The following is a 432,635-nucleotide window of genomic DNA, read 5'->3' as shown; positions in this document are numbered from 1 at the left end:
TTTCTTAATTTGACTTTGTTAAAATTTTCATCATATCTGTAAAAAGACACCGGTGTTTTACGTCCAGTGCCCTTAAATAAGTTCCGAAAAACGTTACCGCTATTAATAATTTAATTATAACAGCTTTCACTATTTTTTCAACTAGAACAACAATATTGTAAATAATTTTCTTCCTTACAAAAAATCAATATATTTCCTAATAGAAATAAGTCAATAAACGATAACTTACACGTACATGGAGTCACTTTTATGTTAATTTCCTCATAAGCATCTCATTAGACTTATTAAAGTAATTATTGAAATAACCATAAAATACGTTTAAAAAATTATTCAATGGCCTGCCATAATAATTTTTTTTCATAAGCAATGAGGTTATCATTAAAATCTTTAAAATTATTCTTTAAATACTGTATTATTTGTAAGTCTTCCTCAAGATTTTTAGGTAATTTTTTTACTTTCTTTACTGCTGAACTCGGCACACCATAATCAATTAGAAATTGTAGCCTTTCGTCAACTTGTTCGTTTTCTAAAAGAGAGGCAAATGTTGTGTAATCTCCAGCCTTCATATATGCTTTATTGAACACATACCTTTGAATAGAATCCACAACAGCTAAAATCTTTGGAATCTCAAAACTTGCTTCATTCCTTTGAAATTTTAGTACATGATCGATTGCTTTATTTAAGGAATCTCTCTTGCCTTCGCTTTCAAAATATTCGCATTGTTCGTTAATAGTTTTTTTCAGCGGTTGATTTACAAATTTTAACGCTGTGACTGCTTTATTCTTAACGAAACCTTCATTTTCGTTTTCTTTCAAAAATTTATAACCTAAATATAATGTTTGCCAAAGTTCATCATAAGCGGGTACCCCATCCCACTTTAAGAAGGTGAGTTTTTCTTTTTCTTCTTCGATATATTTATATAACGACTTTTGCCCTTTAATGGAAATAAGATTATTTCTGATAATATCTTGAATTTCTGCATCCAAATCTTTTTCCAGCTCATGCTTTCTTTCAATTTCTTTCGCTTCATCATCTGGAATATTAACTAAAATCTCATCTGACACTGGAGACTGGTCAATACTTGGAACATCAATAACAAATTCTTCACCTTCTATTTTGTCTATAAATAGATATACATTGCCAGTAAAATGCTGGTTCATTCGGCCTGCACGTCCTCTTATATTCGCAAAATCAAAGAAATCTATTTTATTAGTTCCTTTATTTTGACTAAAAATAAACATATTCTTAGCAACAGTATTTACCCCTTCAATTAGGGAAACAGTAGCAAAAAGGACTTGTAACTTTCTTTCATTGAAAAGATCGATTTCCGTAGTAACAACATGTCGTGGCAATGCTCCATTATGAGCACCAATGCCATATTTTAATAAATTTTTTAACTGCCAATCTGGTGATATATTTTCATCAATCCAATCAAATATTTCTAAGTCATTATTTCTAATTTCATAATCTGACTGTTTTAAATATTCTATATATTCTCCAGCCAACTTGTAAGCTTCTTTAGGTGATTTGACATACACAATACTAGAATTGTCTTGTTCGGACAACATCTTAAATAATTTATTCTTTTTAGAATTTCCTGTTAAAGTATTATTATTTTTGTTTCTTACTTCAATAACATTTGTATTTACCAATGCATAATCCGTCTTAAAAAAGTTAATTTGATATTTTTCTCTAAAAGTTTCAGACAATGAGTCAACTGTTGGTGTTAAAAACATAGCTTGAGGTTTATAATTCATAATTTTAAGCAACGCAACATTCAAAGCATCAATTCTACTGTCATTCAAACGGTTACTAATCTTATAAAATTCATCAATAACAAAAAAATCAATGTGGGGTAAATCGGGAAATTCCAATACACGTTCAGCAGTTAATATAAAAATATTTCTCTCTTTTACTTTTTGGCGTGTATTAATTATCAAATTATAAAAATCTTTATAGTGAGATAGCTTTTTCCTTGTTTCATCAATTAGAGCTAAAGTGGGTTGGATAATTAAAATATTATTGAATTTTCGTCTAGCAACAATTTCTTCAATCAATAAACTTTTTCCAAAACTCGTTGGTGCACTAACAGCAACATTCTCACCGTTTGATAGAGCCTGTTCTATTTCCTTTTGCTGCTCATGAAAATAAACATTTGGAAGATAATCAGATTTAAAAAATTCTGTTTTTATTTGGGTTTGAACAGATAAATGAACCCTTTCTTGTGATTTTACTTTATCCATAAAATAAGGATAAAAACCAGCTCGACCAATTAAATCAATCCATATTTTTTTTGCCTCTTTGTTTACATTATCCCAAATATCTAAGATGTGAATAATGATTTTTCGAGCTTCTGACTCATCAATTTTACTGGAAACATACTTAATTAAAGAAAAATTATCATCAAAATCTCTTAACTCAGAACATTTAAAAAAATCATCCATATCTATCATCCTTGCTGAGCTCCTTTCAGTTTCAAGTGTAAATCTTTAACAAATTCACGTTTATTATCAATGGGAAATAAGAATAAGAAAAGATTTAAATGTTCGTTCCATGGATGGTTCACAATTTTTTTATTTGCTCTTTCTCTTAATAAGTTAATTTCACTCTCTAAATTTTCTTTGAAGGTTTGGTCGTCACTATAATCTTGAAGTGACTTGCTATCAAAACCTGCGAAAAGAGCAATATTAATATTAGCTAACCTGTTCAATACTTTCGTTTGTGGATCTATCAGAGTTTTCATGAAATCATCAAGTTCAATACCACTATCATGAACTCGGTTATCAATAATAGCAAACTCAGAATCAAAAAAATTCGTATTAAAATGCTCCTCCAAATCTCTCATCAAAGCATCAATCGCAGAATTAGCTGCTGAATATAATTTCGATTCCCCTAGCCATAGTATATGATTTTTTGAATCAACATGAACAGCATCAAATCCGTGAGCAGGTAAACCCATACTATCTTTGAAATATATTTTTGAAATTAGAGCATCAGCATTAAAATATTCATGCAACAGATGGTATAAGAGTAATTCTCCAAATTCTCCACGTTTCAAATATTTATCTTCCACATTATTAGACTCGAGATAATACTTACTCGCTTCTTGTAACTCTGGAATATTATACATTTTTCTAAACGCTTCTCTTTGTACAACAGAAATATCTTGTGGTGTTTTTATTCTTTCCATCACATTCTTTGTGCCAAACGCAAAGGCAGTAATATCATCAAATAACTCATCATAGAATCTTGATTTTACTTGTGATATCTTCCCAAAATTATCCAAATCAAATCCTATATAAAACGTATGAACATTCTCTTTAATTTCTAAATGTTCTGAATGATTATGACTCATAATTCAAATCTCCAACTTAAATTCGCCTAAATAACGTTAAATAAATATTATTTTACTCCCTCACCCCTTGTAACACTAGTTAATTTTATCACAAAATAACTCAGCACTGATACGTACAAAAATATCCATAATAGGAGCCGCAGAAGGTAAGCTACAATCTTAGCTCTATCACTACGTTTATTTCGATTATTTGTCAATCTCATCTCTCTGTCAAATCATCTGCCAGCTGGTAAATGGCTTGACGCAGGCTATTCCGATATTTGATTTTTGAGAGAGTTTGAACAGCGTCATCACTAGCCATGACTTTATAATTGCTGCTGGCTTGGGTCACAATATCTTGTATCTGCCCTGTATCATCCAGATCTTGCTGCCCCAAGCGGTGACGGCTAAACAACTGACGCATTTGACTACTGGTGATAACGTCCGTAATTCCCCACTTCAAACGAAAATCAAGCAGCGTCCGGTCGAGACTAATAGTACTCGCCTCCTGAATAATACTCTTGCTATCATCTTCATTCAATTTAGCGGGATAGTGGAACTCACTGCCAGCCGGAGGGAAGTGCCCTTTGATAATCATATCTGCTGCATCCACAATCTGTTGAGCATAGCTTCGATCGTCCAAACCATTGGCAAACTGATTGATTTTTTCCTGTGTTACTTCTGCCTCTTCTATCCGACCTTCGTGTACCTGATTCAAGAGGGCTTCTACCAATTCTGTCAGATAGTCGTAGTCAACCTTCACATCCTTGATATGCGTCATCCTCAGCTCAATCTGATAGAAAGGAATTTTCTTTGCTTTAGAAAGGTGCGTCTTGAGCTCATTTGTCAAAACAGTTGTCAGCATTACTTCCTGCGTGCTTGTCATGCCCAGAGCTTCAATGAGAGCATCCGGGTTATCATAGTCGAAACCTTCTACTACATCACTATCTGGATTATAATCATATTGCTTCAATTTAGCAATGCCAGCATTATAATTCTGAAGCAACTCCAACATTTTTTCCTTTTTCTTTTCAGAAGGTGGAAGCTGGGTGAAAGAATCCGTCATCTCTGACAGAGTTTGAACGATTTGCTTCACTTTGTTAAACAGTTCTCTAAACTCTGGCGCAGTAATGCCATCTTCCTTATTTTGCTCGTGGAGTTCTTTGTCTGAAAGTTTGGCAGAATCCTTGTTGGCGTAGATGGCCAATGCCTTATTCATCAGCTTTTCATTCTGAGCAGGCCAGCGATAATTCACCACGCGCCCCCATGGTTTTTCCTGCATGTCTGAGACACGATTCGTTCGTGAATATGCCTGTATTAGCCCAGCGCCTTTCAATGTGCGATCGACATATAGTGTATTGAGCTCTGGAGCATCAAATCCCGTCAGAAGCTGATCAATCACGATAACAAGATCTAGAAACTGTCCATCTGCGGCCGTTTTATTCAATCGTGAAGTGACATCTTCTGTGTAGCCTGAGACGTTGTCTAAACCAAATTTAGTGCCAAAAGTATCATTATAAACCTGCATAGCTTCATGTAGCCCTTTATTGGTAGCTACCATGCTATCATTGTTAGAAGCATTAAGGCTAAATGTAACTGCCACTTTCAAAGTTTGACTCTCTTTTTCAGCTTCGAGCAACTCTTGATTAACCCGCTGAAACTCTCTGAAATACATCATCGCCATTGGCGTGCTGGCCTTGTTGCCACCGACATGAGTAGTCAAGAGAGCATTGTATTTACCGTCACTGGAACGATTACGCCAGTTAGCAAAAATATCCTTTACAACTTCTTTCACATGGGCTTCATTTTCATCATAAAAGCTGGGTTCCACGGCATCATCCATATCTTCTTGCGAAAGATTGGCGATTTTTTCCTGAATCTGCTCCTCGGACCACTTTGGATAGCGTTCCCGATAGAAAGCTGGTAGGTAATTTTCCTTCATTTCTTCTTCGCTAATGGTGGTCTCAAAGTCGACTTTAAATCCTAATACATTGCGATCCGCAATCGCTTCACGGATGGTGTAGGCATGCAGCAGTCTGCCAAAAACGTCCTCTGTCCGCACTTCTTTTCCCATATCGTCAAACATCGGTGTCCCCGTGTAGCCAACCCAGGCTGCTCGCTTAAAGGCTTTTTGAATATCTGAGAAAGAGCTGCCGCCGGTTGACCGGTGTGCTTCATCTACTACAAAAACTATATTTTTCTCAGGTGATTTAAAGGACTTACGATTGATGAGTGTGTTCAGTTTTTGAATCGATGTGATAACGATACCATTCTCTTTTGATTTTAACTTTCGGCTTAAATCAGTTGTATTTTTTGTATCAAAGATTTTACCATCGTCTTTTTCACCCGCTCCATCTGGATCATAGGCTTGATAATTTTCGGTTGTCTGATTGGTAAGAGCAATCCGGTCTACGACAAAGACAACCTTATCAATCTTAGGCATACGGCTAGCTAGCCATGCTGTTTTAAAGCTGGTAATGGTCTTCCCAGACCCCGTCGTATGCCAGATATAGCCCACTTTATTGGTACCCATTTCAAAATCAACTTTTTTTAGTCCTTCGATGACTTCCTGAGTGGCATAGACCTGATAGGGGCGCATGACTTTTAGCATCTGTTTGTTTTTGGTTCCATCCAAAATCATATAATTGGTCGCCATCTGGTGCGCCATCGGGATAGAGAGCATGGAGTCTGCAAACTCTTTCCAATTTCGGACAATGCTATTGTCACTTTTACGCTGCCAGTTAAAAGCAAAATCCTTGTTAAACTTATCTGCAGTTGTGTTTGCCATGTACTTGACGTTATTTGGTGTAATAGCAACTAAAATTTGTACGGTTGAAAAAATATCGCGATATTGATTTTCTTCAATATACTGGTGCATTTGGTTGAGTGCTTCATTGACATCATGAGTATCCTTTTTTTCTTCGATCTGGATAATTGGCAAGCCGTTAATCAGAAGCGTTGTATCAAAACGACGATCTTGCTTTCCAGCGATGACTGCAGGCCGCTCAATCTGACTGACTATCTGATAAATGGTGTCACCTGCCCCAATCTGTCTTTGGTCAAAGACAGTCAAAAATATATGCTGTCCGTCATCTGAGTCAATTCCAATCTCTGAAATGCCATTCAGCCCATACAAAAACTGACCTGCCATATATGGCGTGTGGAGATCTGAGATAATCGCTTTTACTTGAGCAAACTCAGTCGGGCTAAGTGGACGTTGCAATCTTTGATAATTGTGCTGCTCCAGTATCTTCTTGAAATTCTCCCAGAGCGCTTCCGTCGTTTTAATGGACGGTTCATAAGTCCATAATTTGGTTTTCGTCACATAATCTGCTAGACGATCATGAACTGTCGAATCACTTGTATCTTGAACGATCGTACCTGTCGACAAATATTCAATAAGTTCTTTCTCAAATTGCGCTTCTTTCATGGCTGCTTGCCTCCTTCAGTTGAAATAGCAATCGTTTCGTTTTGAGTTCTATTAGGTGTTTTTGAAGTGCTTCTAAATGAAGTTGTTTTAGATAGAGTTTTCCTATTAAAGATTGACGCTCAATAGTCGGTAATGCTGGCAATCGTAACTCTTTTACTTGTTTTACTGTGTATTTTAATGTTGAAGAACCTTGTAAACTCAACTGAAATTGATGTTTAATGCTCAAATCTTCATTTAAAAGATAGACGATATAACTTGGTATGACAGGAGTATCTACAACTAATCTAAGATAGTTCTGAGTGATTAAGAAGCCTGCGTGATTCTTCCCGACAATTGCCGCTTTCCCGGATATTAAACTAAACACAATATCTCCTTCTGCAACTGTCAAAACAGGATCAAAAGTCCGAATGCTCTTTGTTTCACTCTGATTCATTTCTATTTGGGATAAATCATTTTCCAGCTCATTTTGTCCGTAAAAAAAATAGAGGGGAGCAGCCTTATCTACAGTTTCTTTAATTCTAAATTGAGGAGATCCACTTTCAAATGTGATGAATTCTGTCACTTTCACTATAAAACCGTGCCTTTCTGAAATTACTATATCTATCGTTACAAAATTATTCTACCACTAATCAAAAATTTGTCAAGTGTTTTTTGTAATTTTCAAAAACTACAAAATAAATTGAAATAGGCATATCTACTCCGAGATTAGACATTAGCGATATAAGGATTTGAGAAATTAAAAAGCCCAACTCAATCAAAATAAAAAGTTAGGCTTTTTCTTAGTACTATTGTATTGTAAGATAAGGCTATCAGTTAAAATACTTGCCCTTTATATACAGACCTATCACCAAAATATTTTCTAATAGAAATATCACAAATACGATTAATTTAACATATTTGTTTGGAAATAACAATGCAATAATTGGTAAGATAAAATAGCTAGCAAGAACAAATAGACTAAATTTTGGAGTTAACATTAGATAACCTTTCAAAAATTATAATAAAGCATTCTTTACATCAGATTACTTACATGTATAATAATCCTTTTCAAGCGAAAATCAAGTAATTATACCCAATTGTTATTAAAATGTTATCTGAATGAAAACTAACATAGTTATTTTCTGAAATCAAACTCAAATCTTGTTCTCATTTTCTCCCCAGAAATCCTAAAAAGAGATCTACTGTGCTGACTTCTTGATGATTAAAGAAAAGGCTGGTTTGGGTGTCCATACTTGCAATCTTTGCCATATCTTCTGCACTGAGTTCAAAGTCAAAAACATCAATATTTTCCTTCATTCGCTCAAAACGTGAAGACTTAGTCAAGCAAACGATTCTCCGTTGAACTTGCCAGCGAACCATGACTTGTGCAGTGGATTTACCATGTTTATCAGCAATACTTTTGAGAATTGGATTATTGAAAATGTCACCACGACCTTCTGCAAAAGTAGCCCAAGATTCAATTTGCACCTTATTTTTTATCATATTTTCTTGTGCGAATATCTGTTGATTCAGTGGGTGAGTTTCCACTTGATCGACTTGTGGTGTAATCTCATTGAAAGCTACAATGTCGCTGAGACGATCTGGATAGAAATTAGACACACCAATCGCTCGAAGTTTTCCTTCTTTGTAAAGTTTTTCCAAAGCATGATAGGCACCGTAATAGTCACCAAAAGGTTGGTGGAGCAACATAAGATCCAGATAATCTAACTCCATTCTGTCAAGAGATTCTAAAACCGAGGCATAAGCCCATAATTGGATAGCCAAACTTTACTAGTGATGAAAAAACCTTTGCGGTCAATCCGAGACTCTCGAATCGTCTCGCCTACTTCCTTTTCATTGGCATATGCTTGAGCAGTATCAAAATGACGATAACCTGCCTTGATAGCATTTAGCACAGCACTTTTGGTATCTTTGGGAGCGATTTGGTACACTCCAAAACCTAAAATTGGAATTTCGACACCGTTGTTTAAGGTTATATTTTGCATGTGATTTCCTTTTTTCGTAATTTTTGTCATAAGTATAACGCTCTTTTCAGAAAAAGTACAATAGTAAAATTGCAGAGTAGTATGCAAAAAATGAATAGCAATTATCATCCGATTCATAATTTATAACAACAAAAAAAGAAGATACTAGGATAGATGACCAAGATTGTGTCAGCAACCCTAGTCATCTGTCCTACTCCTTCTCAATTTCTTTGATTTCGCTGGTTTTGTCTATCTACAAGGCGTTCTTGGATTAACGACACAACTTCATCATTGGTTGGCAAGTCAGAGTGTTGTGCATCTTCTCCTGTGACAGTAGTTTCTGTATAGTGAGCTGCTTGTCCTTGATAGATATACTTACCGGCACTTACACTTGTATCAGGAACCAATTCATCCGAATCATAAGTAATAGTCCCTGCTACGGAGTACATCGCTAAGGTCCTAGGAATATTTTTACGATTCTTAATAAAGTCAGCTAACATTTCTGTTTTGTTATTAATATTTGTTTCAGTAAAATTATAAGGCGTTCCGATTGTCATTAACTTTTTTAGATTCACATCATAATCTCCAAGATAATTCTCGATAAATGCTGTATAAATCAAACCGCCATTAGAATGCCCCAATCCTTTAAAATTATTGAAATTATATTTTCCTTGCAAGTCCTCAAACGCAGCGTTAACCATTTTAGCTTGCTTTTTGATATTACTATAACCATCTTTATTGTTTTCAAATCCAATAACAATAATCGGTTCATTGTCATTAGCAGCAATCGAACCACTATAAGTAATCCGTCCATCGTTCCATACTTTCACTTTAAGTAAACTATGCTTAACCCCACGACGTCTTTGATTTAGTTTCTGAACCAAACCATCGAATCGATTTTCTGTAGCAGAACTTCCCGGTATCATAATGATTGGCGACAAACGAGCATTATAAAATTTAGCAATTTCATCGATATTTTTTCTTGTCCAACTATAAGAAGGGACTGCTAAAACAATGAGGAATATTAAAACTGTTAGCAAAACAAGTTTTACTTGTTTAGTCATGCTTACCTCCTTTCGGATCTATTCGACGAAGTTCATCATGAATCTGATCATTAAATGTAACGAACGGAAGATATATCATGACATCAATGATAAAAATGAAAATCCCAACTGCTAGAGATCGCAAACTTCCTCCTGTCCCAATGAAAGCATATAGTACACTCGGTGCTCCGCTAGGAACTGGATACACAGCTGGTGGCATTAATCTGAAATAAAGAAAAATACTGGCTATAAAGACATTTATCATGGGTACAAGAATAAAAGGAATCAAAAAAAGAAAGTTGAAAAATATAGGAATGCCGACCATGAAGGCAGCGCCATGATTAAAAAGAGAAGGGAAAATACTTTTCAAACTAACATCACGATCTTTGTCGCTACGGGATTTCCATAAAATAGCAACCAAGAGTGCCAATCCTCCACCAAGTCCTGCAAAGGCACCATAGGCATCATAAAGGTTTGTTGAGGAAAAGAGATAAGGAACTCCTCTCGTCGTATGGTGTTTTAAAGCATAATTAAGATTATCTAATGCAAACGAATCATTGATAAAAGGAATATTGTTGAAGAGATTGCTATTTCCAATCCAAGCACTAAAAGTCCGTAAGGCAGTGTTCATTTCAATTACGAAGATATTATTTCGATTAACAATTAAGTTTGAAAAAAAATTAGAAATGGTCGAAAATACATTATAACGATTACCTAGGAACAGAAAGAAACTGCAAACAAGTGCTAGAGACAAAGAAGAAAGAATGGGGCGAACTGTTTTTGGACGATAAACAAAATATTTATCCACGATTTGATCATCACTTGGACTTGAAAAGCGAAAGATTTGCCCTACTATATAACCCATCAATATGGCAATTACTAAATTGATATTGACAGGAAGGCTGATTCTCGTCAAGGCGCCATCTTTTAAAAGTACGGAGAATAACTTTCGCGAATGAATTAACAAGCTAAAAATAAAAGCAGTAATTCCTGCCGTTCCTGTACTACGTCCATAGTGACCAGCCGTATATTTCGCACTAAAATAAGTCGCTAAAGGGCCCGCCATCCCACCTATCAAAGCAGTACAGTTTGTCAAAACCAATCCAATTGTCGAAAAATACGGAAACCAAGAGCGAACACTGAATAGGTTGTTAATATAACCATTTACTGAAAAAACCGACTCTGACAAAACCATTGTTGTCGTTGTTAGCAAGAAAAAAGGAAATAGTGATACCAAGGTTTTTTGCGTAATTTTAATAAAACTATTCCGTCGAAAAGCAATCATCTTTTTCAGTAAATATTGATTTACAAATTTTTTTCTACCTAATTTATCAAAGATCATAGCTTGATTGTATCATAGTTAAAATAACAATTCAATCAACTTTGGCAAAAATCAAACCCTAACTATTCTGTTAAACAAATATAAGCCATCTTCAAGACTTTTTATACAAATCAAAAAGGCTCAGATAAAATCTAAGCCAGTTAACTCGTCTTATCCTACTTTTCTTGTAAGATATTTTTGTGACTGTGCAGAAAGAACACTAACAATCGTCCCTACAGCACCGGCACCTGTGAACAATAATAGTAAGCCAAGATTTGTCCAATAAGAGATATGTACTTCATTTCCTTTCAAAATATAATTTGTCAAATAAGTAAAGGCAGTAAACACATCCAAACTTTCTGTTTTTGCAAGCTGAATCGCATAGTCAAATTGATGTGCAACCAACATCATCACAAACATAAACACGACACTGATTGCAATCCCAACTTTGGATAACTTTTTACCTAACAATTCATATCCTTTGATTGTACAAACACCCATGATAATACCTGAAACAACAGCTACATAACCAAGTTGTGCAATCACTAAGGTAACAATTCCTCCTATCAAGCTCCCTAGAAAAGCTCCGACAGTTCCTGTTAAGATGCTCCCCTTTTGATGATTATAAGATTGATTTTCAATAGACAGATTTGAGCTTATTTCTTGAAACGCTTCTGGTGAAAGTAGCAAAAGATTTCCTCCAACTTGATAAAGATCTACTTGCCCTACTTTTCCAGTTTGTTCACACACATTTGTAAAATTTCTTTCCTTCAAGAAAGAAAGAATATCTTGTAATCCCTGCTGAATATGTGCACGAGTTTTTCCTTTAGTCATACCTGCTTTAGTGTAAAAAGTTGCTTTATATAAATTAACCTGATAGGTTTTCAAGTCCTTAGAAGCTTTTATTAACTCTTTACATTCTTCCAAAGACGGTAAAGCTTCGCCATTTTTTACCGAACAACAAATACGATATTGATTTTTTTGGTCAGTTTGTTCAATATACAAAGTATACCCCTCTTTTTGCCCCCAAATAACAGATGCTACTTCATCAAACTGCAATCCCAACTCATCCGCAAATGCCTGCAAATCAAGTTTATTCATAATTACACCCCTTTATATATTCTTCATATATTATAGCATGTTTTGGAATAGATATACAAGGGGAATTTATTATAGAAACATAAAAAGAGTTGCAAGAATATCAACTCTTTAGTCTATCTTATTTTTCTACTCGAACCCCTTGGCAATCAATTTGAAGTTCAAAAACTTGTCCTTTAAATTGTCGCTCTTCTATCTTCTCTTTTAGTGTATTCGAACGCTCTTTTGGTACTAGAATCATCACAGTAGGTCCTGCTCCTGATAGATAAGTCGCATACGCACCATTTTCTTTTGCCATCATCTTGATTTTGGGAAATTCCTTAATCAAGCCTTGGCGAAAATGTTCGTGGAAACGATCAGACTCAATAGCTTGTCCCGCTGCGACCATGTCTCCCTTCATTAAAGCAGCAATTGCTACATTTGCTATCGAGCTTGCAGCAACAGCTTCTTGATAAGATAACTCTTTTGGAAGAACGCCACGGCTATCTTTTGTGCGCAATTCATAATTTGGGATGTAGGCAATAAGGCTTACTTCTGGAAATTTCGTCACAACTGTTGAAACTTCTCCGTTTACATAACTAGAAATCGTCAAATTACCATAAATAGCAGGTGCCACATTATCTGGATGACCTTCAATTTTCGTCGCAAGATTTAACTTTTCAGTATTTGATAACTGCAAGTTTGCTAATTGATTAGCAAGTTCAATCCCTGCAACAATAACAGAACTAGAAGATCCCAAACCACGCGCCAAAGGAATATCGGTCGTCATTTTTAAATGATGAGGTTGGATGGCTGGAGCAATTCGACGCGCTACTTTAATCAACAAATTCCGTTCATTTGAAGGAATGCGCCGCCCTAAATCATGCTCAATAATCCACTGATCACTTTTTCCCAAAACTTCAATAATCAGATATTTACTGACAGCTACACCAACCGAATCAAATCCCGGTCCAATATTAGCACTCGTTGCAGGTACAATAATTTTCATTCTACTCTCCTAGTACTTTGAACGTATTCAATAATTTAAAACCAGAAGTTGCCTGCAACTTTCGAATGACATTTTCTAGTTGTGTTTTGTTGACAGCATGGGTGATAATCACAACGCGTGCAGTATTTCCGTCTGTTCCTTGCTGTAAGATTTGCTGCAAGGAAACATCCTCAGTATTAAAAATTTCTGCCAAACGTAAAACTTGACTTTTCGAATCCGGTGTCAATATTGAAAAGCAGTAAGGACTCTTAATATCTTCTCGTTTAGCAAGAACCAGTTCACGTTGAAATTCATTAAAGGCTTTTCCAACAGTACCTTCATTGATGCGCCGAACAATCCGAATGATATCTGCTACGACACTTGTTGCAGTAGGTTTCTGACCAGCTCCTGGCCCATAATACATCGATTCGCCAACTCCAATAGATTCCACATAAACTGCATTCATCACACCATTTACACTAGCAAGAGGGTGAGATTTTGGTAAAAAAGTCGGTGTGACTTCTGCAGCAAGACCTGATTTTGTTTCTTCAATAGAACCAACTAATTTGACAACATAGCCTAATTGCTGCGCAACTGTTACATCCTCTGGTGTAATCTTGCGAATGCCTTGATGAGCAACATCTTCAAATTTAACTGTCATTCCAAAGGCGAATTGACTCAAAATAACCATTTTATAAGCAGCATCAATGCCATCGACATCATTAGTTGGATCACTTTCTGCAAATCCAAGTTGTTGCGCTTCAGATAACGCTGCTTCATAAGACCAACCTTCTTCTACCATTTTAGTCAGCATGAAGTTAGACGTCCCATTGACCACACCGAGAAGACGCGTAATTTTATCAGATGCTAAAGAATTAACAAGTGTGCGTAAAATCGGAATTCCTCCTGCTACTGCTGCTTCATAGTAAAGAGCTACCTTATTTTTATTAGCAATTTCAAGCAACTCCGCACCATGAACTGCTAACAAATCTTTATTTGCAGTAACAACATGCTTACCTACTTCTAATGCACGTATAATAAAGTTTTTTGCTGGTTCGATACGCCCCATCAACTCAACAACAATGCTTATTTCCTTATCATTTAAAATTTCGTCAATTGTCGTAACAAAATTAAAATGATTCCCACCAGCTGCTAACAAGCGCTCTTTTTCAGCAATATCTTTCACCAATACTTTCGTAATTTCAATTTTTGAGTGAGCTGCTTGCACAAGCTTATCACTATTTTCCTTCAATAAAAACGGAATGCCACTAGCAACTGTCCCAAAACCAAGTAAAGCAATTTTTATAGACATGACCACTCCTTGAGATTTATATGCTCTTTATTATAGCAAAGAAACTAATTTATTTCTAGTAAGCAGACGTTACCATTTCTATAACAATCAATAGACATCTATTTTTTAAAAAATTTATAAGCGGATAGTCAGAAATATGATAAAATAAATATAGTGATTTAAAAGTTAAAAAGGAGTTCAATATAATGGGCAAACATTCTGGTAATCGTTCTGTACGAAATCGTATTCGTAAGAGGAGACAACGACACGCTATTATTAGTCTCCTCTTATTAGCCATTCTAGTAATTGTAGGGACATTCATGTGGAAACACTCTGGAGTAAATCTCGCTAATAACCAAACAAAACCTGCTGTTTCAACAGTAAATAAATCTTCTTCCTCACAATCAACAGCTAAAAAGACAATGGACTCTAGTCACAAAAAGACTAAAATCAAATGGGCGAAACAGGATCAACCGGTTAAATTTCCTATTTTGATGTATCATGCGATTCATAATATGGATCCTTCTGAAGCAGCAAATGCAGGTTTGATTGTCTCACCAGAAACATTTGAAAGTCATTTAAAAGCCTTAAAAGATGCTGGTTATTATACTCTTACTCCAGAAGAAGCATATAAAGTTTTGACTGAAAATGTCCTTCCGGAAAATAAAAAAGTCGTTTGGTTGACTTTCGATGATAGTCTGAGGGATTTCTATACAAACGCCTTTCCATTGCTTCAAAAATATCAAATGAAAGCAACAAACAATGTCATTACTGGCTTTGTCGAAAATGGGCGCGAAGATATGCTAACTCTGCAGCAAATCAAAGAAATGAAAAAAAAGGGAATGTCTTTTGAAGATCATACGGTTAACCATCCGGATTTATCCCTTGCAAATGCAGAGACACAAACGACAGAATTACAAGCTTCCAAACAATACCTAGACAATAACCTTTCACAAAATACGACAACAGTTGCATATCCTTCAGGGCGTTATACTCAAACAACGACACAGATTGCTGAAAGCCTTGGTTATAAAATGGGATTGACAACCAACAACGGACTGGCTTCTCTTAATGATGGACTTTTGACCCTCAACCGTGTTCGCGTCAATCCGACAACAACTGCACAAGATTTATTGAATGAAATTGCTACAAACTGAAAAATAGGACTTAGCTCAAAAATGAGCAAGTCCTATTCTTTTTTCTTTTGTGCTAATTTCTCACGCTCCAAACGAAACTTTCGGTTCGGATTGAGTTTGTTAAAAAGTTTTTCGAGCTTTTCTTCATTCCAGACATCTGCTGCAGAAACAAAATTACCATTTTCATCACGAAAGGATATCGGTTTATCACCCACAGTATCACTCCTTTCTAATCCACAAATTCAAATTCAAAGTTGCCGATACGAACCAGGTCTCCATCTTTTGCACCACGAGCTCGCAAGGCTTCATCTACACCCATACCACGCAATTGACGGGCAAATTTCATGACTGCTTCCTCACGGTCAAAGTTCGTCATAACAAAAAGTTTTTCTAATTTATCACCTGAAAGTACCCAAGCTGCATCGTCATCACGTGAGATGTCAAAGGCAGGAGCATTCTCATCAAAGCCATAATAAGCTTCCTCTTCCATTTCAGACTCATCATAAAGTAAAAATTCAGGAGTTTTATCTAGTAATTCTGCAGTCGCATCTAACAGCATTGATAATCCTTGTTTGGTCAAACTTGAAATTGGAAAAATCTGTGGCAATTCATCAAATTCATCATAATTTTCTGCTAATTTTTTCTTAAATGTCTTCAAATTTTCTGCACTATCAGGCATGTCCATTTTATTAGCGACAATAATCTGCGGACGCTCCATCAAACGAAGATTGTATGATTCCAATTCCTTATTGATTGCAAGATAATCTTCGTAAGGATTACGCTCTTCACTAGCTGACATATCAATGACGTGCAAGATGACACGCGTTCGTTCAATATGACGAAGAAACTGTGTCCCCAATCCCACTCCTTGACTTGCACCTTCAATCAATCCAGGCAAATCTGCCACAGCAAATGATTCACCAGACTGCGTTCGAACCATTCCAAGATTAGGTACAATTGTCGTGAAATGATACGCTCCAATTTTCGGTTTAGCGGATGTGATAACACTTAGCAGAGTTGATTTCCCAACAGACGGGAAGCCAACTAAACCAACATCTGCTAGAATTTTTAACTCCAACTGTAGCTCACGTTCTTGACCTGGTTCACCATTTTCAGAAATTTCTGGTGCTGGGTTTTTAGGGGTTGCAAAGCGGATATTGCCGCGACCGCCGCGACCGCCGTGCGCCACGATAAATTTTTGACCATTTTCAATCAAATCTGTTAGGATTTTTCCTGTTTCGGCGTCACGAACCGTAGTCCCTTGCGGCACATGAACAATCAAATCTTCCGCACCACGACCGTGCATTCCTTTGGTCATTCCTTTCTCACCAGACTGAGCTTTAAAATGACGATTATAACGAAAATCCATCAGGGTACGAAGCCCTTCATCTACGACAAAAATGACGTTGCCGCCACGACCGCCATCGCCACCCCAAGGACCGCCATTGGGGACATACTTTTCACGGCGAAATGCTACCATACCATCACCGCCATTTCCAGCTTTGACTTTAATCTTAGCTGTATCTAAAAACATACTCATATTTTTCTCTTTTCTCGATTTTCACTTTAAAAAAACGCTCTTTCAAGCGTTCGAGGACTAGAAATTACTCAGAGCACCAAGCGCACTTGCAAAGATCGCTCCAACAGTTACCAACAACATGATAACAACGACAATCAAAGTCAATTTTTCGAATCCTGTTTTTTTCCGTTGTCCATTATCACCAAAAGCCACAATATTACCTCTATGTATTTAATTTGTTCTCTTAATTGTAACATGAAGGTGAGAGTTTTTCAAATACTAGCTGAAAAGAATGTATTTCAATTGCAAATTTCCGCAAAGAAAAATCCAGCAAACTTCCTACTGGATTTTGGTATCAAACATTCTAACTATCAGGATTGTCAAAGACTGTTTTCAAGTTGCTTCTATCATCATCTTAACATAAGGCAACTCACTCTAAATTTTTATATTTTATCATAAAATGAGCATTATGAGCATTATTTCACAAGACCTATAGACTCAATGAAGCGCATAAAAGCTGCTTGACCTTCTTTTGTTCGCTTGTAAACACCCGCATCTTCCAAGACGCGTTTAAAAATCCGACCGACTGAAGCACGCACGATTGTTTGCGCTGATTCTAGTGTTACATCTGGATGATGAGCTTTTAACTGGTCAGCCCATGCTTGATGATAAGGAGCCACTTCTTCTCTTTGTCCCAAAAGAAATTCTTCAACTTCTTTTAATTCATTTTTCAAACGAGGTGGAAGAATCGCTAAGCCCATGACCTCAATCAAACCAATGTTTTCTTTCTTGATATGCTGAACATCTTTATGAGGATGATAAATACCGTCCGGATGCTCTTTGGATGTTTGATTATCTCGAAGAACCAAATCTAATTCAAACTTGCCCTTTTTTCGCCGAGCAATAGGAGTAATAGTGTGATGTTGTTCACCATTTGACTCAGCTAAAATCTGAACAGTCGGATCAGAGTATGCACGCCATTTCTGTAAAATCGTATCCGACAACTTTATTAATGCAGCTTTATCAGTTGATTTCAACCGCAAAACCGACATAGGCCAGTTGACAATACCAGCTTCTACAGTTTCAAATCCTACAAAGGTGAAAACTTTGTCCAGATTTGCTTTTTCCATAGGAAAAGTATGCCTTCCCCCTTGATAATGATCATGTGTGAGAATAGATCCTCCCACGATAGGAAGGTCAGCATTAGAACCTGCAAAATAGCTCGGAAAAATTTCTACAATGTCCAAAAGGCGCTCAAAAGTAGCACGACTGATAGTCATAGGAGTATGCTTGCTATCTAAAAAAATGCAATGCTCATTAAAATAAGCATAGGGCGAATACTGAAAGCCCCATTCTTGTCCGACTAAGTCAAAACGGATAATTCTATGATTAGATCGTGCTGGATGATCTAGTCGACCTTGATACCCTTCATTTTCAAAACAAAGCTGACAGGTTGGATAATGGCTTGTTTTGGCCTTCTTAGCTGCTGCAATCTCTTTGGGATCTTTTTCTGGTTTAGAAAGATTGATGGTGATTTCCAAATCTCCATAGGCGGTCGGTGCTTTGAAAGCAATGTTTTTAGCAATAGCCTTGATCTTGATGTAATCATTTTTTTGACTAAGATGGTAAAAATCAGCTACAGCTTGCTCGGGATTGGAGGCATAAGTCGTCCAGAAGTCCCGATTGAGCTGGCTAGGGGCAGGGGTAATCAAGTCCATAAGTTCAGCACCAAGGATTTCACGCGCAGTCTGACTATCCTCAATCGTCTCTAATCTAACTGCCTCCTCAACCAGCTGGTCCTTGATGTCAATCAAGTCATCCAACTCAGTCTCAACTTCTAAAACACCATCCCCCACTCGTGCCAAAACACGATTGGTCAGGTAGATTCGATCCATTTCCTCAAATGAACTTTCAGAAATGACTTCTGTGATAAATGCATCTAGAACTCCCTGACTCATTGATTCTCCTTCTTACATTCTAAATAGTCTCTGACAGCATCTAAATCCTGAAAAACTTGTTCTGTTTTATTTAAGAAAGACTGCGCTGGTATTTTTAAGTCTGGAATACAAATGACTGGTATCCCAGCTCTATACGCTGCCTCAATCCCTGCTTCACTATCCTCTAGTACTAAGCAATTCTCTGGTAAAACATTCAAATCACTACAGGCCTTTAAAAATATATCAGGGTAAGGTTTGCTTCGCTTTACATCTTTTGCAAAAACTAGATGGTCAAATAGGGACAGTATACCATTACTATCCAAGATCATTCTAGCTCTAGATTCAACACTTGAAGTTGCTAAGGCGATTGGGATACCTTCTCTTTGCAAAAAAGCAAGCAAATTTTTAGCACCTTTTTTTAAATTTACACCTTTGGCTAATATTCGAGCTTCTAGTTCATAAACTTTATCCAAGGTTTGGTCAAAGTTCCAAGGTAAATCATAGGTATCCAAAAATCGTTGAACATTCTCCTCTTCCCTATGTCCACTGTATTCTCTAGAATATGTTTCTTCTGTGAAAGGAATTCCAAAATCTTCAAGCAATTCTTGATAAACTTTTAGAGAAATGATCTCAGTATCAGCTAATAAGCCATCCAAATCAAATAATACAGCTTCCATTTACTTCTCTCCTAGTCTAAAACTCGTGTCCCCGATGCAACTTCAGCGATATAGAAGCTTGGAGCGTATCCAACTACTTCCTCATAGCGTTTGCCAACTGCTTCTTTAAAAGCTGCGACCGCATCCTTACGAACTAAAGCAATGGCACAACCACCGAAGCCAGCTCCAGTCATTCGAGCCCCCAGAACACCTTCTTGCTCCCAGGCCGTGTGAACCAAAGTATCCAACTCCAAACCAGTCACCTCATAGTCATGCTCTAACGAAACATGAGAAGCATTCATCAGACGACCAAACTTGTCAAGATCGCCTGCTTGCAAAGCTGCCCGCGCTTGCAAAGTACGTTGATTTTCCAAGACGGCATGACGAGCCCGTTTGAGACGATTTTCGTCCTCTATCAGATAGCTATACTCGTCAAAGGACCACTCATCCAACTCGCCTAAGGTTGCGATAGACAGCTTACGGTTAAGTTCTTCAACAGCTTTTTCACACTCAGCACGGCGTTCATTGTATTTAGAGTCCGCAAGTTCACGGCGCTTATTTGTATTCATGATAACAACCACATTATCCTTAAGTTCAAGCGGTACTAAATCATATTCAAGTGTATTGGTATCCAGATAAATCGCTCGTTGATCTGCTCCCATTCCAATAGCAAACTGATCCATGATTCCTGAATTCACACCAATAAATTCATTTTCCGTTTGTTTACCGATTTTTACTAAATCTAAGCGTTCCAATTTTAAATCAAACAGTTTCTCTACAATAATTCCTGTCAATAGTTCCAATGAAGCTGACGAAGAGAGGCCTGAACCATTTGGAATATTCCCAGAGACATAGATATCCATTCCTTTTTCAATGATATGTCCTGCTTTCTGTAAGAAATAAATAACCCCTTTTGGATAATTCGTCCAATTGTGCTTCTTGTTGAAACAAAGATTTTCTAAAGGAACCTCAATGATTCCTTGTTCTTCAAAGTTCGCAGAATAAAAACGGAGTTTCTTGTCTTCACGCTTACGCGCTGCTCCATAAGTTCCTAATGAAATAGCTGCAGGAAAGACATGCCCGCCGTTGTAATCGGTATGCTCACCAATCAGGTTAATGCGACCTGGTGAGAAGAATGTATGATCTGCTTCTGTTCCAAAAACTTTTTCAAATTTTGAACGCAATTGTTGAATAGACATAGTAGTTGACATAAGAGGTCTCCTTTTTATATGGTTTTGTAACCGTTTTAGTATCTTTATTATAAAATATCATCAGTAAAAGTTCAAGTATTTTAGTAAATTTTTACTATGTGTAGTTATCAACTAAAGCTATAATCAAAGATAAAATCTATTCCCAAAAGGTCTTTATCTTTTACTAAATATTTTTTGTATTTTACTAATTTTTAAGGTATAATATACTTATTCGTTAGAGAGAATAGGAAAAATAATGGCAACCATTAAAGATATAGCAAACATAGCTGGTGTCTCTCCAGCAACTGTGTCACGCGTTTTAAATCATGACAAATCCATGTCTGTCAGCGATGAGACGCGCCAAAAAATATTTGACATTGCAGAAGAACTACAGTATAAAAAAATAAAACGAGGAAGCAATCGCAATTCCCGCAGTCGTAGAATTGCGATTGTAGAATGGTACACCGAAGAGGAAGAACTAGATGACCTCTACTACTACGCTATTCGACTTGGAGTAGAAAAAAAATCTCAAGAACTAGGCTATAATGTTATACGTTTTTTCAATAATGAAGAATTAAATCATCTCGATCAAGTTGACGGTATCATTGCGATTGGAAAATTCAGCCCTCAAAAGATAAGGGAACTAGAACTCTATACAAAACACCTTGTTTTTATTGATAGTAATACACTTGCCTATGGACATAGCTGTGTGATGGCTGACTTTGAAAATTCTGTTATAGCTGTTCTTAATCACTTCTTAGAAAAGGAACACCAACAAATTGGACTGCTGATTGGTCAAGAACAAACTTCTGACAAAACCACTACTCTATCCGATCCACGCTTGCTAGCATTTAAAAATTACCTAACTAAAAAACAACTCTATCAAGAAAAATATGTAAAAATAGGAAACTTTTCATCTGAATCAGGTTATTCTATGATGAAAGAATTGATTGAAAATTTAGGCAAGCAACTTCCGACTGCATTTTTCATAGCAAGTGATGCTTTAGCTGTGGGTGCACTTCGAGCACTACAAGAAGCAGATATTCCTGTGCCAGATCGTGTTAATGTAATTGCTTTTAATGATACGTCTATTGCCAAGTACGTCTATCCACCACTCAGCACGGTTACTGTCTTTACAGAGGAAATGGGCAGACAAGGACTACAACTGCTGCATGAGAACTTTCAACATAGTAAACCATCTATTCCACGCATGATTACTCTCGCTACCAAACTAACCCTAAGAAAGAGCAGCTTATAGACATGAAAACATATGAAATTTTATTTGACATTCTTAGCCAAGAGTCTGACTATGTCAGTGGTGAAAAATTAGCACAAAAGTTAGGTATTTCACGTACTTCTATCTGGAAAGCTATTCAGCGCTTGGAAAAAGAAGGGATTCACATTGAATCCATAAAAAATAAAGGTTATAAACTCATCTCTGGTGACTTGCTGATTACTAAAAAAATAGAAGAAGCTGCTCCCATCCAAGTTTCCTTCAATCCAAACTGCAAATCCACTCAGTTGGATGCCAAAGCTGGTATTGAGGCTGGTAAGCCTGCCAATACGCTCTATCTTGCTTCTTCTCAGACAGCTGGTCGTGGACGCTTTGGTAGAAGTTATTTTGCTCCAGAACAAGGAGGAATTTATATGACGCTTCACTTGAAGCCCAATCTGCCTTTTCCACAAATTCCCGCCTACACTGTCTTGACTGCTGGAGCCATTTACAAGGCCATCAAAGAGCTCACTTTAATGGAGATGGAAATTAAATGGGTGAATGACATTTATTACAAAGGTAAAAAAATAGCTGGTATTTTAACTGAAGCTATTACTTCTATTGAGACAGGGCTGGTAACGGATGTAATTATTGGAGTAGGCATTAACTTTGCCATTGCTGATTTTCCAAAAGAATTACAGCATAAGGCTGCCTCTCTCTTCCATAAAAAACATCCTATCACGCGAAATGAACTTATTAGTGAGATTTGGAAAAATTTTTATGAATGTGACCCAGATGAGCTGATTTATCTTTACAAACAGCATTCCCTTGTCTTGGGTCGGACAATCACTTTTTACCAGAACGATCAAGACTATAAAGGAATTGCCAAAGAAATATCAGATAATGGCCAACTATTAGTTCAATTAGATACAGGCCAAGAAATGTGGCTAAATAGTGGTGAAATTTCTTTAACAAGTTGGTAAAGAAAAGAAGGGAATAAGTTGAGTAAAAATCAACTTATTCCCTTCTTTTTTTCAGCACAAAATCAATTCCTTTTATTTAACCATGTGCATATTTTTTTGAATCAAACAAAAGAAAAAAGGTTGAGGATTTTTGTCACAACCTTTCTGCTTATTTTTTACGTTTGATATGTTTATCAATTTCATCCACTATTTTTCCCATGACGTAGCTCACTTGTAAATTGCGAATGACTAGAAATGCCCAAAAAACAGCAAATAAATAGTGTCCTGACATTATTGCTTCGTTAAAAAAATAGGTTTCAATTGCCGTAAAAAAAGCTGTTGTAAGAAATTGTTGTCTTGTCATAATTCTATTATAGCACGAAAAAATAGAAAAATCTAAATTCAGTCTTCATTCAGTTCAATATCTCTTCTATAGACTTTGAGCGAAGTGATTTTTAAGGTCTGGCAATCCCGGCCTTATTCTTATTTATGTAACTTATCCATATTTGGTAAAGCCAAACAATGCTTAATAATATATAGCCTAAGAAAAAGTCCTATAACAAATACAGCTATAAACGATGGAATTCTGGGAAGGTGAAGAATGGTTATCAACAAATAATAAGTCACGCCAACACCGAAAGAAAACACGGCATAAATATCCTTTTTCAAAACACTAGGCACTTCATTACTTAGCAAATCACGGATAATTCCACCACCAACTCCTGTTAAAGTTGCTAACATTCCAACTGCCATCATATTTTGTTGACTACTATCTAAAACTGTTGCCCCAATCAGCGAAAAAATAACTAAACCAACAGCATCAAATACTAAATTTGCCCATCGTAAAAATAAGTAAAAACTCTTAGTTTGTATATTATTTAAACGCCTATTGATAACGAAAACATACATAACAAGTGCAACTACAATTGACAGATAAATAGAACTTGGATCAGATAAAGCAAATGGAAAATGACTAATAATGCTATCTCTCAACATACCTCCGCCTACTGCGGTTACAATGGCTAAAAGTGTGATTCCAAAAATATCCAATTTTTTATCAAAGCCCTTAATCGCGCCTGAAGCTGCAAAGGCTATTGTTCCAATATAATTGCAAATCAGGATAAAGGTATCAAATTCCATACATTATGATTCTTTCTTTTTAATATCTTGAATATATTTATAAATACTAACTTCTGACATTCCAAATGCTTCTGCCATTTTTGAAACAGATTCTTTCAAATCAAAAAATCCTTTTGTATACAAAGATTGAACAATCGCTACTTTTTCTACCTTCGTAAGTTTTGTTTTTGACAAATCTTTTCCTTGTGTTTCTCTAAAAATAACATCGTCAATCAAAGATTCTGCTGTTGCGTAAAAATTCTCAACAATATTTTCCTCCTCATGTATTTTCTCTTTTGAAGGAGTTAAGCTATTATTCAGAATCTCCAAAGTAGATTCTAACATATATTTTAGGTTCATTTCTTTTGATTTGTCTGCATTTATACAAATCATCCCCAGCAGTCCATCTCGTTTGTCTTTTATAAAAAAACTGGATGAATATAGCTGTCTTCCCGATTCTGTTTTTGTTCGATAATTGACTAGAAAATTTGTCTGTTTATACAATTTTGACTGTACAATATCTAATACAAAATCCGTTGCTGGAGCGCCAACTTCTCTATTTGAGAGATTATTACGGATGTAGACCAAAGAGTGGTCGAATCCTTTTGTAAGATCTTGTAATACTACTTCAGTATCTTCTCCAAGAATTGCTGATAGAAAATCTAGTAAAGGAACATAGATTTGCAAACGTTTATCCATAATCGTCATCCTATTCATTGCTTTATCTTTGTTCAGTCTATCACATTCATCTTCAAATCACAAATGTTTAAGATACTTTAGTGGAATATCTATCTCATTTAGTTAGTAAGATTCTATTGCTACATACATGCTAACTCTGCTATCGCTTGCGCATAAATGGCAGTTGCTTTTAATAAATCTGCTACAGGGATATGTTCATCAGCTTGGTGCATGGTGTCCTGCGTAGTTGGAAAAAGCGCTCCAAATGCTACACCTTCCTTCAGCAATCTTGCATAAGTTGCACCTCCAATAACCCGTTCACTCCCTTTTTGACCAGTTTGCTCTTCATATATATCAAGTAGTTTTTTCACCAATGGAGAACTTCCAGACACATAGTGAGGAGGTTTTTGCTCTATGACTTCAAACTGTTGTGATTCCGCTCCAACTTGAAGAATCGCTTTAGTCATCTCATTTGGAGTTATACTTTTTGGATAACGAATATCAATCACTAATTTACCGCCATGTTGCAAATTGAAGTTGGCTAAGCCAAGATTTATAGTTAAATCTCCCATTTGCTCATCATGATTAGCAATTCCTAATTTCATTCCATTATGAGAGAGATGCAACAAATCACCTGCTGTATATAAAAATGAACTTACTTGTCTTGAACCAAAGTCATAATGTTTTAGGAATGCTGCTAAATAGGTTGCAGCATTGATCCCATTTTGCGGAGATGACCCATGGGTAGACTTACCATGTAAAGTTAGATAAAGTTGATTGCCTTCAATAGAACATTCTCCTAATAACCCTTGCTGATCTAGATAAATTTCATAATCTATAGCTAATTTTGTAATTTTATCTCCGACAAGTATTGCTTGGGCTAATGCTGGTACCATGTTTTCCTTTAAGCCTGCTGTAAATTGTAAAAGTTGATATTTAGCAAGAACTTGTTCCGCTTCATAATGGAAAATCAGATGCGCTACACCTTTCTCACCATTAACAATTGGAAAATACGCATCCGGTACAAATCCTTGTTCTGGTAATGTAGCTTGTTTTTGGTAAGATGTCAAGCACTTCCAGTCCGATTCTTCATCCGTTCCAATGATCATTTGTACTTGTTTTTTCGGAGTAAAACCTAATTCTTTGAGTAATTTCATCGCAAAGAAAGAGCAAACCAGTGGACCTTTATCGTCCAAACTTCCTCTCGCATAGAGTTTGCCGTCTTTATAAGTCGGAACAAAAGGATCAGTCTTCCAATCATCACCTACGGGTACTACATCAACATGCCCAAGAATTGCAAAAGGCTCTAAATCATCTGCTCCCCAATCAAGTCGTCCTACCAGAGGACCAAAATCACGAGGAGTAAAACCAGCTTCTTGTCCAATTTTCATCATCTCTACCAAAGCACGTCTGGGTTCAATCCCGACTGGATAATTCGAATTTGCATTCATTTCATTTCTTACTGAGGGAATACGCAATAATTTCTCTAATATCTCCAATAGCTCTGTTTTGCGCACCAATACTTCATCAAGCCAATCTATTTTTGTTTTTTCCATATTTATCTTTCTTTCTATACAAAAGGCACAAAACATCTAAAATATTTTATGCCTCATTCTGCATTTTTTAATCTGCTAATGCCTGTTCAAAATCTGCTATCAAATCGTCAATATTTTCAATGCCACAAGACAAACGCAGGAGTCCATCAACTACACCTTGTTCTTCGCGTTCTTCTGGGCTTAGACAGGCATGTGACATTGTTGCCGGATGAGAGAGAATGGACTCCACACCACCTAAACTTACAGCAAGAATGGGAATCGTCACTTTATTTGTAAATGTCATTAAATCCTCACAACTTTCCAATTCAAAAGATAAAACCGCTCCACCATCTTTTGCTTGATTCATGTGAATATCATGATTTGGATGTGTCTTTAATCCCGGATAATGAACTGTTTTAATCTTGGGATGCTGTTTCAAAAATTCTGCCATTTTCTGAGCGTTACTGACTGCGCGATCCATACGAATCCCCATTGTTTTCATACCACGAAGAATCAACCAAGCATCTTCGACTCCTAAGATTGCACCAAAATTCTTCTGAAATAGTTTCAAAGTTTCATAGTGTTCTTTTGAATTCGTCGCAACTAGACCTGCAACTACATCACTGTGACCATTGATAAACTTAGTAATGCTTTCTACCACAATATCCACACCAAGTGCCAACGGCTCTTGAGACAAAGTCGTCATAAATGTATTATCCGCCACAGTAATCAAATGATATTTTTTCGCTAAATCAACTAAAGCACGAATATCACATATTTTTAACAAAGGATTTGATGGTGTTTCTAGATAAAGCATACGTGTATTCTCTTGTAATGCTCTCTCTACTTGAGCTAAATCCGCCATATCCACAAAGGTATAGTCTATCTGATACTTTGACAAAATCTTGGTTACAAACTGGCAAGTACCACCATAAACTTCCTTTGGAAAAATAACATGGTCTCCTGCGTTGAGTAACATGAGCACATTTGAAATTGCCGCCATGCCAGATGAAAAACTGACAGCATAATTTGCATTTTCAAGAGATTTCAAACCATCTTCTAACGCTTCAACTGTCGGATTTGAAAAACGAGTATAGAGATACTGTTGACAGTCATCGTACAAACACTGATTATGAAACGTTGATGTTTGGTAAATTGGAATAGACGCAGCCCCTGTATAAGGATCAATCACTTTGTAACCATGCAATAATTTTGTGTTCTGTTTCATTCTGCTACCTCTGCAATAGCTTCAATTTCTACTAAGGCACCCATTGGAAGAGCACCAACTTGAAAGGCTGTACGTGCTGGATAACTCCCTTCAAAGAATGATTGGTATACTTGATTAAAGGTAGCAAAATCTTCAATATTTGCTAAAAAAACCGTGGTTTTAATAATATGTTCCATAGATGAATGATTATCTTCGAGAATTGAACGGATATTCTTGAGAGATTGCTCTACTTGCCATTCAACTGAATTTGGCTGATCAATTTTCCCAGTTTCACAGTTAATCGGAAGTTGACCCGATGTGAAAATGAGATGACCTACTTGACTGGCTGGAGAATAACTTCCCACAGCTGCTGGAATGCTTGTACTTGTTAAACGTTTCATATTTATAACCTACTTTCTATTTTTTCTTTCTCCAAATCATGAGCACAATAGGGAGCACAACATAACCAATAACCATCGCACTAATCGCAAAGATATTTAGAGAAGTCGCACCTGTCTTACTAACAACAGTGAATTGTCCACTCCAATTAAATTTATAGAGAAGTACGGCAGTCAAAATTGCACCAAGGAAAGGAATGATAACATCAGTTGTAAAACTCTTTTTAGCCGTTTCAACAATACTTTCCTTTTGCTTACCGAAATAAAAGATAATGACAGCCACTGGCACAACTAAAAATTGAATAAAGCGAGAAATCGAGCTAAGTACAATGATACTAGTCATATTATAACGGAATGCCATAGGAAGTAAAATTGCAATCCCAATTGTTACAAAGAAAGCACGAGTTGGGAAACCATTTTCTGTCCGTTTTTTGAACCACTCTGGCACTTGTCCTTGTAAAGCCATCGCCTCCAAGATTCGTGGCGTATGGAAAGATGCTGCTACATTAATTCCAAACATAGATATTAACGCTCCAACTAGAATAATAGTGCGAATAATTGGATTTGTGAAGACTGCAGCGAGTGCTACAACTTCCTTCGTTGCCACAATGGCCGCAGGGTTAATCATCATAGCTATCCCGACAATACCAATATAGATAACTGCAATAATCCCAATTGCTAATGGAATAGCTTTTGGTAAGTTTTTCTCTGGTGCTTCCATGTCCTGTGCACCACTTGCCACGCTCTCAAATCCTGTAAAAGCATAGAAAGCTGCTATAACAGCTGTAACATAGCCTGATAAATCCAAGTTAGCTCCCAATTTTGTACCTGTAGCATCTGTTAAGTTTTTAATCGTGTTAAATTCATTGACACCTGTAAGGAGGATAATGCCTACCCCAACCAAAATCGTAGTCAAAAGAGCCCCCACTTTTCCAATCGTCGAAAGGTTATTTATCAATTCAAAAATCTGAGTTCCTAAAAGGTTAATTCCCATTAGGATCCCCATTAAAAATACAAAACCAATCGTAATTAGAACAAGGTTTGAGCTATCTAGGCGGAAGATATTCAGCACTGTTTTCACAACAGCCGTTCCAAGAACACCCCAAGCGATACTAGCTGCAATAAAACGAGTAATACCCACATAAAATCCAATATTTTCTCCAAAAGCTGCCTTAGCATAAGCATAAGAAGCTCCCCCTTGTGCCACATACTTGGCTGCCGAAGCAAACGTTACTGCTAGAACAGAAGCGAAAACAGCTGCCATCAAATAAATTGACAGTGCTTTATCTCCAGCTGTAGCAACAACGCTCCCTGGCGAGAGGAAAATTCCTGTTCCAATAATGGAGTTGATAGTCAATAATACAATGGAATAAAATCCGAGTTTCTTCTTCATTTTCATTCACTTTCTAGCCGGCTTGGCACACATTTACAACAGATTGCTTTAATTTTTTCTGTTGAGCATGGTCAATTAGAGCAGCAAATATACGATTCATCTCTTCTGATACTCTATGAAGCATTTCTGGATGCCATTGGACACCTATCATAAACGGATAATCAGTATGTTCAATGGCTTCAATAACCCCATCAGGAGCTCTACCGACAACATTAAATTCTTTAGCAACATCTTTCATAATTTGATGGTGAAAAGAATTGACCGTAATCTTATTAACTCGTAGAATTTGATGCAACAAAGAATCGGCTTCTACATCCACTGAATGAGTGACCATATCAGGACAGCTGCCCTGCCAGTGTTTTATCTTAGCTGTATCGCAATAGGATAAATCTTGATACAAGGCTCCTCCATGATATACATTGATAATTTGTGCACCACGGCAGATTCCTAAAATAGGAATACCCTTTTTAGTTGCACGTTCCAAGAGTGCAAAATCGAACTTATCACGAGCTGGAAAAATATCTCCCATTTTAGGACTCGGCTCTTCATTATAATTGAAAGAACAAATATCATGTCCTCCTGATAAAATTAAACCATCGATGATTTCCAAATAGCTATCTAGCACTTCCTCATTGTCAGAAATCGGAAGGATACAAGCTACTCCCCCATTGCGAATAACCGAATTGACATAATCTTCATTCACATAGCTTCTGTGGTAGCCAGGAAACATCCCTGATTGGTCAACAATGATACTTGCTGAAATTCCTATGATTGGCATCGCATTCTCCTTTATGAATATTATTTTTATTATAAAATTTTATAATTTAATTACACTGTTATTATATAATAAATTGAATGCGTTTTCAACACAAAATTATAATTTTATTAAAAAAAATTATAATTCAATCTATCAAAGGAATCAATAAAGCTGATAACAAAAAATTGATAATGGTATAAACACCATTATCAATTTTTTTATCTTAAAGAATTATAAAAGATCTTCAATCTTCCTGAATCGAAATTTTTTCCGATAAGAAATCAAAACCTTCTGGAATGACAGTTTCCTTTTCCTCTTCTGTTGAATTGGTACTTTCTCCGCGTGCCTTAGCAGAAAACTCAGCGCGAATTTCTGTCCAATCAGTCATCGAAACTGCTAAAATATCCGGAGAAAATCCAGCCACAGTACTTAATAAATTCCCAAACATCGTATTGAGATTTTCCCGCTTCATTGTTTGCTCTGCATTAAAGCTCGACTCAAAGGCGAGAATTGCGTGATTCTCATTAGCTGCTACAGGTTGCGAACCAACTAAAAGTGCCTTATCTGCACCAGCTAAACTTTCGATAATTTCTCCCCAAGCATTCTGTAATTTAGTCAAATTGCTACGGGCTAAGTTAGGATTTTCAACTGCTTCTTGCAAAATGGCATTTACTTTCTGTCGATCCACGCGATAACCCTTGCTTGATTTGACTGAACGGGTTGTTTGTCTTGACTGACTAAAAGTAGAACTTGGCTGTAAATTTGCCAATTGACCCTTAAGCTGGCTAATTTCATCTTTTAGTGTTTCTATCTCGCTTACTAGATTGGATGGTAATTCTACTTTTTCTTGCTCTTCTGCTAGTCGAATGGTCATCATTTCTGTATAAATCTTAGGCTGCAGACTATTTTTAATTTCCGAAAGGCTTTTCGTTGCAATCTCAATCAGCTCAAACAATCTTTCTTGTGGTGTATTGAGATTAGCTAAAAAGATTTCACTTATATGGGTATTTTCACCACCTGTTTTAACAATGAGCAAATCTCTAAGATATTGTAACAGGTCAGTGACAAAACGAGCCATATTTTTACCGCTATCAAAAATCACATCAAGATTTTCTAATGCTGCTGATGTATCATGCGTCAACACAGCTGTCACATAAGCATCCAGTACACCTAGACTAATAGAGCCAGTAATTTCTTCTGAAATAGCTGTTGTCAGCTGATTGTCTTGAGTGAGACTGAGAGCTTGATCCAAGATAGATAAGGCATCCCGCATCCCACCTTCTGCCCGCCTGGCGATAATCTGCACCGCATCATTTTCAAATCCAATATTTTCCTGCTGCAAAATCCATTCAACATGAGCAACAATATCCTTGGTCTTAATTGACTTGAACTCAAAGCGTTGCACCCGTGACAGAATAGTAGCTGGTATCTTGTGCAATTCTGTCGTTGCTAAGATAAAGACCACATTTTCTGTCGGTTCTTCCAAAGTCTTGAGAAGAGCGTTAAAAGCTCCAGTTGAGAGCATATGAACCTCGTCAATGATATAAACTTTATGTTTTGCTAGACTAGGAGCATAAGTAGATTTGTCGCGAATATCTCGGATTTCATCCACACCATTATTGGAAGCTGCATCAATCTCAATAACATCTTCTAGGCTTCCTTCTGTTATAGCTTGACAAATATAGCACTCATTACAAGGTTCACCATTCTTTTGATGAGGGCAATTCATGGCTTTGGCAAAAATCTTGGCTACGCTAGTCTTTCCTGTTCCTCTAGGACCTGAAAAGAGGTAAGCATGGCTGATTTTATCCTGTTCAACTGCCTGCCGTAAAGTTGTTGCTACAACTTTCTGCCCAACTAACTGACCGAAAGTTTGACTTCTGTATTTCCGATATAAAGCTTGATACATTAGGATTTATCTCCAAACATTTCAAAATTCCAATTTGTTTTCTCTAGCAAGATAGCTACAAAATTTTCTAAATATTCCCGATCAATCTCATCATAGTCCCCCAGCAAATGAGAATCCAAATCTAAAACTCCTACTAAGCGACCATCCTTTACCATAGGCACCACAATCTCACTACGTGCCCTGCTATCACAGGAAATGTAGTTATCATACTGAGTAACATCTTCCACGATTACTGTCTGCCGACTAGCAGCAGCCTCTCCGCAAACGCCTTGCCCAAAACCAATATGTACACAGGAAACACCACCTTGAAAAGGCCCTAAAACCAACTCATTTCCGTTAGAAAGATAAAAACCTGTAAAAACGGAATGCGGCAAGGCTTGGTTTAGCAAAGCAGAGCTGTTCGACAAATTAGCCAAAGCATTTCTTTCACCCTCTAGTAGTGCTTCAAGCTGGTCTAAAAGTAATTGATAATTTGAAATTTTTTCTGATTGATTCATACTTTCTATTATATCAAAAAAGACAGCAGACTGTGCTAAAAACTTTATATTTTTGCTTCTATCCAGTTTTGTAATGGGAAGCAAATTAAAGAATCTATAAACCACACATAGCATCTCCAACTATTGTTATAAATAACACACTTTATTTTATATAACACCTTCTGGCTTTTTAACAATTTTATACAAAATCCATTGATTTTTTCTCTGACTGCTAACCAGCTTAAGACCCTTGTTATTTAAAAAAGCTGCAAATTCTTCCTCTTTCTTAAGCTCTGGCTGGAAGTAGGTTAACTTGCTCCATTCACAGGCCAGCAAGATAAGCCCGTCTCGCCTTAGAATTCGCCTCAACTCAAAAAAAGCTCTGGATAAATCTGGCCAATGAAAATGTGTCTGAAAAGCAGTTATCAAGTCAAATGACTCTGCTGAATAAGTTGTTTGACCCACATCTTTGAGTTCAAAATTCAAATCTGCAATGTTCCATTTTTTAGCTTGGGTAATAGCTGTTTTCGAAATATCAATTCCGATAACCTTGCTATTTGGAAAATACTGTTTGAGATAGAGAGTGGATTGACCATTTCCTATTCCAACATCTAAAATATTTTTGATATTTTGCTGCTCTAGTTGGCTAATCGCCCACTCAACCATAGGGAAATAAACCTGATTCCAGATTTTCATCATCCAAATGCCCACTAGACCTGTCGGTTGCTTGGATTGTTTGAGTAAATATAAAAAAAGCAAGAAGAACAAAATAGCAACGCCAATGATAACAGCATTCATACTTTCTCCCTTCGATAATCACTAATTTCCGACTCATATCGCTTAACCAATTGCGATGAATACACTTTTGGCTCCTTGCTTTCTTTTACTTTCTTCCAAAGAATAGCGGCAACTTTTAGTTTAGGCTGAAAAGAAGCATTGCTTGTGTCAGCGCAGAAATCTTTGACAAATTGATTCCACTGACAGCTAGAAGTATCATATTGAGCATAGCTTGATTGTCCTTGATAAATCGCTAACATATCTCGCAGTGTGAATTCGACATCTTTTTCTGCTTTTACCTTTCGCCAAGCTGCCGCCATGTCCGCTGTAAATTTAAAAGGTTGAATGCCTGTTTGCTGAGCAAAAAACTTCCGAAAGTGCGCATTAAAGGCAAAGCCGCAGAACAACAAAGGGGTATCTAAAGTCAACTCTGCACCTTTCTTTTTCTTGATCTTTTTATAGACTCTCTGTTGGCTGACATTCCCTGCAAAATACTTTTTGATTTCCTCTTCTAGCTCTTTTTTGATACCTGAATACTCCAATCCCAACTGTTTACAAATCTCTGCTAATTCTGCACGATACCAATAGTATTGTGAAAACTCTTGATAGGTCTTTATCATTGTAAAATCTGGTCTATCCTGCATTGCCTATTTTCCTTTTCTCTTTTGCTATAGCCTATTATACCACTAGCAAAGTAATCCCTCAAAAATGATAGAGTTTCCCCATTTGTAAAAAACGCCTATCATTCTAGCGAAGTAAATCAGTTTCAGTTGAGACTGTCGACCCATTCGAACGCTTCAACCTACTTTGCCTTTAAGTCCATCACCCGAGCTGAAATTTCACCTGATTTCTGATTTACTCCAATCTGGGCTGGCGAATTGAATTACTTTTACTTTGCCTTGTCCGTCCAAAAATATAAAAGAGCTGGAAATAGTTTCCAACTCTTGAGGGGTGCATTATTAAGATACCAGTTTTCCTGTGAGAACATTGACAACTTTGGTCGTACCAGAGGCATCTGTAAAGCTAACTGTTTTATTTTCTGGTTGATAGCTGAAATTTTCTAAACTCACATTGTATTTAAGAGCAATATTAATCAGCTTTTTATTAAACTCTTGCAAGGATAAGCCATATTTATTAGCTAGTGCTTTTTCAGCTTCCTCTTTTGGATCAACAGTTGGCTTTTCTTCAGTTGCTTTCGAATTTTCATTAGCATTTTCTTTGCTTGAAGCGTTGTTGTCCTTCTCTTTTGGCTCTTCATTTGGTGCATAGTTCTTGTCACTATCGGATGATTGTTTCTTCTTACCATGCTGGCTGGCATTTCCAAAACCGTTGTTAGAATGCGGACGATCATCTGGATGAGTGACGTAATATTTCACTGTAGCAAGAAAATCTTCCATACTGTAGCCGTCAGGTGCTTTGTAAAGTCCTTCATCAAACCAAGAAAGAGAGATATTATGATAATGGTCATAATGCGGAATAATTAATTGACCATTTTTATAATCAACGACATAAGCTGTATTATATGGCATTGCCTCAACAGGTACCTTTTTAGCCGGTGTCACACGCTCATAGATTGCTTGTGCAGTCTCTTTTTGAGGTTGTTTTGGATCCGTACTTGGCTTCTCCTCTTTCTTCTTCGGAGTTTTCGTTTTCAGATACTCTTCCGTTGCCTTACGCTCAGACTCTGACAAATCATTCTTAGGAATATAGTGGCTGTGTGTCATGTGTGGAGCAGTATAGCCATCTCCTTCATCTTTAATCACATCATGTGGATCAAAGATATAACCGTCCGATGTTGCATAACGACCTGCAGCTTTAGCTAATGCTACTTCATCAGCCGTATAAGCAATTTGCGAATTTGCTTTACCTGCGCGGTCAGGGTGTAGTACTTCTGTTGACAGTTTTAAGATTTTATCTAACAAAGCCAATTTATCTGCATTCTTATCTGCAACTTTTTGGAGCAAGTCATCTACTTGATCCAACTTATCCTTTGAAGCTCCTTTTGAAATCAGTGTCTTACGAATAGAATTCAATACGACTCTCGCTTTATCCGCAAATGCTGTGCTTTGAGAAGCAGAATTATCAGCTGAACCAGTTGCCTTCACCATTTCGGCTAACAAGGATTTCGCTTGTTCAAGAAGGGATGATTTTTCTGTTAAACCTAATAAAAGATTAGATTTCAAACTAGCAATTTGTTCTTCAAAACTTGCCTTTTGACGTTTATCTGGCACTTTATCTAGCAAAGCTTCTGCCTTATCGATAAAGGCTTTAATTTGCTCATCACTAACTTCTGTTTCAGTAGACCCTTCTTTTTTCCCATTTTTATCAGAAGTTTTGCCAGCATTTTGCTCGTTCTTACCAGGCGCAGTTTGATGCCCTTGTTGAGCTTGATCCGATTGTTTAGCTTCCGAATAGTCCTCACCTGGTGTAATCATTTGAGAAATCTTTCGTTCCAAGTCAGACATATCACGATAATAGATAAAATGATAATGATTGCCATGCGGAACAGCCACACCACTGGAAGTTCGACTTGTAATTTGCGCAGGATCAAACACTAAACCGTCTGATTCCACATGCCGTTGATTCAAAGGAGTTGCATACAATTGTCGTAGCAATCGTATGATTTCAGCTTTATTCCCTCGTTTTTGCTCAGCTTGTTTGGGTGCTTGTTGAGAAGGACGACTTGCGTGATGATTTTCTGGACGAGGTGAGACCCCTGGATTTGACGGACGATAGTTCAATGCCGGATTATGAATAGTTCCGTTTAGATGAGGAGTATGACCTGGATTTGCTGAATAAGACGGACGATTTTTCCCAATTTTATTATCCCAATAATTTTGAGCCGCTGCTAACTCACTAGGAGACAAATCTTTCTTTGGAATATAATGGAAATGATTGCCATGCGGTACAATGAAGCCATCTCCAGTATCTTCTATCACATCTGTCGGATTGAAAACATAGCCATCATCCGTCGTATAACGACCTTGTGCACGAGCTTCTTTGACAGCTGTTGTTACAGCACCACCTTTCGCTCCCTTATGGCCTTTGCCACTATATTCTGCCCGTTGGCGAGCAATTTCTTCTTTTGTACGAACATTACTGGTATGATTTGGATCTTTCAAGTAAAGGTAATATTTCCCATTTACCTTGATAATGTAGCCATCTTTCACTTCGTTGATAATATCAGACTGCTGCAAGGTATAGTTTGGATCCCGCATAATCAGCTCTTCACTGATAATCGCATCATAAGGGACTTTCCCATTATAATAATGATAATGATCACCGTGAGAAGTTACGTAACCTTGGTCTGTAATTTTGACAACAATCTGTTCCGCATTGATTCCTTCTTTTGCGCTCACTTCATCAGGCGACAAGTTCTCTGCTTGCTTGCCCTTGTTTGCTTTAGATTTTCCATTTACATAAGCAACACGGTTATTTTCCTTGCTAGATACAAACTGATGACGCCCCAGCTCATAGCTACACAAACTTAGGACAACAACTGCAACAGAACCGATAAGATATTTTTTCTTCATGATTCTCCTCTCATTTTTTCAATTCTTTTGCCAATGTCGCTAGATTGGCTTCTAGATTTTCAAGATAAGTATTATTATTTTGCGGATCAGCTTCCAAAGGATTTAATTGTTTTAGTTTAACACCTGTAGATTTGACCAAGGTTTTAGCAACTTTTGATGAAGCATTGCTTTCCACAAAAATGGTTTTAACTTTATAAGTTTTGACAAATTCTTCAATTTCTGTCAATTGACGTGGACTTGGTTCTTGTTCTGGTGAAATGCCTGCGATGCCTAATTGCCTCAATCCAAATCGCTTCGCCAAATAAGAAAAGGCAGTATGCTGAGTCACAAATGTTTTTTGCCTTGCAGCTTTGAAAATCGGTTGATATTTTTTAGTCAATTCTTTTGCCTTACCTGCCAGCTCTTTCGCGTTTTTTTGATAGGTTTCTTTATTTTTACTATCAATCTTCGAAAGTTTATCAGCGATAATCTGTGCTTCTTCTGCCACTTTTTCTGGGTCTAACCACGTATGTGGATCGTAAAGAGTCTTTTCATCCACTCCCTCACCAGCAGCTACATCTTCTAATCCCGGCACACGCTCCAGCTTCATCCCTTCTGAAGCTTCAAGTACCTTCACTTTAGATTTTTTCAAACTCGGATCTAAACTTCCAGCCCAAGATTCTAACGTATGAGAATGATAAACAAAGACATCTGCATCATAGATAGCTGCTACATCGTTGGCTGATGGTTCAAAGGAATGAATACCGCTACTTGATTGAATCATCCGAACATCATTTAAATCGCCTGATACTTCTTTGACCATAGCATAAATCGGATAAAAACTTGTTACAATTTTCAGACCTTTACTCTGTTTTTTTGTACTTGTTCCACACGCTGTCAACAACAAAGTCAACCCTACCACAAAAATAGAAAATAGATATTTCTTTAATTTCATAAACCACTCCTTAACCAGTTTATTAACCGGTTAATATGATACCACGATAGAAATTAACTGTCAAGAATTTTTTATCTATTTTTTTTTACAATAAGAAAAAGCCCTCTAAATTAGAAAACTTTTAATCTTTTATATCATTGCTCTTTTCTCTATGAATCTCTTCTAGCATTCCTGCTTCTTCGGCTGTTAATTCATATTTTTCTAATAAATCTGGACGACGTTCATAAGTCTTTTTCAGACTCTCATACAGACGCCATTTTCGAATATTTTCATGATGACCGCTCATCAAAATATCTGGCACAACCATTCCACGAAAATCATAAGGGCGCGTATATTGAGGATATTCTAAAAGACCTGATGAAAAACTGTCATCAGTATGACTAACTTCCTTACCAAGAACTTCAGGAATCAGTCGTACCGTCGCATCAATCATTGTCATAGCAGCCAACTCTCCACCGGTCAAAACATAATCTCCAAGAGAGACCTCGTCTGTCACCAAACTCTTAATCCGCTCATCATAACCTTCATAATGCCCGCAGATAAAGATTAATTCTTCTTCTTGAGAAAGTTCTTCCGCATAGGCTTGATTAAATGTTCGACCAGCAGGATCCAACAAAACGACTCGTGGCTGATTTTTTTCAATCGCATCATAAGCATCAAAAATTGGTTGCGCTCTGAGCAGCATTCCCTGACCGCCCCCATAAGGCTCGTCATCAACGTGTCTCGATTTCTCTGCATTTTCTCGAAAATTATGATAGTGAATCTCTAGTAATCCTTTTTCGCGCGCCTTGCCAACTATTGAATGCTCTAAAGGGGCAAACATCTCCGGAAATAGGGTCAAAATATCAATTTTCATCGTCCAGTCCTTCCGGAATTTCCACGTCTACTCGACTATTTTCAAGATCAATATTCAATACAACAGGTGGAATATAAGGCAACAGTAAATCACGCTTGCTTTTGCGCTTTACCACCCAGACATCATTGGCACCGGGCTGCAAAATTTCTTTAATTGTTCCAATCAGGATACCCCGTTCATAAACATTCAAGCCGATGATTTCATGATAGTAAAATTCGCCCTCATCCAAATCCGATAAGTCTTGCTCAGCCACTTTCAAGGTAAAATCACGATATTTTTCAATGTCATTGATATGGTACATTCCTTTGAACTTGACAATATCAAAATTTTTCATCTTACGATGACTGGCAATTTCCACATTCATGACAAAATTATCTTTCTTATCAAAAAGAGCCAACATACTTCCCTTTTTAAAACGTTCCTCTGCAAAATCCGTCACCGATAGTACACGCATTTCCCCTTGCAAACCTTGCGTATTTACAATTTTTCCAACATTATAATAGTTCATTTTCTCTCCAAATACTAGCATTATCCTATTTATTTTATCATGAATAAAGGGAATTCTCAAGAAAACAAATAACCCCACCCACGCCGTGATGTGATATACTCCCCTTATAGTGGACAATGAAAAAACAAAAATTCACTAAAACTATAAGGGGAGTTTTCCTATACTTTCTATAAATTAGCTCAAGCGTATTATATATAGCTTGGAGCTTCTATCACAAAAAAAGAGCTATCAAAAATAGCTCAATATTTTCCTAAGTCTAAAATTTGATTATATCTACTTTCATCCTCAATATGGTGAGCAATTTCTAGCATCATAACAGGTAGAGAAAACAGTAGCTCACGCACCATCTGGCTGTTTTCCTCGTCCAAAGCAGCGGTTACCTCATCTACTAGTAAAACATCCTTTTTACGCAGGAGAAATCTTGCCAGTTCTATCCGAACCCTCTGACCACCCGAAATATTGTCACCATTGTTACTGACAATAAAGTCCAACCCTTCTGTTAATTCATTGTCGAGCTTGACTTGTTTTAAAACAAACCACAAATCTTCATCAGAAAAGACTTGTCCCAAAGTCAAATTATATCGAACTGTGTCATTAAAAAGGAATGGATGCTGGCTAATAATACCAACACTAGATACAAAATGAGATGTATATTTATTAGTTGTTGTCACACCAGTAATCTGACCTTCATCAGCTTGCTCCTCACCAATAATTATCCGAAACAAGGTCGATTTCCCACAGCCACTCGGTCCCTTGATTAAAACTTTCTGACCAGTTTGGATGTCCAAATTCAGATGGGTAAAAAGCTGTCTGCTACCATAAGATTTACTTAAATTTTGGATGTGCAGGGCACGAAGTTCTTGCATATCATCTTTCGCCAGTTGTTTATCATCTTTACTGTCTAATACTCCATAAATCTTGTCCGCAGTCGTTTTTGCCCCTTGGATATCTACTGTATCATACATGATTGTCTGGATAGGACTCACCAACTGACCAGCTGCGATATACATGGCGACAAGACTAGCGACAGATACCCTATGACCATTCATGGCAAAGAAGAAACCTAACACAAGCGGTAAAACCTGACTCAGAAATACCATAAAGCCATTACAAAAGAAAACGATATTATGGGTGAAGCAAAAGTTTTGGATAGCTCGTTGATATTTCCAATTTACATTCCATAATTTTTGTCTATTTTCCAGAATCGCTTGATTCATGAGCAGAGTCTGCGCCCCTCGGATGCTGTCAGATACCTGATTATGAACCTCCACTCTGCCTTGAGCCATATCGTCACCAGTATGTTTGAGCCTTTTGTTCATTAAATATTGAGGAATAGGGCGTAAGATAGTAAAGAAGACAAAAATACTCCCCAGTAACAGATTTTGCGTAATAATATAAATTGCTGTTAGTAAAGCAACAAATCCCCAGCAAATTATGTTAATGTACTTTTCTAAATAATTATCCCCCAAATACTCCATATCCTGTGTGAGCATGGTGATTTTTTCATCTTCACTATAATCCTTATTTGTCATTAACTTACCAAATAAATCTGCTCTCATATTCATCTGAATCTCACGTCGAAATACGTTATGCGTGTGATTGCAAAAGAGCATCAAGCTATACAAGACAAAATAGACTGTAAAACCAAAAAGAGCAAATTGCACTATCTTAAAATAGGTTAGTTCTCCTTGGTTTAAGGACAAAGCTCGAGATACTACTAAAGGTTGAGCAAGAGCCAATCCTCCATTTGCCAGTGCCCCAATGACAGTATAAAATTTCGTTTTCTTATCCAGATAGTGAAAAATTTTATTCATAATGTCCTCCTAGAAAAATAGAGAGGCTAGCACTCCTCTCCATATTACCATTTCTAATCTATTAACTGCAAATATTACAAGTATTGGTTACAGTTTCTGGTCTCTTAGGAAGGTTTTTATTTTTCTTAACAACCATCTTTTGTAATATCCTTTCTAGTCCACATCTAAAATATCTTCATACGAACCGGATAAAACATATAGTGCTAGATTTTTACGAATTTTCTCTTGCATATTTTTACAAATAACTGTAGAGCTCAATTTCGTAATATGCTTGGCCATTGGACAAAAGCCTGATTTACAAACCAACACAAAAGGACATGGTTTACAATCTTCTCTAACAGAGAGTAACCATCCTCTCATTTTGTCTTTGTTAATCAATCCAGTATTAATATTTCCAAAAATATTTTGATTATTATACAAAGCAACCGTACAGGCTTGCACAATACCTCTAACGTTAAACATATAGTGATTTAATCGATTCGCATAACAACCAAAAGAATTATGGACCACAATATTAGGTAAAGATAAATGATACCCCAAGTCAATTGCCTTCTTCGAAAGACCAAAACTCATATCATTTTTAAATATTGTTACACAATCCTCTTTAGAGCGGTCTCCTTGTCCCCAATTACCAATATTATGATATAGCAAACAAAATCGATTATCTCCTCTAAAATATCGACCATCGTTTAACAAAAATGATTCCATATGATTATAATTTTCTTTAGATATATTGAATCTTAATGTACATAGAAAAGATAAATTACTATCTTTCATGTAATGGAGATTTTTTAAAATCCGAGTATAAGAGCCTTTATGATTTTTTAGAACACGTTGCGAATCGTGACTCTCACAATCTCCATCTAACGTAATTTGAAAATTTGTAACTTGATATTCCTTTACCAATTTTTCAAATTTTTTAGCTCCTAAAAGAAATCCGTTGGTAGTGATACTAGAAGAGTAAATTATTTTAAATCGCTTACAGAGTTCTAAAAACTCTAACGATAAACGTTGAATCGTTTTATAACCTAGCAAAGGTTCACCACCAAACCAAGCTATACGGAAAAAACGATAATTTCCACTACTTAACTTTTCTTCGGCAAATTTTAAAATAGCATTTTCTGTTTCATGAGACATTCCAATATTTTTAAAGTGTTCATAACAATATTTACATCGAAAATTACAATCTCCGTGTGTTAGAATCGTAAATTCTAATACCTCATTATTACTATCTTCTATCTGTTTTAAATAGTTGTTTACCTCGTTTTCTTCAGGAAAATATTTGTTCTCCTCCAAATAAGCAATATATTCACTTTCCGTTGTTTTATTTTCTTGTATAGCTTGTTTTAATTCATTCGTAATCAAAAATGAATGATTATTTTTGGTATTGAAATACACACTGCTATCTTCAGTGTCATATCTTAATACATATCGTGATAACTTCATATTATCACCTCTTTAACTTTCTTTAAATATATTATACATCTATTAAAATAATGATTCAAGTACAAATCAGAAAATTAGAAAAGTTCCAATTTTTAATAATTTCCTAAGCAAGTTGATATAAATTAAACTCCTCATAAATATCCCCCACTCTTTCATTTGTCTCCTTGTCAATCTACTAAAAGCTGTATAAAGCTCGGGTTCTTTAAAGAGAAGATAGAATCCGTAGACCTCTGTAAAAGGATAGCACAGGCTAGTCCATCAAGAATAGCCCACTTGCTAGGATTAGGGGTCACCAAAGAATCAAGGCAATCACTCTCACAGCCATGGGAATGAGAGGAAGAATCAGATAATCTTTCTCTTTCATGGTCTTCAAAGTCTACTTCACGGTGCTCTTGGAGGACAATCTCTAGTTGACTAGTAATTTCTCTCTTAGAGAAGGTGTAGTCTCCTGTCGCTTCCTCGTAATTTTCTTTGAGTTCCTTATAGGCTTGGTAACCCCATTTGTCGGATTAGATAAGAAATCACGATGTGATGTGACGATTGCATTTCTTTCCGCATAGTTCCTCCTTAAACGCAAAAAAGCGAGAACTATTTTTATGGTTCTCGCTTGAGATAAATCATTCTTCAAAAAACAAAAATCCTGCCAAAGATTTTTTGGGCAGGATTTTTGGCAGGAAACCGAATCAATTTATCAGTTTCTTCAAATCGCTATGAGCTCTAAAAGACTGGTAAATCGGGATTCCGCTCTCAAATTGCTATGTGCTTCTTATTTAAGAGTAACAATTTGCTAATCTTATTTTCTCCCAGTATTAGTGGGTTAATTCCTCCATTTTCAACTTTGGCAGGAATTTGGTAGGTAAATTGATATTCCAAGATTATCTAAACTGTTTGTAATCTCTTCTGAAATTGTTGAGTCACCTGAATAATACCAGTGACTATATGTATTCAACGTGGTTGACTTATCAGCATGTCCTAATCGATATGAAACATATAAGGTATCCTTATGTAATACATTTATAAGGTAGGAAGCATGACTATGTCTTAAACCTTTCCCCGTAATTTCTGGTACACCAGTAACCCTAGCATGCCTTTTTATTATCCTAGAAATTGTAGACTTACACAAGGGGGCACCAAAACGTGATATTACATAATCTTTATCATCATTCTTGATTTGAACTTCTCGCCATTTTTTAAGTATTGTAATCGTAAAATCATCTAAATCAATTTTACGATTCCCTGCTACTGTCTTTGTTTGTTGTTTGGCATACCATACACCGTTTTTGTCTTTCTCAATTGTCGAATGAACATGAATCCATTTACGTTCAAAATCAATATCTTTCCATTTAAGAGCAATACCCTCACTAACTCTTAAGCCAGTCATAAAATATAACCAGATCGTCATGTAATTATGGAGTCCCTCATACTCACTAATATCAAAAGAGTTTATTACCTTCTTAAATTCATCAAATGTCCAAAATTTTGTATCAGGGTGCTTTCCTCTAGGATTATCTAATCCTTTAAAAGGAACTCTATCAATATAACCCAATCTTTCTGCATAGCCCAGACACGCTTTAAATCTAGACCACATATTTTTAGCATAGTTACTAGAATACTTGTCTATAATAGCTAAGCGAAATCTTTCACAGTCAATAGTACTAATATCTGATAATTTTTTACTACCAAATTGCTTAATAAATAACTGATGATGTGGTAAAGCGGTCTGATAAGTTACAAATTGAACTTTTTGTTGATAATATTTTAAATAAATCTCTTCCATAAACTCTCTAAAAGTTAGAAAACTATTATTAATAGTAGAGTTCACAAATTCATGTTTTAAACGAAGTATCTCTTCATAAGCTTCCTTAAAAGAATTAAACGGTAGTCCCTGTTGATTTTTCCTTCCTTTCTTTTGAATTCTTTTCCCAGTTATTGGATCAACTCCTAATTCAATTTGAAAGTAAATTTTTCCTTTTGAATCTTTGTATACACCTTTATATTTCTTTGTCTTTGATATAACCATTTTTCTCACCTTCTATATCTGAAAAAGAAATACCAATTAAATTTTCTACAATATTTTTAGGAGCAATGCCTAACCTTTTATTATCGAAAGGTGAACATCCTAATTGTACCGCATTCTTATCATTTTTTCTAGCTTCTTCAAACTTTTTTACAGCAATCTTTTTTGCTTGTCTAATAATATTTCTCGATGTGTGCTCTGGAAAACCAATCGCAACTAAATCTTTATAGTTTACTGTTTCCATGATTTTACTACTTCCTTTCTTAGATTTTTTCACCTCCATGGCATGACTGATGAAGTCATCATAAGAATTTCACTTGCTGCTCTTTTACGGTGGCAGCCTGAACGGTCAGAAGTATCATTGTATATCATTTGTATCATGGCATATAAAGTATCGCTCTATTTTATTGATGGTTTTAAAATCGCTCTTATCATGGCGAGCCATTCAAATCTGCTCCACAAATGAGGAAAGTACCATTTTGGACTATTCAATTGTCAATGTGCTTTCTTAACCTACTACTTTTTGGAGTAATGGTCTTCTTTATTATCCACTCGACCTACAAGGTAATCTAAACTTACATTATAAAAATCTGCAAGTTTGATAAGGTCATCTATAGAGATTAACCTGGTACCTGATTCCATTTTAGAATACGCTGATCTTGTACAATTTAAGATTGTTTTTGCAACATATTCTTGTGTTAAATCATCATCCTCGCGTAAATCTCTAATCCTTTTCAACATCCAATGTCTCCTAAAACAAGTATAATATAGTTATTTTCTTATTTTTAAATATGTGACAAATTGGAACATGAAACTATTCTATATATACTTTTTAAGAAACTGTTTACTCTAAATGTATCTCATTTTCCTTAATAGATTTCATATTTTGTTTTTCCTTATATTTCTTTATTGTTTTATTAAACATTTCAAATAAATTTATTGCTTCTCTATGTTGTTCCTTCAGTGTTTCAATCTTTCCTTTATATATGTATAAATCCTTCTCTATTGTATCTACTGAACTTTTACCTTGAATACTATTTTCTAAATTGCTAGAACTATTTGCCGTATTATTCAACAATACTTCCTCTAAATTAGTTAAATCATCAATTTTATTTTGGACTTGTTCAATCATATTCTCTAGATATGATATTTGGGCAATGAAATCATTTGTTATATCTTCAAAATCATTCGGACTATTTTCCGCAGATATAAGAAAATCTAATTGTTCTATTTTTTCTTTAATTTTGCTAAGAGGAATTCTTCTATACATATACTGCGGTTCATACTGAAGATTAAATTGCCTAATCAAAGTTTTACCTTTCATAAAGCGATTTTTTTCTGCTGAATCTTTATGATATACATAGTAAGAACTAGTTTCTCTGAGAAATACTTTAACTTTTTCTTCTTCCATATTGATTTGAATATTTGGTACAAAAATAAGTCCTTCTTGTCGGATACCAAACTGTACCTTAATGTAAATTCCATCGTCTACTACTTCTTCTATTTGATTAAGATTCAACTCTACTTTAAACTCATGAACTGCATCCCTATTTCTCTTGAAATCTTGATAGGATTTCCATACCACCTCTTCTGTCGGCAACTCTTTTTCTTTAATTAGCTTTTCTTCATTGTAAAGTTCAACTAAATTTTTATTATCTAAGACAACAGTTTCATTTTTGTTATTAAAATAGTCTTGAAAATAGCTAACACTATACCGATTCATTTTTCCCAATTCCTGTTCTGAAAGCTTTATCTCATCAAATTCAAATTGAACATGTTTTTCTTTCGGAATTATTTTTAATCCAAAAAATTGTGCTTGTTGAATCAATTCATTCATATTCTTCATTTTCGGAAGTAAAAATTCTAAGATGTTTATGATTTCCCTTTGTACAAACTTTTTCTTAAAATAAGTTTCATTATACGGTTGTTTTCTACTCAATTTACTATCACGTACGACTTGTTTCATATTTGAATCAGTCATAAAAAAAGTAACATGCTTGTGTCTAAAATCAATTTTTAAATGTAAAGCTTTTGCTTTTTTCTTGAAATCTTCAAAATTTTTCGAGTTCTCGATTAGAAAATATACTCGTTGTTTTATTTCATATTTGTAATTTGATTTGCGATAAACTTCATACTGACGATGGGAATAACGATTTTCTATAATTTTTGCCCCTGCAATTTTTGAAAGACGATCAGAAACCATTCGTAGATTATGTTCTGCCTTATAATCCCATAGAAACTTTTTATCAGAATTCTGATCAATTGAATTTAGGATGATGTGATTGTGGATATGATCTTTATCGACATGAGTTGCTACAATGAAACGAAATCTACCTCCTGTCAACTCTTTAACTGTCTCATAACCAATCCGATTGATTTGTTCGGGAGTTAGATGATCATCTGGAGAAAAGGACTGAATGAAGTGATGAGAATGAATTTTTCGTTGATTTACTTCTCGCCTATCATGACGAAATTCATAAAGAGTATCATTACTTAAAAAATTATCATTGTACATCTTCACTAGTTCTTTATAACTTGGAAAATCTAAATAATTTCTCATACCAAAATCTGAAACTAGTGTTAGGTTTTTTGTTTTACTTGGATTCAAAATATATTTAATTAATTTACAACGATAATTTTTTCCATGTATCGCAAAGTGTTTAGTGATGACCATAAAATTTCCTCAATTTTTCAGATTGGATAAGAAAATCTTTCTCCACTTCTACTATTAACTCTTCTATACCTTTTCTCAATTCATCTAATTCAACTTCCGTTATTAAGTTCGAATAATTTATGCTTCTGGCTATTTGATTAATATTATTTCCGATTCGTTTTAATTCAAAAATCAAATCTTGATAACTATTTGTATCAATGGTGATAAAATTCATACCAGGATCTAGTAGAGTTCGTCTAGCATATTCTGAGAATGATAAGCAGTTACTTTTTGAGATATTTTCATTCAATTTGACTAATTCTAAATCAGATAGAAAAACTTTTTTTAAATTTGTTCTATATCGGTGCTCCACTCTACTACCTCATGTATTTGTTACGAAAATCTTCACTAAGAGGACCTGTTTTTTCTACCTCTTTAATTAATTCCTGAATACAAGTTAACAAAATAGAAACATGTTCTTGAGTAACCTGATGATTTATTTTTGCAATTATGAATACTTCATGAACATCACGGCTAATTTGTTCCAACTTTTGTTTTTTCCAAAGGTTGAACCATTTTTCCATTTGTTTTTGTCCATCAGATAATAGCAAGCTTTTACGGAGAAAATCAGAAAAATTATCCTCTCTCTTTTCTCTCATTAAATCTAGTATTTGTTTTTCTTCCGTTTCTGTTAAGCGAAATTGTTTCCGAATACTACGTATATCTCTTTTCATATAATTTATCCTCTCTCATAGATACCTGTACTGACAATGTAAGCTTACAGACACTGTCAGTACGTTTTACAAAATAGATTCATTATTTTTGTTAGGCTTTGCGAGCTCAGATATTGTGTCCACAATATCCCAAAAATCATATCGCCTGCCATTTCAAACCATACGGTTCAAAAAACAAACGATATGAAAATGTGGTGGCACGCCCCCAAACCCCCAAGATAAATCTAAATTAAAAAAAGTATAACAAATACTTTTTGATAAAATTATCACAGAAAAAAGAGCCCTGTCGGACTCTTACAAACTAAAACAATGTCTCTGATATTCATACTGTCTAATGCCACTACTGTCTTTGTTCATCTTGATAGAAAAAACAAAATAATGGTCACGACCGTCTAAAGATTTGCTTTTGTTAAGTTTAAAATAATGTTTTTGAGACATAGCCATTGTGCGTAAAATGTCATCAGTGATAAATGTTAATGGTATATCTAAAGCAGAATACTTGTAAAAATCTGACTCAAATCGTAAATAAGAATCAGAAAAATAATCCAGCTGCAATTTATCATCATATAATTCTTTACGATTCATATAAATCCACCCCTTCTATTTGGATATCGAGTATATCTTCCCATCTTAATCGAAGAAAACCAGTATCTGATTTAATAGATATAAACTCTTTTCCAATCTCTTTAACAATACCCGATACTACTTTTCTTCTATTGGATAACTTAAAAACAAAAGTTGCTGGGAAGACATTTGTATACAGTTGCCGAACAAATAGAACTTTCTCTTCCATTGATAGGGAAATGGAGATATCTTCTTTATTTTTTTCTTCCCAAAGAGAACTTGAATGTTCTGACAAAAAGAAGCCCATCCACTTAGCCATCCCACGATCTTGATACTCTCTTGCAGACAAAAAAGGCAAATAAGAACGATTCATCATTTTAGTCCATCTAATCCTCCAGCTGAATGACCACCAATAAGTTTACTTCTTGCAATTGTTCTAGAAGCTTGATCTAGGACATTTCCTTTCAATAGTGAAGTAAAACCAAATTCTGTTCGAATAGCATCGATTGCGGACTGGAGCCTTTCTTCTTTTTCTATTTTTTCAATATCATCAAATAATGAAATCAATCCAAAGGATTCATCCACTAAACCAGAATAATTCACTGCCACATTCCTGATAGCTCCTGAAGTATATTTAGTGTGAAATAACTTTAAAACGTAGTTTGTCAGTAGTGCTGTTTGATTGGTTGGTTCAATCTTGATTTGAGTATGAATAGATCGTTTCTGTTCCGCCTTAGAATAACCCAAGTGTATAGAAACTACTGTTGCTTTTTTACCAGCTCTTCTCAATCTAACTGCAACTTGTTCTGCCATCTCACGAAGGATAATTTCAATATCTCTTGGTTTAATATAATCTCTTGGTAAAACTTGAGAGTTCCCTATCCCTTTTGACTTTAGCTTATAAGGTTTATGAACATTACTTTCATCAATCCCATTGGCGTGGAACCATAACTCTAGACCCATAATGCCAAGCTCTTTTTTTATCAAGTCAGGATTAGCCTGTGCCAATTCTTTAATCGAAAAGATACCTAAACCATGTAATCTCTTCTCCATCCGATTTCCAATTCCCCAGAAATCTGTCATTTTAGGAATAGCCCATACTTTCTTTTCGACATCCTCATAGGACCAATTGGCTCTCATTGTCGGAGTCTTTTTCGCTTCATTATCTAGTGCTAACTTAGCTAATAAGGGATTGGAATTAGACATGCCTACAGTTGAATAGATTCCAGTTTTTCTCCAAATCTTTTTTTGAATAGCAGCCGAAATAATATCTAATTTATCTTTCCTACTAATACTTTTATCTGGTACAAAATAATTTAATGAACTTGTTAAATCAATAAATCCTTCATCAATTGAGTAGGGATAAATATCATCTGGTGCCGCAAAATCATGAAAGATTTTTTGAATCTCCATATTGACTGCTATATAAGTATCCATTCTCGGAGGGACAATCACGGTTGATTTTGCCCATTCCTCTATATAGCGGACATAGTCTATCGTTGTCGGTAAACCTTGCTTCTTAGCATTATAATAAGAGAATTTGCGAGTCTTTACATCAAATGGTAAATCATAGGAACGTCCAACGTTCGACTTTCCAAAGACCTTTTTAAACATAGGAGAGGAAGCAAGAATTAAACCAGCAGAATTATCTGCACGACTCATAACACAAAGCGAAGTCTTAAGTGGGTGTAATCCTCTATCTACACATTCTACACTTGCGTAAAAAGATTTCATATCAATAAAGGCAATGTCACTTTGAGGTTCTAGACTATAATCAAACCAACTCATGCTTAGTCCTCTAAAGGCATAAAGTTCCCAACTATTTTCCCTATAATGCGAGGATTCTCATCATAAGGCGCAAACTTATCTGAATAGTTCCGATTGAGTGAAACTAAACGAAGCCCATTTTCTTCACGATACACTTTCTTAATATAGGTTTGACCATCCCAATCTATGGCATAGATAGCCCCGTCATAATCAAATCCCGTTTGCTTAATAAGGGCTACAGAACCATTTTCATATGTCGGTTCCATTGAATTTCCAAACACCCATGATGCAAAGTCATAATCAAATTGATGATTAAAATAAACTGTATCGTAATTACCATCATCAAAATAAGCTGTTCCTGTACCAGCTGATAATTTTTCGTAAACTTTATAAGCAAAACGCTCAGGAATTTCTACAACCTTCGCATTCTGTTTGTTCAACAATTCTGTAGCATAATGAAGTGTTGCTTTTTGATTCTTTTTAGTTAGCTTGAGATAGGTTTCTACTATTTCATACTCTGATTCAAAATATCGAGGGTCTACATTAAAAATCTCACTCAATTTGCTTAGATTATTTTGATTCGGTTTTGTTTTACCTGATTCCCAATTAAAGTACGAAGCTCTACTAATTCCCAAACTGGATGCAAGTTGAGATTGAGATAAGCCCTGACTCTCTCTTTTTTCTTTTAATTTAGTAGGTGAAAACATCTTTTCTCCTTTGTAAGTTTATTAACTAACAAAAGAATACCATAGCTTCTTGAAAAAATCAAGAGTTTAATAAACCCCAAAGATTTAAAATAATCATAAACTGTGCTAAATTTGTACTTATAGTGTTAGGAAATCATGACTGAAGAATGCTAAAACTTTTGAAAAAATATGAAGAAGAAGAAAATAGAGAGTATAAAAAAGGATCGTTATTTTTTAATTGACGATCCAATAGACTATATTTTAAAACTCATGATCTAACAACCATTTCGATTAGTTAAATCTTTCAATCTTTCTTCTCCAGATTTAAGCATCTCTTTCTCGACCTGACTCCACTCCCCAAACAGTAAATCCTGAAGAACTGTTGCTGCTGAAGTTGTATTTTCTCTCGAATCATATACACAACTTCTATCTCGTTGGTAAATTTGAATTCTTTCAAAGATAGCTAGTTCTTCCAATTGTCGTGTATTATTAACTAGATGATTTACAATGAAATCATGATGTTCTTTTGGAGTTGCGCGTGCTTGATTTGGATTGATAGCGTATAGTTCTTCGTATCGGATAAGGGTGCTCAGATAGGACAGCTTAGGCTTTGTTGCAATTAAGGCTAATTGTACCTCATACCCCTTATTTTTCAAGAGTTTTGCTGTTTTATTTGGAACATCAACTGTTCGTAAAGTTCCTTCTATCAAAAGATTGTATCCCAAACTACTCAATTTTGTTACTAAAGACTCTACCATTTTCCCTGCGAAATCTTTGGTGTATTCAACGCTATCTTTGCCATATTCTTGCTGCAGTTCTAAATAGTGTGGATGCTGAGAACGAAAACTATCACCATCTATGATAACAATATTTCCTTGAAATTCTTTCTGTTTAATACGATGAATTGTAGTCTTACCGGCACCACTTTGCCCTCCAAGCAAAATCGCTATAGGTTGCTTACTGGACTTTTTTCCTCTTGTCAGTGAGCGAATGTTCCGCTCTAAAGCATGTTTGAATTCACTATCGGTATAATCTTGGATTTCCATTAGGCTACCATCCGTTTTTCAGATATCTCTAACATACGTTCAATTCCATCCAAATAACCGCTATATCTCTCTATTTCATCAAAAGTTTCTACTAAATAGATACTCGTATGAATCAAGTCAGATAGATCATCACTCATTAAAATCCAAGGATTAGATTCATCATCAATGCTAATTCCCTGACTATCTTGATAGCGATAGAGTCGAGATAATAGATTAGCACCTCTTTCTTTCACAATTTCAATTTTTAAAGTCAATTCATAATCTTCAACAGGATTGAGCATTTTATCTTCTCCTACAATATCGACATAAGATACATTAAACTTCTGACAAATGATGTCAATTAATTCCGTAGAGACTGAACTCGTTCCATTTTCATACCGGCTCAAGCTATTTCGAGAAATTCCTACAATTCGGGCAAAGTCGTCTTGTGTTAAGTCATGTGTTTTACGTAAGGATTTTATGTTCTTTCCAATCATGGCAAACTCCTTTTATTTTTATACCACCATTATAACATTTAGAAAAAGCAAATGCACCATTTTTGGTGCATTATTGGCTGTTTTTCCTAAATCTCTCTAAATTCTTCTCCAATTGTTCCTTATGAAGTTGATTTTTAGCTTCCTTTAATGTGTCGTCCAAAGTTTCTTCCCTATAAATTGATTCTGTTTTTACTTGTTCTGATTCTTGATCTGGAGTGAAAATGATATCTAACAGTCGGTCTATTTTTTCAAGATCTTGGACAGACATATCAGATAGTCTATGAATCAGCTTTTTAAATACATCACTATTGTCGTGATTTTTCTTAAAAAATGTTGTAAACATCTATAACCTCTCAAAAAAAGCAGCCTATCAGGACTGCTTAGTGTAATTCCGAAATCGCATCATAAATGGACTGTAATTTCTTATTGTCTTTATTCTTTGTGTCAATAAATGTATGTAGCTCTTCAATTTTCTTTTGACTGCTTTGAATATCGCTATTGTTATCCGCAATAAGTCTTTTAAGATGTTGCTGATAACTTGTAGTGATATCTGTCTCTTTTCCTGTTCTAACCTCTGTAACTTTGGGTTTAGAACTAGAATTTGAATCCGTCACAGGTGCTTGTTTTCGCTTTTGAAAAGCTGCTTCATAATTTACATCATTACCTCCTTGATGATTTCTAAATAAGGCCGCAATTTTATCTGGATCTTCTTGATTTTCTGATTTACTTTCTAATGGTTGATTAAAATTCCAATCTTTTGTCATTCACTCATTTCATCCTTTCTAAATTCAGAATCATCGAATTGTCTTTCTTTACCAAAGGCATGGTCAAGAGCTTCTTCAAAACTCATGTGACTAATGCTTTGACGCCTTTTGAACGTCGCAAACATCGCTGTCTCCAGTTGTTCTTTGTAAGCAGCGAGTTTTTCTGTCTCTCTTGCTACCTTACTTTCTTGCCTAGTGACCTTTTCTTCTAAGCGTTCAATAATGGTCATATACGATCCTCCTTCATTCTAATATTAGCTAAAACATCTTGATTTTGTTATCACAATTCTAAACATTGAGAGGTTTTTCTTACTGGTTGATTCCTCAATGTCTCTTTTGCATTCTCTATCATCAATTGTAAATCTGATTTCTTTTCTCTAAGGACATCATTCCAGTCTACTTTTTCTTTCCCAGATTTATTATCAGGGAAATCCAGAAAAACAGGAAATCCTGATTGAGATAACTTATCAGAAAAATCTTTTCCTGCATCATCACAATCTACCGCAAGTGTCAATAAATCAGGATGATTATCAAAATAGCTGGTGGTATCACGAATTGTATTGATTAAAGGCAATAACTTTGAAGGTATTACTGTATCCAAAAATTCCAACCTCTGATTTTCTTCAGCTATCAGTCGTAAAGTTTGATAAGCAACAACAGACCTTTTTAATCCTTCCATAGATACCAAACGAACATCAGTTAGACTTTGTTGATGAAGTTCGTAATAGCTCATTAAGTCGATGAACGATTCACAAAAGACCAGTCTATTAGGTTTACCAATATCAAAGGATATTCCAACATGTCCATGGCTTCCTTTTAGAATCGTTTTTAACCTCTCTCTAGGAAGAGAGTGATTCTTATAAATCCCTTGGAGACTTGCTGCCTGCAGCTTGTGACGATGATTAAAGCTTTTAAAAACAATAACAGGTTCAACTGTTTCATTTGTTTTCCAACTAGCTTGTACTATCAAACCTTGTTGAATCATCTTTTGTACGATTTCTTCTGAAATTCCTCTACATTCTGTTAAGTAATATCTGGCCAGACTACAGTGAGAATCTTCTATTCTCTTTAAAGGATAATAAAATGGTCTCTCTCTTTTTTCTTGAACAGTTTCTTTTTGAAAAGGTTCTTCAGAAAGAAAGGCTAGAGCTTCTTTAAAGGAAATTCCCTTAACAAGTCGAACAAAATCAATGACATCACCTTGAATATCTCTTGAAAACCATTTAAAAGTATTGGTAGTTGAAAAAATCCGAAATGAATCGTGTTCAGGATGTTCATAGACACTGCTCGAAACTTGTTTAAAGGAGATACCTAAACGACTTGCTACATCAAGAATTGAAATTTTCTTACATTCTTCTATTTCCATGCAATATCATCATTTTGTCGTAGTATTTGGCAGTGATGGAACAGATGAGGATTCTTCTAAAGTTTTAGGAGTTGCCTTATCTAAATCATCTAACCCAGATTTCCAAACCTGTACTTGGTTGACCAATAACTTACCAGGTAGTTTAGAATAGGATAACTTAACTGTTCTTGTTTCTGTCTGATTCGTCTTTGATTGGTTGGCATTCTTTAAATCAGATACATAGGTTACATTATAAGAGACCATGGCAATAGCTTGATTCGTAGTCTGATTGACAAAGATATCAGCTTTTTCGAAATGATAATCTAAAATATAATCCTTATACACTTGGTTCATGGCATCATTTTGACTTGACAATTCTTGGGAATAAGCCGATTCAGTCATATAAGGTTGAATACGTGTATTATTTTCTCCGAGCTTTTCTTTCGTATAGTACTGTGTCAAAAATTCTTTTACAGTATCTGATGACAAAATACTTGCTTTATCTTCTGCTTGTTTGTCCTCTACAAGTTTAGCTGCAGCCAATTCGATTTCTTTGCGACTTTTTTTAGCAGTAGAATGTTGACCAACAGTATATCCCATCATGAGAATAAAGCTAGTTGCGGCTACTGCTCCAACACTAATTAACGCTTTAGTTTTGACTTTATTTAACATCTTAGACCTTCTTTCTATAAAAACTAGGTCAAGAATAACAAAAAGAACTTGTAAGTTTTATCACATCACAACGAAAGGTAATTCCTACATTTCAGGCGAAAAATCGTACAGTTCAGAGAAAAATATCAAAATTAGCTGTCTTCAGTTTATAATATAAATATGAACAAATTAAAAGAAGAAAATTTGAGAAGAGCTCTTTCTCATATTGAACGCCATAAACAAGCCATAAATACAAGTAATAATAGTGAGGATAATGATTTTCATAAATTATTACTCCAATTTAGCTATGATGTATATGAAAGAATCAAGGCAAATAAAAAACCCTATCCGAATTTAGATTCAGATAAAGTTTTTTAACCATCTAACAAGTTTACATACTTTCCTTAGTTTTGGAGTTTATGAAACGCCAACTGAATCCTAGAACCAACATCAGATTGATGAAAAGGTACACAGCCGTAAAACTAGTTAAACCATGTTGCCTGATATCATCAAAGTATAAAGTCGGTTCAGTAAAGAACAAATAAATTCCATAGACCTCCACGAAAATAAGAAAACTGATAAAACCAATAAGGAAAAGTCCACTGGCAATAAGAAAGAGTCTCCATAAAAGAATGAGAATTCCTCCTACTGCTAAAAAAATTACTGGGATAAGGAGTAAATCATTCATGACTTTCTCCTTCCTAATCAATCAATTGACGATAATGGGTGGCAAGAGAGGAATCAAACTCTTCTAATTTTTGAACTAAGTCCAAATACTCCTCTTTTTCATGTTCTTCAAAGTCCACACCTCGATGATTTTGAAGAGTGATTTCCAATTGGCTAGTGAGTTCTCGTTTGGAAAAGCTGTAATCGCCTGTCACTTCCTCATAATGTTCCTTTAACTCCTTGTAGGCTTGGTATTCTTCAGGTGTTTGAAATCCCTGTACCAAAGCCTCTTCTAATTGATAATAGGTATCTTCCATCATAATTGTTACCTCGTTTCTTTCTATCTTTATTCTACCGCGCTTTTCATTTCTTGTCCGCTATTTGTATCTATTTTTTAATCCAATTCAAAAGAAAGTTGTTCCTGCTTTTCGTTTCCTTTTTCATGGAATTGTCTTAAGGCTTGATCTATAATATCTAAATCCGTTTCTGTTTCAATCAATGGCGCGAGTACATCGTATTCGGCCTTTTTTGTTTGATAATCCTCTTCCTTTGGAAAATTTTTCTCAATTTCTACCTTAGCAGTAGTCCATTTATCCTTTAATTCATCCAATAAGTTCTGAGTTTTCACTTGGTCCTCTTTAATGTGTTCAATCGTATGCTGAAGCCTTTGAATGGTCCCTAAAGGAGAATACAAATCTAAACTGACAGAATATTGATTTTCTCCTACAATCTTAACAGAGAAGGTTTCAGGAAGAGGTTGATTTGTTGGAAGACTAAGCATTTTAATGTCAAATCCTCTATAGCTTGCTAGGGTACGGAATTCTTTGCTGTCAGCTTGATTATGACGGATAAAACGGTGTAGGGATTCCCCTGCTTCAGATCGTTGATCAAAAGCTTGCTTACCTACCGTCATAGAAAATGCCTGGTCTTTCGACATTTCTGACTGTTGAATGTCGCCTTCATACTTGCTTAATCGTTTCTCAAGAATGGGCATATTTTCTTCACAGTAGGAGATTGTATGACGATAGTGATCCTTGCTGCGTTGAAAGGCGCGTCTTTGATTTTCTAATAGAGTTAGATCATTCTCTAGTTCCATCTTATATTTGAGATAAGGATTACCTGTTGCTAGTGCCTTAAAATCAGAAGCTGTCATAGTCTGTTCATCAATGTCTTCTGCAGCACGAATCGGCTCCTTAGAAGTCATAATCTGCTTAATATAACGGAGTTTGTTCTCCTGAGTTGCCCATAGATAATTATCAAACGAACCTTTGGTAATATAGTGGTAAATATCCACTTCCTTGTTTTCATTTCCTTGTCGGATAATCCGTCCATTGCGTTGCTGAATGTCACTTGGTCTCCACGGTACATCCAGGTGATGAACTGCTTTCATCTTGCTCTGAACATTTAAACCTGTTCCCCCTTTTTCAGTTGAGGCAAGGAGAATCCGCACCTCTCCTGCATTGACTTTTCGAGACAAACTATTCTTCTTTTCATCACTATTGGCATCATGTACAAAGGCAATTTCCTTACTAGGGATTCCTCTATCAACTAATAAAGCCTTAATCTCAGAATAGACATCAAAACCATTATCCTTTTTCTTAGGTGTGCCAATATCTGAAAAAATCATCTGAGTAGCCTTATTTCCCATTCCCTCACGATAAATTCTTTCAACATTATCCACTACCTGAAGCAGTTTGTGATTGTCTGCTAGACTATAACTAGAGTCCAATAAACGCATATCAATTGCTAGTTTCCGTGCCTCACCTGTTATCTTTAACATGTTATCCTGACTCGGATCAACTGTTCCACATTTGACCATATCTGACCTCATAACTAATTCTTCTAGATAGAGTTTCTGGTTTTCAGTTAACTCACTCTCAATAGGGATAATATGAGCTTCTGGAACAGGTAAATCCAACATATCTTGTGTTTGAATGTCGGCTGTTTCTTTATAGATTTTCATCAACTCAGGTAGATTGACAAACTTTTTAAATCGTTTCTTAGGTTGGTACTTATCCCCTGTAGGAGCTAATTCCATAGAGTTTTGAATTTCTCCAAAAGCACCTACCCAAGAGTCAAAATAATCAACTTGATAGCGTTTTAAGATATCGGGTTGAATGTAGTTCATCATAGTGTATAACTCACTAATAGAATTGGAAACAGGTGTTCCTGTCGCAAAGACAATATTTTTAAAATCATGTTCTTCCTGAATCTGTCGAACCTTCATTTCCATATCCACATTTTTCTTAGACGTTGTATTAGTAATCCCTGCTACATTTCCAAGTCCAGTAATGGGACGAATATTTTTAAAGTGATGTGCTTCATCCACAAAGAGAAAATCAATTCCTAAGTTCTCAAAATCAATAAAACTATCACGATTAAAGCGTTGGAGTTCTTCCAATTGTTTCTCTAGACCACTTATTGATTGCTCTGCTTCTTTAACGGTATACTTATTTTCAGAATGTGTTTTAATCTCTCGTAGTTCATTGAGTTTATCCTCAATATAGTTCATCTGTCTTTCTTTACTGACAGGGATTTTTTCAAATTGAGAATCCCCAATGACAATGGCATCGTAATCTCCTGTAATAATACGTGACACAAATTGTTTTCTTCTCGCCTTCACAAAATCTTTCTTAGTAGTCACAAAGACTTTTTTAGTAGGGAAAAATTTCATGATCTCTTGGCCAAATTGAGCAGACAAACTAGAAGGCACTAAATACAAGGGCTTATGAACCATCCCCAACTCCTTTAATTTAAACCCAGCACCAAGCATGGTCAAGGTCTTTCCTGAACCTACCTCATGAGCTAATAAAGCTCTTTTTTCTTCTACGATTCTTTGAATGGCATTCTCTTGATGAGGGCGAAGGCTGATGTTTTGTGCCAAGCCATCAATGACTAGATGGCTACCGTCATATTCTCGACTAACTGTTCGATTATAAAGACGATTATAGCTTTCCTCAATGACTTGTTGGACTTCTGGATACCGTGAGACAAATTCTTGAAAGAGCTCTTGTAAATGCTGCTCTTTTGCTCTTAGAACAGAGGTTTTTTCCAAATCTGTGATGGTCTTTTTCTTTTCTCCTTCCGTAATAGTCATAGTAATCGTCGGTTGGTTCGAATTAAGTAAATTCTCAAAAATCTTTCTTCCTGTATCATAACGTGACCCACTAACTCCAAGACTACTATCTTTGGCACTTGGATAGCGATAAGCAAATGATGTCCTTAAATGAACCTGCCCATCAACAGGATTCACTTCAATGACTTGTTCAACATCTGGCGAAGACAATTCAAATTCACGATTGGTAAAACATTCAAAGGCAAATTTACCATAAACGGATTGAGGAATCCAACGTGACCCTATTTTAAACTCAATATCTGCCAGATGAATCCTTGGAGGGCGAACAGATTCTAATAAATCTAAAGCATGGCTCCAATCATATTCTTGGTTGTTTTCCTCCACTAATAGTTGAACTACTTCTATCTTATTGAGAATGTCTCCTGATAAAAACTGGTTCTTAGAAAGATATTTTCTTTCCCCTCTTAAATAGCTTTCTGGATCTATTAAAATCTGGTCACCCAACTCATCTAAAATAGCAGCTTGGCTATGTTCAGGATAAATTGATACCATATAGTCTAAATCAACCCCTCTACCATCCGATAAACTAGAGTTTAAGGCATCTAGAGCCGTTGAAACTCTTGCAATCACTCTCTCTGGCCTAACCAATGCTTTCTCAAAGGCTAAAGATTTTTTATATTTTACTTTCTGACTTTTAGAATCAATGTATTCATCTTCTAAACTTGCTAGTAAAGAATACTTATCGTCACTATCAAATAAGTTCCGATTGACTGAGGCATTCAAGTATCCAAATTGACTTACAAAGCGATCATAGTCATGATTGAGTTTACTAAGTAACACCTGAAAATCAGCCCGACTATAATCTGGATGACGTTGAATTTCAATTAAGGATTGATAGGTCTCTCTCAAATCAACCATGCCCTTAATACGACTAATGTCCTTATCCGATAAGGGACTTTCATAAAAGACAGTTTTTTTGAACAGTCCCTTATATTTCCCTCTTTTACTCGCTTCTTCTGACTTGTAAACATCTAGTGCTTCCTCATCTGTCAAATGAAGTTGCACGAATCGGTCTATTTTATGTTCAGACAAAGAACTGTCCCAGGCTTTAAAATCTCCCTTCTCGTCTACATAATAACTAATTTCGTCTACTTTTGAACTTTTCCGAATACCATGCGTATCTCGGTAATAAATTTGATTTCCCTCATATCCAAAAGAATAGAGCGCTAAGTCCTCCCGTATACGACTTGGGATAGAATTATCCACTTCTTCTTGGATAAAAACAGGTGCTTTCAAAGAATTGTCAATTTGTTTAGGTGCTTCCACATTCTCTAAAGCTTCCATTATGTCAGTAGCTAATGTTTCTGATACCCCCTTAACATTGAGAGTTCCTCCATTAAAATTACGTACCTCATATTGACCCAAAACTTGTGTATTGTATTTCCCATCAAAATATGGATTAATCCAGACACGCTTATCCTCTTCAAAGGGAATAGAGCCACTAAAGACAAGCTCATCTTCATTAAGATTCTTTGCTTGATCCTTTTGAAAGAAGAGGAGGTCTGTGGTCACTCGAGTACCTGCAATCTTTTTAAAAGCCGTATCTGGCAACCGAACTCCCCCTAAAAAATGAGTGTTGGATTTAATTTCTTGTAAGACATTATCTGTCCGCTTATCCATTGTCCCGATAGATGAGATAATCGACACTTGTCCTCCATCTCTTACTAAATCAAGTGAGTGTTTGACAAAGTAATCATGAATCATATAAGGTTTATCATAGTTTTTATCTGCAATCCGAAAATTTCCAAACGGAACATTCGTTAAGACTAAATCAAAACTATTATTTTGATAGGGAACTTCTTCAAATCCTCTCACTTCAATATGGGTATTGGGGTGGAGTTGTTTTGCGATTGCGCCTGTCACGCTGTCTAATTCAACTCCATAGAGTTCTGATTTCTCTCGTATACTTCTAGGCATAGCCGCAAAGAAGTTCCCAGTCCCCATAGAAGGATCTAATATCCTTCCTCCCTCAAAACCATCATCCAGTAACTTTTGCCAAATCTGGCGAATAATCATTGGGTCTGTATAATAGGCTGTGAGAGAACTTTGTTTCATAGTGGAGTATTCTGATTTACCTACTAAGCTCTTAAGAGTTAAACGTTCTGTTTCATACTTTGGGTTGAGTTCATCGAAAAATTCATTGGCAAGACCACCCCAGCCGACATACTTGGCTAGTAGTTCTTGTTCTTCTGGATTCGCTTGTCGTCCCTCTTTTTCTAATCTTTTAACAAGTTCAATTGCGGCGATATTCGTTTCAATCTTTTCTCGATTTGTCTTAGGATAAAAGTCCTCTAAATCATCTGGAAAAACAAAATCTAGAACAGGGACATCCGTCTCTTCTATACCTGAAATTAAAGATTTTGTTTCCTTATCCTTTTCATTTACATTTTCTTCTTCCAGGTAGGAAAACAAATCTATTTCCTGACTTTCACTTGATGAATCAATCTCAATCTCTGAATCTTCTTTTTCAAGTTCTAAATGAGACAATACTTGTTCAATCTCTTCCAAACTGTTCAAGTATAAGATAGGATTCTCTTCAAATAACTGGTTGGAATCATTGAATAGCTCTAGGCGAACTAAGTCATTTAACTGCGCATTTTCAATCGAAACCAACTGAAATACTTGTCCTTTATAACTTACTTGTGAACCGATTGGATATTCCCTCAAAGCTTCTTCTACAATTTTATCTACTTTAGATAGGGAATGAACTTCCACATTTTCTTCTACCTGGTCAATATTATCTAAAGGTAAGACTGCTTCCTCTACTTGCTTAGACTTTTCTCTTATAGCCTTTACTTCATCAAAATAAGTAATAATTTTCAGCTTTTGTGTCAGTGGGAGTTGTGTGTAGTTTTCTTCATGATGGACAAGATCCGTAACGATATCTAAAGTAGCCATCAATTCTGAACCCAAATAGGCTAGAACATCTCCTTCTTTTTCTTCAAAATGAATCTCAAGAACTTCTTTTTTTAGTTCTTTGGAATCAACCATTAGAAGAAACTCCTCTATATCTCTACTAATGCGGTCAGATAGATTATTCGCAACCCGATAGACATTGACTAAATTGACATCCTGATTCTGATGAAATACAAGCTCACTTAATGGTGTTAGCTTCTCTTTCTCAGATTGGATGTAAAATCGAGTGAAAAGATTATAGGTTGCGACTTCTAGCACCAAGTTTTTCTCAAAATTACTTAATTGAGATAATTTACTTAGACCTGCTTGTCCAAAATTTCTTGTGTAACTTTCTAAATCTTGGTCATTATTTTCAGAACTGGCCTCTAGGAAAGAGATAATATCTTGATGAAACGAATAGACATGAGGTATCTCCTCTATCTTGCCCTCTTCAGTCAAAAAACTCTCTACCAAATTCTGCCATTTCTCATCAAAATGTTGCGCTTGATAACGAAGAAATAAGTCCATTTTCTCTCTATCTTTTGGAATTGTTCCACGAAACATAGCCAATAATTGTATTACTTCCATACTCGCTCCTTTCATCTATACGAAAATAGGAGAATCACATGATTCCCCTACAACTCTATCTCCATTTCAACCTCTTGAGGACTGATTTCTAAATCACTAGATAAAAGAGAAACGGCATCCGTTCTCATGTAGTAAGTATATAAGTCTTCTAGGTCTTGTTGGTTTTCAATCCCTGTTTCAATACTAATCAGAGCCTGTATAAATTCCTTGTAGTGACTCTCCATCATATCTGAAATCTTTTGTTTCATTTCCATAAATACTGAGGACGGTTCAGTGATACTTGTTTGGTCTATGTCTTGTAAATCCTTTTCTAAGGGATTGGTTCCTTCTTCTATTTCCACTAAATCTGAACGACCATCACCATCAGAATCTGCGCTAAGAGGATTGGTTCCTAGCGCAAATTCTTGAGCGTCAGTCAGTCCATCTTGATCCGAATCACGTTGATAAATGGCTTCCATATACTTCCTTCTTTCTTAGTTAATCTTTTTTCACTCCAATCCTACCAAATATTCCTTGAAAGAAGTATCACAACAAAAAAGAGAACGAGCCAAAACTGCGTTCTCCTGAAAATGATAAAACATTACTATTAAAATAGATTACATGTAAAACTCTAATCAGGCAGAGCCTGCTAACTCATGACAGAAAAAGATGTTTAGCCTATAGTGCTGGCATTAAAAAATCCTCACACATCACGCAAGGAAATCGCTAAATAAAACAGGCTTTGACCATGTCGGGATTAATTGCAGCACATTCCAAGGATCCAGCTTTTTCTTTTTTTTATAATCGAATTTCCCAAAGAGTAAGCAAGATGAAGGCCGTCATTGCTTATGCTCATAAGATTCTCAGAATCATTTACAAACTACTTTCTGCCAAGCATACTTATCAAAAAGAGAAGGGGCTAGGACTGAGGAAACAGTTCTAACGCCAAAACTAAAAAATTTCAATTACACGCTAGTACAGGAATTGATTTTTTACGCTTTCTTACTGTTTTTTATATTAAACAAAGTATAAATTTCTAATTATCTTTTTATATTTTCTTAAATGCTCGTAAAGCCTTATTCTATGTGCTTTCGAGTATTTTTACTGTAGGAAGATACTTCACGTTTCTTTGCATATTTCCTCATGTCTTAGCTGTCAGAAGTGGTAAATAAGTAGTAAATTCATTTGTACTACTAAGCAACAAGACGCTCCTGTTGCTTCTCTTTATTCAAGCGTTTCATTTCTGCCATTGCAGAATCGAATGTTGCATGTGCGTAATAGTTCAGCGTCATGGCTATATTAGCATGTCCCATAATGTACTGTAATGCCTTTGGATTCATTCCTGCATTTGCATAGTTGGTACAGAATGTATGTCGCAAACTATGTGGAGTGATGTGTGGCAATTTATCCTCGTTATACTTATTGTATTTCTTAACAAGACCTTTCATCATGCCGTTGTAATCACTTGCCACTTTTGGATAGTTCTTTCTATTAAGAAAGAGGAAATCACTATATCCATCAATCTCAACACGCTTATCATTCTTTCGATTCGCTAACACTCGCTTAAATGCTTGATAGGCTTCTTCAACCATAGGAACTTGACGTTCGCCACTTTTGGTCTTTGGTGTTTCAATGTAGTACCCAATTTCAGTATCTCTCAATAGCTGATGGTCTATATTGACAAGACGATTCTCAAAATCTAAATCTGGAAGTGTCAAACCACCAAACTCTGAAATACGAAGACCTGTTTTTAAGAGTATCAGAATTTCATCATAATTTTTGCTGTAGGTTTTATCAGCTTTTGCAAAGGCTAACAGTTTTTCTTCCTGTTCTTCTGTTAGTACGGTCTTAGGGACAGTATCATCATCAAGAACTGCTTTCAGTTGAAAGTCAAATGGATTCTTCCGAACACAATCATCTTGTATAGCAATATAGAATGAAGCCTTTAAAGAACGTTTGTAGTTATTGATGGTTTGATAAGCATAACCATTTTCACTCATTCTAATAGCCCATTCTTTAGCGTCTGATGGCTTAATACTGTCAATACTTCTTACACCTAACTTGTCTTTCTTCAAAATATCCATAAGATATTTGCGTCCAGTTTCAGTGTTTTTTCTAACCTTTGGTCTTTGAGCGTTCTGTTTTGCGTAAAGCTGGCAGAGTGTCATTTTCTTTCCTACAACATCAATACCATCATGAATGTCTTTCTGTAACTCTGCGATTTTCTCTCTAAGTGAGATACAATCACGCTTTCCTGCTGGTACTCGGTCTGTAGCCACAAGTTTCCACGAGTAAACAAATTGCGGTTCTCCAAATGAATCTATATATTTGTATAAGTATCTTCCGTCTTTTCGTTGGCTCTCTCCAGTCTTTAAGATTCGACCTTTATTGTCACGTCTTTTTTCTGACATGGCATTTGCTCCTTTCCTTTATGGAAAGAGCCTTGATACGACTTAATACTATTTTATCATATACAAGACCCTTTGGCGACGCTAGATTGCGTCCAATGTATCTATAATTTTTTCAAATTGTTTTCGTTTAATCTGAATACGATTGCCATTCATAATCAGCCAATTTGCATTTTTATTTTCCTCTGCCAAGCGTCGTAGCTTGTTTTCGCCAATACGAAAATATTTTGACGCTTCTTCAATGGTTAGGGTATAACGTTCCCAAATAGGAATGTCAGTCTGCTTCATAAAATCCTCCTTTCCAAATCACTTATTTGGATTTCATAAAAGTTGTTTTACCAGCAATCGAACAGCTTTAGCAAAGCTCACGGGAGTTCCACCCCTGCATGGTTCTCATGTAGCCATACTCATTGCCTGCGACGGTTTTATCACGCTCGGACTATTGACTGTATGGGAGTATCATTATCACGATAAGAATGTCGTTGCAGGCAATCCTGCTAAAGATTGCTTCTCGGATCACTAACATGAATCGCTCGCTATCTTTATAAGATAGGTCATGGCGGTTAGTTCCGTTGGCTCTTTTCTTATCGAAACGTATTCGATTACTTTTATTCAGTTTTCAAAGAACAATGGCTCGTTAGCCTATCAAAACACATTGAAAGCTCAATATGCTTTGGTGGAATAACAAACCTCCCTGTTCGGGAAGCGTGGAATGGTTTAGCACGCTTCCACGAAAGGAGAGAGGATATTACTTAATTTCAAATGACAAAATCTTTGTAATCAGTCTGGTTTCCATTCTTCCACGTAAGACTTCATCAACGACCATACTTTGATTGCCATATTCATCTTTCATAAGTCGTAGGGAACGCTTCGTTATGTACCCTCTGTAATGATGTAGAATCTGGTTAATCGCTTCGGTATCGCCATCTGTTGCCTTTACAATGAGAGGAAAGGGAATCATAGGATATTGTGTTTTCATTCTTCAAATTCCTCCATAAACTTTTTAATTAAGGCTAGTCCACTGGTTCTATGCCGATAGACAGTAGAACGGTTCAATTTCAACAGGTCTGCAATTTCTGAATCGCTCATGTCCATAAAGTAAAACAGCAGTAGAATTTCACGTTTCTTGTCTGGCAACTCACGTAATGCTTCACTCAACAAATCATTTTCAACGCCTACTGATAACCCATTGAGTGTAAAAATCTGAAAGTCAGTTGAATAGTTATCTGTTGTCGCAAACTGGCTAACAAGATAATCGCCAACATCCGAAAAGGACACCTCACGCTTTGCAATCCTTGAAAGATAAAGCATATAATTCTTTCGCTCGTCTTCCATAGCACGTTTACAGATATAGTCAAACTGATTTTCTATTGTGGTCTGAAAAGAAGATGGTTTCATGTTTCTCACCCCCTTTCTGTCTAGGAAAGGAAGTGAGCCTTGCTCGTTTATCTCCTTTCACTCTTAGTCCCAATGTGAAAGGGGGATTTGTTGCATTACTGATAAATAAACTTTGTAAAAAAGTTCTGAATAGCCAAAAAAGCATATAAACAGATTTATTTCTCTGTTTACATGCTTCTGTTATTCTATCTATATGATTTATAAAACCACATTGGTGGACGTACTTATCTATTGCAGATAGACGACTTTTTTTGACAAGAACCCAATGTAAGGAAATTTATTGTATATGATGTACTTCATGGCGACGTTGACCTCCAACAAACCGCCATTTGGAAGTAATATACAATATTTTAACAGCGTAAATAGCACTACCATATAACGGTTTTTTTTATTGGCGTTTAGTAGTGCTTTTTATTAAATATAAACCTATAAACCATATAACACGTTTTTCTATACCTGTTTTTAATTCAGTAGGGACAATAAAATGTATAGAGGTGGTCTACTATGCGTAAAAAAGAAGATAAATATGATTTTAGAGCCTTTGGTTTAGCCATTAAAGAAGCTCGATTGAAACGAGGTTTAACTCGTGAACAAGTGGGAGCATTGATTGAAATTGACCCACGGTACTTAACTAATATTGAAAATAAAGGGCAACACCCCAGCATACAAGTTCTTTATGACCTTGTATCGTTACTTCATGTTTCCGTTGATGAATTTTTCTTACCTGCTAATAACTTGGTAAAAAGCACCCGACGATTACAGATAGAGAAATACATGGATAGCTTTACAGACAAAGAACTATCCTTAATGGAATCTTTAGCCAGCGGTATCAACGAAGCAAGAAACATCGAAGACTAATTAAAAGAATCCATACATAACGGAAAGAGCCGATAAAATGAGATTGTATTAATCTCATTTTATCGGCTCTGCGTCTTTGCGTCTGGCTCTGTAATCACAGTTACTTTGAACTGCTTTATTTCAATTAAATTTTCTTGTCTGCATTTCGGACAATAGAGGGGGAATTTTTTTAATTCAGTATCTTCCCTTATCTTTAATCGTGTTTTATTTCCACATACAGGACACAATATCCACTTGTAGTTTATAATAACTATCTCCTCCTTTACACTTTAATTCAAATCTTTATTAAAAAATATTTCATCTTATTTAACAAGAAACCATATTTATATAACAACATAAAATACACTAAGTTATTTTATTGAACATATATCGTACTTTATCTATCCGACTATTTGGACGACGGGGCTGGCAAACAGGTTCACCGGTAGTAACATGGTACCCTTTTAACTCTGTTAAACAAACACTACGTCCATTTGTAAAGAAAGTTAAATCACTACGATATTCTTGAATACACCGAGCAGGGATTTCTCCACTAAGAATGACCTCATTATTTTTCAATTGAGTGTCTACGATGTTCGCACAATATTTAGGAGCATCGTTGTATGCTCGTGAAAGATATTCCTGTGGCGCATAAATTTTAAAACTAAGATATGGCTCTAACAATTCTGTTCCAGCTTTTTTTAAGACTTGTTCCAATACAATAGGAGCAAGCATCCGAAAATCTGCTGGGGTACTAACAGGGCTATAGTATAAGCCATACTTAAAACAGATTTTACAGTCCGTCACATTCCAACCATACAATCCTTGTTCACAGCCATAGCGTATCCCCTCCATAACTGCATTTTGAAACGATTGATTTAAGTATCCAAGAGAAACCGAGCTCTCATACTGTACTCCGCTCCCTAATGGAAGCTGTGCTACAGATAGACCAATGGAAGCCCAGAAAGGATTCGGTGGAACTTCGATGTGAATGGTATACTCTGCTTTTTTTAACGGTCTTTCCATATAAATGACTGTAGGCTCTTTTATTTCTATCTCCACATGATACTTTTCTTGCAGCAGAGCACAAGTCACTTCCATTTGTACTTTCCCTAAGAAAGAAAGTATGATTTCATGTGTCGCAGAATCCACATAATATCGCAGAAGCGGGTCACTGTCGGAGATTTCTAAAAGTGCATCAAGTAACATTTCCCTTTGTTGAGGTTTGCTCGGTTCAACAGTCGTTTGCAGCAGAGGGAGGGGATTTTCAATTCTCTCTCTCTGTGGCAATAGCTTTGTATCTCCAAGAACACTATTTAACTTCAAAAACTCATTCTGCAAAATAACAATTTCCCCGGAATAAGCCTTATCGATTTTACATAATTCACCATTTATTGAAGTATACATTTCTGTAATTTTTATTTTTTCCTTTTCCGATATTCTAACCGAATCTCGCAAATGCAGTACGCCACTATAAAGACGTATATATGCAAGACGCTGTCTTTTTTCCGAATACTCAATTTTGAAAACTTTTCCGCAAAGTTCAGACTGACCTCGATGTGTTGATGAATAAAATTTATTCGTAATCACTTCTATAAGGTTATCAATCCCTATATTGTTTTTTGCACTTCCATGATAAAGAGGGAACAGAGAACAATTCTGAAATCTTATGCTTTCCTCTTGTTCGAGTTCCAATGCTTCTAATGATTTACCGGACATATATTTCTCTAAAAGGTCATCGTTTCCCTCTATTACCGTATCCCATTGTTCAGATTCGGTAAAGTTCGTCACACACATATTAGGATACAGTTCTACCTTCTGTTTGATTACAATTTCGGCAGAAAGTTTCTCTTTAATATCCTGATAAACCGTTGATAAATCAATTCCATTTTGGTCAATCTTATTGATAAAAAAGATTGTGGGAATCCCCATTTTCCTAAGTGCATGAAATAATATACGAGTTTGTGCTTGTACGCCATCTTTTGCAGAAATCAGTAGAATTGCCCCATCTAAAACTGATAATGAACGATATACTTCTGCTAAGAAATCCATATGTCCTGGCGTGTCTATGATGTTCACCTTCGTATTTTCCCACTGAAAAGAGGTTATTCCTGTCTGAATTGTAATTCCTCTCTGACGTTCTAAAAGCGTATTATCCGTCCTCGTTGTACCTTTGTCCACGCTTCCTAATTCTGTAATCGCTCCACTGTTATATAATAAGCTTTCTGTTAAGGTAGTTTTTCCTGCATCAACATGAGCTAAAACTCCAATATTAATAATTTTCATGTGATTTTCCTCCATTCAAAAACCCAAAAGGGCATAAAAATCCCAGTGATAAATACTTTTATCACTGGGATTTTTATGCATAACCATAGGCATACAAAGCATACAGATATTCTCCGGATACTTTAGAATCACATGATAAAGGTATTCTTAAACTGGGTACAAAAAACTAAGCCCTCCTAAAAAAGGACATCCAATTATTTGTTCCCACTATCAAATTGACAGTTTATTTAAGAATACCTTGCCGCATATTTATTAACTCCTTTTAAATAGATACTTAAATAATAGCACATAAGAGCATATTTGTAAAGGAATCTCCAATTTTTTATCAAAGAGAGTACGTGATTACAAAATAGCTGTAATAATGTACCAATATTTGTTATTCTATAATCTTCCAATTACTCCCGTTCTTTTCAAGTACCAAATCAAATTGAGATACCTGCGTTGCTTTGGTCTGCTGGTCGATATACTCCACTGTCAGCGATACCGTGACTTGATTATCCTTACGATTGTGAATAGGATTTACCAGTTCTTGAAAGATGTACTCTTTTCCGATTGGTTTTAATATCCCGTCATTCACATAGTAGGAAAGTTCACTGGCTGTCGCTGTAGGATAGAGCTTGAAGAACGTCGTTAAAAACTCATTGATTTCATTGGTTGTAATGGAATCAACCGTCCCCTCACTTTCAATGGCTTTTGGTTTATAACTTGATTTCTTAGGTATGTTGGTAATGGTCGGATTCTTAACCAGTACCATATTTCCAGAACCATCTACATAGACACTCACTATATAAGCAGAGTGGACGGTCTTTGTATTTTCTCCCTCTGTAATGAGCTGGTCTACACTGTAGGTTACATTAAACTCATTGTCGCCAGTTGGCTCTACCGTCCATATCTGAAATCCTCTTACAGAAGACGATACAGGAATATCTTTGCGTACTGTATCAACATTGAGAGCTTGAAGTTCATCTGTCAGATAGCCTTTTAGACTTTCCATTCGATTATCAATGGACTTATCGGATTGCTCCCATGAATAGTAGACTTTCGCAAAGTTCTCTACAAAATTTTCTACATGATGAGTATCAACGTATTCCTTTTCTATGATAGTTGTTTCGTGAATAGTATGAGTATCTATAGCTGTAAAGTGCTTGAATATCGCAAAGCTGAAACTAAGCCCTAAAAGTACCCACAAGGCAATCACAACCTTTTTATGAGGATTGACCTTATAGTAGACACGAGGTTTCTTTTCCTTTGGTATCTGTTTTTCTTTATTCTGATTTTTTCTAAATTTCATCATTAAATCTTCCTTTCTCATTGTTTGATTCGTCCTGCTCCCACTAAATGCTGTTGCCAGTAGGGGCTTGTTAAGTCGGCATAACCGATTGGGTCGCCTGCATGAAACATACGGTTATTGCCAAGGTATATCCCAACATGAGTAATATAAGAGCCAGCGTTATAGGTAGAATGAAAGAAAACCAAATCGCCAGCTTGTGCTTCCGATAGTGGGATATGCTGGGTCACATCATATTGCTGTTGTGCGGTTCGTGGTAAGTTAATTCCAGCTTTTCCATACGTCCATTGTGTCAGTCCGCTACAATCAAAAGAAGTAGTCGGGGAAGCTCCACCGTAAACGTATCGCCAGCCCTCATATTTCAGTGCTTCGTCCATGATGGCTTGTACCGTATCATCATCAAACTCTGTTGTGACAAGATACTGCGTTACCAGTTGCACATAAAACATATTGCCATAGTTGTATCGCCAGCCCCCATTGATAGGTATGGCTATGGGATTGGGGTAAGACACTTTTTCGCCACCTGAATACTCTTTTGAGAAACTTTGAGCCAGTTCAAAGGTATATTTATTTCCACGATTAGCCACATACCCTAAGAAACCACCACCATAATTGTAGGACTGGATAACCGATTCTAAATCTACACTGAGCCTTTCGCTACTGGCTAATAATTCACTGAAATACTTCACACCTTGCTTAATGGATTCTTCTGTACTCAATGAATTAGGTGGAAGACCGAGGGATTCCGAGGACTGCATAACATCTTCCGCAGTACCGCCCGATTCCACCTGTATAATCGCAAGAAGTATGTTGACATATTCTTCAACGCCATATTCTTTGGCATATTTTTCTACCATAGGCTTATGAGCCAGCACTTCTGCGGAAACATTCACACCTCCATAATGAATATTGGAAATTCCGCTGTCCTGTTCATCTGAAAATAAAATGGCAACAAACAGAAGCAGTGAGAAGACCATCAAGAATAATCCAGAACCACCAATCACTAAAGTTTTCAACTTCATGGTTTCTTACCGACTTTCTTAATGGTGGCGGTTTTGATTGGTGGTCTACTTCTTGTATTTTGTAGTGGTACTCTTTGAACAGTAGACGGACGTTCTTTTGTGATTGGACGTTGTGAAGTTCTATCTGCTGTAGTGGTTGAAGTTGCTGGCTTTTGAACGGTTTTTTCTTGAACGGTATTGCCTTGGCGTTCCACTTTTGGACTTGAAAAATCGGACTTAACTGCTGGACGCTCTTGTTTGGCTTGTTGAGATTCCTTATATGAAGTCTGAATATTAGACTGTTTTGAGGTCTGTTCATCATGATATTGTTCTTGTCTTGTAGTCGGTCTTTCATGAACAGAAGAAGCAGGCTGTTTTTTCTGTTTGACCTGTTCCATTTCAGAGCGACGCTTCGCAATGGTTTTTCGCCTTTGTTCCTGCTGTTCCTTGCGTCCACTGGCTCTGTCCGCTTTGGTTTGAGAAATACTACTGGTTAAATCACGGACATTCTCTTTTACTTTGGATTTTCCTTGATATACTGCATATCTTGCATTGGTCGGCAAATCTTTAACCTGTTCTTTCAAACCACTAGCAGTGTCTACCATTCTGTCTTTGGTATCAGCTACTGTACCGATGGTTTGACCGATACGTTTTCCAAGTGTTGATTTTTCCTTTCCGTCTGGTCGGGAGTGATCTGCTTGTGTCCTTGCAGAACTCCCCGAACCCGACTGTCCTTTTTTACCTGTAACAATGGCAGACCCAGCCCCTAGAGTAGTCATGGAACGTCCAAGTTTCCGCTGTAGACGGTGCATGTGAGCGTGCATAAGCATACGAGGTTTTCTCATCACACGACTTCCCACACTTTGAGAATCGTTACTCTGTAGAGAAAACATACTCATTAAATCGCCCAGCTTGAAGTAGATTCCTGCAAAGGTCACAATCTGTAGAAAAGCAATCAAAAAGAACGGATAACCAGCCGATAAGGTATAGAGCATGGTTGAAATACTAAATGCTGTCGTAATAATCAATGTGATTCCAGCTCGTGTCAAAATGGTATTAAAGAGCTTTGTTATGGCTCGTTTTGACATACCATCAAATGATGGAATCATGCTTAAAATAAAGCTCACAGGCAGAAACATAGCATAGATGATAAAAAGTACCTGCGAGAAAATCATGATTCCTGTTAATAGGAATACAAATATGGAAATCCCAATATTGAAGACAAATAGGAAGAAGACTGTACCTAAACGGTTAATGGTCTTTGTAATGGTTAGATTGGTATTGCTTCTGTCTTCAATTTCTTCCGCAACAATTTTTTCTCTGTCTTCGCCATTGTTGGAATCTGGGCTGGTGGAGAGCAGGCTTTCCACACGGTCAATACCGATACTTTCAATGTCTGAACTGTTGTATTGAAGCAGTAGCCACGGTTGCTGAACCTGTATGGAAAACAGGCTATCTCTGATTAAGTCCACGCTGTCCTTGCCTTGACTATCGGAATGGGGCATGACAATCTTCGTGCCAAGTGATAAACTGGCATTACTGATGTCTGATGAAAAGTCATTGATTTTTTTAATGTAGTCGGGAGCGTAGGCAATAAAGGAAGCCGATAGGATAAACACCAGCACAAAATTCATAATGGCATGAATTGCCTTTGTGGTTTCTCTCTTTATCAGTCCCGTATAGGCAACATAAACCCCAAGAACCAAAATCAAGAGTAAGAGGAATCCAACATAGAAACCCTCTGTTGAAAATCCGTTTGCACTCACACCAGCTAAGGTCTGCATATTCTTACCAATGGAATCTGCTGTAGCGGAAATGAAGTCTAAGGAATAGGCTTCCTGTACTAAGTAACCTGTCGCATTGGAAACATACAAACTGATTGTCCAAATAAAATTGGTAATGGCATATAGTCCATACATGACCTGTTTTCCAATCCCGTCCGACCAGTTCCACGGAAGCCAGCCCCAGCTATTATCCACATAAAAATCCAGTTGATAGTTTTCAAGTGGGTATCGGCTGTATTCATTTGCCACATTGACCGTATCATCTACCAAGCCCGCAGCTTGAACCACCGTTCCCAGCATGGCTAAAAGAAAAATGGCAATCACAAGTGTGAAAGCCACTGTCATTGCCACTTTACCTAGACGTTTCAGCGTCCAGTTTGATTTTATTCTGTTTACTATTGATGGTTTCACATTTACACCTCTTTTCGCACAGGTGGTCTGGTATCAAAGGCATGGAGCAGTTCTTCAAATACAGGGTGGAACTGTATCACACCGACACGACCATATAAATCACTGATAAGGCATTGCCCGTTTTCCAAATCACGCAATCGCTTCTGATTGTTTTCGTCCTCTGGGTCTACACCAAAAAAGGCTAAGGTCTTTTTAATCTCGTTAAGGTCAGTGGAACGAAATGCAAATTTTAAGCCGAGGTTATTTTTCAGTTTTTCATCTAAGAGGTCGTCTGTATTTTGGGTCACGAAATATACCCCAGCGTTCATAGCACGACCAGCCCGAACCAGCTTCATAGATAGTGTTTTTCCTTGTGCTACCTGTAAAAAGCTCCATGCTTCGTCTAAATCTACAATCTTGAAAATGCTTCGGTCTGTATGGATAAAGTCTAAAGCAAAGGTACTAATGACAATCAGCATAGCAACGGATAAAAGCTCCATAGTGGTATATTCCTCAAAGGAAGTTTCCTTGTCGGGAAGTACCAAGTCCGCAACCTGTATAATGTTCAGTTGTTTTTCTAAGCTGATAGACTGCTCCACATAACCATTACTGAATAATAAATGTGCAAAGTCATAGTCTGTAAAACTTTCGATATGGTCGGCTATACTGGTACTTAGTGGCGTATTCTCAACCCGTAATTCCTCAATCACTTTCATCAACCCTCGTACTTCACTATTGGTTACTGCACGAATGGCTTTTCTAAGGATTGGGAAGCGTTCCCCATCACGAGAGGAAATCCCCGTAAGGAATGTCAGAATATCAATAGCCAGTGATTCAGAATCTTTGGGATTTTTCATAATCACATAAGGGTCAAGTAAGCCTTTGTTTTTCTCATCAGAAGTCAGAGTGACGATATTGATTTCATGGGAAATCTCTGGCAAGGTTTCTTTCCATCTGCCACGTTCTGCTTTTGGGTCTACAATCACTGCTTGTGCCCCATAAAGCACCGCATAATAGACGATAAGGTTATTCGCAAAGGATTTACCACCACCCAGCGAACCAACAAAAGCCGACGCTAACGCATTGGTTACTGAACCCTTAACCCCTTGACTGGCAAGAGCAGGTTTCAGATAGACATTGCGTCCAGTATCTAAGCTGTAGCCAACATAAATCCCCTCATTTTCCCCCAGCATTTGAGTAGCACCAAAACCTAAACCAGCGAGGAAATCAGAGGTCACGTATTGAATATAATCATTCATATAACGCTTGCTGGCAGGTAAAAATTCTTCATGTAAGCCGAGCATATCCCCAAATGGTCGTACCAGTTTTACGCTTAAATCGTCATAAAAATCTTTCACTTCATTACAACGACGTTTGAGTTCGTCAAGATCATTTGCTGATACCCTTACCACATAAGACAGCTTGTACATAGATTCCTTGCTTTGGTCTAAATTGGTTTCCAGCTCATTCACACTTTCCAGAGCTTCCGCCACATTGGAGCTGGTTTCATTATCACTTTGCCAAGCGTGGTTATCCAAGTCTTTCAGTTCTTTCTTTTTATTGCGGACAGTAGATAGGGCTTTACGATTCGCTACAATTTCCACATTCATTGACGTATCAATCGGGAATGTAAATTGCTGTTGCTGGTAGTAGAAGATTTCAGAGGACGGGAAGTCCAGTTCTCCGACAATGCTGTTAATGGTAAAGTAAGCTACATAGACGGTTTCATCTTCCTGCTGGATTTTCAAATATCGCTGTTTTTCTTCCACCAAACAGCGAGTAGGCTTAATCAAGTCATAGTATTTAATCAGCGTTTCATTATCCAGCTTTTTCTTTGATAGATGGTACTCATACTCTTCATAGGCAGTGCCTGTCTGTCCGTAAAGGTGTTCAATCAGATAGCCGAAGTCGTCCTTATCTAACCTGCGGATTTTGAAACGACGAGAGATTTTATTTTCTAAGAGCTTTTCCATCTTCTGAAAACGCAGGATTTCATCATTACTCATACTAACAAAATCGCCCATCAGCTTATGGTTCACATCATAGACAAAATCAGACAAAGCATTTTTTGCTTCAACGGTAAGACTTTTCATAGAAAACTCCTGATCGTTGAGAAGCAACTTAAAGCCGATAAAGAAACGGTAGTTCACTTGATTTTCGCCAATCATGGATATTAAAGCGTCTGTCTGTTGGTCGATTTTGTCATAGGCAACCGCTTTGAGCTTGCCAGTGACTTCATTTTTGGAACGCTCTTGTGCAGAACGTATGCTGGATTCTGTACTGATTTGTAAAGCATGAATTTTGCCATCACGATTTTGTGCGATAAGCTGTCTGAAAGAATCATGCACTTGTATTTTCTGTTCTGGACTTAGAAATGAGTAATTGTAAGGAACAAGCTCATAGTAAGCATAACATTCCCCGTCTTTATTCCAGACGAGATTGTTTTCAATGTATTTAATTGGATATGCCATAAAATTCACTCCTAACTGCTGTAATGGCTTCTTGTGGCTGGTTTCTGCCAAGCGTTACTTTTTTTCCTGCATAGGTCAGCTTTGGTCGCAGTGCATAAGCAATGACAGACTTCAAAAATCCATAAGGCTTTTTACCATCAAAAGTTTTTGTAGACATAAACCATGTGAAAGCCACAGGAATCCCAAAGTATTTGAGAAATGCTCCCTCTATCATGGAAAGAGGGGGCAAGTTGCCAAGTATCATCACTGCAAAGAGTGACACGACAAACCATGTCATTTGCGTAAAGGTTATGGGAAACGGAAGTCTAAAATCATTGATAGAATACAGTACCTTTTCCACAGACCAGATACTGGTATAGCTTCGTATTTTCTTCATGTAATCAATCCTTTCATAAAAAATAGGGGTAGCTGATTGAGCCACCCCGTAAAATAGAAAATCTGCCAGTAGTAATGTACCGACAGATTTAATAGACGATTTCAAAAATCCCATGATTGGTTGAGATAAACGTTCCTGAAAGGTCTAAATCCCGACCATAGGCTTGATAATCAATATAGTTTTGAAGACTAGCTGGTACTTCGCCTAAAGCACCCGTTTCTTCAATGTAGTAGCGTGCCACGTCATACATATCATCACAATCGGAATGAATGATAATATCCTCTTGATGTTCGCTTAGTTCTTCAATGCTTGAAAAATGAGTGAGCAGAGCAGATAGCTCCGATTGTAATTCTTCGGGTAATTCCGATACCATTTCCCATAGTCGATTGAGTTCGCCAATGGAAGTGTATTCGTCAACCGTAAAGGGTAACTCGTAGTCATGAATGGCGTATTCCTCATATTCATCATTCAAGCCGATTTTCTCTTTGACTTCCTCAAAGTCAATGGGAAAGGTAAACCACGCACCGACCAATTCGCCCTCATTGTATTTGCCTAAATTCGCAATATAGACTTGCATATCGTCCATATATTCACGTCCTTTCTTTGTAGAGATTCAAAAATCCCTACCGCACTTCGTTTGGTGTACCATTCCTTTGCGGAACATAAGAAAACCACTTATATTCCACAAAAGAACGGTTTTATTTAAGCACCAATAATGCGATTGAATAGCTCTAGTAAAATGTCTTTTACTCCAGCAGCGTTGAAGACTAAGCCAACCGCAATAATCGCAATAATTAAAAAGCCAATCAGTTTGCTAAACTCACGCTTGAAGCCAAGATACAAGCCAATCACAACGATTGCTAAAAGCACCAGTGATTGAGCGTTTGATAGAAACCAGTTATAAAGGTTTTGTCCAAAATTCATAAAAATGTTCTCCTCTCTATATTCAATGAATTTGTATTTGAGTTATTTTTTTGGGGTATACACTTTCTGGTATGGATAGAGATTCCATGCCAGATTTTTTTATACAAAAAAGAGGACATTTGCTGTCCCCTCGTTATACAATCAATTCACCACAAAAATCATGAAAGAAGGTTAAACAAATGTCCCATAATGATTCTATCCTAAATATTCTTGGAATTAAAGATAAAAATATTAAAATTATTTCTGTTGAAGAAGCTGAACACAACAACGATTCTGTTAAAGAGTATATAACGCTAATAACAGCTACTCTTTCTTATCCGATTAATCGTTGTCGTAACTGTGGCTTTCCCACAGTTAATAAGGATGGCTTTCGCAAAACTCATGTACGACTGGCAAGTTTAAATGGGAGAAGATATGAACTAGAGCTTCGTAAACAACGCTATAAATGTAAATCATGCCATACTACTTTTGGTGCTATTACTAATTTAACCAAAGAAAATCAAACCTTATCCAGTGATCTCAAAAATCAAATCATGCTTTTAGCTCGTAAAGGCTTATCTGGTCAGCTTATTGCTGAAATGTGTCACTGCTCTCCTAGCAGTGTTCGTCGAACAATCTTAGAGCGCATGGAACCACACTATCGTGTGGCTAAGTTGCCTAAGCATCTATGTTTTGACGAGTTTCGTTCAATTAAGTCTGTGATGTCCTTTATCTGTTGTGACGCTGAAACCCACCAAATTGTCACAAAGTTACAGGATCGTCTATCACCTACCATTGTTGATTATTTTGAAAGTCGTTATTCAAAAGCCGAACGCGAATGCGTTCAATCAGTTGTAATTGATTTAAATGCTCAATATCAAAGTTTTATCTATCGCCTTTTCCCTAATGCCAATATCATTATTGATCGCTTCCACCTTGTACAATTAGCTGGTCGCGCTTTGGACAATTGTCGTATCTCTATCCTAAAGCAACTTGATAAACAGAGCCAAGAATATAAAATTATGAAGTCACATTGGAAGCTATTCCATAAAAAAGCTGAAGATCTTCACCCTGAAGAAGTAGTTTTTCTTCGCGGCGTTAAACAATATATGACTCGCCAAAATGCTGTTGATCTCATTACTAGTAAATTTTCCAAGTTCGCTGAAGTATACCAAACTTACCAAGATATCACGAAAGCCCTAAACGAGCGCAATAGTGAATTACTAGAGTCAACCATCTTAGACTACCAAAAAACCAATACAGAAATGGATACTGCTATTCAAACCCTTCGTCAAAACAGAAAATATGTCTTAAATAGCGCTAAATTTGAATACTCTAATGGTCCTTTAGAAGGCATCAATCGCAAAATCAAAACCCTAAAACGAACTTGTTATGGTTTTGCCAATCAAAAATTTTTCTTTTTAAGAATCGATTGTATTTTTTCGTAAAAAAATACCCCCTACATTTTCGTAGGAAGTATTTTTAGTCAACCATACCAGTTGACAGATATCCCACTTAGGACATTTTCCTACAAGGGGTCCCGAGCGCTTAGTGGGAATTTGTACCCCTTATCGATACAAATTCCCCGTAGGCGCTAGGGACCTCTTTAGCTTCTTGGAAGCTGTCAGTAGTATATCTAATAATTTATCTCCATTCCCTTTAGTAACGTGTAACTTTCCAAATTTAAAAAAGCGACTCATAGAATTATTTCCTCCCGTTAAATAATAGATAACTATTAAAAATAGACAATACTTGCTCATAAGTAATGGTACTTAAATTGTTTACTTTGGCGTGTTTCATTGCTTGATGAAACTGATTTTTAGTAAACAGTTGACGATATTCTCGATTGACCCATTTTGAAACAAAGTACGTATATAGCTTCCAATATTTATCTGGAACATCTGTGGTATGGCGGGTAAGTTTTATTAAGACACTGTTTACTTTTGGTTTAGGATGAAAGCATTCCGCTGGCAGCTTAAGCAATTGCTGAATCGAGACTTGAGTGTGCAAGAGCAACCCTAGTGTTCGGTGAATATCCAAGGTACGCTTGTAGAATCCTTCTTCAACAATCAGATAGATGTCAGACGCACGGCTTTCAAAAACCACTTTTTTAATAATTTGTGTGCTTAAATGGTAAGGAATATTCCCAACAATTTTATACCTCTGTTTGTTAGGGAATTGAAACTGTAGAATATCTTGGTGAATTAAAGTGACACGAGTATTCAGTTTTAATTTTTCTGACGATAAGTTGAATAGATGACTGTCTAATTCAATAGACGTTACCTGTTTACTTATTTTAGCCAGTTTCGTCGTTAAATGCCCTTTACCTGTTCCAATTTCGTAAACGGTATCGGTTTCTTTTAAATTCAATTGTTTTATTATTTGGTTGAGTACTTTTTCACTCGTTAAAAAGTTTTGAGAATATTTTATATTTTTGTTCATGTAATCTCTCCTGAAGTGATTACATCTATAAACAAATACAGAAGTTAAACGATTTGTTTGTAATTTTAGTTATCTGTTTAAAAAGTCATAAGATTAGTCACTGGTAGGAATTAATCTAACGTATTTATTTATCTGCGTAATCACTGTTTTTAGTCTGTTTCAAAACAGTAGATGTTTTATCTACATTACGCATTTGGAATACCAACATGACGAATCCCTCCTTCTTAATTACAAATTTTTAGCATCTAATTTAACTTCAATTCCTATTATACAAAATTTTAAGATAATGCACTATCAACACACTCTTAAGTTTGCTTCTAAGTCTTATTTCCATAACTTCTTTTACGTTTCCGCCATTCTTTGCTGTTTCGATTTTTATGATATGGTGCAAGTCAGCACGAACACGAACCGTCTTATCTCCCATTATATCCTTTTTTTGTTGTTATCACGTCCTGTTCTTTTACTGACTGTTGCTTCAAAATCTGCTTGTGTCGGTCTGTCAGTTTCGCATGGTCGAGAATGTCTTTTACAACCTGCGTCTGGTTGATTTCATCAAGTTTAATCGCAACCTTTAAGGTCGGGGCAACTTGATGAGATAGCCAGTTCAGCGTCCTTTGGAAGGAGTAAGGCTCTGGTTTTGTGGTTAGTTTTAATCGTTCACGATTGTTCCCAATAAACCAAGCCCATTCTTCATTCAGTTTCCAATCAGAACGAGGTTTGGAATCGTCTTTATCTACAAAACGGATATACCGATTGATAATTTTAAAGGCGGTATGCTCTGGATTGTCATAGACGAGTAAATCACGGACTGCATAATAGGCACGCTCATTTTTCAATCGAATCTCAAAACGGTTTTTTACTTCTGCGTCTTCAATGGGAATATCATTTTTCTTGTACTGCTCGTAGTCCTTTTCATAGATACAGAAATAAACTTCACTTTGTAATGAACCGATATAGAGGGTGTTTCCCATACATTCCTTTTCCTCTTTGCGTACCAGTTCGCCACTGCGATAGCTTTTAAAACTGCGGAAGACGGAGATACATTCTTCCTGTTGGCACTTTTCAGTGAGTACAGGGATATTTAAAATCCCTGTCTTATCGTTAATGGCAAGGTCAAGGCGTTTCATCACACCGCCAGCCACCAAAACGTCCATAAAGAACTCATACCAGCTTCTTTGTTGTGCCAGAAGATAGCTTTCAAATTGTCTGCACCCACGACCTTTCAATTCCACCAGAACTCCTTTGTCCAGTTCATGGGAGCAAAGGACGAATATGTCGCCTAAAGCATAATGCTCTGAATAAGAATAGAAACCATAGTCCTCATGAAGAAAATAGGACAGTTTCAGTTGTAAGATGTTTTCGACCACCTGCTGTACGTCTGTTGTCGGAAAGCGAATTCTTACATAATCAAACAGCATTTCAAGGGGAGCGTCGGGATTGAAGCGTTCCAGAGCTTCCCAAAGGGACTGCTGTAAATCCTCTGATGGCTTGACTTTTCCTGTTTCAATATCGCTTAGATACTGCCTTGTAATACCAGTCGCAACAGCTAAACGGTTTTGAGATAGTCCATAAGCCAAGCGTTTTTCTTTTAAATGCTGTAACCAAGTTTGTTCATTCAGTAAAAATCCCTCCAATCAAAAAGGCGTATGTCAACTTTTAAAGCCCATTTGACATACGCTGAAATTTTGTAAATCCCTTGTAACCAAAGGATTTTCTAATGTTTTTTTGACTGTTTCCTGTCGATTTGTACCCCCCTGTTAGATACGGGGGGTTAAGTGCTGGCGTGGCTATTGCCACACCAGCCAGCAAGATCAGTCCACACCTGCGACTTCCGCTTCGCACGTCGCCTGCGTGGACTGTCTGCTGTTGGATAACTTTTTAATTTCCTCCAAGAAATCATATCCTTTTGGTACAAGGGGAGTATAAAACTCTGATATGACACTTGTTCCTACATCAACATAGCCACGACCTTTGATTCGCTTTAAGAAGAAATCCTTTTGTACGTCACTGCCAAACATCATGCCATAGCCCATTTCAGACATACGACCTAAAGCCACTCTGAAATTAAACTGATCACGGATTCCGTCGCCTAAATATTTTGCGTCTGGACGTTGACAAGCCAGTATTAGAAAGAAGCCAGCTTGACGACCTAACATGACAATCTGTTTCAGCTTATTCATAACTGCGGTGTTTTCTTTTGTTCCCAGCATTTCCATGAAAGCGACGTATTCATCAAAGATTAAGAAGTGTGCCGGGAGACCTAAGTAAGCATAATTTTTGCCAGTCTTATAGTTCTTCATCTGCTTCATTTCCTCACTACGTTTCATCATTTCTTCATAGAATGTTTCAATGCAAGAAAGCAAGTCTTCTTTTCTATAGTAGACATTTGCCATCACAGAACCTAAGTCCGCAAGGTCAGCATTTTTCGGGTCAAGAATATACAGTTTTGAATCTGTATGAAGCAAGGCTTCAATCAGTGTCAGTATAAAGTAAGTTTTACCGCCACCTGTACCACCAGCAATCAACATATGAGGGAGCTTATCATATTCCCACCATACGTTTTTCATTAAGCGAAGTTTACCATCTTTAGCTTCTACTTCATCAATAGAAATACGACTGGCTATGGTGTCATAGAGCAAAGTATATTCCACATAGGAATCCTTTAACTCTTTATCCGTCAGCTCACAGTACAAGCCACTCTCTAATTTCTTTTCCAAGTGTAAGAGTTGGTCTTGATATTTTCCCAGCGTGATTTCCACCCGTATCTGTATCAAGCCATTTTTAAGTCGATAATACATTTTAGGGAAGTAGGTTATCTTTTCCTTTGTACGACCAGCACTATCTTTAAAGAAACCCTCTGTTTTGACCTGTTCAGATTCATACCACTTGTTTTCAAGTATCATCTTTGCCAGTTTTTGACGGTGGTAAAGTTGTTTAACCGTATCATAGCGAACCCGTTTGAATACAAACGCTACCAGCAAGCAGATAAGAATTGCGACACTGAAACTGATAATTAAATAGGGAATGTCAATCTTATCTGCTTGTGATAGGTTAAAATCCTGCCAGTTGATCTGCTGGATTGTCTTCACATGAAACAGTCCGACAACCAGCAGGAAAACAGGCAGGAGTGACGCTATCGTAAAATGAAAGACTAAATCTTTACCAGATGGGCGAATCCTTTTACCACGCTGTTTCATGCGAAAAAGTCTCCTTTCTACCTAGCGACTATTTGTCTTGTGTCGGTTCTTTCTTTGCTTGTGGTTGAGCTTTGAATGAACTAGAATCCTTTGTCAGCACAATATCGTCTGCCTTGATATACCAGTCAACATCTGCTCCTTGATAGGTGGCAGTAGCAACGGTGTCCGCAATGGGATTGATAAGTTCCACCCGTGCGTTATAATCAAACTCTTTCAAAGGCACGCTGGCAGGAATACTTACTTGAATCATGCGTCCTTGTCCTTTGGATTTTAAGTCATAGGTACGTTCCTTGATTTCATCTGAAACCGACCCGTCTTCATTTTGGATTCTCACTTCACGACGTAGAGCAGAGAATTTCAATTCTCCAAAAGTCGTGTCTTTATCTAATACAATGCCATTTGCTAATCTCATCATTTTTCCTCTCTTTCTTTATTCTTTTATCATGTCGTCAGCATGTAAAAGGTAATTTGTAAAACCACGAGTGCCGATTTTGTAGCCCTCTGCGGTAATACGTGGATTGACTAACTTCACACGTTCCTCAAAGCCGAAATGTTTTTCGCCAGCTTCAGCAGGAAGCACCACCACAATATCATCTGCTCTTTGAACATCAGAATAGAGATTATAGCTTCTTGATAAGACAGTTAGCCGTCCGTTGATTCTTCGCTGAACGACTTTATCCTCGCCAGCAAATTCTAAATTGCCGAATGTTTTTTCCATGTTGGGAATCACAAATTTAAGTTCCATATTTTTACCTATCCTTTCTTTTTTATTGGCTGAATGAATGTTTGATGGTCTTAAAGAGTGGGGAACGACCTTTTGATTCTTGATTTTTTGTTTTCATAAGTTCACTTCCTTTCAAAATCGGGTAAAAAAATAGACACCTCATTTTTTGAAGTGTCTACCTATTAAGTATTCAAATTTTATTGGAAGTATCTTTATATCTTCACTTTTCAAGGATAAATCGTCGTATCAAAGCTCATTCATAAGTAGTAAATTAGTAGTAAATTGAGTGGTTTTGACCTTGATAAAGTGTGATAAGTCCAGTTTTTATGCGGATAACTAGATTTTTATGCTATTTTTCAAATAAAAAAGATGACTTACTGAACCTGTAAGCCACCTAATCAGTCGGTTTATTCTGGTGTCTGCCACCGCTTGGCCCGTACGTCCAAGATTGCTATCGGATTTTGTTCTGGTGTCCGCCACCGCTTGGCCCTTATGTCCAAGATTACTATCAGATTGACCATGAGCCGACCACTCATTTATAGACATATTGTATCTTTAAATAGCTACAATTTCAAGTGTAAACTCTTCTATTTGGTCGTATAAGCAAAACTGATGGCACTATCTGCTTGAGAGATTTTTCTAAAGGTATAGTTAGGGTTGCCCCCATAGTTGGTTTCAGACACAAGGAAAGAACCATCATCATAGACCTTCTCTACAAAAGCCACATGACCATAGCTGGCTGGTGTACCATGTGTACCTCCTACAAAAGAAACAATAGCACCTGCTCTTGGTGTAGAGCCCGTTTCCCCACCAAGACTTGAAGCTGTCGCAACCCAGTCCTGACCATTTCCCATGGTATTAATGATTGAAATCTTCTCTCCGTTTCTACCTTTTAGCTTTAATCCTAACTGGTTCATACGAGCTGCAACACCCCATGTACATTGTCCATAGGCATAGGCCATACCATCTCCACCACCAGGAACAGAATGATCATACAAGTCCCCACGAACCCCTTCAAGGGATTGCGGGTCACTTTTTGCCTGTCCTCCATTTGTTTGGCTGAAGCCTTTTTCAATTTGGTAATACCATTCCGTTGCTCTGGTTTGTCTTTCCAGTAGTTTGTCACCAGAATTTCCTTCCCAATAGGTCAGAAAGAGTTGGGCGAGATTGGCTGCACTGCCCGTATTTCCAAAGAAATCCTTTAACCAACTTTGATAGTAAAGACTATCCCCATGAAGCATAAAATCAAGTTGGAGGTCTAAATCATACCACTTCTTATTTTTGATATGTGCATAATTCAATAAAGCTGTATGCCGTGTTGACCCATCTGCGGTATCTGTCCATTGCCCTAAACCTAGACCTCTATGAAGAATATTAGGATAAGCACCACTATAAATGGCTGGTCCTCCTATCGCTAACCAGCTTTCATCATCCCATGAGGAATCGGTAGCGCCAACTGGAGGAGATAAATAATCTCCCTCAGCTCGTTTAGGATTGATAGAAGACTCTACCGACCAATTTCCTAAAATAGCCGCAATGGCTTGGGGACTTGCCCCTTGAGATTTCAAAAACTCATAAATATGTTTTGCTCGTTCAAACTCATCCCCACCAAACTGACCAATTGCTGGTAAAATAGTAGTCTGAAGTTGAATGACTTTTGGAAAATAAAATTGCGGATTGACATACACCAATTTTTCTTTCTTGTTCTTATACTTTTGATAGGAAACTTTCAAACCTGTATCATCTGGTGTTTCACCTATAACATCACCCGTTAGAACTCTTGTTCCCTCAATCGCACGGCCATTATGAATGGAATATAAGGTTAAGCGACTCTCATTCTCTCCTTTTCCGTTAGTGAGAATAACATTATCTCCGTCTAGAGATACAACACCATCCATTGGTGCGACAATCCTTTGGTGAGCCTTCGCTTCTAGTAGAATGTACTCCTGAAGGGTAGGTTTGCCGTCTAAATCATAGTAGCCATAACGATAAGTCATGGTTAGACTATCCTCGTTGCTTTTCCCCTCAAATGGATTGTCCAATTCCTGCATGGAAGCATACACACCTTCTTCTTTTAGTTCCTTCATTTCCTCTTGATCGTCTTTTGATAGTTTATACTTAGGAGTTTCATAAAGGTCTTGCATGGATTTTAAATCTTCTCCATCGTTTAAATCATGCCACAAAGTAGACAGATAATCCTTGTAAGTTTCTGAACTAAATAAGTGAACTGGTTTGTTTAACTCGTAATCATGGAATTTAAAGTTCATATAGCCCATCACATCATCAATTTTTGTGTAATAGGTAATGCCTTTGTCATTTGTACGAGTATGTTCTGCGTCTTCCCAAGTTAGGTGGGTATAAGCTTTTGTTAATTCAAATTCATCTTGTTGAATCAAACTAGCAGATGAAAATCCTAAAAAGAAGCTCATCATAAGTAAGAGAAGAAAAACTAATCCTCCTACTATCCATGTTATAGGATTTCCAGCCGCAAATGTAAAGAAGGAAAAGGCTGCTTTTAGTTTTTGATAGATATTTCGGACACTTGTAAGACCTTGTTTCTTTAATTTTCGAAACCGATTTTTAAAGGAGCTTGGATTATCTTTCGCTAGTTTCCATCCTTTTCCATCCTTAAAATGATGGTATCGCTCTTTTGTGTTGGTCAGTCTTTTCTTGGTAAAACGACCTGTTGCTTGTCCTGTTTTGACACTAGCTTTCCCAATGTTATAAGAAAGCCGACTGTAGCGTTTCCCTTTTCTAATGGTCTCTTGTAGAGTGCGATAAGCTTCTAAATCTTCATTTTCTGAAGCTAACTCTCCACCTTCACGTCCAAGGACATAAAGAAAAGTTTTGGCTTTCCTACTGACTTTTTTGGACTTATAGGCTTGTTTAGTAGATTTTAGATTCTCTTTTGCGGCCTTGACTTCTTTCTTAGCTTTTAATTCTTCTAAACTCTTCCCTTTAAAGAAAAAATTAGATTTATGTTTCGATTCCTGACCGTATAGAAATTTTTGATTGGTTTTTCTTTCTTTACGACTCTCTTTTCTTTCTTCTTTTGCTTCTACCTTGGCTTCTCTAAATTGCTTCTTGGCTATTTTCAATCGTTTCCTAGCATGAGGCAACCGTCTGTCTCTTAATTCTTTGCGATTCAATAGAGATGGAGGACTATTTTGAAGAATATGATTGTAGTCTTCATTTGCTTGTTTTACTCTAGCCTTTGAAGCTTCTCTCATCTCCTCTAGCTTTTCTTTTATCTCTTTTTTCCATGCTTTATCATCCAGTACAGCGGAATCTTTTTTCTGTTTCTTCACCTCCTTCTTTCCTTGTTTCAAGAATTTTTTCTCATCTTTTAGACTTCTTCTAAATGCCTTTCGGGCACGTATGATTTCTCTTTTATCCTTCATTTACCTTCCCCTTAATTAGAAGCCATTTTATCAGGATCTGTACTCATGATATCAAACAATTGTGTACCTTGAGGAATCTTATTTTTAAAGGGAACGACAACTGAACCAGCTTTTATTAGTCCTGCCCCTTTTTCTGGATTGACTAGGTATTTTTCGAGTTCTTTTGACAAGCCTAAGAGTTGAACCAGTTCTTCTCGGTCATTTTTTGCTTGCTTGAGGAGAATCATAAATTCACTATTTGCAATAATCCGTCTACCATTTGGATCTAACAATAAGGTTTCGACGTTTTGAGTTATTCCAGTCGGACTAGCTCCATATTTTCTGACACGACTCCACAATTTAAAGAAGAAATCACTGGCATATTTATCTAGTAAGAGAAGCTGCATTTCATCAAAATAAATCCAGGTCTTCTTCCCTAATTTTTGGTTCCGAACAACACGATTCCATATCTGATCAAAAACAACCATAAGAGCGATTTGTTTCAGCTCATCTCCTAACTTTTTAACATTATAGATTAAGAAATTAGATCCTGTCTGAATATTGGTCTTATGAGAAAAAATATCAAGAGAACCTTCGACATACAGTTCCATATCAAGTGCCAAATTCTGCGCTTCTTCTTCTGGTTGTTGACTCAAGACAAAGACCCATTCTTCCAAAGAAGGCTCTTTAAATGACTGATAGGTGAGTCTCGTAACTCGGTCGATAATCGATTTTTCTCTTCCATCCATTTTCCTATCCAATAACTTGCCGATAAAGGATAAAAGAAATTCTGATTTTACCTTAACAGGGTCCTCATCCATATTTTCATCAGACAAGTCAAGTACATTGAGATAGGTTTGGGAATCGGGCGCAATATCAATCATTTCCCCACCAAAAGCCCGTCCAATAACACTGTACTCTGCTTCTGGATCCACGATGATAATTTCAGTATTTTCACCAGATTCCTTGATTTTGGTCGTGATAATCTCATGCTTGGTTGCCATCCCTTTCCCAGCTCCAGATGTCCCTAAAATCAGACCAGACGGTGTATTTAATAGGCTGCGATCAATGGTAATAATATTGCTTGAGATTTGATTGATACCGTAATATTTCCCACTGCGGTCTTGTAAGTCTACTGAAGTCCAAGGTGAGTTCACTGCTACATTAGATGTTAATAAACTCCGTGATACTCCCTCTAAAAAATCACAACCAAATGGCAGCAAACTATTAAAGGCTGCTTCTTGCATATATGGAAGTTTATCAATCATTAGGTCATTTGAGCCGGCCACTTGTTGAATAGTGTCTAGGGCTTGTTTGAGTTCTTCTTCATCCTGACCAAAGACACCAATCAAGAAGACTGTTTGAAATAGTTTATCTCCTGTCTCGGTCATGGTTTTTAAGAGTTCCTCAGCTTCATCGATATTGCTTTCTAATACATGACCTACTTTTTCCAAATAGATACCTGTTCGAGCAAGTTTTTGTTGTTCCCCAATCTTTTGGGATTCCATTAAGGTCTTCTTTGTTCGTAGCTTCTTCATGGCATCCGCCTTGGTCGAACTTTGGGCATGGAGGCTCACAATCAATTCCAAATCTCCTTGCATGAGGTCTCGAATAAACTGATCACCTAATTCCATGCCGTAGTCTCTCACATAGACAATCTGCAATAATCGGTCATTGATTTGTAGGTAATTCTTGTTTTTGAAATCTAAGAGATTAGGAGCTATAAAGTGACGAGTTGTCTGACCCGATCTCGTTAAATCACGGTAAGAAAAAGGAAGATGGTGTTCTCCTCTAAGCATATCTGCCAACAAGTTCACACGGTTTTCTCCAGCCAAGGATTCAAAGCGAGCATCAATTTCTGAGAAACCACTCTTGAAATATTCTCCAATTTGAGACAAGGAACGATAGGCTTGTTTGGGATTAGAATCCTTTCTACCAAAGGTAATCAATTTCACAGCTGAGAAATTATTTTCACCACTGTCTAAATTCTGATTCATCATCCGATTCAGTTCTTTACGATAGGTATCATACCCATCTTCTTTTTCCTCATACAGAACACTCTGTCTAAACTTTTCTAAATTCAATCTTTTATTAAAGATAGTCAATTGGAAGTTGGTTTGGTCATCTAGTGAGTTAATCAAATCAGAATACTTCTCAATGATTGCGCCCTTATCTTCTAAACCAACGGTCTGGTAATTGACATCACCAAGTAAATAGCTTTGTGAGAAATAATCTTCTTTTACCTGCATCAGACCATTTTGATACAGGGCTTGATAGGAAAGAGTATTAGCCGTTGAGGGTAACACTTCCTCTTTTTTCCCTTTAACTTCTTCCTTTTTATTAGTCATTGAAGTTTTTTGTTTCTTTAATGTATTTGATTTTCTTTTCATGTTCAGGTCCTTTCTTTCCTGTAATTGTGCGTAGGGGAACCGTTAATTCAAAATGAAGACGGTATTTCAAATAATGTTCAAAATATAAATCATTGGGTTTATAGACTCCAAAAAGCATTAGGGGGATGGTAAAAGCAAACACAAAACCGTAAACAAACCAATCTCCAAATTGCCAGAAAAAGAGATTCAAGCCCAAAACAATAATTGTGACAATAAAGGCTGGTAAAACAAAGATGATTTGTCTTGTGGTGAAACCTAACCAAGCCCTGTGTTGGTATTTTGAGATGTCTTTAAAGACACGTGTATTCATTACTTTCCTTTCTAAAAAGGCTAAGAAGCAATCACTTCCTAGCCTTTATCTAATTACATACCTAAGATTGAGCGAGCCGTACGTTGAGAACCAACGAGGGCAATAATCAGTAAGATAGCTTGTACCAAACTACCAAACATAATCGCAAGTGATTGCAAGACTCCTGCACCATTTGAAACAGCTATTTTTCCAGCAGATTCAAACAAAGGAACAAGAGAAACAATCAGAAAAATGAGAACCCCTTGTACCGCATAGACCATAATATTTTTTAAATAGCCAATACCAATAGACTTCCACTCATCACTTAAAAATGTTGGAATCGTAAGAGGGGCAAATGGAATCATAAGGTAAAGTTGAATAAATCGAATGGATACCAAAAGATTGACCATGGCTGCACTTACTATCCGAACAAGCCAAATGAGGAGGGCGAAAAAGCCCACGATCATCCGGCCAATAAAGCCTGAACCTTTTAATCCAGAGATGGTATCATACTTTGCCCCACCGTGAGCCACAATCGAGGCCACTTGTTCAATGGCGTGACTCGCAATCCCGATGATGGCTTCTACAATCACGGTAGTGTTAGTAATTACAACTGCGACCATGATATAACTAATCAACATCGGCGCCAATGCTTCAAAGGTCATCGCTCCACCAGAGTTAGCAATTTTCTTTGCCATCTTCGAAAATTCTAGGATGAGAACAACTGATAAAATCGCAACTCCAAGAGGTTGCATGACACTTTTAGTAATACTTGACATATAAGTCCAAACAGTTGGATTATAGCTAGATAGAGATTTAATCAGATCTACCGTAGATTGTAAATCCACATTAAATCCTTCAAATAAATTTTCAGCTGATATTTTTTCAGATGCAAGGTAAACAAAGGGTGAGACTAAACTAAGATTCATGTCATTGTTTATCCTCCTAAATTGAAATTTGAGTTACAAAGGCTCCAGCAGCCCCGACCATAACTCCACCGACAATTTCCAGAATGGCATTCCGAACACCTGGTCCACCATCTTTAATGTTGGTTGCAAGGTTGACAATCCCCACAACAACGAGAAAGGCACCAACTGCAATCAATCCCTTCTGTAACAAAGACATAGCTTGTGCAAACATAGCACTTGCGTCTACTCCATAAACAAAACCTTTAAAATGCGTAATCATCTATTTCCTCTTTTCTATTTTTATTTTAAACTAGATTCAAAAGTTAGATCACGAATTCTAAGGCCTTCAAGATGATTTTCTTGTCTTTGATTCAAAGGATTGATTTGATAGTTCCACCACCGTTCATCGCTTTCTTGATTGGCTAGGTACTTCCAGTTTGGATGCTTGGTTGAATTGTATTTTTTGCTTTTAAAGACAGGCATATTGGCAATTCGAACCAAGCATTCATGCCGTTTCATATTTCCGACTTCATCAGGTGTCATTAAATCACGAGCAATCTTTTGATGAGAAAGGGATCCTGAACCTGTCTGGCCAAAAGAACGACTCGTATTTCGAACATCAATGGTTTGTTTACCGAGTAAGCCACTCATAAATTTAAAGGTATCTTCATCATTACCACCTAAGTAGACTAAGCTATCACAGTTCCCCAAAATGGTTTTCCAAGCTTCTTTTTCTTTATAGAGCCCTTGAAGTTGGGCAATATTTTGAAGAATAGGAACGAGACTCATATTTCGAGAACGGACTGTTGAGGTTTGTTCAGCAAAATCTGGAATTTCTCCGATGTTTGCGAACTCATCTAAATAGACTCTCACATGAAGAGGCAATTGACCCTTAAAATCAATATCTGCTTGTCTTGTTAGGGTTTGGAATACGGTTGAAAAAAAGAGGGCTGAAAGAAAGCGAAAGGTACTATCGTTATCTGGGATAACTAAGTAAACCATTGATTTTTCCTGGCCCCATGTCTTCATATCAAGGGTATCTCTTTTGGTCAAATCCATGACACTTTGAATATTGAAGAGGGCAAATTTAGCAGTGGTTACAGCTATAACAGAATCCAGAGTCTTATCCTTATAATTTTGAAAATCTGCCCAATTTCGCATGGTAAAATTTTCAGTCCCATACTTTTTAGCATAATTTTCAAATAGAATTTCTAAGACACTTTTTTCTTGGTTTTCACCCTTGGATAAGTGTTTAATGAGTTTTGAGATTTCAGCAAAACTTGGATAACGCCCTCGTTTTTTTCGCTCTTCCACTTCTTTTTTTTGACGTTTCAACAAGTTTTGATATTCTGTTTGACTTAAACGACTCTCTTCAATGAGCTGTTCTCTTGTTTTAGGTGGATTATAGAAATCAACCAAGTAGGAGGCTAAAGCTCGTACCAAAGTCATAGAAGCTTCATCCCAAAATGGATCACTACGAGATCCAGAGCCTTTGGTGTTATTAAAATAAACCGTCAGCATGCGATTCAAATCATTTTCTGTCTCTATATAGCGAAAAGGATTGAAACCATCTGAGTTCTTCATATTGACTAAATCTAACACCTTTACTTGATAGCCATGATCTAAAAAGAGTTTACCTGTTTTCTCGGCCAAGTGATCTTTTGGATCCACTACAATATTAGAACTATTCATCTGAATCAGATTGGGTTTCACAAAGCGAAATGTTTTCCCACTTCCTGAACCTCCGATCACCGCAATATTCTTATTTCTATCATATTGGGGTGGTTTTTTATCTAACAATGTCAAACGAACATCTTGTGCTAAGATCGTATCATGAGAAAATTCCTTACCGTAAAAGTGCTTCTTTTCCTTTAGAGTTCCAAAACGGGCGCTCCCGTATTCTACCCCTTCTCGGTATTGTTTTTTACCAGTCTCTAGATAGAGATAAACCAGCAACATCATCACAAAGCCTAGTAGAAAAAAAGCACTTGATTTTCCAGTAAAAGAAACATTCCATGGCGACTGAAGAACTTGATCTTGACCTTCCATCAGAAGATGAGTCCATTTATCTAAAGTATTTCCAGTATAGGAATCATACAAAAGCGTCAAACGATGAAAAAGATAGCCTAGTAAGATACCTAACAGTGAGAATAGTAGGAATTTCTTTCCACTGTACATCATCTCACCATCTCTTTCTGTTTGACGGCTCCTTCTTGTCTAAAGGTAATTTGGGATTTAGCTTCATCAATAGCATCATCTAATGACTTATCCATGGTAAAATCAGCTAATTTCTCCGGATCATTAACCATTTTTTCTAAAAGATGGTCTAAATGATTGTCCAGAATCGAACGGTCTTTCGTGTAGAAATGTAGAGAATCCCCTTGCCAAGCGATGGCTAAAGGAATCTCTTCTTTTTCTAAAAAAGCTTTAAATTTCTCTATATCAATTGGTTTGTCTAAAAAATCTTTTTTCAGATTAATCGTATCAATCGAATAAGGAGATTGTAGCAATTCTTCTAATTTCTGCACCCCTATCTTATAGGCGGAATCCTGTGCTAAAGCCTGACGCCTAGACCATTCTAGAATCTTTAAGAGACTTCTTACAGTAAATAAAAGACTACGCTCTGCATATTGAACTGCCATTCGTTCCTGTTGTTCAGAGGACATCTGATGCCTCCTTCTTCACAAATAGCAGCTTTCCTTCTTTATAACGATAAGCTATCAATTTCTGACGTTGCTTAATCGACTTAACAACCTGCAGTAGATCTCTCGAATAAGGTTCTCGAAGAGTAACTTCTACTGCTTTCCCATCAACGATACCAACACGTTTAAATTCAATGTAGTCTTTTTTGAGATGTCCTAAGCCCATACCAAAAGGAAAGTGATGAATCAATTGGATGGTACAACCACCTTTATTTCCCATTTGTTTCAAATCATACAAGTTTACTACCTTCATGATTAACTCCTTTATCTAGTTTGTCGCATCGTTTAAGTCTGGTAACGATAAACTCCGTGTCTGTTAGAAAATTCTCACACACGTCTTGTGCCAGTTGCCCTTCACAGGGAAATACTCTCAGTCCCTACTTACACAGGCACGCTAATCAAGACGGAGTGGATTCAATTTTCAAAGAACAGGTAGCTTTATTATAGATAAGAGTAGTTGAAATTTTTATCACATTTTTTATTTTTCTGTAGAGCTAAATTCATACTAAACAAAGATTTTGAAATAAAAGACTAACATTGTTACATAACGTTAGCATTTCATTTCCCTAAAACAAGCTAATTTGGTCTAAAAAAGCAGCAAACTATAAACTAGTAGGTTCCACACCAAATGTAGCCCCATACTACCCCATAAATCCGATTTATAGCGCACCATCCCTAAAAACATTCCCAATGAAACATATAAACACCAAGCTAGAATGGTTCCTGGATGATGAGCCAAAGCGAACAAAACACTTGTCAAAGCAACTCGAATATCTAATTTTCTGACCAAGTTCCATAAAATTTCTCGATACAGAAATTCTTCAATCATACTCGCATTGATTAAAAACAATAAAAATGAAAACCAAGGAACCTGATGTTGTAGGCCAATTAAGTTTGCTTGATTCGTGCTTCCTTGAGCATGAATCAGACTAAAACATAGACTTATAATCAGTAAGCTAACGAATCCAATACCAAGCCATTTTATCCTAGATTTCATATTGACCTTATGAGCTTGTTTACGTTGACCATACATCCATAAAAAAGAAATGAGTGACGCACTATAGAGAATCTGTAGTATAGTTAACTCACCGATACAAAGCAATTTCAGTAAGTATAGAGATACCAATAGGACATTAACTTGTTGGAATATATAAACTGGAATTATTCTTTTCATAGTTACCTCCGAAATAAATCTTCATAATCTAAATCTAATACCTGCACAATCCTTTCTACCCATGGACTTTGAGGCATTCGTTGTTCCATCTTATAGTGGCGAATCTTTTGATACAAACGATTCAATTCACTTGGATAGTGAAACTCTCCCGCAAACATTTTTCTGGTTAACTCAATCCAGCTGATATTTCTTTCAGCCAAAATAATGGACAAGTTCTCCCAAAATCGTTCAGCCATATTGCTTCTCCTTTAGTTAGATAAATAATGTGTTTGTACCATATAAATCAATTGTTTCGTATCTCTTGGCAATAAAGCTCTAGCCTCTTCCAAATTCAGATTCGGATAAACCCGCTTATTTGAAACCGCAAGAGGAAGTCTGATGGTTAGTTCAGGATTTTTTAAAATCATCTCAACGAAATCCGTTAATCTTAGATTGTCACGGTTCTTAAATCGTAATAAATTAGGAGATAAAAACTCAAAACAATCTGAAGAATAGCTCATCATTTCAATTAATTTGTCCTTTGTCATTTCAGAAATAGAATGAGGAGTGACCTCTATGCCATAGTTTTGAAAGAAGTCTAAAAGAAGTTGATTTCTATGGTTATTTTTACTTAGATAGAGATCAATCATGGGAGACCTCCCAAAGATTCGGTTCCATTTGATATTCTGAGACGATTAAGGAATCTAATAAATTGGAGAAGTTAATTGATTTCTTGTCTTCATCATAAGCTTTTACAGTTACTTGGGTTGTAAGTATTCCCTCTTTTCCCTCGGCTCGATAGCCTTGCCCATATAAAACAAAAACAAGATTATGATTATCATCTACAAAGGCGTCAGCTCCGTTCTTTATATCCTGACTTTCAAGGAATTCCATAATGTTTTGAAGATAGGATTCATAAAATAGTGGGTAATTGTGTTTTTTATGGTAAAAATCTAAAAATGTCACTTCAAGCTCACATGGATAATTGGGCATCAAAAATATTTGTTCATCCAACTGCATCATTTCTGCATCATGTAATTCTGTTTCTAATTCATCACAATATAGTATTGACTCTTTATTTAACGCTTTCATCTTTTTCCTCTATTTCTTTTAATTTCTTTGCGATTGCAGCAATCACAGGAACGGTTACACTATTACCAGCTTGTTTATAAAGCTGACTATTACTAGAGACTTTTCTAGCAGCTTCAAAAGCCCAATCAGGAAAACCCTGCAAGCGAAAACACTCTTTAGGAGTGATTCGTCGTATCCTCAGACGGTAAAATTGTCCATCTATTAAGATACCGGCTACATGATAAACTTGTTTATCTTCTCCTTCATAGCTAGCCACTACTACTCCCATTTGTCCACTAGTTGTTAACGTATTAGCTATACCTTTGCCAACTCTACCACGACGATACTGAGAACTTGGTCTTTCCAAATTGATTGAATCTCCTATTTCTGCTTGAGCATATCCTTTTTTCGTTGCCTCTCGGACTTTTAGAAATTGGATTGGTTCTGGAATCAGTATTTTGGGGATTTTATCTCCTCCTTGCATCGTAGTCAGTGTTGGAGATAAGCCCTCACTTCCATAGACACGACCTGTCTCCTTAAAGCTAGTTGGTAAATCTCCAACAACGACAATACCATGGCGATCCCGAGTATTTAAAGTAAACATTGGCTCTTGATTATCCTTGAAACGTCTACCATTTTGTCTCTTGTCTAATCTATCTGGTGTCATACAGGGAATAGCAACCTTGAATCCTTCTCCTTTTCCACGAACTAAGGTTGGTGCAAGACCTTCTGAATAATAGACTTTACCGCTCATTCCACTTTTTGATGGATTCAAATTCCCTAGTTCTTTCAAAGTCTCAGAGTTAGTTGTTTGACCTTCTCGTCTGAAAGGAAATAAGAGTCTGGTACCTTTCTTTCTAGAATGTCCGATAATAAACACCCTCTCTCTGTTTTGGGGAACGCCAAAATCCTTACTGTTAAGCACCTGCCACTCAACATCAAACCCCAACTCATCAAGTGTGGTAAGGATTGTAGTGAACGTCCGTCCCTTATCGTGATTGAGTAGGCCTTTAACATTTTCAAGAAAAAGAAAACGTGGTTGGATTTGTTTGGCCGCCCGAGCAATTTCAAAGAACAAAGTTCCTCTAGTATCTTCAAATCCCAATCGTCTTCCTGCGATTGAAAATGCTTGACAAGGGAATCCCCCACAGATAATATCGACTTTCCCTCTAAGTTTTTTAAATTCGTCATCTGAAACATCTCGTATGTCATGAAATTCTATTTCTCCTTCTGTTTGAAAAATGGACTTATAAGATTTCCTAGCAAATTTATCAATCTCACAAAATCCAATACACTCGTGTCCGACACTTTCCATTCCAAGTCGAAAACCACCGATACCTGAAAATAAATCAATAAATCTCATTTCTTGATTACCCCTTTCTGATCGACTATCAATGTCCAAAGTGTCACACCACTTGAAATTAAAATGAGCATAACTAATATCCACTTGATTGGCGACATTTTAACCACCTCCTTTTCTAACACGGTTATTCCAAACAGAATACAAGCCGTTAAACACAAATTCAGCAAGTACTTCCGCACGTCTAACAAAGCGAACATTGTCAAGAGCATACTGATAGATTCTCTCAAAATCAGTCATAGCAATTTCACTGGCTGTTTCAGAAAAACCTTCTCGTCTAAATTGATCTTGTACCAATCCCCAAATATAATCTCGATCATATTTTGTGACCTTTTCTACTTTTCTTCTCAAGATAGGTTGAGTATTCCTTTCTTCCTCATCCTCAATAAATAAAGAATCAGTCTCACTATATTTAGTCTCACTAACTTCAGTCTCACTAGGGGCTGAATGTGAGACGGGGGTCGTTTCATTTTCAACCTGCCCTAGTCTTTTTTTAACACTAGGCCTGTTTGAATTACCTACTGGGGTAGAAGACAACTCCCCTAAATAAATCTTATTAGCTAGTCTTCCTTTCTCACTTGAAGACTGTTGAACTTCATCAATTAAGTCATATTCTTTAAGAATTTTTTTGATTGATAGTAATTTTGACTTCGAACAACCTAATAGCTTCATCAGTTTAGAATTAGAAAATACTAAATAAACTGCTCCTTCTTCATCTATCCAACCACGACTAAGAGATAATTCTAAACGATCTTTTAAAATAGAATAAGCCACCTTTACTTCTAATTTCATATCCATATATTTCTCATCCTCAAAAAGAATTTTAGGTAATTTATAATACCGTTCTGAAGTTTGGTATTGATTTGCGGTAATTCGTTTCATAGCTCTCCTCCAAGTTCTTTGAGTATTAAATCTCCACTCGATTCCAATCGAACCAAGCCACTTTTTTCCAATTCAGCCATAAGAGAGATGGCTTCAACAATATCAATTCCCATTTCACGTACTAAAAATGAAATGACAATATAGCGTGATGATTGTAATTCTTTTGTCATTTTCCCTCCTGAAAATAAAAAAAGGAGAACAATATTCAATTGTTCTCCACGATAAATTTGTTAAAAAGAAAAACCCTGCCAAATTAATTTTTGGTAGGGTTTTTGGTAGGAAACTAAATTAATTTATCAGTTTCTAAAATGTGTTCACGATTCTAAAAGGCTGATACTATAGTATTCCGATTTCTAATTGGTATATGCCTCTTATTTAAGAGTAACTGAAGCTCCAGCTTCTTCCAATTTCGTTTTGATTTCTTCAGCTTCTGCCGCTGCAACACCTTCTTTAAGAACAGTTGGTGCTCCATCAACAAGTTCTTTAGCTTCTTTAAGTCCAAGACCTGTGATTTCACGAACAGCTTTGATAACGCCAACTTTCTTGTCACCGGCTGCAGTCAATTCAATATCAAATGAATCTTTCGCAGCTGCGGCTTCACCAGCACCAGCAGCAGCTACAGCTACAGGAGCAGCTGCAGTTACACCAAATTCTTCTTCGATAGCTTTTACAAGGTCGTTCAATTCAAGGATTGAAGCTTCTTTAATTTCAGCAATAATATTTTCAATGTTCAATGCCATTGTTATTTCCTCCAAATATATTTTCGTTATTTTATTATTAGTTTGTAGCATAGGCTACGCGCAACTTAACATTAAGCCGCTTCTTCTTTGTTGTCTGCAACAGCTTTGACTGCGAGAGCAACGTTGCGAACTGGCGCTTGAAGTACAGATAGTAGCATAGATAGAAGTCCTTCGCGGTTTGGAAGAGTTGCAAGAGCAACAATTTCTTCTTTAGATGCAACAGCACCTTCAATAGCCCCACCTTTAATTTCAAGTGCATCAGCTTCTTTAGTAAAATCATTGATGATTTTTGCTGGTGCTACAACATCTTCATTTGAAAATGCAACAGCAGATGGTCCAACAAAAGCATCAGCAAGGCCTTCAAGTCCAGCTTTTTCAGCTGCACGACGTAAGATTGAGTTTTTGATAACTTTATACTCAACTTCGCTTCCACGAAGATTACGACGAAGAACTGTGTCTTGTTCAACTGTAAGACCACGAGCATCAACAACAACGATACTTGCAGCTGCTTTCATTTTTTCAGCAACTACATCAACTAGTTCCGCTTTTTTTGCAATACTTGCTTCACTCATTTAGTGTTTCACCTCCGTAATTATTTTGCTTGGGGATTTTCCAAAAGAAAAACGCGCCCAAACCTAGACACGAAAGTACAATACGTTTCTTTTACATGATCCGTTTTGTCCTCGGTAGGATTTTTATGAGTCGAGCTCCCCTACTGTCTTAGGCAGTTTTTTCAAACCATTAATGATTGTAACATAAGAAAAAAAAGATTGCAAGAGTTTTTAATAATTTTTATAATTAGAACGAAAATCTATTCTTTTTAGTTAGCAGATTTATTAAATTATTGGAAAAATAAAAAAGCAGACCATAAAGATCTGCTCTAACTATCTTATGTTTATTATGCTTTTACAATTGGAATCCAAAGTTCCATTTTGTAGTCTTTACTATCCATATCCCCTTCATAATAATATTCAAAGTCAGGTTTTCCTGAATGGACATAACCATGTTCTGGGAAAAATACTTCCATTGCATATTTCCAACCATTATGAATACATTCCGGAACACTTCCTGTTAATTCTACAATGGCATATTCCGCTTCTTCAACTTTCAAAACATCTAAATCCATACTTTTTGCTTTATCTACATCTGTAACGATATACCCTGCTATGTAATTAATAGTACTTGGTTGTTCTACATTGTAACAAACACCGACACTTTGACCTTCTCCCAATCTTGCTAATTCATCATGACGATATTCTCCATGTAGTTTATTCCAAACACTCGGACATAATGATGAATTGATATTTTGTTCATTCCTACCTGCAACTGTAAATGAATTTTTCTTTTGAATTGTGATGTTCATACTTCTTCCTCCTCTTACACTTAGTGCTAGCTGCACTCGTGAAACTATTTTGAATGGTTTTCCATTTCTTACCTCTGAAGGTGTAAATCCATGAAATTTTTTGAATGCAGTCCCAAATGAATCAGATGATTCATATCCATACTTCATCGCTATATCAATAACTTTAATATTGGTATCTCTCAGTAAAACAGCCGCTTCTGTCAACCTTCTACTTCTAATATACTCTGACAATGGTGTATCTGTTAATATAGAAAAGAGTCTGCTAAACATAGGATAAGAATAAGTGGATAAATGGGTAATTTTATCTTCATCTATTTCGCTATCCAGCACACTTTCAATGTAGTTAATTGTTTCATTAAAAAATTGAATTATCTGCATATTTTACCTCTATTCATTTTTCTATCCTATGTAAAGATACCAAAATCTCTAACTTCTTTACCTTTAGTACAATAATCTTTCAGAGTTTTATCCCTTGATACATTGAAGGCACAAATCCCTAAACTGTCCATCCAATTGGGCAATCTCCATCAGAGTATCTGCTAAAGAATTATAGGCTTCCTGCCTGCTGTCCAGATAGGCTTGGCTAAAAAGCATAGCAATTTTTTCTTTCAAGTCTGCTCTGACAGGATCATAATCTTTCAAAAATTGACTCAAGTAAAGACTTCTAACTGCTGCCAAACGAAATGAAAAAAATTGATGAAGTTGTTTTTGTTCCGCATTTAAGCCGTTTGCTCGAATAGTTTTAGCATAGTCCTCAATTATACCAACCTCACCATTTTCATATCGTTGTTTCATGATAACAGAGACACTGTGATAAATCTCCTGACTTGTTGGAAGCTTATTTCTTTGCAAATTTCCCCACATGGAATAAGCTCCTCTTTTATAGTCAATCGCTTCTGCTTTCCACGCTTTACAAAAATCACGAAAATCCATTTTCACACAAGGATAGCCTGCCGGATCATGGAAATAAATCCAATGCTCATCCATGTCATAAACTGAAACAAAATGATCCACACCTCGTAGATGGCTATGATTGAGATTATAAGTCAGATATCCCATATCCAAAGGACCTACAATAACAGAGCCATGGTCTAGATATGTCTTGAGTTTTTCTTTTAGTTCTATCACATTGACTGGCTCTGAAGAATCATAGAAAAACTCCTCATAGTCAAATCCAAGAATTTGTAAACAATGACTAATGGACTCATCTGGCATGCCATTATCAAAGAAAACCAAAGGATGGCTGTCATCTTTTTTAACAAGGGTAGATCCATTACCCATGACCATGATCGCCTCTAGGTAGTCCGAGCGAAAATCATAGCCCGCAGCCTGTAAGGCCATAGCCGTCGAATGAGAATAACAAATCGGAATATCACCAAAGTATAAATTCATCTTCCTACCTCCTTGCCTATAGTATAAACGATAGGAAAATTTATCCCCCCATCAAATTTGTACGGAATTTATAGGTTTGCATAGAAAAAAGAAATTTCACATGTTTTATTGTAAATCAAAAAAGCTATTAAAAAATGAAACTATTGTCTAAAAACATCAAAGGCTAAGCTTTTACTGCACTAATTTTACAATTTTTTCTAACTATTAACAATGGTAACATAAGAAAAAAATTACAAGACTTTTTGATCGTTTTTTATAATTGGAGTGAAAAGCTATCCCTTTTGATTCGTAGAGTTATTAATTGTCGGAAAAAGAGAAAATGGTAAGAACTAATACGAAAAGACGATAGAATGTTTCATTTCTACCGTCTGTCTGATGTGTTTTTATTCCTTGTTCAGTTCGACACTGGTTTTTTAATCTTCCCAAAATCAACGGTAATCTATTAAAGTCTTTTCTTTTAGAATGACAGGTATACTAAAAGCTATGATTTCCGCTAGTACAGTAGCAAGCACATCGTATACGTCAAATAACTACACTAGTATTACCCAATGGTAATAACTCATGAATAAAAGACATCAGTACAACCACTATACATATATACATAAATGTCTTTTTAGAAAATTCAATAGTTGAGACTTTATTTGCACTGAATGTTGGACTAAAAGGTTGTTTTAGCATAGCTGTTGCAATCCATGCTCCTCCAAAACTAGGGTGTGACATAAAATATAGGAACAACTGAATTAATTGAATAATATTTTCTTAAAAATTCAGCCTAGTTTTGTCTTTTCAAACATTTCTTCTTGCAGATTTAAATGCTAAAGTCCTCCGTAATAAAAAATTCACTAGTTCATCGTAAATGTTCCCAACATTTTACAAACCTAAAACGCTTCCTTCAATCTTCAAAAACTGAAAGAATAACGGCTTTTTCTTGCTCTGTACAAGCAACCAATGGGAGGCGGAGTGATCCGACTTCAAAACCTTGATTATTTAGCACAGTTTTAAGTGGAGCTGGGTTTGTTACGGAAAAGAGAGCTTCTATTTTGGGTAATAACTGACGTTGAATCTGAGCAGCTTTTTCTAGGTTCCCCTTATCTAAAGCTGCAAACATTTCATAAAAATCATCTCCATTGGTATGAGCTGCCACAGATACAACTCCCTGAGCTCCAATAGCCTTTGCATGAAAAGCTTGTCCATCTTCTCCAGTATAAATTAGAAAGTCTTTTGGAGCATTTTCAACCAAATGAGTCAGGGACTCTATACCTGTACAGTCTTTGATACCAATAATATTTTGCAATTGTGCCAAGCGCAAGGTAGTTTCTACTGTCAAACCAGAAACAGTTCGGCTTGGAACATTATAAACAATAATTGGCAGATTTGAAGCCTCCGCAATCGCTTTATAATGCTGATATAAGCCTTCTTGAGTCGGTTTATTGTAATAAGGAGTCACAGCAAGACCAGCAACAAAACCACCAAATTTATCAACTTCACGCGCAAATTCAACGGAGTCTCGAGTATCATTTGTACCAATTCCAGCTATCAACGGAACGCGTCCTTTTACAATCTTTTGAACTGCTGCAAATAATTCCAACTCTTCTTCATGCGTCAGAGTTGGGCTTTCGCCAGTCGTTCCTGCGATAATCAATCCTTCTGTATGATGCGCTAAAAGATGTTCAATTAATTTAGGAAGAGCTTCAAAGTTAATACTACCATCCTCTTTAAAAGGTGTGACAAGTGCTGTAATTATTCTTGCTTTTTTTAAATCTTCTATAGACATAACTATCGTCCTCCTAGTTTACAAGATCCCACTCTATCTCATGTTTTACATCAATTTAAAAACAAAATCCGCTGTTGGATGGACCAATCCACGCTCATGTAGAGTTTCAGCAATTTGTACAGAGTTCCAAGCTGCCCCTTTTAAAAGATTATCTGACACTACCCACATGTGAATTCCTTTTTCGGCATCCAGATCCTTACGAATTCGTCCAACGAATGTCTCTCGTTTCCCAACAGCATTGACAGCTTGGGGATAAATTTGATGAGCAACATCATCTTCCAATACTGCTCCTGGAAAGTTTGCAATCGCTGTTTTCACTTCCTCAATAGAAGCTTTCTCTTTTGTTTCGATATAAATAGATTCTGAATGAGCTGATAGAACCGGAATACGAACACAGGTTGCAGAAACTGCAATGGTATCATCTTCCATGATTTTCTTGGTCTCATTCGTCATCTTCATCTCTTCATAGGTATAGTCATTGTCCGTAAAGACATCGATTTGCGCCAGAGCATTGAAAGCAATTGGATAGTGTTTTTTGTCGCTGCCAGAAGGTAGGATTTCAGCTTTAAGATCACGCGGAGCCACCTCCTCATTTAAAACCTCACGCAGTTCACGTTTGGTCTCAAGAATAGCACCCATACCAGCTCCAGATACAGCTTGATAGGTCGATACAATAATACGCTCCAAGCCCCATTTCCGACGAACTGGCTCAAGAGCTACCATCATCTGAATGGTTGAACAGTTTGGACAAGCAATAATCCCTTTATGGTTGGCAAGTGCATGCGCATTGACCTCCGGAACCACTAATGGAACATCCGGATTTTGTCGAAAATAAGAGGTGTTATCCACTACAACTGCACCTGCTTTTACAGCATAAGGTGCATATTTGGCAGACGTTGATCCACCTGCTGAAAAAAGGGCAATATCCACACCAGCAAAAGCTTCCTCAGTTGTTTCCTCAATGATCACTTCTTGGTCTCTAAAACGCAGTTTCTTCCCTGCCGAACGGACTGAAGCCAAATAGCGTACTTTTTCAATTGGAAGGCATGACTCCTCTAACATTTTGATCATTTGAGCCCCAACGGCACCTGTAGCCCCCACCACAGCAACTGTGTATCCCATAACATACCTCTCTGAATTTTCAAAAAATTTGTGTATTGCTGGTATTATACTACTTTTCTAATAAATTGAAAAGACTTATAAGAAAAAAGAAAGAACCGATTTGATTCTTTCTCATACTGATGCTAAGTCATTCACTACAGTTGACAAACAGCCTTAAAGATGTTCACTGCGTAAACTTCATATTTCAGACAATTGAGGTTAGATTGACAAATTCACTTTCATCATCTGTCACCTCTCACAAACTCTCGGACTATTAATACTAACGAAATTTGAAGAAATTCTCACTGTTTTTTATTTCCGATACATCTTCATTTGAAGATACAAATCGTTATAAATCCCCAACCATTTTGCGCCGAGTTGTTGATAGACTTCTAAATGCTTCAAAGTTTCCTCATCTGGATAAAAAGCTTTATCTTCCTGTACTTCTTTAGGGAGCATTGCCTTAGCTGGTACATTTGGTGTTGAATAGCCAACATACAAAGCATTTTTATAGGCATTTTCAGGTTTTAACATAAAGTTGATAAATTGATAGGCAGCTTTTTTATTTTTAACCGTCTTAGGAATGACGATATTGTCAAACCAAAGATTGCTGGCTTCTGTGGGGACAATGTAACGAAGTTTATCGTTTTTTGCTAACATTTGCCGTGCCTCTCCAGAGAAACTAACACCAATGGCCGCATTATTTTGAATCATATACCCCTTCATCTCATCTGCTACAATTGCTTTGATATTTGGTGTCAATCTATAGAGTTTGTTAACTGCCTCTTGTAATTGCTTGGGATTTTTAGAATTTAAACTATAGCCTAGGGCATTTAAGCCGATACCCATCACTTCGCGTGCTCCATCAATCATCATGATAGAGTTTTTATATTCAGGTCGCCACAAGTCACTCCAATGCTTAGGAACTGTTTTCACCAATTCAGTATTGTAAACAATACCTAGCGTTCCCCAAAAGTAAGGAATAGAATATTGATTTTTAGGATCGAACGATTGATTTAAGAACCGTTTGCCGATATTTTCTAGTCCTTTAATCTGCGAATGGTCCAGCTTTTCTAATAATCGTTCCGACATCATCTTAGAAATCATGTATTCACTGGGAATAGCAATATCGTAGGTTGTCCCACCTTGTTTAATCTTCGTGTACATGGATTCATTGGAATCAAAGGTTTCATATTGAACCTGAATACCAGTTTCTTTAGTAAATTTTGTTAATAGTTCTGGGTCAATATAATCTCCCCAATTATAGATGACTAATTTGTCACCAAATCCTCTTTTTGTACGACTTTCAATGTGGCGACTCCATCCCCAGAGAACAAGGATAATGGCAATAATACCTATTAAAAACGAATAAAGTTTTTTCATGCCACATCCTCCTTCTCACGAGAAATAAAGTAATAGCCAATTACTAAAAGAATACTAAAAAGAAATACTAAAGCAGAGAGAGCATTGATTTCCAGTGAGATTCCTTGGCGAGCTCGCGAATAAATCTCAACAGACAAAGTTGAAAAACCATTCCCAGTTACAAAGAATGTCACGGCAAAATCATCCAAAGAATAGGTAAATGCCATAAAATATCCTGCAATAATCGCTGGTGTCAAATAAGGCAACATGATTTCCTTTAACATCTGAACTTGATTTGCGCCTAAATCATAGGCTGCTTTAATCATATCATCATTCATCTCTTTTAGTCGTGGCAAAATCATCAAGACTACGATCGGGATTGAAAAAGCTATATGACTGGTCAGAACAGATAGAAAACCTAATTGAAATTTGATCGTCGTGAAAAGAATCAAAAAACTTGCCCCAATCATGACATCTGGTGCTACCATAAGGATATTATTAATCGATAAAAAAGTGTCTTGGTATTTCTTTTTTACTTGATAAATATAAATAGCACCAAACGTTCCGATAGCTGTTGCAATCAAAGAAGACAAAAAAGCCAGAAAAAAAGTTTGTGCCAAGATTAACATCAGACGACTGTCACTGAACATCTTTTGAAAATGTATTAGACTAAACCCTATGAACTTGTTCATATCCTCACCAGCATTAAAGGCATAGCCAATCAAATAGAAAATCGGTAAATAAAGAATTAAGAAGACGACTGTTAAGTAAATACTAGCTGTTTTTTTCATCGTTCCCCCCTTTCTTTTGTTGCCCACATGATAACGAGCATAGCTACAATCAAGACAACACCAATCGTTGAGCCCATGCCCCAATTTTGCGTAGTTAGGAAATGTTGCTCAATCGCTGTACCAAGTGTAATAACTCGATTACCACCAATTAAACGCGTCAGCATAAAGAGACTGAGGCTAGGAATGAAGACAGACTGAACACCACTTCTCACTCCATTCATAGAAAGCGGAAAAATCACATGACGAAACGTTTGCCAGCGATTGGCGCCCAGATCATAGCTAGCATGAACCAGATTCTCATCCATGTCCTCTAAGACATTAAAAATCGGCAATATCATAAAGGGTAGCTCAATATAACTAGCAACAAAAATAAAAGAAAAGTCTGTAAACAAAATTTGCTGAGAACCAATCCCGATAAAACTTAAAAACTGATTGACTGAACCATTTTGTCCAAAAATCCCGATAAAAGCGTAAGCTTTGAGCAACAAATTCACCCAGGTCGGTAAAATAATGAGCATCAACCAAAGCTGTCTATGCTTTAATTGCGTCAACAAAAACGCAGTAGGGTAACTAATTACCAAGGTAACAATTGTGATAATCCCTGCATACAAGACTGAATTCAAACTCATTTTAAGATAGGTTAGATTTTGCGAAGCGAAGTAGGTCTTATAATTTTCAAGAGTAAAGTGACCTTCAATATTGAAAAACGACTGCCAAACAATCATGGCAACAGGCGCTAATACAAACAATAGAATCCAAAGAATATAAGGAGCAACAAAAAGATCAGAGGTTGTTTTCTTCATCGCGCTCCTCCTCAATAGCATTGATTAAGCCTGCTTCCTGCTCTTCCATCTCGACATATTCTTCAATCCGAGCATCAAACTCTTCTTCTGTTTCATTGAGACGCATAATATGAATATCTTCCGGTTCAAAATCTAGCCCGATTTCCTCTCCGACAATGGCCTTGCGAGTCGAATGAATCATCCACTCATTACCCAAGTCATCATAAGCGATAATCTCATAATGCACTCCGCGGAAAAGCTGCGTATCAACCTTAACTTGTAGTTTCCCTTCTTCTGGAAGCGTAATTTGTAAATCTTCTGGACGAATGACCACTTCCACCTGCTCATTAGGACGCATCCCTCCATCCACTGCTTCAAATTGCTTGCCATTGAACTCAACCAGATAGTCTTCAATCATCTTTCCTGGAAGAATATTAGATTCGCCGATAAAGGTCGCTACAAAGTGATTGATAGGCTCGTCATATATATCAACAGGTGTTCCTGACTGAACAATCTCTCCCTCATTCATAACAAAAATCCAGTCACTCATAGCCAGCGCCTCTTCTTGGTCATGAGTAACAAAGACAAAGGTTATTCCCAGACGCTGTTGCAATTCCCGTAATTCATACTGCATATCTGTCCGTAACTTTAAATCCAATGCAGATAAAGGTTCATCCAACAAAACAACACGTGGTTCATTGACAATAGCACGTGCTATTGCGACACGTTGCCGCTGTCCACCGGACAATTTACGAATAGATCGTTTCCCAAAACCATCTAAACGCACCATTTTCAAAACTTCCGTAACACGACGCTCTATTTCTTTTTTTTCAACCTTACGCAAACGCAACGGAAATGCTATATTTTCAAAAACGGTCATATGAGGAAAAAGGGCATAAGACTGAAACACTGTGTGCACATCACGTTCATTGGTCGGAATATCATTGATTCGGACGCCGTCAAGAAAAACATCACCGCTTGATGCTTCCAATAAGCCAGCGATGATATTTAGAATGGTTGATTTTCCCGATCCTGATGCACCTAGAAGTGTGTAAAATTTTCCTTCTTCTAGCTCAAAGTTGATATCCTTTAAAACGACTGTATTATTATCTTCAAAAATCTTTGAGACGTTTCTAAATTCAATGATTGGTTTATTCAATTGCCATAAATTCCTTCTTTTTCATAGATTGACAGTTTAAAGTCTTGTCCTGACTCATTTTCTTGGAGATGTTATCAAAAAGTTCAACATTATTATCACTTCTCACCAATAATTCGAACTTCTCTTTCCAAGGCAACACCTGACTGAACTTTGACAGCCTCAATCACATGTGCAATCAAATTTTCATAATCAGCAGCTGTTCCGTTATCAACATTGACCATAAAACCTGCATGCTTTGTAGAAACTTCTACCCCGCCAATACGGTATCCTTTTAAATTTGCTTCACTAATCAATTGCCCTGCAAAATGTCCCGTCGGACGCTTAAAAACAGACCCACAAGAAGGATACTCCAAAGGCTGCTTCAATTGACGAAGATGTGTCAATCGTTCCATTTCCTGACGAATCACACGATGCATACCTGGCGCTAGGGCAAACTTGGCAGAAATTACCACATCTCCTGTCTGTTGAACATATGAACGGCGATAACCAAATTTCATATCTTGAGCACTGAGAGTCTTGATTTCTCCATCGCGCGTCAGCACCTTACAAGAAAGTAAAATATGTGCAATTTCGCCCCCATAAGCACCAGCATTCATAAAAACAGCACCGCCAACGCTGCCTGGAATACCACAAGCAAACTCAAAACCTGTCAGACTGTGATGAAGTGCAACATGAGTCGTCTCAATCAGATTGGCACCTGCTTCTGCTTCAATCGTATAACCATCTACTGCCACATTATTTAACTTATCAAACATAATCACAAATCCACGAATACCACCATCACGAACGATGATATTGCTTGCATTCCCTAGTACCATCCAAGGGATCTGTTCCCGATTAGCAAATTTCACCACTCGTGCCAATTCATAACGATTTCGTGGAAAAACCAAATAATCAGCAGCCCCACCTACTTTTGTATATGTATATTGTTTTAAAGGTTCATTGAAGCGAACATCAATTCCATTCAATTCCGATTTTAACATTTCTAAAGTTGACATATTTTCTCTCTCTTAAACAAAATTCACTTTATTATACCAAATTTAAGAAATATTTACGATAAATTAAAGAAAAATATTCTCTTAATCCCGCCTAAAAATAATTTTAAAATTCTTTCCTTGTAGATGCCATCGGCTATTTAAAAGAGAGCGGGAGACAATCCATGATTTCATAGAAATCAACTTCTTCCCGCTCTCTCAATGTTTAGGTTTGACTACCAAGTTGAAATTTTTTCTTTAAATCTTTGAGTTTTCTTTACTCAAACTCTGTGTCATTTCAATATAAGGGATGAACGTTACGAGTGTCTTTCGATCACTTTCAAACGCAATAAGAGAATCTTTCTCGTCTCTTTTGAAAATTCAGTTAATCAGGTACCGCCTTGATTTCATTACGAGATTCACTTGATAGGCTTCGTTATCATCAGCACAACTGTTCCTTTCAAACTACAGTCCACAAGGGAAACGCTAACTAACAGTGTTAAACATATCATGAAGTATTACTTTCTTTTATTTATCATAACCTCCTGTCCTCTTATTATATTTATGTTAAAAAAACACTTTCTGAATAATTAAAAATAGAGTAGAACAGAACCAAAGATTGTCAAATTTTGATTCTGTCCCACTCTTCAAAGACTAAAATAGACACTGTATTGTTCATTATTAATTACAACAGACTTGAGATTTTGAGATGTATTATTAGCTTCTTTCGTATTTATAAAAAATTATTCATCATCCATACTGAGAACACTGAGGAAGGCTTCCTGTGGTACTTCAACAGAGCCAATCGCTTTCATCCGTTTCTTACCAGCTTTTTGTTTTTCTAGAAGTTTACGCTTCCGGGATACGTCACCACCATAACACTTAGCCAAGACATTTTTACGCAGGGCTTTAATGTCTGTCCGAGCCACAATTTTCTGACCAATAGCGGCTTGAATTGGCACTTCAAATTGCTGACGTGGGATAATCTTCTTTAATTTTTCGACAATCAATTTTCCACGTTCATAAGCAAATTCCTTGTGAACAATAAAGCTAAGAGCATCAACCTTGTCACCATTGAGGAGAATATCCATCTTGACAAGATTAGACTTACGATATTCTGAAATTTCATAGTCAAAACTAGCATAACCACGAGTAGAAGACTTGAGCTTGTCAAAGAAGTCAAAGACGATTTCCGCCAGTGGGATTTGATAGATGACATTGACCCGATTTTCATCAATATAGTCCATGGTCACAAAATCACCGCGCTTGCGCTGAGCCAACTCCATCACTGCTCCGACAAATTCCTGGGGCACCATAATCTGCGCCTTGACATAAGGCTCCTCAATGGAATCAATCTTGGTCGGATCCGGAAACTCGCTCGGATTGGACACATCAAGGGAGGCACCATCCGTCATATTGACCTTATAGATAACAGAAGGTGCTGTCATAATCAGATCAATATTAAACTCGCGCTCCAAGCGCTCCTGAATGACATCCATGTGTAGCAAGCCTAAGAATCCACAACGAAAACCAAAACCTAGTGCCTGAGATGTCTCTGGTTCAAATTGTAGACTAGCATCATTCAGCTGGAGTTTTTCCAAAGCCTCACGCAAGTCATTGTACTTATTGGACTCAATAGGATAGAGGCCAGCAAAAACCATAGGATTCATTTGCTTGTAGCCATGAAGCGGTTCATCTGCTGGATCATCTGCCAAAGTCACTGTGTCACCAACCCGAGTATCTTGAACAGTCTTAATCGAAGCTGCAATATAACCAACATCCCCAGTAGCCAAGAAATCACGACCAATGGCTTTCGGAGTGAAGATGCCGACTTCAGTCACGTCAAAGGTCTTACCATTGCTCATGAGCTGAATGGTATCTCCTGGCTTGACCACACCGTCCATAACCCTCACTTGCAGGATTACTCCACGATAGGCATCGTAAACCGAATCAAAAATGAGAGCCTTGAGCGGCGCTGCCACATTGCCTGTTGGTGCAGGAACTTTCTCCACGATTTGCTCCAAGATTTCTTCAATCCCGATACCAGCTTTAGCCGAAGCCAACACAGCTTCGCTTGCATCCAAACCAATGACATCTTCAATCTCTGTTCGAACTCGCTCTGGATCAGCAGCTGGAAGGTCAATTTTATTGATAACTGGTAAGATTTCCAAATCATTATCTAAGGCAAGATAAACATTGGCTAAAGTTTGTGCTTCAATACCTTGTGCTGCATCGACCACCAGAATAGCCCCTTCACAGGCTGCCAACGATCGCGATACTTCATAAGTAAAGTCCACATGCCCTGGTGTATCAATCAAATGAAAAATATAAGTTTCACCGTTCTTAGCTCTATAATTAAGTTCAATCGCATTGAGCTTAATAGTAATGCCCCGCTCCCTTTCCAAATCCATACTATCTAAAAGTTGAGCTTGCATTTCCCGGCTGGATACAGTATCCGTCGCTTCCAAAATTCGATCTGCCAAGGTTGACTTACCGTGGTCAATGTGAGCAATGATGGAGAAATTCCGAATCCGCTCCTGCCGCTTTTTTAATTCATCTACATTCATTTTTCTCTTCCTTTTCGGGTATTCTATTTATTATAACATAAGAAAGGTGACTTTTACCAGTCTTGAAAAGGCATGCCATATTCCGTTTCATTTGTGCTATAATAAAAATAAATACATTTACAGAAACGAGAATGCTATGATTAAACTAATCGCATTAGACATGGACGGTACGCTTTTAAATAGTCAAAAAGAAATTCCCCAAGCACATATTCAAGCGATTCATCAAGCTGTCGAACATGGAGTAAAGCTGGTTCTTTGTACAGGTCGCCCTCTAGTCGGAGTGAAACCTTATTATGAACAATTAGGACTGAGTGGAGATAATGAATATGTCATTATCAATAACGGCTGCTCCACTCATCAAACAAAGGATTGGAAGCTTGTTGATTGGAAAGAGCTAAGTGCAGAGGATATGCTTTATCTGGATAGAATCGCCAAGCAAACTCCTGCCCAACTGACTCTTTTTGACGAAGAACGCTATTTAGTAGTTGACGAAAAACCAAGCGACCTAGTCACCTATGACGCTAGCCTTGTCTTCACAACCCCAACAGAAATCAGTCTCGAAGAAGCTATCAGCAGTAAAAATATTATATTTCAAGCTATGTTTTTAGCCCAGCCTAATGAGTTAGATACCTTTGAAAAACAATTTGGTTCGCAGATTTCTCAACGTTTCAGCGGTGTTCGCTCACAACCGGTCATTTACGAAGCCATGCCAAAGGGTACTACTAAAGCAACAGCTCTTAAGCAATTAGCTCAACACTTAGAGATTGAACCTCAAGAAATTATGGCACTTGGTGATGCCAACAACGACATTGAAATGATCCAATTTGCAGGTCTTGGCGTGGCTATGGGCAATTCTAGCGATCATGTTAAAAAACTAGCCAATTATGTGACAGATACCAATGATGCGAACGGTGTCGCCACAGCTATTGAAAAGTTTATTTTGAATCAATGAGATATAAAAGATGGTGGGACAGAAGTAATTTTTTAAAATTTTACTTCATCCTCTTGCCTCTAGACTGAGATTAAAAGGATCTTTCACATTATTTTGTTATTACTTAGTTTATCTTTTATTACCTTGTTAGATTAAACAATCTGGGAAACTGTTGATCAGAACAAAGCGAGGCTGAAACAAAAGTGTCTCAGCCTTTTTTGTTGCAATCTAAAAAGTATCGAGATTAGAAAATCTCTATCCCTTCTTTTTTCACATTTTCCAGTATACTTGCAGGTAGTTGGTAAGATGGGAATGCCTAGCTTCTGTCAGAAAGCTGCTGATACGGTGCAGTAAACAGATCTTAACACAATGATCCTTATCCAGCCAGAGTGCTCCGCTACATCTCCTCCATAATTAGAAAATGATAAGCATAAAACCGATAAGGATTATGTCCAAAAACATAATTGGCCATCGTAACGGCTTTTCTCCATGTAAAGTTGCATATTCTTAGTGCTGGCACAAAGACTACTGGCAAACCAGTTCTCTGATTAAATCTTGGTGCCAAAGTATCGCGAATTTCCCTTCTGAAATCATGTTATAAAGTCAGCAACGAAAATGCATAATCAGCTTCTAGGCAGTTTTCCTGCTTTCTCCAGCATTTTCTTGACAAAGTATGGCATTTTAACATTTTCGCGTCCTTTTTTCTCAATCAATTTCTTGACAAAATCTGGCATTTTCAGCTCTGCACCTTCTGCCAGAATCTGACTGCTCTCCTCCGACGGCTGCAATTCATCAAAGGTTTCTTCTTCTGGAAAACATTCTTTGAAGGGTTCATGCTCATGGCGGCGGATACTTTGAATCAGGGCCTCAATTAGACGGTCATCTGCATTGGGCATAGGCGGTCTATGATAGGCAACACCCAGATCTTCGCAAAGTTCCTTGCACTCCACGTCATTGTCAAAAAGGACCTCTATATGCTCACTGATAAAGCTAATCGGCACAAAAATATAATGCTGAGGATGTGTTTCTTGCTGGCGCATGTAGTCCAGCACGTCAGGTTTGATCCAAGGGAGTCCAATGTCACTCTCACTCTGCCAAACATTGAGATAATCCTCCTCTGTCAAACCCAACCTGTCAGCAATCAAGCGGGCATTGTCATAGATCTGATCAATGTAAGGATCTCCAAAATCTAAAGCCAGAATAGGCACACTGTGGGCTGAAAAGAAAATCTTGAAGGTCTCCTCTCCAACCTCTTCTGTAAGAATCTTTCTCAGTTCCTCTGCCCAATAATCAAGAATAGCTTCTTCTTGATACCATTCCTTAATGATATTAAAGTGGATGCGATCACTCTGGATGAACTTCTCATAACCCATAACAGAATAGTAAGAAAAATGCGGCTCTAGGATCAAACAGATACAATCCTCAATACCATCCTCTTCCATCCGCTCAATCACATCTGGGATAAAAGGACGTGAGAATTTATTGGCAAAATAAACCGCATACTCACCAGATAAACGCTGACGGACCTTTTCCACCTCTTCTAGACTGATACGCTGCAGAGGCGTTCCACCAATGAGGACATAGTTATCATAGAGGGTCTGAATCTCATGGTCTTGCGGCCTGACACCGCGGCGAATATTGGTAAAAAATTCAGCCACTCCCTCAAAGCTAATCTCCTCTGGCGAGCCAAAAGTCATCATTAGAACTGCTTTCTTCATCATCTTTCCTCTTCAATCCCCTTGTGAAAACCAAACTAGCCTTTCAATGGTTTACTTGTAATTTCTTTCATTTTAACATCTTAAAAAAGACTTGAATAGCCTAAAATCCCATTCTCTACGAAGAAAATACAAATTTAATAATTCAGACATTTTAACAATTGAAAAACAAAAATAAAACAGAACGGATTGCTGCTCTCCAGAACTGAAAAATAGTTTGCGACTTCATCTTTTAAAGCCTTCCCTGTGAAATTCATATTTTTTAACGCTTATATAAAATGGTTTTTAAGACGTTAGTTAGAAGCGACAGCAGTAAAAAATATTTCTCACCTTTCCCCAATTATGCTAAAATAGATTTGAATAAATGAAAGAGGAGTTTTTATGAAATACCCTAATCTTTTAAACCGTTTTCTGACTTATGTTAAAGTCAATACACGCTCAGACGAGACTTCCACTACTACTCCCAGCACCCAGAGTCAAGTGGACTTTGCGACTAATATCCTCATCCCTGAGATGAAGCGGGTCGGCTTGGAAAATGTCTACTACTTACCTAACGGCTACGCCATCGGTACTCTTCCTGCAAATGACCCAAGTTTCACGCGCAAAATCGGTCTTATTTCTCACATGGACACCGCAGATTTCAACGCAGAAGGTGTCAATCCACAAATTATTGAAAATTATGATGGCGAAGTGATTCCGCTTGGGCAGTCTGGTTTTAATCTTGACCCTGCTGATTTTGCTAGTTTGAAAAAATACAAAGGACAAACCTTAATTACAACCAATGGAACGACTCTTCTTGGATCTGATGATAAATCAGGTATCGCTGAAATTATGACAGCAATTGAGTATCTATCAAGTCACCCGGAAATCAAACACGGCGAAATTCGAGTTGGTTTTGGTCCAGATGAAGAAATTGGTGTTGGAGCTGACAAGTTTGATGCGATAGATTTCGATGTAGATTTCGCTTATACGGTTGACGGTGGCCCGCTTGGAGAACTTCAATTTGAAACTTTCTCTGCAGCTAGTGCAGAAATCACTTTCCAAGGACGCAATGTCCATCCAGGGACAGCCAAAGGACAAATGATTAATGCTCTGCAATTAGCTATTGACTTTCATAATCAATTGCCAAATGGTGACCGCCCTGAGTTAACAGATGGCTACGAAGGCTTCTATCATCTTATGAATGTAGAAGGAACTGTTGAGGAAGCAAAAGCAAGTTATATCATTCGTGACTTTGATACAGTAACCTTTGAAAAACGCAAAGAATTCATGCGCTCCATTACCAATAAAATGAACGAAAAACATGGTGAACGGGTTCATTTAAAACTGAAAGATCAATACTACAATATGCGCCAAGTCATTGAAAAAGACATGACACCAATCAATATCGCAAAAGCAGTCATGAACAAATTGGACATCAAACCGATTATTGAACCTATTCGTGGCGGGACGGATGGCTCTAAAATTTCCTTTATGGGGATTCCAACACCAAATATCTTTGCCGGTGGTGAAAACATGCATGGACGCTTCGAATACGTCAGTCTGCAAACAATGGAACGTGCCGTTGATACTATTATTGGTATTGTTTCCTACAAAGATGAGTAGCTCCCAATCAAATAGAAAAACCTTTAGCTCCTATTATGGTAGAACTAAAGGTTTTTTCTCTTCGTCCACTCCCATTTTAATTTACTAAAAGGCCTTACCATTAGACCCATAAAAAATCAATCAGTAAGACAATAAAAAGATTGAATGCTGACCAGATAGAAATCCTGTACGACTGCAAAGCAAAAGCAATGAAAGAATCCTTAAAAATGTTTCAAAGTCCATTTTGCTCCCTTAGCACAAAACTCCCCAACTAAAAGCCAATATCGTTGTCTACCTTACTTTTTCTTCTTTCTCAAAGCAACTCAACTTAGCTAGCTACTAAGCAAACAAGTTTTTTGCTTTAGCTCACCACCATTATTTTGGAGCTCCTCCAATACAAAAGTCAGCAAACATACAAAAGATGTCAAATATGCACGAAACTTCCTTTTCCTTTTGCCAACATTCATTCTCATAACTTAAAAAGTCTAGCAATTTCTCACTAGGCTTCCTTTTTATTGTTCCCTTGCTTCTTGCAAGATTTTTTCAATTTTTGTTGTAATCAAATCAATCGCTACCGTATTAGATGCTCCCTCTGGAATAATCACATCTGCATAGCGCTTAGTGGGCTCGATAAACTGATGATACATGGGTTTTACCACACCTAGATATTGCTCAATCACACTATCTAAACTGCGACCGCGTTCATCCATATCTCGTTTAATCCTGCGAATAATCCGAACATCATCATCTGTATCCACAAAAATCTTAATATCCATTAAATCACGCAAACGTTTATCTTCTAAAACAAGAATCCCCTCTACAATAAAGACATCTTGCGGAACTTGACGATAGGTCTTATCGCTACGTGTATGAGCTGTATAATCATAAGTCGGAATGTCTACTGGACGTCCGGCTAACAATTCCTTGATTTGTGCAATCATCAAGTCTGTATCAAAGGCGAAAGGGTGATCATAGTTGGTCTTGATTCGCTCTTCAAATGTCAAATGAGATTGGTCCTTATAATAGGAATCATGCTCAATCATAGAAATTTTTTCATTTGGAAAGTTTGAAAGAATGGCTCTTGAAACACTCGTCTTACCACCGCCAGACCCACCAGTCACACCAATAATAATCGGTCTATTTTGCATTATTCACTCCATTTCTTATCATCCTATCTATTTTACACCAAATCATGATATAATGAAAGAGGTAACACAAAAGAAATAACAAGATTAAACACAAGGAGATCATGATGTTAAAACTCGGAACAATTGGAACAGGCGATATTGCTCACCAATTTGTCAAGGCTGCTCATTCGACAAAACAGTATCAACTGACTACGGTCTATTCACGTACAATACAAACCGCTCAAACATTTGCCAGTCATTATACAGATGTCCAGTGTAGTACAGACATGGCTGATTTTTTAGCAAGCTCTATTGATATTGTCTATATTGCAAGCCCAAATTCTCTACATTTTCCTCAAGCAAAAGCTGCGATTTTAGCGAATAAGCATGTGATTGTGGAAAAACCTGCTGTTTCATGCCCAGAAGAATGGGCTGAATTGGTAACATTAGCTCAAGAACAACATGTATACATTTTTGAAGCAGCTCGAAACTATCATGAACAAGCATTTGACATCATCTCAGACTTTCTCAAAAATAAAACGATTCTTGGGGCACATTTCACCTATGCGAAGTATTCTTCCAAAATGCCAGCTCTGTTAGCTGGACAAGAGCCAAACGTCTTTTCTGCTAAGTTTTCAGGCGGTGCTCTAATGGATTTAGGTATTTATCCTATCTATGCTGCTGTACGGCTGTTTGGAGCGCCAGCAAGTACTTATTACACCGCTCAACAGTTGCTAAATACTGTCGATTTAAATGGGATAGGAAGCTTGATCTATCCAGAATTTCAAGTGACTATCCAAACTGGAAAAAATATCAATAGCTTTTTCCCTGCCGAGATTTACACAACAGACGGTACATTGACCTTAAATTCGATTGAATTTATCACATCGGCTGTTTTTCAAGATTTAAATAAAGAGAAAAAGACTCTTAAAATTACGCGCTCTTCTCACACCATGGCAGAAGAAGCCAAACGATTCGCTCAAGTGTTGAGCGGTGATATAAAACAAGAAATTTACCAAAACTGGCTAGATGCTGCTGCCGCCGTGCATAACATTCTATTTAGCATGCGACAAGATGCTGGTATTAGATTTGAGGCTGATCATGATAACAACTAATTTTCCGAAAATTTGGCAAAATCAACTCACCAAACTTGGCTTTGAGCATTTAACTCCTATTCAAGAGCAACTCTTTTCGCCTATTACGGAAGGTGAAAATGTCCTTGGGATAAGCCCTACCGGAACTGGAAAAACACTTGCCTATCTTTTCCCCAACCTTCTAAAGCTAAAGCCCAAGAAATCCCAGCAATTACTAATCTTAGCTCCTAATACAGAACTTGCTGGACAAATTTTCGACGTCACCAAAATGTGGGCTGAACCACTTGGCTTAACAACTCAATTATTTCTATCCGGTTCCAGTCAAAAGCGACAAATTGAACGTTTAAAAAAAGGACCAGAAATTCTCATTGGAACACCTGGACGCGTCTTTGAACTTATCAAACTTCGAAAAATAAAAATGATGAATGTTGATACAATCGTTCTGGATGAATTTGATCAGTTACTTAGTGATTCGCAATATCATTTTATTCAACATATTCTACATCATGTACCTCGTGAACATCAATTGATTTATATGAGTGCGACTGCTAAATTTGATCAAAAGAAACTTGCTGAAAATGCACTTCAAATCAAATTAGACAATCAACAACTTGATAATATTCAGCATTTTTATATGCAGGTCAAACAACGCGACAAAGTTGAATACTTGCGAAAGCTCGCTCATGTATCAGAATTTCGTGCTCTTGTCTTTTTCAACATCCTTTCAGACTTAGGAAGTGCAGAGGAAAAATTACAATATCGTCACATTCAGGCTGTATCCTTAGCTAGTGATGTCAACATAAAATTCCGCAAGGTTATCTTAGATCAGTTTAAAAATGACGAACTTACGCTGTTACTAGCTACTGACTTAGTAGCTAGAGGAATTGATATTGATTCTCTCGAATGCGTCATCAACTATGACCTACCTCGCGACCTTGAAACCTATACACACCGTGCTGGGCGAACTGGACGAATGGGCAAAAAAGGATCTGTCATTACATTCATCAGCCACCCAGAAGAATTAAAAACACTTCAAAAATATAGCCAAGTCCAAGAAATTATCTTAAAAAACCGTGAACTTTATCTGAAATAAAAATGTTATAGAAAAAGAGATAGGAAGTAATCATCCTATCCCTTTTTCTATTTAATATCCTCCATAATATAACCGATGTCCCTCTAGTCGATGTTGCAAGAGCTCACTTACAGTAACCAAGGTATAACCATTCTTTTGTAAATACTCAATCACACTCGGTAAAGCATTAATAGTCGTTTGATGAATGTCATGCATTAAAATGATAGAGCCCGAAGTTGTCTGTTTTTTTACTTGCTCCATAATAGATGGAGTGTTGCGATTTTTCCAATCCAAACTATCCACATTCCACATAACAAAAGACATATCAACCGCATTTCGGATCGTGTCATTGATTGCTCCATAAGGTGGACGCATCAATTTTGGACTTTCCCCAATAACAGATTGAAGAGCTACTTGTGTTTCCTCAATCTGTTTTTTCGCTTGGTCAAGGGAAAGAGTTGTCAACAGCGGATGACTCCAACTATGATTGCCGATTTCGTGTCCCTCATTATGGACGCGTTTGATCAGTTGTTCATTTCCAGCTACATTTTTTCCCAACATGAAGAAAGTTCCTTTGACATGGTACCTAGCTAAAATATCCAAAGCATGTGGTGTTGTTTCTGCATTGGGGCCATCGTCAAACGTCAAAGCTACTAATTTTTGCTGTTTTTTAGCTAGGTAAGACTGATAAGCCACCAATTCCTCTCCTTTTAAATAATGCTCATCAATCACTTCATATAAGGTTGATAAGGGAACTTCTATCTTTGAAACTCGCTCATTGTTTTTATAAAATAGCTTAAGTTTTCCCCTTTCATAACTAAATACCCATTGAGAGATATCTTTCGCTTGAAATTCCTGTAAAATTTTCTGTCCCTCAACTTTATTGAGCGCAGCAATCTTCTGGTGAATATCTTTTAATAAGATTTTTTTACCTTGCTCAACATTTTTGAGCAAACGATTTAAGCTAAACACTTTATTATCAGATGATACATAAACAAAATCAAGGAAATCCGCTTCAACTTCTCCAACTTTTGTAGTCAATATCGGATAAGAAATTCTCTTAACATTAACCTTCCTAACTCCTGAAAAATCTGTTGCAGTTAGTTGGCTAATATAAAAAACTAATCTATCAATCTCCAAATTCCGATTTTTTTTATTGGAAAGCCTTCGAATATCTTCATTGATTTTCTCCTTAACAATGCCAATATCTTGCTTACCACTATCTGTTAGTGGATAATAAGATGTAATATAACAACTTCCTATGCGTCTTGTCTGCTTTCGTACTGAATCTTGATTATATTTGGTATCTGCCGTTTTTAAAATCTGGACAATTTGATGATCTAATTTTCTCTTTTGCAATAATTTTTTAACCTGAAAACTTCCAAAAATAACAATACTTAAAAGAAAGACATTCAGCACAATGAGAATTATTTTTTTCACTCCACGACCTTTCTTAGATATCTCTTCATGACTTTGCTTCAAAATTATAGAACTTTATAGCTATGTACACCAACTGCAAGACGTAGCATTTTACCACAAAACTATTGTAAATTCGGTAACTATACCTTCAACTTGCGCAACAAAGGATATCATTTCCAAAACTATTATCTAACAAAAAAGGCTAAAAACGTAATTATTTTTCAAGCCTTTCATTTTTTAGTGCGAAAACTTAAAGGGTCTTTTCCTGTATAACTTCAACTTTATAGCCATCTGGATCTTTAATAAAATAATAATTCGGTTTCGTCCCAGGAAGACCATTTGGTTGGGTAACTTCATAACCCTTAGCAGTATGTTCAGCGTGAAGCTTCAGCAAATCAGGCGTACTCAAAGCCACATGAGCAAAACCATCTCCAATAATATAAGGTCCATGATCATAGTTATAAGTCAACTCTAATTCATACTCATCACCTTCAAGTCCCAAATAAGCAATTGTAAACTGATGTTCTGGGAAATCTTTACGCCGTAATTCTTTAAATCCAAATGCATCTGCATAAAATGCAATAGATTGTTCTAAACTCTCCACTCGCAAACAAGTATGTAACATTTTAGAAGTCATCATTATCCTCCTTTACTTTTTATTATATCGTAAATTATAACTTTTCTCTAGCTTCGGCCATAAAAAATAGATAGCAGTAAATAGGACTAACCAAAAAGTTATTTCTATCCCATTCTTCTAAAGTTTCTAAGCTCAAAAAGCAACTCATCTTGAGACTTGTTGCGCAAATTTTCTCTTGCAACCTCAAAGCAAACCTTTGAACTAGCAAGCACTGCATCATTGACTTGTACCATAGTATGCTTTGAGGCTGGGAACAATTCGTCCCAGCCTCTTTTTCTTTATTTACCTAATTTTGCTTTAGCCGCATCTGCAAGAGCTGTGAAAGCTGCTGTATCATTGACAGCTAAGTCAGCAAGCATTTTACGGTTTACTTCAATTTCAGCCAATTTCAGACCATGCATCAATTGTGAATATGAAAGGCCATTCATACGAGCTGCTGCATTGATACGCGTAATCCACAATTTACGGAAATCACGTTTCTTTTGACGACGGTCACGATATGCATAGTAGTATGAGTTCATTACTTGTTCTTTTGCTGTGCGGAACAAGATATGTTTTGCACCATAGTAACCTTTAGCTAATTTTAAAATACGTTTACGACGTTTGCGCGATACAACGCCACCTTTAACACGTGCCATTTATATTTCCTCCAATATTTCCTAGAATAATCTACTGCAAAATCTCTTATTTAAGACCTGTCAGCATTGCTTTGATACGTTTGAAATCTCCTGAATGCACCATTGCTGCTTTACGAAGATGACGACGTTGTTTTTTAGTTTTTCCGTGGAAACGGTGAGAAGTGTAAGCACGGAAACGTTTCAAGCCACCAGAACCTGTACGTTTGAAACGTTTAGCTGATGCGCGGTGTGTTTTTTGTTTTGGCATGATATTTTTCTCCTTTTTCTAACTTCTAACAGATTACTTTTTGTCAGGGATTGGCGCTAACTGCATGAACATTTGACGTCCATCCATCTTAGCTCTTTGTTCAATAATCGCAATATCCTGCGTTGCTTGAGCAAAGTCAGCTAATACTTTCGCCCCGATTTCTTTGTGAGTAATCATCCGCCCTTTAAAGCGAATAGAAACCTTCACTTTATTTCCTTTTTCAAGGAACTTGCGTGCATTACGAAGTTTTGTATCAAAGTCACCTTTGTCAATAGTTGGACTAAGACGAACTTCTTTCACAGTAACAACACTTTGTTTTTTGCGTTGCTCTTTTTGTTTTTTCTGATACTCAAACTTGAACTTTCCATAGTCCATAATTTTTGCAACAGGCGGTTTAGCTTGTGGTTGAATCAGAACAAGATCCACATTTGCATCATCAGCAATCGCTTGCGCTTCGCTAAGTGGTTTAATGCCCAATTGCTCACCATCAAGACCGATCAAACGAACTTCACGTACACGAATTTCATCATTGATGAATAAGTCTTGTTTTGCTATGGTTTTCACCTCTTTTTTATTTTTAGAGAAAAACAAGAGCGGACTTGCTAACGCAAGTCCGCACTACATGATAGTATTTCATTCCTGAAACTTAATCCGTAGAGCCAGACAACGTTAGTCGCAAGGCGAGAAGTTCTCACTTCTGCTTTTCTCAACTTTTATATGATAACAAGTTTCGGATTATTTGTCAAGGATTTTTTTAGCTTTTTCTTCGATAAAATTCACAACTTCCACAATTCCGACACCAGTCGTATCAAAATGAATAGCATCATCTGCTGGTTTTAAAGGAGAAACTGAACGGTGACTGTCCTTATAATCACGATCTGAAATTTCTTTTTTGAGGGTTTCCAAATCAGTTGGAATACCTTTTTCAAGATTTTCTTTATAGCGGCGTTGAGCTCTTTCCTCAACTGAGGCTACAAGAAAAATTTTTAACTCTGCATGAGGCAAAACAACTGTTCCAATGTCACGCCCATCCATAACAATACCGCCTTGAGTAGCAATTTCTTGTTGTAAATCAACTAACTTTTCTCGTACTTCTGGAATTGCAGACACCCAAGAAACATTGTTAGTGACTTCATTTTCTCGAATCGGATGCGTCACATCTACATCTCCAACAAAAACGAGTTGCTCTCCATTTTTACCACGTCCAAAACTAACAGGATAAGTATCTAATAGCGCAACAATTTCAGACCATTTTTCCGCTGATAAATCATTTTTTAAAGCTAAGTAAGTCGCTGCACGATACATCGCACCTGTATCCAAGTAAGTGTAATCAAAATCTTTTGCAATAATTTTTGCAACTGTTGACTTTCCACTTGAAGCTGGGCCATCAATAGCAATTTGAATCTGTTTCATTCGGCACTCCTATCGAATTTTTACTACATCACCTGGATTAGCGTACCACGCACCTGTTGTCATGTGAGACGGATTTAAACGCTCTAATTCCGCAATTGAAATCCCCGCACGCGCAGCAATGGCAGCTTCTCCTTCTCCAGCCTGAACGGTAATCGTTCCTTCAGATGATTGCGGCTGACTGCTATCACTTGCTGCTTTAGAAGAAGTGGGAGTACTAGAACTTTCACTTGATTTACTAGTAGTTTTTGCAGCATTATAAAAGCCCTCCGTTGCTGCTTTCTTACTACTTCCACCAGTAGATAAATAAATCATCATTCCTACCATTACAATCACTATAACGAAAAAAATAACAGCTAAAATCGTCAACACACGATTAGCTACTACACCGTTCGTTTTTTTGCTTCTCGCCAATTCATTTTCTCCCTTGTCGTAAATATCTTCTTCCCATGGTTCCTTTGCCATGACTTCCTCCTTGTATTTTTTCCAAATTCCGATTACAATATGAGTATGAAAGTTACACTCATTCCTGAACGATGCATTGCTTGTGGTCTTTGTCAAACCTATTCTGACCTATTTGATTACCATGATAATGGTATTGTCAAATTTTATAAAGATAATAAGCTTCTGGAAAAGGAAGTTCCCGAAACACCTGATATTATTGAAGCGATCAAAAACTGTCCTACAAAAGCTCTTATGAAAGAGTAGTTTTTTTAGGATGGGCATAATATAGTTCAAAATAGTCTACATGGGTTAAATTATCCACTAATTCAACTTCCCCTTTAAAATGGTCATTCAAAGCCAAAGCATTTACAAAATACTTCTTAGGCCACTTGCGCATACAAAACGTACGGCCTTTTTCTTTGCCATCAAAGAAGAGAGTAATAGAGGTCTTTGTTACCTCTACCTTACGAATCGTTGAAATTTCAATCTTTGAAGGTGTAAATGGGTTTGCCGTTATGATTCTTAAAATCCCATCGTCATATATCGTAAAATATCTATGCACGCCAATTCCCAATAATACCATGAATAAAAAGAAAGAGAACAGGACTAAAAACGGAACTTCTGAACTTTCAAACAAAAATGCAAAACCTATAAAAATCGGAATAACCGATAAAGACCAATAAATAATTAGAAGAGAAAGATCTGGCTGCCAATGGTAACGCAATTGCCCAAAAATCTTTATCATATCTACACCTCCTCTTATATAGTTTATCATAAAAAAAAGAAAAATGGGAGTGAGATTAAACAACAAAGAAAAAAATTAAGGAGGCAAGATACTATCTCTCTCATCCCTTATCACAGTAGTAGAAAATGATGGCGATGTTAGAGAAGAATACCTCAACTGACTCACAAGTAACTTGACATTTTATTTTCCTAATATTCAACCGACAGAATGGATGGTCATATTTTCATTCTCAATAAATTTCCGATATTTTGTGCTGTTCGGACGAGGTTTTCTTCTGCCCTATCTAAAGTAATAATTAAAGGTTCGACTTGAGAAATGATTGGAAAAGCAGCCTGAATGTTCTCTACTGGAAAATCCGGTAAATCATTCCTTAGACTACCACAAATAGCAATTACAGGAATATTGATTGGCGTTCTCCTTGCTACTCCAATAGGGGCTTTACCTGACAGACTTTGCTGATCCATTCGACCTTCACCCACAATCACTAAATCAGCCTTTTTGACACGATTATCAAAATCGAGCAAGTTGAGACAAGTATCAATCCCTGATACAATTTTTCCATGCGCAAATGTCACCAGCCCTGCTGCCATACCTCCTCCAGCACCGGCAGCAGCCAGTGAAAAGATTGTTGGATTCGCCTGTTTATAAAACGTTGCCATGGCATGATCTACTTGAGAAAATAGCAAATCAGGCAAGCCTTTTTGACCCCCAAAAACGTATGTAGCTCCGTTTTCACCACAGAGAGGATTCATAACATCTGTCAGAATCTGAATATCCAAATTTTCTAAAATTGCAGGAACTTTATCTGCTGAAATGCGAGCCACACGGTCTAAAGACGAACCCTTTGCTTGGAGCAAGTGATTATCCTTATCAAAAAATTCATAACCCAATCCAGCTGCCATTCCGATTCCACCATCATTGGTAGCCGAACCACCTACACCAATATAAATTTGCCTCACATCTTCTTTGGCGAGATACAAAATTAACTCTCCTAATCCTCTGGTATCAAGAGTCAAAGGGTTTCTTTTTTCTGATGAGATACTCGCCAACCCAACCAAGTCAGCCATTTCAAAGAGAGCCACATCGCCTTTACGAGCATATTTCATCGTAACTGCCTCGCCGAATGGTCCGGTTACTGTCCTTTCATATTCGGATAATTTCATTGAGGCGACTAAAGCAGCAACTGTTCCTTCGCCACCATCTCCAATAGGTAGTAAATCAAATGTTGCTTCCGGGATTGCCTTAGAAAAACCTTCTTTTATGGCCTCTGCAACACTTTTAGCCGATAAACTTTCTTTAAAAGAGTCAGGTACAATTAAAATATGCATACTCTAATCCTCGCTTTCTATCTCTTCCAAAAGTTTTACGACCTGATACAAGTCATTCTGATGAATTTGATAAGGTGCTTGCGCTCTCACAATAGGCTTGGCATTAAAAGCAATCCCAATTCCTGCTGTTAATATCATTGGAAGGTCATTAGCACCGTCTCCTACAGCAATGGTTTGAGCAAGAGTCAAATTGTTTTCCTCTGCCCATTGCTTTAGCATTGCTTTTTTGACTTCTTTTGTGACAACTGTCCCTAAAACCCTACCTGTCAGCTGGCCATCTTTTACTTCCAAGTGATTAGCTTTTACATAATCTATGTCCAACTTCACTGCTAATTCATCTACTATTTCATGAAATCCACCTGATACAATACCAACCTTATAACCGCGCTGATGCATTTCTTCTATCAACTGTCGAGCCCCTTTGGTAAAATGAATTTTCTTAGAAACTTGTTTAAAAATGGCCTCAGGGAGTCCTTTAAGCAGGGTCACACGCTCTAGCAGAGCCGCTTCGAAATCATATTTTCCTTGCATGGCACATTTTGTAATAGCTGCAACCTGCTCACCAACTCCTACTTCAGCCCCTAGTAAATCAATTACTTCTTCTTTCACCAAAGTACTATCCACATCCATTACCAATAATCCTATGGCTCTCATATTATTACCTCATACATTTTTGAATATATAAAAATTTGCTTGACAAAAGAAACTACAATATAAAGTAAAAAATCTCTGCCTATATAACAAACAGAGATTTTTTACTTTATTCAATACCAATTTCAGCGCGTACAATATCTGCAATTGTATTAACGTAATAATCGACTTCCTCATGACTTGGTGCTTCCGCCATGACTCGTAAAAGAGGCTCCGTTCCACTTGGACGAACAAGAATGCGACCATTTCCAGCCATTTCTTCTTCCATTTTTTCAATCACAGCTTTAATAGCAGGAACTTCCATGGCCTTATCCTTCATAGTATTTTCAACACGGATATTAACCAATTTTTGCGGATAAATTGTTACTTCTGAAGCTAATTCAGATAAAGTTTTACCTGTTTCTCTCATTACTTTTGTCAATTGAACGGCTGTCAGCTGACCGTCACCCGTCGTATTATAATCCATGATAATAACATGCCCTGATTGCTCACCACCAAGATTGTAACCCGATTTGCGCATTTCTTCTACGACATAACGGTCACCAACAGCTGTAATCACTTTATTAATACCTTCACGATCCAAAGCTTTATGGAAACCTAGGTTTGACATAACAGTTGTTACGATTGTATTTTGGGCTAGTAACCCTTTCCCAGAGAGATATTTCCCAATGATGTACATGATTTTATCACCATCAACAATCTCACCATTTTCATCTACCGCAATCAAGCGATCACTATCTCCATCAAATGCCAAACCAAGTGCTGAGCCTGATTCACGAACTGTTTCTTGCAATTTTTCAGGATGTGTAGAACCTACATTTAAATTGATATTCAACCCATCTGGATTTTCTCCAATAACTGTCAATCTAGCTCCCAAATCTACAAATACCTGACGAGCACTCGTTGAAGCAGCACCATTCGCTGTATCCAAAGCCACTTTCATTCCGTCTAAATCAAGACCAGTCGATACGAGATACTGCTGATATTTGCGCAGCCCTTCTGGATAATCCATTAGCGTCCCTAAGCCTTCCGCACTTGGACGTGGTAAATTGTCTTCTTTAGCATCAAGAAGTGCTTCAATTTCTAACTCGCGATCATCATCTAGCTTATAACCATCTCCGCCGAAAAATTTAATACCGTTGTCAAGTGCAGGATTATGGCTAGCTGAAATCATAACCCCAGCACTTGCTTTTTCAGATTTCACCAGATAAGCTACACCTGGTGTTGCAATTACCCCGAGTTTATAAACACGAATCCCAACAGAAAGAAGTCCAGCTACTAGAGCGCTTTCCAGCAATTCTCCTGAGATGCGTGTGTCACGTCCTACAAAAACACGAGGCACTTCTTTTTCATGTTGGCTCAATACATAGCCACCAAATCGACCTAATTTAAACGCTAATTCTGGCGTTAATTCCACATTTGCTTCTCCACGAACTCCGTCCGTTCCGAAATATTTTCCCATTTTTTTAAAATCCTTTCAATACTTTTATTTGGATGAGCTCGTCGAACTTGAAGACGAACTTGATGATTTAACAGTAATTTTTATGGTTGTCTCATAAGGAGTAATCACACTTGGCAGAACTGTACCATTCGCATCAACTGCCTGTAGTGGGGCATTACCTGAATAGTTAGCAGATATTTTTTCACTAGTTGGCACTACTGCTTCTACATGATCGACCTTGGCTAGCGTGTCCTCATCACTTGTAACGGTTACTTTATGGTCACCAACAGTCACTCGATCAATTGTTAACCCCTCTGCCAACTGAGCAGAACTAATAGTTGTTTTAACTTCAAATGTTTTACTTGCCTTCTTACCAATCTTCACCGTAATCTTAGCCGGTGTAACAGTAGCAGTCAACCCACTTGGTAAATTTTTAATAGCTAAAGGTACCTCTCTTGTTCCTTCCGTAGCTTTTGTTAAATCCGCTACAACTTTAAACTTTCGAGTACTTTCTTGCATCTCACTAGCAAGTGTTACACGATTGGAACCCGTTAACACTACTGATACTTCAGATGCAAAACCACTAATAAAATACTTTTCGCTATTGTATTTGATATCAATTGGGACACTAGGCAAGGTATTGGTATATGTTTCAGACTTGGTTTGTCTGGCACTTGAGTTATTTTGGTAATTTGTCGTTGTTGCATAAATAAATAAAACAACAGCAAAAAAGATAGAAGAAATAATATACCAAATCTGCTTATGATTTCTCATGTCTCCGACCTCCTAGCACACGAACTCTAAATGATGATTTTGGCTGCTCATCAGAAACTAACACCTTCCGCAACTCTGCTTCAAATTCTTTTAAGGTCAAATCATGTTTGAAAACCCCGTTATGTGTGATGGAAATACCTCCCGTTTCCTCTGACACTACAAAAGTAAGAGCATCTGACACTTCTGAAAGACCGATTGCGGCACGGTGGCGCGTCCCAAATTCTTTCGAAATTCCTGTGTTTTCCGTAAGCGGAAGATAAGCGCAAGAAACGGCTATTTTATTATCTCTTACAATAACAGCTCCATCGTGTAATGGCGTATTCGGAATAAAAATATTGATTAACAACTCACCTGAAACATCAGCATCTAAAGGAATTCCTGTGGTAATGTATTCTTGTAAAGTTCTACTTCCTTGGATAGCAACAAGAGCTCCAATTTTCCGAGGGCTCATATAATCTACTGCCTTGACAAATGCCTGTACCATTCTTTCCTCAGAGCTGATGGGTGCTGTCGAAAACAAATCCGTTGCGCGTCCCAATCTTTCCAGACCTGTACGAATCTCAGGTGTAAAAATTACAACTGCCGCAATTACTCCATAGGTAATGACTTGGTTGATTAACCAAGAAACTGTGGTTAAACCAATAGCATTGGCAATAATTTGAGCAAGCACAAAAATTAAAACCCCTCGAACAAGAATCATAATTTTGGTACCAGCGATTGCTTTTGTAAAATAAAATAAAATCCAAGCAATTAGCGCAATATCGATAATATTGATGACAATACTCCAAGGGCTAGAAAATAAACTAGCCCAATATTGGAGATTGGACAATTGCTGAAAATTCATTTTCAGTGTCCTCACTTTCTCAACCTAAAAAACGTTCTTGACTATTATATCACTTTTCAAGATATTTTTCTGTAACCTTCTTTACTTTTTTATGATAAAATATTTCTTATGAAGATAAATACAGCATTGGGCCTCTTGGCAGGCAAGTCCTCCCACTTTGTTCTCAGCAAAATGGGGCGTGGTTCGACCCTGCCAGGGAAAGTTGCCCTAACATTTGACAAAAACATTTTACAAAACCTAGCGAAGAACTATGAGGTCGTGGTTATTACCGGAACTAATGGTAAAACTCTGACTACAGCTCTGACGGTAGGCATCCTCAAAGAGGCTTTTGGTGAGGTTGTGACTAATCCCAGTGGTGCCAATATGATTAGCGGGATTACGACAACCTTTCTAACTGCTAAGAAAGGAAAATCTACTAAGAATATCGCTGTACTAGAAATTGATGAAGCGAGTCTTTCTCGTATTTGCGACTATATCAAGCCAAGCCTTTTTGTCTTTACCAATATTTTCCGTGACCAAATGGATCGTTACGGAGAGATTTACACGACCTACCAAATGATTCTCGATGCTGCAGCGAAAGTACCTGAAGCGACTGTACTGATGAACGGTGACAGCCCGCTCTTTAACTCGGTCAGACTGAAGAATCCCGTCCGCTACTATGGATTTGACACCAAAAAAGGGCAAGCTGAGTTAGCGCATTATAATACCGAGGGCATCCTCTGTCCCAAGTGTCAGCATATTCTAAAATACAAGCTCAATACTTATGCTAATTTAGGTGATTATATTTGTGAATATTGTCATTTTAAACGCCCTGAATTAAACTACAAACTGACCCAATTAACTAGCCTTCACCACAATAGTTCAGAATTCGTCATTGATGATCAAGACTATCACATCAATATTGGAGGCCTTTATAACATCTACAACGCCTTAGCAGCCGTTTCTGTTGCTCAGTTCTTTGAAGTCGACTCGGCTACCATCAAGGCTGGTTTTGACAAAAGTAGAGCCGTTTTCGGACGTCAGGAAACGTTCAAGATTGGTAACAAAGAATGCACGCTAGTTCTGATTAAAAATCCAGTTGGAGCTACACAAGCTCTAGAAATGATCAAGCTTGCTCCTTATTCATTCAGTTTGTCAGTTCTCCTCAACGCCAACTACGCAGACGGTATTGATACCAGCTGGATTTGGGACGCTGATTTTGAGAAAATTTTAGACATGGATATCTCACATATCATTGCTGGTGGTGTTCGTCATTCTGAAATTGCTCGTCGCTTGCGAGTCACTGGTTATGATGCTAAGCAAATCAATGAAGTAGCTGATCTGAGTCAAGTCTTTGAAGAAATTAAACATCAGAAAACCAGACATGCCTATATCTTAGCAACATATACTGCTATGCTGGAATTCCGCGAGCTACTGGCAGAACGACAAGTGGTCAGAAAGGAGATGAACTAATGGTTTATACATCCCTAATTTCTCCTGATAACCAGGATTTCAGTTACGATATTAAAATTGCCCACCTCTATGGAGATCTCATGAATACTTATGGAGATAATGGCAATGTGCTCATGCTTAAATATGTGGCAGAAAAGCTAGGTGCTAGAGTTCAAGTGGATATTGTCTCTCTGGAAGATGGTTTTGACAAGGACAGCTACGACATCGTCTTCTTTGGTGGTGGCCAAGACTATGAACAAACAATTGTAGCTCGTGACTTACCAGCTAAAAAAGAAGCTTTAGAAAACTTTATCAATGAAAACGGCGTAGTGTTAGCTATCTGCGGCGGTTTCCAACTCTTAGGCCAATACTATATCGAAGCTTCTGGCCGTCGAATCGAAGGCCTAGGTATTATGGGACATTACACCCTTAATCAAACCAATAATCGCTATATCGGTGACATCAAGATTCATAATGAAGAATTTAATGAAACTTACTATGGTTTTGAAAATCATCAAGGACGGACGTTTCTGTCTGATGATGAAAAACCACTGGGTAAAGTCGTCTATGGTAATGGTAACAACCAAGAAGATGGCTGCGAAGGTGTTCATTATAAAAATGTCTTTGGTTCTTACTTCCATGGTCCCATCTTGTCCCGCAATGCGAATCTGGCCTACCGTCTGGTGACCACCGCTCTGAAAAACAAGTATGGCTCAGATATTGAACTAGCTGCTTATGAAGATATCCTAGCTCAAGAAATCCCAGAAGAATACGGAGATATCAAGAGCAAGGCTGAATTTGAATAAAGAATAATATAAATATATTGGAGAATCATTATGAAAGAAAAACTACACTACATCCTGCTTTTAATTACCATTCTATTGGTTGCCAGTATTTCCTTGGCTAATATGCAGAGTGTCAATGTTAGCTTTATCCTATTTAGCTTCAAACTTCCCTTAATCATCTTGATTTTGGTCTCAGTGCTCCTAGGCTCTGTCACGACCTTTCTCATCAGCATGCTGAAAAACTTCTCGCTAAAAAAAGAGCTTAAGAAAACCAAAGAAGCTCTTGAAAACTCACATACAAAAAACTAGGTTGGAAATTATTCCAGCCTAGTTTTTTGTATTCTCTTTTGGTAAGGGTAGGGAAAACATTGTAATCTCTAAGAAGCTCATTTTACACAGAAACTGCACACTCCTACACCTTATCCGCCAGTTCTTCCCATTCTAGCAGGACTTCTTCTTGGGCGGCTGTCAGCTGGTCGATTTGCTGCTGGCTCTCCATGAGTTCGCCGGCGTCATTAGTGGCCTGCATGGCTTCCTGAAGCTGACTGATCTGGCTGTCCAAGTCTTCGATTTGCGCTTCCAATTGCTCTAAGCGGCGGGCCAGCCGGCGCTGTTCTTTCTGGTTTTCCTTTTGAAGCTGATAGTCATTGGCAGGGGCAGTTTTGTCAGGACTAGCCTGCTCTGTCTCCTCCTGCAAGGCTTCCTGCTCTGCCTTTTTCTCCAGATAGTAGTCATAAGCACCCAGATAAAGGGTGGAGCCTGTCTCAGAGAGCTCAATGATCTGGGTGGCCACACGGTTGATAAAGTAACGATCATGGCTGACAAAGAGCAGGGTTCCATCAAAGTCAATCAGGGCATTTTCCAGCACTTCCTTGCTGTCAATGTCCAGGTGATTGGTCGGCTCGTCTAGGATGAGGAAGTTGTTATTTTCCATAGATAGCTTGGCTAGAAGCAGCCGCGCCCGCTCTCCACCTGATAGCATGCCGACAGACTTCTTGACATCGTCTCCCGAGAAAAGGAAAGCGCCTAAGCGATTGCGAATCTCGACCTCTGGCGTCAGCTTGAAGTCATTCCATAGCTCATCGAGAACCGTATTGCTGGGAGTCAGTTTGCTCTGGGTCTGGTCATAGTAGCCCACTTCCACATTAGCCCCCAACTGCTCCTTACCTCTGATGAAGGGCACTTGACCGATTAGTGATTTAATCAAGGTCGTCTTTCCAATTCCATTTGGCCCAACAATAGCTACCGCATTGAACTTGCGAATGTCGAGGTTAATCGGCTCCGACAGGACTTCCTCCCCATAGCCAATAGCCGCATCTTCCAAGGTTAGAACAACATTACCCGAAACTTTATCGGATTTGAAGGTCATATTGGCCGAGCGACTACCTGTCTCCGGCCTGTCCAAACGCTCCATCTTTTCCAGTTGCTTGCGGCGGGACTGAGCCCGCTTGGTTGTGGAAGCCCGAACTAGATTGCGATTGACAAAGTCCTCCAGCGCAGCGATTTCTTTCTGCTGCTTTTCATAGTTCTTAGCCTCGGTGGCTAGCTTTTGCTCCTTTTGGACCACAAAGCTAGAATAATTGCCCACATAACGATCCAGGGAATGTTTGGTCAAATCCAGCGTGATAGTTGCAACTTTGTCTAGAAAATAGCGGTCGTGACTGACAATGATCAAGGCACCGCTGTAGTTAATCAAGTAAGTTTCCAGCCAGGCAATGGTCTCGATATCCAAGTGGTTGGTCGGCTCGTCCAAGACCAGCAGTTCTGGCTTTTCCAAAAGCATCTTAGCCAGAGCCAGACGGGTATTCTGCCCGCCCGAAAGCTCAGAAATCTTCATCTGCCACATGGGCTGGTCAAACTTGAAGCCATTCAAAATAGCTCGAATATCGGCCTCGTAGGTAAAACCACCCTTCTGTCGAAAGTCCTCTGACAGCTGGTCATACTGGGTCATGAGAGCAGTCAGCTCTTCCCCTGACAATTCTCCCATTTGCAGCTCCATCTGCCGCAACCGCTTCTCTTGCTGACGCAGACTATCAAAGACCAGCAGCATCTCGTCGTAGATAGTATTCTCCGACTCAAAGCGGCTGTCCTGAGCCAAATAAGACAGAGATAGGTCTCGTTTTTTATTGATCTGACCAGAAGTAGGCTCTTCCTCGCCTACCAAAATCTTGAGCAGGGTTGACTTTCCAGCTCCATTTTTACCAACTAGGGCAATCCGGTCCCCCTCATCCACCTGCAGGTTAATATTGTCAAAAAGAAGCTCCCCTGCAAAAGAGCGTTCAATCTTGCTTGCTTGTAAAATAATCATAACCCCATTATAGCAAATTCATAGCCCAACTACCATTCTAGAAAATAAAAATACGGTCAAGATAAACCGCATTTCATCTAAAAGTATGTAAAATTTCTTGATTTTGCATCACGAGGTAAATACCTAATAAAACAATCAAAATGAAAAGAACGAATTTGATGATTCCTTTTACAAAACGGATTACCCAAAGGATCATCATAGAACCAATCAACCACATAACAGCTGAATGATTGAAAAAGCCTTGAACTGCCTGACTGTTTTCGCCAAAAAAACTTTGGATAGGAGCTGGAATATGTTCTCGCCATGCAGCTGTCACTCCAATACGATTTGCGATATCAGAGCCACTTTTCCATAACCATGCAAAAATACTAGAATTAAAGAGAAACAAAAAAACTTGCTCTGGGAAATATCTAATGACTTTAAATATATTTTTTAACATTTTATGATTGATACAACTCCTTTACTGTTTGAACGTCCACTGCTTGAATACTATAAAATGAACCAGAGGACTGCATGACAGATTTTTCTTCATTGTGTTCTAATCCAATCGCATGTTCCAATTCATGTTCTGCTGTGTTTACGATTCGTTCATAAGAGTAGCCGTATTGACTGTTTAATAGATAATAACGATTTAAACGAACAATTACAGTTGTGAAACGTTTAGTCAACAAATTTGTTTGTGATTCTGCTTCACCAGCTGCATTCACAGTAGCATTATTCATCTCCGTAGCCACAATATTCGCCTGCTTTTTATCATCTACTATCTGAAAAGTGAATGCACCTGTTTTATTCCAAGCATGAATGGCTTCCTGATAAGCCAAGCGAAGCGTTGAATTTTTTGTATCTATATACACCGTAGCACTTGCTTTATCCCACCGAACACCAGATTGGTGAACATGATTGTCTGATAATTGCTTGGTAATATCTTTCACATGTTGCCCAACGCTTCGTTGACGATCTTGCCCATTTATATAACGATAAAGTTGTCGCACATCTTGCTGAAGAATTGTAACAAAATTCGTTTTAGAAGGACTCATGATATACAAACTTCCTACAAAAAGAAGTGCTACCAAGGCAATAGTATAAACCAAACGCCACATCAAGCGCAAGAACGCCGAAAACATTCCAAATACAAACCTCATTCTCGCCCTCCTAATTTAAAATATAAAGAGTAAGTATAATGAGATTCACTTAAAAAATTCTTAAAATAGATAGAGCATAATAGAAATAACAAATCTCTAAAAATCATTCCCTGTCAAATATAAGACCCAAAGATACCACACACTTAGGATAGGCGTTCCTCTACTTCAAAACCAATTGGCAACCATTTAAGAAATTTTTCTAATTGTTTTTCCCAATAATACCACTCGTGCTTCCCTGGAGCATGTTCATACGTAATATCTAACTCGCACTCGCGTAATTTTTTAACGGCTATTTCATTTGCTTGATAGAGAAAATCTTGCTCTCCACACCAAGCATAGAATTTAGTTCTTTTATCTGACTTCTTTGCCATCGTTGTTAGAAAATGTTGCTCAACACCAGCTGCTTTCAAATCACCAAACACACCTTGCCAATAGTTGAGTGTTCCTCCAGGAAGGTCCTCTATATTCACATCATCCAAACCGATTCCAATGGCACCTGAGAAGGACCCCGCATAAGAGAATTGATTTGTTGTCAATGCTATTTTATAAGCCCCATAACCTCCCATAGATAAACCAGCGATAAATGTTTTTTCACGTTTTCGACTCATATTTGGAAAGAAACGTTGCATGACTTCAGGCAGTTCTTTGGCTATAGCATCATAGTATTTTAATCCATAAGTAGTATTCGTGTACCAAGCAAGATCTGTTGATGGCATAATTACAATTAAATTTGTATGGCGTAATAGACGCTCAATATTCGTCCGCTTCCGCCAAGAATTTTCATTTCCACCCATACCATGCAAAAGATAAAGAACGGGAATATCGGTGTCTGTCATCCGACTTGGCTCTACCGCGTCTACATCAGGATAGATGACATTGACACGACGCTCCATTTCTAATACTGTAGAATGATATTCAATTTCAAAAAATGCCATGTTGTCTCCTTTTTATATCTACATATGAATGTAAGAAAGGGGTTGGAACAAGTGTCCTGACCCCATTATTTTTGTTACTATCTTGACAAATGCCTCCAGCGATCTTAACGCACTTCCATTACAACTGGTAAAATAGCTGGCCGACGTTTCGTTTGCTCAAAGAGGTATTTCGCAAGATTGTCACGTACAGCCCCCTTCAATTCGCCCCAATCAAAATTATCCTTTGCGAGGTAATCTTCAACTGTCTTATTGATTAAATCAGCACTTTCACGTAAAATATCGCGACTTTTCTTAACATAAACAAAACCACGTGTATGAATCTTCGCTCTGGAAATAATCTTCTTATCACGTCGGTTCACTGTAATCGCTACGATAAAGATACCGTCCTCGGATAAAACTTTACGGTCACGCAGAACAATATTTCCCACATCACCAATCGCATTTCCGTCAATCATGACATCACCAGCCGGTACTGCTCCAGCAGGTAAAAAATCGCCTTTTTCATATTCCATAATGCTACCACGTTTTGGAATAAAAATGTTCTCTGGCAACATTCCAACAGCCATCGCAGCTTTAGCATGCGCTGCTAATTCACGGTATTCTCCTTGAATTGGGAACAAGAATTTTGGCTGCAAGAGATTTAACATCAGTTGCAAATCGCGTTCATTTCCATGACCGGACACTCGTAAATCTTGCGTAATCAATTTAACAACACCACCTGCTTGGTAAATCATATTTTCTACACGTGCCACCAAGGCTTCTTTTGCGATAGACGGTGTGGTAACAATATAAATCAAATCGCCTTCCTTAATTTCTACATAACGGTGACGACCAATAGACATCTTACGCAAGCCATTGATGGGCTCACCCATTCGACCAGTTTCCAAAATGATCAATTCATGATCTTCAAACTTAGACATTTCTTTAGGTTTAATCAGCAAGCGTTCATCTACAAGGGATAATTTCTTCAAGCGAATAGCTGTACGAACGATATTTTCAACATCAAATCCAGTTAATACAACACGACGTCCCGTTCTAGCAGCTGCTTCAAAAACTTGCTGAATACGAGAAAGATTGCTCGCAACTGCCGCAACAATCACGCGCCCATCCCAATCCCCAATCGTATCGCTAATTTCCTTTGCAACTTCACTCTCACTTGCCACTTGAATACTACTATCCGCATTGGCAGAATCACTAAGAAGAGCTAGGACACCTTCGCGACCAATCTCTGCCAAACGAGCAAAATCTGTCGCATAAGACTGGCTAGCTGTTTGATCAAACTTGAAATCACCTGTGTAAACAATATTGCCTTCAGGCGTTTTCAAAATAATTCCTAAACTCTCTGGAATTGAGTGTGTTGTTTTAAAGAAAGACACAACCGTATCTCCAAAGTCAATCTCTGTATCTTCATCAATCACATGAAAATTATTGAATTTTTTGACTGTATCATTTCCTTTGACAAATAACTTGGCCAGCTCAATCGTCAGTTCCGAACCAAATACAGGTACCTTTATTTCCGCCAACAAATAAGGCAGAGCACCAATCGCGTCTGCATGACCGTGTGTCAAAAAGACTCCTGCAATGCGGTCCTTATTTTCAAATAAATAGTCCATATTTGGAATGACAAAGTCCACACCAAGCTGTTCATTTTCCGGATACTTTAGTCCGACATCAAGGATAAAAATAGATTCATCCACTTCAGCGATGTAAAGATTTTTTCCATTTTCACGTACACCGCCCAAAGCAATCAATTTAATATTGCTCATTGATTCTCCTTTTCATATTTTTCTTACTAACGGCCCTTGGCTTCCCAAGTCGAATTACAGTTTTGCAAGTATTTTGCATATCCTATTTATTATACTACTTTTCATGATTTTTTTCAAAGAGGAGAGCATATAAAAAACTCCTAGTTACTGTATTTCTACAGAAAGCTAGGAGCCGTCTCTATTTGCTAATAAGTGATAGATAGACTTTCAGAAAAGAACTTTCTGAAAAGAGATTCTTATGATGATTCCATCGTTATTTTATTAAAGAATGATTTTCTTGTCCACAATATATCAAAAACAAGTTTATTCATCTAAAACAATAGTGGTTTTTTACCAAAGCGTGAAAATCATTAAAAAGCTTTTATCGACTACATCAAATAATATTCTTATTTATTCTTTCACTGCGTTCTCGATACGCGATGCAGTTCTACAAACCACTACATGCCATCTTCAGAAATATTATCAAATACCTCCAATTAAGAAAAACAATTAGCAAATAGAAACTAATACATCATAAACGATTTAAAACATGAATATTCCAATCCCCATTGGAATCATCCCTTTCTTATCTTTCTTCAACTATATTATACACTTTCTTTTCCGGAAAAGCAAGCGTTTACATTTGAATTTTTAAAATATTTTTTTACAAATAAAAAGAGGCAAAATTAATAATCCCCCCTTTTCAATGTAGATTTTATGCTCTTACTGTGACGCTTGTTCCATCTTCTTTGTAAAGATTTATCAGTCCTTCTTTACGACTACGTACCATATCACCTGGATAAACCGGGTGCGGCAAGGAAATGGTCAACAATTCCATCGGATTTGGAGCACGGTCAATTTTATTCCCATCTGAATCATGTAAATCTGTAATTACCCCATCAAAATGCCGGAAACCAGGACCATAAAATTCGACTAGATCACCTTCATTGATGACATTTCGTTGTCGAATAGTCGCTGTTTGTGTGGCAGAGTCATAAGCCACCACTTCTGCTACAAATTTATATTGTGGAATTTTTCGTCGTGCTCCAAAAAGTTGCTCATTTTCAGTCGGTGTGTGATAATAAAATCCTGTCGCCAACTCACGCTGCGCTACTTTCCACATTTCATCTACTAAATCTTGCTTGATCGCTTCAAACTTTTCTGGACTTTCAAGATAAGCATCAACTGCAGCTTTATAACAATTTGAAACAGTGGATACATAGTGAATAGACTTCATACGCCCTTCAATTTTCAAGCTATCCACTCCATTTTCGATCATATCTGGAATGTGATCAATCATGGACATATCAACAGCTGACATGGAGAATTCTTCTGGAATTTCCCCTTTTAAGCTTTTGCGCTCTTGCCCAAATGGCATATCGTACAAATCATATTTCCAACGACAAGATTGTGAGCAGCCTCCACGGTTGGCATCGCGCATACTCATGTGGTTGGATAAGGTACAGCGTCCTGAGTAAGAAATGCACATAGCTCCATGAACAAAAGCTTCAATCTCAACATCAGTATGCTTGCGGATTTCTGCTAATTCTTCCATGGAAACTTCACGTGCCAAAACCACACGCGTTAAACCTAAATCTTTCCAAAATTCTAGCGTTTCATAGTTTGTTGCACTAGCTTGTGTTGATAAGTGTACTTCCAAACCTGGTGCTTCTGTGCAAGCGATGGCAATCAAGGCTGGATCTGACACGATAACAGCTGAAATCCCAATATTACGTAGAGTACGGAACCATTCCCCAGCCCCCTCTTCATTGCCTTCGTGGGTCACCATATTTGCAGCAACATAGACTTTAGCACCATGTTTGCGAGCAAATTGGACGCCTTCTTCCATTTCTTCAAACGTAAAATTCCCAGCACGACTACGCAAGCCATAGGCTTGTCCACCAATATACACAGCATCCGCTCCATAGCGAATGGCCACTTTTAATTTTTCCAACGTTCCAGCAGGTGCCAAAACTTCTGGTCTTTTTAAAGTTTTTGTCATATCTCGCTCTTTCTAAATTCTATTGCTTAGCCTTTTTATTTTATAGCAAAAAAGACTTGAAAGCAAGCTAAAGGAATCAGATTTAAAAAATAAATAAGCAGTCACAATTGTGGCCACCTATATTCTTTATTTTACCTGATCCGGATCATAGTCATAAAAACCAGTATCTAAGAAACGATTCTTTGGATGTAACTGATGAACCTGTTCATCCAAAAGGAACGCTTGGTCTGATGTGAATTGATTGAGCTCAATCAATTCACGCGCTTGCACAAAAAGTTTGGCAATTTCAACAAAATTATGTCCTGGCGTATAAATTCCTTCTAGTTTCCAATGTGTGAAACCATGTTCTACCAATTCACTCAACTTGGTCATCATATCCAAATCATTATTTGCAAAAATATGGGTGCCATGATTATCCTCAAAAATAGAATAATGACTTTCTGGATCGCTTGGCTCTGCAAGGAATAAATCACGCTCACGGTTCTTTTCATCATTAATATGAGTGAAATTATAATAATTCTGCAACAGTGGTCGTTTAGAATGATGAATGACGCTCGCACCATAGACTAAAATTTCAACAGGGATTTCTAAAATCTCTTGCATTTTAAATAATTCTGCCGATGGAATTTCGCGTGCTAAAACTGCTTCTGAAGCACCTGCCTTTTGCCCCCAAAAATTCACTTGACGACTGCTAGCAACCATGGTCGAGGCATCATAAATCGTCTTAAATGGATAGCCATCACGTTTTAATATATAAAAAACACCAGCATCTCCCACCGTTATATAATCTGCTTGAATCTCCACTAAAAACTCAAGAAAAGGCTTGATTTGATTCATCATTTCCTGATGCATCAAGGAGTTGACAGCAACTGTCAACTCCTTGCCTGCTTCATGCACAATAGTTGCAATCTGGCGCAATTCATCATAAGAAAAAGTATGGGGTAGACGAAGACCATACTCTTTTTCTCCAACATATATGCGATCTACACCTGCTTTTAAAAGCTCTTTTACTTGCTCCACACTCTCAGCGGTTGCTGTAATGATAATTTTTTCCATAGTGAAATTATATCATATTTTCTATTTTACTTCTATTTTTTAATTTGAAAAGCATTTTTATTCTTTTTGTAACCTTTATGTAATATTTATCTAATTAAAATCATGGTAAAATAAGAGAGTACTGTAAGGAGAGAGAACATGACCGCAAGAAAATATCAGTCTTATCAAGAAGACTACACTTATTTAGAATTAGAAGAAGAACGCTATCCTCTTTATCAAGATTATATCCCTGAAGCAAAAACAAATCCAAATCTGAAAGAATTGCTATTTTTTGTCAATATTGCTACATTTTGTATCTTGACAGTTTTGTTTAGTTTTTTATTCTTATCCGTTAAATTAAATACATTCTTTGCTTTTACATTAGCAATTTCTCTTAGCTTGATTTGCGTCAAAGGGCAACAAGCGTTTATTCGTCGCAAAATAAATAAATAAATAGTTTTGATATAAAGCACCCACTTTCTCAGAGGTGCTATTTTTGTTGTGATGCAATTGGATCAGTTAAACAAATAAAAAATTGAGGTGTTAATCCTCAATTTTTTTATCTTCATTTTCTGATTCTTGTTTTTTTGTCAAATCAATAACAATGTCCTCAGAAGTCGTCTCTTTTTCTGTTGATTCTGGAGCAGACTTTTTTAAATCTTCTGGGGAAATCTCCTCCGTCTGCATTTTTTCTTTCCATTCCTTAAATTTTTCCTGTGAAAAATCAACTACTTGTTTCGTTGCTTCTTTAACAGAGTCAAGAACTGTTTCACCTGTAATTTCTCCACTCTCGACCTTTTCTTTAGCTTGATTGACTGCTTCTACAGCCTGATTAGAGAAATGATTTGCTTTTTGCACTACCTGATCTTTAAAATCGTCTGGATTTTCTTTAACTTCATTCATGAAATCTGAAACCTTAGCCGTCACTTCTTTTCCTTTTTTACTGGTGAGAAATACTGCTGCAGCCGCACCAGAGATTGTTCCTAAAAGGATAGATGAAAATTTACCCATAATAATCCTTCTTTCTTATTTTTTAAATAATTTAGTAATCATACGCAAAGCCGATAAAGTTGCACCAGCTTTCACTCCATTTTTACCTGCTGTAGCGGCTTTTTTACTCAAATGCCGAGCAGAATCATTTAAATCTGAAACTGACTCTGACAAATCTGCAACTGCAGTGAAAAGTGGATCAATTGTTGTCATTTTCCCGTTAATATCATCTGCTAAAACATTCACTTTGGTTAACAATTCATTTGTCTGATAGAGTGTCACATTCACATCCGTTGTCAATACCTGAATTGTTTTTTCTGTTTCATCAACGACAGTTGAGATTTTCCTGACTAAGAAAATCGTGTAAACAATCAAAGTAATCAAAGCAAGGGCCACTAAACTATAAGCAATTTCAAGCATTTTTTTCTCCTAACTTTTTAATAATAAGGGGTATCTACTTTTTTTCTTTGGTAAATGATAAGAATAATTCCTGCGACCACTAGAACAGCTGACAACCATTGTGACACACGCAAGCCCACAAACATGAGACTATCTGTTCGCATGCCTTCAATCACCATGCGACCTATTCCATACCAAATAAGATAAAATCCAGTCATTTCTCCACGTTTGAGGAAGTTTTTCTTTCTTCTCGCAACCATCACTAAAGCAAATCCTAACAAATTCCAAACCGACTCATAAAGGAAAGTTGGTTGCCGATAATGTCCATCAATATACATTTGGTTGCGAATAAAACTTGGCAAGTAATCCAAACGTTTAACAATCGCTCCGTAAGCCTCTTGGTTGAAGAAATTGCCCCAACGCCCTAGACTTTGAGCAATCATTACACCTGGAACAGCAATATCTAAAAAGTCTAGTGTGTTAATGAATTTTCGTTGGGAGAAGAAATATAAGACAATCGCTCCAGTAATTAAACCACCATAAATAGCAATTCCCCCGTGCCAAATAGCAAAAATCTCAGCAGGATTTTTAGCATAATAGTTCCAGTCAAAAATGACATAGTAAATGCGAGCCCCAACAATCGACAGAGGAAATGCAACAAGAATAAAATCAAGAATGTCATCTGGAATAATCTTTTTCCTTGGTGCTTCTTTCATAGCTAGATAGACAGCTAAAATCAAGCCTGTCACAATACAAATCGCATACCAACGAATACTAAAAGGCCCTATCTTAAATGCAATTGGATTAATCATGAGCCACCTCATTTTTACTAATAAGATTGGTTAAGCGTTCCTCAAAAGTCTTCGTTGCATCAAAGCCCATTTCTTTTGCGCGGTAATTCATAGCTGCCGCTTCAATTACTACTGAAATATTTCGACCGGTTTTCACAGGAATCCGGATTCTTGGAATCACTACACCTGATACTTCAAACTCCTCACCATTGTTCCCCAAACGATCAAATGTTTTATTGACATCATAATTTTCCAGATAAACAGCCAACTGAACCTGGGATGAATCTTTTACAGCACTTGCCCCGTAAAGGCTCATAACATCAATAATCCCAACGCCACGAATCTCAAGTAAATGGCGCAAAATTTCAGCTGGCTCACCCCAGAGAGTCATTTCATCTTTGGCATAGATGTCTACTCGATCATCAGCCACCAGACGATGACCGCGTTTGACCAATTCCAAGCCAGTTTCACTTTTCCCGATTCCACTATCTCCTTGAATCAAAACACCCATTCCATAAATATCCATTAGAACGCCATGAATACTGGTTCGTTCAGCCAAACGTGAATCTAGATAGCTAGAAATTTCACCTGACAAACGACTTGTCGGTGTATGACTGCTGAGAACAACAATTTTGTTTTCCTTCGCAGCCTTCAACATCTCATCAGGTACTTTCAGATCACGCGCCACAATCATAACAGTGTCTCGTTCAAACATTTTCCGTAAAACCTGATAGCGATTGTGAGAGGTCATCTTCATCAAGTAAGACCATTCCTTCATTCCCATTAGCTGGATACGTTCTGGTGTGTAATAGTCAAAATAGCCTGTCATTTCAAGTCCAGGACGAGAAATATCAGATGTTGTAATCTCTTTTTCCAACATTTTCTCATCACCATAAACCACATTTAATCTGACTTTATTTAATAGATCTTTGATCCTTACAGCCATATTTTTCCCCTTTGATAATTTCTTTATCTATTATAGCAAATTTTCAGACTAAAAGAGAGTTTCATCTTTGATTTTGCAAAGAAAATGGATTCAAACATCTGTAGTACCCATCAGTCCTCTGACTGAATCATTTGTTCTACAATTTGTTTTTGATTTTGAAATACAGGATATCGCTCCATAAAATATCGAAGCTCACTAGACTTCAACCAGATGTGACCATCCGTTTCACTCTCTTGATACCTCACCGTTTTCTCTGCCACGATGGCCTCATAAAAATCAAAATGACAGCGATCGTTAGATGACGTCACTTGGTCAATCAGTTGTAGTTCTATAGGAATTAGACCAGTTTCTTCCCGCAATTCACGATAGGCTGCGGTCATGCTATCTTCACCAGCCAGCACACTTCCTCCTGCACCAAACTCATAATAGTTAGGATGAATCTCTTTTTTAGGACTGCGGTGCATCAGGAGAAATTCCCCATCTATATGACGAACAAAGACATTGACACAAAGATGGTACTTCCCTTCTGGAATCTCTTCTCCTCTGAGCAATTTATATCCAACTTTTTCCCGATACTCATCGTAAGCATCCCAATACTCCATCTCTTCTCCTTCAAAAATAAGAGAGTCCATTGCATGAACTCCTTTTTGCATCTATAAACAAACTCTTATTCTATTATAATCACCAAAACCAACCATCTTCTTCTTTGATAGCTTCTGCTTCTTTGCGCTTACGAGGTCCTGTTCCATACATTTCTTCTTCCACATCTTCCTTGTAAGGCATCACAGCTGCTAAGATGATATAGATGATAATCCCTAAGCCAAAGTTAAAGATAGTAAATAAAACGAATAAAAAGCGAACGAGACCAACATCCAAACCAAATTTGTCAGACAAACCAGCTAAGACTCCTGATATAGCGCTATTTCGGCGTAATTTATAGAATTGTGTTTTCATAATCATTCAGCCTCTTTCATTGATACTAGAATTAGTGTAGCATATTTTAACCATCATGCCATCCGTCCTTAGGCGGATTTCTTATTATCAATGTTTACAACTACTGCTTTCTGATAAATTTCAGCTTGCCTTAACACTTTCCACAGCAATACCGTTTTGGATTGATTTGTTTTTTTCTGAAATAGAACATATGACATTGTTGACATTGATAAATCAAGACCGTAGAACGATAATCAAAACCCGGTGCATAACGAAGCCCATCAACCTTTTTCAACAAGTTTTTAAAATCCTGATCCCTATGGCGATAGCCCTTCTTTTCAAAGTAAAGATGATAATGACACAGCTCATGTCGAACAATTTTTCGGAAAGTCTCTAAACCAAACCGTTCATAGATTTTGAAGTTAAAATCAAGATGACCATCTTTTGGAAAAAAGCGTCCGCCCGTTGAGAGGAGACGCTTGTTCCAAACAGCCTCATGACGAAATTCCTTGCCAAAATCTTCTGAAGAAACTTGTCTAACATAGTTAGTTAGATTCATGTGGCGACACCAAGGAAAGATTGACCTTTTCTCTTTCTATATCCAATTTATCTACCCAGACTGTCACCAAGTCACCGACAGAGACAACTTGACTCGGATGTTTGACATAGTTGTTGCTGAGCTTAGAAATATGAATCAAGCCATCTTCATGAATACCAATATCCACAAAAGCTCCAAAATCAACAACATTGCGAACAACACCTTCTAATTTTTGCCCAATTTGTAAGTCCTTTATATCTAGAACATCTTGACGAAGAACTGGTGCATCAAACGAATCACGTAAATCTCGACCTGGCTTGAGTAAGTCTGCAATGATGTCTTTAAGTGTTGCTTCCCCTATTCCCAAGTCGTTAACTACCTTGGCTACATCCAATGACTGTAATTTTTCCTGACCATCTTGATTCAAGTCTTTAATTGCTAGCATTTGGAATAATTTCTCAACAGCTGGATAACTCTCTGGGTGAACACCTGTATTGTCTAAAATATTGTCACTTTCGGGAATCCGTAAGAAACCTGCTGCCTGTTCAAATGCTTTAGCACCCAAGCGAGGCACTTTTTTAATATCTTCACGCGAATGAATCATACCTTCTTCTTCACGATATTTGACAATATTTTCAGAAATCGTTTTATTCAATCCTGCTACATGAGAGAGAAGAGAGGGACTTGCAGTATTGATATTAACGCCAACCTGATTGACAACGGTATCTACAACAAAGTCCAAGCTTTCAGATAATTTCTTCTGACTAACATCATGCTGGTATTGCCCAACACCGATTGATTTCGGATCAATTTTAACCAACTCTGCAAGCGGATCCTGCAAACGCCGAGCAATCGAGATAGCCGAACGTTTTTCAACGGTCAAATCTGGGAACTCGTGCCGCGCCAATTCGCTAGCTGAATAAACAGATGCACCGCTTTCATTTACAATGACATAGCTGACATTGGGATGAGTTTTCAGCACTTCAGCAACAAACGCTTCACTTTCTCGACTAGCTGTTCCATTTCCAATAGCGATAATTTCAACGCCAAATTGTTCAATCAAGTCTGACAGTTCTTGCTTAGAAGCTTCAATTTGTGCTGCTTTTGCTGGCGGAACAGGATAGATAACCTGAGTTGTCAGCATTTTTCCAGTTGCATCTACGACTGCTAGCTTAGCTCCTGTCCGGAAAGCTGGGTCAAAACCGAGTACTACGCGCCCTTTGAGTGGCGCAATCAAGAGCAGATGACGAAGATTGTCTGAAAATAGCTGAATAGCACCATCTTCCGCTGTTTCAGTTAATTCTGTTCGAATTCGACGTTCCATAGCTGGAATGATTTTCTTTTTCACTGCTTGTTGGATTGCTTCATGAATGTAGTTATTTTTAATCTTAAACCGCAATTCAAAAAAGCGGATGATTTTTTCTACATTATGTTCAAAACCAACTTTAAGTACACCTAGCTTTTCACCCCGATTTAAAGCTAAAGTCCGATAACCTTGCATATCCGCAATTTTTTCAGAAAAATCATAATAAATTTGAAATACTTGCTTTTCGTCCAAATTTGCATCTTTCAAAGTTGAAACAATGCTTGAATTTTTCAGTATTTCATGATAGGTCCATGCACGCAGTTGGACATCTTCTGAAATGGCTTCCACCAAAATATCTACAGCCCCAGATAGAGCCGCCTCTGCCGTTGGAAATGCTTCACTAGTTAAATCAATGGCTTCTTCTTGTAGATTGCTAACATTTTGCAATATAAGCCGTGCCAAGGGAAAAAGTCCTGCTGCACGCGCAATCGTAGCCTTTGTCCGACGTTTTTCTTTGTAAGGAAGATAAAGTTCTTCCACATCAGTCAACTTTTCAGCTGCTTCAATAGCTGCACGTAATTTATCCGTCAGCTTTCCTTGCTCCTCGATCTTAGCTAACACTGTTTCTTTACGTTCTTTGAGATTTGTCAGGCTTTTATCCAAATCAAGAATTGCCTTGATCTCTACCTCATCCAAATTCCCCGTCATTTCTTTCCGATAACGAGCGATAAAGGGAATTGTGTTGCCTTCAGCTGTCAATTCAAGAACTTTTTCAACTTGTTTTTGACTAACATTTAAACTTTGTGCGATTTCAATAATATTTGTTTCCATAAAGAATATTATACCATATTCCAAACTTTATTACATAGGGGAAAATAATTCACACAACTTTATTTCACCATAATCTTCAAAATGATAGTATAATAGTAAAAAAGAAAAAGGAGGCTGCTATGGCTATTAAATTTACGCGTTCAGATGATTTAGATAAAATGTTTGAAGAATTTGCAACGTTACCTAAAATCGAAAAAATAGAATTTCCTGATGAAAAAGAAAAAAAGATTAAAAAAGAACAAAAGGCTAAAAAATCATGAATTTTTTTCATCAACTGCCGCCTAGTGTACTGCAAGCTGGTGCGATTTTCCTCTCCATTATTATTGAAGCACTGCCTTTTGTGCTGATTGGGAGCATTATTTCAGGTTTTATAGAGGTTTATATCACACCAGACAAAGTTTATCGCTATCTACCTAAAAATAAATGGGGGCGGATTTTCTTTGGTACTTTTATAGGATTTATTTTCCCTTCCTGCGAATGTGGAATTGTCCCCATTATCAATCGCTTTTTGGAAAAGAAAGTGCCAAGTTATACAGCCGTACCTTTTATGGTGACGGCGCCAGTTATCAATCCTATCGTTCTCTTTGCAACTTACTCTGCTTTTGGAAATTCCTTTAAAATGGCGTTACTCAGAGCTTTTGGATCTGTTGTTGTAGCAATTGTTCTAGGAATCTTCTTTGGCTTTCTCAATACTGCAAATATTCAAAAAGAAAATCGAATCATTCCGCATGAACATGATTTTTCTCATTTAAGTCAAAGCCAGAAAGTATTCCAAGTATTTGTGCAATCTATTGACGAATTTTTCGATACTGGTCGCTATTTAGTTTTTGGCTGTCTCTTTGCCAGCATCGTTCAAGTCTATGTTCCTACACGCATTCTGACTTCCATTAGTGCAACACCACTTATGGCTATTCTATTATTGATGGTGCTTGCATTTCTTCTCTCACTTTGTAGCGAAGCTGATGCCTTTATCGGAAGCTCACTCATTTCTAGTTTTGGGTTAGCACCAGTTTTAGCTTTCCTCGTCATTGGACCAATGTTAGATGTAAAAAATATTCTCATGATGAAAAATTATCTCAAAGGACGATTCATCTGGCAATTTATTGGAATTGTTAGTTTAGTCGTTGTTCTTTATTCTTGGCTTGTGGGGGTAGCGCTATGATTCGTTTTTTAATTTTAGCTGGTTATTTTGAAATTACCATGTATTTGCAACTTTCTGGCAAACTCAACCAATACATCAATATGCATTTCTCTTATTTGGCATATATTTCAATGGTGCTTTCTTTTATGTTAGCCATTGTTCAGCTCATTGTTTGGATGAAAAAAATGAAAGTACACAGCCATCTGACGAGTCGTTCGGCAAAATTTGCTAGTATTGCTTTTCTCATCGTACCGTTGCTGGTTGCTCTCTTCTTTCCAACAGTCAGTTTAGACTCTACGACCGTTTCTGCTAAAGGTTACCATTTCCCATTAGCTGACGGCAGTTCAAAAAACATTCAAGCTGATGAAGGCACTACCAATCAGTACCTAAAACCTGATACCAGCACTTATTTCACTAAAAGTGCTTATGAGAAAGAAATGCGAGCAGCCGCCAAAAAATATCTGAAAAAAGATACCATCTCTGTTACGAATGAAAATTACATGGAGGTCATGGAAGTTCTTTATGATTATCCAGATGAATTTGCTGGAAAACGACTAGAATTTACCGGTTTTGTTTATAATGATCCAAGTGATGCTAAAAGTCAATTTTTGTTCCGCTTTGGTATTATTCACTGTATCGCCGATTCGGGGGTTTATGGACTTCTTACAACTGGAAATACTGAACATTTTGAAAACAATACCTGGATAAGAGCAAGTGGGAAAATTACGATTCGTTACCATAAACAACTAGGACAAAGCTTGCCAATACTTGAAGTAGATAGTTTCAAAAAAGTTGAGAAACCTAGCAATCCTTATGTCTATCGTGTCTTTTAATCCATATTGAATAAACAAAAGAAGACCTGAGAACTATTTCTCTAGGTCTCCTATTATGCTCTTTTCTGAGCAATTATGATAAAGTAAGAAAGATTTTTATTTTTAGGAGTTATTATGTCACATCACAACCAAGTCATCTCAAGAAAAACGTTGCTATCGATTTTTGCCACTGCTCTAATTACTTTTGCTGGAATTCTTTCGGAAACTAGTATGAATGTCACTTTCCCGCATCTTATGAAAGTGTTTCATACAGATCTTGGAACATTGCAGTGGATTACGACAGGTTACCTGCTCGCTGTCTCCATTACAATTACACTAGGAGCCACACTAGCGCACAACTGGTCTGAACGTAGAATTCTCTTTACCAGCCTAGCTATTTTTACAGTAGGAAACGGTGTAGCGATGCTTGCGCCAAATTTCGCCCTACTCATGCTAGGCCGCATTTTGCAAGGTTCAGCAACTGGAATTGCCACGCCACTTATGTTTAATCTTATCGTAGAACGTATTCCGCGCAATCAAATCGGGTTTTACATGGGACTGTCTGGACTCGTTATAAGCCTAGCTCCTGCGATTGGTCCCACTTATGGCGGCTTTATGATTAGTTTGTTTGATTGGCATATGATTTACACATTCATCATGCCGATTCCGATCATCTCCTTCATTTTAGGATTTTTCTTTTTAGAAAATACTCCCAATAGAAAGAAACGCCCTTTTGAATGGATTTCTTTCTTACTCCTTGCCCTCTCGCTTACTTTTTCTATTATGGCCATTTCTAGCTTAGAAGAAGGTAGTTTTAATTGGAGCTTCGTCATCATCTTTTTATTATCACTTCTACTTTTCATTTGGAGAAGTTTAACAGTGGAACATCCTTTTTTAGATCTTCGTATTTTAAAAAATCCAGCTATTTTACTCGGACTCATCCCGTTTTTCCTCTATCAATTTTCCAATTTATCAGCAAATTTTCTAATTCCTAATTTCTTGGTTTTAGTAAAACACCAGGCAACTTCTGCATCTGGTTTTGCGTTACTTCCTGGAACAATGTTAGGAGCTTTCTCAGCACCTTTCTTAGGCAAATTATATGATAACAAAGGACCCAAACTTTCCTTATACGGTGGCAATATTCTCTTTTTCTTAGCTATCTTCGTTTTTGCATCCTTTACAAAAGCCCTAACATTGCCATTCATCATTCTACTCTATATTTTCTTCACGATCGGGCGCAATATGGCGTTCAACAACACAATGGCATTATCTGTTTCACAAATTAGTCGCGAAAAATCACCTGATGCTACAGCACTTTTTCAAATGGCGCAAACATTTGCTGGTGCTTTAGGAACAGCTACCGCTGCTGTCATCATCAATCAGGCTCCTGATACCACAACAGGTGTGCACCTTGTTTTTCTTCTTCTATCTGTCCTTGTTATCCTTATTTTTTATCTTTTTTACTCTTTATTTCGAGCTATCAAAAATCAGAAATTTTAATCAATTTGTGGTAAAATAAATAAAATATTAGAAAATGGGTATTCAAAATGTCTTCAAAATTGATTATTACAATTTTTGGTGCTAGTGGAGATTTAGCAAAAAGAAAACTCTATCCTTCTCTTTTTAGATTGTATAAATCTGGCAATCTGTCTAAGCATTTTGCTGTTATCGGTACGGCTCGCAGACCTTGGAGTAAGGAATATTTTGAATCTGTTGTAGTAGAGTCGATAACAGACCTAGCAGATAGCCCTGAGCAAGCGCAAGAATTTGCTAGCCATTTCTACTACCAAAGTCACGATGTGCAAGATACCGAGCATTATATTGAATTAAGAAAACTACAAAATCGTCTCAATGACCACTATCACGCAGAACACAATAAATTGTTCTTTTTATCTATGGCGCCTCAGTTTTTTGGAACGATTGCCAAGCACCTCAAATCTGAACAAATTGTTGATGGAAAAGGATTTGAACGCTTAATTGTAGAAAAACCCTTCGGTACAGATCTTGCCTCTGCTAGCAGGTTGAATGATGATTTGCTGGCAACATTTGACGAAGACCAGATTTTCCGTATTGACCATTACCTCGGAAAAGAAATGATTCAAAGTATTTTTGCCATTCGCTTTGCCAACCTTCTTTTCGAAAATATCTGGAATCGCGATTATATTGACAATATCCAGATTACCTTTGCAGAAAAGTTAGGCGTGGAGGAGCGCGGTGGCTATTACGATCATTCAGGCGCTCTACGTGATATGGTACAAAATCACACACTCCAGCTCCTGTCCTTACTTGCTATGGACAAACCAAAAGCATTCACCAAAGATGACATTCGAGCTGAGAAGATTAAGGTTTTCAAGAACTTACATAAGCCTACTGATAATGATCTGAAAAAGCTCTTTATTCGCGGTCAATATACTTCTGGCAAAGTTGATGGAAAAAAATATATTTCCTATCGCAGCGAACCAAATGTTAATCCAGAATCTACTACAGAAACTTTTGCTTCTGGTGCATTTTTTGTAGATAGTGAGCGTTTCCGTGGTGTTCCATTTTTCTTTCGTACTGGAAAGCGTCTTACTGCTAAAGGAACTCATGTCAACATTGTTTTTAAGCAAGTGGAATCCATTTTTGACTCCTCGCTCCAACCAAATGTGTTGACCATCTACATTCAGCCAACTGAAGGTTTTTCTCTTAGCATGAACGGCAAAGAAGTAGGTGAACAGTTTAGCTTAGCTCCGCTAACACTTGATTATCGTACAGATGCGACCGCCTCTGGTGCATCACCAGAGCCTTACGAGAAGCTCATATACGATGTGTTAAACAATGACTCAACGAACTTCAGCCATTGGGATGAAGTGCGTTCTAGCTGGGAATTGATTGATCGCATTGAAGCCTTGTGGGCAAACAATGAAGTTCCTCTTCATCATTACAAATCAGGTACTATGGGGCCTGCAGCTAGCTTTGAACTTCTGCACCACTTCGAATCCAATTGGAATTGGCGACCAGACGAAGTCTATCGCAAAGAAGGGCGACTGGAATAAAGTAAATATATATAATCGATTTGCAACTCATTCATTTGCCAGTCTTTTCCTAGCTCTATAATTTCTGTAGTGGGTAGATCCCATACAAAAGTTATAGAGCTTTTTGGCCTACAAAAGTTACATCACTAACGTCCTTGAATCTATTCAAATGTCAAGTTGACGATTATCAATAAACTCATCAAGGATATTAAACGACAAGCTCTTAATTTCCGAATTTTCCAGAATCGCAAAATGAGAATTATCATTGCGTTACCATATCAAAAGAGAGTACTGGCCTCATTCTCTTTGTGCCTCAATAGAAGTCATCTACTACAAACAAAAATCCCCACCAAAAGTGGGGACTAAAGGCACTTTCGTGTGATGAGCAGGTTCACACAACTCATCAAGGTCCGCTCCTGCGTATATGACCTCCCATGCTCAATATGTGACTTACGTCACCTATCGACTCATCGCATGAACCAATCTTACTATACTTATCAAATTATGTCAAGAAAAACTATTACATTCTCAACTCCTTCCACGTTTGAAATTAACATTTTAAAAGAGTAAAATAATTTTAGGAGGATAAAAAATTATGGATACAACAAAACAGCCTGTCCTTATGCCTCAGGATACGAGAATAATGGCTCTCTTACTTGGTGCTGTAGGTGGCTGCCTTGATGTTTTCTCGCATATGCAATTTAGTACGCTAATCGCAACTCAAACAGGGAATATTCTTTTAATTGTAGCCGACTGGGATGGTCCAACCGTAAAGACGGCTTATCGCATTCTTTCACTTGTCTTCTTTACTTTTGGTTTTATCCTTGGTATTCTACTTAAAGAACAGGCTCAAAGTTCACATTGGCGTACTTGGGGAATCTTACCGTTAACTCTCATCACTTTCCTCTTTCCGTTCTTTCACTCTCATTATTTTATCTGGGTGATATTATTTGCAACCTCTACAGGAATGGTCATGTTAACTTATACAGGCTCAAAAGTCGAGTCTCACCCCTACATGATTATGATGACCTCAGGAAATTATCGGAAAATGGTCACTGCTTGGTATGAATATATTCGTTTTAAAGATCGTAGACATATTATTAGAAGGCAAGCGGCTAATTACTCTATGATTGTCGCTAGTTTCATCGGCGGTGCTGTTTTTACTGGATTTCTCACACGCTTTATTCACCAATACGCTATCTGGACAGTCACTACTATTTTGACGATTATTATCATTCATTATACCAGATACAATCATATACATCACTTAGAGCAAAAAAATATCTAGCATCATAACAATAGGAATGACGATAAAAAAGATATTTTTCAATCATTTGAAATCACAAATATTTACTACCTTCTTGAATACTGAAAGATGCTAGGTTCTCTTGCGCTTAGTTATAATTCATCTGCTATAATTGATCAGAAATCAAAAGTTAGATTTCCTATCCAACTTTTGGAGTGCAAATCACATCATAGAATTTTACCAGATTTCAATTCAATTTTAACATCTTATTATTTTCATTAATTACATTTTATAACATCAATGTAGCAAGTGCATTATTAAGAATATGTGTTAACATAGAATATTCGATTTTTTTTTCTCTATAATAAGGTAAACTCATCCCAAGTCCCATTGCACTATAAAATAATAATGCTTTGATAAATGAGTCTGGATTGCTTTCACTAGTTGCATGTGCAGCACCAAAAAGTAAACACGTAATTATCAGTCCCTTTCGACTCATTGAATAACAGTAATTCATAATTATTCCTCTAAAACATAACTCCTCAAGTATTGGCATAAAGATTATAAAAAATAATAGAAGAAGAGGCTCTCCCAATTTAGCATAAAGTAAATCAACTAAATCATCATTTGCAAAAGGACCAAGTATTGGAACAAACACTCTTACGAAACATCGTAAAACAACTGCTATGGCAATAGAATAAAGAGCGCTCTTGAACTCTAGTTGCTTCCTGCAAATAGGATTTACAACTTTGTGCCTGATTGAAATTTTGTAGCATAACAAAATCAATATCAATGTAAATATTAAGATTAATATTCTCTCATAAGCTTTTGGAAGAATCTCTAATTTCAATACTATAATCCAAAGACTAGATAGAATACCTAGTGAAAAAATTACTATCAGTTTCTCATAATTTTTCTTCATTTTTGATTACCTCTATACTTCCATCTTTTGAAAATTTTAAATAATAATCTATATATTTCTTAAACAATTCAGTATTATGAAGTATAATAATATTTATAGTATCTGGAATTCTATTTCTCAAAGAATCAAGCATTCTCTCATTTGACAACGCATCAAGATTAGAATTAGGCTCATCCAAAATTCTAAATGTAGCATCTCTATAAAAAACTCTTGCTAATGCAACACGTTGCCATTCTCCAGCAGAAAGTTGCTGACCGCTATCAAACCAATACCCTAATTGAAATTGTTCATTACCATAAGAAAATTCATTCAAATTAAATTCTGATAAGTACGTATTTAGTGAAGTCTCATTTTGACTGTTTAATTTTATATTTTCTTCTAAAGTTCCCTCTACTTTAAGAAAATCTTGAAACAGTACAGAACTACATTCTAAAAAACTTGACTTATCTACTTTCAATAAATCACTTCCATTAATAATAATCTTCCCTTCGTAGTCCTTATATAAACCTAGTAAAAGTTTTATAAATGTTGTTTTTCCGCTACCATTAGGACCAACTAATGCATATAGATTTCCACTTTTTAATTTTAAACTTACATTCTTTATGATATTTCTTTCAGTTTTAGGATATTTAAATGATAAGTTTTTAACCTCTATCTCTTCTATACTTGAGATATGCTCATTAAACTCAGATTGCCAACTGAAGACTTCAATTTTAAAAAATTCTAAAAACTGTTCAAAATATAATCTCTTCTTCAATATCTCAGTTCCCGTACTAAGAATAGTTGTAATTTGTAGTTGCAAAGAATTCACGGATCTAATAAAAATGATAACATCTCCTAATAAAACATCTCCTTCAAAACCTTTAAGTATTGTAAAAACAAAAACAGCTCCTAAAATAATTGAATTTAAAATTGATAATAAGCCATTTTTCGTAGCGCTTTCTTTGGCAATCTTTAAATCTTGCCTTTTAAAATAATGTTCCAAATTAATGTGTTTTTCCTTTAATTTTTTATAATAATTAAATAACTTTATCTCTTTAAAATATGTACCAGATAGTAATAAAAATTTATAATACCAAGATTCTCTAGTCTTGTCTGTCCGTTTTCTAAGGATTGAATACTGTTTCTCATTGATTATATTATTTACCACAAATTGAATAATAGGTATTATAAGAACAAGAGGGAGCAACCCATAAGATACTCGTATAATTACATAAAGATAAGAAACAATATTAATAATTGTTGAAATCATTTTGATATGTTCTTGACAAAAATCCAAAATATCATCAGAATTTAGATTTTGTGTTCTTTGAATTATATCAAAAGTCTCACTCTTTTCAAAACTGCTTAAAGAGAGAGTCTCTCCGTGATTAAGAATCAATTTGTCAACATATACTTTAAAATTCAGGCGTATTTTTGTCCCATAATATGCAAACCAAGCATCACATATTTTCTCAATAACTTCAGATAATACATATACGGAAATCAGTACCAAGTACTCTGTTACCACTCCTGCTTTCATTTGGATTCTATTGAATAAGAATTGTAAAATAAATAGTCTAGAAAGAGAAAGTAGATTGATTGTAACTGTTAATATTACAAATGTCCAAAGATATTTTTTTTCAAAGCCATTTATTAAATTAAATGAACTTTGCACAACTGAAAAATAACTTCTCATACAGTCTCTCCATATATCTACCTCAAAAATAATAGTTCTTCAATTTCAGAGTTGCTATACAAAAGTTTAGAAAAAAGTAAAAAAATCCCCCCCGTTCCTTCCAAAATATTTAAATTTTCTGGATGTCCTTTAAAAACTGAAAAATCTTCTGAATTGGATATTAAACTATACTTTTTTCTATAATAAAATTTCTCATTTGAATTATTTCTAATAATCCTTAACATTAATTCAATCTTAGTATCTATAATCTCATTATCACCTACTAAAGACAAAAATAATATTTCACCAGCAATTCCATGACATAAAGATATATCTTTTTCCTCTATAATTTGTCTTAATTCATTCATTTGCTTATTCATATCAATAGTTAAATGGCCATTAAATTCAACATGAGTAGTGTTACAAATTCTGTTGATTGAATTTGAAATGCTTACATATCCGTAACACCAACTTGGATAATTATAAACATCCTTTTCTCTTATAGTAATTCCTTTGGAAAATTTCCGATAATCTAGCTGAGAAGGCCATTTTATAACCTCATTTTTTATATAGGAGTATTTTTCATAAATTGCTAAACCAAACTTTATTATTTTTATAATACTACATCTCAAGTTTATTTCGTCAATATTTTTATAAATCTGGCTTAATGCCAAAAGTGGTCCCAAAATACCATGAGATAGACCAAAATTCATATGCCCCTCAGGAAAATCGATTTTTTCTTTCTCTAAAAATTGTTGTTCACACAAAACTCTTATATTTATATCGCCATCCTTATCAACTTCAAATAAAGAACATAGATATTTAACTGTATTTGGAAATTGTTTATCATAGTATTTAGATAAGTATAAAGCAATCCCTGATATACCTCCTATGATATCGTACTCCGACATACTCACTATGGAGTTATTGAATAGAAATTCAGAATGTTTTTCTAGCTTAATATACAATAACTCGTCAACTTGATTTGAGAAAGTAACTAATTTACCAGTATAATTTGAATAACATTTAATTCCAAAAGCAATCTCTCCTAAACCTGAAAATGCCGAAATATCACTTATCCTATTATTTTCAATTTCGTGTTTGAAATATAAACATATCTCATATACAAATTCTTCCCACTCCATACCAACATTAAAATATTCATGGATGATTGGATATAACATTAAAACAACTGAAAAATCTCTAGGAGATACTGTTTTGTTTAAAATTTTAACATTTAATTTTGAGACAACCTCTTTCATATATTCATACATTTCTTCTCTAATTTTCTTTTCTAAATTCATTTTTCAGACTCCTTGAATTATTATATACAGCATACTCTTGGAATGAATTGAATTTCTCTATTTCGTTGTTAATGTAAAATTCTTTTTCATAGTTTCTGAAACGAGAGGTGTCTTTACTCAGCCAAATGTTTTGTAAATTTGAAAAATATCTCTCTAATTCTCCATTGGTTAAAAAAAATCCCTCTTTAATACCTTTATTAATCTTATCTAATTGCACCTGTATTTCATCCTGTGAAATATCACCTGTAGTTAAACCTATAGAAAAAATTGTTTTAATCCCCATACTGATTTGAATTTCTTGTAAATATTGTTCAATGGACAATGTTTCACTACCAGCAGATAAAACTAAAATCCCTCCTAATTTTCCTGCTAATTCCATTGTATGTGAGTATACAGCAATTCTATCTAAAAAGACCTTAAATACACCTGATACATTTTTCATATATACGGGTGTTATCCAGATTATTATGTCAGCTTCTTTTAAAAAAAAGGCAATTTTTGCAACAGATTTATCTTTAGATTTTAATGGGTCAACATCAAAGATTTTCTCTCCGTTTGTTACAATTGAAATATTCGCTTCATTCAAATTTATCCACTTTACTATCCAATCATCAAAATAATTTACAATCTTCCTAGCTATATTAATAGAATTCGATTGATATTCTTTTCCACCGCTAATAACACAAGTTTTTTTCATCGCACTCTCCCTCTGTTATTTCAAAGAAGAAATTATACATATACCTTATAAATATCCAAATACGTACTAAGCCACTACCTAAATCACTTCATATTAAAACCCACTTTTTATATATTTTAGCTACCTTTTACATCTAGGATGCGTAACTGTACAGCCTGTATTTTTTGTAACATTATCGGCACAGTGCCTTGTTAAACAATCTCCTGTGCAGCCTGTAACTATTGAAGTTAATACTGTTCCGCCTAGCCAAGAAAGCGGACCTCTTACTTCTTGATCATTATCAAAATTAACTTTGTTTGTATCTAATTGAAAATCATCATGATTTGACATTTTATTATCCTCCTAATATTCTATTAGATAGTGACCTAATACGCATATAAACTAATTTATTTCTCTTTTATCTTCAACTTTAATTTATTACGATTCATTATCTCCCATAATGCAAACTTTAAGTAATGATGCAATTTCTTTTCTGTATTTAAATTATTAAGAGCTCTATTACAGTGCATGTGCATAATAGAAAATACTATGGATTCTCTATATTCTCTTGAAATGGCCTCAGTTTGTAGTTTTACCCGTAATTCTTCTAGGGAACAAACAAAATCACTTTTAATAATTCTAGATTTTCCAATTGCCTCTTCAAGTAAAGACATATATTTTTTTGATTCTTTTCTATAATGCTTTCTATAATTATAATCATCCTTAAAGAAATTATCTAATGCTGCTGAAAAATCTTCTAACGTGTTAAATAAATGAACTCCGTATTGAGCAAGTTTTGAAAAAGTTGCCATCTCAGTTAAATAATATTTATCGTGGAAAACCGTTTCTGTACTATCAAAATAAAAAATATTTTCACATATTTCAAGCAATGCTGCTCCACCGTATCTTGAGAATTCACGATTATACGGAACTAAGTGCCAATTTGAAATTGTTTTTTTCTTACAACATCTATTTAAGAAAGTGAAAAAACTATTATAAATTTCGTAATCATATAATTTACTAAATTGAATTCTCAATCGCAAGTGTTGTCCAATATGGTCATAATAGTTCACATAGAACCACTTAATTACCTTTGACTCTCCAAGCGAACATAGCACTTTTTTAAACTCTTTAAAAAACTCACACACTCTTTTTCCTAAGCCATATATGTTGATAGATACCCATCCCTCTTCACCAAAATGAACTATAGATCCTTCATCATATTGATAAAACATTTCAAAATGATTTTTTTCTAGATTAATTGACTTATTTGATTTCTGTCGTAACGAAACAATGTATTCAGTCAAATACTTAAAATCTTCGTTCTCTAATAAGACAGCATCTTCAGGAGTCTGAAGGATAAGTTTACCCTCTTTTTTATATTCTTTAAATAAAATTTCTCTGAAAATTAACTTGTCTAAGTTTATTAACAATCTGTTATCATTATTAGATAGATACACAATATTTTTAGCAATATATTTATCTCTAAATTTTAACAAATCTGACTGAAATTCTTCAAATGTTGTCTCTGAAATACAAGAAGAATCTAAACGCCAAGTCTCTAGAGCTACCGTTACATTCTCAAATATGATTCTTGGAGTATATAAAAAATCAAGATTGTTAAAAATATTTAATCTTTCTACAACTTTTTTTCTATCATACTCATATGTAATCTCTTTTAACAGTTGTACAACTTTACTATTGGAAAGTGAAGTAAGCATATTATCATTGACTATTCGTACTCGCTTCAATGTTTTTCTTTCAACAATTGATAAATTTCTATGCTTATCAAGCGTTAAATATAAATCATTTATTGTCAATTCTTTTACTTTTTCACTTTCTAATGTTGTACCAAACGAAATACAATGATTGTAATTACATTTTTTATTTAAAATATTATTAGCTTTACCATATTTTTGAAGTTCAAAACAGTCTACAAGAATATCTTCTGTATAATTCAACGATTCCTGATTATAAAAAGCTTTAACTTCATTTTTTAATGTATTTGGCCATAACCTATAAAATCGTTGAAATGAATTTCCTTGTTTTAATGCTCCATAATTAGGTCCGATATAAATATGACCAGAACTATCAGAAACTATAAAATTCAAATCAAATGAACTTAAAAAATCATTAGATGTCTCTGGAAAGACTATATCCTTAGAAAAATCATTCAAACTTAATTCCAGAAAATCCCTTCCTTCTTTTAGAGTCATGATAACTTGTTGATTAATAACACTTTGTATGTGTTTTTCTCTAATAGACAGCTTCTCAATTGTATCCTCTAAAAATCTCAAACCGTTAAATATATGCTCATTTATAACACTGTCTAAAGGAACCAAGGTATTTGCCTCAAAATAATCATAAAATTGTTCTTTAAACTTTTCTAATCTACAAAAATCCATCTTATCTACATAAATTACTGATAATGCAGAGGCGAATTTTTCTAGTTTGTCTTTGACCTCACTAGTCAATGATTTAATAGGATAAACTAGCCCTGATGTAACAACAATATAATCATCAGACTCATGAATATCAGACATAAAGTTCAGCATGTATTCTAGTTTCTCAATACTAGGATTATCAGAAAAATCAGACATAATCCCTTGAAGTACTTCTAAGCTCTTAGATAACTTAATCATATTATTTTCACTAGTAGCTTGAACTAAGTAATCAAGAGCATCAATCTGATATGCTGGAACTCTCAAATTCGAATATAAGAATTCACCTTCCAATAATGATATTAGAAATTGGTCAAAAGAATCCTTACTCAAATTAGGATAAACACTTACGAAACTATTATACAATTCTGAGAATGATACAAAAGTTTCTGTTAATTCTATCATCAGTAATACCGCAGACGTGTTTCGTATATCTATTGTCATAAATGGGGTATCATTTTTAGATAGATTAGCCCGATTTGTATAAGACGTATTGTAATATCTATCTCCTGAAACATAGCAATTATTATTGCGAACATATTTAATTCTTCGTAAGTTAGTTTTTTCCGTTTGATTTATCAATTGGTTCAACCATAAATTACTACATTCAACACAAAGCTTTACATTAAAGGTATTTGTATTTTCCTCCAAATTTGTCGAAACATCACAAAATTCTGAAAAGGCTACTTGTGCAAAAAGTCCGAAAGGAGTTGGTCTAGCGGACATTCTCAATAAGTACTTCAACAGACTTTCCCTTGATTTATGAGATTTACTGTTAAAAATACTCCCATTTCCTGTTGCTATTCTAACAGCTAAACAAAACAGTTCTCTAGATTTTGGTTTCAAAGAGTCTATAAGTATATCTACATCATCAATACTTTCAGCATTATTCAAGGCATGCCATGCATAGTAAAGAGGCAATCCTGGGACTCTCTGCATATAGTACGGACTACAAACGAACTCCATAAACAAATTCATTCCTTTCATATAATTAAAAATCATACCAAATTAGTACAAATTTCATTCCTTAAGATAAGTCAGTATAATTAGAAAGCGCTTTCTTTTTTGCTGAAACTTTTCACTTCTCCTACCTATCCTCTACAAATTATACTTTTTATCTAATTAAAAGCCTTAATTAGATTTGGCGATTGCACAAATTAGATTTCTTATAACAATTCTAATATCTTGAAAAAATGCTATGAACCTTTGTCTACTTTGACAAACACAATTTCTAATTGTGGGTATTGTTGAGTGTCCTTTTTACAAACTCTTTTTTCAGTTAAATCTCTACCATTATGTCCTTGAATTAAATACAATTCTTTTCTATCAGGAATATAGATACCAATTATTTAATCTTGCAACTATTCAAAGCCTTATAATATCCACCAATAAACTTTGCCAAGGCAGCTTTTGAAAATATAGTAATATTTTTTAAAACTTATATAGACATTGTCTATATTTGATAACATCCTCATAAAAGGAAGAATCTTTGTGTTAAGTTTTGTCACCTTAATCTATAATTTCGCAATAGTAATCCACTTAGTACCTAACCCTCCTCTGAATCCAATTTTCAAAGGGAAATTACATGTTAAATGCAAACAAAACGTTGAAAATATATTATTAATTACTTTGTGCCATAATGTTTTTTATTCGTCACCCTAATTCCAAGGGATATATTATATTTAAAATTCGTAAAATGAAAAGTATATAATCTTTGGAATTTTTGTATAGATTTTTTCTACATTGTAACAAGTAGAAATTTTTTTGAGAATTCATCAAATCTACCACAGCCTCATTCTATCATAAAATAATCTATTCATCAATTAAATGCATAACAGAATCATGATACTTCTTCCCACTAGTTATACAGGACTAAAAAACTAATTTCATATCGAACAAAAGAAGAGTTTCATTAAGTTCATATTTAATTGTAAAATGTATAGTAACTTTTTAACAATATCAGGACTACTATTATTACCAGTATATTATCCGAAAAGTCACCACTATTTTGACGATTATTAGCATCCGTTATACTAGATACCCGTTGTGCTAGTTAATTTCAACATACAATAAAAAGCCCAAAAGGACTATACTGTAAGTGACGAAACATACAGGAGGTTAGTCCAAATGAGCTACTTACAGTATACTGCTAAATCTCATCATTTACAATGAATGAAATTTACGCCAATTATCACAAATTTGTCATTACTTTTATAAAACCTATTGCCCAGATTCCTTTAAACATCGGCGTAATGTTGGCTTAGGCAAAGTTTCAGATGAAGCGCTTCTTGTCTTGCTTTTGTTACAAGCTGAACTAGGCATAACGTCACAACGCCATTTCTACAACATCTGACACCTCTTTCCTTGTGGTCAGTTACTAGAGAGAAGTCGTTTCAATCGTCGGTCTAGACAAATGATTTGGCTAGTCCAATTAATCCGAAAAACTATGAGTGAAACGCTTCCATATGATAGACTAGCCATTATAGATAGTTTTCCTTTGCCACTTTGCCAACCTGTTCGCAATCACAGAGTTGCCATTTTTAAAGGATTAGCCGATATTGACTACAACGCCTCTAAACACTTATGGTTTCAAGGTTCATATGCTGGTGACCTTATCTGGTTATATTCTGAACTATATTGTCACACCAGCCTCTGTCCATGATATCAAGGTGGTTTATGAACTATTAGATGGGTGTAGGCAATCGGTTATCCTAGGTGATTTAGGCTACCTAAGCAGTGAGTGAACTCAAAAAGGACTTAAAACAGGAAGGTTATCATCTATGGACGCCATTTCGACAAAACATGACAGGAGCCGAAGAACATAACAATTGGAAAGTGATGACCATGAGACGAACTATTGAAACACGTTTTTCTGAACTGTGTCGTTTCTTTGACATCGAACATACATTGGCTAGAGGGCTAGCTGGACTATAGTTACGAATTGAACAAATTATTCTTGCTCATAATTTACGCTATTTTGAAATTAATTATTACCATGGGTACTAGATACAACCATATGCACCATCTAGAACAAAAGAATATCTAACATCAATAAACGCCTCGATTGTTTCTATCAGGGCGTTTTGCTATTGCGTTTAAGACTTGGTTTATCCAAGCAATGTCACAACAATTGGAACAACGACTACAAATAAGACCGTGCTTAGTGTCACAACATTTGTGGTAAATTCCACATCGCCGTCTCCTTGACTTGCAAGGATTGGAAGAACTGCAAGGGCTGGTGCAGCGGATTGAACGACGAAGGTTTTGTATTCCATTGTAGGCAATCCGCTTGCTACTAAATTCAAAAGAACAACCATTGTTACTGGTGCTAAAATAAATTTACCGACCAAGGTCACAACAGAATCCTTATCGAAGCGAATTGTGCTCAGACCTGCTTTAGCTAAAATGATTCCAATATAAATAAGAGACAGAGGAGTTACCAAGTTCCCGATATAGGTAAGAGTGCTGCTGGCAAAGTTAGGCACTTCCCAACCTAAAATAAGAAAGGCTAAGGCAACGAGAAAACCAATCAAAGGAGCTGGCAAGAGTTTCTTCCAGTCAAATTTTCCTGCTTTTTTCTCGCCAGACTTGCTGTCGGTTGTCATGAAATAGACCCCGATTGTCCATGTCGAGATGGTGTTCGCAATATAGTAAACCAAGAAATATGGAAGCGCTTCGTCTCCAAAGAGAGCAACATTCAAAGGAAGCCCTATAAAGATTGTATTGGCATTGACAAAGGTATTAATCATCGTTGCCCGACGACCTGGCTGTACTTTAAAGAGCTTAACGGCAACAAAAGCAAAAATGTATCCAATGGCAAAAGCTACCAAAACCCAAACAAGAGAACTTGATAATGAAATCAACTTACTCAAAGTCAGGTACTTCAAGACAGAGACAAAGATTGAAACCGGCAACGCTACATTCATAATGAGGCGGGACAGATTGGGACCGAAATCTTCTCCGAACCAGCCCCTTACTTGTAAGATATAGCCCAGTACAATGATTGTAATAATCGGGATGATACTTTGAATAGAGGTTAAAAAGATATTCATAAAAACCTCCTATCTAGTATTTTGGATACCATTTCAAATCACGTACTGCTTTAGCCATGTCTTTTTCGTCTGCTTGAGCAAGGCCTTGCTCTTGGGCTTTTTTAGCAACTGCTTCTGCTACCTTGATAGACACTTCTGTCACATATTTGAAAGGCGGAAGAACGGGAGCTCCGGGCTGGGTAATGTCCACAATACCGCTCAAAGAGTGAGCCGCAGCGCCAATCATTTCATCTGTCAATAGTTTAGCTTCAGCTCCCATGACCCCAAGTCCCAAGCCAGGATAAATAAGGGCATTGTTTGCTTGACCGATTTGATAAGTAACACCTTTATACTCTACATCATCTGCCGGGATTCCTGTTGCAACAAATGCTTTCCCATCTGACCATTTAATCAAATCTTCCGCAGTTGCTTCTGCTAATTTTGTAGGATTGCTGAGTGGGAAAATAATCGGACGGGCCGTGTTTTCACACATCGCTTCTACGATTTCCTTTGTGAACGTATTTGGCTGTGTAGAAGTTCCAACTAAAATCGTCGGTTTGACGGTTTTCACAACTTCAAACAAATCTGTCAGCTGATCCGCATTTGGATAATCAGAGCGCTTCTTCGCAAACTGTTTTTGCTCAGGAGTTAAGTCATCCATATCATCAAAGAGGAGACCTTGCTTATCGACCATGAAAAATCGTTTATAGGCTTCCTCTTCAGATAAACCATCCACAACCATTTCTCTATGGACACGTGCTGCTATTCCTGCACCTGCCGTACCCCCGCCATAGCAGAGATAGACTTGATCTGTCAGTTTTTCTCCGGTGATGTCAAGTGAAGCAAAAATTCCGCCTAAGGTCACAATCCCTGTTCCCTGAATATCATCATTAAACGTTGGGATTTTATCCTTGTATTTATTTAAAATCGTTGCAGCATTTAAGCGACCAAAATCCTCCCAGTGCAGATAGAGCTTAGGGAAAAGACGCTCAGCTGTTTGGACGAATTGATCAACAAAATCATAGTAACGCTCTCCGCGAACTCTTTCATGCCGATTTCCAAGATAATTTGGATTGTCTAATAATTCCTTGCGATTGGTTCCTGCGTCAATAACCAGAGGTAAAACAGATTTTGGATCAATTCCTGCTGCTGCAGTATAGACCATAAGCTTGCCGACTGAGATATCTACTCCGTTGGTTCCCCAGTCACCAATTCCTAGGATTCCTTCTGCATCCGTCACCACAATCAAGCGAATCTCACGGTCTCCTGCTGCATTTTTCAAAGTTGCTTCAATATTTTCAGGGTGGTTAATATCAAGATAACCAGCATATTGAGGGTCTACAAAAAGATCGCTGTATCCTTCGATAGTATCTGCAATCGTCGGATCATACACAATAGGATTGAATTCTTTAATATGTTGGCTGAACAGATAGTAGAATAAAGTCCGATTGGTGTTGAAAATTTCCATTAAAAACAAACGCTTTTCGAGGTTGCTTTGCTTTCGCTGATAGTGATGATAGGTTTGAGCCGCCTGCTCTTCCAAAGTTTGGACATACGGAGGCAAAAGTCCTACCAATCCCAATTCTTGACGTTCTTCATTTGTAAAGGCCGTTCCTTTATTCAAAAAAGGATTATTTAAAATGTCATGTGCTTTCATCTAGCTTTCTCCTTGCATTTTAAGAATAATGACAATTGATTTTTAAAATCAACATACCAACTATAAAAAATTCGCCTCCTTTTATATTTATTATAGCACAAATTGCGCCATAAATCATACAAAGTTTTATATATAGGGTTAAAAAGATGATGTGAAACTTGTATGATAGGTATATGAACAAAACAACTTTTTTACAGCGCTTTATCGCTAATAAGGTCCGCTTTCATAGAAAAGCAAAGGATTTAAGTCAAGAAGAATTATCTGAAAAAGCTGGTTTAGGCTTGAAATATATCAATCAACTAGAAAACCTAAGCAGCAATCTCAGCATTCAAACTCTGGAAAAAGTCATCTTAGCTTTAGATATGACACCGGAAGAATTTTTTGACTTTAGAAGTCTGGAAGGAAAGAGAGATTCAAACCATGCTTTCTCCCTTAAACGCTTAAATATGAAAATAAAACAACTACCAAAGGAAAAACAAGAAGTATTCGTTGGCATTTTTGAAGACATTCTTGATAACCTTGATCGGTAGTCGCTTCAGTATTTCATTCTAATCTTTTGCTGTGCGTATAGTCAAAAGCGACAGTACGGATAAAATTTACTTATATCAATTTTCTTTTGCCCTTATTTCACCTCTTTGTGTTACACTTGAAGCATGAACATAAAAGATTTTGAGTATTTTTATTCTCTCACGCAGCTCCAGTCTTATACTGCTGTTGCAAATAAATTTGCTATTAGTCAGCCGTCTGTTTCTTACGCTGTCAAACGCTTAGAGGAGGAATTTAATTGTAAGCTCATTGCAGCAGATCCTTCTCATCGTACATTTTCTTTGACAGAGCAAGGAGAGATTCTCCTCAGTCATCTCAAGCGTATATTGCCAGAACTTTCTTCTGCCCATAAAGAAATCAATCGCTCCTTAGCGCATTATTCGACTGTTGGCTTTCCGCCGATGATTATGAATTATTTACTGTCATTTATTCCTGAAAATGATGACAAGGCTGTCCTTTTCCAAAAAATTCGTCCTATTCGCAGAGGCTCTGTCGAACTGCTTCGCCTTTTGGAAAATGGAGATTTAGATGCCAGCTTTGTTGCAACGCTTGGTTCCTTCTCGTATAATAGCTTAAACTTGCGGAGGTTGTTTTCAAGCGAAGTATTTGTCGTCATGTCTAAATCCCATCCGTTAGCTGATAAAGAAGTCCTCTCTTTTTCAGAATTGATTGATGAATCCTTTATCGTCTTGGACCAGCATTTCATTCACCTGAAAGCTTTTTGTGAGTTAAACCAAAAGCATCATAATAAAGCTGAAATCTTTTTTCAGACGGACGATGTCAATCTGCTGAAGCAAATGTTGAGAAAAAATATCGGCATCAGTCTCTTGGCTGATTTTGCTTTTCCAAATGATGAGGAAAAATTGGTTAAAATTCCTCTGTCTAAGGAGGATAATATCATATTTTACGTCTATCTTGCCAGCCTAAAATCAACGATTTTAAATGAGGACGTTCTCAGCTTCTTTGACTATACCATCAATTTTCTTGAAGAAAAATAAAAAAACTGAATCAATTCCTCTTAGGAGGCTTATCCTAGAGGATTGGTTCAGCTTTTTTGTTTATTGATTGATATTTGTCTGATATGTTTTATCTTTTGACTCAAAAATGATTTCAATTGTTAATGGATGCGGAGGGAAAAGATAAACGAGAAAACCCTATCGTCTATTGATCTAACAAGTACTTGCTTCCTTCTTTAATACTGAGTTTGCTCAGTTTATCCTTGTGTTTTCCGATAAAGGCCCGCACCCAGTCGGGATTAGTCTTAGAGTAGTCCCGAAGTGCCCAACCAATGGCCTTATTGATGAAAAACTCGGTCTGATTAAGATTATTAACTAAGATTTGTTCCAGCAGCTGGACATCCGTTTCTTCTTTTTGAAGCAATTGGTGTTCAAGGGCAAGGCGCCGCAGCCAAAAATCTTCATCCCTGCTCCACTCCAACACAAATTTCTTTGTCTCAGGATAGTGCAAGCAAATAAAGCCTACTGAGCGGCACAAAAAGTCAATCGTGTCCCACCATGGCTTTGTTTGTGCTAATTTCTTTATCTTTGGCAAATCGCTTGGTTTCAAAGCTTTTTGTTTCAATTGCAAATAATCCAGCACCGCATATTGCATCTCACGATAAGGATTTTCCCAAGCCTGATTGACAAATTCCCAATCTATCGTAGACTTGTGATTTTTCTTAAAAAATACCTTGGAAAGCTTTCGTCTAATAGGTGTTTTGACTCCTAAAAACTCGAACTGGTCTTTCATATATGCTTTCATGTGAACAGCATCTTCAGGGTTTGCTACTTCTTTTAATCCTTGGAAAATATCTTCTACTTTCATATTACCATTCACTTTCAACATTCATATCTTTGAATAATTTAATTGGTCTTGTTGGTTTATCTAAACTCTTCTGCAACCAAACTATGTCATGCCAGCACTCAAATTTATAGCCGATTTTTGGGAAATGCGCTACTTGCTGATAACCACAGTTTTTATGGAAAGAAATACTAGCATCATTTGGCAGGGAAATGCAAGCCAGAAAATGAACAAAACCTTGCTGTTCAAGAATTTCTTCCAACTTGTCATAAAGCTGCTTCCCAATCCCTCTGCCGCGATTCTCATCAGCTACATAGACCGACAGCTCAACAGCCCAGTTGTATGCCTCTCGATCATCATAAGTCGAAACATATGCATAGCCTACTATAATCCTTCCTCTTCTACTACTAGATCAAAATAGTTTCCCAATGTCTTTTCAATGCGATTGGCAAATTCTTCGGTGCTGGAAAGCTGGCATTCAAATGTCATAGCAGTATTTTCTACATAAGGAGCGTCGAGCGCTACAAGGGCTGCAACATCAGATTTATGAGCTAATCTGATGTTCATCCGAATGTTCCTTTCTTCTTATTACTTTCATAAAAATGAAGTATATCACCATGTATATTTTACCAAATTCAAAAAGAAAAGGCTCTCTCGAACCTTTTTCGTTTTAAAATAGTCCAATAGCAGTTCCGTCTGTTGCTACGTCCATATTGAGCGCTGCCGGGCGTTTTGGCAGTCCGGGCATGGTCATAACATCACCGGTCAAGGCGACGATGAAGCCTGCACCCAATTTTGGAACGACTTCACGGATAGTGATTTCAAAATCTTCTGGCGCTCCCAGTAGGGCTGGATTGTCTGAAAAACTGTATTGGGTCTTAGCCATACAGATTGGCAGCTTATCCCAACCGTTCTTGACAATTTGAGAAATTTGAGTTTTTGCTTTCTTTTCAAAATTAACTTTTGTTCCGCGATAAATTTCTTTAACAATTGTTTCGATTTTTTCTTCAACTGTCAGATTATTATCATAGAGTCGAGTATACTTGGCAGGTCTCCTTTCAATCGTTTCGACCACAACTTCTGCAAGAGCCAATCCACCGTCAGCACCATCTGCCCAGACACTAGCCAATTCCACAGGTACATCAATTTGAGCACAAAGTGCTTTCAGCTCAGCAATTTCAGCTTCTGTATCGGAAACAAACTCATTGATTGCTACGACAGCTGGAATGCCAAATTTACGGATATTTTCCACATGACGTTTAAGATTGGCAAATCCAGCCCGCACTGCCTCCACATTTTCTTCGGTCAAGGCATCCTTGGCTACACCTCCGTTCATCTTAAGAGCACGGAGTGTTGCTACGATAACGACAGCATCCGGTGAAGTTGGTAAGTTTGGTGTCTTGATATCTAGGAATTTCTCAGCCCCTAGATCCGCGCCAAAACCAGCTTCAGTCACTGTGTAGTCCGCCAGATGCAGGGCTGTTGTCGTCGCCAGAACAGAATTACAGCCATGTGCAATATTAGCAAATGGTCCTCCATGAACAAAAGCAGGCGTTCCATAGATAGTCTGAACCAAATTCGGCTTAATAGCATCTTTCAAAATAAGAGCAAGAGCTCCTTCTACTTCTAAATCTCGGACATAAACAGGCATTCGATCATAACGGTATCCAATAACGATATTAGCTAAACGTTCTTTCAAATCCTCAATGCTTGTCGCTAAGCAGAGAATAGCCATGATTTCAGATGCAACAGTAATATCAAAACCGTCTTCCCGTGGAATTCCATTAACTGGGCTACCCAAGCCAACTGTCACATGCCGCAAAGCACGGTCATTCAGATCTACCACGCGCTTCCAGATAATGCGACGTTGGTCAATTCCTAGAGCATTTCCTTGATGCAGATGATTGTCAATCAGAGCAGAAAGAGCATTGTTGGCAGTGGTAATGGCATGCATGTCCCCTGTAAAGTGCAGGTTGATGTCCTCCATTGGCAAAACCTGTGCATAACCACCTCCAGCGGCTCCACCTTTGATTCCCATGACAGGACCTAGAGACGGTTCACGAATCGCAATCATGGTTTTCTTGCCAATTTTGCTAAGAGCATCTGCTAAACCAATGGTAATAGTTGATTTCCCTTCTCCAGCAGGTGTCGGATTAATCGCTGTTACCAAAATCAACTTACCAACTGGACTCTTTTGCAATTTCTGAATTTTATCAAACGATAATTTAGCCTTATACTTGCCGTAGAGTTCCAAATCGTCATAATCAATTCCAACTTTATCTACCACACTAGCAATTGACTGTAAGTCAACACTTTGAGCAATTTCTATATCCGTTTTCATTTGGAATCCTCCAGTTTTTATAGTATTATTATATCAAAAATAAAGAAAACAAACATTTTCAACGGTTAAATTTTTAAAAACGTTCGGAAAACATTTTTTTATTTACGAATTAACTTTTTTTGTGTAAAATTTAGTCATGAAACTATTGATTACTTCTGGCGGAACGAGCGAAAAAATCGATCAAGTTCGCTCTATTACGAATCATTCCACAGGAAAACTCGGTGCACTGATTGCGGACAGTTTTTTAGCACAAGGTGATCATGTTACTTTAATCACTACACGGAACGCTATCAAACCTGCTGCTCATCCGAATTTAACAATTCAAATTATTGAGAATGTGCAAAAACTATTTGAAATGATGAAACCTCTAGTCAAAACTCACGACGTTTTGATTCACTCAATGGCCGTTTCTGACTACACGCCGATTTATATGACAGGTTTTGAGCAAATCACTACATCTCAAGATTTAACAGAATTTTTAAATAAGACCAATAAACAAAGCAAGATTTCATCAAAGGATAATTACCAAGTGCTCTTTCTTAAACAAACGCCGAAAATTATCAGTCAAGTAAAAAAATGGAATCCCAATATCCGCCTGATTGGTTTTAAACTCTTAGTTGATGTTTCTAAGGAAGAATTACTGACTGTTGCTCGTGCCAGTCTTACTAAAAATCAAGCTGAAATCATTGTGGCAAATGACTTGTCTGATATTTCCGATAATCAACATCATGCTTACCTAGTCAAAATAAATTCTGTTATAAAAGCCGATACTAAAGAAGAAATTGCTCAACAACTCGTAACACACATTCACACAAAGGACAATCTATGAAACATATTACATTAGCTGTCACAGGAAGTATTGCTGCACATAAAGCTGCCGATTTGACCAGCCAATTCACAAAAAACAATCTAGATGTAACTGTTCTGATGTCTTCAGCGGCTACAAATTTCATTACCCCATTGACATTGCAGGTATTGTCGAAACATATCGTGCATACGGATGTCATGGACGAACCTGCTCCAAACAAAGTCAATCATATTGAAATTGCTAAGCAAACAGATCTTTTCTTAGTTGCACCTGCAACAGCCAATACAATCGCAAAATTAGCAAATGGTTTTGCAGATAACATGATAACAAGCACTGCTCTTGCTTTGCCTACAACAGTCAAAAAAGTACTGGCCCCTGCTATGAATACAAAAATGTATGAAAATCCAATCACTCAAGACAATCTATCTAAATTAGAGAAATATGGCTGGCACATCATTCGCCCTAGAGAAACTATATTAGCTTGCGGCGATAAAGGAATTGGTGCTCTCGCTTCTGTAGAAACAATTATGGAAAAAGTAAAGGAAATCATTTATGAAGAAACAATCTAATATTGCTCAAATTGCTATCTTTTTTGCTATTATGTTAGTCATTCATCTATTGAGTTCAGTGATTTTTAACTTATTTCCTGTCCCGATTAAACCAACGATTGTTCATATTCCAGTTATTATTGCCAGTATCCTTTATGGACCAAAAGTTGGGGCACTTTTAGGGGCTTTAATGGGAGTCATTAGTCTAATCACTAATACAATTGTACTCTTGCCAACAAGCTATCTATTTAGCCCATTTGTCCCTAATGGAAATATCTATTCTCTTATCATTGCTCTCATACCGAGAATTTTAATTGGGATCACACCCTATTTTGTTTATAGATATCTAAAAAATAAGACTGGGCTTATTTTAGCTGGAGCAATTGGTTCGTTGACAAATACTATTTTTGTTTTAGGAGGTATCTTCCTACTATTCTCAAATGTTTATAACGGAAATATTCAATTGCTACTTGCTTCTGTCATCTCTACCAATTCCATTGCTGAAATGATTATTTCTGCTATTCTGACAGTTGCCATTATTCCAGCTCTTGAAAAAGTTAGAAAATAATCACGTGAAAACGTGATTTTTTTATGAAAAAATGCTATAATGAAAACGGTTAATCAATGCAGAAAGCTGAAAATAAAGAGAAAAAGAATTTATCTATGACTTCACTAAACAAACAATGGTATTTTCTATTTTCGCTAATTTTTCATAAGCTTCCATACTTTTAAAAGGAGATTTCACAATGACCTACCAAGAGAATTTCAAAAAATGGTTTGATTTTGCAGAACTTCCAGACTACCTTCGTAAAGAATTGGATTCGATGGACGAAAAGACAAAAGAAGATGCTTTTTATACAAATCTTGAATTTGGTACCGCTGGTATGCGTGGCTTGATTGGTGCAGGTACAAATCGTATCAATATTTATGTCGTTCGTCAGGCAACTGAAGGTTTAGCACGTTTGATTGATGAAAAAGGTGAGGATTTCAAAAAACGCGGTGTCGCTATTGCTTATGACTCTCGCCATTTCTCACCAGAGTTCGCCTTTGAATCCGCTGCGGTTTTAGCAAAACATGGCATTAAATCTTATGTATTTGAAAGTCTCCGTCCGACACCAGAATTATCATTTGCAGTTCGTCACTTAAAAGCTTTTGCTGGTATCATGATTACTGCAAGCCACAATCCTGCGCCATTTAATGGTTATAAAGTTTATGGCGAAGATGGTGGTCAAATGCCACCTCATGACGCTGATGCTCTAACAGCTTATATTCGTGCCATTGAAAATCCATTTACTATTGAAGTAGCTGATGTTAAAGCCGAAAAAGCTTCCGGTTTGATCGAAGTTATTGGTGAAACTATTGATGCTGAATATCTCAAGGAAGTTAAAGACGTCAACATCAACCAACAATTGATTAAAGAATACGGTAAAGACATGAAAATCGTCTATACTCCGCTTCACGGTACAGGCGAAATGTTAGCACGTCGAGCATTTGCCCAAGCTGGTTTTGATTCTGTTCAGGTTGTTGAAGCTCAATGTGTGCCAGATCCAGACTTTTCTACTGTCAAATCACCAAACCCAGAAAACCAAGCTGCTTTCTCTCTCGCTGAAGAATTAGGTCGTAAAGTTGGTGCAGACGTCCTTGTTGCAACTGACCCAGACGCTGACCGTGTTGGTGTTGAAGTTCTTCAGAAAGATGGTAGCTATCGCAATCTTTCAGGAAACCAAATTGGTGCAATTATGGCTAAGTACATCTTGGAAGCTCACAAGACAGCTGGAACACTCCCTGCAAATGCAGCACTTTGCAAATCTATCGTGTCTACCGATCTTGTAGCCAAAATTGCTGAAAGCTACGGCGCAACCATGTTCAATGTCTTAACTGGTTTCAAATTTATTGCTGAAAAGATCCAAGAATTTGAAGAAAAACACAATCACACTTATATGATGGGCTTTGAAGAAAGCTTTGGTTACTTGATTAAGCCTTTTGTACGTGACAAAGATGCTATTCAAGCCGTATTAGTTGTTGCCGAATTAGCAGCCTACTACCGTTCACGCGGCTTGACCCTTGCAGATGGAATCGAAGAAATCTACCAAGAATATGGTTATTATGCTGAAAAGACGATTTCAGTTACTTTGTCTGGTATTGATGGCGCTGAACAAATCAAAACGATCATGAACAAGTTCCGTGCCAATGCACCAAAAGAATTCAACGCTACTGCTATTGCAGTTACAGAGAATTTCAAAGCTCAGACTGCCACTACTACTGATGGAGCAGTCACTGCCCTTACAACACCCCCTAGCGATGTATTAAAATACACGCTTACTGATGGTTCATGGATTGCAGTCCGTCCTTCAGGAACTGAGCCAAAAATCAAATTCTATATTGCCGTTGTTGGGAAGTCCAGCCAAGACGCTCAAGCAAAAATTGATGCAATTGAAGCAGAGATCACTGACTTTGTAAAATAAGTAGAAAAGCGGAATCGTTTTGCTTCGAAATTTCATTTCTACAAACTTCAAAGTCGGAGTCTGAAACATAATGTCTCAGACTCCGACTTTTTTTATCACAAAAAATAATATACTAAAACAGTGTTTTTAGCGTGGGGATAGAACTTGGTAATAAAGCTTAAATATCATCCGCATAGAAGTAAGACGAGGAACTTAATATTTTTAATTTTAGGCTCTTAACCTCACGCCTTCTCAATAGTCTAGTTTCCGTTTTCATTTCAAATCTCTGCATTATTTTCATATTTATGGCATACTAGAATGAACAAATGAAATGAGGAAACTTTATGGAACAATTTACACAAGACATTAAAAACTTAGAAGTTACAACTGTTAGTCGTGCTCGAAAAGCTATTGCAAACAAGGAAACAGCTACATTTTTCATTGGCCGAAAAACATGTCCTTACTGTCGGAAATTCGCAACTACACTGGCTAAGGTCGTTACTGAAACTCAGGCACATATTTTCTTTATTAATAGTGAAGAACTTAATAATCTAGAAGAACTCCTAGCTTTCCGTTCCGAATATAAAATCCCAACTGTACCAGGATTTTTACATACAGAAAATGGTCATGTGATTGTTCGATGTGACTCTTCTATGACGGCTGATGAAATCAAGAAATTTGCTAACTTATAAAAAAGCGGAGACACTCAAGTGTACTGACGTCTAAAAGTTAGACTCTTATTTAAACCAAGGATTTAGTTCTGTATTGCACAGAGCTAAGTCCTTTTAATTTAATGCGTTTGTTGTAATAATATCGTTTTCAATAGCTTTTCTAGCTCATCCAGTGAACGAATACATATTCTAAAATTATTTTTTATTTCCTTTGTTTGTTGCTTTTTGGAAAGTTTGCCACATCTTTTGCTGAGGTTTAGCAAACGGATAATCGGAAAAGTTATCCGAATGTAGCCATAACATTTGCCCTTTTTGGGGGTCTTTTGCTACATTGACTACCCGACCATAGAATAAACGAATCTGCCATTTACGATGGCTGAAAACATGCTGAATTTGTGGGAAGTGTACTGACTGCCAATCCACTACTACATCATAATCCTGTTCAAAGCTTTCTTTGGGAGATAAGTCAAATGAAACTCGATTTTCAGCTATTTCAAAAAGCGATAACTGTTCATCATCAGGAAATTCACCTACTTCAATTAAAGGAAAATGCCAAAATCCGGCCAAAAGGCCGCTAGTCTCATTTTTTTCCAAAAGAAACCGTCCTTGAGTATCTTGGATAATCAAACCATATAAATAAACTGGAACTGGTTTTTTCTTAGGAGCTTTGATAGGGTACTTCGCCATGGTTCCATGTAAGAAAGCAGCACTAAATTCCTTTACAGGGCTATCTTCTGGTCGGGGATTCACCGGAGCTTCAATATCTGAACCTAAATCCATCAGGGCTTGGTTAAAATCTCCTGGCCTTTCGGGATCAATCAACATTTCCATCATAGTTTGGAAAACTTTCCGATTGGCTGGAATACCGATGTCTAAATTCACCTCAAACAAACGACTCAAAACTCTCATCACATTCCCATCAACAGCTGGCTCTGGCAAGCCAAAAGCAATACTAGCGATAGCGCCCGCTGTATAAGGACCAATCCCTTTAAGACTGAAAATTCCTTCGTAAGTGTGAGGAAACTCACCCTCAAACTCTGCCACAATCTGCTGAGCCGCCTCTTGCATATTGCGCACTCGTGAATAATACCCTAGTCCCTCCCATGCTTTTAGTAAGCGTTCTTCTGGTGCGATTGCCAAATCTTTGACTGTCGGAAACCAATCCAAAAAGCGCTCATAGTAAGGAATGACCGTGTCTACCCGTGTTTGCTGAAGCATAATTTCTGAAATCCAGATATGATAAGGATTATTACTTCTCCGCCAAGGCAAATCACGTTTATTTTCATCATACCACGTTAGTAACTTTTGGCGAAAGGATATAATTTTTTCATCCTCCCACATTTCAATTCCGTATTTCTTTAAATCTAACATGAATTTAGTATATCATAAAATAAAACAAGAACCCAGAAAGTGAACTCTGGATTCTTTGTCATTTTCTAATAATGAGCAACGGCTTGACTGGCAGTAATCAATGTCAATTTATAAACGTCATCAGCATTGCATCCACGTGAAAGATCATTTACTGGGTGATTCAATCCTTGCAAAATAGGACCGACTGCAGAGAATCCACCTAGGCGCTCTGCCATTTTATAACTGATATTTCCAGCTTCGATACCAGGAAATATAAAAACAGTCGCTTGGCCAGCTACATTACTGCCAGGAGCTTTTAACTCTGCGGTTTTAGGTACAAAGGCTGCATCAAATTGTAATTCTCCGTCAATAGCCAAATCTGGTCGCATTTCCTGCGCAAGTTTTGTTGCCTCAACAACTTTATCAACTTTTTCACCAAATCCAGATCCTTTACTTGAATAACTAAGCATGGCCACCTTTGGGTCAATATCAAAGATTTGTGCAGTTAATGCTGAATTAATAGCAATTTCTGCTAATGTCTTAGCATCTGGATCAATATTGATTGCACAATCACTGAAAACATATCGTTCATCACCACGAACCATTAGAAAAGCACCTGATGTACGAGAAACCCAAGGAAGGGTTTTGATAATTTGAAGAGCAGGTCGAACTGTGCTTGCAGTAGAGTGAATTGCACCAGAAACCATCCCTTGCACTTTTCCAAGATAAACGAGCATGACACCAAAATAATTAACATCCTCTTTCAATAGCTTACGAGCTTCTTCCTCCGTAATTTTTCCTTTACGGCGTTCAACAAAAGCCGAAACCATTTCTTCAAAGCAAGAACAATTTTGAGGGTCAATAATTTCATAACCTTCTGTCACACCTTCGATTTCAAGATAAATTCGAATTTTTTCAGGATTTCCCAATAAAACAGGGATAATACTTGTTTCCTTTACCAACCGTTTTGTTGCTTGAAGAATACGTGGTTCTTCGCCTTCTGGTAAGACAATTTTTACTTCTTTATCTTGAAGTGTTTCACGAATTGTTTCAAAAATTTTCATGTTTTACTCCTTTTTATTGCTTAATTTTTGAATCACTGATTGGAAATCTTCCGGAATAGGACTCGATTTATTCACCACTTCCTTATGAAAGGGATTGTAAAAACGCAGCGAATGACAATGAAGAGCTTGTCGCGTTATACCATCTGTCAGGCTACCGCCATACAAATCATCTCCTAAAAGTGGAAAACCAATGTAAGAAAAATGAACCCTAATCTGGTGTGTTCGTCCTGTGTGAAGATGGATATCTACGAGATAAATGTCACCATAGTGCGCAAGAACTTTATAACTTGTATGAGCATATTTCCCATTTTTTGCTACACAGCGTGTAATAATGCTCCTATCTTCTCGTGCGATAGGAGCGATAATATCTCCTTCAGACTTTAATGGTGTAGAACCTTTAACCAAAGCATAATAACGTTTTTCGATTACTTTCTTTTGCAATTGCTTATCCAATCTTGCATGAGCATAACCATGCTTTGCAAACAACATCAGACCACTCGTATCACGATCTAAACGTGTCACAATATGAATTTGCTGATTTTCATAATGCTTAGAAATGTAATAAGCTTTCACGAAATTAGCCATTGTATTAGAATGATTCACACTAGGAATGCTAGCCACACCGGCGGGCTTATTTAAAATCAAAAAATGTTCATCTTCGTATACAATATCCAATTCTTTTTCTACTGCACATAGACTGCTAAATCCTTCTTCTGCCGGAATATCAATCACAACTTTGTCGCCAACGTCTAACAAGTAAATTGCATTTTGTTTCTTGCCATTTACTTGAATACTTCCACCAGAAAACTTAACTTTTGCAAGTAAACTTTTGGAAATTTCGTGCTTTTTTAAAAAGGTCTTAACTTTAACATGTTCATCTGCAGTAAATTCAAACCTCATTCCTCCACCTCGCCAATAAAAGCATCTTTTACACGATTCCAGAAACTCGTATGACTCGGTGTAGCAAGAAAGTTAATCTTATGTTGATCAATTTGAAATTCAATTTTAGAAATATTGTTTATCATAAAATTCTGATTGTCAATCGAAATCGCATGTCGGTCATTCCAAGTCGGCACGATTTCAATTTTATCTTTCTTAGGAACGATAATTGAGGAGCCTAAGGTTCGAAATACACGATTGTTTAAACTTGCAACTTCTGCAATCTGAAGAGCTTCAATCGTTGGATGCAGAACAGCTCCGCCTAACGATTTATTGTAAGCTGTACTTCCTGTCGGAGTTGATACGGAAATACCATCACCACGAAAGCGCTCAAAATGGACTTGATTGATAATAACATCGGCGACCATTGTTCGTCCAGAACGCTTGATTGTCGCTTCGTTTAATGCACGCTTTATACAAATTTCATTATTTCCATGGAAAATTTTAACATTTAAAATCGGATAGGACACTTTAGCACCAGTATCTAATTTTAAGTTATTAATTAATTTGTCCAATTCAAAATCTCGATAATCCGTATAAAATCCTAAATGTCCTGTGTGAACACCAACAAAACGAACTTTATCCAACTGATCTTCATACTTATGAAAAGCTGATAAAAGCATCCCATCTCCACCGATGGAAATGACAATATCCGGATTATTATCATTCAAAATAAAGTGATTTTGTTTTAGTTTCTGTTTCAATTGGCGACAAATTTCTTGACTTTGCCGTCTGCGATTACTGATAATCCCTATTCTTTTACCTGTATTCTTCATCTGTATCGTCACTATTTCCTACGCCATCATTCAATTTGCGACTGATTGGGTCAAATAAAGCTTGTGCTTCTTGAATATCATCACGAATCTTCCCCATTTCTTCGTCCAATTGATAGGCAATTTTTGCTGTAATCTCCAAACGTTTCTTAATTTCATCTGGAAACTCACCTTTGTATTTATAATTCAGCGAATGTTCAATTGTTGCCCAAAAATTCATGGACAGAGTACGAATTTGAATTTCTGCTAAAATCGTTTTGCTCCCATTGATGGTATCAACGGGGTATTCAATAATAACATGGTAACTGCGATAACCACTAGCTTTACGATTTTTAATATAGTCTCTCTCTTGGATAATCCGCATATCATGACGTTTTCGCAAAACATCCAAAACTTCTTCTACATCATCCACAAATTGGACCATCACGCGCAAACCTGCTATATCCTGCATATCTTGCGCTAGATTTTCCTCTCTGATTCCACGCAAAACCATTTTTTCTTTAATGCTTTCTATTGGTTTCACGCGCCCCGTTACAAACTCAATCGGAGAATGCTGTTTTTGTTTTCTATACTGTTTACGAATCCCACGCAGCTTAATTTTCAATTCGCCCACCGCTTGAATATAAGGATCCAGAAACTCTTCCCACTCTAATTGCATACACTCACCTTGTCATTTTACTCTTTTTTTTATAAAATAAACACAATACTTATTATAACATAAATCGCTTTCAAACAAAAGAAAAGGATTGGAAAATGAATCATTTGGAAATTGAATACAAAACACTTTTGACAAAAAATGAGTACCAACAACTATTGCCACTATTTGCTGATGTAAAACCTATTAAGCAGACAAACTACTATATTGATACACCTGACTTTTCAATTCGAGATGCAAAAATGGCACTTCGGATTCGTACTTTTGAAAATCGTGCTGAGTTAACATTGAAAATTCCTCAGCAGATCGGTAATATGGAATACAATCAATCACTTACTTTAGCAGAAAGTCATCTCTTCATCAATGAATGTGTGCTACCAAAAGGAGAAATACACACCCTACTAATCCACACTCCTATCAAACTCAATGAATTACAACTTCTAGGGAGTTTGACAACCACTCGTTATGAAAAAGAAAGCAGCATCGGCTTAATGGCACTTGACGAAAACCATTTCTTTAATACAATAGATTATGAATTAGAACTCGAAGTAACAGATGCTAAAATTGGAAAAAAACAATTCGACCACTTTTTACAAGCTCATCATATCCATTATAAATATGCAAAACCTAAAGTTGCAAGATTTGCTCAAAACTTATGAATAAAAAGCTGAAATTTTACTTATTTTTTGATAAAATGGAGTGTAGAAATCAAAAGGAGACTTAATAAGTTATGATGGATATACTGACGGATAAAACACAGATGAAGTTATTTGCACTAAATTCCAATCACGATATAGCCGAAAAAATTGCTAAAGCTGCTGGTGTTCCCCTTGGAAAATTATCCTCACGTCAATTCTCAGATGGAGAAATTCAAGTTAACATTGAGGAAAGTGTACGTGGTTTTGATGTATTTATCATTCAGTCAACGAGTTTCCCTGTCAATAATCATTTAATGGAACTTCTCATCATGGTGGATGCATGCAATCGTGCCAGCGCTAATTCTGTTAATGTCGTTATGCCATATTTTGGCTATGCTCGTCAAGACCGTACAGCTGCTCCTCGTGAACCAATTACGGCAAAACTGGTAGCAAATATGTTGGTAAAGGCAGGAGTTGATCGTGTTCTGACCCTTGATTTGCATGCCGTTCAAGTTCAAGGTTTCTTTGATATTCCTGTTGATAACCTTTACACTGTCCCTCTCTTCGCCAAACATTACTGTGAAAAGGGCTTGTCTGGTGAAGATGTTGTTGTGGTTAGTCCCAAAAATTCTGGTGTTAAACGTGCTAGAAGTTTAGCAGAGCATTTAGATGCTCCGATTGCGATTATCGACTACGCTCAAGACGATACCCACCGTAACGAAGGCTATATTATCGGAGATGTAGCTGGAAAAAAAGCTATCCTTATTGATGATATTTTAAATACTGGTCGTACATTTGCTGAAGCTTCCAAAATTGTTGAACGCGAAGGTGCAACAGAGATTTATGCAGTTTCTAGTCATGGTTTATTTGTTGAGGGAGCCGCTGAAAAGTTAGACAACTCTCCCATCAAAGAAATCCTGGTTACTGACTCAGTTGCAACGAAAGAAAAAACTCCGAAAAATGTTCAATACATTACTGCAAGCGAGCTAATTGGAGACGCAATCGTTCGTATCCATAAAAGAAAACCCGTTAGTCCTCTATTTGCCTATAATAAAAAGAAATAAGGAGAAATCTTGATTTATTTCGATAATGCAGCAACAACACCCATGTCAAAGGCTGCTATGACTGCTATGACACAGGTTATGGAAAATACCTTTGGTAATCCATCTAGTATCCATAACCACGGCAGAGCTGCTAACAAAATTCTTCGCAAAGAACGACAAGAACTTGCTGATCTACTTCATACTAAAAGTCAACATATCATCTTTACATCAGGTGGGACAGAAAGTAACAATACAGCCATAAAGGGGTATGCCTTAGCCCATCAAGATCAAGGAAAGCACATTATCACCACTGCTATCGAACATCATTCTGTGCTTGCAACTATTGAATATCTGGTAGATAAGTTTGGCTTTGAAGCGACTTATATCCAACCCCAAAATGGAGAAATCACAGCTCAGCAGATAAAAGAAGCTCTTAGAGAGGATACTATACTTGTCTCCACTATGTATGCCAACAATGAAACTGGCTACCTGCTTCCAATCAAAGAAATTGCTGAAGTTTTGAAACATCATCCTACCGCTTATCATGTGGATGCAGTACAAATTATGGGCAAATTACCTGTGTATCCTGAAAAACTAGGAATTGATTTTATGAGTGCATCAGCTCATAAATTTCATGGTCCTAAAGGCATTGGTTTCTTATATGCCAATCAGATGAAATTTGATAAATTTTTACATGGTGGAGATCAAGAAGATAAAAGACGTGCAGGCACTGAAAATTTAGCAGCTATCGCTGGAATGATTGCAGCTTTAAAAGAAAATCTCAGTTCTTATCAAGCAAATATTCACCATGTTGACAGTTTAAAAACACAACTGCTCACGGAGTTGGATGAGACAGACTATTATATCAACAATATTTCTCATACATTTCCCTATGTTGTAAATCTTGGCTTTCCTACACAGGCTAATGACTTATTACTAATGCGTTTAGACTTGGCAGGAATTTCTATTTCAACCGGATCTGCTTGTACAGCAGGTACAGTTGAACCAAGTCACGTTCTTGAAGCTTTTTATGGTAGTGATTCAAATCGTTTAAAGGAATCTATCCGCATTAGCTTTTCAGAACAAAATACTTCAGAAGAAGTTCACCAATTTACCACAATATTAAAAGAAATTTTAGGAGGATAAATAGATGGCTTTTGAGACCACTATTCACTTAAAAGATTGCCCATACAGCTACTCTCTTGGAGAAAACGTAAAAAAATTTACTTTGCGTGATAACACTTTCGCTGAAACAAAAGTTGGAAATTATGAATTGTCACGCTTATTAGAAAATGTTCCCAATAGTGGTGATGGTTTCCTATTAAAAATCATTATCAATAAAGAGCTTTCGGGTGTAAAAATCAATATTACAGACAAATCAGGACTTCGTTTGGTCAATATTTTTAAATCAGAGGCTAATCATATTATTCAGGAAAAATTTTATTTCCTAATGAATAGTTTGGTAGAACGTGGCATTTTCATCAAGAAAGATCAATAGGAAAATGACCTAGTTTAAAATCTTATTTTTAAACTAGCAGCGAAGTAATAAAGTAAGAGTAGGATAAAATGCAGAATCAAAAATTTTCTGCATTTTATCCTACTATTTTTCTATTTTTATCAAATAAGTTGATTTTTTCACAAACTTTCTATAAAATAGTCATTGAAAGGATGTGGTTTTGTGAAATCTGAAAAAAGTACAGTTATTCCACGTGCAACTGCTAAAAGACTCTCTCTTTATTATCGGATTTTTAAACGATTTAATTCTGAAAAAATCGAAAAGGCAAATTCAAAGCAAATCGCAGATGCTATCGGAATTGATTCAGCAACTGTCCGTCGAGATTTTTCTTACTTCGGGGAATTGGGGCGTCGTGGATATGGTTATGATGTAAAAAAGCTCATGAATTTTTTTGCTGATTTACTTCATGATCATTCGATTACCAATGTGATGTTGGTTGGTATCGGTAATATGGGACATGCCTTACTCCACTACCGCTTCCATGAACGTAATAAAATGAAGATTGTCATGGCATTTGACATTGACGAGCATCCTGAAGTTGGAACCACTACAAATGACGGGATTCCTATTTATGGTATTTCACAAATCAACAATAAACTAAGAAACGTAAATGTACAAACAGCTATTTTAACAGTTCCAAGCACAAAAGCTCAAGAAGTTGCAACTACTCTTGTGGAAGCTGGTATAAAAGGTATTCTCAGTTTTTCACCTGTCCACTTAACTGTTCCAAAAGATGTTGTCGTTCAATATGTTGATTTGACCAGTGAGCTACAGACATTACTCTACTTTATGAAAAAAGAACATTAAAAAAGCGTACCACTACTCATGAAGAAACCCATTATCGGAGCTACAGAAAATGAAAGACCAAATCCTTTTGCAATGATGAGTTATACTGCAAAAGGATTTGTAGAGGATATTAAATAAATTGGTGGAAGCCTTGTTATTTTACCAATTTGGGATGCAGATATGGCACACCCACTACATCCAGATGATTGATAAACTTATTCTAACGGATGGGCAAAATGTAGCTCCGCAATTTTATGGCGAAGAAAAACGATTGATAGGGATGATAGCACTTAGAACATGATGTATTTGAATTAACCCTAATTCATGAAGCTATCCAGCAGGATAAACCAATTTTTACTGTTTGTCGTGATGCACAATTATTTCAAGTCACAATGGGAGAACTCTTTATCAAGATATTGAACATTACTAGCAAGACACTTCTGCTGAGTATACTATCCAAAATTGGTCACTAAATCCGGCTCTATTTTAGAAAAGTATCAAAGATTCAGCAAAGAAGATTGAAGTCATAACACGGGATTCAAAAGACAACGCTATTGAAGCTATTGCAACAACTGATAAAATCGCTTATCTAGGAGTTCAGTGGTATCTCGAATATTTATTTGAAACACGTCTTAAAGATCGGCTTCTTTTTGACTATGTTGGTAATAAACTTTAAATCAATTCTGTTTCTTCTCGATAACTATAATAATCTTTCTCAGCGACGATGAGATGATCCAGTAAGATGAAGCCCATTAGCTCACATGCTTCTCTTACATGTTTGGTGACTTCATCGTCGTTTTTGCTAGGTAGTACCGCTCCTGAGGGATGATTATGTACTAATATAATAGATGTCGCCATATGTTTCACAGCATAGTGCAAAATTTCACGTGGTTCTGCTATACTGCGTGACACACTGCCGATAAAAATAGTCTGTTGATGAATTATTTTATTTTGAGTGTCTAGATATAAAGCAACAAGATGTTCCTGTTTTTTATGTCCTAATTCCTGTTGCATTTTTTTCGCTAATTTTTGGCTACTTAAAATCTGCTCTTGCATAATCAATTTTGCCTTGCTGATTCGTTGCCCTAATTCAACCATAGCTTGCAACTCAATAGCTTTGATACGACCAATTCCAGAGATTGATTGTAGTTCTTGTAGCGTCATATTACGTAACTCATTTAAACTAGAAATAGTTGATAAAATTCGTTGGGAAACTTGAAAAACAGTTTCTTTTTTATTACCTGTTCGGAGAAGAATAGATAATAATTCTTGATTACTCAATTGTTCTGCACCTTCTGCTACCAAACGTTCTCTTGGCAATAAAGAATCTTCCTGAAATGAAATACTATACATAAAAAACCTCCTCATATCCTTATTCGGAAAAAGAAGACTAAAATAAAAAATTTGAGAAAGCATCTCAAATTTTTTATTTTAACTTTTACATTTCAACAATTTTGCCTGTTTCAAAATAAACAACCCATTCACAAATATTTTTGGCATAATCGCCAATACGTTCTAAAAACGAAATTACTTGGAAGTAATCACGACCCGTAACGATCAAATCAGGATTAGCCTTAATTTCTTGCGTTGCTAGATCTCGAATATCATCAAAATACTGATTAATTTTCTCATCCATTGCTGCAACTTCATAAGCCTTATCCACGTCACCATTAAGGTAAAGTTCAAGTGCTGCTTCCACAAAATTTTTGACGTCACGTCCCATCTTGCTGATTTCTTCTTCGACAGATTGAATACGAACTTCTCCTTTCATGCGAATCGTTGCTTGTGCAATGGAAACGGCATGATCTCCCATTCTTTCCACATCACTACTTGCCTTCAAAACTGTAATAACAGTTCGTAAATCTTGTGAAACAGGCTGCTGCAAAGCAATGATTTCTAAAGACTTTTTCTCCAACTTTACTTCATATTCATTTACTTCTGCATCTTTTTCAATAACCTCTTTTGCCAATTCACGATCGTGGGTCACAAATGCACGAACTGTACGGTTAATCTGTGATAACACTTCATTTCCCATCGCATAGAATTGGTTATGGAGTTTTGCTAAATCTTCTTCAAATTGTACTCTAAGCATAAAATTTCCTTTCGTCAGATATAAAGAGGATTAATATTCCTCGTGATTGGCTGAACTAACAAAAAGTAGCATCCATCTTTCTAGCCAAATTTTCCTGTAATGTAATCTTCTGTTTCTTTATGAATTGGACTGAGAAACATTTCTTTTGTAGTATTAAATTCAATTAAATCTCCACTCAGGAAGAACGCTGTCTTGTCTGAAATACGGCTAGCTTGCTGCATCGAACGCGTCACCAGTAACATCGTATATTTATCTTTCAAGCCATGAAGTGTTTCTTCAATTTTTCCTGCTGAAATGGGATCAAGTGCTGATGTCGGCTCATCTAAAAGAATAATTTTTGGACTCGTTGCCAAAACACGCGCCACACAGACACGTTGCTGCTGACCACCTGACAAACCAATGGCTGAATCATATAAGCGATCTTTCACCTCATCCCAAATAGATGCACTCTTGAGTGAAGATTCAACAACTTCGTCTAACACCTCTTTGTCTCTAACACCATTGATTCGCAAACCATAAACAACATTTTCATAAATCGTCATTGGAAATGGATTGGGCTGTTGAAAAACCATTCCAATTTCTTTTCGAAGCTCTACCGTATCTGTCCTCGGACTATAAATATTGTGTCCATTGTAAATTACAGTACCTGTCGTTGTAACCTCTGGATTCAAATCTCCCATCCGATTGATTGCTTTTAAAAGAGTTGACTTTCCCGATCCAGAAGGACCAATCAAAGCTGTAATCTCATGAGGCAATACATCTAATGATACACTATTGAGGGCTTTCTTTTGGTTATAATAAACCGACAAGTCCTTAATTTGTAAAATAGGTTCTGTCATCTGATAATCCTTTAATAAATTCTAAATTCACACAGTTTCTTATCCAAAATGGCCAGAAACATAATCATTGGTAGACTGCAACTTAGCATTTTGGAAAATCTTGGCAGTTTCATCATATTCAATTAAATCACCAAGATAGAAGAAACCAGTATAGTCACTAGCACGTGCCGCCTGCTGCATACTGTGAGTTACTATGATAATCGTATAGTTCTTCTTCAGCTCTAACATTGTTTCTTCTAACTGTGCTGTTGCAATTGGATCGAGCGCAGAAGCAGGTTCATCCATTAACAGTATTTCTGGCTTCACGGAAATAGCGCGAGCAATACAGAGACGTTGCTGCTGACCGCCTGATAACATCAAAGCAGATTTATGAAGATCATCCTTTACCTGTTCCCAAAGAGCTGCCTGTTTTAGAGATGTTTCAACAATTTCATCTAAAATCTTCCTATCTTTGACACCAGCACGTTCATGCGCAAAAGTAATATTACGATAAATGGACTTAGCAAATGGATTTGGTCTTTGAAAAACCATTCCGATATGCTTACGCATTTCATAAACATTGATGTCTGAGCGATTGATATCAATCCCTTCATACCAGATTTCACCAGTAACTTTGGCGATGTCAATCGTATCATTCATTCGATTCAAGCTACGAAGATAGGTTGATTTCCCAGAACCCGAAGGTCCTATAAGAGCTGTAATTTTATTTTTCTGAAACTGCATATCAACTCCTTTAATGGATTCATTTTTACCATAGTAAACATGCAATTTTTTTGTTGATAACACAACTTCTTCCTCAGGAAAAGTAACAATATGTTTTTCATTCCAGTTATATTCTGTCATTTCTTCTCCTTTTATGCAGATGTTAATTTTCTATGCAGGTAACTCCCAAGTTTACGAGCACCGAGGTTGAAAATTAAAATAAAGATGAGAAGTACCGCTGCTGATCCAGCTGACACTTCTACAGCATCAGGAATCGTTCCTTCACTATTGACTTTCCAAATGTGAACAGCTAATGTTTCAGCCTGACGAAAAACAGAGATTGGACTGGTTACACTAAAAATGTTCCAATTTGACCAGTCAAGTGCTGGGGCGGACTGACCTGCTGTATAGATAAGTGCAGCTGCTTCACCAAAAATTCGTCCAGAAGCTAATACGATTCCTGTCACAATACTTGGTAATGCTTCTGGAACTACAACATGAATAATCGTTTCCCAACGAGACATGCCAAGAGCAAGTCCCGCTTCACGCTGTGTATGATGCACATGCTGTAAGCTATCTTCTACACTACGTGTCATTTGTGGTAAATTAAATACAGTTAAAGCCAGAGCACCAGAAATGATTGAAAAACCATATTGGAATTGAATAACAAAAATCAAATATCCAAAGAGACCGACAACAACGGAAGGCAAAGAGGATAAAATTTCAATACAAGTTCTGACAAAATCTGTTACCAGGCCTTTCTTCGCATATTCAGATAAGTAAATTCCTGCTCCCATTGATAACGGAATGGAAATAATTAAAGTAATAACTAACAGAAATAACGAATTATAAAGCTGAATTCCAATTCCTCCACCCGCTTGATAGGAAGACGATTGTCCAGTCAAGAATTTCCAAGAGACATGAGGTAATCCTCTTACTAGAATGTAAAGAATTAAAGAGGCAAGAATGCTCACAATGATTCCTGCAATGGTATAGAGGACACCTGTAGCCAATTTATCTATTTTTTTAGCGTGCATAGTTCTTCTTACCTCTTTCCTTTGTAATCAACTTAATCACAGTATTGAAAGCTAAGCTCATCAAAAGTAAAACCAGAGCGAGTGACCAAAGGACATTGTTATTAACGGTTCCCATAACAGTATTGCCAATTCCCATTGTTAAGATAGAAGTCAAAGTTGCAGCAGGTGTCGTCAAAGAGGTTGGGATAACGGCTGAATTTCCTACAACCATTTGAATCGCCAACGCCTCACCAAAAGCACGAGCCATTCCAAAGACAATAGCTGTAAAAATACCGGATCGAGCTGCTTTTAACGTCACGCGCCAAATAGTTTGCCAGCGAGTAGCTCCCATCGCCATACTGGCTTCTCGATAATGGCGCGGTACAGCCCGTAAACTATCTGTTGTCATAAAAGTCACCGTCGGTAAAATCATGACAAAGAGAACAAAAATCCCTGATAAAATTCCAAAACCTGTCCCGCCAAACATACTACGAACAAAGGGGACGACAACCTGTAAGCCAATAAAACCATATACAACTGATGGGATTCCGACTAAAAGTTCAATAGCCGGTTGGAGAATTTTTGAACCTTTAGGAGAAACCTCCGTCATAAAAACAGCCGCTCCAATTGCAAATGGTGTCGCCAATAACGCTGATAGAAGAGTTACGAGGAAAGAGCCGAGAATCATCGGTAGAGCACCAAATTCTTTACCAGATGGATTCCATGTTGCTCCGAAAAGAAAACTGAAGATATTTACTTTATTAACAAAAAAAGTCGAAAGACCTTTCTCTGCTACAAACAATAAAATCATTGCAACGACAAAGACAATTAAACTCATACAAAGAAAGGTAATGGTTTTTCCAAAAGATTCCAAACGAGAATTCTTTGACTTTGTCAGCATTTTTTTTGCTACTTCGTTCATGTTATACTATACTCTTTCTGTTACTTTGAGCTAATTGTTCCATCAAGACTACGAGTCACTTTCATATCATTGATAGGAATATAGCCCATTTTTCCCACAATATTATTTTGTACTTCTGCTGTCATTATATAATCCAGAAATTTCTTAGTAAGTTTATTGGGTTCCCCCTTAGTGTACATATGTTCGTAAGACCAAAGTGGCCAATTATTAAGTGTTACATTTTTCTTTGTGGGCTTATAGCCATTCAAATTTAAACTTTTTACACTTGTATCAACATAAGAAAAAGCTAAGTAAGAAATAGCACCTGGAGTCTGCGACACAATCGTTTTGACCATTCCGTTAGAATCTTGCTCCTGCGCCTGCTTGGCTTCCTTGCCCTTCATAATAATACTATCAAAAACAGCACGGCTACCAGAACCGACCGCACGATTGATAATTGTAATGTCCAAATCCTGCCCGCCAACTTGTTTCCAGTTCGTATATTCACCAGTAAAAATTTTGCGTAGTTGATCTGTTGATAAATTATTTACCTTAATTCCTTTATTTGCAATAATCGCAGTACCCGCTACAGCAACTTGGTGATCCACCAAAGTTTTAGCCTTGATTCCGTCTTTTTCTTCTGCAAACAAATCACTATTTCCAATATCTACTGCACCTGATTGAACTTGTGATAATCCTGTACCTGATCCACCACCTTGCACATTGACAATTTTTTTCGGGTTTTCTTCAGTATATTTGTCTACAACCGCTTCAATCAAAGGCTGCAAAGCAGTTGAGCCTACAGCTGTTATTGATTCACCAAGGTTAATCCAGGAAGCACAAGCTGACAAATTGATACTACAAAACATAAGAGTAATAAACAAAAGTATTTTTTTATGCTTTACCAAAATAATCTCCTTTTAAGATATGAAAACGCTTGTTGATCTATGGTTTTTCTAACTTCTTTGCATCTCATCTCACTATAACATATATAGATGATTTTGGAAAGATTTTTTATTGAAATCTGAGGCCTTTTGGAAAATAATTTTTCAGAATATTTCCAGTTACTTTTGCAAATCCTAGACCATTGCCTTGAACGATTATCTGGTACCAACCATTTCCATATTTTTGATCGAGATTTACTATTTCACCAGCAACATATTTTTTAAATTGCTCCTCATCAATTTCAATTACTCGCTTCACCTCGTTTGGTTTTAAAGCAAGGCCCAAAGCAAAACTTGGTTCAAAACGTTTTTTCTTAAAGACTCCCAGATATAAGCCATTTCTAGCAATTTTTAATTTCGACATATCTGGTAGCCCTAATGGCAACAGATACAAATGATCACCGAAAGTCTGTAATTCTCCAGTCAGATCTATAGCTAGATGTTCTCTTTGAAACTTCTGCCACAACATCTTCTGCTCAGATGTCAGATGGCTCTTTTTTACTTTTAATTTTTTTGCTGACTGCTTACTACAAAGGCGAAATTTTGCAACAAATTGACCTTCACCTTTGAAATGGTGAGGATACATACGTGCAGTTTCTGGAAAGTTAATACCTGCAATCATCCCATTGATTTTAGGAATTTCGACTAATTCAAGCGGATAATTTTCTAACAACCAATCCACTATCTGTTCGTTTTCCTCTGGTGACCAAGTACAAGTGGAATAAATGAGTTCGCCATTCGTCGCCAACATTTTTACCGTATTTTCCAATATCTCACGCTGAACCTGCGCACACTGAGTCGGATAAGATTCATTCCAATATTCCATTGCTTCCGGCTGCTTTCTAAACATTCCTTCACCAGAGCAAGGTGCATCTAAGACAATCAAATCAAAATAACCATGAAAAACTTGGCTTAATCTATCAGCAGATTCATTCGTCACCACTACATTTCTCGCTCCAAAACGCTCAATATTTTCTACTAAAACCTTCGAACGCTTTGAATTGATTTCATTGGAAACAAGCACACCTGTATTATTCAAGTATGACAACAAATGAGTGGATTTCCCACCCGGCGCTGCAGCCAAATCAAGCACTTTCATATCCTGACGCGGTGCTGCAATTTGAGCAACCATTTGCGCAGCAGGTTCTTGAGAATACACCAAGCCTGTGACATGCTCTATTGATTTTCCAGAAATCTTGCCATAATAACCCCAGTTCGTGTTGGAGATAGGATTTAGAAAATGTTTTTGATGTTCTTTTAGTGGATTTACTCGAAAAGCGGAAACCGGCTCCTCATCAAAAGTTAGAAAAAAAGAGGGAGCCTCCTCTCCCAAAAGATTGTAGTATTTTTCTTTAAATCCTTTTGGAAAATGCATCTAATCCTCTCACTTTCGATATATGTATTTTTTAATTTCGTCCAATTTCATAGTTGGAATCATCATGATCCCCTGACGGCTTTTAAAATCAGGTTGCTCACCAGCAAATGTCAAAGTAGTATAGCCCAACTTATCGCCCATAATGGAAGCTGCAGCATAATCCCAAGGCCAAATATAGGAAATATAAGTCAAAAGTTGACCGGATAATACCTTGCTAAAGCTAATCGCAGCACTCCCGTATACTCTAACCCCTAAGGTTTCTTTCGCCAAGTCAGCAATTCCCCAATCATTGCGCTCAAAAATACCAGCATTTGAAGCCATTAAAAATTGATTTAAGGGGCGATCTTGGTAAGAAGGTAATTTCTGCTCATTACAATATACATCAAATTGACCACCACCATGGTATAACTTGTCTCCTATCACATCATAAATGACACCAAATTGACCAATCCCATTTTCAAAATAAGCCAATACAACCGCAAAATCAACTTTTTGTGCTACAAAATTATTTGTACCATCAATAGGATCAATAACCCAAACATTCCCATCCGAAATAGAATGACGAAGGCCATTTTCCTCAGCTAAAATATGATCAGCAGGGTAAGCTTCTAAAATCCAGGTAACTAAATTATCCTGAACTTCCTTGTCCATTTGAGTTACCAAATCAGTCGGACTGGACTTAGTTTCAATTTCCAATTGATCATTTAAATGCTCCTTGATATAGGAAGCAACATTCAGAACAATTTGTTTAGCAAAATTAAATTTCTTTTCCAAGAGAAAACATTCCTTTCTCCTTTTGTTTTGCAGCTTGAACAGCTCGATATAAGGAATAGCCACTCGCTATTTCAAATTCACGTCCAATCCGCTTTTCTTCAGCTTTGCTTGGAACAATTTTTTTGAAGAGTTTGTAAGATGATAGTATCTCTTCTGCTGTTATTTTTTCTTCATAAGCCCGCTCTACATCATTCAAAAAAGAAAGCACTGAAGCAAGCTCTTCAGTGCTCCACGACATGTCTAGTGGGTAACGATAGTTTTTATTCATATTACTCAATCTCAGCTCTCAGGGTTGCAGCACGCAATTCTTGTTTTCGATATCCGCGAGGCAAAAACGCACGAATCTCATCTTCATTAAATCCAATTTGCATTCGTTTTCCCTCTAAAATAATCGGACGACGTAAAAGACTTGGATTTTCTTCAATTAAGCGTAATAACTCAGAAATTGATAAACTTTCAACATCTAAATTTAATTTTTGAAATATTTTGGAGCGAGTTGAAATGATGTCATCTGTTCCATTCTCCGTAAGAGAAAGGATATGTTGCAATTCTGATGCAGATAGAGGACTCGTCATGATATTGTGTTCCTCAAAAGGAACTTCATGATTAGATAGCCATGCACGCGCCTTGCGACAACTTGTACAACTCGGTGATAAAAATAGTGTAACCATGCATTTCTCTTCTTATTATTTGTAACTGTTATCATTATACTAAATTTTATGTAAGATTACTAGGTATTTTTACAAATTTTCTCCTATTTTTTAGGAAAAATAAGAAGCTTACTACATGATTTAGTGGTCCCCATTTTTAGGAGTCCAATATCTTGCGATTTTCTCATCTACCTGTAATTGTTTGACTAGCTCAGCTACATTATCGAATTTTACCATATCTCGTATTTTTTCTAACCAAAAAATACGAATAGTATCACCATAAATATCTTGTGAAAAATCCAAAAAATTGACTTCAAAACGAAGTTCATCGCCTTCAAAAGTAACATTTTTCCCGACGCTAGCCATTCCTCGATAAATCTGACCGTCATGCTCTACATCGACCACATAAACACCATCTGCTGGTAGAATAACTCGATCTAGTGGAGCAAGATTTGCCGTTGGATAGCCAATCGTTCGCCCTCTTGCATTACCATGAACGACTATGCCACAGGTGGATAGCGAATAACCTAGCAATTGATTGCTTTCCGCTACATTTCCGGCTAGTATTGTCTCTCGAATACGAGTTGAACTAATTTTAGAACCATTCAAATTTACAGAGGGAACCACGATAACTTGTCCGTCAAACAGTTTTTCCAAATCTTCTGCACTGTATCGATCAGAACCAAAATGATAATCAAATCCTGCAACGACTGCCTTTGCTTTCAAACGAGAGATGTATTTTTCAACAAATTGCTTGGCCGTATTGCGAGCAAATTGACTGGTAAAGTCAATCAAATAGAGATAATCTACACCAAGATTTTCTAATTGCTGCAAGCGATCTTCTAAGCTTGTCAAATGAAGCATCAATGAAGGCTGGTAGCGTACAAAAGTCAATTTAGGAGACTCTGGGAAAGTCAGCACCGCAATTTGCAAATCCTTATCTGACGCAATCTTTCTCGCTTCAGCAAACAATGCTTGATGCCCCTTATGCAGCCCGTCAAAATACCCTAGCACTAATACTGTTTGTTCAATTTGCTGAATGTCTTGTTCGTTTTTAATTCTAATCGTTTTCATCACTTATCTATTTTATCACAAAATGTTAAAGAAACACTTTTCTAGGTCTATATTCTTCGTCACGCTTTTCTAGAATAGCAAGCAATTTCCCCTGGAAAAATCCAGCTACTTGAGTTTCATTGGAATTCACATCAATAAATCGACCAAATCGCACATCCTCTGCCTGTTCTTTTGTAAGGTCTATCTTAACCAAATCCCCTATACCCAATTCGAGTGGTTGGAGGAAGGAAAAATCCTCCTCTGCTACTCGCTCTGCTATTTCATCCAAGGTCAAGGCATCTTCTAAACTCATACCTGCTGAGGAAATCCGTGTCAGCTGAGACATGTGACTGGCCAAGCCAAGCTTGACTCCTAAATCAACAGACAGGGTCCGGACATAGGTCCCCTTGCTGCACTTCACTCGAAAACGAAAGCGGGCTTTTTCATCTTCATAGGAAATCGGACTGGTGCGCTCAAAACTATAGATGGTCACCTGCCGCTCTGGCCGCTCCACTTCTTGACCCGCTCTTGCATACTCATAAAGCTTGCGGCCATTGACCTTGACTGCTGAGTACATGGGCGGAATCTGGCGAATCTCACCAGTCATGGACTCCATCGCTTCATCGATAAGGGCTTCTTCTAAAAGCTCTGTCACTGGCGTCCGCTCTAGGATGTCTCCGCTGGTATCCTCTGTCGTTGTTGAGCAGCCCAGGGTAATCTCCCCCTCGTAGACCTTGCCTTCCTCCTGCATGAACTCGACCAAGCGCGTCGCCTTGCCCACAGCAATCGGAAGCACCCCGACCACATCTGGATCCAAGGTACCCCCATGACCGATTTTCTTGGTTTTTAAAATCTTGCGCAGCTTAAATACCGCATCATGCGAGGTCATGCCCGCTTCTTTTCTTAAGTTGATAATTCCGTTCATTGGTTAACTTTCTAAAAATACTAAAACTCTCTTTTGGAAATCCTTATGCTGTTCATAGAGTGCGTGGCCACAGTCTGGTAAAATAGTGATCTGACTATCTTTGATATGTTGATGCAATTCGAGCGAAGCTCCCACACCTAGAACATCATCTTCTTCTGCTCCAATGATTAGCGTAGGGCACTTGATCTTTCCCAAAACAGCTAGACTATCATGTCTTAAGCAAGATATGGCCTGAATAGCAATCCGCTGTTTATCTTTAATGCGACCAAAGATTCCCATTATTCGATAAAGGTATTTGAATTTTCCAAAAGATTTAGCCGTATAAGAGTGACTTACAATATCAAATATCAGTTCTTTATAGGCTCCAGTCTGACTCAATTCAAGCCAGCGAGTAATCCTCTCCCTACCAAGATTATTCAGTTTCGCAGTTGTAACTGTCAAAATCAATTTTTCAACTCTTTCCGGGAAATCTGCTGCCAACCACTGGGCAAGCATACCGCCTTGGGAAATTCCTAGGACAGCTACCGTTTTCAGACCTAAAACATCCATAGCTTCAGCTATATCAGTCGCCATATTTCGTGTTGTATAATTTTCTGGTAATTCATTGATTCGGCTAAAAACGTAAACTTGGTAAGCTGTTGCGAATTTTCTATAGACTAGGGCAAGCATTTGCGCCATTCCCTTAACAGTCGCCAAACCATCCCCTAGACCTGGAATGATGAGCAGAGGCTTCTTCCCTTTCCCAAAGGTCACATAGTCCATGCTCTTATCGTTAAACTATAAGGTTTTCCCTTTTGTTGAAGACATTACTTCGTTTCCTCTACTATTTTTTTCATGATTTATTTATGTTAAGTTTTTAAATGCAAAGCAAAGCCGGCAGTCACTTTTTCAAATCCAACTGCCTGATAAAACTGATGTGCAGCATTTCGTTCAGCGGTTAATCCACTATTTAGAGTCAGTGCCTTAACTCCTTCTTTTACCGCTTGTTTTTTCAATTCATCGATTAGCCTACTAGCAATTCCTTTTCGTCTTGCTTCTTTTGCAACTGACAAAGCCAAAATACGATAGTAAGATCCATCTGCTTCAAAAAAGAAGAGCTTTGCATAACCTAAGAAACCTAAAATTTCTCCGTTTCTTTCAGCTAAAAGACAGCCATAATGCGGCTGAGAGAGAATCATTTCTAAACGTCGAGCCAGCTTAGAAGCGGTCGTTGGATAGCCCAAGTCTTCGTATAAAGACAGTAAGGCTTCAGCATCTTTCATGGTTGCTTTTCGTATCTGCATAGGATCCTCCTAGTCTCCCTTCAAAGCTTCAAACTTAGCTTTCATAGTAGGATTTTTGCGTGTCAGTTTTTTGACAGAGACATCGTCCAGTTTGTTATTTGCTAAGCGCAGCTGGTTTTCAGAGGTTGTCAAGAATTTCTTGATTTCTTCCATCCGGCGGATGGCCTTGTCAATCTCTTCGATTGCCTTGCCAAAGTTTGTCGAAGCAAACTGATAGTTCTTAGCGAAAGCTACTTTAAAGGCATCCAAATCTTCCTCAAAATGCGTAATATCAATGTTTTGCTCCCGTACCAAGGCCAGTTCCTGCTTGTACTGGAGAGAGTTAAGCGCAGCATTTCGCAAGAGGGTAATCATGGGCAGGAAGAACTGAGGTCGGATAACGTACATCTTCTCATAGGCATAAGATACATCGACAATACCCGAATTGTAGAGCTCGCTGTCAGCCTCAAGAAGTGTCACCAGAATAGCATACTCACAGCCTTTCTCCCGCCGGTCCTTATCCAGCTCTTTGAAAAAATGCTCGTTTTTCTTCTTGGTCGCTGTCTCATCGCCTTCATTTTTCATCTCAAACATGATGGAGAGGATTTCTACACCATTTTCATCCACCTCACGGTAAATGTAGTCACCCTTGCTGCCTGTTCTGGCATCATTGTCCTTACCAAACTCGGCTCGTGGAAACATGGCCATACGGTTCTTGTTAAACTCGTACTCGCAGTGCTGTTCCAAACTCTCGCCAATCATCTTAGTGGACTGCTTGGCTTTAAAATCCTTGTAGAACTCTATTGTCTCATCTTTCTGTCGCAGCTCTACCTCATAGCGCTCTTTGAGAGAGGTCTGAGCCAGCGCTGCTTCCTTTTCTTGCAAAACTAGCTGATTCTTAACCTCGTCGCGCTCTTTTTCCAGCGCAGACAAGGTCTTTTGCAATTGATTTTCATGCTCCAAGCGCAGCGTTGTCAGCTGACTTTCCAATTGCTGAACTTCCTTATCCTTCTCCTGCAATTGAAGACTGGCTGCCTGCTCCGCCTCTTTCTTAGCCAACTCCTGCTGGGTCTCAAACTGAGCAAGCTGGCTTTGAAGCTTGCTAATTTCCTGCTCTTTCTGCGATAGCAGAGCTTGTTGGGCATTCTGAGATTTTTGCTCTGCTAAAGCCAGTTCCTGCTCAATCCGAGCATGAATCTCCTTGTCAAACTCTGCAGTCCGAACCTGCGACAAAAGCTCACTGTACTGGCTCTCATTGACTGTAAAAACCTCCCCACAGTTGGGGCATTTGATTTCATTCATGGGGTACCTCTTCATTTAAAATTAAAAATTTTAATCCTTCTCTTTTTCAAGCTGATAGATTATATCTCTATCATTATTATTTCTTATTCTTTTTTTCAACATTCTCCCAAATTCATTAATCTACTTCTCACGACTATCAACTATTATACCATTCCTGCCAATAAATGAAAAACAGCAAGCCATTGGCTTGCTTTAGCTGTTCTGAATTGTGTCTTTAAACTCCAGCAAAGCTTGGATATAGCAACGAGGTTTAAATGCATGGATGACATGGTTGGCTGGAATTTTTTTGTAAATAGTCTGTGGCGCCAGCTCCAGAATATGCTGAACATCTTGGTCATCTAGAGCCCCAACTAGACCGTACTTCTCATATCTTTTCCAGTTAGCATGGAGAAATAGTATTGGACAAGTGCTTGCTTTCAGGGCTTCAGCATGATGAATACCTTGATAAAATCTGCCATCCACAAAAGCGCGAGCAAAATCTGGATCAAACATGGACAGTGATTTCAGAAGCAGCTTCAAAGCAGATGGAAAACCAACTTCCAGTGGCTGATTGGGGTGATTGGTTTGAAATTTCTTGATACGCTTTGATAATAAACGAATCATCCAGTCAGGCATTTTTTTAACCCGATTCTCCGAGACAGGCATCTCCTGACCTGAAAAATAATCCGCCAAATCACGATTGTCCAAATCCCCTATTTTTTCTACCATATGCTTGAGACCATTGTAGACAAAACGGTCCCTCTCCTTAAAACGAGGCATCTCTGCTGAAAAGACAGGAGCATCCTCAATGACAATTCCTGCTACTTCCGAACCCAAATTGGCTGCACACCAAAGAGCGATAATACCTCCTGAAGAATTTCCCGAAATGATTACTTTCCCTTGGACGACATTGTCAATAAAGGAACGCATATCCTGACCGATTGTAGACCAAGAATAATCTCCTGGTGTCCAGCTGGACTTGCCATGCCCCCGAATATCAATAGCATATACCTTGAACTGCTGAGAAAGAGGAATCAGGACTTTGCCATAAGATTCCCAAGTTCCCATTTGAGCTGGAATAAGCAGAAGATTGGGTCCATTGTCCGGTCCCACAACATAATTCAGTTTAACCTGTCCTGTATCATAGAGTTTTTCTTCAAAACCCGCCCGAATGAGTTTTTTGTCTCCAATATTTCCCGATAAATATTGATAAGGATTTTCATACATTTTCGTCACCTTCTTTGCTTGTCTCTGATATGTTTCTGCCAAGCCTTCAACATTTCCTCCTGATAATGAGCCTGGATATCCAGCCATGCTTTCATGTCTTCTAACTGCTGGTGCTCGAGCGAATCTTCAGCCAGTTCCTGCTGCCCCCTTTCAACAATCTGCTTGATTGGAAATAAAGCTTCTTTTCGATGTTCTAGAACTCGTTCCCAAGCCTGGGGGGAAAATCTAAAATAGTCAATCCTATCTCCAGGAAAGGTAACCTTTTCTATCCAGCCATTGAGCATCAATGCTCGAATATTGGTAGAAATACTGCTCCTGCTTGCTTGAAGGAGGGCCGACATATCTTCTGCTGACAAAGGTTCTCCAAAAATAAGGCTCAAACCAAAAATCCGACCCCCAATTCGCGGAATACCATAACCTTCATAAATGGCAGCAATATTCTCAATAAACTTTTGTAACTCTGGCTTTAAACTAATCTTCTTTTTCTGATTCATATCTGTTACCTCTTACCTATAATATACCTCTTTCACTCATTTCAGTCAAGACTGAAACAAATGAAATCAAACGTAAAAAAAAACCGCTGATTTACAACGGTTTAAATACTATCACTCCCCCATCTCAATCCGCCAGCTGGCGGCTGTTTTTCTTTCTTGGATAAACTTACTGTAGATACCTTGTTTGGCCAGTAAGTCTTGGTGTTTGCCTTGCTCAACAATGCGGCCTTGATCCAGCACCAAAATCTGGTCTGCGTGCTCAACTGTCTTGAGCCGGTGGGCAATCATGATAATAGTCTTATCGCGAGTCAAGGCCTGAATAGCCTGCATGAGGGCTTCTTCGTTTTCTGGGTCAACATTGGCTGTTGCTTCATCCAGAATGATAATAGGAGCATCCTTGATAATAGCCCGAGCGATAGAAATGCGCTGGCGCTCACCTCCAGAAAGACTAGCACCTCCTTCACCAATCTTGGTGTCATAGCCATCAGGCAGTGAGAGGATAAAGTCATGACAGGCAGCTTTCTTGGCAGCCTCTATTACTTCTTCCTGACTGGCCTCCGGCTTGCCAAAACGAATATTATTAGCAATAGTATCCTCAAAGAGATAGACGCTTTGGAAGACAAAACTGAAATTACGAATCAGGCTGTCATAGCTGTAGTCCCTGACATCATGTCCGTCCAAACTGATACTTCCCTGATCCACATCCCAGAAGCGGGCAATGAGGTTGCAGAGCGTTGTTTTACCTGATCCAGAAGGTCCAACCAAAGCAGTTGTCGTTTTTTCAGGAATAGTGAGGGAAACTTGGTCAATGATTTTCTTATTTCCATAAGAAAAGCTAACGTCTCTCAGCTCAATCCGACTGCTCTTAGGCTCAATATCCTGACCACTGATGTCCATCGGCTGGATAGCCAAAACTTGATTGACCATGTCAACCGACAAATCAACAATGCGCAGGAGAGAAGAGAAAGAGCCGACGCCGTCTAGATTTTCATAAATCATAAAGCCACTGACAATCATCATAATGGTTACCAGCAGCTCCATACTGCCATTGAGATAAAAGTAGATAGAGAAAAGCCCCATAAAGAGACCGGTCAGCTTGGTCACGATGCCTTGAAGGGCAATGTAAGGTGAGGTCACAAGTGTCATTTTGGTATCTAGCTGACTCTTGCCTTCAATAGCCTTGGACAGCTTCTTGGCAGAACGGTTGACCAGATCGTAGTTCTTAACTTCAGCAATCCCTTGGCTATACTCCAAAACAACGGCTACCAGATCCATATCCGCCTGATACTTGCCATCAGAAACCTTGCCAACTTGCCAACGCATGAGGGTATTGGGCAGGAGAAAGAGGACAAGACCCACCAAGAGAACCAGACCAACCCGCCAGTCATAGAGAAAGACCAAAATAGTGATGAGACCAGTCGTCAGAAAGCCCTGCACAGTCATCATAATCACTCGCGTAGCTACATCAGACAACCCTTCCAGCGTATTAGTCGTAACACTAGTAATCTTGCCCAAGCTATTTTTATTAAAGTAACCCATGGGCAGATAGCGCATGTGCTCGGCAATTTCAATCCGCTTCTGAGCACAGGTATGATAGCCCGCTTCCGTCTGCAGCATAGTGATTTTTAGTGTAATCCAGACGTTTAGAACAGTTGATACCAACATGATAGCCAGAGCCAGCCAAAAGGTCTGCATAGAGAGATTCTTCTCAATCAGTCCCATAACGACTAGGCCAATTGCTGGGATACGCAGAGCGATGATAAAGGACTTGATGATGCCCAGATAAATGGATTGATAAAATTTCCTACGGTCCTCTGCCGTACAGAAATCAAAGAATTTCTTCAGTATATTAAGCATGAGTCAGCCCTCCTTCCATCTCACTATTATCCCTGGTAGCAATATGGGCCTGCCACATGAAAGCATAAAGTGGACTTGTTACCAGCAATTCTTCATGCCGACCTCTAGCTTCAATCCGACCATCATTGACCAGGACTATCTGGTCTGCACTCATAATTGTAGACAGCCTGTGGGCAATGACAATCAAGGTCCGTCCCTCAATCAGACGAGCTAGACTGGACTGAATCCGTGCTTCATTTTCCGGATCTGTATAAGCAGTCGCTTCATCCAAAATAAGAATCGGCGCATCCTTAAGCATGGCACGGGCGATGGCAATCCGCTGACGCTCCCCGCCAGATAGATGACCGCCGCCAGAGCCTACTTGAGTTTCAAAGCCAGCTTCCAAGTTCATGATGAAGTCATAACAGCCGCAGCGGCGAGCAATTTCGATGACCTCTTCGTCAGATGCTGCTGGATTTCCCATCCGGATATTTTCCATAATAGTCTCGTCAAAAAGATAGTTATCCTGGGTCACGTAAGCAATCTGCTGACTGTAATAGTCTAGCGGAAGCCGGCAAATATCCAAGCCACCATAGGTGATCTGACCAGAAGTGACATCCCAGAAAGAAGCTAGAAGCTTGGCAATTGTAGACTTACCTGAGCCTGATGGCCCAACTAAAGCATTGATGCTGCCAGCCTTAATATCTAGCGAAATGTCATGCAGTACTTCCTCTTCATCTGTATAGCCAAAGCTGACATCTGTCATGACCAGATCCCTTCCTTTTGGAAGTTCTATCAGCTCCTGAGGTCTTTTCAAATCAGGCTTTTCCAAAATATCGATCACTTGACCAAAAATAGTCCCGATTTTCCGTAAATCGTCCATGTAACTAGCCACTAAAATCAGAGGAGTCAGAAGACTGAGCGACAGAATGATCATTAGAATGAAATTGCTGGCAGTCAAGCTACCTTGCAGATAGAAATAACAGCCAGCCGGCAGCAGAAAGAGCAAGCCTGATGGCAGAAAAGCAGTCACAATGCCCATCTCTAGATTAAACTTGCGCATCCACTCAATAAAGCAGTCTGCTCCTTCTCTAGCAGCCGTCACAAACTTATCGTAAGAGAACTTTTCCTTGCCAAAAACCTTGATAACTTCAATCCCATTGATATATTCCACCGCCGTATCATTGAGCTTTTTGGTCTTGACCAGAGTATTTTGGTAGTCTGCTTCGCTATTGGCAACCATCCGCATATAGGCCAATGCCACAATGGGAATAGTTAGGAGGGACAGTAAGGTCAGCCGCCAATCGATGACCAGCATGGCAATGAGAACAATAATCGGACCAAAAATCCCAGCGGTAAACTCTGGAATCAGGTGAGCCAAGGTCGTTTCGGTCGCATCCACCCGCTCAACGATAATGTTCTTATAACTCCCCGATGACTGACTGAGCACTGTACCAAGAGGCAGCCTAGCCAGCTTGTCTGTCAGGCGGCGCCGCATTTCCGCTAAAATCTTAAAAGTAGCCGTATGCGACAGCATGGTGGAAATACCGTGGAATCCCCAGTAACCAATCCAAGCCAGACCCACCCAAGCAGACTGCTGCAGGTAGAAATCCCAGTTTTTATTGCCAGTCAAGAGCTGATTAATCATTCCACCAATAAAGAAATAAGGCAGAAAACCTGAAATCACAGAGGCGAAGGCAAAAATCAGACTGAGTACAAAATATAGCTTATGAAGGGAGACAAAGTCCCAGATCCAAGCAAGGACAGATTTTTTCTTCATAGAATTTCCTTCTTTCTATCAAAAACCTAGCAAACTTCCCCAATCAAACAAATCCATGATGGAATGGCAAAATTCCATCGCCTGCTCTTGGGACCAGTCTTGCGCCAAAGGCTCAAATACAGCTGTGTAATAAGCTGTCATGCACGATCGCAGAAACTCATGTTTAACCAAATGATTGATTTTCCCCTCTTTATAAGCCAGCTCCAAATAGCGATAAGTCTCATCTGTAGCCAAATGAGGCAGATGAATCCTGAAGTCTTCCTGCGAAGACCCCTGAGATTTAAACAGCAGCAGTTGCATGTTATCCTTATGCTCATAGAGAATCCGCATCAGAGACTGGAGATCCTCTAAACGATGGGCCCACATATCAGACAGATGTCCTTCTTCTAGCAAAGCATAGTCACGTTGCTTCTGCTCCTGTCCATACCAGTCTAGCGCATCCAGAGTAGGCTCAAGCAGGGCTGTAAAGAGACTGTCCTTACTTTCATAGCGCTTATAAAGCGCACCAGTCGTCAAGCCAGCAGCGCGACAAATTCTCCGCAGTGAAGCATCCTGATAGCCATAAGCTAAGAGCTCACTCCTTGCGCTCTCCAAGATTTTTTTGTTTAACTCATCAGTTTCTTTTTTCATGATTTTAATTTGATAACACCGTTATCGCCTTTCTACCTTTATTATAAATTCTGACAATTCTAATGTCAAGAGGTAATAAAAAAGATTCTATAACATCTGTATTAGCGAAATCCATTTTGGAAATTACAAAGCCTTTTGAATGCATGAAAAAGTTCCATATGGCTTATAACGAAAAGCATCACATGGAACAACTCCATAATATGACAGAATTGATTAGAATTAGAGACAGGAATATCACTTGAAATAAAGCTTTTAAGTATGAAACTCATATTGAGGTAATCACCTATCTAGACTATACCCCTCTAAACATAAACACTACAAGGATAAATAGATAAAATACGACTACCAAAAGCCTTCTAAGATTCCTTTAATCGAAATTAGCGATTTCTCAGTTCTTACTAAAGACATCGCCTCTAATTAACCCTTTCAACGTCTGCTGTTATCGTAAACTCAACCACATTCAGTTTAAAGAGAAGTAGCCTATTTTACCTGAAGTTCTCTTCTGGAATGAATTCTATTATCAGAAATCCAAGTTAACTTATATTGCTCAGAATTATGAAACTCAGAAACCCATTACAATCCTTTATAGTAAAAGACAAACAACCATACGAAACTTCTTCAAGTATTTCAAAGAGGCTAGAAATAGTATCAAACCATATTACTAACTCCCTTCAAACTTGAAGCTACAAAGAATGCTTAGCAAAGACATCAAACATCAGGCCACGACTACTTTCTTTCATTGCTCTCCTAGCTTAATTTTTCTACTACCATTTGAAACGTCTCTTGATTACTCTGCCAATACAATATATCAGGAACAGTTTTAACTTTTGTCCACATAAAATCAACGTGTTCATCAGAAATACGAATATCCTTCCGCTTCGTTTCCATGAGAAAAAGTGTTTTAAAAATGGATAAGTCTTCATTCATAACAACAGTATGATGTCCGATTTTCAAAAGTTTTGTTAGAGTAGTTTTCAGTCCAGTTTCTTCAAAAATCTCCCGAATACAGGCAACTTCAGGAATTTCACCATTCTCAATACCACCAGTAATCGGTTGCCAAAAAGAAAATTGATCCGTTTTAACTTTTAAGAGTAACATTTCCCTGATAATCGGATTATAAATCCAAACTTCGATGGAATATTTTATCATAACAACTCCTTCTTACATTTAGATGTTATTTTTTCTCAATTGGTGCAACACTTGCTAACAATTTCTTTAATCCAACCTCTGGAAAATTAATTTTTAGTTCTAGGCTACTACCGCTACCTGACACCTCCAATACAGTTCCATCTCCCCATTTTTTATGGTGCGCAATATCACCGATAGCCCAATTCAAATCTGGTTGAGTAGCCTCTATATTCTTGCCAAATGGCAACTGACTTGAGGAAATACTACTTGGTCCAACTTGCCGTTTGCGTGCTTGTAATGCTTGAGCGAGACTCGTCCCTTGACCAAACTGGACGTTTTTTCCATTTACATAGGAAGCTTTAAAAGATGTATTGGCCGGTCGAGCTAATCCTTGGTAATTCAATAAATCCGAACTAATTTCATCGAGAAAACAAGTTGGTCGATTGTAATTAGTTTTCCCATACAGCAAACGCGAGTTAGCATTGGTCAGAAACAAGACTTTTTCAGCACGAGTAATTCCAACATAGGCCAATCGGCGCTCTTCCTCTAATTCGTCTTCCTCTTCAGTTGCCCGACTAAGTGGGAAGACATTTTCTTCCATACCGATAATGAAAACCACTGGAAATTCTAACCCCTTGGCAGCATGTAGCGTCATAAGTGTCACTTCTGAACTTTCCTGAGTGCCAGCGTCATCTGTGTCCGCAACCAAAGCCAGATCATTAAGGAAACGGCTTAACTTATCAAGCCCCGTTTCTTCTGTATCATTTTCAGAATGTTCATCAAAATTTTTGGTAACCGATAAGAATTCTTCAATATTTTCAATTCGAGCCTGACTTTCCAGCGTCCCTTGAGCTACTAATTGCTCAGTATAACCCGTCTTTTCGATAACTATTTCCACCAATTCTGTCACCGTCAACTCATCTAGTCGCTCACGAAGATTCAAAATGAGATTGGCAAAGTCAAAAACTGACTGAGCAGCTTTCCCTTTGACAAGTGAAAGCATAATCTGTGAGGAGGCTTCTAAAAGAGACACATTTTGACTAGCTGCAAAATTCCGAATCTTCTCTACTGTTCCCGGACCAACACCACGCTTGGGCTCATTCACCACCCGCTCATAGCTGATGTTATCACTAGGGTTGGCAATGAGATTTAGATAGCTAATGACATCCCGTATTTCCTTACGGCTATAGAATTTGGTGCCCCCCACCATGGTATAAGGAATATTGGCCTTAAGGAGGGCTTCTTCCACTGTCCGTGATTGAGCATTGGTCCGGTAAAGAACTGCAAAATCCTTATGACTGTAGCCTTCTCGGGTCAGCTGTTCAATGGTTCGAGCGACAAAGAGAGCTTCATCCTGCTCGTCATTAGCTCGATAGTAGACAATTTCTTCGCCATCTTCATTCTGAGTCCAGAGATTTTTAGGACGGCGATTGCGGTTATTTCGAATAACCTCATTAGCTGCCTGAAGGATGGTCTTGGTAGAGCGATAGTTTTCTTCTAGAAGAACGACTTTAGCTTCAGGATAATCTTTTTCAAAATCCAAGATATTTTGCATGTCGGCTCCCCGCCAGCCATAGATAGACTGGTCGGCATCTCCAACCACACAGATATTCTTAAAACGAGAAGCCAAGAGCTTGACCAGCTGATACTGGGCATGGTTGGTATCTTGATACTCGTCTACATGGATGTACTGGTAACGTTGCTGGTAATAGGTCAGGACGTCAGGATTTTGGTCAAAAAGCCGCAGGGTCAACATGATCAAATCATCAAAGTCCATAGCCTCTGACTGGCGCAGTTCCTTTTGATAAGCTGTATAGCACTTAGCCACAATTTCTGTATACGTATCACCAGCCATATTCTCATAGGCCACCTCATCAATCAGGTCGTTCTTGGCATTGGAAATGGTGCCCAGAATGGCGCGCTCATTCCACTTCTTAGGATCGAGATTGAGATTTTTGAGAATCCGCTTCATCAAGGTCCGCTGCTCTCCCGGATCAACAATGGTAAAATTGCGATTGTAACCAATATGATCTGCTTCCCGTCGCAGGATGCGCACACACATCGAGTGAAAGGTCGCAATCAAGCAATCCTCAGTTGCTGGATTTAAAGAAAATGCCCGCTCCTTCATTTCCCTAGCTGCTTTATTGGTAAAGGTAATCGCCAAAATATTCCAGGGGTTAACTAATTTTTCATCAATCAAATAAGCAATACGGTGGGTCAGTACCCGAGTCTTACCCGAACCAGCCCCCGCCATAATCAGCAAAGGTCCGTCTGTCGTTTGAACTGCCTCCGCCTGCCGATCATTCATACCAGTTAATAAGGGATTCATCTTTTTTCCTCTTTCAAAGTCAATGGTTCTATTATAACAAAAATCACTCGTAAGCTAAACTAGAAAGAATATTGCTTTATTTCTCGGTTCATAAAAGTTTGAAAAATCACGTAAAAAGCGTTATAATAAATTTTCTGAAAGGAAAACTTATGAATAATCCAGCAAAAAATCTTAAACTCGCAGAGCGCGGTGCTATTTTAGCTATTGTAACCTACATCGTCTTATCAATTGCTAAAATTATTGCTGGCTCTACCTTACAATCCTCCAGTTTGACAGCCGATGGTTTTAACAATGTTTCAGATATTGTGGCTAATATTGCCGTCTTGATTGGACTACGTATGGCACGTGAGCCAGCTGACACTGATCATAAATTTGGTCACTGGAAAATGGAGGATCTTGCAAGTCTTGTCACATCTCTTATTATGTTTTTTGTTGGATTTGATGTTTTAATTGATACTGTTCAAAAGATTATTTCACGACAAGAAACAACCATTGATCCTTTAGGAGCTATGGTTGGGATTATCTCTGCTTTGATGATGCTAGGAGTGTATTTTTACAACAAATCCTTAGCAAAAAAAGCACATTCTAAAGCGCTTGATGCTGCTGCAAAAGACAATTTATCTGATGCTATTACCTCACTTGGCACAACAATTGCAATCATCGCAAACGCTTTGCATTTTCCAATTGTAGATCAGTTGGTTGCCATCATTATCACTTTCTTCATTCTTAAAACAGCTTACGAAATTTTTATGGAATCTTCTTTTAGTTTGTCAGACGGTTTTGATGAAAATCTTTTAAAAGAATATAAAGAAGCCATTTTAGAAATTCCGAAAATCTCTCGTGTCAAATCACAAAGAGGGCGTACCTACGGCAGCAATATCTACCTTAATCTCATTTTAGAGATGAGCCCTGACTTATCTGTCTATGAAAGCCACGAGATTGCTGATCAGGTTGAAAACGTGCTTAAAGAACGCTTTGGAGTTTTTGATATCGATATCCACATTGAGCCCGCTCCTATTCCTGAAGATGAAATATTAGACAATGTTTATCGAAAACTATTTATGAGAGAACAATTGGTGGAGCAGGGAAGTCAATTAGAAGATTTACTTGCACCTGAATTTATTTACATTTCTGAAGACGGCAGCCAACTAAATAAAAAAGAATTTCAAATCGAAAAAGGAAAGCAATCTCCTATTAAAAATTTCCAACTAACTTCTATCAGCCAAAAAACCAAACTCATTTGTTATGAAGAAAATGGAATTATCCACACAAGTCTTTGGCGCCGTCATGAAACATGGCAAAATATTTTCCACCAAGAAACACGAAAAAAAGAGAATAAACAAGAATAGAATCTGTTTATATTATCTCGCTCTGCTAGATCGATTCGGTACTATACTTAAACAAATCGACTGGGAAAATAGTATCCTAGTCGATTTTATTGAGGAAATTATCAATAAGATGAAATAATTTATCACTCTATTCTCATAATCAACAAATTAACAGTCACAATTCCCTCACTAAAACAGTATTCCTAGAATAGGCTCTCATTATTGCTTTCATTTTTCTGTAGGTGATTTGCACATTAAATCAAGTACTCTCTCATTTTTGACTTCATCGATTGCAATATCTTTATAAAACCAATCAAGATAAGGTAATAGCCCCTGCCATAAACATCAGTGCTAAACTTGCATCACGATTGGCTACAGTCCGACTAGCTAAGATAAAGTCAGAAATACCAAGAGCATAAACAAGAGACCTATCTTTTACGAACATCAGTACTTCGTTCAAGATGCTTGGAAGGACCACCTTGATAACTTAAGGCAAAATAATAAACCATATCGTTTGAAATGATGTAAGCTTCAAAAATATAATGTATGCATACACCTCCTAAATAAATATTTATTATTATACAAATTTTTTATATCATCAGCATTATATTGCAAATATATACATAGAAATCAATGATTCTCATAAAAAGTGTATGTTCTAAAGAATAAAAAAAAACAAAATAGAAAAAACTATTTTGTTTTTATAAATCCAAATTCTTGAAGCGGAAGTACTCTAAATGAGATAACTCCTTTGATCTGTTTCTTAGAAATCAAACCAAACTTTCGACTATCTTCCATATTTTGCCGATTATCATTTAAAATCAAATAAGACTGCGTTGGAATTTTATTTGTATTCGATTTGGTCAATGTCTGGATAGTAAAATCATGAGTAAAATAACCAGTATTATTAGCTTTTGCTAAGTATTTTTCCTTATCTTTTGTTAAATAATCTTCTGACTTGATTTTATTATTCAAGTAAAGTACATCATCCATGTAGACGACAGAATCATTTCCTACGCCAATAACACGTCCGACATGCTTTTTCCCTTTCACCTCGTATAATACAAAGTCATCTCTTTTTATCTGTTCATTTTTATTAGCAATGACAACATCTTTCTCTTGTAAAAAATGATTCGCATCTTTTGTAGTAATGCTATACGGTGTAAAAATAAAAATTCGCAGACAAACGATCGTTATTGCGATGACAGATAAAAAAATAACATTTCTAATTAAATCTCTCTTTACCATTCTCTCTCCTCTCCTTTTATCATTATATCATGTTTTCAGAAAATAAACAAAGGTGGAAAAAGTTAATTCCTATTCCTGTTTTTTATTTACAAGTAAAAAGCCTTATCAATCAAGCGATAAAACCGTTGACTGATAAGGTTCTTTTCTTTATAATAAGACAAATTAACGTACTGTACGAATACGCATAGTGTTTGTTCCACCAGTTCCAACTGGTACACCAGCCACAATCACAATATTGTCGCCAGATTCCACAAGACCACTTGCAAGAGCAACTTTTTCAGCAACTTCAAACATATCATCAGTTGATGCAGGTTTTTCAGTTACAACTGGAATGACACCCCAATTCAACATCAATGAACGTTGAGTCAATTCATCAAATGTTACTGCTAAAATATCAGTATCAGGACGATACTTAGAAATCAAACGTGCAGTGTTACCTGTTTCAGTAATTGTCACAACCAATTTGATGTCCATTGAGTTTGTAGCATCTTTAACAGCTGAAGCAACAACCTCTGTCTTAGAGCTACGAGCATAGTCAACTGATGACAAACGTCCATATTCATTCAAGAGAGTTTGAGCATTTTTATCAATTGTTGCCATTGTCGTTACAGATTCAAGTGGATATTTACCATTTGCAGATTCACCTGAAAGCATTGTCGCATCTGTTCCATCAATAACAGCATTGAACACATCTGATACTTCTGAACGAGTAGCACGTGGTTTTTCAGTCATTGTTTCAAGCATATTTGTTGCTGTAATAGCAATTTTACCAGCAGCATTGACTTTTGTGATAATCATTTTTTGGTAAACTGGAACCATTTCAAATGGTACTTCGATACCCATGTCACCACGAGCAATCATGATACCGTCAGCAGCTTCGATGATTTCATCCAAGTTTTCGATACCTTGTTGATTTTCGATTTTAGCAAACAATTTCACATGTCCATTACCAGTCTCTTCACAGATTGCACGAACTTCATTGACATCCTTTGCAGTACGTACAAATGAAATAGCAATGAAGTTGATTCCTTGTTCTAAACCAAAGCGAATATCGTCATTATCACGTTCAGCAAGTGCTGGGAAAGGAATTTTTGTATTTGGAATATTAACACCTTTTTGTTTAGCGATAACACCGTCGTTTTCAACTTCTACTTCAAATTCACGTGTAGCAGGATCTTTTGCAATAACACGAAGGCCAAGTTTTCCATCGTCAACAAGAACTTGTTTTCCAACTTCAACATCGTCATAAATATCAAGGCCACCTGCAACATTCAAAGCGATAACTTCGCGAGTAGATTTAATACCTTGTTTAGTTGCAACACGGATCTTTTCACCCGTTTTGTAAGAGTATTCTTTAGCGTCGCCTTCAAATAATTCTGTACGAATTTCAGGACCTTTTGTGTCAAGAAGATAACCAACTTTTTGACCAGCAATTTCTTCGGCACGATGAACAGTAGCCATACGGTCACCTTGTTCTGCGTGGTCACCATGTGAGAAGTTGAAACGGAAAGTGTTTGCTCCGGCCTCAATCAATTTAGCGATATTTTGTGCAGATGATTCAACATCAAGTTTTTCACTCCAATATCCATCTTCACCAAATTTTTTACCACCACGGATTTCTACCGCAGGACCTAAAGTTGCAACGATTTTTACACGTTTATTCATGATATATGAAAACTCCTTTATATTTAATGGTCTTTATGACCAGAATAACAAATTAAAATTACATTGAAATGCTACGGTTTAATTTAGCAAGATCAAGATCAGCTTTATGTGGATTATTAACAATAATCTTACCGTCTTCTGTTAAACTAAACAAAGCACCTTCTTCTGCTGTACCTAAAATTGGATTTTCAACCATTTGTTCGTTGCGAATACCAACTGCAACACCGCCAATCCCTTTTTTAAGCAAACTAACAGCATGTGCTCCCATACGTGAAGCAAGAACACGGTCACGGGCAGTTGGTGAACCACCACGTTGAATATGTCCAAGTTCCGTTACACGAAGATCACTCACATCACCAGCTTCTTTTAACTTTTTACCAAATTCATCCGCAGACATGACACCTTCTGCAAGAACGATAATGTTATGTTTCTTTCCTTCTTCGTAGCCACGTTTAATACTAGCTACAATATCTTCGATTTTGAAGTCTTCTTCAGGAACGATGATTTCATCAGCACCTGTAGCAATACCAGCCCAGAGAGCAATATCTCCAGCATTACGTCCCATTACTTCAACAACAAAAGTACGACGATGACTAGATGATGTATCACGAATCTTGTCAATTGCATCCATTGCCGTCGTTACAGCAGTATCAAAACCAATTGTGAAATCTGTACCAACAATGTCATTATCAATCGTACCCGGTAATCCAACAGCAGGGAAGCCATGTTCTGTCAAACGCATAGCCCCATGATAAGAACCGTCACCACCGATAACCACAACTCCTTCAATGCCATGTTTTTTTAGTTGCTCAATTCCCTTTAATTGTCCTTCTAATTGGGCAAACTCTGGATAACGAGCCGAGTGAAGGAAAGTACCACCACGTGAAATAATATCCCCAACCGATGCAGCATCAAGTGGATAAATTTCACCAGCAACCATACCAGCATAGCCGTCATAGATGCCATAAACTTCCATTCCTTCTGAAATTGCTTTGCGAACAACTGCACGGATAGCAGCGTTCATACCAGGGGCATCACCACCACTAGTCAAAACAGCAATACGTTTCATTCGTTTGTGCTCCTTTTTCTTTTTACATTCACCCTTGATTATACCACAATCAAAATCAAAATTCTTCTTTTTTCCTAATTTTTTATTGATAAATCGTTTTCATGGTTATTTTCTTCAATTCTTCTTGTAATTTCTCTGATTTTTGAACACGATATTGAGGAATTGCTACTGTCTTTCTTTCATTTTCATAACGGATAACGACTGGAATATCTCCTCGAAATTGCTGTAAAATATCAGATATTTCTGCATCATATCCGTGATCTTCTACTTGTATCCAAAAGCGTTCTGTGACAACTTCCTGCAAACCATTTAAAATCATCTGTAAACGATCCTCACGTTTTTTAACTCGACCAGTCAGATAATAAAAGCCTTTTTCGTGCAAACCTTTGCTCAACTGTTTAAAAACGTCTGGAAAGACTGTCACTTCCATTTTTATTTTAGCATCACTCACTTGCAAGAATGCCATATTCTCACCTGTTTTGGTGCGAATGATACGGATAGATAAAATCTCTACTAAAATCGTTGCCAAACTGTTTTCAACCAAGTCTTGAATTGGTATAAAGGCGTGATCAGCAGCTTTTGTAAACTTTACCAAAGGATGTTCACTCAAACCAACTCCAATAATTTTCTTTTCTAGTTCGAATTTCTCTGCTTCTGTGTAATCTTCTCCGTCTATCCAGCTATAACTCGTATCTGCAAACAGGCTGCCCAGTTCATTGGCAAAGACAAACAGGTTCGGAAGATTTTGCAAGATTTTTTGGCGATTTTTTTCAAATATATCAAATAAACCAACTTCTACTAAAGGAGTTAGCAGCTGGACCTTATGATACTGTGTTGGTAATTTCAAGATGAAGTCTTCTACATTTGAAAATGGACGATTTTCAATAATCCAATAAGCAACATCGCGTGGCAGACCTTTAATATTTTTTAGTCCTAAATAAATATGCTTGTCTTGAATTTTATCTCTATAAGGAATGTTGTTGATATTTAAAGAAGCAATTTGAAAGCCGAACTCTAAAGCATCTGTAATATAGTCACTACTTGAATAATTCAGCATAATATCAAAGAAAATATCTGGATAGTGTGCCTTGAAATAAGCCAACTGAAAAGCAAGTGCAGAGTAAGCATAAGCATGACTGCGATTGAAACCATAACCTGCAAACTTTTCCATAACTGCAAACACTTCTTTTGCTTTGGTTTCAGAATGGCCAAACTTTCGAGCACCCGCGATAAACTCTGCTTCCATTTTGTGCATTTCGGCAGCATTTTTTTTACCCATAGCACGACGTAAAACATCAGCTTTCCCAAGAGAAAAACCTCCAAATCGTTGTGCTACTTGCATTACCTGCTCTTGATAAAGCATAATACCATAGGTTGGTAGTAAAATATCCTCCAAAGTTGGATCCAGCATTTCTACCTTTTCTTGCTCATGCTTCCTTTTTACAAAATTATCTATATAATCACTAGCTCCCGGACGGTTGAGTGATGTAGTGGCAACGATTTCTTCAAATTGCACAGGCTGAACACGCTTCAAAAGGTTAATAGCGCCTGCTTGCTCAAATTGAAAAATACCCTTGGTTCTACCCGCTGCAAAAAGCTGCAAGGTTATAGTATCCTCCAGGTCAATCTTTGCAATATTAATAGCGACACTGTACTTCTCCAAAACTGCTTCTTTCATTCGTTGAACAAAGGTCAGGTTGCGCAAGCCAAGAAAGTCCATTTTGAGCAAACCATTACTTTCAACACCATGCGCATCGTATTGTGTGATGTACATATCTTCCCCATATTTAAGTGGGATGTGATCTGTCAGGTCATTATCACTCATTACCACACCTGCTGCGTGAATAGAGGTCTGGCGCGGATTTCCTTCAATTTTTTTCGCAATTTCAAAGGCTTTTTGATATTCTAATTTGCTGTTGATAACCTGTCGAAAAGAAATATTTTTTTCATAAGCCGATGTCAAGCTATCTCGAAAACTAATTTTACGGGTGATATTAGTCAATTCATACTCTGGAACACCGTAACGCTTAAAAACATCACGAATTGCTTGCTTGGCTCCAAAAGTCGAATATGTCACGATTTGAGCCGCATGCATGGTTCCATACCGATCACGAACATAACGGATAAACTCTGGTCGATAGACGTCAGGAATGTCAATATCAATATCAGGCATTGTATAACGTTCTACATTTAAAAAGCGCTCAAAAAGGAGATTTTTTTCGACAGGATCAATTCCTGTAATATCTAGCGCATAGGCAACTAAACTTCCAACAGCAGATCCACGTCCCATACCCATATAGTAGCCTTGGCTACGACCAAAACGCAGTAAATCCCACACAATCAAAAAGTAATCATCAAAGCCCATTTGGTGGATGACAGACAGCTCTTGCTCCAAGCGTTCTTTATAAATGGAGGTTCCCAAACCTTTTCTCTCTAACCCTGTTTCTGCCTTTTCTCGTAACTCTTCTACCGCTAAACGTTCTGGATTAAAGCGTGGTAATTTTAGCTCTGTATTAATTTCATAATGAATGTTTGAAACCAACTGCTCCAAATTATCTAGACTTTCTGGGAAATTTTCTTGAAAGGCCTGTGTGAATTGCTCTAATGATAAGAAATACTCGTGAGTGGGTAAATTTCTAACTTCCCGCAAACTGCTATTTTCCCGAATAGCACACAGCATTTGTAAAGTCTCTAAATCCCCTGTATCAAAATAGCGAACAGTATGCAAAGGTACAGTTGTATGGTGGAACACTTGCTTTGGAGTATCAGGAAATACGCCAATATAAAATTCCCGTCCCAAGTCTAAAGCCTCGATACCTTCAAACACAGGCACAATAATGGCTACTCCTTCTAATAAATGTTGAAATTCTTCCCACTTTCTTTTTCCTATCATTTTCAATGTGGACAGTTTCATTAAATTGCGATAACCTTGACTATCGAGAGCTAAAAAACGAAGATTCAGAGGAACATCAACATACTCCAAGGTCATTTCCACACCTAAAAGCGGCTGAATTCCTTGCTCAGTCGCAATTTCCATAAAATGATAAGCTCCATAGAGATTGTCAATGTCCATCATCCCTAGAGCTTGATATCCTAAACTTTTAGCTGTTTTTACATATTTCTTTATCGAAATTAAACTATCCATAAAGGTATAAACCGTTTTGGTATCTAACTGAGCAATCATGGTCTTCTCCTTTGATTCTTCTCTTTTTCTATTATACTAAATTTCTATTTTGCTTGCTAAAGAAAAAAATACAGAAAGGAAGAATCATGAGTTGAGCTTTTCATAATAATCTGCCCATTTATTTACAAATCATGAACAGAATAAAATTACAAATCATCTCTAGTCAATTACAAGCTGAAGAAAAATTACTTGCTGCCAGAGAATTAGCTGCTAAAGCCAGAGTCAATCCGAATGCAATCCAACGAGCTTTATCTGACTTGGAACAAGAAGGATTTGTCTACTCTCAATGCACAGCAGGACGCTTTGTTACAAATGTTATGACTTGATTTCGAAATCTAGACAAAAATTATCTGAAGAGGATTTGAAATCGAAACTGGGAATTATTGGCTTACTCGGTCCAAATGGATCTGGAAAGACAACGATGATTAAACTCAGCAATGGGCTGCTCCAGTCAAATGATGGAAAAGTTCTCATCAATGGACTCCAACCATCACCAGAAGCTAAAAAAATGTATTTTATTTACCAGATACGACTTACCTAAATGAAAACATGAAAGTCAAAGATGCATTGCAGTATTTTAAATCTTTTTAGGTAGATTTGAAGATGGAGTGTGCTCAAGCATTGTTACAAGATCTTCACATTGATGAAAATATAACAATCAGAAAATTATTCAAAAGTGATTTTGCAATAACTCAAACAATTCAATAGTGACAACTTAATAAAAGAAAGTCATGAACTTCATCTTGCTCATGACTTTTTCATTATTTAAAGCTTCATAGCTCATTTCAGGTATTAGCTACAAAGACATGTTCTTTACCATAAAGAATCTATCGATCATCTAGTTTGAACATTCATCCTTTTCCATCAGATAATCATAAATTTCTTGAACAGTTCCTAGAGCCATCAGTTCCTGCTCCTTGACTATTTTTTTGAGTTCTTGATAAATATGACTACTCTCAATAGCCTTTTTTTCTGCTTCCTTGTTAACTCGCATCACTCCATCTTGAACCGTTACAAAACCCAGTTCTTCAAAAATTTGAATCATCTTTATGAGTAGAATTGAATCAATGTTGAGATAAGCAGCCAACTTTTTTAGTTTATAACGTATATCAAACTCCGGAAACTGATAAATCGTTTTATAGAGTTTGGCAAATTGGGCTCTCGTTCCAAAACCTGTCAGATAATAGGGGTGAACAATCTCATTTTTAAAGTAAATGGCTTCAAAATGTCCTTGTTGAATAATCATTTTTAGTTGTTCTAGTTGATTGGGGACGTCATAGACCACAACTGATCTACTATTTCCCAAATCAGGTATTTCTTCTGAAAAACGCAGAATAGGTACATTTTCAGGTAAGCGAGCATTTTTACCTCGAATATTAAAGAGCTGAATTCCGTTGACTCGAGCGTCTACCAACATAAGTTGCAGACTAGTCTGACCATTCCATTTGTTGACCGACAGAGTCACTGCTAACTCTAAATTTTTAGTTTGAGAAAATTCTGTGGCAAGTTCGCCTTGTCCAAAAGCTATTACATCAAAAGCAACATCAGCCTGAGAAATTTTTAGTTTCAGGTGAGCATTTCCTGCCCCCATAGTACGAGCATTTTCAACTTTAAAATCTTTTAAATAGAAAACAGGTTTTTTATTATCCATACCAAAAGGAGCAAGTTTTTCAAAGTTTTTAAGAGTTTCCAGCGTCAGATCTGGCAAAGCTAGTTCTTCATCCAAAAAAAGGTCATTCTTAGTAGACAAATCCAGCTGATTATTTTCAATATAGGCCGTCAAAACCTGACTGAGTTCTTCTAATCGACTGGCGTCAAGAGTCATGCCAGCTGCCCCAGCATGCCCACCAAAAGCTACAAATAACTCTCGGTGAGGATCTAGAGCTTCAAAAATATCAACTGCTTCAATGCTGCGAGCACTACCTTTTGCTAAACCATTTTCAATATTCAACACGATAATCGGCTGATGCAGCTCTTCTAAAAGTCGCCCTGCTACAATTCCCAAAACACCTGGATTCCAACCCTTGCCAGCTAGGACCTGAACAGGTTTCTTAGGATCGATCATAAACTTAGCTTCATCATAGATATGCTGCACCATCTCCTTGCGTTCGTCATTTTTCTGATTAATCATCAGGGCGATGTCACGCGCTTCTTCTTCATCAAAACCAGTCAGAAGTTCAATAGCAGGATTTGGATCATCCAATCGACCTAGAGCATTGAGTCTAGGAGCTATCTGAAAACCAACTATTTCTTCATCTACTTCATCTTCCTGAATGCCCGAAACCTTAAAAAGTTCTTGCAAGCCGATGCGCTGAGTGGTTTTCAAAATAGATAAGCCATATTTGACCAAAATCCGATTCTCACCTGTCAAGCTGACCATATCCGCAATAGTGCCGATAGCGACTAGATCCAACAACTCAATCTGCACTTCCTCTAAAAGAGCAGTCGCTAACTTAAAAGCCACCCCACAGCCAGCCAGATGCCTGAAAGGGTAATCTGCTCCGCTATGTTCCGGATGGACGATAGCATAGGCATTTGGCAGCTCCTCGGGCATAGAGTGGTGATCTGTTACGATGACATCCACTCCCATGGACTGGGCTAACTCAATTGCTTCATGTCCTGCAACACCATTGTCCACTGTAATAATGAGTGAGACTTCTTGATTTTCAATAAAATACTTGTAAACACTAGCATTAGGTCCATAACCATCTGTAAATCGATTGGGTAAATAGACTTGACACTCCGCTCCCAATTGTTCTAACGCTTCTTTAACAATAGAAGCTGAAGTCATCCCATCTGCATCATAATCGCCATAGATCAAAATCTGCTCATAGTTTTCAATCGCTTGACGAATGCGTACTACTGCCTTCTCCATATCATGAAGTTCATAAGGATCGTGTAGCTTGTCTAAACTAGCTTCTAGAAAGTCTCGCAGTGCTTCTTCTGTCTGAATCCCTCTCTGGTATACCAAATTGGCTACCGAAGGTTCCAATCCGAGTTTTTGAGCTTGTTTGATAAAGCCCTCATCTGAAAAATTTGTAGCAATTTGCCAATCATATTTTGATGTAATCATGAAATCATCTTTCTTTTACAATATAACTTTTATTATAACACGAAAAGACTAGCTTTCACTAGTCTGAACTTCTAATTTTATACATATAGCATTTTAAGCTATCCTACATAAATCAAACCTGTACAATTTGAATCAGACAGTTTTCGAAATCCGAGGCCTTAATAAAAAGATAGCATCTTATCAGATTGATCTGTCACTAACTCAATCTGATAAACATCTGACCATTCTTCCAGAGTAGTCTGTAAGAGTTTACGTCCGATGCCTTGTCTCTGATAATTTGGTAGAACCAGTAGGTCTTGGATAAAAAGAACAGAAACTCCATCTCCTACTGCTCTAAGAAGACCGACAAGACAGTCATTGTCATACGCTGCTACAGTGTAAAGAGAATTTTGAAAGGCTCGCTCTAGTCGCTCTGGATAATCCGTATAGTTACTCCAACCAACAGATTGATAAAGCGGAAGTAAGTCCTCAACAGTTATTTGTTTATTTTCAACATAATGAATCATTCTTGAATCCTTTTTGCAGCCAAATATGCTGAAAAGCAGCAATATCTCGATAAGGGGACTGTTGGCAAACTGCAAGTTCTATTTTCAACATCTTTTCCCGCCAAGCGACTGCTGTTTTAACTGCATTGCCTTGCAAGCCATAAAAAATTCGAATTCCTTGATAATTCTGAACAGTTAATTCAGACGTGACCTTTTGTAATAAGTCTGCTAAATCATAATAGGTTGCTTGCCCCATTGTATGCGATTGATAAGACTGCCCTGATAATAAATCTAATGCTAAATTTGTATCATTTGCAAACACTACTGTCTGCATAATTCGCCCCACTTCATTGTGTTTAACGAGCGAAATTTGTCCGCCTTTTTTCAACAATCTGCTAAATTCAGCTAGATAAAGAGCCGGAATATCCACATACTCCAGAACATTATGGCAGACAATGAGGTCAAAATGAGCACTTGGAATATCTTTCAACATTTCTAGACTGCCTTGTAGTTGCTGATAATGGAATTTCTGCTGACGTTCTGCAATCATCTCGTCATTTGGTTCTATAGCTATTACCTGATTGTTTTGTGCCAAAAAATCCGCTACCAAACCAAAACCACTCCCAAAATCTAGTACCTTTGTATTTTTTATATGTGCTAACTGAGCAAATAGAATCTCATAATAAAGCTTCCCCCATGGTTGATTTAAAAATTCCTTGTAAGCTGCCACGTCCATAAACGTCTCCTACTTATAATTGAACATTTTACTGGCTAGTTTGTCACCAAGGTTGGGAAAAAGCGTATAGAGCTTGTGAGCCGCCTTCAGTGTGAAAGGCATGATCAACTCTCGCTTCTTTTTCCCAAAATTGTTCACAATCTGCTTAGCAACAGTATCTGCTTCTAAAATGTATTTATCAACCGCCTTAACATAACTACCATCGGGGTCAGCTTTGTCAAAGAAAGCCGTCTTAATCGGTCCTGGATTAACCGTCGTCACATAGACATTGTAAGGCATCAACTCTAAACGCAAAGCATTGGAAAAACCAATTCCAGCAAACTTAGTAGCTGAGTAGAGACTAGATTTAGCACTAGCAATCAACCCAGCTGTACTAACAATATTGACAATATGCCCACGTCCCGCTTGCTTCATTCTCTCCCCAAAGAGACGAGATAGATTCATAAGAGCAAAGGTATTAACTTCAAACATGGCATGAATATCCTCGTTGCTAATCTTGTCAAATTCTTCAAAAATCCCATAACCAGCATTGTTAACGAGAACATCTACCTGTGCATACTTACTGTATAGTTCTTTAGTAAAGGTTTCTAAAGATTGGTCATTCGTAATATCCAACTCAACGAATTCGCAATGTGCATGATTTGAATAAAGCTTTACTAATTTTTCCCGATTGCGTCCTACTAAAATCAGCTGATCATTTGGCAACAACTTCACCATTCCTTGAGCCACACCGCCACTGGCTCCTGTGATAACGATTGTTCGCATATACTCTCCTTATTTTTCTTTTAGAAAATCTGTCTGGTTTTCGATCTCAAATCTAAACGTTTCTGTATTCACTAAACTAATGCTGCAATGCTTGGCGTGAAATAAATCGCTTTTATTCGTCCATTCTATCTGGTTCACCAAATGATAAATAATGTTGAGTACTCCACCATGTATAACCACAATTTGTGTCTCATCTGAGTTATGATTTTCCTTCAAAAAAAGTTCAAACCAAGTTTTTATCCGTTGATAAAATTCTATCGGGCTTTCTCCATTTGGATAATGCTCGTCCATTGCAAGACTTCTAAAATAAAGATGAGGAAATTTTTGATCAGCCTCGCTATTTAACATTCCTGCCAAATCGCCATTATTTGTTTCGCGTAAGTCTCTTACTTTCTCCAATGGCAGCTGAAGCTTCTCTGCTAAAGTCATTGCAGTCGTCTCAGCTCTTTTCAAATCACTCGTAATCACTTTTGTAAAGTGATAGTTTTCTTTGTGTTGAGCTAAGTAATTTGCCAATGTTTCTGCTTCCCTTTTTCCCTCAGAAAGCAAATCAAGTTGACTCCATCCTCCTCTATGTTGGTCAGAATCTTTTCCATGTCTAACAAATAATAGATTCATCATTTCCTCTTTCTTGCAAATTTCAAGAGCTATCTTAGCAGAATTTTATAATTCCACCTCTTCTAAATCTTTTACTAAGTGGACATTTTTAAAAATGGAACTAGCATCGCTACGCATTTTACCAATATCTTTTGAGAGAAAACGTGCGCTAATATGATTAAGCAAGAGACGCTTAGCACCCGCCTCTTTAGCGACTTCTGCTGCTTGTAGATTGGTAGAGTGGCCATGATTTTTGGCAATTATTTCATCTCCTTTACCATAAGTGGATTCGTGAACCAATACATCCGCATTGATAGCAAGTCTTACACTAGCATGCGTTTTACGTGTATCACCCAGAATAGTGATAACCTTACCGGGTCTCGGAGCTGAAATATAATCTGCTGCTATAATTTTTGTTCCGTCTGCTAGCACTACATCTTCCCCGTTTTTTACCTTACCAAAAAGAGGGCCAAAAGGAAGACCAGCAGCTTTCAGCCTCTCAGCATCCAACGTACCTTCCAAATCTTTCTGCATAATGCGGTAACCCACACAAAAAATGCTATGGTCTAGTTTCTCTGCATAAACTGTAAATTTATCGGTTTCTAAAATTTTCCCTAAGTGTTTTTCGTCAAATTCGTGAAAATGAATCCGATAAGGTAGGCGCGAACCCGACACTCGCAGACTCGTCATGACAAAATTTTTAATGCCAATCGGTCCATATATTTCAATATCTGTTTGCTCTTCATTAGCTTGAAATGATCGAGTGGATAAAAAGCCCGGTAGGCCAAAAATATGATCCCCATGCAAATGAGTGATAAAAATCTTTCTAATCTTTCTGGGACGAATCGTCGTCTCTAAAATGCGATTCTGGGTTCCTTCACCACAATCAAACATCCAAATTTCATTGATTTCATCCAATAGTTTCAAAACCAGACTAGAAACATTACGAGCCTTAGAAGGCTGACCAGCTCCTGTACCTAAAAATTGTAGTTGCATCTTTTTCTTTCTATTTTTTCTTAATATAAATCATCGCAGAGCGATTCTGAGAACGATAATAAAGCTGACCGGAATAGGTTTGAGCCAGCTGACTTAACTCTTCCTGGTTATAGCCTTCCAGTTTTATCCGCCCATCCGCCAATTCATAGCAGTCAGTTAGAGCGGAAAGCGCCTGCTTTTGCACAATTTCTTCAGGAGCAGCCGGTATTATCCGAATAACTTTTCCATCTTCATAAACTAGATAATGAGGGAAAAGTTGAGCAATGTCAAAGAGTAAATCCGGCTCAATCACCTCTGGAATTTCTGGAAAAATTAATCCAATTCCATCTTCGTTTTCAAAACAAAAACCATAAGATTTACCTGAAAGATTCAGTCGGATAAAAGGCTTTTCCTCCTCAAAATTAGGAGAGCTGTTAAAAAGTAATAATTCCTTACTCAATTCTAAAAAATAATCCGTTGCTGCCTCTGGACTCTTTTTTTGGTAGAGTTCAGAAAAATACGCATTGATTACACTAGGTGGCGGTGTGATAAAAGTCAACTTTTGCGAATTGGACAGCTTATCCAAAACTTTTTCTAGATAAATACGATCTAAACTCGTAAAGCCACCGTATTTAAGCGCTAAATTGATATAATCAGTCATAAAATTCTTCTAGTCTCCATTTATTTTTTTCTGCTATATAGCCAGAAATCACTTCACTTTCTTCCACATACTCTCTCTTATCGATAATTGCTAGACTTTCCAATTCATACAACTTATAGGCCTTGCTAGAGCCAACCTTGATACAAAAAGGAACAAATAGTTCTCGCATCTTATCCAATAGAGCTTCTTGTAAGACTGCTCTGCTATTTTCCATCTTTGCCGAAATCAAGACATAGGGAGTTAAAGTTGGAAGAAAATTTTCTGCTTTGTCAGCTTTATTATAAAGAGTCAAGCGAGGAATATCTAGCATATCCAAGTCTTTCATAATTGCCAAGACCGTTTTTTCATGTTCCTCGTGATTCGGATCACTGGCATCAATCACATGAACCAAAAGATCCACATTTTTGCTCTCTTCTAAGGTCGATTTGAAGCTAGATATTAACTCAGTCGGCAAATCCTGAATAAAACCAACCGTATCCGTCAATGTTACATTCAGCCTCCCCGTCAGATTAGCACCTTTAGTTGTCGCATCTAAAGTGGCAAAAAGCTCATCTGCCTCATATTGATTCTTGTTCGTCAAGGCATTCATAATCGTGGACTTTCCAGCATTAGTATAACCAATCAGACCGATTTTAAAAACACTAGAATCCAAACGTTTTTCCCGCACAGTTGCTCGATTTTTTTCTACAATTTTGAGTTGTCGCTCAATATCATAAATCTGATTACGAACACTACGACGATTGAGTTCTAACTGACTTTCACCGGGGCCACGAGAACCAATTCCCCCAGCCTGACGGCTAAGCATAATACCCTGTCCAACCAGTCGCGGCAATAAGTACTTTAGCTGAGCCAAATGCACTTGAAGCTTCCCTTCATGACTCCTAGCTCGCATAGCAAAAATATCCAAAATTAACTGCATACGATCAATAACCTTGACCCCTAGAATCTCTTCCAAATTGATATTCTGACGAGGTGTCAAACGATTGTTGACAATTACGGTGGAGATCTCATCTGCCTCTACCATGTGTTTTATTTCTTCTAATTTTCCAGCACCAATAAAAGTCTTGCTATCATACTTTTCTCGTTTCTGAATGTAAGAGGACACCACTTGAGCACCAGCAGTTCCGGCTAGACTGGCTAATTCTTCCATAGACAGGGAGAAATTATCTATTCCTTGCAATTCTACTCCGATGAGGATGACTCGTTCCTGCTGTTTTTCTGTTTCAATCATTCATAAATTCCTTTATATCCTGCATCATCCGCTCTTTGTCCTTCGGTTTTGAAACCTGATAAAAGGCTGCATTCATGCGGTTGCGAAACCAAGTTAGCTGGCGTTTGGCAAAGCGACGAGTATGTTGCTTTATTTTATCCGTAGTTTCCTCCAAGGTCAGCTCCCCAGCAAAGTAAGGGAAAAGTTCCTTGTAGCCAATTCCCTTACTAGCTTGAACATGCGGATAATAATCATAAAGCCACTTTGCCTCTTCTAAAAGCCCAGCCTTCAGCATTAGATCCACCCGCTGATTGATACGCTCATAGAGAACTTCTCGGGCATCATCTAGACAAATTAGCAGGGCATCATAATCAGACTGTTTGTTTTCAAGGTCCTTCCCCAAATGAGCAATTTCTAATGTTCGCATAGCTCTCCTACGGTTCATCTGGGGAATAGTCAATCCCAGCTTTGCTATTTTGCTAAACAATTCCTCATCCGTTAAAGTATCTAACTCTGATCGATAGGCTAAAATATCCTCACGAGAAGCTGAACCACCCAAATGATAGCCTTCCAGTAGACTTTGAATATAAAGCCCTGTTCCTCCCACAATGATAGGTATTTTTCCTTTCGCTACAATCGTTTTAATAGCAGTTTCTGCCTCCTTTACAAAATCAAAAGCTGAATAAGCTTCACTCACTTCTCGCACATCTATCAAATAATGAGGAATCCCCTCTTGCTCTTCTGGAGTGATTTTAGCCGTTCCTATATCCAGTTTTTTATAGACTTGCTGACTATCACCGCTAATAATCTCACCATTAAAACGTTTTGCAATTTCTATACTAAGAGATGTCTTCCCTACTGCTGTAGGGCCTATAATCACAATTACCTTTGTTTTCATCTTTTCCCTTGAAAAAAATTTAATTTTTCGTTACTATATATTATAACATAAATAAAGTTCAAAAAAGGAGAAATCTAATGGCTAAAGGATTTGTTAAAGGGGTTGTTACTGGGGTTGCTGGTACTGTTGCTGCTGTTGCAGGTGCAGTTTATACATTTAAGAAAAAAGTAATCGAACCTGAAGAAAAGAAAGCAGCTTTTATTGAAGAAAATCGTAAAAAAGCGGCTCGTAAACGTGTGTCACACTAAACTAGCTTATATATCATAAAAACTCCAACGAGTAACTCACTAAAAGATGAGTAGCTGTTGGAGTTTTTTCCTTCTTTTCCATACTATAAAAGACAGCTTTTTATCTATAAAACAAGAATTCAATTGCTGTCAATACTATCTATTCTATGACAAATTGCATCCAAATATTTCCACGAGTTGCTCCAAATACTTTTCGAAAACCAATTTCACAAACCCGCTCTACCATACTATTCATAACCCCAATGCCACCAACAAGAGGCGTTATCCCAGCAGGCATTTCAAAAAGCAGATTGAAGTCACACCAATCAGGCTAAACAACTACTTCTTCAATCTTTTCAGCTCTTTTTCCTCCTAATGAAAACGATTTCTTCTTTTTGTTATAACATATAATTTTAAAACAAGATAGTCGTTCCAAGAAATATCTGACTCTTTTAACATTTGTCTCCCTTTTTCATTACTTCGTCTGTATTAACCATGTGATACAATGGAATAAGCAAGTTTTCTATCACGTTTTGTAGCAGATTTTTGCAATCATTTTCTAAAAACGTTACAATAATTTCATACTACAGATAAAAAGGAGACTCGTATGAGAACATTTGATATCATTGCCATTGGTGGCGGTAGCGGAGGAATAGCAACCATGAACCGTGCTGGAGAACATGGTGCAAAAGCTGCCGTTATTGAAGAAAAGAAATTAGGAGGCACCTGTGTCAACGTCGGTTGCGTTCCAAAAAAAATCATGTGGTATGGTGCACAAATTGCCGAAGCTATTCAAGACTATGGACCAGATTATGGATTTACTTCAGATAATCAGCAATTTGATTTTAGGACACTTCGAAAGAATCGCGAAGCATATATTGACCGTGCACGCCATTCTTACCATAATAGTTTCACTCGGAATGGAGTTGAGGTGATTAAAGGTCGTGCCAAATTCATAGACCGCAATACAGTTGAAGTAAATGGCGAGATCATTCAAGCTAAACATATTGTTATCGCAACTGGTGCCCACCCCCATATTCCAGCAATCCCTGGAGCAGAATTAGGTGAAACTTCTGACGATGTGACGATGTCTTTGCATGGGAAGAACTCCCGCAATCCGTTGCCATTCTTGGTGCAGGCTATATCGCAGTTGAACTAGCTGGACTTCTGCATGCTTTAGGCGTAAAAACAGATCTTTTTGTTCGTCGGGATCGTCCTCTCCGCAATTTTGATGCTTATATCATAGAAGGCCTTGTAGAAGAAATGAAGAAATCAGGTCCCACTCTACATATCCACAAAATACCAGAAAAACTTGAAAGATATGAGAATGGTTTGATTCACATTACTTTTGAGGACGGAACGAGTCATATCGCTCAGCATATCATCTGGGCAACAGGGCGGACTGCCAACACCAAAGGATTAAATTTAGAAGCGACTGGCGTCACTTTAAATCCTCGTGGTTTTATCTCAGTTGATGAATTTCAAAATACAGCAACACAAGGTATTTATGCTCTAGGAGATGTTACAGGAGAAAAAGAATTAACCCCTGTTGCTATCAAGGCAGGGCGTACCTTAGCAGAGCGCTTGTTTAATGGAAAAACTGAAGCTAAAATGGATTACTCTATCATTCCAACTGTTGTCTTCTCTCATCCAGCGATTGGAACCGTTGGCTTGACTGAAGAACAGGCAATCCAACAATATGGAGCAGAAAATCTCCATATTTATACCTCTGGTTTTACTTCCATGTATTCAGCTGTCACCCAACACAGACAACAAGCTAAGTTCAAACTGATTACAACAGGAACAGAAGAGAAAGTCATTGGGCTTCACGGAATTGGCTACGGTGTTGATGAAATGATTCAAGGGTTTGCAGTTGCTATTAAAATGGGAGCGACCAAAGCAGATTTTGATGCGACCGTTGCCATCCATCCTACTGGATCAGAAGAATTTGTTACCATGCGCTGAGAGTGGAAACAATTCCCATAAATGTCTTGCTCTTAGAATTTTTCCAACCTTATTTCAATAGCCAGGATTGCAGATAGACTTTAGTTTATCCGCTAACTCCACATTTTCTAAGGCTCCTTTTTCTTTTGATTTTTTAGTCGATAAAGATGTAAATCATTGTTCTGATCATATCAAACCTATTTTAGGAGGTTTTCCTATGCAAAAAGTAAAAATAGTTCTTGTAACTACCTTACTTATCTTTTTAAATATCTTTGAACTAATTGCATTTTTGATACTATACTTTCGCAGCAAAAATAGAGGAAAAATAATATACCGCAAAAAATAACTACTTCGACAAAAGGTGAATTCAGTTTATACTTTCACCTTTTTATTTATTACTTGACATTTTTTATATTTACCTTATAATAGTTACCATATTATAAAACGAAGGGTTACAATAATGAAAAAATCATTCACTGTTATTTTACCAGCTGTTGGTGCAGCTTTAATAGCCATCCTTGCTCAAATTACAATTCCTATCGGTCCAGTTCCTTTTGCTCTGCAAAATATGGCAGTTGGCTTAGTAGCCACTATTTTTCATCGAAAAGAAGCTCTATTAGCAGTTACACTTTATCTTCTTTTAGGTGCTATTGGACTCCCTGTTTTTGCAGGCGGAAGCGGCGGATTACAAGCACTTGTCGGCCCAAATGCAGGTTATCTCTGGTTTTATTTGTTTTATGCTCTGGTAACTGCCAGTCTAACATCAAAAAATAGTAGCTTTTTGACGATATTCTTAGCAAATATACTTGGAGATGCTTTGGTTTTTATCGGCGGTGTACTTGGTTTAATGTTATTAGCAAGATTTAGTTTGGATAAAGCTATCACTGTTGGAATTATTCCTTTTATCCTACCAGATCTCATAAAACTTATCGTAATTAGTCTTGTTACTATTCCTATTTTTAAAAATTTAAAAAATCATCCTTACTTTAAAAATTGATGAGATTATTCTGCTCCCATTATGAGAATTCGCATATTGCGGATTCTTTTTGTATCTTGTTTTCTTAACACAAATGACTAACCATCATCTACTGTTTCATATAAAAATCCTCAATAATTATAACAGGAGGCTCAATACGCCCCAGCAGAAAATCAATCCAAAGCGATATTTCCGTACTAAATCATCTTTTAGAGTAAGTCTTGCTTGCTCATCATAAAGTCCGGCCAAACAGTCTGGTCATAAATTCAATGATAAATAATTCAAAGTATGGATGTCTCAGGACCATCCACTTATCTTTGTTTATGAAAATAAGAGGTAAAATCTTAGGACACTTTTTGTATCATGAAAGAGCCACAAAATCTTGTGTTGATGCTGATCAAAACACTTTTCATTGAAAACCTTCGTATCACTGAAAATGCTCGTGGTCAAAAAAGAAGAAAGATTTACAAGATAAAAATAGGGGTGAGACTAAGAACTAAAATTTTTAGTTCTGTCTCACTCCTAGTTCTAGTATTACCGCACTTCTGCACCAATCGTTTCTTCAAGGGATTTTTGGATTTTTTCCATGTAGCGAGCCACTTCTTCATCTTCCAAAGTATCCTCTGGATTTTGGAAAGTCAAAGTGTAGGCCATGGACTTCATACCAAGCCCAAGTTTTTCGCCTGAGAAAACATCAAATAATTTAATATCTGTCAAACGCTTCACACGAGCAGCTTCAATAGCTGCAACCACCTCTTTGTGGCTGATTTCTGCTTTAAGAAGCAAAGCAATATCACGTGTTACAGCTGGGAATTTAGTAACTTCTACAAATGGTTTTGCTGGTTGAATCGCTTTTTCAATAGCTGTTAGGTTGATTTCTGCTACATACGTTTCTGGGATATTATAATCCTTAGCAGTTACTGGATGAACTTGACCAACAAAGCCAATGACTTGTCCGTCCAGCAAAATAGCTGCTGTACGTCCCGGATGCATGCTGGCTAATGCTTGCGTCACTGTGTATTCTACTTTCAGTCCTAGGCGATCAAACAGTACTTCCAGAACTCCTTTTGCATAAAAGAAATCAACTGGTACAGCAGAAGTTTGAAAATCTTTTTCAGCTACCAAACCTGTCAAAGCAAAGGCAAAGCTATTGATTTCAGTTGGCAATTCTGCTTTTGGATTTCCAGCTTGCTCGAAGATTTTTCCGATTTCGTACAGTGCTAAATCTTTATTTTTTCGTGCAATATTATAAGCAACAGTATCCAAAATACCAGCTACCATATTTTGCCGAAGAACACTGCGTTCTACTGTCATTGGCCACATCAATTCTGTTAAGTTACTTGGCTTCATACTAAATTGCATAGCTTTTTCAGGAGTGGTTAGGGCGTAGCTGATGACTTCCGTCAGACCAGCACCTTCTGCAATAGTACGAACTTTGCGACGAAGTTTTTGGGTTTCTGTTAATTCGCCAGCAGTTCCATCATCTTTAGGCAATGTTGCCGGCAATCTATCATAACCATAAATACGTGCAATTTCTTCATAAAGGTCAGCTTCAATATGAATATCCCAACGACGAGGTGGCACACTCACTGTGAATTTCTCTGCATTACCAGTAAGACCAAAACCAAGACGGCGAAAAACATCTTCAATATCAGTATAAGTCAATTCTGTTCCAAGCACACGGTTGACGTCTACCAATGTTGAAGCAACTTCAACATCCGATGTGTCTACTTGACCTGCTAAGACGATGCCAGCTTGTACATTTGCTCCTGTAAGATCTGCAATCATGCTAGCTGCCGCATCGAGGGCTTCTGTTACTGTTGCTAGGTTAATTCCTTTTTCAAAACGAGAGGATGATTCTGAGCGAAGATTGAGACGCCCACTCGTCTGACGAATGGAAGTTCCATCAAAAACTGCTGCCTCAAGCACTACACGCCTTGATTTAGGGGAGATTTCCGTTTCACTTCCACCCATAATACCAGCCAATGCTACAGGCTTATCTGCTACGGTAATAACAAGATCACTCGTTTCTAAATCACGCTCTTCATCATCAAGAGTTACTAACTTTTCACCTGCACGCGCTTCACGTACGACAATTTGATTATCTTCGAAAGTATCTAAATCAAAGGCATGCATTGGTTGACCAAAATATAGCAACATATAATTTGTCACATCTACTACATTATTGATTGGGCGAATTCCCTCATTCATAAGTAGATTTTGAAGCCACTGCGGACTTGGAGTAATGGTAACATTCTCTAAAATACGCACTGCATAAAAAGGCGCCTTTTCTGTTTCAATGGCAACAGATAGTTGTTCTGCTGCTTGCCTATCTGTCTCTAGTAACGGAAAATCTTGAAAATGAATTGGTTTGTCATAAATCGCTGCCACCTCATATGCTACCCCACGCATTGAAAGAGCATCCGCACGGTTCGGTGTGATAGAAAGTTCAATAATTTCATCATCCAAGTCAAGATAAGGGAAAACCAAATCCCCTGGGACAGCTTCTTCTGGCAAAATTTGAATCCCTTCAGAAAATTCTTTTGGAACAATCGAGTCAGAGATACCTAATTCTTCAAGAGAACAAATCATTCCAAGAGATTCTAAACCGCGAATTTTTCCTTTTTTAATCTTGTAATTATCCGCAATACGAGCTCCGGGAAGCGCCACTATAACCTTGATCCCTGCTCGTACATTCGGAGCGCCGCAAACAATTTGGCGAAGCACTTCTTCACCCACATTCACTTGACATACATGCAAGTGTGTCTCAGGCACATCTTCACAGCTGACCACTTCACCAACGACAATATTTGACAATCCCTCAGCAGGTGAACTAACCCCTTCTACTTCTATTCCTGTTGTTGACATTTTTTCAGCTAATTCTTCACTTAGCACATCTACATCAACCAGTTCTTTTAACCATTTATAACTTACTAGCATAATTCATCTATATGAGTACATCAAAATCTTTGAGAATTTTTTGCTTTTTCTCAAACACTTCACCTCATATTTATTTCCTTTCTTTTAATTCGCAGAGCTATTGAGAACACGAAAGCAGTACTCAACGTTTTCTCGATTATTTTAATTTTTTCCGTATGAGCCAATCAATGTCAACCGTTTCACCTGTCACATATTTATGCTCACTAAAACGCTCAAAACCATATTTAAAGTAAAAGTTTTGGGCCTTAAAATTCTTTTCCCAAACGCCTAGCCACACCCATGAACATTTTCGTTTCTTAGCTTCTTGCAGGGCAAATTCAAACATTTCCTTGCCAAAACCTTGTCCTTGATACGGTTTCAAAACATAGATACGATGCACCTCAAAAGCATTCCTCATTGAATAGTCTGCCTCTACTGGCTCAGTCTGTTCCTGCCCCCAGTTAAATTTGAGAAAACCAACAATCTTCTCTGTTTCATCTAACGCAAAATAGGTCTCTGACTCTACCAGTGCCAAATCCTTCTGAATCCGCTCAAGTGAGAGTTCATGCGCAAAATAATCTTGCATATCTTCTGCCTTGATGTAAGAGCCAAAAGTTTCTAGATAAGTCTGCACTTCTAGTGCTCTTAGAACTTCAGCCTGTTCTTCTTTTACTTTTATTAACATACATTTATTTAAATTGTTCTGAGAACCGAACATCTCCTTGATAAAATCCGCGAATGTCATTGATTCCGTAGCGCAACATAGCCACACGTTCTTGCCCAAGGCCAAAGGCAAAACCAGAATAAACATCCGGATCAATGCCACTCATTTCAAGAACACGAGGGTGCACCATCCCGGCTCCCATAATTTCAATCCAGCCAGTCTTTTTGCAAACATTGCACCCTTGACCACCGCATTTGAAGCAGGAAACATCCACTTCAACAGACGGCTCTGTAAATGGAAAATAAGACGGACGCAAACGAATGCTACGGTCTTCCCCAAACATCTTTTGCACAATGAGCTCCAATGTCCCTTGAAGGTCTGCCATAGAAATATTTTTTCCGACAACTAAACCTTCAATTTGATGAAATTGATGAGAATGCGTTGCATCATCCGTATCCCGTCGGAACACACGCCCTGGCGAAATCATTTTCAAAGGTCCTTTAGAAAAATCATGTGCATCCATCGCTCGAGCTTGAACCGGACTAGTGTGAGTCCGCAGTAAAATTTCTTCTGTAATATAGAAAGTATCCTGCATATCACGCGCTGGGTGATCTTTTGGTAAATTCATCCGCTCAAAGTTGTAATAGTCTGTTTCGACTTCAAAACCATCTACAACTTGATAACCCATCCCAATAAAAATATCTTCAATTTCTTCACTTGTCTGGCTAAGAACATGACGATTCCCAGCAAGAATTTTCCGCCCCGGAAGCGTTACATCTATTGACTCCCTAGCCAACTGATTGGCAACTTTTTGTTCTTCCAATAATTTTGCAGATTCTTCAAAAGCAGCAGTCAACACATCTCGTGCTTCATTGACATGTTTCCCGATAATCGGACGCATATCAGCAGAGACATCTTTCATACCTTTTAAAATTTCTGTTAAAGAGCCTTTCTTCCCAAGGACAGAAACACGCAGATTCTGCATTTCTTTTTCATTTTCAGTTGAAATTTTTTTCAGCGACGCCAGAGTTTCTTCTCTAAGCTTATTTAATTGTTCTTCAATGGTTGACATAATTCCTCCAAATATAAAAAACCGCTTGTCAGACTCCATAAGCGGAGCGTTGACACGCGGTACCATCCGTTTTCATCTGGTTTTCCAGACCTTAATTCTAAATCCCTTTGCAAGTGAATTTACCTAGTTTTCATCTAAAGAACTCTCAGTCTCTGGTTCTTCTCCCTGTCAAACTTCCCCTAAGCTACTAGTCTTGCGGATTCTTATTTAATTAATTGGTATTATACCAAATTTTATAGGATTTGTAAATAGACCTTGTTTAAAAATGTAAAGATGCTCGTAATACATATATGTAGTTGTTAACTCTATACTAATGTACTCAAGTATTCATAGCGCTCATATTTTTCCAGTAATTTTTCGTTCTGCTCATCCAATTCTTTCTGAAGTTCAGATAGGCGGACAAAGTCGGCTCCATTCTCCTGCATAGTGGATTCAATCTCAGAAATCCGCTCTTCCAGTACCTCAATATCCCCCTCAATGGTCTCCCACTCCTGCTTTTCAAAATAGCTCATGCGCTTCTTCTCCTCACGCACCTTCACTGTCTTTTCCTTTCCAGCCTTTTTGGAAATGGCAGAACTCTCAGCCAGAAAAGCTTTTTCATCTAAATAATCCGTGTAATTCCCGAAGTACTCTCTGATAGTTCCCACTTCAAAAGCTAAAATCTTATCTGCTACTTTATCAAGGAAATAGCGATCGTGGCTGACTGTAATGACTGGTCCAGCAAAACCTTGCAGAAAATTCTCCAATACCGTCAGAGTTGCAATGTCCAAATCATTGGTTGGCTCATCAAGAAGCAAGACATTCGGCTTTTCCAAGAGAAGTTTCAGTAGATAAAGACGCTTTTTCTCTCCACCAGAAAGCTTTTCAATCAAAGTACCATGAGTAGAGCGCGGGAAGAGGAATTGCTCCAATAGTTCCGCAATTGATGTTGTTCCATTGCCTATTTTAACCTCCTCAGCCACTTCTTGCAAGAAATTGATAACGCGTTTAGATCCATCTAATCCTTCAATTTGCTGTGAAAAATAAGCCACACGAACTGTCTCGCCAATGACAAGTTCACCAGACTGAGGTACTAATTTTCTAGCAATCAAATTGAGCAAGGTCGATTTTCCAACACCGTTATCACCCACAATTCCAAGCCGATCTTTATTTTGAATCAATAAGTTAAAATGAGAAAGAATTTTCTTGTCACCATAAGCAAAGTCAACATCTTTAAATTCAATCACTTTCTTACCAATACGACTGGTTTCGAAATTCATTTCCAAACTACTGTCAGTTGCCTGACCCGCTAAATCTTTCTTAAGGTCATGGAAACGATTGATTCGTGCTTGCTGCTTGGTTGCTCTGGCCTGTGGCTGACGGCGCATCCATGACAACTCTTGCTTATACAGTTGCTGCTTTTTATGTAAAAGAGCAGCATCACGCTCGTCTTGTTCTGCCTTCAAACGGACATAATCCTGATAATTTCCTTGATATTCAACTAAACTACCACTGTCTAACTCAAAAATTCGAGTTGAAACAGAATCTAAAAAATAACGATCATGGGTAATAAAAAGAACTGTCTTTTTGGAATTCTTCAAAAAATTCGTCAACCATTCAATACTATCAATATCCAAATGGTTGGTTGGTTCATCAAGGAGTAATAAGTCATCATCTCCTAACAAGACTTGCGCCAATTGAACGCGACGTCGCAAACCTCCTGACAAATCGCCAACCTTAGCAGATAACTCGTCCAACCCCAACTTAGATAAAACAGTCTTGACTTGACTTTCAATTTCCCAAGCTTGGAGAGCATCCATTTGAGCCATTACTTTCTCTAAACGAGACTGATTATTTTCATCATAGTTAGATAGTAGTAGCTCATATTCACGAATAAGCTGAATTTCTCGCAGAGTACTAGACAAAACCGTATCAAGTACTGTCCTATCATCATCAAAGTGCGGGTCTTGTGTTAAGTAACCGATTTTATAGTCTGAATGAGCAGAAAAAGGGTTAATATCTCCATCAAAACCAGATTTCCCGGACAGAACGTTTAAAAGAGTCGTTTTCCCAGTACCATTAACCCCAATCAATCCAATACGATCCAAGTCATGAATAATAAAAGAAATATTTTTAAAAACTGTCTTATCCCCTACTGTCTTAGTTAACTTTTCAACAATAAAGTCATTCATTTTCTCTCCTCTACAAAAGCTAAAATATCCTCAAGACGATTATCCAAAACGCCATTCACAATAGCCATCTCAATCTCAGTCAAGAGTTGGCCTAAAGCAGGTCCAGGCTTAAAACTAAACTCTTTGATTAACAGGCCACCATTGACGACAATCTCATGTTTATCATGAATTGTTAAAGAATCATAAGTAGAATAAATTCTTTCAAAATCAATCGCTAAGCCCTGTGCTTGTCTGATTTCCTCAGCTTGTATTATCAAGTCCAATTCAAAGCGGTAACATTCTTCTTTATCCAAAAAATGCGTTTGACGAAGATTAAAAATCATAACAATTTGCTCTACGCGCTTTTGAAATGCATTTGAGGTCTTCCAATGCTTGAGGAATCTTTTGATATTTTTTATTTGAAGAGCCATTAAAAGAGCAGCCCAAGCTTGCTCTGAACTCGTAAATTGAAAATCTACTTGAAAATTAAATAAGGTCTCCAATTGCGATTGATGATTGCGCATATCAGGCAAATAGTCCATTGCTCCACTGGCAATCAGACTTTTCAATCCCTTACGCCAATAAAATGATGTCAGTAATTTGTCAAATTCAATGAAAGTTCGCTCTACAGAAATTTTTTCCAATAGTGGAACACAGCCTTTCATGGCATTAAATGTGTCTGCATCTAACGTAAAGCCTAAGGATGCCTGAAAACGAAAGCCTCGCATGATACGCAAGGCGTCTTCATTAAATCGTTCTGAAGGTATTCCTACAGCACGTAAAATCTGATGTTTCAGATCATCTAATCCTTCAAATAAATCAATCACATTCCCAGCTTCATCCAAAGCTAACGCATTGATTGTAAAATCGCGCCGCTTTAAATCTTCTTTTAGAGAACGAACAAAAGTGACATGGCTAGGTCTGCGATAGTCCACATAGAGATCCTCTGTCCGAAAAGTCGTCACTTCGTACTCATGATTATCTTCTAATACCAAAACTGTCCCATGTTCAATACCGACATCAATCGTTCGTTCAAAAATATGTTTGGTTTCTTCTGGATAACTAGAACTCGCTATATCCACATCATGAATAGGTCGTTCTAATAAAGCATCGCGGACTGATCCACCAACAAAATACGCATCAAAACCGGCATTTTTAATTTTCTTTAATACTGGTAAAGCCTCCTGAAATTCAGAAGGCATATTCTCTAATCTCATAACAAATATTCCAATCCGTAGACAAGTTCTTTTTTATTGACCACTTCCTTAATACCTAAATTCACCCCCGTCATAAAAGATTGACGATCATATGAATCATGGCGAAGTGTCAGTCCCTCACCTTGACCACCAAAGATAATTTCTTGATGAGCTACCAAACCTGGTAGGCGAACTGAATGAATGCGCATGCCATCCAATTCTGCACCACGCGCTCCTGGCAATACTTCTTTTTCATCCATTGCCCCCTGAGGTTTTTGTGGACAAACTTTGCTGATCAGTTCAGCTGTTTTAATTGCAGTACCGCTCGGCGCATCCTTTTTCTGATCATGGTGTAATTCAATAATTTCCACATTTGGAAAGTATTTTGCTGCTTGAGCTGCAAATTGCATTAAGAGAACCGCCCCCACAGCAAAATTAGGCGCTATCAAGCCTCCTAGTTCTCTTTTCCGTGACAGTTCAATCAACTCTTCAATTTCATCAGATGTGAATCCAGTCGTTCCGACCACAGGAGCAAAGCCATGTTCTAATGCAAAACGAGTATGCTCATACGCCACTTTAGGAGTTGTGAAATCAACCCATACATCTGCTTCCAAGCCAATCAAATCTTCCTTCTGATTAAAAACAGGAACACCAGCCACTTCTTTTTGCGAAGTGAGTGGATCTAGAAGACCGACGACCTCTAGTGTGTCATCTTCTGTCACCATTTTATAAGCCGCTTGTCCCATTTTTCCTTTGAAACCAGCAATAATGACTTTTATACTCATGGAATTCTCCTTAAACAATCGGAATGTAAGCCAAAGCAATACTTCCAGACCCCAAGTGAGTTCCAATCACACTACCAAATGTCGCAATAGGAATCTCTCCGGAAACACCATCTTCTAACAATAATTGATGCAAATGTTCTGCTTTTTCTAGTGCATTTCCATGAATAATCATCACCTGATAATTTCCTTGTACTGTTTGTTCTTTGATAATCTCAATCAGCCGTTTCGTAGCTTTTTTCTCGGTACGAATTTTCTCATAAACTTCAATAACTCCCTCGTCATCAAAATAAAGAATGGGTTTGATACTGAGCAAGTTTCCAAGAATAGCAGCGCCATTGGACAAACGGCCCCCCTTCACCAAGTGATTTAAGTCATCCACCATAATAAAAGCGCCAATTCCCTTGATTTGAACGTCAAGATTGCTTAAAATTTGCTCAAATGAGAATTCCTGCTGAGCCCAATTTAAAATATGTTCCACCATCATCCCAAGCGGTACACTTGTAATTTTTGAATCTGGAAAAGCAATTTCTAAGCTTGGAAATTCATCTTTTAAATACTGGATATTTTGATAAAAACCCGAAATCCCACTTGATAAAAACAGGCCAATGACATGCGTATAACCTTGCCCTTCTATTAAGGAAAGGAGATTTACTAAACTGGCAATACTCGGTTGGCTCGTCTTTGGCAATTCATTCGAAGCTGCCATTTTTTGATAAAATTCGCTAGCAGAAAGATTCTTTCCTTCGATATACTCAACCCCGTCAATCCTAACAGGAATATCTAAGACAAATAAATGCTCATTTTCTGCTACTTTACTATCCAAATATGCTGATGAATCGGTAATTACGGCTAATTTCATGCATTAAAACTCCAAATTGATACCTGGTAAATCTAAAGCAATTTCTGTTACTTCATAGGTCAAACGATTTAATATGGATAAACTTGGGCGGGCCAATTGTTCTACTTCGTCCTGCTCAAATTCACTTGGTTCGTTTATAATTCGCCCTATAATATGATTGATCTGCGAGATGGTTCCACTAATTACAAAAGCATCAAAGACAACCATAAAACTCACAATTACAACGATAGAAGTCACTTGTTCTTCGTGATTTTGATTTAACAATTGAAAATTGACATCTACTTTTGTTTCTGGGGTTCCATTTTCTTTTTCCCATTCTAGATTACGTGCGTCATAATGATATTGACTGACAAACTCTTTTTCACGTTGTAATTCCATTTCGTTTCTCCTCAAAATATGGGTTAGTAAAATTATATCATATTTTCAAACACCTGACTATTTTAATCAATATGAAAATCATCTTCTTCCAATGTTTCTTTTAGGATTAAAAAAGAGTCAGAGAATTTTTCTCCAACTCCTAGAATGATGAAACTCATCATTATTTATTCAATGGTTTGCGAAGTGCTCCGAATAATACACCACTTACAATTGCACCAATCAAGATAAAGATGATATAGAGAAGAGCATTTGAAGTAAGTGCAATAACGAAGATTCCTCCGTGTGGTGCTATTAATTTAATACCAGCCATGCCGACAAGAGCACCTGCTAGGGCAGAGCCAACCATAAAGCTTGGAATAGCACGGGCAGGGTCAGCAGCACCAAAGGGAATAGCACCCTCTGTTATAAACGATAACCCCATGACAATATTTGTCAACCCTGAATTACGTTCTTCCTCGGTGAATTTATCTTTGAAAAGAAGAGTAGCAACAAAAACTGCAAGAGGAGGAACCATACCACCAGCCATAACTGCTGCCATCACAACTGAACCACCTGTTGAAACAGTTGCTGCAAGAGTTCCTGTACCAAAGATATATGCTGCCTTATTGAAAGGACCACCCATATCAATAGCCATCATACCACCTACAACGAGTCCAAGAAGGACAGCTGAACTACCAGATAAGCCTTCTAGGAAACTATTCAAACCAGTATTGATAGCTGCCATTGGAATATTCACCAATAGCATCAAGAAACCAGTCAGCAAGATTCCTAAAAGCGGATAAAGCAAAATAGACTTGATACCCTCTAGTGATTTTGGAAGACCGCTCAAAGCTTTCTTGAGGAAGTTTACAACGTAACCTGCAAGGAAACCACCTACTAGTGCTCCAAGGAAACCTGAAGGGACGCCAGCAAGAGCAAGGGTTGCTTTCCCGCCTGCTGCAAATGGAATTTTTCCAAAAGCAAGACCTGCCGCAGCCATACTACCTGCTACAAACCCTGGTGCCAAGCCTGGCTTTTCAGCAATAGAATAAGCGATATAACCAGCAAGAACAGGAAGCATAAAGCCAAAAGCCAAACCACCAATATTCTTAAACATAGCTGCAAGTTCATGGTAAGTTCCAAGATTTGCCAATTGATCTTTTGGAACTCCCATCGCTTGGTCAATCAAGAAGGCAATAGCAATCATAATACCACCACCAATAACAAATGGAAGCATTTGGCTAACACCACTCATTAAGTGTTTGTAGAAACCGCCTGCTGCATTCGTTGTAGAAGAGGCCTCCTCTTTATTAGCTGCATGATATACTTCTGCTTTCCCTGATAGGGCCAAGTTAATCAACTCTTCTGTTTTACGAATACCATCAGCAACCGGACGATTAATCAATGGTTTCCCATCAAATCGATCCATTTCTACAGCTTTATCGGCTGCAATAATAACTGCTTTTGCTTTTTGAATATCTTCTGCTGTCAGCTTGTTTCCGATACCACTGGCACCATTGGTTTCGACTTTGATACCAACTCCCATTTCGGCGGCTACCTTTTGAAGTGCCTCTTGAGCCATATAAGTATGTGCAATACCTGTTGTACATGCTGTAACTGCAACAAGAAAATCACCATCTTTGCTTGCCGTTTCTACCGTTGCAGACTCTGCTGCTTTATCAGACGCTTGGTCAAATAACGCAATCACTTCGTCTGGTGAAGTCACTTGACGAAGTTTATCTGCAAATCCATCTTTCATCAGGTATTGGGACAATTCTGCAAGTGCAGCCAAGTGAGTATCATTCGCTCCTTCTGGTGCAGCAATCATGAAGAATAAACCTGTCGGTTGCCCGTCTAAACTTTCATAATCTACACCTTTGTTTGATTTTGCAAAGAGAACTGTTGCTTCTTTTACTGCGGCATTTTTGCTGTGTGGCATGGCAATTCCGTCCCCTAAGCCTGTTGACGTTAACGCTTCACGTGCCAAGATTCCTTCTTTGAATGTTTCAAAATCTGTCACATAACCACGGTCAACTAAACAATGAACCATTTCATCAATAGCAGCTGTTTTTCCAGTCGCTTGTAAATCAAGCAACATTACATCTTTTCTCAGTAAGTCCTGAATTTTCATATTTTTTCTACCTCTACTTTTTCATACGTTTTATTAATGAAATTGGCTGTCGCCAAATCATCAGAGAAGGTTGTTGCAGTTCCGCAAGCTACTCCCCACTTAAAAGCTTCAACAGCATTTCCTGAACGAACAAATTCGCCAGTAAAACCTGCAACCATGGAGTCACCAGCTCCGACAGAGTTTTTTACAATTCCCTTGATTGGTTTTGCAAAATAAGCTCCGTCCTTTGTTACCAAAAGCGCTCCATCACCCGCCATAGAAATAATGACATGTTGCGCACCCTTAGCTAGAATTTCACGAGCATATTTTTCAATCTCATCCAGCTTTTCCAGCTTCACTCCAAAAATATCACCAAGTTCATGGTTATTCGGCTTAACCAACAATGGCTGAAATTCCAGTGAATCAATAAGGGTTTGTCCTTCAAAGTCACAAACAACCTGTGCACCGGTTTGTCTCGTTAAACGAATCAACTCTTTATAGACGATATTCCCCAGATTTTTGTTGCTTGATCCTGCAAACACCACTGTATCTTGCTCTGACAGTCCTGAAAGGATCTCTTTCAATTCTGCTAATTGCTCTGGTAAGACGGTCGGACCCGTTCCATTGATTTCTGTTTCAGCATCTGCTTTAATTTTCACATTGATGCGCGTATCCTCTAACACTTGAACAAAATCAGTCGCAATCGCTTCATTTTCCAAGGTATCAGTAATAAATTTTCCAGTAAAACCACCGATAAAGCCAGTCGCTGTGTTATCAATTCCCAAACGTTTGAGCACACGACTGACATTGATACCTTTGCCACCAGCAAATTTATCATCGCTCTCCATACGATTCACGCTTCCAACATTGACCTTATCCAAACGGACAATATAGTCAATAGAAGGGTTAAGCGTAACAGTATAAATCATACTTCAATAACCTCCGTTTTTTCTTTTATCTTTTCCAATTGCTCATTGGCACATGCACTCGTAATAATGCTAGCACGTTTGATAGGGGCGACTTTCACGAAAGAGGAATGACCGATTTTTGAAGCATCAGCTAAGATGTAGGTCTGCTTGGCGTTTTCAAGAATCGCTCGTTTGACTGCTCCTTCTTCCATATCAGGTGTTGTATAGAAATTTTCATCAATTCCATTCATACCAATAAAGGCTTTGTTGAAATTCAACTGACCAATTTGATTCAAAGCAACACCCCCAATACTAGCATCCGTTGAGCTTTTAACCACCCCTCCGATAATAACTGTTGGAATCTTTTTCTCAACTAATTTTGTCGCATGGTGGATAGAATTGGTCACAACTGTCATATGCGTACTTGAGAGCTCATTGATTAACAATTCATTTGTCGTTCCAGCATCAATAAAAATGACATCTTGTTCTTGGATCAATCCCGCCGCTTTATGTGCAATTCGCAATTTATCTTGAACGTTTTTGATAGATTTTTCTTGATTGCTTTCTTCCTCTTGGAGAAAGTGAATGCTTTCTGCTCCACCATGAATCCGGCGCAGTTTTCTTTCACCCTCCAATTCATCTAAATCTCTACGAACTGTTGATTCAGAAGTATTTAACAAACGAACTAAGTTGTCCAGTGAAACAACCTGATGACGATTGAGCTCCTCTAAGATCGCCTGTTTGCGCTCTGATTTTAAAATAATATCACCCTCTCTGCAATCGTTTACAATTTATTATACACCTTTTTCTTTCAAAGTCAAGCATTTTCTTTCAAAAACTATCATTCTTTTGCTAAAACAGTAACGAACATTACAAAAAGGCTGAACTTTCATTCAACCTTTCTTTTCATTTAGTTGTTATACAGTAGCTTGGATCGCTGCTTCAACAGCTGCTTTTTCTTTGTCAATCAAATCAATACGGGCAGCAATTTCTTTGATTCCCATACTAATATTACGGCTAATAGCTAGATCTGATAATTGCGGTTCAAAGAAAGCTTTGTATTCTGCTAAACGTTCATGCGTCTTGAAAGCACTTGCTGGATAAATGACAAATTTATCAAAACTCATATCTCCACCAAGAGCAGACTTAATCCATTCCCAATTATCACGTGCCCAAGTCCATATTGTTCCTTGTGTGAAATCGTGTTGTAAGAAAGTAAAATACCAACTCATTGCTAAGTCCTGTGGTTTCACAACATCTTTATTCTTCCATTCTTCTAAAAGATGCGCTAGAGTTGCTTCGTTCTTCGTATAAGATAGAGCAGAAGCCAATTGACGTTGGAAGTTACCGTCAACCGTTGTGATGTAGGTTGATAGATATTTATCAGTCAATTCCTTTGTCTCATGGTGTTTGATTTGGTTAATCAAAATTTGCAAGCGAGTGGCTGCAGGAAGTTTTTCCAAACTATCGTGATAAGCTTCAAAAATTTGACTAGCTTTTTGACTCGCTTTTTCATCATCAGCCGCAATCATATTCGCTACAACAATTTGACGAACCAATTCATCTTCATCTGTTTCACCTGCTTTAGCTTCAAAACCAAGTCGGTCAAAGTTAGCTTGATTCAGTTTGATAAGTAACTTCTTAAAGGCTGCCTCTGTTTCTGTCCCTTCATCCACAAAAATCTTCAAACTAGTTAGCACAGACTTCACTGCAGATACCACAAGATAAGATGTTTCATTAGTTAATCTTTCAACCACTGGAATCAAATCTGCAAATGAAACAAAACCAGCTTCAGCCAATAAACGACGTTCTTGCACTACTTGTAGCTTACTTGTATTATCTAAGTCTGTAATAGTTGCCAAAATATTGTCTAGCAATTCGCCTTGATAATCAGTAATGTAATGCGCTGTATTTTCCGTATTAAGACGAAGTGCTCCTTCATTTTGAGCTGCAAGAGCTGTATAATTTGGAATTTCAAGCGTTTCTGTTTCTAGGGTATCTGGGATACCAGTCCAATTACTATTCAACGGTACAACCCATAGACGACCTTTTTCTTCTTTTTCACCAATAAAGAATTGTTTTTGAGAAATTTTGAGAGTGTCATTTTCCACAATCGCTGTCAAAACAGGATAGCCTGATTGTTCTAGCCACGAATCCATAAAGGCTGCTACGTCACGTCCTGAAGCTGCACCTAGAGCATTCCATAAATCACGACCAATTGTATTACCATATTGATGTTTGGCAAAATAAGCATTCAAACCTTTTGCAAAAGCTTCATCTCCTAGCCAACGACGAAGCATGTGCATGAGACGACTTCCTTTAGCATAAACAATCGCAGGATCAAATAACGTATTGATTTCGTCTGGATGTTTTACTTCCACATGGACAGATTGAACACCGTCAGTCGCATCCCGTTTTAGAGCCAGAGGGACACCACCTGTTTGAAAATCCTCAAAGATGTTCCAAGTTGGTTCAATGGCATTCACACAGACATATTCCATCATGTTGGCAAAGCTTTCATTGAGCCAAAGATCATCCCACCATTTCATTGTGACCAAGTTACCAAACCATTGGTGCGCCAATTCGTGAGCAATCACAAGAGCTACTTGCTGACGACTAGTAACAGTTGAATTTTCATCTACTAAGAGATAAACCTCACGATAAGTGACCAAGCCCCAATTTTCCATAGCACCTGCAGAGAAATCTGGTAAAGCTACATGTAGGGATTGAGGAATTGGATACTTCACCCCATAATATTCTTCATAAAAGTCAATAGAGCGAACTGCAATGTCTAGGGCAAACTCTAAGTTTGAAGCAGGATGCGCTTTAGTAGAGTATACACCCACCAAAGTGCCATTCTTTGTCTTAGCTGTAACACCTTGCAAATCGCCGGCTGCAAACGCTAAGAGGTACGAGGACATACGAGGCGTTGTTGCAAATGTCCAGATCCCAGTTGCTTTCCGATTTTCTACATCAATTTCCGGCATATTTGAAAGCGCCATCTCTCCTGCTGCTTGATCGAATTTCAAAGAAAGATCAAAAGTTGCTTTTGCTTCTGGCTCATCTACGCTTGGAAAAGCTTCACGTGCAAAATGACTTTCAAATTGAGTAGAAAGCACTTCTTTTTTTACTCCATCAACAGTATAGTAAGAAGGATAAATTCCTGTCATATTATCTGTAATTTTACCTGTATAAGAGAGAGTTACTTCAACAGTTCCTGAATGACCAAGCTCAATATAAACTGCTTCATTTTCATTATCTACAGAGAACGGGCGCGCTTGACCAGCTACTTCGACAGATTGAATCACTAAATCTTTCTGATGAAGTGAGATTGTTTCACCTTTTGCTTCTCCGCTAATAGTTACCTTACCTGTAAATGTTTTTTGCTCCCGATTCAAATCTAAAAAAATCGTATAGTGATTTGGAACAAATGTTTCAATAAAATGTGCAACTGCTTGCATGTATTTCTCCTTAATAAATAATATAATCTGTAACTATTGTATCATAATTCATGCCTGCTAACACGTATTCTCTATAGTTTTCCCACATTTTGTGATAAAATAGAAATACGTTATCATTTTAAGGAGAAATCATGTCTGAAATTTTTGATATTACAATCATTGGTGGAGGTCCCGTGGGACTTTTTGCTGCTTTTTATGCACACATGCGTCAAGCAAAGGTGAATGTGATTGATTCACTTCCTCAGCTCGGTGGACAGCCAGCCATTCTCTATCCTGAAAAGAAAATTCTGGATGTTCCTGGTTTTACTGATTTAACTGGTGAAGAACTGACTGAACGTTTAATTGAGCAATTGAAAGCGTTTGAAACAAGCATTCACCTTGATGAGACAGTATTAGATATTGAAAAAAATGATGGATTGTTTTCCTTGACGACAAGTAAAGGAAAACACATTTCAAGAGCAATTTTAATTGCCATGGGAGGTGGAGCTTTTAAACCTCGCTCACTTGATTTGGACAATGTAGAACAATTTGAAAACATTCATTATCACGTTTCCAATATCAATCAATACGCTGGACAAAACATTGTGGTTCTAGGAGGTGGTGATTCTGCAGTGGATTGGGCACTTGCTTTTGATAAAATCGCTCCGACACAGATTATCCATCGTCGAGACACCTTCCGAGCTTTAGAACATAGTGTGAATCAATTAAAAGCTTCAAATGTAACAATCAAAACACCATTTGTACCAAATAAGCTTATCGGCGAAGGAAATAAACTTACTCATCTTGAAATCACTAAAGTAAAGAGTGATGAAAAGGAGCTTCTTCCGCTGGATCAACTGTTTGTCAATTATGGCTTTAAATCATCTGTTGGGAACTTAAAAAACTGGGGATTGGAGCTTAATCGTCATAAGATTATTGTGAACAGCAAACAAGAAACTTCTGTTGTAGGGATCTATGCTGCTGGAGATTGTTGCAGCTATGATGGTAAAATTGATTTGATTGCAACTGGTCTTGGGGAAGCTCCTACAGCCATCAACAATGCTATGAACTATATCTATCCAGAACAAAAAGTACAACCAAAACATTCGACTAGTCTTTAAAACGCAAAAAAACTTGAAGTTCTTCAAAAGAGAACTTCAAGTTTTTATATGTGCTGCACTTATTTCACGCTATCCATTTTTTCTCGGCAAGCCTTTTCGATGAGATCGAGTTTTTCAACACTTTCCTTTTCGTCTTTACCAATTGAATAGATGTATAGTTTGATTTTAGGTTCGGTCCCTGACGGTCTGAGTGCATACCATGAACCATCTTTAAAGTAATATTTCAAACAGTTTTGTTTTGGAAAATCAAGGTAGCCATCTTTAAAGTCAATCACTTTTTCAAGTTCCATTGCTCCAACTGTTGTCAAAGGATGTTCTCTAAATTCTTCCATCATTCGAGCGATTCTCTCTTGACCTTCTACACCTTCTAACTCAAGAGAAACTTGTCTTTCATTATAGAAACCAAATTCTGCATAGATATCATTTAAAACATCTAACAGAGTCTTACCCTGTTTCTTAAAGTAAGCAGCCATCTCCACGATCATCATAGAAGCACTGACAGCATCTTTATCTCTAACAAATGTTCCATAACAGAAACCGATACTTTCTTCGTAACCGAAAACATACGTTTTTTCTTTAGTGCGATCATATTCGTTGGCTTTGCCACAAATATTTTTAAATCCAGTCAGGGTTTCTACTGTTTCAATACCATATTTCTTCGCAATCGCTCTAGATAAATCACCTGTAACAATAGATTTCACCATGACAGGATTTTCAGGTAAATTATTGAGAGCAGAACGTTGTGAGAAAATATAATAAGAAAGCAAAGCACCAATCTTATTTCCGTTTAAAAAGACATAATCACCGTTTGCATTTCTTACTTCCAGCGCAACACGATCGCAGTCTGGGTCATTAGCAATCAAAATATCACAATCATTTTCTTTTCCAAGTTTTTCAGAATAAGCAAATGCTTTTGGAAATTCTGGATTGGGATAACCAACTGTTGTAAAATCTGGATCAGGAAATTCTTGTTCCCTCACAACATAGATATTTTCAAAACCTCTTCTTTTTAAAATTTCTCTAACCGGAATGTTTCCTGTACCATTCAAAGGCGTATAGCCAACTTTGATAGATTTATCAACATCTTCATTGATGGTCAAGTTAAGAACTTCTTTGTAGTAATCTTCTTCAACAGATGCATCAATATAATTTGCAAGCCCACTTTCCAAAGCTTCTTCAAAAGGAATAGATTTGATGTCTTCAAAGTTGACAATTTCATCCATGTGACCTGCAATTTGGCCTGCAATGTCATCTAAAATTTGTGACCCTTCTTCCCAATATGCTTTATAGCCATTGTATTCTTGCGGATTATGACTAGCTGTCACCATCACACCAGCCTTACAGTGCAATTTTCTAATCGCATATGAGCACATTGGCGTAGGATGAATTCCATTGTAAATATATGTTTTGATTCCGTGTGCAGCCATAATAGAGCAGGTTAGTTCAGCAAATTCTTTTGATTTGTATCTAACATCATAGCTGATTGCAACACCTTTTTTAACAGCCTCTTCGCCATGATCTTTTAGTGTTTCAGCCAATGCTTGTGCTGCTTTTCCTACCATATATTTATTCATGCGGTTTGTACCAGCACCCAATTTCCCACGAAGACCAGCTGTCCCAAATTCAAGTCCCTTATAAAATCGATCTTCAATTTCAGCTTCATCATCCTTAATAGATAACAAATCAGCTTTTGTTTCTTCATCGAAAAAATCATTGTTTAGCCATTGTTCATAAACTTCTTTATAGTTCATATAACGACTCCTTTTATTATATTATTTCTCACTAATTCCATTCTATACTACCTTTTCGTTTTTATCAATCCTTTTTCTAATTTTTATCTAAAACGCTTGCATTTTTTTGTTTGATACAGAGAAATTCAAAAGATTTTTAATTATTTTTCAGAAGAAGAGTTAGAGAGGTTCTCCTATATAAATAGCTCAGTATTGAGTAGTTGACATTTTTTTCTTTACTTTCCCAACTGACACTGCCTACCTGCCACTCGTCCAATCATTGATTAAAAACTCAGTCTGGGGTAAATGAGCACAAAAATGAGCTCTATCATAGCGGTAGCCAACCCACTACTGCTATGATAAAGCCTGAATTTTTACTCTTTTGCCATCACTTACCCCATAGCCACTTTGAAAAATAAAGTTGCTATACTCATTATTATTTCTAAATTTACCACTCAACAGGTATCTAGATAATGACGACATCATTCTTCTTCAATATTCAAACGGTGTTTCAATAAACTCCAACATTTAATCGCGCCACAAATCCATAGCATTCAAAAAATCATCTGAAACAGTGATATTTTGCGGATTAGTCGTTTCACGTTCCTCTCGCTTCGCTTCGACTTGGCTTACTGTTGTAATGCCTTCACGACGCCAATTTCGTAAGATGGCTTGGATATACTTCCAATTTGCTTTACCATTAAAAACAGCCTCCCGAAGAGCAGCAATAACAAGTTCAGGATTAGTTTTATCATCTTGAATCGTTTTTGTTAAATCTTCTATTTCGAATGGCGTCAAAAGACGACCTAGTTCCTGCTGGAAAGTCTCAACCAAGTCTTTTAAAACATTTTGAGGAACAGTCTGCACAGTAGTTGAGTGACTCCCTACAATTTCATCCAACCGTTCAAGTGCTGGTAACGCATCAAAAACCGCCTCAATTTCACCATTGAGTACAATCGTTTTGTACTGCAACAATCCTTTTTCCGTCAAATTTGACATGGAACGATTGACTTCTGCAACGGATTTCCCAATACTTTCCGCAATCTGATTAGGTGAAATCTCTTCTATTGATGTTGTGTTTTGCAAATAGAAAAATTGCCAAACTAAAAAATCATCACTATTATCAAATATCTTATGAAAATGAAAAAGAAGATCATTTGGCAATACTAAATTGCCTGTCTTATACGCTGATAAATAAGTCATAACACCTCTTATAAATAAGCAAAGAAGAAAGCGTCATTAGCTGCACTTTCTCAGTCAAATGGCGTTTCTTGGTAAACAGCATAATGAATCAAATTATTGAAAAAAGTGCCGCAGCTAGATTCCAACACAAACATGGAACTGAAGCAATATCATCATTTTTGAAATAATTTTCTGGAATATATGGATTTAACCCTGCATCTAGATCCCAAAAATATTCTCTTGCTAAGGTTTCCTGGTCATATTCTAAATGAGCAAAACTATATACCTCATGAAAATCACGACTTGCTATAACAGAGGCACTAGTCTTTTTTCCACAAAATAAAATTTCCAAATTATATTTTCTTTGCAAACTTCTGTATAACGCGAATGAAACGCCCTATATTCATCATCAAAACTAGAAAATAATAGATTTGACTTTTCTGGTATGGATTGCCTGTAGATGCTGGACAATTTACGATTCAACTAATGTTTAGAAATACCATACCAAACATAAAGAGCTGCTTGCGCTCCCTAACAACCATGCAAAGTAGCATACACATGTGATTTGGATCAATCAATGCCTTGCTGAAACTCTTCCCAATAATCTATTGCTTTAAAAGATAACTGTTCGACTGGGCTCCAGCGATAATCAAACCAGCAAAATAGTAATCTTTCATCTCACCAAAGGTCTTATAAAAAGTCTCCAGATAGTCTGCATGCATTGTTTTAAAGACATGAGATGTCATGAAAAGGAACCCAATACGAAGTTGCAAGGCGTATTTGCTAAATGCCGCAACAACTATGTTTCCATCACTATCTTTTGTAATATTACGTTTAAAATCAAGATATTCAAAGAACGAATATCTTGGTGTTCTGCACACTCTCCATCTATGACAAAAGATATTTTCCGATCTTAAAATGTCAACAGCTGGTAATTTCTAATCAATCTTAATAGGCTTGAAAATATCTCCTTTTATTTTCTTATTTTATTATAGTGAAAAGAGACATAGCTTTCAATTATATCTTAATAGTGCATGAGCACTTTATAGTCATAGTCACCGATAGCTTCGCGCCCCTTCAATTCATCTAGTTCAATAAGGAAAGCACAACCTGCAACGATACCACCTAGACGTTCTACCATTTCGATGGTTGCTTTAACCGTTCCGCCTGTTGCAAGGAGGTCGTCAACAATCAGTACACGTTGTCCAGGTTTGATGGAGTCTGCATGCATTGTTAAAGTGTCTATTCCATACTCTTTTTCATAACTAGCTGAGATAACCTCACGGGGTAATTTCCCAGGCTTACGTACTGGAGCAAAACCAACACCAAGCTCATAAGCTACTGGACATCCAACAATAAAACCACGCGCTTCTGGGCCAACAATCATGTCAATTTTCTTGTCTGTAGCATATTGAACAATTTCTCGAATGGCATAGCTGTACGCATTTCCATCTGCCATCAATGGGCTAATATCACGAAATAAAATTCCTTCTTGTGGATAATTTTCAATGGTTGCAATATAATCTTTTAAATCCATAACTGTCTTTCTATCAAAAAAAGTTTTTACTCTCTATTATACCATGTTTTTTAGGAAATGGGACAGAAAACATGCTGAGCACATGATTTTTTCTCCTAGCAAAAATAACAATTAGATTTATTACTACTTTAAAATAATACTTGCAACAATTGGGCTGACAATAACATACATAATTCCTGTCACTCCAATGGCTAGACCAGCCATGGCACCTGCAACCTGTCCGTATTTAAAGGCTGTTCCTGTCCCAACAGCATGTCCCGTTCCTCCAAGAGCTAATCCCACTGCAACAGGATCTTTGATTTTTAATATCCTTAAAACGGTCGGACCTATCACACTTGTCAAAATTCCCGTTGCTACTACAACCACTAAAGTTACCGTTGTTATCCCTTGCATTTTATCCGTGATTCCGACTGCCATTGCTGTTGTTACTGATTTTGGAAATAATGAAATGGCTAAGAAAAAATCCATTCCAAAAGCCTTAGCGACTAAAGCAGTGAAACTCGTATTGACCACAACTGCTACAAAAATACCAATCAAGATACTTCTGGCGTGATGTTTCATGAGATGAAATGTTTTATACAAAGGAATTCCTAGTGCAACTGTTGACGGTATAATAAGATTATTCAAATAAGCCCCACCAACGTAGTAATGTTTGTAAGAGATACCTGTCAATTTTAAAAATACAATGACAAATATGGTGGCTAATAATAAAGGGGTCGTCAAAGGGTGCGGAAATCTACGAAAAATCAACATTCCTACCAGATAAGCAAAAATTGATAAAGCTAAACCAAATAAAGGATTGCCCCACAAATTAGACATTTCTTGTTTCTCCTTCTCCATAATCTCCTTCAAAGTGATTTTTGATAAAATGAACGACTAGAGCAATGACAATCACATTAATTACAATCGCTCCAATAATCATTAAAATAATTGGCAGCAAGTAAGGCGCAATCACAGAAAATTTATCCATAATTCCGACAGCCGGTGGCAAAAAAAGAATCGTCATATTAGCTAATAAAAAATTGCCCACCATACTTACATGTCGTAATCGGATCATTTTAAATTGCAAAGCTAAAAAAAGAAGGATGAGCCCAATAATGCTTCCTGGAATTGGCAAATGAAAAAGATAGGAAATCCCTTCTCCTATTAAAGAAATCGAAAAGATAATCATCAACTGTACGTATAATTTCACGAGAAACCTCCAAACTTTCTAGTAACAGTCTACTACTTTTCAGAAAAATTTCAATATTTTTCAAAAAATAAATGAGTGAACCCGTTTCTCACTCATTTTATCTTCTAGTAAAAAAACGCCACCAATGAGCGTTTTGTCCCAAAACGGAAGACATGGGATTCGAACCCACGCACGCTTTTACACGCCTACTGCGTTTCCAACACAGCCTCTTAAACCTCTTGAGTAATCTTCCAAGTTTATAAATGGAGCCGGTGGGAATCGAACCCACGTCCAAACACCTGCCAACACATTTGTCTACAACCATAGGTTATGTATTGGATTTAACTTCACTTTGACACATAACTCAAGCCAAAGTCAAGCGAGTCTATTAATCTCTTATCAAGTCTCTAGACAAGACTTAATCGTATCTCGCTATTATTAAGACCTGTCATCGAACACGAGCGATCCGAATCTGGTCACGCTGGCTGTTTTTTAGGCAGCTAGAGCGTAAGAATTATTATTTTTTGCAGTTATATTTAACTGGCGCTTTACATCCGCTTGATGAGTCGCAAAATGTGCCTCATAATGCCTGTCGAATCCGTAACGACCCCAAGACATGAAAATATTATACCACACTTTTACTAAAAATTTCAATTTTTAAAGTCCATTGTTTTTGAAATCTACTTTTTATAAGAACTTTTATGCTATACTAAAATGGAATTTGTTTGAAAGGATTGTTATCTAGATATGGTATTGCATCTTGTTTGGTTTCTTCCTGCTCTGCTTTTTTTCATTTTATTCTATATAGAACCAAGGCGACTTTTCCATGCATATTTCCTTAGTATCATCCTTATTTTATTCGCTCTAATTATTTCTGGTCTTTTTGTAGTCCATATTGAGCAACTTGCCAATAGAAATCTAACAATGCTTATTTTACTCATCCTAGCCTTTTTCATTCCATTGAGTGTCATAGCTTCATCTAGTTATCTCATTTTTAATGGCCGGCAGATGATGATCTATGAAGGTAAGCATATAGCTAATCTCCTCTCCCTCTTTTATGGTATCACCATTGCTCTTTCCCTAGTGCTTACTTTTTTCTTCCCTCATTTTATCTTTCTTCATAAGATTCTATCTCTTACAAATGGACTTCTAATTTATGGTAGCTATCTTTATGCGTCCTATATCCTTTACGGTTTTGTTTATAATATATTCCCCGTCATAAAACGTCCGGACTATCTTATCATCTTAGGATCAGGATTGATTGGTGACCGAATACCGCCTCTTCTCGCTCAACGACTCGAAAAGGGGAAGACGATGTATGAAAAATTTCATAACCATCCCAAAATTGTCGTTTCTGGAGGACAAGGTGTCGATGAACTAATAGCCGAAGCAGAAGCAATGGCACAATATTTAAGACAAGTAGGTATTCCGCAAGAAGATATTATAATTGAACGACAGTCAACCAATACCTTAGAAAATTTGCAGTTTAGCAAAACTATTTTAGACGAAAAAAGTAAGGAAAATTACTATTGCTTGGTCATCACCAATTCTTTCCACTCTTTGCGAGCTGGTATTTACATGCGAAAACTTGGCTTAAAAGGGCGAAGCATCGGATCTAGGACTGCTCTTTATTTTCTCCCATCAGCTTGGATTCGCGAAACAATCGGATTGATTGTGCTCTATTGGAAATGGCACGCTATTTTTCTTGGGTTTTATTTCATTATTTGGTTGATTAATCTCTTTCGATAACGCAATCTTTGCAGCTATCTACCTTAATGGAACCATTCACAAGCCCTGATTAAAAACTATCAACTAGGATAACAGGAAAACTAAAATGAATGCTTGCTATCAACTAGGACAACTATGTATAAAATCCGTTCTTGCTATCAGCCCAGCTGACATGCAAAACGAAACCTATTCCTTGCATCTACCAAACTGATCGAAGAAATGGACTTTCTCCTCAAAGATGTTGTGAAAAAGAGTCGCGATACAGAATGAGTACCTTTCAATCTTAGTATGATCAAAAATAAAAAACACGAACTCATCCAATTAGCTAACTGCTAATCTAGACTGAGGTCGTGTTTTCATTACTTTGAGAGGCTTTGTCTATTCTCTTACTTATTAAGCTTCTTTCTTAGCAAATTGGCTTGTATATAAATCATAATAGAAGCCTCTATCAGCTAGAAGTGATTCATGAGTTCCTTGTTCAATAATTTGTCCGTCTTTAAGGACTAAAATTTTATCAGCTTCTTGAATTGTCGATAAGCGGTGAGCAATGACAAAGCTTGTCCGTCCTTGCATGAGGTTCTTCATCGCTTTTTGAATCAAGAGCTCTAAGCGCGTATCAACTGACGAGGTTGCTTCATCCAAAATTAAGATTTTGGGATTTGCCAATAGTGCTCGCGCAATGGTCAATAATTGTTTTTGCCCCAGCGAGATATTGCTAGATTCCTGATTCATTTCCATATTATAGCCACCTGGGAGTGTCCGAATGAAATGATCTACATTAGCAGCTTTGGCAGCGTCCACAATTTCTTCATCTGTTGCACTCAGATTTCCAAAACACAAATTATCCTTGACTGTTCCTTCATAGAGCCAAGCGTCTTGCAAGACCATGCCAAATTGCTTGCGGTAATCTTGGCGCGATAAGTTGCGAATATCGTGACCATCAACAGAAATTGAACCTGCTGTTACATCGTAAAAGCGCATAAGTAGATTGATGAGGGTGGTCTTTCCAGCACCGGTCGGACCGACAATTGCTACCATTTCACCCGGCTTTACCTCCAAATTGAAGTCGCGAATGAGCGGTTTGCTTTCAACATATTGAAAATCAACATGTTGAAAACTAACCTGTCCTGTCAAATCATGTTCTAATTGCTCTTTTATATCCGTTACTTCGTCTGGTTCATCTAAGACTTGGAAAATACGATCCAGCGAAGACTTAGCACTTTGTAATTGCCCAGCTAACTGCGTTAAATTTTGAATTGGCTGGTTTACTTGCCATACATATTGTACAAAAGCTTGCATGTTCCCAATTGTTAATTGTCCAGCAATAACTTGCAAACCACCAACGACCGCTACAAGCAGATAAGTCAAATCTGAAATTGCGTTCAAAATTGGCATCATCAAGCCAGAAATAAAACTAGCTTTGAACCCGACTTCTTGGAGGTTTTGCGTGATTTCTCGAAAATCGTCTGAAGATGTTTCTTCACGACCATAGAGTTTCAGCACATTAAAACCAGTTAGATTTTCTTGAACAAATCCATTCATGACACCTAGCGTATCTGCTTGCTTTTTAAAATACGGTTGTGATTTTTTCAAAATAAAGGTCGCCCCAAAATAGGTCAATGGAATGCTAGCAATCACTATCAAAGCCAGTTGAAAATTAAGATACAAGACCATTCCGATAACTAAGGTAATGGTCAAAACCGCATTTACAACTTGTAAGAATGATTGTTGAAGCGCATTTGAAACAGTCTCTACATCACTGGTAAAGCGCCCTAGTAAATCTCCAAATTGATGCTTATCAAAGTAAGAAACTGGAATTTGATTAATTTTAGAACTCAACTCATTGCGCATGTCACGTACTGTATTTTGCACTGCATTGGTCATAAAATAATTAGAATAGTAAGCCCCAATTTCATAGAACAAACCACGCAAAAGGTAAAGTGCCATTACCCCAAAGACATATGTTGTATTTATACTGGCGCCTTCGACTCCTTTTGCTATGTCCAGCACATTTCGTGTCAATTCTGTAATAGCAAGACCAAGTACAAAAGGCTCTAGCACGCTCATCACAATACTCACCACCTTCAAAAAGATAGCAAGGATTACTGAGAGTTTATAAACTTTTAAGTAACTCCACAAACGCATAAAACTATGTTGTTTCATCTTTCCCTCCTATTCTTCTGTTAGTGATTGACTATTAAACTGAGAATTAGCAATTTCGCGATAGATATCGTTTTGTTGCAACAATTCTTCATGTGTTCCGCGCCCGACAATTTCTCCCTTATCCAGAACAATAATCTGATCTGCATCCATAATGGTTCCTACACGTTGTGCTACAATCAATACAGTAGCATTTTGCGTAACTTCTTTGAGTCGACTTCGAAGAATGGCATCGGTCTTATAGTCCAACGCAGAAAATGAATCATCAAAGATATAAATATCTGGTTCTTTCACGACAGCACGTGCGATAGAAAGGCGTTGCTTTTGCCCACCTGAGAGATTGCTTCCCCCTTCAGCTAAATGGGTTTCAAAGCGTTCTTCCTTACTTTCGATAAAATCTCTAGCTTGTGCTACATCTGCCGCTTGTGTCAATTCTTCATAACTGGCATGTTCTTTCCCATACCGCAGATTTTCTGCGATTGTTCCCGTAAATAGCAAAGCCTTTTGTGGAATGAAGCCTATCTTTTGCCGCAATGCTTTTAGATTATAAGAGCGCACATCTACCCCATCCACTAAAATTTTTCCTAAAGTTACATCGTAGAAGCGTGGAATTAACTGCACCAGAGATGATTTCCCTGAACCTGTTGAACCAATAAAGGCAATTGTTTCACCAGGTTTTGCTTTGAAGGAAATATTATGCAAGACTGGACTCTCTGTTTCACCAGGATATGCAAAGGTAACATTATCAAACTCTAAATAACCATGACTATCTGTCTCAATCACACCATCTTCGTTTGGATTGATCGAAATGGGCATTTCCATTACTTCTTTCAACCGTTCACTCGAAACAGCAGTTCTAGGATACATAGTAAACAAGCTAGACAGCAACAGAAATGACAGCAATGCATGAAAACTGTATTCGATAAAAGCAACCAAATCTCCAATTTGCAAATCTCCTGTACCTAGTGGTTTTAAAGCAAAGCAGACAATGGCAACAATCATCGCGATGATAATTTGAACAAAAAGAGGTTCTGTCAAACCAGTTAACTTGAACAGACGATTCGAATTATTCGCATAAATATCATTTTGTGAAGCAAAACGCTCTTCTTGAAATTCTTCTCGAGCAAAAGCACGAATAACGCGCAGACCCATTAAATTCTCACGTGCGTATTGATTGATTTTATCTAAAGTTTTTTGTTGTTTTTCTGATAAAGGACGAGTTTTAACTGCTATATACCAAACGACAATGCCGAGGAAAGGAACAGAAATTGCAACAATCCAGGCCAAGGAAGGACTAGTGAAAAAAATCATCATCACACTAGAAATCATCATCATTGGTGTAATGACACCCATTTTTAGGGATTGTTCTGCGAACTGCATCAAAACAAAAGCATCACTGGTAATCCGTGTCACTAAGGATGAAACACCAATCTGCTCGTATTCATGATGGGAATACTCTTGCAATTTGTCGTAGATGTCATTACGCATATCACGCACCATACTCGTTGTCAACTTACCAGCTGCATAAGAAAGCACAATCCGCCCCAAAATTCCCAATAAAATCACAATAAGCATCACAATCGCCCAATAATACAAACGGTTATTGTCTTCTTGGTTAATCCCTTCATCAATCATCCGTGCTAAAACAGTCGGTAAACCGAGATTCACCACAACAAAGAAGACAGCACCAAAGAAATCCAATAGCAACCATTTTGGATATTTTTTCAAATAAGACCAAATATACTTCATGTTTCTCCTCCCTACATCATAAAATAATCCGCAATAAAAAAGCACTTATACACTTTTTAGACAAAATAGAGCGTGCCAAAGCACGCCTATGCAAAAACAGTATAACAAAAAGATGATAAAAATGCAAAAGCATATGAGCTATTAACTCCAAATTTAGTTGGTGACCGTCACTTCTCCTGTCTGATAATTTAATCGAATTCCTGTCTGTACGTTTGGCACAAAGACATTTATTTCCAAACTACCGTCGCTAGACTTGGCTTCAATATGTGAACCAACTGGTACTAAATCCTGCTCACTTGCGTAAATCAAGGTCACTCGATACCGAACTCGTTTATTTTTATCAAGAGCTTTACGTACTTTCGTTTCATAAAAATTTTGACCTGTAGAATGGCTAGCATTTGCTTGATTCGCCCAAGCCGTTTGCACCGCAATATTTTTGGGATTACTAGTCGAAGCATCAAAGCCTTTCAAGTTACCAATCAAGGCATAGCCTAGCAGATGTCCACGGTCAACTGCATGATGATATTCACCCGATAAATGCTTCACCTGATGCCAGCCAGCAGGTGTCCAAGTTGTTGAACCGTTACCTGTTTCTTCACGATTCCTATACTGACGAGTAGCTTTAGACAAAAGAGCATTTGCTACCGTCGGAACAGTTCGACCTCTGACCAATTTTGTCTTATTATCCGCATAAGGAATACTTCCCACTTTAGCATCTAAATCATTTTTATTCTCATTGACAATAAAAGCTCCTGCGCCATTCCACTCGATTTTCCCTTTAAATTGTGAACGCACATTACCTGTCAATACACTCTGAGCCAGATCTTTACTAGGACCCGCATGATGTTGCTCGAGACTTTTGTTAATGGCAGAACTATCTTGATGAACTGTACCATTATTATTTGCTCGAAAATAATAAGCACCAATAGCTAAACTAAGTGCAATAATCCCTCCAATAACACTCTGCATTACTTTTTGATTGGATTTTCTCTGCGACATTTTTCTCCTTTCTTAAAATAAAATAGGAGGCTGAGCAACTCTCAACCTTCTTTCAATAAATACTATCGTCCTGTAAATTTGCTAACAATCTCCTGCCACTTGTCTGGAGATAGAATATCCCATGGATTTTTTCCACCATAGCCAACAACCAAGCCAAGTGCAAACAAAATCAAACCAAACAATAAGACGGCCAAAACAATTCCGACTTGTTTTTTAACATATTTCAAATTATTATTCATCGTCTTCTTCCTTCACTCGCTTAATATTTGCACCCAAATTAGCTAGTTTTTTATGAAATTGATAATAACCTCTATCCAAATGAGTTAGTTGTCCTACTTTTGTTTCACCGTCTGCAACCAAACCAGTCAAAATTAGCGCAGCACTTGCACGCAAATCCGTTGACATCACTTCAGCTCCTTGCAAAGCTTGACCACCAACAATACGAGCTGTGTCTCGCATAATTTCCGAGTGTAGACCCATTCGACGCATTTCTTCCAGATGTTGGAAACGATTCTCAAAAACAGTCTCAATCATAGTGGATTCGCCCTTAGCAACCGTCATCAAAGCTGTAAATTGTGCCTGCATATCTGTTGGGAAACCAGGATGAGGAAGTGTTTTGACATTGACTGCCTTCAGTTTGCCCAAATCTGAACGAATCCGAATCCCCTCATTTTCCTCAGTAACAGAAACACCCATTTCTAGCAGTTTCGCAATAAGTGGGCGATTATGCTCCCAGATAGCGTCTTGAATAAGAATATTACCACCAGTCATAGCACCTGCTACCATAAAAGTCCCGGCTTCAATGCGGTCTTGTACTACACTATGGCTTGTCCCCATCAGCTCCTCAACTCCAGTAATGGTTAGTGTCTCTGTACCTGCACCACGAACTTTAGCTCCCATTTTGTTCAATAAAACAGCTAAATCAACAATCTCCGGTTCGCGCGCTGCATTTTCAATCACTGTTACACCATCTGCTAAAGTTGCTGCCATCATGATATTTTGCGTCGCACCCACACTTGGAAAATCCATGTAAATATGAGCTCCATGCAATCGGTTAGCTTTGGCCTCAATAAATCCAGCCGTCTGCTTAATTTCAGCCCCCATTGCCTCTAATCCTTTCAAATGAAGGTCAATAGGACGACTTCCAATCGTACAACCACCAGGCATAGAAACTTTGGCATGACCATTACGTGCCAAAATCGGACCTAATACCACGATAGAAGCACGCATTTTACTCACATATTTATAAGGCGCTTCTTCACTCAACGGCTGTGTAGCATCCACCGTAATCCTGTTCTCTTCTTGCTCAAAAGTCACTTTTGTATTCAATCCACGAACCACATTGTTCATCGTAAACACATCCGATAGGACCGGAACATTGGTTAGAATTGTTTTCCCTGTCGTCGCTAGAATAGTTGCTGCAAGCAAAGGCAAAACAGCATTTTTGGCACCTTCAATTTTAACCGAACCAACTAATGGATTCGAACTGCCTTGTATAATAATTTTATCCATATTTCTCCAAAACACCTATTGTATTTCTTTTCTTATCTTATAAATTACTATTAAACACATCTCGTCCTAATGTATAGAGATTAAGGAAGAAAGAACTAAGTAAAAAACCTAATGCAATACTAAGCAATAAAATTAATAATCGAATCTTAAGAGCATTATCAGCATTCACCTTTAATAGTCTTTCCCAATTCACAACAGTAGAAAGCAAGTGAAATGAAAGAAAAATAAAAATCATATGGCTACTAAGTGTAAAAATTAACTGAATCATATTCCTATTATACCAAAAAAACAGATGAGAGCAAATTTTCAAAGATGAATCATGTATTGATAGCAACAGAACCAATATAAAAAGGCCAAATGGCCTTTACCGTGTTTACTTCTTTTTAGTAAATAATACATAAAAATAGACGACTACAAAAGCTAATATCAATCCGATCACAACCGATAGCAACTGCAAGAACCAAAAACTAGAATCAATTTTTCCTTTACTTGCTTTTTCCTTTTGATATGTTTTTGGATTATACGGTACCCTATGTCCTCTAACGAGCAAACGCTCCGTGTTGACCCCATATGGTGTACAAGTAATCAACGTCGCATAATCTTTTCCTTTTTCTCCAGATAATGCAGAAACTTGATAAGGTTTAACTGTTAAAATCTGGTCAACTTTATAGGCAATAATTTTATCTAAAACATGAAAATAAAAATACTTTCCTTTTTTTAAACTAGGAAGATTGGTAAACATCTCTGCAGTTGGAAGCCCCCTATGAGCAGACACAACAGCATGAGTCCCCTCTCCACCAACTGGTAAGGAACTCCCTAATAAGTGACCAGCCCCCTTGCTTAGCGACTCGTCAGTAGTATAGTGATAAATTGGAAGTTTCACTTTAATTGACGGAATATCAACATATCCCATAATACCATTTTTGTTCACATTCAAAAGCGATTCATATTTTGTATCATGAATACCATCCCGTACAGAGAAGGCATCCGGTACTGGTTGTATTCCCAACTCATTGTTATACGCAATTGCATCTTCCCACATCTTGATATTTTCTTTTTTTTGATTTGATTTGATTTTTTTGTCATAAGACGATAAAAGTTGATTTGCCCGATAGGAATTCCAAGTATTACTAACAATCGGATATATCAGAATAAGAAAACCAAATATAAAAAATAGAATTAAACCAATATTTTTTTTCTTATGTTTCACTCTAACCTCATATAAATACTGGGATTGTATTAGGCAATCCCAGTATTTCATTCATCATGATTTTTTATGTTTAAGAACATAAATTCCAGCTGCAGCTGCCATCACTACTACACCAATCATTGTAAATAAAAGTGTACCAATACCACCAGTTGAAGGTAGTTCTCCAAGTTTTGTGTTGGGAATGTCAGTGGTCAATACAGCAGTACCAGCTGTACCAGTTGTTTTCATTGTTTGAGCCGTAGCAGTTGTCGTTGATGTAGATTTAATATAAGCAGGTTTTGCATCATCAGATGGTTTTTTCAAATAGAAAATATTATTTTTCAACCAACCTACTGGTGACTTATCATTGCCTGCTTGATTTACATCAGTAGTGTATTCCGTCTTAGTTGAAGCAACATTAGTCGTAATGGTTGCAGTTGTTTGACTAGCAGTTACAGTATATGTATTTGTATTTAATGAATACCCTTTCGGAGCTTTAAGCTCCTTAATGGTATATGTACCTGCACTAACTTGAGTTGAAACAGCATAACCGGCGTTATTAGTTGTTACAGTATCAACAAGTTTATTACTCGAATCGTAAATTCCAAAAATGGCATTAGCAAGTGGGTTCTTTGTTTTACTATCAATTTTTTTGAAAGCAACTTGATAAGTGTAAACTATCTTTTTATCTTCTTTTTTTGTAATGCCATTACCCTGTTCTGGCTTCTTATCAAGATTTTCATACGTTGAACCATTTGTTGGATGGTTAGAGTAGAACAATTCAGCATTATTAGTATTACCAGTATTACCAACTACAGCTTTTTCATTTACAACTGCTTTATAACTCACTTCTGGAGAAATATAATTTAAAGCATCGTAAACAAAACTTAGATTAAAGCCATTACCAACATGTCTAGCAGTAGCAATTTTCATTCCATCAACCATTACTGAACCATCAGAGCTAATAGTAGCAGTTTTACCATTCCATTTAACCGCCAAGCTAGAGTAATCAAACATTAACCCCGCCGACATTGTATCAGATATATATACTGTTTTATTCACTGCTTCTTTCGCATAACTTGGTAATTGTACTGTTAATTTATAGGTTAACTCTTGACCCACTGAAGCTGTATCTTTGTCACCATCCTTAGTAGTATTACTTACCTCTTTTTTAATAGATGGCAAAGTTGACTTAGCAACTGTCGTTTGGCCATAAAGATAGTTAGCTTTGCTTGAAGCTTCTCCACCTTTTAATATACCTTCGCCATTATAAGAAGCTGCAAGAAGAACTGGGTTATAAGTCCGACCATCTGTCGCACCAGTCAAAATTGCAATATATACACCAGCACCAGTCGCTTGATATGTATAAGTATCACTAACATTGTTTTTTACATCAACTGGTGTAAGTGAAATTGTACCTTTATTAATATCGTTAGCTATCTTTGTAATTTCTTGAGATGTTGGACCGGTTTCAGTTAATGAAACGCCATTTTCATACTTAAATTTTATAAAGGAATCATTGTTAGCATTATACTCACCTGTACCAATTTTATACAATTTAACAGTTGGATTACCTTCAATGTTAGTAATCTTTAACGTAGCTGTATCTGTGTTTGATGTCGCTGAGACATTTAATGTTCCAAAAACTCCTACAGCAAACATAGTCGCGATAAATGCAACTAATTTTTTCAACAAATTCATCTTTTTCACTTTCTTTCTTCATTATTTTTTTGTGTGATGGATAACGATTGCCTGAAACTATCTTTTACTAAGCATCATCCATCACCTCCCTTCGTTTACGCTGAACATAAACGAGTGTTGAAGTCGCTACCACCATAACACCAATAATTGTATACAGATATGGACCTGTTCCGCCTGAAGATGGTAGCTGATATATTTTATGATTGGTAATCACAAAGCGATTACTTTGTTTACTTAGTTTATGATTTAACTGATCTATTATGGAAACTTCGCCATTTTCTGTTACCGTTATTTTCCAAGGCTTTTCTGGTAAGGTATAACCCGAAGCAGCTTTGGTCTCAAATAGATAATAAGTTTTTCCTTTTTTTAAATGAGATAAGGTTAACTGACCATTACTATTTGTTTCCCCACTAGTCCAAACAGATCGCTTATCTTCTTCTCTTAATTCAAAACGAACTGCTGATAATTTTGTGTTTTGATTTTCAAAAGCAACTTTCGTTAAAGAAGTTTCTGTAGGCTCAACTTGTGCAACTGGATGCTTATAATGAATCGTTCTAATCACATTGTCCACTTTATAGGTAGCATAAGCATCTTTGTTGGTATAGAATCCTTCTTTACTGGAACTTGTGACATTGCCTTTATAGTCAGTATCGTCATCTCCCTTAGCCTTATATTTACCTTTATCATGAGCATATGTACGATAAGCTTCTTCTGATGATTTCACATTATAAGATAAGGTGTAGATATACTGATCGTCCATCCGAAAATTCGACTTAAACTTCAGATTGATTTTTCCTGTAGAATCTTTGGAAGATAGTTGTTGGAAGCCTACTGAATCAATAATGCCTCTACCTTTTGTAGTTACTTGATTCTTTTCGTAAAGCGTTTCCACTTGTCCTGTTCCAACATGCTTTCTAGTTATCTTAACATCAGGTTGTTCGCTGTAGTAGTTAACATATTGGCTTAGTTCATCCGTCACATTCATTTCGGTAACTTTAGTAGCATCCACAATCGCATTTAGACTTCTTTCAAGTGACGCAGTATCAGTCACACCAGCAAATAATCCATTCCCATGTTCAGCCATATATTTAAGGACTTCAGGGCTAGAAGTTTCTGTTTCACTTGTAATGTCTTTTGAAACACCTAATGTATACGTTGTTACATTTGGGTTCTTATTCTTAAACTCATCAAAAGCCTGTTTAGAGTATTCTTTAGAATTTCGAACATTATTCACATCCGTACCAATACCTGTTCCATATCTATATCCATTATGGAAATAAAAAGTCGGAACACCATCACTAATAAAAATCATAATCTTACGATGACCATTATTTGCAATACTTGGGTCGTTTAACATTTTATTTGCCAAGTGAAGACCTGCAGCATAGTTGGTACCATTCCTATTTTTCGCTTGTACTGAAACTGAATTTGGACGTCCCCAATTTGCTAAGATGCTGGCATCTTTACTTTCTGCAATTGACGGATGATCTGCGTCCCAGTAATTTCCATTCCAATATTGTTTTTGTACATTTCCTTGAAAGCTAATAACAGCAAGCTTATTTTCAGGATTCATATCAAGAAATTTTTTCAATAAACCATTTTGTCCATTCAAAGCATTATTAATAGCAGTATCACGCCGTATGTTATGCCGTGAAGGCTGTCCCCCACCAATACCAAATTGCATACTAGCAGATTGGTCAGCTACAACCAATACATCTATAGGCTGTTGTTTGCCTGTAATATCCATATATAAACGATACAGGTCAGATGTATCACGCTGTCCGTCATCCACAGTTGTATCAGGATTGTTCTTTTTATCGCCTAAATAATCAATTCGTTTATTATGTGGTAAACTTGCTGCGTTATTTCCATCATCAGCCGCACGATTTTGAGTAGCTCGCCTCGTCCTTGGTTTTGCAATGGAAGCTCCATCAGAGACTGATTTTGTCTTTTTTAGATACACTTTGATAATGTTCTCAGATTTTTTAAAGCTAGCTTTATCGTCTTGGTAATTTCCTCCAAGATAAGAGAACACTGGATAATCGTTTGCTAACTTGTAGCTATCTGTTTCTTGATTAGTGTGTGCTTCTTGGTACCGAACCTTGACTAAATCATATTTGTCGAGGTCAACATCTTCAATTGTAACCGTATTATTCCACGTCGTGACCTGCTTAAAAGCAACTTCTTTATAATCAGAAAGTTCTGTTTTTTCTTTGTCCGATACCAAAATCTTAACTTGAACTCTCTTGCTGAAATCCTCTAAAGTATATTTTGTAGCTTCCTGAATCGTTGTTCCAGCGGCAAATGTAATCCTTCCATACCCTTCAAAGGAAAGTACTGTAGAATCTGTTTTTTCAGAAGTTGTATAAATAACGAATCGATATACATCTGGCAGTCGCGCTAATTTTATACTGGCAATAGAACCAGACTCATCTAGAGTAATATCAGCATTCAAATCTTTAACATTCTGATTTCGATCAATAGCTGCAACAGCAACATTGCTTTTATCATTCTTTATTCCTCTTAAATTCAAGGGTGATTTAAACGTAAATGTTGCTGAAAACTGAGAATTTGTCACCTTTGATTTATCCAATTGATAAATCTGTGCTGCATTTACTAATTTATTAGAAGAATTTTGTACTGCGTTTATCGTGGTAGTATACTTTGTAATTTCTTCTTTTGTCTTTGGCAATATCCTCTTGACCGTCAAAGAAGAGTTTATAACTTCTGATGTACCCTCTACTGTAACATCGACTTCGTCATCTGAAAATTGTGCTTTGGAAGAAGGTTTCGTTAATTCTTTTTTAGAAGCAGAGGCTGTCGTGCTTGTACCATCTGATATAGCACTACCAGAATTTACAGAAGCAGATTCATCAGACGAACGTGACTGCTGAACTTGAGAACCCGAAATATCTGTTGCAAATGCTGTTGTGAAATGAATATACGGGAACAATACAATTAATATTGTAAATAGGGATAAAAACTTTTTCAATTTATAACTCCATGGAACAAATGCTCTATATATAACGCATGTTAACAAGATATAATCTTGATAGATCAATAACTTCACTATATATTATCATTTTTTAAATATCTTTACAACACTTTTGATATTGAAGTTTTCTATGATGCAAATATAAAAATTAGAAAAGGACAGTCAGTTCTTAAAAACATGACTAAAGAATTCTTTGAAATCGATAAATTATAGTGAATGATTGATAAAAAAAGATAAGCTGAGACTATCAACTCATCTCAAAAATTTATTTAAATCATAAAGTAATGTTGTCCTTATAATAAAAAGGCCAAATGGCCTTTTATTATAATCTCGTTCCAACGTTAATCCGATTAATGGCACGTTGAAGGGCAATTCTGGCACGACGTTCTTGGTCAATTAAATGCTTTTCCTGTGCTTCTTCAATAGCACGCTCAGCACGCAATTTTGCTCTTTCGGCACGACTGATGTCGATATCGCGAGCACGTTCAGCAGAGTCTGCAATGATAGTAATCAAGTTGTCAGCAACTTCAACAATCCCACCATTCACAGCAATCCAATTGACATGATTTTCTTCATCAATCCGCTTCACTTTGACCTCATCGACAGCCAAAACAGCAATCATGTTTTCATGATGCGGTAAAATTCCCATTTCTCCATCAAGGGTTTTAACGGAAACAAATGTTGCATGATGATCAAAAACCAGACCATCTGGCGTCACGATTTGTACTGTCATTTGAGCCATGGTTCACCTCTTAGAATCCCATTTTTTCAGCTTTAGCAACAACATCTTCAATAGACCCAACACCACGGAAAGCATCCTCAGGAAGGTAATCGTATTTTCCTTCAAGGATTTCTTTAAAACCACGAACTGTTTCAGCAACTGGGACATAAGAACCCGGTTGACCAGTGAATTGTTCCGCCACATTAAAGTTTTGTGATAAGAAGAACTGAATCCGACGTGCACGAGCAACCAAGGTCTTCTCTTCGTCTGACAATTCATCCATACCCAAAATAGCAATAATATCTTGCAATTCATGGTAACGTTGAAGGACGCGTTTTACTTCTGCTGCAACAGCATAATGCTCTTCACCGACAATTTCAGGAGCAAGCGCACGTGAGCTAGAAGCAAGCGGATCTACTGCTGGATAAATACCTAATTGTACCAATTTCCGTTCAAGGTTAGTTGTTGAATCTAAGTGAGCAAAAGCTGTAGCTGGCGCAGGATCAGTATAGTCATCAGCTGGCACATAGATAGCCTGAATCGAGGTAACAGAACCTTTTTTCGTTGATGTAATACGTTCTTGTAATTGCCCCATTTCAGTAGCCAAGGTTGGTTGGTAACCAACAGCTGATGGCATACGACCAAGAAGGGCTGACACTTCAGAACCAGCTTGAGTGAAACGGAAAATATTATCAATAAACAAAAGAACATCTTGACCTTCCACATCACGGAAATACTCTGCAATCGTTAACCCAGTCAAAGCTACACGCATACGTGCTCCAGGCGGTTCATTCATTTGCCCAAAGACCATAGCCGTCTTTTCGATAACACCAGATTCTTTCATTTCCCAGTACAGGTCATTCCCTTCACGAGTCCGTTCCCCAACACCAGTAAAGACTGAAATCCCACCGTGTTCTTGGGCGATATTATGAATCAACTCTTGAATCAAGACAGTTTTCCCAACGCCAGCACCACCGAAGAGGCCGACTTTCCCACCTTTGAGGTAGGGGGCTAAAAGGTCAATAACCTTTATTCCTGTTTCTAGGATTTCTGATGAAGTAGATAACTCATCAAAAGTTGGAGCTTTTTTATGGATTGGTTGACGTTCTGCATCTTCGCCAAATGGAGTATCCAAATCAATGGTATCGCCTAAAACGTTAAAGACACGACCTAGTGTTTCTTTCCCAACTGGAACAGAAATTGGTCGACCAGTATCTAGAACTTCCATGCCACGAGTCAACCCATCAGTGGATTCCATGGCAATAGTTCGAACCACTCCATCACCAAGCTCAAGAGCTACTTCAAGGACGATTTTTGATTTATTTTCGTCATTTTTATAGACTACAAGTGCATTATTTATCTCAGGTAATTTATCACCAGCTGCAAACGCGACATCAACGACTGGTCCGATAACCTGAGCAATTTTGCCTGAGCTCATTCTTTTCTCCTCTATCTATTTATTTTATGTGACACTATTCTAGTGCACTTGCACCCGCCACAATTTCAGTAATTTCTTGCGTGATAGCAGCTTGTCTAGCACGGTTATACTGAATCGTTAAATCACTGATAACTTTCTTTGCGTTATCTGTTGCTGTCTGCATGGCGGTCATTCCTGCTGCATTTTCAGCAGTTTTCGCATCAATAATTGCCCCATAAATCATACTCTCGGCAAATTGAGGCAACAATTGATCCAAAATGACATCACGACTTGATTCCAATTCCAAATTCAAAACGTAGTCTTCATCTGCTTCATTTGGATCCAAATCCACAATTGGAAGCATTTGTTCAACACGCATTTGGCTTGTTAAACTATTGACGTGATGATTATAACAAACATACAATTCATCAAATAATTCGTTTTGATACATTTCAACCGTTTTGTTAATGATTTTACGGACTTCATCAAAGCTTGGTTGATCTGCTAAACCACGCAGTTCATAAATTGGTTGGAGACCACGAGCACGAAAGAAATCCGAACCCATACTTCCGATTGAAATAATGACAAAATCATCTTTATCATGGTATTCCGCAAAAAGTTCCATCATGGATTTGAGAATGGTCGCATTATAACCACCTACCAAGCCACGATCCGATGTGATAACGATATAAGCCGTTTTCTTAACCGGACGACTAACAAGCATAGGATGGTATTTGGAATTTTGAGCTTCATGTCCGTGAAGTAAATCCGTCAATAATTTTCTGACCTTAGAAGCATAGATTTGAAAATTTTTGGCTGCTTCTTCAGATTTTCCCAACTTTGCAGCAGACACCATCTGCATAGCATTTGTGATTTGACTGGTGTTTTTTGTGGATGCAATTTTATTTTTTATATCATTTAATGAAACTGCCATCTGACACCTCTCTTCTTACTTGAAGCTCGACTGATTGATAAATTCAGTAATTGCAGCATCCAGAGCAGCTTCTTCTGGAAGATCTTTTGTCCGACGAATAGTTTCATAAATACCTTCATGATGAGCATCAAAGTAATCAAACAATTCTGCTTCAAAACGAAGAATATCATCAACTGGTACACTATCCAAGAAGCCGTGTGTCAATGCATACAAGATAACCACTTGTTTTTCAACTGGTAGTGGTTCATGAACAGGCTGTTTCAATACTTCTACTGTCCGACGGCCACGGTTTAACTTCGCTTGTGTCGCAGCATCCAAATCACTACCGAACTTGGTAAAGGCTTCTAGTTCACGATAAGAAGCAAGGTCGATACGGAGTGTACCAGCTACCTTTTTCATAGCTTTTATCTGAGCAGAACCACCTACACGCGATACAGATGAACCGGCATCAATAGCTGGTCGAACCCCCCCATTAAAGAGGCTATCACTCAAGAAGATTTGACCGTCTGTAATGGAAATCACATTAGTTGCAATATAAGCTGAAATGTCTCCTGCTTGTGTTTCAATAAACGGCAACGCTGTGATAGAGCCACCGCCTAATTCATCTGAAACTTTTGCAGACCGTTCCAAGAGACGGCTGTGAAGATAGAACACATCTCCAGGGAAAGCTTCACGTCCTGGTGGACGACGAAGTAAAAGCGACAGTTCACGATAGGCAACCGCTTGTTTGGATAAATCATCATAAACAATCAAAACGTGTTTACCATTATACATAAATTCTTCTGCCATTGCCACACCAGCATAAGGAGCCAAAAACAGCAATGGTGACGGTTGAGAGGCTGACGCCGTCACAACGATTGTATAATCAAGCGCTCCATACTGACGAAGCGTTTCTACTTGCGTACGAACCGTTGACTCTTTCTGTCCAATAGCAACGTAGATACAAATCATATCTTGTCCCTTTTGGTTCAAAATCGCATCAATTGCAATACTTGTTTTACCAGTTTGACGATCTCCGATAATCAATTCCCGTTGACCACGACCAATTGGTACCAAAGCATCAATCGCTTTCAACCCCGTTTGAAGAGGTTCTGATACAGATTTCCGTTGCATAACTCCTGGAGCAGGCGTTTCAACTGGGCGTGTCTTGTCTGTCTTAACTTCACCAAGTCCATCAACCGGACGGCCAAGTGGATCAACAACCCGCCCAATCAAAGCATCTCCAACAGGTACTTCCATGATTTTACCAGTACGACGGATTGTATCACCTTCGCGAATATCAGTAAAATCACCTAGAATGATAATCCCAACATCTGTTGATTCTAAGTTTTGTGCCATACCATATGAGCCATTTTCAAAAATCAACAACTCACCACTCATAGCATTATCAAGACCATGGGCACGTGCGATTCCATCACCAATATAAGTGACGACCCCTGTTTCCGTGACGTCAAAATTTGGCTGGAAATTTTCAATTTGTTGCTTAATTAAAGCGCTGATTTCTTGTGCGTTAATCGCCAAAATTCACACCACTTTCTATTTCAATTTTTCTTTTACTATTTGTAATTGACGTTTAATACTTGCATCAATTGTCTTATTATTAGCAGTGATGATAAAGCCACCAATAAGACTCGCATCAAGTTCTTCTTTTAAGGAACGAACTTGCAATCCAAATTTTCGTTCAACAATTGGAATAATTTTGGATTTTTGAGTCTCAGATAAAGTCTGAACGGATTTAATCGTCACTTCAAATTCATTACTAATCATTTCAAGCTGATGAAGACTTTCTACTAAAATATCATAAAAAAGATCTTCACGATGATTGTGAATAATAACTTCAATGAAGTTGTCAATCAAAAGCGAATCAGATCCTTGAAAATAGCGAAGGCTTTTTTCTTTTTCTGTATCATCAACACCAATATGCGATAGAAAGGCAACTAAGTTTGTATCATCCAAAATGTCTTTCATTTGATGAAGCTGTTCAAAGACATTTTTTTGTTGCCCTTTTTCAATCACAAGCTGGACAAAAGGTGTGGTATATTTTTCAACTACCGCAAATCTTTTTTTGTCCATTAAGCATCTCCTAGCTTGTCAATGTAGCGGTCAATCAGCTCTTTATGAGCTTCTTGATCCAACTGTTGTCCTAAAATTTTACTAGCAAGATTTACAGTCAAATCAGCTACATCACCTTTAATACTGTTCAAGGCTTCTGCTTTGGTTTGAGCAATTTCTTGATTTGCTTTCTCTTTTAAACGTCCAGCTTCATCAGCTGCATCTGCCAAGATTCCTGCCTTATTTTTCTCAGCAGTTTCTTTAGCATTCTCAATAATAGTTGTCGCTTCCTGACGACTACCTGCTAATTCTGTTTCTCTTTTTTGCGCCAAATCTTCTGCTTTTTGACGAGCTGATTCTGCACCATCAATATCATCTGAAATCTTTTTAGCACGTTGCTCAAAAGTACTTGTGATATTCTCCCAGGCAAATTTCTTGATTAAAATGATTAACAGAAGAAATGAGCCTGCTACAAGGATAAAATCCCCAATAAGACTACCTAAAGTAATATTCATCTCTTATCTCCCTTCTATTCCTCGCTGTTAATTTTTTTACCTAGATACATAGATGTCAACATGGTAAATACATATGCTTGAATACATGAAATAAAGACTGAAAAAGCAGTCCAAATAAGATTCAAGACAAAAGCAATTGGATACCAACCAGCAGCTTGTTGTGATAAAGTTAACAACAAACCAGACAGAACTTCACCCGCATAAATATTACCATAGATACGCAGAGCCAGAGAGGCAAAATTAGTGAATTCTTCCAAAATATTCATTGGAGTCATTCCAGCAGGTGTCGCAAATGCCTTGAGATAAGCTTTCACTCCCCGTCGGCGAATTCCTTCAACATGACAAATCAAGGTAATCAAAAATGAAAATCCTAAGTCAAAGGCAAGATTGGCCGTTGGAGATGTCCACAAATTATAACCATTGGTTGTCTGCACTTTCGCCATCAAACCAAGATTGTTAGCTACTGCAACGAAAAGGAATAAGGAAAAGATAAATAGAGAATAATTCTTTATATATTTATCGCCAATATTTCCCTTTGTAAAGCCAATGACAAAATCATAGAGGTATTCTAAGACATTTTGTTTACCAGAAGGCTTCAGCGTCATTTTCCGACTAGCCCAATAAACAAAGGCAAATACGATAAATACAGTTAGAAGAGACATAGCAAGTAGAGTCAGATCAAAGGTCACCGGACCTAAAGTGATGGTTGGATTTACACTTTCTTCCAACGAACTCCACCCCCTTTTCTAAAGGATAACTTTCTTTTCTTATTTAATGATGAATGACATCGCAAGTGTTACGAAGAAAGTACCTTCGATAAAGGCAATCCCCATGATCATGAGCGTTCTCAACTGACCAATGATTTCTGGTTGACGTGATGCTGATTTAAATAGATTTGCCATTAAAAAACCTTCAGCGAGCGAAACACCCATACAGGCAAGACATAATCCAAAAAATGTTAAATTCATGATGAATTCTCCTTTATGTTTAAAATTTACTTACTTAGTTTAGTCCTAAAAACTCTTTTTGTCAAATGTTTTTGTCTTTTGGAAACGTTTTATAAGTATTTGTTTCATTTTCTGAAAAAGCAAATTATTTCTGCAATAATGATAAACCTAGATAGCAAAAATACGAAGTTTGTTTCACTATAAATCTACCTTTATAAAAAAATAGTAATCTTGTTCTTATTTATTGAAATCTGATACTTCACAAAATCTTCCTCTATCAAATGAAATAAACTAACTTTTCAACAAAGAGGCTGGATAGGTTCCAGCCTCTAGCTTAATCCTTTTTCAGGTTCCAAATTTCTTTGGCGTATTGTTCAATCGTATCATCTGATGTGAATTTATCAGACGTTGCGATATTAACAAGGCTCATACGCGCCCATTTTTCTTTGTCGCGATAGAGTTGATCAATTTTTTCTTGTGCAGCTACATACGAAGCAAAATCTTCCAGAAGGAAGTATTCGTCATTGTGTGTAATCAAAGCTTCATAAATCTCAGAACCTTCATTTCGGACATTTGGAAGAGTACCATCTACAAAACTATCAACCACACGACGAATGATTGGATTATTTTCGTATACACCACGTGAATCATAATCATGACGTGCATAATGATCGTAGACTTCATCTTTGTCCATACCGAAAATCACAATATTGTCGTCTCCAACTTCATCTTTGATTTCAATATTGGCGCCATCAAGAGTTGCCAAGGTAATAGCTCCCGTCATCATAAATTTCATATTAGATGTCCCAGAAGCTTCTTTGGAAGCAAGAGAGATTTGTTCAGACACATCTGCCGCTGGAATGATGAGTTCAGCTAAACTGACACGATAATTTTCAAGGAAAATAACTTTTAATTTGCCTTGTAAACTTTCATCATTATTCACAAGATTTGCTACTTCGTTGATCAATTTAATAACAGATTTTGCAAAATGATAACCTGGTGCTGCTTTAGCACCAAAAATGAAAACTCGCGGCACCATATCTTTATCAGGATTATCTTTCAAATCCCAATACAATTTAAGGATATGAAGCAGGTTGAGCAACTGGCGTTTGTAGGCATGGAGTCGTTTCACTTGCACATCAAAGATAGCTTTCGGTGACACTTCCACTCCTGTAGATTCTTTGATGAAAGTTGCTAAACGTGCTTTAGCTTCCTGCTTAACATTATAAAATTCGCTCAAAACATGCTGATCATCTTTGTAGTCTAAAAGTTTGCGCAATTCATGAATATTTGTTCGCCAGCCTTTACCAATCAAGTGGTCAATTTCATTTGACAAAGGTTCATCTGCAATTTGCAGCCAGCGGCGTTGAATGATACCATTCGTTTTATTGTTGAATTTTTCAGGATAAATGGCATAAAAATCACGGAGCGTATCTTCTTTTAGAAGTTCGGTGTGAAGTTTAGCTACACCATTCACAGAATGACCACCAATAATAGCCAAGTGAGCCATATGCACTTGATTATCTTTGACAATCCGTGTATGTTCAATCACTTGTGGGTCAATACCACACGCAGCCATATCAGCAATATAACGATTGTCGATTTCAAGAATGATTTGATAAACACGAGGAAGAACATTTTTTAAGAGTTCTGCATCCCATTTTTCTAAAGCTTCTGAAAGAATGGTGTGATTGGTATAACTCATGGTCTGAACTGTCGCATTCCAAGCATCAGCCCATTCAAGACCACAATCATCCAATAGAAGTCGCATAAACTCTGCTGGTGCAACTGCTGGATGTGTATCGTTGATATGAACTGATACTTTTTCATGAATTTGCTCTAAAGGTAGACCCTGTTTCCGATAGGATTTGATAATAGTCTGTAAGCCAGCACTGGTCATAAAATATTCTTGAATCAAACGCAACTCTTTTCCCTCGTAGTTTGAATCATCCGGATAAAGGATAGCTGTAATATCCTGTACCTTACGACGTGCTTCAATCGTTGGGTAGTCTAATTCGTATTCCTCAGGAATTTCGACATCCCATAGGCGAAGATTATTGACCGTATCATTTTCAAAGCCAATTTGTGATACATCGTAAGGAACTGCACGAAGAGTTTGTGAATTTTCGTACACAGGAATGATTCGCCCATCCTCATTAGCTTGAAGATAGACGTTCCCAAAGATTTTAACATCTACAACATCATGATCCTTACGTGTTTCCCAAACATTTCCGAAACTACCAAACCAATCATCTGGCAACTCGACTTGATAGCCATCCACAATTTTTTGTTTGAATAATCCATAGCGGTAGCGGATTCCGTTACCAAATCCAGGATAGCCTGTGGTTGCAAGCGAATCCATAAAAGCTGCTGCTAAGCGACCCAAACCACCATTTCCTAAAGCCATATCATGCTCAGCCTGTTTGACAGCCATAAAATCAACACCTAATTCATCAAAGGCTTCCTTGACAACATCAAGAATCCCAAGATTCAATAAATTGGTTTCCAGCATTCGCCCAGGCAGAAATTCAATAGAAAAGTAATAAGCAATTTTTGGCTTATCTTCTACTAGTTTGTTCCGTCGTTCTAACCACATAGGAGTAATATATTTACGAATAGTATGTGCTAAGGTCTGAAACAGCTCTGCCGGAGTAGCATCTTCTACCTTAATCAATTGTTCTTCATGTAAAATATCTTTAAAATCTTGAAGAAACTGTTCTTTTGTTAGTTCCATTTCTGAATGGCAAACTCCTTTCTATGAATAAAGAGATTGGTATAGATGACCGTAAGCTTGGCTAGCTGTATCCCATGAAAAGTCACGTTCCATAGCCTGCTTTTGAAGCTTCTTCCAGGCTTCTTTATCATTGTGGTATACGTCAATAGCCCTGTCAAATGTCCATTTCAGCCAATAACCTGAGAAATTGTTGAAACTAAATCCAGTTCCTGTTCCTTCATAAGCATTGTATGGTTGAACGGTATCACGAAGACCACCTACTTCATGTACAAGCGGTAAAGTTCCATAACGCATTGCCATCATTTGAGATAAGCCACATGGTTCAAAACGGCTCGGCATTAAGAACGCATCACACGCCGCATAAATTTCTTGGGCTAATTTCACATCAAAAGTGATATTAGCGGATAATTTTTCTGGATAAGCTTGTCCAAACCAAGAAAAGGATTGTTCAAAAGATGGTTCTCCTGTTCCTAAAAGGATAATTTGTACATCATCTTGTAGTAAATTGTGTAATTGATCCACAACTAAATCAAAACCTTTTTGCCGAGTCAAACGTGATACAATCCCCACTAGAGGTACATCATCTAGAACAGGTAGACCAACTTTTTCCTGCAACGCACGCTTATTAGCAAGTTTGCCAGATAAATCATCTTTATTAAAATGATGATCCAGTAACGCATCTGTTTCTGGATTATAAATATCTGTATCAATTCCGTTGACAATACCTGATACTTTGCCTGACTCCATCCGCAAAATTTGATCCAAACCACAACCAAACTCTGGTGTCATAATTTCATGTGCATAACTTGGTGATACCGTTGTTACACGATCTGCATATAAAATCCCCGCTTTCATCCAGTTGAGGCAATCATTCCAGCGCAATGTTCCATCAGCATAGCGCTCATAACCCACTCCGAATAAATCCCAGAGCATCCCATCAGAAAATTGACCTTGAAATTCTAAATTATGAATGGTTAACACAGTCCGAATTCCATGATAAGCTTGAATCCAATGGTATTTTTCTTTCACTAAAAATGGAATCATCGCGGTATGATAATCATGCACATGCAATACATCTGGAATGAAATCTACTCTTTCCATCAACTCAACAGCAGCCATTTGGAAATAAGCAAAACGCTCACCATCATCAAAATCACCATAAACATGACCACGAAAGAAATAGTATTGATTGTCTATAAAATAGAAGGTCACACCATTTAAAATTGTACGTTTCACACCGACATATTGACCGCGCCAACCGACCTTTACTTCAAAATGGAACAAGTCTTCCATTTGGTCGCCAAATTTTTTATCCACCATATCATAATAAGGAAGAATCACGCCCACTTCATGACCTGCCTTCACAAGAGATTTAGGGAGAGCGCCAATGACGTCTCCCAATCCTCCTGTTTTTGAAAAAGGTGCTCCTTCTGCTGCTACAAATAAGATTTTCATTGCATTCTATCCTCTGTTACTTTTTCACCTTTTTTAATAACAACGGGGTTATCAACCGTTCCTCGAATAGTCACATCTTCAGCAACCTCAACCCCCTTATCTAAAATAGCATACTCAACCACTGCATTTTCACCAATAAGGACACGTGGGAAAAGAATACTGTTTTTTACACGACTTCCTTTTTTAATACGAGTATTACGAGAAATGACAGAATCGCTCACTTCTCCTTCGATAATACTACCAGAAGCAAATTGAGAATTTGAAACCTTAGAACCGATTGCATAATAAGTTGGTTCTTCATTTTTTACTTTAGTATAAATCTTTTGATTTGGAGAGAAAAGAGAATAGAATTTATGCGAATCAAGCATATCAATATTAGCATCGAAGTATGACTTGACAGAATGAATATTTGCTAAATAACCAGTGTATTCGTAAGCAAATGCCTTTTCCTGAACAGCTAAATCACGTAAAACGTAACGTAATTTTTGAGGAAATTCTTTTTGTGCTTCTACTTCTAACTTTTCAATCAGCCAGAGTGTATCTACAACAAAAATATCTGTTGACATATTGTACAAATCTTGCTGTTCTTTATCATCAAAAAGATGATGATTTTTTACATGGTCTGTTTCATCAATCTCTAATACCGCGTTAACTTCAGAGATACCTTCTTTTGGCAATTTTTTATAGACCACTGTAATAGGCTGGTCAGTTGTCGTATGTAAGTGGAAAACTTGATTTAAGTCAATATTCACTAAAACATCACAGTTCAATGCTACTGTCTGATCACTACCCGAACGTTTTAAGTAAGTTAACAATTGCTCGTAGTATTCTTTAGCAACAGTAGAACTTTCTACACGCGTATTATAAATACCAAGATAGTAGTGACTCAAAAGAGTAGACAGCCCCCATTCACGTCCAGAACGGATATGGTCAAAGACAGAGCTGATATTATCTTGTTGAAAAATACCAAAAACGCTCCGAATCCCTGCATTAGCCAAGCTAGACAACGGAAAGTCAATCAAACGATATTTCCCACCAAACGGCAAACTGGCAACCGGACGATGATTTGTCAAAGTAGACATATCATGAAATCCAACTGTATTTCCTAAAATTGCTGAATATTTATCAATCTTCATCTGATGGTACCCCCACTTTCTCATTGTATCCGATAACTTGCACTTCATCTGTTCCATCAATTTCTACACCATCAGAAATGATAGCTCCTTCACCGATAATCGCACGTTTGATTTTTGCTCCTTGACCAAGGATAGCACCACTCATTACAACAGAATCTTCTACGACTGCATCTTTACGCACTTGAGCTTCCGTAGAAAGAATGGAATGCTTAACCGTTCCATCTACAAAACAGCCATCCACAACCAAAGAATCTTCGACATGAGCATGTTTACCAAGAAAATTTGGTGTGGAAATCAAATTTCGCGAATAAATCTTCCATTGGCGATCGCGACTATCCAAAGCATTGTTTGGATCGATATATTCCATATTGGCTTCCCAAAGTGATTCAATCGTACCAACATCTTTCCAGTAGCCGTTGAATTCATAAGCATAGACACTTTCACCAGATTCTAGATAATTTGGAATAACATTTTTACCAAAATCAGACATATCTACATTGCTCTTTTCAGCAGCGACAAGCATATTGCGCAGACGTTTCCAATCGAAAATATAAATTCCCATAGAAGCTTTTGTAGACTTAGGTTCAGCCGGTTTTTCTTCAAATTCAACAATACGATTATTAGCATCCGTATTCATAATACCAAAGCGGCTTGCCTCTTTCAACGGAACGTCTAGAACAGCTACTGTCAAGCTAGCATTGTTGTCCTTATGAGACTGAAGCATATCATCATAATCCATTTTGTAAATATGATCACCAGATAAAATCAAGACATATTCAGGATTGATAGTATCAATATAATCAATGTTTTGATAAATCGCATGACTCGTTCCTTCAAACCAACGATTGCCCTCACTTGCTGAATATGGCTGGAGAATAGATACTCCTGTGTTAATACCGTCCAGTCCCCAACTAGAACCATTTCCAATATGACTATTCAAAGCTAACGGTTGGTATTGAGTAATGACACCTACATTATGAATCCCTGAGTTAGCACAATTTGACAATGCAAAGTCAATAATGCGGTAACGCCCACCAAACTGTACTGCCGGTTTGGCAATACTTTGAGTGAGTTTTCCAAGACGTGTTCCTTGCCCACCGGCAAGAATTAAAGCTAACATTTCATTCTTCATCTGCTACTCCTTTTTGGACTTTTTGCTTCCATTTGCTGATTTCACACGACGTTTAATTTTCCAAATACTTGCCCCTAATGCTGGCAAAGTAAAGGTCAGCGTCTGAGGATAATCCTTCCACAAGCCTTCTTGAGACTGAACTGTTTGATTGTACTCTTTCCATACACCTCCCCATTCTTCTAATTCGGTATTCCAAATTTCTTCATATATAGCCGCTACTGGAACGCCAATGGTAAAGTCTTTACGTTCTACTGGAACCATATTAAATACACATACCAACATATCTCCTTTGTCATTTTTACGAATAAAGGAAAGTACACTCTGGTCAATATTATCCGCATCGATAATCTCTAAACCATCCCAATTCAAATCATTTTCCCATAGAACACGATGTTCTTTGTAAAGCTGATTGAGCTGAGAAGTGAAATGCTGCATCTTGGCATTCATATCATCCGCCAAGTCAAGCCATTCCAAAGATTCTTCGCATTTCCATTCTAAAAATTGTCCCCATTCACTACCCATGAAAAGAAGTTTCTTCCCGGGGTGACACATTTGATATGTATAGAGATTTCGCAAGCCAGCGAATTGATTGTAGCGATCTCCCCACATTTTATGCATGAGGCTCTTCTTACCATGCACCACTTCATCATGAGAGAAAGGCAGTAAGAAATTTTCAGAGAAGGCGTACATGAAACTAAAGGTTACTAGATTAAAATCATACTTACGGTAAATTGGATCTTCTTCGTAGAAGCGCAAAATATCATTCATCCAGCCCATGTTCCACTTGTAGTCAAATCCAAGACCACCCATTTCCGTCATACCCGTAATCTTCGTATCACTCGTGCTTTCTTCTGCAATCATCATAACATCTGGATGAGCAAGCTTGATAACAGTATTCAAGCGTTGAAGGAAGTAATAACCTTCGTAGTTGCGATTGCCACCGTCTATATTTGGTTGCCATGGGCCGCTATCATAGTCTAGATAAAGCATATTGCTAACCGCATCCACACGGATTCCATCTAAGTGATAAAAGTCGATCCAAAACTTGATACTAGAAATCAAGAAAGACTGTACTTCATTCTTTCCTAAATCAAAGTTAAGAGCACCCCAGCCATAATTATGGGCACGATCATGATCTTGATACTCAAATGTAGGTGTGCCATCATAATAAGCCAAAGCATCATCATTAATCGTGAAATGCCCAGGCACCCAATCTACGATAACTCCGATATTATTGATATGACATTCTTCTACAAAATCACGGAATTCCTCCGGTGTTCCATATGTATGTTCAAGGGCAAAATATCCCATCAACTGATAGCCCCAACTCAAGCCAAGTGGGTGTGCCATTAGTGGCATAAATTCCACATGAGTATAATTCATTTTGACCAGATATGGAATGAGGTCATCTTTTAATTGAGCAAATGAATAAGGAGTTCCGTCTTCATTTTTCTTCCAAGATCCTGCATGAACTTCATAAATATTTACTGGTCTAGAGAAAAATCCCCAGCGCTTTCTGCGGGCCAACCATAGGCCATCTTTCCATTTCTTTTCAGGAAGCGTTCGCACAACAGCTCCTGTACCCGGACGTTTTTCAAAATAAACTGCCAGTGGATCAATTTTCAAAATTTCTTGGCCGCTACTTCGCTTAATGTTATATTTGTAAATGTCTCCTTCCTGAGGTAACTCCGTAAATACTTCCCATACGCCACCTTCATTACGTACCATGGGAATTTGATGTTCATACCAATCCGTAAAGTCTCCAATCAGATAAACACTTTGAGCGTTTGGTGCCCACACACGAAATGTGTAGCCACTTTGCCCATCAACTTCATCTTGATGAGCTCCCAAATAATGCTGTAAATGGAAATTTTCACCTGTGGTAAAAGTTCTTAATGCTTCTTGTCTATCCATTCTGCCACCTCACTTTTGTAAGCGTTTTCTTTAATTCTATTTTACTATTTTTCCTATTGCTTTTCAAGTAAATTTCCAATAATATTACAAAAAATTCTCAAAATCGAACATTTCTTCCAACAATGAGTACTATTATCAAAAATAACTAGATTCTGATAGAGTTTAATACTTTTCATTCTATTGCTGCAAAATTCCCACGAAAAGGTTTAAACTTTTTAAGTGAAAATTTTCATAAAGTTCTATTCAGTTTAACAAAAAGGCCGCACAAAGCTGCCTTTTGATTTCTTTTATAATATTGAATTGTTACATCAGAATATAATTTCAAATATCATTCCTCCATCATCCGATTACATAGTAGTTTACCTTATTTTTTCTGAAATTTTCAATATTTTTTCGAAATAAATTGTACATTTTATGAACTTTTCATCCTTCGTGATGTTTTTACGTTCGGGAAAAGGTTTTTTCTAAAAAAGAAGTGGGCGCATTCAGCAGCCCACTTCTTTCCAAATCTTATCTAATCCACCTTGACTACTTGAAGTTGAGATTCACCTAGTAGCACTAGGTATTTTTCAATTTTTTCAATACCATATGAACGCCTAAGAGCTTCGGCATAAAGTGCTAATTGCCCTCGGTATCGTTTGACTAATTCACTTGAATGAGTGTATTGATCCGTTTTATAGTCAAAGAGAATAATTCGGTCAGCTAATAGAAGATAGCCATCTAATATCCCACGAACAACAAAATCTTGTCCACTTGCTGGATCCTGCTTTAACATAGCAAAAGGGGCTTCACGATATACTCTGTCTGCATACTTCAAAAGGAGCTGTCCAAGTTCAGTCCCAAAGAAACTAGCTATCTTTTGCAAATCAATTTTCTTTTTAACACTTGCTTCTGCCTGAACCTGTTTTAAAACTTTTCTCAAAACAGCTATCGTAGGGGCTTGATCCAAAGGAATACGCTGCATCAGTTCATGGACAGCGCTACCAATTTGCGCTCCTGTAACTGGAGCTTTTTTAGCAAAATTTGGTAGCTCAAAAGAAGCTTTTCCTACAATGGTCGGATTCCTTTTCTCCATAATTTCAACGCCATCTGTATCTATAACTGGTTCATAAAATTTCTTGATTTGGCTTGGTGTTTGAACACTCGGTAGATGAATGGCAGCTCGATACTGAGTATTCAGTCGATCTACATTTTCCAAAATATCCAAAGCCCTGCGAATATCCTCAGATTGGCGATTGTCTATTAAATCCTCTTCAATAACCGCATCTTTCAATTTCAGTTGACCTATTTTTTCACTTGTCAAGTCATTATCTGTCACAAATCGCGTTGAAAAAGCTAAATTATCTTTCTCAAATACTACATGTAAAGCCCACATCCAATCTTGAAAACTTGTCATACTTTGCCTGATAGATGCAGCTAAATGCCCCTTCACTGGAGTAGGGAAGCTTCTTTTCTCCAAACTATTCTGATGACCTTTACCAACTAAATACAGTTTCCTTTCAGCGCGTGTCATGGCGACATAGAGTAGACGCATTTGTTCCGAAATGCTGGCTAAATGGATCTCACGTTCATTTTGCTCATAGGGCAGAGTATCAATAGACAAACGAACATGGTTTGGAGCTAACTTATCAGCAACATCTACTGCAACATCAGCCACATACTTGATTCCAACACCATTTTGACGACTGAGAATCAAAGCAGAACTGCTATCTTTACGATTAAATACTTTGTCCATATTGAGCAAAAAGACATATTTAAATTCCAAACCTTTGCTCTTATGAACCGTCATCAGGCGAACCGCATGTTTCGGAGCTGCACTGACTACACTGGCTAAATCATTCTGTGTTTCCAAGATTTTATCAATCATCCCAATAAAACGTGACAAGCCTTTAAAACTCATTTTTTCGTAATCATTTGCTCGTAAGGTCAGTGCATAAAGATTGGCCTGACGTCCCGCTCCATTTGGTAAAGCTCCCACATAATCGTAATAAAAGCGATCTTGATAAATTTTCCAAAGCAAATCATATAGTGAATTTGTTTTTGCATACTCTCGCCAAGCCTGTAGTGTTCCTTGAAATTGCTGGATTTTTTTTAAAAGAGGAGGCGTGATAAGTTCAGGATATTGCCCGTACCCATTCCGAGCATTCTTCAACTTCTCATAGAGATTTTCCTGATGGGCAACATAATTTGCCTCAGTCACCTTCTTTTGCAAAGCTAAACGTGCCAATTCATCTTCTGTAAAGTTGAACATTGGCGATTTTAAAAGCGCCACCAAAGCATAATCATTGAGAGGGTTGTTAATTGTACGCAAGGTGTCTAACACCACCATGACTTCAACAGACTGAAGGTAATTGTCCTCACCACCGTCTGAAACGACAGGAATACCATATTTAGCAAATTCAGCTAAAATCACATCGTTGCGCGTCCGCGAAGCCGTTAGCAAAGTAATATCCTCAAATTGGACATTTTCTTCATTGTACAGGCGAATAATTTCTTTAATTACCAGTTCTACTTCTCCTGCAGAAACAGAAGAAACCTCCTTGTCATTCTCCTCCTTATCCGCTTCAAGCGCTCCATCATAAATGAGAAATTCTGTCTGATACAAGGGATTTGGTTCTTTTTTATCAGGATTTCCAGCTACCAGATAATGCGTTTCATTGTAATCAATTTCTCCCACTTCCTCATCCATGAGGCGCTTAAACACATCATTGGTGGCTTCCAAAACTTCCAAATGACTGCGAAAATTCTCTTTTAAGACAATCAATTTCCCTTGTCTGCTATCTTCTTTATAGGTTTTGAATTTCTCATTGAAAATCTGCGGATCCGCTTGACGAAAACGGTAAATAGACTGTTTAATATCCCCCACCATAAAGCGATTATCCCCATTTGATAACAGTTCTAGCATCCGCTCTTGCGTGTGGTTAGTATCTTGATATTCATCTACCATAACTTCATGGTATTTGTTTCTATAAAACTGACGCACATCCGAACATTCTTCTAAAATCTGAATAGCAAAATGACTAATGTCCGCAAATTCAAAAGCATTTTCTTCTTTTTTGCGATTCAAATAGCTTGTAACAAACGATTTCATAAATTGCTGCAAAACAAGTAAAATTTCTTTTGCTTCCTCATGGTAAGTCATTTGAAATTCAAAACGATAAAATTGATTCGCCAAGTCTCGTAGAACTTGAATTTTTTCTTTGCGTTTTTCGTTATAGGCGTTGATGATTTCTTTTAATTCTTCTTTACGACCGCTGTTCGTCAAGGCTTTTCCATTGCTGGCACGCGATATTTCTACAATATGATTGAGCGCTGTGAGATAGACTTTCTCAGAGGAAGGCCCTTGTAAACTTGCAAGCCCATCAAGCACACGCTGCACATTTTCAAGATATTTTGCTTTGGGAAATTCCTTGGCTTCATGGATCAAATGATAACGGAAAAAATCTTCTAAATCAAAGAGGGCTTCTTTAGTCTTCGTTAAGAGTTGTGCTTTCTCTTCTTGGAAATCTGCAAACTCATAGCCTTTCAAAAAGTCTTTTTCCAACCATTCTATTGGATTACTAGTAGACTGCAAAAAAGAATAAATCTTATAAACCTGCTCTCGGAAACCATACAAATCTTTCCTCTGACCTGTAAAGTTTTTGACCATTTTTTTAAACAAAGCTGCCTGATCAGATTGATAGAAGTCTTCAAAAACTTGCTCAAAAACTTCGTTTTGTAGCAATAATTGTTCACTCGCACTTTGTAAAATGCGAAAATTTGGTGCCAACTCCAACAGATAACCATATTTATTTAGGACTTTTTGAGTGAAAGAGTCCATAGTTCCAATATCTGCATTGGGAATATCAGCTAATTGCTGCGCCAAGTGCTGTTTAAGTTCCTCATTAGTTGTTTCTTTCAAGGCCTTGGACAACTCTTTCTCCAAGCGCTCTTTTAATTCACTAGCTGCTTTGACGGTGAAAGTTGAAATGAAGAGCTGCTCAATACGAACTCCCCGCATAATTTGATCAATAATCCGCTGCACCATTACAAAGGTTTTTCCTGATCCTGCAGAAGCAGACACAAGAATGTTTTGACCAGAGGAGTAGATGGCTTCGATTTGCTCTGCTGTACGTTTTTGAGTTTTATTAGACTGTGCTTCTTGATGCTGCAAAGCACAAATTTCTGCTTGATTCAAAAATGGTAGTCTCTTCATTTTTCTAGCTCCTCCTTCATCTTTTCTATCCACGCTTGACGTTTTTTTTCACCTGCTGAGTGCTTATCTAGCTTAACCAAATGTCGGGCTCTAGAAAGGTGAAGATTGGCTTCAAAGCCCGTAATCGACTTGTACTGCTCCACAAAAGGTGCAATACTTTTGCCATTTTCTGTATAAGGATTAATCTTAAACTGCCCTGCCAATATCTGCTCGGCAGCACGACGGTACAAGAGTGCATTATAAGCTAACAAAGTTTCTAGTTCTTCTTGACTTAACAAATTGACTTTCTTTTTATTATACAAGTTATTGAGCTGATGAGCTTGATCAGATAAAAACAAGCCCTTGTATCCCAGAGTTTTCATCGCTTCTTTGACCGTATCATCGTATGACTTCGTTTTAGCTAAAGGCACAAGTGGGTTAGCCATCTGTAAATACATAGCTCCAAAAAGCTGCGTACCATCATCTGCCCACTTTTCTTGCTTCAACGCCGCTAGATAGGTTGGCAATTGAGAATTTAAGCCATTAAAAAATTTTTGAAAATCAAAATTCGTATCACTTGATTTATAATCTACAATTCCTAAACTGTTATTACTCCTCAATCGGTCAATTCGGTCAACTTTCCCGCGAATTTGAAGCTTACGTCCATCTGATAAGCTTAAAAAGTTCACATCTTCTTGTCCAAAAACTGCTTCTTCTTGAATAGTATCTACCAAATCATTTTTTTCTAAAACGAGCCCTGTTGCACGCGCCGTATCAAGCAACACTTCATGCGCAAATAAAGCTACTGCATTTTCAGTATAAATCGCTTTAAATTCCGCTTCCTGGCTCGTTTCTTGAATAGCTTTTTCTAGCCGATAATCAAACTGCTCACTTGATGAAGCTTGCATGACTTTTTCAAACACACAATGCAGAAAATTTCCATGACTGCGCGCATCTGGATGGATCGTTATTTCATCTTGCAGAGCTAGGACATACTTCAAAAAATAAGCATACTGATTACGATAGAATTCTGTCAAAGCTGAAGTTGATAGTAAAAATACTTGATGAGGCGGATAAAGAACCTGTAAGGTCTGATCTGACAAAGTCTCTGTTTCAAGACTTGATGTTACATTAGGAATCGAAATACCTTCATTTTCTAATCTTTTGCGCAAAACTCGTACGGCAACTGCCCAAAAAGTCTGGTCTTTATCAGTCAAAGAACGCTCTTTGTCAATCTCTCCTTGATTTAATTCAATAATCCTTGCCAATAAACCGCGGTAAGTACCAATATCATCACTCGTTGCCTGTGGACGCTTCACTTCAATTGGCAAAGCAATTGGTTGTTCATGTAGTTCTAGTAAATAGGAAGAAATATTGTTTTCTATTTCATTGACAATCTGAGGAGTAGAGAGAACTAATCTGTCTGTTGCCGCATTCAACAGTGACAAGGCAACAAAACGATTTTTCTTAAGATTTTCCTGAGTAGCAATCACCAATTCTGAGTGCTCACCTGTCGCTTCATTTAACAATAAACGATCTTCATCTGATAAAAGACTCTTATTTTGGACAATTTTTGGAAAATAATCTTGGGTCAAACCAATAGCATAGACAAAAGGACTCGACAAAGGCTCAATTAAATCATAAGACTGAACAGTTACGACATCTACTGTTGCTGGAACAGTCCGATAATTAGATAACAGCATTCCCGACTGCACCAAGGTCAAAAAATCATCTAGCTTAATCTTGCTGGCTGAAAAGACACTGGCAAACTGTTCTAAAACATGACAAAAAGCTTTCCAAACTTCTTCTTGCCGTTCTTGATCTTGCGGATTCGTAAAATCTACTAAACCAGCAAAATTCTGAGAAAAAGAAATTGTTGTTAAAAATTGATGAAAGTTTTGAAGTAACCCCATTGCTGTTTGACTACGAGATTTTAAAAAATCCAAAAGAGGAGTGACTATTTCTTTTCTTAAGTGATTGATGCGAATGAGATCAAATTTTTGATGTTGATTGTGAGTAAATTCCTTAGAAAACTTACCCATTCCTTTTATATCTGCAAAGCAGATATATTGCTCAAACAAGTCTAACTCTTCTTGGTTTAAATGACCATAGAGACCTGTTTTTAAGAGATTGAGCAAATCTTCCGTTCGAAAATTGTAGTGTTTTAGGCGCACTAAAGCTTCAATAAATTGCACCAAAGGGTGATGGGCCATAGCCTCACTTCGTCCCAGATAAAAAGGGATTTGATACTGATCAAAAATCGTCTTTAACTGTAAATGATACGCTTCCACATCTCCCAAAAGAACGCGAATATCCTTATAACGAACTCCATCATGAACTAACTGACGAATGCTTTTTGCTACATATTCTAATTCTTCCTTTTGATTGACTGTTGACCAAATCTGCACATGCGAGCGATCCTGCTCCGTTAACTCTAGGTCAACATCTGAGAAATCATACCGACTTTCTAACAGTTTTGAAATATTTCCAAATGCATCATCTAATGGTGTTGCTAGTCTATGCTCAGGCTTCACTTCATATTTATCTGCCAAATGGCGTAAGAAATCTACACTAGCTTGATAGAGATTTCCCTCTCGAAAACTTGTACGGTATGCTTTTTCGCTTGCATAAACACCAATAACAATTTCCACTCCCTTGCTATGCAGTAGCTCAACCAAGTAGGCTTCCTCAGCAGAAAAACGCGTAAAGCCATCAATCACCAAGACTAAATCTTGTAATTCCTTATCTACATCACCTGTCATTATATGATTGGCAAAGGTCATAATATTTGATTCAGAACTAAACTCACTCTGATTGATCTGCTGTGTAACAGCCTGCAAAATCTTGATGAAATCTGCTTTCTTCTCATCTTCTTCCAGATGTTCCAAATCCGTGAACGTCATCTGAGCACTCTGCAACTCATGATAAAGTTCAACCAACTGCTGAATAAATTGTGCATCCGTGCGGATACCGCCATACACTCGCAAGTCCTTCTTATCCATTTCTGACAAGACTTTGTAAAATAACATTCCCAGACCAATATCATCTAATGGGCTACCTTGCTGTATATCATTGAGGACAAAATAGCGTGCCATCTGGGTAAAACGCGTCACTGTAATAGCAAAGGACGCTTGATGAGTGAGCTGGCTTAAAACTACTCTCTCCTTTTCAAATGAAAGAGAGTTAGGAGCAATATAAAACACGCGCTTACCTTTCTGTGCCAAGCGCTCTGCTTCTTTCACCAAAATCGTTGTTAAGGGATTGCGAATATCTGTGTAAAGTAATTTCATGTGCATCCTTTTTCTATCAAAATATAGTTTTATTATATCATTTTTGAATCTGTTCAACAGAAAACAACTGCCTTGAAGCATAACAAAAAATCTTCACAAGAAAACTTGTGAAGATAAACGACTAACGATAAGCTAAAGCTTTTTTGAAGCTCTTCCAAATGCCCACATCATCTGTTTGCAAAATCAAACTCGAATAAATCCGACCGATATAGACCGTCATTCCTAATGTAAAGATAAAAGCAATAGCAAACGAAACCCACGCTTCGAGTCCATTCGCATAACCATTAATCGCACGGAAAGGCATAAAGAAAGTCGAAATAAACGGAATATAAGAACCTACTTTCAGTAAAATCGTGTCGCCTGCATTTCCCAAAGATGTTACACCTAAGAATCCTAATACAACTAGCATCACAACTGGTTGAACGGCTTTGCCAACATCTTCAATTCTCGTGACCATCGAGCCTAAAAAAGCAGACAAGACTACAAACATAAAGACACTCAAAGTAATGAAAGCAATCGTGTTAAAGGAAATTGCCTCACCTAAATGCTTCATTAAATTTGGATTAGCATCTAAGAAATGCTTCACAAAAGAAATTTGTCCTGAAAAAGCAAGCAAGATTATAGCGCCAACTACATAAATACCCACATGGGTCAAGATAACTGCAAAAATTCCAGCCATTCGACCATAAAAATATTCAGATGCCTTGATACTGGAGAAAATAACCTCCATAATCTTTGTTCCTTTTTCGCTTGCAATTTCCTGCGCAGTTGAGCTTGTATAAACAATGAGAATCATGTACAACACCAAGCCAATTGCTGTTGCAACAACTGTTTGAATCGTTTTCTTAGCCTCTTTCTTTTCGTCAATTTTTTCCTTAAAATCAATGCCTCTAGAAAGGAGCTTGACTTGCTGATCTGATAGATTAGCTTGGCTAATATTGGCCACCTGTTGCAACTGCATCAGTTTCTGTGAAATCGTAGCTTTAATCGTGCTGTTCATGCTTGTATCCGCAAAGTAAGTAGCCTTAATCTGACCATTTACTTCTGACACCAATAAATAACCACCAATATCGCCGTCTTTTACAGCTTTCTTGGCTGCTGCTTCATCTTTATAATCGAAGTCCAGATTCTTGGTATCCTTTAAAACTTCTTTAATCTGGGTATAGTTCGTTACGACTGCAATGCGGCTAGAATTGCTACTTGACATGGAAGAAAGATAGCCAACTCCCAAACTAAGACCGATAAAAATAAAAGGCGAAATTACCATAAAGACAAAGCTCCATGACTTAACATGCCGAAGATAAGTTTCTTGGATAACAATTAAAGCCTGTTTCATAGTTCCACCCCTGATTCTAATTTAAAGATTTCATCTATCGTTGGAGCTTGTTGGTCAAAAGTTGCAATATATTGTCCCTTAGTCAGCAAGTCAAACAATTCCTTACCAGCCGCTTCGTCATCTAAGATCAACCGCCATGTTCCTTGGTTGGTCAAATTAGCCTTGGTTACGTGAGGAAGTGCTTCTAATTCAGTTTGGGATAGTGTGCTAGATACAAATAAGCGTGTTTTCCCGTATTGATTACGAACTTCTTGTACACTACCATCTAAAATGACTTTACCATCACGAATCATAACAACATCATCACATAATTCTTCTACATTGGTCATGACATGATCAGAAAAGATAATCGTAGCTCCACGCTCTTTTTCTTCAACAATAACTTGTTTTAAAATCTCTGTATTGACGGGATCAAGACCACTAAAAGGCTCGTCTAAGATAATCAAATTTGGCTCATGCAGTAGTGTAATGATCAACTGCACTTTCTGTTGATTCCCTTTTGACAAACTCTTGATTTTGTCAGTCACTTTCCCTTTGACTTGCAAGCGTTCCATCCACTGGGGCAACTTTTCTTTCACAACTGCATTGGGCACTCCCTTTAAGTTTGCCAAATACCGAACTTGCTCATAGACAGTCAACTTAGGCATCAAACTTCGTTCTTCTGGTAAATAGCCAATTTCCCGATAAGTGTCTTGAGAAATAGCTTTGCCCTCAAAAGAAATCCTACCGCTATATTCTAAAAAACGCAGAATGCTATGAAAAATCGTTGTTTTCCCAGCACCGTTTTTTCCAATCAGACCAAGGATTTGTCCTGATTCAGCTCTAAAATCGACACCAAATAGAACTTGTTTTTGTCCAAAACTTTTTTCTAACTTCTGAATTTCAAGCATCCTAAACCTCCTACAGTTCTAGGTTCACTATATGCGCATATAGAAATTTATACTGATTATAGCGCTTTAAAAATATTTTTTCAAGTACTGATATCCATTATTTCTAGGTTCAAACAGTTTTTCTTGCTAAAAAGAGTTCCAGTAGAAGAGCAAAACAAAAGAGTTAATTGATTTGAAATAAGAAAAATTTTCATATCAATTCCTCTAGATTTTGTCATATTGGCTACTTTTCTCGCTTACCACCTGTTCAATTTTTCGTTGCACCTGCCCTTTAAAAGCTGTATCCATCTGTTCCTCAATAGCTTGAATCGTTAATTTAGTTCGCTGTGCACTATCTGAAACCTTTGCTTTGTATGTCTGCATAGTAGCTTTTTTACTATTGGTCAAAATCATTGCCATCGTTTGAATACGGCTACGTTCCATCATCCGATACATCTGTTCTAAAGCATAATGATATTCCTTATCAGAATAATAGTCATTCATAATTGGCGTTAGCATACTCTCTCCTCAATTTATTAACTTCTTCTTCAAGCGCCGCTCGTTCTTTACGATAAGCACGATCCAATTTTTCCTCTTCCATCTCCAAAGTGCTACTTCTCTTCCTAAATGCACTATCTGATTGATCCATTAATTGCTGCAAACTTTGAAAAAAACGTTCTCCATCATGATAAGAATGATTGGTCTTATATAAAAATGCATTCAACTTTCCTGCCTCATCATCTGCGATTCGGGCAAGCTGAAATTTTCGATCAAAAATTTCCTCGTGCTTGGCTTCAAATACCTTTTTCTGCATGCGATAAGCGCTTTCTAACTCATTGTACTCTTCTTCTTTCCTTCTTATCTGCTGATACAGATTATCTACAGCTCGCTGCTCCATCTTTTAAATTCTCCCGCTAATTCTTGATCCCTTGCTAATTTGCTTTCTATTACTTGGTGAATCCCTTGGTTTAATTGAGCAAAGTCACTTGCTAAAGCATTCGCTTTCTGATAAGCCGCTTCAAACTCACGCTCTACTTCCCCAACAATACTATCATAGGTGACTCCCGCTGCCGCAAAAGCTCCCACCACTTCCTCATGACTGAGATGTTGAAAGGTGCTAAAATCTATACTCTCCCAAAGCTGCTTGGCCTTGCCAACTGCTTCCGTGCGATACCCTTTCATCTCATCTGAACCTGCCTGAGCTGCTTTCTCTAAGCCATCACCAATCACCATCCCTTGAGCACTATCTAGGAAAATCCGCTCATGACCAGAATAACCACCCGAAGACAACCGCTTCTTAAACAAGCGATAACGGTACATCCCCGCAACCGTTTCAGCGTAAGCTGTCACCCGTTCATCACTTATCACCTGACCATCTAAGTCAACTAGCTGCCCTTTCTCATTAAACTTCCACTGGGACAGCTGATGGTATTCTAGCTTTTTACCTAGTTCATCTTTTCCCTGATAAATCTTGGGATAAATGGCTGTCTTTGTTTCATCACCCATGATATTGCCTATTAGATCATAGCGATGACGATAGTTGCGGAACTGCTCTGGGTGCTTTCGCATATATTCAATCTCTTCTTTAGAAAGCAAGTTATGAGTATCGGGTCCGTTGAAACCAAGATTGGAATAGCCTCGTTTTAAGGCAACATAGAGAGCTAGTGACTCCCCCAGAGAATGACCAGTTGTACTAATCTTCGCTTTGGGATAGCGCTTTTCAACTTCTTTGGCGAAAGTGAGGGCGGTTTGAAATTGGGAAGTACGAAAAGTTTTTGTCGACGAATCAGCTAAGATTCTCTTCTCTCCTAAACCAATCGATTGAATATCTGTCTGGATGTCTTTCAAATCCGAACTATTAGTTCCAGCATAAGCCACCACGATATGGCTCAAATCCGGTTTTCCATTTTTATCCACCGGCGCTACTGCCATAGCCTGCATGCCGTTTGAGGTGTTGTCTTCGGCGGCGAGGACTTGGAATTTTTGCCCACTTGATTTAAAAACTTTATCTTTTCTCCAAGAGCGCTTAACCTTACCCGCATCAACATTATAAACCCCATTGGCAATATCAGTATAATTTTTATCTGTTACTTTCATTATTTACTCCAATATTTTACTTCAACATCATTTATTGCTTTTAGATTAGTTGCTGCGTTTTTCTCTGTCAAACCTAATTTTTTATACCAACTAATAACATAGTTATCTGTTCTGTCATTAAATTTGAAAAAAGTAATTTCCATTTTTATTTCTTTATTTATAGTTAATAATACATTTCTTGAGCCTGTGACTTCATTTTTTTCAATGTCATTAAATTCTATTCTGTGAATTCCTTCATAATGATTCACTAAATACAAAGCTATTCGCTCCTGCTCATGGTGTATCTGTTGTGCCTCTGTTTGTTCTCGTTTTTGGTTTAAACTAAACATAATGATTCCTCCTATCACAAAGATTACAAAAGCTACAATGGACAACTTTGTTTTCTTCCCCATAAAACACCTCCTTGTGTTATCCTATAAACTAACTATTTACTAATTACCTTATAGTATAGCATAAATCGCTGTATTTATTTCATCACCCATGATATTGCCTATTAGATCATACCGATGACAATAGTTGCGGAACTGCTCTGGATGTTTTCGCATATATTCGATTTCTTCTTTAGAAAGCAAGTTATGAGTATCGAGCCCGTTGAAACCAAGATTGGAATAGCCTCGTTTTAAGGCAACATACATAGCTAGAGATTGCCCTAGCGAATGACCAGTAGTGCTAATCTTCACTTTGGGATGCGCTTTTCAACTTCTTTGGCGAAAGTGAGGGCGGTTTGGAATTGGGAGTCTGTTGGAATTGTGGTTTTTCTGACACGATTAGCTGGGTTCTCATTGGCAATCCAGCTACTTTCTGGTGGGAGTAGCGTCTCTTCTGTCGTATGTAATTTGTTGCTTCCTAAACCAATCGATTGAATATCTGTTTGGATGTCTTTCAAATCCGAACTATTAGTTCCAGCATAAGCCACCACGATATGGCTCAAATTCGGTTTTCCATTTTTATCCAGTGGCGCTACTGCCATAGCTTGCATACCGTTTTTATGGTTGTCTTCGACTTGGAGGACTTGGTATCTACCTAACGATTCATCTTTAGGATTAATAGGATAGGTCTTTCCTTCTTTAGGGGTATAATCCTTATCATCCTTCTTTGAATCTACCCAGTAGGATTGTTCCGACAGCCATCTATATTGTTCATCTATAAAAGCCATATTATTCTCCTAAATACGTAATTTTAATGCTGGAAATATCCACCTTGTCATTCTCAGAAAGCGACGGATTTTTTTCGATTTTTCGGAAGTCTTCTATCGGTCCCAAAGTGACAATTCCATCAGAAACATTGAATTCTTTAAAGTTATTTACCGTTAAACCTGTTTCATATTGATTGTTAAGTTTAAATTTAAGGTGATAACTTCCTGTCATATTATCTCTTTGAAAATCTGTAAAATTGATAGAATTCACCTCATATTTTCGTACTATCCAATATACTACATTCCTCTGTTGTTCTTTCGTCAAAGTTGGTTTATTTTCAAACATTTTACACCCTCCTATAAATAATATTGGTATGACTAATAGTAACAGTTTCACAATCCATTCCCTCGTTTTCATAAAACACCTCCTTATGTTATCCTATAAAATAATTATTTACTAACTAGCTTAGAGTATAACATAATCTAAAAGCTGATACAAAGCTATTCTTCTACTAGAGTAGACTTTAAACTATCATTTTAGCCTAGAAAAAAGTATTAAAAATCAAAAATATCTTTTAAACATAAAAAGACATTGTTAACAAAACAATGTCCCCTTAATTCCAATCAATTTTTAAACGCATCCACCAGTACTTGAAATTCTTCATTGGAAAGTGTAATCCCTTTTCCCATTTTTGTATGATCAGGACTCCAGCTACGGATATCATATTTGGCTGGTGCACCATTGAAACTCACTCGGTTCAGCTCTTTCGTCCAGCCTTTATCATTTTCTGATAACACCAGTAACTTTTCTTCTATCTCAAATTTGAACTCTGACATCTTGTCTCCTTTTTCTTCTTTCTTGATTTATTCGTAAAAAATTTACTTTTTTAGCAAGTTTGTTATATAATATATTGTAACAAGTTATGGAGAATTTAGCTATGAAAAAATTTCTCGAAATGATTTTAGAACGAGCCAGTGAATTTATCAATTACAAAAACGATACTCAAGATCTGGAAGAAGATAACGCCGATATCTTGCAGATGATTGAAACCGCTTTGCAAAAGAAATCAGGTGTACATGTTATTTTTTCAGACAAAAGTTTTACTGGTGATATTGTAAAATATGACAAAGGACGCCAACAATTGATTGTCAAAAACTTTCAAAAAAGTATGTCTACTATCATTCGTATTTCAGATATTAAACGGATTCGTCTCGTTCCCAATACTATTAGAGAAGCACAAAAAAGAAATTCCAACCTCAAATGAGATTGGAATTTTTTATTCAAACAAACCATAATAGTCCGCTATGGTCATCTTGGCTTTTTCTTCTTGCTTAAGGTCTTGGATGATCTGTCCCTCTTTCATGACAATGAGACGATTGCCATATTTGAGCGCATCCTCCATGTGATGAGTAATCATAAGAGCCGTCAGTTGGTCTCTTTGGACAAAATCATCAGTCAACTCCATAAGGGCAACACTAGTTTTTGGATCCAGCGCTGCTGTATGTTCGTCTAGAAGAAGCAGTTCTGGGCGCTTGAGAGTCGCCATCAGCAAACTCAAAGCCTGTCTCTGACCACCAGAAAGAAATTCAATTGGCGTATCCAAATGTTTTTCTAAACCATTGCTAATTTTCTCTATTATTTCTTGAAATTCTTTGCGATAACGCTTCAGGCGACGTGGGACCAAACGACGTTTTTCACCACGAAATTTTGCAATTAATAGATTCTCTGCCACCGTCATGCGAGGGGATGTCCCCATTTTGGGATCTTGAAAAACACGCGATAGATATTTAGCTCGTTTTTCTGGTGAGAAACTCGTCACATTTTCACCCAAAATATAAATGTCCCCACTTGTTAATGGTAATGTGCCCGCAATAACGTTGAAAAGAGTAGATTTCCCTGCACCATTTCCACCTAAAATGGTAATGAAGTCATGCTCAAAAATATCCAACGAAACGTCATTCAAAATGATTTTTTCTTCCTCAACACCTATATCGACAAGTTTTGTTGCATTTTTCAATTCTACAATTGCTGTCATTTGCTTAACTTGACTCCTTTAAAGAATTTATTTTTAAAAGCCGGAATCATGAGGCAAACCGCCAAGATAACCGCACTATACAGACGGAGATAACTGGTATTAAAACCAAGTGCAATCACACCCCAAATCAGAAATTGATAGAAAATAGCTCCGACAACAATCGTTAGTAAACGTTCTGCTAATGTCAGACTAATAAAGAGCACCTCGCCAATGATGAGGCTAGCAAGTCCGACAACAATCACTCCAATACCGCGCGAGACATCCGCATAACCTTCCTGCTGAGCAATGAGGGCTCCAGCTAGAGCAATAACACCATTAGATAGCACCAACCCCATCAGCTCCATTCGCCCTGTGTGAATGCCAAAACTCCTCGCCATATCAGGATTATCTCCTGTAGCAATATAAGCTTGACCCAATTTTGTATCTAAGAAAAAGAGCAGTGCAGCTATTACCAAACTGACAAAAAGTAGCCCTGTTAGAAGATTGTTGATTTCACTAGAAAATAGGAGAAAATCTTGAATTTGCTTCGTTCCGAGAAGACCACGATTCGCCCGCCCCATTAACATGAGCATAATCGAATGGCAGGAAGTCATGACCAAAATTCCAGAAAGTAGAGTAGGTATTTTCCCCTTGGTATAAAGAAGTCCTGTTGCCATACCTGCTAAACACCCTGCCAGAATGGCAACAACAGTCGCCAGAAAGGGATTGATGCCTTTACTAATCAGCGTAACTGCTACTGCTCCACCTAATGGAAAAGAGCCTTCTGTTGTCATATCAGGGAAATTTAAAATACGAAAAGTCATAAAAATCCCCAAACCTAGTATGGCCCAAACAAGACCTTGTGAGACAATTGAAATAATCATAATGTTATCCTAACTTTAAAAAATATCATTCTTATCAATCGGATTACTCAATGACTTGTCCTGCTTTTTTCAGAACATCATCCGGAATCGTTATTCCTAGCTGAGCAGCCACTTTTTTATTTATAACCGTTTTTCCAGTAGTAAAGATTTCAACTGCTGTGTTTGCTGGTTTAGCCCCTTTCAAAATCTTCGCAGTCATTTTCCCAGTCGCTACTCCAAGTTCTTTTTGATCTACTACAACGGAACCTAGACCACCTTCTTTTACCATAGCCGTCGCGCTTGGATAGATAGGTTTTTTAACTGTTTGATTACTGGAAACAACCGTTGAAAAAGCAGAAGCAATGGTGTTATCAATTGGAATCCAAATAGCGTCTACTTTCCTTGTCATCACATTCATAGTTGAAGCAATCTCATTTGTCGAAGGAACAGAATAAGGAAGCACCTTATAGCCTGCTTTTTCAGCCAAAGTTGTAAATTCTTCTACCTGCGTTTTGGAATTGTCCTCACTACTTGAGTAAAGAATACCAATTGTTTTCACATTCGGTGTTAACTGTTTAATCAGATTTAACTGTTGCTTAGCTGGATTGTGATCAGAAACACCTGTGATATTACCGTCAGGCTGTTTCAAATCTTTGACCAAATTTGCTCCAGCTGGGTCGGTCACTGCTCCCATAACAACTGGCTTGTCTTTCGTTGCACTAGCTAGCCCCTGAGCAGCAGGCGTTGCGATTCCAATCAGCACATCATTATTATTTACGACCAGTTGCTTACTCATCGTTGCTACTTTACTTTGATCACCTTCTGCATTCATAAAATCAATCTTGATTTTCTTGCCTTTGTAGCCTTCTTGTGCCAAGCCTTCTTGAATGCCCTTATAAATCAAATCCAGCGATGGATGACTAACATATTGTAGTACGCCGACTTTTACTGTTTTTGTTGTATTGTTGATTTTCGTTATTTTCCCATCATTAATGCTAGAATAAATGATTCCTCCAACAACTAAGACTACTAAAAGTGCAATAATTGCCATTAGTCGTTTATTTTTCATATCTGTTCTCCATTTCGTATGTTCCAAATGTTTATTCAAGTAAAATCCAGAGTCGCCATCGCTTAAACATACTTCCCCTCCATTTAACAAGACGGAAACAATAAAAGAAAACCCACACACAGTTCATCCTGTGTGAGGGCGTAAATCGCGGTGCCACCTCAATTATGGGAAAAATCATACACTTTCCCCACATCTCTATCTTGTCTAACAACAAGTTGCACTATAAGGTGTGCTTACCGAATTTTTATCGTTTCAAATTCAAGTTCTATCCATTAGCCCAATTTCATAAAACCCTGCTACTTGTTTCCACCAACCACAAGTTCTCTGCCAACAGACATTTTATTACTTTTCTAATTTGTTATCATTTTAGAGGTTTCTGAAATAAATGTCAAGTATTTTGTCAAACTTTTCTGATAATAATTTTTCAACCTTTTCTTGCTATTTTTTGTTATAATTTTCTTTAGTATCATTCAAGGAGAAACACCATGTCCTTTGACGGATTTTTTTTACATCACATGACAGATGAATTGCGGCAACAGTTACTGTACGGTCGCATTCAAAAAATCAATCAACCATTTAATCAGGAATTAGTGCTACAAATTCGCAGTAATCGACAAACTCATAAATTACTCTTGTCTGCTCACCCTGTTTTTAGTCGCATTCAACTAACCCGTACCGCCTTTGAAAATCCAGCAGTGCCTACCACATTTATCATGGTTATGCGAAAATATCTACAAGGAGCTACAATTGAAAACATTTCACAAATCGAGAATGACCGAATTTTAGAAATTTCTGTCTCCAATAAAAATGAAATCGGAGATAACGTGGCAGCAACTCTTATCATCGAAATCATGGGCAAGCACAGCAATATCATCCTAATGGATAAGGCAAGCGGCAATATTATTGAAGCTATTAAACATGTCGGCTTTTCTCAAAATAGTTACCGTACGATTCTGCCTGGTTCAAGCTATGTCACTCCACCTCAAACAGATAAGCGCAATCCCTTTACCATTTCTGATGAAAAATTATTTGAAATTCTGCATACAGAGGATTTGTCGGCCCGTTCTTTACAAAACTTATTTCAAGGATTGGGGCACGATACAGCAGCTGAACTCAGCCAGCGCTTAACAAATGACAAGTTAAAAACCTTCCGCGCCTTCTTCGCTAACTCCACTCAGGCAACCCTAACTAGCAAGTCATTTACCCCCATTCTCTTTGCGGATAGTCAGAAAGAATTTCCTAGTTTATCACAATTGTTAGATGCTTTCTATCAAGACAAGGCGGAACGCGATCGCGTTAATCAACAAGCCAGTGAACTGATTCATCGAGTGGAGAATGAATTAGAAAAAAATCGTAAAAAATTAACGAAACAAGAGCAAGAACTGGTCGCGACTGAAAATGCTGAAGAATTTCGACAAAAGGGAGAACTCCTCACTACTTTTTTGCACCAAGTTCCCAACAATCAAGACCAAGTAGAACTGGACAATTACTACACAAGCGAGAAAATTACTATTGTGTTGGATAAAGCTTTGACCCCTAACCAAAATGCTCAGCGCTATTTTAAGAGATACCAAAAGCTGAAAGAAGCAGTCAAGCATTTAACGGGACTGATTGAAGAAACTAAAGAAACCATTCAATATTTGGAGAGCGTAGAAACAGCTTTGTCGCAAGCTAATCTCACAGAAATTACAGAAATCCGAGAAGAATTGATTCAGACAGGCTTTATTCGTCGACGTCAGCGTGAAAAAATCCAAAAACGGAAGAAACCTGAGAAATATTTGTCTACTGATGGACAGACAATTATTCTGGTTGGACGAAACAATCTGCAAAATGATGAGCTGACCTTTAAAATGGCTAAAAAAGAGGAACTTTGGTTTCATGCCAAGGATATTCCCGGCAGTCACGTCGTTATCACGGGCAACCTACATCCAAGTGATGATGTCAAGACAGATGCTGCGGAATTGGCGGCATACTTTTCTAAGGCGAGATTGTCCAATCTCGTTCAGGTGGATATGATTGAAGTCAAAAAACTTAACAAGCCAACAGGTGGTAAACCTGGTTTTGTAACCTACACAGGGCAAAAGACCCTACGCGTTACTCCTGATGAAGTCAAAATTAAATCCATGAAGATGTAAGGTGTCTACTAACTGACACCTTTTTCGGACTATTCTTCGTTCATCAGACGGGATAGGTGTTTACTAGGACGCCTAACACTCAGATACAGCCAGTCGCATCTCAGGAAGATTGTTACCGTAGTCAATAAAATACACCGTTTTGATTCAGCCCATTGACCAAGATGACGCAGGAATTTTCATGATAAGAGACTAAACACAAATTCGCTAATAGTAAAAGACTCAAAATCATCTTGGATAAAGAATTGATTTTAAGTCTTTTTAGTATCATTTTTCTTAAATTTTGAGTAGAATTTGAGTTTTTATCTAACTGCTATTTTATTCAGATTTCTCAATATCTTCCTTTAGCTCCGCCACATTTAGCTTGGCCGATAGAAAATCTTGGTCTTGAACAGGGAAACGTTGCTCTAATGTCGCGATTGTTCCGATTTCAATCTCACCATTTTTTATAACAAAATCCATGACATGCCCACCAAATTGGTGGTCATCAGATAAAAAATGAAGGTGGTAACCCGCTACGCTGACACCATGAAACAGCTCCGGTGTCCAAAAACCAACAATTGTTCCAGAAATGTGTTCTGCATAATATTCTGGCTGATGAGCTGCGATTTCTGCGAACCGTTTCCCTGGAGAGGATTTTGGAGCCATGCGCACATGCATATGCCTAAATTCCCCATGAATCTTGATAGAGTGAAAAAGATTTTCCCCAGCATAATAAGCTTCCATGCGCTTCTTTAACGCTTCATCAGTCCATTCAAGTTCTTGATGGAAATGTACTTCTACTTGATGGAAAGCTACTGCAGCATACGGAATCATCATATCCATTGAAACCTCTATCACTTCAGTTTTTTCTCCTAGCGCCTTAACTTGATAAGCTTTTCCATCAAGCACAATTAGTTCTCCATCAATGGAGTCTAAAGTACCAATTCCTAAGTCACCATGTTGAAGTAGTTCTGCAATCGTCATCGTCCCCTTGTAAAGCCCCGCCATGAAGGCTCCCAAAGTATTATACTGAAATAATGTTACAAACTCTGCCATTTCTCCTCCTTATCACTATTTCTTATAGTCGTTCCATCCAGTATCAATAAAACTCATCTGGCAGAATTGTTTCTCCCAGCGTGCTACTATCTCTGTAATCAACCGGGACATCAATGATAACAGGCCCCTTCTCCATTAAGGCCTTTTTGAGTAACTGCGTTAATTCCACTGGAGATGTTGCTCGAAATCCCTTTGCCCCAAAACTCTCTGCATATTTGACGAAATCAACAGCTCCGAAGTCTACTCCAGATGAACGTCCATATTTCATTTCTTCTTGGAATTCTACCATATTATAATGACCGTCATTCCAAATAAGATGCACAATTGGTAATTGTAGACGAACTGCTGTCTCTAGCTCTTGGGCCGAAAAGAGAAAGCCACCATCTCCAGATACAGAAATAATTTTTGTATTGGGACGAACCAAGGCTGCCGAAATCGCCCAAGGCAATGCTACTCCTAACGTTTGCATTCCATTTGAAAAGAGCAGATGCCTTGGTTCATAGCTCTTGAAATAACGTGCCATCCAAATATAATGCGTACCCACATCTACTGTAACTGTCATATCATCTGTCGTATTTTCCTGCAAGACTTCCACAATATCCAGTGGGTGTAGACGGCCTTTTTCAATTTGACTACGGTCAAATTTCACATCACCAGCCATCTTATTATGTAATACTTGCAAATATTCTCTCGATCCTTCCGGTAATTGATAACCGTTAATCGCTGGCAACAATAAGTCCAAAGTATTGGCAATATCTCCAATCAACTCACGCTCCGGTTGAAAGTAAGTATCAATTTCTGCTGGCTCTATATCAATAACAATAACACGAGCAGAAATTTCCGCATTCCAGTTGCGCGCTTCATATTCAATAGGGTCATAACCGATAGCAATTACTAGGTCAGATTTCTTCAGCAGCATGTCACCTGGCTGATTACGAAACAGTCCTACCCGTCCAAAGAAAGTTGCTTCTTCCAATTCACGAGACACAATCCCTGCACCTTGGAAAGTTTCCACAACAGGTAACTGTACTTGCTCCAACAACTGACGAATCGAAGCTGTCACTTTAGCACTTGAAGCCCCATTCCCCAAGAGAAGAACGGGTAATACAGCATTTTTAATTGCTTGCGCTAGATAGTTGATATCTGCCACTGAGCTAGACCCCAGTTGAGGATCCGTCAGCGGTTTGATTGCTTCTACCCGTACTTGACTGTCCACCACATCCTGCGGAATGGAAATGAAACTTGCACCCGGCATTCCGGACTTAGCATGACGATAAGCATTAGCAATAATTTCTGAAAGAGTATTGCCATCTTGCACTTCGACAGAATACTTGGTAATCGGCTTAAACAGTGCAGCATTATCCATGGACTGATGTGCACGTTTGAGAAGATCAGCTCGTTTGACCTGACCGGCTAAAGCTAGCACTGGATCACCTTCTGCTGTTGCTGTTACCAAGCCTGTAGCTAAGTTTGAAGCTCCTGGTCCGCTCGTTGCAATCACCACTCCCGGTTCTCCAGTAATCCGTCCGATTCCTTGCGCCATAAAAGCTGCGTTTTGTTCATGACGAGCAACAATAAGCTGTGGTCCTTTGTCTTCTAATGTATCAAACACACGGTCAATCTTTGCGCCAGGAATCCCAAATACATAATCCACCTTGTGATTGATTAAACTATCCACAATTAAATCCGCACCAAATTTTTCAGCCATTTTCCTGATCCTTTCTAAATATCACGCTCATCATTATAGCATAATTCTCATGAGCCTTATAGGATAGTGCTTGTTACTCTTTTTACAAACTAGCATACAATTCTTGCATGATACCATCATCTGGAACGAGGCGAAGATAATGCTCTGCTTGGTATTTTGCTTCTTCAAAGTCACCGGTTTCACGAAGTAGATAGATATATTGCTCTAAAAATTCTGGATTTTCCTTTAAGTCTGAGAGCAACAGACGATAGCGCTCTACAGCTGCTTTTGTATGTTCCAACGCTTGATAGGCACGCGCAATATTCCATCTCGTCAGAACATTGTCTACATCTCGCTTTTCAAATTCTAAAACTTCATCAAAACGCTCTTGCTGCACATAAAGATTCGTCAAACGTAGTACGATTTCTTCCTCGTCTTCAGCATTTTCTTGCGCTTGCAGCAGATATTCTTCTGCCTTTTGCTCATCGTGTAGCTCATAAGAAAGTTGTGAAGCCAGTAGCAAAAGACGAGTGTCAAACGGATTTTTCGATAAGCCCTGCTGCGTGAGGCGTAATGCTTCTTCTGTCTGATGTTCTGCATGAAGCGACAAAGCATAACCGTACTCATAGCCCTCAAATTCTGACGAAATCGTATCAATTTGCTTAAAGTACAGATTGGCTTTTTGATATTCTTTCTGATCATATAAAATAGTTGCTAGTTCAAAGGCCACCATATCATCATATTCAATCTCTAAGGCTTTTTTAAGAAATTCAACCGCTGCTTCAAATTTACCAAGATTTGCATAGGAAACGCCAATTCGCTGATAAGTAGAAATACCTGTCTGCTCATAAATGATACGATTGTCTAAACTAGCATACTCTTTAATGGCTTGATTAAAATTTCCCAATTCAAAATCTATTTCAGCCAAACCAAAAGTTACTAAGGGTTCATCGGACAATTGCTTTGCCTCGGCTAATTTTTCTCTTGCAACGTCCGGCAACCCTTCCATTTGGTACAAATCGGCTTTGACCAATAGAGCTGTCACGTACCAATCACTATCAAACTTAATTTCTTCTAGATAAGCAAAGGCCTCTTCCACTTTCCCATCTTCACTAGCAATCTGTGCTAAACTAATATAGGATTCTGGATAGTGGGGAGCTAAGTTTTCATAAATTTGCTTAGCTTGAGGGAAAAAGCCGATACTTTCTAAGTAATCGGCCAATTCAAGTAATTCTTCTTCTGTATCATTTGTTAGGGCTCTCTCAAAATATTTATTAGCATGCGCCAAATCCTGCTTTTGTAGAGAAGCGACCATTTTTTCACTGTTGTTCAATTCTCTCTCCTGTTTCATCTACTAATTCTTCTTCGTACAAACCGCTAACTTTTTTATACCATTTAAAAATAGCAGTAATCACAACTTTTGCAGAAGCATAAATTGGAATTCCCAGTAAAACACCCCAAATACCAAACATAGAACCAGCTGTCAAAAGGACAAAAAGGACATTAATCGGATGGATATTCAATTGACTACCCAAAATCAATGGTGATACAAACCGCCCTTCAATCGTTTGCTCTACAATAAAGACAACAATAACTTTCAATAGCATAATTGGCCCAGCAATCAAACCTAAGACAAGAGCCGGTAACATCGCGAGAAAACTTCCTAAGTAGGGAACCAAATTTAAAATCCCTGCAGTTACTCCAAGCGTAACTGCATAACGAAGGCCTATTATCTTAAAGAAAATGATAAACATAATCGCTACAATGATAGCAACAGTCACCTGACCACGAACATAATTAGCAAGCTGTGTATTGACGTCTGTCAAAATTTGACCAACAGGGTCACGAAACTTTGTTGGCATGAATTTTGTCAAATAAGATTTCAAATTTTTTCCATCTCGTAAAAGATAAAAAAGGATAAAGGGCATGATAATAATCGCTACAATCACCTGCGAAGCCGTACTAATCAATGTACTAACCCAATTCACTGCTTTCGATGAAAAATGACTTGCCCAAGTTGTCACTTGATTTGAAAAATTATTTGCAATCTCTTCCAATTGGGGCTTGACATCATCAGAAATCCGATTTTCTAAAAAATCCTGAATAATTTTATTCGATTTTTTCAAATTAGCTGGCAAATTTTTTGCAAAGCTAACTATCTGATGCTGCAGACTCGGAATAGCCACAGCTAATCCCCAAATTAAAAGTAATGCAATCAAAATAAAAACAATCGTAATCGCGACTAAGCGGTTGATTCTATGCTTTTCCATAAAATCAACAATTGGATTTAATAAATAATACAAAAGACCCGCTAGAATAACTGGCAGCATAATAACTCCGATAAATTCTAAGACAGGAAGGAAAATAAAACTAATTTTACTTAATACAAAAATATTCAATCCCAATAATAAAGTCACCAAAAAACCGGTGATTGCTTTGTTATCCAAAAACCATCGAAAAAACCACGATAGGCTAAAATCCTTCTTTTTATGTTCCATACAGACAACCCTTTCTTTATTTATCTAATTGTAGCATTTTTCACTAAAAAATTCTTAAAGAAAGAGTAATACTTTGTGAATAATTAAAAAAATCACATATATATTTTAGAACCATTCAAAACAACACAGCAAGTTAAAATAAGGCAGTGATTTTTAATCCAGTCCGTACTCAACTTGAAAAAGGGAGCACCGATTCGGTGCTTTTGTGTTCTCTTCTTTTAATCAGGGACAAAAATAACAGTCTTACCGACTGTTTTTACTTCTATCCTACAGATCCTTCCATACTCATGTTGATAAGCTGATTGAGTTCAACTGCGTACTCCATCGGGAGTTCTTTAGTAATAGGCTCCATAAAGCCATTGATAATCATGGCAGTGGCTTCTTCCTCACTAATACCACGACTCCTGAGGTAATAAAGTTGGTCTTCTGAAACCTTTGAAACCTTAGCTTCATGTTCAAGTGTAACATTTGAATTGTGAATTTCATTGAATGGAATAGTATCTGAACTAGATTCACCATCCATAAGAATAGTATCGCACTCAATGTGAGACTTAGAACCCGCACTATTCTTTCCAAAACGGACTTGCCCCCGGTAATCCGTTTTACCTCCATCTTTTGCAACAGACTTGGAAATCAAGGTGCTAGAAGTCTTTGGTGCATTATGATAAACTTTACAACCTGCATCCAAGTGCTGACCATAATTAGCAAAGGACATGGAAAGAACCGAAGTCCTTGCATTGCGTCCATTGAGAATGCTGCATGGATATTTCATATTGACCTTACTGCCCAGATTGCCATCAATCCATTCCAAAGTCCCACCTTCTTCAACCGTTCCTCGCTCTGTCACCAAATTATAAACATTGTCTGACCAATTTTGAATCGTTGTATAACGGAAAAAGGCATCTTTTTTGACAATAATTTCCACATTTGCAGCATGAAGACTATTGGTTGTATAAGTCGGCGCTGTACAGCCTTCTATGTATTGAATAGAGGCCCCCTCATCTACGATAATGAGGGAACGTTCAAACTGACCAGCATTCTCTCCATTGATACGGAAATAGGTCTGAACCGGTACCTGACATTGAACGTTCTTAGGTACATAAATAAATGTCCCACCGGACCAAACAGCACTATTCAAAGCAGAAAACTTATGCTCTGCATTAGAAATTACTGTTCCAAAATACTTTTTCACTAAGTCAGGATATTCTTGCACCGCCGTGTCTGTGTCTGTAAAAATAATCCCTTGCTTGGCAAATTCTTCTTTCATATTGTGATAGACTACTTCAGATTCATACTGAGCAACAGTTCCTGATAAAAATTGACGCTCTGCTTCAGGAATGCCTAAACGATCAAAGGTTTTCTTGATTTCATCTGGTACTTCATCCCAACTTCTAGCTCGTTCTCCACTTAATTTTTGATAATAGATAATGTCATCAAATCGTATGTCGGATAAATCCGGACCAAAATTAGGCATAGGCAATTTATGGAATAATTCTAAAGAACGCAAACGATAATCCAGCATCCATTGCGGTTCATTTTTAATTTCAGAAATTTCACGAACAACCTCTTCTGTCAGACCTTTACCAGTCGAGAACAACGGTTTCACATCATCATGAAATCCAAAAGCATAATCTCGTTCTTTCTTCATCTTATTCCTCCCATTGTTACAAATCATCTTTTCCCATTATACTATTCTATATTAAAAATGTCAGAACATATGCCTAAAATCTGATAAATTAAGCTAAAAAAAGACTAGGAAATTCCCTAGCCTTCTTACATGATTACCTCACCTGAGCAGCTAACTCTTCAGCAAATTTCTCCAAATTTTCAACGTCTTCCTCTTCTGCTGATAAATCAACTTTGACATTTTCAGCACCTTTTTCAGCACCTGTCGCTGCAAAAGCACGATCAAAGTCATCTACTGCTTTACAAAACTCATCATAGAATGTGTCACCTGACCCGACAACACCATAAACCTTTCCAGTCAAATCAAGACTTGCCAGATCTTCATAAAAGTCAATAATCTCATCAGGTAATTCACCGTCTCCATATGTATAAGAAGCAACAATTGCGATATCTGCTTCCAGAAATTCCTCTGCATCCACCATTGTGCATTCATCAATATCTACTTCTAAACCAAGTTCTTTCAATTTATCAGCTACAATATCTGCGATTTCTTCTGTATTTCCTGTCATACTAGCAAATACAATTTTTGCTAAAGCCATAATTTCCTCCAAAAAGTTCTATCAGCTTATTATAACACATTGAACAAATAGTTGCACTTCAAACCTCTCCAAGGCCTGTCACTTTCCACTTTTTCTTTTTAAAATAGTTATCTTATGATACAATGAATAAAAGGTAGATTGGAGGTTATAACATGGAAATTTTTAAGCAAATTTTACATAAAATCAAAGAATATGATACGATCATTATCCATCGTCACATGCGACCTGATCCTGATGCCTTGGGTAGCCAAGTCGGTTTAAAGAAATTACTTCAAGTAAATTTTCCTGAGAAACAGATTAAAGTAGCAGGAACGACTGAACCTAGTCTTGCTTGGCTGGCTACCATGGATGAGATTTCAGATGATGATTACAAAAATGCTTTAGTGATTGTTTGCGATACAGCAAATACTGCACGAATTGATGATGAACGCTACAGCAAAGGAGATTTTCTCATCAAAATCGATCATCATCCAAACGATGATATTTATGGAGACATTGCTTGGGTAGATACTAGCTCAAGTAGCGCTAGTGAGTTAATTGCTCTCTTTGCATTAAAAAATCATCTGAAATTAGATGATTATTCTGCTAAGTTACTTTATGCTGGAATCGTTGGTGATACTGGTCGTTTCCTATATCCTGCCACAACCGCCCGAACTATGGCTATCGCCAGCAAACTTCGCGAATATCCTTTTGACTTTGCTGCTTTAGCGCGGAAAATGGACTCTTTCAGCTATCAAATCGCTAAACTTCAAGGCTACGTTTACGATCATTTAGAAGTCGATGAAAATGGTGCAGCTCGTGTTATTTTAACTCAAGAACTTCTCAAATCCAATCAGTTAACAGATGCTGATACTTCTGCTATCGTTTCAGCTCCAGGGCGGATTGACAGTGTTGAACTTTGGGGAATTTTTGTTGAACAAGAAAATGGCAATTACCGAGTTCGTCTACGGAGTAAATTTATCCCTATCAATGAAGTGGCTAAAAAACATGATGGAGGCGGTCATCCACTTGCTAGTGGTGCCAATGCTTACTCTACAGAAGAAATCGAAAAAATTTACCAAGAATTAAAAGAATTGGCAAAAAGACATTAAAATTGAGAGAAAAGACTTGTCAAAATCGGTAGAATTTGGTAAACTATCAAAGTAATGAATCTATGGCTCGCAGAGAGACCATGGCAGAAAGGAAATTTTTTAAAATGAGAAAAGATATTCATCCTGAATACCGTCCTGTTGTCTTTATGGATACTTCAACTGGCTACAAATTCCTTAGTGGTTCTACTAAGCATTCTAGCGAAACTGTTGAATGGGAAGATGGAAATACCTATCCACTAATCCGTGTGGAAATTTCATCAGATTCACATCCATTCTATACTGGACGCCAAAAATTCACTCAAGCAGACGGACGTGTGGATCGTTTCAACAAAAAATACGGTCTCAAATAATCAACCGCATTGCTTGCTTAAAAGCGTTGATACAAAGCCTTTTCCAAGAAATTGGAATTGGCTTTTTTACTTTTAGTACCGTTTTGGGTACCATCTTGGAAAACTAATCTTTTGCACTATCCAGGTAATCTACAAATTTTGCAATGACTTTTTCAAATTTGTTGTTTCCACTTTTTCCTTACCACCTATTTTTATTGCTGCATCCTTTATAAAACATGATATAATAAGACTGTATGGCAGAAATTTTTTTAAAAGACGGGGAGCGGGTCAATCAGCTCTTTTCCACTGACGTCAAAATTATCCAAAACCGAGAGGTTTTCAGCTACTCAGTGGATAGCGTGCTCCTCTCACGTTTTCCAAAATTACCTAAGAGTGGATTGATTATTGACCTATGTGCCGGCAATGGTGCTGTCGGCCTTTTTGCAAGCACGCGCACACAAGCTCAAATCATTGCTGTAGAACTTCAAGAACGATTGGCAGATATGGCTCAGCGCTCCATTGAGCTAAATAACTTGACTAGTCAAATGCAGGTGATTCAAGATGATTTGAAATATCTTACCAAATACATTAGTGGTAACCAAGTAGACATGATTCTCTGTAATCCACCTTATTTTAAAGTAGATGAGCATTCCAACCTCAACGCAAGTCGACATTATCTGCTTGCACGGCATGAAATTGCGACAAATCTTGAAGAAATCTGCAAAATTTCTCAGCGAGTTTTGAAATCTAATGGGCGTTTGGCAATGGTGCACCGTCCTGAACGATTTCTTGACATTATGGATACTATGACAGCCCATAATTTAGCACCAAAGCGCATTCGGTTTGTTTATCCCAAGGCAAATCGAGAAGCCAATATGCTCCTTATTGAAGCTATCAAAGATGGCTCCCGTGATGGACTCAAAATCTTACCACCACTGTTCATTCACAACCAAGATGGCAGCTACACTCCCGAAATTCATGAGATCTACTATGGAAAATAAAGCCTATATGTACGTCCTAAAATGTGCTGATGGTTCTCTCTATACAGGTTACACGACCGATGTCCAAAAACGAGTGGCCGCACACAATGCTGGGAAAGGCGCCAAATATACACGTGCACGATTACCTGTTACTCTTTTATACCAAGAGGAATTCTCCAATAAATCCTCCGCCATGTCAGCTGAGGCACTCTTTAAAAGGAAAACACGCCAACAAAAATTAGCCTATATCAACGAGCATAAGAAAAAGGGGTGAGATTATGCTCAAGATAGAAAATTTTTGAGTTCATAGTCTCACTCCTACAAGCTTATTCGACAGTCTGATAGGCTGTTGAAGTGCCCAATAAAGGAAACGAGGTTTTCATCAAAAGTATTCTTCCGAACCTGAAAAGCGATAACCTTGAAATTTAAAGAAGCTCTCTCCAATTGCTCAAAGCTATGCTTTGAGCAATTGGAGAGAGCTTCTTTACTTTATTAAACTGCACACTTTTAAACTAAAGACTTTCGTCCTAGCCTCGCCTCTTTTTATACTATCTATTTGTAGGTTGAATCATTTATATTTCCAGCTATTTAAACAATAGCAGTTATTCCAATATTATTTTTCAACAATTCCATTTGGAATAATGACTTCTCGAAGGAGCTGTTCTTCTTCCTTGATACGATTGTATAGAACAATAATATAGAACGGAAACAAAATGCAAAATGAAAGGAGTGCGTGGCAAAGAAGTGCTAAACCAATCAACTCCGGAATGATATTCAAGAAGTAATTTGGATGTTTGACATAACGGAAAAGCCAATGGTCAACAAATTGATGATTCTTAACCAACATCAGCTTTACAGTCCAAATTTCCCCTAAAAGTTTTGTCACAACATAGAGCATAAACATCGCAAATATTAAGAGCCCTAGCCCCATAACACCGAGCGTATCAAAATGAACTTGACGTATTGTGGCTTCTACAAAGCAAGAAAGGTAAAATAAAATATGAAGGATGGTGATATATTTGGTATTTTGAACGCCATATTCGCGGCCACCATTTGCCAGAATCGCCTTTTCGTTTTTAATAGATCGTTTCAAAAATACCAACCGAAATATAAATACCACAAAAACAATGAGTCCTGATAAAGTCATATGACCTCCTTATAAAAATGTTCTATTCCATTATATAAAGAGGAATTTTTTCAAGTCAATAGATTCCAAAAATATCACACGGACCGTAGGAAATTGTTACAAAAAATATATAAAGTAATATGCGACAATAAGAAATGGCAGTTTGACTGATAAGTATCAACACTGCCATTCAACTTCATTAACGAATTTCTCGCGTTTGCGATAGTTCTTTATACCAGTAAGCACTCTTTTTAGGGTAGCGCTCCTGTGTTTCAAAGTCAACATAGAAGAGACCATAACGTTTCTCATAGCCATTTGACCAAGAAAATACATCCATCAGCGACCATAAGAAGTAGCCTTTGACATTGGCGCCGTCCGCAATAGCATCAGCTAAAACTTCCAAATGTTTTTTAACATAGTCAATCCGGGCATCATCATAAACCGTATTATCTACAAACTCATCTTTATAGCCTAAACCATTTTCTGTGATGTAAATTTTCTTATAATTTGGATAATCTCGCTTAATTCGCATAATTTGGTCATATAAACCTTGTGGATAAATCATCCAATCCCAATCTGTACGAGGAACATCTACGTCAAATTCACGACGACCAACACCTTTTAACTGATATTTTGAGCCACCTTTATCTCCTTTAGAATTATGACTAATTTCAGTTTCTCCATCAAATTCACGCATCCAATCGCTCATATAATAGTTAATTCCCAGAAAATCATTCAAATCCTTAGCTGCTTCAAGAGCAGTAAAATCTTCATCACGCAAATCCAGTTCTCCACCATTGACAGCAAGAATATGATTGACACCTTCAATTGTTTTTGCTGAATAGTGACCAAGATAAGTGGCATCCAAAATAAATTTGTTATGAATGATGTCTTCCAATTCTGCTGCTCGTACATCGCCAGGATTTTCAGGATTATAAGGATATTTTGTTGGCAAGGCATGTACAATACCAATTTCTCCCTTATACTGTTTCTCTTTATATATCTTGATTGCCTGAGCATGCGCCACCATCATATTGTGATGAGATTGGAAAACTTTAGCAAAATCATAGGTGATGCCTGGAGGAAATTTCCCTACCATGTATTGTCCTTCTCCAATCGGACCAATTTCATTGAAAGTTGTCCAGAAATTAACTTCAGAAAATTCTTCAAAGCAAAATGCTGCATAATCTACAAAATATTTGATATTGTCACGGTTGAGGAAATCACCATTTGCATGAAGCGCCTCTGGTGTATCAAAATGGTGCAAGGTAACAAATGGTTCAACATGTCGTTTATGGCACTCCGCAAACAACCGGTGATAAAATTCAACACCTTTTGGATTGACTTCACCATACCCCGCTGGAAAAATACGAGACCAAGCAATTGAAATACGAATCCCATTTACACCGAACTCTTCCGCCAACTTTAAATCAACAGGATATTTATGATAAAAGTCACTGGCAGGTTCTGCTGTATACCAGTAGTTGTCTTCTAGATACTTATCCCACGCAACTGGGCCTTTCCCATCGGTGTGTGTTGCACCTTCTGCCTGATAAGCAGCCGTAGCACCACCAAATATAAAATCTCTAGGCAATGTTTTCGTCATGCTATTCTCCTTTTTGCTCAAACTGTTCTTGGACAAAGGCTAATGCACCTTTTCCATCACGGGTCAATTTAATGTACTGACCACCCTCTGTCTTAGCAAGTTTAATTCCTAATTTATCAGTTTCAATTTTAATATCCTCATAATTAGAAGCAACTTGAGGAGCAAGAATGACTAATTGATATTCTGGTAAAATATCGCGGTGAGAACCATAACTTCCTGCCGCCGCTGTCACAGGGACATTGTATTCTTTCGCTGCTTTTGTCAAGGCATTTGCTAAAAGACCGCTCGTTCCACCACCAGCACATAAAACGAGAACATTGGTTTGTTTTGAAATATTAGATTTTGCTTGCTTGTCAAAACTCTTTTCCAAAATCGCATCTGCTTTTCTCGTATCAAATTTTTCAGAAACCTTTTCTTTTAAATCATCAGAAACTTTGTCATTGAGTTCTTCTTCTAAAATTTGATTGTCATAAACTTTAACAAATGGATAATAGATAGCAATATCGACAAGAATGAGAGTAATCGCTAAAACAAATGACAACGGTGCGAGTGCTGTTCCCATGACAATACCAATTGGTGCTGGCGTTGTCCAAGGTAGGATAATACTGAAGCTGTTCATCCGCAAAACATCTACAAAGAACTTCATAATCCAAACATTGATAATTGGTGCAGAAACAAATGGAATAAAGAAAATTGGGTTCAAAACGATTGGAGCCCCAAATAAGATTGGCTCATTTACACCAAAGAACGTTGGCACAACAGACGCACGTCCAATCACCTTGTTGCGTTTTGATTTACATAACCACATGAACATAAACGGAACAACCAGTGTGGCACCTGTACCACCCATAGTAACTATAAAAGTCTGTGTTACTGGATTCAAAATTTTATCTGCATGCATACCCGCTTGTACAAGCTTAACATTTGCTTCAATATTTGCATAACTGATTGCTACTATCAAAGGTTCAACTACTGAAGGCCCGTGAATTCCAACAAACCAAAAGAAAGCATAGGCACCAAACACAATCGCCAAGCCGATATAGCCATCTGTAGCAGAAAACAGTGGTGCTAAGATTTTACCAACAGATTCTGCAACATTAGTTCCCAATGTTTGCCGAACAATTAAATCAAGTCCATAAAGAGACAGAATAGATAAAGCAAATGGAATCACATCTTTAAATACCTGTGCAATATTTGGTGGTACTTCTTCCGGAAGACGAATAGTGACATTATTTTTTATACATACCTTGTAGATATTAACTGTGATAAAAGCAGCCAGAAAAGCAGTCAGCAAACCTCTAGTCCCAAGAAGGCCATTTGCAATACCATTCTTAATTGGATCTGCCGCCAACAGCAACAGACCGCAGACTGCAGCTAACATCGTTGAAAGAAAGTTAATTTGATTGGTCTTTTCCAATTTACGATTGACTGAATCCGTTAAAGATTTAGCAGTTGTTCCTGCAACTAAAACTGCCAAAAATCCCATCGTATAATTATAAGGTTTCATAATGAGTGCTAGATGTGCAGGCGCCCATTTAAAACCAAATATATTTGGTACAGCAGCAATCAGTAAGAAAATACTGGAAAACAAAACCGCTGGCATGCTGGCTATAAAACCATCACGTATCGCTTGCAAATAGATATTTCGAGAAATCTTCTCAAATAAAGGTTTTGCTTTTTCAATCTGTGCAATTAAAGTATTCATCTTGTTGCCTCCTTTTTGTATAGTTCAATGAAATGCTTCATTAAGTCTTTCAATAATAATGTTGTCATTAAATGATCTTGTCCGTGCATCATGGTAACACTATAAGCCAAATCTTCTCCAGCCGCTTCTTTTGTCAGTAAATCAGTCTGTGCACGATGCGCGTCTGCAATGCAGATATCTGCTTCTTTTACTAACTTTTCTGCCTGTTCAAATTCACCCTTCTGAGCAGCATTTAAAGCTTCTAATAATTTTGAACGAGCATCGCCTGCATAAGCTACGATTTCAAAGCCAAGTAATGTTATTTCTTCCCTATTCATTCGTATATTTCCTTTCCTATGTTTAATAGATTTATGTTATAGCAATCTTTGAATATGTAAAACTAAATATACACGCTCACTTTGATACAAATCAACTCCTGTCTCACGAGAGATAATATCATAAATCCCTGTCGCAATTTTATATGCCTTAGGATAGGTAAGCCTGATTTGAGTTTCCATTTCCCTCAAAGATCGATTATCATCCCGACTTCTATTCAAAGAATCCAAGAAATAATTCAGATGAATCATGAAACGATCATAAAAGTTACTATTCTCTTTTGTTCTTCTAATTTCATTTCGTCTCAATTCTGCTTCAACCAAAATTAATAATTCTTTGCGCTGATCTAGATGCTGTTGTCCAACTGTGCTTGTCGTTCCTTCTGCATTGATAAAATGAAAGGCAATCCGACTAATTTCATCATCCGGAAAACTATCCAAGATTCGTTCTCGATATATATCAACCGCTTCTTTAGAAATCTGATAGGGAATCGGATACTTATCAGACGCATCTGGTAAATCACTTTCTTTATAGTTTCCCTGTATAACAGCTTGATAGGCACAATAAATATGATCTGCTAATGTGATGTAGATATACTCTTGTACTGGATAATTGTACTTTTTAGACAGACTTTCAATGATATCATAAGTAATTGTGATAAAGTCCAAAGGAACATCTTTTAGAAGTGCAACAAAATTCTCTTTTGATTCCTCAGTTCTCAAATGAAAGATTTTCTCGATCTTACTTTCAAGAACAACATCCCCTTTCTTTTTATTAAATGCTATGCCGCTACCAATCAGCATCACTTCTTCATGATGTTCATTTTTAGCTAAAGCAACATTATTATTCATAGGATGTACGATTCGGTACATATTATCCTCCTTACTGTATACTGAGTTTTCATAAAATAAAAAGTAACCACAAACAAATGGAAAATTAGAATAAATTTTTCACATTTATCTGTGGTTACGCCTAATGAAGCTTAGTAACGCTCACCCTATTTAATTGTATATTTATTATAACATAAATAAGTTATTTTGTAAACCCTTACGTGTTGTTTTTAAAACATTTTTTATGAAGTAAACTGCTACTAAACTTTTTATGCTATTCAAACTCTTTAGAATATCGTTATTTTTTCTTTCGATTTTTCTTGACAAAAAATCTCAAAACAGCAACTGAAGCTAAGATTGCAAAACCAACGAATGTAAGATTTGAATTTATCGTATTTGCTTTAGGTAATGAATTTCCTCTTGTTTCCTCTGCATCGTTAGAATGCTGATTAGTTTCTGCCGAAGAAGAATTCGTAGATGGAAGTGTGGATCCATCTTGCACATTTGGGTTCTTCGAATGAGAACTATCACCAGGAGCCGGTTTTTCAGGTGTTGACCCGTCAGGACTCTTACCCTCTTTATCTTTTGGATCTGGGGTCGCTTTGTCCTTTTTAAATTTTAAGATATAGGTATTTCCCTCGTTCTCTTGTGATTCTAAAATCCAACCAGCTGCTTTGCGTTGGGCAATTTCATCATCTATTTTTTTCTTAAAATCTGTCAATTTTAATTGTTTAAAGACGTGAGATTTCGCAAGTACTCCATTTTCCATTATTTTTAACGTATAATCTTTTCGCTCAATGGCAACTAAACCTTCACGTGCTGTCTTTAGTGCGTTTGCATAAGCATCAACTTTTGCTTGATCTGCACGACTTAAATCTCGATTGATAGAATCCATCACTTGCTTTAATTTCGCAACACTTTCAGAAGTATAATCTTCTAAGTTTTTAGGAACTTTACTTAACTCAGAATCTACCTGTTTATAGTTGGCTCGGAAGTAAGAAGGATTGCGTTCTACAAAGCGATCTATCCAACGAATGAAATTCTCTTTATTAAACGCTCTACTTGGCTCATCTGCCCAAGCAGCAATCATACTACCTAAAATTGGAATTTTTGCACCTTCAGATTTCGGTACAGAGTCTAGCGGTGTTTTATCCATTCCATTTAAGCCTTGTTCAAGATTATACCAGCCACTATGTTTCGTTTCACGTCCTAAAACATAATACCACGCATCATTCGTATTTAGAATTTTATGTCCTTTTTCTGATAGATACTTGGAGGAAGCTACAGTATATCCGTTCCAACCAGCTGTCCAATAAGAAATAATAATGTCAGAATCAAAAGTACCTGAACTCCTATCGTTATTATAGTAGAACCCATCATTAAATGCCATTGGTTTTAAATGCAGATCTTTAACAATTTTTGCTAATTCATTTACATAATTGATAAATTTAGGATAATTTCCCGTTCGTTGCAAAAGACCAAATCCGCTTTCCTTGCTGACATCATTTGCATATTCATCAAGACCAATATTAAAGATTTCGACCTTATTTGAGAAGTATTCAGCATATTTTTTAATGAGTGCTTTTGTAAAACGAACTGCATCCGAATTATTCAAATCAATCGTTCGTTTTGATTTTTTACCATTGTAACTAAATCGAGCATCTTTAATACCGAGTTGCTCCATTGCATCTAGAATAGCATCCATATGCCCCGGACTGTTAATCGCTGGAATCAGAGCAATATTCTTTGTTTTCGCATATTGAAGAATGTCATCCATCTCAGCTTGTGTCAAATGATTGCCATGTGGATCTTTATAATAAGCGTCTGTTCCATGTACAATTGCTGCTTTTACTTCATCACTGCTATACGTTTTTCCATTCACTTTCAGAGTCATGTCATTTAACAAGAATCTCAAAGCATCATTTCCTAACAGAAGATGCAGATGTGTATAACCTCTCTTGCTTGCTTCATCAATAATTTCTTTGATTTGAGCAACAGAGAAATATTTGCGCCCTGCATCTAATGAAATAGCTTTCATTAATGCCAATTTTTGTTTTTGTTCTGGATTTTCAGGCTCTTTTTGATTTGGATTGGCAGAAATGATAAAGGTTTTCTTGACAGTACCTGTATACTTGCCCATACCCGTTACTGTAACTGTGGCCACAGTATCTTTATCTGCTTTACCGATATTATTTTCATAAGTCAACTTATAATCTTGACCCTCAGTTAATACTTCATTTCCCACTTTCACAACCGGTTTTGGCGTAAGGGCTTGTCCTGTATAAGCTATTTTATCTTCTTTTAAGGTCACATTTTTATCTGTCAATGGTATTTCATCAGAAGCTTTTTGAGTCGTTTCTCGAACTCGCAGTTCACTAGCCGATATGAACTTCTTAGAATTATCACTCAGAGTTTTTACACCGACCAATTTGAGATAGCGGGCTTTTACAGGAGTAAATGAGGCTTCCTGCCATTTTTCAACATCTGCAAAGCGACCTTTTGCAACTTTAAACCAATCTTTATTATTTTTGCTAGCATAAATTTCATAATCAATAATCTTACCATTTTGGATTTTATCCATCCGCTCAAGATAAGCCAAACCATTGATTGTTCTTATTTTTCCAGTATCAAAAGTTGCCCAAAGATTTCTTGCAGAAGTGCCTGCCCAATCAGAATGCCACATGCTATCCACATTAAAGTCATTCGCATTTTCAACCGCATTCTCTGCACCCGGCTGAACAGATCCTGCTGACAATGTAATATCTTTTCTCGGAACATATTTATCTTTAGCACTTGCTTTCGGATTTTCTGGAAGCAAACGTAGTGTATAGGTTTCATGCTGCGATTTGTCTTCTGACTCTGTAAAGATTTTTGTTTCATCTTCCTTCGTCTGCACAACTGTAACAGCTACGTTTTTAGAAGGATTAGAAGCCGTAATTTTTCCTGAAGCTTGCGTGACAATGTCCTTTGTTAATTGTTTCCCTTTAATAACTTTATCGCCAACTCGAATTTCACTTAATTTAGCTTCATTATACAAATCAAAAGTTTCAATCGCTGTCATCAATTCAATTTCTGAAATACCAAGAGACGATTTTCTATTTCCCAAATCAATATTCGTACTCTTCACATTGATTTTAAACTCAACTGCCGGTACAGCTTTTTCTAGTTCATAAGTGACTAATACGTTGTTACCATCCAGCTCTTTTCTACCAACAACTTTGGCTTTAATATTCTCTGGTTTTCCACCTTTTAAACGACTCCAAGTAAAGTTAGCTGCTTCAAGTTCTTTTCCTTTTTCTGGAATGCGCAACGACCAATTATCTTTGTTATAAACAATATTCACCAATTTAATATTTTGGGCGGTAGCATAATTAAAGGTCAACGTTGCCTTTGGATTGCCTTTTTGTGCCTCGTCGTAATTTGACCATCGCGTAGAGTTTGGCCCAGAAGTTGTGTTCGGTACCATCTTGCGTTTGCCATCATTAACTGCCGACAAAGTATCCGATGTTGTAGTAGCAGATAAGTCTGTCGTCAACGGCGCAACATTCGTTCCGAGCTGAACACCTTTCTCTGCAACCCGAACAGTTATTGTTACCGGGAATTTATCTCCTAGTACATCTGCAACTCCTTTTATCGTTACAGTACCAACTTTATCAAAAATACTACTGGTTGGTATCTTCCATGTCACAGGAAATTGTGCAGACAATAGATTACCACTTTTCACATAAGCTTGCACATATTTTGGAAGATCTGGTACTCTGCCTTTTTCTACAGCTGTACTGATATTTTTCATAGCAGCTACATCTCCAACAATAGAAATCAAAATTTCTACTGTTATACCCGTATTTCCAATCTTTCCAAGCAATGTGAAATCTTTTCCTGAAGCCAAGCCTTTTGCTAATTGCTCTTTGTCAAAAGTTAATGATTCTTTTGATTCGACATTTTCACTATTTTTAACAGTGATTGTTTTTGGTAACTGAGGCGTTGCTCCTTTTTTCAAATAAATTGTTTTAGCTAGTTTATATTGATCAATATCTACAACTTCTTTTTTACCTGCTTGCACTTTAAATGTAACAGTGCTTGTTGTCAAACCTTTAGACTTAGCTGTAACGGTTACTGTCCCAGACTTACCAGTCATCTTCACAATGGCTAGAACTTTCCCTGAAAAAGCTTTGCGATTCGTATCTTGATAAGATTGATGATCAACAGCATTTCCATTGTCAACACCTACCAACTTAGCTGGCCCTGAAACCGAAAATTCAACCTTATTGTTAGCATCTGTTACCAAATTGCCTTTCGCATCTTGCACATCAACTCCTACATAGGCAAGTGAGTGATCGGTTACTTTAGAATCGACTTTACTTTCTAATTTGGCTGCTAATTTAGTCGCTTTCCCAGCCATCTTCACTTCTTTTCGGCCTTCTGTCTTGTTAATGACTTTACCATTTTCGTCATAGGCTATAGCTTTAAGATAACCTTTTTTGTATGGTACCTTCCAAGTCAAATATAAATTTTTATGCTCTGCTGCTTGCTTATCATTCCCTTTATAGATTTGATAACTATGTCCTGCTTTGGTAGTAACTTTTGTAAATGCCTTTGTACCTAGATCAGTTTCAACACCTTTATCGCTAACATGAACTAATTTTACTTTGGCTGCATTGGAATAAACCGCAACTTCTACTTTGCCACCCTCTTTTTTAATGAGAGACTCATTCCAAGTCCCTGGCAAAACATGAAGTGTTTTAACTTTTTGATTCCATTGGCTTTGGTAGAAATAGTAGCTATCTTTAGGGAAACCAGCTGTATCAACAATTCCGAAATAAGAACTCTTTGGAGCAGGCCATGTCCCTACAGAACCAGATCCAATTCCATTCCATGGAGTAGGCTCACCAAGATAATCAAATCCCGTCCATACAAATTCACCTGCTACAAAATCGCGCTTAATCACATCATACCAAGCTTCGCTCGCAAGATGTCCCCAGCCAACTTTGCTTTGATCGTAAGAACTTAATTGCTTATCTGATCGTTGTTCTTGATTCTTAACATTATAAACACCACGACTGTTAATAGAAGAAGCTGTTTCAGATCCATAGATGAACCAATTTGGGTTCAACTTATGTCCCTCATCATATTGGCTTCCATTTGCATAGTTATAACCAACAACACCTTGAAGTTTATTGTTAGTCAAGGCGTTTGCCATTCCAACAGAAGTAGTATCACGATTCTTTAAATAGTTGTCACCTAAAGTAGCTGGACGAGTTCCATCTACTTGGTCAATCCAGTTAATTAATTGTGCTATCAGTTGAGGATAAGTGCCTGCAGAAGCTTTTGAAGTTCCTTCTGTTACTTCATTTCCTGTTGACCACATAATAATGGATGGATCATTAATCCCGCTCCGAACCATTTGTTTAATATGGTACTCTGCCCATGTCTGATCAGGTGACTCTACATTTGATAACCCTTCTACTGAGTTTCCGATTTTTTTATCAAAAAAGCGTGTATAATCATAAGTGTTACCATTTTTATAGTCTCGCCAGCCATCAAAAGCCTCATCAATCAGTAACATTCCCATGCGATTCGCAATGTCTTTCAGGGCACGAGAAGCTGGGTTATGAGTAACACGAATAGCATTCACACCCATACGTTTTAGAATGCTAACTTGTCTTTCAATAGCATTGTAATAAGCAGCTGAACCTAAGGCACCTTGGTCATGGTGCATACTGACACCTTTCAGTTTCATCGTTTGTCCATTGAGTGAAAAGCCCGTCTCACTATTAAAAGATGTATATCTAAAACCAGTTTCTTGATCGACAGTCTGAATCTTTTGGCCATTTTGGTACAGTTCTGTTCTCAACACATATAAAGTAGGATTGTCAGGCGACCATAACTTCGGCTTGACGATTGAAAACTGTTGATTGACAGGTACTTGCTCACCTGATTTGACATCAACTGGTTGTGATAATTCTGATTCAGCAGCTTTTTGACCTAGACTACCGTCTTCTTTCCGCTCGTACAATATTGATTTTACACGAATCTGCGAAGCATTCCCTGATTGATTGTAAACCTTAGCAGTAACATGCACTTGACTTCCAGTTCCTGACTGAGCTGTCTGTGATAAATCTGGCGTTTTCATCACAATTCCATTGTCCGCCAAATGGACTGCAGGTGTAAATACTAATTGAAGCGAACGATAAATACCACTACCAGAATACCAGCGCGAACTTGGTATTTTATTCGTCACTTTAATAGCTATGGTATTCTCTTCCCCAACTTTTAAATATTTTGTTACATCAAAGGTAAATGATGTATACCCATTTGGATGAACTCCTAATGAATGGCCATTTACGAAAACTTCCGTTTCCATATAAGAGCCATCAAACTTAAGGTAGACACGTCCTTTTGCGATTGTTTCATTCACAGAAAACGTTTTACGATACCAGCCAATTCCGCCTAATTTATAACCACTCTCTGCTTCACCACTTTGGGTGTAGTCTTGTTTTAAACTAAAATCATGCGGTAAATTTAAAGTCTTCCAACTAGAATCATCATAATTCCTTTCTGATGCTCCTGGAAGTTCCCCCATCGCAAATTTCCACGCAGAATCAAAATTAACCGTTTTATCAGTTTTAAGGTAACGATTTACTTTGTACCATTGTTCTGGAGAGGTAGTGAAATTTTTTGACTGTTTTTTTTCAGATTGATTTGTCAACAACTTTTTAGTTGGTTCTGTCTTATCCTCTCCGTTTTTTAACCCAGTTGAATTCACAGTATTTTTTTCCTTCTGTTTATAAAGTGCTGCTTGTGTATAGGTTGCAGCATCAACTTTATTTGATAACAAATTATCACCATCTACTGAAAATACACTATATAAAAACATACTAGAAACGATGAAACCAAAACTCAGTATGAGCTTTCGGATTGAGCTACACCGACACTTTTTTAAACATTGTCCTCTCTTCATATATTTTCCTTTCATTGAATTGTTAACCAGTTGTAACACCAAAATGCTCTTTTGCTTACTCTACTCTAAATGAATCCTCCTATATTTAAGATTTCTATAAAGATGGAATGCTATCATTTAGAAAATTCCATAAAACAAGCAAATTATCAATGTTATAAAGATCTCAATTGAATCTCTTGTATAATATGTTTTACATCCTCCTTATCTACTTTTGGAATCCATTGCAGACAGTTCGCTGTCGCGTAAGCACAGGCACGAATGACTGCTTCTCTATCAATGAATCCTTTGTTTTCTAAAGAATGGCAAAGGCTGCCGAGAAAGAAATCACCCGAAGCAATAGGATTTTTGACTTGAATTTTTGGAAAAGTCAATTGAAACAGATCATCTTGCAAACGAGCAACAACCCCTTTACTACCCATTGTGACGATAAAATAGGGAATTTCTGCATACTCTTTCAAGATGTTTGCCACTTGCTCTACTGTATCAGTTGGTTTTCCAGTCAGATCTGTCAATTCCTCGTCGTTAATTTTTACAACTTTAGGACGAGCTAAGAAAGCTGCTTGTAAAGCTGTGCCGCTAGTATCAACTACTAAATTTACATTTTGAGGTAAAAGACGACTAATTTGTGCGATATAATCATCTGGCATACCTTTCATTAAAGAACCTGAAAAGACAACATTGTCACCAGGTTTGATAGATTTTAAAAGATTCGCTGTAAATGTATCCAGCAGTTTTTCATCTAAATCAAAACCTTTTTCATAAACTAGATAAGTCTTTCCAGTTTCAGTATCAATCGTAATCGTGCAAGTACGGGTATTTTTCACTACTCTGGTCACGACAAGCGGAATGGAGTTTTCTTTATTTAACTGCTCAATGTATTCCCCCATTTTGCCACCCAGCATTGTATGAATACAAAAATTTCCTTGCTCTTTGTCTTTCTCACAGTTCAAAACATAAGCAACATTGAAACTCTTTCCACCAGCATTTTCATGTACTGCGTCCGGACGATTGACTAGATCTTCTTTCAAATCATGTAGTAAAATAGTCCGATCCAAAGCAGGATTGGGGCAAACTAAATGAATCATTCTTTTCCTTTCTTTTTTCAAGCAAAAGCCAGACTATTTCAAAAGGAATAGCCTAGCTTATTTTATTCTATTATTCTATTTTGCATTTGCAGCATATTCTTCATTTCGTTTAATCATTTGTTTTCTATACCAAGCAAAGATACCGATATAAAATGCTAGAAAGGCAATAACACCAAAGATAGCCTTTATATCACCGGTAGTCGCATTCCCGATTGTCCAACCAAATAATTTTTCAATTGGTCCTTCAAGAGTAGAGTGAGTAATTAATTGTGTACTTGCTACACCTTTAGGAAATGCATCTACGCCTTTCGCTAAATCAGTAACAAATGGTGCAATCAGTGTTCCTGAAAGAAGGAATAATGGGAGCAACAACGTTCCAAATACAATCATGCGGATCAGCTTACCACGTGTTACAACAAGAAGCGCTGGCGTAACACCCATAGCAATGATTCCTGCAAGTGGCAAGATACCATTTCCCACTTTAGAAAGAAGAACTGCTTCAATCAACATAATTGGTGCTAAAACGTTAGCACATGCCCAAATTTCTGCTCGACCTGCGATAAATGGCCAATCCAATCCAATATTAAATTTACGTCCTTGAAGACGTTTTGTCGCAACATTTGTAATCCCTTGCGACAGAGGTTCTACTGCTGCGATGAACCAAGAACCAATAAGAGAGAATAATTCCAAGCAGACACCAGCAGTTAAGCCAAGAGACAACCAACCTTTGATAACGAGTGACCATTTTGCTGCTTCGGCAACACTAGATACTGGATGTGGTGTTCCCATAATCCCAATAACAATTCCAAGAATAAATCCAATAAAGAATTTAGAACCCCAGAAACCAATTTTCTTATTCAGCTTGGCAGCGTCAAAGTCATACTTATCCAGCCAAGGGAAAAATTTATCAAAAATCTTATCCAAAACCATGATGACTGGATTCATCATGTAGTTCATGTGAGTAGATGTCATTGGAGACGAACTTGGTGCATTGAGCAAGTCATCAAATGTTGGCTTCATTAAGTCCGAGTTAATAATTTTCATTACTCCAACGAGTACAACGGCAAGCGTTGCGACAAAGAGAGAAACACCTTGACTAACACCATTATTGTCCGCATACCATTTGATCAATAGACCTGTGATTGATAGATGCCAAATATCAAAAATATCAACATCTAAGGTATCTGTCTTTTTTGTAATCAACATCACAACATTGACGATGAGCATAACGAGCAGGAAATAAAGCGTCCAAGCAGAACCCCATGTAATCGTAGCTAATGGTGCCCAACCAACGTCTGTAATATTAAGTTGAATACCGGTGTTTTCAACAAATTTTGCAAGCGAAGCTGAGAATGCGCCATTCAGCATACCGATAATAGCGCCGATACCAGTAAGAGCTATGGCAAGTTTAATACCGCCTTCCAAAGCTTTGGAAAACTTCACTCCAAAACATAAAGCAAGTACTGTTAAAACTATCAACATGATGATTGGTGCGCCCATATCTAAAATGGGTTTAAAGAAGCGATTCGCTAAGTCAATAATGACATTCATAAAAAATCCTCCCGATTTTATTTTTTTGAATGATAGTGAACGAAAAGAGAAATGACAAAATACTAAAGTCAATAAATATCCATCTTACCTACCATTTCAACTTCTCATTATGAATTTTCTAATGGATTATTTAACTAAGTCCCTGTTCCTTAATAGCTGCTTCAATATTGTCATATACTGGCGCACTCATTGCTGGAATACGGAATAAAATTGGTCCAGCTTCAACAACCGGGATCCCCGGTTCAAATCCTAAATCGGTTGCTGCTATTGGTGTGAAAATATCGTACCCCTTTATCAAGTCTTCATTAACATCTTTTACCATGACAGCATCGCACTGAACATTATAACCACGATTTGAAAGTTCTTCTTCCAGTGCATTTTTGATTTGATGGCTTGAGTTTACTCCTGCTCCGCAGGCTGCTAAAATTTTAATCATTGTAAAATCCTCCATTTTATTTTTAATGATTTATTGTTTCCGAAATATAATGAAATAGTTTATCTGCATCGTCCATCTTAGATAAGGCCTCTAGGTTTCCGGCAGCAGTAAAAAAGTCCATCAATTGAGCCAAAATATTCGTTTGGCTATCATTAGAATTATTGATAATGAAGAACAACAGCGATACTTGCACTTCATTTGATGGAACAATCATATTATGAAAGGTCACCGGTTGATCCAATCGAACCACTACCACTTTTTCTGCTAAATTATGGACAATATCTGTATGCGGAATCGCCACATTCGGCAAATCCTTTCCTAAAAAATTCATATCCAATCCAGTAGGAAATGCCCTTTCACGTTCAATCAAGGCATTTTTATAAGAAAACGTTACAATGTGTCTCTCCTCAAGGAGATTAGCAACTTGATTAAAAAGGTCTTCTTGATTATCAGCATGTAGACAAAAAACTAAATCTTTCTCAAAGAAATGATTAAGTCCCATCATATTCTCTCCTTCTGTTTATTTGTGTTATTTTGTTTGCAAAACCATTATACAATTATTTGAAAGCGTTGTCAATGATTTATTATGCTTTATTTTGTTGTTTTTTGTTTGACAATGCTATTTTTAGATGTTATATTGTTGTTGTAAAAGAAAAAGGAGGTATAACAATGAAAGTTATATTAGCAGCGGACCGAGACGGCTTTGACTTAAAAAATAAAGTGAAAACTCATTTGCTTCAGATCGGTTATGATATTACAGATCTTAATGAAACAGAAGGAGCACTGGACTTTGTCGATTCTACAGTCTCTCTTGTGAAAGAATTACGAAAAGATGATACAGCTCGCGGTATTCTTTTTGATCGTTTTGCGATTGGCTCTTACATGGTCGCAAATAAACATAGAGGCATTATCTGCGCTGCTGTCTCAGACGAACATTCTGCCATGATGACTATTCGTCATAATTCAACACGAATTATCACTCTGGGTGCAGCTATCCTTGGAGAAGAGTTGGCAAATGCTTGCGCAGAGGCTTATTTAAAATCTGATTATGATGCTGGGCGGCACCAAGTACGCATAGATATGCTTAATAAATTGTGTTAAAAAGTTGGAGGAAAAGATTATGAAAATTGCTCTCGGTTGTGATCATATCGTAACGGATACAAAAATGAAAATTTCTGAACACTTAAAAGACCTTGGACATGAAGTCATTGATGTTGGGACCTATGATTTTCATCGTACTCATTACCCAATCTTTGGTCGTTTAATTGCAGAAAATGTTGTTTCAGGAAAAGCTGATCTTGGAATCGCCCTTTGTGGCACTGGTGTGGGAATTTCTGCCTCTGCCGATAAAGTTCCAGGTACACGTGTTGCTCTTGTTGGCGACGTTCTAACTGCGCGTTATGCAAAAAAAGAACTGAATGCAAATATCATCGCCTTTGGAGGACGCATTCTTGGTCAAAACCTCATCCACAATATCGTTGATGTTTTTCTTGAAACAGAATACCAACCAACAGAATCCAATAGACAACTGATTGAAAAAATCAATAACACTATTGAAGTCAGCCCTGAAGTCGCCAAAAATGATCATATTTTTGACGAAGAAAATGCGAAGTGGGCTCGCGGTGAATATCATGATTAAATAAAAGTTAATACTCATAAAAACAGGCTCAATCTAACATAGATGAGACCTGTTTTTTTATAGAAACTGTCAATCTTTCTTCAAAAAAATCACCTGCTTCTTCACGAACAAGTGATTAAAATATTAACTATAACACACGCGTATACGATTGATATTTTTCCTTGATTTTAGGTGATAGATGATCGTCTGTAATAACTGCATCCAAATCATCTAATTGGTAGAAACAATAGAAAGAATAACTATCAAATTTACTATTATCCGCCACAATATACTTTTCAATCGCATTATTCAAGATAATTGCATTGCCATTTCCTTCTTCTTCATTAGCAGTCGTAACATTATGTCCATCAATCCCATTGACACCAATAAACGCTTTAACAACTTTGATTTCCTTCAATAATTTATTAGCAAACTGCCCGACAAACGTTTGTGTCTTCACCCGATAGCGACCACCTATCAGAATAATATCACAATTAGGATTATCTTTCAATTTTTAAAAAATAGGGAGCGAATTTGTCACAATGCTCACGCTTTTATCAGCTAAATAATCTCCGATAAAATCCGTCGTTGTTCCTGAACCGATAAAAACTGTGTCACCAGAAGAAATTAAACTGGCACATTTTCGAGCTATAGCTTGTTTTTCTTCAATATTCAACATCGTTTTTTCAGTATGAGAAGCTTCGTTCAAGCCATTTTTGACTTTTTTATGAGCTCCTCCATGAACCCGAGTCAACAAGCCCTGCTTTTCTAAATCGATCAAATCTCGACGTATCGTCATATCGGTCACATCTAACAGTTCTTTTAACTTCTTAACAGAAACGACTCCTTGCTGATCCAGTTCTTGAAGAATAACTCTATGTCGTCCTTCTTTCATTTTGTCTCCTTTCTAATCATATAATTAGATTCCTCAAATATATTATACAACAAATTATTCATTTTGAAAAATTAAAAACAAGATTTTTTTCATTTTTGTCAGTTATTGTTTGACTTTGTTTTGTTTGTACTTTATAATGAAATCATATAAAATAAAAGGAGTCTGGGAATGACAACAAAACAAGAAAAATTAAACCGTTTATGTGATAAAAATGGAATTATTGGTGCTTTAGCCATTGACCAACGTGGAGCTTTACGCCGTATGCTTGGTGAAGATACTCCGGTTAAGCAATTGGAAGAGTTTAAAGTATTAGTATCGAAATATTTAACAAGGTATGCTTCTTCTATTTTACTTGATCCAGAATTAGGATGGGAAGCTGCAACCGCTCGATCCGAAAACGCTGGATTACTTGTCGCTTACGAAAAAACAGGTTATGATAAAACTGTAGCCGGTCGTTTCCCTGACCTTGTCGAAAATGTATCAGTTCAACGCCTCAAAGCCCAAGGTGCCGATGCTGTAAAAGTCTTACTCTATGTAGATATTGACGAAGGTAAGGAAGTCAATGATATTAAAGAGGCCTTTATTGAACGTATCGCTTCTGAGTGCAAAGCCGAAGATATGCCATTTTTCCTTGAGTTGGTTTCTTATGATGCCAAAGTGACAGATGAAAAAGAATATGCCAAACTCAAACCTCATAAAGTCATTGAAGCTATGAAACTATACTCACAAGAACGATTTGGTGTTGATGTCCTCAAAGTTGAAGTTCCTGTTAATATGAAATACGTTGAAGGTTTCGCTAAAGATGACATCTTATACAATAAAAAAGAAGCGGCAGCCTTCTACAAAGAACAAAGCGACGCCACTTCTCTTCCATTTATTTTCTTATCTGCTGGTGTTTCCGCTCAACTGTTTCAAGATACTTTACGTTTTGCTAAAGAAGCTGGGTCAACTTTCAACGGTGTCCTTTGTGGACGCGCTACTTGGGCTGGTGCTACAAAGGCATATCAGGAAGGTGGCCAGGAAGCTACAATTAAATGGCTTGAAACAGTGGGCAAACAAAACATTATTGAATTAGATGCCGTTCTTCAAGAAACTGCTACTCCAGTTACATTTTAATAACTTTATATCTTCATATTTTTATATAGCTATAATTTCAAAATGCATTAGTTGATCGGATTCTAATACATTGATAAATCAACTTTGCAGATTTCAAGAGATCAAGCTTCACTTCACTTGCCTTTATTTCCGACCTTCAATAATCCACAAATTTTCCGAGGTCATGTCGTGGAGGTGGGAAGATAGAATCAAGTTTCTACGAAACGATTGATTTCTGTCCCACCCCATCATTATAGCATCCTTATTTATCCCCTTTATTCCGAATCACAAAGCCAGTTTTCTTTTCGCTTGAAGTATTGCGAGGTTTTTTGTGATCTTTACGGTAGCGTTTTTCCTTGTCAAAATGCTCATTGCGAGCTCCTTTTTTGTAATTGTCGCGTCTATTACCACGATCACGACGATTACCACCTTTATGATTCCGATTTCCCTTATTGGCACCAGAAACATATTTAAACGGTAGTGGTTTTTCGCGCGCAATTTCCACTTCTGGAAGAGTATCTGGGTCCTGTACTGTCAGACTCAAAATATATAAGGCTAATTCTTCCGGTGTAAATTTAGCCGCTAGCTTACGAGCATCCTTACCAAATTTCTCAAAATTGCTACGAATAGCTTCATCTGCAAAATCTCGTTCAATCTTTTTGAGTGCAACTTTTTTCTTAGCTTGAAAAGCTTCTTCTGCAGATGCTGGCTTCATGCCTTTCATACGTTTTTTGGTTAAGCTTTCAATGATTTGAAGATAACCCATTTCATTTGGCGCTACAAATGTAATAGACTGACCAGATTTTCCAGCACGACCTGTCCGTCCGATACGATGAACATAACTTTCGGGGTCTTGTGGAATATCGTAATTGTAAACATGGGTAACACCAGAAATATCTAATCCACGTGCAGCTACATCTGTCGCAACCAAGACATCCAGATTGCCGTTTTTAAAGTCTCGGAGGACGCGGAGGCGCTTGCCTTGGTCCAAATCACCATGGATCCCCTCTGCTCGGAAACCACGGAGTTTAAGTCCACGAGTCAGCTCATCCACCCGTCGCTTGGTCCGACCAAAGACGATAGACAGCTCAGGCTGCTCCACATCCATCAGGCGTGTCATGGTATCAAATTTTTCATTTTCTTTTACGCGAATGTAATATTGATCCACCAGCTCCGTTGTCAATTCTTTTGCTGCAATCTTGACATGTGTTGGATCTTTCATAAACTTCACACCAATCCGCTTGATAGCATCTGGCATCGTCGCAGAAAAGAGCAAGGTTTGGCGTTCTTCTGGTACGCGTGAGATGATTGCTTCAATGTCTTCTAAGAAGCCCATATTGAGCATTTCGTCTGCTTCATCTAAAATAAGAATTTCTACATGATTGAGTTTCAACGCCTTGCGCTTAATGAGGTCTAATAAACGCCCTGGGGTTCCTACGACAATGTGGGCGCCTGATTTCAAGGCTTTAATTTGCTTTTCAATGCTAGAGCCACCATAAACTGATCGAACTTTCACTCCTTTACTACGGCCAAAGCGAAAGAGCTCTTCCTGACTTTGAACAGCCAACTCACGAGTTGGTGCAATAACTAACGCTTGGATAAAGGGATTTTCTGTGTTAATTCTTTCAAGAGTTGGAAAACCAAAAGCAGCTGTCTTTCCTGTACCAGTCTGCGCTTGTCCAATCACATCTTTTCCCTCCATAGCAAGCGGGATTGTTTGTTCTTGGATTGGGCTGGCTTCAACAAAGCCAGCTTTTTCAACCTCTGCTAACAATTCAGGAGACAAATGGAATTCATTAAATTTCAATGTTCTTCTTCTTTCTAAAAAGGCAGTGCGAAGCTACCTTATCAAACATATTTTGCTTTTCATTCAACGAATCTGACACAAGGGTTCCAATCGAAACGACTGCAGCTTAATTTTCTGTCAAAGATGAATGAGAAAGCTAACTAATTTACAACTTATCTAGTATAACATAAAGAAAGGTAAAAAGATAGGATTTGAGTGTACAATATTTTATTAGAGATTCTCTTTGTAAAAAATGAAAACTTGAAAATCATTTTCAAAAACATTATAATCTACAAAGAAGAGAGGAGATAGGTATGAATAAATTTTTACGCGTGATTTTCATTTTGCTTATCCTAGCTATGCTGAGTGCAGCTATTATCCAGATTTTCCAGCCCCAACTCTTAGGCGCTGAATCTATCTATGGTCTAGCACCCTACTGGCAGAGAGAAATCGGCTTCTGGAATCTGGCTATTCTGCCGTTACTACTTGCCGCCAACATGAAGTATGATTGGTTCTATTTGCGTATGACCCTACTAGCTCTAATTCTGGGTGGACTGGGCTTTGGCACCAACCATCTGCTAGGCTATCTGGAAAAAGCCAATCAAGTTAATCTACTGGGCTGGATTGAAAATTATTTGCTGGTTTTCTGCTGGATGATTGGTTGGGGATTAGAATATCGAAAAAGACAAAAAAACGATGAAGAGGCTTCCAAGAGTTAAGGAAGCCTTTTTAATTTATTATCGTTTATTGGCCAGCCACTTAAGAACCTTGGTCAGAAGTCCCCATATAACTAAACTAATGACAACAATATAAATCCAAGCATTCTTGTCATTAGATAACGGAAGTGGTACATTCATGCCAAAGAACCCAGTAATAACAGCAAGAACCGCTAAGAGAACAGAAATGATTGTTAAAACGGTTAAATTGTCATTCAGATTATTATTCAAAATATTGTTGTAAGAACCTGACAATTGACTGAGAACTTGAGAAATTAAGTCAGTCATTGCTACTAACTGGCGAGCTTCAATCATGACATCATCAAACTGCTCTTTTTCAACTTCATCTAAACGGCGATAAATTGCATGTCCTCTAATATGCTCTAATAACATGCGATTTTGCTTTGCAGCAGCGACCAGATAGACCATGGAAGTCTCTAAGTCTGCCAAAGCAAAGAGATTTTTTTTAGTGGTTGTTTGGTGCAAGAGATGATTGATGTTATCTTTTGTTTCGTCCATTTGTTCAATCACAGGGTAATACGAATTACACACCAATTCTAAACTAGCAAATAGAAATTTGTAAACTGTAACTGGTTCATGGTGTTCAACATAATTTTTCATCATATCTACAACATAAGTATTTTCCTTATTGCTAATGGTAATGAGCCGATCCTGCTGTACCACAAAGGTCATAGGGACTGTTTCATAGTAATTTTTAGCTCTTTTTAAATTGAGTACATTGAAAATAAAAACAACTGTTCCTGTCTCACGATTGTAGTCCATGTGGGCGCGTTCATTTTTATCCAGTGCATACTCAATGGTTTCTTCATCAATATTGTATTTTTTATAAGAACCTGGGTGTTGACTCAAAATATCTGCATCCAAATTTATCCAGGCCATTCCACTCTGTAATTTCTTTTCGATAAACACTACTTTCCCCTTTCACTATCAATGGAAAAGGACTGAGAGAAGAAAGCTCAATCCTTAGGAAAATTTAATATATACAATTCAGTAAATCTTTATATCCCGTAGCAACTAACCTAGCGAGCCGATTTTATTATAACTATGATGTTGCTATACACGGTCTGTAATCAGATAGTTTTGGTATGTCACATCTTCTCTTCTAACTTGACATCCGGATACTTGTCTGCGAACCAGCGAAGAGCAAAATCATTTTCAAAGAGGAAGACAGGCTGGTCAAAGCGGTCCTTGGCTAAGATATTGCGACTCGAGGACATACGCTCATCAAGGTCATCTGGTGAAATCCAGCGAACTGTCTTTTTGCCCATGGGATTCATAACCACTTCGGCGTTGTATTCATTTTCCATGCGATGCTTGAAGACTTCAAACTGGAGCTGACCGACAGCTCCTAGCATATACTCGCCAGTTTGGTAATTGGTATAAAGCTGAATGGCTCCCTCTTGCACCAGCTGTTCAATCCCCTTATGGAAGGATTTTTGCTTCATGACATTCTTAGCTGCAACCTTCATAAAAATCTCTGGGGTAAAGGTTGGCAGAGGTTCAAATTCAAACTTGTTCTTGCCCACAGTTAGAGTATCTCCTACCTGATAAGTCCCAGTATCGTAAACTCCGATGATATCACCTGCCACAGCATTTGTGACATTTTCTCGACTTTCGGCCATAAACTGGGTGACATTAGACAGCTTGGCAGACTTTCCAGTGCGAGGCAGATTGACACTCATACCGCGCTCAAACTCACCAGAAACGATGCGGACAAAGGCAATACGATCGCGGTGGCGCGGATCCATATTGGCCTGAATTTTAAAGACAAAACCTGAAAAGTCTGGGCTGAGCGGCTCGACTTCTTCACCATCTGTCTTCTTATGGCCATGTGGTTCCGGAGCAAACTTAAGGAAAGTTTCTAAGAAAGTCTGCACGCCAAAGTTGGTCAAGGCTGAACCGAAGAAAACGGGTGTCAGCTTACCGTCTAAAATCGCTTCTTCTGAAAATTCATTTCCAGCTTCCTGTAGGAGTTCGATATCTTCCTTGACCTGATCATAGAAGGGGTTGGAAGCAAAAAGTTTGTCCCCATCTTCCAAAGAAGCAAAACGCTCAACACCTTTATACAGTTCTAGACGTTCATTATAGAGGTCATAGAGACCCTCAAAACTTTTTCCCATACCGATTGGCCAGTTCATCGGGTAGCTAGCGATGCCTAGAATTTCTTCCAGTTCTTCCAGTAGGTCTAAAGGCTCACGGCCGTCACGGTCCAGCTTGTTCATAAAGGTGAAGACTGGGATATTGCGATGTTTGACAACCTCAAATAACTTCTTAGTCTGAGTCTCAATACCTTTAGCCGAGTCAATGACCATGACCGCTGCATCGACCGCCATCAGAGTTCGATAAGTATCTTCTGAGAAATCCTCATGCCCCGGCGTATCCAGAATATTGACCCGTTTGCCATCGTAATCAAACTGCATGACAGAGGACGTCACAGAAATTCCCCGCTGCTTTTCAATATCCATCCAGTCGGACTTGGCAAAGTTTCCGTTCTTTTTCCCCTTGACTGTCCCAGCCTCACGAATCTCGCCTCCAAAGTAGAGCAGCTGCTCCGTAATGGTCGTCTTCCCTGCGTCCGGGTGGGAAATAATAGCAAAAGTCCGTCGCTTCTTAATTTCTTCTTGTAAAGTCATCTTTTTCTCTTTCTTTCATTTTAGAATAATCGTGAATGTTAGCATCTACTTTTTATCTTTACATCGGAATCCTTGATCCTTTCAACTTATCCATTATAGCGGATTTAGCGCTTTTTTTCAATAATCTAGAGAAGATAAAAATCGCCCTCTCGGGCGATTAATTTATTTTTTTCGATAGTCGAGACTTCTATTAAAATCTCACAAGCACACTAGCAAAGAGAAAAATCGCTAAGATAACCATTAACACCAGTAAATAGATTAACCGTTGTTTCCTCGTTTGAAGCTCTTCTGTTTCTTCTGCTGTCATGGAAAAAATGGCCTTGTTCCGTTTTAATAGGTACAAAATCAATCCTTCTCCTCGTTGACCACCAGTCGTTAAAAAAGCCCAAAATTTGGGGTGTTTCATCCCGCGAACCGCAGCATCTAATTCAACCAATTTAAATAATTGATAAACAAACAGTCCATTTGTTACGATAAGCAAACCAATCAAGGTCAACAGATACCAAGTCATGATAAAACCTCCTATATTTTACGAATAATCTGCACCAATATATACCCACTTGTCCCAGTTACCAGCGCCACCGCTAACAAGGTCAACAGATAACTCTTAGAGATTGGAGTGACAAAAATGAAGAAAAGGAATAATAAACAAATATTACATATAAAGGCTAGTAAAATCTTTCGATTGCTCTTAACAGTATTAGTGGAATCTTCTAAGTGCTGAATCATATGCTCATCTCCTTTCAACAATTCATCCAAACTAACCTGATACAAATCACTTAACTGTAAAACATATAAAATATCCGGATAAAATTTTTCTGTTTCCCAATTTGAGATAGTTTGTCTAGATACATTTAATTCTTCTGCGACACTTTCTTGTGTCAGGCCACATATTTGCCGCGCTTCTTTTAATTTTTTACCAATTTCCATGATCTCTCTCCTATCTTTCTACTCTCATTTTACTATTTTCTTGCATAAAATCTAGCAAAAATTTTTTACATTGCACAAAATAGTGGAAAAAATCCTGCCAAGGAAATTTGACAGGAAAATAAATATTGAGATATATCAGTTTGAAATTATTTTTGATTTCTTTTTCCATCGCCTTTTAAATATTTCATCAAGAAGAATCAAGGTGACAGACAGTATAGTTGAAACAACCAAATAATTAAACAAAATATTCTCCCCTTTAATAAAAGGTGGGTGTGTCATAAGACCATAGTTGCCACCTGTCAAATGATTAACCCCTACTAAAAATAAATCTAATGCAAAAGTATAAAAAAGAATCTGATATTTTTTTAGTGCTTTCTTATCATACGAATTCATCAGATACACAAGGGAATTACCCAACAAGGCATAATGGCCAATCAAGAAAGAAAAGCTCGTAATATGTGGAAAATCATAAGGGTCAAAGACCGGATAGCCCAAAGCAAATACCGCACCGCTTACTCCCATTAAAGCAAAATACTGTTTGATTCGCCAGTTGTCTGGTAAAAAAACAACAGCAAGCATGGCTAAACGACAATGATAAAGGGGTAAACTATTGGCTAGTGGTAATCGAAAGCCAATATACCATGTATAAAGAACAACTAACTGTATAATTTGAATCCATTTAAACGTTTCTACAATATATGGATTATCATGATATTTCACAGCCACATAGATGAACAGTAAGATAAACATAAGCATCAATCCATGCCAAAATGTCGATATCAGAGGTGGTTCTGTTATATGAGTAGTTAAAAAATTCTTCAGCACAATTTAATTTTCCTGTCTTATCGTTTCTTCTTGTTCTTGCTTAATCTGTATTTGTTTAAAGACCAGAGAAATCATCCAAATAGCTAAAATCAGAGGCAATGACACCAATAGATAATTGCTAATCATCCCATAATCACCTACTAAAGGCGGCTCCTTCAAAAAACCATAATTTCCACCGCTCACAAAATTTACAAATAATAACAAGAGATTCATAGCAAAACTAATCTCTACAATTCGCCGCAAGCCCAATTGCTTACTATCATAATGATTCATCAAATACGTAAGAGAATTTCCCAAAAGAGCATAGTGGCCAATCAGATAAGATACTAAGGTAATATGAGGAAAAGCAAATGGATCAAACAAAGGATAAATCAATGCACAAATAGGCCCAAATACTCCCAAAAGTGCAAAATATTGTTTATAAACTGAGGAATCAGGCAGAAATAAAATAGCAAACATCGCCAATCTACAATGATAAAAAGGAAGTGCCTCAGATAGTGGTGACAAAGTGGCGACATACCAGCTATAAAGCATTAGAATTTGGAATCCTTGTACAAATTTTAAAATAATTTGATAACGCTTATTTCGATGATATTTTACAGCACTGTACATGATGTAAATGATTCCTAAAAACATTATTCCGTACCAAAACGGGGTCAATTGTGGTGCCTCCGTTTTATGGTTTGTAAAAAATTCTTGTAGATTCATCTTCTACTAATCCATCCTATCAATTAATTTTTTTATGACACTTAATTTTCTTGTTGTAGCAATAATACCTAATTTCTTTTCAAGAAAATTATTATTTAATTTCTTTATTCTAGCATCTCTTGGTAGATACATATAAAGGCAAGTTTCTCCAACTGCAAATATTTCATCTGTAAAGTTCATTTCTCTCACTTCTGTCAATCGCTCTGTCGAAATATGACTGTTTGTAAAAACCAGATGAATCCGTGATGAATCCAATTCCTCGGGGAAAGGATTTTGTAAGATAGCTTTTTCTAAATCCGATTTTTCTTTTACAATAATGGCTAAATTTGCGCCGATTTTCTCTAAAATCAATTGATGAATATGTCGAGCCAATTCTTTAGCAGATATACTCGTTTCACAAATCACATTACCTGATTGAATATAACTTGAAACATTATCTAAACCAGATGTTCCCAACAATTGAACTAAATCACTCATCTTAGGAATTCGATTTGGTCCCATAGGCATCACACCGCGAAGAAGAGCAAGATACTGCACCTGATGCTTACACCTCATTCTCCAATTCCTCTACTAGATTAGCTAAATTCATAGAGTTACTTCCTTTTATCAACACTTGATCTGCTGGTTGGAGCACTTTTTTAATCGCTTTTACTAAGGCCGGAAACTGGTCTTTTTCAGCATTTTTTACAAAATAGTGGACTCTCCCTAGCGGGAAAATTTCCTTGGCATAGCTAAAAAGAGCAGCCATATCTTCTCCGTAGAGAAATATTTCTGATAAAATTTCCGGATTTAGACTAGTTATCATAGCGCTATGCATTTGTTTAGACTCAGCCCCCAGCTCCTTCATATCAGCTAAAACAACCAACTTCCGACCATTATCATTATAAGGAATTGTAGAAAAAGTTTCCAAAATCAGACGCATAGCTGTTGGATTCGCATTATAAACATCTGAGAGGATATCAGCTCCATTTTTAGCTTTTTTCCATTCAGTGCGATTTCGCGTTAATTCAAGAGTTAAAAAAGCTTTTTGAATGGCCTCTTCTGTCACCCCTTCTTTTAAAGCTACATAGGTTGCAACCATAGCATTAGTCGCATTGTATTTTCCAGTTACTGGAAGGTCAATAGCACTAGTTAAAAAGTTGGTCTCAAAGGTCAAGCTATCTTTTCGTTCTTCTAATTTTGTTAGACAAATATCTTCGTCTGGACCAAAACGAACAACATTTTGCTGACTTGGTAAAAAGTCATTGATAATCTTGTCCGCTGGAACAACTAAAAGAGCCCCATTTTTCATACCGTCAGCGATTTGTAGCTTTCCTTTTGCAATTTCATGACGGCTTTTAAAAAATTCTAGATGTGCTTCTCCAATTAAAGTCACTATGCCTACTTTTGGCTGAGCGATAGTAGATAAAAGATGAATATCCCCCATGTGATCTTGCCCCATTTCCAGAACCAACTTTTCAGTATCATCTGGCATATGCAAGACCGTATAAGGAAGACCAATTTCATTATTGTAGTTTCCTTGCGTTTTGTAAGTCTTATAAGCCATTGACAAGAGGTGAGCCAGCATGTCTTTGGTCGTCGTCTTACCATTAGAACCTGTGACTGCAAAAACATCTACCTTCATCTTTTCCAGATAATACCGTGCCAAATGCTGCAGTGCTGCTAATACATCATCTACTAAAATATAAGGATAGCCTTCCAATTCTTTTTCTGACAAGGTTGCCACAGCTCCATTTTCAAATGCTGTCGCAATAAAGTCATGCCCATCACGCGCACCCTTAAGAGGCAGAAATAAATCTCCCTCTCCAATCAATCGGCTGTCAAATTCTGCCTTTCTAAATGTACAATCTGGAAATAGATGAACATCATTTTTGGCTTTCAAAACAGAAGCCACCTCATAGAACGTTAATTGCATTTTTATCCCCTGCTTATCTTAAATATCTCTAACTCTCTCATTATACCACAGAAAAACCGACTTTTACAGATTCACTAAAAGATCTAGCAAAATAACAGAAAAAATGAAAAGGCAGGAAAAATATTATCCCTGTCTTATCTTAATGCTAATGGCTAATTGCTTAGAACAAAACTTTAAAGTTGAAAGTAGAACTTGAATTTTGTTCGCTTTTCAAGCTTGAAACAGCACCTAATCCATCTCGCTCAAAATCTTCTCACAGTAAGTGTTTTTCACGTTTTGCAAAGATTTCTTGGGCTAAGAGGACTAATTGCTCGATCAAGTCAGAGTAAGAAAGTCCCATATTTTCCCAAAGAAGTGGATACATTGACCACTGTGTGAATCCAGGCATCGTGTTTAACTCATTGAGGAAAATCTCACCCTTATCAGTATAAAAGAAATCACAACGAGATAACCCAACGCCACCAATTGCATGGAAAGCTTTTTCAGCATAGTCACACATAGTGGCAATAACATCTTCAGAGAGTTTTGCAGGGATATCCATAGTAATTTTATTGTCAATGTACTTGGCTTCGTAATCATAAAAAGCGACATCTTTCACCACTTCACCTGGTAAACTACTTTTAGCTCCTTCGTTCCCAAATAAACCAACTTCAATTTCACGCGCATTGACACCTTGCTCAATCAAGACACGACTATCGTATTTGAAAGCTAACTTAAGAGCAGAACACAATTCATCTTTGTTTTCAGATTTAGAAATGCCAACACTAGAACCCATATTTGATGGTTTAGTAAAGACTGGATAAGTCAGATTAGCTTCTACTTCTGCAATCTTTTCTTCTACATCTTCCCCTTCCACTACGGCTACATACGGCACTTGAGGAATACCAACAGAAGCTAACACACGTTTAGTTGTGATTTTATCCATCGCAATACTCGACGAAAGAATATTGCAGCCAACATAAGGCATTTTCAACACTTCAAGAAATCCTTGGATAGACCCGTCTTCTCCCATTGGGCCATGAAGAACTGGGAACACAACTGCCCCTTCTTCGTAAATGTCACTCGGCTTCATTTTTTGACTCTCAATGACGGTATCATTGGTCATTAATTTTTCATCATCAGCAGGTTTGCTTGAAAATTCTTGCGTCTTGATAAAATCACCCGCTTGCGTGATGAAATAAGTTTTGACAAAAAATTTGTCATAATTAATCGCACGCATGACACTCTCTGCTGATAAGACAGAGACTTTTCTTTCCGCACTGCGTCCGCCGTAAAGAAGAATGATTTGTTGTTTTGACATTTTCATACCTAACCTTCTCATCTTAAAAGAAATCTACAAATTTAATCGCCTTTTAGTATACCATATTTTAGCTTGTTTTTGAACAGAAACAGAGCTTTCATTTTCTTTTAAACAAAGCTCTATCACCCTTTTACAACTCCGTACGATTCTCAATAGCTCGAAGCAAAGTCACTTCATCTGCATATTCAATATCAGAACCAACTGCTAATCCTCGAGCAAGACGTGTCACTTTGATACCAGCTGGCTTTAACACTCGTGAGATATACATGGAAGTTGCTTCTCCATCTGCTGTTGCATTAGTTGCTACAATCACTTCTGTCACTTCACTATCCATCAATCGTGTGATTAAACTTTTCAGATTGATGTCATCTGGATCAATACCATTCATAGGAGAAATCAATCCCTGCAAAACATGGTACAAGCCATGATATTCTTGAATGTTTTCCATAGCAGAGACATCTCGGCTATCTTCTACAACTAAAATAGTCGATTGGTCACGAGTCTCATCGGTACAGATAGCACAGGGATTGTCATCCGTTAAATTCCCACAAATAGAGCAATATGTTAACTCACGTTTTGCTGCAAGTAAATTTTTAGCAAATTCATTAACATCATCATCACTCATGCTAATGGTATAAAATGCCAAACGTGTTGCTGATTTGATGCCAATTCCTGGTAATTTTGAAAAACTTTCAATCAATTTTGCAATCGGTGTTGGATAAAGCATAAGTTCCTTTCTAGTTCATCGGATGTTGTTGATGATATAAGTTAATAATATCACGAGTTATACTATGGCTGACGGTTGAAGATAGGTTGGTGTTATGTGGAAATACGACCGCTACAGCAATCTGCGGATTATTACTTGGCGCATAAGCGACGACATTGGTGTTGATGGCTTCTTTTCCACCTGCAAAGGTTTCTGCTGTCCCTGTTTTCGCACTGATTGGCACTGCTTCACCTTGAGATAAAGTACGCCCTGTTGTAAAGCCGCTTGTGCCATGTACTACTTGGTAAAAACCTCGACGAATTAATTCCATATTGTCTTTTGAAATATCCACTTTATTTAACTCTTTGGTGGCTTTTCCTTCAATTAATTTTCCAAGACCACCTTTTTCATTATTGTCATAAATTCCTTCCACTAAGTGTGGTGCGATACGAGTACCACCATTAGCTACCGTTGCAGCATACTGAGCTAATTGCATTGGTGTATAATTATCAAACTGGCCAAAAGCATTGGTTAAATAGTTTGCAAACGTATATTTTTTAGGAGTATAGCCTTCGGACTCACTTGGTAAATCAATTCCTGTGGATGCTCCTAATCCATATTGCGCAAAAGTTTTACGCAATTTGTCCATAGAGGAATTCAAATTTTTCAAATCAATCGTCATATTAGGCGAATAAGGCGTTCCCATCATATTCAACGCTAGTTGGACCATGTATGTATTAGAGGAATATTCCAATGCTTCTAAAGCTGTAATTTGTCGCGCTCCATATTGTGTAAACCAAGAAGTGATTGCAGAGGAACCTCCAAAAGAAATCGGCTGATCTGTCATAACTTGATTTCCAGTGATAGCTCCATATTCCCAGCCAGCTGTTAAAGTCGCACCCTTAACAACCGAACCAGGCACAAAACTATTCATAATGGTCCCCAGAGAATCTGCTGTTAACTTCCCTGTATTGATGTCATGTTTCAGACCTGCCATTGCTAGAATAGCACCCGTTTTAGGGTTCATAGCAACTGCATAAACACCTTCCGAATGAGTGGCATGTCCACTAGCTAACTCGGCCGTAAAATATCGTTTTAGAATATCTTCAACACCATTCTGAAATGCCAAATCCAGTGTTAATTTCAGATTATTTCCCTTACTACCGTTGGAAATATTTTTAACACTTTCCATATTCCCATTTTTATCAAGATTGATTTCTTTGACTGCACGTTTCCCTTGAAGAGTAGATTCATATTGCTTCTCTAAGTAACTTGTTCCAACACGATCATTGAGAGAATAACCCTTTTTCAAATAAGCATTAACTTCTTCAGCGGGCAGACCTGCCTTTTCACTGGAAACACTTCCAATGATAGAGGCTAAAGATGTATCTAGCACTTTTCTATCCCAGCTAGTGGTAATACTGATACCAGATAAGTCTTTCGAACTAGAGGCAATTGTCGCAATTTGGTCAGCCGATAAATCATCTGTTCGAATATTTCCTGTCTCAAAATTTGCAATGGCATTCATTTGACTGAACAAATAAATCGTTTTTTTATCTTCATCTGAATAATTTAGCTCAGCCACATCCACACTCTTAACAGCATTCTTATAAATCTTAGATTCCGCCAAACGATTTCCATCTGAACTATATTTTTTATTTTTAGGAAGTCGATTAACAACTTTCTTATAAATCTCACTGTCTGCTAAATAATAATCTATTTGTTGCTGATCAGTAACATTTACATTAGAAATAGAAACGAATGGTAGCAACTTCTGAGCAATTTTTTTAATCTTTTCAGCTGTCATTTTATTGCTACGTGTAAAGGAAACAACTTGCTTGGTTGTATTCTCAACCAAAGGTTTCCCACTCGCATCATAAATCTGACCACGAACAGAACTGGTTGTCACTTTGGTTTTACTGGCCGTTGCTAACTTTTTTGTATAAAAATGTTTATGGACAACCTGCATATAGCCCAAGCGAACGATCAAGCCCATAAACAATAAAATCACAATTCCAAATAATAAATTCAAGCGTCGTGGGATAGAGTGACTATCAAATTTTCTTATTTTCTTAGACATATTTTCTCTCATTCTAGTCAAAATGCTACCTTTTATTGTACCACAAATCCAAGAAAATGAAGTCAAGTAAAATGGAAAATACTGATAAAAAATACAAGCAAAGAATGAAAGCTTGGCATAATATCAAAAAGCCCCGCTTACGCAGAGCCTCTTAATATTTTATTGGACTTATTTTCCAAGATAGTATTCTTTTACAAGATTCAATTTATCATCAAATTCAAAGACAAGTGGTGGGAAATTTGGAATTTCTACATTCATAATTTCGTCATCTGACAATTGCTTGATGTGTTTTACAAGAGCACGAATTGAGTTCCCATGTGCCCCAACAAACACATTTTTACCATCTTTCAAAGCTGGAGCGATTTTATCTTCCCAGAATGGAAGTGCACGTTCCAAGGTTACTTTCAAGTTTTCTGCATCTGGAATAACTGAGTCATCAAGATTTGCATAACGGCGATCAGTATGTGCTGAATATTGATCATCTTTCGCCATTGCTGGTGGCAATACGTCATAAGAACGACGCCAAATATGAACTTGTTCATCACCCCATTTTTCAGCTGCTTCAGCTTTGTTTTGACCTGTCAAACCACCATAGTGACGTTCATTCAAACGCCATGACTTTTCAACTGGAACCCAAAGTTGACCTGCAGCTTCAAGAGCGAGATTTGTTGTTTTGATAGCACGTGTCAAAACAGACGTATATGCTTGGTCAAATTCAATACCAGCTTCTTTGATCAACTTACCAGCATCAATTGCTTGTTGTGTCCCCTTTTCAGACAAATCAACATCAGCCCAACCCGTAAACAAGTTAGCTTTGTTCCATTCAGACTCACCATGGCGAGCAAAAACTAATTTTACCATTAGATATCTCCTTTGATTTTTGAAAACTGTATTGCAGTCACTACTCTATTTTACAAAATTTTTTCAAAAAAAGCTAGTATCAACGGGAGAATATTCTATTTTTGACAATTTTCTTTGTTTAGATAGCACCTATAATCTTAGCCGTTTTTCAAACAATCCGAGCAAATTCCATACATCAAAACTTTTGTTTTTGTAATACTGTAGCCTGTTTGCTCCTCGGCTTCTCGCTTAATATCTGGAATATCTACATCATCAAAATCAGCGATTCGCCCACATTTTTCACAAACAATATTCAAATGCTCATGCCCCATAAAATCAAAATAGGTCGTGTTGTCATTTTTTATTTTAATTTCCTCCACAACCCCCTCGTCAGTCAGCACTTTTAAATTATTATAAACCGTTGCTAAGCTCATATTAGGAAACTCAGGCCTCAAATCTTGATAAATCTTTTCTGCACTAGGATGCGCATGCGTCCAAATCATATAGGCAATAACTGCCTTTCTGGTTTCTGTAATACGCACACCTTTCTTTTTCAATCGTTGAATAACATTTTCATAATCACTTTGATCTTTAATTTCTAAATAAGGATGTAAACTCATTTCCTACTCACTCATAATCATTTTTCTTTATTATATCATGAAAACAGAAGAATGCGTATTAGAATGATTGTAACACAAAACAAATGCTAAACCTCTCCCTCAAACTATAGAAAAAAGCCTATTGCACAAGCTAGAAAGCTTGACGCAATAGGCTTTTTAAATCGCTGTTATTTTACAGCGTCTTTAAGAGCTTTACCTGCTTTGAAAGCTGGTACTTTAGAAGCTGCAATTGTGATTTCTTTACCAGTTTGTGGGTTGCGACCTTTACGAGCTGCACGTTCACGAACTTCAAAATTACCAAAACCAATCAATTGAACTTTTTCACCAGCTGAAAGAAATTCAGTTACTGCTGCAAATACTGCATCAACTGCTGCTGCTGAATCTTTTTTAGTCAATTCTGTAGCTTCTGCTACTTTTGCGATTAAATCTTGTTTGTTAGCCATTTAACAAATCCTCCAAAATATTTTATGAATTAGTAGTTACTAATCCTAACAAGTATTATCATATCTAAAAAATACCATTAGGTCAAGCACAAAACGAACTTTTTTATATTTTTCACAAAATATTAAACTTATTCATAACGAACTAGGACTGCCCAAGCATTTTCTCCCGTATGCGTTTGAATAATAGAACCCGTTTCTAAAACAGGAATTGGCATGGTCACATACTCTTGCAAGACTTGTTTCATCTCGTTCGCCAATTCAGCAGTCCCTGCATACGAAATTCCAATTTCTGCCACTTTTTTATCTTGCAGATTGACAGCTAAATCATTGACCCATTTTTTAAAAGTTTTTACGCCCCGCCCTTTTACAATTGGTTGTAGTTCATGCTGTTTCATCTGCATCACCACTCGAATATTCAGAAGCGAGCTGAGAAGTCCTGTTACACGACCAATGCGACCTCCTTTTACAAGATTTTCAAGAGTTGATACACCAATATAAAGTTCCGTTTTTTCACGCACTTCTTCAATTTTTGCTAAAATATCTTCTAAATCAGCACCTGCCTTGGCTAATTTGGCAGCTTCTACCACTTGAAACTTCAAAGCTTGATCTGTAAAAGAGCTATCAATGACTGTGACATCAACATTTGATAAAGTAGCACCTTGCCGTGCGGCCTCAACTGTTCCAGATAAAGCATGGGACATATGAATTGAAATGATTTTATCAGCATGTTCACCTAATCGTTCAAAAACCTCTGCAAAGACTCCAACGGGCGGTTGACTTGTCTTAGGAAGATTTCTACTGGACTGCATTAAGCGAAGAAATTCTCCTTCTTTCAGATCAGCGTCGGAATAAACAACACCATCTACCATTACAGACAAAGGGACGATTGTAATCTCTAAATCCTCTACAACTTGCGGTTCAATCGTAATAGATGAATCCGTTACAATTTTGATTTTTGCCATGTTTTCCCTACTTTATAATTTTTATCTATTTAATTTATTATATCAAAAAAATAATATTTTGTGGAATAATTTTTCTGAATAAAATATGTAAAAGATGTGTATAGCTCTTTATTGTTCTCAATAGACAGAATTATTAAATTTTCAGAAAATAATTGACACTCTAATGTTTTTTTGTTAGCCTATTCTAGTATCTTAAGTTAAAGTAAATTTTCAGAGAAAGAGGGAATAGTTGACAAATGAAACAGACAAAATTTTTAGGAATTCTTTGTCTTATACTGGCTTTCATTTCAATTATGGTTGGTGCTAGCAGTTTTTCTTGGCATAAACTACTTAGTGGTGAGACGAACACTTGGCTGTTGTTTTTAGAGTCACGCTTACCAAGGACCATTAGTATCATTTTGGCAGGTTCTAGCATGAGTATTGCAGGGCTTTTGATGCAATCTGTTACACAGAATCATTTTGCGGCGCCTAGTACAATTGGAACAGTAAATGCTGCAAAGTTCGGTATGCTTCTCAGCCTCTTCTTCTTTCCAACAGCAAATTTGGCTCAAAAAATGCTCTTCGCCTTTCTCTCTTCTATTTTTTTTACGATTATTTTTATTAGATTTATCAGAAAATTATCATTTAAGGAAAAATGGTTGCTGCCACTTGTCGGAATTATTTATAGTGGTGTCATTAGTGCAGCTGCTGAAATTCTTGCCTATCATTTTGATCTAGTGCAAAGTATGACATCGTGGACGCAAGGATCTTTTGCAATGATTCAGACACATCAATATGAGTGGCTTTTTTTGAGTTTTGTTATTCTGATTGCTGTCTGGCGGTTGTCTGCTACTTTTACAATCATGAATCTAGGAGAAGATGCTAGCCATAATCTAGGGATATCTTTTTATCAAATGGAAGGATTGAGCCTATTTCTCATTGCTCTCACAACCAGTGTGACAATGATTACAGTAGGCTCGCTTCCTTTCATAGGCGTGATTGTACCAAATATTGTGCGAAAATTTTATGGAGATCATATCACGCGCATCAAAAGTATTACTGCCCTGACAGGAGCAGGCTTGATTTTAATCTGTGATATTATGTCACGTATGGTGATCCGTCCCTACGAAATCTCAGTTAGTTTGATTCTGGGAATTTTTGGAAGTTTAACATTCATTTATCTTTTATGGCGAGGTGCCACTCATGAATAAAATGAAAATCCAAACAAGAGGACTCATCATCTTGCTACTTTTTGTGGCTATAGTAGCTATATTTTTCTACCTGATGCCAACAGAGTATCCTTTGACAGGCTTTATCATAAAACTGCGATCGCAAAAGTTATTGGCCTATCTAATCATTGCAGTTGCTGCTAGTTTTTCAACAATCAGTTTCCAAACGATTACTGAAAATCGATTTTTAACACCAAGTATCCTAGGCCTGGATGCTCTCTACGTGCTCATGCAGACTGTCTATCTATTTTTTGCCAATCAGTTTATTGGAAAGATATCAAATCCCTTGTTTGAGTTTATTATCATTATGAGTATTCAATGTGGATTTTTCCTTTGTTTGCAGCCTATGATTAAAAAACTGTTACAACAAGGTTTTGTGTTCATCTTACTCATCTGTATGGCATTAGGCACACTATTTAGAAGTACGAGTACCTTTCTGCAAGTATTGATGGATCCTAACGAATACGATAAGCTTCAAACAAAACTATTTCCTTCATTTCAACGAATGAATATGGAAATTGTTCTGATTGCTACTGTCATCATCGGACTAGTCAGTCTATATGTACTGAAAAAGAATGCTGTGCTCAATGTCTTCCGTTTAGATAAAAAGACAGCTATGATTTTAGGCATAGAGGTAGAAAAAGAGCAAAAAAAACTGCTATGGGCTATTGTTTTACTGACTTCGTCAACGACTGCTTTAGCTGGACCCATGATGTTTTTTGGCTTTATGATGTCTAATCTAGCCTATCTACTCATCAAAGAATACCAGCATAAATGGCTCTTTTTAGTGGCCAGTTTACTCGGCTTTATCTTTCTAATCAGCGGACAACTGCTGGTAGAGCGAATCTTTCAACTACAAATTAATGTCAGCATGGTCATCGAGTTAGTAGGAGGTTCTTTCTTCTTCTATCTGTTAGCAAAGGAGGCAAAACGTTAAATGCAATTAGAAAACATTAGCAAATCATTTGGGGAAGAGTTAGTCTTAGACGACATTCGTTTAAGAATTTCTCCCAGTAAATTCACCGCCTTTATCGGACCAAACGGTGCTGGCAAATCTACTCTTCTCTCTATCATGAGTCGCTTACTCAAAAAAGATCAAGGGTTTCTCAGTATCAAAGGAAAAGAAATTGAAGCTTGGAATTCTAGAGAATTAGCTAAAGAGCTAACGATTTTAAAGCAAAAAATCAACTATCAATCGAAATTAACCGTTGAAGAACTAGTTTCATTTGGGCGCTTTCCGTATAGCCAAGATTACTTAACAAAAGATGATGTTCAAAAAGTGGAGCAAGCCTTGATTTATCTGAATATCCTTGACTTGCGAAATCGCTTTATTGATACACTTTCAGGAGGGCAATTGCAACGTGTCTTTATTGCCATGGTTTTGGCACAGGATACAGATTTTATTCTTTTGGATGAGCCACTGAATAATCTGGATATTAAGCAAAGTATTGCCATGATGAAAATCTTGCGTTCACTTGTGGATGATCTGGGAAAAACGATTATTATTGTCATTCATGATATCAATATCGCTAGTCAATATGTGGATGAGATTGTCGCCTTTAAAGATGGAAAACTCTTTTGTCAAGGTACGACAGAACAAATCATGAAAAAAGAAACTTTAGATTCATTGTACGAAATGGACATAACCCTTGGTGAAATCAACGGGAAAAAAATCTGTGTATATCTATAATTTAAATTTGGAGGATTTCTGATGAAACAGAATACAAAAAAACTATTGTTATCTATCCTTACAGCTTTTGCTGTTGTGCTTTTAGCAGCTTGTGGTGCTCATAATAAACAAAACACAAAGACAAATACCTCATCTTCTGCAAGTGAAGTCTCTATTAAATCGGCAGCAGGGGAGACTAAAGTTCCAATCAATCCTAAAAAAATTGTTACGTTTGACCTTGGTGCAGCCGATACCATTCGGGCTCTAGGAAAGGAAAGTAGTCTCGCTGGGATCCCAAAGAAAACCTTGCCTGCTTACTTGAAAAATCTTTCAAAAAACATCAAAAATGTTGGCACCATGAAAGAGCCTGATATGGAGGCAATCGCTGCCTTGAAACCAGATTTAATCATTGCTTCTCCACGTACGGCACAGTATGTTAAGAAATTTAAAGAAATTGCTCCTACTGTCCTTTTTAAAGCAGATAATAAAGATTACTGGGGGTCTACTAAACAAAACATTCTCTCCCTGGCAAGTATCTTTGGAGAAGATGGAACAAAAAAAGCTAAAAGCGAACTAGCTGCATTAGATAAAGAGATTGAAAGTGTTGCAAGTGCAAATGAAAAGTCAACTAAAAAAGCCTTAACGCTTATGCTGAACGAGGGCGCAATGTCAGCATTTGGTGCGAAATCACGTTTTGCATTTCTTTATAGCACCCTGAAATTCAAAGCCACTGATGCCAAAATTAAAGACTCTCGGCATGGTCAAGAGGTCAGTTTCGAAAGTGTCAAACAAATCAACCCAGACATTATTTTCTCTCTCAACCGAACTCTTGCTATCGGTGGTGATAATTCAGTGAATAAAGATTTATTGAATAATTCATTAATTCAAGAAACAAATGCTGCTAAAAAGAAAGCGATTGTTAATTTAACATCGGATCTTTGGTACCTTAGCGGTGGTGGTCTCGAGTCTACTAAATTGATGATTAAAGATGTCAAAAATATAGCTGGAAAATAAACAAAAAGAGTTGAAAGAAAACTTACTTGAAAAGTTCTTTCAACTCTTTTGTTGTACAACATTCAATTATCTTCAGCCACCAATGTATGATTTTTGACGAAATAATGTTCTAAAATGCCCTCGTCTCCGAATAAAACTCCATGGAGAACCCCACCATAGACAGCTCCACCATCCATACCAATTTTTTGATCCTGCGTTCTCCAAAGGTGACTTGTCCCAGGTCTCTCAGAAAAGAGATAAAAAGTTGGGGTATGACCAAATACGATTGTCTTTCCGGTTTGATTGTATCCCTGATGAAAGGGTTCACGCAACCAAACCTTTTGATAATCACTAGTTTGGTGCCAATCTTTCAAATCTAAATCAATACCGGCATGCACAAAAATATACTGTTCTGTTTCAACAAAGAAGGGCATCTGACGGATGAAAGTCACGAGATCTGGTGCCTCTTCTAACACGCGCTTAGCATCTTCCACTCCATCAACAGGAGTATCTAAAGATCGTCTTAAAATGGAATTGATTGTCGTATCTCCACCATTACGGCGATAATGTTCATATCCTCTCTCGGGATTATCTAACCAAGTTAGAAACATATACTCATGATTTCCAGAAATGCAAATCGCTCCTTGCTTTACAACAAGGTTCTTCACACACTCTAAAACTGCTCTACTATCCTCACCACGGTCAATCAAATCTCCTAAAAAAATGAGCTGGCTTTTTCCATCCCATTTTTTGAGTAGCATTTTTAGCATATTTGCCTTTCCATGTACATCTCCAATTACAAAATAATTTGTCATGGTTTTCCTCCTGATAAAAGAAGAGATTGAAACGCAAGTCTCCAACTTCAAAGCCTCTTGTATAGTAAACAACTAGTGCAGAAACGAACTATACTCAAAGTACTACTTTGAAGTTATAGATAAAACTTGCGAAGCAAGTCACTCTTCCAAATTTGGAAGAGTGCTTTTGACGAAAACTTCATTTTATTCCATTGCTGACTTAGCAGCCTTCTAGGTGCTTAAGCAACTTTGTAGAAATTAGATTATACAAATATTCGGGGGCATTATACCAGAACTTTGGCATAACGAAGGAGACAAACAATGTCAACCTATTTACTGTTTCAATAGTTCTCTAGCCTGAGTGAGAGCTGCTTCAGTCACATTTTCACCCGCTAACATTTTAGCAATCTCTTCGATACGCTCTTCATCAGACAACAAGCGAACTGTTGAAACGGTTGAATATTCATCTGATATTTTCTCGATGAAAAATTGATAGTCTGCAATAGCAATCACTTGTGGCAGGTGCGAGATGGCAAGAACTTGTCCATTGGAGCCAATTTTATGAATTTTCTGAGCAATAGCTTGCGCAACACGTCCAGATACGCCTGTGTCTACCTCATCAAAAACAATGCTTGTCTTGCCTTCTTTACGAGAAAAAGCAGACTTGATTGCCAACATCAAACGTGACAATTCACCACCGGAGGCAATCTTAACGAGCGGTTTGTAATCTTCGCCCGGATTAGTCGAAATGTAAAATTCAACATGCTCATTTCCCTCGCGGCTAAACTTTCCTTTGGTAAATTGAACTCGAAAATTCGCCTTTTCCATATAGAGATCTTTTAATTCTTGCTGAATCTCTGCTTCTAATTGCTGGGCTAATTCGTGCCGTCCCTGACTCAGACGACCTGCTAGAGAGACCAAATCTTTCTCTAGCTTTCTCAACTCTTGATCCAAATCATTTGATGAGAGATTCTTTCCAGTCAGAAGCGCATATTCTTTAGAAATTTGCTCTAAATAAGCTAACACATCATCCACATGCCCACCGTATTTACGAGTAATGCTATAAATCAGATCTAGACGCCTTTCAACTTCTAAGAGACGATCACCATCAAAATCCATGTCATCTAGAATGTCTTCCAAACGCTTTGTTGCGTCTTCCAGTACATAGTAAGACTCAGAAAGATTAGCCGCAATTTCTTTGTAAGTAACATCGTACTCTTCGATAGCTTCCATATCATTCATGGCAGCTCGAATATTAGATAAACTCGAAAAATCCTCATTATCCAGCATAGCGTAGGCATTTGTCAAAGTGTCTGCAATCTGCTTATGGTTGAGTAATTTATCGCGTTCTTGGTTTAATGCCAAATCTTCGCCAGCTCTTAAATTAGCCGCCTCAATCTCTGCAATCTGATATTCCAGCATATCAATCCGCGCCTTATTTTCTTCTTGATTCTTCTGAATCGTTATAACTTGCTTACGCAACTGACGATACTGATCAAAAGTTTGCTGATAATCCGCTTTGAGTTTAAAAAATACTTCATCTCCAAACTCGTCCAACATAGCAATATGTAACTGGGAACGCATCAACTCTTCTTGGTCGTGCTGACCATGAATATCCACCAAATGCTGTCCAACCGATCGCAAAACGGATAAATTGACCATTTGACCATTAATACGGCTGATACTGCGACCGTTTTGGAAAATTTCTCGCCGAATAATCAACTCATCTGTCATATCAAGCCCTTGCTGCTCAAAGATTTCAACCAAAGCTTTACTCTGTTCAATCGCAAACAGTCCTTCAATCTCAGCTTTCGGAGCGCCATGACGAATCACATCTGTTGTTGCTCGGCTTCCCAACATCATATTCATAGCATCAATGATAATAGACTTCCCAGCACCCGTTTCACCTGTCAAAACGGTCATGCCTTGCTCAAAATTGAGAGAAACCTCTTCAATAATTGCAAAATTTTTAATGGAAATTTCAAGTAACATAGGCTACCTACCAATTTTTTATCTCTTCCAATACCTTATGAGCCATTTCTTCATTACGGAAAATAAGGAGGATTGTGTCATCATCCGCTAAAATACTAAAAATGTCATCAGAAAAATCTTCTACAATTTGTCGCTTCACAAAAGCTGTGCTTCCAGGGACAAGGCGAAGGTTGATCATATTTCTTAACAACTCAAAGTCTAAAATATTGTTATCCGCTAATTTTAAGCTTGTACTAGCTGATTTTGGTAATTCATAGATATAGGTGTTATTCTTCTGCGGAATTTTGACAATTCCCAACTCTTTAATGTCTCGTGAAATGGTTGCCTGTGTTGCTGTGATTCCCGATTGTTTCAGATATTCTACAATGGCTTCTTGTGTTCCAACTTCATAGTCCGACACAAAATGTCTAATTTTTTCTAATCTTTCTTTTTTATTCATCCTTAAATTCCTTATGTGCTGTTTCCACGACAGTTGTAATCATCGGCTTTACTAGGTTTTCGGGGTGAAACCTTTTTTCTAAATAGGCCAGAAATTCCACATTCCCATGTCCACCTTGAATAGGGGAGAAATCCAGACCTTTGACAGAGAATCCGGCTTCAACCATAAAGTCCGTTACTTTTTCTAAAACTGCTTGATGCACTTTTTTATCTTTTACAATTCCATTCTTGCCAATTTGCTCTCTACCGGCCTCAAACTGCGGCTTAATGAGTGCCACAACTTCTCCATTTTTAGCCAAAACCTTATGCAAAGCTGGTAGAATGAGACGAAGCGAGATAAAACTGACATCAATGGAGGCAAAACTAGGTATCTTCTCAAAATCAGCTGCTTCAGCATAACGAAAGTTAAATTGCTCCATGCTGACCACTCGCTCATCTTGACGGAGTTTCCATGCCAGCTGATTCGTACCGACATCTACTGCGTAGACTTGCTGTGCACCATTTTGCAGCATAACATCCGTAAAGCCACCTGTCGAGGCTCCAATGTCCAACGTGACCTGCTCCTCAACTGAAATGTCAAACACCTGCAAAGCTTTTTCTAATTTTAAACCACCACGACTGACATATTTGAGCTTTTCTCCCTTGAGTTTCAACTCCATACTTTCATCAATTTTTTCACCAGGTTTATCAAAACGTTGACCATTGGCAATGGCAACAACTAAACCTGCCATGACCCCTCGTTTAGCTTGTTCTCTCGTTTCAAACAAACCTTGCTTATAAGCTAGAACATCTACTCTTTCCTTCGTCATTCAGCCTCAAACTTTCTATTATTTTTCTGATAGCATACCCTGAAAAATCTATGTCCATTTCTACTTCTGCTAATAAAATCTCAGCTGCGCTCAACTGTTCTTCAAAGAAATGCTTAGCACCATCCAAGCCCAAGATAGCTGGATAAGTGGCCTTCCCTGCTGCTACATCTTTTTGTGGTGTCTTCCCCAAGTCCTCAAAGCTAGCTGTCTCATCTAGAATATCATCTCGCACCTGAAAAGCTAGTCCAAGTAATTGACCCGTTTTTCTTAATTTTTCTTGCTGCGGTTCTGCTAGTTCAGCAATCAAACCAGCTGCAATAAAAGGATAGGTCAGGAGCTTACCAGTTTTGTTAGCATGAATAACCTGTAACTCTTCCAAACTAACGTCACGACCTTCTCCTTGCATATCAAGAACTTGACCTCCAACCATGCCAAAGGTTCCAGCAGCTTGAGATAATTCTGCAATTAAGTTTGCCCTAATCTGACTAGGTAATGCCGCTTCTGCTACTAAGGCATAAGAATCCAAAAAGAGCGAATCCCCAGCTAAAATAGCCATATCCTCTCCAAATTTTTTGTGGCTGGTTAAACGGCCACGACGATAATCATCATCATCCATAGCTGGTAAATCGTCATGAATCAAACTTCCAGTATGAATCATCTCAAGCGCTGCGGCCACCTGAAAATGGGCCTCTGTCAATTCCAAACCCATACCTTCTAACAATTCCAAAAGCAGCAGAGGGCGAATCCGCTTGCCACCTGCATTGATCGAGTAAAGAATCGCTTCAATCAAATCAGCCGATACCATCTTTTGAACATAAAAATTCTCAATAGTCCGTCCAATTCTAACCAATTTTTCGTCTTGTTTCATTCCACTTCCGTTTCTGTACCGTCAGCCTGCATAACCTTGACTAGTGTTTTTTCTGCCTTATCTAAGGTTGCTTGAAGTTCTTTTGAAAGTTGCATTCCTTTTTGAAACTCAGAAATCGCTTCTTCCAAAGGGACATCTCCGTTTTCTAACTTTTGCACAATGACTTCTAAATCAGCTAAATTTTCTTCAAATTTCTTTTCTTTTGACATTTTTTACCTCAACTTCCAGATGACCATCACGCATAACCACACTGACCTTGTCACCCGTTTCTATATCTTTGGCACCTGACACCACCTTGTCGTCTTTTTGAACAATCGCATAGCCACGAGCCACAATTCGACTGGTATCCAACATAAGCAATGCATCAGATAATCGCTTGACTTCTGCTACCTTGTAATCATAAATCACTGCCGTATTGCTACGTAAAAGGCGTTCCAACTGGACTGCACGTTCTTGATAAGTCTGAACCATGCTTAAGGGAGATAAAGCCTCCAAACGATGTTCTAACAACCTTGCTTGCTGCATCCCTTCACTATAATATTCGCGAATTTGTTGCTTGAGTCGCAAATTTAATTGATCTAATTTTTGAAGATAGCCATCATATAATCGTTCCGGTTGACGAAAAATGACAGACTGGCTCAACTTACCCCATCGCTCACGATTATAAGTAAGACGATTAGATGTAGCAGTAGCCAAACGATTTTGTTGCTGCTGTATGTGCGCTAAGAGATCCAATTTTGTTACAGGCGTTGCTAGTTCTGCAGCGGCAGTTGGCGTTGCGGCGCGTCTATCTGCAACAAAATCTGCCAAAGTCGTATCTGTTTCATGCCCTACACTTGAAATGATTGGAATTTGAGATTCAAAAATAGCACGGACAACAATTTCTTCATTAAATGACCAAAGATCTTCAATTGACCCACCACCTCGGCCGATGATAAGGACATCTAAATCCCTTCGCGTATTAGCACGACGGATACTATCTGCCACCTGAGTAGCAGCTCCTTCTCCCTGTACTTTGGTTGGATAAAGAATAATCTCTACTCCTGGAAAACGACGGCTAACAGTTGTAATAATATCACGAATCACTGCACCACTAGGACTAGTCACTACCCCAATTTTCTTAGGAAATCGTGGTAAGGTTTGTTTAAATCGAGTCTCAAACAAGCCTTCTTCCCCTAATCGTTTTTTTAGCTGCTCAAACTGAATTGCTAAAGCCCCTACACCATCGGGCTCCGCTTTTTCAATGATAATAGAGTAGGAGCCACTTGGCTCATAAAGCTGAATCCGGCCGACAACATTGATTTTCATGCCTTCTTCCAAGTCAAAACCTAGCTTTTTGTAAACTCCGCCCCAGATTGTTGCCTGAATAACAGCCTTTTCATCTTTGAGAGAGAAATACTGATGATTCGGACGTTTGCGAAAATTGGAAATTTCTCCTGTCAAATAAACCCGCTCTAAATAAGGATCTTTATCAAACTTTAACTTTAAATATTTAGTCAAGGTCGATACAGATAAATACTCAGCCATTTCTCTCCTTTCTTCCCCTATAGTTCTTCTTCATTTGTAATGTTTATTATACCAAACTATCTATAAAAAATCATTGACAGAATTCATAAAAGTGTAAAAAAGCCTAGTTTCCTAGACTTCAAGCTGATCCTTCCTCAATGAGCTTGCTAAACTACACAAAGTACTAAAAAATAACAAGTATTTCATAGATATGGTCTAAACATTCGCAAGATAGAAGCCTACTCTATTGACTTCTATACAAAGATTTTGTTATAATGTTAAGCAGCTTAACAAGGAGGGGCTATGAATAAAAAAGAACTATATTCTTTCAATCAATTATTTCAATCGTTCATACAAGCCTATTTACAATTGGAAAAGCAGCAACATTGGATTAAACCATTTAAAAATTTAACCCTTGCAGAAGTTCATACAATTGTTGAAATTGGCAAAAATAATAAGATTTCCATGATAGAACTTTCTAAACTTCAAAATATTTCTCGTTCTGCAATTAGTCAGATGATAAAAAGATTAGAAACAAAATATCTTGTCAAAAAGTTACCATCTCGCACCTCTAAAATCGGATATCAATTGGTTCTAACTGATACAGGTCAAAAAATTTTAAAAATTCATAAAGAGCAACAGCAATATCTTAGTCAAGAACTGTTAAAAATTTTGAATCATTATCCCCCTGAGATAATTGATTCATTTGAAAACTTAATGAAAGAAACAAAATTACTATGGGAAACTTTACCCTGGTTAGATTAATTGTTTTTATTACTGTGTGAAACGCACTTAACAGAGGGAGGTTAAAATGGTTGTAAAAATTTTTGTAGAAAGTCCTAATTTATTTGCTGACTCACCTTTTAATATCAGAATTACTGGTTTACATCCTTATCAAGAAGCAACTGTCCGAATGATTAGTCGAGATTATTATAATATTAATACATCAATGGCTTTATCTCCTGATACTATTTGGCAGTCTCAAGCTATTTTTCTGACAAACGCAAAAGGAAGCATCTCTCTAAACAAAACTCCTGCTATCTCTGGTTCTTACACAGGAGTAAGCGAAATGGGGTTATTTTTCAATCTCCAACCAACAAGTCAAGAAAAGAAGAAATTATCTAAAAACATCAAAAACATCCCCTTATTTTCTAGCTTTCATCTACAAATTCAAGTAATTCAAAAAGAAGAAATACTAGAAGAAATCCAATTTGAAAGGTATTATTTGGATCCAGACACCAACTACCATGAAGTACAATTTAAACAAGCAATTGGTCGCCTTTTCTGTAGAAAGAATCAACAACAAATGCCTGCTATCATCGTACTTAGCGGAAGTGATGGTCGAATTGAAAAAGCCCAAAACATCGCTCAGCTATTATCAAATCATGGCTTCGCCTGTTTAGCACTTGCTTATTTTGGCTTAGATGGGGTGCATCAAAATCTAAATCAAATTCCGTTAGAAATTATTAAAGAGGCAATTGATTTCCTTAAAGGAAAAAGCGATATTGCTTCTGATAGGATAGGAATATATGGTCGTTCAAAAGGAGCTGAATTTGCCTTAGTTGCCGCCTCTTTGTTTTCGGATATTCATTGCTTAGTATTAAATTCCCCATCTATGGCAGTTTTAGAAGGATTGAAAGGGTACAAAAATTCAAAGGCCTCTTCTTGGACTTATCATAATAACGAACTGCCTTACACAGCTTTTTCCATTATAAAGTTAATAAAACAAAGATTCTTTAAGCAACTTTGTAATTTCAATCCACAAAGTATCATTCCTGTAGAAAAAATACAAGCTAATATTTTACTAATTGCATCTCCAAATGACGAAATTTGGCCAGCTTATCAAGCTTCTTTAAATATTCTGAAAAAGGTCAATCAAAAATATGTCTCAGATTTAGCTATATATCCCAATAGCAGACATATGTTAACTGTTGCTTATCAAGGAAATCATCGATATCATCAGATTCCTTGGGAAAGACTGCTCCAAGATAGCATTGATTCTTGGAGAAAAACAGTTTATTTTTTTAAACAGAATTTATAAAGTTAGTAGAGAACTATATGAATTATTCACTTTTATACACACAAACCCAATCGAAAAACGATTGGGTTATTTTATAAGAAGCATTTTATAAACTAAAGATCGCAGAAGTTAAGAAATATTATATAATTCTAAACACCCCTTTATAAAGTTATTTTCTCTTTTCAATACTAAATCATGGGCAAACTTTTTTTCATAAAAAGTCATAGACATAGTCTGACCATTTATAAACAACTCTAAAGAATTTGTATCGCGGGCAAGTTCTAATATAAATGGTTCGTTCAATGATGTTAACCTCATATAGCGAGTATCAGAATACGGCTCTTCTTTTCCTTTAATTGCATACCCCACTCCTACACGACTGAATTCTAATATTTGATTTTTTTGAGAATAAGCAATTTTAATGAATTGATTATGCTCATTTTTAGCATATTGAAGTTCAAAATCACCTAATTGTTCTAATTCTAGACGAATATACTGCTGTTGTCTCACACTGTTTTCAAGACGCAAAACAGCTTCTTTATCGGATAAAATAATTTTCCCCTGTACATCCAATTGTTGAAATAGGCTACGAGGAATTTCTTGATACAAGCAATTGTTTTTTATAGAAAGTTTACGAGGCAAGGTCATCATGCCAGACCATCCATGTCCCAGTTCGTGAGAAGGAATGGTCCGATTCCACATTTGCATCCAAGCAACCAGATATCGCTCTCCTGTATCATTCACGCAGGTCTGTGGAGCGTAAAAGTCCAAACCACCATCCACTTCGTGTTGATGTTCGACTTTAAAGCGTCCAATTTTCCAATCTATTTCCCCAATAAAGACCAGCGTTGAATTGATATTCCAATACTGATATTGCTGCCGTTTCATTTCAATTGGTGATATCATAAGCACCCATTTACCGTCTAATTCAAATAAATCTGGACACTCCCACATGATTCCTTCTTCCTGATTTCCTTCCAGAAGAACGGATTTGAATTGCCAATTGAAACCATCTGTTGATTCAAATAGAAGAATTTGACCTCGTGAATCAGCTGTTTTAGAAGCTACAACAGTATAATAGATATTCCCATATTTGAACATTTTCGGATCTCGAAAATCTGCAATATCCGCAATTCTTTGAATTTGTTCTTGTGAGATAACAGGATTACCAACGTATTTATCAAAAACAATACCATCTTTAGATGTCGCAATACACTGGGTTTCTATCCGCTCCTCACCAGCTTCAACATGGCCTGTATAAATAAGTACCAATCTATCATCTACAACCAATGCACTACCTGAAAAACAACCGTTTTGGTCGTAAGTTTCACTTGGTGCTAAGACAACTGGTAATTCCTCCCAATGGAGCAAATCTTTCGACTTTGCATGTCCCCAATGCATGGGCCCCCAAATGCTATCATAAGGGTGAAATTGATAAAAAAGATGATACTCTCCTTTGAAATAGACAAACCCGTTAGGATCATTCATCCAGCCAATTGGAGGCAACAGGTGAAGCTTGCCTCTGTACTGATTCACTACTTGATGTCGGTGATTAGCTATATATTCGTTTGCTTTTTGAATGTTTATTTTCATATATTACCTACTTAATCCCTGTACCTGATCCACCTAAACCTTGGATAATATATTTTTGAGCAACGATATAAACCAAAATCAGTGGAATAGTTGATATGGTCAACACAGCCATTACTTGATTGATGTAAACAGGCTGTGTCGTATTGATTGTAGTAATAGCAACTTGCATGGAAAATTTTGAAGAATCTGTTAACACCATTAAAGGCCAAATATAATCATTCCAGCTGGAAATAAAGGAAAGCACACCAACCGTTGCAATTGCTGGTTTTGACATTGGCAACATAATCCGAAAGAAAATACGTAAAATACTAGCTCCGTCCATTCTAGCAGATTCAATAATTTCCTCTGGAATAGCAATAAAGAAATTTCTAAAAAGATAGATATTAAAAATACTTGCTAAACCTGGAATAATAACTGCTAAACGATTATTAACCAACCCCAGAGTATTGATAATCGTAAATTGAGGAATGAGCATAGTTTCCATTGGAATGATAAGCAATCCCAATAGAAATCCAAATAAATACTTTTTCCCCGAAAAATTTATTTTAGCAAATGCAAACCCTGCTAGTGAATTAATAATAATCGATCCGATAGCAAAAGTCCCCGCATAAAACAAGCTATTAGACAAATAGGTTAAAATACTAAATCGTGCCAATACTTCTTGGTATGGTTTAAACCAATTTAGTGGATTAAAACTTGGCAAAAAGGCCTGCCAACCTGTTAAATTTTTGTAAACTTCTGCCTCTGGCTTCATAGAAGAAACAACCATCCAAAGCATTGGAAAAAGAAAGAGTGCTGCTAACAAAAGCAAGAGAACATATTCCAAAATAGTATTTGGTTTTATCCTTTTTCGCTTCATATTATTCATCCTCCTTCAAGACACGTCTTTGCACGAGACTAATCATACCAATCAAAGTTGTAAACACTAGAGCAATCGAACTAGAGTAACCGACTAAACGATCAGTGAATCCTTGTTGATAAATGTAGTACACCATGGTAATTGTAGAGTTCATTGGGCCACCCTGCGTCATAACCATTGGTTGTACAATCAATTTAAAAGCTGAAATTAAGGTCGTTAAGAGCACAAACAAAGCAGTGGGCTTCAAGAGTGGCATGGTGATATAGCGAAATTGTTGCCACTTAGTAATACCATCCAATTCTGCGGCTTCATAGACATCTTGAGGAATGTTTTGCATTCCACCAAGAAAGAGTAACATTTGATAACCTGCACCTTGCCAAGCAGAGACAAACACGATAGCATACATAGCCTGTTTTGGACTTCTCAAAAATGGTTGAGAAGCAATGCCAATTTTATTTAATAAAGCATTTAATAAACCATTATTTGGATTGAGCAAATACAACCACAAAATAGAAATAACAACTAAAGACATAACAACTGGCGCAAAAAATGCAACCTTGAAAAACATATTTCCTTTTCGCTTTTTATTAACAATCAAAGCCATCCCAAGAGCTGCACCCAGCTGAACTGGAATAATCCAGATAACAAATTGTGCCGTATTTAAGACGCTTTTCAGAAATGTAGGATCTTTAAGCAAACGAGCAAAATTAGCTAATCCAATAAATTTACGCTCATTCGGTGTTAATAAATAATAATCCGTAAAGGCGTAATAGACTACCATTCCAACCGGAATGACTAAGAAAATTAACAAAAGAATCAATGCAGGTGATAAAAAACCATAACCTAATAAATTTTCTTTTAATTTCTGACGCTTCTTTTGAACCATAATAAATCTCCTTCTTCTTGAAATAAAACGGAGATGAAACAGAGCCGCTTTTTAGGACATTGCCTCATCTCAAAGATTAGAACAGATTCTATTTGTTCAAGGAATCATCAATTGCTGTTTGCATTTCTTTTGCACGTGAATCTAGTACTTTTTGAACACTTGGATTTTCCTTATAATAACTAATATCTTGCATAGCTTGTTGGAATGCCCGAGATACTTGTGGATAAGCTACAACAACTGGACGCGCATGAGCAGTCGCTGCATTTTGTTCCATCAAGAATTTCATTGGTTCAGAAACCTTATTTTGCATATTCTTGATAGTTGATTTACGAATTGGCAAAACGCTATTCCCCAAGCTTAAGATTTCACTTGATTCTGTATTGGTTGCAAATTTGACAAATTCAGCCGCTGCTACTTTTTTATTAGATTTAGTAGTGACTGCCAATTGCCAGCTTCCTGAAGGAGAGACTAATTTCTTTGTCTTATTAGATACCGGATATGGTAAAATACCGAAATCAATATCTTTGTAATTAGTTTGTAAGTCAGCAATTGTCCACGAACCACTCAAAACCATTGGATATTTTCCGGTTTCAAACCCCTTTTCAACTGGGCTAACTGTTGTATACCCTTGTTTAATAAGATCTTGAATAAATTGAACTGCTTCTACGCTTTCTTTGGCATTAAAATAGCCTGCAGCCTTTGTTCCCTTTTTATTGACAACCGTACCACCATTTGACCAAATCAGGGGCATATAAGCATATGGCAACATTTCATCATTTGAATTAAGGCGGAAATCAATCGCAGCTTCTTTAAAATGATTTTTTAATTTTTGGCTAATCGCTTTAAATTCATCCCAAGTCCAAGGTTTTTTCAAAGTTGGCAAGCTTGCTTCATCTATACCAGCTTCTTTGAACATTTTTTTATTATAATAAATACCAACGTTTGACTCTGAATAGCCAAAAGCATAGAATTTCCCATCATAAGTACCTTGTTGCTTGATACTATCAAGAACATCATCCATGTTGTTATCTTTTAGATACTTATCTAATGGTGCAATAACTTTTGATTTTGCATAAGCAGCTGTGTTGGGACCATCAAGTGTAATCACATCAGGAAGGCTATTCGTTGAAATGGCAGCATTAACCTTATCTTCGTATCCGCCTCCGCTTCCACTACGAGGAATATACTCTGTCGTAACTTTGTATTTACCCCTATATTTTTTGTTAAAGTTTTGAACGACTTTTTCCCAAGCTTTTCCTTCAGCAGTTTCATCAGAAAATTGAACCCAAACTTTTACATCATTGGATGCGCTCTTTGAACTTTTATTAGAACTTCCACTACAACCTGTTAACACTCCGATTGACAAAGCTGCAACCATTTATAGAACAATACCTTTACGCATAAGCCTCTCCTTTTTGGAAACGTTTCATTTTTATAATCTTATTATAACAGCGCTTTCATCAAAAGTCAACACTTTTTATACTTTTTCGTCAAATTCCTTCTTTTTCGTTGTACCCCCTTCTTCAAAATGAACTGGAATAGTAACTCTTGATTCGACAACTTTGTCTTTTGCAATTAATCGAAGCAATAAATTAACTGAAGCTTGGGCTATCAAGTCCAATGATTGCGCAATTGTTGAGAGTAAGTAAGTCTGGTCTGCAGCATTGCGCAAGCCATCAAAACCAATAATTTGATAATCTACGGGTGCTGTTTTCCCTAATTTTTCCATTACTTTCATGACATCTAGTGCCATAAAATCATTGACTGTAAAAATACCATCAATCTGTGGATGTGCTACCAAAAAATCTGCAATTTGTTGCTTAGGATTCAACAAAGGTTCTGACATATCTAATTTCAAAACAGAGTAACCTTGTGCCTCTGCTTCTGCATAAAATCCTCTTTTCCTCTGTGTTGTTTCATTTTCATGAATATTAGTTCCCCCTATATATGCTAACTGTTTAGCCCCTCGCTCTAATAGTTCTCTTGCTGCAATTTGTCCACCAATATAATTTTCCGAAGTCACATAAGCGACATTTTCTGAAAAATGGCGGTCAAAGCTGACAAAAGGGAGACTAGAGGAAATATAGCGATCGATATCTGAGTAAGTAATCCCAATAATGCCATCTACTTTATTTTTTTCTAACATTTCGATGTATTCAATTTCATTAACTGCATCTCCATCTGCATTACAAATAAATAATTTATACTGTTTTTTCAGCAATTCCTTTTCAACATAATAAGCAAACTCAGAGAAAAAAGGATGCCAAATCGTTGGAATAATCAAAGCAACAATATTACTTCGATTTGTTTTTAATCCTCTAGCATATTCATCTGGAGTATAATCCAACATTTGAATAGCATCTTGAACCTTTTGGTATGTAGAATCTTTTACTCGATAACCGTTTACAACACGTGAAACTGTTCCAACTCCCACTCCAGCTAGCTCAGCGACATCTTTCATTGTTGCCTTCATAATTAACCTCCTTTCTTACTTTTATGTTACCATGCGACCACTTTAAAGACAAGAATTTTTTATAAATTTCATTATTTACGGCACTATCTCTTCATCCACTTAGGAATCGCTTTACTAATTTCTGTTGGCAAGACCACATAAGATTTTTTGCTCAACTCCTCTGCAATCGCCGAATGAAGATAGACAGCGGCAGTTACACGATCTAGTAGAGAGCTCGTTTTAAATTGTCCTGTAAAGCCTGCAATCATACCTGCAAGTGTGTCTCCCATACCGCCTGTTGCTTGATACGGACCTCCAATGGACAGTTGAAAACAGTTCCGATTTCCACTTTGAAAAATAGTCGTTCCATGCTTTTTTTGAACAACGATAGTTTTAACAGGAAAAGCATTAACTGCTTCTTGACTTTTTTCGAGTGTCTGCTCTGTTAGCTTTAATCCACTCAACCGTTCCCATTCTTTTTGATGTGGTGTAAAAATCGTATGTGCCTTTGGAAATGGCAAAACTTCTTTGCTAAAAAAAGAAATGGCTCCACCATCCATGATAAAAACTTGACGTTCACTAACAAGATTTATTACCAACTGTAAAGTAGCTTTTTCAAGAGGATTTTCAGCCAAACCTGGACCAATCAATAGCACATCTGCCTTTTGTACCTGTTCTTTCAATAATTTCTCGTCCCGAATATCAAAAGCCATTGCCTCAGGTAATTGTGCATGCAGCGATGGGATATTTTCCTTATCTGTTGCCACTGTGACCAAGCCAGCTCCACTATAGATCGCAGCCATTGCTGCCATTATTATTGCGCCACCAAACGGATAAGTACCGCCAATCAATAACAGACGACCATACTCTCCCTTGTGACCATTCAGCGCACGTGGCTGAATAACCTTTTTCAATAATGTATAGTCTACCACTTTCATGTTTGCTCCCTTCACTTATGCCAGTATAGAAGTGACACCCTTGTTTATCTTTATTTTACCATAAACGAAATAGACATGCCTCCAAAATCGAAGACATGTCGCATTCTATTTCTTTAAACTCCGTTTGCAGGCTCTATATGTCTGTTCCATGAGCATAGTAATGGTCATGGGACCAACGCCCTTTGGCACAGGAGTAATGAGGCTAGCGATTTCTGATACTTCATCAAATTTTACATCGCCAATCAATTTACCATTCTGATCACGGTTCATCCCCACATCAATCACGACTGCACCTTCTTTAACAAAATCTTTCGTCACAAAGTGACCACGACCAATGGCGACAACCAAAATATCAGCTTTTTTTGTGATCTCTGATAAATGATGTGTTCGTGAATGCGTCAGGGTTACTGTTGCATTTTTAGCAAGTAAAAGCTGTGCCATCGGCTTACCCACAATATTACTTCGTCCAATGACCACCGCACGTTTGCCTTCTAAGTCAACACCATACTCATGAAACATTTCCATAATACCAGCAGGTGTTGAGGGAATCATAACAGGATGGCCACTCCAGAGTCGCCCCATATTCATCGGATGAAAGCCATCCACATCTTTATCGGGATCAATCGCTAACAGCACCGCTTCTTCATCAATATGTTTTGGAAGAGGCAATTGCACTAAAATACCATGCCAAGCTAAGTCTTGATTGTATCGTCCTATCAAAGCAAGTAATTCTTCTTGGCTAGTCGTTTCTGGCAAACGTACCACCTCACTATGAAGCCCCACTGCCAAAGCTGAACGCTCTTTATTTCGTACATAAATCTGACTGGCTGGATTATTTCCCACTAAAATCACTACAAGACCTGGAATCGTTCCTGTTTCGTCTTTTAATTTTCTAACCTTTTCTGCTAACTGTGTTTGCAATTTTTCTGCCAAAGCCTTGCCATCAATTATCTTTGTCATATCCATCTCATTTCTAATTTCTTCATTCTATTATAACATATAACAAAAAAATGACTGCTTTTTCTTATAAAACGTTATCAATCAAACGATCGTAGAATTCCTTCCTTCTTTCAGCTTTTAATATTTTATAAAAATTTACATAAAAAACAGAAAAAAATCAGCCAAAAAACTTAAAATTACCTTAAAACTTAAAACTATTTTAAGGTAACTGCTTTAACATAGAACACGGTACCGATTTAGTTTAAAAATATATAGAAGGGAAGAAAATTATGCAAATAGCCAAACAGGCTTTGAATTACATCAGTAGAAAAAGAGTTAAAACTCTTCTTGTATTTCTGATACTTACTCTCATTTCAACTGCCTTAACTAGTAGTTTTTCCATTATGGGAACAACTAATAATATCGAAAAGAAAATCTATGACGCATCTAATACCGGCTTTACCATAACTAGTAAAACACTTGAACGACCACTTTCACTAAAAACAGCAGAAAAATTACTTGAGAATAAAGAAATTTCAAAATTCAACTTCAAATACGATGCTTTAGCAAGTTTGACAGATAAAACTGTTGTTAAGAAAAAACAAGGTGTCACAAGAGACAATCAAAACCCTGTCCTCAACAATCTGGTTGCTGCATTAGGAACAAGTGATTCTACTCTAGAAACAACCTTTGCAAGTGGTGTTTTCAAACTTGAACAAGGAAAGCCAATTCGTAAAGGTGATAAATCCAAGATTCTCATCCATGAAAAATTAGCTAAAAAGAACCATTTAAAGGTTGGAGATAAACTAAAACTAAAGGGAGCTTCCTTAAAGGATGAGGATGCTAAACAACTCCATGAAGTAGAGTTTGAAATTGCTGGTATCTTCTCTGGAAAAAAAGAAGAGAAACAAACAGGTTTAAGCTCAGATGCGACAGAAAATACTGTCTATATGGACTATGAATCGAGCCAACACTTACAAGGCTACAAACCAGCTGATTATAAATTATCTGCAGCCGTTTATTTCGTATCAAATCCAAATCAAATTGATAAAGTCATTAATACAGTCAAAAAGTCAAAAATTGATTGGAAGCAAACTGATCTTGTTAAAAATTCTAAGGCTTTTGAAGCAGTTTCTTCTTCTGTTACCAGTTTCAAACAGATTATTAATGTTTTAACTTTCAGTATCATTATTGGAAGTATCATCGTTCTTTCTTTGATTCTCATGTTCTGGTTGAGAGAAAGGATTTATGAAATCGGAGTACTATTATCTCTCGGTATTTCAAAAGCGATGATTATCTCTCAATTCATACTGGAACTGGTTATCATATCAGTATTTAGTATGGCACTAGCTTCTATTAGTGGCTCTTATATTTCCACTATGGTATTCAAAGGGTTTATAAAAGGCGGTCAACAACAAGATAGCTCATCTGCTATTTTTGAAAATATCGTTCCGCAGTTACATACCTCTACTATTCTGATGACTTATGGAATACTGCTCATCATTATTTTACTTGCAGTAGTAGGTTCATCTTCTATTATCCTACATAAAAAACCAAAAGATATTTTAACCGATATAAGTTAAGGAGACAAAACATGACAATTTTAAAAATGGATTCAGTTAGTTACCAATACAATAGCCTACAAGAAAATGTATTGAATCAGATCACAGCTTCATTTGAAGAAGGAAAATTTTATGCTATTATAGGGAAATCTGGTGCAGGAAAATCAACCTTGCTTTCCCTTCTTGCAGGACTTGATACTCCTACAAAAGGAAAAATCCTCTTTGAAGATCAAGACATCGCTCAAAAGGGCTATAACCATCACAGACGGAAACAAATCTCCCTGGTTTTCCAAAATTATAATTTAATCGATTACTTAACTCCGATGGAGAATGTTCGACTCGTAAATTCTCAAGCAAGTAAAGATAGCTTACTACAACTTGGACTCAACGAAAAAGAAATCCATCGTAACGTATTACGATTATCAGGTGGCCAGCAGCAACGGGTTGCTATTGCACGCGCTCTTGCATCTACAGCACCGATTATCTTAGCAGATGAACCAACTGGGAACTTAGATGAAGGTACTGCCATGGACATCATTGAAGTCCTAATTAAATCAGCTAAACAAAAAAATAAATGTGTGATTGTTGTAACACACAGCAAAGAGTTAGCTAATAAAGCGGACGTCGTCTTAGAGTTAAGCAATAAGAACTTAGTCGAAGTCACTAAGAATTATAAATAAGACCTCCAAGGAGAAGAAATTATATGTTAACGATAAAGAACGCCCTTGCCTATGTATGGCGCAAAAAAATAAAAACACTGATTATCTTTTTGATCCTGTTAGCCATCTCTACTTTAACACTTGGCAGTATTGCTGTTAAAAATGCAACAGATGCTGCTTCAAAAGAGACTTTCAAAAATATCACTAGCAGTTTCTCAATGCAGATTAACCGCGAAGTGAACCAAGGCACCCCTCGCGGAGCAGGAAATCTTAAAGGCGAAGATATCGAAGCTGTGGAAAAAGTTAAAGGTATCTCTGGCTACATCAAACGAATGAATGTTGTCGCTGACCTAATTGATCACCAATTGGTTGAATCTGGAGAAACCGACTTTGAAAGCGAAGATCGAAAACAAAAATTCGGCCGTGCCATTATGGCAACAGGTATCAACGATTCATCTAAAGATGATAAATTTACCGCAGAAACCTTCAAACTAGTTGAAGGTAGACATATCAACAAAAATGACAAAAATGTTGCTTTAATTCATAAAGATTTTGCAGAAAAGAACAAACTTAAAGTCGGGGATACGATTAATATAAAATCGAATACTTATGACTATGATAACGTTCGCAAAGCTAATAAAACTACTAAAGTGACAGTTATCGGAATTTTTGACGGAAAAAATAAAGGAGGCGTTTCTAGTCCTCAAGAATTGTATGAAAATACCTTTATCACAGATTTAGAAACGACTAAAACTTTACAAGGTTCAACAGATAAAAACGCTATTTATCAAGATGCTACTTTCTTTGTAAACGGTAGCCAAGATATTGATAAAGTGATGGCGAAAGTAAAAGAAATATCATCTATTGATTGGGAAGCCTACACCCTTGTTAAGAGTACAAGCAACTTCCCAGCACTTCAATCTTCTATTAACGGTATTTATGGCGTTACTGGAAATCTCTTAATCGGAACTCTAATCTTTGGAGCGATTGTTCTTACCCTAGTCTTGTTCTTATGGATCAATGGTCGTAGAAAAGAAATGGGAATCATGCTTTCAATGGGAATTAGCAAAACAAAGATTTTCTTCCAATTTATCACAGAAGTTCTCTTTGTAAGTATATTTAGCTTCATTGGTGCTTACTTTGCAGGTAGTGCTGTCAGCAAGGTGATGGGAAATAGCATTTTAAAACAAGTTACCAGTGGTATTGCTGAAAAACTAGCTCGAGAAGGTAAGAGTGCCAATCTTGGAGGCGGGGCTGAAGTGGATGGCTTTAACAAGACCCTCACTAGCCTCAATGTACATGTATCTCCTGATGATATGACCAAGGTGGTCATCTTTGGACTTGCCATTGTCATCGTTTCCGTCCTCATTGCTTCAGTCACACTCCTTAGTAAGCAACCAAAAGACTTACTAATGGGTGATAATAGCAAGTAGAACACAGAAACCATTCATATAAAGAGGCTGAGAAAAAGATCTCAGCCTCATTTTATTATGGTCGAAAGCCTTTGACACGGTAGCTAATGCTTAAAGCACTGCTTTTAGGTTGCGAATAGAACTTGCGGAGCAAGTCACAATTTTGTTCGTCTTTTAGGCTCCAACAAATTTCTTTGATAAACACTTCGTTTTCTTTATTCACCACCTCAACAGTCTCCTGGTCTCTTGAGTAACCTGAGCCTAAAAACAAGAGAGCGAAACTAAACATATTCAATTTTTCGTTCTGCCCCACTACCTTACTTGATAAGTTACTTTTGCCAACCTTCGAACGGAATAACCTTGGATTCGCTTTGACATATCAAAGAATGATGTGAAGTTCTTTGGATTTGCTCTCTTAGCCATTGTATGTTGTTTGTCTTTTTGCTACCAACCCTACTGATTGTTTACTGACTTTTACAGTTCTTTCGATGTGCTTTCAACTTCTTCATAGCCCAGTCATAATGACTTGATGTGCTACTAATAAAGTAGGAGCCGAGGGTACTCCCTCCAACCCATTTATAGATGCCCTTTGAAAACAACTCTTCATCCGTAAAATTTTCAGCTAAAACCAGCACGTTTTTCTGAGATTGATGAAGCATTTTAGTTGCTTCTTCTAACGAAGTCTGTTGATGCTTCTGCCAGAATGCCACATTCAGCTCACCATAGTTTTTCCAATTATAAGCTAGTGGTAAAAATGACTTTTCTACACCATTTTGATTAGAATACACCCAATTGAGAAGTAATTGTTGCCACTCATAAAGATGAATGAGAACATCTCTAAGATTTTTATCTCTCTTCCAATGAGCTTCTTTCCGTTTCTCATCTTTTGAAAAATCAAATGGGGTATTCAACTCTTCTTCTGTTAATTGAGAAATCAATGACTGTAGCTTTGCATATTGCTGTGTCGCTGCACTAATCAACTCAGTCTTGCTAGTCGGCCTTACCATGTTAAATTCTCCTTCTGCTTTCTGAATGAACAGGAAACAACTTGACAATATTGCACTGACCCCAAAAGCTAGATTTTTTGTGTCTGACTTTTGGGATACAGTTCACATCTAAGTGGATACTTAGAGGATATTCTTATTAGAGACTTACAAACTTAATACAACAATTCATAGATTTCCATCGCAATCAAATCAATGCTATCAAACGTATATGTTTCACGCGCTGCAACATCTCGCAAAGTGAAAACTGAGCCATTTTCTTCATCATAACTATAAGCTACTTCTGCTACAACAACTCCGTCACGTTCAAAATTACGTTTCAGATTGCCACCATCTTTTGTCATAGCATCTAAACGATTGATAATTCTTACTAAATGTGATTCCATTTTCCTTCTCCTATTCATTTATACGTTACTATTTTACCACAAATGAAAGATGAAATACCAGCAAAAGACCCATTTTTGGTAAATTTAACACAAAATGAAACGCTCAAATATAAACTTCTCTCTTTTAACACTTTATCCTTGCAATGTTTTAGAATACTGCTATAATGAAACTAAGAAGTTTGACTATAATTGACCAATTGATCTTCGCCAAGTAAATTTTTCAAAGAAAGAGGTAGCGTATGCTTTGTCAAAACTGTAAAATAAATGAATCTACCATTCATCTTTACACAAATGTTAATGGGAAACAACATCAAGTTGACCTCTGTCAAAATTGTTATCAAATCATGAAAACGGATCCAAACAATGCCTTATTTCGTGGCATGACCAATATGAATAATCAAAACAACCTAGACCCATTTGATGATTTCTTTAGCAATATAGGGAATTTTCAAAATCATCAAGAACCGCAGACTCCTCCTACTCAATCAGGTGGTGGATATGGCAATGGAGGCTATGGCTCCAATCAAGGCAATAGTACACGCCAACAAGCACCACAGCAACCTAAAGGTCTCCTAGAAGAATTCGGTATCAATGTGACTGAATTTGCTCGGCGTGGTGAAATTGACCCCGTGATTGGTCGTGATGAGGAAATTGTTCGTGTTATTGAAATCCTCAATCGTAGAACGAAGAACAACCCTGTCCTCATCGGAGAGCCCGGTGTCGGTAAAACAGCAGTTGTCGAAGGCTTGGCTCAGAAAATTGTAGACGGTGATGTGCCACATAAACTCCAAGGCAAAGAAGTTATCCGCTTAGATGTCGTTAGCTTGGTTCAAGGAACTGGTATCCGTGGTCAATTTGAAGAACGAATGCAAAAACTTATGAACGAAATTCGCTCTCGTCAGGATGTGATATTATTCATTGATGAAATTCACGAAATTGTTGGAGCTGGTTCTGCCGGTGATGGAAATATGGATGCTGGAAACATTCTAAAACCAGCACTTGCTCGCGGTGAACTCCAATTAGTTGGTGCCACAACTCTCAATGAATACCGGATTATCGAAAAAGATGCTGCACTGGAACGCCGTATGCAGCCTGTAAAAGTTGATGAACCAACAGTTGAAGAAACGATCACTATCCTCAAAGGTATTCAAAAGAAATACGAAGACTATCACCACGTCAAATACACCGACGATGCCATTGAAGCAGCAGCTGTCTTGTCCAATCGGTATATCCAAGATCGCTTCTTGCCTGATAAGGCCATTGACTTGCTAGATGAAGCAGGCTCTAAGATGAATCTGACACTTAACTTTGTCGATCCAAAAGTCATTGATCAACGATTGGTAGAAGCTGAAAATCTCAAGGCACAAGCTACTCGTGATGAAGATTTTGAAAAAGCTGCTTATTTCCGTGACCAAATTGCCAAATACAAAGAAATGCAGCAAAATAAAATGGCTGATCAAGATACGCCTCTTATCAGTGAAAAAACCATTGAACATATCATTGAGCAAAAGACCAATATTCCAGTTGGCGACTTGAAAGAAAAGGAACAATCACAATTGATTAGTCTGGCTGATGATTTGAAAACTCATGTCATTGGTCAAGATGATGCTGTTGATAAAATTGCCAAAGCTATTCGCCGTAATCGAGTTGGACTAGGTACACCAAACCGACCAATTGGTTCTTTCCTTTTTGTTGGGCCAACCGGTGTCGGCAAAACAGAACTTTCTAAACAACTAGCGATTGAGCTCTTTGGTTCAGCTGACAGCATGATTCGCTTTGATATGAGTGAGTATATGGAAAAACATAGCGTAGCAAAACTCGTCGGAGCGCCTCCAGGTTACGTTGGCTACGAAGAGGCTGGGCAATTAACAGAACGCGTACGTCGTAATCCTTATTCTCTCATTTTACTTGATGAAATAGAAAAAGCTCACCCAGATGTCATGCATATGTTCTTGCAAGTACTGGATGACGGACGTCTGACAGATGGACAAGGTCGGACAGTCAGTTTCAAAGATACGATTATCATTATGACTTCCAACGCCGGTACTGGAAAAGTTGAAGCAAACGTCGGATTCGGTGCAGCGCGTGAAGGACGAACCAATTCTGTTATCGGTGAATTAGGAAACTTCTTCAGTCCAGAATTTATGAACCGTTTTGATGGTATTATTGAGTTCAAATCTCTTAGCAAGGAAAATCTCCTACAAATCGTAGATTTGATGCTTAAAGATGTCAATGAACGGCTTGCCACGAATGACATTTACCTAGATGTAACAGATAAAGTCAAGGAAAAATTAGTTAATCTTGGTTACGATCCGAAAATGGGAGCTCGTCCACTTCGTCGGACAATCCAAGATCACATTGAGGATGCTATCACTGACTACTATCTTGAACATCCAAGCGACAAAGAGCTCAAAGCTATCATGACAAGTAATGGTAAGATTGTCATCAAACCAGCTAAAAAATCTGAGAATAAATCCAAGACAACAATAGATAACAATGCTAATTAGATACAAAAATCACTCCTTAGAAGTTTCTCTAAGGAGTGATTTCTAGTTACTGAACCCTGTATCTCAAAATTGTCTTCAGCTTTTGTGGACTTGTTCGATTTTTGTTGTTCAAATATATTTCACGATGGTAATTCATACAACGTTTTAACCCATTTTCTTGACAGAAAGCATCCATTTTCGCAAAAGTTTGCGGTTCATCGTCAAAAGGTCCTACATGAAGCATTGCAATACTATTTCCTTCATCCATTCGTTCGAAGCGAATTTCATCATAGTGTAAATTTGGTTTTTTCACTTTTACTTTTGCAAGAGCTTTTTCAACCATTTCTCTGGTGATAAACTCCGGCTGTGCAATCATAATTGTATAAACCAAGTCATCTTTTACTAAAACTTCTGCTTCTTTTTGCCGCCAAATCCCTTCCAGCGGATAGACTGTAAAATCTGTCACTTCTAGCTCTGGATTGGATTTTTTATAATCCATTTTAACTGCATAAGCAAGAGAGTACAGAGCCGAAACTCGCTCAGAGAAATCAGAGCTATTTGGATTGCCTTCTCCGTCAATCATAATGAAAGTCTGGTCAGGAACCGTCACTAGCGTCGGACTTGCCTTCACACCATATATAGCTTTTTCAGCCTTTCTCCATTCATATTTCATTTGTTTACCCCTTTCGTTTTTCTATCATAATCATAACAAAGTAAACTTGTCAGTTTCTGTCAACTTTTATATTTTTGGAAAATTTCGTTTAATTTTTTTGCTAATTTCTGTCGCACTTCAGGCGGTTCTAACACTTCCACTCCATCCAAAAAGGATAAAAGATAAGCATAAAGACTGTCATGATTCGGAAATTCTGCTTCTACAAGTAAATTTCCTACCACATCTGTCGAAATCAAACCAGAAAATTCTTCATAGACACGAAAAGCTTGATGTTTTTCAAATTTCAATTGTAGCCGAATTGTTTCCTGTTGGTTTTCTTTACTTTGAAAGTCAGCTTGTCTTAATTCTCGGTCAAATATTTCAGGTGATAGCTGGCAGTGATTGATTCGACTTAGTTTGAATAACCGAAAATCCTGTTTTCTCCGACAAAATCCATATAAATACCAATCTTGACTTTTAAAAATCAATTGCATAGGTTCAACCCATCTGCTCATCTCTTCACCCTGTTGATTCAAGTAGTCAAACTGAAGAAGCCGCCTCTGAAAGATTCCTCTCTTAATCTGCTCGAACGTTTCTTGATAGTATTTTTGTCCACGCCAATCTGTAAAATCAATTTGTAGCCAGTTATCCATTTTAATTTGAAACAAAGCCTGCAGCTTTTCTAATACTTGATTTTCTTCTCGTAAAGCTTGTAAGCCTTGTACAGATAAGAGCAATTCTTCTTGCTCCTGAGCCGATAGTAAACTTTTATCCAGTACAAATGAATCCAGTAAAAAAATGCCACCGCCTTTCCCCGGATTACAATAAATAGGGATACCTACACTGCTTAACCGATCCACATCACGATAAATAGTACGAATCGACACCTCAAACTTCTCAGCCAATGCTGGTGCTGTAGCATGCCCATTCCCTAGTAGATAATAAATGATACCTAGTAATCTTCCTTGAGTCATGTTTTCACCTCTCTATAATTATACCATTATAACTTGCCAAATCTTGTCTTGTTTTAATAACAAGTGACTGAACAAAACGAAATCTTATTAAACCCTTGACAGTAACCACTTCATCCTTTATGATAATAGTAAACTAGTCACAAAAGAGGAACAAATATGACAGTCGCAACTTTTGGAGAAAGACAAGAAGGCATTCAATATGTTAATCGCTATGGTGTTTACGCAGTTATTCCAGACGAAAAGAAAGAAAATATAATTTTAGTCCAGGCTCCAAACGGTGCTTGGTTCTTACCAGGAGGCGAGATTGAGCAAGGCGAAGATCACTTGACTGCCTTAAAACGTGAACTGATTGAAGAGCTTGGTTTTACTGCTCACATTGGTCAATATTACGGAGAAGCAGATGAATATTTCTATTCTCGTCACCGCGACACTTATTTTTATAACCCTGCCTACATTTATGAAATAAGCCATTATGAGAAATTACAAGCACCGTTAGAGGATTTTAATCAGCTTGCTTGGTTTCCAATCGAAGAAGCTATTTCCAAACTAAAACGTGGAAGCCATAAATGGGGAATTGAAATGTGGAAAAAGAGTCATAAAGTCTGAGAAATTGTTCACATTTCTTATGGAAAAGTGCTATAATAGGGATAGAATATAGGAGGAAATCAGATGAAGCTTATTAACACGACAAACAGCCATGCACGCCTTGTACAAAGTCAATTAGAAAGTACAGATGCTACACTAGTTGAGACTTTTTCCGCCGGAAATACAGACGTCGTCTTTACGCAAGCCCCTCTTCATTATGAAATTCTGATTTCAAATAAACACCGTGCCATTCGTGAACAAGAAGTTGAAAAAATTCGAGAATTTTTTCTGAAACGAAAGGTTAATACAAAATCGATTGATGCATCTCGAATTAAGACACTCTATTCAACAAATCTTATTGAAATATCCATTCCAACCAAATAGGCCTCACAGGGCTTATTTTTTTATCTAAAAAAGGAGGGAATTCGCACCAAAGTACTCCCTCTGCTCCCGTTTTATTATTTTTGTTTAACATAATCCATCATGTCGTATGGTAACGTATTAGCAGTTTCTTTTAAAGAATAGTTTTCTAAATTATTAACATTTTGACGAAGATATTTTGCATAACTCGCTGAGATGAGCTTTTCGTGTTCATACTCAAAAATAATCTTCCGTTCCAAATAGTACCCTCGCAGCATTTCCTTGATATTATTCGGTTTGATACGCGTAATAACCCGCTCAATAAAAGCACCACTTTCAATAATCGCTGTCTCACGAATGCGCGAATCTTGTAAGAAATTGATGAGTGCAGTATTATAAACACCCTTCAAATTTTCTAAACTACTAATAATCACTTCTGTATTGGCTAAATACAGCTCGGCAATTTCTTCTTTTTCAGTTTTACTAGGATTTATTCTATCTTGATTGAGCCAATTACGAAAAGTAGAACCCAGCGTAAATACCTCATGAAGTAGGAAGCGAACAATTCGAAAAGAAACAATCAAAAAATAGTTTAAGCGCGAAGCGAGATTTCGATTGATTCTTTGTTCCATACTCCATAAATAGCGCTGATAAATGGAGTAGGCACGATTGCTAATATTCCTTTCTTCGTAAGCCTGTTCTAGACCATCGCTTTCGATACTTAACATCAATAATTGCAAATCTGTCAAGTCCTTTTGAACAGATTTTCCTTCTTGCTCTAAAATAAGATGCTCAATCCGTCCATGATAATTATCAATAGCTGCATAAAGAGGAGCCTTAACTTTAGTGTGTTTCAACTCTTTTTCCAATTCTTGGACAACGTCATTTAAAATAGCAATCTGCATGAGGTAGTCTGATGACTCTTCTTTGTTTTCTGACAACCGAGGCAATACTACAAGTCCTGTCAAAAAACTAAGTAACGTAACTCCAGCCACCAAAAAAAGTAAAAGGGGATATTTTTTCTCTAAAGCTGTTGGAATCAAGAGAATCGTCGCAATAGACACCGTTCCTTTCACACCTGAAAAAGTCAACAGTGCCATATCCCTCCAATAATTTGACATTCTTTTTTTCAACCGCAGACTTCTCAAAAAATAAAAGCCAGAAATCATTACAAAACGAATGGCAAACAACACAATCGTTAACAAAAGAATTGTCAGAAGAAGCCAGAAATTATCATATACAGGATTCTTCAAAATAGGCTCAGCTATCGTTTCCAACTCAATTCCTAAAATAACAAAGACAGACCCGTTCAACATAAATGTAACAGTTTGCCAAATCGTATCTGTCACGATATTAACTTGAGCTTCTAATAAAGTAATCCTTTTAAAACGACTGGCCTTAAAAATTCCTGCCACGACCACAGCAATAATCCCTGATACATGGATTTCTTCTGCTAGAAAGAAAGTCAATAATGGTAAACTTAGTTCTAACAACAATTCTCCTGCAATATCTGAGGCTCGAACCGTATGAAGTAACTTTTGTAACTGCCGGTTCAAAAAAGCAGTAAAGCTACCTACTAGAAAGCCACCTATAATGGAAATAAGCAGAGAAAAACTTGCTTGCTTAATAGAAAACGTTCCTGTCATCCAAGCCATCAAAGCAAATTGAAAAGCAACCAGACCACTCGCATCATTCAACAAGCCCTCACCTTTCAAAATATTTTCTACACGTTTTGGAAAGGTAAAGCGTTCAGATAAGGACGCAAAGGCCACTAAATCAGTTGGCCCCAAAGCGGCCCCAACTGCGATACAAGCCGCAAGAGGAAGAACTGCCCAAAGTACATGCGCTAAAAAGCCAAGACTCAAAGTAGAGAGAAAGATCACTGGAAAAATTAAATAAACCACAATCTTCCAATGCTTAAGAATACTAGTAACGTCACTTTCTTCTGCCTCCCGAAACAGTAACGGTCCAATGATAAGAGCTAGAAAAATCTCCGTTTCCAAATGAAATCTGCCGATCGGCAGAAGAAATCTCAAGCCAATTCCTAAAAGAATTTGTACAAGAGGTGTTGGCAGACTAGGAAATAGCTTATTCATCGCATTTGAAACAATCAAAACAGATAAGAAGATAATAATATAAAGGAGTAAGCTCACATTTTCCTCCTTTATTTTTGTTTACAATATTTTTCAAACAAAGTTTTTTGCTCTGAAATTTTCTGTTCAATTTTCGATACATCACGATGTTCAATGATTTTTTGGCAGCGTTCCCTTTCGAGATGGACCAATTTTTTCTTAATCCGAAGCATCTTTTTGCTCATATGCGCATTATTTAATTGCTTGCTCAATATTTCTCCATTGGTCGACTCAAGGTATTGACTACGCAAATTATTTAATTTTTCATGTAGATAGTATTTATCCATAATTATCTCCGGTTAAGTCGTTCTTAATTTCTCAATCATCACCAAAAAAGGGGGGTAATTAATTTGATTGATAGTTTTATAAAGAGCGACTGTAAATTCCTGCTGTGGCAACTGACCAACAAAATCCAAAACTGCATCTCGCTCCACATCACCACCTATATGCCCATAGTAAATCATAACAGCAATTCGACCACCAACTACTAAACACTGACATAATTTTTCTAACGCTTGTATGGTTGTATGTGGCTGGGTAATTACCGACTTATCTGCTGACGGCAGATAGCCTAAATTAAAAATAGCTGCCTTCGTGCTCTTAATGTACTGCCCCACATTTTCATGACCAGTTAAAAGCAATTCAACATTATCTACTTTAGCTTCTGTTAAACGCTTGGTAGTTTGTTCGAGGGCTTGTTTTTGAATATCAAAAGCATAGACTTTTTTAGCTAATTGTGCCAAGAAAAGAGTATCATGTCCATTTCCCATAGTAGCATCTACGACTATATCTTCTTTGGTTATGACTTCTGATAAAAAGGCATGTGCCATTTGCAATGGTCTTAACATATAAATCGCTGCTCCTTTGCCTTACATCCTTGAACACTGCCACGACGGTTCATTTCTTGCTCAATCGCATTCAGCACTTCCCATTTATTGAGACTCCACATAGGGCCAATTAACATATCTCGTGACGCATCACCTGTAATCCGATGAATGACAATATGTTCAGGGATGATTTCTAATTGATCACAGATAATAGAAACATACTCATCTTGGCTAAGCAACTGCAAACGCCCTTCATGATAATCTCGTTGCATACGTGTGTTAGTCATTAAATGCAAAAGATGTAGCTTGATGCCTTGAATATCATTGTCTGTCACACAGCGCCGAACATTTTCTATCATCATCTCATGGCTTTCACCAGGCAAACCATTAATTAAATGGGCAACAATCTCAATTTTGGGATATCTCCGTATACGTTGAACTGTTTCAACGTATAATTCATATGAATGTGCGCGATTAATCAATTGCGAAGTAGTTTCATAAGTCGTCTGCAGGCCCAACTCTACCGTCACATGCATACGTTCAGATAATTCTGCTAGATAAGCAATTGTCTCATCAGGCAAGCAGTCTGGTCTGGTTCCAATGTTGATACCTACAACTCCTGGCTCATTGATGGCCTGTTCATAGCGTTCACGAATGACTTCCACCTTATCATGGGTATTAGTGAAATTTTGAAAATAAACTAGATATTTTTTGACTTCAGGCCACTTTCGATGCATGAAGGCAATTTCCTTATAAAATTGCTCACGGATAGGAGCCTCTGGTGCTACAATAGCATCACCAGATCCTGACACCGTACAAAAAGTACAGCCGCCATGAGCAACCGTTCCGTCTCGATTAGGGCAATCAAATCCCGCGTCAATTGGGACTTTAAAGGTCTTCTCTCCAAATAGTTTTCGATAATAAGTATTCAAAGAATTATAAGGTTTCATAACTTCCATTTTACCACAAAATAAAATAGAACTCGCGTTCGGAGTTCTCTTACACTTTATTAATAGTTGGCTTCCATTGATGTTTTTTCAAGTCCACGCAGCCATTCGTTTTAAAAGTCACTCCTTCGGCCCAAAGAAGATGTCTCTGCTCCTCCCACGCTGGCACTAAGCGTCCCATAGCATTCACCACACGATGACAAGGATATTTTCCATAAGATCCAGCCTGAGATAAGACGCGACCAACTAAACGAGCATTTTTTTCTCGTCCAATCAATCTGGCAATTTGCCCATACGTAGCGACTTCTCCTACGGGAATGCAGGCTACAACTGATAAAATTTGGTTTATTAATTTTTCATTCAATACTTTATTCATCAGCATTTCCCTTGTGACAACCTAATTTTGTTTTCTTCTAAAACGCCATTGGAAACGCAACTTATCATAATAAGGAAATTCAATATGCAACATCCCTAAACCTAAGAAAAGACTTCCTAAAATATCTGTTGGATAATGAACTCCTAGATAAACGCGAGATGTCATGATTGTAAGAATGAATACCATGAGTAACACTTGCAGCAAATGTCTGAGATGACGATTTTTCACGCGCTGGCTCACAATAATCACTAACGCCCCAACAACTAACGTCGAAGCCAAGGCATGTCCACTCGGAAAAGAAAATCCACCTTCTTCTACTAAATGTTGGATCGTAGGACGAGGACGTTGATAGACATTTTTCAAAAGAGCCACTAAAATTCCCGTCAAAGCAAGGTTGCCAGCCAAAAGAATCGCCTCACTCCACCATTTTTTATAAAGGAAAAGAACAACTAAAACTACAACCCAAGTTATAATAACGGGTATGTTGATTAGACTTGTCACGTTAGAAAAGAAAAATGTCAAAGAATCTGGTAAATCCCCACGCAAAATTGTCTGAATTGGCCGATCAAAGCCTTTTAAATAATTAGGATGAAACTTGACAACATATCCTAAAATCACAAAAAGTAAAAGGGCAAAAGAGCCCTTGGTTAAAAACGTTTGTTTATTTTTCATACTTGATTAAAATTGGTTTCAAAAGCAAGTTGCTGAGCCAAAAAGCAATTGCAAAAACCGTACCTTCTAATAAATTAAATGGAATGACCATCGCAAATAAATAATTTGCCACACCAAGAATCTTTGAAATATCAAAATTCGCAAATGTTGCATATAGCGGAATAGCGTAAATATAATTGAGAATCAGCATTGCTAAGGTCAATCCGAGTGTCCCTAACACAGAAGCATTCAAGAAACGAACAGTTGTCTGTTCCTTTTTCCAAATGAGCCCAAAAGCAATGACGAAAATAGCTACTGCAATGATATTCATTGGCAAGCCAATATAGGTATTGACACCTTGAGTATTCAGCACCAGTTTCAATATTGAACGAAGCAATAAAATACTGAAAGCACCTTTGAGATCTAGCACTACTAAACCAATTAAAATAGATAAAATACTAAAATCTAGCTTTAAAAAACTGGCTCCCGGTAAAAGCGGAAAATCAAAGAACATCAGCAAAAATGAGATAGCTGAAAGTATGGCAATAATAGCCATTTCCCGTGTATGTGTCATAACAGATTCCTCCAATTTTATTAAAATTAGAGAAGCTGGAAGGCTTGCTGAAGAATATCTTATCCCAATCAATAAAACCTTTATGATAGTATAAGGAAATTTCCTTAAATAAAATTTAAAAGTCACCGTTTGGGAATTTCTCCCTTGCCTTTCGTCTTCTCCCATCCAGACTGTACTGTCGGTTGTGGAATTACACCACATCAGCTCATGCTCGCGGACTTAAAACAGTTTATTCAGTTGACAAAGCTTTTATTTTTAGAGTATGTTACACTTCAAAGCTATATCAAGAAATTATAACATTTCATAAAAAGTAACAGATTATCAACGACTGTAAATCACCGCCGGTCGGGAATTTCACCCTGCCCTGAAGACCCTTTAATCATAACAAAAAAAGCCTGCAAGGGCAAGCGTTTTATCTGAATCGTTCCGATATCATTCTTTTAATTTGTCATGATCATATTTATGTACTAGATCTAATCCTGTAAAATCTTGCTGCCGTAGTGCTTCATACACCATCATACAAACTGTGTTTGACAAATTCAAACTTCTGACATGCTCATCATTCATTGGAATACGCAAAGCTTTTTTAGAATGAGCACGCATAAATGCCTCTGGCAATCCTTTATCTTCACGTCCAAACATGAAATAATGATTCCCAGCGATTGCAAAATTTTCTTCTGTATAGACCTTCTCTGCAAACTTAGAAATCAAATAAAGATGCCCATCCATTGTACTCATGAACTCTTCTATACTATCATAATAAGTAATATCCAGCTTGTCCCAATAATCCAGACCCGCTCGTTTCATCTTGCGATCATCAATCGGGAATCCCATTGGTAAAATGATGTGAAGCGGTGAATTCGTTGCTGCACAAGTCCGGGCAATATTCCCAGTATTCTGTGGAATTTGTGGTTCAAAAAGAACAATGTGGTTTTTACATGTCATAATTTTTCATACCTGATTTCATTACTCATACAAAAAATAGCCACACTGCCCGGAGTCAAGCTCAGCAGACAGCGTGGTTAAGACATCATTAACTTACATCACAACAGGTTTGAGGTAAATCAATGAAGGTACTTTTTTAGTATATCACTTTCTTTGTACATGTCAATAAAAAAACCTAATTATTTGGTAATTTTTTAAAATTTATCTTCTCGGTTTCATCAGAATACCTTATTTAAACAAAATATACATTTTTCTTTCTTCAAAGTGATGAAATTTTAGTAAAAAAAGGGTATGATAGGATAGGATACTTGGGAGGTATAAGATGAAAATTATTGTCGTTGGTGGCGGTAAAGTCGGAGCTGCACTCTGCCGTTCACTTGTGGCGGAAAATCATGATGTGATTCTAATCGAACAAAATGAATCTGTCCTCAATAGGGTTACAAAACGTTATGATATTATGGGCATTGTGGGTAACGGTGCCAATTTTAAAATTTTAGAACAGGCTGATGTCGGACATTGTGACATTTTTATTGCCATGACGGAGCAAGATGAAGTCAATATGATTTCAGCTGTATTAGCTAAAAAAATGGGAGCAAAAGAAACGATTGTTCGTGCTCGTAACCCAGAATATTCAAATTCTTATTTTAAAGAAAAAAATATTCTTGGTTTTTCGCTTATTGTCAATCCTGAGCTACTAGCAGCCCGGTACATTGCCAATATCATCGAATTTCCTAACGCACTTTCTGTGGAACATTTTTCAAATGGACGTGTCAGTTTAATGGCCTTCAAAGTCAAACAAAATAGCAACCTCTGCCAGATGACTTTATCTCAATTCCGAAAAAAATTTGGAAATGTTCTGATTTGTGCCATCGAACGCGATAATCAATTGTTCATTCCAGACGGTGAAATCACCATTTTGCAGAATGATACTATCTATGTCACTGGAAACCGAGTCGAGGTTATTCTTTTCCATAATTTCGTTCGACCAAAAGTCATAAAAAGTCTGATGCTCATTGGAGCTGGGAAAATTGCTTATTACCTACTCAATATCCTAAAAAATAGCAAAATAAAACTGAAGGTCATTGAAATCAATCCGAGACATGCTGAATGGTTTAGTCAAGAATTTCCACATTTACATATTGTTCAAGGAGACGGTACCGCAAAAGACATTTTACTAGAAGAAAGTGCTCAACATTATGATGCAGTCGCTACATTGACTGGGGTGGATGAAGAAAATATCATTTCTTCTATGTTCCTTGAAAGCATGGGTGTTCAAAAAAATATCACAAAAATCAATCGGACTAGCTTGCTTGAAATCGTAGATAGTCAGGAATTTTCAAGCATTGTCACACCAAAGAGAATCGCGGTAGATACGATTATGCACTTTGTCCGTGGACGTGTGAATGCCCAGTATTCCGATTTACAAGCTATGCATCACTTAGCGAATGGACTACTTGAAACCCTGCAATTTCAAATCAAGGAAGAAAATAAAATGACTGGAAGGGCACTTTCCACTTTAAAATTAAAAAAAGGTGTCTTAATTGCAGCTATTATCCGAAACGGAAAACCTATTTTCCCAACAGGTGAGGATCAAATTCAAATCGACGACCAAATCATCGTTACAACACTAATACAAAATATCACACAAATCTATGATTTATTAGAGAGGTAAACCATGAATAGAAGTATGATTCGTTTCCTCCTCTCAAAGCTATTAATCATTGAAGCTGGACTACTGCTGGTTCCGCTCATTGTAGCGTTCATCTATCATGAACCAAATGATATTTTACTCTCCATTGGTGCTACAATTGGCATTCTCTTAGTCGTCGGACTTTTAGGAAGTACTTTTAAGCCAAAAAATCATCACATCTATGCTAAAGAAGGAGTTTTAATTGTCGCTTTATGCTGGATACTTTGGTCCTTCTTCGGGGCTCTTCCTTTTGTTTTTTCAGGACAAATTCCTCACCTCATAGATGCTTTCTTTGAGATTAGTTCAGGCTTTACAACAACAGGTGCCTCTATCTTACCAGATGTCTCTGTCTTATCACATTCTCTACTCTTTTGGCGTAGTTTCACCCACTTAATCGGAGGCATGGGAGTCCTCGTCTTTGCCCTTGCTATCATGGAAAATAATAAAAATAGCCATTTGGAAGTGATGCGCGCAGAGGTGCCTGGTCCTGTCTTTGGTAAAGTCGTCTCTAAATTAAAGGACACTGCGCAAATTCTCTATTTACTCTATTTGGCACTTTTTGTTATTTTTGTGATAATCTATTACTTAGCAGGTATGCCTCTATTTGATAGCTTTATCATTGCGATGGGAACAGCAGGTACTGGAGGTTTCGCAGTTTACAATGATGGTATTGCTCACTATAACAGCTCTCTCATTACGTATCTAGTCAGTTTTGGAGTACTTATCTTTGGAGTGAATTTCAATCTCTATTACTTTTTACTATTGAGGAAATTTAAAGCATTCTTTGGCGATGAAGAATTGCGAACTTATCTCATTATTGTAACATCTGCAACTATATTCATCTGTCTCAATGTTTTCCATATTTATCAAAATCTTTCCCAGACCTTGGAAGTTTCTCTTTTTCAAGTATCTAACATTATCACCACAACCGGTTTTGGGCTTGGTGACATTACCTCTTGGCCACTCTTTTCTCAATTTATTCTCCTCATTCTCATGTGTATAGGAGGTTCTGCTGGTTCTACAGCCGGAGGGTTAAAGGTTGTTCGCTGCTTAATATTAGTTCGTATCGCCAAAAATCAAATACTATCCACTCTTTCACCGAAACGTGTACTGACCTTGCATGTGAATCATAATGTGATTGACAAAGACACACAGCATAAAATCTTAAAATATCTTGTGCTATATGCAATGATGATCATCTGTCTTATCTTTATCGTCAGTTTAGACAATAATAATTTGATGACAGTTGTTAGTGCTGTTCTTAGTTGTTTCAACAACATTGGTCCAATGTTAGGAACAACAGACAGCTTTGCAATCTTTGGTCCAATTTCCAAATTACTGCTTTCTCTTGCTATGATTGCTGGACGTTTAGAAATTTACCCGATGATTCTGCTCTTTATGCCACAAACTTGGTCCAAACGATAACTAGATTAAATAAAAACTCGCCAGTCAATAGACTAGTGAGTTTCTTTATTTTCTGAGTGATTGCGTCTCAAACTAAAATCATCCGGTACAGGATCATCTCCTCCGTTCGCCCATGGATGGCAACGCAAAATACGTGCAATCCCCATCAACAACCCCTTAATGCCATGTTTTTCTATCGCTTGAATCATGTAGTTTGAGCAAGTCGGCTGATAACGACAGGAAGGTGGAAAAGCTGGTGAGATAAATTTTTGATAAAAACGGATTAGCGCGATAAGGACTTTTTTCATTATTTTTTCTTTGTAACAGCTAGATTATGTAACTGACTGACCTCTTTTTTATTGAGACGGCGAGCTTCACCCGGACGAAGGCCAGTTAAATTTAGATGGCCAAATTGCGTGCGGGAAAGTTTATCTACTTGCAAACCAACAGCCTCAAACATCTTTTTTACTTGATGATTTCGCCCTTCATGAATCGTCAACTGGATAATCGAACGATTTTTAACAGGGTCTACTTTCAGAATTTCATAAACAGCTGGTTTGGTTTTCTTACCATCAATTTTTACACCTTTTATCAACGGTCGAAGGACCTCTTTATCAGCTACCCCCTTGACACGAGCGACATAGACCTTATCAATCTCATTTCGAGGATGAATCATTTCATCTGTAAAATCTCCATCATTTGTCAAAATTAAGGCACCTGACGTATCCCAATCAAGCCTCCCTACTGGATAAATCCGTTCTGTGACATTTGGTAACAAATCAACTACTGTTTGACGACCTTTGTCATCTGTCACGCTTGAAATAACACCACGTGGCTTATTTAAGAGGTAGTACACTTTTTCTTCATTGTAAATTGGCTGACCATTTACCTCCACGCGATCTCCAGACTTGATCGTCGTTGCCAATTCACGAATAACTTGTCCGTTTACAGTGACCAGCCCTTGCTTTATCAATTCTTCTGCTTTTCTACGACTAGCAATCCCAGCATGGGCAATATATTTATTGATTCTCATCCTCTATCCTTTCAGCAAATAGTTGACTTTCCTCTGTTATTAGCTCTGTTTCTTCCACTACTGGCAATTCTTCTAGGCTATTGATGCCCATATAATCCAAAAAATAATCAGTCGTCACATAAAGATTTGGGCGACCAAGCACTTCTTTCTTCCCATTTTCGCGAATCAAATCAAAAATCTGTAACTTAGAGATTGCACCACTAGAATTGACACCGCGAATCTCATCCACTTCAATTCTTGTAATAGGTTGCTTATAAGCAATAATAGATAGAGTCTCCAAGGCAGCTCTTGATAAACTTTGATTGATCGGAGCCTTTGAATATTCCCGCAAAAGGTCAGCGAAATCTTGTTTGGTAACAATTTTATAAGCATTCGATGTCTCTAATAGAGCAAGACTTGAATCTTCGTCTTTTCGATATTTTTCTGCTAATTTCTCCAAACTCTGTATCACACCCGTAGGCGGTATAGAGAGGAGATCTGCTAGTTGACGGACACGCAAGCCGTCCTCACCTGCTACAAAGAGCAAGGCTTCAATCTCTGCTAATTTACTCATTTCTTTTTCCCATTAGATAAATATTCCCAAAATTTTCTTCCTGCACCACTTGAATTTCTTGTACTTTTACCAATTCCAATGTTGCTAAAAATAGAGTAATGACTTCATTTATATCTTTTGTTTCTGAGAAGATTGCTTGAAGAGCAATTTTTTCTTGTAAATGGCAGCGATTGCGTATTACATTCATCATGTCTTCAATTTTATATTCGTCTTTGACAATGGTTGTGTGGTTTTGAGCAAATTCTTCTCTTTTTTGTGTCATCAACTTTGAAAAAGCCAGAAACAAATCAATCGTTGTTTTGTCATGACGTAACTCAGCATTTTCATATACCAATTCGATTTTAGGTTTGGAATAATAAAGAGCCCGTTCTTCATGCTGCTCTGCCATTTTCTCACCTAACAATTTGAATTTCCGATATTCTTCGATTTGAGCAAGTAAATCTTGCTCCAGATTCTCTTCAGTTTCTATGGTATCCGCCACTTTTGGCAAGAGCTTCCGACTTTTAATCAACATGAGCTGACTCGCCATGACCATATATTCACCAGTCACTTCTAACTTCATAGCTTGAAGGGTCGCTACATAAGCTAAGTACTGCTCAATAACCTCTGTAATCGGCACATCATAGATATCCATTTGGTATCTTGACACCAAATGAAGTAATAAATCCAATGGGCCTTCAAAATCTTTAATTTTTATGTCCATTATCTATATTTTTCCAACGTCATCATTGTTTTCAAACCTAAATTGCGCGCAATTTCATATATTTCTACGCCTTTCTCTCGCTGACGTAAAATATATTGCTCTCGCAAACTCTGAGCAGATAAGGTAGCTTGATTTTTTTCAATCAAAAAAGCCTCTAATTGACGAAAGCCCCATTGCCGTGAATAGGTTTTCCCATTTTTTTCTAACAAATAAGTCCCTTCCAGAGTTGTTCCCAGTTCTCCAATCAATTGATCTGGAATAGGGACAATACGCTTTTGACCTGCTTTCTCAATGCGAATAATCTGAAAATCTAGATTTACATCTGCTACTTTTAACTGCAAAATTTCACTTGGTAACAGCCCCATTTCCAAAATGAGAAGTGCAATCAAACGACCGTTGTATTGATTTGTATCGGCATAAAAATTAGATAAGTCCAAAATCTCCGCATCGTGTTCTTTCGGAATTCCAACTTTTGGCAACTCTAGGCGATAAAAATTTGAAATGAAGCGTTTGTTGTATAAATAATACAAAAATTGATTGACAGCAGATAGCTTTCGCTTTTGAACAGAAGGTTTGAAGTCAGCAATAGAAGCCCGATAAATTCGAAGATTAGTATCTGTAATTTTTGCATGAATCACATCTACAAACTGCTCCAAATCATAAAAATAAGCTGTTTTTGAATTGTCAGATAAATTTTTTCCTTCTAAAAAGGTGATTATTTCTTCTTTCATTTTGGATGGATCTCGTATTCATTCGCAAAGCTGTGTAAAAGAGCATTGACTGCTTTTAAGATAGATTTGCGCGTAATAATTCCTTGAAACGTATTTTCCTGATCAACAACTGGCAAGAAGGACTCATCTACTAATTTATGTAGTACTTCTGTCAATGTAAAATCTGGGCCGACAGTTAGGTCATCTTTTTTTGCCATATGCACAATATCAGTTGTCATAAACTCTTCATCAGGGATTTCGTGCTGCATTTGATAAGATAAGATATCTGTTAGCGAAATCGTACCCACAAACTTTTTCTGATCTGTTACTACCGGTACTCGTGAGTATGTCATTTGACTCAGTAATAAAATAGCATGGTCTGCATTATGGGTGTCAATCAAGACAGCCAAGTTTTCTGCTGGTGTTAAAAAAGTGTCTTCTTGCTGTAAGAGAAAATTTTCAAATTCTTTGGCAATCATCGAGAAAACTCCTTTGAGAGGCGAGAGTATAGGTCGTGTTGACGTGTATAGTAGTCTACATGGAATGCATCATCAGTAATCTCTACTTTAGCATAAAGTCGCTCATTAATAACACCTCGTGGTTGACTGATCGACCCCGGATTTAAAAAGAGCGTTTTCCCTTCCATCCACGCATCTGGAATATGCAAATGCCCATATAAACAAATATCTGCATCTACCTCTTGTGCCCACAAATCCAATTTTTGAAAACCAAAATTGATATGCTGAAGGTGACCATGAGTTTGTGCAATAACGGTACCATTTAAATCTGTCACCAAACGATCTGGATAGCCACCATAGAAATCCATGTTCCCTGCTACAACATAAATTCCTTGCCACACTTCGTCATCACTTGGCAACTCAGAATCACCATTATGAAAAATAGCATCTACTTTTCCGAGATAATAGGTCTTTATCTCTTCTACAATAGCACGATCGCCATGAGAATCACTCATTACGATGATGGTTTGTTTTGCCATGTTGGAAATACCTCCACTAATTTTTGAACTGCTTGAGCTCGATGTGATTGAGCATTCTTTTCTTCCATTGTTAATTCTGCAGATGTTTTGCCTGTTTCACCTACTAAAAATAACGGATCATAGCCAAATCCATTCTCACCTTTTGGCTCAAAATTAATATAGCCTGCCCAGTCAGCCTCCACGACTAGACTTTCTTTAGTAGGACTTGCTACCACAAGAGTTGTATGAAACTGCGCTGAGCGATCTTTCAACTCGAAAACCATTGCCAATTCATGTAGTAGTTTTGCATTATTTTCTAAGTCTGTCGCATCATTTCCAGCAAAGCGAGCAGACCAAACTCCAGGCAGACCACCTAACGCATCTACTTTTAAGCCTGAATCATCTGCCAATACCATTTTGCCAGTCAGCTTAGAGATAGTCTCTGCTTTTAAACGAGCATTTTCTTCAAAAGTCATCCCAGTTTCTGCGACTTCTGGTAAATCAGGATAATCATTCAGATTTTCAATCTGATAGCCTAATTTTTCAAAGATTCTGCGGAATTCAGCGGTCTTTCCCTCATTACGAGTAGCAATTAAAATCGTATCTCCTACTGTCAAACCTGACAATTCTTGTTGAGAAAAGAAAACATTTAATTTGACACCTTTTTCAGGCAAGTGCACTAAAACTAATTGTTCCTTTTCCGTGATTAAAATAGCACCCTTATGAAATTGTGCCTGAAACTGTGATCCTTGATTTTCATTGATTAGTTGCAAGACGAATTGAACAAAAGACATGATTGAGTTATATTGAATGACAGTAACCGAAAAAGACTGTCCTTCAACTACTAATTGACGGAGCTCTTCCTCCATTCGACTAAGTTCTTCTGAAATAACATCTTTAAAATAGAATCCCCTGCCATAGGAAGACCATTCTCCAACATACCAATCTTGAGCATCTTTATACTCATAAACGTTATTACTCATAATGTTACATGCTCCACATTTATTTTTTTGTTTAACCACGTTTCTGCAATTTCAGCAAACCTTTTCGCATTTGCTGTTGTAAAAAAGCGGTGTTGCAGGAGTTTTCCTTCTCTGCTATGATTGATTTCAAAGTAGTTTAGCAAGACAGAAATGTCCCGTACACATTCTGCTCCGCTGTCAATCAATTTCACAGTTGGTCCCATCACATTTTGAATGATTGGTTTTAGTAAAGGATAATGAGTACAACCTAGTACTAAAGTGTCCACCTTGCCTTTTAAAGGCATTAAGCTTTCATACACCACTTTTTTCGTAATACTAGACGACAGTTCATTAGATTCTACTAGCGGTACAAATTTGGGACAAGAAAGACTTGTCACTTCCACTTCCGGTAAGAGACGTTCGATTTTTTGACGATAAATATCTGATTGAATCGTCATTGGCGTTCCTATAATGCCAATCGTTCCATGTTGAGATGCTTTAATTGCTGCACTAGCTCCTGGTAAGATGACTCCTAAAACTGGGATATCTAACTTTTCTTTGATGTCTTCCCAAACCACAGCAGTAGCTGTATTGCAGGCGAGAACAATCATTTTGACATTTTGGGTTAAAAGGAATTGTACCAATTGCCATGTGTATTCCCGAATTTGCTCTGCAGGTCGGGGACCATAAGGCGCACGTGCAGAATCGCCAATATAAATTACTTCCTCATGTGGAAGTTGCCGCATCAGCTCACGAACAACTGTCAAACCGCCCACGCCTGAGTCTAAAAAACCAATTGGTCGATTATCCATAAGTTCTTCTTTCTAAAGAAGGGACTGGGTGCAAGTCCCAAATCCCCATTCATTTATCTCTTTAAAAATCAATTTATCGTATAAAACAAAGATTATTTTTTCTTTTTAGCATTTTCAAGTGCTGTTTTTTGTTGATTTTTAATTTGACGATACACTTGTTGTACCTTTGCTTCATTTGGCTTTTGTCCGTTTGCGGATAACATCGTACGAACTGCATCGATATTCAAACGTGGATTGTCAGCAAATTCTTTTTCAATTTGTTTGCGAACAAGATACATTCCAGCAAACATACCACCAAAAAAAGCAAGAATAATCAACAAAATAGCTAATAATAAATCCATAAATATGTAATCCTCTTTTCCCTTTTTACATCTTCTTATTATATCAAAAATTGTCTATTTTTCAAAATCAAAGCCATACAAAGTTGCAAAGTAATCCTCAGGTATTTCAGCACGCCGAATCAATCGTACACCACCATCTTCTTCCAACAAAAGTTCAGCCGAACGAAGTTTGCCATTATATTGATAGCCCATTGAAAAACCATGCGCTCCTGTATCGTGAATCACTAAGGTATCTCCAATATTAGTAATTGGTAGTTCACGCTGAATAGCAAATTTATCATTGTTTTCACAAAGGCTACCTACTACATCCACTATTTCTGTTTGACCATCTGGATGATCCATATTTGTAATATGATGATAAGCACCATACATGGCAGGACGAAGAAGGTTTACTGCCGAAGCATCCAGACCAATGTAAGTGCGATAAGTTTGTTTTTTATGCAACACTTTCGTCACTAATAATCCGTGAGGGGCCAGCATAAAGCGTCCCAATTCCGTAAAAATTTTTACCTTTCCTAAGCCTACAGGGTCTAAAATTTCCTCATAAGCCTGCCGGACTCCTTGTCCGATTGCTAAAATATCATTTGCCTTTTCTTCGGGGTGATAAGGAACACCTACTCCACCTGAAAGATTGATAAAATCCAGTTCCACATCAGTTTCAGCCACAATCTCAACAGCTAATTCAAAGAGCTGACGAGCTAATTCGGGATAATAACAATTCGTAATGGTGTTAGAAGCCAGCAAAGCATGAATACCAAATTTTTTGACTCCTACTGTTTTTAAATCTTTAAATGCTTGAATAAGCTGTGCTTTTGTCATTCCGAATTTGGCTTCTTCTGGAGAATCCATAATGTCCGTTCCTAACTCAAATACACCGCCGGGATTATAACGACAGGAAATAACTTCCGGAATACCTGCTACCTCCTGTAAAAATGCAATATCTTCATAAGCATCAAGATTGATAGTAGCTCCCAATTCACGCGCAAGCTGCATTTCTTTTGCAGGTGTATCATTGGACGAAAACATTATGTCACTGTCCGAAAAACCTACTTTCTGACTCATCAAGAGTTCTACATAGCTGGCACAGTCTACCCCACATCCTTCTTCTTTCAAAATTTTCAAAATAGTCGGATTTGGAGTTGCCTTTACTGCAAAATATTCTTTAAAACCCTGGTTCCATGAAAAAGCTTCATGAAGCGCACGCGCTGTTTCACGAATTCCTTTCTCATCATATAAATGAAATGGTGTTGGAAATTGTGCTGTGATTTCAGCTAACTTTTCACGACTGATATAAGGTTCTTTCATAGTTAGTCTCATGCTTTCTCTTGATGCGTTTTATTATATCATAAAAGAAGAATCATCTGCCAATAAAAAAAGAAGCTGGAAAAAATCCAACTTCCATTATTCTTACTTTTAATTGTCTCTTCCAAAAATACGAAGAATACTGAGAAACAGATTGATAAAGTCAAGGTAAATATTTAAGGCGAGTGAAACTGCCCAACCAGCTGCCACATTTCCCCCTGATTGCTCATAGACATAACGGATTCGTTGATTATCCCAAGCAATCAAGCCAGAGAAGATAATCACACTAATAATACTAATAATAAAATCTAATCCAGAATTTTTAAGGAAAATATTCACCAAACTAGCGATGATAACTCCAATTAACCCTGCAATAAAAGCTCTGCCTAGGCCAGAAAGATCTTTTTTGGTAAATCTCCCAATCAATGCCATAGCAAAAAACATTGCAGAAGAAGTAACAAAGGCTGCTAAAACTGTTGCTTGTGTGTAAAGAGCCAACACTAAACTAATCGTAAAACCATTTAAAGCTGAATAAATTAGAAAAGTTGGCAATGCAGCTGGATTGTTTTTGACAGACATGCCCGAAGCCACCCAGACAAGGATCAGCTCAGCAAAAATTGCTAAGTAAAAAATCCAAGTATTTCCTGTCATGACAGACAAAATCACATCTTGAAAGATGGTCAGCATTAGTGCTGATACAAGAGCAGAAATACCAATCCCCATTCCAACTAAAGAGTATACTTTTGCATAAAAACTATTGATGCCGCTATTTTCTTGAATAATTGTATTGTTCATAAACTCTCTCCTTTTATTGTTATAGTTATGATTTTAACATTTTTCTGTGGAAAAGTCTGCTTTTAGCAATTCTTTTCCGAACTGGTGCCATCGCTTCTTTGATTGCCCAGTATTTATCCACCATGGTAACAATATAGCCTTCTTTATACCGCGGTGGCGCTACTGTTGCACCCCACATGTGTTTGAGAATGATATCTTCTTCGACTTTATTTAATTTGGTTACTTTCCGTGCATTCCTCACCGCTAACCGAGGGTGTACCCAAGCATGGCTCTTATTGAATTTCGTTTCACGCCAATCATAATAAAACATATCGTGCAAAAGACCTCCACGCGCAGTACTTTTTGCATCCCAACCTAATTTCTTAGCAATTTTATAACTCGTATAACTAACATGAATCGAATGTTCCAAACGATTGGAATATATATGATGTGTTATGGTTTTTAGTTTCTGGACGCGTGGTTGAGCAATCAATTGACCAACGTGCTCCATATACTCTTTGTCTTCTTTATAAAGCATAGAACCACCTCCATGTGCTTCTAATTATAAATACATTTCTAAATTTTAACTTAAAGAAAAAATGAGAATTCCTGCTGCAACAGCTACATTTAAACTCTCAGCTTGCCCTTTCATAGAAATATGAATTAGCTGATCTGCCTCATCCATCATCTGCTGGCTGATCCCTTGCCCTTCATTTCCCATCACAAGAACAAAGTCTGATATGGGCGCTACTTCCCGATAATCTATTGAATCTTTTGAAAGCGTCGTTGCTAATATCGGTAACTGTGCTTGTTTAGCAAGCTTAAGAAAATCTGAGGTCTTCATACGATAAATCGGCAAATGAAACTGACTGCCTTGCATAGAACGTAAAGTTTTAAGGTTGTAAATATCCGCCGAATATTGTGAAATGAACACTCCATCATAACCCGCAGCATCAGCCGTTCGGATAATCGTTCCTACATTTCCGGGATCCTGCACATCTTCTAAAAAGAGATACTTCCCTTTGAGAAATGAAGGAGCAGATTGTTTTTCAAAAGCAATCTCTGCCACAATGCCCTGCGGCGTTTTCGAATCAGCTAAATCCGCTAAAATTTCTGCCGTCACTACATGAACTTGAGAAAAATCTGACACTCTATCGGCAAATTCTTCTAGAACAAAGATATGAAGAATTTGAGCTTGTGTATTAACTGCTTCTTCAAATAAATGCCACCCTTCAATTAAGTATGAGTCTTTCCGATACTTTTTTTGAAGTAATTTTTTAGTATTTTTTACCACATTATTAGCTTTTGAGGTTATAATATTCATAGAACTATTATAACACAAAAGGAGACTCGCATGAAAAAAGTAAGAATGATTGCACAAGGGCGTGTACAAGGTGTTGGCTTTCGTTGGGGTGTTTATACACTTGCTACAGAAATAGGTGGAATAACAGGGCGTGTCTGGAATAATGAAGATGGAACCGTAGAGATTTTAGCACAAGCCGAAAATCCCACTCTCATGGCTAAATTCATCCAAGAAATCCGCAAAGGTCCCACACCATTTTCAAAAGTCAGCTATTTAGATGTTACAATGGCTAATTTTGAATCCTATTCAGATTTTAAAATTGCAAATTAGGTCCGAAGAACTATTGTATATTTAAGAAAAAAACAGTAGAATAGAAAGGTATTATTTTTTAGAAAAAGGAAACAAACACGTGAAAAAAGTAAATCGTATTTTATTCTCAGGACTGGGGCTCTCTATGCTTCTTCTGCTCTCAGGATGTGTACAAGTCAAAGATGGTAAGCCTGCTGGGTTTGTCTGGGATATCATTGGAAGACCAATGAGCCTTGCCATTCAGTATTTTGCTAATAACATGGGGCTAGGTTTTGGTGTTGCTATTATCATTGTTACCCTGATTGTGCGGCTGATCATTTTGCCACTGGGACTTTATCAATCATGGAAAGCAACTTATCAATCTGAAAAGATGAACTACTTGAAGCCGATTTTTGAGCCGATCCAAGAACGCATGAAAAATGCTGAAACACAAGAAGAAAAACTGGCTGCTCAACAAGCACTCATGGCTGCCCAAAAAGAAAATGGTGTTAATATGCTTGGGGGTATCGGATGTCTCCCTCTACTGATTCAATTACCATTTTTCTCTGCTCTTTACTTCTCTGCTCAATATACTGAAGGAGTGGCAAAGAGTGTCTTCTTAGGAATTCCACTTGGAAAAGCTAGCGTTCTTCTTACTGTTATTGTTGGGATTTTATATTTCATTCAATCTGCTTTAACTCTTGTCGGTGTTGATGAAGTTCAAAAAGAACAAATGAAGAAAATGATGTACATGAGCCCGCTCATGATTGTCATCTTCTCTCTCACAGCTCCAGCAGGTGTAACACTTTATTGGGTAGTCGGCGGTTTCATTATGATCATTCAACAATTGATTATCAATCATTACATCCGTCCACAACTCAGAAAACGCGTTACTGAAGAATACAAAAACAATCCACCTAAAGCCATTAAAAATTCTGGCCGTAAAAAAGATGTAACACCTAACACTCAAGCTATTATTGAAAATAGAAAACAGAATAAAAAGAAAAATCGCAACGCTGGAAAACAACGTTCAAGATAAACAAAAAAGCTGGAACAATCATTCCAGCTTTTTGCTTGTCGTTCAATCAACAAAGCATCCTACTATGAAACAACACTCCATCTTTTCAAACACCAACTTGAATGACAGAATATTCTCATTCAAAAACAAGCTTACCAAAATTCACGGACAAAATCATTTTCTAAGCGCTCACTATAAAATAATTCTGACAATGATTGGTCATCAAAAACACGCAACAAATTTTTTAAATCATAAGCCAACTCCATAGTATCTAGGTCTTCACGCGCCACCCACATAACTTCACCTTCTTCTGACGAACGAAGATGACCAGAAAATTCATTTGTACGATAAAGAAAGACCAGATAACGAATACCTTCTGCCGTATACCAATGTTTCATACCAACCAATCTAGGGTTATGAATTGTTAATCCTGTTTCTTCATAAACCTCACGTACAACTGCCTGATAAAGGCTCTCCCTTTCTTCTATATGTCCACCAGGCAGAGCTGCTCCTGACCAAGAATATCGCTTGGGGTCCCGAATCTGCATAACAATACGATTCTGATCATCTTCAATTAGACACATGTTGGTTAAAATCACTTGAGACTGATGGGACATATTTCCCTCCTCTATGTTTTACTGAGACGCGCCCCGTGATTGTGATGATACCATGGGGCGCGTTTTCTTTTTTTAATTATGCTGTTTTTTCGACTTTTAGGATTTTTACATCATAACTACCAATAGGTGTTTCAACTGTAGCTGTGTCACCTGTTTTTTTACCAATTAATGCTTGTCCAATAGGACTTTCATTAGACACTTTTCCAGCAAAAGCATCTGCTCCAGCTGCGCCAACAATCATATAGACTTCTTCGTCTGTTTCACCAACTTCTTGAATCGTAACGGTCTTACCAATAGCGACTTCATCATGAGCTACTGCATCGCTGTCTACAATTTCAGCGTAACGAATCTTGGTTTCTAGACTAGATATTTGTCCTTCAACAAAAGCCTGCTCATCTTTGGCTGCTTCATACTCACTATTTTCTGATAAATCTCCATAAGAGCGAGCAATTTTAATACGCTCTACTACTTCAGGACGGCGAACCAATTTAAGTTCTTCTAATTCTTTTTCAAGTTTTTCCTTTTCTTCAAGGGTCATAGGATAAGTTTTTTCTGCCATTATTTTCTTCTTTCTATTTTTTAAACAAAGAGATTGGGACAATAATGTCCCAACTTTCTAATATCGTGTGTGATTCCTTTGCAAGGCACAATCTCCATCCAATCTAAAATATGCTTATTGCATTCTATTTCAGACCTAATTTTCATTGCGCTAAAGGAGAATCAAATCAAGTTCTACGAAGTACCGATTTTGCCCTACTCCTTTTAATTTGAACTACTTGGCTTTGTCAATTTACTATTGACATGCTCCTGAACATTTTTCTCATGTTCTGCATAGGTAGTTGCAAAATAAACTTTGCCTGTTTCTGTATTAGCTACGAAATATAGATAATCAGTTTTAACTGGATTAACTGTCGCTTCAATAGCAGAAAGGCTCGGATTATCTACAGGACCAGGCATTAAACCAGTATTTTTATAGACGTTGTAAGGCGAATCAATATTCGTATCAATTGCAGCGTCTTCCGATAAGGTCGTTTTTTGTCCAAGTTTTCCTTGAGCATACAGAATTGCAATATTGCTTTGTAAAGGCATATTTTGATTCAAACGGTTGTAAAAAACACTTGCAATATTTTTCCGATCTTGATCCGTTGAACCTTCTTTTTCAACTAAGGATGCAATTGTTAAAACATCATGCACTGTCAAGTTCTTCGCTGCTAACACATCATAATATCGCGACATAGTCTTATCCATTGCAGCTAACATTTGTTCAATGAGAGTTTCAGCTGTTGTACTATCTGTCACATTGTAAGTAGCAGGGAAGAGATAGCCTTCCAAACGATACTTCACACCACTCTCTTTTTTAGCTAAGTTTTCCAATAATTTCGGATATTTCGAAGCCTCCTGAGTGATAAAATTATCATCTTGGACTTTCTTTAGGAAAGTATCTGATGACAATTTATTCTTTTTCAACTTTGCAATCATTTTTGCAATTTGATCAATCGTATAGCCTTCTGGAATTGTTAATTTTTCCATCGAAGGATCTTGTGGAGTCTCCGTTCCGCCTTTTTGTAACTTTTTAGCAATCGTATCCAAAGTCATACTTTTTTGTAGATTGTAATAACCTGATTGGAAATTTGCATAGTTTTTAAATTTAGCATAATAGCTAAAAATCTGAGCATTTTTAATCAAACCAGATTTTTCCAGGACTTTTCCAATTGCTTTAGGGCTAGAACCAGTTGGAATCTTAACCGTCACATACTTTGTATTTTTTGCATCAATCGGTTGTAAAGCTGATGTTACATAGCGATAAGCAAAGAAACCTGTTAGCCCAATTCCTAAAAGCACTAAAATCAAAACCGTTTTAACAATTTTCCCGGCGACTTTACTTTGCCGTTTCTTAGCAGTGACTGCTTGAGAAGTTCGATTTAAACGGGATAGTTTCTCTGGCTCTGGTTCCGTCCCATAAGCTGCAGATTGAACCAATTCTTCTGGAATCTTAGTTTTATCAACCACCTGAGTAGTTGGGTAAGAAACAGGAACTTTCGTTGTATGAGTATTAAACTCTTTCTCTTCCCTAGCTACTGCTTCAGCTTCTATTTGCTGAACAGTTGGTAGCGGACTTTCTAATGAAGCTGGTTCTGGTTTGCTCTTTTCTTCTTGCTGCACTTGGGATATATCCATTCCAAAAATAAGCGATTTGTCTTCTTTCTGAATAGAAGAAAGTGTAGATTGTCCTAGCTCCAACTCTTCATGTAAATCATTAGATGATTCAACACGAGTTGATTGGCTAGTTTCCTTTGCTTTGGCTAAGTCACGTAGAATCTGTTCTTTAAAACTCAACCCTTCTTTTTCTCGTGAATCTTCAGTCAAATAATTGACCTCCTTGTTCAGTATCCCTACTATTATAACGTAAAAGGTAAATAAAAGCAATAAGAGAAGGCCTTTCTTTCAGGCTTTCTACAAAATAATCAATCTTTTTCAACTATTAGGTGTTTCCCAAACCATATCATACCAAACTTCACCTGCATAAGTGGATTGAGATCGTCCCTCATTGACAAAGCCATGCTTTTCATAATAACTAACTAAATAATCATGACAAGTCAAATTAATTCCCAATCGCCGGTCTCGAATAGCAATATCTTTCATTTTATTCAACAAACGATGGCCTATTCCCATATTTTGAGCACTTTTAGAAACAGATAAACTAGTTAATGAAATATAATGATTTTGTAAATAACTATAATCTTCCACTTCTGAAGTGAAAGACTGATCTATTAGATGACGTTCTGGACGAACAGGCCCCTCCAGATAGCCTAAAATTTGACCATCTCGTTCAGCAACTAAAAAACTGGTCGCTATTTTTTGAATATGAACCTCTAAAATATCTCGGCTCAAGGCTTCGTCTGAACCAAAATTCTCCCACTCAATTGCCGTAATAGCATCCAAATCTGCTAAATTCGCTTGTCTAATCTTCATTTTTTCTCCTTAAAGTATGAATTTTCCCATATCAATTCATATAAAATAGTATTATCATAAACTTTTTCAGAGATTCCTTCATTTACGAAAGCATTCATTTCATAGTAAGAAATCAAGTCATCTGAACAAACCAACTGAAGACCTTTCCGATTTTGTGTAACCGCTATTTCTTTACAAGCAGCTAAAAGCAATGTCCCCAGCCCCTGACCTTTAAAGTCTGGGTGAATTGATAATTGCTGAATCGTAATAAAATTAGATTTTTCCTGTTTTTCTGCTGAATTGTCTGTCATCTCATTTACCAAATGATGTGAAAAAACGGCTGACCCTACGATGTAGCCAGCTATTTTATTATTTAATTCTGCTATTAAACATATATTCGAAATCTGTTCAATCCATGTTCGGATAGTTTGCAAAACAGCTGCTTCTGTAGCAAAATTTTCCTGTTCAATCGTTATAATTGCTTCCAAATCTTCTGAAACAGCTTCTCGAATAGTGACTTGAGGAGTTAGATTACTGGACATTGCTTGTCAAATTGGATAATAAGCGTTCAAAAGAATATTCATAGGTTTGAATATCACCAGCTCCCATGAAAACATAAACTGCATTTGGATGTTCTAATAACGGCGAAACATTGTCAACAGTAATGATTTCTGCTTTTTTTACAATCTTCGCCGCCAAATCTTCTACTTTAACATCTCCATGATCCACTTCACGTGCAGAACCATAAATTTGTGCTAAATACACTGCATCTGCTTGACTCAAGGCTTCTGCAAATTCATCCAAAAGTGCAATAGTTCTAGTAAAGGTATGGGGTTGGAAAATTGCAACAATTTCTTTGCTTGGATATTTCTGGCGAGCTGCATCTAAAGTTGCAATGATTTCAGTAGGGTGATGAGCAAAGTCATCAATAATTGTCGCTCCATTCACCATTTTTTCAGTGAACCGACGTTTCACACCACCAAAAGTAGCCAAATGCTCTCGAACCAAAGTCAAATCAAATCCAGCTGTATACAACAAACCAATAACAGCTGTCGCATTCATAATATTGTGGCGACCAAAGCTAGGAATCTTGAATTCTCCTAATTCTTGCTCGCGGAAAGAAACTTTAAAGCTGGAACCCGTCGTAGAACGAAGCAAATCATGAGCGACAAAGTCATTCCCTTCCTTAAAACCATAATAATAAATAGGAGCATTGGCTGTAATCCGACGTAACTCCTTGTCTTCACCGTAAACAAACACTCCTTTGCTAACTTGTTTAGCATAATCATTAAATGCATTGAAAACATCTTCTAAACTGGTAAAATAATCTGGGTGGTCAAAATCTATATTCGTAATAATCGAATATTCAGGATGATAAGGCATAAAGTGACGCTCATATTCATCTGCTTCAAACGCAAAATATTTCGCATTGGCAGAGCCACGCCCTGTACCATCACCTATGAGATAACTAGTATCTGTAATATTTGATAAGACGTGTGCCAACATGCCAGTTGTTGATGTCTTTCCATGTGCACCCGCCACCCCCATGCTGACAAAATTACGCATAAAGATTCCAAGAAATTCATGGTAACGCTTATAAGAAATACCATTTGCATCGGCATAAGCAATTTCAAGATTATTATCCGGACGGAAAGCATTTCCTGCAATAACTTCTACATCTGCTTGAAGATTTTTTTCGTCAAAAGGCAAGATTTTAATTCCTGCTTGTTCTAAGCCACGTTGAGTGAAATAGTATTTTTCAACATCGCTTCCTTGAACTTGATGTCCCATTTGATGCAGCATCAATGCTAAAGCACTCATTCCAGAGCCCTTAATCCCGATAAAATGATAGGTTTTTGTCATAATTTCTCCTTAAATACAAAGAACATTAAATAGGTGAAATCGCGTTCACACCAAAACGTCTTTACTTTTTGTCAACATTCGATTATTTTTCTTCCAATCGTGTTAAATTTAACTCCTGCGCTATCCGACGTTCTCTTTGATTTTGCAATTCTTTTTTGTTATAAATTTGACTTGTTTTTAAAAAGTCATAATTATTTTTAGATTTTTTTGGTGATTCCTTCGGCAAAGAGGTATTTACGTTGATATCTGCTAAAATATAATGATCCTGCTTTAAATTTCGACTATATTTTGATAACCCACTACCATTTTCCTTTTGGAAAAATGCTGTTGGTTGATGTGAAATAGCTGTATTAGCATTATTAACAGCAGGATGGGAGCGTTTTTTAGTTATAAAGTCTGAAGTCAAATAAGCTGCTGAGCGTTTCTTTTTTAAATCTGCTCTGGCTTCTTCTCTAGCCAATTCTGCATAGCTTTTTGGGGCAGGTTTGGCGACTTCAGCAGACGGAATAGCTGAAGTTGCTTGGTAAGCTTTCCCTTCTTTTACTTGACTGTCTACAATTTTCTTTACAATTGGTTCCCATTCTAAGTAATTCTTATCAACATAGTCACCATTAATATTACTGATAAGATCACTTTCATCGTAAAGATTCATACGCAGCATTTCTGATAGCATAATCTCATCATCAGAAATCAATGGAAAAGTTTTTTCTTTCATGGGCACATTTCCTTTCAACACTTCATTATAACCTATTGGTGCTATTTTTCAAGTGTTTCTGTAGAAATTCCTAGAATTTCTCGTATTTCAGCAACAGTTAGGCTGCTACGGGATTCTGTTCCATCTAGGATAGTTGATACGAGATGCCGCTTGCTTTCCTGCAATTCTTGAATTTTTTCTTCAATCGTTCCTCTCGTAATCAATCGATACACTTCTACATTTCTTTCTTGACCCATACGGTGAGCTCGACCAATTGCCTGAGACTCTACCGCTGGGTTCCACCAAAGGTCTACTAAGATAACAGTATCAGCACCAGTTAGATTCAAACCAACACCTCCAGCTTTTAAAGAGATTAAAAAGGCATCCCCTTTTCCATTATTAAAAGCATTTGTCATTTCTTGTCGATCTTTTGCTGGTGTAGAACCTGTAATTTTAAATGTCTCCATTTTCATCTTTTTCAATTCTTCTTCAATAATATCTAGCATTCCTCGGAATTGAGAAAAGATTAACACACGGTGGCTTCCTGTCTGAATCTGCTCTAATAGTTCCATCAAGCTTTCTAGTTTGCCACTCTCTCCATGATAGTCCTCCATAAAGAGCGCGGGAGTATCGCAGATTTGACGTAACCGCATCAAACCAGATAAAATTTCCATTTTGCTACGATTCAGTTCTTCCTCTGTGGAAGTAAGTACGCGTTCCTGCATTTGTTTTAGCTGCGCTAAGTAGATGGCCTTTTGACTATCTGCTAGTTCATTGCGATAAGAAACCTCAATAAGATCGGGCAGCTCTTGTAAAACATCTTCTTTCTTCCGTCGCATGACAAAAGGCTTGATAAAACGAGCAACAGTTTTTGCAGGCAGTTTCAAAAAGTTCTTTTTGCTAGGTAATAAGCCTGGCAAAACAATTTGAAAAATCGACCATAATTCGCCGAGATTATTTTCAATCGGTGTTCCAGAAAGAGCAAAGGTATTTTTGACCTCAAAGTTTCGTAAATGATGAGCGATCTTAGTCTGCGCATTTTTCATAATTTGTGCTTCATCTAAAAAGAGATAATCAAAATTCAATCGGCTATATTCTTCGACATCTTGACGGAAAGAGGCATAACTTGTAATCATCACCTGATGTCTTTCCGCAATCAAATTATCTCTAATTGGTTTTAATCCATAAATAACGGCTACATCCATTTTTGGTGCAAATTTTGTAAACTCATCTAGCCAATTGTAAATCAAACTAGATGGAGCCAAAATCAAGACGTTCGTCTCTTTTTGTAGTTTGCTACTTAAAAAGGCTATCGTTTGGAGTGTTTTCCCCAACCCCATATCATCTGCTAAAATACCACCAAAACCATAATGATGAAGCATAGACATCCATTTGACACCAGTTTCTTGGTAATCGCGCAAAGCTGCTTCCACTTTCAATGGCGGTAGAACAAACTCCTCTGGATGTGTCAAATCAAAGGCTAAATGACGAAACTCCTCCGAAAAACTCACCTTTTCTTGATCTTTGAATAATTCAGATAGCTGATAAGCAGTAATCCGCTGGGTCTGGAAAATGCCCCCTTTTCCTTTTTTTGCTCGTAAATCTTGTAAAGTTTTGCTGACTCTTTTTGTTTCGTCATCAAAAACGAGGACCTTCCCAGAACGACTGACAAAATAATCATTGGCTGAAAAAAGAGCCTCTAAAGCATCATCCACTTCCATCTGGTCAATACTTGTAAAGTCAAAACCAATGTCCAACAAACCACCATTTGTCTGAATAGAAACGGCCGGTTTTTCAATTTGGTACAAAGCTGTTAGGTTGTCTGATACCACTACCTTCCCTAAATCTTTAAAACGTGGAAGAATGGAAGTGAAAAATGAGTAGATCTCTTGTGGTTGCAAAGGAAGCCGTTTGCTCACAAAATCCGCCTCAAAGCCAGCAGATAGAGTTTGTTGAAAAACTTTCTGTTCCAGTTGAAAATCACTAGCAAATGGTAATTTTTCTAACTCCAAACGACTGGTAACTATACGATCTCCATAATCAAACTGAATTTTGAGGCTGATTTCTTTCGTATCCAACAATTCAAACTCAAACGCTGGAACAAACGTATGAATCACCAAACTTTCCGGTGCATGAATAGAGCCGACTTTTTGAAATTCTAGTAATCCTGAAGCCAGTTTCGCTTGATCACTTGTATCAAATTGAAGCCGTTTTTTCCGATCAGTATCCACAGGTAATTCTCGAATCACCCGAATAATACGCTTTTGCTGTTCCGTCAGTTGGAAAAAATGATTTCCATAAAAAATAAAGTCCCCATCGTATAGGATTTTATAATTTTGCTCTGTAATGACAAGTTCAAAATAATCCGAATTTTCCTCTACTTTGAAATTATAAATTCCTACTTCGGCATGTAAATCTTGAAAAAAAACTTCGTCATAGTCATAAAGACTGTATTCTAAGCGGAAATGTGGCAAATTCATAAGTCGGCTCACACCTTCTTCAAATAAACTAGACGGAAAATAAAGATGTCTAGCAGCATTTGGAAAGATAAAAGAAGCATCTTGAGTTTGTTGATAAGAAACAAGCCCTCGTAAAAACTCAATCACCTCTTGGCTAGCCTCATCAAAGGCTGCTAACTGGATTTTTTCGTAATAATGCTTGCCAATTTGATAATAATCACCTTTTTCAACAATTTTTAAAAAAGCACAAATATCTCGAACAACATAGGAGCGCTCATCTGGCAAACGGCTGATGCGCAATGTCCACAAAAATTGTCCCGTATAATCATCTTCTTGCCCAACGGCAGATAATTCGTACCGAATAGCTACATCTTCTGGTGGAAGAATCCTATCCAAGAAAAGACTCCCAAAAGAAACCTTCGTTTGAGTTTCTTCTGAATTTGTCTGTTCTTCTTCCAGATTGGTCAAAACAATTTTCCCTTCGGGATCATTTTTCAGAAAATATTCTACCCCTGCTAAATGGGCACAATATTTCTTCTTTTGGAAAAAATCACAAGCACAAAAAATAGCTTCATCATTCAAACTATATCGGAGATTATGATTTTCCACTCGGCTATAAATCATCTGATCTTTCACCTTGAGAATTTCAATTTTCCCTGCTTCGTAAAGAGCTATCCCTTCTGTCCGAATCTTCCCAGGAATTAATTTTGCCATAAGTACCACCTTTATTTTATCTATTCATTATATCATATTTTCAGTATAAAGAAAAAAAGCAAGGTTTTTCTTGCTTTCTTTTAGAAAATGTTTTCTTTGATTGTTATAGTATTTCGTCCCATTTATATTCTTTCTTACATAAGCACATCAGATTAATCACCTCATACTGCCACTACTATTTTTATGTTATGTTATGTTATGTTTTGTTTAGCTAGCTCCGCCCTATTTCCGCCTTCTGGCAATCAAGTGAATCGGAGTTCCTTCAAAAACGAATGCCTTACGAATCTGATTTTCAAGAAAGCGCAGATAAGAAAAATGCATCAGCTCTTCTTCGTTGACAAAGATAACAAAGGTTGGTGGTTTGGTTGCAACTTGCGTCCCATAGAAGATTTTTAGTCGTTTGCCTTTATCAGTCGGTGTTGGATTGATGGCGATGGCATCCATGATGACATCATTGAGTACTGCAGACGGTATACGGGTATTTTGACTCTGACTAATTTGTTTGATCATGTCCGGCAGCTTATGTAAACGCTGCTTGGTTAGAGCTGAGACAAAGATAATCGGTGCATAAGAGAGATACTGAAATTGATTACGAATATCTGCTTCCCAATTTTGCATGGTCTTATTATCCTTTTCTAATGTATCCCATTTATTAACAACGATAATAATTCCTTTGCCCGCCTCATGAGCAAAACCTGCGATACGCTTATCGTATTCGCGAATCCCTTCTTCAGCATTGAGTACCATGAGTACCACATCAGATCGGTCAATTGCTCGCATAGCCCGCATAACAGAGTACTTCTCAGTATTTTCATAGACCTTACCAGACTTGCGCATGCCAGCGGTATCAATCATGGTAAATTCTTGACCTTCACCGTCCGTAAAAACCGTATCAATTGCATCACGAGTAGTTCCAGCCACAGGACTAGCGATGACACGTTCTTCTCCCAAAATCGCATTGATCAAGCTAGATTTACCAACATTGGGGCGACCGATGAGACTGAATTTGATCATATCAGGATTTTCAACCACTTCTTCCTTCGGTAGATTTTCAACAATTGCATCTAGGATATCCCCTGTACCAATTCCATGAATGGAAGAAACAGGATAAGGCTCTCCTAAACCAAGAGCATAAAAATCAAAAATTTCACTCCGCATCTCAGGATTATCTACTTTGTTGACGGCTAGAATAATCGGCTTATGTGTCTTGTAAAGTATGCGTGCTACGTATTCATCTGCATCTGTAATGCCTTCTTTTCCTGACACTACAAAAACGATGACATCTGCTTCTTCCATAGCAATCTCCGCTTGATGCCTGATCTGCTCCATAAAAGGTGCATCCACATCATCAATCCCACCTGTGTCAATCATGCTAAATTTACGATTCAGCCACTCAGCCGTTGCATAAATACGGTCCCGAGTTACTCCTTCAACATCCTCAACAATGGAAATCCGCTCTCCAGCAATCCGATTAAAAAGCGTTGATTTGCCGACATTGGGACGGCCAACAATAGCAATGGTTGGTAAAGCCATAGTATTCCTCTTTCTGTTTTCAAGGGTGTAAGCAAAAGCTGTACCCTTTATTTATAATAATTTCTTGTCTTGTAATAGATTCTGACTAGCAAGGTTTGGCTTTTTTGCAAATTGGGCCGTCAATCGCTCACTCTACGTATCTGTTGCTCGATTCCCAGCATAGTCCGCTTGAACCTGATTATAAGTCTGAATAATGGACACATCCTGTTCTTGATATTTTTCTTCAAAAACGACTGCTTCATATGGCAATCGCGGTTTAACAGTATGGTGTTGAGCTGGCTTCCCCAAAGCTATTCCAAAAATAGGGTAAGTATAGTTCGGCAAGTTAAAAAGCTCTGCTATTTCCCTAGATGCATAACGAACCAAGCCAATGATAACTCCGCCATAACCTAAACTTTCAGCCGCCAGCAGGGTATTCTGCGCAACTAGACTAGCATCAACAGAGCTAATCAAAATATTTTCCACTCCTTGCGGATAAAACGTATCCGTATGAAGGCATACCCCTTTCTTAGCCCGATTCAAATCTCCAATAAAAAGCAGAAAAACCGACGACTGACGAATAGCCTTTTGAGGCACCAAATCAAACAAGGCTGCTTTTTTTTCCTGACTACGAACAACGATAATCGAATAAGATTGAAAATTCTTCCAGCTGGATGCCGCTCGACCGGCGTCAATGATGGCGCGTAGTCCCTTTTCTGAAATCGGTTCTTCTGTAAAACGACGAACAGAAGTATGCTTTTTCATCAAATCAATTGTTTCATTCATCGTCGGTTTTCTCCTTCCAGACGAACTTCCTCTGCTAAAAACTTGATTCTTTCCATAACTCGACGAGCCTGCCAAGTTTCATCTCCGTTTTTGGATGTAGCAAAATGGCGTTCCAAATCCGTAAAATTAAAATTCGATGTAAAGAAAGTTGGTAGATTTTCCTGCATTCGATGCTGTAAAATAACCTGCAAAATCTCATCTCGCATCCAAGGGCTTGATTGCTCCGCACCAATATCATCTAAAATCAAGATTTGTGCTACTTTTACCTCATCAATCTTTTCCTTAACCAGACCAGAAGAAATAGCATTCTTTATATCTAATACAAAACTAGGATAATGGAGTAACGTCGTAGAAACACTACGTTTTTCTGATAGATCATGTGCCAGCGCAGCCATCATGTAACTTTTTCCTACGCCAAAATCACCATAAAGATAAAGGGCTTTTTTATAGTTTGGATAATCTGCTACAAAATTCGTCAGCAGCTCAAAAGCCTTGTAACGACCAACATCGTCTAAGTCTACTTTTGCTAAACTAGCTTCCTTGAGACTAGCTGGAAGGCTAATCAAATTTAAACGTGCATTGATAGCCGCTTGCTTCTGTGCTTCAACTAGCTCTGGAGTTTCCTCATAAGAAACATCAGCATATCCCTCATTTTTCACTAAAATTGGCTTATATCCTTTAGCAATATAAGCCTCATCGCTTAGTAAAAAACGATTTCGCTCAGAAATATACTGATTAAACTTAGAAATGCTTCGTTTGATTTCAGCTGGTGTCATCCCTTCTGACTGGATAAAAGCCGCCACATCTGGATCAGCCATGATTTGCTCGACCAATTTATCATAATCAAATTGCTGCGCACCATTTCTACGTGACATTGCTTGTCCAACACGTTCCATCTAGTCACCTCCTTGATCTAATTTGGCTAACAATTTACGTTTTTGTTTTTCTAATTCTACTTGCTTTTCAGCACTGGTTTCGTTTTTATAATCAGGATTGCTCCAGCTAGGCACATTACTTTTTGGAGCAGAAGCTTTCGCTGCTTTTTTGCTATGCTGTGCTTGGTAACGTTCACGAATATACACCACAGCTTCTTCAGCTGAAAAGATTTTTTGATAGGAAAAGTCATTTGCTACTTTTAAAGCATACTTTTCATTAAGGTTGGCTGAATTTACCTTATTAAAAGTCAATAGTAAAATCACATTGATTACTTCATCTAACAAGCCCAAATTTGCCATTTCTGTCAAGCACTGACGCTCCCCATGTGTAATCGTTGCATGCTTAGTTTTCTTGATTTCCGCCAAAAATTGCACAGCTGCCTTACTCTTAGCCTCTCGAAGAATCGTTTGCTCTTGAGTTGAAAACAGTTCATTTGAAACTTTTTGCTGTAATTTTTGCTGCATCCGCTTCGTGGAAATTACTTGCCCTACAGCAGTTTCTTTTGCCAACAGATACGTTTCATACCAAGTCCAATTTTGTCGCTCTGCAATGGCAAAGAGTACCAGCAAATCTTCTTTTTCATTATCAAAACGCAAGTTTTCACGTGCCATCAATTGTTTAAAATAGTCCAGCTCAAAATGATTCTGCTTTGATGGCAATTCTGTTTTTGTATCTTCTACTTGAAACATATCTGAAAGCTTCACGTTTTGCTTCTGCCCCTTTGGTTGACTAGGTAATAAAGCTTCTACCGCAGCTTCACCAATCTTCTTTTCTAGCAAGCGTCTATAAACAGAATTACTTAAAAATTCACGTGGCGACAGTGGGGACTTCAAATAGATTTGGAAATGATTTTCTCCTTGATACAGCTCCACTAACTGCATAGCGGACAAAATGTTTATACTTTTTTGTAAGGCATTCATTCCCAGATTGAGATGATTCAAAATGTGCCCAACAGTATAAGATGATTTTCCATTATCCCAAAAAGCAAGAAAATATTGATAGATAGTAGTTGCATCGATTCCTAAAATTGGCAAATACAGACGAATCAAACTTGTACTATCCTGACTGATCAGATTATTTTTCACAAAAGAAAATTGATCATTTGGTTTCATTTATTGTTCCTTTTTCTTTTTAGCGGATTTTGTAATCTGCTTCAATAGACTTTCCAGTTCGCTCACATCTTTAAAACTACGATAAACACTAGCAAAACGAACATAAGTAATCTCATCTAACTCAGCTAACTCTTCCATTACTAGACCACCAATATACTCACTGGCGATCTCATTTTCATTGCTACTGCGAACTTTTTGCTCAATTCTGCTAACAATTGCTTCAATTTCATCGCTAGAAACAGGACGTTTTTGTGCCGAACGAATGATTCCATTAAAGATTTTATCTCTTGAAAATTGTTCTCGTGTACCGTCTTTTTTTACGACAACGAGCGTCCGCTCTTCTACACGTTCATACGTTGTAAACCGATATTGACATTCATCACATTCACGACGACGACGAATTGTATTGCCATCTTCAGCCTGTCTACTGTCAATAACGCTTGACTTACTACCACCACACTTAGGACAACGCATCTGCTTCCCTCCTGAACTCTTAATACTTCATTATACCATGTTTTAAGAAATAACAAAAGGCAGCAGTTTTAGTACAACCAGGTCTATCGATTCCTAAAAATTGGACAATATCAATCAATCTGTTATTCTCTTTTTCGATAAATTTTTATATAACGCTTTCGACAAATGTTATCATTTTTTGTACAAAGGAGATTATTATGATGATGTTAAAGAAAACAATTGCAGCTTGCTCTTGTATCCTGCTAACCTGCATTATCCTTTCTGGCTGCTCTTCGAATACAGAAGCTACCAAAACTATTTCCAGCTCCTCCTCTTCTGCAAAAATTAGCCTATCAAGTAGCAGTTCATCTACACAAAAAGATAAAAAGGAGCAAGAAGAAAAAGCTAAAGCAGAAAAAGAGCGGATAGCACAAGAAGAGGCTCAGAAAGCTGCTGAAGCTAAAAGGAAGCAAGAAGAAGCACAAAAAGCTGCCGAAGCTCAAAAACAACAAGAAGAAGCACAAAAAGCTGCTGCAGCGCAACAACAGGAACGAACCGTTTATGTGGCTCGTAATGGAGCTGCCAGTGTTTATTGGTACAACATCAATAATATGCCGCGTAATACACGGTTTGATAGAGTAATTTCCATGACTGAGGCCGCCGCTATCACTGCTGGAAAACGCCACTCTTCTAGAGAATAAAAAATAAAAAAGCGAGAAAATGATGTCGAAACTTTCTCGCTTTTTACTTGCTAAAACGCAATTTCTACTTCCAATCCAAAATGGTCACTAACAACTGGACCACGCTGTCCATCAAAGACAATAGCTGATTTCTCAATGTTAAAATCTTTACTGGTAAAAATATAATCAATTTTTAGAGCATCTTTGTTTTCTGCCCAACCAGCAATATCACCTTCAACTGTTGCTGTACCAACAACTGTACTAGCAACTGCATGACTATCTTGCAAAGCAAGCGAACTTTCTAGAATGTGCTGATAGCCTTCATAGCCGACAGGATTGTTAAAATCTCCCATGAGAACGAGCGGAGTCTGAACTTGCAAGAGCTCTGATTCAAACTTAGCCCATTCTCCTTGGAAACCTTTATTCCACCAAGATAAGTGACAGGAAGCGACCGTGATGGGCTGTCCTTCAAGCTCCGTTTCCGCCAACAAGACTTTACGCGTATGATAATCTGTTGGATCATTGACATCAGACACCAAAAGTTCTCTTGCAGTCAACGGGGTTTTTGACAAAATCGCGACCCCTTCATTGTAAATATCAAACCCAATATGATTATAGGCCCAAGACCAGTAATAGTCCAGTCCTGCCTCAGCTAGTTTCTCAACCAGACACAGGACATAGTGGTCCTGGTGAATCGGAATGGTGCCATCTACTGCATAATAGAAGGGAGCCTGAACAACCTGTTCAGACTCCACTAATTGATTGACTTCCTGCAGGCAAATGACATCATATTTTTCTTGAAGAATACGCTCAGCTAGCTGATTTAGCTTGCTTTCTTGCTCTTCTTCCATCCAGCTATGAGTATTTAAAGTCAGGAATTTTGCCATGATTTCTCTTTTCTATCTTACAATTCTACTTTAGCCACCACTGTCTTAGCAGCGACTTTGCCGAATGTTTCAACTGATACAGATTTAATCGCTTGTGCATTTGTGAAGACAACAACCGTTGATATTTCACGACCTGCTTCTTTAATAGCTCCTAAATCTGCCGTTACCAACAGATCACCTGCAGAGACTGTTTGCCCCTCTACTACATGAACTTCAAATGGTTTACCTTCCAGGCTGACCGTGTCAAGACCGATGTGAACAAGCACTTCAAGACCATTTTCAGTCAAAAGACCGAGAGCGTGCTTGGTAGGAAAAATGCTGCTAATCGTACCGGATACTGGTGCGTAAATCTTGCCATTTTCTGGTTCAACTGCAAAGCCGTCTCCCATCATTTTTTGGGAGAAAACTGGGTCTTTAACATCTGTAATCGCAATCACTTCACCATCTGCTACCGTCTCAACTTCTTCTGTCACACCTTTGTAGCTCGCTTCGGCAGCTTGTGAAGCTGTCATTTGGCTTGGCAGAGTTTCAGGAATCACTTCGCCTGAGTCAAGTAAATCTTGAATATCAGATTTCAAAACATCAGCTTTTGGTCCATAGATCGCTTGAACTCCTTGACCTTTCATCACCAGTCCCATTGCTCCTTCAGCTTTCCATTGTTCTTCTGTACCAACTTTGTCAGCATCTTTAACAGTCACACGAAGACGTGTCATACAGGCATCTACATCAACGATGTTGGCACGTCCGCCAAGAAGATTGATAACATTCACAGCTTGAGATGCTTCTGCTACTTTGCCACCAGCTGGGGTAGACGAAGGACTATCTTCTCCATCAGCTGTTTCATAGTTTCCGTTACGTCCTGGAGTTGCGTAGTTAAATTTCTTAATCATGAAGTTGGCAATAAAGTACATTCCAACTGCAAAGAGCACTGTTACCCAAACAAAATTAATAATATCCATACCCAAACCAGCATTGATGGCTAGTGGAGTACGAGTCAGAAATTCGATTGAACCAAATGAGTGCATACGCAAGTGAACAATATCTGCCATAGCAAATGCTAAACCTTGTACAACAGCATATACCAAATAAAGAGGTGTTGCAACAAACATAAACATGTATTCAATTGGTTCTGTAACACCTGTTAAGAAAGTTGCAAGTCCTGTTGCAATCATCATCCCCTTGTATTTATGTTTCTTGTCATCATCTACATTTCGATAAATTGCAAAGGCAACCCCCATCAAAATACCAAATGAACCAATCATTTGCCCAACTTTAAAACGGGCTGGAGTGATACTATTTAGAAGATGTTGATATTGGTCAGCGTGTGAACCTTTTAAATTAACAAGGTCTGTTACCCAAGCCAACCATAATGGATCTTGACCAAATACAGTCGTTCCTTTAGCAGCACCTGTCAACACTTCATATGTGCCACCCAATTGAGTATAGTTAATTGGAATTGTCAACATATGGTGAAGTCCGAATGGTAAAAGAAGACGTTCTAAAGTACCAAACAAGAATGGTGCGAGAATTGGAGCTGTCTTTTGAGAGTTAGCAATCCAAATACCAAAATTGTTGATTCCAGTTTGAACAACTGGCCAAAATACTGCAAGAATCAAAGCAACGATTGTAGAACGCAAAATAACAACGAATGGCACAAACCGTTTACCATTAAAGAATGAAAGCGCGTCTGGTAATTTACGGTAATTATAATATTTGTTGTAAGCAGTTGCTCCAACAAAACCGGCAATGATACCAACAAACACCCCCATATTAAGGGCAGGAGCTTCAAGTACACTTACAAAATAATCAGCCACCTTAATGGTTCCACCAAAGACAGTTTTTACAGTAGCTCCTTGTTTTGTAAGAAGGTCTGAAGTTACTCCAAAAAAGACCCCTGTAATACGGTTAATTAAAATAAATGAAAGTCCGGCTGCGAATGCACCACCCGCACGCTCTTTTGCCCAGCTACCTCCAATAGCTAATGCAAACAAAATGTGAAGATTTCCGATAACTCCCCAACCAATTTGCTCAAGAATACCGCCTGTTGTAACAAGAGCAGCTACGTTTGGATTGATCATTGGAATTGACTTACCAATACTGATCATCAAACCAGCCGCGGGCATTACTGCGATAACGACCATCAGAGCCTTTCCGAATTTTTGCCAAAATTCGAAACTGAATATGTTTTTGAATGTCTCTTTCATCATTCATATCTCCTTATAAAAATTTCCGCAAGCGTTTTCCGCAAACGTTTGCACTTATTTGACTCTTCAATTATACCATATATTTTTATTTTGTAAAGCGCTTTTACAAAATATTTAAAAAATCTTCTGACTAATAACTTCTTTCTCAAAAATAGGCTCCTTGCCAACCACAATACTGACAAAAGAGCCTATTTATTTAATATTTTCTAACATGCTACAATTCTACTTTAGCCACCACTGTCTTAGCAGCGACTTTGCCGAATGTTTCAACTGATACAGATTTAATCGCTTGTGCATTTGTAAAGACAACAACCGTTGATGTTTCACGACCCGCTTCTTTAATAGCTCCTAAGTCTACCGTTACTAACAGATCTCCTGCAGAGACTGTTTGCCCCTCTACTACATGAACTTCAAATGGTTTACCTTCCAGGCTGACCGTGTCAAGACCAATATGAACAAGCACTTCAAGACCATTTTCAGTCAAAAGACCGAGAGCGTGCTTGGTAGGGAAAATGCTGCTAATCGTACCAGATACTGGTGCGTAAATCTTGTCATTTTCTGGTTCAACTGCAAAGCCGTCTCCCATCATTTTTTGGGAGAAAACTGGGTCTTTGACATCTGTAATCGCAATCACTTCACCATCTGCTACTGTCTCAATGTTTTCTACTATAACTGTGGTTTCAGCTTCAGCCATTGTTACAGAGACTTCTTGATTTGAAGTATTTTCCTCTGATTTTTGTAAAAATTTGAAATTGAAGAAATTTTTGAAGAAATCTTTCATCATTCATAGCTCCTTATCCTTATAAGAAATTCAAATACTAAAAAGTACTTATATTATTAATATCTCATATTATAGCAGATCTAGTAAATTTATAAAGCGGTTTCTAGAAAAATAATTTAATTTTTTTCTGTTTTTTTATTCCAAATCAAAAAAGAGACTGGAACAAGATTGTTCAAGTCTCTCTATTTCTTATTCTTGCATAGCATAGCCAACACCACGCACAGTTTTTATGTAACTTTTCTGCCCTGCTGTATCAAGTTTACTACGAAGATAACGAATATAGACATCAACAACATTTGTCTCGACAGCTCCTTCGTATTTCCAAACGCGCTCTAACAGCTGTTCACGGCTTAAAGCCTGATGACTGCCCATCAGCGTTGCTAACAAATCATACTCTCTTCTAGTCAAAGAAATTATTTCATTCCCTCGATATACAGTATGATTTTGCACGTCAATGCGAAGATTCCGATAAGATGTTGAAACTTTCATCTGACTACAATGATGATCAATAAAATCACGCCCACGAAAAATAGCAGAAATTTTTCCGACCAAGTCCATCACAATGAAAGGCTCTATCATATAACTAACAGCAAAACGTTGGATTTCCTCAGTATATTTTAAAATAATATCACGATTATCCAATACAATAATGACTGAAGCAGGCTTTATCAAACTTAATTGCTCAGCAAACTCCGTTCCTGTCATATCTTCAAGCATAAAATTTAACAGGAATAAATCGTATTGATTAGCTCTCGCAGATGTTAAAGCATCTTTTCCCGTTTCAAAAAGATCCACTCGATAACCTTCATTTTGCAACTCTAAGCTAATAAATTGTGCTATTTTTTTTTCATTCTCAACTAATAAAATCCGCTTCCCCATAGCTTATCCTATTTTTCATCATACCAAGAATAGTGGTAAATGCCTTCTTTATCCTTGCGTTCATACGTATGCGCGCCAAAGTAATCGCGCTGCGCTTGAATCAAATTAGCTGGCAAGTTTTCTGCACGATAGCTATCAAAATAAGCAATCGCACTAGAGAAAGTTGGCACTGGCACACCTGCCTGAACAGCTAAAGCAACTACATCGCGAACAGCTTGTTGATATTTTGCAGTAACATCCATAAAGTATTCATCAAGAAGTAGGTTTGCAAGATCTGCATTACGACCATATGCATCTGTAATTTTTTGCAAGAAACGAGCACGGATGATACATCCAGCACGCCAAATAGAAGCAATTTCACCAAATGGAAGATTCCAAGCCTGCTCTTTAGATGCGACACGCAATTGTGAAAAACCTTGTGCATAAGACATGATTTTTGAGAAGTATAGAGCCTGGCGAATTTTTTCAATTAATTCAGCCTTGTCCCCATCAAATTTAATAGCAGTAGGTTTTGGAAGAACCTTGCTAGCCTGAACACGTTCTTTTTTATAAGCAGAAATATAACGCGCAAAAACAGACTCCGTAATAAGTGGAAGTGGAACACCAAAATCAAGAGCTGATTGGCTCGTCCATTTTCCTGTTCCTTTATTTCCAGCTGCATCCAAAATGTAATCAACAATTGGTCCATCTTGTCCTTCATCATCTTTACGTGTCAAAATATCAGCAGTGATTTCAATCAGATAGCTATCCAACTCACCCTTATTCCATTCAGTAAAGATCTCAGCCATTTCTGCTGCTGAAAATCCAAGCAAGTGCTGCATTAAATCATAACTTTCTGCAATCAGTTGCATATCGCCATACTCAATCCCATTGTGGACCATTTTTACATAATGACCTGCACCATTTGGTCCGATATAAGTTACACATGGTGCCCCATCCTCTGGCGCTTTCGCTGAAATTTCTTCCAATACATCTGCTACCAATTCATAGGCTTCTTTTTGTCCACCAGGCATGATAGATGGACCTTCAAGCGCGCCCTTTTCACCACCAGATACTCCTGTCCCGATAAAATTGATTCCAGAATTTGCCAATTCTTCTGAACGACGAATAGTATCTTTATAGAACGTATTTCCACCGTCAATCAAGATATCTCCCTTATCCAGGAACGGTAATAATGCTTGAATCGTTGCGTCTGTCCCTGGCCCAGCTTTAACCATGAGCATGATCCGACGTGGTTTTTCAATAGAATTCACAAAACTTTCCACATCGTAACTTGGAACAAAGTTTTTTTCAGGATGAGATGCAATCACATCCTCTGTTTTATTCGCTGATCGGTTGTAAATTGCTACTGTATAGCCGCGAGATTCAATATTAAGGGCGAGGTTACGCCCCATAACAGCCATACCAACAACACCAAAATTCGCTTTTGTCATTTTGCACTCCTCTTTTTTGTTTGTTTTATTTTATCATTTTTAAGCAGGAAAAGAAAGGATTTGTTGCTAAAAACCAATGTTAAAGAGGGGTTCACTCTTCATCAAATAAGCCTTGCAAACTGGCGAACGGACTATTCTTCTCTTTTTGCGCTTGTTTATTTTTTTGATACTCTTCTTCAGTCATGACCTGCCAATCATTTCCTGAAGGCATGCAGTCACTCGCTTTCTCCTCGGACGTCAACACTTTAAGTGGAATATGCAATAAAATATTATCTGCTACACTTTCGGCTAGGTTGATTACTTCATTTTCAATCGGCAATACCAAATCATCAGCTATCAAATCTTGATCCATTTTCCCACTATGTCCATCAGAGAAAACCTCATTCACCAAGTAGTTTTCTTTTTGATCTACCGGTTCCATGCTACGACTGGACGCTAGTGTAATGGTATAAGACAAATCATAATCTAAAAAGTAAAGGCCATCTTCATACTGCACCTTTCCACTTGCAACAATATCTGCAACATTCAAAATTTCTGGATTGCGCATTTGTAATTCTTGTGTCAAATCAAAACCTTGCTCAAAAGTAAGACCATCTGGATTTTTACGAATTTCTTGAATATGTAACATGATTTCCTCGTTTGTATTTAGATTTCTAGTTTTATTATACCATTTTTGAAAAAAGACATAAAGTTCACTTGCAAGTTACTTTACTATACCATTCACTTACTTATACTTTATTACCACTTACAGAAAATGCCTTGAAATCAGGCTCGTTCCTGCTATAATCATTGCAACAAATAAAAAGGAGATTATGATGAAACTCATCTTCAAAAATAAAGTATTCGCTTTTATCAGCTTGTCACGCATGTTCAATATTCTAGGTTCTTCCATTTATAATATTGTTTTTGTTGTTTTTGCTTCTAGTCTGCCACATCCAAAGTTTGCTGTAGGAATTGCAAATTTTATCGTTCTTGTTCCAACATTTTTTACGATATTTATCGGTATGCAAGCGGATAAAACGATTCAGAAAGCTCGCTGGCTCATTCATATGGGGTATGTACAAGCTTTCGTCTTTACCGCGGTAGCTATTTTGACAAAGTCTAGTACCTATATTGCCTTTTCAACCGTTTGTCTCATCAATATCCTTTCAGATATTATTAGCGACTATCGTAGTGGACTACAAATGCCTATTTTGAAAAAGAATATTGCTGATGTAGATATGATGGAAGCTTTTTCTTTCACACAACTCCTCACCTATCTATGCAATCTTACTGGACAAGCTCTTGGTGTTTGGCTATTAACTGTTAGCAATCAAAACTTCACTCTAGTCGCTCTTATCAATGCCCTGTCTTTTCTACTATCTTCTACAACACTCTACTTTGTCCGTCACCGTTTGACCCACGAAATCGTTCAACGTGAACAAGGAAAGACAACTCCGCTAAAGCAACAATTCAAACAGATGTATCAAAGTTCCAAATTAATTTTTGAGCAAGATAGTTCTACTAATTTTTTCAAATTACTATCACAGGTGCTCATCCTTAATGCGCTAGGTGGCTCTATTATGGCTCTTTATAATTTGTATTTATTGGATCATCCTTTATTTGGCCTCTCTTTCAGTCAATCTTTACTAATCTTTGAAACGACGTTTATTTTAGGAGGTATTTCTGCTAGTCTTACCCCCAATGATTATTTTAGCAAATTATCGATCAATAAATTAGCTCTTTGGGCTTCTCTAACAATTCCTATTTTAGGGGTTATCAATTTCTATCATCTACCTGTTTTTCTAGGATTACTTGTTATTTTCTTTATGATGTATATTGCAGGGAAGGTCAATCCTAAAATTAACAGCCTGCTTCTCAGCAAACTACCTTCAGATATTTTAGCTCAAACTTCTAGTTTTCTTAGTTTGCTCTTTTCGTTCTCTATTCCACTAGGAACGATGATTTTTACCAGTCTAGCTATTTGGAATATGAAAATCACTTGGATGGTATTTACAGGATGTGGTATCCTATCTCTCCTACTCTCATTAAAAAAGAGATAGGAATAAAGCTAGATTGCTTTCACTTATATTGTAAAATAGCAAAAAAGATCGGGATAGACAGTCATGATTACAATACAATCATAGGAATCTATCTCAATCTTTTTACATTTTTCTTAAACGATCAACCCGTTCAGAAATCGGTGGGTGGGTGTAAAATAATTTTTGTAAGCCACCTTCTTTTTTCGGATCGTTAATATAGAGAGCTGCACTAGCATCATCAACTTTATGATGCATAGGATCGCTATTTTCTAATTTCAGGAGAGCATTAATCATCCCTTGTGGATTGCGAGTTAATTCTACACTTGAAGCATCTGCTAAAAATTCACGCTGACGAGAAATGGCTAATTGGACCAACGTTGCTGCTAAAGGAGCTAATATAATCGCAACGAGCGACAAAATCAACATTAGAACGCCCAAACCATTATCATTATCTCGGCTATCACGTCTGCGATCACTCCCACCAAACCACATCATACGCCCTGCCAAGCTCGATAACATCGTTACCGCACTAGCAAGCGCTACTGCAATCGTTGAAATTCGAATATCATAATTACGAATGTGACTCACTTCGTGTCCAATAACAGCTTCCAATTCTTCACGATTCATCATATTCAACAGACCTGTTGTCGCTGCTACTGCCGCATTTTCAGGTTTTGAGCCTGTTGCAAAAGCATTGGGTGATGAGTCTTCAACAATATACACTCGTGGCATAGGAACTTGGGCTACCATTGCCATATCTTCTACCACATGATAAAGATCAGGAGCCTCAGCTTCCGTGACTTGTCGAGCACCATTCATGGACATGACAACCTCGGTAGACTGAAAAATCATGCTAAAAGCATAAATCCCTCCAATGATAAAGGCAATCAACACTCCGCCAAGAATCGAATCGAACCACAAATAGCCAACTGCAGCGCTAATAATCGCTAAGAGAGCAAAAAATGCAATCAAGAGAACCCACGTTCGTCTTTTATTACTAGCAATTTGATCAAAGAGCATATTAGTCTCCTAAACCGCTAAAATCAACTTTTGGTACGGATTTTTCTTCCTCTGGAACAGCCAAGAAATCTGCTGGCTTAAAACTGAACATTCCAGCAATAATATTACTTGGAAATGTTTCTAACTTCACATTATAATTGCTTGTTACGCTATTATAAAGTTGACGAGAATACGAAATTTTATTTTCAGTATTAGTTAATTCTTCTTGCAATTTTAGAAAATTTGTACTTGCTTGCAATTCTGGGTAATTTTCTGCAACAGCAAAAATTCCTGAAATCTGACGCGTCAAGGCATCACTTGCTTTCATAGCTTCTGCTGGAGTTGTTGCAGCAGCCACCTGCCGACGCAGTTCTGTTACTTTTTCAAACGTTGATGCTTCATATTTGGCATACCCTTTGACCGTTTCAATCAAGTTTGGTAGCAAGTCATTTCGACGTTTCAATTGAACATCAATCTGACTCCATGCTTCTTTGGTTTGCATACGACTTTTGACAAGACCATTGTAACTAGCAATTACAAACAGCACTAGTACCACTACAATAGCTAAAATAATTATCCACATAGTCATTCTCCTTTTAATTTATTATAGATATTATACCAGAAAAATGAAAATAATAAACATTTTGACTTCTTCAAAAGAGAAATTTTAAAGATTCTCTTCCGATTATTTGGTATAATAGAGGCAAGAAGATACAAGTAAGGACAAATGATGACACCCGAAGAATTTTATCAACTTTTAAAACAGCAACAGATTGAACTCACGGACCGACAACAGATGCAGTTTGAACGCTATTTTGAACTGCTCGTTGAATGGAATAAAAAAATCAATCTGACAGCTATCACTGAAAAAAAAGAAGTGTATCTCAAGCATTTCTATGACTCCATTGCACCAATTTTGCAGGGACGGATTAAAAACCAAAATATCAAACTATTGGATATTGGAGCTGGGGCAGGTTTTCCTAGCCTTCCTATGAAAATCCTCTATCCAGCGTTAGATGTGACGGTTATTGATTCTCTAAACAAGCGCATTCTATTTTTAAATCATTTGGCTGACGAATTAGATTTAGAAAAAGTTCATTTCTATCATGGTCGGGCAGAAGATTTTGCTCAAGATAAAGACTTCCGCGCCCAATTTGATATTGTAACTGCGCGCGCCGTCGCCCGTATGCAAATCTTAGCCGAACTGACCATTCCTTTTCTTAAAGTTGGTGGACGTCTTTTAGCACTCAAAGCTACTAATGCCCCTGAGGAATTAACGGAGGCTAACGATGCTCTCAAACTTCTATTTAGCAAAGTCAAAGAAAATAGTAGCTATCAACTTCCAAATGGCGACCCACGCTATATCACTATTGTTGATAAGAAAAAAGAAACTCCCAATAAATACCCTCGCAAAGCAGGAATTCCTAATAAACGGCCCTTATAAAACGAAACACCAAGCAGTTTAAAGCTGCTTGGTTTCTTTATTATCTCCAATTTAGTCCACTTTTCTACAACAATGCTGGACATGCTTATAAAGTGCGGTATAGCGACCATGGTAGTCTTTCCGCCAAGGCTTATCTCGGCCACAAAAGTGAAGAAAGACAGTATGTTTTATGACCCAATCTAAATCCCACTCTCCCTTACTTCTAGCGTAATAAAGAACATTATAGCGCACATCGTAATTATATAATTCATCTGGAATCTGGAGTATCAAACGCCCGTACAAAGCATTGAGTACATCTTGGTCTGGTAAAAAAAGGTTAAAACGATTTTGAGTAATATAATCTAAAATAGCGTCACGCTTCACTTTTTGTCGAATTGCTGTCAAATTCATGAGTAAAACTCCTGAATTATAGTAACTTTCTGCCTCAAAATTTTATAAGCGTAGCTTATTGCCTAAATCTGTCATGTTAGTATCTGAACCACGACTAGCTGCAGCATATAAAGCAGCACCTAACTCCATTTTATAAAGTGGAAAAATATCATTCAAACATAAAATATCGGTGTTCAAATATAGAATTTTATCTAAATCCTTAGGGAGATATTCATGAGCCAACAAACGATAGTAAATTGTCTCTGGATACCGATCAGCGCTTGGGGCATCTTCAAAAGCTCTTTTACCAATCACAACTGGCTCATAGACGATTCCTAAGGCCTCACAAAAGCTCTCAATCTCTGCATGCTTTTTTAACAATTGTTTCTGCAAGACAAATACATGCAACAAGGCTGACGGTGTATTCTGATACACTGAATACAAGGTCGTTTTAAATGACACCATATAGTGATCATCAATTGAGAATAAAAGATTTATTTCCATCCTTTATTCCCCATCTATCTATTCTTCTCGAAAAACGGGTTGTGGACCAAATGTTTGGGAAACAGGCATGAGCTCAATTCGGTTAATATTGACATGAGGAGGCTGCCCAACAATCCAAGCAACAGTATTGGCAATATCTACCGGCTGAATAGCATGAGCTCCCTCATACAATTTTTCAGATCGTTGCTTATCTCCCTTAAACCGAACAGTTGAAAATTCTGTGCCTTCACAAAGACCGGGTTCAATATTGGTCACACGAATATGATGTCCAGCCAAATCAGCACGTAAATTTAGAGAAAACTGTTTTACGAATGCTTTACTAGCTCCATACACATTAGCTCCCGGATAAGGGACTGTCCCAGCAGTTGAACCAAGGTTGATAATAAGTCCACTATCCCGCTCTACCATTTGTGGTATAATCTGGCGTGTTAGATAAACCAAACCAATAACATTAGTCTGAATCATTGTCAGCCAATCTTGCATATCTGCTTCATAAGCCTTATCTAAACCCAATGCTAAACCTGCATTGTTAATCAAAATATCAATCGTTCGCCAAGCCTCTGGCAAGCTTTCTAAAGCCTGATCTATATTTTTTGTATCTGACACATCCATTTGAAGCGGGTAAAAGTTTGCAAAGCCCAATTCCTGCTGAAGTTGCGTTAATTTTTCTGATCTTCTTGCTGCACCAATCACTTGATGGCCTTCTGTCACCAAACGGCGACAAATAGCTTGTCCAAAACCAGCCGAAGCTCCTGTTACCAATGCAATCATTTTCTTCCTCCTATATATATTTTCATTCTCATTTATAACCAAGGATTGTAAAATCGACCGTGATTCACGACAAAGAGTAATAGACTGAATAATAAAAATAAATCAGCCAGTACAATTACTTCAATATCCAACCTCTGAAAAGCCTGATAAGTGTACCATGTCCGCTTCTTATTTTTACCAAAACGCCGCAATTCCATAGCTGTCGCAATCGTATCAATCCGTTCCAGCGAACTAAAAATCAAGGGAACAATAATTTGCAAATTGCCTTTGATTCGCTGACTGAACTTTGCTTTTTTTGACAATTCTAATCCACGTGCTTCTTGGGACATTCTAATCAAGTAAAACTCCTCTTGCAAATCCGGAATATATCGCAGCGTTAAGCTGACAGAATAAGCTATTTTATAGGGTATTCCGATTTGATTCATGCTAGAGGCAAACTGACTTGGGTGAGTCGTCATCAGAAAAATAACCGCCAAAGGGATGGTGCAGAGATATTTCAAAAATAAATTAAATAGATAAAATATCTCCTGAGCAGTTATAGTGTAACTACCTAGTCCACTTAACCAAACTGTCTGTTCTCCATAAATCTCTACTCCATACTGAGGTGCAAACAGGTAAACCATGATGAGATTCAAAGTAGCAAAAAGACCAGCAAAGATCAAAATAAATGATACATCCTTAAAATGGATATGAGACACTTTGAATAAAAAGAGTGATCCAACCGCAATGACCAATAATAAACGTGTATCATAGCTAATCATTGCTGCAGTTGATACTAAAATGAAAAACAGCAATTTACTAGCACCCGATAAGCGATGAAGAAAGGTCGTACCCGCATGGTAACCGATTAGTTTTTGTTGATTAAGCATGACTTTTTTCCCTTTCTCGCATGTAAAATTTAGTCAAAGCTAGCGGATCTACTTCTAGTTTTTCAGCCAAAGAAAAAATTGATGTTTCTTTCAGATTTGCCGCCTGAATCAGCTTCTTATCTGTCAGAACTTCTGCAGGGGCTTTATCTGCTAAGATATGTCCATCCAGCATGACAATCGCACGTTCAGAATAATCCAGCATTAATTGCATATCATGTGTAATCATCACAATAGTGTGGCCTTTTTGATTCAACTCGTCCAAAAAATTCATGATTTCTGTATAATTATGTTGGTCTTGCCCAGCTGTTGGCTCATCTAAAAGAATAATCTCTGGATTTAACACTAAAATGGAAGCAATGGTCACACGCTTTTTTTGCCCAAAGGACAAAGCAGAAATAGGCCAATGTCGAAATTCATATAGACCACAAGTTTTTAGTACAGTTAAGACTCGCTTTTTTATTTCTTCTTCTGCAACGCCACGCAGCTTCAATCCCAAGGCAACTTCATCAAAAATCATGGTTGTTGAAATCATCTGATTTGGATTTTGTAACACATAACCAATCCGCTCTGCCCGCTCCTTAATTGAATCTCCTTTGATGTCTTTTCCTTGCCAAGTATAGCTTCCTTCCGTTTCAATGAATTGACAAAGCGCTTTTGCTAACGTGGATTTTCCTGCACCATTTTTTCCAACGATCGCAATCTTTTCCCCTCTAGAGATTGCTAGATGAATATCCTTTAAAACTTTTTTCTCCCCATAAGCAAATTGAACGTTTTTCAATTCTAGCAAGTAATCTTTCACCTGTGGTTGTTGAATAGGAACCAACTCTCCCAAAAATTGAATAGAAGATACGTCTATCTGATCTAAAGTTGCCAACTGTGTAGCATCTTTCACATGAAAGCCAAGCTGGCGCAGCGTTGCAAGATAAAGAGGTTCACGAATACCATTGGCAGCTAGTAAATCCGTATGCAACAAATCATCTGGACTACCATTAAACAAAATTCGACCATCATTGATGAGTACAATTCGATCAATCGCTCGATAAAGCACATCTTCCAAACGATGTTCAATGATAATCGTCGTCGTTCCTGATTCCGCATGAATTTGGTCAATCAGCTCAATTGTATCCTGCCCTGATTTAGGATCTAGGTTTGCCAAAGGCTCATCGAATAATAAAATCGGACTTTCATCAATCAACACCCCAGCTAAACTGACCCGCTGTTTCTGCCCACCAGACAAATCTTGAGGACGCTGATGTAAGAGCGACAGTAGCTCCAATTTTTCAGCCCACAAATGTACCCTATCTCTCATCGTTGGCAAATCCACCATGTCGTTTTCCAAAGCAAATGCCAAATCTTCTGCAACGCTCAACCCAATAAACTGACCGTCTGTATCCTGCAAAACTGTACTCACAAGATTTGACAGTTCATAAACGCTCCTATCAAAGACAGACTTTCCTTGAATCAATAAACTTCCTGTCATTTCTCCACGATAAATATTGGGGATAATTCCATTTAAGCATTGTCCTAAAGTAGACTTTCCCGAACCTGAGGGCCCTACAATCAAGACCTTTTCTCCTTCATAAATTGTCAAATCAACATTTTTTAATGTTGGTTCTGTCTGTACTTGATACTGAAAACTAAAATTTTCAAATTGAATAATTGATTTTTCCATCACATTCTTCTTTATAAAGCAAGGGCAATCTGTATTGCCAAGTTAGCTACTTTGTCTTTTTCATCTAAATCTGCATGATTTGCAAGATTACGCATATCCCAAGCCTCTTCTGATAAATGATCCGCTGCATAAAAGAAATGGCAAATCGAGATTTTACGAAAATTTGCTAGAGCTGCAACTGCTGAACATTCCATATCTACACAAATGGCTCCTGCTTTTTTACGCTTATACAATTTTTCTGCAGTCTCTCGATAAATGCCATCTGTCGTCCAAACTTTTCCAACTGTATGAGAAATTCCCTTGTCAGTCAAAAATGATGTTAAAAAATCGTGCAGACCAACATTCACCTCTATCTCATCAGAAGCTGGCAGATAATGGTAACTAGTTCCTTCATCACGAATAGCCATCTGAGGTACAATGATGGACGTTTCCTTAATAGTTTCATCTAAAACACCACATGTTCCAAATAAGACCAATTTTTTCATCCCGAAGGCAATCAAATCTTCCAGAATAGCGACACAAGCTGATGCACCAACCGGTGCATTAAATAGAGCAATCGGTGTACCTTTTACAACAATCCTGTAAATTGGAATCTCAATATTTGCCATAGAGGTAGAGGTCAACAGATCATGCTGAAAATCAGCCAACATGCGTTCAAAAGTTGCATGAGCAAAACAAGATATTACTGTCTCAGGAAAACCTGGCAATGCCTCAATCAAATCTTCTGGATTGATAATCGCTCTGCGATTGTTATCAAATTCCTCTAAAATCATCCACTGCTCCTCCCATATATACTCATTCTATTGTAGCACAAAAGAAATAAGATGAAAATCAATTGTGACCCCCTTGGAATTTCTACAAACCCTTTAAAATGAAAATGAACCTCCCCAGCAAAATGAGACTCACTTCCCAACATCGTTGAGAAAAAAGAATAACTATATCGACCCAGATGACCGAGTGAACTAATAGTTATTGACACTAGCAATTCAGTCGACAGGGTGAACTAAAATTCGTTCGCGCTGGCCGAGGGGCGGATGACGTAAATCGAATTTAAGTCATTGTATCTGCGGGGCAGACGGATTCCTCAAAACTCATTTCACATTTATTAAATAGAAAAAGAGGTTGGATAAAACCCAACCTCTCCTAACATATAGAGGCACTTTGCTTCTATCTCATTCAGAATCTTCAATTTCCTTATCAATCTTATGTTGACGAGATTGATTGTATGTATTTACAAACCAATTAAATATTCCTAGCGCAACCAAATATGTGATAAAACTGCCAAATAGAAACAGAATGAAATCATTTGTCGGACGAGTTTTATAGTGCAATACACCAAAATGATAGTGATAATAACCACTCAAAACTGTCAAACAGAATGCTTGGAATAAAGTCATGAGTATTCCTAGCTTCTTCTTTTCAACAATTTTTTCTTTCCTCATCACAAAGAAGTAAATTCCACCGCTAATCAGAATAGCTAGCAATTCATCCACATAAGATTTTATTGAAAAGTTAAACAGGAAAAACTTGATAGCAATTCCAATGCCTAAAATGACAAGTAAAACTCGAAACGCATAGGCTTCAGCCTTGTATGCCCCTTGCCGAATACGCTCGTCTTTTTCGCCATCAAAATAATTCTTTATTTTGTTCATGACAAACCTCCTCTCAGGCTTCATCTTCTAATTCCGATAAATATTTCTCAAATCGCCTTTTCTGCCATTTTCCAACAACTTCTAATAGCAGATTAATCACCAACATGATAGGGAGATACAGCAAAAATGTAATTGGGATAGCCAATAAAAACTTGGCATGCAACAGATTGTTTTGATACATAGCATGATTAACTTGGAAATTTTGAACTAGGATCATGACAGTCACAAAAGCTGTCATGGCAATAACACCCCAAATAGTAAAGGTAAAACTATTAAAATAGTTTGTACCTAACCGCCGACAACGCTCCAAAAAGTAAAGAAATGCAATCATACTCGAAAACAAGAATAACTGCGCATAGATTTCCCCTGAATGGATAAAGACACTTCCAATATAAAAGATAAAATTACTAATCATCAGCAAACTAAATGCTTCCGTCCCAGCCTTATTGATTAATTGCACTTCTCGCTCATCCAAAATCTGACGTTTAATGAATTTCATTTGCTCTCCTTTGCTATTCTTCTAATTCTTTTTCCAATTGTCTCTGGCGTTTGATATTCAACCAATCAACTCCTCTATCCAAAAGACAAGAAACCAAAGCAATCGTCACTAGAATAACTAAAAATTTTAAAATTGAGTGCTGATTCAAATATAGCTGTATTTTAGAGAACTTGCCAACAAAAGAAGCAGATAAAATAATGAATGCCACCGTAAATCCGTTTACTAAACGACTTTTCAATCCTTTTTCTGAATCATACTGACGAATTGCCAAACCAAGCTTCCAAGAACGAATAAGCGCATAAAGCTCCATTCCTACTATTATCACAATTTCCGGTAGATACGCTGCAATTGATAGATGTAAAAATGTCATTTTAATAAAGATAGATGTCAACAACAAGATAACCGCTAAAAAAGCAATCTCATTACCTAATTTTTGTTCCATTTGTATCGTTCGCTCATCTTGAAAGACTCGTTTCTTTTTAATTTTCATTTTTATTTTCCTCCCAAAATAATTGATCCAATGTTTTGTCCAATCGTTTGCAAATTGCAATACAAAGACTCAAGCTAGGATTGTATTTTCCTGCTTCGATCAAACCAATCGTTTGCCGTGTCACACCAATCGCGTCTGCCAAATCTCCTTGGGTCAAATCATGCTCAACCCGAGCCATTTTTAATTTAAGGTTTTTCGTCATTCTCTTTATCCTCTTGACTAAAATCACTTTTTTTCTTTGTCACGTACAAGGTGAAACCCAAAATTATATTACTAAAACCTATAACTATGAACGTCCGATTTTTCTGAGTTAGTCCCACTAATAACAATGTTATTCCTAGCAACAGCCATACCATGTAAGCCGCTCCGACTATTTTTTTATCATTTTTCATAAATTTTAACTCTTTCTTTATTACTATTATACATTATATTTTATAAAATGCAATATATAAATAACATTTTGTACATTTTTTATGGCCTTAGAAAAAATTTAAAATAAAAAAGCTCAGATTATTCTTTCTGAGCCCTCAAATATAACTAATCCTTTTTCAAACTTCCCGATTTGGTTTGTGTACGAGCATAGGCCAGCAAAAGCACTGTTCCTGCAACAGCAACAGTTAAGCCATTAGAAATCGTTGCAACAACGCCTTGTACAAAAACCTTATTGACAGGCTCATTGTAAATCAAAAGATCTCCTAATGGGGCAATAACAACCCATACCATAGCATTAGCTAATACTTGAATCACATTAAAGGATATAATATCTTTTACCTCAAAAATCCCTTGCGTAGCACGAATCCGTTTTCGAAACAGCCCAACAATCAAACCAAACAAACCACTGGCAATGACCCATGACCACCAAGGATTCCCATATTGCAATGAATCCTTTAGCGCATGACCAACAAAGCCCGTCAAAAATCCAACAACAGGTCCGAAAATTACACTAAACAAGGCTTGCAAAGCATACTGCAATTGAATACTAGTATTTGGAACAGGTGTTGGAATACTAATCATTCCAATCACAACAAAGAGAGCTGCTCCAATCCCCGTTGCGACAACACTTCTTATTGAATTATTTTTCATAACAACCTCCTATATTATTTTTCAATCCGTTTGATTTCAATGCTCCATTGCGCTCCGACTCCTACATTATAGGCCTTTGCAAAAGATCCCTGATTAATAGCTAAACCAACACGATAAAGAGAATTGATATACAAAATTGGCTGACCAATCCGGACATCCGCAAAAGATTTCCCATAAGTCACTTGATTCTGATAGACCAGCATATCATTATTGTAAATCGTCACCTCGAATCGATTATTAAATCTTGGTTTTAAAGTATAAAATTCTTCACGCGTAATAGAAGTCCACAAGGAGCCAAAGCGAACATCTAAAATATCAATAGCACCACGAACAGAATCATTTTCAATTATCGTTTCCACAACAGGAATTTCTACGATATCCTCAATATCTAATTCAGGCCCTACCTCTTCAAACGTAATATGTCCACTCGCTAATTTTGCCCCAGTATAAGCATAAACATCTCGGCCATGAAACGTATAAGAGTGTTCCGTATTCTTTCTCCGATTTTCCACTTCCGAAATCTCCCGAATCGCAACAATTCCCACATGTTTCTTTATAAAAGAAAGAGTACCATTGTTTGGTGTGACAATATATTGATTTTGTATAGTTTTAACCACCACACTTTTACGCTTAGAACCAACGCCCGGATCCACTACCGATACAAAAGTTGTCCCTTCAGGCCAATAATTGACTGTTTGAAATAATCTATAGCTTCCTTCGAAGATATTGTAAGGTGTAATATCATGAGTTAAATGATGTATTTTTAAAGTTGGAGATTCTTCTAACGCCACACCGACCATCGCCGATACAGCCCCATCTACCAAACCGAAATCTGATTGCAGTACTAGTAAATTATTATGCATCTTCTCTCCTTTATAACACTTATATCATAACATAAATTACATTTCTTATCCATTATCTATTTTTTATCATATCAATATATACTACCTATCGCTATTTGCTCCATTCAACTAAACCCTAACTACTCCTCTTTTAACGAGAAATATTATTCCAATTAAAAATTAATATAACTATGAATTATAAAATGATAATAGCATCAAACTCTAATAATTTCTAGCTTAATCCTCATACGCCTTCTATGTCTTCCCAGGCTTTAAATTCTGACTAAAGAAATTAACGAAAATTGAATAAATATAAGATTTTAACATCTGAAGAAAATAAGTTTAAGCTCTATAACATCTGTAGCGGAATCCGGAAAAATACTTTGAAGATTGCAGTCTTTTTGAATGTATGCCAAAAGTACCATATAACGAATTATAACGAAAAGTGACCAATCCGTCATTAAAAAGAATCATATGAGACCTATTAAGAATGATACCGAATTATTCATAATAAATCACTATTGTCTGTGAAAAAGAATCTTATCTAGTAATAAAGGCTAAACTGAATTCTCCTGCACCTCCACACCTTTTAAACTTTAAAAAGCATATTTTTATCACGCTAAACATAAAAAAAGAAAAGACCAATATGATCTTTTCTCGATATTAGTTTCTTGTAATCAACCAGAGTTGATAAAGAGCTAATTTTATCGCTTTAAACATAAAAAAAGAGAACCAACCTGGTCACTCACCCATTTAGTTCCCAGACTGCCAACTACAATTGACACTGAGCCATACATCTCTTCATTTCATACCAAATCAAATATCGGGAAGACAGGATTCGAACCTGCGACACCTTGGTCCCAAACCAAGTACTCTACCAAGCTGAGCTACTTCCCGTATAGGTAGAAAAACGAAGCCCTCTGACTTCTTCCCTATGCACCATAGAGGAGTCGAACCTCTAACCGCCTGATTCGTAGTCAGGTACTCTATCCAGTTGAGCTAAGGGTGCTCTATTATGAATCTGCACTCATTATATCAAAAAAATAAAAAAAGTCAAATTCTTTTATGCACCCTAGAGGAGTCGAACCTCTAACCGCCTGATTCGTAGTCAGGTACTCTATCCAGTTGAGCTAAGGGTGCTCTCTATTCCTATGCCGAGGACCGGAATCGAACCGGTACGATTGTTTCCAATCGCAGGATTTTAAGTCCTGTGCGTCTGCCAGTTCCGCCACCCCGGCTTCCTCAAGCGAACGACGGGGTTCGAACCCGCGACCCCCACCTTGGCAAGGTGATGTTCTACCACTGAACTACGTTCGCATTCACTTCTTTCCTTCTAATGCCGGCTACATGACTTGAACACGCGACCCTCTGATTACAAATCAGATGCTCTACCAACTGAGCTAAGCCGGCTTATCTTCTATGCGGGTGAAGGGACTTGAACCCCCACGCCGTTAAGCGCCAGATCCTAAATCTGGTGCGTCTGCCAATTCCGCCACACCCGCTTGTGACTATGACCCGTACTGGGCTCGAACCAGTGACCCTTTGATTAAAAGTCAAATGCTCTACCAACTGAGCTAACGAGTCGCTCTAATGTATTTCTATACACTAAAACGGTCCCGACGGGAATCGAACCCGCGATCTTCGCCGTGACAGGGCGACGTGATAACCGCTACACTACGGGACCTATTAAGCTTTTCCGCTTAAGAAATGGGAGTTAACGGGATCGAACCGCTGACCCTCTGCTTGTAAGGCAGATGCTCTCCCAGCTGAGCTAAACTCCCAATGTGAGATTAACTCAGCTAGCAGTAAGAAACATTGCTTCTCTATCCACCGATTGAAATGATAATACTCTCTCCATTTCAACTGAGTTAAACTCCAAAAAAGAAAGTCTTCTAACTTCCTATCCTGCTAAGCGACTACCATATCTCACAGGGGGCAACCCCCAACTACTTCCGGCGTTCTAGGGCTTAACTACTGTGTTCGGCATGGGTACAGGTGTATCTCCTAGGCTATCGTCACTTAACTACTGAGTA

The 432,635-nt window shown here is 37.4% G+C and carries 409 protein-coding genes, 11 tRNA genes, 1 rRNA gene, 1 other RNA gene, 17 pseudogenes, 1 riboswitch and 3 other annotated features; of the genes and pseudogenes, 74 read left to right on the top strand and 365 right to left on the bottom strand.

The window, feature by feature from the left end; genetic code table 11:
- Positions 1 to 326: 326 nt before the first annotated feature.
- From PCY10_RS02195 to PCY10_RS02150, 10 genes and pseudogenes are all read right to left on the bottom strand, one after another.
- Positions 327 to 2,453, bottom strand: coding sequence for a DEAD/DEAH box helicase (locus PCY10_RS02195; RefSeq protein WP_021002655.1), 2,127 nt, complete (start codon positions 2,451 to 2,453; stop codon positions 327 to 329).
- On the bottom strand, positions 2,450 to 3,355 hold the full coding sequence (locus PCY10_RS02190; RefSeq protein WP_021002654.1) for a DUF1837 domain-containing protein: 906 nt from the start codon (positions 3,353 to 3,355) through the stop codon (positions 2,450 to 2,452). Before PCY10_RS02190 ends, PCY10_RS02195 begins: the two co-directional genes overlap by 4 nt.
- 199 nt (positions 3,356 to 3,554) lie before the next feature.
- A complete protein-coding gene (locus tag PCY10_RS02185; RefSeq protein WP_021002653.1) occupies positions 3,555 to 6,764 on the bottom strand; it encodes a type I restriction endonuclease subunit R in 3,210 nt (1,069 codons plus the stop codon).
- A complete protein-coding gene (locus PCY10_RS02180; protein WP_021002652.1) occupies positions 6,745 to 7,332 on the bottom strand; it encodes a hypothetical protein in 588 nt (195 codons plus the stop codon). Before PCY10_RS02180 ends, PCY10_RS02185 begins: the two co-directional genes overlap by 20 nt.
- A gap of 578 nt (positions 7,333 to 7,910) precedes the next feature.
- Positions 7,911 to 8,749 (bottom strand): annotated as a pseudogene (locus PCY10_RS02175) (aldo/keto reductase).
- A gap of 200 nt (positions 8,750 to 8,949) precedes the next feature.
- Positions 8,950 to 9,792 carry an alpha/beta hydrolase gene (locus PCY10_RS02170; RefSeq protein ID WP_009568742.1) on the bottom strand — a complete coding sequence of 281 codons (843 nt, stop codon included), beginning with the start codon at positions 9,790 to 9,792 and terminating at the stop codon, positions 8,950 to 8,952.
- Positions 9,785 to 11,113 carry a PTS sugar transporter subunit IIC gene (locus tag PCY10_RS02165; RefSeq protein WP_009568743.1) on the bottom strand — a complete coding sequence of 443 codons (1,329 nt, stop codon included), beginning with the start codon at positions 11,111 to 11,113 and terminating at the stop codon, positions 9,785 to 9,787. The genes PCY10_RS02170 and PCY10_RS02165 overlap by 8 nt, the downstream gene beginning before the upstream one ends.
- A gap of 150 nt (positions 11,114 to 11,263) precedes the next feature.
- Complete coding sequence (locus PCY10_RS02160; protein ID WP_021002651.1) at positions 11,264 to 12,193, bottom strand: hypothetical protein; 930 nt, start codon at positions 12,191 to 12,193, stop codon at positions 11,264 to 11,266.
- 118 nt (positions 12,194 to 12,311) lie between these two features.
- Positions 12,312 to 13,178 (bottom strand): homoserine kinase, encoded by an 867-nt coding sequence (thrB, locus tag PCY10_RS02155; protein ID WP_021002650.1) that lies wholly within the window; start codon positions 13,176 to 13,178, stop codon positions 12,312 to 12,314.
- Between the two features lies 1 nt (position 13,179).
- Positions 13,180 to 14,469, bottom strand: coding sequence for a homoserine dehydrogenase (locus PCY10_RS02150; protein ID WP_021002649.1), 1,290 nt, complete (start codon positions 14,467 to 14,469; stop codon positions 13,180 to 13,182).
- Between the two features lie 185 nt (positions 14,470 to 14,654).
- Between PCY10_RS02150 and PCY10_RS02145 the strand changes: the two genes are divergently transcribed.
- Positions 14,655 to 15,605: a polysaccharide deacetylase family protein gene (locus PCY10_RS02145; RefSeq protein ID WP_021002648.1), complete on the top strand. Its 951-nt coding sequence runs from the start codon at positions 14,655 to 14,657 to the stop codon at positions 15,603 to 15,605.
- Between the two features lie 32 nt (positions 15,606 to 15,637).
- Here the strand turns inward: PCY10_RS02145 and PCY10_RS02140 are convergent, their stop codons facing one another.
- From PCY10_RS02140 to PCY10_RS02115, 6 genes are all read right to left on the bottom strand, one after another.
- Positions 15,638 to 15,799: a hypothetical protein gene (locus PCY10_RS02140; protein WP_006269581.1), complete on the bottom strand. Its 162-nt coding sequence runs from the start codon at positions 15,797 to 15,799 to the stop codon at positions 15,638 to 15,640.
- Between the two features lie 14 nt (positions 15,800 to 15,813).
- Positions 15,814 to 17,124: a GTPase ObgE gene (gene obgE, locus PCY10_RS02135; RefSeq protein WP_021002647.1), complete on the bottom strand. Its 1,311-nt coding sequence runs from the start codon at positions 17,122 to 17,124 to the stop codon at positions 15,814 to 15,816.
- A 57-nt stretch (positions 17,125 to 17,181) separates the two neighbouring features.
- Positions 17,182 to 17,316 carry a DUF4044 domain-containing protein gene (locus tag PCY10_RS02130; protein WP_003024272.1) on the bottom strand — a complete coding sequence of 45 codons (135 nt, stop codon included), beginning with the start codon at positions 17,314 to 17,316 and terminating at the stop codon, positions 17,182 to 17,184.
- Between the two features lie 263 nt (positions 17,317 to 17,579).
- Entirely contained in the window at positions 17,580 to 19,061 is a 1,482-nt protein-coding gene (gene galT / locus PCY10_RS02125) for a UDP-glucose--hexose-1-phosphate uridylyltransferase (RefSeq protein ID WP_021002646.1), read from the bottom strand.
- On the bottom strand, positions 19,058 to 19,717 hold the full coding sequence (locus PCY10_RS02120; RefSeq protein WP_021002645.1) for an HAD family phosphatase: 660 nt from the start codon (positions 19,715 to 19,717) through the stop codon (positions 19,058 to 19,060). Before PCY10_RS02120 ends, galT begins: the two co-directional genes overlap by 4 nt.
- Before the next feature lie 11 nt (positions 19,718 to 19,728).
- Positions 19,729 to 20,907: a galactokinase gene (locus tag PCY10_RS02115; protein WP_021002644.1), complete on the bottom strand. Its 1,179-nt coding sequence runs from the start codon at positions 20,905 to 20,907 to the stop codon at positions 19,729 to 19,731.
- A gap of 235 nt (positions 20,908 to 21,142) precedes the next feature.
- Here PCY10_RS02115 and PCY10_RS02110 point away from each other — a divergent pair, with 235 nt between their 5' ends.
- Together PCY10_RS02110 and birA are read left to right on the top strand one after the other, a co-directional pair.
- A complete protein-coding gene (locus PCY10_RS02110; RefSeq protein ID WP_021002643.1) occupies positions 21,143 to 22,144 on the top strand; it encodes a LacI family DNA-binding transcriptional regulator in 1,002 nt (333 codons plus the stop codon).
- Between the two features lie 2 nt (positions 22,145 to 22,146).
- Positions 22,147 to 23,082: a bifunctional biotin--[acetyl-CoA-carboxylase] ligase/biotin operon repressor BirA gene (gene birA / locus PCY10_RS02105; protein ID WP_020998559.1), complete on the top strand. Its 936-nt coding sequence runs from the start codon at positions 22,147 to 22,149 to the stop codon at positions 23,080 to 23,082.
- Between the two features lie 148 nt (positions 23,083 to 23,230).
- On the opposite strand, the gene PCY10_RS02100 is transcribed toward birA, so the two are convergent.
- From PCY10_RS02100 to PCY10_RS01925, 36 genes and pseudogenes are all read right to left on the bottom strand, one after another.
- Entirely contained in the window at positions 23,231 to 23,425 is a 195-nt protein-coding gene (locus PCY10_RS02100) for a DUF3272 family protein (protein WP_003072499.1), read from the bottom strand.
- A gap of 119 nt (positions 23,426 to 23,544) precedes the next feature.
- On the bottom strand, positions 23,545 to 24,201 hold the full coding sequence (locus tag PCY10_RS02095; RefSeq protein ID WP_003072497.1) for a trimeric intracellular cation channel family protein: 657 nt from the start codon (positions 24,199 to 24,201) through the stop codon (positions 23,545 to 23,547).
- Positions 24,202 to 24,204: 3 nt separating this feature from the next.
- Positions 24,205 to 24,879, bottom strand: coding sequence for a PAS domain-containing protein (locus PCY10_RS02090; protein WP_003072495.1), 675 nt, complete (start codon positions 24,877 to 24,879; stop codon positions 24,205 to 24,207).
- A gap of 119 nt (positions 24,880 to 24,998) precedes the next feature.
- Entirely contained in the window at positions 24,999 to 26,414 is a 1,416-nt protein-coding gene (pepV, locus tag PCY10_RS02085; RefSeq protein ID WP_301558774.1) for a dipeptidase PepV, read from the bottom strand.
- A gap of 67 nt (positions 26,415 to 26,481) precedes the next feature.
- Positions 26,482 to 27,621 carry a PLP-dependent aspartate aminotransferase family protein gene (locus PCY10_RS02080; protein ID WP_021002640.1) on the bottom strand — a complete coding sequence of 380 codons (1,140 nt, stop codon included), beginning with the start codon at positions 27,619 to 27,621 and terminating at the stop codon, positions 26,482 to 26,484.
- On the bottom strand, positions 27,618 to 28,001 hold the full coding sequence (locus PCY10_RS02075) for a RidA family protein (RefSeq protein WP_003076321.1): 384 nt from the start codon (positions 27,999 to 28,001) through the stop codon (positions 27,618 to 27,620). Before PCY10_RS02075 ends, PCY10_RS02080 begins: the two co-directional genes overlap by 4 nt.
- A gap of 16 nt (positions 28,002 to 28,017) precedes the next feature.
- Positions 28,018 to 29,391, bottom strand: a complete 1,374-nt coding sequence (locus tag PCY10_RS02070; RefSeq protein WP_021002639.1) for an APC family permease — start codon at positions 29,389 to 29,391, stop codon at positions 28,018 to 28,020.
- Positions 29,392 to 29,404: 13 nt separating this feature from the next.
- Positions 29,405 to 30,169 (bottom strand): gamma-glutamyl-gamma-aminobutyrate hydrolase family protein, encoded by a 765-nt coding sequence (locus PCY10_RS02065; RefSeq protein WP_112384718.1) that lies wholly within the window; start codon positions 30,167 to 30,169, stop codon positions 29,405 to 29,407.
- 223 nt (positions 30,170 to 30,392) lie between these two features.
- On the bottom strand, positions 30,393 to 32,057 hold the full coding sequence (gene dnaX / locus PCY10_RS02060) for a DNA polymerase III subunit gamma/tau (protein WP_301558773.1): 1,665 nt from the start codon (positions 32,055 to 32,057) through the stop codon (positions 30,393 to 30,395).
- Positions 32,057 to 32,554 (bottom strand): GAF domain-containing protein, encoded by a 498-nt coding sequence (locus PCY10_RS02055; RefSeq protein ID WP_021002637.1) that lies wholly within the window; start codon positions 32,552 to 32,554, stop codon positions 32,057 to 32,059. Before PCY10_RS02055 ends, dnaX begins: the two co-directional genes overlap by 1 nt.
- Positions 32,555 to 32,701: 147 nt before the next feature.
- Complete coding sequence (locus PCY10_RS02050) at positions 32,702 to 33,331, bottom strand: class I SAM-dependent methyltransferase (protein WP_021002636.1); 630 nt, start codon at positions 33,329 to 33,331, stop codon at positions 32,702 to 32,704.
- The gene (locus PCY10_RS02045) at positions 33,328 to 33,954 is read right to left on the bottom strand and encodes an SAP domain-containing protein (RefSeq protein WP_021002635.1); all 627 of its coding nucleotides are present in this window, start codon (positions 33,952 to 33,954) and stop codon (positions 33,328 to 33,330) included. Before PCY10_RS02045 ends, PCY10_RS02050 begins: the two co-directional genes overlap by 4 nt.
- 315 nt (positions 33,955 to 34,269) lie before the next feature.
- Complete coding sequence (locus tag PCY10_RS02040; RefSeq protein WP_021002634.1) at positions 34,270 to 36,843, bottom strand: pneumococcal-type histidine triad protein; 2,574 nt, start codon at positions 36,841 to 36,843, stop codon at positions 34,270 to 34,272.
- Positions 36,844 to 36,853: 10 nt separating this feature from the next.
- Positions 36,854 to 37,777: a zinc ABC transporter substrate-binding protein gene (locus PCY10_RS02035; protein WP_021002633.1), complete on the bottom strand. Its 924-nt coding sequence runs from the start codon at positions 37,775 to 37,777 to the stop codon at positions 36,854 to 36,856.
- 121 nt (positions 37,778 to 37,898) lie between these two features.
- Positions 37,899 to 38,633, bottom strand: a complete 735-nt coding sequence (gene trmD, locus PCY10_RS02030; protein ID WP_003072469.1) for a tRNA (guanosine(37)-N1)-methyltransferase TrmD — start codon at positions 38,631 to 38,633, stop codon at positions 37,899 to 37,901.
- Positions 38,623 to 39,141: a ribosome maturation factor RimM gene (gene rimM / locus PCY10_RS02025; protein ID WP_021002632.1), complete on the bottom strand. Its 519-nt coding sequence runs from the start codon at positions 39,139 to 39,141 to the stop codon at positions 38,623 to 38,625. Before rimM ends, trmD begins: the two co-directional genes overlap by 11 nt.
- Positions 39,142 to 39,380: 239 nt before the next feature.
- Positions 39,381 to 40,955, bottom strand: a complete 1,575-nt coding sequence (locus tag PCY10_RS02020) for an ABC transporter ATP-binding protein (protein ID WP_021002631.1) — start codon at positions 40,953 to 40,955, stop codon at positions 39,381 to 39,383.
- A gap of 153 nt (positions 40,956 to 41,108) precedes the next feature.
- Entirely contained in the window at positions 41,109 to 42,401 is a 1,293-nt protein-coding gene (locus PCY10_RS02015; RefSeq protein WP_021002630.1) for a radical SAM protein, read from the bottom strand.
- A gap of 353 nt (positions 42,402 to 42,754) precedes the next feature.
- Positions 42,755 to 42,895, bottom strand: a pseudogene (locus tag PCY10_RS02010) (DUF5962 family protein); the annotation flags it as partial.
- Between the two features lie 338 nt (positions 42,896 to 43,233).
- Entirely contained in the window at positions 43,234 to 44,421 is a 1,188-nt protein-coding gene (locus PCY10_RS02005; protein ID WP_045773578.1) for a site-specific integrase, read from the bottom strand.
- Complete coding sequence (locus tag PCY10_RS02000) at positions 44,393 to 44,662, bottom strand: DUF3173 family protein (protein ID WP_000450956.1); 270 nt, start codon at positions 44,660 to 44,662, stop codon at positions 44,393 to 44,395. The genes PCY10_RS02005 and PCY10_RS02000 overlap by 29 nt, the downstream gene beginning before the upstream one ends.
- Positions 44,663 to 44,934: 272 nt before the next feature.
- Complete coding sequence (locus PCY10_RS01995) at positions 44,935 to 45,159, bottom strand: helix-turn-helix domain-containing protein (RefSeq protein ID WP_000919631.1); 225 nt, start codon at positions 45,157 to 45,159, stop codon at positions 44,935 to 44,937.
- A 103-nt stretch (positions 45,160 to 45,262) separates the two neighbouring features.
- Positions 45,263 to 47,092 (bottom strand): SAG1250 family conjugative relaxase, encoded by a 1,830-nt coding sequence (locus PCY10_RS01990; RefSeq protein ID WP_216728304.1) that lies wholly within the window; start codon positions 47,090 to 47,092, stop codon positions 45,263 to 45,265.
- Positions 47,079 to 47,444 carry a MobC family plasmid mobilization relaxosome protein gene (locus tag PCY10_RS01985; protein ID WP_002933308.1) on the bottom strand — a complete coding sequence of 122 codons (366 nt, stop codon included), beginning with the start codon at positions 47,442 to 47,444 and terminating at the stop codon, positions 47,079 to 47,081. Before PCY10_RS01985 ends, PCY10_RS01990 begins: the two co-directional genes overlap by 14 nt.
- Positions 47,445 to 47,448: 4 nt before the next feature.
- Positions 47,449 to 47,805, bottom strand: coding sequence for an SAG1252 family conjugative relaxosome accessory protein (locus PCY10_RS01980; RefSeq protein WP_045773576.1), 357 nt, complete (start codon positions 47,803 to 47,805; stop codon positions 47,449 to 47,451).
- A gap of 294 nt (positions 47,806 to 48,099) precedes the next feature.
- Entirely contained in the window at positions 48,100 to 48,390 is a 291-nt protein-coding gene (locus PCY10_RS01975; RefSeq protein WP_001080186.1) for a DUF5960 family protein, read from the bottom strand.
- Positions 48,380 to 48,745 carry a hypothetical protein gene (locus PCY10_RS01970; protein ID WP_045773575.1) on the bottom strand — a complete coding sequence of 122 codons (366 nt, stop codon included), beginning with the start codon at positions 48,743 to 48,745 and terminating at the stop codon, positions 48,380 to 48,382. Before PCY10_RS01970 ends, PCY10_RS01975 begins: the two co-directional genes overlap by 11 nt.
- Positions 48,742 to 50,157 (bottom strand): Y-family DNA polymerase, encoded by a 1,416-nt coding sequence (locus tag PCY10_RS01965; RefSeq protein ID WP_301558772.1) that lies wholly within the window; start codon positions 50,155 to 50,157, stop codon positions 48,742 to 48,744. The genes PCY10_RS01970 and PCY10_RS01965 overlap by 4 nt, the downstream gene beginning before the upstream one ends.
- Before the next feature lie 2 nt (positions 50,158 to 50,159).
- Entirely contained in the window at positions 50,160 to 50,843 is a 684-nt protein-coding gene (locus PCY10_RS01960; RefSeq protein WP_045773573.1) for a helix-turn-helix transcriptional regulator, read from the bottom strand.
- A gap of 254 nt (positions 50,844 to 51,097) precedes the next feature.
- The gene (gene pezT / locus PCY10_RS01955) at positions 51,098 to 51,868 is read right to left on the bottom strand and encodes a type II toxin-antitoxin system toxin PezT (RefSeq protein ID WP_045773572.1); all 771 of its coding nucleotides are present in this window, start codon (positions 51,866 to 51,868) and stop codon (positions 51,098 to 51,100) included.
- Positions 51,868 to 52,344 carry a type II toxin-antitoxin system antitoxin PezA gene (gene pezA, locus PCY10_RS01950; protein WP_045773571.1) on the bottom strand — a complete coding sequence of 159 codons (477 nt, stop codon included), beginning with the start codon at positions 52,342 to 52,344 and terminating at the stop codon, positions 51,868 to 51,870. The genes pezT and pezA overlap by 1 nt, the downstream gene beginning before the upstream one ends.
- A gap of 70 nt (positions 52,345 to 52,414) precedes the next feature.
- On the bottom strand, positions 52,415 to 52,687 hold the full coding sequence (locus tag PCY10_RS01945) for a hypothetical protein (RefSeq protein ID WP_045773570.1): 273 nt from the start codon (positions 52,685 to 52,687) through the stop codon (positions 52,415 to 52,417).
- 37 nt (positions 52,688 to 52,724) lie between these two features.
- Positions 52,725 to 53,108 (bottom strand): DUF5945 family protein, encoded by a 384-nt coding sequence (locus PCY10_RS01940; RefSeq protein WP_023916201.1) that lies wholly within the window; start codon positions 53,106 to 53,108, stop codon positions 52,725 to 52,727.
- Positions 53,105 to 53,338, bottom strand: coding sequence for a DUF5965 family protein (locus tag PCY10_RS01935; protein WP_000152419.1), 234 nt, complete (start codon positions 53,336 to 53,338; stop codon positions 53,105 to 53,107). The genes PCY10_RS01940 and PCY10_RS01935 overlap by 4 nt, the downstream gene beginning before the upstream one ends.
- Positions 53,339 to 53,388: 50 nt before the next feature.
- Positions 53,389 to 54,474, bottom strand: coding sequence for a toprim domain-containing protein (locus PCY10_RS01930; protein ID WP_000401893.1), 1,086 nt, complete (start codon positions 54,472 to 54,474; stop codon positions 53,389 to 53,391).
- Positions 54,475 to 54,483: 9 nt separating this feature from the next.
- Positions 54,484 to 55,125, bottom strand: coding sequence for a hypothetical protein (locus PCY10_RS01925; protein WP_023916200.1), 642 nt, complete (start codon positions 55,123 to 55,125; stop codon positions 54,484 to 54,486).
- Positions 55,126 to 55,284: 159 nt separating this feature from the next.
- Between PCY10_RS01925 and PCY10_RS01920 the strand changes: the two genes are divergently transcribed.
- Positions 55,285 to 55,482, top strand: a complete 198-nt coding sequence (locus PCY10_RS01920) for a hypothetical protein (RefSeq protein ID WP_001841477.1) — start codon at positions 55,285 to 55,287, stop codon at positions 55,480 to 55,482.
- 13 nt (positions 55,483 to 55,495) lie between these two features.
- Here the strand turns inward: PCY10_RS01920 and PCY10_RS01915 are convergent, their stop codons facing one another.
- The 6 genes from PCY10_RS01915 to PCY10_RS01890 form a co-directional block, all read right to left on the bottom strand.
- Positions 55,496 to 55,792 carry a DUF5966 family protein gene (locus tag PCY10_RS01915; protein WP_000998893.1) on the bottom strand — a complete coding sequence of 99 codons (297 nt, stop codon included), beginning with the start codon at positions 55,790 to 55,792 and terminating at the stop codon, positions 55,496 to 55,498.
- 13 nt (positions 55,793 to 55,805) lie between these two features.
- Complete coding sequence (locus PCY10_RS01910; RefSeq protein ID WP_023916199.1) at positions 55,806 to 56,090, bottom strand: DUF5962 family protein; 285 nt, start codon at positions 56,088 to 56,090, stop codon at positions 55,806 to 55,808.
- Positions 56,091 to 56,164: 74 nt separating this feature from the next.
- A complete protein-coding gene (locus PCY10_RS01905) occupies positions 56,165 to 62,389 on the bottom strand; it encodes an SNF2-related protein (RefSeq protein WP_301558771.1) in 6,225 nt (2,074 codons plus the stop codon).
- A gap of 47 nt (positions 62,390 to 62,436) precedes the next feature.
- Complete coding sequence (locus PCY10_RS01900; protein ID WP_020998530.1) at positions 62,437 to 62,847, bottom strand: thrombospondin type 3 repeat-containing protein; 411 nt, start codon at positions 62,845 to 62,847, stop codon at positions 62,437 to 62,439.
- Positions 62,848 to 63,561: 714 nt separating this feature from the next.
- Positions 63,562 to 64,779: a tyrosine-type recombinase/integrase gene (locus PCY10_RS01895; protein ID WP_001291561.1), complete on the bottom strand. Its 1,218-nt coding sequence runs from the start codon at positions 64,777 to 64,779 to the stop codon at positions 63,562 to 63,564.
- Positions 64,780 to 64,860: 81 nt separating this feature from the next.
- Positions 64,861 to 65,064 (bottom strand): excisionase, encoded by a 204-nt coding sequence (locus PCY10_RS01890; RefSeq protein WP_000814511.1) that lies wholly within the window; start codon positions 65,062 to 65,064, stop codon positions 64,861 to 64,863.
- Between PCY10_RS01890 and PCY10_RS01885 the strand changes: the two genes are divergently transcribed.
- Positions 65,048 to 65,299, top strand: a complete 252-nt coding sequence (locus tag PCY10_RS01885; protein WP_001845478.1) for a hypothetical protein — start codon at positions 65,048 to 65,050, stop codon at positions 65,297 to 65,299. The genes PCY10_RS01890 and PCY10_RS01885 overlap by 17 nt on opposite strands.
- 225 nt (positions 65,300 to 65,524) lie before the next feature.
- Here the strand turns inward: PCY10_RS01885 and PCY10_RS01880 are convergent, their stop codons facing one another.
- Together PCY10_RS01880 and PCY10_RS01875 are read right to left on the bottom strand one after the other, a co-directional pair.
- Positions 65,525 to 65,755, bottom strand: a complete 231-nt coding sequence (locus PCY10_RS01880) for a helix-turn-helix domain-containing protein (RefSeq protein ID WP_000857133.1) — start codon at positions 65,753 to 65,755, stop codon at positions 65,525 to 65,527.
- Complete coding sequence (locus tag PCY10_RS01875; RefSeq protein ID WP_000804885.1) at positions 65,752 to 66,174, bottom strand: sigma-70 family RNA polymerase sigma factor; 423 nt, start codon at positions 66,172 to 66,174, stop codon at positions 65,752 to 65,754. The genes PCY10_RS01880 and PCY10_RS01875 overlap by 4 nt, the downstream gene beginning before the upstream one ends.
- A gap of 504 nt (positions 66,175 to 66,678) precedes the next feature.
- Here PCY10_RS01875 and PCY10_RS01870 point away from each other — a divergent pair.
- Positions 66,679 to 67,032 carry a helix-turn-helix transcriptional regulator gene (locus tag PCY10_RS01870; protein WP_001227347.1) on the top strand — a complete coding sequence of 118 codons (354 nt, stop codon included), beginning with the start codon at positions 66,679 to 66,681 and terminating at the stop codon, positions 67,030 to 67,032.
- Positions 67,033 to 67,091: 59 nt separating this feature from the next.
- On the opposite strand, the gene PCY10_RS01865 is transcribed toward PCY10_RS01870, so the two are convergent.
- The 10 genes and pseudogenes from PCY10_RS01865 to PCY10_RS01820 form a co-directional block, all read right to left on the bottom strand.
- Positions 67,092 to 67,259 (bottom strand): cysteine-rich KTR domain-containing protein, encoded by a 168-nt coding sequence (locus tag PCY10_RS01865; protein WP_000336323.1) that lies wholly within the window; start codon positions 67,257 to 67,259, stop codon positions 67,092 to 67,094.
- Positions 67,260 to 67,377: 118 nt separating this feature from the next.
- Entirely contained in the window at positions 67,378 to 69,297 is a 1,920-nt protein-coding gene (gene tet(M) / locus PCY10_RS01860; protein WP_050072437.1) for a tetracycline resistance ribosomal protection protein Tet(M), read from the bottom strand.
- Positions 69,298 to 69,312: 15 nt separating this feature from the next.
- Positions 69,313 to 69,360 (bottom strand): annotated as a pseudogene (locus tag PCY10_RS09670) (hypothetical protein); the annotation flags it as partial.
- A gap of 313 nt (positions 69,361 to 69,673) precedes the next feature.
- Positions 69,674 to 70,609, bottom strand: a complete 936-nt coding sequence (locus tag PCY10_RS01850) for a conjugal transfer protein (RefSeq protein ID WP_001224320.1) — start codon at positions 70,607 to 70,609, stop codon at positions 69,674 to 69,676.
- Positions 70,606 to 71,607, bottom strand: coding sequence for a lysozyme family protein (locus PCY10_RS01845; protein WP_000769868.1), 1,002 nt, complete (start codon positions 71,605 to 71,607; stop codon positions 70,606 to 70,608). Before PCY10_RS01845 ends, PCY10_RS01850 begins: the two co-directional genes overlap by 4 nt.
- Positions 71,604 to 73,781, bottom strand: coding sequence for a CD3337/EF1877 family mobilome membrane protein (locus tag PCY10_RS01840; protein ID WP_000804748.1), 2,178 nt, complete (start codon positions 73,779 to 73,781; stop codon positions 71,604 to 71,606). Before PCY10_RS01840 ends, PCY10_RS01845 begins: the two co-directional genes overlap by 4 nt.
- Positions 73,782 to 73,783: 2 nt before the next feature.
- Positions 73,784 to 76,231, bottom strand: a complete 2,448-nt coding sequence (locus tag PCY10_RS01835; protein WP_000331160.1) for an ATP-binding protein — start codon at positions 76,229 to 76,231, stop codon at positions 73,784 to 73,786.
- On the bottom strand, positions 76,215 to 76,607 hold the full coding sequence (locus PCY10_RS01830) for a conjugal transfer protein (protein WP_000723888.1): 393 nt from the start codon (positions 76,605 to 76,607) through the stop codon (positions 76,215 to 76,217). Before PCY10_RS01830 ends, PCY10_RS01835 begins: the two co-directional genes overlap by 17 nt.
- A gap of 88 nt (positions 76,608 to 76,695) precedes the next feature.
- Positions 76,696 to 77,193, bottom strand: coding sequence for an antirestriction protein ArdA (locus PCY10_RS01825; protein WP_000342539.1), 498 nt, complete (start codon positions 77,191 to 77,193; stop codon positions 76,696 to 76,698).
- A 116-nt stretch (positions 77,194 to 77,309) separates the two neighbouring features.
- Complete coding sequence (locus PCY10_RS01820; protein WP_001009056.1) at positions 77,310 to 77,531, bottom strand: hypothetical protein; 222 nt, start codon at positions 77,529 to 77,531, stop codon at positions 77,310 to 77,312.
- 179 nt (positions 77,532 to 77,710) lie between these two features.
- Between PCY10_RS01820 and PCY10_RS01815 the strand changes: the two genes are divergently transcribed.
- Positions 77,711 to 78,958 carry an ISL3 family transposase gene (locus tag PCY10_RS01815; RefSeq protein WP_000019067.1) on the top strand — a complete coding sequence of 416 codons (1,248 nt, stop codon included), beginning with the start codon at positions 77,711 to 77,713 and terminating at the stop codon, positions 78,956 to 78,958.
- Positions 78,959 to 79,214: 256 nt separating this feature from the next.
- Here PCY10_RS01815 and erm(B) read toward each other — a convergent pair whose 3' ends face one another.
- The 35 genes from erm(B) to lepA all read right to left on the bottom strand — a co-directional run bounded on the left by erm(B) (position 79,215) and on the right by lepA (position 112,013).
- Entirely contained in the window at positions 79,215 to 79,952 is a 738-nt protein-coding gene (erm(B), locus tag PCY10_RS01810; protein WP_001038795.1) for a 23S rRNA (adenine(2058)-N(6))-methyltransferase Erm(B), read from the bottom strand.
- A 124-nt stretch (positions 79,953 to 80,076) separates the two neighbouring features.
- A complete protein-coding gene (locus tag PCY10_RS01805; RefSeq protein ID WP_001814874.1) occupies positions 80,077 to 80,160 on the bottom strand; it encodes a 23S rRNA methyltransferase attenuation leader peptide in 84 nt (27 codons plus the stop codon).
- A 48-nt stretch (positions 80,161 to 80,208) separates the two neighbouring features.
- On the bottom strand, positions 80,209 to 80,376 hold the full coding sequence (locus tag PCY10_RS01800; RefSeq protein WP_000502600.1) for an MLS leader peptide: 168 nt from the start codon (positions 80,374 to 80,376) through the stop codon (positions 80,209 to 80,211).
- On the bottom strand, positions 80,366 to 81,586 hold the full coding sequence (gene mobT, locus PCY10_RS01795) for a MobT family relaxase (RefSeq protein ID WP_000398285.1): 1,221 nt from the start codon (positions 81,584 to 81,586) through the stop codon (positions 80,366 to 80,368). Before mobT ends, PCY10_RS01800 begins: the two co-directional genes overlap by 11 nt.
- A gap of 22 nt (positions 81,587 to 81,608) precedes the next feature.
- Positions 81,609 to 81,761: a hypothetical protein gene (locus PCY10_RS01790; RefSeq protein WP_000879507.1), complete on the bottom strand. Its 153-nt coding sequence runs from the start codon at positions 81,759 to 81,761 to the stop codon at positions 81,609 to 81,611.
- Positions 81,762 to 81,763: 2 nt separating this feature from the next.
- On the bottom strand, positions 81,764 to 83,149 hold the full coding sequence (locus PCY10_RS01785; RefSeq protein WP_000813488.1) for an FtsK/SpoIIIE domain-containing protein: 1,386 nt from the start codon (positions 83,147 to 83,149) through the stop codon (positions 81,764 to 81,766).
- A gap of 28 nt (positions 83,150 to 83,177) precedes the next feature.
- Entirely contained in the window at positions 83,178 to 83,564 is a 387-nt protein-coding gene (locus PCY10_RS01780; protein ID WP_000985015.1) for a YdcP family protein, read from the bottom strand.
- 15 nt (positions 83,565 to 83,579) lie between these two features.
- Entirely contained in the window at positions 83,580 to 83,894 is a 315-nt protein-coding gene (locus PCY10_RS01775; RefSeq protein ID WP_000420682.1) for a YdcP family protein, read from the bottom strand.
- A 566-nt stretch (positions 83,895 to 84,460) separates the two neighbouring features.
- Complete coding sequence (locus PCY10_RS01770) at positions 84,461 to 87,274, bottom strand: phage tail tip lysozyme (protein ID WP_023916193.1); 2,814 nt, start codon at positions 87,272 to 87,274, stop codon at positions 84,461 to 84,463.
- Between the two features lie 11 nt (positions 87,275 to 87,285).
- Positions 87,286 to 89,643 (bottom strand): VirB4-like conjugal transfer ATPase, CD1110 family, encoded by a 2,358-nt coding sequence (locus PCY10_RS01765; protein WP_023916192.1) that lies wholly within the window; start codon positions 89,641 to 89,643, stop codon positions 87,286 to 87,288.
- Positions 89,594 to 89,953, bottom strand: a complete 360-nt coding sequence (locus tag PCY10_RS01760) for a PrgI family protein (RefSeq protein ID WP_001097589.1) — start codon at positions 89,951 to 89,953, stop codon at positions 89,594 to 89,596. Before PCY10_RS01760 ends, PCY10_RS01765 begins: the two co-directional genes overlap by 50 nt.
- A gap of 53 nt (positions 89,954 to 90,006) precedes the next feature.
- Positions 90,007 to 90,861, bottom strand: coding sequence for a conjugal transfer protein TrbL (locus tag PCY10_RS01755; RefSeq protein WP_001054257.1), 855 nt, complete (start codon positions 90,859 to 90,861; stop codon positions 90,007 to 90,009).
- A gap of 16 nt (positions 90,862 to 90,877) precedes the next feature.
- A complete protein-coding gene (locus PCY10_RS01750; protein ID WP_000627865.1) occupies positions 90,878 to 91,120 on the bottom strand; it encodes a hypothetical protein in 243 nt (80 codons plus the stop codon).
- Between the two features lie 20 nt (positions 91,121 to 91,140).
- Entirely contained in the window at positions 91,141 to 93,018 is a 1,878-nt protein-coding gene (locus PCY10_RS01745; protein WP_247906013.1) for a VirD4-like conjugal transfer protein, CD1115 family, read from the bottom strand.
- Positions 93,018 to 93,506, bottom strand: a complete 489-nt coding sequence (locus PCY10_RS01740; protein ID WP_000093687.1) for a hypothetical protein — start codon at positions 93,504 to 93,506, stop codon at positions 93,018 to 93,020. The genes PCY10_RS01745 and PCY10_RS01740 overlap by 1 nt, the downstream gene beginning before the upstream one ends.
- Positions 93,496 to 93,795: a hypothetical protein gene (locus tag PCY10_RS01735; RefSeq protein WP_000869763.1), complete on the bottom strand. Its 300-nt coding sequence runs from the start codon at positions 93,793 to 93,795 to the stop codon at positions 93,496 to 93,498. Before PCY10_RS01735 ends, PCY10_RS01740 begins: the two co-directional genes overlap by 11 nt.
- 333 nt (positions 93,796 to 94,128) lie before the next feature.
- Positions 94,129 to 94,716 carry a CPBP family intramembrane glutamic endopeptidase gene (locus PCY10_RS01730; RefSeq protein ID WP_037612737.1) on the bottom strand — a complete coding sequence of 196 codons (588 nt, stop codon included), beginning with the start codon at positions 94,714 to 94,716 and terminating at the stop codon, positions 94,129 to 94,131.
- A 2-nt stretch (positions 94,717 to 94,718) separates the two neighbouring features.
- Positions 94,719 to 94,952, bottom strand: a complete 234-nt coding sequence (locus tag PCY10_RS01725; RefSeq protein ID WP_000840776.1) for a hypothetical protein — start codon at positions 94,950 to 94,952, stop codon at positions 94,719 to 94,721.
- A 12-nt stretch (positions 94,953 to 94,964) separates the two neighbouring features.
- Positions 94,965 to 95,345 carry an arsenate reductase gene (locus PCY10_RS01720; RefSeq protein ID WP_037612739.1) on the bottom strand — a complete coding sequence of 127 codons (381 nt, stop codon included), beginning with the start codon at positions 95,343 to 95,345 and terminating at the stop codon, positions 94,965 to 94,967.
- Positions 95,338 to 95,787, bottom strand: a complete 450-nt coding sequence (locus tag PCY10_RS01715) for a hypothetical protein (RefSeq protein ID WP_037612741.1) — start codon at positions 95,785 to 95,787, stop codon at positions 95,338 to 95,340. Before PCY10_RS01715 ends, PCY10_RS01720 begins: the two co-directional genes overlap by 8 nt.
- Positions 95,771 to 97,129 (bottom strand): DNA (cytosine-5-)-methyltransferase, encoded by a 1,359-nt coding sequence (dcm, locus tag PCY10_RS01710; RefSeq protein ID WP_045773566.1) that lies wholly within the window; start codon positions 97,127 to 97,129, stop codon positions 95,771 to 95,773. Before dcm ends, PCY10_RS01715 begins: the two co-directional genes overlap by 17 nt.
- A 99-nt stretch (positions 97,130 to 97,228) precedes the next feature.
- On the bottom strand, positions 97,229 to 98,008 hold the full coding sequence (locus PCY10_RS01705) for a replication initiator protein A (protein ID WP_037612744.1): 780 nt from the start codon (positions 98,006 to 98,008) through the stop codon (positions 97,229 to 97,231).
- The gene (locus PCY10_RS01700) at positions 98,005 to 98,178 is read right to left on the bottom strand and encodes a hypothetical protein (protein ID WP_024057854.1); all 174 of its coding nucleotides are present in this window, start codon (positions 98,176 to 98,178) and stop codon (positions 98,005 to 98,007) included. Before PCY10_RS01700 ends, PCY10_RS01705 begins: the two co-directional genes overlap by 4 nt.
- A 201-nt stretch (positions 98,179 to 98,379) precedes the next feature.
- Entirely contained in the window at positions 98,380 to 98,748 is a 369-nt protein-coding gene (rplL, locus tag PCY10_RS01695; protein ID WP_003072436.1) for a 50S ribosomal protein L7/L12, read from the bottom strand.
- A 71-nt stretch (positions 98,749 to 98,819) separates the two neighbouring features.
- The gene (gene rplJ / locus PCY10_RS01690) at positions 98,820 to 99,320 is read right to left on the bottom strand and encodes a 50S ribosomal protein L10 (protein ID WP_003029380.1); all 501 of its coding nucleotides are present in this window, start codon (positions 99,318 to 99,320) and stop codon (positions 98,820 to 98,822) included.
- A 36-nt stretch (positions 99,321 to 99,356) separates the two neighbouring features.
- Positions 99,357 to 99,491, bottom strand: a sequence feature (ribosomal protein L10 leader region).
- A 155-nt stretch (positions 99,492 to 99,646) separates the two neighbouring features.
- Complete coding sequence (locus tag PCY10_RS01685; RefSeq protein WP_301558770.1) at positions 99,647 to 100,489, bottom strand: AraC family transcriptional regulator; 843 nt, start codon at positions 100,487 to 100,489, stop codon at positions 99,647 to 99,649.
- Positions 100,490 to 100,576: 87 nt separating this feature from the next.
- A complete protein-coding gene (locus PCY10_RS01680) occupies positions 100,577 to 101,503 on the bottom strand; it encodes a DNA repair protein RadC (protein WP_301558769.1) in 927 nt (308 codons plus the stop codon).
- Between the two features lie 892 nt (positions 101,504 to 102,395).
- Positions 102,396 to 103,277: a 4-hydroxy-tetrahydrodipicolinate synthase gene (gene dapA, locus PCY10_RS01675; protein WP_301558768.1), complete on the bottom strand. Its 882-nt coding sequence runs from the start codon at positions 103,275 to 103,277 to the stop codon at positions 102,396 to 102,398.
- 45 nt (positions 103,278 to 103,322) lie between these two features.
- Positions 103,323 to 104,399 (bottom strand): aspartate-semialdehyde dehydrogenase, encoded by a 1,077-nt coding sequence (locus PCY10_RS01670; RefSeq protein WP_301558767.1) that lies wholly within the window; start codon positions 104,397 to 104,399, stop codon positions 103,323 to 103,325.
- Between the two features lie 291 nt (positions 104,400 to 104,690).
- Positions 104,691 to 105,761, bottom strand: a complete 1,071-nt coding sequence (locus PCY10_RS01665) for an ABC transporter substrate-binding protein (protein ID WP_003076371.1) — start codon at positions 105,759 to 105,761, stop codon at positions 104,691 to 104,693.
- On the bottom strand, positions 105,758 to 106,531 hold the full coding sequence (locus PCY10_RS01660) for an ABC transporter permease (protein ID WP_021002625.1): 774 nt from the start codon (positions 106,529 to 106,531) through the stop codon (positions 105,758 to 105,760). Before PCY10_RS01660 ends, PCY10_RS01665 begins: the two co-directional genes overlap by 4 nt.
- Positions 106,528 to 107,334: an ABC transporter permease gene (locus tag PCY10_RS01655; protein ID WP_003072418.1), complete on the bottom strand. Its 807-nt coding sequence runs from the start codon at positions 107,332 to 107,334 to the stop codon at positions 106,528 to 106,530. Before PCY10_RS01655 ends, PCY10_RS01660 begins: the two co-directional genes overlap by 4 nt.
- A complete protein-coding gene (locus PCY10_RS01650) occupies positions 107,315 to 108,472 on the bottom strand; it encodes an ABC transporter ATP-binding protein (protein WP_003072416.1) in 1,158 nt (385 codons plus the stop codon). Before PCY10_RS01650 ends, PCY10_RS01655 begins: the two co-directional genes overlap by 20 nt.
- A gap of 95 nt (positions 108,473 to 108,567) precedes the next feature.
- On the bottom strand, positions 108,568 to 109,470 hold the full coding sequence (gene murB / locus PCY10_RS01645; protein ID WP_021002624.1) for a UDP-N-acetylmuramate dehydrogenase: 903 nt from the start codon (positions 109,468 to 109,470) through the stop codon (positions 108,568 to 108,570).
- 719 nt (positions 109,471 to 110,189) lie between these two features.
- Positions 110,190 to 112,013 carry a translation elongation factor 4 gene (gene lepA, locus PCY10_RS01640; protein ID WP_301558766.1) on the bottom strand — a complete coding sequence of 608 codons (1,824 nt, stop codon included), beginning with the start codon at positions 112,011 to 112,013 and terminating at the stop codon, positions 110,190 to 110,192.
- A 136-nt stretch (positions 112,014 to 112,149) separates the two neighbouring features.
- Between lepA and PCY10_RS01635 the strand changes: the two genes are divergently transcribed.
- Positions 112,150 to 112,965, top strand: coding sequence for a Cof-type HAD-IIB family hydrolase (locus tag PCY10_RS01635; protein WP_301558765.1), 816 nt, complete (start codon positions 112,150 to 112,152; stop codon positions 112,963 to 112,965).
- Positions 112,966 to 113,567: 602 nt separating this feature from the next.
- On the opposite strand, the gene hemH is transcribed toward PCY10_RS01635, so the two are convergent.
- Positions 113,568 to 114,662, bottom strand: coding sequence for a ferrochelatase (gene hemH / locus PCY10_RS01630; protein WP_301558777.1), 1,095 nt, complete (start codon positions 114,660 to 114,662; stop codon positions 113,568 to 113,570).
- Positions 114,663 to 115,040: 378 nt separating this feature from the next.
- Between hemH and pepT the strand changes: the two genes are divergently transcribed.
- Complete coding sequence (pepT, locus tag PCY10_RS01625) at positions 115,041 to 116,264, top strand: peptidase T (protein WP_301558764.1); 1,224 nt, start codon at positions 115,041 to 115,043, stop codon at positions 116,262 to 116,264.
- Positions 116,265 to 116,755: 491 nt separating this feature from the next.
- Here the strand turns inward: pepT and udk are convergent, their stop codons facing one another.
- Complete coding sequence (udk, locus tag PCY10_RS01620) at positions 116,756 to 117,391, bottom strand: uridine kinase (RefSeq protein WP_003076593.1); 636 nt, start codon at positions 117,389 to 117,391, stop codon at positions 116,756 to 116,758.
- Positions 117,392 to 117,495: 104 nt separating this feature from the next.
- Between udk and PCY10_RS01615 the strand changes: the two genes are divergently transcribed.
- Both PCY10_RS01615 and PCY10_RS01610 read left to right on the top strand, forming a co-directional pair.
- On the top strand, positions 117,496 to 118,485 hold the full coding sequence (locus PCY10_RS01615) for a Gfo/Idh/MocA family protein (RefSeq protein WP_301558776.1): 990 nt from the start codon (positions 117,496 to 117,498) through the stop codon (positions 118,483 to 118,485).
- Positions 118,472 to 119,557: a DEAD/DEAH box helicase gene (locus PCY10_RS01610; protein ID WP_301558763.1), complete on the top strand. Its 1,086-nt coding sequence runs from the start codon at positions 118,472 to 118,474 to the stop codon at positions 119,555 to 119,557. The genes PCY10_RS01615 and PCY10_RS01610 overlap by 14 nt, the downstream gene beginning before the upstream one ends.
- A gap of 51 nt (positions 119,558 to 119,608) precedes the next feature.
- Here the strand turns inward: PCY10_RS01610 and PCY10_RS01605 are convergent, their stop codons facing one another.
- From PCY10_RS01605 to PCY10_RS01575, 7 genes are all read right to left on the bottom strand, one after another.
- Positions 119,609 to 120,976 (bottom strand): polysaccharide deacetylase family protein, encoded by a 1,368-nt coding sequence (locus PCY10_RS01605; RefSeq protein ID WP_301558762.1) that lies wholly within the window; start codon positions 120,974 to 120,976, stop codon positions 119,609 to 119,611.
- Positions 120,977 to 121,205: 229 nt separating this feature from the next.
- Positions 121,206 to 121,592 (bottom strand): VOC family protein, encoded by a 387-nt coding sequence (locus PCY10_RS01600; protein WP_021002616.1) that lies wholly within the window; start codon positions 121,590 to 121,592, stop codon positions 121,206 to 121,208.
- Positions 121,593 to 121,870: 278 nt separating this feature from the next.
- Entirely contained in the window at positions 121,871 to 122,230 is a 360-nt protein-coding gene (gene rplT / locus PCY10_RS01595; RefSeq protein ID WP_003072395.1) for a 50S ribosomal protein L20, read from the bottom strand.
- 46 nt (positions 122,231 to 122,276) lie between these two features.
- Positions 122,277 to 122,477 carry a 50S ribosomal protein L35 gene (rpmI, locus tag PCY10_RS01590; RefSeq protein ID WP_003025048.1) on the bottom strand — a complete coding sequence of 67 codons (201 nt, stop codon included), beginning with the start codon at positions 122,475 to 122,477 and terminating at the stop codon, positions 122,277 to 122,279.
- A gap of 33 nt (positions 122,478 to 122,510) precedes the next feature.
- Complete coding sequence (infC, locus tag PCY10_RS01585; protein ID WP_003025051.1) at positions 122,511 to 123,041, bottom strand: translation initiation factor IF-3; 531 nt, start codon at positions 123,039 to 123,041, stop codon at positions 122,511 to 122,513.
- 15 nt (positions 123,042 to 123,056) lie between these two features.
- Positions 123,057 to 123,186 (bottom strand) — a sequence feature (ribosomal protein L20 leader region).
- 26 nt (positions 123,187 to 123,212) lie between these two features.
- A complete protein-coding gene (gene cmk / locus PCY10_RS01580) occupies positions 123,213 to 123,890 on the bottom strand; it encodes a (d)CMP kinase (RefSeq protein WP_009568825.1) in 678 nt (225 codons plus the stop codon).
- Between the two features lie 9 nt (positions 123,891 to 123,899).
- Positions 123,900 to 124,352, bottom strand: coding sequence for an SAG1386/EF1546 family surface-associated protein (locus PCY10_RS01575; protein WP_021002615.1), 453 nt, complete (start codon positions 124,350 to 124,352; stop codon positions 123,900 to 123,902).
- Positions 124,353 to 124,397: 45 nt separating this feature from the next.
- Here PCY10_RS01575 and PCY10_RS01570 point away from each other — a divergent pair, with 45 nt between their 5' ends.
- The gene (locus PCY10_RS01570; protein ID WP_096362939.1) at positions 124,398 to 124,595 is read left to right on the top strand and encodes a ferredoxin; all 198 of its coding nucleotides are present in this window, start codon (positions 124,398 to 124,400) and stop codon (positions 124,593 to 124,595) included.
- Here the strand turns inward: PCY10_RS01570 and PCY10_RS01565 are convergent.
- The 6 genes from PCY10_RS01565 to cdaA all read right to left on the bottom strand — a co-directional run bounded on the left by PCY10_RS01565 (position 124,582) and on the right by cdaA (position 130,114).
- On the bottom strand, positions 124,582 to 125,076 hold the full coding sequence (locus PCY10_RS01565) for an EbsA family protein (RefSeq protein ID WP_003035038.1): 495 nt from the start codon (positions 125,074 to 125,076) through the stop codon (positions 124,582 to 124,584). The two genes, PCY10_RS01570 and PCY10_RS01565, sit on opposite strands and share 14 nt — an antisense overlap.
- A gap of 215 nt (positions 125,077 to 125,291) precedes the next feature.
- On the bottom strand, positions 125,292 to 126,404 hold the full coding sequence (locus PCY10_RS01560; protein WP_096362940.1) for a glycerate kinase: 1,113 nt from the start codon (positions 126,402 to 126,404) through the stop codon (positions 125,292 to 125,294).
- A gap of 3 nt (positions 126,405 to 126,407) precedes the next feature.
- Positions 126,408 to 127,058, bottom strand: coding sequence for a phosphoserine phosphatase SerB (serB, locus tag PCY10_RS01555; RefSeq protein WP_003072387.1), 651 nt, complete (start codon positions 127,056 to 127,058; stop codon positions 126,408 to 126,410).
- A gap of 106 nt (positions 127,059 to 127,164) precedes the next feature.
- The gene (glmM, locus tag PCY10_RS01550; RefSeq protein ID WP_003072385.1) at positions 127,165 to 128,517 is read right to left on the bottom strand and encodes a phosphoglucosamine mutase; all 1,353 of its coding nucleotides are present in this window, start codon (positions 128,515 to 128,517) and stop codon (positions 127,165 to 127,167) included.
- Between the two features lie 24 nt (positions 128,518 to 128,541).
- A complete protein-coding gene (locus PCY10_RS01545) occupies positions 128,542 to 129,270 on the bottom strand; it encodes a YbbR-like domain-containing protein (RefSeq protein ID WP_021002611.1) in 729 nt (242 codons plus the stop codon).
- The gene (gene cdaA, locus PCY10_RS01540) at positions 129,257 to 130,114 is read right to left on the bottom strand and encodes a diadenylate cyclase CdaA (RefSeq protein ID WP_009568832.1); all 858 of its coding nucleotides are present in this window, start codon (positions 130,112 to 130,114) and stop codon (positions 129,257 to 129,259) included. The genes PCY10_RS01545 and cdaA overlap by 14 nt, the downstream gene beginning before the upstream one ends.
- A gap of 108 nt (positions 130,115 to 130,222) precedes the next feature.
- On the opposite strand from cdaA, the gene murT reads away from it, so the two are divergent.
- The 3 genes from murT to PCY10_RS01525 are packed head-to-tail and all read left to right on the top strand — an operon-like array spanning position 130,223 to position 132,639.
- Positions 130,223 to 131,566 carry a lipid II isoglutaminyl synthase subunit MurT gene (murT, locus tag PCY10_RS01535; RefSeq protein WP_021002610.1) on the top strand — a complete coding sequence of 448 codons (1,344 nt, stop codon included), beginning with the start codon at positions 130,223 to 130,225 and terminating at the stop codon, positions 131,564 to 131,566.
- Positions 131,566 to 132,351 (top strand): lipid II isoglutaminyl synthase subunit GatD, encoded by a 786-nt coding sequence (gatD, locus tag PCY10_RS01530; protein WP_021002609.1) that lies wholly within the window; start codon positions 131,566 to 131,568, stop codon positions 132,349 to 132,351. The genes murT and gatD overlap by 1 nt, the downstream gene beginning before the upstream one ends.
- A gap of 30 nt (positions 132,352 to 132,381) precedes the next feature.
- Positions 132,382 to 132,639 carry a LapA family protein gene (locus PCY10_RS01525; protein WP_021002608.1) on the top strand — a complete coding sequence of 86 codons (258 nt, stop codon included), beginning with the start codon at positions 132,382 to 132,384 and terminating at the stop codon, positions 132,637 to 132,639.
- A 103-nt stretch (positions 132,640 to 132,742) separates the two neighbouring features.
- Here PCY10_RS01525 and PCY10_RS01520 read toward each other — a convergent pair whose 3' ends face one another.
- The 7 genes from PCY10_RS01520 to PCY10_RS01490 form a co-directional block, all read right to left on the bottom strand.
- Positions 132,743 to 134,638, bottom strand: coding sequence for an ABC-F family ATP-binding cassette domain-containing protein (locus tag PCY10_RS01520; RefSeq protein WP_021002607.1), 1,896 nt, complete (start codon positions 134,636 to 134,638; stop codon positions 132,743 to 132,745).
- Positions 134,639 to 134,711: 73 nt separating this feature from the next.
- The gene (locus tag PCY10_RS01515) at positions 134,712 to 135,077 is read right to left on the bottom strand and encodes a hypothetical protein (RefSeq protein WP_021002606.1); all 366 of its coding nucleotides are present in this window, start codon (positions 135,075 to 135,077) and stop codon (positions 134,712 to 134,714) included.
- Position 135,078: 1 nt separating this feature from the next.
- The gene (locus PCY10_RS01510) at positions 135,079 to 135,780 is read right to left on the bottom strand and encodes a matrixin family metalloprotease (RefSeq protein WP_021002605.1); all 702 of its coding nucleotides are present in this window, start codon (positions 135,778 to 135,780) and stop codon (positions 135,079 to 135,081) included.
- A gap of 143 nt (positions 135,781 to 135,923) precedes the next feature.
- A complete protein-coding gene (locus PCY10_RS01505) occupies positions 135,924 to 136,715 on the bottom strand; it encodes an alpha/beta hydrolase family protein (protein WP_021002604.1) in 792 nt (263 codons plus the stop codon).
- A 104-nt stretch (positions 136,716 to 136,819) separates the two neighbouring features.
- Positions 136,820 to 138,481 carry a ribonuclease J gene (locus PCY10_RS01500; RefSeq protein ID WP_003072358.1) on the bottom strand — a complete coding sequence of 554 codons (1,662 nt, stop codon included), beginning with the start codon at positions 138,479 to 138,481 and terminating at the stop codon, positions 136,820 to 136,822.
- A gap of 694 nt (positions 138,482 to 139,175) precedes the next feature.
- Positions 139,176 to 140,462 (bottom strand): U32 family peptidase, encoded by a 1,287-nt coding sequence (locus PCY10_RS01495; protein WP_021002603.1) that lies wholly within the window; start codon positions 140,460 to 140,462, stop codon positions 139,176 to 139,178.
- Between the two features lie 126 nt (positions 140,463 to 140,588).
- Positions 140,589 to 141,518 carry a peptidase U32 family protein gene (locus PCY10_RS01490; RefSeq protein WP_021002602.1) on the bottom strand — a complete coding sequence of 310 codons (930 nt, stop codon included), beginning with the start codon at positions 141,516 to 141,518 and terminating at the stop codon, positions 140,589 to 140,591.
- 138 nt (positions 141,519 to 141,656) lie between these two features.
- On the opposite strand from PCY10_RS01490, the gene PCY10_RS01485 reads away from it, so the two are divergent.
- Positions 141,657 to 141,950: a DUF3270 family protein gene (locus tag PCY10_RS01485; RefSeq protein ID WP_003072351.1), complete on the top strand. Its 294-nt coding sequence runs from the start codon at positions 141,657 to 141,659 to the stop codon at positions 141,948 to 141,950.
- Between the two features lie 90 nt (positions 141,951 to 142,040).
- On the opposite strand, the gene PCY10_RS01480 is transcribed toward PCY10_RS01485, so the two are convergent.
- From PCY10_RS01480 to PCY10_RS01445, 8 genes are all read right to left on the bottom strand, one after another.
- A complete protein-coding gene (locus tag PCY10_RS01480; protein ID WP_020998493.1) occupies positions 142,041 to 142,508 on the bottom strand; it encodes a YtxH domain-containing protein in 468 nt (155 codons plus the stop codon).
- 15 nt (positions 142,509 to 142,523) lie between these two features.
- On the bottom strand, positions 142,524 to 142,907 hold the full coding sequence (locus tag PCY10_RS01475; RefSeq protein ID WP_003072347.1) for a DUF948 domain-containing protein: 384 nt from the start codon (positions 142,905 to 142,907) through the stop codon (positions 142,524 to 142,526).
- A gap of 17 nt (positions 142,908 to 142,924) precedes the next feature.
- Positions 142,925 to 143,698: a prolipoprotein diacylglyceryl transferase gene (lgt, locus tag PCY10_RS01470; protein ID WP_082312318.1), complete on the bottom strand. Its 774-nt coding sequence runs from the start codon at positions 143,696 to 143,698 to the stop codon at positions 142,925 to 142,927.
- Positions 143,691 to 144,623: an HPr(Ser) kinase/phosphatase gene (gene hprK, locus PCY10_RS01465; RefSeq protein ID WP_301558761.1), complete on the bottom strand. Its 933-nt coding sequence runs from the start codon at positions 144,621 to 144,623 to the stop codon at positions 143,691 to 143,693. Before hprK ends, lgt begins: the two co-directional genes overlap by 8 nt.
- A 110-nt stretch (positions 144,624 to 144,733) precedes the next feature.
- Entirely contained in the window at positions 144,734 to 145,255 is a 522-nt protein-coding gene (locus tag PCY10_RS01460; protein WP_020998490.1) for an NUDIX domain-containing protein, read from the bottom strand.
- 49 nt (positions 145,256 to 145,304) lie between these two features.
- Positions 145,305 to 145,577 carry a PspC domain-containing protein gene (locus tag PCY10_RS01455; protein ID WP_003072339.1) on the bottom strand — a complete coding sequence of 91 codons (273 nt, stop codon included), beginning with the start codon at positions 145,575 to 145,577 and terminating at the stop codon, positions 145,305 to 145,307.
- 130 nt (positions 145,578 to 145,707) lie between these two features.
- Positions 145,708 to 146,115 (bottom strand): SprT family protein, encoded by a 408-nt coding sequence (locus PCY10_RS01450; protein WP_301558760.1) that lies wholly within the window; start codon positions 146,113 to 146,115, stop codon positions 145,708 to 145,710.
- Positions 146,102 to 148,231: a Tex family protein gene (locus tag PCY10_RS01445; RefSeq protein WP_301558759.1), complete on the bottom strand. Its 2,130-nt coding sequence runs from the start codon at positions 148,229 to 148,231 to the stop codon at positions 146,102 to 146,104. Before PCY10_RS01445 ends, PCY10_RS01450 begins: the two co-directional genes overlap by 14 nt.
- 119 nt (positions 148,232 to 148,350) lie before the next feature.
- Between PCY10_RS01445 and PCY10_RS01440 the strand changes: the two genes are divergently transcribed.
- The 7 genes and pseudogenes from PCY10_RS01440 (at position 148,351) to PCY10_RS01410 (ending at position 154,486) form a co-directional block, all read left to right on the top strand.
- Entirely contained in the window at positions 148,351 to 148,491 is a 141-nt protein-coding gene (locus PCY10_RS01440; protein ID WP_003072333.1) for an SPJ_0845 family protein, read from the top strand.
- Entirely contained in the window at positions 148,488 to 149,393 is a 906-nt protein-coding gene (locus tag PCY10_RS01435; RefSeq protein ID WP_009568853.1) for a permease, read from the top strand. The genes PCY10_RS01440 and PCY10_RS01435 overlap by 4 nt, the downstream gene beginning before the upstream one ends.
- Entirely contained in the window at positions 149,390 to 150,205 is an 816-nt protein-coding gene (locus PCY10_RS01430; RefSeq protein WP_003076581.1) for a TIGR03943 family protein, read from the top strand. Before PCY10_RS01435 ends, PCY10_RS01430 begins: the two co-directional genes overlap by 4 nt.
- A 114-nt stretch (positions 150,206 to 150,319) precedes the next feature.
- A complete protein-coding gene (locus tag PCY10_RS01425; RefSeq protein ID WP_301558758.1) occupies positions 150,320 to 151,684 on the top strand; it encodes an MFS transporter in 1,365 nt (454 codons plus the stop codon).
- Between the two features lie 47 nt (positions 151,685 to 151,731).
- Positions 151,732 to 153,219, top strand: coding sequence for a glucose-6-phosphate dehydrogenase (gene zwf, locus PCY10_RS01420; RefSeq protein ID WP_247954012.1), 1,488 nt, complete (start codon positions 151,732 to 151,734; stop codon positions 153,217 to 153,219).
- Positions 153,220 to 153,316: 97 nt separating this feature from the next.
- Positions 153,317 to 153,564 (top strand): annotated as a pseudogene (locus PCY10_RS01415) (hypothetical protein); the annotation flags it as partial.
- A 229-nt stretch (positions 153,565 to 153,793) separates the two neighbouring features.
- Complete coding sequence (locus PCY10_RS01410) at positions 153,794 to 154,486, top strand: YoaK family protein (RefSeq protein WP_009568856.1); 693 nt, start codon at positions 153,794 to 153,796, stop codon at positions 154,484 to 154,486.
- A 247-nt stretch (positions 154,487 to 154,733) separates the two neighbouring features.
- Here PCY10_RS01410 and PCY10_RS01405 read toward each other — a convergent pair whose 3' ends face one another.
- From PCY10_RS01405 to PCY10_RS01380, 6 genes are all read right to left on the bottom strand, one after another.
- Positions 154,734 to 155,366: a CPBP family intramembrane glutamic endopeptidase gene (locus tag PCY10_RS01405; RefSeq protein WP_009568857.1), complete on the bottom strand. Its 633-nt coding sequence runs from the start codon at positions 155,364 to 155,366 to the stop codon at positions 154,734 to 154,736.
- Positions 155,350 to 157,044, bottom strand: a complete 1,695-nt coding sequence (locus PCY10_RS01400; RefSeq protein WP_021002594.1) for an ATP-binding cassette domain-containing protein — start codon at positions 157,042 to 157,044, stop codon at positions 155,350 to 155,352. The genes PCY10_RS01405 and PCY10_RS01400 overlap by 17 nt, the downstream gene beginning before the upstream one ends.
- Positions 157,045 to 157,061: 17 nt before the next feature.
- Positions 157,062 to 158,327 (bottom strand): lanthionine synthetase LanC family protein, encoded by a 1,266-nt coding sequence (locus PCY10_RS01395; protein ID WP_021002593.1) that lies wholly within the window; start codon positions 158,325 to 158,327, stop codon positions 157,062 to 157,064.
- The gene (locus PCY10_RS01390; RefSeq protein WP_021002592.1) at positions 158,305 to 159,024 is read right to left on the bottom strand and encodes a flavodoxin family protein; all 720 of its coding nucleotides are present in this window, start codon (positions 159,022 to 159,024) and stop codon (positions 158,305 to 158,307) included. Before PCY10_RS01390 ends, PCY10_RS01395 begins: the two co-directional genes overlap by 23 nt.
- A gap of 120 nt (positions 159,025 to 159,144) precedes the next feature.
- Positions 159,145 to 159,354, bottom strand: a complete 210-nt coding sequence (locus PCY10_RS01385) for a hypothetical protein (RefSeq protein ID WP_037582862.1) — start codon at positions 159,352 to 159,354, stop codon at positions 159,145 to 159,147.
- A 56-nt stretch (positions 159,355 to 159,410) separates the two neighbouring features.
- Positions 159,411 to 162,365 carry a thiopeptide-type bacteriocin biosynthesis protein gene (locus PCY10_RS01380; protein WP_158459861.1) on the bottom strand — a complete coding sequence of 985 codons (2,955 nt, stop codon included), beginning with the start codon at positions 162,363 to 162,365 and terminating at the stop codon, positions 159,411 to 159,413.
- A 1,206-nt stretch (positions 162,366 to 163,571) separates the two neighbouring features.
- Between PCY10_RS01380 and PCY10_RS01375 the strand changes: the two are divergent.
- A pseudogene (locus PCY10_RS01375) lies at positions 163,572 to 164,378 on the top strand (IS982 family transposase).
- A 173-nt stretch (positions 164,379 to 164,551) separates the two neighbouring features.
- Here the strand turns inward: PCY10_RS01375 and PCY10_RS01370 are convergent.
- Complete coding sequence (locus PCY10_RS01370) at positions 164,552 to 165,496, bottom strand: AEC family transporter (protein WP_009568888.1); 945 nt, start codon at positions 165,494 to 165,496, stop codon at positions 164,552 to 164,554.
- Positions 165,497 to 165,509: 13 nt separating this feature from the next.
- Complete coding sequence (locus tag PCY10_RS01365; RefSeq protein WP_009568889.1) at positions 165,510 to 167,132, bottom strand: malolactic enzyme; 1,623 nt, start codon at positions 167,130 to 167,132, stop codon at positions 165,510 to 165,512.
- Between the two features lie 173 nt (positions 167,133 to 167,305).
- On the opposite strand from PCY10_RS01365, the gene PCY10_RS01360 reads away from it, so the two are divergent.
- Positions 167,306 to 167,662 carry a helix-turn-helix domain-containing protein gene (locus PCY10_RS01360; protein WP_009568890.1) on the top strand — a complete coding sequence of 119 codons (357 nt, stop codon included), beginning with the start codon at positions 167,306 to 167,308 and terminating at the stop codon, positions 167,660 to 167,662.
- Positions 167,663 to 167,785: 123 nt separating this feature from the next.
- Complete coding sequence (locus tag PCY10_RS01355) at positions 167,786 to 168,676, top strand: LysR family transcriptional regulator (protein WP_009568891.1); 891 nt, start codon at positions 167,786 to 167,788, stop codon at positions 168,674 to 168,676.
- A 163-nt stretch (positions 168,677 to 168,839) separates the two neighbouring features.
- Here the strand turns inward: PCY10_RS01355 and PCY10_RS01350 are convergent, their stop codons facing one another.
- From PCY10_RS01350 to PCY10_RS01340, 3 genes and pseudogenes are all read right to left on the bottom strand, one after another.
- Positions 168,840 to 169,502 carry a DNA alkylation repair protein gene (locus PCY10_RS01350; protein WP_009568892.1) on the bottom strand — a complete coding sequence of 221 codons (663 nt, stop codon included), beginning with the start codon at positions 169,500 to 169,502 and terminating at the stop codon, positions 168,840 to 168,842.
- A 1-nt stretch (position 169,503) separates the two neighbouring features.
- Positions 169,504 to 170,045, bottom strand: a pseudogene (locus PCY10_RS01345) (N-acetyltransferase family protein).
- A 103-nt stretch (positions 170,046 to 170,148) separates the two neighbouring features.
- Positions 170,149 to 171,819 (bottom strand): formate--tetrahydrofolate ligase, encoded by a 1,671-nt coding sequence (locus PCY10_RS01340; RefSeq protein WP_009568894.1) that lies wholly within the window; start codon positions 171,817 to 171,819, stop codon positions 170,149 to 170,151.
- A gap of 136 nt (positions 171,820 to 171,955) precedes the next feature.
- On the opposite strand from PCY10_RS01340, the gene PCY10_RS01335 reads away from it, so the two are divergent.
- The 5 genes from PCY10_RS01335 to PCY10_RS01315 all read left to right on the top strand — a co-directional run bounded on the left by PCY10_RS01335 (position 171,956) and on the right by PCY10_RS01315 (position 176,311).
- Positions 171,956 to 172,648, top strand: a complete 693-nt coding sequence (locus PCY10_RS01335) for a phosphopantothenate--cysteine ligase (protein ID WP_117281354.1) — start codon at positions 171,956 to 171,958, stop codon at positions 172,646 to 172,648.
- Complete coding sequence (coaC, locus tag PCY10_RS01330) at positions 172,645 to 173,196, top strand: phosphopantothenoylcysteine decarboxylase (protein WP_301558757.1); 552 nt, start codon at positions 172,645 to 172,647, stop codon at positions 173,194 to 173,196. The genes PCY10_RS01335 and coaC overlap by 4 nt, the downstream gene beginning before the upstream one ends.
- Entirely contained in the window at positions 173,180 to 173,743 is a 564-nt protein-coding gene (locus PCY10_RS01325; RefSeq protein WP_003072313.1) for an ECF transporter S component, read from the top strand. Before coaC ends, PCY10_RS01325 begins: the two co-directional genes overlap by 17 nt.
- A gap of 178 nt (positions 173,744 to 173,921) precedes the next feature.
- The gene (locus PCY10_RS01320; protein WP_117282013.1) at positions 173,922 to 175,640 is read left to right on the top strand and encodes a phospho-sugar mutase; all 1,719 of its coding nucleotides are present in this window, start codon (positions 173,922 to 173,924) and stop codon (positions 175,638 to 175,640) included.
- A gap of 323 nt (positions 175,641 to 175,963) precedes the next feature.
- A complete protein-coding gene (locus tag PCY10_RS01315; protein ID WP_117282014.1) occupies positions 175,964 to 176,311 on the top strand; it encodes a PedC/BrcD family bacteriocin maturation disulfide isomerase in 348 nt (115 codons plus the stop codon).
- Positions 176,312 to 176,360: 49 nt separating this feature from the next.
- On the opposite strand, the pseudogene PCY10_RS09665 reads toward PCY10_RS01315, so the two are convergent.
- The 6 genes and pseudogenes from PCY10_RS09665 to PCY10_RS01290 form a co-directional block, all read right to left on the bottom strand.
- A pseudogene (locus PCY10_RS09665) lies at positions 176,361 to 176,426 on the bottom strand (IS3 family transposase); the annotation flags it as partial.
- A 59-nt stretch (positions 176,427 to 176,485) separates the two neighbouring features.
- The gene (gene mutY, locus PCY10_RS01310) at positions 176,486 to 177,661 is read right to left on the bottom strand and encodes an A/G-specific adenine glycosylase (protein WP_301558756.1); all 1,176 of its coding nucleotides are present in this window, start codon (positions 177,659 to 177,661) and stop codon (positions 176,486 to 176,488) included.
- A 65-nt stretch (positions 177,662 to 177,726) separates the two neighbouring features.
- Positions 177,727 to 178,704 carry a phosphate acetyltransferase gene (gene pta / locus PCY10_RS01305; protein WP_009568902.1) on the bottom strand — a complete coding sequence of 326 codons (978 nt, stop codon included), beginning with the start codon at positions 178,702 to 178,704 and terminating at the stop codon, positions 177,727 to 177,729.
- 3 nt (positions 178,705 to 178,707) lie between these two features.
- On the bottom strand, positions 178,708 to 179,604 hold the full coding sequence (locus PCY10_RS01300) for an RluA family pseudouridine synthase (protein ID WP_301558755.1): 897 nt from the start codon (positions 179,602 to 179,604) through the stop codon (positions 178,708 to 178,710).
- Complete coding sequence (locus PCY10_RS01295; RefSeq protein WP_301558754.1) at positions 179,601 to 180,419, bottom strand: NAD kinase; 819 nt, start codon at positions 180,417 to 180,419, stop codon at positions 179,601 to 179,603. Before PCY10_RS01295 ends, PCY10_RS01300 begins: the two co-directional genes overlap by 4 nt.
- Entirely contained in the window at positions 180,403 to 181,074 is a 672-nt protein-coding gene (locus PCY10_RS01290; protein ID WP_003072299.1) for a GTP pyrophosphokinase family protein, read from the bottom strand. Before PCY10_RS01290 ends, PCY10_RS01295 begins: the two co-directional genes overlap by 17 nt.
- A gap of 95 nt (positions 181,075 to 181,169) precedes the next feature.
- Here PCY10_RS01290 and PCY10_RS01285 point away from each other — a divergent pair, with 95 nt between their 5' ends.
- From PCY10_RS01285 to PCY10_RS09660, 6 genes and pseudogenes are all read left to right on the top strand, one after another.
- Positions 181,170 to 181,730, top strand: coding sequence for a CYTH domain-containing protein (locus PCY10_RS01285; protein WP_003072297.1), 561 nt, complete (start codon positions 181,170 to 181,172; stop codon positions 181,728 to 181,730).
- Between the two features lie 83 nt (positions 181,731 to 181,813).
- Entirely contained in the window at positions 181,814 to 182,773 is a 960-nt protein-coding gene (locus tag PCY10_RS01280) for a ribose-phosphate diphosphokinase (RefSeq protein WP_096363335.1), read from the top strand.
- A gap of 9 nt (positions 182,774 to 182,782) precedes the next feature.
- A complete protein-coding gene (locus PCY10_RS01275; protein WP_020998473.1) occupies positions 182,783 to 183,898 on the top strand; it encodes a cysteine desulfurase family protein in 1,116 nt (371 codons plus the stop codon).
- A 4-nt stretch (positions 183,899 to 183,902) separates the two neighbouring features.
- Complete coding sequence (locus tag PCY10_RS01270) at positions 183,903 to 184,250, top strand: DUF1831 domain-containing protein (protein WP_003072290.1); 348 nt, start codon at positions 183,903 to 183,905, stop codon at positions 184,248 to 184,250.
- 180 nt (positions 184,251 to 184,430) lie between these two features.
- Positions 184,431 to 185,075 (top strand): redox-sensing transcriptional repressor Rex, encoded by a 645-nt coding sequence (locus PCY10_RS01265; RefSeq protein WP_009568906.1) that lies wholly within the window; start codon positions 184,431 to 184,433, stop codon positions 185,073 to 185,075.
- An 18-nt stretch (positions 185,076 to 185,093) separates the two neighbouring features.
- Positions 185,094 to 185,730: pseudogene (locus PCY10_RS09660) on the top strand (gamma-glutamyl-gamma-aminobutyrate hydrolase family protein).
- Here PCY10_RS09660 and radC read toward each other — a convergent pair.
- The 23 genes from radC to pcrA all read right to left on the bottom strand — a co-directional run bounded on the left by radC (position 185,727) and on the right by pcrA (position 208,292).
- Positions 185,727 to 186,407 (bottom strand): DNA repair protein RadC, encoded by a 681-nt coding sequence (gene radC / locus PCY10_RS01245; RefSeq protein ID WP_003072284.1) that lies wholly within the window; start codon positions 186,405 to 186,407, stop codon positions 185,727 to 185,729. The pseudogene PCY10_RS09660 and the gene radC sit on opposite strands and share 4 nt — an antisense overlap.
- Positions 186,408 to 186,492: 85 nt before the next feature.
- Entirely contained in the window at positions 186,493 to 187,146 is a 654-nt protein-coding gene (gene phoU, locus PCY10_RS01240) for a phosphate signaling complex protein PhoU (RefSeq protein WP_003076541.1), read from the bottom strand.
- An 80-nt stretch (positions 187,147 to 187,226) separates the two neighbouring features.
- Positions 187,227 to 187,985, bottom strand: a complete 759-nt coding sequence (gene pstB, locus PCY10_RS01235) for a phosphate ABC transporter ATP-binding protein PstB (RefSeq protein WP_117276258.1) — start codon at positions 187,983 to 187,985, stop codon at positions 187,227 to 187,229.
- Between the two features lie 39 nt (positions 187,986 to 188,024).
- Positions 188,025 to 188,828 carry a phosphate ABC transporter ATP-binding protein PstB gene (gene pstB / locus PCY10_RS01230; RefSeq protein WP_020998471.1) on the bottom strand — a complete coding sequence of 268 codons (804 nt, stop codon included), beginning with the start codon at positions 188,826 to 188,828 and terminating at the stop codon, positions 188,025 to 188,027.
- A gap of 11 nt (positions 188,829 to 188,839) precedes the next feature.
- Positions 188,840 to 189,724 (bottom strand): phosphate ABC transporter permease PstA, encoded by an 885-nt coding sequence (gene pstA / locus PCY10_RS01225; RefSeq protein ID WP_003076526.1) that lies wholly within the window; start codon positions 189,722 to 189,724, stop codon positions 188,840 to 188,842.
- Positions 189,714 to 190,625, bottom strand: a complete 912-nt coding sequence (gene pstC / locus PCY10_RS01220; protein WP_003069509.1) for a phosphate ABC transporter permease subunit PstC — start codon at positions 190,623 to 190,625, stop codon at positions 189,714 to 189,716. Before pstC ends, pstA begins: the two co-directional genes overlap by 11 nt.
- 20 nt (positions 190,626 to 190,645) lie before the next feature.
- Positions 190,646 to 191,512, bottom strand: a complete 867-nt coding sequence (locus PCY10_RS01215) for a phosphate ABC transporter substrate-binding protein PstS family protein (protein ID WP_301558753.1) — start codon at positions 191,510 to 191,512, stop codon at positions 190,646 to 190,648.
- 106 nt (positions 191,513 to 191,618) lie between these two features.
- On the bottom strand, positions 191,619 to 192,923 hold the full coding sequence (locus PCY10_RS01210; RefSeq protein ID WP_021002579.1) for an RsmF rRNA methyltransferase first C-terminal domain-containing protein: 1,305 nt from the start codon (positions 192,921 to 192,923) through the stop codon (positions 191,619 to 191,621).
- Between the two features lie 9 nt (positions 192,924 to 192,932).
- Positions 192,933 to 193,697 (bottom strand): inositol monophosphatase family protein, encoded by a 765-nt coding sequence (locus PCY10_RS01205; RefSeq protein ID WP_021002578.1) that lies wholly within the window; start codon positions 193,695 to 193,697, stop codon positions 192,933 to 192,935.
- Positions 193,681 to 193,965, bottom strand: a complete 285-nt coding sequence (locus PCY10_RS01200; protein WP_003069518.1) for a UPF0223 family protein — start codon at positions 193,963 to 193,965, stop codon at positions 193,681 to 193,683. Before PCY10_RS01200 ends, PCY10_RS01205 begins: the two co-directional genes overlap by 17 nt.
- Position 193,966: 1 nt before the next feature.
- Positions 193,967 to 194,368: a Spx/MgsR family RNA polymerase-binding regulatory protein gene (locus PCY10_RS01195; protein WP_003072266.1), complete on the bottom strand. Its 402-nt coding sequence runs from the start codon at positions 194,366 to 194,368 to the stop codon at positions 193,967 to 193,969.
- Positions 194,369 to 194,488: 120 nt separating this feature from the next.
- On the bottom strand, positions 194,489 to 195,421 hold the full coding sequence (locus PCY10_RS01190) for a bifunctional riboflavin kinase/FAD synthetase (RefSeq protein ID WP_021002577.1): 933 nt from the start codon (positions 195,419 to 195,421) through the stop codon (positions 194,489 to 194,491).
- Between the two features lie 25 nt (positions 195,422 to 195,446).
- Entirely contained in the window at positions 195,447 to 196,325 is an 879-nt protein-coding gene (truB, locus tag PCY10_RS01185; protein WP_021002576.1) for a tRNA pseudouridine(55) synthase TruB, read from the bottom strand.
- Positions 196,326 to 196,328: 3 nt separating this feature from the next.
- Positions 196,329 to 197,087 (bottom strand): alpha/beta hydrolase, encoded by a 759-nt coding sequence (locus tag PCY10_RS01180; protein ID WP_021002575.1) that lies wholly within the window; start codon positions 197,085 to 197,087, stop codon positions 196,329 to 196,331.
- Positions 197,088 to 197,173: 86 nt separating this feature from the next.
- Positions 197,174 to 197,608 carry a GNAT family N-acetyltransferase gene (locus tag PCY10_RS01175; protein WP_021002574.1) on the bottom strand — a complete coding sequence of 145 codons (435 nt, stop codon included), beginning with the start codon at positions 197,606 to 197,608 and terminating at the stop codon, positions 197,174 to 197,176.
- Positions 197,609 to 197,617: 9 nt separating this feature from the next.
- Complete coding sequence (locus PCY10_RS01170) at positions 197,618 to 198,889, bottom strand: DUF2130 domain-containing protein (protein ID WP_021002573.1); 1,272 nt, start codon at positions 198,887 to 198,889, stop codon at positions 197,618 to 197,620.
- Positions 198,890 to 199,081: 192 nt separating this feature from the next.
- Positions 199,082 to 200,095: an alpha/beta hydrolase gene (locus PCY10_RS01165; RefSeq protein ID WP_003076585.1), complete on the bottom strand. Its 1,014-nt coding sequence runs from the start codon at positions 200,093 to 200,095 to the stop codon at positions 199,082 to 199,084.
- A gap of 5 nt (positions 200,096 to 200,100) precedes the next feature.
- Positions 200,101 to 200,589: a GbsR/MarR family transcriptional regulator gene (locus PCY10_RS01160; protein ID WP_021002572.1), complete on the bottom strand. Its 489-nt coding sequence runs from the start codon at positions 200,587 to 200,589 to the stop codon at positions 200,101 to 200,103.
- Positions 200,590 to 200,700: 111 nt separating this feature from the next.
- The gene (locus PCY10_RS01155; protein ID WP_021002571.1) at positions 200,701 to 202,446 is read right to left on the bottom strand and encodes an ABC transporter ATP-binding protein; all 1,746 of its coding nucleotides are present in this window, start codon (positions 202,444 to 202,446) and stop codon (positions 200,701 to 200,703) included.
- Positions 202,439 to 204,205 (bottom strand): ABC transporter ATP-binding protein, encoded by a 1,767-nt coding sequence (locus tag PCY10_RS01150; protein WP_021002570.1) that lies wholly within the window; start codon positions 204,203 to 204,205, stop codon positions 202,439 to 202,441. Before PCY10_RS01150 ends, PCY10_RS01155 begins: the two co-directional genes overlap by 8 nt.
- Positions 204,206 to 204,223: 18 nt before the next feature.
- Positions 204,224 to 204,835, bottom strand: a complete 612-nt coding sequence (locus PCY10_RS01145) for a TetR/AcrR family transcriptional regulator (RefSeq protein WP_021002569.1) — start codon at positions 204,833 to 204,835, stop codon at positions 204,224 to 204,226.
- Between the two features lie 747 nt (positions 204,836 to 205,582).
- Positions 205,583 to 205,984 carry an NUDIX pyrophosphatase gene (locus tag PCY10_RS01140; RefSeq protein WP_021002568.1) on the bottom strand — a complete coding sequence of 134 codons (402 nt, stop codon included), beginning with the start codon at positions 205,982 to 205,984 and terminating at the stop codon, positions 205,583 to 205,585.
- Positions 205,985 to 206,009: 25 nt separating this feature from the next.
- Positions 206,010 to 208,292: a DNA helicase PcrA gene (pcrA, locus tag PCY10_RS01135; protein ID WP_301558752.1), complete on the bottom strand. Its 2,283-nt coding sequence runs from the start codon at positions 208,290 to 208,292 to the stop codon at positions 206,010 to 206,012.
- Between the two features lie 149 nt (positions 208,293 to 208,441).
- Between pcrA and PCY10_RS01130 the strand changes: the two genes are divergently transcribed.
- Positions 208,442 to 209,641 (top strand): cation diffusion facilitator family transporter, encoded by a 1,200-nt coding sequence (locus PCY10_RS01130; protein WP_301558751.1) that lies wholly within the window; start codon positions 208,442 to 208,444, stop codon positions 209,639 to 209,641.
- Between the two features lie 233 nt (positions 209,642 to 209,874).
- Here the strand turns inward: PCY10_RS01130 and PCY10_RS01125 are convergent.
- The 5 genes and pseudogenes from PCY10_RS01125 to PCY10_RS01105 all read right to left on the bottom strand — a co-directional run.
- Positions 209,875 to 210,134 (bottom strand): annotated as a pseudogene (locus PCY10_RS01125) (amino acid ABC transporter permease); the annotation flags it as partial.
- Positions 210,135 to 210,310: 176 nt separating this feature from the next.
- On the bottom strand, positions 210,311 to 210,868 hold the full coding sequence (lepB, locus tag PCY10_RS01120; protein WP_082312289.1) for a signal peptidase I: 558 nt from the start codon (positions 210,866 to 210,868) through the stop codon (positions 210,311 to 210,313).
- Positions 210,869 to 211,030: 162 nt separating this feature from the next.
- A complete protein-coding gene (gene pyk, locus PCY10_RS01115) occupies positions 211,031 to 212,533 on the bottom strand; it encodes a pyruvate kinase (RefSeq protein WP_003072239.1) in 1,503 nt (500 codons plus the stop codon).
- Between the two features lie 58 nt (positions 212,534 to 212,591).
- A complete protein-coding gene (gene pfkA, locus PCY10_RS01110; RefSeq protein ID WP_003032502.1) occupies positions 212,592 to 213,602 on the bottom strand; it encodes a 6-phosphofructokinase in 1,011 nt (336 codons plus the stop codon).
- An 82-nt stretch (positions 213,603 to 213,684) separates the two neighbouring features.
- Complete coding sequence (locus PCY10_RS01105; RefSeq protein ID WP_301558750.1) at positions 213,685 to 216,786, bottom strand: DNA polymerase III subunit alpha; 3,102 nt, start codon at positions 216,784 to 216,786, stop codon at positions 213,685 to 213,687.
- A 131-nt stretch (positions 216,787 to 216,917) separates the two neighbouring features.
- Here PCY10_RS01105 and PCY10_RS01100 point away from each other — a divergent pair.
- Positions 216,918 to 217,153: pseudogene (locus PCY10_RS01100) on the top strand (GntR family transcriptional regulator); the annotation flags it as partial.
- A 9-nt stretch (positions 217,154 to 217,162) separates the two neighbouring features.
- Positions 217,163 to 217,461, top strand: a pseudogene (locus PCY10_RS01095) (ATP-binding cassette domain-containing protein); the annotation flags it as partial.
- A gap of 163 nt (positions 217,462 to 217,624) precedes the next feature.
- On the opposite strand, the gene recJ reads toward PCY10_RS01095, so the two are convergent.
- The 9 genes from recJ to miaA all read right to left on the bottom strand — a co-directional run bounded on the left by recJ (position 217,625) and on the right by miaA (position 226,186).
- Entirely contained in the window at positions 217,625 to 219,859 is a 2,235-nt protein-coding gene (recJ, locus tag PCY10_RS01090; protein ID WP_301558749.1) for a single-stranded-DNA-specific exonuclease RecJ, read from the bottom strand.
- A 158-nt stretch (positions 219,860 to 220,017) separates the two neighbouring features.
- Positions 220,018 to 220,365: a GNAT family N-acetyltransferase gene (locus PCY10_RS01085; RefSeq protein WP_301558748.1), complete on the bottom strand. Its 348-nt coding sequence runs from the start codon at positions 220,363 to 220,365 to the stop codon at positions 220,018 to 220,020.
- A complete protein-coding gene (locus PCY10_RS01080) occupies positions 220,349 to 221,080 on the bottom strand; it encodes a class I SAM-dependent methyltransferase (RefSeq protein ID WP_301558747.1) in 732 nt (243 codons plus the stop codon). Before PCY10_RS01080 ends, PCY10_RS01085 begins: the two co-directional genes overlap by 17 nt.
- A 9-nt stretch (positions 221,081 to 221,089) precedes the next feature.
- The gene (locus tag PCY10_RS01075; RefSeq protein WP_301558746.1) at positions 221,090 to 221,845 is read right to left on the bottom strand and encodes an SDR family oxidoreductase; all 756 of its coding nucleotides are present in this window, start codon (positions 221,843 to 221,845) and stop codon (positions 221,090 to 221,092) included.
- Between the two features lie 9 nt (positions 221,846 to 221,854).
- Positions 221,855 to 222,463 (bottom strand): histidine phosphatase family protein, encoded by a 609-nt coding sequence (locus PCY10_RS01070; RefSeq protein WP_021002560.1) that lies wholly within the window; start codon positions 222,461 to 222,463, stop codon positions 221,855 to 221,857.
- A 45-nt stretch (positions 222,464 to 222,508) separates the two neighbouring features.
- Positions 222,509 to 223,438, bottom strand: a complete 930-nt coding sequence (rnz, locus tag PCY10_RS01065; RefSeq protein WP_009568980.1) for a ribonuclease Z — start codon at positions 223,436 to 223,438, stop codon at positions 222,509 to 222,511.
- Between the two features lie 10 nt (positions 223,439 to 223,448).
- Entirely contained in the window at positions 223,449 to 224,078 is a 630-nt protein-coding gene (locus tag PCY10_RS01060; RefSeq protein WP_021002559.1) for a hypothetical protein, read from the bottom strand.
- The gene (gene hflX, locus PCY10_RS01055; RefSeq protein ID WP_021002558.1) at positions 224,071 to 225,309 is read right to left on the bottom strand and encodes a GTPase HflX; all 1,239 of its coding nucleotides are present in this window, start codon (positions 225,307 to 225,309) and stop codon (positions 224,071 to 224,073) included. Before hflX ends, PCY10_RS01060 begins: the two co-directional genes overlap by 8 nt.
- Positions 225,302 to 226,186 carry a tRNA (adenosine(37)-N6)-dimethylallyltransferase MiaA gene (miaA, locus tag PCY10_RS01050; protein WP_021002557.1) on the bottom strand — a complete coding sequence of 295 codons (885 nt, stop codon included), beginning with the start codon at positions 226,184 to 226,186 and terminating at the stop codon, positions 225,302 to 225,304. The genes hflX and miaA overlap by 8 nt, the downstream gene beginning before the upstream one ends.
- A gap of 77 nt (positions 226,187 to 226,263) precedes the next feature.
- Between miaA and PCY10_RS01045 the strand changes: the two genes are divergently transcribed.
- Positions 226,264 to 226,434: a DUF3042 family protein gene (locus PCY10_RS01045; RefSeq protein WP_003024081.1), complete on the top strand. Its 171-nt coding sequence runs from the start codon at positions 226,264 to 226,266 to the stop codon at positions 226,432 to 226,434.
- Positions 226,435 to 226,576: 142 nt separating this feature from the next.
- Here the strand turns inward: PCY10_RS01045 and PCY10_RS01040 are convergent.
- Positions 226,577 to 226,705 (bottom strand): annotated as a pseudogene (locus PCY10_RS01040) (ABC transporter permease); the annotation flags it as partial.
- Between the two features lie 315 nt (positions 226,706 to 227,020).
- Between PCY10_RS01040 and gorA the strand changes: the two are divergent.
- Together gorA and PCY10_RS01030 are read left to right on the top strand one after the other, a co-directional pair.
- Positions 227,021 to 228,378: pseudogene (gorA, locus tag PCY10_RS01035) on the top strand (glutathione-disulfide reductase).
- A gap of 439 nt (positions 228,379 to 228,817) precedes the next feature.
- Entirely contained in the window at positions 228,818 to 229,354 is a 537-nt protein-coding gene (locus PCY10_RS01030) for a biotin transporter BioY (RefSeq protein WP_021002555.1), read from the top strand.
- Between the two features lie 513 nt (positions 229,355 to 229,867).
- Here PCY10_RS01030 and pheT read toward each other — a convergent pair.
- The 12 genes from pheT to PCY10_RS00970 all read right to left on the bottom strand — a co-directional run bounded on the left by pheT (position 229,868) and on the right by PCY10_RS00970 (position 245,814).
- Positions 229,868 to 232,273, bottom strand: coding sequence for a phenylalanine--tRNA ligase subunit beta (pheT, locus tag PCY10_RS01025; RefSeq protein ID WP_021002554.1), 2,406 nt, complete (start codon positions 232,271 to 232,273; stop codon positions 229,868 to 229,870).
- 136 nt (positions 232,274 to 232,409) lie between these two features.
- Positions 232,410 to 232,937, bottom strand: coding sequence for a GNAT family N-acetyltransferase (locus PCY10_RS01020; protein WP_041787392.1), 528 nt, complete (start codon positions 232,935 to 232,937; stop codon positions 232,410 to 232,412).
- Positions 232,938 to 232,941: 4 nt separating this feature from the next.
- Complete coding sequence (gene pheS / locus PCY10_RS01015) at positions 232,942 to 233,988, bottom strand: phenylalanine--tRNA ligase subunit alpha (protein ID WP_003072209.1); 1,047 nt, start codon at positions 233,986 to 233,988, stop codon at positions 232,942 to 232,944.
- A 305-nt stretch (positions 233,989 to 234,293) separates the two neighbouring features.
- Positions 234,294 to 236,159, bottom strand: coding sequence for an ABC-F family ATP-binding cassette domain-containing protein (locus PCY10_RS01010; protein WP_301558745.1), 1,866 nt, complete (start codon positions 236,157 to 236,159; stop codon positions 234,294 to 234,296).
- Entirely contained in the window at positions 236,156 to 237,355 is a 1,200-nt protein-coding gene (locus PCY10_RS01005) for a CCA tRNA nucleotidyltransferase (protein ID WP_301558744.1), read from the bottom strand. Before PCY10_RS01005 ends, PCY10_RS01010 begins: the two co-directional genes overlap by 4 nt.
- The gene (gene dapB / locus PCY10_RS01000) at positions 237,352 to 238,119 is read right to left on the bottom strand and encodes a 4-hydroxy-tetrahydrodipicolinate reductase (RefSeq protein ID WP_021002550.1); all 768 of its coding nucleotides are present in this window, start codon (positions 238,117 to 238,119) and stop codon (positions 237,352 to 237,354) included. Before dapB ends, PCY10_RS01005 begins: the two co-directional genes overlap by 4 nt.
- A gap of 10 nt (positions 238,120 to 238,129) precedes the next feature.
- Positions 238,130 to 238,978: a DegV family protein gene (locus PCY10_RS00995; protein ID WP_021002549.1), complete on the bottom strand. Its 849-nt coding sequence runs from the start codon at positions 238,976 to 238,978 to the stop codon at positions 238,130 to 238,132.
- A 3-nt stretch (positions 238,979 to 238,981) separates the two neighbouring features.
- Entirely contained in the window at positions 238,982 to 239,356 is a 375-nt protein-coding gene (locus PCY10_RS00990; protein ID WP_003072200.1) for a DUF1149 family protein, read from the bottom strand.
- A 160-nt stretch (positions 239,357 to 239,516) separates the two neighbouring features.
- Positions 239,517 to 241,466 (bottom strand): fructose-specific PTS transporter subunit EIIC, encoded by a 1,950-nt coding sequence (locus PCY10_RS00985; RefSeq protein WP_021002548.1) that lies wholly within the window; start codon positions 241,464 to 241,466, stop codon positions 239,517 to 239,519.
- Positions 241,463 to 242,374, bottom strand: a complete 912-nt coding sequence (gene pfkB, locus PCY10_RS00980) for a 1-phosphofructokinase (protein WP_021002547.1) — start codon at positions 242,372 to 242,374, stop codon at positions 241,463 to 241,465. The genes PCY10_RS00985 and pfkB overlap by 4 nt, the downstream gene beginning before the upstream one ends.
- Positions 242,371 to 243,114, bottom strand: coding sequence for a DeoR/GlpR family DNA-binding transcription regulator (locus PCY10_RS00975; protein ID WP_301558775.1), 744 nt, complete (start codon positions 243,112 to 243,114; stop codon positions 242,371 to 242,373). Before PCY10_RS00975 ends, pfkB begins: the two co-directional genes overlap by 4 nt.
- A gap of 156 nt (positions 243,115 to 243,270) precedes the next feature.
- Complete coding sequence (locus tag PCY10_RS00970; RefSeq protein ID WP_021002546.1) at positions 243,271 to 245,814, bottom strand: M1 family metallopeptidase; 2,544 nt, start codon at positions 245,812 to 245,814, stop codon at positions 243,271 to 243,273.
- 131 nt (positions 245,815 to 245,945) lie between these two features.
- Between PCY10_RS00970 and PCY10_RS00965 the strand changes: the two genes are divergently transcribed.
- On the top strand, positions 245,946 to 246,914 hold the full coding sequence (locus PCY10_RS00965) for an NAD(P)/FAD-dependent oxidoreductase (RefSeq protein ID WP_021002545.1): 969 nt from the start codon (positions 245,946 to 245,948) through the stop codon (positions 246,912 to 246,914).
- A gap of 59 nt (positions 246,915 to 246,973) precedes the next feature.
- Here PCY10_RS00965 and PCY10_RS00960 read toward each other — a convergent pair whose 3' ends face one another.
- The 9 genes from PCY10_RS00960 to ssrA form a co-directional block, all read right to left on the bottom strand.
- On the bottom strand, positions 246,974 to 248,665 hold the full coding sequence (locus tag PCY10_RS00960; RefSeq protein WP_021002544.1) for a phospho-sugar mutase: 1,692 nt from the start codon (positions 248,663 to 248,665) through the stop codon (positions 246,974 to 246,976).
- Between the two features lie 507 nt (positions 248,666 to 249,172).
- Positions 249,173 to 249,847 carry a DnaD domain-containing protein gene (locus PCY10_RS00955; RefSeq protein WP_003072181.1) on the bottom strand — a complete coding sequence of 225 codons (675 nt, stop codon included), beginning with the start codon at positions 249,845 to 249,847 and terminating at the stop codon, positions 249,173 to 249,175.
- A gap of 88 nt (positions 249,848 to 249,935) precedes the next feature.
- Positions 249,936 to 250,178 carry a homoserine O-succinyltransferase gene (locus PCY10_RS09655; protein ID WP_239493857.1) on the bottom strand — a complete coding sequence of 81 codons (243 nt, stop codon included), beginning with the start codon at positions 250,176 to 250,178 and terminating at the stop codon, positions 249,936 to 249,938.
- 253 nt (positions 250,179 to 250,431) lie between these two features.
- Positions 250,432 to 250,707 (bottom strand): homoserine O-succinyltransferase, encoded by a 276-nt coding sequence (locus tag PCY10_RS09650; protein ID WP_239493858.1) that lies wholly within the window; start codon positions 250,705 to 250,707, stop codon positions 250,432 to 250,434.
- A 143-nt stretch (positions 250,708 to 250,850) separates the two neighbouring features.
- Entirely contained in the window at positions 250,851 to 251,363 is a 513-nt protein-coding gene (locus PCY10_RS00945) for an adenine phosphoribosyltransferase (protein WP_003072179.1), read from the bottom strand.
- A gap of 123 nt (positions 251,364 to 251,486) precedes the next feature.
- Entirely contained in the window at positions 251,487 to 252,182 is a 696-nt protein-coding gene (locus tag PCY10_RS00940) for an LrgB family protein (RefSeq protein WP_021002543.1), read from the bottom strand.
- Positions 252,175 to 252,555, bottom strand: coding sequence for a CidA/LrgA family protein (locus PCY10_RS00935; protein ID WP_041787389.1), 381 nt, complete (start codon positions 252,553 to 252,555; stop codon positions 252,175 to 252,177). The genes PCY10_RS00940 and PCY10_RS00935 overlap by 8 nt, the downstream gene beginning before the upstream one ends.
- A gap of 144 nt (positions 252,556 to 252,699) precedes the next feature.
- Positions 252,700 to 252,787, bottom strand: a tRNA-Ser gene (locus PCY10_RS00930).
- A gap of 8 nt (positions 252,788 to 252,795) precedes the next feature.
- Positions 252,796 to 253,145: a transfer-messenger RNA gene (gene ssrA, locus PCY10_RS00925) on the bottom strand.
- A 136-nt stretch (positions 253,146 to 253,281) separates the two neighbouring features.
- Between ssrA and PCY10_RS00920 the strand changes: the two genes are divergently transcribed.
- Positions 253,282 to 254,283 carry a YdcF family protein gene (locus PCY10_RS00920; RefSeq protein ID WP_021002542.1) on the top strand — a complete coding sequence of 334 codons (1,002 nt, stop codon included), beginning with the start codon at positions 253,282 to 253,284 and terminating at the stop codon, positions 254,281 to 254,283.
- 372 nt (positions 254,284 to 254,655) lie between these two features.
- On the opposite strand, the gene PCY10_RS00915 is transcribed toward PCY10_RS00920, so the two are convergent.
- The 34 genes from PCY10_RS00915 to PCY10_RS00750 form a co-directional block, all read right to left on the bottom strand.
- Positions 254,656 to 256,425 (bottom strand): ABC transporter ATP-binding protein, encoded by a 1,770-nt coding sequence (locus PCY10_RS00915; RefSeq protein ID WP_301558743.1) that lies wholly within the window; start codon positions 256,423 to 256,425, stop codon positions 254,656 to 254,658.
- 9 nt (positions 256,426 to 256,434) lie between these two features.
- Positions 256,435 to 258,171 (bottom strand): ABC transporter ATP-binding protein, encoded by a 1,737-nt coding sequence (locus tag PCY10_RS00910; RefSeq protein WP_021002540.1) that lies wholly within the window; start codon positions 258,169 to 258,171, stop codon positions 256,435 to 256,437.
- A 153-nt stretch (positions 258,172 to 258,324) separates the two neighbouring features.
- A complete protein-coding gene (locus PCY10_RS00905; protein ID WP_021002539.1) occupies positions 258,325 to 259,170 on the bottom strand; it encodes a DNA/RNA non-specific endonuclease in 846 nt (281 codons plus the stop codon).
- Between the two features lie 62 nt (positions 259,171 to 259,232).
- Complete coding sequence (locus PCY10_RS00900) at positions 259,233 to 259,409, bottom strand: DNA-directed RNA polymerase subunit beta (RefSeq protein WP_003072163.1); 177 nt, start codon at positions 259,407 to 259,409, stop codon at positions 259,233 to 259,235.
- On the bottom strand, positions 259,402 to 260,682 hold the full coding sequence (murA, locus tag PCY10_RS00895; protein ID WP_003072160.1) for a UDP-N-acetylglucosamine 1-carboxyvinyltransferase: 1,281 nt from the start codon (positions 260,680 to 260,682) through the stop codon (positions 259,402 to 259,404). The genes PCY10_RS00900 and murA overlap by 8 nt, the downstream gene beginning before the upstream one ends.
- Positions 260,683 to 260,719: 37 nt before the next feature.
- A complete protein-coding gene (locus tag PCY10_RS00890) occupies positions 260,720 to 260,950 on the bottom strand; it encodes a DUF1146 family protein (RefSeq protein ID WP_014829739.1) in 231 nt (76 codons plus the stop codon).
- A gap of 105 nt (positions 260,951 to 261,055) precedes the next feature.
- Positions 261,056 to 261,892: a class C sortase gene (locus tag PCY10_RS00885; RefSeq protein ID WP_041787387.1), complete on the bottom strand. Its 837-nt coding sequence runs from the start codon at positions 261,890 to 261,892 to the stop codon at positions 261,056 to 261,058.
- A 54-nt stretch (positions 261,893 to 261,946) separates the two neighbouring features.
- Positions 261,947 to 263,533, bottom strand: a complete 1,587-nt coding sequence (locus PCY10_RS00880; protein WP_235046490.1) for a SpaA isopeptide-forming pilin-related protein — start codon at positions 263,531 to 263,533, stop codon at positions 261,947 to 261,949.
- A gap of 106 nt (positions 263,534 to 263,639) precedes the next feature.
- Complete coding sequence (locus PCY10_RS00875) at positions 263,640 to 266,564, bottom strand: VWA domain-containing protein (protein ID WP_021002536.1); 2,925 nt, start codon at positions 266,562 to 266,564, stop codon at positions 263,640 to 263,642.
- A gap of 325 nt (positions 266,565 to 266,889) precedes the next feature.
- Positions 266,890 to 267,309 (bottom strand): F0F1 ATP synthase subunit epsilon, encoded by a 420-nt coding sequence (locus PCY10_RS00870; RefSeq protein WP_003072157.1) that lies wholly within the window; start codon positions 267,307 to 267,309, stop codon positions 266,890 to 266,892.
- 10 nt (positions 267,310 to 267,319) lie between these two features.
- A complete protein-coding gene (gene atpD / locus PCY10_RS00865) occupies positions 267,320 to 268,726 on the bottom strand; it encodes a F0F1 ATP synthase subunit beta (protein WP_021002535.1) in 1,407 nt (468 codons plus the stop codon).
- A gap of 34 nt (positions 268,727 to 268,760) precedes the next feature.
- On the bottom strand, positions 268,761 to 269,639 hold the full coding sequence (locus PCY10_RS00860) for a F0F1 ATP synthase subunit gamma (RefSeq protein ID WP_003069751.1): 879 nt from the start codon (positions 269,637 to 269,639) through the stop codon (positions 268,761 to 268,763).
- Positions 269,640 to 269,654: 15 nt separating this feature from the next.
- The gene (gene atpA / locus PCY10_RS00855; protein WP_003069752.1) at positions 269,655 to 271,160 is read right to left on the bottom strand and encodes a F0F1 ATP synthase subunit alpha; all 1,506 of its coding nucleotides are present in this window, start codon (positions 271,158 to 271,160) and stop codon (positions 269,655 to 269,657) included.
- Positions 271,161 to 271,175: 15 nt separating this feature from the next.
- The gene (locus PCY10_RS00850) at positions 271,176 to 271,712 is read right to left on the bottom strand and encodes a F0F1 ATP synthase subunit delta (protein WP_009569016.1); all 537 of its coding nucleotides are present in this window, start codon (positions 271,710 to 271,712) and stop codon (positions 271,176 to 271,178) included.
- Positions 271,712 to 272,206, bottom strand: coding sequence for a F0F1 ATP synthase subunit B (gene atpF / locus PCY10_RS00845; protein ID WP_003037243.1), 495 nt, complete (start codon positions 272,204 to 272,206; stop codon positions 271,712 to 271,714). Before atpF ends, PCY10_RS00850 begins: the two co-directional genes overlap by 1 nt.
- A 14-nt stretch (positions 272,207 to 272,220) precedes the next feature.
- Entirely contained in the window at positions 272,221 to 272,934 is a 714-nt protein-coding gene (atpB, locus tag PCY10_RS00840; RefSeq protein WP_003072152.1) for a F0F1 ATP synthase subunit A, read from the bottom strand.
- Positions 272,935 to 272,973: 39 nt separating this feature from the next.
- A complete protein-coding gene (locus PCY10_RS00835; protein ID WP_003025282.1) occupies positions 272,974 to 273,174 on the bottom strand; it encodes a F0F1 ATP synthase subunit C in 201 nt (66 codons plus the stop codon).
- Between the two features lie 313 nt (positions 273,175 to 273,487).
- The gene (locus tag PCY10_RS00830) at positions 273,488 to 275,887 is read right to left on the bottom strand and encodes a glycogen/starch/alpha-glucan phosphorylase (protein WP_301558742.1); all 2,400 of its coding nucleotides are present in this window, start codon (positions 275,885 to 275,887) and stop codon (positions 273,488 to 273,490) included.
- Positions 275,888 to 275,908: 21 nt separating this feature from the next.
- Positions 275,909 to 277,342: a glycogen synthase GlgA gene (glgA, locus tag PCY10_RS00825; protein ID WP_021002533.1), complete on the bottom strand. Its 1,434-nt coding sequence runs from the start codon at positions 277,340 to 277,342 to the stop codon at positions 275,909 to 275,911.
- Positions 277,339 to 278,478 carry a glucose-1-phosphate adenylyltransferase subunit GlgD gene (gene glgD / locus PCY10_RS00820; RefSeq protein WP_301558741.1) on the bottom strand — a complete coding sequence of 380 codons (1,140 nt, stop codon included), beginning with the start codon at positions 278,476 to 278,478 and terminating at the stop codon, positions 277,339 to 277,341. Before glgD ends, glgA begins: the two co-directional genes overlap by 4 nt.
- Positions 278,468 to 279,610 carry a glucose-1-phosphate adenylyltransferase gene (locus PCY10_RS00815; RefSeq protein WP_301558740.1) on the bottom strand — a complete coding sequence of 381 codons (1,143 nt, stop codon included), beginning with the start codon at positions 279,608 to 279,610 and terminating at the stop codon, positions 278,468 to 278,470. The genes glgD and PCY10_RS00815 overlap by 11 nt, the downstream gene beginning before the upstream one ends.
- 3 nt (positions 279,611 to 279,613) lie before the next feature.
- The gene (gene glgB, locus PCY10_RS00810) at positions 279,614 to 281,524 is read right to left on the bottom strand and encodes a 1,4-alpha-glucan branching protein GlgB (RefSeq protein ID WP_301558739.1); all 1,911 of its coding nucleotides are present in this window, start codon (positions 281,522 to 281,524) and stop codon (positions 279,614 to 279,616) included.
- A 514-nt stretch (positions 281,525 to 282,038) separates the two neighbouring features.
- Positions 282,039 to 285,719 carry a helicase-exonuclease AddAB subunit AddA gene (addA, locus tag PCY10_RS00805; RefSeq protein ID WP_021002530.1) on the bottom strand — a complete coding sequence of 1,227 codons (3,681 nt, stop codon included), beginning with the start codon at positions 285,717 to 285,719 and terminating at the stop codon, positions 282,039 to 282,041.
- Positions 285,716 to 288,988, bottom strand: a complete 3,273-nt coding sequence (gene rexB / locus PCY10_RS00800; protein WP_021002529.1) for an ATP-dependent nuclease subunit B — start codon at positions 288,986 to 288,988, stop codon at positions 285,716 to 285,718. The genes addA and rexB overlap by 4 nt, the downstream gene beginning before the upstream one ends.
- A gap of 121 nt (positions 288,989 to 289,109) precedes the next feature.
- Positions 289,110 to 290,324 carry an ABC transporter permease gene (locus tag PCY10_RS00795; protein ID WP_021002528.1) on the bottom strand — a complete coding sequence of 405 codons (1,215 nt, stop codon included), beginning with the start codon at positions 290,322 to 290,324 and terminating at the stop codon, positions 289,110 to 289,112.
- Positions 290,321 to 291,214, bottom strand: a complete 894-nt coding sequence (locus tag PCY10_RS00790) for an ABC transporter ATP-binding protein (protein ID WP_003072123.1) — start codon at positions 291,212 to 291,214, stop codon at positions 290,321 to 290,323. The genes PCY10_RS00795 and PCY10_RS00790 overlap by 4 nt, the downstream gene beginning before the upstream one ends.
- A 204-nt stretch (positions 291,215 to 291,418) precedes the next feature.
- On the bottom strand, positions 291,419 to 291,712 hold the full coding sequence (locus tag PCY10_RS00785; RefSeq protein ID WP_020998416.1) for a hypothetical protein: 294 nt from the start codon (positions 291,710 to 291,712) through the stop codon (positions 291,419 to 291,421).
- Entirely contained in the window at positions 291,690 to 292,091 is a 402-nt protein-coding gene (locus PCY10_RS00780; RefSeq protein ID WP_003072121.1) for a hypothetical protein, read from the bottom strand. The genes PCY10_RS00785 and PCY10_RS00780 overlap by 23 nt, the downstream gene beginning before the upstream one ends.
- Positions 292,073 to 293,290, bottom strand: a complete 1,218-nt coding sequence (locus PCY10_RS00775; RefSeq protein WP_020998414.1) for a hypothetical protein — start codon at positions 293,288 to 293,290, stop codon at positions 292,073 to 292,075. Before PCY10_RS00775 ends, PCY10_RS00780 begins: the two co-directional genes overlap by 19 nt.
- Positions 293,290 to 293,682 carry a hypothetical protein gene (locus PCY10_RS00770; protein ID WP_020998413.1) on the bottom strand — a complete coding sequence of 131 codons (393 nt, stop codon included), beginning with the start codon at positions 293,680 to 293,682 and terminating at the stop codon, positions 293,290 to 293,292. Before PCY10_RS00770 ends, PCY10_RS00775 begins: the two co-directional genes overlap by 1 nt.
- A 48-nt stretch (positions 293,683 to 293,730) precedes the next feature.
- Positions 293,731 to 293,970, bottom strand: a complete 240-nt coding sequence (locus PCY10_RS00765) for a hypothetical protein (RefSeq protein ID WP_235046488.1) — start codon at positions 293,968 to 293,970, stop codon at positions 293,731 to 293,733.
- The gene (locus PCY10_RS00760; protein WP_235046487.1) at positions 293,967 to 294,446 is read right to left on the bottom strand and encodes a hypothetical protein; all 480 of its coding nucleotides are present in this window, start codon (positions 294,444 to 294,446) and stop codon (positions 293,967 to 293,969) included. Before PCY10_RS00760 ends, PCY10_RS00765 begins: the two co-directional genes overlap by 4 nt.
- 1 nt (position 294,447) lies before the next feature.
- Complete coding sequence (locus tag PCY10_RS00755) at positions 294,448 to 294,771, bottom strand: hypothetical protein (protein WP_041787693.1); 324 nt, start codon at positions 294,769 to 294,771, stop codon at positions 294,448 to 294,450.
- A gap of 278 nt (positions 294,772 to 295,049) precedes the next feature.
- Positions 295,050 to 295,262, bottom strand: coding sequence for a YdbC family protein (locus PCY10_RS00750; RefSeq protein WP_003076737.1), 213 nt, complete (start codon positions 295,260 to 295,262; stop codon positions 295,050 to 295,052).
- A 101-nt stretch (positions 295,263 to 295,363) separates the two neighbouring features.
- On the opposite strand from PCY10_RS00750, the gene PCY10_RS00745 reads away from it, so the two are divergent.
- Positions 295,364 to 295,690: a hypothetical protein gene (locus PCY10_RS00745; protein ID WP_003072100.1), complete on the top strand. Its 327-nt coding sequence runs from the start codon at positions 295,364 to 295,366 to the stop codon at positions 295,688 to 295,690.
- A 12-nt stretch (positions 295,691 to 295,702) separates the two neighbouring features.
- Here PCY10_RS00745 and PCY10_RS00740 read toward each other — a convergent pair whose 3' ends face one another.
- From PCY10_RS00740 to trpX, 3 genes are read right to left on the bottom strand one after another with little or no spacing between them, the layout of a single operon-like run.
- Positions 295,703 to 296,461, bottom strand: coding sequence for an ABC transporter ATP-binding protein (locus PCY10_RS00740; protein WP_021002527.1), 759 nt, complete (start codon positions 296,459 to 296,461; stop codon positions 295,703 to 295,705).
- On the bottom strand, positions 296,458 to 297,324 hold the full coding sequence (locus PCY10_RS00735; protein ID WP_021002526.1) for an ABC transporter permease: 867 nt from the start codon (positions 297,322 to 297,324) through the stop codon (positions 296,458 to 296,460). Before PCY10_RS00735 ends, PCY10_RS00740 begins: the two co-directional genes overlap by 4 nt.
- A 43-nt stretch (positions 297,325 to 297,367) precedes the next feature.
- A complete protein-coding gene (trpX, locus tag PCY10_RS00730) occupies positions 297,368 to 298,372 on the bottom strand; it encodes a tryptophan ABC transporter substrate-binding protein (protein ID WP_021002525.1) in 1,005 nt (334 codons plus the stop codon).
- A 131-nt stretch (positions 298,373 to 298,503) separates the two neighbouring features.
- Positions 298,504 to 298,740, bottom strand: a binding site (T-box leader).
- A gap of 117 nt (positions 298,741 to 298,857) precedes the next feature.
- On the opposite strand from trpX, the gene fbp62 reads away from it, so the two are divergent.
- On the top strand, positions 298,858 to 300,507 hold the full coding sequence (fbp62, locus tag PCY10_RS00725) for an Rqc2 family fibronectin-binding protein Fbp62 (protein WP_021002524.1): 1,650 nt from the start codon (positions 298,858 to 298,860) through the stop codon (positions 300,505 to 300,507).
- A 315-nt stretch (positions 300,508 to 300,822) separates the two neighbouring features.
- Here the strand turns inward: fbp62 and budA are convergent, their stop codons facing one another.
- The 6 genes from budA to PCY10_RS00695 form a co-directional block, all read right to left on the bottom strand.
- Positions 300,823 to 301,542, bottom strand: coding sequence for an acetolactate decarboxylase (gene budA / locus PCY10_RS00720; protein WP_021002523.1), 720 nt, complete (start codon positions 301,540 to 301,542; stop codon positions 300,823 to 300,825).
- A gap of 43 nt (positions 301,543 to 301,585) precedes the next feature.
- Positions 301,586 to 303,250, bottom strand: coding sequence for an acetolactate synthase AlsS (gene alsS / locus PCY10_RS00715; protein WP_021002522.1), 1,665 nt, complete (start codon positions 303,248 to 303,250; stop codon positions 301,586 to 301,588).
- Between the two features lie 82 nt (positions 303,251 to 303,332).
- Complete coding sequence (locus PCY10_RS00710) at positions 303,333 to 304,562, bottom strand: hypothetical protein (protein ID WP_235046486.1); 1,230 nt, start codon at positions 304,560 to 304,562, stop codon at positions 303,333 to 303,335.
- A complete protein-coding gene (locus tag PCY10_RS00705) occupies positions 304,549 to 305,727 on the bottom strand; it encodes an AI-2E family transporter (RefSeq protein WP_096363024.1) in 1,179 nt (392 codons plus the stop codon). Before PCY10_RS00705 ends, PCY10_RS00710 begins: the two co-directional genes overlap by 14 nt.
- A gap of 262 nt (positions 305,728 to 305,989) precedes the next feature.
- Positions 305,990 to 307,375, bottom strand: coding sequence for a Fe-S cluster assembly protein SufB (gene sufB, locus PCY10_RS00700; protein ID WP_041787378.1), 1,386 nt, complete (start codon positions 307,373 to 307,375; stop codon positions 305,990 to 305,992).
- Positions 307,376 to 307,508: 133 nt separating this feature from the next.
- Positions 307,509 to 307,952 (bottom strand): flavodoxin, encoded by a 444-nt coding sequence (locus PCY10_RS00695; protein ID WP_021002518.1) that lies wholly within the window; start codon positions 307,950 to 307,952, stop codon positions 307,509 to 307,511.
- 152 nt (positions 307,953 to 308,104) lie between these two features.
- Between PCY10_RS00695 and PCY10_RS00690 the strand changes: the two genes are divergently transcribed.
- From PCY10_RS00690 to PCY10_RS00675, 4 genes are all read left to right on the top strand, one after another.
- Positions 308,105 to 309,043 carry a bifunctional oligoribonuclease/PAP phosphatase NrnA gene (locus tag PCY10_RS00690; protein ID WP_021002517.1) on the top strand — a complete coding sequence of 313 codons (939 nt, stop codon included), beginning with the start codon at positions 308,105 to 308,107 and terminating at the stop codon, positions 309,041 to 309,043.
- Between the two features lie 104 nt (positions 309,044 to 309,147).
- The gene (locus tag PCY10_RS00685; protein ID WP_003076512.1) at positions 309,148 to 309,393 is read left to right on the top strand and encodes a type B 50S ribosomal protein L31; all 246 of its coding nucleotides are present in this window, start codon (positions 309,148 to 309,150) and stop codon (positions 309,391 to 309,393) included.
- 233 nt (positions 309,394 to 309,626) lie between these two features.
- On the top strand, positions 309,627 to 310,373 hold the full coding sequence (locus tag PCY10_RS00680; RefSeq protein WP_003072078.1) for a tRNA1(Val) (adenine(37)-N6)-methyltransferase: 747 nt from the start codon (positions 309,627 to 309,629) through the stop codon (positions 310,371 to 310,373).
- Positions 310,363 to 310,626, top strand: a complete 264-nt coding sequence (locus tag PCY10_RS00675; protein ID WP_041787376.1) for a GIY-YIG nuclease family protein — start codon at positions 310,363 to 310,365, stop codon at positions 310,624 to 310,626. Before PCY10_RS00680 ends, PCY10_RS00675 begins: the two co-directional genes overlap by 11 nt.
- Before the next feature lie 339 nt (positions 310,627 to 310,965).
- Here PCY10_RS00675 and PCY10_RS00670 read toward each other — a convergent pair whose 3' ends face one another.
- From PCY10_RS00670 to PCY10_RS00625, 10 genes are all read right to left on the bottom strand, one after another.
- On the bottom strand, positions 310,966 to 311,499 hold the full coding sequence (locus PCY10_RS00670) for an isoprenylcysteine carboxyl methyltransferase family protein (RefSeq protein WP_021002514.1): 534 nt from the start codon (positions 311,497 to 311,499) through the stop codon (positions 310,966 to 310,968).
- 178 nt (positions 311,500 to 311,677) lie between these two features.
- Positions 311,678 to 313,084 (bottom strand): 6-phospho-beta-galactosidase, encoded by a 1,407-nt coding sequence (gene lacG / locus PCY10_RS00665; RefSeq protein WP_301558738.1) that lies wholly within the window; start codon positions 313,082 to 313,084, stop codon positions 311,678 to 311,680.
- A 1-nt stretch (position 313,085) separates the two neighbouring features.
- Entirely contained in the window at positions 313,086 to 314,789 is a 1,704-nt protein-coding gene (locus tag PCY10_RS00660; RefSeq protein ID WP_003072071.1) for a lactose-specific PTS transporter subunit EIIC, read from the bottom strand.
- Positions 314,786 to 315,106 (bottom strand): PTS lactose/cellobiose transporter subunit IIA, encoded by a 321-nt coding sequence (locus PCY10_RS00655; RefSeq protein WP_006268561.1) that lies wholly within the window; start codon positions 315,104 to 315,106, stop codon positions 314,786 to 314,788. The genes PCY10_RS00660 and PCY10_RS00655 overlap by 4 nt, the downstream gene beginning before the upstream one ends.
- A gap of 36 nt (positions 315,107 to 315,142) precedes the next feature.
- Positions 315,143 to 315,976 carry a PRD domain-containing protein gene (locus PCY10_RS00650; protein WP_003076334.1) on the bottom strand — a complete coding sequence of 278 codons (834 nt, stop codon included), beginning with the start codon at positions 315,974 to 315,976 and terminating at the stop codon, positions 315,143 to 315,145.
- Positions 315,977 to 316,232: 256 nt separating this feature from the next.
- On the bottom strand, positions 316,233 to 322,895 hold the full coding sequence (locus tag PCY10_RS00645; protein ID WP_301558737.1) for a sugar-binding domain-containing protein: 6,663 nt from the start codon (positions 322,893 to 322,895) through the stop codon (positions 316,233 to 316,235).
- Between the two features lie 152 nt (positions 322,896 to 323,047).
- Complete coding sequence (locus PCY10_RS00640; RefSeq protein ID WP_021002510.1) at positions 323,048 to 323,980, bottom strand: 1-phosphofructokinase family hexose kinase; 933 nt, start codon at positions 323,978 to 323,980, stop codon at positions 323,048 to 323,050.
- A gap of 75 nt (positions 323,981 to 324,055) precedes the next feature.
- Entirely contained in the window at positions 324,056 to 325,531 is a 1,476-nt protein-coding gene (locus PCY10_RS00635; protein WP_003072056.1) for a PTS galactitol transporter subunit IIC, read from the bottom strand.
- Positions 325,532 to 325,661: 130 nt separating this feature from the next.
- A complete protein-coding gene (locus PCY10_RS00630) occupies positions 325,662 to 325,967 on the bottom strand; it encodes a PTS sugar transporter subunit IIB (RefSeq protein WP_021002509.1) in 306 nt (101 codons plus the stop codon).
- A gap of 22 nt (positions 325,968 to 325,989) precedes the next feature.
- Complete coding sequence (locus PCY10_RS00625; RefSeq protein WP_041787374.1) at positions 325,990 to 326,469, bottom strand: PTS sugar transporter subunit IIA; 480 nt, start codon at positions 326,467 to 326,469, stop codon at positions 325,990 to 325,992.
- A gap of 167 nt (positions 326,470 to 326,636) precedes the next feature.
- On the opposite strand from PCY10_RS00625, the gene lacA reads away from it, so the two are divergent.
- Together lacA and lacB are read left to right on the top strand one after the other, a co-directional pair.
- Positions 326,637 to 327,068 (top strand): galactose-6-phosphate isomerase subunit LacA, encoded by a 432-nt coding sequence (gene lacA / locus PCY10_RS00620; protein WP_003076692.1) that lies wholly within the window; start codon positions 326,637 to 326,639, stop codon positions 327,066 to 327,068.
- 19 nt (positions 327,069 to 327,087) lie between these two features.
- Entirely contained in the window at positions 327,088 to 327,606 is a 519-nt protein-coding gene (gene lacB / locus PCY10_RS00615; RefSeq protein ID WP_009569115.1) for a galactose-6-phosphate isomerase subunit LacB, read from the top strand.
- Between the two features lie 127 nt (positions 327,607 to 327,733).
- Here the strand turns inward: lacB and PCY10_RS00610 are convergent.
- Positions 327,734 to 328,480: pseudogene (locus tag PCY10_RS00610) on the bottom strand (DeoR/GlpR family DNA-binding transcription regulator).
- A 168-nt stretch (positions 328,481 to 328,648) separates the two neighbouring features.
- Here PCY10_RS00610 and lacD point away from each other — a divergent pair.
- Positions 328,649 to 329,596 carry a tagatose-bisphosphate aldolase gene (gene lacD, locus PCY10_RS00605; protein ID WP_048786237.1) on the top strand — a complete coding sequence of 316 codons (948 nt, stop codon included), beginning with the start codon at positions 328,649 to 328,651 and terminating at the stop codon, positions 329,594 to 329,596.
- Positions 329,597 to 329,837: 241 nt separating this feature from the next.
- Here lacD and PCY10_RS00600 read toward each other — a convergent pair whose 3' ends face one another.
- Positions 329,838 to 331,382 (bottom strand): DEAD/DEAH box helicase, encoded by a 1,545-nt coding sequence (locus PCY10_RS00600; protein ID WP_021002506.1) that lies wholly within the window; start codon positions 331,380 to 331,382, stop codon positions 329,838 to 329,840.
- Between the two features lie 293 nt (positions 331,383 to 331,675).
- On the opposite strand from PCY10_RS00600, the gene PCY10_RS00595 reads away from it, so the two are divergent.
- Positions 331,676 to 332,080, top strand: coding sequence for a hypothetical protein (locus PCY10_RS00595; protein ID WP_021002505.1), 405 nt, complete (start codon positions 331,676 to 331,678; stop codon positions 332,078 to 332,080).
- Between the two features lie 18 nt (positions 332,081 to 332,098).
- Here PCY10_RS00595 and PCY10_RS00590 read toward each other — a convergent pair whose 3' ends face one another.
- From PCY10_RS00590 to PCY10_RS00520, 15 genes are all read right to left on the bottom strand, one after another.
- Positions 332,099 to 333,007, bottom strand: a complete 909-nt coding sequence (locus tag PCY10_RS00590) for a magnesium transporter CorA family protein (RefSeq protein WP_009569121.1) — start codon at positions 333,005 to 333,007, stop codon at positions 332,099 to 332,101.
- 179 nt (positions 333,008 to 333,186) lie between these two features.
- Complete coding sequence (locus PCY10_RS00585) at positions 333,187 to 334,731, bottom strand: peptide chain release factor 3 (RefSeq protein WP_301558736.1); 1,545 nt, start codon at positions 334,729 to 334,731, stop codon at positions 333,187 to 333,189.
- A gap of 190 nt (positions 334,732 to 334,921) precedes the next feature.
- Positions 334,922 to 335,242, bottom strand: coding sequence for a hypothetical protein (locus PCY10_RS00580; RefSeq protein WP_021002503.1), 321 nt, complete (start codon positions 335,240 to 335,242; stop codon positions 334,922 to 334,924).
- A gap of 11 nt (positions 335,243 to 335,253) precedes the next feature.
- Positions 335,254 to 335,661 carry a helix-turn-helix transcriptional regulator gene (locus tag PCY10_RS00575; RefSeq protein WP_003072025.1) on the bottom strand — a complete coding sequence of 136 codons (408 nt, stop codon included), beginning with the start codon at positions 335,659 to 335,661 and terminating at the stop codon, positions 335,254 to 335,256.
- 135 nt (positions 335,662 to 335,796) lie between these two features.
- Positions 335,797 to 336,483, bottom strand: coding sequence for a TIGR02206 family membrane protein (locus tag PCY10_RS00570; protein ID WP_041787691.1), 687 nt, complete (start codon positions 336,481 to 336,483; stop codon positions 335,797 to 335,799).
- Between the two features lie 6 nt (positions 336,484 to 336,489).
- Positions 336,490 to 337,194 (bottom strand): TIGR02206 family membrane protein, encoded by a 705-nt coding sequence (locus PCY10_RS00565; RefSeq protein WP_003072021.1) that lies wholly within the window; start codon positions 337,192 to 337,194, stop codon positions 336,490 to 336,492.
- A 6-nt stretch (positions 337,195 to 337,200) separates the two neighbouring features.
- Positions 337,201 to 337,749 (bottom strand): DUF1697 domain-containing protein, encoded by a 549-nt coding sequence (locus tag PCY10_RS00560; protein ID WP_021002501.1) that lies wholly within the window; start codon positions 337,747 to 337,749, stop codon positions 337,201 to 337,203.
- A complete protein-coding gene (gene murF / locus PCY10_RS00555) occupies positions 337,739 to 339,109 on the bottom strand; it encodes a UDP-N-acetylmuramoyl-tripeptide--D-alanyl-D-alanine ligase (protein WP_021002500.1) in 1,371 nt (456 codons plus the stop codon). The genes PCY10_RS00560 and murF overlap by 11 nt, the downstream gene beginning before the upstream one ends.
- A 253-nt stretch (positions 339,110 to 339,362) precedes the next feature.
- Complete coding sequence (locus PCY10_RS00550) at positions 339,363 to 340,409, bottom strand: D-alanine--D-alanine ligase (RefSeq protein ID WP_041787686.1); 1,047 nt, start codon at positions 340,407 to 340,409, stop codon at positions 339,363 to 339,365.
- Positions 340,410 to 340,539: 130 nt separating this feature from the next.
- Complete coding sequence (gene recR, locus PCY10_RS00545) at positions 340,540 to 341,136, bottom strand: recombination mediator RecR (RefSeq protein WP_021002498.1); 597 nt, start codon at positions 341,134 to 341,136, stop codon at positions 340,540 to 340,542.
- A gap of 10 nt (positions 341,137 to 341,146) precedes the next feature.
- Positions 341,147 to 343,207 (bottom strand): penicillin-binding protein PBP2B, encoded by a 2,061-nt coding sequence (pbp2b, locus tag PCY10_RS00540; RefSeq protein WP_009569142.1) that lies wholly within the window; start codon positions 343,205 to 343,207, stop codon positions 341,147 to 341,149.
- Between the two features lie 156 nt (positions 343,208 to 343,363).
- Positions 343,364 to 344,056, bottom strand: coding sequence for a phosphoglycerate mutase (locus PCY10_RS00535; protein WP_003036126.1), 693 nt, complete (start codon positions 344,054 to 344,056; stop codon positions 343,364 to 343,366).
- A gap of 137 nt (positions 344,057 to 344,193) precedes the next feature.
- Positions 344,194 to 344,655, bottom strand: a complete 462-nt coding sequence (locus PCY10_RS00530) for a Fur family transcriptional regulator (RefSeq protein WP_009569143.1) — start codon at positions 344,653 to 344,655, stop codon at positions 344,194 to 344,196.
- A gap of 167 nt (positions 344,656 to 344,822) precedes the next feature.
- The gene (locus PCY10_RS00525) at positions 344,823 to 345,098 is read right to left on the bottom strand and encodes an HU family DNA-binding protein (protein WP_003036014.1); all 276 of its coding nucleotides are present in this window, start codon (positions 345,096 to 345,098) and stop codon (positions 344,823 to 344,825) included.
- A gap of 128 nt (positions 345,099 to 345,226) precedes the next feature.
- Positions 345,227 to 346,060, bottom strand: a complete 834-nt coding sequence (locus PCY10_RS00520; RefSeq protein ID WP_003076577.1) for a DegV family protein — start codon at positions 346,058 to 346,060, stop codon at positions 345,227 to 345,229.
- A 236-nt stretch (positions 346,061 to 346,296) separates the two neighbouring features.
- Between PCY10_RS00520 and PCY10_RS00515 the strand changes: the two genes are divergently transcribed.
- From PCY10_RS00515 to PCY10_RS00500, 4 genes are read left to right on the top strand one after another with little or no spacing between them, the layout of a single operon-like run.
- Positions 346,297 to 347,250 carry an ABC transporter permease gene (locus tag PCY10_RS00515; RefSeq protein WP_301558735.1) on the top strand — a complete coding sequence of 318 codons (954 nt, stop codon included), beginning with the start codon at positions 346,297 to 346,299 and terminating at the stop codon, positions 347,248 to 347,250.
- Positions 347,243 to 348,205 carry an iron chelate uptake ABC transporter family permease subunit gene (locus PCY10_RS00510; RefSeq protein ID WP_003076294.1) on the top strand — a complete coding sequence of 321 codons (963 nt, stop codon included), beginning with the start codon at positions 347,243 to 347,245 and terminating at the stop codon, positions 348,203 to 348,205. The genes PCY10_RS00515 and PCY10_RS00510 overlap by 8 nt, the downstream gene beginning before the upstream one ends.
- Positions 348,206 to 348,958, top strand: coding sequence for an ABC transporter ATP-binding protein (locus tag PCY10_RS00505; protein WP_021002497.1), 753 nt, complete (start codon positions 348,206 to 348,208; stop codon positions 348,956 to 348,958).
- 21 nt (positions 348,959 to 348,979) lie between these two features.
- The gene (locus PCY10_RS00500) at positions 348,980 to 349,951 is read left to right on the top strand and encodes a siderophore ABC transporter substrate-binding protein (RefSeq protein WP_003076389.1); all 972 of its coding nucleotides are present in this window, start codon (positions 348,980 to 348,982) and stop codon (positions 349,949 to 349,951) included.
- A 62-nt stretch (positions 349,952 to 350,013) separates the two neighbouring features.
- Here PCY10_RS00500 and PCY10_RS00495 read toward each other — a convergent pair whose 3' ends face one another.
- The 7 genes from PCY10_RS00495 to xseA all read right to left on the bottom strand — a co-directional run bounded on the left by PCY10_RS00495 (position 350,014) and on the right by xseA (position 356,358).
- The gene (locus PCY10_RS00495) at positions 350,014 to 350,745 is read right to left on the bottom strand and encodes a metallophosphoesterase (protein WP_021002495.1); all 732 of its coding nucleotides are present in this window, start codon (positions 350,743 to 350,745) and stop codon (positions 350,014 to 350,016) included.
- A 312-nt stretch (positions 350,746 to 351,057) separates the two neighbouring features.
- Entirely contained in the window at positions 351,058 to 352,716 is a 1,659-nt protein-coding gene (gene recN, locus PCY10_RS00490; RefSeq protein ID WP_021002494.1) for a DNA repair protein RecN, read from the bottom strand.
- Positions 352,717 to 352,723: 7 nt separating this feature from the next.
- Positions 352,724 to 353,155, bottom strand: coding sequence for an arginine repressor (locus PCY10_RS00485; protein ID WP_006269766.1), 432 nt, complete (start codon positions 353,153 to 353,155; stop codon positions 352,724 to 352,726).
- Entirely contained in the window at positions 353,148 to 353,963 is an 816-nt protein-coding gene (locus PCY10_RS00480) for a TlyA family RNA methyltransferase (RefSeq protein ID WP_021002493.1), read from the bottom strand. Before PCY10_RS00480 ends, PCY10_RS00485 begins: the two co-directional genes overlap by 8 nt.
- Complete coding sequence (locus tag PCY10_RS00475) at positions 353,929 to 354,831, bottom strand: polyprenyl synthetase family protein (RefSeq protein ID WP_021002492.1); 903 nt, start codon at positions 354,829 to 354,831, stop codon at positions 353,929 to 353,931. Before PCY10_RS00475 ends, PCY10_RS00480 begins: the two co-directional genes overlap by 35 nt.
- Positions 354,828 to 355,040, bottom strand: coding sequence for an exodeoxyribonuclease VII small subunit (locus PCY10_RS00470; protein WP_003068213.1), 213 nt, complete (start codon positions 355,038 to 355,040; stop codon positions 354,828 to 354,830). The genes PCY10_RS00475 and PCY10_RS00470 overlap by 4 nt, the downstream gene beginning before the upstream one ends.
- Positions 355,018 to 356,358: an exodeoxyribonuclease VII large subunit gene (gene xseA / locus PCY10_RS00465; RefSeq protein WP_021002491.1), complete on the bottom strand. Its 1,341-nt coding sequence runs from the start codon at positions 356,356 to 356,358 to the stop codon at positions 355,018 to 355,020. Before xseA ends, PCY10_RS00470 begins: the two co-directional genes overlap by 23 nt.
- Before the next feature lie 282 nt (positions 356,359 to 356,640).
- Between xseA and PCY10_RS00460 the strand changes: the two genes are divergently transcribed.
- Together PCY10_RS00460 and PCY10_RS00455 are read left to right on the top strand one after the other, a co-directional pair.
- Positions 356,641 to 357,102: a MarR family transcriptional regulator gene (locus PCY10_RS00460; protein WP_021002490.1), complete on the top strand. Its 462-nt coding sequence runs from the start codon at positions 356,641 to 356,643 to the stop codon at positions 357,100 to 357,102.
- A gap of 46 nt (positions 357,103 to 357,148) precedes the next feature.
- Positions 357,149 to 358,378 carry an acyl-CoA thioesterase/bile acid-CoA:amino acid N-acyltransferase family protein gene (locus PCY10_RS00455; RefSeq protein ID WP_021002489.1) on the top strand — a complete coding sequence of 410 codons (1,230 nt, stop codon included), beginning with the start codon at positions 357,149 to 357,151 and terminating at the stop codon, positions 358,376 to 358,378.
- Positions 358,379 to 358,486: 108 nt separating this feature from the next.
- Here the strand turns inward: PCY10_RS00455 and PCY10_RS00450 are convergent, their stop codons facing one another.
- The 7 genes from PCY10_RS00450 to PCY10_RS00420 all read right to left on the bottom strand — a co-directional run bounded on the left by PCY10_RS00450 (position 358,487) and on the right by PCY10_RS00420 (position 366,045).
- Positions 358,487 to 359,950: a glycoside hydrolase family 32 protein gene (locus PCY10_RS00450; protein ID WP_021002488.1), complete on the bottom strand. Its 1,464-nt coding sequence runs from the start codon at positions 359,948 to 359,950 to the stop codon at positions 358,487 to 358,489.
- A gap of 7 nt (positions 359,951 to 359,957) precedes the next feature.
- Positions 359,958 to 360,809: a carbohydrate ABC transporter permease gene (locus PCY10_RS00445; RefSeq protein WP_003076941.1), complete on the bottom strand. Its 852-nt coding sequence runs from the start codon at positions 360,807 to 360,809 to the stop codon at positions 359,958 to 359,960.
- Position 360,810: 1 nt separating this feature from the next.
- Positions 360,811 to 361,695, bottom strand: coding sequence for a carbohydrate ABC transporter permease (locus PCY10_RS00440; protein ID WP_003071975.1), 885 nt, complete (start codon positions 361,693 to 361,695; stop codon positions 360,811 to 360,813).
- An 88-nt stretch (positions 361,696 to 361,783) separates the two neighbouring features.
- Positions 361,784 to 363,073, bottom strand: a complete 1,290-nt coding sequence (locus tag PCY10_RS00435) for a sugar ABC transporter substrate-binding protein (protein ID WP_301558734.1) — start codon at positions 363,071 to 363,073, stop codon at positions 361,784 to 361,786.
- Between the two features lie 99 nt (positions 363,074 to 363,172).
- A complete protein-coding gene (locus PCY10_RS00430; RefSeq protein WP_003071972.1) occupies positions 363,173 to 364,168 on the bottom strand; it encodes a LacI family DNA-binding transcriptional regulator in 996 nt (331 codons plus the stop codon).
- An 83-nt stretch (positions 364,169 to 364,251) separates the two neighbouring features.
- A complete protein-coding gene (locus PCY10_RS00425) occupies positions 364,252 to 365,085 on the bottom strand; it encodes an NAD(P)H-hydrate dehydratase (RefSeq protein ID WP_021002486.1) in 834 nt (277 codons plus the stop codon).
- 105 nt (positions 365,086 to 365,190) lie between these two features.
- The gene (locus PCY10_RS00420) at positions 365,191 to 366,045 is read right to left on the bottom strand and encodes a bifunctional methylenetetrahydrofolate dehydrogenase/methenyltetrahydrofolate cyclohydrolase (protein ID WP_041787370.1); all 855 of its coding nucleotides are present in this window, start codon (positions 366,043 to 366,045) and stop codon (positions 365,191 to 365,193) included.
- Between the two features lie 269 nt (positions 366,046 to 366,314).
- On the opposite strand from PCY10_RS00420, the gene PCY10_RS00415 reads away from it, so the two are divergent.
- Genes PCY10_RS00415 through PCY10_RS00405 form a run of 3 tightly spaced genes read left to right on the top strand, consistent with a single transcriptional unit; the run spans position 366,315 to position 369,678 of the window.
- Complete coding sequence (locus tag PCY10_RS00415) at positions 366,315 to 367,607, top strand: ABC transporter permease (protein WP_009569159.1); 1,293 nt, start codon at positions 366,315 to 366,317, stop codon at positions 367,605 to 367,607.
- 11 nt (positions 367,608 to 367,618) lie between these two features.
- Positions 367,619 to 368,266, top strand: a complete 648-nt coding sequence (locus PCY10_RS00410; RefSeq protein ID WP_003071962.1) for an ABC transporter ATP-binding protein — start codon at positions 367,619 to 367,621, stop codon at positions 368,264 to 368,266.
- A gap of 23 nt (positions 368,267 to 368,289) precedes the next feature.
- Positions 368,290 to 369,678: an ABC transporter permease gene (locus PCY10_RS00405; RefSeq protein ID WP_003071961.1), complete on the top strand. Its 1,389-nt coding sequence runs from the start codon at positions 368,290 to 368,292 to the stop codon at positions 369,676 to 369,678.
- Positions 369,679 to 370,121: 443 nt separating this feature from the next.
- On the opposite strand, the gene PCY10_RS00400 is transcribed toward PCY10_RS00405, so the two are convergent.
- Together PCY10_RS00400 and PCY10_RS00395 are read right to left on the bottom strand one after the other, a co-directional pair.
- Positions 370,122 to 370,664: a ClbS/DfsB family four-helix bundle protein gene (locus tag PCY10_RS00400; protein WP_003077029.1), complete on the bottom strand. Its 543-nt coding sequence runs from the start codon at positions 370,662 to 370,664 to the stop codon at positions 370,122 to 370,124.
- A gap of 152 nt (positions 370,665 to 370,816) precedes the next feature.
- A complete protein-coding gene (locus tag PCY10_RS00395) occupies positions 370,817 to 371,047 on the bottom strand; it encodes a DUF1797 family protein (protein ID WP_003023686.1) in 231 nt (76 codons plus the stop codon).
- A gap of 239 nt (positions 371,048 to 371,286) precedes the next feature.
- Between PCY10_RS00395 and PCY10_RS00390 the strand changes: the two genes are divergently transcribed.
- Entirely contained in the window at positions 371,287 to 373,554 is a 2,268-nt protein-coding gene (locus PCY10_RS00390; RefSeq protein ID WP_021002484.1) for an ATP-dependent Clp protease ATP-binding subunit, read from the top strand.
- A 46-nt stretch (positions 373,555 to 373,600) separates the two neighbouring features.
- On the opposite strand, the gene PCY10_RS00385 is transcribed toward PCY10_RS00390, so the two are convergent.
- Together PCY10_RS00385 and PCY10_RS00380 are read right to left on the bottom strand one after the other, a co-directional pair.
- Positions 373,601 to 374,206, bottom strand: coding sequence for a GyrI-like domain-containing protein (locus tag PCY10_RS00385; RefSeq protein ID WP_003071947.1), 606 nt, complete (start codon positions 374,204 to 374,206; stop codon positions 373,601 to 373,603).
- A 59-nt stretch (positions 374,207 to 374,265) separates the two neighbouring features.
- Positions 374,266 to 375,159: a YafY family protein gene (locus PCY10_RS00380; protein WP_003077000.1), complete on the bottom strand. Its 894-nt coding sequence runs from the start codon at positions 375,157 to 375,159 to the stop codon at positions 374,266 to 374,268.
- Positions 375,160 to 375,315: 156 nt separating this feature from the next.
- Here PCY10_RS00380 and PCY10_RS00375 point away from each other — a divergent pair, with 156 nt between their 5' ends.
- A complete protein-coding gene (locus PCY10_RS00375; RefSeq protein WP_021002483.1) occupies positions 375,316 to 375,765 on the top strand; it encodes an NUDIX hydrolase in 450 nt (149 codons plus the stop codon).
- A gap of 63 nt (positions 375,766 to 375,828) precedes the next feature.
- A complete protein-coding gene (locus tag PCY10_RS00370; RefSeq protein ID WP_003071940.1) occupies positions 375,829 to 376,128 on the top strand; it encodes a DUF1827 family protein in 300 nt (99 codons plus the stop codon).
- A gap of 74 nt (positions 376,129 to 376,202) precedes the next feature.
- On the opposite strand, the gene PCY10_RS00365 is transcribed toward PCY10_RS00370, so the two are convergent.
- The 8 genes from PCY10_RS00365 to PCY10_RS00330 all read right to left on the bottom strand — a co-directional run bounded on the left by PCY10_RS00365 (position 376,203) and on the right by PCY10_RS00330 (position 382,556).
- Positions 376,203 to 378,257, bottom strand: a complete 2,055-nt coding sequence (locus PCY10_RS00365) for a sodium:proton antiporter (protein ID WP_021002482.1) — start codon at positions 378,255 to 378,257, stop codon at positions 376,203 to 376,205.
- An 11-nt stretch (positions 378,258 to 378,268) separates the two neighbouring features.
- Positions 378,269 to 378,523, bottom strand: coding sequence for a hypothetical protein (locus PCY10_RS00360; RefSeq protein WP_021002481.1), 255 nt, complete (start codon positions 378,521 to 378,523; stop codon positions 378,269 to 378,271).
- Between the two features lie 12 nt (positions 378,524 to 378,535).
- On the bottom strand, positions 378,536 to 379,084 hold the full coding sequence (locus PCY10_RS00355; RefSeq protein WP_003071927.1) for a class I SAM-dependent methyltransferase: 549 nt from the start codon (positions 379,082 to 379,084) through the stop codon (positions 378,536 to 378,538).
- The gene (locus tag PCY10_RS00350) at positions 379,078 to 380,013 is read right to left on the bottom strand and encodes a TIGR01212 family radical SAM protein (RefSeq protein ID WP_080654557.1); all 936 of its coding nucleotides are present in this window, start codon (positions 380,011 to 380,013) and stop codon (positions 379,078 to 379,080) included. The genes PCY10_RS00355 and PCY10_RS00350 overlap by 7 nt, the downstream gene beginning before the upstream one ends.
- A 49-nt stretch (positions 380,014 to 380,062) precedes the next feature.
- Entirely contained in the window at positions 380,063 to 380,386 is a 324-nt protein-coding gene (locus tag PCY10_RS00345) for an MGMT family protein (RefSeq protein ID WP_020998365.1), read from the bottom strand.
- Positions 380,387 to 380,407: 21 nt separating this feature from the next.
- Positions 380,408 to 381,058, bottom strand: coding sequence for a phosphatase PAP2 family protein (locus PCY10_RS00340; RefSeq protein WP_009569177.1), 651 nt, complete (start codon positions 381,056 to 381,058; stop codon positions 380,408 to 380,410).
- Positions 381,048 to 381,611: an ECF transporter S component gene (locus tag PCY10_RS00335; RefSeq protein ID WP_301558733.1), complete on the bottom strand. Its 564-nt coding sequence runs from the start codon at positions 381,609 to 381,611 to the stop codon at positions 381,048 to 381,050. The genes PCY10_RS00340 and PCY10_RS00335 overlap by 11 nt, the downstream gene beginning before the upstream one ends.
- Before the next feature lie 149 nt (positions 381,612 to 381,760).
- Positions 381,761 to 381,987: riboswitch (FMN riboswitch) on the bottom strand.
- A 56-nt stretch (positions 381,988 to 382,043) separates the two neighbouring features.
- The gene (locus tag PCY10_RS00330) at positions 382,044 to 382,556 is read right to left on the bottom strand and encodes a tRNA (cytidine(34)-2'-O)-methyltransferase (protein ID WP_021002478.1); all 513 of its coding nucleotides are present in this window, start codon (positions 382,554 to 382,556) and stop codon (positions 382,044 to 382,046) included.
- 322 nt (positions 382,557 to 382,878) lie between these two features.
- Here PCY10_RS00330 and trkA point away from each other — a divergent pair, with 322 nt between their 5' ends.
- On the top strand, positions 382,879 to 384,228 hold the full coding sequence (gene trkA / locus PCY10_RS00325) for a Trk system potassium transporter TrkA (RefSeq protein WP_021002477.1): 1,350 nt from the start codon (positions 382,879 to 382,881) through the stop codon (positions 384,226 to 384,228).
- 3 nt (positions 384,229 to 384,231) lie between these two features.
- Positions 384,232 to 385,671, top strand: a complete 1,440-nt coding sequence (locus PCY10_RS00320; protein ID WP_009569184.1) for a TrkH family potassium uptake protein — start codon at positions 384,232 to 384,234, stop codon at positions 385,669 to 385,671.
- 32 nt (positions 385,672 to 385,703) lie between these two features.
- Here the strand turns inward: PCY10_RS00320 and yidD are convergent, their stop codons facing one another.
- From yidD to PCY10_RS00250, 14 genes are all read right to left on the bottom strand, one after another.
- Entirely contained in the window at positions 385,704 to 385,958 is a 255-nt protein-coding gene (gene yidD, locus PCY10_RS00315) for a membrane protein insertion efficiency factor YidD (RefSeq protein WP_003068165.1), read from the bottom strand.
- Positions 385,958 to 386,683 carry a pseudouridine synthase gene (locus tag PCY10_RS00310; RefSeq protein WP_021002476.1) on the bottom strand — a complete coding sequence of 242 codons (726 nt, stop codon included), beginning with the start codon at positions 386,681 to 386,683 and terminating at the stop codon, positions 385,958 to 385,960. The genes yidD and PCY10_RS00310 overlap by 1 nt, the downstream gene beginning before the upstream one ends.
- Positions 386,670 to 387,236 carry an SMC-Scp complex subunit ScpB gene (gene scpB, locus PCY10_RS00305; RefSeq protein ID WP_003076907.1) on the bottom strand — a complete coding sequence of 189 codons (567 nt, stop codon included), beginning with the start codon at positions 387,234 to 387,236 and terminating at the stop codon, positions 386,670 to 386,672. The genes PCY10_RS00310 and scpB overlap by 14 nt, the downstream gene beginning before the upstream one ends.
- Positions 387,229 to 387,939, bottom strand: coding sequence for a segregation/condensation protein A (locus PCY10_RS00300; RefSeq protein ID WP_020998359.1), 711 nt, complete (start codon positions 387,937 to 387,939; stop codon positions 387,229 to 387,231). The genes scpB and PCY10_RS00300 overlap by 8 nt, the downstream gene beginning before the upstream one ends.
- Positions 387,939 to 388,670 carry a site-specific tyrosine recombinase XerD gene (gene xerD / locus PCY10_RS00295; protein WP_003068161.1) on the bottom strand — a complete coding sequence of 244 codons (732 nt, stop codon included), beginning with the start codon at positions 388,668 to 388,670 and terminating at the stop codon, positions 387,939 to 387,941. The genes PCY10_RS00300 and xerD overlap by 1 nt, the downstream gene beginning before the upstream one ends.
- The gene (gene cbpB, locus PCY10_RS00290) at positions 388,667 to 389,128 is read right to left on the bottom strand and encodes a cyclic-di-AMP-binding protein CbpB (protein ID WP_003071900.1); all 462 of its coding nucleotides are present in this window, start codon (positions 389,126 to 389,128) and stop codon (positions 388,667 to 388,669) included. Before cbpB ends, xerD begins: the two co-directional genes overlap by 4 nt.
- A complete protein-coding gene (locus PCY10_RS00285) occupies positions 389,125 to 389,646 on the bottom strand; it encodes a metallophosphoesterase (protein WP_003071897.1) in 522 nt (173 codons plus the stop codon). Before PCY10_RS00285 ends, cbpB begins: the two co-directional genes overlap by 4 nt.
- Positions 389,622 to 390,608 carry a nucleoside-triphosphate diphosphatase gene (locus PCY10_RS00280; RefSeq protein WP_021002475.1) on the bottom strand — a complete coding sequence of 329 codons (987 nt, stop codon included), beginning with the start codon at positions 390,606 to 390,608 and terminating at the stop codon, positions 389,622 to 389,624. The genes PCY10_RS00285 and PCY10_RS00280 overlap by 25 nt, the downstream gene beginning before the upstream one ends.
- On the bottom strand, positions 390,605 to 391,399 hold the full coding sequence (gene racE, locus PCY10_RS00275; RefSeq protein WP_003071893.1) for a glutamate racemase: 795 nt from the start codon (positions 391,397 to 391,399) through the stop codon (positions 390,605 to 390,607). Before racE ends, PCY10_RS00280 begins: the two co-directional genes overlap by 4 nt.
- Positions 391,400 to 391,491: 92 nt before the next feature.
- Entirely contained in the window at positions 391,492 to 391,740 is a 249-nt protein-coding gene (locus PCY10_RS00270) for a YneF family protein (protein WP_021002474.1), read from the bottom strand.
- Between the two features lie 54 nt (positions 391,741 to 391,794).
- The gene (locus PCY10_RS00265) at positions 391,795 to 393,045 is read right to left on the bottom strand and encodes a diaminopimelate decarboxylase (protein WP_021002473.1); all 1,251 of its coding nucleotides are present in this window, start codon (positions 393,043 to 393,045) and stop codon (positions 391,795 to 391,797) included.
- A 108-nt stretch (positions 393,046 to 393,153) separates the two neighbouring features.
- The gene (locus tag PCY10_RS00260; RefSeq protein WP_003071886.1) at positions 393,154 to 393,837 is read right to left on the bottom strand and encodes a Bax inhibitor-1/YccA family protein; all 684 of its coding nucleotides are present in this window, start codon (positions 393,835 to 393,837) and stop codon (positions 393,154 to 393,156) included.
- A gap of 25 nt (positions 393,838 to 393,862) precedes the next feature.
- The gene (locus tag PCY10_RS00255; protein ID WP_021002472.1) at positions 393,863 to 394,354 is read right to left on the bottom strand and encodes an HD domain-containing protein; all 492 of its coding nucleotides are present in this window, start codon (positions 394,352 to 394,354) and stop codon (positions 393,863 to 393,865) included.
- A gap of 45 nt (positions 394,355 to 394,399) precedes the next feature.
- On the bottom strand, positions 394,400 to 395,140 hold the full coding sequence (locus PCY10_RS00250; RefSeq protein ID WP_021002471.1) for an RNA methyltransferase: 741 nt from the start codon (positions 395,138 to 395,140) through the stop codon (positions 394,400 to 394,402).
- A 30-nt stretch (positions 395,141 to 395,170) separates the two neighbouring features.
- Here PCY10_RS00250 and PCY10_RS00245 point away from each other — a divergent pair, with 30 nt between their 5' ends.
- The gene (locus tag PCY10_RS00245) at positions 395,171 to 395,449 is read left to right on the top strand and encodes an acylphosphatase (protein ID WP_003071880.1); all 279 of its coding nucleotides are present in this window, start codon (positions 395,171 to 395,173) and stop codon (positions 395,447 to 395,449) included.
- 79 nt (positions 395,450 to 395,528) lie between these two features.
- On the top strand, positions 395,529 to 396,446 hold the full coding sequence (gene yidC / locus PCY10_RS00240; RefSeq protein WP_003077036.1) for a membrane protein insertase YidC: 918 nt from the start codon (positions 395,529 to 395,531) through the stop codon (positions 396,444 to 396,446).
- Positions 396,447 to 396,577: 131 nt separating this feature from the next.
- Here the strand turns inward: yidC and PCY10_RS00235 are convergent, their stop codons facing one another.
- From PCY10_RS00235 to nrdR, 13 genes and pseudogenes are all read right to left on the bottom strand, one after another.
- Positions 396,578 to 397,042: an 8-oxo-dGTP diphosphatase gene (locus PCY10_RS00235; protein WP_021002470.1), complete on the bottom strand. Its 465-nt coding sequence runs from the start codon at positions 397,040 to 397,042 to the stop codon at positions 396,578 to 396,580.
- Positions 397,043 to 397,118: 76 nt separating this feature from the next.
- A complete protein-coding gene (gene greA / locus PCY10_RS00230) occupies positions 397,119 to 397,601 on the bottom strand; it encodes a transcription elongation factor GreA (protein ID WP_003068147.1) in 483 nt (160 codons plus the stop codon).
- A gap of 203 nt (positions 397,602 to 397,804) precedes the next feature.
- Positions 397,805 to 399,409, bottom strand: coding sequence for an endolytic transglycosylase MltG (gene mltG, locus PCY10_RS00225; protein ID WP_301558732.1), 1,605 nt, complete (start codon positions 399,407 to 399,409; stop codon positions 397,805 to 397,807).
- A 108-nt stretch (positions 399,410 to 399,517) separates the two neighbouring features.
- Complete coding sequence (locus tag PCY10_RS00220; RefSeq protein ID WP_003071872.1) at positions 399,518 to 400,015, bottom strand: GNAT family N-acetyltransferase; 498 nt, start codon at positions 400,013 to 400,015, stop codon at positions 399,518 to 399,520.
- A complete protein-coding gene (locus PCY10_RS00215; RefSeq protein ID WP_301558731.1) occupies positions 400,012 to 400,536 on the bottom strand; it encodes a GNAT family N-acetyltransferase in 525 nt (174 codons plus the stop codon). The genes PCY10_RS00220 and PCY10_RS00215 overlap by 4 nt, the downstream gene beginning before the upstream one ends.
- Positions 400,526 to 401,857, bottom strand: a complete 1,332-nt coding sequence (gene murC, locus PCY10_RS00210) for a UDP-N-acetylmuramate--L-alanine ligase (protein WP_003076300.1) — start codon at positions 401,855 to 401,857, stop codon at positions 400,526 to 400,528. The genes PCY10_RS00215 and murC overlap by 11 nt, the downstream gene beginning before the upstream one ends.
- Positions 401,858 to 401,939: 82 nt before the next feature.
- A complete protein-coding gene (locus tag PCY10_RS00205) occupies positions 401,940 to 402,572 on the bottom strand; it encodes a cystathionine gamma-synthase (protein WP_301558730.1) in 633 nt (210 codons plus the stop codon).
- A 41-nt stretch (positions 402,573 to 402,613) separates the two neighbouring features.
- A complete protein-coding gene (locus PCY10_RS00200; protein ID WP_301558729.1) occupies positions 402,614 to 405,724 on the bottom strand; it encodes a DEAD/DEAH box helicase in 3,111 nt (1,036 codons plus the stop codon).
- 222 nt (positions 405,725 to 405,946) lie between these two features.
- On the bottom strand, positions 405,947 to 407,257 hold the full coding sequence (gene der, locus PCY10_RS00195) for a ribosome biogenesis GTPase Der (protein ID WP_021002464.1): 1,311 nt from the start codon (positions 407,255 to 407,257) through the stop codon (positions 405,947 to 405,949).
- A gap of 51 nt (positions 407,258 to 407,308) precedes the next feature.
- A pseudogene (locus tag PCY10_RS00190) lies at positions 407,309 to 408,022 on the bottom strand (nitroreductase family protein).
- Positions 408,019 to 408,918 carry a primosomal protein DnaI gene (gene dnaI, locus PCY10_RS00185; protein ID WP_020998344.1) on the bottom strand — a complete coding sequence of 300 codons (900 nt, stop codon included), beginning with the start codon at positions 408,916 to 408,918 and terminating at the stop codon, positions 408,019 to 408,021. The pseudogene PCY10_RS00190 and the gene dnaI overlap by 4 nt, the downstream one beginning before the upstream one ends.
- The gene (locus PCY10_RS00180) at positions 408,919 to 410,070 is read right to left on the bottom strand and encodes a DnaD domain protein (RefSeq protein WP_021002462.1); all 1,152 of its coding nucleotides are present in this window, start codon (positions 410,068 to 410,070) and stop codon (positions 408,919 to 408,921) included.
- Complete coding sequence (gene nrdR, locus PCY10_RS00175; protein ID WP_003071846.1) at positions 410,071 to 410,544, bottom strand: transcriptional regulator NrdR; 474 nt, start codon at positions 410,542 to 410,544, stop codon at positions 410,071 to 410,073.
- 197 nt (positions 410,545 to 410,741) lie between these two features.
- Between nrdR and PCY10_RS00170 the strand changes: the two genes are divergently transcribed.
- On the top strand, positions 410,742 to 411,224 hold the full coding sequence (locus PCY10_RS00170; protein ID WP_021002461.1) for a hypothetical protein: 483 nt from the start codon (positions 410,742 to 410,744) through the stop codon (positions 411,222 to 411,224).
- A gap of 50 nt (positions 411,225 to 411,274) precedes the next feature.
- Here the strand turns inward: PCY10_RS00170 and PCY10_RS00165 are convergent, their stop codons facing one another.
- From PCY10_RS00165 to PCY10_RS00140, 6 genes and pseudogenes are all read right to left on the bottom strand, one after another.
- Positions 411,275 to 412,090 carry an endonuclease/exonuclease/phosphatase family protein gene (locus PCY10_RS00165; RefSeq protein WP_003076645.1) on the bottom strand — a complete coding sequence of 272 codons (816 nt, stop codon included), beginning with the start codon at positions 412,088 to 412,090 and terminating at the stop codon, positions 411,275 to 411,277.
- 17 nt (positions 412,091 to 412,107) lie between these two features.
- Positions 412,108 to 414,297 carry a PTS transporter subunit IIBC gene (locus PCY10_RS00160; RefSeq protein WP_301558728.1) on the bottom strand — a complete coding sequence of 730 codons (2,190 nt, stop codon included), beginning with the start codon at positions 414,295 to 414,297 and terminating at the stop codon, positions 412,108 to 412,110.
- 211 nt (positions 414,298 to 414,508) lie between these two features.
- Positions 414,509 to 414,952: pseudogene (locus tag PCY10_RS00155) on the bottom strand (PTS glucose transporter subunit IIA); the annotation flags it as partial.
- A 312-nt stretch (positions 414,953 to 415,264) separates the two neighbouring features.
- Positions 415,265 to 415,954, bottom strand: coding sequence for a response regulator transcription factor (locus tag PCY10_RS00150; protein ID WP_021002458.1), 690 nt, complete (start codon positions 415,952 to 415,954; stop codon positions 415,265 to 415,267).
- A gap of 8 nt (positions 415,955 to 415,962) precedes the next feature.
- On the bottom strand, positions 415,963 to 417,387 hold the full coding sequence (gndA, locus tag PCY10_RS00145) for an NADP-dependent phosphogluconate dehydrogenase (RefSeq protein WP_006268166.1): 1,425 nt from the start codon (positions 417,385 to 417,387) through the stop codon (positions 415,963 to 415,965).
- A 91-nt stretch (positions 417,388 to 417,478) separates the two neighbouring features.
- Positions 417,479 to 418,015 carry a DUF177 domain-containing protein gene (locus tag PCY10_RS00140; RefSeq protein ID WP_021002457.1) on the bottom strand — a complete coding sequence of 179 codons (537 nt, stop codon included), beginning with the start codon at positions 418,013 to 418,015 and terminating at the stop codon, positions 417,479 to 417,481.
- Between the two features lie 187 nt (positions 418,016 to 418,202).
- Between PCY10_RS00140 and PCY10_RS00135 the strand changes: the two genes are divergently transcribed.
- Entirely contained in the window at positions 418,203 to 419,429 is a 1,227-nt protein-coding gene (locus PCY10_RS00135) for a hypothetical protein (protein ID WP_021002456.1), read from the top strand.
- Between the two features lie 102 nt (positions 419,430 to 419,531).
- Here the strand turns inward: PCY10_RS00135 and htpX are convergent, their stop codons facing one another.
- Positions 419,532 to 420,428, bottom strand: a complete 897-nt coding sequence (gene htpX, locus PCY10_RS00130; protein ID WP_301558727.1) for a zinc metalloprotease HtpX — start codon at positions 420,426 to 420,428, stop codon at positions 419,532 to 419,534.
- 1 nt (position 420,429) lies between these two features.
- On the bottom strand, positions 420,430 to 420,990 hold the full coding sequence (locus tag PCY10_RS00125) for a LemA family protein (RefSeq protein ID WP_009569223.1): 561 nt from the start codon (positions 420,988 to 420,990) through the stop codon (positions 420,430 to 420,432).
- Positions 420,991 to 421,137: 147 nt separating this feature from the next.
- Between PCY10_RS00125 and rsmG the strand changes: the two genes are divergently transcribed.
- A complete protein-coding gene (gene rsmG, locus PCY10_RS00120) occupies positions 421,138 to 421,851 on the top strand; it encodes a 16S rRNA (guanine(527)-N(7))-methyltransferase RsmG (RefSeq protein ID WP_006270458.1) in 714 nt (237 codons plus the stop codon).
- Between the two features lie 51 nt (positions 421,852 to 421,902).
- Here rsmG and PCY10_RS00115 read toward each other — a convergent pair.
- The 23 genes and pseudogenes from PCY10_RS00115 to rrf all read right to left on the bottom strand — a co-directional run bounded on the left by PCY10_RS00115 (position 421,903) and on the right by rrf (position 432,625).
- A pseudogene (locus tag PCY10_RS00115) lies at positions 421,903 to 422,724 on the bottom strand (glycosyltransferase family 8 protein).
- A gap of 18 nt (positions 422,725 to 422,742) precedes the next feature.
- Positions 422,743 to 423,495: an SDR family oxidoreductase gene (locus tag PCY10_RS00110; RefSeq protein WP_021002455.1), complete on the bottom strand. Its 753-nt coding sequence runs from the start codon at positions 423,493 to 423,495 to the stop codon at positions 422,743 to 422,745.
- A 32-nt stretch (positions 423,496 to 423,527) separates the two neighbouring features.
- Positions 423,528 to 424,364 (bottom strand): energy-coupling factor transporter transmembrane protein EcfT, encoded by an 837-nt coding sequence (locus PCY10_RS00105; RefSeq protein WP_301558726.1) that lies wholly within the window; start codon positions 424,362 to 424,364, stop codon positions 423,528 to 423,530.
- Complete coding sequence (locus PCY10_RS00100; RefSeq protein ID WP_301558725.1) at positions 424,357 to 426,036, bottom strand: ABC transporter ATP-binding protein; 1,680 nt, start codon at positions 426,034 to 426,036, stop codon at positions 424,357 to 424,359. Before PCY10_RS00100 ends, PCY10_RS00105 begins: the two co-directional genes overlap by 8 nt.
- Before the next feature lie 11 nt (positions 426,037 to 426,047).
- Positions 426,048 to 426,809, bottom strand: coding sequence for a nucleoside phosphorylase (locus tag PCY10_RS00095; protein WP_021002452.1), 762 nt, complete (start codon positions 426,807 to 426,809; stop codon positions 426,048 to 426,050).
- A gap of 399 nt (positions 426,810 to 427,208) precedes the next feature.
- The gene (locus PCY10_RS00090; protein WP_117276358.1) at positions 427,209 to 427,688 is read right to left on the bottom strand and encodes a DUF6773 family protein; all 480 of its coding nucleotides are present in this window, start codon (positions 427,686 to 427,688) and stop codon (positions 427,209 to 427,211) included.
- Between the two features lie 13 nt (positions 427,689 to 427,701).
- Positions 427,702 to 428,187 carry a DUF6773 family protein gene (locus tag PCY10_RS00085; protein ID WP_041787363.1) on the bottom strand — a complete coding sequence of 162 codons (486 nt, stop codon included), beginning with the start codon at positions 428,185 to 428,187 and terminating at the stop codon, positions 427,702 to 427,704.
- Positions 428,188 to 428,200: 13 nt separating this feature from the next.
- Complete coding sequence (locus tag PCY10_RS00080) at positions 428,201 to 428,677, bottom strand: DUF6773 family protein (RefSeq protein WP_021002450.1); 477 nt, start codon at positions 428,675 to 428,677, stop codon at positions 428,201 to 428,203.
- On the bottom strand, positions 428,667 to 428,879 hold the full coding sequence (locus tag PCY10_RS00075; RefSeq protein ID WP_021002449.1) for a helix-turn-helix transcriptional regulator: 213 nt from the start codon (positions 428,877 to 428,879) through the stop codon (positions 428,667 to 428,669). The genes PCY10_RS00080 and PCY10_RS00075 overlap by 11 nt, the downstream gene beginning before the upstream one ends.
- Positions 428,863 to 429,069, bottom strand: a complete 207-nt coding sequence (locus PCY10_RS00070; protein ID WP_021002448.1) for a hypothetical protein — start codon at positions 429,067 to 429,069, stop codon at positions 428,863 to 428,865. Before PCY10_RS00070 ends, PCY10_RS00075 begins: the two co-directional genes overlap by 17 nt.
- Before the next feature lie 145 nt (positions 429,070 to 429,214).
- Complete coding sequence (locus tag PCY10_RS00065; RefSeq protein WP_021002447.1) at positions 429,215 to 429,760, bottom strand: ECF-type riboflavin transporter substrate-binding protein; 546 nt, start codon at positions 429,758 to 429,760, stop codon at positions 429,215 to 429,217.
- Between the two features lie 14 nt (positions 429,761 to 429,774).
- Positions 429,775 to 430,623: an S-adenosyl-l-methionine hydroxide adenosyltransferase family protein gene (locus tag PCY10_RS00060; protein ID WP_003077956.1), complete on the bottom strand. Its 849-nt coding sequence runs from the start codon at positions 430,621 to 430,623 to the stop codon at positions 429,775 to 429,777.
- Positions 430,624 to 431,425: 802 nt separating this feature from the next.
- A tRNA-Pro gene (locus PCY10_RS00055) sits at positions 431,426 to 431,499 on the bottom strand.
- Positions 431,500 to 431,537: 38 nt separating this feature from the next.
- A tRNA-Arg gene (locus tag PCY10_RS00050) sits at positions 431,538 to 431,611 on the bottom strand.
- A 57-nt stretch (positions 431,612 to 431,668) separates the two neighbouring features.
- Positions 431,669 to 431,742, bottom strand: a tRNA-Arg gene (locus PCY10_RS00045).
- Between the two features lie 12 nt (positions 431,743 to 431,754).
- A tRNA-Leu gene (locus PCY10_RS00040) sits at positions 431,755 to 431,840 on the bottom strand.
- A 7-nt stretch (positions 431,841 to 431,847) separates the two neighbouring features.
- Positions 431,848 to 431,919: transfer RNA gene (locus tag PCY10_RS00035), tRNA-Gly, on the bottom strand.
- Between the two features lie 20 nt (positions 431,920 to 431,939).
- Positions 431,940 to 432,012 (bottom strand) — tRNA-Thr (locus PCY10_RS00030).
- 10 nt (positions 432,013 to 432,022) lie between these two features.
- Positions 432,023 to 432,104 (bottom strand) — tRNA-Leu (locus PCY10_RS00025).
- Positions 432,105 to 432,113: 9 nt separating this feature from the next.
- A tRNA-Lys gene (locus PCY10_RS00020) sits at positions 432,114 to 432,186 on the bottom strand.
- Positions 432,187 to 432,213: 27 nt separating this feature from the next.
- Positions 432,214 to 432,286 (bottom strand) — tRNA-Asp (locus PCY10_RS00015).
- Positions 432,287 to 432,310: 24 nt separating this feature from the next.
- Positions 432,311 to 432,383: transfer RNA gene (locus PCY10_RS00010), tRNA-Val, on the bottom strand.
- 126 nt (positions 432,384 to 432,509) lie between these two features.
- Positions 432,510 to 432,625: ribosomal RNA gene (gene rrf / locus PCY10_RS00005) — 5S ribosomal RNA — on the bottom strand.
- Positions 432,626 to 432,635: the final 10 nt, after the last annotated feature.

This window comes from Streptococcus sp. SI1 (assembly GCF_030439945.1).
In the GTDB taxonomy this organism is placed as follows: Bacteria; Bacillota; Bacilli; order Lactobacillales; family Streptococcaceae; genus Streptococcus; species Streptococcus intermedius.
This window is presented reverse-complemented; position numbering and strand designations above follow the sequence as displayed.

What these genes read in the sequence shown, in the direction of transcription:
- PCY10_RS01085 (WP_301558748.1), bottom strand. Translation starts at nt 220,365, where the DNA reads ATGATTCATTATGTTGAAAATAAACAAATAACTGTTGAGGACTTACTT.
- PCY10_RS00285 (WP_003071897.1), bottom strand. Translation starts at nt 389,646, where the DNA reads ATGGCAAAACAAACCATCATCGTAATGAGTGATTCTCATGGCGATCGT.
- PCY10_RS00245 (WP_003071880.1), top strand. Translation starts at nt 395,171, where the DNA reads ATGAAAAAAGTAAGAATGATTGCACAAGGGCGTGTACAAGGTGTTGGC.
- dapB (WP_021002550.1), bottom strand. Translation starts at nt 238,119, where the DNA reads ATGAGTATAAAAGTCATTATTGCTGGTTTCAAAGGAAAAATGGGACAA.
- PCY10_RS00480 (WP_021002493.1), bottom strand. Translation starts at nt 353,963, where the DNA reads ATGACGAAGGAAAGAGTAGATGTTCTAGCTTATAAGCAAGGTTTGTTT.
- PCY10_RS00260 (WP_003071886.1), bottom strand. Translation starts at nt 393,837, where the DNA reads ATGAACAATACAATTATTCAAGAAAATAGCGGCATCAATAGTTTTTAT.
- PCY10_RS01570 (WP_096362939.1), top strand. Translation starts at nt 124,398, where the DNA reads ATGAAAGTTACACTCATTCCTGAACGATGCATTGCTTGTGGTCTTTGT.
- udk (WP_003076593.1), bottom strand. Translation starts at nt 117,391, where the DNA reads ATGCAAAATAGACCGATTATTATTGGTGTGACTGGTGGGTCTGGCGGT.
- xerD (WP_003068161.1), bottom strand. Translation starts at nt 388,670, where the DNA reads ATGAAAGAAGAAATAATCACCTTTTTAGAAGGAAAAAATTTATCTGAC.
- PCY10_RS02050 (WP_021002636.1), bottom strand. Translation starts at nt 33,331, where the DNA reads ATGAATGCTGTTATCATTGGCGTTGCTATTTTGTTCTTCTTGCTTTTT.
- murF (WP_021002500.1), bottom strand. Translation starts at nt 339,109, where the DNA reads ATGCAATTAACGTTCTATGAGGTGGCTTCTGTTTTGAAAGCCAAAAAT.
- PCY10_RS01965 (WP_301558772.1), bottom strand. Translation starts at nt 50,157, where the DNA reads ATGAGTTGGTTTGATTATAGTCTAGAACCTCAAAGTGACATTGCCTTT.
- PCY10_RS00415 (WP_009569159.1), top strand. Translation starts at nt 366,315, where the DNA reads ATGCAAATAGCCAAACAGGCTTTGAATTACATCAGTAGAAAAAGAGTT.
- trkA (WP_021002477.1), top strand. Translation starts at nt 382,879, where the DNA reads ATGAAAATTATTGTCGTTGGTGGCGGTAAAGTCGGAGCTGCACTCTGC.
- PCY10_RS00645 (WP_301558737.1), bottom strand. Translation starts at nt 322,895, where the DNA reads ATGAAGAGAGGACAATGTTTAAAAAAGTGTCGGTGTAGCTCAATCCGA.
- PCY10_RS00090 (WP_117276358.1), bottom strand. Translation starts at nt 427,688, where the DNA reads ATGAACAAAATAAAGAATTATTTTGATGGCGAAAAAGACGAGCGTATT.
- PCY10_RS01920 (WP_001841477.1), top strand. Translation starts at nt 55,285, where the DNA reads ATGAACAAATTAAAAGAAGAAAATTTGAGAAGAGCTCTTTCTCATATT.
- PCY10_RS00300 (WP_020998359.1), bottom strand. Translation starts at nt 387,939, where the DNA reads ATGGACATAAAAATTAAAGATTTTGAAGGCCCATTGGATTTATTACTT.
- PCY10_RS02115 (WP_021002644.1), bottom strand. Translation starts at nt 20,907, where the DNA reads ATGTCAACTACTATGTCTATTCAACAATTGCGTTCAAAATTTGAAAAA.
- PCY10_RS00160 (WP_301558728.1), bottom strand. Translation starts at nt 414,297, where the DNA reads ATGATGAAAGAGACATTCAAAAACATATTCAGTTTCGAATTTTGGCAA.
- PCY10_RS00370 (WP_003071940.1), top strand. Translation starts at nt 375,829, where the DNA reads ATGAAGCTTATTAACACGACAAACAGCCATGCACGCCTTGTACAAAGT.
- PCY10_RS00900 (WP_003072163.1), bottom strand. Translation starts at nt 259,409, where the DNA reads ATGAATAATAATTTGAAATATGTTAAAAAACAAGTCGGAATTGTTTTG.
- PCY10_RS01895 (WP_001291561.1), bottom strand. Translation starts at nt 64,779, where the DNA reads ATGTCAGAAAAAAGACGTGACAATAAAGGTCGAATCTTAAAGACTGGA.
- PCY10_RS00150 (WP_021002458.1), bottom strand. Translation starts at nt 415,954, where the DNA reads ATGGGGAAGCGGATTTTATTAGTTGAGAATGAAAAAAAAATAGCACAA.
- PCY10_RS00400 (WP_003077029.1), bottom strand. Translation starts at nt 370,664, where the DNA reads ATGGTAAGGCCGACTAGCAAGACTGAGTTGATTAGTGCAGCGACACAG.
- PCY10_RS01195 (WP_003072266.1), bottom strand. Translation starts at nt 194,368, where the DNA reads ATGGTTACACTATTTTTATCACCGAGTTGTACAAGTTGTCGCAAGGCG.
- PCY10_RS01615 (WP_301558776.1), top strand. Translation starts at nt 117,496, where the DNA reads ATGTTAAAACTCGGAACAATTGGAACAGGCGATATTGCTCACCAATTT.
- trpX (WP_021002525.1), bottom strand. Translation starts at nt 298,372, where the DNA reads ATGAAAAATAAACGACTAATGGCAATTATTGCACTTTTAGTAGTCTTA.
- recN (WP_021002494.1), bottom strand. Translation starts at nt 352,716, where the DNA reads ATGTTACTTGAAATTTCCATTAAAAATTTTGCAATTATTGAAGAGGTT.
- cbpB (WP_003071900.1), bottom strand. Translation starts at nt 389,128, where the DNA reads ATGATTGCCAAAGAATTTGAAAATTTTCTCTTACAGCAAGAAGACACT.
- PCY10_RS00140 (WP_021002457.1), bottom strand. Translation starts at nt 418,015, where the DNA reads ATGTTACATATTCAAGAAATTCGTAAAAATCCAGATGGTCTTACTTTT.
- pepT (WP_301558764.1), top strand. Translation starts at nt 115,041, where the DNA reads ATGAAATACCCTAATCTTTTAAACCGTTTTCTGACTTATGTTAAAGTC.
- PCY10_RS01800 (WP_000502600.1), bottom strand. Translation starts at nt 80,376, where the DNA reads ATGGGAGATAAGACGGTTCGTGTTCGTGCTGACTTGCACCATATCATA.
- PCY10_RS00495 (WP_021002495.1), bottom strand. Translation starts at nt 350,745, where the DNA reads ATGACAAATTATTTTGTAATTGGAGATGTACATGGAAAGGCAAATATG.
- PCY10_RS00355 (WP_003071927.1), bottom strand. Translation starts at nt 379,084, where the DNA reads ATGTTAAGACCATTGCAAATGGCACATGCCTTTTTATCAGAAGTCATA.
- PCY10_RS00200 (WP_301558729.1), bottom strand. Translation starts at nt 405,724, where the DNA reads ATGGCAAAATTAATTCCTGGGAAGATTCGGACAGAAGGGATAGCTCTT.
- PCY10_RS00525 (WP_003036014.1), bottom strand. Translation starts at nt 345,098, where the DNA reads ATGGCTAACAAACAAGATTTAATCGCAAAAGTAGCAGAAGCTACAGAA.
- PCY10_RS01780 (WP_000985015.1), bottom strand. Translation starts at nt 83,564, where the DNA reads ATGATGAGATTAGCAAATGGCATTGTATTAGATAAAGACACGACTTTT.
- PCY10_RS00670 (WP_021002514.1), bottom strand. Translation starts at nt 311,499, where the DNA reads ATGACTTTATCAGGACTCATTGTTTTTGTGGTATTTATATTTCGGTTG.
- PCY10_RS02040 (WP_021002634.1), bottom strand. Translation starts at nt 36,843, where the DNA reads ATGAAGAAAAAATATCTTATCGGTTCTGTTGCAGTTGTTGTCCTAAGT.
- PCY10_RS01300 (WP_301558755.1), bottom strand. Translation starts at nt 179,604, where the DNA reads ATGAGGTTTGAATTTACTGCAGATGAACATGTTAAAGTTAAGACCTTT.
- PCY10_RS00625 (WP_041787374.1), bottom strand. Translation starts at nt 326,469, where the DNA reads ATGGGACTTAATCATTTCTTTGAGAAAGATTTAGTTTTTTGTCTACAT.
- PCY10_RS00985 (WP_021002548.1), bottom strand. Translation starts at nt 241,466, where the DNA reads ATGAAAATTCAGGACTTACTGAGAAAAGATGTAATGTTGCTTGATTTA.
- PCY10_RS01460 (WP_020998490.1), bottom strand. Translation starts at nt 145,255, where the DNA reads ATGGACTCTCTTATTTTTGAAGGAGAAGAGATGGAGTATTGGGATGCT.
- budA (WP_021002523.1), bottom strand. Translation starts at nt 301,542, where the DNA reads ATGGCAGAGTTTGTAACATTATTTCAGTATAATACTTTGGGAGCCTTC.
- PCY10_RS00795 (WP_021002528.1), bottom strand. Translation starts at nt 290,324, where the DNA reads ATGAAACAGGCTTTAATTGTTATCCAAGAAACTTATCTTCGGCATGTT.
- PCY10_RS01600 (WP_021002616.1), bottom strand. Translation starts at nt 121,592, where the DNA reads ATGACTTCTAAAATGTTACATACTTGTTTGCGAGTGGAGAGTTTAGAA.
- cdaA (WP_009568832.1), bottom strand. Translation starts at nt 130,114, where the DNA reads ATGAATTTTCAGCAATTGTCCAATCTCCAATATTGGGCTAGTTTATTT.
- PCY10_RS00920 (WP_021002542.1), top strand. Translation starts at nt 253,282, where the DNA reads ATGGTATTGCATCTTGTTTGGTTTCTTCCTGCTCTGCTTTTTTTCATT.
- PCY10_RS01995 (WP_000919631.1), bottom strand. Translation starts at nt 45,159, where the DNA reads ATGTTGAAAAGGATTAGAGATTTACGCGAGGATGATGATTTAACACAA.
- PCY10_RS00880 (WP_235046490.1), bottom strand. Translation starts at nt 263,533, where the DNA reads ATGTTTGCTGTAGGAGTTTTTGGAACATTAAATGTCTCAGCGACATCA.
- dnaI (WP_020998344.1), bottom strand. Translation starts at nt 408,918, where the DNA reads ATGGAACGTGTTGGACAAGCAATGTCACGTAGAAATGGTGCGCAGCAA.
- xseA (WP_021002491.1), bottom strand. Translation starts at nt 356,358, where the DNA reads ATGGCTGAGTATTTATCTGTATCGACCTTGACTAAATATTTAAAGTTA.
- PCY10_RS00680 (WP_003072078.1), top strand. Translation starts at nt 309,627, where the DNA reads ATGGCAGAAATTTTTTTAAAAGACGGGGAGCGGGTCAATCAGCTCTTT.
- PCY10_RS00360 (WP_021002481.1), bottom strand. Translation starts at nt 378,523, where the DNA reads ATGGATAAATACTATCTACATGAAAAATTAAATAATTTGCGTAGTCAA.
- PCY10_RS01425 (WP_301558758.1), top strand. Translation starts at nt 150,320, where the DNA reads ATGTCACATCACAACCAAGTCATCTCAAGAAAAACGTTGCTATCGATT.
- glgB (WP_301558739.1), bottom strand. Translation starts at nt 281,524, where the DNA reads ATGGATAGACAAGAAGCATTAAGAACTTTTACCACAGGTGAAAATTTC.
- PCY10_RS01740 (WP_000093687.1), bottom strand. Translation starts at nt 93,506, where the DNA reads ATGTCCTCTGAACAACAGGAACGAATGGCAGTTCAATATGCAGAGCGT.
- PCY10_RS02070 (WP_021002639.1), bottom strand. Translation starts at nt 29,391, where the DNA reads ATGAAGAAGAAACTCGGATTTTATTCCATTGTATTATTGACTATCAAC.
- murT (WP_021002610.1), top strand. Translation starts at nt 130,223, where the DNA reads ATGAAGATAAATACAGCATTGGGCCTCTTGGCAGGCAAGTCCTCCCAC.
- rplT (WP_003072395.1), bottom strand. Translation starts at nt 122,230, where the DNA reads ATGGCACGTGTTAAAGGTGGCGTTGTATCGCGCAAACGTCGTAAACGT.
- PCY10_RS02165 (WP_009568743.1), bottom strand. Translation starts at nt 11,113, where the DNA reads ATGATCTTTGATAAATTAGGTAGAAAAAAATTTGTAAATCAATATTTA.
- PCY10_RS01765 (WP_023916192.1), bottom strand. Translation starts at nt 89,643, where the DNA reads ATGAAAAGAAAATCAAATACATTAAAGAAACAAAAAACTTCAATGACT.
- PCY10_RS00940 (WP_021002543.1), bottom strand. Translation starts at nt 252,182, where the DNA reads ATGTCTAATTTGTGGGGCAATCCTTTATTTGGTTTAGCTTTATCAATT.
- PCY10_RS00335 (WP_301558733.1), bottom strand. Translation starts at nt 381,611, where the DNA reads ATGACACATACACGGGAAATGGCTATTATTGCCATACTTTCAGCTATC.
- PCY10_RS01270 (WP_003072290.1), top strand. Translation starts at nt 183,903, where the DNA reads ATGGCTTTTGAGACCACTATTCACTTAAAAGATTGCCCATACAGCTAC.
- galT (WP_021002646.1), bottom strand. Translation starts at nt 19,061, where the DNA reads ATGAGTCAGGGAGTTCTAGATGCATTTATCACAGAAGTCATTTCTGAA.
- PCY10_RS00905 (WP_021002539.1), bottom strand. Translation starts at nt 259,170, where the DNA reads ATGTCGCAGAGAAAATCCAATCAAAAAGTAATGCAGAGTGTTATTGGA.
- PCY10_RS01020 (WP_041787392.1), bottom strand. Translation starts at nt 232,937, where the DNA reads ATGTTAATAAAAGTAAAAGAAGAACAGGCTGAAGTTCTAAGAGCACTA.
- PCY10_RS01440 (WP_003072333.1), top strand. Translation starts at nt 148,351, where the DNA reads ATGGCTATTAAATTTACGCGTTCAGATGATTTAGATAAAATGTTTGAA.
- PCY10_RS00695 (WP_021002518.1), bottom strand. Translation starts at nt 307,952, where the DNA reads ATGGCTTTAGCAAAAATTGTATTTGCTAGTATGACAGGAAATACAGAA.
- PCY10_RS01130 (WP_301558751.1), top strand. Translation starts at nt 208,442, where the DNA reads ATGAATAATCCAGCAAAAAATCTTAAACTCGCAGAGCGCGGTGCTATT.
- PCY10_RS01820 (WP_001009056.1), bottom strand. Translation starts at nt 77,531, where the DNA reads ATGAATTTTGGACAAAACCTTTATAACTGGTTTCTATCAAACGCTCAA.
- lepB (WP_082312289.1), bottom strand. Translation starts at nt 210,868, where the DNA reads ATGGTAAAGAGAGATTTAATTAGAAATGTTATTTTTTTATCTGTCATC.
- PCY10_RS01385 (WP_037582862.1), bottom strand. Translation starts at nt 159,354, where the DNA reads ATGTCAAATCATGATGATTTTCAATTAGATACAAACAAAGTTAATTTT.
- PCY10_RS01490 (WP_021002602.1), bottom strand. Translation starts at nt 141,518, where the DNA reads ATGGAAAAAATTATCATTACAGCAACCGCTGAGAGTGTGGAGCAAGTA.
- PCY10_RS00110 (WP_021002455.1), bottom strand. Translation starts at nt 423,495, where the DNA reads ATGATTGCATTGGTAACAGGAGCTTCGGCTGGTTTTGGACAAGCTATT.
- PCY10_RS00250 (WP_021002471.1), bottom strand. Translation starts at nt 395,140, where the DNA reads ATGAATATTATAACCTCAAAAGCTAATAATGTGGTAAAAAATACTAAA.
- PCY10_RS01935 (WP_000152419.1), bottom strand. Translation starts at nt 53,338, where the DNA reads ATGACCATTATTGAACGCTTAGAAGAAAAGGTCACTAGGCAAGAAAGT.
- der (WP_021002464.1), bottom strand. Translation starts at nt 407,257, where the DNA reads ATGGCTTTACCAACCATTGCTATTGTTGGCCGTCCCAATGTCGGCAAA.
- PCY10_RS00640 (WP_021002510.1), bottom strand. Translation starts at nt 323,980, where the DNA reads ATGATTCATTTAGTTTGCCCCAATCCTGCTTTGGATCGGACTATTTTA.
- PCY10_RS01070 (WP_021002560.1), bottom strand. Translation starts at nt 222,463, where the DNA reads ATGAATCTATTATTTGTTAGACATGGAAAAGATTCTGACCAACATAGA.
- PCY10_RS00830 (WP_301558742.1), bottom strand. Translation starts at nt 275,887, where the DNA reads ATGGAACTAACAAAAGAACAGTTTCTTCAAGATTTTAAAGATATTTTA.
- PCY10_RS01455 (WP_003072339.1), bottom strand. Translation starts at nt 145,577, where the DNA reads ATGAAAACACAATTCTATAAATTACGCCGAAATAGCGCTATATCAGGA.
- pezA (WP_045773571.1), bottom strand. Translation starts at nt 52,344, where the DNA reads ATGATTGGAAAGAACATAAAATCCTTACGTAAAACACATGACTTAACA.
- PCY10_RS00790 (WP_003072123.1), bottom strand. Translation starts at nt 291,214, where the DNA reads ATGCTTGAAATTCAGAAGTTAGAAAAAAGTTTTGGACAAAAACAAGTT.
- hprK (WP_301558761.1), bottom strand. Translation starts at nt 144,623, where the DNA reads ATGGCTGTAAGGATCAAAGATCTATTAAATAAAGTCAGATTAAATGTG.
- pcrA (WP_301558752.1), bottom strand. Translation starts at nt 208,292, where the DNA reads ATGAATCCCTTATTAACTGGTATGAATGATCGGCAGGCGGAGGCAGTT.
- recJ (WP_301558749.1), bottom strand. Translation starts at nt 219,859, where the DNA reads ATGATTACATCAAAATATGATTGGCAAATTGCTACAAATTTTTCAGAT.
- PCY10_RS00440 (WP_003071975.1), bottom strand. Translation starts at nt 361,695, where the DNA reads ATGGTTCAAAAGAAGCGTCAGAAATTAAAAGAAAATTTATTAGGTTAT.
- PCY10_RS01010 (WP_301558745.1), bottom strand. Translation starts at nt 236,159, where the DNA reads ATGAATGACTTTATTGTTGAAAAGTTAACTAAGACAGTAGGGGATAAG.
- PCY10_RS01160 (WP_021002572.1), bottom strand. Translation starts at nt 200,589, where the DNA reads ATGAATCAGAAAAAGAAGATTAGTTTAAAGCCAGAGTTACAAAAGTTT.
- PCY10_RS00475 (WP_021002492.1), bottom strand. Translation starts at nt 354,831, where the DNA reads ATGAAACAAGACGAAAAATTGGTTAGAATTGGACGGACTATTGAGAAT.
- PCY10_RS01815 (WP_000019067.1), top strand. Translation starts at nt 77,711, where the DNA reads ATGTCCCATAATGATTCTATCCTAAATATTCTTGGAATTAAAGATAAA.
- PCY10_RS01945 (WP_045773570.1), bottom strand. Translation starts at nt 52,687, where the DNA reads ATGTTTACAACATTTTTTAAGAAAAATCACGACAATAGTGATGTATTT.
- PCY10_RS01495 (WP_021002603.1), bottom strand. Translation starts at nt 140,462, where the DNA reads ATGACAAAAACTTTAAAAAGACCAGAAGTTTTGGCACCTGCTGGAACG.
- lgt (WP_082312318.1), bottom strand. Translation starts at nt 143,698, where the DNA reads ATGATTAATCCAATTGCATTTAAGATAGGGCCTTTTAGTATTCGTTGG.
- PCY10_RS00165 (WP_003076645.1), bottom strand. Translation starts at nt 412,090, where the DNA reads ATGGCAAAATTCCTGACTTTAAATACTCATAGCTGGATGGAAGAAGAG.
- PCY10_RS01890 (WP_000814511.1), bottom strand. Translation starts at nt 65,064, where the DNA reads ATGAAGCAGACTGACATTCCTATTTGGGAACGTTATACCCTAACCATT.
- PCY10_RS01755 (WP_001054257.1), bottom strand. Translation starts at nt 90,861, where the DNA reads ATGAATCTTAGTTTAGTCTCACCCTTTGTTTACCTTGCATCTGAAAAA.
- PCY10_RS01905 (WP_301558771.1), bottom strand. Translation starts at nt 62,389, where the DNA reads ATGGAAGTAATACAATTATTGGCTATGTTTCGTGGAACAATTCCAAAA.
- PCY10_RS00550 (WP_041787686.1), bottom strand. Translation starts at nt 340,409, where the DNA reads ATGTCAAAACAACAAATCATTCTTCTTTACGGCGGACGCAGTGCGGAA.
- cmk (WP_009568825.1), bottom strand. Translation starts at nt 123,890, where the DNA reads ATGAAACAGATTCAAATTGCTATTGATGGCCCAGCTTCAAGTGGAAAG.
- PCY10_RS00065 (WP_021002447.1), bottom strand. Translation starts at nt 429,760, where the DNA reads ATGAAAAATAATTCAATAAGAAGTGTTGTCGCAACGGGGATTGGAGCA.
- PCY10_RS00460 (WP_021002490.1), top strand. Translation starts at nt 356,641, where the DNA reads ATGAATAAAAAAGAACTATATTCTTTCAATCAATTATTTCAATCGTTC.
- PCY10_RS00970 (WP_021002546.1), bottom strand. Translation starts at nt 245,814, where the DNA reads ATGCAAGCAGTTGCACATTTTATTGAAACATTTGTTCCAAATCACTAT.
- PCY10_RS01485 (WP_003072351.1), top strand. Translation starts at nt 141,657, where the DNA reads ATGACCGCAAGAAAATATCAGTCTTATCAAGAAGACTACACTTATTTA.
- PCY10_RS01825 (WP_000342539.1), bottom strand. Translation starts at nt 77,193, where the DNA reads ATGGACGATATGCAAGTCTATATTGCGAATTTAGGCAAATACAATGAG.
- PCY10_RS01210 (WP_021002579.1), bottom strand. Translation starts at nt 192,923, where the DNA reads ATGCATTTTCCAAAAGGATTTAAAGAAAAATACTACAATCTTTTGGGA.
- PCY10_RS01030 (WP_021002555.1), top strand. Translation starts at nt 228,818, where the DNA reads ATGAAAAAATCATTCACTGTTATTTTACCAGCTGTTGGTGCAGCTTTA.
- PCY10_RS00505 (WP_021002497.1), top strand. Translation starts at nt 348,206, where the DNA reads ATGCAATTAGAAAACATTAGCAAATCATTTGGGGAAGAGTTAGTCTTA.
- PCY10_RS01155 (WP_021002571.1), bottom strand. Translation starts at nt 202,446, where the DNA reads ATGCTTAATATACTGAAGAAATTCTTTGATTTCTGTACGGCAGAGGAC.
- racE (WP_003071893.1), bottom strand. Translation starts at nt 391,399, where the DNA reads ATGGATAATCGACCAATTGGTTTTTTAGACTCAGGCGTGGGCGGTTTG.
- PCY10_RS01715 (WP_037612741.1), bottom strand. Translation starts at nt 95,787, where the DNA reads ATGAAAGCGTTAAATAAAGAGTCAATACTATATTGTGATGAATTAGAA.
- PCY10_RS00345 (WP_020998365.1), bottom strand. Translation starts at nt 380,386, where the DNA reads ATGAATAAAGTATTGAATGAAAAATTAATAAACCAAATTTTATCAGTT.
- PCY10_RS00070 (WP_021002448.1), bottom strand. Translation starts at nt 429,069, where the DNA reads ATGAAAAATGATAAAAAAATAGTCGGAGCGGCTTACATGGTATGGCTG.
- PCY10_RS02015 (WP_021002630.1), bottom strand. Translation starts at nt 42,401, where the DNA reads ATGAAGTTATCACGATATGTATTAAGATATGACACTGAAGATAGCAGT.
- PCY10_RS01145 (WP_021002569.1), bottom strand. Translation starts at nt 204,835, where the DNA reads ATGAAAAAAGAAACTGATGAGTTAAACAAAAAAATCTTGGAGAGCGCA.
- PCY10_RS00705 (WP_096363024.1), bottom strand. Translation starts at nt 305,727, where the DNA reads ATGGAACATAAAAAGAAGGATTTTAGCCTATCGTGGTTTTTTCGATGG.
- PCY10_RS01335 (WP_117281354.1), top strand. Translation starts at nt 171,956, where the DNA reads ATGAAACTATTGATTACTTCTGGCGGAACGAGCGAAAAAATCGATCAA.
- lepA (WP_301558766.1), bottom strand. Translation starts at nt 112,013, where the DNA reads ATGAATGTAGATGAATTAAAAAAGCGGCAGGAGCGGATTCGGAATTTC.
- PCY10_RS00860 (WP_003069751.1), bottom strand. Translation starts at nt 269,639, where the DNA reads ATGGCAGTTTCATTAAATGATATAAAAAATAAAATTGCATCCACAAAA.
- PCY10_RS00780 (WP_003072121.1), bottom strand. Translation starts at nt 292,091, where the DNA reads ATGGAGCAGCGAGCTGTAGATAATCTGTATCAGCAGATAAGAAGGAAA.
- PCY10_RS00785 (WP_020998416.1), bottom strand. Translation starts at nt 291,712, where the DNA reads ATGCTAACGCCAATTATGAATGACTATTATTCTGATAAGGAATATCAT.
- PCY10_RS01200 (WP_003069518.1), bottom strand. Translation starts at nt 193,965, where the DNA reads ATGAATAAAAACTATCGTTACCCACTAGACATGTCGTGGAGCACTGAA.
- PCY10_RS01350 (WP_009568892.1), bottom strand. Translation starts at nt 169,502, where the DNA reads ATGAAAGTAGAAGATATTTTCCAAGGATTAAAAGAAGTAGCAAACCCT.
- pepV (WP_301558774.1), bottom strand. Translation starts at nt 26,414, where the DNA reads ATGGAAAAAACAAAAATAGATTGGCTTGATGAAGTATTGGTGCGCAAA.
- PCY10_RS01080 (WP_301558747.1), bottom strand. Translation starts at nt 221,080, where the DNA reads ATGGACGTGGCAGCTTACAAGGAATTTTTAAATCAACCATGGGGGAAG.
- PCY10_RS01680 (WP_301558769.1), bottom strand. Translation starts at nt 101,503, where the DNA reads ATGAATTTATACTTTGGTGATATTCCGATTTGTTATTCTCATTCGACG.
- PCY10_RS01505 (WP_021002604.1), bottom strand. Translation starts at nt 136,715, where the DNA reads ATGGCATTTTTTGAAATTGAATATCATTCTACAGTATTAGAAATGGAG.
- pheS (WP_003072209.1), bottom strand. Translation starts at nt 233,988, where the DNA reads ATGTCAACCATTGAAGAACAATTAAATAAGCTTAGAGAAGAAACTCTG.
- PCY10_RS00735 (WP_021002526.1), bottom strand. Translation starts at nt 297,324, where the DNA reads ATGATTATTTCAATTGTCTCACAAGGTCTTGTTTGGGCCATACTAGGT.
- glgA (WP_021002533.1), bottom strand. Translation starts at nt 277,342, where the DNA reads ATGAAAATCTTATTTGTAGCAGCAGAAGGAGCACCTTTTTCAAAAACA.
- PCY10_RS01515 (WP_021002606.1), bottom strand. Translation starts at nt 135,077, where the DNA reads ATGTTAAAAAATATATTTAAAGTCATTAGATATTTCCCAGAGCAAGTT.
- PCY10_RS01390 (WP_021002592.1), bottom strand. Translation starts at nt 159,024, where the DNA reads ATGAAAAAAACTTGTGTTATTAGCGGTGGAAAAGAATATCAATCGAAT.
- htpX (WP_301558727.1), bottom strand. Translation starts at nt 420,428, where the DNA reads ATGCTCTTTGATCAAATTGCTAGTAATAAAAGACGAACGTGGGTTCTC.
- PCY10_RS01915 (WP_000998893.1), bottom strand. Translation starts at nt 55,792, where the DNA reads ATGAATGATTTACTCCTTATCCCAGTAATTTTTTTAGCAGTAGGAGGA.
- PCY10_RS00580 (WP_021002503.1), bottom strand. Translation starts at nt 335,242, where the DNA reads ATGACTTGGTATCTGTTGACCTTGATTGGTTTGCTTATCGTAACAAAT.
- PCY10_RS01610 (WP_301558763.1), top strand. Translation starts at nt 118,472, where the DNA reads ATGATAACAACTAATTTTCCGAAAATTTGGCAAAATCAACTCACCAAA.
- PCY10_RS00995 (WP_021002549.1), bottom strand. Translation starts at nt 238,978, where the DNA reads ATGAAATTAGCCGTAATTACCGATTCATCAGCATATTTGGATAGTAAA.
- dcm (WP_045773566.1), bottom strand. Translation starts at nt 97,129, where the DNA reads ATGAGATTTATTGATTTATTTTCAGGTATCGGTGGTTTTCGACTTGGA.
- PCY10_RS01700 (WP_024057854.1), bottom strand. Translation starts at nt 98,178, where the DNA reads ATGACAAAAGAATTACAATCATCACGCTATATTGTCATTTCATTTTTA.
- fbp62 (WP_021002524.1), top strand. Translation starts at nt 298,858, where the DNA reads ATGTCCTTTGACGGATTTTTTTTACATCACATGACAGATGAATTGCGG.
- PCY10_RS01370 (WP_009568888.1), bottom strand. Translation starts at nt 165,496, where the DNA reads ATGAATATCTTTTTAACCTCTATTCAAAGTATCATCCCGATTATTACA.
- PCY10_RS01720 (WP_037612739.1), bottom strand. Translation starts at nt 95,345, where the DNA reads ATGATTGATCTCTATCTAAGTAAAAATAACCATAGAAATCAACTTCTT.
- PCY10_RS00510 (WP_003076294.1), top strand. Translation starts at nt 347,243, where the DNA reads ATGAATAAAATGAAAATCCAAACAAGAGGACTCATCATCTTGCTACTT.
- PCY10_RS01635 (WP_301558765.1), top strand. Translation starts at nt 112,150, where the DNA reads ATGATTAAACTAATCGCATTAGACATGGACGGTACGCTTTTAAATAGT.
- obgE (WP_021002647.1), bottom strand. Translation starts at nt 17,124, where the DNA reads ATGAGTATGTTTTTAGATACAGCTAAGATTAAAGTCAAAGCTGGAAAT.
- PCY10_RS01735 (WP_000869763.1), bottom strand. Translation starts at nt 93,795, where the DNA reads ATGAAGGTAGTAAACTTGTATGATTTGAAACAAATGGGAAATAAAGGT.
- PCY10_RS00220 (WP_003071872.1), bottom strand. Translation starts at nt 400,015, where the DNA reads ATGAAGATTAGACAAGCGAATTTAGCAGATTTGGATGCTATTACGGCA.
- PCY10_RS00095 (WP_021002452.1), bottom strand. Translation starts at nt 426,809, where the DNA reads ATGATTTTAGAGGAATTTGATAACAATCGCAGAGCGATTATCAATCCA.
- PCY10_RS00755 (WP_041787693.1), bottom strand. Translation starts at nt 294,771, where the DNA reads ATGTTTGAAAATAAACCAACTTTGACGAAAGAACAACAGAGGAATGTA.
- PCY10_RS01450 (WP_301558760.1), bottom strand. Translation starts at nt 146,115, where the DNA reads ATGAATCTAACTAACTATGTTAGACAAGTTTCTTCAGAAGATTTTGGC.
- yidD (WP_003068165.1), bottom strand. Translation starts at nt 385,958, where the DNA reads ATGAAAAAAGTCCTTATCGCGCTAATCCGTTTTTATCAAAAATTTATC.
- PCY10_RS01980 (WP_045773576.1), bottom strand. Translation starts at nt 47,805, where the DNA reads ATGAAAAGAGATATACGTAGTATTCGGAAACAATTTCGCTTAACAGAA.
- glgD (WP_301558741.1), bottom strand. Translation starts at nt 278,478, where the DNA reads ATGAAGATTGATAAATATTCAGCAATTTTAGGAAATACAGTTGGATTT.
- PCY10_RS01140 (WP_021002568.1), bottom strand. Translation starts at nt 205,984, where the DNA reads ATGATAAAATATTCCATCGAAGTTTGGATTTATAATCCGATTATCAGG.
- PCY10_RS00060 (WP_003077956.1), bottom strand. Translation starts at nt 430,623, where the DNA reads ATGCATAATAATTTACTAGTACTGCAATCAGATTTCGGTTTGGTAGAT.
- PCY10_RS00835 (WP_003025282.1), bottom strand. Translation starts at nt 273,174, where the DNA reads ATGAATTTAACATTTTTTGGATTATGTCTTGCCTGTATGGGTGTTTCG.
- PCY10_RS01320 (WP_117282013.1), top strand. Translation starts at nt 173,922, where the DNA reads ATGACCTACCAAGAGAATTTCAAAAAATGGTTTGATTTTGCAGAACTT.
- PCY10_RS01975 (WP_001080186.1), bottom strand. Translation starts at nt 48,390, where the DNA reads ATGAATCGTAAAGAATTATATGATGATAAATTGCAGCTGGATTATTTT.
- PCY10_RS00265 (WP_021002473.1), bottom strand. Translation starts at nt 393,045, where the DNA reads ATGAAAGAACCTTATATCAGTCGTGAAAAGTTAGCTGAAATCACAGCA.
- PCY10_RS02020 (WP_021002631.1), bottom strand. Translation starts at nt 40,955, where the DNA reads ATGAATAAAATTTTTCACTATCTGGATAAGAAAACGAAATTTTATACT.
- PCY10_RS00500 (WP_003076389.1), top strand. Translation starts at nt 348,980, where the DNA reads ATGAAACAGAATACAAAAAAACTATTGTTATCTATCCTTACAGCTTTT.
- PCY10_RS01745 (WP_247906013.1), bottom strand. Translation starts at nt 93,018, where the DNA reads ATGTACAGTGGAAAGAAATTCCTACTATTCTCACTGTTAGGTATCTTA.
- PCY10_RS01075 (WP_301558746.1), bottom strand. Translation starts at nt 221,845, where the DNA reads ATGCGAACAATCGTTATCACAGGAGCCAGTGGCGGTGTGGCTCAAGGA.
- PCY10_RS01940 (WP_023916201.1), bottom strand. Translation starts at nt 53,108, where the DNA reads ATGACAAAAGATTGGAATTTTAATCAACCATTAGAAAGTAAATCAGAA.
- PCY10_RS01990 (WP_216728304.1), bottom strand. Translation starts at nt 47,092, where the DNA reads ATGGTCATCACTAAACACTTTGCGATACATGGAAAAAATTATCGTTGT.
- PCY10_RS02065 (WP_112384718.1), bottom strand. Translation starts at nt 30,169, where the DNA reads ATGCCAATCATAGGAATTTCAGCAAGTATCATTGTTGACCAATCAGGG.
- PCY10_RS01005 (WP_301558744.1), bottom strand. Translation starts at nt 237,355, where the DNA reads ATGAGATTAGAGAATATGCCTTCTGAATTTCAGGAGGCTTTACCAGTA.
- PCY10_RS00270 (WP_021002474.1), bottom strand. Translation starts at nt 391,740, where the DNA reads ATGGATTTATTATTAGCTATTTTGTTGATTATTCTTGCTTTTTTTGGT.
- PCY10_RS01340 (WP_009568894.1), bottom strand. Translation starts at nt 171,819, where the DNA reads ATGAAAACGGATATAGAAATTGCTCAAAGTGTTGACTTACAGTCAATT.
- PCY10_RS00655 (WP_006268561.1), bottom strand. Translation starts at nt 315,106, where the DNA reads ATGAATAGGGAAGAAATAACATTACTTGGCTTTGAAATCGTAGCTTAT.
- rplJ (WP_003029380.1), bottom strand. Translation starts at nt 99,320, where the DNA reads ATGAGTGAAGCAAGTATTGCAAAAAAAGCGGAACTAGTTGATGTAGTT.
- PCY10_RS01315 (WP_117282014.1), top strand. Translation starts at nt 175,964, where the DNA reads ATGGAACAATTTACACAAGACATTAAAAACTTAGAAGTTACAACTGTT.
- pheT (WP_021002554.1), bottom strand. Translation starts at nt 232,273, where the DNA reads ATGCTAGTAAGTTATAAATGGTTAAAAGAACTGGTTGATGTAGATGTG.
- PCY10_RS00420 (WP_041787370.1), bottom strand. Translation starts at nt 366,045, where the DNA reads ATGACAAAGATAATTGATGGCAAGGCTTTGGCAGAAAAATTGCAAACA.
- glmM (WP_003072385.1), bottom strand. Translation starts at nt 128,517, where the DNA reads ATGGGAAAATATTTCGGAACGGACGGAGTTCGTGGAGAAGCAAATGTG.
- mutY (WP_301558756.1), bottom strand. Translation starts at nt 177,661, where the DNA reads ATGTTAGATTTAAAGAAATACGGAATTGAAATGTGGGAGGATGAAAAA.
- PCY10_RS02035 (WP_021002633.1), bottom strand. Translation starts at nt 37,777, where the DNA reads ATGAAATTAAAGAAATATCTATTTTCTATTTTTGTGGTAGGGTTGACT.
- PCY10_RS00745 (WP_003072100.1), top strand. Translation starts at nt 295,364, where the DNA reads ATGAAAAAATTTCTCGAAATGATTTTAGAACGAGCCAGTGAATTTATC.
- PCY10_RS00870 (WP_003072157.1), bottom strand. Translation starts at nt 267,309, where the DNA reads ATGGCTCAAATGACAGTACAAATCGTGACGCCAGATGGTCTGGTTTTT.
- PCY10_RS00515 (WP_301558735.1), top strand. Translation starts at nt 346,297, where the DNA reads ATGAAACAGACAAAATTTTTAGGAATTCTTTGTCTTATACTGGCTTTC.
- atpD (WP_021002535.1), bottom strand. Translation starts at nt 268,726, where the DNA reads ATGAGCTCAGGCAAAATTGCTCAGGTTATCGGACCAGTCGTTGATGTC.
- PCY10_RS01830 (WP_000723888.1), bottom strand. Translation starts at nt 76,607, where the DNA reads ATGAAGAAAATACGAAGCTATACCAGTATCTGGTCTGTGGAAAAGGTA.
- birA (WP_020998559.1), top strand. Translation starts at nt 22,147, where the DNA reads ATGAAAACATATGAAATTTTATTTGACATTCTTAGCCAAGAGTCTGAC.
- rsmG (WP_006270458.1), top strand. Translation starts at nt 421,138, where the DNA reads ATGACACCCGAAGAATTTTATCAACTTTTAAAACAGCAACAGATTGAA.
- PCY10_RS02080 (WP_021002640.1), bottom strand. Translation starts at nt 27,621, where the DNA reads ATGAAACAGAACACAAAATTATTGCATGGTTACAAAGTGATTGATCCT.
- lacG (WP_301558738.1), bottom strand. Translation starts at nt 313,084, where the DNA reads ATGACGAAAACATTGCCTAGAGATTTTATATTTGGTGGTGCTACGGCT.
- PCY10_RS01660 (WP_021002625.1), bottom strand. Translation starts at nt 106,531, where the DNA reads ATGAAAAAAACAGCTAGTATTTACTTAACAGTCGTCTTCTTAATTCTT.
- scpB (WP_003076907.1), bottom strand. Translation starts at nt 387,236, where the DNA reads ATGAGTAAATTAGCAGAGATTGAAGCCTTGCTCTTTGTAGCAGGTGAG.
- PCY10_RS00690 (WP_021002517.1), top strand. Translation starts at nt 308,105, where the DNA reads ATGGAAATTTTTAAGCAAATTTTACATAAAATCAAAGAATATGATACG.
- PCY10_RS00815 (WP_301558740.1), bottom strand. Translation starts at nt 279,610, where the DNA reads ATGAAGAATGAAATGTTAGCTTTAATTCTTGCCGGTGGGCAAGGAACA.
- serB (WP_003072387.1), bottom strand. Translation starts at nt 127,058, where the DNA reads ATGAGAGCCATAGGATTATTGGTAATGGATGTGGATAGTACTTTGGTG.
- PCY10_RS01845 (WP_000769868.1), bottom strand. Translation starts at nt 71,607, where the DNA reads ATGAAGTTGAAAACTTTAGTGATTGGTGGTTCTGGATTATTCTTGATG.
- PCY10_RS00080 (WP_021002450.1), bottom strand. Translation starts at nt 428,677, where the DNA reads ATGAAAATTAAAAAGAAACGAGTCTTTCAAGATGAGCGAACGATACAA.
- rexB (WP_021002529.1), bottom strand. Translation starts at nt 288,988, where the DNA reads ATGAAATTACTTTACACAGATATTCGCAATCCCTTAACAACGATTTTG.
- PCY10_RS01285 (WP_003072297.1), top strand. Translation starts at nt 181,170, where the DNA reads ATGAATCATTTGGAAATTGAATACAAAACACTTTTGACAAAAAATGAG.
- PCY10_RS01655 (WP_003072418.1), bottom strand. Translation starts at nt 107,334, where the DNA reads ATGAAGAAAACAACCTCTGATCTTTTTGTTGCTCCTTATATTCTTTGG.
- rnz (WP_009568980.1), bottom strand. Translation starts at nt 223,438, where the DNA reads ATGCAACTACAATTTTTAGGTACAGGAGCTGGTCAGCCTTCTAAGGCT.
- PCY10_RS01510 (WP_021002605.1), bottom strand. Translation starts at nt 135,780, where the DNA reads ATGAGGTTTGTATTTGGAATGTTTTCGGCGTTCTTGCGCTTGATGTGG.
- PCY10_RS01175 (WP_021002574.1), bottom strand. Translation starts at nt 197,608, where the DNA reads ATGCAGATACGAAAAGCAACCATGAAAGATGCTGAAGCCTTACTGTCT.
- PCY10_RS01435 (WP_009568853.1), top strand. Translation starts at nt 148,488, where the DNA reads ATGAATTTTTTTCATCAACTGCCGCCTAGTGTACTGCAAGCTGGTGCG.
- PCY10_RS00750 (WP_003076737.1), bottom strand. Translation starts at nt 295,262, where the DNA reads ATGTCAGAGTTCAAATTTGAGATAGAAGAAAAGTTACTGGTGTTATCA.
- PCY10_RS00125 (WP_009569223.1), bottom strand. Translation starts at nt 420,990, where the DNA reads ATGTGGATAATTATTTTAGCTATTGTAGTGGTACTAGTGCTGTTTGTA.
- PCY10_RS00330 (WP_021002478.1), bottom strand. Translation starts at nt 382,556, where the DNA reads ATGACATGTAAAAACCACATTGTTCTTTTTGAACCACAAATTCCACAG.
- PCY10_RS00425 (WP_021002486.1), bottom strand. Translation starts at nt 365,085, where the DNA reads ATGAAAGTGGTAGACTATACATTATTGAAAAAGGTTATTCAGCCACGT.
- PCY10_RS02100 (WP_003072499.1), bottom strand. Translation starts at nt 23,425, where the DNA reads ATGACAAGACAACAATTTCTTACAACAGCTTTTTTTACGGCAATTGAA.
- PCY10_RS00650 (WP_003076334.1), bottom strand. Translation starts at nt 315,976, where the DNA reads ATGTACCGAATCGTACATCCTATGAATAATAATGTTGCTTTAGCTAAA.
- PCY10_RS00575 (WP_003072025.1), bottom strand. Translation starts at nt 335,661, where the DNA reads ATGGAAATTGGTAAAAAATTAAAAGAAGCGCGGCAAATATGTGGCCTG.
- PCY10_RS00135 (WP_021002456.1), top strand. Translation starts at nt 418,203, where the DNA reads ATGAAACTCATCTTCAAAAATAAAGTATTCGCTTTTATCAGCTTGTCA.
- PCY10_RS00740 (WP_021002527.1), bottom strand. Translation starts at nt 296,461, where the DNA reads ATGACAGCAATTGTAGAATTGAAAAATGCAACAAAACTTGTCGATATA.
- PCY10_RS00955 (WP_003072181.1), bottom strand. Translation starts at nt 249,847, where the DNA reads ATGACTTATTTATCAGCGTATAAGACAGGCAATTTAGTATTGCCAAAT.
- PCY10_RS01520 (WP_021002607.1), bottom strand. Translation starts at nt 134,638, where the DNA reads ATGATTATTTTACAAGCAAGCAAGATTGAACGCTCTTTTGCAGGGGAG.
- PCY10_RS00255 (WP_021002472.1), bottom strand. Translation starts at nt 394,354, where the DNA reads ATGCTTTATAAAGAAGACAAAGAGTATATGGAGCACGTTGGTCAATTG.
- miaA (WP_021002557.1), bottom strand. Translation starts at nt 226,186, where the DNA reads ATGAAAACAAAGGTAATTGTGATTATAGGCCCTACAGCAGTAGGGAAG.
- PCY10_RS00085 (WP_041787363.1), bottom strand. Translation starts at nt 428,187, where the DNA reads ATGAAATTCATTAAACGTCAGATTTTGGATGAGCGAGAAGTGCAATTA.
- atpF (WP_003037243.1), bottom strand. Translation starts at nt 272,206, where the DNA reads ATGAATATTACTTTAGGTAGTCTTATTGGGGATTTTATCCTTGTAGCA.
- PCY10_RS02190 (WP_021002654.1), bottom strand. Translation starts at nt 3,355, where the DNA reads ATGAGTCATAATCATTCAGAACATTTAGAAATTAAAGAGAATGTTCAT.
- PCY10_RS00585 (WP_301558736.1), bottom strand. Translation starts at nt 334,731, where the DNA reads ATGACTTTACAAGAAGAAATTAAGAAGCGACGGACTTTTGCTATTATT.
- PCY10_RS01400 (WP_021002594.1), bottom strand. Translation starts at nt 157,044, where the DNA reads ATGAGAAGTTATTTTTCAGTTGTGCAAAGTTCATTTAATTTAATAAAT.
- PCY10_RS01295 (WP_301558754.1), bottom strand. Translation starts at nt 180,419, where the DNA reads ATGAAGAATACAGGTAAAAGAATAGGGATTATCAGTAATCGCAGACGG.
- PCY10_RS01190 (WP_021002577.1), bottom strand. Translation starts at nt 195,421, where the DNA reads ATGAAAACGATTAGAATTAAAAACGAACAAGACATTCAGCAAATTGAA.
- PCY10_RS01770 (WP_023916193.1), bottom strand. Translation starts at nt 87,274, where the DNA reads ATGAAGGATAAAAGAGAAATCATACGTGCCCGAAAGGCATTTAGAAGA.
- lacB (WP_009569115.1), top strand. Translation starts at nt 327,088, where the DNA reads ATGAAAATTGCTCTCGGTTGTGATCATATCGTAACGGATACAAAAATG.
- PCY10_RS01105 (WP_301558750.1), bottom strand. Translation starts at nt 216,786, where the DNA reads ATGATTGCTCAGTTAGATACCAAAACGGTTTATACCTTTATGGATAGT.
- PCY10_RS00945 (WP_003072179.1), bottom strand. Translation starts at nt 251,363, where the DNA reads ATGGATTTAAAAGATTATATTGCAACCATTGAAAATTATCCACAAGAA.
- PCY10_RS00075 (WP_021002449.1), bottom strand. Translation starts at nt 428,879, where the DNA reads ATGACGAAAAACCTTAAATTAAAAATGGCTCGGGTTGAGCATGATTTG.
- PCY10_RS00395 (WP_003023686.1), bottom strand. Translation starts at nt 371,047, where the DNA reads ATGGAATCACATTTAGTAAGAATTATCAATCGTTTAGATGCTATGACA.
- PCY10_RS01150 (WP_021002570.1), bottom strand. Translation starts at nt 204,205, where the DNA reads ATGAAGAAAAAATCTGTCCTTGCTTGGATCTGGGACTTTGTCTCCCTT.
- pstB (WP_020998471.1), bottom strand. Translation starts at nt 188,828, where the DNA reads ATGACAGAATATAACTGGAATGAAAAACATATTGTTACTTTTCCTGAG.
- PCY10_RS01925 (WP_023916200.1), bottom strand. Translation starts at nt 55,125, where the DNA reads ATGTTAAATAAAGTCAAAACTAAAGCGTTAATTAGTGTTGGAGCAGTA.
- PCY10_RS00170 (WP_021002461.1), top strand. Translation starts at nt 410,742, where the DNA reads ATGATGATGTTAAAGAAAACAATTGCAGCTTGCTCTTGTATCCTGCTA.
- pstB (WP_117276258.1), bottom strand. Translation starts at nt 187,985, where the DNA reads ATGACAGAACCTATTTTACAAATTAAGGACTTGTCGGTTTATTATAAC.
- PCY10_RS01290 (WP_003072299.1), bottom strand. Translation starts at nt 181,074, where the DNA reads ATGCAATTAGAGTGGGAAGAGTTTCTGGATCCTTATATTCAAGCGGTG.
- PCY10_RS00455 (WP_021002489.1), top strand. Translation starts at nt 357,149, where the DNA reads ATGGTTGTAAAAATTTTTGTAGAAAGTCCTAATTTATTTGCTGACTCA.
- PCY10_RS00385 (WP_003071947.1), bottom strand. Translation starts at nt 374,206, where the DNA reads ATGAAATATGAATGGAGAAAGGCTGAAAAAGCTATATATGGTGTGAAG.
- PCY10_RS01480 (WP_020998493.1), bottom strand. Translation starts at nt 142,508, where the DNA reads ATGGGTAAATTTTCATCTATCCTTTTAGGAACAATCTCTGGTGCGGCT.
- PCY10_RS02160 (WP_021002651.1), bottom strand. Translation starts at nt 12,193, where the DNA reads ATGAATAAACTTGATTTGCAGGCATTTGCGGATGAGTTGGGATTGCAG.
- PCY10_RS00105 (WP_301558726.1), bottom strand. Translation starts at nt 424,364, where the DNA reads ATGCTTAATCAACAAAAACTAATCGGTTACCATGCGGGTACGACCTTT.
- PCY10_RS00445 (WP_003076941.1), bottom strand. Translation starts at nt 360,809, where the DNA reads ATGAAGCGAAAAAGGATAAAACCAAATACTATTTTGGAATATGTTCTC.
- pfkB (WP_021002547.1), bottom strand. Translation starts at nt 242,374, where the DNA reads ATGATTTATACTGTTACGCTTAACCCTTCTATTGACTATATTGTCCGT.
- PCY10_RS00770 (WP_020998413.1), bottom strand. Translation starts at nt 293,682, where the DNA reads ATGGGGAAGAAAACAAAGTTGTCCATTGTAGCTTTTGTAATCTTTGTG.
- PCY10_RS02170 (WP_009568742.1), bottom strand. Translation starts at nt 9,792, where the DNA reads ATGACTAAACAAGTAAAACTTGTTTTGCTAACAGTTTTAATATTCCTC.
- PCY10_RS00380 (WP_003077000.1), bottom strand. Translation starts at nt 375,159, where the DNA reads ATGACTCAAGGAAGATTACTAGGTATCATTTATTATCTACTAGGGAAT.
- phoU (WP_003076541.1), bottom strand. Translation starts at nt 187,146, where the DNA reads ATGCTTAGAGTACAATTTGAAGAAGATTTAGCAAAACTCCATAACCAA.
- PCY10_RS01960 (WP_045773573.1), bottom strand. Translation starts at nt 50,843, where the DNA reads ATGTTTTCACCTACTAAATTAAAAGAAAAAAGAGAGAGTCAGGGCTTA.
- PCY10_RS02150 (WP_021002649.1), bottom strand. Translation starts at nt 14,469, where the DNA reads ATGTCTATAAAAATTGCTTTACTTGGTTTTGGGACAGTTGCTAGTGGC.
- PCY10_RS00775 (WP_020998414.1), bottom strand. Translation starts at nt 293,290, where the DNA reads ATGAAAGTAACAGATAAAAATTATACTGATATTGCCAATGGGGTTTAT.
- PCY10_RS00910 (WP_021002540.1), bottom strand. Translation starts at nt 258,171, where the DNA reads ATGAAGTATATTTGGTCTTATTTGAAAAAATATCCAAAATGGTTGCTA.
- PCY10_RS01970 (WP_045773575.1), bottom strand. Translation starts at nt 48,745, where the DNA reads ATGATGAATCGTTCTTATTTGCCTTTTTTGTCTGCAAGAGAGTATCAA.
- PCY10_RS01805 (WP_001814874.1), bottom strand. Translation starts at nt 80,160, where the DNA reads ATGTTGGTATTCCAAATGCGTAATGTAGATAAAACATCTACTGTTTTG.
- recR (WP_021002498.1), bottom strand. Translation starts at nt 341,136, where the DNA reads ATGCTTTATCCAACACCGATTGCAAAATTGATTGAAAGTTTTTCAAAA.
- PCY10_RS00435 (WP_301558734.1), bottom strand. Translation starts at nt 363,073, where the DNA reads ATGGTTGCAGCTTTGTCAATCGGAGTGTTAACAGGTTGTAGTGGAAGT.
- PCY10_RS00375 (WP_021002483.1), top strand. Translation starts at nt 375,316, where the DNA reads ATGACAGTCGCAACTTTTGGAGAAAGACAAGAAGGCATTCAATATGTT.
- PCY10_RS00915 (WP_301558743.1), bottom strand. Translation starts at nt 256,425, where the DNA reads ATGAAACAACATAGTTTTATGCGTTTGTGGAGTTACTTAAAAGTTTAT.
- PCY10_RS01500 (WP_003072358.1), bottom strand. Translation starts at nt 138,481, where the DNA reads ATGAGCAATATTAAATTGATTGCTTTGGGCGGTGTACGTGAAAATGGA.
- rpmI (WP_003025048.1), bottom strand. Translation starts at nt 122,477, where the DNA reads ATGCCAAAACAAAAAACACACCGCGCATCAGCTAAACGTTTCAAACGT.
- thrB (WP_021002650.1), bottom strand. Translation starts at nt 13,178, where the DNA reads ATGAAAATTATTGTACCTGCAACGAGTGCTAATATTGGACCGGGATTT.
- PCY10_RS00535 (WP_003036126.1), bottom strand. Translation starts at nt 344,056, where the DNA reads ATGGTAAAATTAGTTTTTGCTCGCCATGGTGAGTCTGAATGGAACAAA.
- PCY10_RS01355 (WP_009568891.1), top strand. Translation starts at nt 167,786, where the DNA reads ATGAACATAAAAGATTTTGAGTATTTTTATTCTCTCACGCAGCTCCAG.
- rplL (WP_003072436.1), bottom strand. Translation starts at nt 98,748, where the DNA reads ATGGCATTGAACATTGAAAATATTATTGCTGAAATTAAAGAAGCTTCA.
- PCY10_RS01875 (WP_000804885.1), bottom strand. Translation starts at nt 66,174, where the DNA reads ATGAAACCATCTTCTTTTCAGACCACAATAGAAAATCAGTTTGACTAT.
- PCY10_RS00630 (WP_021002509.1), bottom strand. Translation starts at nt 325,967, where the DNA reads ATGATTAAAATTTTAGCAGCCTGCGGAGCAGGAGTAAACTCAAGCCAT.
- PCY10_RS00450 (WP_021002488.1), bottom strand. Translation starts at nt 359,950, where the DNA reads ATGAAAATAAACATTCAAAAAGCAAACGAATATATAGCTAATCACCGA.
- PCY10_RS00280 (WP_021002475.1), bottom strand. Translation starts at nt 390,608, where the DNA reads ATGAGTAATAACGTTTATGAGTATAAAGATGCTCAAGATTGGTATGTT.
- dnaX (WP_301558773.1), bottom strand. Translation starts at nt 32,057, where the DNA reads ATGTATCAAGCTTTATATCGGAAATACAGAAGTCAAACTTTCGGTCAG.
- PCY10_RS00340 (WP_009569177.1), bottom strand. Translation starts at nt 381,058, where the DNA reads ATGAAAAATAAACAAACGTTTTTAACCAAGGGCTCTTTTGCCCTTTTA.
- pstC (WP_003069509.1), bottom strand. Translation starts at nt 190,625, where the DNA reads ATGAACGAAGTAGCAAAAAAAATGCTGACAAAGTCAAAGAATTCTCGT.
- pfkA (WP_003032502.1), bottom strand. Translation starts at nt 213,602, where the DNA reads ATGAAACGTATTGCTGTTTTGACTAGTGGTGGTGATGCCCCTGGTATG.
- PCY10_RS01930 (WP_000401893.1), bottom strand. Translation starts at nt 54,474, where the DNA reads ATGGAAATAGAAGAATGTAAGAAAATTTCAATTCTTGATGTAGCAAGT.
- PCY10_RS01365 (WP_009568889.1), bottom strand. Translation starts at nt 167,132, where the DNA reads ATGAAAGCACATGACATTTTAAATAATCCTTTTTTGAATAAAGGAACG.
- PCY10_RS01560 (WP_096362940.1), bottom strand. Translation starts at nt 126,404, where the DNA reads ATGCATATTTTAATTGTACCTGACTCTTTTAAAGAAAGTTTATCGGCT.
- PCY10_RS01445 (WP_301558759.1), bottom strand. Translation starts at nt 148,231, where the DNA reads ATGGAAACAAATATTATTGAAATCGCACAAAGTTTAAATGTTAGTCAA.
- PCY10_RS01360 (WP_009568890.1), top strand. Translation starts at nt 167,306, where the DNA reads ATGAACAAAACAACTTTTTTACAGCGCTTTATCGCTAATAAGGTCCGC.
- PCY10_RS00990 (WP_003072200.1), bottom strand. Translation starts at nt 239,356, where the DNA reads ATGGAATTACAACGTGAAAAAGAGTTTGTCAGTCAATATCATTATGAC.
- PCY10_RS00675 (WP_041787376.1), top strand. Translation starts at nt 310,363, where the DNA reads ATGGAAAATAAAGCCTATATGTACGTCCTAAAATGTGCTGATGGTTCT.
- PCY10_RS01785 (WP_000813488.1), bottom strand. Translation starts at nt 83,149, where the DNA reads ATGAAACAGCGTGGTAAAAGGATTCGCCCATCTGGTAAAGATTTAGTC.
- PCY10_RS00485 (WP_006269766.1), bottom strand. Translation starts at nt 353,155, where the DNA reads ATGAATAAAAAAGAAAGATTAGAAAAAATTAGACATTTTGTGTCGGAC.
- pezT (WP_045773572.1), bottom strand. Translation starts at nt 51,868, where the DNA reads ATGGAAATCCAAGATTATACCGATAGTGAATTCAAACATGCTTTAGAG.
- PCY10_RS02005 (WP_045773578.1), bottom strand. Translation starts at nt 44,421, where the DNA reads ATGGTTATATCAAAGACAAAGAAATATAAAGGTGTATACAAAGATTCA.
- PCY10_RS00530 (WP_009569143.1), bottom strand. Translation starts at nt 344,655, where the DNA reads ATGAGTTTACATCCTTATTTAGAAATTAAAGATCAAAGTGATTATGAA.
- PCY10_RS00595 (WP_021002505.1), top strand. Translation starts at nt 331,676, where the DNA reads ATGAATAAATTTTTACGCGTGATTTTCATTTTGCTTATCCTAGCTATG.
- nrdR (WP_003071846.1), bottom strand. Translation starts at nt 410,544, where the DNA reads ATGCGTTGTCCTAAGTGTGGTGGTAGTAAGTCAAGCGTTATTGACAGT.
- PCY10_RS01705 (WP_037612744.1), bottom strand. Translation starts at nt 98,008, where the DNA reads ATGAAACGAATTACCGCAAATCAATACCAAACTTCAGAACGGTATTAT.
- truB (WP_021002576.1), bottom strand. Translation starts at nt 196,325, where the DNA reads ATGAACGGAATTATCAACTTAAGAAAAGAAGCGGGCATGACCTCGCAT.
- radC (WP_003072284.1), bottom strand. Translation starts at nt 186,407, where the DNA reads ATGTATAGTATTTCATTTCAGGAAGATTCTTTATTGCCAAGAGAACGT.
- PCY10_RS01670 (WP_301558767.1), bottom strand. Translation starts at nt 104,399, where the DNA reads ATGGGATACACAGTTGCTGTGGTGGGGGCTACAGGTGCCGTTGGGGCT.
- trmD (WP_003072469.1), bottom strand. Translation starts at nt 38,633, where the DNA reads ATGAAAATTGATATTTTGACCCTATTTCCGGAGATGTTTGCCCCTTTA.
- PCY10_RS02145 (WP_021002648.1), top strand. Translation starts at nt 14,655, where the DNA reads ATGGGCAAACATTCTGGTAATCGTTCTGTACGAAATCGTATTCGTAAG.
- PCY10_RS02095 (WP_003072497.1), bottom strand. Translation starts at nt 24,201, where the DNA reads ATGGAATTTGATACCTTTATCCTGATTTGCAATTATATTGGAACAATA.
- murB (WP_021002624.1), bottom strand. Translation starts at nt 109,470, where the DNA reads ATGTCAACTTTAGAAATGTTAAAATCGGAATTGAATGGAATTGATGTT.
- zwf (WP_247954012.1), top strand. Translation starts at nt 151,732, where the DNA reads ATGTCTTCAAAATTGATTATTACAATTTTTGGTGCTAGTGGAGATTTA.
- pyk (WP_003072239.1), bottom strand. Translation starts at nt 212,533, where the DNA reads ATGAATAAACGTGTAAAAATCGTTGCAACTTTAGGTCCTGCGGTAGAA.
- PCY10_RS02045 (WP_021002635.1), bottom strand. Translation starts at nt 33,954, where the DNA reads ATGCAGGATAGACCAGATTTTACAATGATAAAGACCTATCAAGAGTTT.
- PCY10_RS01685 (WP_301558770.1), bottom strand. Translation starts at nt 100,489, where the DNA reads ATGCAGATAATTCAATTTTTTAATGAAACAATTAACTACATTGAAAGT.
- PCY10_RS02195 (WP_021002655.1), bottom strand. Translation starts at nt 2,453, where the DNA reads ATGATAGATATGGATGATTTTTTTAAATGTTCTGAGTTAAGAGATTTT.
- PCY10_RS01750 (WP_000627865.1), bottom strand. Translation starts at nt 91,120, where the DNA reads ATGATTACGCATTTTAAAGGTTTTGTTTATGGAGTAGACGCAAGTGCT.
- PCY10_RS00960 (WP_021002544.1), bottom strand. Translation starts at nt 248,665, where the DNA reads ATGAACTATAAAGAAGTTTATGAACAATGGCTAAACAATGATTTTTTC.
- PCY10_RS01165 (WP_003076585.1), bottom strand. Translation starts at nt 200,095, where the DNA reads ATGTATGAAAATCCTTATCAATATTTATCGGGAAATATTGGAGACAAA.
- PCY10_RS02055 (WP_021002637.1), bottom strand. Translation starts at nt 32,554, where the DNA reads ATGAATCAATCAGAAAAAATTTCAAATTATCAATTACTTTTAGACCAG.
- PCY10_RS01475 (WP_003072347.1), bottom strand. Translation starts at nt 142,907, where the DNA reads ATGCTTGAAATTGCTTATAGTTTAGTGGCCCTTGCTTTGATTACTTTG.
- PCY10_RS01725 (WP_000840776.1), bottom strand. Translation starts at nt 94,952, where the DNA reads ATGGCTGAACGATTTTGGGAGAACTTGTCCATTATTTTGGCTGAAAGA.
- PCY10_RS00660 (WP_003072071.1), bottom strand. Translation starts at nt 314,789, where the DNA reads ATGAATACTTTAATTGCACAGATTGAAAAAGCAAAACCTTTATTTGAG.
- PCY10_RS01665 (WP_003076371.1), bottom strand. Translation starts at nt 105,761, where the DNA reads ATGAAAAAACTTTATTCGTTTTTAATAGGTATTATTGCCATTATCCTT.
- pstA (WP_003076526.1), bottom strand. Translation starts at nt 189,724, where the DNA reads ATGCACGCTAAAAAAATAGATAAATTGGCTACAGGTGTCCTCTATACC.
- PCY10_RS02075 (WP_003076321.1), bottom strand. Translation starts at nt 28,001, where the DNA reads ATGAAACGTTTAACAAGTACAAGCATTCCAGCAGCTGTGGGAAGTTAT.
- PCY10_RS01395 (WP_021002593.1), bottom strand. Translation starts at nt 158,327, where the DNA reads ATGAATTTAGAAAAGAAAATTAGAGAAGAAATGTATGAATATATGAAA.
- lacA (WP_003076692.1), top strand. Translation starts at nt 326,637, where the DNA reads ATGAAAGTTATATTAGCAGCGGACCGAGACGGCTTTGACTTAAAAAAT.
- PCY10_RS00350 (WP_080654557.1), bottom strand. Translation starts at nt 380,013, where the DNA reads ATGAAACCTTATAATTCTTTGAATACTTATTATCGAAAACTATTTGGA.
- PCY10_RS01565 (WP_003035038.1), bottom strand. Translation starts at nt 125,076, where the DNA reads ATGATAAAGATTTTTGGGCAATTGCGTTACCATTGGCAGCCAGATCTT.
- PCY10_RS00100 (WP_301558725.1), bottom strand. Translation starts at nt 426,036, where the DNA reads ATGGAAAAATCAATTATTCAATTTGAAAATTTTAGTTTTCAGTATCAA.
- PCY10_RS00430 (WP_003071972.1), bottom strand. Translation starts at nt 364,168, where the DNA reads ATGAAGGCAACAATGAAAGATGTCGCTGAGCTAGCTGGAGTGGGAGTT.
- lacD (WP_048786237.1), top strand. Translation starts at nt 328,649, where the DNA reads ATGACAACAAAACAAGAAAAATTAAACCGTTTATGTGATAAAAATGGA.
- PCY10_RS01525 (WP_021002608.1), top strand. Translation starts at nt 132,382, where the DNA reads ATGAAAGAAAAACTACACTACATCCTGCTTTTAATTACCATTCTATTG.
- PCY10_RS01870 (WP_001227347.1), top strand. Translation starts at nt 66,679, where the DNA reads ATGCGTAAAAAAGAAGATAAATATGATTTTAGAGCCTTTGGTTTAGCC.
- PCY10_RS00685 (WP_003076512.1), top strand. Translation starts at nt 309,148, where the DNA reads ATGAGAAAAGATATTCATCCTGAATACCGTCCTGTTGTCTTTATGGAT.
- PCY10_RS01045 (WP_003024081.1), top strand. Translation starts at nt 226,264, where the DNA reads ATGGCTAAAGGATTTGTTAAAGGGGTTGTTACTGGGGTTGCTGGTACT.
- PCY10_RS00470 (WP_003068213.1), bottom strand. Translation starts at nt 355,040, where the DNA reads ATGTCAAAAGAAAAGAAATTTGAAGAAAATTTAGCTGATTTAGAAGTC.
- PCY10_RS00390 (WP_021002484.1), top strand. Translation starts at nt 371,287, where the DNA reads ATGCTTTGTCAAAACTGTAAAATAAATGAATCTACCATTCATCTTTAC.
- PCY10_RS02000 (WP_000450956.1), bottom strand. Translation starts at nt 44,662, where the DNA reads ATGGAAACAGTAAACTATAAAGATTTAGTTGCGATTGGTTTTCCAGAG.
- PCY10_RS01910 (WP_023916199.1), bottom strand. Translation starts at nt 56,090, where the DNA reads ATGATGGAAGATACCTATTATCAATTAGAAGAGGCTTTGGTACAGGGA.
- PCY10_RS00890 (WP_014829739.1), bottom strand. Translation starts at nt 260,950, where the DNA reads ATGATTCAGTTAATTTTTACACTTAGTAGCCATATGATTTTTATTTTT.
- murA (WP_003072160.1), bottom strand. Translation starts at nt 260,682, where the DNA reads ATGGATAAAATTATTATACAAGGCAGTTCGAATCCATTAGTTGGTTCG.
- pta (WP_009568902.1), bottom strand. Translation starts at nt 178,704, where the DNA reads ATGAAAATTTTTGAAACAATTCGTGAAACACTTCAAGATAAAGAAGTA.
- PCY10_RS00760 (WP_235046487.1), bottom strand. Translation starts at nt 294,446, where the DNA reads ATGGCTTTTATAGATGAACAATATAGATGGCTGTCGGAACAATCCTAC.
- PCY10_RS00410 (WP_003071962.1), top strand. Translation starts at nt 367,619, where the DNA reads ATGACAATTTTAAAAATGGATTCAGTTAGTTACCAATACAATAGCCTA.
- PCY10_RS02120 (WP_021002645.1), bottom strand. Translation starts at nt 19,717, where the DNA reads ATGGAAGCTGTATTATTTGATTTGGATGGCTTATTAGCTGATACTGAG.
- PCY10_RS00850 (WP_009569016.1), bottom strand. Translation starts at nt 271,712, where the DNA reads ATGGACAAAAAAAGATTTGCGGTAGTTGAAAAATATACCACACCTTTT.
- PCY10_RS00405 (WP_003071961.1), top strand. Translation starts at nt 368,290, where the DNA reads ATGTTAACGATAAAGAACGCCCTTGCCTATGTATGGCGCAAAAAAATA.
- PCY10_RS01325 (WP_003072313.1), top strand. Translation starts at nt 173,180, where the DNA reads ATGAAGAAACAATCTAATATTGCTCAAATTGCTATCTTTTTTGCTATT.
- alsS (WP_021002522.1), bottom strand. Translation starts at nt 303,250, where the DNA reads ATGGCTGAAAAATTTGGTGCGGATTTAATTGTGGATAGTTTAATCAAT.
- PCY10_RS00215 (WP_301558731.1), bottom strand. Translation starts at nt 400,536, where the DNA reads ATGTCCAGTAATCTAACTCCTCAAGTCACTATTCGAGAAGCTGTTTCA.
- greA (WP_003068147.1), bottom strand. Translation starts at nt 397,601, where the DNA reads ATGGCAGAAAAAACTTATCCTATGACCCTTGAAGAAAAGGAAAAACTT.
- PCY10_RS02090 (WP_003072495.1), bottom strand. Translation starts at nt 24,879, where the DNA reads ATGGATAAACGTTTGCAAATCTATGTTCCTTTACTAGATTTTCTATCA.
- PCY10_RS00965 (WP_021002545.1), top strand. Translation starts at nt 245,946, where the DNA reads ATGTCTGAAATTTTTGATATTACAATCATTGGTGGAGGTCCCGTGGGA.
- PCY10_RS01405 (WP_009568857.1), bottom strand. Translation starts at nt 155,366, where the DNA reads ATGAAGAAAAATTATGAGAAACTGATAGTAATTTTTTCACTAGGTATT.
- PCY10_RS01545 (WP_021002611.1), bottom strand. Translation starts at nt 129,270, where the DNA reads ATGAGAAATCATAAGCAGATTTGGTATATTATTTCTTCTATCTTTTTT.
- PCY10_RS01430 (WP_003076581.1), top strand. Translation starts at nt 149,390, where the DNA reads ATGATTCGTTTTTTAATTTTAGCTGGTTATTTTGAAATTACCATGTAT.
- PCY10_RS01850 (WP_001224320.1), bottom strand. Translation starts at nt 70,609, where the DNA reads ATGAGAAAGGAAGATTTAATGATGAAATTTAGAAAAAATCAGAATAAA.
- PCY10_RS01730 (WP_037612737.1), bottom strand. Translation starts at nt 94,716, where the DNA reads ATGAAAAGAATAATTCCAGTTTATATATTCCAACAAGTTAATGTCCTA.
- PCY10_RS01900 (WP_020998530.1), bottom strand. Translation starts at nt 62,847, where the DNA reads ATGGAAGCCATTTATCAACGTGATTCGGATCAAGATGGACTGACTGAC.
- PCY10_RS01575 (WP_021002615.1), bottom strand. Translation starts at nt 124,352, where the DNA reads ATGGCAAAGGAACCATGGGAAGAAGATATTTACGACAAGGGAGAAAAT.
- PCY10_RS00560 (WP_021002501.1), bottom strand. Translation starts at nt 337,749, where the DNA reads ATGAGGTGTAAGCATCAGGTGCAGTATCTTGCTCTTCTTCGCGGTGTG.
- PCY10_RS00205 (WP_301558730.1), bottom strand. Translation starts at nt 402,572, where the DNA reads ATGAAAGAAAAAACTTTTCCATTGATTTCTGATGATGAGATTATGCTA.
- PCY10_RS00235 (WP_021002470.1), bottom strand. Translation starts at nt 397,042, where the DNA reads ATGTCCCATCAGTCTCAAGTGATTTTAACCAACATGTGTCTAATTGAA.
- PCY10_RS01180 (WP_021002575.1), bottom strand. Translation starts at nt 197,087, where the DNA reads ATGGACTATGTGACCTTTGGGAAAGGGAAGAAGCCTCTGCTCATCATT.
- addA (WP_021002530.1), bottom strand. Translation starts at nt 285,719, where the DNA reads ATGAAGAGACTACCATTTTTGAATCAAGCAGAAATTTGTGCTTTGCAG.
- PCY10_RS01880 (WP_000857133.1), bottom strand. Translation starts at nt 65,755, where the DNA reads ATGAAAACACAATATCCTATGATTCCCTTTCCTCTCATTGTAAAGGCA.
- hemH (WP_301558777.1), bottom strand. Translation starts at nt 114,662, where the DNA reads ATGAAGAAAGCAGTTCTAATGATGACTTTTGGCTCGCCAGAGGAGATT.
- PCY10_RS01170 (WP_021002573.1), bottom strand. Translation starts at nt 198,889, where the DNA reads ATGAATGAAATCAAATGCCCCAACTGTGGGGAGGTTTTTACAGTCAAT.
- PCY10_RS01835 (WP_000331160.1), bottom strand. Translation starts at nt 76,231, where the DNA reads ATGGCATATCCAATTAAATACATTGAAAACAATCTCGTCTGGAATAAA.
- coaC (WP_301558757.1), top strand. Translation starts at nt 172,645, where the DNA reads ATGAAACATATTACATTAGCTGTCACAGGAAGTATTGCTGCACATAAA.
- gatD (WP_021002609.1), top strand. Translation starts at nt 131,566, where the DNA reads ATGGTTTATACATCCCTAATTTCTCCTGATAACCAGGATTTCAGTTAC.
- PCY10_RS01060 (WP_021002559.1), bottom strand. Translation starts at nt 224,078, where the DNA reads ATGACTGATTATATCAATTTAGCGCTTAAATACGGTGGCTTTACGAGT.
- PCY10_RS00520 (WP_003076577.1), bottom strand. Translation starts at nt 346,060, where the DNA reads ATGGCAAAAATCAAAATTGTAACGGATTCATCTATTACGATTGAACCG.
- PCY10_RS02185 (WP_021002653.1), bottom strand. Translation starts at nt 6,764, where the DNA reads ATGAAAGAAGCGCAATTTGAGAAAGAACTTATTGAATATTTGTCGACA.
- pbp2b (WP_009569142.1), bottom strand. Translation starts at nt 343,207, where the DNA reads ATGAGAGAAAATATGTCTAAGAAAATAAGAAAATTTGATAGTCACTCT.
- murC (WP_003076300.1), bottom strand. Translation starts at nt 401,857, where the DNA reads ATGACAAAAACCTATCATTTTATCGGGATTAAGGGCTCTGGAATGAGT.
- PCY10_RS00320 (WP_009569184.1), top strand. Translation starts at nt 384,232, where the DNA reads ATGAATAGAAGTATGATTCGTTTCCTCCTCTCAAAGCTATTAATCATT.
- PCY10_RS01885 (WP_001845478.1), top strand. Translation starts at nt 65,048, where the DNA reads ATGTCAGTCTGCTTCATAAAATCCTCCTTTCCAAATCACTTATTTGGA.
- sufB (WP_041787378.1), bottom strand. Translation starts at nt 307,375, where the DNA reads ATGAAGAAAGAACGAGATTATGCTTTTGGATTTCATGATGATGTGAAA.
- gndA (WP_006268166.1), bottom strand. Translation starts at nt 417,387, where the DNA reads ATGACAAAAGCGAATTTTGGTGTTGTTGGTATGGCTGTTATGGGGCGT.
- PCY10_RS01775 (WP_000420682.1), bottom strand. Translation starts at nt 83,894, where the DNA reads ATGGAACTTAAATTTGTGATTCCCAACATGGAAAAAACATTCGGCAAT.
- PCY10_RS01760 (WP_001097589.1), bottom strand. Translation starts at nt 89,953, where the DNA reads ATGAATACACGTGTCTTTAAAGACATCTCAAAATACCAACACAGGGCT.
- dapA (WP_301558768.1), bottom strand. Translation starts at nt 103,277, where the DNA reads ATGTCTATAGAAGATTTAAAAAAAGCAAGAATAATTACAGCACTTGTC.
- PCY10_RS00635 (WP_003072056.1), bottom strand. Translation starts at nt 325,531, where the DNA reads ATGAATGTCATTATTGACTTAGCGAATCGCTTCTTTAAACCCATTTTA.
- rimM (WP_021002632.1), bottom strand. Translation starts at nt 39,141, where the DNA reads ATGAACTATTATAATGTTGGAAAAATTGTAAATACGCAAGGTTTGCAA.
- PCY10_RS00565 (WP_003072021.1), bottom strand. Translation starts at nt 337,194, where the DNA reads ATGAATCTACAAGAATTTTTTACAAACCATAAAACGGAGGCACCACAA.
- PCY10_RS01410 (WP_009568856.1), top strand. Translation starts at nt 153,794, where the DNA reads ATGGATACAACAAAACAGCCTGTCCTTATGCCTCAGGATACGAGAATA.
- PCY10_RS00310 (WP_021002476.1), bottom strand. Translation starts at nt 386,683, where the DNA reads ATGAGAATCAATAAATATATTGCCCATGCTGGGATTGCTAGTCGTAGA.
- PCY10_RS00180 (WP_021002462.1), bottom strand. Translation starts at nt 410,070, where the DNA reads ATGAAACCAAATGATCAATTTTCTTTTGTGAAAAATAATCTGATCAGT.
- PCY10_RS02110 (WP_021002643.1), top strand. Translation starts at nt 21,143, where the DNA reads ATGGCAACCATTAAAGATATAGCAAACATAGCTGGTGTCTCTCCAGCA.
- hflX (WP_021002558.1), bottom strand. Translation starts at nt 225,309, where the DNA reads ATGATTGAAACAGAAAAACAGCAGGAACGAGTCATCCTCATCGGAGTA.